369 protein-coding genes, 7 tRNA genes and 7 pseudogenes are annotated in these 366,586 nt (G+C 62.2%); 230 read left to right on the top strand and 153 right to left on the bottom strand.

Annotated features, from left to right (window positions below):
* On the bottom strand, nucleotides 1–849 hold an 849-nt coding region (locus NKI05_RS11055; RefSeq protein WP_352792366.1), incomplete at its 3' end, for an alcohol dehydrogenase catalytic domain-containing protein.
* A 237-nt stretch (nucleotides 850–1,086) separates the two neighbouring features.
* Between NKI05_RS11055 and NKI05_RS11050 the strand changes: the two genes are divergently transcribed.
* The 4 genes from NKI05_RS11050 to NKI05_RS11035 all read left to right on the top strand — a co-directional run bounded on the left by NKI05_RS11050 (nucleotide 1,087) and on the right by NKI05_RS11035 (nucleotide 8,401).
* A complete protein-coding gene (locus NKI05_RS11050) occupies nucleotides 1,087–3,099 on the top strand; it encodes an acetyl-CoA carboxylase biotin carboxylase subunit (RefSeq protein ID WP_023815379.1) in 2,013 nt (670 codons plus the stop codon).
* 253 nt (nucleotides 3,100–3,352) lie between these two features.
* On the top strand, nucleotides 3,353–6,880 hold the full coding sequence (gene dnaE, locus NKI05_RS11045) for a DNA polymerase III subunit alpha (protein WP_023714245.1): 3,528 nt from the start codon (nucleotides 3,353–3,355) through the stop codon (nucleotides 6,878–6,880).
* A gap of 169 nt (nucleotides 6,881–7,049) precedes the next feature.
* Complete coding sequence (locus tag NKI05_RS11040) at nucleotides 7,050–7,448, top strand: nuclear transport factor 2 family protein (protein ID WP_023667583.1); 399 nt, start codon at nucleotides 7,050–7,052, stop codon at nucleotides 7,446–7,448.
* 149 nt (nucleotides 7,449–7,597) lie between these two features.
* A complete protein-coding gene (locus NKI05_RS11035; protein WP_023714244.1) occupies nucleotides 7,598–8,401 on the top strand; it encodes a potassium channel family protein in 804 nt (267 codons plus the stop codon).
* A 7-nt stretch (nucleotides 8,402–8,408) separates the two neighbouring features.
* Here NKI05_RS11035 and NKI05_RS11030 read toward each other — a convergent pair whose 3' ends face one another.
* The gene (locus NKI05_RS11030; protein WP_023681579.1) at nucleotides 8,409–9,290 is read right to left on the bottom strand and encodes a DMT family transporter; all 882 of its coding nucleotides are present in this window, start codon (nucleotides 9,288–9,290) and stop codon (nucleotides 8,409–8,411) included.
* A gap of 183 nt (nucleotides 9,291–9,473) precedes the next feature.
* On the opposite strand from NKI05_RS11030, the gene NKI05_RS11025 reads away from it, so the two are divergent.
* Nucleotides 9,474–9,980 (top strand): hypothetical protein, encoded by a 507-nt coding sequence (locus NKI05_RS11025; RefSeq protein ID WP_023681578.1) that lies wholly within the window; start codon nucleotides 9,474–9,476, stop codon nucleotides 9,978–9,980.
* A gap of 6 nt (nucleotides 9,981–9,986) precedes the next feature.
* Here NKI05_RS11025 and NKI05_RS11020 read toward each other — a convergent pair whose 3' ends face one another.
* Nucleotides 9,987–11,315, bottom strand: coding sequence for a DNA polymerase IV (locus NKI05_RS11020; protein WP_023681577.1), 1,329 nt, complete (start codon nucleotides 11,313–11,315; stop codon nucleotides 9,987–9,989).
* A 67-nt stretch (nucleotides 11,316–11,382) separates the two neighbouring features.
* Between NKI05_RS11020 and NKI05_RS11015 the strand changes: the two genes are divergently transcribed.
* Nucleotides 11,383–11,958 carry a GNAT family N-acetyltransferase gene (locus NKI05_RS11015; RefSeq protein WP_023681576.1) on the top strand — a complete coding sequence of 192 codons (576 nt, stop codon included), beginning with the start codon at nucleotides 11,383–11,385 and terminating at the stop codon, nucleotides 11,956–11,958.
* A 99-nt stretch (nucleotides 11,959–12,057) separates the two neighbouring features.
* Nucleotides 12,058–13,545 carry a hypothetical protein gene (locus NKI05_RS11010; protein ID WP_023681575.1) on the top strand — a complete coding sequence of 496 codons (1,488 nt, stop codon included), beginning with the start codon at nucleotides 12,058–12,060 and terminating at the stop codon, nucleotides 13,543–13,545.
* Nucleotides 13,546–13,569: 24 nt separating this feature from the next.
* On the opposite strand, the gene NKI05_RS11005 is transcribed toward NKI05_RS11010, so the two are convergent.
* Nucleotides 13,570–14,223, bottom strand: a complete 654-nt coding sequence (locus tag NKI05_RS11005; RefSeq protein ID WP_023681574.1) for a hypothetical protein — start codon at nucleotides 14,221–14,223, stop codon at nucleotides 13,570–13,572.
* The gene (locus NKI05_RS11000; RefSeq protein WP_023688310.1) at nucleotides 14,220–14,519 is read right to left on the bottom strand and encodes a DUF3572 domain-containing protein; all 300 of its coding nucleotides are present in this window, start codon (nucleotides 14,517–14,519) and stop codon (nucleotides 14,220–14,222) included. Before NKI05_RS11000 ends, NKI05_RS11005 begins: the two co-directional genes overlap by 4 nt.
* Before the next feature lie 239 nt (nucleotides 14,520–14,758).
* Here NKI05_RS11000 and NKI05_RS10995 point away from each other — a divergent pair, with 239 nt between their 5' ends.
* Together NKI05_RS10995 and NKI05_RS10990 are read left to right on the top strand one after the other, a co-directional pair.
* A complete protein-coding gene (locus NKI05_RS10995) occupies nucleotides 14,759–15,130 on the top strand; it encodes a response regulator (protein ID WP_023667574.1) in 372 nt (123 codons plus the stop codon).
* A 31-nt stretch (nucleotides 15,131–15,161) separates the two neighbouring features.
* Complete coding sequence (locus tag NKI05_RS10990; protein WP_023815378.1) at nucleotides 15,162–16,535, top strand: PleD family two-component system response regulator; 1,374 nt, start codon at nucleotides 15,162–15,164, stop codon at nucleotides 16,533–16,535.
* Nucleotides 16,536–16,943: 408 nt separating this feature from the next.
* Here the strand turns inward: NKI05_RS10990 and rpmG are convergent, their stop codons facing one another.
* The 8 genes from rpmG to NKI05_RS10950 all read right to left on the bottom strand — a co-directional run bounded on the left by rpmG (nucleotide 16,944) and on the right by NKI05_RS10950 (nucleotide 26,309).
* A complete protein-coding gene (gene rpmG, locus NKI05_RS10985) occupies nucleotides 16,944–17,111 on the bottom strand; it encodes a 50S ribosomal protein L33 (protein ID WP_006201775.1) in 168 nt (55 codons plus the stop codon).
* Between the two features lie 422 nt (nucleotides 17,112–17,533).
* On the bottom strand, nucleotides 17,534–17,989 hold the full coding sequence (locus NKI05_RS10980; RefSeq protein WP_023688312.1) for a YqfO family protein: 456 nt from the start codon (nucleotides 17,987–17,989) through the stop codon (nucleotides 17,534–17,536).
* 116 nt (nucleotides 17,990–18,105) lie between these two features.
* On the bottom strand, nucleotides 18,106–19,281 hold the full coding sequence (locus tag NKI05_RS10975) for an MFS transporter (RefSeq protein WP_023815377.1): 1,176 nt from the start codon (nucleotides 19,279–19,281) through the stop codon (nucleotides 18,106–18,108).
* Nucleotides 19,282–19,360: 79 nt separating this feature from the next.
* Complete coding sequence (locus tag NKI05_RS10970; RefSeq protein WP_023815376.1) at nucleotides 19,361–20,101, bottom strand: NUDIX hydrolase; 741 nt, start codon at nucleotides 20,099–20,101, stop codon at nucleotides 19,361–19,363.
* 87 nt (nucleotides 20,102–20,188) lie between these two features.
* On the bottom strand, nucleotides 20,189–20,641 hold the full coding sequence (locus NKI05_RS10965) for a DUF983 domain-containing protein (RefSeq protein ID WP_031205374.1): 453 nt from the start codon (nucleotides 20,639–20,641) through the stop codon (nucleotides 20,189–20,191).
* Nucleotides 20,641–22,947, bottom strand: coding sequence for a ribonuclease R (gene rnr, locus NKI05_RS10960; protein ID WP_023815374.1), 2,307 nt, complete (start codon nucleotides 22,945–22,947; stop codon nucleotides 20,641–20,643). The genes NKI05_RS10965 and rnr overlap by 1 nt, the downstream gene beginning before the upstream one ends.
* A gap of 4 nt (nucleotides 22,948–22,951) precedes the next feature.
* A complete protein-coding gene (gene topA / locus NKI05_RS10955; RefSeq protein ID WP_023725728.1) occupies nucleotides 22,952–25,615 on the bottom strand; it encodes a type I DNA topoisomerase in 2,664 nt (887 codons plus the stop codon).
* 316 nt (nucleotides 25,616–25,931) lie between these two features.
* Nucleotides 25,932–26,309 (bottom strand): COG4315 family predicted lipoprotein, encoded by a 378-nt coding sequence (locus NKI05_RS10950; RefSeq protein ID WP_023725729.1) that lies wholly within the window; start codon nucleotides 26,307–26,309, stop codon nucleotides 25,932–25,934.
* A 217-nt stretch (nucleotides 26,310–26,526) separates the two neighbouring features.
* On the opposite strand from NKI05_RS10950, the gene NKI05_RS10945 reads away from it, so the two are divergent.
* The 4 genes from NKI05_RS10945 (at nucleotide 26,527) to NKI05_RS10930 (ending at nucleotide 31,653) form a co-directional block, all read left to right on the top strand.
* Nucleotides 26,527–27,276 carry a cytochrome c biogenesis CcdA family protein gene (locus NKI05_RS10945; RefSeq protein ID WP_023725730.1) on the top strand — a complete coding sequence of 250 codons (750 nt, stop codon included), beginning with the start codon at nucleotides 26,527–26,529 and terminating at the stop codon, nucleotides 27,274–27,276.
* 122 nt (nucleotides 27,277–27,398) lie between these two features.
* Complete coding sequence (gene glmU / locus NKI05_RS10940) at nucleotides 27,399–28,772, top strand: bifunctional UDP-N-acetylglucosamine diphosphorylase/glucosamine-1-phosphate N-acetyltransferase GlmU (RefSeq protein ID WP_023744818.1); 1,374 nt, start codon at nucleotides 27,399–27,401, stop codon at nucleotides 28,770–28,772.
* A 194-nt stretch (nucleotides 28,773–28,966) separates the two neighbouring features.
* Nucleotides 28,967–30,790, top strand: coding sequence for a glutamine--fructose-6-phosphate transaminase (isomerizing) (gene glmS, locus NKI05_RS10935; protein WP_023701181.1), 1,824 nt, complete (start codon nucleotides 28,967–28,969; stop codon nucleotides 30,788–30,790).
* 92 nt (nucleotides 30,791–30,882) lie between these two features.
* Nucleotides 30,883–31,653, top strand: coding sequence for a DUF502 domain-containing protein (locus tag NKI05_RS10930; protein ID WP_031193123.1), 771 nt, complete (start codon nucleotides 30,883–30,885; stop codon nucleotides 31,651–31,653).
* On the opposite strand, the gene recG is transcribed toward NKI05_RS10930, so the two are convergent.
* Complete coding sequence (gene recG / locus NKI05_RS10925; RefSeq protein ID WP_352792365.1) at nucleotides 31,605–33,713, bottom strand: ATP-dependent DNA helicase RecG; 2,109 nt, start codon at nucleotides 33,711–33,713, stop codon at nucleotides 31,605–31,607. The genes NKI05_RS10930 and recG overlap by 49 nt on opposite strands.
* A 305-nt stretch (nucleotides 33,714–34,018) precedes the next feature.
* On the opposite strand from recG, the gene NKI05_RS10920 reads away from it, so the two are divergent.
* A complete protein-coding gene (locus NKI05_RS10920) occupies nucleotides 34,019–34,306 on the top strand; it encodes a succinate dehydrogenase assembly factor 2 (RefSeq protein WP_352792364.1) in 288 nt (95 codons plus the stop codon).
* Between the two features lie 10 nt (nucleotides 34,307–34,316).
* Entirely contained in the window at nucleotides 34,317–37,808 is a 3,492-nt protein-coding gene (gene mfd, locus NKI05_RS10915; protein WP_023815372.1) for a transcription-repair coupling factor, read from the top strand.
* On the opposite strand, the gene NKI05_RS10910 is transcribed toward mfd, so the two are convergent.
* Nucleotides 37,805–38,413, bottom strand: coding sequence for a hypothetical protein (locus NKI05_RS10910; RefSeq protein WP_196814900.1), 609 nt, complete (start codon nucleotides 38,411–38,413; stop codon nucleotides 37,805–37,807). The two genes, mfd and NKI05_RS10910, sit on opposite strands and share 4 nt — an antisense overlap.
* A 270-nt stretch (nucleotides 38,414–38,683) precedes the next feature.
* Between NKI05_RS10910 and NKI05_RS10905 the strand changes: the two genes are divergently transcribed.
* A complete protein-coding gene (locus NKI05_RS10905) occupies nucleotides 38,684–40,057 on the top strand; it encodes a class II 3-deoxy-7-phosphoheptulonate synthase (protein ID WP_023734446.1) in 1,374 nt (457 codons plus the stop codon).
* Between the two features lie 58 nt (nucleotides 40,058–40,115).
* Here the strand turns inward: NKI05_RS10905 and NKI05_RS10900 are convergent, their stop codons facing one another.
* The 3 genes from NKI05_RS10900 to NKI05_RS10890 all read right to left on the bottom strand — a co-directional run bounded on the left by NKI05_RS10900 (nucleotide 40,116) and on the right by NKI05_RS10890 (nucleotide 42,420).
* The gene (locus NKI05_RS10900; protein ID WP_023734445.1) at nucleotides 40,116–40,886 is read right to left on the bottom strand and encodes an RES family NAD+ phosphorylase; all 771 of its coding nucleotides are present in this window, start codon (nucleotides 40,884–40,886) and stop codon (nucleotides 40,116–40,118) included.
* Nucleotides 40,846–41,244, bottom strand: coding sequence for an MbcA/ParS/Xre antitoxin family protein (locus tag NKI05_RS10895; RefSeq protein ID WP_023701176.1), 399 nt, complete (start codon nucleotides 41,242–41,244; stop codon nucleotides 40,846–40,848). Before NKI05_RS10895 ends, NKI05_RS10900 begins: the two co-directional genes overlap by 41 nt.
* Nucleotides 41,245–41,349: 105 nt before the next feature.
* Nucleotides 41,350–42,420, bottom strand: coding sequence for a GGDEF domain-containing protein (locus NKI05_RS10890; RefSeq protein WP_023681555.1), 1,071 nt, complete (start codon nucleotides 42,418–42,420; stop codon nucleotides 41,350–41,352).
* A 338-nt stretch (nucleotides 42,421–42,758) separates the two neighbouring features.
* On the opposite strand from NKI05_RS10890, the gene NKI05_RS10885 reads away from it, so the two are divergent.
* From NKI05_RS10885 to NKI05_RS10875, 3 genes are all read left to right on the top strand, one after another.
* Entirely contained in the window at nucleotides 42,759–43,178 is a 420-nt protein-coding gene (locus tag NKI05_RS10885) for a GFA family protein (protein ID WP_023725736.1), read from the top strand.
* Nucleotides 43,179–43,253: 75 nt separating this feature from the next.
* Nucleotides 43,254–43,613, top strand: coding sequence for a diacylglycerol kinase (locus NKI05_RS10880; protein ID WP_023667554.1), 360 nt, complete (start codon nucleotides 43,254–43,256; stop codon nucleotides 43,611–43,613).
* 43 nt (nucleotides 43,614–43,656) lie between these two features.
* Nucleotides 43,657–44,244: a hemerythrin domain-containing protein gene (locus NKI05_RS10875; protein ID WP_023667553.1), complete on the top strand. Its 588-nt coding sequence runs from the start codon at nucleotides 43,657–43,659 to the stop codon at nucleotides 44,242–44,244.
* A 3-nt stretch (nucleotides 44,245–44,247) separates the two neighbouring features.
* Here the strand turns inward: NKI05_RS10875 and NKI05_RS10870 are convergent, their stop codons facing one another.
* Together NKI05_RS10870 and NKI05_RS10865 are read right to left on the bottom strand one after the other, a co-directional pair.
* A complete protein-coding gene (locus tag NKI05_RS10870) occupies nucleotides 44,248–44,856 on the bottom strand; it encodes a DedA family protein (RefSeq protein ID WP_023815371.1) in 609 nt (202 codons plus the stop codon).
* Complete coding sequence (locus tag NKI05_RS10865) at nucleotides 44,853–45,416, bottom strand: DUF1003 domain-containing protein (RefSeq protein WP_023691179.1); 564 nt, start codon at nucleotides 45,414–45,416, stop codon at nucleotides 44,853–44,855. The genes NKI05_RS10870 and NKI05_RS10865 overlap by 4 nt, the downstream gene beginning before the upstream one ends.
* A 91-nt stretch (nucleotides 45,417–45,507) precedes the next feature.
* On the opposite strand from NKI05_RS10865, the gene NKI05_RS10860 reads away from it, so the two are divergent.
* The 6 genes from NKI05_RS10860 (at nucleotide 45,508) to NKI05_RS10835 (ending at nucleotide 52,559) form a co-directional block, all read left to right on the top strand.
* Nucleotides 45,508–46,224 carry a DNA-3-methyladenine glycosylase I gene (locus NKI05_RS10860; protein WP_023815369.1) on the top strand — a complete coding sequence of 239 codons (717 nt, stop codon included), beginning with the start codon at nucleotides 45,508–45,510 and terminating at the stop codon, nucleotides 46,222–46,224.
* A gap of 62 nt (nucleotides 46,225–46,286) precedes the next feature.
* On the top strand, nucleotides 46,287–48,002 hold the full coding sequence (locus NKI05_RS10855; protein WP_023815368.1) for an NAD+ synthase: 1,716 nt from the start codon (nucleotides 46,287–46,289) through the stop codon (nucleotides 48,000–48,002).
* A gap of 34 nt (nucleotides 48,003–48,036) precedes the next feature.
* On the top strand, nucleotides 48,037–48,921 hold the full coding sequence (locus tag NKI05_RS10850) for an SPFH domain-containing protein (protein ID WP_023695413.1): 885 nt from the start codon (nucleotides 48,037–48,039) through the stop codon (nucleotides 48,919–48,921).
* 13 nt (nucleotides 48,922–48,934) lie between these two features.
* Nucleotides 48,935–49,885 carry a diacylglycerol kinase catalytic domain-containing protein gene (locus NKI05_RS10845; RefSeq protein ID WP_027050400.1) on the top strand — a complete coding sequence of 317 codons (951 nt, stop codon included), beginning with the start codon at nucleotides 48,935–48,937 and terminating at the stop codon, nucleotides 49,883–49,885.
* A gap of 68 nt (nucleotides 49,886–49,953) precedes the next feature.
* A complete protein-coding gene (locus tag NKI05_RS10840; protein ID WP_023695412.1) occupies nucleotides 49,954–50,364 on the top strand; it encodes a GNAT family N-acetyltransferase in 411 nt (136 codons plus the stop codon).
* A gap of 389 nt (nucleotides 50,365–50,753) precedes the next feature.
* Nucleotides 50,754–52,559 carry an ABC transporter ATP-binding protein gene (locus NKI05_RS10835; protein WP_023815367.1) on the top strand — a complete coding sequence of 602 codons (1,806 nt, stop codon included), beginning with the start codon at nucleotides 50,754–50,756 and terminating at the stop codon, nucleotides 52,557–52,559.
* Between the two features lie 43 nt (nucleotides 52,560–52,602).
* Here the strand turns inward: NKI05_RS10835 and NKI05_RS10830 are convergent, their stop codons facing one another.
* From NKI05_RS10830 to NKI05_RS10800, 7 genes are all read right to left on the bottom strand, one after another.
* On the bottom strand, nucleotides 52,603–53,016 hold the full coding sequence (locus tag NKI05_RS10830) for a GFA family protein (protein WP_023681543.1): 414 nt from the start codon (nucleotides 53,014–53,016) through the stop codon (nucleotides 52,603–52,605).
* 26 nt (nucleotides 53,017–53,042) lie between these two features.
* On the bottom strand, nucleotides 53,043–53,507 hold the full coding sequence (locus NKI05_RS10825; RefSeq protein WP_023681542.1) for an SRPBCC family protein: 465 nt from the start codon (nucleotides 53,505–53,507) through the stop codon (nucleotides 53,043–53,045).
* A complete protein-coding gene (locus NKI05_RS10820) occupies nucleotides 53,504–53,824 on the bottom strand; it encodes an ArsR/SmtB family transcription factor (RefSeq protein WP_023681541.1) in 321 nt (106 codons plus the stop codon). Before NKI05_RS10820 ends, NKI05_RS10825 begins: the two co-directional genes overlap by 4 nt.
* Before the next feature lie 185 nt (nucleotides 53,825–54,009).
* Nucleotides 54,010–54,507, bottom strand: coding sequence for an NUDIX hydrolase (locus NKI05_RS10815; protein ID WP_023667541.1), 498 nt, complete (start codon nucleotides 54,505–54,507; stop codon nucleotides 54,010–54,012).
* Between the two features lie 208 nt (nucleotides 54,508–54,715).
* Nucleotides 54,716–55,216, bottom strand: a complete 501-nt coding sequence (gene gpt / locus NKI05_RS10810; protein WP_023667540.1) for a xanthine phosphoribosyltransferase — start codon at nucleotides 55,214–55,216, stop codon at nucleotides 54,716–54,718.
* An 87-nt stretch (nucleotides 55,217–55,303) separates the two neighbouring features.
* Nucleotides 55,304–56,137 (bottom strand): universal stress protein, encoded by an 834-nt coding sequence (locus NKI05_RS10805; protein ID WP_023735339.1) that lies wholly within the window; start codon nucleotides 56,135–56,137, stop codon nucleotides 55,304–55,306.
* Between the two features lie 98 nt (nucleotides 56,138–56,235).
* Nucleotides 56,236–56,976 carry a competence/damage-inducible protein A gene (locus tag NKI05_RS10800; protein ID WP_023815366.1) on the bottom strand — a complete coding sequence of 247 codons (741 nt, stop codon included), beginning with the start codon at nucleotides 56,974–56,976 and terminating at the stop codon, nucleotides 56,236–56,238.
* A 173-nt stretch (nucleotides 56,977–57,149) separates the two neighbouring features.
* On the opposite strand from NKI05_RS10800, the gene NKI05_RS10795 reads away from it, so the two are divergent.
* The 3 genes from NKI05_RS10795 (at nucleotide 57,150) to NKI05_RS10785 (ending at nucleotide 58,488) form a co-directional block, all read left to right on the top strand.
* Complete coding sequence (locus NKI05_RS10795) at nucleotides 57,150–57,422, top strand: hypothetical protein (RefSeq protein ID WP_245261852.1); 273 nt, start codon at nucleotides 57,150–57,152, stop codon at nucleotides 57,420–57,422.
* Nucleotides 57,347–58,150, top strand: coding sequence for an alpha/beta fold hydrolase (locus NKI05_RS10790; RefSeq protein ID WP_245261850.1), 804 nt, complete (start codon nucleotides 57,347–57,349; stop codon nucleotides 58,148–58,150). The genes NKI05_RS10795 and NKI05_RS10790 overlap by 76 nt, the downstream gene beginning before the upstream one ends.
* A 65-nt stretch (nucleotides 58,151–58,215) precedes the next feature.
* On the top strand, nucleotides 58,216–58,488 hold the full coding sequence (locus NKI05_RS10785; protein ID WP_023688343.1) for a hypothetical protein: 273 nt from the start codon (nucleotides 58,216–58,218) through the stop codon (nucleotides 58,486–58,488).
* Nucleotides 58,489–58,606: 118 nt separating this feature from the next.
* On the opposite strand, the gene NKI05_RS10780 is transcribed toward NKI05_RS10785, so the two are convergent.
* The 4 genes from NKI05_RS10780 to NKI05_RS10765 form a co-directional block, all read right to left on the bottom strand.
* On the bottom strand, nucleotides 58,607–58,846 hold the full coding sequence (locus tag NKI05_RS10780; protein ID WP_023667535.1) for a DUF2188 domain-containing protein: 240 nt from the start codon (nucleotides 58,844–58,846) through the stop codon (nucleotides 58,607–58,609).
* A gap of 59 nt (nucleotides 58,847–58,905) precedes the next feature.
* Nucleotides 58,906–59,184, bottom strand: coding sequence for a DUF982 domain-containing protein (locus NKI05_RS10775; protein WP_032891817.1), 279 nt, complete (start codon nucleotides 59,182–59,184; stop codon nucleotides 58,906–58,908).
* An 84-nt stretch (nucleotides 59,185–59,268) separates the two neighbouring features.
* Nucleotides 59,269–59,583, bottom strand: a complete 315-nt coding sequence (locus NKI05_RS10770) for an SH3 domain-containing protein (protein ID WP_023704570.1) — start codon at nucleotides 59,581–59,583, stop codon at nucleotides 59,269–59,271.
* A gap of 124 nt (nucleotides 59,584–59,707) precedes the next feature.
* A complete protein-coding gene (locus NKI05_RS10765) occupies nucleotides 59,708–60,805 on the bottom strand; it encodes an NADH:flavin oxidoreductase/NADH oxidase (RefSeq protein ID WP_023667532.1) in 1,098 nt (365 codons plus the stop codon).
* A 143-nt stretch (nucleotides 60,806–60,948) separates the two neighbouring features.
* Here NKI05_RS10765 and NKI05_RS10760 point away from each other — a divergent pair, with 143 nt between their 5' ends.
* Both NKI05_RS10760 and NKI05_RS10755 read left to right on the top strand, forming a co-directional pair.
* Entirely contained in the window at nucleotides 60,949–61,527 is a 579-nt protein-coding gene (locus NKI05_RS10760) for an NUDIX domain-containing protein (RefSeq protein ID WP_023815365.1), read from the top strand.
* Nucleotides 61,528–61,616: 89 nt separating this feature from the next.
* The gene (locus NKI05_RS10755; RefSeq protein WP_023815364.1) at nucleotides 61,617–62,588 is read left to right on the top strand and encodes an ATP-grasp fold amidoligase family protein; all 972 of its coding nucleotides are present in this window, start codon (nucleotides 61,617–61,619) and stop codon (nucleotides 62,586–62,588) included.
* Between the two features lie 143 nt (nucleotides 62,589–62,731).
* On the opposite strand, the gene NKI05_RS10750 is transcribed toward NKI05_RS10755, so the two are convergent.
* The 3 genes from NKI05_RS10750 to NKI05_RS10740 form a co-directional block, all read right to left on the bottom strand.
* Complete coding sequence (locus tag NKI05_RS10750; RefSeq protein ID WP_023815363.1) at nucleotides 62,732–62,938, bottom strand: hypothetical protein; 207 nt, start codon at nucleotides 62,936–62,938, stop codon at nucleotides 62,732–62,734.
* A 148-nt stretch (nucleotides 62,939–63,086) separates the two neighbouring features.
* The gene (locus NKI05_RS10745; RefSeq protein ID WP_023688348.1) at nucleotides 63,087–63,275 is read right to left on the bottom strand and encodes a hypothetical protein; all 189 of its coding nucleotides are present in this window, start codon (nucleotides 63,273–63,275) and stop codon (nucleotides 63,087–63,089) included.
* A 724-nt stretch (nucleotides 63,276–63,999) separates the two neighbouring features.
* Nucleotides 64,000–64,143, bottom strand: a complete 144-nt coding sequence (locus NKI05_RS10740) for a hypothetical protein (protein WP_245259867.1) — start codon at nucleotides 64,141–64,143, stop codon at nucleotides 64,000–64,002.
* A 162-nt stretch (nucleotides 64,144–64,305) separates the two neighbouring features.
* Here NKI05_RS10740 and NKI05_RS10735 point away from each other — a divergent pair, with 162 nt between their 5' ends.
* Nucleotides 64,306–65,169, top strand: a complete 864-nt coding sequence (locus NKI05_RS10735) for an ATP-dependent DNA ligase (RefSeq protein WP_023667527.1) — start codon at nucleotides 64,306–64,308, stop codon at nucleotides 65,167–65,169.
* Here NKI05_RS10735 and NKI05_RS10730 read toward each other — a convergent pair.
* From NKI05_RS10730 to NKI05_RS10710, 5 genes are all read right to left on the bottom strand, one after another.
* Nucleotides 65,166–65,414 (bottom strand): hypothetical protein, encoded by a 249-nt coding sequence (locus NKI05_RS10730; protein ID WP_023695401.1) that lies wholly within the window; start codon nucleotides 65,412–65,414, stop codon nucleotides 65,166–65,168. The two genes, NKI05_RS10735 and NKI05_RS10730, sit on opposite strands and share 4 nt — an antisense overlap.
* Nucleotides 65,415–66,357: 943 nt before the next feature.
* Nucleotides 66,358–66,549: a hypothetical protein gene (locus tag NKI05_RS10725; RefSeq protein WP_023667524.1), complete on the bottom strand. Its 192-nt coding sequence runs from the start codon at nucleotides 66,547–66,549 to the stop codon at nucleotides 66,358–66,360.
* A gap of 747 nt (nucleotides 66,550–67,296) precedes the next feature.
* Nucleotides 67,297–67,382 (bottom strand) — tRNA-Leu (locus NKI05_RS10720).
* A gap of 128 nt (nucleotides 67,383–67,510) precedes the next feature.
* The gene (locus NKI05_RS10715; protein WP_023691195.1) at nucleotides 67,511–68,173 is read right to left on the bottom strand and encodes an outer membrane protein; all 663 of its coding nucleotides are present in this window, start codon (nucleotides 68,171–68,173) and stop codon (nucleotides 67,511–67,513) included.
* Nucleotides 68,174–68,302: 129 nt separating this feature from the next.
* Nucleotides 68,303–69,049 carry an alpha/beta fold hydrolase gene (locus NKI05_RS10710; protein WP_155929602.1) on the bottom strand — a complete coding sequence of 249 codons (747 nt, stop codon included), beginning with the start codon at nucleotides 69,047–69,049 and terminating at the stop codon, nucleotides 68,303–68,305.
* Between the two features lie 345 nt (nucleotides 69,050–69,394).
* On the opposite strand from NKI05_RS10710, the gene ade reads away from it, so the two are divergent.
* Nucleotides 69,395–71,206 (top strand): adenine deaminase, encoded by a 1,812-nt coding sequence (gene ade / locus NKI05_RS10705; protein WP_023735347.1) that lies wholly within the window; start codon nucleotides 69,395–69,397, stop codon nucleotides 71,204–71,206.
* A gap of 21 nt (nucleotides 71,207–71,227) precedes the next feature.
* On the opposite strand, the gene NKI05_RS10700 is transcribed toward ade, so the two are convergent.
* The 3 genes from NKI05_RS10700 to NKI05_RS10690 form a co-directional block, all read right to left on the bottom strand.
* Complete coding sequence (locus NKI05_RS10700) at nucleotides 71,228–72,391, bottom strand: alpha/beta hydrolase (protein ID WP_031205366.1); 1,164 nt, start codon at nucleotides 72,389–72,391, stop codon at nucleotides 71,228–71,230.
* A 133-nt stretch (nucleotides 72,392–72,524) separates the two neighbouring features.
* On the bottom strand, nucleotides 72,525–73,598 hold the full coding sequence (locus NKI05_RS10695) for an alpha/beta hydrolase (protein WP_023691199.1): 1,074 nt from the start codon (nucleotides 73,596–73,598) through the stop codon (nucleotides 72,525–72,527).
* Nucleotides 73,599–73,698: 100 nt separating this feature from the next.
* Complete coding sequence (locus NKI05_RS10690; protein ID WP_023815359.1) at nucleotides 73,699–75,102, bottom strand: aminopeptidase P family N-terminal domain-containing protein; 1,404 nt, start codon at nucleotides 75,100–75,102, stop codon at nucleotides 73,699–73,701.
* Between the two features lie 124 nt (nucleotides 75,103–75,226).
* Between NKI05_RS10690 and ilvA the strand changes: the two genes are divergently transcribed.
* From ilvA to NKI05_RS10675, 3 genes are all read left to right on the top strand, one after another.
* Nucleotides 75,227–76,483 (top strand): threonine ammonia-lyase IlvA, encoded by a 1,257-nt coding sequence (gene ilvA / locus NKI05_RS10685; protein ID WP_023815358.1) that lies wholly within the window; start codon nucleotides 75,227–75,229, stop codon nucleotides 76,481–76,483.
* Nucleotides 76,480–77,025 carry a DUF1697 domain-containing protein gene (locus NKI05_RS10680; RefSeq protein WP_023815357.1) on the top strand — a complete coding sequence of 182 codons (546 nt, stop codon included), beginning with the start codon at nucleotides 76,480–76,482 and terminating at the stop codon, nucleotides 77,023–77,025. Before ilvA ends, NKI05_RS10680 begins: the two co-directional genes overlap by 4 nt.
* 145 nt (nucleotides 77,026–77,170) lie before the next feature.
* Complete coding sequence (locus NKI05_RS10675) at nucleotides 77,171–77,875, top strand: outer membrane protein (RefSeq protein WP_023815356.1); 705 nt, start codon at nucleotides 77,171–77,173, stop codon at nucleotides 77,873–77,875.
* A 105-nt stretch (nucleotides 77,876–77,980) separates the two neighbouring features.
* On the opposite strand, the gene NKI05_RS10670 is transcribed toward NKI05_RS10675, so the two are convergent.
* Together NKI05_RS10670 and NKI05_RS10665 are read right to left on the bottom strand one after the other, a co-directional pair.
* Complete coding sequence (locus NKI05_RS10670) at nucleotides 77,981–78,274, bottom strand: DUF2218 domain-containing protein (RefSeq protein WP_023815355.1); 294 nt, start codon at nucleotides 78,272–78,274, stop codon at nucleotides 77,981–77,983.
* A 133-nt stretch (nucleotides 78,275–78,407) separates the two neighbouring features.
* Nucleotides 78,408–78,848, bottom strand: coding sequence for a VOC family protein (locus NKI05_RS10665; protein ID WP_023681520.1), 441 nt, complete (start codon nucleotides 78,846–78,848; stop codon nucleotides 78,408–78,410).
* 358 nt (nucleotides 78,849–79,206) lie between these two features.
* Between NKI05_RS10665 and NKI05_RS10660 the strand changes: the two genes are divergently transcribed.
* From NKI05_RS10660 to NKI05_RS10635, 6 genes are all read left to right on the top strand, one after another.
* Nucleotides 79,207–79,803, top strand: a complete 597-nt coding sequence (locus tag NKI05_RS10660; protein ID WP_031194802.1) for a cold-shock protein — start codon at nucleotides 79,207–79,209, stop codon at nucleotides 79,801–79,803.
* A gap of 112 nt (nucleotides 79,804–79,915) precedes the next feature.
* Complete coding sequence (locus NKI05_RS10655) at nucleotides 79,916–80,488, top strand: DUF192 domain-containing protein (RefSeq protein WP_023815354.1); 573 nt, start codon at nucleotides 79,916–79,918, stop codon at nucleotides 80,486–80,488.
* 10 nt (nucleotides 80,489–80,498) lie between these two features.
* A complete protein-coding gene (locus NKI05_RS10650; protein WP_023688366.1) occupies nucleotides 80,499–81,266 on the top strand; it encodes an alpha/beta fold hydrolase in 768 nt (255 codons plus the stop codon).
* Between the two features lie 57 nt (nucleotides 81,267–81,323).
* Nucleotides 81,324–81,695: a hypothetical protein gene (locus NKI05_RS10645; RefSeq protein WP_023695388.1), complete on the top strand. Its 372-nt coding sequence runs from the start codon at nucleotides 81,324–81,326 to the stop codon at nucleotides 81,693–81,695.
* Nucleotides 81,696–81,765: 70 nt separating this feature from the next.
* Nucleotides 81,766–82,080 carry a hypothetical protein gene (locus NKI05_RS10640; RefSeq protein WP_352792362.1) on the top strand — a complete coding sequence of 105 codons (315 nt, stop codon included), beginning with the start codon at nucleotides 81,766–81,768 and terminating at the stop codon, nucleotides 82,078–82,080.
* Nucleotides 82,081–82,119: 39 nt separating this feature from the next.
* A complete protein-coding gene (locus tag NKI05_RS10635; protein WP_023815352.1) occupies nucleotides 82,120–82,620 on the top strand; it encodes a GNAT family N-acetyltransferase in 501 nt (166 codons plus the stop codon).
* On the opposite strand, the gene NKI05_RS10630 is transcribed toward NKI05_RS10635, so the two are convergent.
* A complete protein-coding gene (locus NKI05_RS10630) occupies nucleotides 82,617–83,231 on the bottom strand; it encodes an HD domain-containing protein (protein WP_023815351.1) in 615 nt (204 codons plus the stop codon). The two genes, NKI05_RS10635 and NKI05_RS10630, sit on opposite strands and share 4 nt — an antisense overlap.
* Before the next feature lie 133 nt (nucleotides 83,232–83,364).
* On the opposite strand from NKI05_RS10630, the gene cysE reads away from it, so the two are divergent.
* Nucleotides 83,365–84,213 carry a serine O-acetyltransferase gene (gene cysE / locus NKI05_RS10625; RefSeq protein ID WP_023667506.1) on the top strand — a complete coding sequence of 283 codons (849 nt, stop codon included), beginning with the start codon at nucleotides 83,365–83,367 and terminating at the stop codon, nucleotides 84,211–84,213.
* A 256-nt stretch (nucleotides 84,214–84,469) separates the two neighbouring features.
* On the top strand, nucleotides 84,470–84,673 hold the full coding sequence (locus tag NKI05_RS10620; protein ID WP_006200852.1) for a DUF3126 family protein: 204 nt from the start codon (nucleotides 84,470–84,472) through the stop codon (nucleotides 84,671–84,673).
* 254 nt (nucleotides 84,674–84,927) lie between these two features.
* On the opposite strand, the gene NKI05_RS10615 is transcribed toward NKI05_RS10620, so the two are convergent.
* The gene (locus tag NKI05_RS10615; RefSeq protein ID WP_023667505.1) at nucleotides 84,928–85,653 is read right to left on the bottom strand and encodes a hypothetical protein; all 726 of its coding nucleotides are present in this window, start codon (nucleotides 85,651–85,653) and stop codon (nucleotides 84,928–84,930) included.
* 110 nt (nucleotides 85,654–85,763) lie between these two features.
* Between NKI05_RS10615 and NKI05_RS10610 the strand changes: the two genes are divergently transcribed.
* Nucleotides 85,764–86,132, top strand: a complete 369-nt coding sequence (locus NKI05_RS10610) for a DUF6949 family protein (RefSeq protein ID WP_023667504.1) — start codon at nucleotides 85,764–85,766, stop codon at nucleotides 86,130–86,132.
* Between the two features lie 85 nt (nucleotides 86,133–86,217).
* Nucleotides 86,218–86,745 carry a gamma carbonic anhydrase family protein gene (locus tag NKI05_RS10605; protein WP_023815350.1) on the top strand — a complete coding sequence of 176 codons (528 nt, stop codon included), beginning with the start codon at nucleotides 86,218–86,220 and terminating at the stop codon, nucleotides 86,743–86,745.
* 243 nt (nucleotides 86,746–86,988) lie between these two features.
* Here NKI05_RS10605 and NKI05_RS10600 read toward each other — a convergent pair whose 3' ends face one another.
* From NKI05_RS10600 to NKI05_RS10585, 4 genes are all read right to left on the bottom strand, one after another.
* The gene (locus NKI05_RS10600) at nucleotides 86,989–87,597 is read right to left on the bottom strand and encodes a transglutaminase-like cysteine peptidase (protein ID WP_023681509.1); all 609 of its coding nucleotides are present in this window, start codon (nucleotides 87,595–87,597) and stop codon (nucleotides 86,989–86,991) included.
* A 288-nt stretch (nucleotides 87,598–87,885) separates the two neighbouring features.
* Complete coding sequence (locus NKI05_RS10595) at nucleotides 87,886–88,503, bottom strand: PilZ domain-containing protein (protein ID WP_023667501.1); 618 nt, start codon at nucleotides 88,501–88,503, stop codon at nucleotides 87,886–87,888.
* A 124-nt stretch (nucleotides 88,504–88,627) separates the two neighbouring features.
* Entirely contained in the window at nucleotides 88,628–89,266 is a 639-nt protein-coding gene (locus NKI05_RS10590) for a PAS domain-containing protein (protein ID WP_023681508.1), read from the bottom strand.
* Between the two features lie 118 nt (nucleotides 89,267–89,384).
* Nucleotides 89,385–89,624, bottom strand: a complete 240-nt coding sequence (locus tag NKI05_RS10585) for a hypothetical protein (RefSeq protein ID WP_155927147.1) — start codon at nucleotides 89,622–89,624, stop codon at nucleotides 89,385–89,387.
* 42 nt (nucleotides 89,625–89,666) lie between these two features.
* Between NKI05_RS10585 and NKI05_RS10580 the strand changes: the two genes are divergently transcribed.
* The 4 genes from NKI05_RS10580 to NKI05_RS10565 all read left to right on the top strand — a co-directional run bounded on the left by NKI05_RS10580 (nucleotide 89,667) and on the right by NKI05_RS10565 (nucleotide 93,232).
* Complete coding sequence (locus NKI05_RS10580; RefSeq protein ID WP_023706620.1) at nucleotides 89,667–90,434, top strand: rhomboid family intramembrane serine protease; 768 nt, start codon at nucleotides 89,667–89,669, stop codon at nucleotides 90,432–90,434.
* A 138-nt stretch (nucleotides 90,435–90,572) separates the two neighbouring features.
* The gene (locus NKI05_RS10575; protein WP_023667498.1) at nucleotides 90,573–91,004 is read left to right on the top strand and encodes a CBS domain-containing protein; all 432 of its coding nucleotides are present in this window, start codon (nucleotides 90,573–90,575) and stop codon (nucleotides 91,002–91,004) included.
* 202 nt (nucleotides 91,005–91,206) lie between these two features.
* Entirely contained in the window at nucleotides 91,207–92,706 is a 1,500-nt protein-coding gene (gene gatB, locus NKI05_RS10570; protein WP_023688375.1) for an Asp-tRNA(Asn)/Glu-tRNA(Gln) amidotransferase subunit GatB, read from the top strand.
* Between the two features lie 4 nt (nucleotides 92,707–92,710).
* Nucleotides 92,711–93,232, top strand: a complete 522-nt coding sequence (locus NKI05_RS10565; protein ID WP_352792361.1) for a GNAT family N-acetyltransferase — start codon at nucleotides 92,711–92,713, stop codon at nucleotides 93,230–93,232.
* Nucleotides 93,233–93,282: 50 nt separating this feature from the next.
* Here NKI05_RS10565 and NKI05_RS10560 read toward each other — a convergent pair.
* The 4 genes and pseudogenes from NKI05_RS10560 to panB all read right to left on the bottom strand — a co-directional run.
* Nucleotides 93,283–93,786, bottom strand: a pseudogene (locus NKI05_RS10560) (ArnT family glycosyltransferase); the annotation flags it as partial.
* A 342-nt stretch (nucleotides 93,787–94,128) separates the two neighbouring features.
* A complete protein-coding gene (locus NKI05_RS10555) occupies nucleotides 94,129–95,289 on the bottom strand; it encodes a helix-turn-helix transcriptional regulator (RefSeq protein WP_023738939.1) in 1,161 nt (386 codons plus the stop codon).
* A 224-nt stretch (nucleotides 95,290–95,513) separates the two neighbouring features.
* On the bottom strand, nucleotides 95,514–96,386 hold the full coding sequence (gene panC / locus NKI05_RS10550; protein WP_444849040.1) for a pantoate--beta-alanine ligase: 873 nt from the start codon (nucleotides 96,384–96,386) through the stop codon (nucleotides 95,514–95,516).
* Nucleotides 96,383–97,213, bottom strand: coding sequence for a 3-methyl-2-oxobutanoate hydroxymethyltransferase (panB, locus tag NKI05_RS10545; protein WP_023815349.1), 831 nt, complete (start codon nucleotides 97,211–97,213; stop codon nucleotides 96,383–96,385). The genes panC and panB overlap by 4 nt, the downstream gene beginning before the upstream one ends.
* A gap of 325 nt (nucleotides 97,214–97,538) precedes the next feature.
* Here panB and NKI05_RS10540 point away from each other — a divergent pair, with 325 nt between their 5' ends.
* From NKI05_RS10540 to NKI05_RS10530, 3 genes are all read left to right on the top strand, one after another.
* Entirely contained in the window at nucleotides 97,539–97,937 is a 399-nt protein-coding gene (locus tag NKI05_RS10540) for an NADH:ubiquinone oxidoreductase subunit NDUFA12 (protein ID WP_023667491.1), read from the top strand.
* Nucleotides 97,938–98,052: 115 nt separating this feature from the next.
* Entirely contained in the window at nucleotides 98,053–98,604 is a 552-nt protein-coding gene (locus NKI05_RS10535; protein ID WP_023815348.1) for a DUF2155 domain-containing protein, read from the top strand.
* 75 nt (nucleotides 98,605–98,679) lie between these two features.
* Complete coding sequence (locus NKI05_RS10530) at nucleotides 98,680–99,063, top strand: hypothetical protein (RefSeq protein ID WP_023667489.1); 384 nt, start codon at nucleotides 98,680–98,682, stop codon at nucleotides 99,061–99,063.
* A 42-nt stretch (nucleotides 99,064–99,105) separates the two neighbouring features.
* Here NKI05_RS10530 and aat read toward each other — a convergent pair whose 3' ends face one another.
* The 6 genes from aat to NKI05_RS10500 all read right to left on the bottom strand — a co-directional run bounded on the left by aat (nucleotide 99,106) and on the right by NKI05_RS10500 (nucleotide 104,442).
* A complete protein-coding gene (gene aat / locus NKI05_RS10525) occupies nucleotides 99,106–99,723 on the bottom strand; it encodes a leucyl/phenylalanyl-tRNA--protein transferase (protein ID WP_023710574.1) in 618 nt (205 codons plus the stop codon).
* Between the two features lie 27 nt (nucleotides 99,724–99,750).
* On the bottom strand, nucleotides 99,751–101,094 hold the full coding sequence (accC, locus tag NKI05_RS10520; RefSeq protein ID WP_023681497.1) for an acetyl-CoA carboxylase biotin carboxylase subunit: 1,344 nt from the start codon (nucleotides 101,092–101,094) through the stop codon (nucleotides 99,751–99,753).
* A 10-nt stretch (nucleotides 101,095–101,104) separates the two neighbouring features.
* The gene (gene accB / locus NKI05_RS10515) at nucleotides 101,105–101,560 is read right to left on the bottom strand and encodes an acetyl-CoA carboxylase biotin carboxyl carrier protein (protein WP_023667486.1); all 456 of its coding nucleotides are present in this window, start codon (nucleotides 101,558–101,560) and stop codon (nucleotides 101,105–101,107) included.
* A gap of 26 nt (nucleotides 101,561–101,586) precedes the next feature.
* Nucleotides 101,587–102,021 (bottom strand): type II 3-dehydroquinate dehydratase, encoded by a 435-nt coding sequence (aroQ, locus tag NKI05_RS10510; protein ID WP_023667485.1) that lies wholly within the window; start codon nucleotides 102,019–102,021, stop codon nucleotides 101,587–101,589.
* Between the two features lie 150 nt (nucleotides 102,022–102,171).
* Nucleotides 102,172–102,975: a DsbA family protein gene (locus tag NKI05_RS10505; protein ID WP_023748766.1), complete on the bottom strand. Its 804-nt coding sequence runs from the start codon at nucleotides 102,973–102,975 to the stop codon at nucleotides 102,172–102,174.
* A gap of 54 nt (nucleotides 102,976–103,029) precedes the next feature.
* The gene (locus NKI05_RS10500) at nucleotides 103,030–104,442 is read right to left on the bottom strand and encodes a M48 family metalloprotease (RefSeq protein ID WP_352792360.1); all 1,413 of its coding nucleotides are present in this window, start codon (nucleotides 104,440–104,442) and stop codon (nucleotides 103,030–103,032) included.
* A gap of 152 nt (nucleotides 104,443–104,594) precedes the next feature.
* On the opposite strand from NKI05_RS10500, the gene NKI05_RS10495 reads away from it, so the two are divergent.
* A complete protein-coding gene (locus NKI05_RS10495) occupies nucleotides 104,595–105,743 on the top strand; it encodes a pyridoxal phosphate-dependent aminotransferase (protein WP_023715790.1) in 1,149 nt (382 codons plus the stop codon).
* An 11-nt stretch (nucleotides 105,744–105,754) separates the two neighbouring features.
* Nucleotides 105,755–106,684 (top strand): glutaminase, encoded by a 930-nt coding sequence (locus NKI05_RS10490; RefSeq protein ID WP_023715789.1) that lies wholly within the window; start codon nucleotides 105,755–105,757, stop codon nucleotides 106,682–106,684.
* A 93-nt stretch (nucleotides 106,685–106,777) separates the two neighbouring features.
* Here NKI05_RS10490 and NKI05_RS10485 read toward each other — a convergent pair whose 3' ends face one another.
* Nucleotides 106,778–109,696 (bottom strand): ribonuclease E/G, encoded by a 2,919-nt coding sequence (locus NKI05_RS10485; protein ID WP_023815346.1) that lies wholly within the window; start codon nucleotides 109,694–109,696, stop codon nucleotides 106,778–106,780.
* Nucleotides 109,697–110,343: 647 nt separating this feature from the next.
* On the opposite strand from NKI05_RS10485, the gene NKI05_RS10480 reads away from it, so the two are divergent.
* The 5 genes from NKI05_RS10480 (at nucleotide 110,344) to NKI05_RS10460 (ending at nucleotide 116,755) form a co-directional block, all read left to right on the top strand.
* On the top strand, nucleotides 110,344–111,603 hold the full coding sequence (locus NKI05_RS10480; protein ID WP_023708476.1) for an N-acetylmuramoyl-L-alanine amidase: 1,260 nt from the start codon (nucleotides 110,344–110,346) through the stop codon (nucleotides 111,601–111,603).
* Between the two features lie 213 nt (nucleotides 111,604–111,816).
* On the top strand, nucleotides 111,817–114,273 hold the full coding sequence (locus NKI05_RS10475; RefSeq protein ID WP_023805260.1) for a penicillin-binding protein 1A: 2,457 nt from the start codon (nucleotides 111,817–111,819) through the stop codon (nucleotides 114,271–114,273).
* Nucleotides 114,274–114,402: 129 nt separating this feature from the next.
* Nucleotides 114,403–115,534, top strand: a protein-coding gene (prfB, locus tag NKI05_RS10470) for a peptide chain release factor 2 (protein ID WP_155922402.1) whose coding sequence is annotated in 2 segments (ribosomal slippage) — nucleotides 114,403–114,468 and nucleotides 114,470–115,534 — 1,131 coding nt in all. Because the reading frame shifts where the segments join, the coding sequence is not laid out codon by codon here.
* A 118-nt stretch (nucleotides 115,535–115,652) separates the two neighbouring features.
* A complete protein-coding gene (locus tag NKI05_RS10465; RefSeq protein WP_023738930.1) occupies nucleotides 115,653–116,072 on the top strand; it encodes a GFA family protein in 420 nt (139 codons plus the stop codon).
* Between the two features lie 287 nt (nucleotides 116,073–116,359).
* Complete coding sequence (locus NKI05_RS10460; RefSeq protein WP_023815344.1) at nucleotides 116,360–116,755, top strand: hypothetical protein; 396 nt, start codon at nucleotides 116,360–116,362, stop codon at nucleotides 116,753–116,755.
* A 57-nt stretch (nucleotides 116,756–116,812) separates the two neighbouring features.
* On the opposite strand, the gene NKI05_RS10455 is transcribed toward NKI05_RS10460, so the two are convergent.
* Nucleotides 116,813–117,682 carry an NmrA/HSCARG family protein gene (locus NKI05_RS10455; RefSeq protein WP_023691229.1) on the bottom strand — a complete coding sequence of 290 codons (870 nt, stop codon included), beginning with the start codon at nucleotides 117,680–117,682 and terminating at the stop codon, nucleotides 116,813–116,815.
* Between the two features lie 103 nt (nucleotides 117,683–117,785).
* On the opposite strand from NKI05_RS10455, the gene NKI05_RS10450 reads away from it, so the two are divergent.
* The 4 genes from NKI05_RS10450 to NKI05_RS10435 all read left to right on the top strand — a co-directional run bounded on the left by NKI05_RS10450 (nucleotide 117,786) and on the right by NKI05_RS10435 (nucleotide 120,839).
* Nucleotides 117,786–118,676, top strand: coding sequence for a LysR family transcriptional regulator (locus tag NKI05_RS10450; protein ID WP_023815343.1), 891 nt, complete (start codon nucleotides 117,786–117,788; stop codon nucleotides 118,674–118,676).
* 147 nt (nucleotides 118,677–118,823) lie between these two features.
* Entirely contained in the window at nucleotides 118,824–119,192 is a 369-nt protein-coding gene (locus tag NKI05_RS10445) for a GFA family protein (RefSeq protein WP_352792359.1), read from the top strand.
* A 151-nt stretch (nucleotides 119,193–119,343) separates the two neighbouring features.
* Complete coding sequence (locus NKI05_RS10440) at nucleotides 119,344–119,994, top strand: YiaD family glycine zipper/OmpA-like lipoprotein (RefSeq protein WP_023815342.1); 651 nt, start codon at nucleotides 119,344–119,346, stop codon at nucleotides 119,992–119,994.
* A gap of 236 nt (nucleotides 119,995–120,230) precedes the next feature.
* Nucleotides 120,231–120,839 carry a hypothetical protein gene (locus tag NKI05_RS10435; RefSeq protein WP_023681486.1) on the top strand — a complete coding sequence of 203 codons (609 nt, stop codon included), beginning with the start codon at nucleotides 120,231–120,233 and terminating at the stop codon, nucleotides 120,837–120,839.
* 237 nt (nucleotides 120,840–121,076) lie between these two features.
* On the opposite strand, the gene NKI05_RS10430 is transcribed toward NKI05_RS10435, so the two are convergent.
* Both NKI05_RS10430 and NKI05_RS10425 read right to left on the bottom strand, forming a co-directional pair.
* Nucleotides 121,077–121,346: a DUF2798 domain-containing protein gene (locus NKI05_RS10430; RefSeq protein WP_023667468.1), complete on the bottom strand. Its 270-nt coding sequence runs from the start codon at nucleotides 121,344–121,346 to the stop codon at nucleotides 121,077–121,079.
* A gap of 47 nt (nucleotides 121,347–121,393) precedes the next feature.
* Nucleotides 121,394–122,278, bottom strand: a complete 885-nt coding sequence (locus NKI05_RS10425; protein WP_023691232.1) for an NmrA/HSCARG family protein — start codon at nucleotides 122,276–122,278, stop codon at nucleotides 121,394–121,396.
* Nucleotides 122,279–122,397: 119 nt separating this feature from the next.
* On the opposite strand from NKI05_RS10425, the gene NKI05_RS10420 reads away from it, so the two are divergent.
* A complete protein-coding gene (locus NKI05_RS10420) occupies nucleotides 122,398–123,291 on the top strand; it encodes a LysR family transcriptional regulator (protein WP_023691233.1) in 894 nt (297 codons plus the stop codon).
* 166 nt (nucleotides 123,292–123,457) lie between these two features.
* Here the strand turns inward: NKI05_RS10420 and NKI05_RS10415 are convergent, their stop codons facing one another.
* From NKI05_RS10415 to NKI05_RS10405, 3 genes are all read right to left on the bottom strand, one after another.
* Nucleotides 123,458–125,074 (bottom strand): DEAD/DEAH box helicase, encoded by a 1,617-nt coding sequence (locus NKI05_RS10415; RefSeq protein WP_031205363.1) that lies wholly within the window; start codon nucleotides 125,072–125,074, stop codon nucleotides 123,458–123,460.
* A gap of 192 nt (nucleotides 125,075–125,266) precedes the next feature.
* Nucleotides 125,267–126,034: an NAD kinase gene (locus tag NKI05_RS10410; RefSeq protein ID WP_023681482.1), complete on the bottom strand. Its 768-nt coding sequence runs from the start codon at nucleotides 126,032–126,034 to the stop codon at nucleotides 125,267–125,269.
* A gap of 444 nt (nucleotides 126,035–126,478) precedes the next feature.
* The gene (locus tag NKI05_RS10405; RefSeq protein ID WP_352792358.1) at nucleotides 126,479–129,454 is read right to left on the bottom strand and encodes a caspase family protein; all 2,976 of its coding nucleotides are present in this window, start codon (nucleotides 129,452–129,454) and stop codon (nucleotides 126,479–126,481) included.
* A gap of 285 nt (nucleotides 129,455–129,739) precedes the next feature.
* Between NKI05_RS10405 and NKI05_RS10400 the strand changes: the two genes are divergently transcribed.
* The 4 genes from NKI05_RS10400 to NKI05_RS10385 all read left to right on the top strand — a co-directional run bounded on the left by NKI05_RS10400 (nucleotide 129,740) and on the right by NKI05_RS10385 (nucleotide 133,756).
* Nucleotides 129,740–130,774: an extracellular solute-binding protein gene (locus NKI05_RS10400; protein ID WP_023815338.1), complete on the top strand. Its 1,035-nt coding sequence runs from the start codon at nucleotides 129,740–129,742 to the stop codon at nucleotides 130,772–130,774.
* A 101-nt stretch (nucleotides 130,775–130,875) separates the two neighbouring features.
* Nucleotides 130,876–132,303, top strand: coding sequence for an amidase (locus NKI05_RS10395; RefSeq protein ID WP_352792357.1), 1,428 nt, complete (start codon nucleotides 130,876–130,878; stop codon nucleotides 132,301–132,303).
* Between the two features lie 69 nt (nucleotides 132,304–132,372).
* Nucleotides 132,373–133,062 carry a TetR/AcrR family transcriptional regulator gene (locus tag NKI05_RS10390; RefSeq protein WP_023815336.1) on the top strand — a complete coding sequence of 230 codons (690 nt, stop codon included), beginning with the start codon at nucleotides 132,373–132,375 and terminating at the stop codon, nucleotides 133,060–133,062.
* Between the two features lie 166 nt (nucleotides 133,063–133,228).
* Nucleotides 133,229–133,756, top strand: a complete 528-nt coding sequence (locus NKI05_RS10385; protein WP_352792356.1) for a DUF2569 family protein — start codon at nucleotides 133,229–133,231, stop codon at nucleotides 133,754–133,756.
* A 126-nt stretch (nucleotides 133,757–133,882) separates the two neighbouring features.
* On the opposite strand, the gene NKI05_RS10380 is transcribed toward NKI05_RS10385, so the two are convergent.
* A tRNA-Thr gene (locus NKI05_RS10380) sits at nucleotides 133,883–133,958 on the bottom strand.
* 158 nt (nucleotides 133,959–134,116) lie between these two features.
* On the opposite strand from NKI05_RS10380, the gene NKI05_RS10375 reads away from it, so the two are divergent.
* From NKI05_RS10375 to NKI05_RS10365, 3 genes are all read left to right on the top strand, one after another.
* Nucleotides 134,117–134,284 carry a hypothetical protein gene (locus NKI05_RS10375; protein ID WP_023681475.1) on the top strand — a complete coding sequence of 56 codons (168 nt, stop codon included), beginning with the start codon at nucleotides 134,117–134,119 and terminating at the stop codon, nucleotides 134,282–134,284.
* A gap of 164 nt (nucleotides 134,285–134,448) precedes the next feature.
* Nucleotides 134,449–134,661, top strand: a complete 213-nt coding sequence (locus NKI05_RS10370) for a hypothetical protein (protein WP_023681474.1) — start codon at nucleotides 134,449–134,451, stop codon at nucleotides 134,659–134,661.
* Nucleotides 134,662–134,863: 202 nt separating this feature from the next.
* Nucleotides 134,864–135,172 (top strand): BA14K family protein, encoded by a 309-nt coding sequence (locus NKI05_RS10365; protein ID WP_023667455.1) that lies wholly within the window; start codon nucleotides 134,864–134,866, stop codon nucleotides 135,170–135,172.
* Nucleotides 135,173–135,246: 74 nt separating this feature from the next.
* Here the strand turns inward: NKI05_RS10365 and NKI05_RS10360 are convergent, their stop codons facing one another.
* Both NKI05_RS10360 and bhcR read right to left on the bottom strand, forming a co-directional pair.
* Nucleotides 135,247–135,663 (bottom strand): hypothetical protein, encoded by a 417-nt coding sequence (locus NKI05_RS10360; RefSeq protein WP_023688404.1) that lies wholly within the window; start codon nucleotides 135,661–135,663, stop codon nucleotides 135,247–135,249.
* A complete protein-coding gene (gene bhcR / locus NKI05_RS10355) occupies nucleotides 135,663–136,481 on the bottom strand; it encodes an HTH-type transcriptional regulator BhcR (RefSeq protein WP_023815333.1) in 819 nt (272 codons plus the stop codon). Before bhcR ends, NKI05_RS10360 begins: the two co-directional genes overlap by 1 nt.
* 203 nt (nucleotides 136,482–136,684) lie before the next feature.
* Between bhcR and gcl the strand changes: the two genes are divergently transcribed.
* From gcl to NKI05_RS10340, 3 genes are all read left to right on the top strand, one after another.
* On the top strand, nucleotides 136,685–138,466 hold the full coding sequence (gene gcl, locus NKI05_RS10350) for a glyoxylate carboligase (protein WP_027050436.1): 1,782 nt from the start codon (nucleotides 136,685–136,687) through the stop codon (nucleotides 138,464–138,466).
* A gap of 168 nt (nucleotides 138,467–138,634) precedes the next feature.
* Nucleotides 138,635–139,432 carry a hydroxypyruvate isomerase gene (hyi, locus tag NKI05_RS10345; RefSeq protein ID WP_023744853.1) on the top strand — a complete coding sequence of 266 codons (798 nt, stop codon included), beginning with the start codon at nucleotides 138,635–138,637 and terminating at the stop codon, nucleotides 139,430–139,432.
* A 158-nt stretch (nucleotides 139,433–139,590) separates the two neighbouring features.
* A complete protein-coding gene (locus NKI05_RS10340) occupies nucleotides 139,591–140,475 on the top strand; it encodes a 2-hydroxy-3-oxopropionate reductase (protein ID WP_023815332.1) in 885 nt (294 codons plus the stop codon).
* A gap of 55 nt (nucleotides 140,476–140,530) precedes the next feature.
* On the opposite strand, the gene NKI05_RS10335 is transcribed toward NKI05_RS10340, so the two are convergent.
* Entirely contained in the window at nucleotides 140,531–141,382 is an 852-nt protein-coding gene (locus tag NKI05_RS10335; RefSeq protein ID WP_023754744.1) for a TrmH family RNA methyltransferase, read from the bottom strand.
* Here NKI05_RS10335 and NKI05_RS10330 point away from each other — a divergent pair.
* The 3 genes from NKI05_RS10330 (at nucleotide 141,375) to NKI05_RS10320 (ending at nucleotide 141,779) form a co-directional block, all read left to right on the top strand.
* Nucleotides 141,375–141,614: a hypothetical protein gene (locus NKI05_RS10330; RefSeq protein ID WP_155929598.1), complete on the top strand. Its 240-nt coding sequence runs from the start codon at nucleotides 141,375–141,377 to the stop codon at nucleotides 141,612–141,614. The genes NKI05_RS10335 and NKI05_RS10330 overlap by 8 nt on opposite strands.
* Nucleotides 141,593–141,677: transfer RNA gene (locus NKI05_RS10325), tRNA-Tyr, on the top strand. Before NKI05_RS10330 ends, NKI05_RS10325 begins: the two co-directional genes overlap by 22 nt.
* 28 nt (nucleotides 141,678–141,705) lie before the next feature.
* Nucleotides 141,706–141,779: transfer RNA gene (locus NKI05_RS10320), tRNA-Gly, on the top strand.
* A gap of 16 nt (nucleotides 141,780–141,795) precedes the next feature.
* Here NKI05_RS10320 and NKI05_RS10315 read toward each other — a convergent pair.
* Nucleotides 141,796–142,185 (bottom strand): VOC family protein, encoded by a 390-nt coding sequence (locus NKI05_RS10315; RefSeq protein WP_023805252.1) that lies wholly within the window; start codon nucleotides 142,183–142,185, stop codon nucleotides 141,796–141,798.
* A gap of 213 nt (nucleotides 142,186–142,398) precedes the next feature.
* Here NKI05_RS10315 and NKI05_RS10310 point away from each other — a divergent pair, with 213 nt between their 5' ends.
* On the top strand, nucleotides 142,399–143,286 hold the full coding sequence (locus tag NKI05_RS10310; RefSeq protein ID WP_023815330.1) for a helix-turn-helix transcriptional regulator: 888 nt from the start codon (nucleotides 142,399–142,401) through the stop codon (nucleotides 143,284–143,286).
* Here NKI05_RS10310 and NKI05_RS10305 read toward each other — a convergent pair.
* Nucleotides 143,283–143,759, bottom strand: coding sequence for a YidB family protein (locus NKI05_RS10305; RefSeq protein ID WP_023681465.1), 477 nt, complete (start codon nucleotides 143,757–143,759; stop codon nucleotides 143,283–143,285). The genes NKI05_RS10310 and NKI05_RS10305 overlap by 4 nt on opposite strands.
* Nucleotides 143,760–143,889: 130 nt before the next feature.
* Between NKI05_RS10305 and NKI05_RS10300 the strand changes: the two genes are divergently transcribed.
* Nucleotides 143,890–144,147 (top strand): GlsB/YeaQ/YmgE family stress response membrane protein, encoded by a 258-nt coding sequence (locus tag NKI05_RS10300; RefSeq protein ID WP_023667446.1) that lies wholly within the window; start codon nucleotides 143,890–143,892, stop codon nucleotides 144,145–144,147.
* Between the two features lie 65 nt (nucleotides 144,148–144,212).
* On the opposite strand, the gene NKI05_RS10295 is transcribed toward NKI05_RS10300, so the two are convergent.
* Nucleotides 144,213–145,100: a DMT family transporter gene (locus NKI05_RS10295; protein ID WP_352497464.1), complete on the bottom strand. Its 888-nt coding sequence runs from the start codon at nucleotides 145,098–145,100 to the stop codon at nucleotides 144,213–144,215.
* 313 nt (nucleotides 145,101–145,413) lie between these two features.
* Between NKI05_RS10295 and tuf (NKI05_RS10290) the strand changes: the two genes are divergently transcribed.
* The 17 genes from tuf (NKI05_RS10290) (at nucleotide 145,414) to NKI05_RS10210 (ending at nucleotide 165,983) form a co-directional block, all read left to right on the top strand.
* The gene (tuf, locus tag NKI05_RS10290) at nucleotides 145,414–146,589 is read left to right on the top strand and encodes an elongation factor Tu (RefSeq protein ID WP_023723394.1); all 1,176 of its coding nucleotides are present in this window, start codon (nucleotides 145,414–145,416) and stop codon (nucleotides 146,587–146,589) included.
* Between the two features lie 147 nt (nucleotides 146,590–146,736).
* Nucleotides 146,737–148,371 carry a COG3904 family protein gene (locus tag NKI05_RS10285; RefSeq protein WP_023815328.1) on the top strand — a complete coding sequence of 545 codons (1,635 nt, stop codon included), beginning with the start codon at nucleotides 146,737–146,739 and terminating at the stop codon, nucleotides 148,369–148,371.
* A 328-nt stretch (nucleotides 148,372–148,699) separates the two neighbouring features.
* Nucleotides 148,700–150,220, top strand: a complete 1,521-nt coding sequence (locus tag NKI05_RS10280) for a hypothetical protein (protein WP_352792354.1) — start codon at nucleotides 148,700–148,702, stop codon at nucleotides 150,218–150,220.
* A complete protein-coding gene (locus NKI05_RS10275; protein ID WP_352792353.1) occupies nucleotides 150,193–150,390 on the top strand; it encodes a hypothetical protein in 198 nt (65 codons plus the stop codon). Before NKI05_RS10280 ends, NKI05_RS10275 begins: the two co-directional genes overlap by 28 nt.
* A gap of 91 nt (nucleotides 150,391–150,481) precedes the next feature.
* Nucleotides 150,482–150,964: a group II truncated hemoglobin gene (locus NKI05_RS10270; RefSeq protein WP_023667442.1), complete on the top strand. Its 483-nt coding sequence runs from the start codon at nucleotides 150,482–150,484 to the stop codon at nucleotides 150,962–150,964.
* Nucleotides 150,965–151,124: 160 nt separating this feature from the next.
* Nucleotides 151,125–151,200: transfer RNA gene (locus tag NKI05_RS10265), tRNA-Trp, on the top strand.
* Nucleotides 151,201–151,629: 429 nt separating this feature from the next.
* On the top strand, nucleotides 151,630–152,091 hold the full coding sequence (locus NKI05_RS10260) for an Hsp20 family protein (RefSeq protein ID WP_352792368.1): 462 nt from the start codon (nucleotides 151,630–151,632) through the stop codon (nucleotides 152,089–152,091).
* Between the two features lie 73 nt (nucleotides 152,092–152,164).
* Nucleotides 152,165–152,632, top strand: a complete 468-nt coding sequence (locus NKI05_RS10255) for a hypothetical protein (protein WP_023731757.1) — start codon at nucleotides 152,165–152,167, stop codon at nucleotides 152,630–152,632.
* A 489-nt stretch (nucleotides 152,633–153,121) separates the two neighbouring features.
* Nucleotides 153,122–153,325, top strand: coding sequence for a preprotein translocase subunit SecE (secE, locus tag NKI05_RS10250; RefSeq protein ID WP_023667439.1), 204 nt, complete (start codon nucleotides 153,122–153,124; stop codon nucleotides 153,323–153,325).
* A 27-nt stretch (nucleotides 153,326–153,352) separates the two neighbouring features.
* Nucleotides 153,353–153,880: a transcription termination/antitermination protein NusG gene (nusG, locus tag NKI05_RS10245; RefSeq protein WP_006333333.1), complete on the top strand. Its 528-nt coding sequence runs from the start codon at nucleotides 153,353–153,355 to the stop codon at nucleotides 153,878–153,880.
* 172 nt (nucleotides 153,881–154,052) lie between these two features.
* Complete coding sequence (gene rplK, locus NKI05_RS10240; protein WP_006333334.1) at nucleotides 154,053–154,481, top strand: 50S ribosomal protein L11; 429 nt, start codon at nucleotides 154,053–154,055, stop codon at nucleotides 154,479–154,481.
* Between the two features lie 4 nt (nucleotides 154,482–154,485).
* Complete coding sequence (rplA, locus tag NKI05_RS10235) at nucleotides 154,486–155,184, top strand: 50S ribosomal protein L1 (protein WP_023667438.1); 699 nt, start codon at nucleotides 154,486–154,488, stop codon at nucleotides 155,182–155,184.
* A 374-nt stretch (nucleotides 155,185–155,558) separates the two neighbouring features.
* On the top strand, nucleotides 155,559–156,077 hold the full coding sequence (gene rplJ / locus NKI05_RS10230; protein WP_023667437.1) for a 50S ribosomal protein L10: 519 nt from the start codon (nucleotides 155,559–155,561) through the stop codon (nucleotides 156,075–156,077).
* A 54-nt stretch (nucleotides 156,078–156,131) separates the two neighbouring features.
* On the top strand, nucleotides 156,132–156,509 hold the full coding sequence (gene rplL, locus NKI05_RS10225; RefSeq protein WP_023667436.1) for a 50S ribosomal protein L7/L12: 378 nt from the start codon (nucleotides 156,132–156,134) through the stop codon (nucleotides 156,507–156,509).
* A gap of 248 nt (nucleotides 156,510–156,757) precedes the next feature.
* On the top strand, nucleotides 156,758–160,894 hold the full coding sequence (rpoB, locus tag NKI05_RS10220; RefSeq protein WP_023686024.1) for a DNA-directed RNA polymerase subunit beta: 4,137 nt from the start codon (nucleotides 156,758–156,760) through the stop codon (nucleotides 160,892–160,894).
* A gap of 147 nt (nucleotides 160,895–161,041) precedes the next feature.
* Entirely contained in the window at nucleotides 161,042–165,238 is a 4,197-nt protein-coding gene (rpoC, locus tag NKI05_RS10215; RefSeq protein ID WP_023667434.1) for a DNA-directed RNA polymerase subunit beta', read from the top strand.
* 79 nt (nucleotides 165,239–165,317) lie between these two features.
* The gene (locus NKI05_RS10210) at nucleotides 165,318–165,983 is read left to right on the top strand and encodes an O-methyltransferase (RefSeq protein ID WP_023815325.1); all 666 of its coding nucleotides are present in this window, start codon (nucleotides 165,318–165,320) and stop codon (nucleotides 165,981–165,983) included.
* A gap of 46 nt (nucleotides 165,984–166,029) precedes the next feature.
* Here the strand turns inward: NKI05_RS10210 and NKI05_RS10205 are convergent, their stop codons facing one another.
* Nucleotides 166,030–166,965: a Gfo/Idh/MocA family protein gene (locus tag NKI05_RS10205; RefSeq protein ID WP_023815324.1), complete on the bottom strand. Its 936-nt coding sequence runs from the start codon at nucleotides 166,963–166,965 to the stop codon at nucleotides 166,030–166,032.
* Nucleotides 166,966–167,068: 103 nt separating this feature from the next.
* Nucleotides 167,069–167,350 carry a hypothetical protein gene (locus NKI05_RS10200; RefSeq protein WP_023694876.1) on the bottom strand — a complete coding sequence of 94 codons (282 nt, stop codon included), beginning with the start codon at nucleotides 167,348–167,350 and terminating at the stop codon, nucleotides 167,069–167,071.
* 495 nt (nucleotides 167,351–167,845) lie between these two features.
* Here NKI05_RS10200 and rpsL point away from each other — a divergent pair, with 495 nt between their 5' ends.
* The 31 genes from rpsL (at nucleotide 167,846) to rplQ (ending at nucleotide 186,939) form a co-directional block, all read left to right on the top strand.
* On the top strand, nucleotides 167,846–168,217 hold the full coding sequence (gene rpsL, locus NKI05_RS10195) for a 30S ribosomal protein S12 (RefSeq protein ID WP_006333356.1): 372 nt from the start codon (nucleotides 167,846–167,848) through the stop codon (nucleotides 168,215–168,217).
* A gap of 76 nt (nucleotides 168,218–168,293) precedes the next feature.
* Complete coding sequence (rpsG, locus tag NKI05_RS10190) at nucleotides 168,294–168,764, top strand: 30S ribosomal protein S7 (RefSeq protein ID WP_008875664.1); 471 nt, start codon at nucleotides 168,294–168,296, stop codon at nucleotides 168,762–168,764.
* Nucleotides 168,765–168,794: 30 nt separating this feature from the next.
* A complete protein-coding gene (gene fusA, locus NKI05_RS10185) occupies nucleotides 168,795–170,885 on the top strand; it encodes an elongation factor G (protein ID WP_023707177.1) in 2,091 nt (696 codons plus the stop codon).
* Between the two features lie 65 nt (nucleotides 170,886–170,950).
* Complete coding sequence (gene tuf / locus NKI05_RS10180; protein WP_023723394.1) at nucleotides 170,951–172,126, top strand: elongation factor Tu; 1,176 nt, start codon at nucleotides 170,951–170,953, stop codon at nucleotides 172,124–172,126.
* Between the two features lie 69 nt (nucleotides 172,127–172,195).
* The gene (gene rpsJ, locus NKI05_RS10175) at nucleotides 172,196–172,504 is read left to right on the top strand and encodes a 30S ribosomal protein S10 (RefSeq protein WP_010909272.1); all 309 of its coding nucleotides are present in this window, start codon (nucleotides 172,196–172,198) and stop codon (nucleotides 172,502–172,504) included.
* Between the two features lie 61 nt (nucleotides 172,505–172,565).
* The gene (gene rplC, locus NKI05_RS10170; protein WP_023682606.1) at nucleotides 172,566–173,294 is read left to right on the top strand and encodes a 50S ribosomal protein L3; all 729 of its coding nucleotides are present in this window, start codon (nucleotides 172,566–172,568) and stop codon (nucleotides 173,292–173,294) included.
* Entirely contained in the window at nucleotides 173,294–173,914 is a 621-nt protein-coding gene (gene rplD / locus NKI05_RS10165) for a 50S ribosomal protein L4 (protein ID WP_023672750.1), read from the top strand. The genes rplC and rplD overlap by 1 nt, the downstream gene beginning before the upstream one ends.
* A complete protein-coding gene (locus NKI05_RS10160) occupies nucleotides 173,911–174,204 on the top strand; it encodes a 50S ribosomal protein L23 (protein WP_023672751.1) in 294 nt (97 codons plus the stop codon). Before rplD ends, NKI05_RS10160 begins: the two co-directional genes overlap by 4 nt.
* 23 nt (nucleotides 174,205–174,227) lie before the next feature.
* Nucleotides 174,228–175,061: a 50S ribosomal protein L2 gene (gene rplB, locus NKI05_RS10155; RefSeq protein WP_023706515.1), complete on the top strand. Its 834-nt coding sequence runs from the start codon at nucleotides 174,228–174,230 to the stop codon at nucleotides 175,059–175,061.
* A 16-nt stretch (nucleotides 175,062–175,077) separates the two neighbouring features.
* Nucleotides 175,078–175,356, top strand: coding sequence for a 30S ribosomal protein S19 (rpsS, locus tag NKI05_RS10150; protein ID WP_006205463.1), 279 nt, complete (start codon nucleotides 175,078–175,080; stop codon nucleotides 175,354–175,356).
* Nucleotides 175,357–175,358: 2 nt separating this feature from the next.
* Nucleotides 175,359–175,748 carry a 50S ribosomal protein L22 gene (gene rplV / locus NKI05_RS10145; RefSeq protein ID WP_006205462.1) on the top strand — a complete coding sequence of 130 codons (390 nt, stop codon included), beginning with the start codon at nucleotides 175,359–175,361 and terminating at the stop codon, nucleotides 175,746–175,748.
* On the top strand, nucleotides 175,748–176,473 hold the full coding sequence (rpsC, locus tag NKI05_RS10140; RefSeq protein WP_023672753.1) for a 30S ribosomal protein S3: 726 nt from the start codon (nucleotides 175,748–175,750) through the stop codon (nucleotides 176,471–176,473). The genes rplV and rpsC overlap by 1 nt, the downstream gene beginning before the upstream one ends.
* A 26-nt stretch (nucleotides 176,474–176,499) precedes the next feature.
* On the top strand, nucleotides 176,500–176,913 hold the full coding sequence (gene rplP, locus NKI05_RS10135; protein WP_006205460.1) for a 50S ribosomal protein L16: 414 nt from the start codon (nucleotides 176,500–176,502) through the stop codon (nucleotides 176,911–176,913).
* A 13-nt stretch (nucleotides 176,914–176,926) separates the two neighbouring features.
* Complete coding sequence (rpmC, locus tag NKI05_RS10130) at nucleotides 176,927–177,127, top strand: 50S ribosomal protein L29 (protein WP_006205459.1); 201 nt, start codon at nucleotides 176,927–176,929, stop codon at nucleotides 177,125–177,127.
* 11 nt (nucleotides 177,128–177,138) lie between these two features.
* A complete protein-coding gene (gene rpsQ, locus NKI05_RS10125) occupies nucleotides 177,139–177,378 on the top strand; it encodes a 30S ribosomal protein S17 (RefSeq protein WP_010909280.1) in 240 nt (79 codons plus the stop codon).
* A gap of 72 nt (nucleotides 177,379–177,450) precedes the next feature.
* Nucleotides 177,451–177,819 (top strand): 50S ribosomal protein L14, encoded by a 369-nt coding sequence (gene rplN / locus NKI05_RS10120; protein ID WP_006205457.1) that lies wholly within the window; start codon nucleotides 177,451–177,453, stop codon nucleotides 177,817–177,819.
* A 12-nt stretch (nucleotides 177,820–177,831) separates the two neighbouring features.
* Entirely contained in the window at nucleotides 177,832–178,146 is a 315-nt protein-coding gene (rplX, locus tag NKI05_RS10115) for a 50S ribosomal protein L24 (RefSeq protein WP_023691245.1), read from the top strand.
* Nucleotides 178,139–178,738 (top strand): 50S ribosomal protein L5, encoded by a 600-nt coding sequence (rplE, locus tag NKI05_RS10110; protein WP_023672755.1) that lies wholly within the window; start codon nucleotides 178,139–178,141, stop codon nucleotides 178,736–178,738. Before rplX ends, rplE begins: the two co-directional genes overlap by 8 nt.
* A gap of 27 nt (nucleotides 178,739–178,765) precedes the next feature.
* Nucleotides 178,766–179,071 carry a 30S ribosomal protein S14 gene (gene rpsN, locus NKI05_RS10105; protein WP_010909282.1) on the top strand — a complete coding sequence of 102 codons (306 nt, stop codon included), beginning with the start codon at nucleotides 178,766–178,768 and terminating at the stop codon, nucleotides 179,069–179,071.
* A 12-nt stretch (nucleotides 179,072–179,083) separates the two neighbouring features.
* Complete coding sequence (rpsH, locus tag NKI05_RS10100) at nucleotides 179,084–179,482, top strand: 30S ribosomal protein S8 (protein ID WP_006205453.1); 399 nt, start codon at nucleotides 179,084–179,086, stop codon at nucleotides 179,480–179,482.
* Nucleotides 179,483–179,523: 41 nt separating this feature from the next.
* On the top strand, nucleotides 179,524–180,057 hold the full coding sequence (gene rplF, locus NKI05_RS10095; protein WP_023682603.1) for a 50S ribosomal protein L6: 534 nt from the start codon (nucleotides 179,524–179,526) through the stop codon (nucleotides 180,055–180,057).
* 140 nt (nucleotides 180,058–180,197) lie between these two features.
* Complete coding sequence (rplR, locus tag NKI05_RS10090; RefSeq protein WP_023682602.1) at nucleotides 180,198–180,557, top strand: 50S ribosomal protein L18; 360 nt, start codon at nucleotides 180,198–180,200, stop codon at nucleotides 180,555–180,557.
* 154 nt (nucleotides 180,558–180,711) lie between these two features.
* Nucleotides 180,712–181,275, top strand: a complete 564-nt coding sequence (gene rpsE / locus NKI05_RS10085; protein WP_006333394.1) for a 30S ribosomal protein S5 — start codon at nucleotides 180,712–180,714, stop codon at nucleotides 181,273–181,275.
* 24 nt (nucleotides 181,276–181,299) lie between these two features.
* Nucleotides 181,300–181,497, top strand: coding sequence for a 50S ribosomal protein L30 (rpmD, locus tag NKI05_RS10080; protein ID WP_006205449.1), 198 nt, complete (start codon nucleotides 181,300–181,302; stop codon nucleotides 181,495–181,497).
* A gap of 22 nt (nucleotides 181,498–181,519) precedes the next feature.
* Nucleotides 181,520–181,990 carry a 50S ribosomal protein L15 gene (gene rplO, locus NKI05_RS10075; RefSeq protein ID WP_023672760.1) on the top strand — a complete coding sequence of 157 codons (471 nt, stop codon included), beginning with the start codon at nucleotides 181,520–181,522 and terminating at the stop codon, nucleotides 181,988–181,990.
* Between the two features lie 257 nt (nucleotides 181,991–182,247).
* Nucleotides 182,248–183,588, top strand: a complete 1,341-nt coding sequence (gene secY / locus NKI05_RS10070; RefSeq protein WP_023672761.1) for a preprotein translocase subunit SecY — start codon at nucleotides 182,248–182,250, stop codon at nucleotides 183,586–183,588.
* Complete coding sequence (locus NKI05_RS10065) at nucleotides 183,585–184,193, top strand: adenylate kinase (RefSeq protein ID WP_023701778.1); 609 nt, start codon at nucleotides 183,585–183,587, stop codon at nucleotides 184,191–184,193. The genes secY and NKI05_RS10065 overlap by 4 nt, the downstream gene beginning before the upstream one ends.
* Before the next feature lie 211 nt (nucleotides 184,194–184,404).
* Entirely contained in the window at nucleotides 184,405–184,773 is a 369-nt protein-coding gene (gene rpsM / locus NKI05_RS10060) for a 30S ribosomal protein S13 (protein ID WP_006205445.1), read from the top strand.
* A gap of 127 nt (nucleotides 184,774–184,900) precedes the next feature.
* Nucleotides 184,901–185,290: a 30S ribosomal protein S11 gene (gene rpsK, locus NKI05_RS10055; RefSeq protein WP_006205444.1), complete on the top strand. Its 390-nt coding sequence runs from the start codon at nucleotides 184,901–184,903 to the stop codon at nucleotides 185,288–185,290.
* A gap of 101 nt (nucleotides 185,291–185,391) precedes the next feature.
* Complete coding sequence (locus tag NKI05_RS10050) at nucleotides 185,392–186,402, top strand: DNA-directed RNA polymerase subunit alpha (protein ID WP_023682599.1); 1,011 nt, start codon at nucleotides 185,392–185,394, stop codon at nucleotides 186,400–186,402.
* Between the two features lie 105 nt (nucleotides 186,403–186,507).
* Nucleotides 186,508–186,939, top strand: a complete 432-nt coding sequence (gene rplQ / locus NKI05_RS10045) for a 50S ribosomal protein L17 (protein WP_023816013.1) — start codon at nucleotides 186,508–186,510, stop codon at nucleotides 186,937–186,939.
* An 82-nt stretch (nucleotides 186,940–187,021) separates the two neighbouring features.
* Here the strand turns inward: rplQ and NKI05_RS10040 are convergent, their stop codons facing one another.
* Nucleotides 187,022–187,648, bottom strand: a complete 627-nt coding sequence (locus NKI05_RS10040; RefSeq protein WP_155922398.1) for a hypothetical protein — start codon at nucleotides 187,646–187,648, stop codon at nucleotides 187,022–187,024.
* Nucleotides 187,649–187,782: 134 nt separating this feature from the next.
* Between NKI05_RS10040 and NKI05_RS10035 the strand changes: the two genes are divergently transcribed.
* From NKI05_RS10035 to NKI05_RS10000, 8 genes are all read left to right on the top strand, one after another.
* The gene (locus NKI05_RS10035; protein ID WP_023736687.1) at nucleotides 187,783–189,276 is read left to right on the top strand and encodes a DegQ family serine endoprotease; all 1,494 of its coding nucleotides are present in this window, start codon (nucleotides 187,783–187,785) and stop codon (nucleotides 189,274–189,276) included.
* 47 nt (nucleotides 189,277–189,323) lie between these two features.
* Nucleotides 189,324–190,634, top strand: coding sequence for a replication-associated recombination protein A (locus NKI05_RS10030; protein ID WP_023682595.1), 1,311 nt, complete (start codon nucleotides 189,324–189,326; stop codon nucleotides 190,632–190,634).
* A 182-nt stretch (nucleotides 190,635–190,816) separates the two neighbouring features.
* Nucleotides 190,817–191,647: an aspartyl/asparaginyl beta-hydroxylase domain-containing protein gene (locus NKI05_RS10025; RefSeq protein WP_023738900.1), complete on the top strand. Its 831-nt coding sequence runs from the start codon at nucleotides 190,817–190,819 to the stop codon at nucleotides 191,645–191,647.
* Between the two features lie 53 nt (nucleotides 191,648–191,700).
* Nucleotides 191,701–192,075 (top strand): fluoride efflux transporter CrcB, encoded by a 375-nt coding sequence (gene crcB, locus NKI05_RS10020; protein WP_023682593.1) that lies wholly within the window; start codon nucleotides 191,701–191,703, stop codon nucleotides 192,073–192,075.
* 133 nt (nucleotides 192,076–192,208) lie between these two features.
* On the top strand, nucleotides 192,209–193,189 hold the full coding sequence (locus NKI05_RS10015; protein ID WP_023672769.1) for an RluA family pseudouridine synthase: 981 nt from the start codon (nucleotides 192,209–192,211) through the stop codon (nucleotides 193,187–193,189).
* 62 nt (nucleotides 193,190–193,251) lie between these two features.
* Nucleotides 193,252–194,109: a DMT family transporter gene (locus tag NKI05_RS10010; protein WP_081727411.1), complete on the top strand. Its 858-nt coding sequence runs from the start codon at nucleotides 193,252–193,254 to the stop codon at nucleotides 194,107–194,109.
* 11 nt (nucleotides 194,110–194,120) lie between these two features.
* A complete protein-coding gene (locus NKI05_RS10005) occupies nucleotides 194,121–194,912 on the top strand; it encodes an ATP12 family chaperone protein (protein WP_023738898.1) in 792 nt (263 codons plus the stop codon).
* 177 nt (nucleotides 194,913–195,089) lie between these two features.
* A complete protein-coding gene (locus NKI05_RS10000) occupies nucleotides 195,090–196,976 on the top strand; it encodes an MFS transporter (protein ID WP_023682590.1) in 1,887 nt (628 codons plus the stop codon).
* A 94-nt stretch (nucleotides 196,977–197,070) separates the two neighbouring features.
* Here NKI05_RS10000 and NKI05_RS09995 read toward each other — a convergent pair whose 3' ends face one another.
* A complete protein-coding gene (locus NKI05_RS09995) occupies nucleotides 197,071–197,268 on the bottom strand; it encodes a DUF2735 domain-containing protein (RefSeq protein WP_023816014.1) in 198 nt (65 codons plus the stop codon).
* Nucleotides 197,269–197,584: 316 nt separating this feature from the next.
* On the opposite strand from NKI05_RS09995, the gene NKI05_RS09990 reads away from it, so the two are divergent.
* On the top strand, nucleotides 197,585–198,625 hold the full coding sequence (locus tag NKI05_RS09990) for a glutamine synthetase beta-grasp domain-containing protein (RefSeq protein ID WP_023816015.1): 1,041 nt from the start codon (nucleotides 197,585–197,587) through the stop codon (nucleotides 198,623–198,625).
* Between the two features lie 138 nt (nucleotides 198,626–198,763).
* On the opposite strand, the gene glnA is transcribed toward NKI05_RS09990, so the two are convergent.
* Nucleotides 198,764–200,173: a type I glutamate--ammonia ligase gene (glnA, locus tag NKI05_RS09985; protein WP_023672775.1), complete on the bottom strand. Its 1,410-nt coding sequence runs from the start codon at nucleotides 200,171–200,173 to the stop codon at nucleotides 198,764–198,766.
* Nucleotides 200,174–200,231: 58 nt separating this feature from the next.
* Nucleotides 200,232–200,570 (bottom strand): P-II family nitrogen regulator, encoded by a 339-nt coding sequence (locus NKI05_RS09980; RefSeq protein WP_006205430.1) that lies wholly within the window; start codon nucleotides 200,568–200,570, stop codon nucleotides 200,232–200,234.
* A 384-nt stretch (nucleotides 200,571–200,954) separates the two neighbouring features.
* On the opposite strand from NKI05_RS09980, the gene NKI05_RS09975 reads away from it, so the two are divergent.
* Entirely contained in the window at nucleotides 200,955–202,508 is a 1,554-nt protein-coding gene (locus NKI05_RS09975; RefSeq protein WP_023816016.1) for a bifunctional ADP-dependent NAD(P)H-hydrate dehydratase/NAD(P)H-hydrate epimerase, read from the top strand.
* Nucleotides 202,505–204,505 carry a hypothetical protein gene (locus tag NKI05_RS09970; protein ID WP_352792352.1) on the top strand — a complete coding sequence of 667 codons (2,001 nt, stop codon included), beginning with the start codon at nucleotides 202,505–202,507 and terminating at the stop codon, nucleotides 204,503–204,505. Before NKI05_RS09975 ends, NKI05_RS09970 begins: the two co-directional genes overlap by 4 nt.
* A gap of 220 nt (nucleotides 204,506–204,725) precedes the next feature.
* Here NKI05_RS09970 and NKI05_RS09965 read toward each other — a convergent pair.
* Together NKI05_RS09965 and NKI05_RS09960 are read right to left on the bottom strand one after the other, a co-directional pair.
* Nucleotides 204,726–204,962 (bottom strand): annotated as a pseudogene (locus NKI05_RS09965) (hypothetical protein); the annotation flags it as partial.
* A gap of 644 nt (nucleotides 204,963–205,606) precedes the next feature.
* Complete coding sequence (locus NKI05_RS09960; protein WP_023816019.1) at nucleotides 205,607–207,139, bottom strand: acyl-CoA carboxylase subunit beta; 1,533 nt, start codon at nucleotides 207,137–207,139, stop codon at nucleotides 205,607–205,609.
* 407 nt (nucleotides 207,140–207,546) lie between these two features.
* Between NKI05_RS09960 and NKI05_RS09955 the strand changes: the two genes are divergently transcribed.
* Nucleotides 207,547–208,983, top strand: coding sequence for a DEAD/DEAH box helicase (locus tag NKI05_RS09955; RefSeq protein ID WP_031193338.1), 1,437 nt, complete (start codon nucleotides 207,547–207,549; stop codon nucleotides 208,981–208,983).
* Between the two features lie 93 nt (nucleotides 208,984–209,076).
* Here the strand turns inward: NKI05_RS09955 and NKI05_RS09950 are convergent.
* Together NKI05_RS09950 and NKI05_RS09945 are read right to left on the bottom strand one after the other, a co-directional pair.
* Nucleotides 209,077–210,057: pseudogene (locus tag NKI05_RS09950) on the bottom strand (alpha/beta hydrolase).
* Nucleotides 210,058–210,127: 70 nt separating this feature from the next.
* Entirely contained in the window at nucleotides 210,128–210,949 is an 822-nt protein-coding gene (locus NKI05_RS09945; protein ID WP_023698793.1) for an SDR family oxidoreductase, read from the bottom strand.
* Nucleotides 210,950–211,163: 214 nt separating this feature from the next.
* Here NKI05_RS09945 and NKI05_RS09940 point away from each other — a divergent pair, with 214 nt between their 5' ends.
* The 6 genes and pseudogenes from NKI05_RS09940 (at nucleotide 211,164) to NKI05_RS09915 (ending at nucleotide 215,183) form a co-directional block, all read left to right on the top strand.
* Nucleotides 211,164–212,198, top strand: a complete 1,035-nt coding sequence (locus NKI05_RS09940) for a cysteine synthase A (protein ID WP_023816020.1) — start codon at nucleotides 211,164–211,166, stop codon at nucleotides 212,196–212,198.
* The gene (locus tag NKI05_RS09935; protein WP_023691265.1) at nucleotides 212,198–212,941 is read left to right on the top strand and encodes an alanyl-tRNA editing protein; all 744 of its coding nucleotides are present in this window, start codon (nucleotides 212,198–212,200) and stop codon (nucleotides 212,939–212,941) included. Before NKI05_RS09940 ends, NKI05_RS09935 begins: the two co-directional genes overlap by 1 nt.
* A gap of 95 nt (nucleotides 212,942–213,036) precedes the next feature.
* A complete protein-coding gene (sseA, locus tag NKI05_RS09930) occupies nucleotides 213,037–213,888 on the top strand; it encodes a 3-mercaptopyruvate sulfurtransferase (protein WP_023691267.1) in 852 nt (283 codons plus the stop codon).
* A gap of 5 nt (nucleotides 213,889–213,893) precedes the next feature.
* Nucleotides 213,894–214,457 carry a GNAT family N-acetyltransferase gene (locus NKI05_RS09925; protein ID WP_023682574.1) on the top strand — a complete coding sequence of 188 codons (564 nt, stop codon included), beginning with the start codon at nucleotides 213,894–213,896 and terminating at the stop codon, nucleotides 214,455–214,457.
* A gap of 19 nt (nucleotides 214,458–214,476) precedes the next feature.
* A pseudogene (locus NKI05_RS09920) lies at nucleotides 214,477–214,581 on the top strand (OmpA family protein); the annotation flags it as partial.
* 134 nt (nucleotides 214,582–214,715) lie between these two features.
* Entirely contained in the window at nucleotides 214,716–215,183 is a 468-nt protein-coding gene (locus NKI05_RS09915; protein ID WP_023698789.1) for a DUF1203 domain-containing protein, read from the top strand.
* A gap of 390 nt (nucleotides 215,184–215,573) precedes the next feature.
* On the opposite strand, the gene NKI05_RS09910 is transcribed toward NKI05_RS09915, so the two are convergent.
* Together NKI05_RS09910 and ald are read right to left on the bottom strand one after the other, a co-directional pair.
* Entirely contained in the window at nucleotides 215,574–216,854 is a 1,281-nt protein-coding gene (locus NKI05_RS09910) for an outer membrane protein (RefSeq protein ID WP_031195686.1), read from the bottom strand.
* A gap of 205 nt (nucleotides 216,855–217,059) precedes the next feature.
* Nucleotides 217,060–218,175, bottom strand: coding sequence for an alanine dehydrogenase (gene ald / locus NKI05_RS09905; RefSeq protein ID WP_023688436.1), 1,116 nt, complete (start codon nucleotides 218,173–218,175; stop codon nucleotides 217,060–217,062).
* Between the two features lie 155 nt (nucleotides 218,176–218,330).
* Between ald and NKI05_RS09900 the strand changes: the two genes are divergently transcribed.
* Nucleotides 218,331–218,804: an Lrp/AsnC family transcriptional regulator gene (locus tag NKI05_RS09900; protein ID WP_023668897.1), complete on the top strand. Its 474-nt coding sequence runs from the start codon at nucleotides 218,331–218,333 to the stop codon at nucleotides 218,802–218,804.
* On the opposite strand, the gene NKI05_RS09895 is transcribed toward NKI05_RS09900, so the two are convergent.
* The gene (locus tag NKI05_RS09895) at nucleotides 218,801–219,214 is read right to left on the bottom strand and encodes a hypothetical protein (RefSeq protein ID WP_155922397.1); all 414 of its coding nucleotides are present in this window, start codon (nucleotides 219,212–219,214) and stop codon (nucleotides 218,801–218,803) included. The genes NKI05_RS09900 and NKI05_RS09895 overlap by 4 nt on opposite strands.
* A 174-nt stretch (nucleotides 219,215–219,388) precedes the next feature.
* Here NKI05_RS09895 and NKI05_RS09890 point away from each other — a divergent pair.
* Together NKI05_RS09890 and NKI05_RS09885 are read left to right on the top strand one after the other, a co-directional pair.
* A pseudogene (locus tag NKI05_RS09890) lies at nucleotides 219,389–219,571 on the top strand (Lrp/AsnC ligand binding domain-containing protein); the annotation flags it as partial.
* A gap of 50 nt (nucleotides 219,572–219,621) precedes the next feature.
* Nucleotides 219,622–219,894, top strand: coding sequence for a hypothetical protein (locus tag NKI05_RS09885; protein WP_031203541.1), 273 nt, complete (start codon nucleotides 219,622–219,624; stop codon nucleotides 219,892–219,894).
* Between the two features lie 55 nt (nucleotides 219,895–219,949).
* Here the strand turns inward: NKI05_RS09885 and NKI05_RS09880 are convergent, their stop codons facing one another.
* Nucleotides 219,950–220,615: a 5-formyltetrahydrofolate cyclo-ligase gene (locus NKI05_RS09880; protein WP_023816022.1), complete on the bottom strand. Its 666-nt coding sequence runs from the start codon at nucleotides 220,613–220,615 to the stop codon at nucleotides 219,950–219,952.
* 179 nt (nucleotides 220,616–220,794) lie between these two features.
* Here NKI05_RS09880 and NKI05_RS09875 point away from each other — a divergent pair, with 179 nt between their 5' ends.
* Together NKI05_RS09875 and NKI05_RS09870 are read left to right on the top strand one after the other, a co-directional pair.
* Complete coding sequence (locus tag NKI05_RS09875; protein WP_023816023.1) at nucleotides 220,795–222,060, top strand: NAD(P)/FAD-dependent oxidoreductase; 1,266 nt, start codon at nucleotides 220,795–220,797, stop codon at nucleotides 222,058–222,060.
* Nucleotides 222,061–222,202: 142 nt separating this feature from the next.
* Nucleotides 222,203–224,182 carry a bifunctional 2',3'-cyclic-nucleotide 2'-phosphodiesterase/3'-nucleotidase gene (locus NKI05_RS09870; RefSeq protein ID WP_352792351.1) on the top strand — a complete coding sequence of 660 codons (1,980 nt, stop codon included), beginning with the start codon at nucleotides 222,203–222,205 and terminating at the stop codon, nucleotides 224,180–224,182.
* A gap of 60 nt (nucleotides 224,183–224,242) precedes the next feature.
* On the opposite strand, the gene NKI05_RS09865 is transcribed toward NKI05_RS09870, so the two are convergent.
* The gene (locus tag NKI05_RS09865; RefSeq protein WP_023696084.1) at nucleotides 224,243–225,493 is read right to left on the bottom strand and encodes an SAM-dependent methyltransferase; all 1,251 of its coding nucleotides are present in this window, start codon (nucleotides 225,491–225,493) and stop codon (nucleotides 224,243–224,245) included.
* Nucleotides 225,494–225,752: 259 nt separating this feature from the next.
* Here NKI05_RS09865 and NKI05_RS09860 point away from each other — a divergent pair, with 259 nt between their 5' ends.
* From NKI05_RS09860 to NKI05_RS09835, 6 genes are all read left to right on the top strand, one after another.
* Nucleotides 225,753–225,887, top strand: a complete 135-nt coding sequence (locus NKI05_RS09860; protein WP_023688440.1) for a hypothetical protein — start codon at nucleotides 225,753–225,755, stop codon at nucleotides 225,885–225,887.
* A 114-nt stretch (nucleotides 225,888–226,001) separates the two neighbouring features.
* Complete coding sequence (locus tag NKI05_RS09855; RefSeq protein ID WP_023691273.1) at nucleotides 226,002–226,292, top strand: Dabb family protein; 291 nt, start codon at nucleotides 226,002–226,004, stop codon at nucleotides 226,290–226,292.
* 55 nt (nucleotides 226,293–226,347) lie between these two features.
* Nucleotides 226,348–227,220 carry a VOC family protein gene (locus tag NKI05_RS09850; protein ID WP_023691274.1) on the top strand — a complete coding sequence of 291 codons (873 nt, stop codon included), beginning with the start codon at nucleotides 226,348–226,350 and terminating at the stop codon, nucleotides 227,218–227,220.
* A complete protein-coding gene (gene kdsA, locus NKI05_RS09845; RefSeq protein ID WP_031196594.1) occupies nucleotides 227,217–228,095 on the top strand; it encodes a 3-deoxy-8-phosphooctulonate synthase in 879 nt (292 codons plus the stop codon). Before NKI05_RS09850 ends, kdsA begins: the two co-directional genes overlap by 4 nt.
* 97 nt (nucleotides 228,096–228,192) lie before the next feature.
* Nucleotides 228,193–228,396 carry a dodecin family protein gene (locus NKI05_RS09840; RefSeq protein WP_023668908.1) on the top strand — a complete coding sequence of 68 codons (204 nt, stop codon included), beginning with the start codon at nucleotides 228,193–228,195 and terminating at the stop codon, nucleotides 228,394–228,396.
* 81 nt (nucleotides 228,397–228,477) lie between these two features.
* Complete coding sequence (locus tag NKI05_RS09835; protein WP_023668909.1) at nucleotides 228,478–228,843, top strand: PRC-barrel domain-containing protein; 366 nt, start codon at nucleotides 228,478–228,480, stop codon at nucleotides 228,841–228,843.
* 82 nt (nucleotides 228,844–228,925) lie between these two features.
* Here the strand turns inward: NKI05_RS09835 and NKI05_RS09830 are convergent, their stop codons facing one another.
* A complete protein-coding gene (locus tag NKI05_RS09830) occupies nucleotides 228,926–229,048 on the bottom strand; it encodes a hypothetical protein (protein ID WP_023816024.1) in 123 nt (40 codons plus the stop codon).
* A gap of 109 nt (nucleotides 229,049–229,157) precedes the next feature.
* Nucleotides 229,158–230,648, bottom strand: a complete 1,491-nt coding sequence (locus NKI05_RS09825; RefSeq protein ID WP_196814916.1) for a glycoside hydrolase family 19 protein — start codon at nucleotides 230,646–230,648, stop codon at nucleotides 229,158–229,160.
* Nucleotides 230,649–230,834: 186 nt separating this feature from the next.
* Here NKI05_RS09825 and eno point away from each other — a divergent pair, with 186 nt between their 5' ends.
* The 12 genes from eno to NKI05_RS09765 all read left to right on the top strand — a co-directional run bounded on the left by eno (nucleotide 230,835) and on the right by NKI05_RS09765 (nucleotide 241,474).
* Entirely contained in the window at nucleotides 230,835–232,109 is a 1,275-nt protein-coding gene (gene eno / locus NKI05_RS09820) for a phosphopyruvate hydratase (protein ID WP_023701745.1), read from the top strand.
* A 138-nt stretch (nucleotides 232,110–232,247) separates the two neighbouring features.
* A complete protein-coding gene (locus NKI05_RS09815) occupies nucleotides 232,248–232,571 on the top strand; it encodes an FtsB family cell division protein (RefSeq protein WP_023688447.1) in 324 nt (107 codons plus the stop codon).
* Nucleotides 232,572–232,766: 195 nt separating this feature from the next.
* Nucleotides 232,767–233,813: a pyruvate dehydrogenase (acetyl-transferring) E1 component subunit alpha gene (gene pdhA, locus NKI05_RS09810; RefSeq protein ID WP_023682559.1), complete on the top strand. Its 1,047-nt coding sequence runs from the start codon at nucleotides 232,767–232,769 to the stop codon at nucleotides 233,811–233,813.
* Between the two features lie 15 nt (nucleotides 233,814–233,828).
* A complete protein-coding gene (locus tag NKI05_RS09805) occupies nucleotides 233,829–235,250 on the top strand; it encodes a pyruvate dehydrogenase complex E1 component subunit beta (RefSeq protein ID WP_023682558.1) in 1,422 nt (473 codons plus the stop codon).
* Nucleotides 235,251–235,276: 26 nt separating this feature from the next.
* Nucleotides 235,277–235,582 (top strand): hypothetical protein, encoded by a 306-nt coding sequence (locus NKI05_RS09800; RefSeq protein ID WP_031205684.1) that lies wholly within the window; start codon nucleotides 235,277–235,279, stop codon nucleotides 235,580–235,582.
* 2 nt (nucleotides 235,583–235,584) lie between these two features.
* Nucleotides 235,585–237,006 (top strand): pyruvate dehydrogenase complex dihydrolipoamide acetyltransferase, encoded by a 1,422-nt coding sequence (locus tag NKI05_RS09795; RefSeq protein ID WP_023816027.1) that lies wholly within the window; start codon nucleotides 235,585–235,587, stop codon nucleotides 237,004–237,006.
* A 14-nt stretch (nucleotides 237,007–237,020) separates the two neighbouring features.
* Complete coding sequence (locus tag NKI05_RS09790) at nucleotides 237,021–237,440, top strand: hypothetical protein (protein WP_023668917.1); 420 nt, start codon at nucleotides 237,021–237,023, stop codon at nucleotides 237,438–237,440.
* Nucleotides 237,437–238,078, top strand: coding sequence for an SGNH/GDSL hydrolase family protein (locus NKI05_RS09785; protein ID WP_023682555.1), 642 nt, complete (start codon nucleotides 237,437–237,439; stop codon nucleotides 238,076–238,078). The genes NKI05_RS09790 and NKI05_RS09785 overlap by 4 nt, the downstream gene beginning before the upstream one ends.
* A gap of 21 nt (nucleotides 238,079–238,099) precedes the next feature.
* Nucleotides 238,100–239,548 (top strand): dihydrolipoyl dehydrogenase, encoded by a 1,449-nt coding sequence (lpdA, locus tag NKI05_RS09780; protein ID WP_023668919.1) that lies wholly within the window; start codon nucleotides 238,100–238,102, stop codon nucleotides 239,546–239,548.
* A 102-nt stretch (nucleotides 239,549–239,650) separates the two neighbouring features.
* Nucleotides 239,651–239,908, top strand: coding sequence for a GlsB/YeaQ/YmgE family stress response membrane protein (locus tag NKI05_RS09775; protein WP_023668920.1), 258 nt, complete (start codon nucleotides 239,651–239,653; stop codon nucleotides 239,906–239,908).
* A gap of 127 nt (nucleotides 239,909–240,035) precedes the next feature.
* Entirely contained in the window at nucleotides 240,036–241,001 is a 966-nt protein-coding gene (lipA, locus tag NKI05_RS09770) for a lipoyl synthase (protein ID WP_023745034.1), read from the top strand.
* 11 nt (nucleotides 241,002–241,012) lie between these two features.
* Nucleotides 241,013–241,474: a type II toxin-antitoxin system RatA family toxin gene (locus NKI05_RS09765; protein ID WP_023682552.1), complete on the top strand. Its 462-nt coding sequence runs from the start codon at nucleotides 241,013–241,015 to the stop codon at nucleotides 241,472–241,474.
* On the opposite strand, the gene NKI05_RS09760 is transcribed toward NKI05_RS09765, so the two are convergent.
* Together NKI05_RS09760 and NKI05_RS09755 are read right to left on the bottom strand one after the other, a co-directional pair.
* Complete coding sequence (locus tag NKI05_RS09760) at nucleotides 241,450–241,959, bottom strand: CinA family protein (protein WP_023682551.1); 510 nt, start codon at nucleotides 241,957–241,959, stop codon at nucleotides 241,450–241,452. The two genes, NKI05_RS09765 and NKI05_RS09760, sit on opposite strands and share 25 nt — an antisense overlap.
* Nucleotides 241,956–243,179, bottom strand: a complete 1,224-nt coding sequence (locus NKI05_RS09755) for a bifunctional 2-C-methyl-D-erythritol 4-phosphate cytidylyltransferase/2-C-methyl-D-erythritol 2,4-cyclodiphosphate synthase (RefSeq protein WP_023682550.1) — start codon at nucleotides 243,177–243,179, stop codon at nucleotides 241,956–241,958. The genes NKI05_RS09760 and NKI05_RS09755 overlap by 4 nt, the downstream gene beginning before the upstream one ends.
* Before the next feature lie 139 nt (nucleotides 243,180–243,318).
* On the opposite strand from NKI05_RS09755, the gene dusB reads away from it, so the two are divergent.
* The 8 genes from dusB to hflX all read left to right on the top strand — a co-directional run bounded on the left by dusB (nucleotide 243,319) and on the right by hflX (nucleotide 253,467).
* Nucleotides 243,319–244,341 (top strand): tRNA dihydrouridine synthase DusB, encoded by a 1,023-nt coding sequence (dusB, locus tag NKI05_RS09750; RefSeq protein ID WP_023816028.1) that lies wholly within the window; start codon nucleotides 243,319–243,321, stop codon nucleotides 244,339–244,341.
* Entirely contained in the window at nucleotides 244,338–245,483 is a 1,146-nt protein-coding gene (locus tag NKI05_RS09745; RefSeq protein WP_023668926.1) for a two-component system sensor histidine kinase NtrB, read from the top strand. The genes dusB and NKI05_RS09745 overlap by 4 nt, the downstream gene beginning before the upstream one ends.
* The gene (gene ntrC, locus NKI05_RS09740) at nucleotides 245,480–246,937 is read left to right on the top strand and encodes a nitrogen regulation protein NR(I) (protein ID WP_023668927.1); all 1,458 of its coding nucleotides are present in this window, start codon (nucleotides 245,480–245,482) and stop codon (nucleotides 246,935–246,937) included. Before NKI05_RS09745 ends, ntrC begins: the two co-directional genes overlap by 4 nt.
* Nucleotides 246,938–247,081: 144 nt before the next feature.
* Nucleotides 247,082–249,370 carry a sensor histidine kinase NtrY-like gene (locus NKI05_RS09735; protein ID WP_023668928.1) on the top strand — a complete coding sequence of 763 codons (2,289 nt, stop codon included), beginning with the start codon at nucleotides 247,082–247,084 and terminating at the stop codon, nucleotides 249,368–249,370.
* Nucleotides 249,360–250,721: a nitrogen assimilation response regulator NtrX gene (gene ntrX / locus NKI05_RS09730; protein ID WP_023668929.1), complete on the top strand. Its 1,362-nt coding sequence runs from the start codon at nucleotides 249,360–249,362 to the stop codon at nucleotides 250,719–250,721. The genes NKI05_RS09735 and ntrX overlap by 11 nt, the downstream gene beginning before the upstream one ends.
* A 102-nt stretch (nucleotides 250,722–250,823) precedes the next feature.
* Nucleotides 250,824–251,684, top strand: coding sequence for a D-amino-acid transaminase (locus NKI05_RS09725; RefSeq protein ID WP_023701734.1), 861 nt, complete (start codon nucleotides 250,824–250,826; stop codon nucleotides 251,682–251,684).
* A gap of 145 nt (nucleotides 251,685–251,829) precedes the next feature.
* Complete coding sequence (gene hfq, locus NKI05_RS09720) at nucleotides 251,830–252,075, top strand: RNA chaperone Hfq (protein ID WP_006202172.1); 246 nt, start codon at nucleotides 251,830–251,832, stop codon at nucleotides 252,073–252,075.
* Nucleotides 252,076–253,467, top strand: a complete 1,392-nt coding sequence (gene hflX / locus NKI05_RS09715; RefSeq protein ID WP_023708495.1) for a GTPase HflX — start codon at nucleotides 252,076–252,078, stop codon at nucleotides 253,465–253,467.
* Between the two features lie 6 nt (nucleotides 253,468–253,473).
* Here hflX and mazG read toward each other — a convergent pair whose 3' ends face one another.
* The 3 genes from mazG to NKI05_RS09700 all read right to left on the bottom strand — a co-directional run bounded on the left by mazG (nucleotide 253,474) and on the right by NKI05_RS09700 (nucleotide 256,126).
* A complete protein-coding gene (gene mazG / locus NKI05_RS09710) occupies nucleotides 253,474–254,298 on the bottom strand; it encodes a nucleoside triphosphate pyrophosphohydrolase (protein ID WP_023691283.1) in 825 nt (274 codons plus the stop codon).
* Nucleotides 254,299–254,374: 76 nt separating this feature from the next.
* Entirely contained in the window at nucleotides 254,375–255,559 is a 1,185-nt protein-coding gene (locus NKI05_RS09705) for an amino acid aminotransferase (protein WP_023816029.1), read from the bottom strand.
* Between the two features lie 129 nt (nucleotides 255,560–255,688).
* A complete protein-coding gene (locus tag NKI05_RS09700; protein WP_196814917.1) occupies nucleotides 255,689–256,126 on the bottom strand; it encodes a DUF3592 domain-containing protein in 438 nt (145 codons plus the stop codon).
* Between the two features lie 175 nt (nucleotides 256,127–256,301).
* Here NKI05_RS09700 and NKI05_RS09695 point away from each other — a divergent pair, with 175 nt between their 5' ends.
* The 8 genes from NKI05_RS09695 (at nucleotide 256,302) to NKI05_RS09660 (ending at nucleotide 262,610) form a co-directional block, all read left to right on the top strand.
* Entirely contained in the window at nucleotides 256,302–256,835 is a 534-nt protein-coding gene (locus tag NKI05_RS09695; RefSeq protein ID WP_023668935.1) for a sigma-70 family RNA polymerase sigma factor, read from the top strand.
* Entirely contained in the window at nucleotides 256,832–257,608 is a 777-nt protein-coding gene (locus tag NKI05_RS09690) for an anti-sigma factor family protein (RefSeq protein WP_023816031.1), read from the top strand. Before NKI05_RS09695 ends, NKI05_RS09690 begins: the two co-directional genes overlap by 4 nt.
* A 56-nt stretch (nucleotides 257,609–257,664) precedes the next feature.
* A complete protein-coding gene (locus NKI05_RS09685; protein WP_023668937.1) occupies nucleotides 257,665–258,381 on the top strand; it encodes a Bax inhibitor-1/YccA family protein in 717 nt (238 codons plus the stop codon).
* Between the two features lie 174 nt (nucleotides 258,382–258,555).
* A complete protein-coding gene (locus NKI05_RS09680) occupies nucleotides 258,556–259,434 on the top strand; it encodes an aldose 1-epimerase family protein (RefSeq protein WP_023668938.1) in 879 nt (292 codons plus the stop codon).
* 23 nt (nucleotides 259,435–259,457) lie between these two features.
* Entirely contained in the window at nucleotides 259,458–260,234 is a 777-nt protein-coding gene (locus NKI05_RS09675; protein WP_023668939.1) for a pyrroline-5-carboxylate reductase, read from the top strand.
* A 106-nt stretch (nucleotides 260,235–260,340) separates the two neighbouring features.
* Nucleotides 260,341–261,117 (top strand): DUF8605 domain-containing protein, encoded by a 777-nt coding sequence (locus NKI05_RS09670; protein ID WP_245261936.1) that lies wholly within the window; start codon nucleotides 260,341–260,343, stop codon nucleotides 261,115–261,117.
* A 52-nt stretch (nucleotides 261,118–261,169) separates the two neighbouring features.
* Nucleotides 261,170–262,090 (top strand): alpha/beta fold hydrolase, encoded by a 921-nt coding sequence (locus NKI05_RS09665; protein WP_050594108.1) that lies wholly within the window; start codon nucleotides 261,170–261,172, stop codon nucleotides 262,088–262,090.
* A 190-nt stretch (nucleotides 262,091–262,280) separates the two neighbouring features.
* Nucleotides 262,281–262,610, top strand: a complete 330-nt coding sequence (locus NKI05_RS09660) for a hypothetical protein (RefSeq protein WP_023696110.1) — start codon at nucleotides 262,281–262,283, stop codon at nucleotides 262,608–262,610.
* Nucleotides 262,611–262,686: 76 nt separating this feature from the next.
* On the opposite strand, the gene NKI05_RS09655 is transcribed toward NKI05_RS09660, so the two are convergent.
* The 7 genes from NKI05_RS09655 to NKI05_RS09625 form a co-directional block, all read right to left on the bottom strand.
* Complete coding sequence (locus NKI05_RS09655) at nucleotides 262,687–262,923, bottom strand: hypothetical protein (RefSeq protein ID WP_352792350.1); 237 nt, start codon at nucleotides 262,921–262,923, stop codon at nucleotides 262,687–262,689.
* A gap of 1,304 nt (nucleotides 262,924–264,227) precedes the next feature.
* Entirely contained in the window at nucleotides 264,228–265,085 is an 858-nt protein-coding gene (locus NKI05_RS09650; protein ID WP_352792349.1) for a rolling circle replication-associated protein, read from the bottom strand.
* A gap of 410 nt (nucleotides 265,086–265,495) precedes the next feature.
* The gene (locus tag NKI05_RS09645; protein WP_352792348.1) at nucleotides 265,496–266,002 is read right to left on the bottom strand and encodes a M15 family metallopeptidase; all 507 of its coding nucleotides are present in this window, start codon (nucleotides 266,000–266,002) and stop codon (nucleotides 265,496–265,498) included.
* A gap of 104 nt (nucleotides 266,003–266,106) precedes the next feature.
* A complete protein-coding gene (locus NKI05_RS09640; protein ID WP_352792347.1) occupies nucleotides 266,107–266,757 on the bottom strand; it encodes a hypothetical protein in 651 nt (216 codons plus the stop codon).
* A 60-nt stretch (nucleotides 266,758–266,817) separates the two neighbouring features.
* Complete coding sequence (locus tag NKI05_RS09635) at nucleotides 266,818–268,521, bottom strand: hypothetical protein (RefSeq protein ID WP_352792346.1); 1,704 nt, start codon at nucleotides 268,519–268,521, stop codon at nucleotides 266,818–266,820.
* A gap of 105 nt (nucleotides 268,522–268,626) precedes the next feature.
* A complete protein-coding gene (locus NKI05_RS09630; RefSeq protein WP_352792345.1) occupies nucleotides 268,627–269,343 on the bottom strand; it encodes a hypothetical protein in 717 nt (238 codons plus the stop codon).
* Nucleotides 269,344–269,359: 16 nt separating this feature from the next.
* Nucleotides 269,360–269,563: a hypothetical protein gene (locus NKI05_RS09625; protein ID WP_352792344.1), complete on the bottom strand. Its 204-nt coding sequence runs from the start codon at nucleotides 269,561–269,563 to the stop codon at nucleotides 269,360–269,362.
* Between the two features lie 171 nt (nucleotides 269,564–269,734).
* Between NKI05_RS09625 and NKI05_RS09620 the strand changes: the two genes are divergently transcribed.
* The gene (locus NKI05_RS09620; protein ID WP_352792343.1) at nucleotides 269,735–270,496 is read left to right on the top strand and encodes a GNAT family N-acetyltransferase; all 762 of its coding nucleotides are present in this window, start codon (nucleotides 269,735–269,737) and stop codon (nucleotides 270,494–270,496) included.
* 23 nt (nucleotides 270,497–270,519) lie between these two features.
* Here the strand turns inward: NKI05_RS09620 and NKI05_RS09615 are convergent, their stop codons facing one another.
* From NKI05_RS09615 to NKI05_RS09585, 7 genes are all read right to left on the bottom strand, one after another.
* Nucleotides 270,520–271,329 carry an MBL fold metallo-hydrolase gene (locus NKI05_RS09615; protein ID WP_352792342.1) on the bottom strand — a complete coding sequence of 270 codons (810 nt, stop codon included), beginning with the start codon at nucleotides 271,327–271,329 and terminating at the stop codon, nucleotides 270,520–270,522.
* Between the two features lie 3 nt (nucleotides 271,330–271,332).
* Entirely contained in the window at nucleotides 271,333–272,121 is a 789-nt protein-coding gene (locus tag NKI05_RS09610; protein ID WP_023696113.1) for a TatD family hydrolase, read from the bottom strand.
* Nucleotides 272,121–273,671, bottom strand: coding sequence for a methionine--tRNA ligase (metG, locus tag NKI05_RS09605; protein ID WP_352792341.1), 1,551 nt, complete (start codon nucleotides 273,669–273,671; stop codon nucleotides 272,121–272,123). The genes NKI05_RS09610 and metG overlap by 1 nt, the downstream gene beginning before the upstream one ends.
* Nucleotides 273,672–273,761: 90 nt before the next feature.
* Complete coding sequence (locus NKI05_RS09600; protein WP_023730621.1) at nucleotides 273,762–274,817, bottom strand: DNA polymerase III subunit delta'; 1,056 nt, start codon at nucleotides 274,815–274,817, stop codon at nucleotides 273,762–273,764.
* Entirely contained in the window at nucleotides 274,814–275,488 is a 675-nt protein-coding gene (gene tmk, locus NKI05_RS09595) for a dTMP kinase (RefSeq protein WP_023668949.1), read from the bottom strand. The genes NKI05_RS09600 and tmk overlap by 4 nt, the downstream gene beginning before the upstream one ends.
* A 72-nt stretch (nucleotides 275,489–275,560) precedes the next feature.
* The gene (locus NKI05_RS09590; RefSeq protein WP_352792340.1) at nucleotides 275,561–276,727 is read right to left on the bottom strand and encodes a D-alanyl-D-alanine carboxypeptidase family protein; all 1,167 of its coding nucleotides are present in this window, start codon (nucleotides 276,725–276,727) and stop codon (nucleotides 275,561–275,563) included.
* A gap of 102 nt (nucleotides 276,728–276,829) precedes the next feature.
* Nucleotides 276,830–278,038, bottom strand: a complete 1,209-nt coding sequence (locus NKI05_RS09585; protein ID WP_352792339.1) for a septal ring lytic transglycosylase RlpA family protein — start codon at nucleotides 278,036–278,038, stop codon at nucleotides 276,830–276,832.
* Nucleotides 278,039–278,333: 295 nt separating this feature from the next.
* Here NKI05_RS09585 and NKI05_RS09580 point away from each other — a divergent pair, with 295 nt between their 5' ends.
* Nucleotides 278,334–278,813, top strand: a complete 480-nt coding sequence (locus NKI05_RS09580) for an MgtC/SapB family protein (protein WP_027050850.1) — start codon at nucleotides 278,334–278,336, stop codon at nucleotides 278,811–278,813.
* A 210-nt stretch (nucleotides 278,814–279,023) separates the two neighbouring features.
* Nucleotides 279,024–279,113, top strand: a tRNA-Ser gene (locus NKI05_RS09575).
* Between the two features lie 146 nt (nucleotides 279,114–279,259).
* Here NKI05_RS09575 and NKI05_RS09570 read toward each other — a convergent pair.
* A complete protein-coding gene (locus NKI05_RS09570) occupies nucleotides 279,260–279,421 on the bottom strand; it encodes a hypothetical protein (protein ID WP_023691300.1) in 162 nt (53 codons plus the stop codon).
* 186 nt (nucleotides 279,422–279,607) lie between these two features.
* Here NKI05_RS09570 and NKI05_RS09565 point away from each other — a divergent pair, with 186 nt between their 5' ends.
* Nucleotides 279,608–279,799: a DUF3606 domain-containing protein gene (locus NKI05_RS09565; protein WP_352638266.1), complete on the top strand. Its 192-nt coding sequence runs from the start codon at nucleotides 279,608–279,610 to the stop codon at nucleotides 279,797–279,799.
* A gap of 347 nt (nucleotides 279,800–280,146) precedes the next feature.
* On the opposite strand, the gene NKI05_RS09560 is transcribed toward NKI05_RS09565, so the two are convergent.
* Nucleotides 280,147–280,899: a hypothetical protein gene (locus NKI05_RS09560; protein WP_348529830.1), complete on the bottom strand. Its 753-nt coding sequence runs from the start codon at nucleotides 280,897–280,899 to the stop codon at nucleotides 280,147–280,149.
* Nucleotides 280,900–281,413: 514 nt separating this feature from the next.
* Between NKI05_RS09560 and NKI05_RS09555 the strand changes: the two are divergent.
* The 6 genes and pseudogenes from NKI05_RS09555 to rimO all read left to right on the top strand — a co-directional run.
* Nucleotides 281,414–281,698 (top strand): annotated as a pseudogene (locus NKI05_RS09555) (sugar 3,4-ketoisomerase); the annotation flags it as partial.
* A gap of 64 nt (nucleotides 281,699–281,762) precedes the next feature.
* A complete protein-coding gene (locus tag NKI05_RS09550) occupies nucleotides 281,763–282,962 on the top strand; it encodes an FAD-dependent oxidoreductase (RefSeq protein WP_352792338.1) in 1,200 nt (399 codons plus the stop codon).
* Nucleotides 282,963–283,889, top strand: a complete 927-nt coding sequence (locus NKI05_RS09545) for a glycosyltransferase family 2 protein (protein ID WP_023730594.1) — start codon at nucleotides 282,963–282,965, stop codon at nucleotides 283,887–283,889. It abuts the gene before it with no gap.
* A 119-nt stretch (nucleotides 283,890–284,008) separates the two neighbouring features.
* Nucleotides 284,009–284,416, top strand: a complete 408-nt coding sequence (locus NKI05_RS09540; RefSeq protein ID WP_032889884.1) for a DUF930 domain-containing protein — start codon at nucleotides 284,009–284,011, stop codon at nucleotides 284,414–284,416.
* A 262-nt stretch (nucleotides 284,417–284,678) separates the two neighbouring features.
* The gene (locus NKI05_RS09535; protein WP_023668959.1) at nucleotides 284,679–285,338 is read left to right on the top strand and encodes a TerC family protein; all 660 of its coding nucleotides are present in this window, start codon (nucleotides 284,679–284,681) and stop codon (nucleotides 285,336–285,338) included.
* A gap of 139 nt (nucleotides 285,339–285,477) precedes the next feature.
* Nucleotides 285,478–286,791, top strand: a complete 1,314-nt coding sequence (gene rimO / locus NKI05_RS09530; RefSeq protein ID WP_023691314.1) for a 30S ribosomal protein S12 methylthiotransferase RimO — start codon at nucleotides 285,478–285,480, stop codon at nucleotides 286,789–286,791.
* A 139-nt stretch (nucleotides 286,792–286,930) separates the two neighbouring features.
* Here the strand turns inward: rimO and NKI05_RS09525 are convergent, their stop codons facing one another.
* The 8 genes from NKI05_RS09525 to NKI05_RS09490 form a co-directional block, all read right to left on the bottom strand.
* A complete protein-coding gene (locus NKI05_RS09525) occupies nucleotides 286,931–287,998 on the bottom strand; it encodes a BMP family ABC transporter substrate-binding protein (RefSeq protein ID WP_023682527.1) in 1,068 nt (355 codons plus the stop codon).
* A 50-nt stretch (nucleotides 287,999–288,048) separates the two neighbouring features.
* Nucleotides 288,049–288,969 (bottom strand): ABC transporter permease, encoded by a 921-nt coding sequence (locus NKI05_RS09520; protein ID WP_023682526.1) that lies wholly within the window; start codon nucleotides 288,967–288,969, stop codon nucleotides 288,049–288,051.
* Nucleotides 288,969–290,093, bottom strand: a complete 1,125-nt coding sequence (locus NKI05_RS09515; RefSeq protein WP_031193354.1) for an ABC transporter permease — start codon at nucleotides 290,091–290,093, stop codon at nucleotides 288,969–288,971. The genes NKI05_RS09520 and NKI05_RS09515 overlap by 1 nt, the downstream gene beginning before the upstream one ends.
* Nucleotides 290,090–291,667, bottom strand: a complete 1,578-nt coding sequence (locus NKI05_RS09510; protein ID WP_023682524.1) for an ABC transporter ATP-binding protein — start codon at nucleotides 291,665–291,667, stop codon at nucleotides 290,090–290,092. The genes NKI05_RS09515 and NKI05_RS09510 overlap by 4 nt, the downstream gene beginning before the upstream one ends.
* A gap of 216 nt (nucleotides 291,668–291,883) precedes the next feature.
* On the bottom strand, nucleotides 291,884–292,861 hold the full coding sequence (locus tag NKI05_RS09505) for a quinone oxidoreductase family protein (protein WP_352792336.1): 978 nt from the start codon (nucleotides 292,859–292,861) through the stop codon (nucleotides 291,884–291,886).
* A 17-nt stretch (nucleotides 292,862–292,878) separates the two neighbouring features.
* Complete coding sequence (pcsA, locus tag NKI05_RS09500; RefSeq protein WP_023668966.1) at nucleotides 292,879–293,709, bottom strand: phosphatidylcholine synthase; 831 nt, start codon at nucleotides 293,707–293,709, stop codon at nucleotides 292,879–292,881.
* Nucleotides 293,706–294,320 (bottom strand): DUF1326 domain-containing protein, encoded by a 615-nt coding sequence (locus NKI05_RS09495; RefSeq protein ID WP_352519924.1) that lies wholly within the window; start codon nucleotides 294,318–294,320, stop codon nucleotides 293,706–293,708. The genes pcsA and NKI05_RS09495 overlap by 4 nt, the downstream gene beginning before the upstream one ends.
* A 14-nt stretch (nucleotides 294,321–294,334) precedes the next feature.
* Nucleotides 294,335–295,222, bottom strand: coding sequence for a DUF2182 domain-containing protein (locus NKI05_RS09490; RefSeq protein ID WP_352792335.1), 888 nt, complete (start codon nucleotides 295,220–295,222; stop codon nucleotides 294,335–294,337).
* Between the two features lie 95 nt (nucleotides 295,223–295,317).
* Between NKI05_RS09490 and NKI05_RS09485 the strand changes: the two genes are divergently transcribed.
* Entirely contained in the window at nucleotides 295,318–296,529 is a 1,212-nt protein-coding gene (locus NKI05_RS09485) for a UbiH/UbiF family hydroxylase (protein ID WP_352792334.1), read from the top strand.
* Here NKI05_RS09485 and NKI05_RS09480 read toward each other — a convergent pair.
* A complete protein-coding gene (locus NKI05_RS09480) occupies nucleotides 296,506–297,468 on the bottom strand; it encodes an AEC family transporter (RefSeq protein ID WP_352792333.1) in 963 nt (320 codons plus the stop codon). The two genes, NKI05_RS09485 and NKI05_RS09480, sit on opposite strands and share 24 nt — an antisense overlap.
* A gap of 224 nt (nucleotides 297,469–297,692) precedes the next feature.
* Between NKI05_RS09480 and hspQ the strand changes: the two genes are divergently transcribed.
* On the top strand, nucleotides 297,693–298,016 hold the full coding sequence (gene hspQ / locus NKI05_RS09475; protein ID WP_023668971.1) for a heat shock protein HspQ: 324 nt from the start codon (nucleotides 297,693–297,695) through the stop codon (nucleotides 298,014–298,016).
* 123 nt (nucleotides 298,017–298,139) lie between these two features.
* Here hspQ and NKI05_RS09470 read toward each other — a convergent pair whose 3' ends face one another.
* Nucleotides 298,140–299,126, bottom strand: coding sequence for a glycosyltransferase family 2 protein (locus tag NKI05_RS09470; protein WP_352792332.1), 987 nt, complete (start codon nucleotides 299,124–299,126; stop codon nucleotides 298,140–298,142).
* A gap of 207 nt (nucleotides 299,127–299,333) precedes the next feature.
* Between NKI05_RS09470 and NKI05_RS09465 the strand changes: the two genes are divergently transcribed.
* Nucleotides 299,334–300,830, top strand: a complete 1,497-nt coding sequence (locus tag NKI05_RS09465; RefSeq protein ID WP_352792330.1) for a glycosyltransferase family protein — start codon at nucleotides 299,334–299,336, stop codon at nucleotides 300,828–300,830.
* A gap of 217 nt (nucleotides 300,831–301,047) precedes the next feature.
* On the opposite strand, the gene NKI05_RS09460 is transcribed toward NKI05_RS09465, so the two are convergent.
* A complete protein-coding gene (locus tag NKI05_RS09460; RefSeq protein ID WP_023668972.1) occupies nucleotides 301,048–301,671 on the bottom strand; it encodes an invasion associated locus B family protein in 624 nt (207 codons plus the stop codon).
* Nucleotides 301,672–301,931: 260 nt separating this feature from the next.
* On the opposite strand from NKI05_RS09460, the gene NKI05_RS09455 reads away from it, so the two are divergent.
* Nucleotides 301,932–303,752: an extracellular solute-binding protein gene (locus NKI05_RS09455; RefSeq protein ID WP_352519921.1), complete on the top strand. Its 1,821-nt coding sequence runs from the start codon at nucleotides 301,932–301,934 to the stop codon at nucleotides 303,750–303,752.
* Between the two features lie 49 nt (nucleotides 303,753–303,801).
* On the top strand, nucleotides 303,802–304,482 hold the full coding sequence (locus NKI05_RS09450) for a DsbA family oxidoreductase (protein ID WP_352792329.1): 681 nt from the start codon (nucleotides 303,802–303,804) through the stop codon (nucleotides 304,480–304,482).
* Nucleotides 304,483–304,596: 114 nt separating this feature from the next.
* On the opposite strand, the gene NKI05_RS09445 is transcribed toward NKI05_RS09450, so the two are convergent.
* A complete protein-coding gene (locus NKI05_RS09445) occupies nucleotides 304,597–305,013 on the bottom strand; it encodes a hypothetical protein (protein WP_352792328.1) in 417 nt (138 codons plus the stop codon).
* Between the two features lie 634 nt (nucleotides 305,014–305,647).
* Between NKI05_RS09445 and NKI05_RS09440 the strand changes: the two genes are divergently transcribed.
* Nucleotides 305,648–307,534 (top strand): ABC transporter ATP-binding protein/permease, encoded by a 1,887-nt coding sequence (locus NKI05_RS09440; RefSeq protein WP_352792327.1) that lies wholly within the window; start codon nucleotides 305,648–305,650, stop codon nucleotides 307,532–307,534.
* 290 nt (nucleotides 307,535–307,824) lie between these two features.
* A complete protein-coding gene (mgtE, locus tag NKI05_RS09435) occupies nucleotides 307,825–309,192 on the top strand; it encodes a magnesium transporter (RefSeq protein ID WP_023696129.1) in 1,368 nt (455 codons plus the stop codon).
* Nucleotides 309,193–309,265: 73 nt separating this feature from the next.
* Here the strand turns inward: mgtE and gor are convergent, their stop codons facing one another.
* The 3 genes from gor to rpiA form a co-directional block, all read right to left on the bottom strand.
* Nucleotides 309,266–310,657 carry a glutathione-disulfide reductase gene (gene gor, locus NKI05_RS09430; protein WP_352788761.1) on the bottom strand — a complete coding sequence of 464 codons (1,392 nt, stop codon included), beginning with the start codon at nucleotides 310,655–310,657 and terminating at the stop codon, nucleotides 309,266–309,268.
* A 124-nt stretch (nucleotides 310,658–310,781) separates the two neighbouring features.
* A complete protein-coding gene (locus NKI05_RS09425; protein ID WP_023668979.1) occupies nucleotides 310,782–311,399 on the bottom strand; it encodes a DUF2059 domain-containing protein in 618 nt (205 codons plus the stop codon).
* A complete protein-coding gene (rpiA, locus tag NKI05_RS09420) occupies nucleotides 311,386–312,117 on the bottom strand; it encodes a ribose-5-phosphate isomerase RpiA (RefSeq protein WP_352561123.1) in 732 nt (243 codons plus the stop codon). Before rpiA ends, NKI05_RS09425 begins: the two co-directional genes overlap by 14 nt.
* Nucleotides 312,118–312,272: 155 nt before the next feature.
* Between rpiA and NKI05_RS09415 the strand changes: the two genes are divergently transcribed.
* Together NKI05_RS09415 and NKI05_RS09410 are read left to right on the top strand one after the other, a co-directional pair.
* Nucleotides 312,273–312,956 carry a phosphoglycolate phosphatase gene (locus tag NKI05_RS09415; RefSeq protein ID WP_352520360.1) on the top strand — a complete coding sequence of 228 codons (684 nt, stop codon included), beginning with the start codon at nucleotides 312,273–312,275 and terminating at the stop codon, nucleotides 312,954–312,956.
* A 128-nt stretch (nucleotides 312,957–313,084) separates the two neighbouring features.
* A tRNA-Val gene (locus NKI05_RS09410) sits at nucleotides 313,085–313,159 on the top strand.
* 38 nt (nucleotides 313,160–313,197) lie between these two features.
* On the opposite strand, the gene NKI05_RS09405 is transcribed toward NKI05_RS09410, so the two are convergent.
* The 5 genes from NKI05_RS09405 to NKI05_RS09385 form a co-directional block, all read right to left on the bottom strand.
* The gene (locus NKI05_RS09405; RefSeq protein ID WP_023696133.1) at nucleotides 313,198–313,470 is read right to left on the bottom strand and encodes a hypothetical protein; all 273 of its coding nucleotides are present in this window, start codon (nucleotides 313,468–313,470) and stop codon (nucleotides 313,198–313,200) included.
* 111 nt (nucleotides 313,471–313,581) lie between these two features.
* On the bottom strand, nucleotides 313,582–316,251 hold the full coding sequence (locus tag NKI05_RS09400; RefSeq protein ID WP_023805164.1) for a DNA/RNA non-specific endonuclease: 2,670 nt from the start codon (nucleotides 316,249–316,251) through the stop codon (nucleotides 313,582–313,584).
* Complete coding sequence (locus NKI05_RS09395) at nucleotides 316,248–317,513, bottom strand: hypothetical protein (protein ID WP_156940988.1); 1,266 nt, start codon at nucleotides 317,511–317,513, stop codon at nucleotides 316,248–316,250. Before NKI05_RS09395 ends, NKI05_RS09400 begins: the two co-directional genes overlap by 4 nt.
* Before the next feature lie 169 nt (nucleotides 317,514–317,682).
* Nucleotides 317,683–318,666, bottom strand: a complete 984-nt coding sequence (locus NKI05_RS09390) for a trypsin-like peptidase domain-containing protein (protein WP_352538315.1) — start codon at nucleotides 318,664–318,666, stop codon at nucleotides 317,683–317,685.
* 16 nt (nucleotides 318,667–318,682) lie between these two features.
* Nucleotides 318,683–320,947, bottom strand: coding sequence for a DNA/RNA non-specific endonuclease (locus NKI05_RS09385; protein WP_352788746.1), 2,265 nt, complete (start codon nucleotides 320,945–320,947; stop codon nucleotides 318,683–318,685).
* A gap of 508 nt (nucleotides 320,948–321,455) precedes the next feature.
* Here NKI05_RS09385 and NKI05_RS09380 point away from each other — a divergent pair.
* Entirely contained in the window at nucleotides 321,456–322,142 is a 687-nt protein-coding gene (locus NKI05_RS09380) for a Crp/Fnr family transcriptional regulator (protein ID WP_023668987.1), read from the top strand.
* A gap of 30 nt (nucleotides 322,143–322,172) precedes the next feature.
* On the opposite strand, the gene NKI05_RS09375 is transcribed toward NKI05_RS09380, so the two are convergent.
* Complete coding sequence (locus NKI05_RS09375; RefSeq protein WP_352791345.1) at nucleotides 322,173–326,495, bottom strand: cytochrome P450; 4,323 nt, start codon at nucleotides 326,493–326,495, stop codon at nucleotides 322,173–322,175.
* A gap of 129 nt (nucleotides 326,496–326,624) precedes the next feature.
* Complete coding sequence (locus tag NKI05_RS09370; RefSeq protein WP_352791343.1) at nucleotides 326,625–328,397, bottom strand: adenylate/guanylate cyclase domain-containing protein; 1,773 nt, start codon at nucleotides 328,395–328,397, stop codon at nucleotides 326,625–326,627.
* A gap of 357 nt (nucleotides 328,398–328,754) precedes the next feature.
* On the opposite strand from NKI05_RS09370, the gene NKI05_RS09365 reads away from it, so the two are divergent.
* The 3 genes from NKI05_RS09365 (at nucleotide 328,755) to NKI05_RS09355 (ending at nucleotide 330,399) form a co-directional block, all read left to right on the top strand.
* Nucleotides 328,755–329,012 carry a PepSY domain-containing protein gene (locus NKI05_RS09365; protein WP_023690752.1) on the top strand — a complete coding sequence of 86 codons (258 nt, stop codon included), beginning with the start codon at nucleotides 328,755–328,757 and terminating at the stop codon, nucleotides 329,010–329,012.
* A gap of 84 nt (nucleotides 329,013–329,096) precedes the next feature.
* Nucleotides 329,097–329,837, top strand: coding sequence for a lysozyme inhibitor LprI family protein (locus tag NKI05_RS09360; RefSeq protein ID WP_023807422.1), 741 nt, complete (start codon nucleotides 329,097–329,099; stop codon nucleotides 329,835–329,837).
* Nucleotides 329,838–329,928: 91 nt separating this feature from the next.
* On the top strand, nucleotides 329,929–330,399 hold the full coding sequence (locus tag NKI05_RS09355; RefSeq protein ID WP_023668992.1) for a hypothetical protein: 471 nt from the start codon (nucleotides 329,929–329,931) through the stop codon (nucleotides 330,397–330,399).
* Nucleotides 330,400–330,495: 96 nt separating this feature from the next.
* Here the strand turns inward: NKI05_RS09355 and NKI05_RS09350 are convergent, their stop codons facing one another.
* The gene (locus tag NKI05_RS09350; protein ID WP_352791339.1) at nucleotides 330,496–332,376 is read right to left on the bottom strand and encodes a L,D-transpeptidase family protein; all 1,881 of its coding nucleotides are present in this window, start codon (nucleotides 332,374–332,376) and stop codon (nucleotides 330,496–330,498) included.
* A gap of 212 nt (nucleotides 332,377–332,588) precedes the next feature.
* On the bottom strand, nucleotides 332,589–333,335 hold the full coding sequence (locus NKI05_RS09345; protein WP_352674973.1) for a 3-oxoacyl-ACP reductase family protein: 747 nt from the start codon (nucleotides 333,333–333,335) through the stop codon (nucleotides 332,589–332,591).
* 98 nt (nucleotides 333,336–333,433) lie between these two features.
* Here NKI05_RS09345 and NKI05_RS09340 point away from each other — a divergent pair, with 98 nt between their 5' ends.
* The gene (locus NKI05_RS09340; protein WP_023710494.1) at nucleotides 333,434–334,042 is read left to right on the top strand and encodes a TetR/AcrR family transcriptional regulator; all 609 of its coding nucleotides are present in this window, start codon (nucleotides 333,434–333,436) and stop codon (nucleotides 334,040–334,042) included.
* Nucleotides 334,043–334,104: 62 nt separating this feature from the next.
* Nucleotides 334,105–334,503 (top strand): rhodanese-like domain-containing protein, encoded by a 399-nt coding sequence (locus NKI05_RS09335; protein WP_023682502.1) that lies wholly within the window; start codon nucleotides 334,105–334,107, stop codon nucleotides 334,501–334,503.
* Nucleotides 334,504–334,549: 46 nt separating this feature from the next.
* Here the strand turns inward: NKI05_RS09335 and NKI05_RS09330 are convergent, their stop codons facing one another.
* Entirely contained in the window at nucleotides 334,550–335,458 is a 909-nt protein-coding gene (locus NKI05_RS09330; RefSeq protein WP_352792326.1) for an alpha/beta hydrolase, read from the bottom strand.
* Between the two features lie 48 nt (nucleotides 335,459–335,506).
* Here NKI05_RS09330 and NKI05_RS09325 point away from each other — a divergent pair, with 48 nt between their 5' ends.
* Nucleotides 335,507–335,959, top strand: coding sequence for a MarR family winged helix-turn-helix transcriptional regulator (locus tag NKI05_RS09325; protein ID WP_023668997.1), 453 nt, complete (start codon nucleotides 335,507–335,509; stop codon nucleotides 335,957–335,959).
* A 26-nt stretch (nucleotides 335,960–335,985) separates the two neighbouring features.
* Here NKI05_RS09325 and NKI05_RS09320 read toward each other — a convergent pair whose 3' ends face one another.
* Both NKI05_RS09320 and NKI05_RS09315 read right to left on the bottom strand, forming a co-directional pair.
* Complete coding sequence (locus NKI05_RS09320; protein ID WP_023696145.1) at nucleotides 335,986–336,597, bottom strand: pyridoxamine 5'-phosphate oxidase family protein; 612 nt, start codon at nucleotides 336,595–336,597, stop codon at nucleotides 335,986–335,988.
* Between the two features lie 64 nt (nucleotides 336,598–336,661).
* Nucleotides 336,662–337,015 carry a gamma-butyrobetaine hydroxylase family protein gene (locus NKI05_RS09315; RefSeq protein WP_352792325.1) on the bottom strand — a complete coding sequence of 118 codons (354 nt, stop codon included), beginning with the start codon at nucleotides 337,013–337,015 and terminating at the stop codon, nucleotides 336,662–336,664.
* A gap of 198 nt (nucleotides 337,016–337,213) precedes the next feature.
* Between NKI05_RS09315 and moaA the strand changes: the two genes are divergently transcribed.
* The 13 genes from moaA (at nucleotide 337,214) to NKI05_RS09250 (ending at nucleotide 347,073) form a co-directional block, all read left to right on the top strand.
* Nucleotides 337,214–338,209 (top strand): GTP 3',8-cyclase MoaA, encoded by a 996-nt coding sequence (moaA, locus tag NKI05_RS09310; RefSeq protein ID WP_031193366.1) that lies wholly within the window; start codon nucleotides 337,214–337,216, stop codon nucleotides 338,207–338,209.
* 52 nt (nucleotides 338,210–338,261) lie between these two features.
* The gene (locus NKI05_RS09305; protein ID WP_352792324.1) at nucleotides 338,262–338,762 is read left to right on the top strand and encodes a hypothetical protein; all 501 of its coding nucleotides are present in this window, start codon (nucleotides 338,262–338,264) and stop codon (nucleotides 338,760–338,762) included.
* Nucleotides 338,763–338,857: 95 nt separating this feature from the next.
* The gene (locus tag NKI05_RS09300) at nucleotides 338,858–339,214 is read left to right on the top strand and encodes a hypothetical protein (RefSeq protein ID WP_023682496.1); all 357 of its coding nucleotides are present in this window, start codon (nucleotides 338,858–338,860) and stop codon (nucleotides 339,212–339,214) included.
* A 227-nt stretch (nucleotides 339,215–339,441) separates the two neighbouring features.
* Nucleotides 339,442–340,362 carry a DMT family transporter gene (locus NKI05_RS09295; protein WP_352792323.1) on the top strand — a complete coding sequence of 307 codons (921 nt, stop codon included), beginning with the start codon at nucleotides 339,442–339,444 and terminating at the stop codon, nucleotides 340,360–340,362.
* Nucleotides 340,363–340,369: 7 nt separating this feature from the next.
* Nucleotides 340,370–341,002 (top strand): molybdenum cofactor guanylyltransferase MobA, encoded by a 633-nt coding sequence (mobA, locus tag NKI05_RS09290; protein ID WP_352792322.1) that lies wholly within the window; start codon nucleotides 340,370–340,372, stop codon nucleotides 341,000–341,002.
* Nucleotides 340,999–341,502 carry a molybdopterin-guanine dinucleotide biosynthesis protein B gene (gene mobB, locus NKI05_RS09285; RefSeq protein ID WP_023726594.1) on the top strand — a complete coding sequence of 168 codons (504 nt, stop codon included), beginning with the start codon at nucleotides 340,999–341,001 and terminating at the stop codon, nucleotides 341,500–341,502. The genes mobA and mobB overlap by 4 nt, the downstream gene beginning before the upstream one ends.
* 319 nt (nucleotides 341,503–341,821) lie before the next feature.
* A complete protein-coding gene (locus NKI05_RS09280; RefSeq protein WP_023688509.1) occupies nucleotides 341,822–342,607 on the top strand; it encodes an ABC transporter substrate-binding protein in 786 nt (261 codons plus the stop codon).
* A gap of 75 nt (nucleotides 342,608–342,682) precedes the next feature.
* Nucleotides 342,683–343,399 (top strand): ABC transporter permease, encoded by a 717-nt coding sequence (locus NKI05_RS09275; RefSeq protein ID WP_023669007.1) that lies wholly within the window; start codon nucleotides 342,683–342,685, stop codon nucleotides 343,397–343,399.
* Nucleotides 343,396–344,226 (top strand): ABC transporter permease, encoded by an 831-nt coding sequence (locus NKI05_RS09270; protein WP_023688511.1) that lies wholly within the window; start codon nucleotides 343,396–343,398, stop codon nucleotides 344,224–344,226. The genes NKI05_RS09275 and NKI05_RS09270 overlap by 4 nt, the downstream gene beginning before the upstream one ends.
* Before the next feature lie 103 nt (nucleotides 344,227–344,329).
* Nucleotides 344,330–345,199 (top strand): NAD(P)-dependent oxidoreductase, encoded by an 870-nt coding sequence (locus NKI05_RS09265; RefSeq protein WP_352792321.1) that lies wholly within the window; start codon nucleotides 344,330–344,332, stop codon nucleotides 345,197–345,199.
* Nucleotides 345,200–345,208: 9 nt separating this feature from the next.
* A complete protein-coding gene (locus tag NKI05_RS09260; protein WP_352792320.1) occupies nucleotides 345,209–345,913 on the top strand; it encodes a DNA alkylation repair protein in 705 nt (234 codons plus the stop codon).
* Nucleotides 345,873–346,457, top strand: coding sequence for a GNAT family N-acetyltransferase (locus tag NKI05_RS09255; RefSeq protein WP_352792319.1), 585 nt, complete (start codon nucleotides 345,873–345,875; stop codon nucleotides 346,455–346,457). The genes NKI05_RS09260 and NKI05_RS09255 overlap by 41 nt, the downstream gene beginning before the upstream one ends.
* 46 nt (nucleotides 346,458–346,503) lie before the next feature.
* Nucleotides 346,504–347,073, top strand: coding sequence for a DUF3299 domain-containing protein (locus NKI05_RS09250; RefSeq protein ID WP_352458993.1), 570 nt, complete (start codon nucleotides 346,504–346,506; stop codon nucleotides 347,071–347,073).
* 48 nt (nucleotides 347,074–347,121) lie between these two features.
* Here the strand turns inward: NKI05_RS09250 and NKI05_RS09245 are convergent, their stop codons facing one another.
* From NKI05_RS09245 to NKI05_RS09230, 4 genes are all read right to left on the bottom strand, one after another.
* Complete coding sequence (locus NKI05_RS09245; RefSeq protein WP_023669013.1) at nucleotides 347,122–347,613, bottom strand: Lrp/AsnC family transcriptional regulator; 492 nt, start codon at nucleotides 347,611–347,613, stop codon at nucleotides 347,122–347,124.
* Nucleotides 347,614–347,756: 143 nt separating this feature from the next.
* Entirely contained in the window at nucleotides 347,757–348,374 is a 618-nt protein-coding gene (locus NKI05_RS09240) for a uracil-DNA glycosylase family protein (RefSeq protein WP_352792367.1), read from the bottom strand.
* Nucleotides 348,374–348,985 carry a glutathione S-transferase gene (locus NKI05_RS09235; RefSeq protein ID WP_023682483.1) on the bottom strand — a complete coding sequence of 204 codons (612 nt, stop codon included), beginning with the start codon at nucleotides 348,983–348,985 and terminating at the stop codon, nucleotides 348,374–348,376. The genes NKI05_RS09240 and NKI05_RS09235 overlap by 1 nt, the downstream gene beginning before the upstream one ends.
* Nucleotides 348,986–349,024: 39 nt before the next feature.
* Nucleotides 349,025–349,648, bottom strand: a complete 624-nt coding sequence (locus NKI05_RS09230; RefSeq protein WP_352792318.1) for a thermonuclease family protein — start codon at nucleotides 349,646–349,648, stop codon at nucleotides 349,025–349,027.
* Between the two features lie 75 nt (nucleotides 349,649–349,723).
* On the opposite strand from NKI05_RS09230, the gene NKI05_RS09225 reads away from it, so the two are divergent.
* Nucleotides 349,724–351,247: a sensor histidine kinase gene (locus NKI05_RS09225; RefSeq protein WP_352792317.1), complete on the top strand. Its 1,524-nt coding sequence runs from the start codon at nucleotides 349,724–349,726 to the stop codon at nucleotides 351,245–351,247.
* A 9-nt stretch (nucleotides 351,248–351,256) separates the two neighbouring features.
* Here the strand turns inward: NKI05_RS09225 and NKI05_RS09220 are convergent, their stop codons facing one another.
* Nucleotides 351,257–352,255, bottom strand: a complete 999-nt coding sequence (locus NKI05_RS09220; protein ID WP_352792316.1) for a nicotinate-nucleotide--dimethylbenzimidazole phosphoribosyltransferase — start codon at nucleotides 352,253–352,255, stop codon at nucleotides 351,257–351,259.
* Nucleotides 352,256–352,442: 187 nt separating this feature from the next.
* Here NKI05_RS09220 and NKI05_RS09215 point away from each other — a divergent pair, with 187 nt between their 5' ends.
* Nucleotides 352,443–352,676 (top strand): DUF1289 domain-containing protein, encoded by a 234-nt coding sequence (locus NKI05_RS09215; RefSeq protein ID WP_023824914.1) that lies wholly within the window; start codon nucleotides 352,443–352,445, stop codon nucleotides 352,674–352,676.
* A gap of 13 nt (nucleotides 352,677–352,689) precedes the next feature.
* Entirely contained in the window at nucleotides 352,690–353,394 is a 705-nt protein-coding gene (locus NKI05_RS09210) for a TIGR02281 family clan AA aspartic protease (protein ID WP_352792315.1), read from the top strand.
* Between the two features lie 5 nt (nucleotides 353,395–353,399).
* Here the strand turns inward: NKI05_RS09210 and dusA are convergent, their stop codons facing one another.
* Complete coding sequence (gene dusA, locus NKI05_RS09205; RefSeq protein WP_352792314.1) at nucleotides 353,400–354,395, bottom strand: tRNA dihydrouridine(20/20a) synthase DusA; 996 nt, start codon at nucleotides 354,393–354,395, stop codon at nucleotides 353,400–353,402.
* 115 nt (nucleotides 354,396–354,510) lie between these two features.
* Here dusA and NKI05_RS09200 point away from each other — a divergent pair, with 115 nt between their 5' ends.
* Nucleotides 354,511–355,572 (top strand): tyrosine-type recombinase/integrase, encoded by a 1,062-nt coding sequence (locus NKI05_RS09200; protein WP_352792313.1) that lies wholly within the window; start codon nucleotides 354,511–354,513, stop codon nucleotides 355,570–355,572.
* A gap of 168 nt (nucleotides 355,573–355,740) precedes the next feature.
* On the opposite strand, the gene NKI05_RS09195 is transcribed toward NKI05_RS09200, so the two are convergent.
* From NKI05_RS09195 to NKI05_RS09165, 7 genes are read right to left on the bottom strand one after another with little or no spacing between them, the layout of a single operon-like run.
* On the bottom strand, nucleotides 355,741–357,156 hold the full coding sequence (locus tag NKI05_RS09195; protein ID WP_352792312.1) for an amidase: 1,416 nt from the start codon (nucleotides 357,154–357,156) through the stop codon (nucleotides 355,741–355,743).
* A gap of 31 nt (nucleotides 357,157–357,187) precedes the next feature.
* Nucleotides 357,188–358,234, bottom strand: coding sequence for an ABC transporter ATP-binding protein (locus tag NKI05_RS09190; RefSeq protein ID WP_352792311.1), 1,047 nt, complete (start codon nucleotides 358,232–358,234; stop codon nucleotides 357,188–357,190).
* Complete coding sequence (locus NKI05_RS09185) at nucleotides 358,234–359,235, bottom strand: ABC transporter ATP-binding protein (protein ID WP_352792310.1); 1,002 nt, start codon at nucleotides 359,233–359,235, stop codon at nucleotides 358,234–358,236. Before NKI05_RS09185 ends, NKI05_RS09190 begins: the two co-directional genes overlap by 1 nt.
* Nucleotides 359,235–360,125: an ABC transporter permease gene (locus tag NKI05_RS09180; protein ID WP_352792309.1), complete on the bottom strand. Its 891-nt coding sequence runs from the start codon at nucleotides 360,123–360,125 to the stop codon at nucleotides 359,235–359,237. Before NKI05_RS09180 ends, NKI05_RS09185 begins: the two co-directional genes overlap by 1 nt.
* Nucleotides 360,122–361,063, bottom strand: a complete 942-nt coding sequence (locus tag NKI05_RS09175; RefSeq protein ID WP_352792308.1) for an ABC transporter permease — start codon at nucleotides 361,061–361,063, stop codon at nucleotides 360,122–360,124. The genes NKI05_RS09180 and NKI05_RS09175 overlap by 4 nt, the downstream gene beginning before the upstream one ends.
* A gap of 8 nt (nucleotides 361,064–361,071) precedes the next feature.
* The gene (locus NKI05_RS09170; protein WP_245272083.1) at nucleotides 361,072–362,667 is read right to left on the bottom strand and encodes an ABC transporter substrate-binding protein; all 1,596 of its coding nucleotides are present in this window, start codon (nucleotides 362,665–362,667) and stop codon (nucleotides 361,072–361,074) included.
* 27 nt (nucleotides 362,668–362,694) lie between these two features.
* Entirely contained in the window at nucleotides 362,695–363,903 is a 1,209-nt protein-coding gene (locus NKI05_RS09165; protein WP_352504320.1) for a trans-sulfuration enzyme family protein, read from the bottom strand.
* 104 nt (nucleotides 363,904–364,007) lie between these two features.
* Here NKI05_RS09165 and NKI05_RS09160 point away from each other — a divergent pair, with 104 nt between their 5' ends.
* From NKI05_RS09160 to NKI05_RS09150, 3 genes and pseudogenes are all read left to right on the top strand, one after another.
* On the top strand, nucleotides 364,008–364,892 hold the full coding sequence (locus NKI05_RS09160) for a LysR substrate-binding domain-containing protein (RefSeq protein WP_352446654.1): 885 nt from the start codon (nucleotides 364,008–364,010) through the stop codon (nucleotides 364,890–364,892).
* 59 nt (nucleotides 364,893–364,951) lie between these two features.
* Nucleotides 364,952–365,214 (top strand): annotated as a pseudogene (locus NKI05_RS09155) (ornithine cyclodeaminase); the annotation flags it as partial.
* A gap of 285 nt (nucleotides 365,215–365,499) precedes the next feature.
* On the top strand, nucleotides 365,500–365,973 hold the full coding sequence (locus tag NKI05_RS09150; protein WP_352762139.1) for a Ros/MucR family transcriptional regulator: 474 nt from the start codon (nucleotides 365,500–365,502) through the stop codon (nucleotides 365,971–365,973).
* 106 nt (nucleotides 365,974–366,079) lie between these two features.
* On the opposite strand, the gene NKI05_RS09145 is transcribed toward NKI05_RS09150, so the two are convergent.
* A partial coding sequence (locus NKI05_RS09145; RefSeq protein WP_352792307.1) for a LysR family transcriptional regulator substrate-binding protein occupies nucleotides 366,080–366,586 on the bottom strand: 507 nt, incomplete at its 5' end.

The raw sequence follows: 366,586 nt of genomic DNA, 5'->3' as shown, positions 1-366,586 counted from the left end.
CGAGGCTTCCAGCGCCTGGCGCATCACCTTGGTGTTGCCGGTGCAGTCGAATGTGTAGTCGGCGCCGCCGATCTGGTCGGCGCCGCGCTTGGTCAAGTTGACGAGGTGAGGAACGATGTCGCCGTCGATCTCCTTCGGATTGACGAAATGCGTCATGCCGAAGCGCTCGCCCCATGCCTTCTTGTCGTTGTTGAGGTCGACACCGATGATCATGTCGGCGCCGGCGAGCTTCAGGCCCTGGATGACGTTGAGGCCGATGCCACCGAGACCAAAGACGACAGCAGTCGCGCCTTGCTCGACCTTCGCGGTGTTGATGACCGCGCCGATGCCGGTGGTGACGCCGCAACCAATGTAGCAGATTTTGTCGAAGGGCGCGTCCGGGTTGACCTTGGCGACGGCGATCTCGGGCAAAACGGTGAAATTGGAGAAGGTCGAGCAGCCCATATAGTGGAAGATCTTGTCCTTGCCGATCGAGAAGCGCGAGGAGCCATCGGGCATCAAGCCTTGGCCCTGCGTGGCGCGGATGGCGGTGCACAAATTGGTCTTGCGCGACAGGCAGGATGGGCACTGCCGGCATTCCGGCGTGTAGAGCGGGATGACGTGGTCGCCCTTCTTGACCGAGGTGACGCCCTTGCCGACATCGACGACAACGCCAGCGCCTTCATGGCCGAGGATTGCCGGAAACAGGCCTTCGGGATCAGCGCCCGACAGGGTGAACTCGTCGGTGTGGCAGATGCCGGTCGCCTTGATCTCGACCAGCACCTCGCCTTCGCGCGGTCCGTCGAGGTCGACCTCCATGATTTCCAACGGCTTTCCGGCGGCGACAGCGACAGCGGCGCGGGTTTTCATCAGGCAATTCCTCCCAAGGCGATTGGTCTTCAGGCTTTCAGGGTTTTTATACTGTTTCAACCCGATTTGGCGACCAAATATGGCGCAAATCTTGGCCCAGTCGTCGGCGAGCCCAACCTTCGCCCCTCGGCACGGGCCTGGCGGGCAGGGAGTGTCTTGATGGGTGCGCTGCCGGCGGTGCTTGAGCCCGGCTGCCGAAGCCCATAAGAAGGACGAAAGACCGAGGAAACGCCTTCGATGTTCACGAAAATCCTGATCGCCAATCGCGGCGAGATTGCTTGCCGCGTCATCAAGACGGCGCGCAGGATGGGGATTGCCACCGTAGCGGTCTATTCCGACGCCGATCGCGACGCCGTGCACGTCGAAATGGCCGACGAAGCCGTGCATATCGGGCCATCGCCTGCCGCGCAAAGCTATCTTCTGCCTGAAAAGATCATCGCTGCCTGCAAGGAGACGGGCGCGCAGGCCGTGCATCCCGGCTACGGTTTTCTGTCGGAGCGGGCCGCCTTCTGCGACGCGCTTGAGGCTGAGGGCATTGTCTTCATCGGTCCGAAACCCAAGGCTATCAAGGCGATGGGCGACAAGATCGAATCGAAGAAGTTCGCCAAGGCCGCTGAGGTGTCGACGGTTCCCGGCTGGCTTGGTGTCATCGAAAATGCCGACCATGCCGAAAAGATCGCCGGCGAGATCGGTTATCCCGTGATGATCAAGGCCTCGGCCGGCGGCGGCGGTAAAGGCATGCGCATTGCCTGGAGCCAGTCGGAAGTGCGCGACGGCTTCGACCGGGCGCGCTCGGAGGCGAAAAGCTCGTTCGGCGACGACCGCGTCTTCATCGAAAAGTTCGTCGTCGATCCGCGTCATATCGAAATCCAGGTGCTGGCCGACGCGCATGGCACCGCCCTCTATCTCGGCGAGCGCGAATGCTCGATCCAGCGTCGGAACCAGAAGGTGGCGGAAGAGGCGCCGTCGCCATTCCTCGATGCCAGGACGCGCAAGGCGATGGGCGAGCAGGCCGTGGCGCTGGCCAAGGCGGTCGACTACCAGAGCGCCGGCACCGTCGAGTTCATCGTCGATGCTGAAAAGAACTTCTATTTCCTTGAAATGAATACACGATTGCAGGTCGAGCATCCGGTGACGGAGCTTGTTACCGGCATCGACCTGGTTGAGCAGATGATCCGCGTCGCCGCCGGCGAAAAGCTCGGCATCAAGCAGAGCGACGTCACGCTGAACGGCTGGGCGGTGGAAAGCCGGCTCTATGCCGAGGATCCCTATCGCAATTTCCTGCCCTCGATCGGCCGGTTGACGCGCTACCGGCCGCCGGAGGAGGGCACGTTCGGCGATGTCGTCATCCGCAACGACACCGGCGTCACCGAAGGCTCCGAGATTCCGATGTTCTATGATCCGATGGTGGCAAAACTCTGCACCTGGGCGCCCACGCGTATCGAGGCCATCGATGCCATGTCGGAAGCGCTGGACAGTTTCGTCGTCGACGGCATCGAGCACAACATCCCGTTCCTGGCGGCGCTGATGCAGCATCCGCGCTGGCGCGAGGGGCGGATATCGACGGGCTTCATCGCCGAGGAATATCCTGACGGCTTCGCGCCGATCGTGCCCAATGGCGATGAAAAGGCAGTGCTGGCGGCGATCGCCACCGCGGTCGAGCTTCTGCGCCGCGATCGGCTTGACCGGCTGGGCGGGCGGCTGGCGCCGCATTCGGGCGCACTCAAGCGCGATTGGGTGGTGAAGCTCGGCGACGACTATCTCCAGGCTTCGATCATCGAGGGCATGATCTCCATTCCGATGGAAATCGATCTGTCGGTCGATGGCGGCAAAGCGCTGACCGTGGCGTCCGACTGGCGGCCGGGCGACCTCATCTGGCGCGGCACTGTCGGTGCCCGCAAGGTCACGGCGCAGATCAGGCCGCTGCCGAACGGCCTGCGCATCGCCTGGAAGGGCATGTCGGTGACGGCGCGCGCCATGCTGCCGCGAACGGCGGAGCTGGAAAGGCTGATGCCGGAGAAGGTGGCGCCGGACACGTCCAAGATGCTGCTTTGCCCGATGCCGGGCCTGGTCGTGTCGATCGCGGTTGCCGAGGGGCAGGAGGTCAAGGCCGGCGAGACGCTGGCCGTGGTCGAGGCGATGAAGATGGAAAACGTGCTGCGCGCCGACCGCGATCTTGTCGTGTCGAAGCTCAACGCCAAGCCGGGTGACAGCCTGGCTGTCGATGCGGTGATCATGGAGTTCGCCTAGAGATTGTTTGGAAATTCTACTCCGGCGGCCATCTGAAGGTGGTTTCTGCGCTTCCCGTGCTCACGGACCAATGGCCGCTGCGCTCCGGTTCTCGGAACCACCATCATATGACTCGAATTTCGAAACAATCTCTGAGCCGTGCGGCTGGGTACGGAAGCCTGTGGTCGGTGGTCATTTGTGCTGGACTGGCATCGCCCGGTCCGGGACAATACATCTCCATCGACTCAAAGCCCTTCGAGCAATTTGAAACATCATGGCGGATGACAAACTTCCACGCGATCCCCTGAGGCGCGAAGCAGCGCTCGCTGCTGCGCGCCCGGAGGCGCCGGCGCGGCCGTTCATCCATCTGCGGGTGCATTCGGCGTATTCGCTGCTCGAGGGCGCCTTGCAGGTCGCCGCCGTTGTCGGTCATGCCGTCAAGGACGAGTGCCCGGCAATCGCAGTCACCGACACAAACAATCTGTTCGGCGCGCTGGAATTTGCCCAGAAGGCGGTGAAGGAAGGCATCCAGCCGATTATCGGTTGCCAGATCGATCTCGCCTTTTCCGGCGAGACCAGCGACGCGCAGCGCGACCGCCGCCGCCATGGTCCGGAGATGCACGCCGTGGTGCTGCTCGCCGCCACCGAGGCCGGCTACAGCAACCTCGTCAGGCTGGTCAGCCAAGTCTATCTGGAGACGCCGCCGGGCGAGCCCGTGCATCTGACGTCAGCAATGCTGGAAGGCCATAGCGATGGCCTGATCTGCCTCAGCGGCGGGCCGCGCGGCCCGATCGGCCGGGCGCTGAAGGAGGATCGCCGAGATCTTGCCGAGACGCGGCTTCTGGCACTCAAGGCGCTGTTCGGCGACCGGCTCTATGTCGAGCTGGACCGTGTTTCCGGTTATGACCGCGCTATCGAGAAATCATCGGTCGACCTTGCCTATATCCATGATCTGCCGCTGGTCGCCACGAATGAGGCGTTCTTCGCCGCCCGCGACGACTATGACGCGCATGATGCTCTGATCGCCATTGCCGAGGGTTCGGTGGTTGCCGCCGACAACCGTCGCCGGCTGACTTCGGACAATTTCCTGCGCAGCCAGGCGGATATGGCGCGGCTGTTCGCCGACCTGCCGGAAGCGATCGACAACACCGTCGAGATCGCGCTGCGCTGTTCCTATTATCCCAAGACCCGCAATCCGATCCTGCCACGCTTTACCGGCGGCGATGTCGCCGACAATGAGGTGGCGCTGAAAGCGGAGGCCGATGAACTGCGCCGGCAGGCCCATGAAGGTCTCGACGCCCGGCTGGCGGCGCATGGACCCACCGCCGGCTACACGGTCGAACAATACCGCGAGCGGCTCGATTTCGAGCTCTCCATCATCGAGAAGATGAAATTTCCCGGTTACTTCCTGATCGTGGCCGACTTCATCAAATGGGCGAAGGCGCAAGGCATTCCGGTCGGGCCGGGCCGTGGTTCGGGCGCCGGATCGCTGGTCGCTTATTCCACCACCATCACCGATATCGATCCGCTGCGCTTCTCGCTGCTGTTCGAGCGCTTCCTCAATCCGGACCGCGTGTCGATGCCCGACTTCGACATCGACTTCTGCCAGGATCGGCGCGAAGAGGTCATCCGCTACGTCCAGCAGAAATATGGCCGCGACCAGGTGGGACAAATCATCACCTTCGGTACGCTGCAGGCGCGCGCGGTGCTGCGCGACGTCGGCCGCGTGCTGCAAATGCCTTACGGCCAAGTCGACAAGCTCTCCAAGATGGTGCCGCAGAACCCGGCCAATCCGGTCAAGCTGGCGGATGCCATCGCCAACGAGCCGCGCTTTGCCGAGGAGGCCGAGAAGGAGCCGATCGTGCAGACGCTGCTCGATATGGCACAAAAGCTGGAAGGGCTCTACCGCCACGCTTCGACGCACGCCGCCGGCATCGTCATCGGCGACCGGCCCTTGTCGGAACTGGTGCCGATGTACCGCGATCCGCGCTCCGACATGCCGGTCACCCAGTTCAACATGAAATATGTCGAGCAGGCCGGGCTCGTAAAATTCGACTTCCTCGGCCTGAAGACGCTGACGGTGCTGGAGACGGCGGTGAAGCTGATCCGCCGGCGCGGCATCGAGATCGACCTGGCGACGATCCCGCTCGACGATCCTGAAACCTACGCCATGCTGTCGCGCGGCGAAGTGGTCGGTGTGTTCCAGGTGGAAAGTGCCGGCATGCGCAAGGCGCTGATCGGCATGCGGCCCGACTGCATCGAGGACATCATCGCGCTGGTGGCGCTCTACCGTCCCGGCCCGATGGAGAACATCCCGACCTACAACGCCAGAAAGCATGGCGAAGAGGAGATGGCATCGATCCATCCCAAGATCGACCATCTGGTGAAGGAGACGCAAGGCGTCATCGTCTACCAGGAACAGGTGATGCAGATCGCGCAGGAACTGTCGGGCTATTCGCTCGGCGAAGCCGATCTGCTGCGTCGCGCGATGGGCAAGAAGATCCGCGCCGAAATGGACAAGCAGCGCGAGCGTTTCGTCACCGGTGCGGTCGAACGCGGCGTCGGCAAGCCGCAGGCCGACTTCATCTTCGACCTTCTGGCCAAGTTCGCCGACTACGGCTTCAACAAATCGCACGCGGCCGCCTACGCCGTCGTGTCCTACCAGACCGCCTATCTCAAGGCGCATTACCCCGTCGAGTTCCTGGCGGCGTCGATGACGCTCGACATGGGCAATACCGACAAACTCGCCGATTTCCGCCAGGATGCGCTGCGTCTCGGCATCGAGGTGGTGGCGCCGTCGGTGATGACCAGCTTCCGCAATTTCGAGGTCGGCGAGAACCGCATTTACTATTCGCTGGCGGCCCTCAAGGGCGTCGGCGACGCTGCGGTCGAGCACATCGTCGCCATGCGCGGCGAAAAGCCGTTCAAGAATCTCGCCGATTTCTGTGAAAGGGTCGATCCCAAGATCGTCGGCAAGCGCGTCTTCGAAAGCCTGATCATGGCCGGCGCGCTCGACTGCTTCGGCCACGGCCGCGCCCAGATGATGGCCGGCGTCGAACGGATGATGGGGCTGGCTTCGCTGGCGCAGCAGAATGCCATTTCGGGCCAGCACGACATTTTCGGCGCGTCGCTCGGCGCGCAGCAGCAGGCGCTCAATTTGCCGCAGACCGATCCGTGGCTTGCCGCCGACCGGCTGCACCGTGAATTCCAGGTCGTCGGCTTCTATCTTTCGGCGCATCCGCTCGACGAGTACAAGGCGGCCCTGCAGAAGATGCGCGTGCAGAACTGGGGCGAGTTCTCGGCTGCGGTCAAACGCGGTGCCGCCGCGGGCCGGCTCGCCGGCACCGTCACCACCAAGCAGGAGCGCAAGACCCGAACCGGCAACAAGATGGGCGTCATCGCCTTTTCCGACACATCTGGCCAATATGAAGCCGTGCTGTTTTCGGAAGGGTTGGCGCAGTATCGCGATCTGCTCGAGCCCGGACGTTCGGTGGTGATCACCGTTTCGGCCGAGGATAGGCCCGAAGGGGTCAATCTGCGCATCCAGACGGTGCAGTCGCTGGAGGATGAGGCCAGCCGTATCCAGAAGGCGCTGCGCATCTTCGTTCGAAATGACGGGCCTGCGTCGGCGATTCAATCGCAGCTTACCCAGCGTGGGGAAAGTCAGGTAAGCATTATCGTCATCAAAGAAGAGGCGCAGGGCGAGATCGAGATCGAATTGCCCAACCGCTACCGCATCTCGCCGCAGATCGCGTCGGCCATGCGCGCGGTGCCGGGTGTGGTCGAAGTCGAGCTCGTCTAGGCTGCGCTGATATACACGGCAATCCCATCGACGTCGGCCAGTGCATGACGGCATAAAGATGCTCTGGGCCTGACATTGCAGCCGATAGGGCCAGCGTGCGGGGCGTGGTTGACCTGACCTTCCTTTGAACCACATGCGTTGAGCAGAAACTTCACAGGAACGCACAATCATGCCCAGCCGCGAACGCGTCGAAGCCTTCCTCAAGGAGGTGGTCGAAGGCAGCCACGTCAAAGCGATCGCCGACTTCTACCATGACGATGCCACCATGCAGGAAAATCTCGGCGTCCCGCGGCGCGGCAAGGAAACACTGATGGCGCATGAGCAGGCAGCACTCGACCGGATCGAGAAGATGCACACCCATCCTGTCCAGACATTCCTGGTCGATGGCGACAATGTCGCCATCCGCTGGACCTTCGACCGTGTCGACAAGGCCGGCACCGTGCGCCGGCTGGAAGAGGTGGCCCTGCAGCGCTGGCGTGGTGACCGGATTGCGGAGGAGCGGTTCGTCTACGACACCGCCTCGGCCTGGCGCCTCGTCGGGCCGGACGGCAAGGTGGTGGAGGGGTGACGATCACCGGGTCAGATCATGATGAGATTTGGTTGAAATCTCATCATGATCTAACCCTTTGTTGGAGCATGATCTTTTCCAAAAACCGGCACCCACTTTTCGGGATCATGCTCTAGACGGCCCCGGCTGGGACAGTTACGCACTTGGTGATGAAAGCAGCCGAGAAGGACGGATTGCAGCAAAGCTCAGCGATGGCGCGGCTGCGTGACCGGCTGCGCAAGCTCTATCACGGACGCACGCCGGCGGCGTTCCGGTTTCAGCTGGTGGCGGTCATCATCGACCTCGCCATCATCGCCTTCTTCGTTGCCACGCCGGTGCTCCAGGACAAGCCGTCATTCCTGTGGCTCGACTATACCGTCGCCGCATTGGTCGCCGCCGACCTGATTGCCCGGCTGTTAGCCTCCAACGACATGCTGCGGCTGATGAAACAGCCGACATCCTGGGTCGATGTCTTCATCCTTTTGACGCTGCTGATGCCGACGGCGCTGGCAAATCTGGCGTTCCTGCGCATCCTGCGGCTGTGGTCGCTGTCGCGCAGCGGTTCGCTGTGGCAGCATTTCGAAATGCGTGGCTTAAGGCCCTGGCGCGAGGCGAGCCACGCGGTCATCAACCTGTTGACGTTCCTGTTCGTCATCACCGGCTTCGTCTACACCTTCTTCTTCCGCACCGGCGCCGGCCTCGAAAACTACATTGATGCGCTGTATTTCACCGTTGCCACGGTGACGACGACCGGTTTCGGCGACATCGTGCTGCCGGGGATCGCCGGCAAGCTGACCGCGATCGCCACCATGATCATCGGCATCTCGCTGTTCGTCAGACTGGCGACGGCGATTTTTCGACCCGCCAAGGTGTTCTTTCCCTGTCCGCAGTGCGGACTGCAACGGCACGAGCCGGACGCCGTGCACTGCAAGGCCTGCGGGCATCTTCTCAACATACCAGATGAGGGGAATTGACCGACCGCTACGAGGCCGCGACCTCGGCCGGCTTTGGCGCCTTGCGCTGCAGGTTGAGCAGGTTGCCCATCAGGATCAGCAGGGCGCCGCCGGCTGTAAAGATGTCGATCTGTTCGCTGTAGAGCAGCCAGCCGATCAGCGCCGACAGTGGCACGCGCAGGAAATCCATCGGTGAAATCACCGTAGCGTCGGCATAGGTGAGGGCACGCGCCATGCAGAAATGCGACGACATGCCGGTGAAGGCAATCAGCAGAATCCATGGCCAGAGTTCGAGCGGTGGGTTGCGCCATTCATAAAGCGCCGGGATCAGGCCGACCACCGACTGGATGATCAGCATCCAGAAGATGATGCGCACGACGCTGTCCGTGCGGGTCAGCGACTTGACCAACACCACCGATACGCCAAAGCACACGGCCGCGCCGAGAACGACGAGGTGACCCGGATCCATGGAGCCGACGCCGGGGCGAACGATGACCACCACGCCGATCAGGCCAAGCACGACCGCCGCAATTTTCGGGCGGGAGAGCCTTTCGCCAAGAAACGCCACCGCCAGGATCGCGGTCCAGATCGGCGTGGTGAATTCGACCGATATGAGCACCGCAAGCGGGATCAGCGTCAGCGCATAGAGCCATGCGGCCTGGCCCGTATAGTGGATGACATTGCGAGCGATATGGGCCAACGGGCGCTGCGTGCGCATTGCAGCGAATCCGCCGCTCATCATCACCAGCGGCAACAGGATGAAGAAGCCGATCACCGAGCGCAGTTCCAGCACCTGGAAGACGTTGAGCTCGGCGGTGGTTGCGCGGCCGGCGACTGACATCGCCAGAAACGAGGCGATCGACAGCGCCATCCAGAACGCGGCTTTGGGGATCGATGGGGAAGGTGCCATAGGCGCTATGTCGCAAGCCGGGACTTCTATCGCAACCGTTAGGCGACGCATTCGACTGGGCCAGACCGTTGCGAAAACAGCCATGCTGGAAGTGGAACCTGACGAAACGGCAGGCGTTGGTTCCCGGTATTGGCCAATTGCTGGACGCATCGTTTCTTCAACATCAACGGGGAAGAGATTCCGATGAAATCATTCGCGCGGTTTCTGCTAGCCGGCTGCCTGCTAACTGCAAGCGCCGCGGCCCATGCCGACGAGGCGAATTTTCTCAGCTCCTTGCAAGGGAATTTCTCCGGCAAGGGGACAGTCAAGGTCACCACCGACGCACCGACGGTGAATGTGTCCTGCACCTTCAATTCCGACGCGACCTCGAGCTCATTGTCGCTTGACGGCAATTGCCGTGGTCTTGTCGTGGTGACGCGCGCCATCAGCGCCAATCTGAAGGCCCGCGGGGCGAAGTATACAGGCGTCTATGTCGGGTCGCGCACCGGGCCGGCACAGCTCGCCGGCAGCCGTTCCGGCAACGCGATCAGTCTCGGCATTCGCTGGGCGGCGGAGGTCAATGGCGATCGCAAGGCGCGGTTGACGGTCGAGAAAACCAGCGGCGACGGAATGCGGTTGACCGTTACCGACGTCGATCCGAAAACCGGCAAGAACGTGGTGACGAGCCGCATCGATCTCAAGCGTATCTAAGCCGTCTCACTCCTCGATCGGCTCCGGCGGGTTGGCGTTGCGTCCTTTACCGAAGGTGTAGCCGGTTTCCACCGCCTTCTTGCCGAACTTGTCGCGCAGCGTATCGATGGCGCTTTCGGCCATGGCGCGCTTGCGCGAGCCGACGTCGACGAGATCGGGCGGATCGGCCTTCTCGTCATCCGAGAGATCGCTGACACCGATGCCAAGCAGCCGGTACTTTGTCCCGTCCGCCTCCTTGCGCAACAGCTCGAGCCCGGTCTGGAAAATGCGGTCGGCCAGCCGGGTCGGGTCGCCGAGCTGGCGGTTGCGGGTACGCAGCTTGAAATCCTGCGTCTTCAGCTTCAGCACCACGGTGCGCCCGGCAATGCCTGACTTCTTCAGCCGCGCCGAGACCTTTTCCGACAATCCCCTCAGCACTGGAACCAGTTCGCCCATTTCAGCTATGTCGGTGTCGAAAGTGGTTTCGGCCGACACACTTTTCGCATCCTGGTCGGGATCGACACGGCGGTCGTCCTGGCCGCGCGAGAGATGGTAGAGCCGGGTGCCCATCACGCCATAGCGGCGCATAAGATCGGCGCGCTCCATGCGCTGCAACTGGGCGATGCTGCGGATGCCGTCGCGTTCGAGCGTTGCGGCAAAAGCCTTGCCGACGCCCCAGATCAGCGTCACCGGCTGTTCGGCCAGGAAACCCAGCGCCTCGGCTTCGCCGATCACCGAAAAGCCGCGCGGCTTGCGGAAATCGGAGGCAACCTTGGCCAGGAACTTGCAGTAGGAAAGGCCGGCCGAAACGGTGATGCCGATTTCCTTTTCGACGGTCTGCGCAAAGCGCGCCAGCACCACCGCCGGCGGCATGCCGTGCAGGCGCTCGGTGCCGGCAAGGTCGAGAAACGCCTCATCGATGGAGAGCGGTTCGACCAGCGGCGTGAGCGCCTGCATCAAGGCGCGGACATCGCGGCCGACGCGGACGTATTTCTCCATATTGGGCGGGATGACGACCGCTTCCGGACAGGCTTCGAGCGCCTTGAACATCGGCATTGCCGAGCGCACCCCCTGGATGCGGGCGATGTAGCAGGCGGTGGAAACGACGCCGCGCTTGCCGCCGCCGATGATCAGCGGCTTGTCCTTCAGCGCCGGATTGTCGCGCTTTTCGATCGCCGCATAGAAGGCGTCGCAATCGATATGCGCCAGATGCAGCTGGTAGAGCTCGGGATGGCGGGTGAGTCGAGGGCTGCCGCAACGCTCACAGCGCCTGGTATCGCTGCGCTGAAAGGTCAGGCAGTCGCGGCAAAAACCGTGCTCGGGATTGTTGACAGGGGCCGCCATCGCTGCGAACATAAAGAGAACAGATGCAATGGTACGTCAGGACGGAAGCCGCCACAAGCGGTTAGCCGGGAGAGAACTCATGAGCACCACCATAGCGCCGCTGGCGCCTGACCTATGGGCGGATTTCGAGGATCTTTTCGGCAAGCAGGGCGCCTGTTACGGCTGCTGGTGCACGCATTTCCGGATGGCGCCGGCGGTCCGACGGGCCAGCGACAAGCAGCGCAACAAGGATCATATCAAGGCGCGTATCGAGGCCGGGCCGCCGCCGGGGCTTTTGGCCTTCGAGGACGGCCAGGCGGTCGGCTGGATGCAGATCGGTCCACGCGCCGACGTGCCCGAATGGAACAATCGGGGCCGGGGCTCGGCGCCGGTCGATCCAACCGACGCCGTAGATCCCGGCGTCTGGGCCATCTCCTGCTTCTTCATCCGCGCCAGCGCGCGCGGCCGGGGCGTCAGCCACCGCCTGGTCGAGGGCGGCATCGCTTTTGCCCGCCAGAACAAGGCGCGGCTGGTCGAGGCGTGTCCGATCGACGTGTCGCGCGATTCGCGTTCGATCGGGCTGTTCGTCGGCTCGTCGCGTGTGTTTGAAAAGGCCGGCTTCGAGCGGCTTGTCGAACGCAAGGCCGGACGGCCGCTGATGCGGCTGGTGTTGTAGTCAATTACCCGTCGGCGTTTGTTGATGTCCTGTGGAAGCTGTAGGTTGGTGTCATAGCAGACGAACGAAGCGTTCCTTTTTGGTCAAATGGAGAATTTTGTGAACCGTGTCTTGCCGCTTGCTTTCCTTCTCGCCCTCAGCGCTCCTGCCTTTGGCCAGGCTGTCGATGCCCAAGGTGCCAAGCAACTTTCCGATGAGCTCTCTCGCTATGTCGGCAAACAGGCGCTCAATGAAGGCATTTTGAAGATCTCAGCCGAGGAGGGTGCCTACAAGATCACCTTCGATGTGAAGGCGCTTGTGGCGAAGATGCCGAAGCAGGATCTGAAGCGGTTCGATTTCCCGCCCGTCACGCTGCGGGTCAAACCGCGCAGCGACGGAGGCTGGGATGTCGCCTCGGATTTCTCTACGACTGGGTCCATCGAGGTAAATGGCCCAAATGGCCTGAACACCGGGCAAATCGTTGTCAAGGATGGCAAGTTCACGGGCGTCTATGACCCGGAACTGGCGGCATTTACCAGCGGCACCAGTTCGATTGCGGGCATGACGATGACGTCGCGCCAAGTCAGTCAATTGACCGATTTGAGCGTGGGGCTGGGCTCTTCCAAAATTGACGCCAGGAAGTCGGCCAACGGCGGCGTCGATCTTAATTTCACACAGGCGATGGCGGACTTCGTCGAAACGGTCAAAATCGATGACCGGTCAATCGCAGCGCTCCGGGCACCGGAGCTCGCTGTGAACGTGACCGCTAAGGCCATTCAGACCAAGCCGCTTCTGGATCTTTTGGCGTTCGCCGTCGCCCATGAGGACGAGGCCCGGCTGAAGGCCGATCAAGCAGAGTTCAAAACGCTTCTGCTCGGTGCGCTGCCGCTATGGGAACGGATCGATGGGACCTACGCATTCAAAAACCTTGCCATTGAAACATATGCCGGCAATTTCGGCGCGGCGCAGCTGAACACCGTTGTCGGCATGGACGGCATCAGCAAGGACGGCAAGATCAGCTACGCATTCAAGGTTTCCGGCCTGACAATACCGCAGCAGATGCTGCCCAGTTGGACCGTTGCGTTGCTGCCGACGGATCTCGACCTGAATTTCGGCGGCGCCAACATCGATCTCGACAGTATGGCCAGGAAAACCATCGACACCCTCGATTTCAGCAAGGATCCACCGCTGCCGCCAGATTTCGGCGACGAGATTTCCGCCAATTTCCTGGCCAAGATACCAAAATTCGTTCTCGGGCACAGCACGGTGAAGAACGGCGACATCGAGGTCGCCATGGAGGGCGAAATGACGTTCCCCGGCAAGAAGCCGGATGCGAGCGTGACCGTCAACGTAACCGGCTACGACAAGATCGTTGAAACCTTGCAGGCGGCGGCTAAATCTGACCCGGAGGCCTCGCAGGCTTTCACAGGGGCGCTTGCGATTAAGGGATTCGCCAAGACGCTGCCGGACGGCCGTATCGAATGGGTGATCAACGCCAGGCATGATGGGTCGGTGACGGTCAACGGCGCGATGCTGAAGGGGCCTGATCCGGTCGGGGAAGACAACGCCGATCCGGATGCGATCCCTGGGACAGCAACGAAGCCTTGAGCACTGACCTCGGGGGCGGCTAACTCAGAGTCCCAGCGCGCTAGCAATCTTTGGCGCGGCCTCGTGCCAGTCCTCGACGGAGATGATGTCGTCCGGCACCGGCGGCAGGAAGGCGCGCAGCGAATTGTCGGCCATCAGGTGGAAGAGATGGGCGTCGGCAACCGAGTTGCGTGCCGAGATGAGGTTGGCGGGCTGGTCGTCGACAAAGGCTACCGGCCGGCCTCTGCTACCACGCAATTTGGCCACCGCTGGTCCCTTGGCCATTTCGGTGGTCAATAGCGGATAGGGCAGACCGAGCGCATCGAGATGGGCGCGGCGGGCGGCGCGATGCCGGTGCGGCATGGCGGTCAAAAGGACGATCTCGACGCGGTCGCTGAGGCTGGCAAGCGCTTGTTCGGCACCGTCGGTAACGCTCTGCCAGTCGGCCTGCGTATCGAAGAAATCTCCGAGAAGTGCCGTCACCTCCGGCTGTTCGATCAGCCGGCCGCTCGCCGTTTCGGCAATGTTGCCGGTGAGACGGAAGGAGGCCAGGGTCAGGCCGAAGCCGCGCGATTTCAGGAAATGCGGAAACGGCCGGATGAATTCGAGCACGACATCGTCGACATCGAGGATCAGCAGAGGCCGGTCGTCGGCTGCAAGTTCGGCGATCTGGCGTGCCGTCTCGGGATCGTCGCTCATATCGAATGCTCATGGTCGTCGCCGCCAAGAGGCAGCGCGCGCAACGCCTTGCCGACTGAGGCCGGCGGAGTGTCGGTTTCCTCGGCAAAGCGCAGCAAGGTCGGCTCGTGGGCGAGGATGAACTGCAGCACGCCGGCAAGGAATCCCGGTTCGGCCGCGGCGCGGCGGATGGCGGACGCCTCGATGCCGGTGATGGCCAGGAAGCGCGGCAGGAGTTCGGGGTCGGCGGCGACGAAGCCCAGTGCCTTCACGGCAATGGTTTCCGCTTCCTCGCGCATTGACGCTGCGTTTGCCATCACTACTTTCTCGTTGCGGAAATGAGTCTCTTTTCCGCAGTAATCGCAAGCGTCGCCTGCGGCAAGCCACAGCCCCGATCCAATGTGGTTTTCGAGGTGGAATCCGAATGGCTTTTGCCGCTTCGGGTTTGCATTTCGTCAATCATATTGCCTTAAGAGTGAGCGAGGGTTTGGTGTGCTTCGACAAAGGCGCATAGCGGCAGGGCTTCGGGCAGAAGCCTGGCCGGGACGGGAAATCGATGCCTAAGAAGGTCATGATCGTCGAGGACAACGAGCTCAATATGAAGCTCTTTCGCGACCTCATCGAAGCCAGCGGTTATGAAACGGTGCGCACGCGCAACGGGCTCGAGGCGCTCGATCTGGCGCGCCAGCACAGGCCCGACCTGATCCTGATGGACATCCAGCTGCCCGAAGTGTCGGGGCTGGAAGTGACGAAATGGCTGAAGGAGGACGACGACCTCCATTCCATTCCGGTCATCGCCGTCACCGCCTTCGCCATGAAGGGCGACGAGGAACGCATTCGCCAGGGCGGTTGCGAGGCCTACATCTCCAAGCCGATCTCGGTGCCGCGTTTCATCGAGACCATCAAATCCTATCTCGGTGATGCCTGATGCCTGATGCCTTCAGCCGGAGCCTTGTGACATGACCGCGCGGATCCTCGTCGTCGACGACATCCCTGCCAATGTCAAACTTCTCGAGGTTCGGCTGCTGGCCGAATATTTCGAGGTGTTGACGGCCTCCAACGGGCCGGACGCGATCGAGGCCTGCGAAAACGGCAAGGTCGATGTCGTGCTGCTCGACGTGATGATGCCCGGCATGGACGGGTTCGAGGTCTGCAAGCGGCTGAAAAGCGATCCGGCGACCGCGCATATACCGGTGGTCATGGTGACCGCGCTGGGCCATGTTGCCGACCGGGTGCGCGGCCTCGAGGCAGGCGCCGACGACTTTCTCACCAAGCCGGTCAACGATCTGCAACTGATGACGCGGGTGAAGAGCCTGGTCAGGCTGAAGTCGCTGACCGACGAGCTGCGGCTGCGCGCATCGACCACCCGCAACATCGGCATGGAGGCGCTGTTGAGCCGCAGCTTCGCGTCGGAGGACGCCACGCCGAAGGTGCTGTTGATCGACGAGCGCAAATCGTCGTTCGAGCGCATCCAGAACATGCTGCGCGACAGCGCCGAGCTCGACATTGCCACCGATCCGCATGCCGGCTTCTTCCAGGCCGCCGAGGCGCCCTATGAGTGCGTGCTGATCTCGACCGGTTTTACCGATTTCGATCCGCTGCGGTTGTGTTCGCAATTGCGTTCGCTCGACCGCACCCGCTTCCTGCCGATCATCCTGATTGCCGACGAAGGCGAGGAGGGGCGCATCATTCGCGGGCTCGAGCTCGGCATCAACGACTATCTGATGCGGCCGATCGACCAGCAGGAGCTGACGGCGCGGCTGCGCACGCAGGTGCGCCGCAAGCGCTACAACGACCAGCTGCGCGCCAGTGTCACCCAGACCATCGAGATGGCGGTGACCGACGCGTTGACCGGGCTGCACAACCGCCGCTACCTCGACAGCCATTTGCAGACGCTGTTCGACCGCGCCGTGGCGCGGCGGCGGCCTCTGTCGGTGATGATCACCGATCTCGACCGCTTCAAGACCGTCAATGACTCGCATGGCCATGATGGCGGCGACGATGTGCTGCGCGAGTTCGCAAGGCGGCTGCGCAAGAACGTCAGGGGCATCGACCTTGCCTGCCGCTTCGGCGGCGAGGAATTCGTCGTTGTGATGCCGGACACGGACGGCACGGTGGCGGAGAAGGTTGCCGAGCGCATTCGCGCCGAAATCGCCCAGCTGCCGTTTGCCATCGGTCCTGACGGCAAGGCGATCGAAGTCACGGTCAGCGTCGGCGTGTCATCGGTTCTGAAGGGCGCGGACACGGTCGCGGCTTTGATGAAACGTGCCGACGTGGCGCTCTACGAAGCCAAAAGTGGCGGCCGCAACCGGGTCGTCGCCAAGGCAGCGTAGGCTAGACCACCGATTATGCAGTCAATCGGACAGGGTTAGGAATTTACCTTAATCCAAGCGATTCGGCAGGCTTGGTTAAGAAACTATTGATTTTCAAACATTGTTGCGCAAATGTGCGGTGCAAGAACAAGGGCGATGCGGCCACGAGGGTAGACAGCCGCATCGCTTCGCCGAATACCCCATGATGCTCAGGTCCGCCGCATCTCCTGGGTCCGTGGGGTCGGCCGGCCGGCGCTGGCACATAGTGGCCTCCTCGTACCGCTGCCATACGCCGACCGGCCCCCTTTTTGCCAAAACATGAGATGAGCACTTCGCGCCAAACAGCGGAGGGTTCTGGCTTTTCGGGGCCTTGAATCAAAAACGCCGCCCGAAGGGGCGGCGCTTTTGACAGAGCGTATGAAAACCAGATTACTTGATCTTGGTTTCCTTGAACTCGACATGCTTCTTGGCGACCGGGTCGTATTTGCGGAACGACAGCTTGTCGGTCTTGGTACGGCTGTTCTTGCTGGTCACGTAGAAGAAACCGGTGTCGGCGGTCGACAGAAGCTTGATCTTGATGTTTGCGGCTTTGGCCATTGTATCAGTCCGTTATGTTCGTGGGGTTTTGGCCGCTGGAGCGGGGGAAAACACCCGGACGCGGGAAACTTGGCGCGACACATAAAGAACGTGCCCGGAAAGTCAAGCCCGACGCCTTGCCTGTGTCGTAAGCACATGAGTTGTCCGGATTAGGTAGCACATGAGTTGTCCGGTTTTATCATCGGCCCGATGGAGGCTGAGGATGAGACGGACAGCATGGCTATAGGCCGGCGAATGCCGCGACGCTGCGAAGCGGCGCTGGTTCGGCAGGGTGGATTGGTCACCCGCGCCCAACTCTTCGCAGGCTCAGGGCATTCGAATCTCGAAAAACCACGCAATTGGCTTTTCGTCCGCTACGGACCGCTTCTCACCTCACAACGGAGAAGGTAAGGCCGGTGCTTCCCCTCAGCGGGGCCGGATTTCTAGGCTTCTTCCTTAACTGGAAGCGCTTTCTTCCAGTCCCCGGTGGTGTTCCACCAGCGATTCGGATTGGCGCGGTCGTCCAGGCCCTTGGAGCGGCTGGCGAGGATCGGCTGGATGCGGATCACCGGCTCCTGGTAGGAATGCGCCTGGAAAATCGCCTCGACGACGCGGGCGGCGAGCACCTGGTCGTCGGGCAACTCGAACGAGACCTCGACGGTGCCGGGGCGGCGGCGCAGTTCGGTTTCGACGCCGGCGGCTGCACCTTCCAGCGGTCGGTAGCGTTCGATGCCGTGCGCCGTTTGATAGGCGTTGCGGTCGTATTTGCCCATTGCCAGCGGCGCGATCGCGACCACGGCGTCCATGATGCGGTCGACATCGGCTGCCGGTGCCTGGAAGCTGACAAGCAGCAGAAGCGTCATGCGCAGAGATGTGGTTTCAAAGCCGCTGTCGATCATCGCCGTATCCTCAAACTCGGGTTTTTTGGGACACCCTTTTAGCTGAGGTCTCCTGACACGGTTCTGTCAGCAGCGGCGACATCCCGTCAGGATTGCGCAGGCTGGCGACGGACAGGCTACCAGATCTTGCGGACCAGCCTGGCGCTGACCAAGGCGATATAGGCGGCAAAGAACAGGCCGAGCGACCAGCCGAAGCCGGAGGGCCCGAAGGCATCCATGCCGATGCCGATCGCCTGCGGGCCAAGCACCATGCCGACGCCGTAGCAGAGCACGAAGGCGGCGTTGGCCGAGGCCAGTTCATGGCCGGAGAGCTGCGAGCCCAGATGGGCAAGGCCGATCGTGTACATGGCGGCCACCACGCCGCCCCAGACGAACAGAAGCGTCGCCATCAGGTGCCAATTGCCGGCGAAGAACGGCATGAAGATGGTGCCGGCAAGTCCGACCGTGGCGCAGGCCAAAAGCAGATAGCGGCGGTCTGAGACGCGGTCGCTGATCATGCCGATAGGGATCTGCAACAGCACGTTGCCGAGGCCGATCATGGTGAGCAGGAGGGCTGCATCCGCCTCGGAATAGCCGATGCGGTTGCCATAGACGGGGAACAGCGCAAAGCCGCCGGTCTCGACAGCGCCGAACACCAGCACGGCGGCGGTCGCTGTCGGCACCAGCCAGATGTAGCGCAGGAAGTTGCTGGTTTCGCCGTCAACCACGATTGTGGGACTTTCATTCCGTGCGGCCAGCACCGGGATTGCGGCCAGCGCGACCAGGACGATGATGACGCCAAACGGCAAGAAGCCGGTGCTGCCGATATGGGCGAAGATCCATGGCCCGGCGGCGAAGCCGAGCGACAGCACGGTGGCGTAGATGCCGAGCACCAGGCCGCGCCGGCGCGGCGGCGCCGAGGTGCTGATCCAGAATTCCGACAGGATGAACAGCACCGTCAGCGCGATGTGCAGCACGATGCGTAGTGGGAACCACATCCAGAAGTCCGGCGCGAAGTGGAAGCCGACAAAGGCGAGCGCGCCGGCGGCGATCATGGCGATCATCGTCCAGGCGACGCCGAAGCGCATCGCCAGCGGCGTGGCCAGCGGGGCGCCGGCGATCGAGGCGAGGCCGGCGACCGCGGTGTTGAGGCCGATCATCGATGCCGAGTGGCCGCGGCTCTCGAGAATAACGCTGAGCAGCGGCATGCCGAGGCCTATGGCGATGCCGACGACGCTGATCGACGAGATCGCGGCGATCATCGGTAGCCAATGTACGCGCTCGTCGCCCTCTTGCTGGGTATCGACCGTCATGTGATGCCTGAATACTCTGTCTGTTTGATATTGCGTAATTCCGGACGGAAAACCGCGTCACACTTTTCCTGGAATTGCTCTAAAGAATTTCGCGAACGAAGCGGTTGCGGACAAGCCGGTAGAACGGCACGGACCCACCGGGTCGCAGGCGCGGATCGCCGGCAAGCCGCGTCTCCAGCTCCTGCAAGATCGTTCGGGTGATGTCGGGGATATCGGCCTCTCTGGCCTTGGCGAGCGGCAGCCAGACCAGTTCTTCCAGCTCATTGGTCGGGCCGCCACCCGGCAGTTCCACGGCGACATCGCTGCGCCAGGCGCTGAAGAAGCGGGTGTCGAAACGACGCACGCGATTGGGCGGGGTGATGGCGCGGGCAATGAAGCGCAGCGGCGCCAGCGAAGGCTGGACGCCGTGCTCGACAAAGCCCTGCCAGTCGCGTTTGTCGGTTGCGAACGAGCCTTTGCGGCCGATGAGCAGGCCGGCTTCCTCATAAGTCTCGCGGATGGCCGAGAGCGCGATGGCACAGGCCCGCGACGGGCTGATGCGGCCGACGCCGGCGGTCAGCCTGGCTTCTTCCTCCGGAAGCAATGGGGTGGCAACGGCAATGCGGCTGTCGGCCGAATCGGTGCGGCCGCCGGGAAAGACGAACTTGCCGGGCATGAAGGCGTGGCCTGCATGGCGCCGGCCCATCAGCACCAGAATCTCGTCGCCCTCGCGGTCGAGCAGGATCAGGGTGGCGGCATCGCGCGGGCGTATGGGCAGGCCGCTGTGGGCGGCTGCGCCACGGTCCATCCTGCTGACTTCCGCCTTGGTCATACCTTCCATGCGCAGGACCTAGCGGAAACTTCTGGCAAACGAAAGTGGCCTTTCACGGTCGGCATGTTGCGCCAGGCGACATTGCCCTGAAGCAAACTAGGTTCCGGGATGCGGCTCGGTGCCGTCTTTTTCGCCGCCGAAGCCGTGCATATAGAGCGCCCATTGCAGTCCGATGACGGCGCCCTTGACCGGTTGCAGCAGAGCGACCGACAGCACGATGGTCAACGGCACCCAAATGGCGATGTGCTGCCACATGGAGAGCGTCGACGTCGCCTCGACGCCCATGAAGGCGCCGAGAACGATGTGGCCGACGATGACGATGACGAGATAAGCGGGCAGGTCGTCGGCGCGGTGGTGGTAGAACTCCTCACCGCACGCGGCGCATTTGTCGACGCTTTTGGTGAAGCCGGCGAATAACCTGCCTTCGCCGCAATGCGGGCAGCGGCCAAGGGCGCCGCGCTTCATCGCCGTCCACAGCGGGCGGGCGACTCGGCCCGAATGATGTTCGCCGCCGAAAACCTGCTTCTGGATTCCCATTTCGCTTGCCATTATCGTCTCCTGCCGCGCGACCCCGGGCGCGATTGCGACGCGCGGGCGCGGCCTTTTGCCTTGTGAAACGACCGTTTGGAGCCGGGCAGGGGCTTCGGGTCGGTCAGCATCTCGAAACGCATCGCGCCGGCCATAGGCGCCACCTCGATCAGGCGAACCTCGACGCGGTCGGCAAGCTGATAGCCCTTGCCGGTGCGTTCTCCGAACAGCGATCGCGCGGTTTCGTCATATATATAGTAATCGCCATCCAGACTTGACACCGGGATGAAGCCATCTGCGCCAAACTGCGGCAATTGGACAAATAGTCCCGATTTGGTGACGCCCGAAATGCGGGCGTCGAAGCGGTCGTCGATGCGCTCGGCGAGGTAGGCAGCGATCAGCCGGTCGACGGTGTCGCGCTCGGCCGCCATGGCGCGGCGCTCGGTGCCCGAGATCAGCACCGCGACGTCTTCCAGCCGCGTCTCTTCGTCCTGCGTCAGCCCGCCGGGGCCGAGCCCAAGTGCGGCAATCAGCCCGCGATGCACGATCAGATCGGCATAGCGGCGGATCGGCGAGGTGAAATGCGCGTAGCGCTTCAGGTTGAGGCCGAAATGGCCGATGTTCTTGGGCGAATATTCGGCCTGACTCTGCGAGCGCAGCACCACTTCGTTGACCAGCCCCTCATTGTCGGCGCCACGCACGCGCTCGAGAATGCCGTTGAACTGGGCGGGCCGCATCTGCGCGCCACGCGCCAGCGACAGGCCGAGCGTCTGCAGGAACTCGCGCAGCGATTCCTGCTTGGCCAGCGACGGCGCATCGTGGACGCGGTAGACCAGCGCCTGCTTCTTCGCTTCCAGCGTTTCGGCGGCGGCGACATTGGCCTGGATCATGAATTCTTCGATCAGCTTGTGGGCGTCGAGCCGCTCCGGGACGATGACGCGGTCGACGGTGCCGTCCGGCTTGAGCAGGATCTTGCGCTCCGGCAGATCAAGCTCGAGCGGCTGGCGGCCATCGCGGCCGCGCTTCAGGATGGCGTAGGCGTCCCACAGCGGCTTCAGCACCGTATCGAGGATCGGGCCGGTCTTGTCGTCAGGAAGGCCGTCTATCGCGGCCTGGGCCTGCGGATAGGCGAGCTTTGCCGCCGATTTCATCATGACGCGGTGGAAGGTGTGACGCAGCTTGCGGCCATCGGCGGCAAAAATCATGCGCACGGCAAGCGCGGGACGGTCCTGGCCTTCGCGCAGCGAGCACAGGTCGTTGGAGATGCGCTCTGGCAGCATCGGCACGACGCGGTCGGGGAAATAGACAGAATTGCCGCGTTTCAGCGCCTCGCGATCGAGTGCGGTGCCATAGCGGACATAGGCTGCAACATCGGCGATCGCCACCGTGGCGATCACGCCGCCGGGGTTCTTCTCGTCGAGGTCGGGCGTGGCGAAGACGGCGTCGTCATGGTCCTTGGCGTCGGCCGGGTCGATGGTCACCAGCGGCAGGTCGCGCCAGTCCTCGCGGTGAGCAAGCGTCGCCGGTTTTACCGCCTCGGATTCGGCGATGACGTCGGCCGGGAAGATATGCGGAATGTCGTGCGCGTGGATGGCGATCATCGAGACCGCCTTTTCGCTGGTCAGCGAGCCCAGCACCGCCAGCACTTTTGCGCGCGGCAAACCATACCGGGAGGCCCGCGCGGGCTCGACCTCGACAAGGTCGCCGTTCCTGGCGCCGTTCTGGAATTCCTTGTCGACGATCAGTTCGGGCTGGCGACGTTCGACCGGCTCGATGCGGAAGGTGCCGTCCCTCAGGATCCGGAAGACGCCCAGCACGGCATCGGTCCGCTTCTCGAAAATCTTCATTACGCGGCCCGTATAGGCAGGCCCGGTCGCCTCGTCGGTCGGGAAGGTCTTGGCCAGCACACGGTCGCCAATGCCAGGCTGCGGGCCATTGCCGCCGCGGGAGACGCGGATCGAGATCACCGGCGGTTCGCCGGTGCCGACGGCCTCCGCCGGATGCGCCAGCAGAATACCGTCGCCGTCGCGGCCGAAAATGTCGAGCACGGCGACATGGGGCAGGGCGCCGACACGGGCCAGCCGCTTGCGCTCCTTGGTCAGGATGCCTTCGTCCTGCAGGTCGCGCAGAATGTCCTTCAGCCAGATGCGGTCGTCGCCGCGCAAGGCAAACGCCTTTGCGATGTCGCGTTTTCCCGCGCGGTCGGGGTTCTCGGCGATGTAGCGCAGGATTTCGTCACGCGAGGGCCTGTAGTCGTCCTTGACTTTGGCCCTCGTGTCGGCGGTGCGCGGATCGCCGTGGCTTCTACCGGTGATCCTGCGCGCCACGCTGCTATCCCTTTTTCTTCGCCGCCGGCTTCTTGGTCGCCGACTTCTTGGCTGTGGTTTTCTTGCCAGTGGTTGTTTTGGCAGTGGTTTTCTTGGCTGTGGGGGCCCTGGCGGCTGCCGCCTTGCGGAACGGCTTCTTGCCGCCGCCTTTGGCTTCCTTCTCGGCAATCAGCGCCACCGCGTCCTCGACGGTCACCGACTGCGGATCCTTGCCCTTGGGCAGTGTCGCGTTGACCTTGCCGTAGTTGACATAGGGCCCGTATTTGCCATCGCGCACGACGATCTTGCCGCCGCCATCGGGATGGTCGCCGAGTTCCTTCAGCGCCGCCGCAGTGCCGCCATTGCGGCCGCCCTTGCCCTTCAGCTGCTTCTCGGCGATCACGGTGACAGCGCGGTTGAGGCCGATCGAGAACACATCCTCTATGCTGTCGACATTGGCATAGGTGCCATCATGCAAAACGAATGGACCATAGCGGCCAAGCCCGGCGGAGATCATCTTGCCGGATTCAGGATGCTTGCCGATATCGCGCGGCAGCGACAGCAGCGCCAAGGCCTTTTCATGGTCGATCGAGTCGGGCGTCCAGCCCTTGGGCAGGCTGGACCGCTTGGCTTCCTTGCCGTCGCCGCGCTGGATATAAGGACCGAAGCGGCCTGAGCGCAGCGTGATTTCCTCTGCCGTGTAGGGATCGTTGCCGAGCACCTTGGTGCCGTCCTCGCCGCCGCCATTCTCGCCATTCGGGTTGGCGGCATCGCCGAGCTGGCGGGTAAAGGAACATTCCGGATAATTGGAGCAGCCGACGAAGGCGCCGAACTTGCCGAGTTTCAGCGACAGATTGCCGGAGCCGCATTTTGGGCAAATGCGGGGATTCGAGCCATCCTCCCGCGCGGGGAACACCAGCGGCGCCAGTTCCTCGTTCAGCGCATCGAGCACGTCGGTGACGCGCAGTTCCTTGATGTCGGCGACGGCGCCGGAAAAATCTTTCCAGAAGTCGCGCAGCACGTCCTTCCAGGCGAGCTTGCCGTCGGAAATCTCGTCAAGTTTTTCCTCCAGTGAGGCCGTGAAGTCATATTCGACATAGCGCTCGAAGAAGCTTTCGAGGAAAGCCGACAGCAGCCGGCCCTTGGCCTGCGGCACCAGCCGGCGCTTGTCGATGGTGACGTAGTCACGGTCTTCCAACGTCTTCAGGATCGCGGTGTAGGTCGACGGACGGCCGATGCCGAGCTCTTCCAGCTTCTTGATCAGCGACGCCTCGGAGTAGCGCGGCGGCGGCTCGGTGGTGTGCTGGGTGGCATTGATCGCCTGACGGGCCAGCTGCTCGCCGGCACGGATCTCGGGCAGACGACGGTTTTCCTCGTCTTCGGCGTCGTCGTCCTTCTGGTCGGTGTAGGCGGCGATGAAGCCGTCGAAGCGAACGACGGAACCGACGGCGCGAAGCTCCGCGGTGCGAGCGCCATTGACCGCCTCGATTTCGACCGTGGTACGCTCGATCTCGGCCGACTGCATCTGGCTGGCGATGGCGCGCTTCCAGATCAATTCGTAAAGCCGCAGCTGGTCGGAATCGAGATACTGCCTGACCGAAGCCGGCGTGCGCATGAAATCGGTCGGGCGGACCGCCTCGTGCGCTTCCTGGGCATTCTTGGCCTTGGCTGTGTACTGGCGCGGCTTTTCCGGGAGGTATCTTGGGCCGAATTCCTTGGCGATGGTGTCGCGGGCGGCGTCGATCGCCTCCGGCGCCATCTGCACGCCGTCGGTTCGCATATAGGTGATCAGGCCGGTGGTCTCGCCGCCGATCTCCATGCCTTCATAGAGGCGCTGCGCCACTTGCATGGTGCGCGTCGCCGAAAAGCCGAGGCCCGACGATGCCGCCTGCTGCAGCGTCGAAGTGGTGAAGGGCGGGCCAGGATTGCGCCGCGTCGGCTTGGCTTCCACCGACAGAGCCTTGAAGGTCGCGCCTTCGAGCATGCCCTTGATATCGTCGGCCTGCGCCTTGCTGGCGATGTCGAGCTTCTGCAGCTTCTTGCGCTCGAACGCGGTCAGCCGCGCCTCGAAGCTGTCGTTACGTGGCGTGCCGAGGAGGGCAGCGATCTGCCAGTATTCCTCGCGGACGAAACGTTCGATTTCGGATTCGCGGTCGCAGACCAGGCGCAGCGCCACCGACTGGACGCGGCCGGCCGAACGGGCGCCCGGCAATTTGCGCCACAGCACCGGCGACAGCGTGAAGCCGACGAGATAATCGAGTGCGCGGCGAGCCAGATAGGCATCGACCAATGGCGCATCGATCTGGCGCGGATTGGCCATCGCTTCCAGCACCGACGACTTGGTGATGGCATTGAAGACGACGCGGCTGACCGGCTTGTCCTTCAACACGCGCTTCTGCTTGAGCACCTCCAGCACGTGCCAGGAAATGGCTTCGCCCTCGCGATCCGGATCGGTGGCGAGGATCAGGCCATCGGCATCCTTGACCGCGTTGGCTATGTCGGTGAGACGCTTTCCGGACGCGGTGTCGACCGCCCAGGACATGGCGAAATCCTCGTCGGGACGCACCGAACCATCCTTGGCCGGCAGATCGCGGACATGGCCGAACGAGGCCAGAACCTTGAAGTTCTTGCCGAGATACTTGTTGATTGTCTTTGCCTTGGCCGGCGATTCGACGACGACGACGTCCATGAGGTCTCATATCAGCTGTGGGGCGGCAGAAGAATTCCGCTGCGTGACGCATTCAATTGGTCGCTCACATGGCCGCGCTTTTGCGATCGGTCAAGGGCAAGCGGCCAAAATGCGGAGGCGTGTGCCGCAATACACTCTTAGAGTGTATGGAGAAGATCACAAAATTTTTGTCTGGGACGGTTCGTGTTTCGAGCCACCGGGAAAGGCGCCGCGACCAGTTCGTGCTGCGCGTAAATGCCGAACTGGTCGCCGGGTCGCTTGGAGCCGGCGGCCAGCCGAGTCCCGCCGATGGGGTGCGGGATAGAGGTTCGGACGATCAGTCGGCCTTGACGATGTGCCAGACTTCGCCGACGCCGTCGCCCGTGATGTCACCGGCCTTCTTGTCCTTGATGAAGGTGTAGACCGGCTTGCCGTCATAGGCCCACATCTTGGTGCCGTCGGTGCGGTCGACGATGGTCCATTCGTCGTCCGCCTTAGCGCCGTCCTCGGCCTTCAGCGGCGGCCAGTTGGTGGCGCATTTGTCGTAGCAGTTGGTCTTGCCCTTCTCGTCCTTGTCATAGGTATAGAGCGTCATGCCATTGGCATCGGTGTAGATCTTGGTGCCACCGACTTCGGCTTCCTTCCACGCTTCGGCGGCGAAGGATGCGGCGGTGCTGAGCAGAAGGGCGGCCAGGCCGACGGTGATCGTTTTCATGGAAATCTCCCTGGTGATCCGACGAAGCGCGCAGAAATCGCGGCTTCGCTCTGTGAACGCTCGGCGAGGGACATTTCTTCCCCGGCTTGGTCAACTTGGGATTGGCCGCCAACAATTCGTCCGCCGGACCGTATCTGTAGCCAAATGCCACACGATGGTGATTGGCGAACACGGGTTTGCACCGCTATATCGGCGCCAGGGAATCTGGAGTTCTGGAATGCCATTGGACGTCGGCTATGTCAGCGCGGTCGGAGCGGGGGCGATCTCGTTCCTGTCGCCTTGCGTGCTGCCGCTGGTGCCTCCCTATCTCTGCTACATGGCCGGCGTGTCGGTCGACGATTTTCGCGGTGACGATGCCGGCGTCACGGCCAAGGCCGGCGCCCGCGGCGCGCTCATCTATTCCTCGCTCGCCTTCGTACTCGGTTTCTCCACCGTGTTCGTGGCGCTTGGCGCCGGCGCCTCGACCATCGGCCACTGGCTGCGCGTCTGGCAGGAGCCGCTGGCGATGGCTGCCGGGGTGCTGATCATCCTGATGGGGCTGAATTTCCTCGGCATCCTGCGCATCCCGCTTTTGTCGCGCGAGGCGCGCTTCCAGTCGCAGGGCAAGCCCGCCAGCATGGTCGCCGCCTATGTCATGGGGCTGGCCTTCGCCTTTGGCTGGACGCCGTGCATCGGCCCGGTGCTGGGGCCGATCCTGACCTTGGCCGGCGGCCGCGAGACGGTGGGCGAGGGCGCTCTTCTGCTTGCCGCCTATTCGCTTGGCCTCGGCATTCCGTTCCTGATTGCTGCCCTGTTCTCCGGCGCCTTCATGCGCTTCCTCGGCAAATTCCGCGTCCATCTCGGCCGCGTCGAAAAGGCGATCGGCGCGCTGCTGGTCGTCGCCGGCGTGTTCTTCCTCACCGGCGGCGTGCAGACGGTGTCCTACTGGCTGCTGGAGACCTTTCCGCTGCTGGGCCGGCTGGGGTAGAGATCCGCTGATCGAGAGTGAACTGCCTCATCACCTCACCGGAATTTAATGCCATTGGTGCAGCATGGCGCCAGATGCTACCACTCTGCGATTCCTGATCCCATTCATACGGTTGTCCTTCCATGAGCCAGAGATCCTGCTTGTCCGTCATTCTCGCCGCCGGTGAAGGCACGCGCATGAAGAGCGCGATGCCGAAGGTGCTGCACCAGATCGCCGGACTGCCGATGGTCGCCCATGTGGTGAAAGCGGCCGAGGCCGCCGGCGCCCGCAGCCAGGCGCTGGTGATCGGCCATGGCGCCGATGATATGCGCAAGGCGGCGGCGAAATTCGCGCCCAAGGCCGAGACCTTCGTGCAGGAGAAGCGGCTCGGCACTGCGCATGCCGTGCTGGCTGCGCGCGATGCGATATCAAAGGGTTATGACGATATTCTCGTGATGTTCGGCGACACGCCGCTGATCGATGCTGAAGCCCTAGTGGCCGCGCGGCAAAAGCTTGCCGATGGCGCGGCCGTCGTAGTGATCGGTTTCCGTCCGCCCAGCCCGACCGGCTATGGCCGGCTGATCGAAAAGGGCGGCAAGCTCACCGCCATCCGCGAGGAGAAGGACTGCTCCGCCGAGGAAAAGAAGATCGGCTTCTGCAATGCCGGCATGATGGCGGTGGCGGGCAAGCATGCGCTCGACCTGCTCGACCAGGTTGGCAACAAGAACGCCAAGGGCGAGTACTATCTCACCGACATCGTCGAGATCGCCAGTGCGAAAGGGCTCGATGTCCTCGCCACCGAAACGAGCTTCGAGAGCGCGCTCGGCATCAACAACCGGGCCGAGCTGGCGCAGGCGGAAGGCATCTGGCAGGTGCGCCGGCGCTACGAGGCCATGCTGTCGGGCGTAACGCTGATCGCGCCGGAGACGGTGTATTTCTCGCACGACACCGAAATCGGCGCCGACACGATCGTCGAGCCCAATGTCTGGTTCGGCCCGGGCGTGAAAATTGCAACCGGGGCCAAGATACACGCTTTCAGCCACATAGAGGGCGCCACCATCGCCTCCAATTGCGACGTCGGTCCGTTCGCGCGGCTCAGGCCTGGCGCCGATCTGAGGCAAAAGGCCAAGGTCGGCAATTTCTGCGAGGTCAAGCAGGCGGTCATCGAGGAGGGCGCCAAGGTCAATCATCTGACCTATATCGGCGATGCCCGTGTGGGCGCGGGGGCCAATATCGGCGCCGGCACCATCACCTGCAACTATGATGGTTATTCAAAGTTCTTCACCGATATCGGCGAGGGTGCCTTTGTCGGCTCGAACTCGTCGCTGGTGGCGCCGGTTTCCATCGGCAAGGGTGGCTACATCGCCTCGGGCAGCGTCATCACCGAAAGCGTGCCGGACGATGCGCTGGCCTTCGGCCGCGCCCGCCAGAAGACCATTCCCGGGAAAGGCAAGGAATTGCGCGAGCGCTTTGCCTCGGCCGCTGCGGCGAAGAAAAAGGCCGGCACCGACCATTAACCGCCGAAGCAATTGAACAACCGAGGAATTGCGGTAACCGGATTGCAAGAGCGGTGTGTCATGGTGCATCGGGTTGAGAAGCGTTCCGTTACACCAGACGAAATGCAAAGTGACTTTCGCGGCGGGCCGGCAATCCCTAGATAACGCTGGTTTTCCATCGGGACTGGTTTTCCAGGTGAATCGGGGGCAGGCGCATGTGCGGTATCGTCGGAATTGTCGGCCAGAGCCAAGTCGCGCCGCTCATTGTCGATGCTTTGAAGCGGCTTGAATATCGTGGCTATGACTCCGCCGGAGTCGCCACCGTCGAGAAAGGTGCGCTCGGCCGCCGCCGCGCCGAAGGCAAGCTCATCAACCTCGAACGCCGGCTGAAGGAAGAACCGCTCGACGGCACCATCGGCATCGGCCACACGCGATGGGCGACCCATGGCGTGCCCAACGAGACCAACGCCCATCCGCATTTTTCCAACGGCGTCGCCATCGTTCACAACGGCATCATCGAGAATTTCGCCGAGTTGCGCGATGAGCTGATCCGCGACGGCTATTCCTTCTCGTCGCAGACCGACACCGAGGTCGTAGCGCATCTGGTGGCGCGCGAACTGGCCAAGGGGCTGAAGCCGATCGAGGCCGCGCACCAGGCGCTGAAGCGGCTGGAAGGCGCCTTTGCGCTGGCCATCATGTTCACCGGCGACGAGGACCTCATCGTCGGCGCCCGCAATGGTCCGCCTCTGGCCGTCGGCCATGGCGATGGCGAGATGTTTCTGGGCTCCGACGCCATCGCGCTGGCGCCGTTCACCAATTCCATCACCTACCTCGAAGACGGCGACTGGGCGGTGGTGCGCCGCGATGGCGTCACCATCTTCGACATCGACGGCAAAGAGGTTGCCCGCAAGCGCCAGCAATCACTGTCGACCAGCTTCATGGTCGACAAGGGCAACCGCCGCCATTTCATGGAAAAGGAAATCCATGAACAGCCCGAAGTGATCTCGCATACGCTGGCGCACTATGTCGATTTCGTCTCTGGCGTGTCGAAGCCGCTGGAACTGCCGTTCGACTTTGCCAAGATCGGCCGGCTGGCGATCTCGGCCTGCGGCACCGCCTATCTAGCCGGCCTGATCAGCAAATACTGGTTCGAGCGCTATGCGCGGCTGCCGGTCGACATCGATGTCGCCTCGGAATTCCGCTACCGCGAAATGCCGTTATCGGCGGATGATGCCGCCTTCTTCATCTCGCAGTCCGGCGAAACCGCCGACACGCTGGCCTCGCTGCGCTATTGCCGCAAGGCGGGCATGAAGATCGGCGCCATCGTCAATGTGCGCGAATCGACCATGGCGCGCGAATCCGACGTCGTGCTGCCGACGCTGGCCGGGCCGGAGATCGGCGTCGCCTCGACCAAGGCTTTCACCTGCCAGCTTTCGGTGCTGGCCTCGCTGGCGGTGCGTGCGGGTGTGGCGCGCGGCACGATCTCGAAGGATGAGGAAAAGACGCTGGTGCGCGCTCTTTCGGAGGCGCCTCGCTACGCCAACCAGGTACTGAAGCTCGAAGAGCAGATCGAGCGCATCGCGCGCGAAATCTCGCGCTACAAGGACGTGCTCTATCTCGGACGCGACACCAATTTCCCGCTGGCCATGGAAGGCGCGCTGAAACTCAAGGAAATCTCTTACATCCATGCCGAGGGTTATGCCGCGGGCGAACTGAAGCACGGGCCGATCGCGCTGATCGACGAGAACATGCCGGTCATCGTCATCGCGCCGCATGATCGCATCTTCGAAAAAACCGTGTCGAACATGCAGGAAGTGGCGGCGCGCGGCGGCAAGATCATCCTGATCACCGACGCCAAGGGCGCGGCGCAGGTCAGCGTCAAGACGATGGAGACGATCATCCTGCCCGACGTGCCGGAAATCATCTCGCCGATCATCTATGCGCTGCCGATCCAGATGCTGGCCTACTACGCCGCCGTGTTCATGGGGACGGACGTCGACCAGCCGCGCAACCTGGCGAAATCGGTGACGGTGGAGTAGTCGGCGCTCATCGGGGGTCTAAAAAACTTCGCAGTTCCAAAGCGCCGTCCGCTTCACTAGTGTGGCGCTGCAACCCGCGTCCCCGGTGAACCATGTCCGATGCTCCCAGAACTTCAGGCATGACCCGGCTGAGGAACTATTTCCTCACAGGCTTTATCGTCTGCGCGCCGCTGGCGATCACCGCCTATATCGCCTGGTCGTTCGTCGGCTGGGTCGATTCCTGGGTGAAGCCGTACATTCCGGCGCGCTACAGCCCCGACACCTATTTGCCGTTTCCGGTGCCCGGCTTCGGCCTGATCGTGGCGCTCGTGCTGATCACGCTGATCGGCTTCATGACCGCCAACATCGTCGGTCGCGCCATCGTCAATTTCGGCGAACGGCTGCTTGGCCGTATGCCGCTGGTGCGCGGCATCTACGGTTCGCTGAAGCAGATTTTCCAGACGGTGCTGTCGAACAAGGGCGATATGTTCCGCCAGGTCGGGCTGGTCGAATATCCGCGAAAAGGCGTCTGGTCGCTGGTCTTCGTCGCCAGCGAGAAGGAAACCGAGATCAACCAGAAGCTCGACCATGCAGGCGACCCGATGATCGCCGTGTTCATGCCGTGCACGCCGAACCCTACCACCGGTTTCCTGATGTACGTGCCGAAATCCGACATCGTGCTGCTCGACATGACGATCGAGGACGGCGCCAGGCTGATCGTCTCGGCCGGGCTGGTGGCGCCCGAAGTCAAGCCGAAAATGGTGACTATGAACGGCCAGCCGATCGACGGAGATCTCGCCAACCCGCCGCTTGGCGGGCTGATCGCCGAGGGCGCTCAGCCGGCGCGCAAGAGCCGTACGGCCTCGTCGCGGCCGAACAAATAGAGCAGCAGGCGCAGCGCCTCGCCGCGCTCAGACTGTAGTTCCGGGTCGCGCGACAGGATCAGCCTTGCATCGTCGCGGGCTGCTTCGAGCAAGTCGGCGTGCACCTCGATGCGCGCCACCTGGAAGCCCGGCGTGCCGGACTGGCGGGTGCCGAGCAATTCGCCTTCGCCGCGCAGCTTCAGATCCTCTTCGGCGATCAGGAAACCGTCCTCGGTCTCGCGCATCACCGACAGCCGGCGTTTTGCCGTCTCGCCGAGCGGGTCCTTGTAAAGCAGCACGCAGGAAGAAGGCTTGTCGCCGCGGCCGACGCGGCCGCGCAACTGGTGCAGTTGCGCCAGGCCAAAACGTTCGGCATGCTCGATGACCATGATGGTGGCATCCGGCACGTCGACGCCGACCTCGATGACGGTGGTGGCGATCAGGATGCGGGTTTCGCCGGCCTTGAAGGCGCGCATCGCCTCGTCCTTTTCGGCGCCCTTCATGCGGCCGTGGACGAGGCCGATGCGATCGCCGAACAAGGGCTGCAGCGAGGCAAATCGGTCCTCGGCCGACATCAGCTTGATCTCTTCGGATTCCTCGACCAGCGGGCAGATCCAGTAGATCTTCTGGCCGTCGGCAACCGCGTCCAGCATGCGACCGACCAGTTCGTCCAGCCGTTCCAGCGGCAGCGTGACGGTGCGGATCGGCTGGCGGCCGATCGGTTTTTCCGTCAGCTTGGAGACGTCCATGTCGCCGAAGGCGGTCAGCACCAGAGTGCGCGGGATCGGCGTCGCCGTCATCACCAGCATGTCGGGGGCGTCGCCCTTGGCGGTGATGGCAAGCCGCTGGTGGACGCCGAAGCGGTGTTGCTCGTCGACCACGGCAAAGACGAGGTCGTGATAGGCCACCGTTTCCTGGAACAGCGCATGGGTGCCGACGACGATGTCGATCTCGCCGCTGGCGAGACCTGATAGCGTTTCAGTGCGTTCGCGGCCCTTTTCGCGGCCGGTCAGGATAGCGACGCGCAGGCCGGCCTGTTCGGCCAAAGGCGTGATCGTCGCCAGATGCTGGCGCGCCAGGATTTCGGTCGGCGCCATCAAGGCCGCCTGGCCGCCGGCCTCGACTGCGCGCCCCATGGCCAGCAGCGCCACCACCGTCTTGCCGGAGCCGACATCGCCTTGCAGCAGGCGCAGCATGCGCTCGGGGTCGGCCAGATCGGCATTGATTTCGGCAAGCGCGAATTCCTGGCTGCCGGTCAATGAATAGGGCAGGGCTGCGCGCAGTTTCTCGACGATGCGACCGTCGCCGATGAGCGGCCGGCCCGACAGGCGGCGCACTTTTGCCCGCACCAATGCCAGCGAGACCTGGCCGGCGAGAAGCTCGTCATAGGCAAGGCGGCGCCATGCCACCCCCTCGATGGCGACATCGATCGGGTCCGCGGGATAGTGGACCCGGGCGAGCGCGTCGGCAAAGGCCGGAAAGGTCTGCTTGCGCATGAAGGCAGCGTCCTGCCACTCCGGCAATTCCGGCAGCCGGCCGAGCGCCTGGCCGATGGCGCGGCGCAGCACTTTTCCGGACAGGCCCGCAGTGAGCGGATAGACCGGTTCGACCAGCGGCAGGCTCTCAGTGTCACCTGCCAAAGCGATATGGTCGGGATGGACCATGGTCGGGCGGCCGTTGAACCATTCCATACGGCCGGAGACGACGACATGCTCGCCCACCGGCATCGCTTTTTCGAGATAGGCGGCATGGGCGTGGAAGAAGGTCAGGCCGATCTCGCCGGTGTCGTCATGGGCATAGACGCGGTAAGGCACCGACCGGTTGCCGCGCGGCGGCGGCTGGTGGCGGTCGATGCGCACGTCGAGCGTGACGATGGAGCCGGCCGGCGCAAGCGCGATGCCGGGACGATTGCGGCGGTCGATGACGGTGTGCGGCAGCACGAACAACAGGTCGCCGGCGCGCGCCGGCCGTTCGCCGAGATCGGCCGCCACCACCTTCTCGATCAGAGCGCCAACCTTGGGGCCGACGCCGGCAAGCGAAGTGATGGGCACGAAGAGAGGGTCGAGGAGGGAGGGGCGCATGGCTTTACCCTCCCCCCTGTGGGGAGGGTCGATCCGCGAAGCGGAGCGGGGTGGGGGTAGGTGCGCGTCTAACTTCAGAAGAAGGCGGCGCACCAGCGCAGCACCCCGTCTCACCCGCTTCGCTTTGCGATGCGTGCTCGCCGACCCTCCCCACAAGGAGGGTGAAGTGCGGGCGGTATCCGGCACCAGCGTTGTCAGGAGTGTTCTTCACACCTGGGATGTTTAGCCGCCCACCCGTGCGTTGCAAGGCTGACACCGCCCTCTATCCACGCTATATGCGCCGCACCAAGGAAGGATGCGGCACGATGACCGGGACGAAACGATCAAGCGAGGGGCTGGATATCAGGTGCCGCAAGCTGTTGTTCCGCTCCTGGCATCGCGGGATGCGCGAGATGGACCTTATCCTCGGTACGTTTGCCGACAACGAGATCGGCGCCTTGACCGGCAATGAAATCGACCAATATGAAAGGCTCCTCGACATCCCCGACACCGAATTCCTGCCCATGGTCACCGGCGAACGCCCGGTTCCCGGGAATATCGACTGTGCCGTCCTGCAAAAGATCCTGGCATCGCGCCGGACCATGACATTTTAAACGTGCAACCATGAGCCTCATTCCCAGAATCGGTCTGCCGAAAGGCCGCGCCGGCCAGTTCATCGTCGATGGCGTTGCCGATGGCTACGAAGCTTTTGCTCTGGTGCAGGCGATCCATGAGATCGCGCCGGACAGACCCGTGCTGTTCGTGGCGCGAGATGGCCAGCGCCTGCCGTCGATCATCGAGGCGCTGACCTTTGCCGCGCCCGGCCTGCCGGTGCTGGAGCTGCCGGCCTGGGATTGCCTGCCCTATGACCGCGTTTCGCCAGGCTCGGATGCCGCGGCCAAGCGGCTCGATGCGCTGACCGCGATGATCGCGCTGGCAAAAAAGCCGCATCGCGCGGTCATCTTGACCACTGCCAATGCGCTGCTGCAGCGCATTCCGCCGGCCGATCTGGTCGAAGCGCAGACTTTCCATGCAAAGCCCGGCAACCAGATCGACATGAACGCGCTGGTGTCCCGGCTGGAGATTTCCGGCTTCGAGCGGGTGCCGACGGTGCGCGGTATCGGCGGATTCGCCGTGCGCGGCGGCATCCTCGACCTCTACGCACCCGGCTGGACGGAAGCACTGCGGCTCGATTTCTTCGGCGACACGCTGGAATCGATCCGCGTCTTCGACGCCGCCACGCAGCGCACCACCGGCCAGCGCAAGTCGATGGCGCTGCAGGCGATGAGTGAAGTGGCGCTGACCCCCGAAACCATCAGCCGCTTCCGCCGGTCCTATATCGAAGCCTTTGGCGCACCGCAGCGTGACGACGGGCTTTATGCGGCGGTGAGCGAGGGCCGGCGCTTCGCCGGCATGGAGCATTGGTTGCCGTTGTTCTACGAGCGGCTGGAGACGGTATTCGATTATCTGCCTGATGCACCGGTGATCTTCGACCACCTGGCGCATGAGGCGCTGGCCGAACGCCACACGCTGATCCTCGACCATTACGAAGCGCGCCGCAAACAGGCCGACGCCGCGTTGAAGGACGCCGTGCCGTACAAGCCGGTGGCGCCGGACCTGCTCTATCTCTCGCCGGAAAACCTCGTGGCGTCGCTCGGACCGCGCGAAGCCATCGACTTCACTGCTTTCGATGCGCCGGATGTCGGGGCCAGGAAGGTCTTCCATGGCGGTTCGCGCCATGGCCGCAGCTTTGCCGAGGAACGGGCTGACCCAAACATCAACGTCTTCGATGTCGTCGTAAAACACATCGCCGACGAGCGCGCGGCGCGCCGGCGGGTCATCGTCGCCGGCTGGACCGAAGGCTCGCTCGACCGGCTTGGCCAGATCCTGGCCGAGCATCATCTCGGCAATCTCGTGCCGGTGGCGACGCTGGCCGAAGCCGAAAAGCTCGAGCCGGGCCAGGCCGCCCTTGCGGTGCTGCCGCTGGAATCCGGCTTCGAGACCGAACAGCTGGTTGTCGTCGCCGAGCAGGACATTCTGGGCGACCGGCTGATCCGCCGCTCGAAGCGCAAGAAGCGCGCTTCGGATTTCATTGCCGAGGCCTCGTCTCTGTCGGCCGGCGACATCGTCGTCCACGCCGATCACGGCATTGGCCGCTTCATCGGCCTGCGCACCATCGAGGCGGTCGGCGCGCCGCATGACTGCCTGGAAATCCACTATGCCGGCGACGACCGGCTGTTCCTGCCGGTGGAAAACATCGAGCTTCTGTCGCGCTACGGCTCTGACACAGCCGAGGCGACGCTGGACAAGCTCGGCGGCGGCGCCTGGCAGTCGCGCAAGGCGCGGCTGAAGAAGCGCCTGCTCGACATGGCCGGACAGCTGATCCGCATTGCCGCCGAGCGCCAGATGCGTACCGCGCCGCCCATGGTGCCGGCGGAAGGGCTTTACGGCGAATTCTCGGCGCGCTTTCCCTATGAGGAGACCGACGACCAGCAGGGCGCGATCGATGCCGTCGTGGACGATCTCGGCGCCGGCAAGCCGATGGACCGGCTGATCTGCGGCGATGTCGGCTTCGGCAAGACCGAAGTGGCGTTGCGCGCCGCCTTCATCGCGGCGATGGAAGGGTTCCAGGTCGCGGTCGTGGTGCCGACGACGCTGTTGTCGCGCCAGCATTTCAAGACCTTTTCGCAGCGCTTCTCCGGCCTGCCGATCCGCGTCGGCCAGGCCTCGCGGCTGGTCGGCGCCAAGGAACTGGCGGAAACCAAGAAAGGCATCGCCGAGGGGCAGGTCGACATCGTCATCGGCACCCATGCACTGCTCGGGTCGGCGATCTCGTTCAAGAATCTCGGCCTGCTGATCATCGACGAGGAGCAGCATTTTGGCGTCAAGCACAAGGAACGGCTGAAGGACCTCAAGACCGACGTCCACGTGCTGACGCTGTCGGCGACGCCGATCCCGCGCACGCTGCAGCTTGCCTTGACCGGCGTGCGCGAACTGTCGCTGATCGCCACGCCGCCGATCGACCGCATGGCGGTGCGCACCTTCATCTCGCCTTTCGACCCGCTGGTCATCCGCGAGACGCTGCTGCGCGAACGCTATCGCGGCGGCCATTCCTTCTATGTCGTTCCGCGCATCAGCGATCTCGCCGAAATCCATGATTTCCTGCGCGAATCCGTCCCCGAGCTGAAGGTGGCGGTGGCCCATGGCCAGATGCCGCCGGGCGAACTCGACGACATCATGAACGCCTTCTATGACGGCCAGTACGACGTGCTGTTGTCGACCACCATCGTCGAATCCGGGCTCGACATTCCGACCGCCAACACGCTGATCATCCATCGCGCCGATATGTTCGGCCTGTCGCAGCTCTACCAGCTGCGCGGCCGCGTCGGCCGTTCCAAGGTGCGGGCATATGCGTTGTTCACGCTGCCGGCCAACCGCAAGCTCACCGACACGGCCGAGCGCCGGCTGAAGGTGCTGCAGTCGCTGGACACGCTTGGCGCCGGGTTCCAGCTCGCCAGCCACGACCTCGACATCAGGGGCGCCGGGAATCTACTCGGCGAAGAACAATCCGGACACATCAAGGAGGTCGGCTTCGAGCTCTACCAGCAGATGCTGGAAGAGGCGGTGGCCGAGGTGAAGGACTCCGGCGAGGTCCAGGACGGCGGCTGGTCGCCGCAGATCGCTGTCGGCACGGCTGTCATGATCCCGGAAAGCTACGTGCCGGACCTTCAGCTCAGGCTGGCGCTCTACCGCCGCCTTGGCGATCTCGAAAACACCGAGGAGATCGATGCTTTCGGCGCCGAGCTGATCGACCGCTTCGGCCCGCTGCCGGAGGAAGTGAAGCATCTGCTCAAGATCGTCTTCATCAAGGCACTCTGCCGCAGGGCCAATGTCGAAAAACTCGATGCCGGCCCCAAGGGCGTCGTCATCCATTTCCGCAAGCGCGAGTTTTCCAACCCGGTCGGGCTGGTCAAGTACATCGGCGAACAGGGCTCGCTGGCCAAGATCAGGGCCGACCACAGCGTGGTCTTCATCCGCGACTGGCCGACAGCCGAGAAGCGTCTGGCGGGCTCGGCTGTCGTCATGACGCAGTTGGCGCGGCTGGTGGCCACCTAGACTTTCGGATGGAAATTCGACTGCAACTGCAGGTCGGATGCCGAGAACGTGCCGGCGCCGACGATGACGTGCCCGGCAGGCACGGTGAAGCCGCGCGCGGCGCCGGCGCCTTTCAGCAATCCGGCCCGTCGGTCGGGGTCGGGCTCACGAAAACTGCCGCCCGGTTCCAGCCGGCAACTGTCGACCGTGATTGCACCGAGAAGCTGGCTGCCTGAACCCAGCACCGTTTCGCCGAAGACCGCCGCGCCGTTGAGATAGCGGCCTTGATCGCCGATCACGATCGAGGCTCCCGGCCTGTTGGCCTTTGCAGTAAAACCACCTTCACCGAACTGGTTGCGTGAGCCGACGCGGATGATGCCTGTGGCTGCTTCGAACAGTGTGTTGGCGTGGAAAATGTTGGCGTCGCCGATCTCCAGCGCGCCACCGTCGGTGCAGAACAGGTAGACGCCGGGGAAGAAGACGTTGCCTCGCCCGATGACGGCGCCTGCGGAAATCAGCGTGGAGTAGGGGTCGTAGATCACGTTGCCGCGCTCGGACAGGCCAACCACCTCTTCGATCGTAAACAGGCCTTGCTCGCGGCGCACGCGGTCAAAGTAGGCGGACACGGACATAGGGACTCCATGGAGAATTGTTGCGCGGCGGACGATGACCGGCGCGACTAGATCGGTGAGGATCGATTCTGGCACCAAGCGATATTGCACAGCCGTCGCGAAGATAAGAAGCCAAAGTGGGTCGCGGCATGGCGCTCCCCATCATTCGCCAGCGCTTGAATTCCGGTCTAGAATAGGAAATCGGCTTCGTGTATGGAGCCGCCATCCCCATATGGGGCGGAATGGCGGGCAAAAGCCTGCTGGAAAGAGCGTTTGGGTGCAGCGATGACGAAATGGTCGCCGAATTCTTGGAGAGCGAAGCCGATCAAGCAGGTTCCTGCCTATCCGGACCTTGCCGCCCTGAAGAGCACGGAAGCCCAGCTCGCCACCTTTCCGCCGCTGGTTTTTGCCGGTGAGGCGCGCAAGCTGAAGAAGCAGCTTGCGGCCGTCGCTGCCGGCGACGCATTCCTTCTGCAGGGCGGCGATTGCGCCGAGAGTTTCGCCGAGCATGGCGCGGACAACATCCGCGACTTCTTCCGCGTCTTCCTGCAGATGTCGGTGGTGCTGACTTTCGCCGGCGCGCAGCCGGTGGTGAAGGTCGGCCGCGTTGCTGGTCAGTTCGCCAAGCCGCGCTCGTCCGACAATGAGACCAAGGGCGAGGTGACGCTGCCGAGCTATCGCGGCGACATCATCAACGGCATCGAGTTCGACCCGAAGTCGCGTATTCCCGACCCGGCCCGCCAGGAGATGGCTTACCGCCAGTCGGCGGCGACGCTCAACCTGTTGCGCGCCTTCGCCCAGGGCGGCTATGCCAGCCTGGAGAACGTGCATAGCTGGATGCTGGGTTTCGTCTCCGACAGCCCGCAGGGCGAGAAATACGGCAAGCTCGCCAACCGCATCACCGAGACGATGGACTTCATGAAGGCCGTCGGCATCACCTCGGAAACCAACTACGCCTTGCGCGAGACCGATTTCTACACCAGCCACGAAGCGCTGTTGCTGGGCTATGAAGAGGCGCTGACCCGCGTCGATTCGACGTCGGGCGACTGGTATGCAACCTCCGGCCACATGATCTGGATCGGCGACCGAACCCGCCAGCCCGACCATGCCCATGTCGAATATTGCCGTGGCATCAAGAACCCGCTCGGCCTCAAATGCGGTCCGTCGCTGACGCCGGATGGTTTGCTGGAGCTGATCGACCTGCTCAATCCGGAGAACGAGCCGGGCCGGCTGACGCTGATTGCCCGCTTCGGCTCCGACAAGGTCGCCGACCATCTGCCGAAGCTGGTGCGCGCGGTGCAGAAGGAAGGCCGCAGCGTCGTGTGGTCGTCCGATCCGATGCACGGCAACACGATCGAGGCCGCCGGCTACAAGACGCGGCCGTTCGACCGCATCCTCAAGGAAGTGCAGACCTTCTTCGAGGTGCATCGCGCTGAGGGCACGCACCCCGGCGGCATCCATGTCGAGATGACCGGCAAGAATGTTACCGAATGCACCGGCGGCGCCCGCGCCATCACCGCAGAGGAATTGCAGGACCGCTACCACACCCATTGCGACCCACGCCTTAACGCCGACCAGGCGATCGAATTGGCTTTCCTCGTCTCCGACCTGTTGAAGAAGAGCCATCCCGTGCAGCACAAGCAGGCGGCCAACGGCTGAACCCGTTTTCAGATTGAAGTGGAAAGCGCCGGAGAGATCCGGCGCTTTTTCGTTTTGATCAACGCCCGCGTTCCCAGCGCAATCCGTTGAGCCGGGGATCGTTGGCAAAGGCGGTTCTGGAAAACTCGATGCGCCTTTCCGGAAATTCGCAGATCGCCTGGACGCCGAGGGAGCCCAGCCGGATGCGCCATGTGTGCGGCTCCAGCGGCTTGGCCTTGGTAAAGCCGCGGCATGTCAGCAGCGCCACATTGACGCCCTTCGGGTCGCGCGCCGAACGGTAACGGATCGCCTCCAGCCCAGCCTCACGCGCGACATCGGCAATCGCCTGGCTGGCGGCATAGTCGGTCGGATGCGTCCAATGGGCCCGGTCGCGGTCGAGCGGCGGCCGCGTCAGGTCGATGGCCTTGTCGGTACGGATCGCGGCGGCGAAGGCGGTGTATTCGGCGGCGTCGTGCGGCCATGGCGTGTCGGGCGAATCGGCGAAGAACAACAAGCGGTAGAAGGCCATTTCGGCGACCGCCGTCATGATCGTCTCCGCGGCATAGTAGACACCCAGGGTGCGGCCAGCGCGGCGGAAGCGCGAGCCGTAGGGATAGATCGAGCCGTAGCGGAAGGGCGTCGCCAGGAGATAGTGGAGATGCCGGCATTCCATGGGGATTTGCGGCTTGGTCTCCTCGATCAGATCCTCGAGCAGCGCCTGTTCGTCCAGCGTGTCGACGATCTTCAGCGTCGAGACGCGGTGCTGCGCCTCGACCATGCGCCAGTATTTGCCGTCGAGCCGGACGGCTTCAGACGAGAGCGCGTCGGGAGTCCAGATAGGCAATGACATCGACAAGCCCGGTAATAGTGAGGATCTTTTCAAGCGGGCTGCCATCGAAAGCCGTGTTGGCGTTCTTCAGCCATGCCCGGGCTATCGTCTCGTCACCGCCGACAATGGCATCGAGCGAACGGAACAGCCGCACGAACAGCACCGCGAGTTCGAATGGCTTGGTGCCGCGCTCCAGCAGGAATTCCTGCCTGCGCATGCGTGAAACCGTGGCTTCCGAGACGCCGATGATCGACGCAAGCACCCTGGCGGTTATATCCAAGAGTTCGGCGGCGCGCAGCGTGGCCTTGGTCAGAACCGCGTTTTCGGCCGCCTTCGCGGTCAGATCAGGGGCGGCAGCATTGGGTGGTGTAACAGACATGGCCTCTCTCTTTCCATGGAAAATATAGTCCACGGAAATTCATATGGAAAGAGGCGGGATCCGATAAATTTGCCTGTGCCCGGGAATTGGCTGCACGCCGAAGCGTCAGTCTTTCTTGTAGAGCAGCCAGTTCTTGCCGGTGCGGCCGGCCATTGTCGAGTGCCGGGTGACGCGGTTGCGCCCGCCAACCTTGGAGCGGTAGAGCGCCCGGTCCGCCTTGGTGTAAAGATCCTCCGGGCTTTCCGCTTCGGAAGCCATGCAGATGCCCATGGAAACGGTCACCGTGCCGTAATTGGCGCCGGTCTGGCTGCTGGTGAACGGCGTCTGTTCGATCAGCACGCGGATGCGTTCGGCGATCTCGTAAGTGGTATCCTCGCTGGCGCCCTCGACGATCAGCGCGAATTCCTCGCCGCCGGTGCGGGCAACGAACATGTCTTCACGGATGCTGGTCTGGAAGATTTCAGCGACGATCTGGATGATCTTGTCGCCGACCGGGTGGCCGTAGCGATCGTTGACACCCTTGAAATGGTCGATGTCGGCAAGGATCAGGGCGTTGAACAGGATCCCCTTGTTGGAGGTGTAAATCGCCGTGATTTGCTTGTCGAAGGCGCGGCGGTTCCAGATATGCGTCAAGGGGTCGGTGTCGGCGAGCCGCTTGTACTCCTCAAGCTTCGACTTGACGCTCTCCAGTTCCGCCGTCTTGTCGCTCAGCGTGGTTGCAACCTGCTTGCCGTGGTCGAGGGTCGAGTTGGTGGCCGCCGCCATGGCGCTGGCGACCTTCTGCAGCAGATCCTGCGAAAGCAGGCTGCGGTTGGCGAGGCCACTCGATGTCTCATCGAGGATCTTGCCGTATTTCTCGATATGGCTACGTTCGCTGCGCAGCAGCAAGGCGATGTCCTCGAGTTCCCTGGCCAGCACGTCGCGCGCCTGCTCGACAATGCCGGGACCGTGATGCTGGGCAAAGAAAGCGCGGCCGATGCGGTCGAGATCGTCCTGCGTCGGCTGGTTGCCCAGCGCGACGACGGCCAGGCCGAGTTCGCGATTGGTGCCTTTCAGTGCTTCGTAGAAGATTTCGTAATTGCGCGGCAGGCCAAGCACGCCGAGCTGACGCATGGTCGCCACAACGGCTGTTGCAATGTCGCTGTTTCGGTCGGTCTGGACGGCTGCCGGCTGCATGTTCTGTTCACTCTGCCTCTGGGAACCATCGCAGACCGTGCGAGATGCCGCCGACCGGAGAGTGCCAGCCGTATTTCGGATCATCCTGCGAAAGACACGTCCCCAATCGCGACATTCGCTTGGCAACGACCATAGATGCGCCGGCGCTAAAGTTTCCTTAATGTGCCGCCAGGTAACGCGTCCGTTCTACCGCAGGCTGCAGAAATGGTTTGCAAAGATCCTGAGGTCAGGTCCGAACACGCCCACCCCATGTCGCATTTGCCGGTGCCCGGCTGCGGCAAAACTGAAATCCTCTCGGCCAGCGGCGAAGCCGTGGACGATGGCTGGTGGAGGTAGGGATGAGCAACAACCACAGCGGATCTTGCCTGTGTGGAGCCGTGCGTTTCCAGACGCGAGGGCCGTTGCGCGGCGTCATTTATTGCCACTGTTCGCAGTGCCGCAAGCAGAGCGGGCATTTTTACGCCGCGACCAACGTCGCCGACGGCGACATCACGATAACCGGCGCCGACAACATCAGCTGGTACGAATCGTCTTCCTTTGCCAAGCGCGGCTTTTGCAAGATCTGCGGCTCGGTGCTGTTCTGGAAGCCGGGTCAGAATGCGTATGTCTCAGTTCTGGCCGGATCGTTCGACAACCCGACCGGGCTCGAAGGCCAATGCCACATCTTTGTCGGCGACAAGGGCGATTACTATACGATCGACGATGGACTGCCGCAGTTCGAGAAGTCGACGCCGACGATCAAGGTTGCGGAGGAGTGATTTTGCGGCGGCTGCCTTATTCCCTTGATCCAGCCATTGCGATATCCCCTGCCGGTGATTCGAAGGGGATGCGGCATGCAGCGGCTGATCGGTGCTTACTTCAATTCTGTGCGAGCCTTTCGCAAGCTCGCCGCCAGCGAAAGGGCATTTCAGCAGGAACTGATGCTGCTGGTGCTGGCGCTGCCGCTCGGCTGGTTCGTCTCGGTCTCGTGGCGCGGCTACGCGCTGTTGATCGGCGCGGTGCTGCTGCTCATCATGGTCGAAGTGCTGAACACCGGCATCGAGGCAGCCTGCGATGCCTTCAGTCGCGAGTTCAACGTCGACATCCAGCTCGCCAAGGACTGCGGCTCGCTGGCGGTGCTGATTTCGGTTGTTATCGTCGCCGGCGTCTGGGGAATCGCCCTCATCGAGCGCATCACGGGACTACCGATCTGATCTGAACGCTCCCATATGTTAGTCACCAAAGGAGACTGACGTCGTGGAAGCCAATTTTCTGCTGCTTGAAAGAGCCGGCCTGCCGGAAGACCTGCGCTGGCTGGCGGAAAAATATCCGCGCGAGACATGGCAGGGCCACGCCAACATCCACGGCATGGCAAACATGTGGCTGCAGCGGCACGACATGTTCCGAGAGCTGGGCGGCATGCTCACCAACGGCATTGGCGACTATCGCGAAGGCAGGCTGACGGCGCCGGATTTCGCGCGCTGGTTCGCGCCGCGGCTGAACCACTTTCTCGGCAATCTCGACGGCCACCACAATGTCGAGGACTACCAATATTTCCCGGCTTTCGCCAAGGCGGAGCCGCGCCTGAAGCGCGGCTTCGAAATCCTCGATGCCGACCATCACACCATTCATGAGGGGTTGGAGCGCAACGCCGAGACGGCGAACGCCTTCATCCGCACGCTCGAGGAGAGCGAGGACAGGCAACGCTTCGCCGCCGACGCCTATGCGGACGAGAACAGCCGGCTGATCGCCATGCTGAAGCGGCATCTGGCCGACGAGGAAGATCTCATCATCCCGCTGATCCTCGATCGCGGCGACCGGGCTCTGGTCGAGGACGACGACTGAACCTTACGATATGGTTTCGCTGTCGCGGGCGTCCTTGGCGCGCTCCTTGCCGGCGACGGTGCGGGCGATGAGCCAGGCAAGGATGGCGACACCCAGACCTATGGCAAGCGCGATCAGCAGCCGTTCGTGATGGAGCAGTGCCTTGCCTATCATCTGCTCGGCGCCGAGGCCGAAGACGTAGCCGATGCCGCAGAACAAAGCCGCCCAGACCAGCGACGACACCGCGTTGAGGATAACGAAGCGCGCTACCGAAATGCTGGCGAAACCGGCCGCGATGCCGCCGACCAGGCGCAGGCCATAGATGTAGCGGTTGGACAGGACGAATATGTTGGGATGGGACGAGACGAGACGGTAGGCGTGGTTGAAGCCGGGCCTCGCCTTCAGTTTCAGCACCCTGGGATGGTCGGCAAAGCTGCGGCCGAGAATGAAGAAAAACGTGTCGCCGACGAAGGCGCCAATGGCGGCCGTGAGGAAAGCCTTCCAGAGGATGAAGACATGCTGATGGGCGAAGAAGCCGCCGAGGATGGCCGCACTTTCGCCTTCGGCGACACAGCCCAGGAAAACCGCGATCAACCCATATTGCTCGATGAGGTGATGGACGATCCCGGTCATTGAGAGGTTTGCCGGCCCGACAGTTTTTCGTCTATGCGGTTCACCTGTTCGGCCAGGCGCGCGATGTCCTCGCGCACGCCGATGATCTGGCTGTGGCGCAGTTCGTCCAGCTTTTCATGCAGAGCCATGATCTCGATCTCGGCCTTGAGGTTGACCTCATAGTCATGCGCGGCGTCGATGCGGTCGCGCGCGGCCTGTCGGTTCTGCGACATCATGATCACCGGCGCCTGCAGGGCGGCGATCATCGACAGCACCAGGTTGAGGAAGATGAAGGGGTAGGGGTCGAACGAGTCTCGCCCGAGCAGCCACCAATTGGCGCCGATCCACAGCACCAGGAAAGCAATGAAGGACAGGATGAACGTCCACGAGCCGCCGATGCGGGCAATGGCATCGGCGATCCGGTCGCCGGCGCCCTGAAGGCCGGTGAGGCTGTCGTTGATATCCTGCGAGATGGGCTTGCGGTCGACAGTGCTCTGCAACACCCGCCGCTCGAGCTCGCTGAGGCCCTCCGGCGTTCGCTTCAGCCAGCGGTTGGCCAGTTCTGGCACGGTTTTGTGCATGGATGTCTCCATAGGAAAAGCGTCGGCTTGGCAGCCTCGTTTGCATATAGGAAGATGGCGTTTCGTCAAAAGCGCGGCGCGAGGATGCAGGATGCCCGATTTCGCGAAGATTCGCGCCCGTGCTGCAAAACGCAAAGGCGGCGACGCGGTGCTGACCTCGCTGCTCGGGCCGGCGCCTGACAATGCTGCCGTTGCCGACATTACGGACGATCGCATCCTGTCGACGATGGCCGAGCGGGTGTTTGCCGCCGGCTTCGTCTGGCGCGTCATCGAACAGAAATGGCCGGGCTTCGAGGAAGCCTTTCTCCATTTCGACCCGAAACGGCTGTTGTTTCAACCTGATGACTTCTGGCACGACCTGACGGCTGATCAACGCATTGTGCGCAACCCGCAGAAGATCAAATCCGTCCGCGACAACGCCGCCTTCGTTGAGCGTGTGTCGAAGGAACATGGCGGTTTCGGCAAATTCCTCGCGGAGTGGCCTGACGACGACCAGGTCGGGCTGATGGCGTATCTCGGCAAGCATGGCAGCCGGCTTGGCGGCAACACCGGCCAGTATTTCCTGCGCTGGCTGCAATGGGACGCCTTCGTCATCTCGGCCGATATGGTCGCGGCTTTGCGTGACGCCGGCCTCGACATCGCGGAAAGTCCGACGTCGAAGAGGGATCTCGACAGGATTCAGGCGCAGATCAACAAATGGGCGCAGGAAACCGGCCTGCCGCGCCGGCACATTTCGCGCATTCTGGCGATGTCGATCGGAGAGAACCATTCGCCGCAATCGCCGCGCGAATATATGGGCGACGACTGATCACCGAATTGGTCCAAACGAACGCCATTGCTCGGGCAAATTTGCCGCGCTAAACCGCACAGATGACCCAGAAGACCGCACCCGATATTCTGCGCATCGCCGTTGCCCAGCTCAACCCGACGGTCGGCGATGTCGCCGGCAATCTTGCCAAGGCGCGCGAGGCGAGGGCGGATGCCGCCCGCCAGGGCGCCGACATCGTGCTCTACACCGAGCTTTTCCTTGCCGGTTATCCGCCGGAGGACCTGGTGCTGAAGCCGGCCTTCCTCAAGGTTTGCGAGAAGGCCGCTGAGGATTTCGCCGCGGATACCGCCGATGGCGGGCCGGGCGTCATCATCGGCACGCCGCTGAAGCGCAAGAGCGGCACCCACAATTCGATCATCGTCGCCGATGGCGGCAAGATCCTCGCCGAGCGCTACAAGCTCGATTTGCCAAACTATGGCGAGTTCGACGAGAAGCGCGTCTTTCAGGCCGGCCCCGAGGCTCAGGGACCCGTCAATTTCCGCGGTGTGCGCATCGGAATTCCGATCTGCGAGGACATCTGGGGCGACGTCGGCATCTGTGAAACCCTGGCCGAGAGCGGCGCGGAAATCCTGCTGGTGCCGAACGGCTCGCCCTACTACCGCGCCAAGATGGACGTGCGCCATCAGGTCGTTATCCGCCAGGTCATCGAGACCGGTTTGCCGATGATCTATGCCAATCAGATCGGCGGCCAGGATGAGCTGATCTTCGACGGCGCCTCTTTTGCCATCGGCGCCGACAAGACGCTCGCCTTCCAGATGAGCCAGTTCGAGGAAACTGTCGACGTCACCACCTGGAAGCGCAACCGCGTCGCCGCAGGCGCGCAAAACGCAGAAGAGTTCGACGGCTGGGTCTGCTCGGAAGGGCCGATGTCGAAAATCCCCGAGCGCGAGGAGGCGGACTACCGCGCCTGCATGCTCGGCCTGCGCGACTACGTCAACAAGAACGGCTTCAAGAACGTCGTGCTGGGTCTCTCCGGCGGCATCGATTCGGCGATCTGCGCCGCATTGGCCGTCGATGCGCTCGGCGAGGAGCGGCTGCGGGCGGTGATGATGCCCTACCGCTATACCTCGGAGGATTCGCTGAAGGATGCCGAGGATTGCGCCCGTGCGCTTGGCTGCCGCTATGACATCGTGCCGATCTTCGAACCGGTCGAGGGTTTTCTGCATACGCTGACGCAGCTTTTCGAGGGCACCAAGGAAGGCATTACCGAGGAAAATTTGCAGAGCCGCGCGCGCGGCACGATCCTGATGGCGATCTCCAACAAGTTCGGCTCGATGGTCGTCACCACGGGCAACAAGAGCGAGATGTCGGTGGGCTACGCCACGCTTTATGGCGACATGAATGGCGGCTTCAACCCGATAAAAGACCTCTACAAGATGCAGGTCTATGCGCTGTCGCGCTGGCGCAACAGCCATGTGCCGCCGGGCGCGCTCGGCCCCTCAGGCGAGGTGATCCCCAGGAATATCATCGACAAGGCGCCGTCGGCGGAATTGCGCGAGAACCAGACCGACCAGGATTCGCTGCCGCCCTATCCGGTGCTGGACGACATTCTGGAATGCCTGGTCGAGAACGAAATGGGCGTCGACGACATCGTCGCGCGCGGCCACGACCGGGCGACGGTGACGCGCGTCGAACATTTGCTCTACATTGCCGAGTACAAACGCCGGCAAGCGGCGCCGGGTGTGAAGATCACCCGTAAGAATTTTGGCCGCGACCGCCGCTATCCCATCACCAACCGTTTCAGGGATCGCGGCTAAACATCTGATTAAATCAATGAACCTTGGGGGGCGCATGTTTATCAGCTATTTCAAGGGAACGCCTGAGTATCACATCCTGCGCTTCAAGAACGGCAAGATCAGGGAGCAGGGGCGCGGCATCTCCTTCTGGTACGGCACGTTCGGCACCACGATAGCGATGGTGCCGGTGACGTCGCTCGATAACCCCTTCATCTTCACCGAGACGACGGCGAATTTCCAGGATCTGGCAATCCAGGGGTCGGTCAGCTACCGCATCATCGATCCACTCAAGGCAGCCGAAGGTTTTGATTTCAGCGCCAAGCTCAGCCGTGCCGACGTCGTCGGCGACGGCCGGGAGAAGATCGCCGAGCGCCTGGTGCTTGCGATACAGAGCCGCGCCCGCGCGGTGGTTTCGAGCATGACGCTGGAACAGGCGCTGGCCGAGGTGACCAAGCTCGGTGGCAATCTGGCCGAACTGCTCCGCAACGATCCGATTGCCGCGACCGCCGGCCTGTCGATCGAGGAGGTTCACATCACCTCGGTCCAGCCGACGCCGGAGATCCGCAAGGCGCTCCAGACCGAATATCGCGAGGCGCTTCAGCGCCAGGCCGATGCCGCGATCTATGGGCGCCGTGCCTGGGGCGTGGAGAAGGAGCGCGAGATCAAGCAGAGCGAGCTGGCGACCGAAATCGAGCTTGCCGAACGCAACAAGCTGCTGGTCGATACCGAGGCGCGCAACAAGCTGACGCTTGCCGAGGCGGAAGCCAAGGCCCAACAGCTCGAACTCACCGTCTATTCGTCGGCGCCGGCGCACGTGCTGACGGCGATGGCCTTCAAGGCCTGGGCGGAAAAGGGCGGTTCGGTCGGCAATCTGTCGATCACGCCTGATATGCTCACCAGCGCGCTCAGCCAGCTTTCCACTCCGAAAGCCGGGTCCTGAAAGGCAAGCTCGGGTGGCAAGCGACCAGAGCGGCAGGCCGATCGACCGGGTGATCGTCGTCACCCGCAAGACCGAGCTGGAGGAGCTGACGACGCGCTTCAACACGCAGGGACAGGCGCGCTTTTATCTCCGGCAGGCCGGCATGAATTTCGACCCGGTCAAGGCGGCGCATGACGTCTATCACCAGGCGCTCGACCGGGTGATGGGTTCGCTTCCCCAAGGCCTCAAACAGTTGCGGCTCGACCGCGAACTGGTCCCGCAGTTCGAATTCGGCTCCGACGCGGTGATCGCGCTCGGTCAGGACGGGCTGGTGTCCAACACCGCGAAGTACCTCCCGTACCAGCCGCTGATCGGCATCAACCCGAACCCGGCGCTTTTCGACGGCGTGTTGCTGCCGTGGAATGCCGACGATACCGAAAAGGTCCTCGGCCTGACGATCGCCGGCAAGGCGAAGCGCCAGGCGGTGGTGATGGCCGAAGCGCGCTCCAATGACGGACGCCGGCTGATCGCCTTCAACGATCTGTTCGTTGGCGCCTCGACGCATGTCTCGGCGCGTTACGAGTTGACCTATGGCGGCAGGACCGAGCGCCAGTCGTCGAGCGGCATTATCATCTCCACGGGCGCCGGCTCTACCGGCTGGCTGCGCTCGGTTATGGCGGGCGCCGCGGGACTGGCCGCGGCCTATGGTGACAACTCCGTGCCGACCGTGCCGCCGCAAGGCTATGACCGCGAAGGCGAACAGCTGTTCTTTTCGGTGCGCGAACCGTTTCCGAGCAACACGACCGGCGTGTCGCTTGTGCATGGCGTCATCACCCGCGACCGGCCGCTGGTGGTTTCTTCGCGGCAGAGCAGGGGCGGCGTCATCTTCAGCGACGGGATGGAGCTCGATTTCGTCGAGTTCAATTCCGGCACCGACGTGACCATCGCGATCGCCGACCAGAAGGCCTATCTCGTGGTGCCATAAGCGCGCCACGTGGGCAGCCAAATCACCGGCCGGACTGAATTCGGCCGCCCTCTTCTTTGCGAGGCACCATGCCCGACTGTGAGATCAGCTTCGACATGTCACGGATCGATTTCCGGGCGACCTCCGACCTGTTGATGGCAAGTTATTGGGGCGCCGGCCGCAGCGATGAGTTTCATCGCCGCGCCTTTGCCAACTCGTTCTGCACCGCGGCCTATATCGACGGGAACCAAGTCGGTTTTGGCCGGGCCATCACCGACCGTACGGTGTTTGCCTATCTCGCCGACATCATCATCTGGCCGCAGCATCGCGGCCAAGGCATTGGCTTGCAACTGGTGCAGGCGCTCATCGACCACCCTGAACTCAGCACGGTCTCGCACTGGAGCCTGTCGACCAGTGACGCGCATGGCCTTTATGAGAAGCTGGGCTTCAAGGCATCGACCGACGGCCGCTACATGCGCCTCGATCGCAACCCGGAATGACGCATAGCGAGGGGGGTTGACCGGCTGTTGTTGCAAAATAACCTCACTGGTTGGACCAGTTACGCTTTGCCACGTGCCCGGCCTTGGCGATCCTTCATGGCGTCTCTATAAGGACCTCTCCGCAAGTGTCTTGCGGGAGGTCTGAATGGCAGTATTTCACATGGTAATGCGAGGCCGCGAAGCCTAGGTCTCACCTGGCGTCCGGCGAAGGTTTGCCCTTCGCACCGATGCCGGGTCGAGTACAGGCTTCTGCCGATGCCGGTCGCCACCCGACAACCCGGGGCGCGCCGCCACCTATGCCGAACCTCCGCAGCCGGGCGAATTGCCCAGCGCGGTTTTCAATTTTCAGACCTTACCGGGACCGGGCAGATTTGCGCCCGGATGACACCATGACTCGTTTTCGAATCGATCTGCGTGCAAGCGCCTTTCGCAGCGTTCTTGGCTTCACGCTCAGCCACTGGCGGCGCCAGCCGTGGCGGCTTTCGCTGATCATGGGCAGCTTCCTGCTGTCGACCCTGGCCGACGTCTTGACGCCGCTCTATTCCGGCCGGCTGGTCGACGCCGTCGCCAGCAGTGCGTTGGCTGACGATGTCGCGTGGAACGCGGCAATGGCGGCGTTCTTCGCGCTCATCGCTTTGGCGCTGACCGGCGTGGTGCTGCGCAACCTCGCCTTCATGGGCATTGTCGAGCTGACGCTGAAGATGATGGCCGACATCGCCGCCGACGCGTTCCATCGCGTGCAGCGCTTCTCAACCGACTGGCACGCCAACAGCTTTGCCGGATCGACGGTGCGCAAGGTCACGCGCGGCATGTGGGCTCTCGACCTGCTCAATGACACCATCCTGATTGCGTTGTTGCCGTCGGTCGCCATGCTGGTCGGCTCGACGTTGCTGCTCGGCTGGTTCTGGCCGCTGATGGGGCTGGTCGTGGCAGTCGGTTCGGTGCTGTTCATCACGGTGACGGCGCTGCTGTCGCTCGGCTATGTCGCGCCCGCGGCACGGCTCGCCAACAGCTGGGATACGCGGCTTGGCGGCTCGCTTGCCGATGCGGTGAGCTGCAATGCCGTGGTCAAGGGTTTCGGCGCCGAGACGCGCGAGGAAACGCGTCTTGCCAAGGTCGTCGCCAAATGGCGCGCGCGGACCAGCCGCACCTGGGTGCGCGGCACCATCAACGGCACGACGCAAGGCGCCATGCTGCTGGTGCTGCGGACGGCAGTAATCGGCCTGTCGCTGATGCTGTGGGCCTGGGGCCAGGCAAGTGCGGGCGATGTCGCCTTCGTGCTGACCTCGTTCTTCGTGCTGCAGGGCTACCTCAGGGACATCGGCACGCATATCCGCAATTTGCAGCGTTCGGTCAACGACATGGAGGAACTGGTCGATTTCCAGTCGCAACCGCTCGGCGTCGAGGACCGGCCCGGCGCCAAGCCGATCCGGATCACGCATGGCCACATCGCCTTCGATAACGTCACCTTCCACTATGGTAGCCATCGCTTGCCGCTCTACCGCGACTTTTCGGTGGAGATAGCGGCGGGCGAGCGGGTCGGACTGGTCGGTCATTCCGGCTCGGGCAAGACGACCTTCGTGAAGCTGATCCAGCGTCTCTATGATGTCAGCGGCGGCAGGATACTGATCGATGGCCAAGACATCTCCCAGGTTGCACAGGCGTCGCTGCGCGCGCAGATTGCCATCGTCCAGCAGGAGCCCATCCTGTTCCACCGCTCGCTGGCGGAAAACATCGCCTACGCCCGTCCGGACGCCACGCAGGCCGAGATCGAGCATGCCGCCAAGCTCGCCAGCGCGCACGACTTCATCACCAGCCTGCCGAAGGGCTACGGCACGCTGGTCGGTGAACGCGGCGTGAAGCTGTCGGGCGGCGAGCGCCAGCGGGTGGCGATCGCACGCGCCTTCCTGGCGGATGCGCGCATCCTGATCCTGGACGAGGCGACATCGAGCCTCGATTCGGAATCGGAAGTGCTGATCCAGCAGGCGATGGAGCGGCTGATGGTTGGCCGCACGACGCTGGTCATCGCGCACCGTCTGTCGACGGTGCGGGCGCTGGACAGGCTGCTCGTGTTCGACCGTGGCAAGATCGTCGAGGAAGGCTCGCATGACGAGCTGATCCGGCTGAAGGGCGGCATCTACCGCCGCCTGTTCGAGCGGCAGGCGCTGGAACTGACCAAGGGCCTGGTGATCTGAGCTGAACGCAGAGCCCTATCCGAGGGATAGGGCTCTGCCTGGTTCATCCAGGCATTCGCTCGAATGGCTGAAGCGCTGGGTCGATCGTGTCCCAGACGTGGCCGCGCACGGTGTAGGTGACCGCCTGCGGGTCGAACTGGCCGGGATCGTCGAGGCTCGTGGCCTGGATCGCCGTCACCTCCGGCATGGCGACGAACGTTACGTAGACCGGCGTGCCGCAGGTCGGGCAAAAGGCCTGGGCTTTTTCATTGCCGCTGTCGGCGATCATCCGCCATGTGCTCGGCTCGCCGGTGATCTTTACGTCAGCGCGCCGGCCGAAGGTCACATAGGAACAATGGCCAGTACCGCTGCGCTTCTGGCAATCGAGGCATTGGCAGTGGTTCTGAAAGATCGGCTCGCCGCTGGCCTCATAGCGGATCGCGCCGCAGGCGCAGCCGCCGGTATAGTGCCTGGTCATTGTCGTTCTCCCGCTGTCAGATTGCTTCAGGCCGATTTCGGCTTGGCGAACAGGTCGATGCCTGTGCCGGTTTCGAGGAAGGATTTCATGCTGGACAGCACGGCCGGCCAGCCCTGGCTGATGCCCTTGGCCATGCCGCTGCCGGCTTCGAGCTCGTCATGGCTGACGGTCAGCTTGACCATGGTGTCGTATTCCTCGATGGCGAACGTCACCCGGCTGTGCTTGGTGGGATCGTCGGCCTGCGAGGCGTTGGCCCAGCTCATGACCAGGCGGGTCGGCGGCGAGATTTCGACGACCTTGCCAACGAGTTCGACGGTCCGTTCGTCATTGGCGCGGATGTGTTCCCATTTCGAGCCGGGCTTCCAGTCGGAGACGTTTTCGTGGCCCCAGTAGCGCTTGGCGATATCGGGCCTGGTGATGGCTTCGAACACCTTTTGTGGCGTCGATCTGATGTAGGTCACGTAGACAAAACTGGTGGTTTCCCGGGTCATTGGTCGTCTCCTTCGAGTTCTTGTTTCAGGTCGTGCAGCAGGCTCAGCCGCTGCCGTTCGAATTTTCGCACCCACCGCTCGTAGACTTCGTGCAGCGGCACGGGGTTGATGAAATGCAGCTTCTCGCGGCCACGCTTGACCGTGCTGATCAGATTGGCCGCTTCCAGCAGATCGATGTGCTGCGTGGCGGATTGCCTCGCCATGTCGAGATTTTCGCAAAGCTCGCCGAGCGTCTGGCCGTTCTTCTCACACAGAAGATCGAGCAGCATTCTGCGGGTCGGGTCGCCCAGCGCTTTGAAAACCTTGTCGGCGTCCATCGGTCTCACTCATCTTGAAGACACAATATGCAGGTAAATGCCTGCATGTCAAGCTGTGGCTAAGCTTGGCCTGAAGGGGAGGGATTTATAGTGTCGGATTGCTGGCGCGCGGAGCGAAGCACCGAGCCCGGAATCGGGGCAAGAACCGGTGCGGGCGCGCAGGACTATGCAGCGGTGGCTGTGAGCTAGGCTCTAACGACGAACTTGTCGGGATCGGCGCAGAAATGGGCGATGATCTGGCAGAGGTCCGGCTCGTTGACCATGCGTACGGCCTCGGCCCCATTGACCCATTTGCGGGTGCGCGCGCGCTTTTCCTTCCAGCGGTCGGCAACGTGCTCGACCTGCAGCGGAAACACCAGCACTTCGCAAGGGACTTCCTCGCCGGACGCGAGGGCCTTGGCGTAGAAGTAACGACCGGCCTCGAAAAGCGAAATCTTGCCACGCAATCCGGCTTCCTCGCCCGCCTCGCGCGCCGCTGCCTCGCAGAGCGGCTCCCTGGCCTCGGGCCAGCCCTTCGGCAGCACCCAACGCCCGGTGTCTCGGCTGGTGATCAGCATGATCTCGACGCCGTCTTCGTTATTGCGCCATGGCAAAGCGGCAACCTGCAGGCGACAAGGCGAAGTGCCGAAGAGCTTGCGGACCCTTTCAGCCAGATGGTCGTGTGTCGCCGGTGTCGTCAGCATCAGTGAAAGCTACCCCAGCCCTCAGAATCGTTAGCCGCCGTATGAATCTTACCGACAAGTGTAAGTCTTAAAAGTAAAAAACCTCACACCGACCCGTCAAACTCCGCCAACAGCTGTCGATTCGACAGAATATTGTCCCTTCCAGTGCCTGTTTTCATAGCAAACGGGGCGGGTTTGGCCGTCTGGGCAGAAATGGGGCTGGCGCGAATCAGCCTGCGTGATCGTCGGCGATCGGCTTCTGGTAGGTAAAACCCATGTCCCAGGGAAAGTAGATCCAGGTGTCCTGACTGACTTCGGTGATAAAGGTGTCGACCAGCGGCCTGCCTTTCGGCTTGGCGTAGACGGTGGCGAAATGCGCCTTGGGCATCATGGCGCGCACGATGCCTGCCGTCTTGCCGGTGTCGGTGAGGTCGTCGATGATCAGCACGCCCGCGCCATCATCGGCGAGCAGCGCCGGGGTGATCTCCTTCAGCACCTGCAACTGCCCCTGGCTGGTGTAGTCGTGATAAGAGGCGACGCAGACCGTCTCGATGACGCGTATGCCGAGTTCGCGCGAGATGATGGCGGCGGGAACCAGGCCGCCACGGGTGATGCAGACGATGGCCTTCCACTGTCCCTTGTTGGCGCCGGCAAGCCGCCAGGCGAGCGCCCGGGCATCGCGGTGGAACTGGTCCCAGGAGACCGGAAAGGCTTTTTCGGGAAGGGACATTCTGCACTCCGCGCGCACCATTGTGGAATGCGCGCGGAATTAACTGGAAAGTCAGGGCATTGGCAAGGGCGGGGCCAGTCTGTGGAGTTACCGCGACAAAAAGGCCGCAACCGGCACGCTGCGCAACACGGTGCGCGTGACGCCGCCGAACAAAAGCTGACGCAGCCAGGAATGGCTGTAGGCGCCGAGCACCAGAAGGTCGGCTCCGGTCTCGGCGATCCGGGTCTGGATGACGTCATCGACCGAAGCATTGCCCGATTTTTGCACCGACACGCTGACCGTTGCGCCATGCCTGGAGAGTGCCGCGGCGATCTCGGCGCCGGCGGCTTCCGGGTTGTCATCCAGCGTATCCGGCGGATCGATGACCAGAATGTCGGTTTTCTCGGCCTCGATGATGAAGGGCAGCGCGTCGAAGGCGGCACGCGCCGCCTCCTTGCTGCCGTTCCAGGCCAGCAGCACATGTTTGAATGTGGTGACCAACGGCCCCTCATGCGGCACCACCAGCACCGGCCGGCCGGCATCGTAAACCAGCGTGTCGACATCGGCGCTCTGGTCGCCTCCGGTCTCGCGCTGCGCGGCAATAATCAGATCGGCGGCGCGCACGCTGGAAATACCCGTCAGCGCGCTGTCGCCGGAAAAGCTCTCGAGGCTGCGCCATTCGAAGGAAAGGCCGGAATTCTCGATCTGCCGAACGAAAAGCGCCTGCAATTTCTCGGCGCGCTCGCGGTTCATGTCGGCGGAGACCTGCAGGAACTCGGTGTCGGGGAAGCCGGTTGCCGAGGTGTAGGGAACGGGCAGCGCTTCGGCATGGATGCCGATGAGATGGCTCTCGAACCGGTCGGCAAGCGGGATGGCGCAGTCGAGCACGCGTTCGGCGTCCTGTTCGTTCTGCAATATGGCGACGATGGTCTTGAAGCGCATGCGAAATCCCTCAAATCTGCCGGCGCGTGCTGCGCCCGAGGGAAAACGTGGGAGTGCGGTGCTTGGTTCCGGCCCGGCGATGGGCCGCGAACCCAGGGTCAATTGGCGGCGGTGAAGCCGGCCACCATCGCCTCGACGTCCTTGCGTGCCGAATCCAGCGCCTCCTGGCTGCGGGCGCGGACGACCAGCTCCGTCCAGAACTTGCCGTCGCCATATTTCGGATACGAGCCGATGATGGTGTCGGGATGCGCCTTCTGGATATCGCCCAGGGGACCACCGATCAGGCCTTCGCCGAACGGGCAATGGACGGTGGCCGACAGCATCTTGGTGCCGGCCTTCAGCGTCGGCACGACATTGTCGAGCATGGCCTGGAAAATCGCCGGTACGCCGGCCATGACATGGACGTTGCCGATGCGAAAGCCGGGCGCGACGGAGACCGGATTGTCGATATGGTCGGCGCCGCGCGGCATGCGCGCCATGCGCTTGCGGGCCTCGGTGTATTCGATGCCGCGCGCGGCATAGCTCTCGCCCAGCATGGCATAGGCCTTGGCGTCGTATTCGCAGGGCACCCCAAAAGCCTTGGAAATCGAATCGGCGGTGATGTCGTCATGCGTCGGGCCGATGCCGCCGGTGGTGAAGACATAGGTGTAGCGGGCGCGTACGGCATTCACCGCAGCGACAATCTCGTCCTCCTCGTCGGGAACGATCCGCACTTCCTTCAGGTCGATGCCGATAGCCGTCATGATATCGGCGAGGTGGCCGATATTTTTATCCTTGGTGCGGCCGGACAGAATCTCGTCGCCGATGACAAGCATGGCGGCAGTGACGATTTCAGGCATGGAAGGCTCCGGCAAACAGGCCCGTTGGCAGACAAGGTCGCCTGAGGCAGAAAGAAGGTCGCCTGAGATAGCGCGACATCGAACTGGCGGCAATGCCGACACAAGCCGCCATCTGCCTTGCCGAGCGTTCGTCAGTGGGTGATGGTGCGCGCCGGTCCGCTCCCGGGTGAAACATGCTGGTATCGATTCTGCTGTGGCTTGTTGCCGGCCTGTCCGTGCTGGCTCTCGTCATCGTAGCCTGCCTGGTCGCGGCAACGCTCTGGATTGCCGCCAAGGCCGAAAGGCTGGTGCCGGCCAGCGGAAACTTCGTCGAGATCGACGGCAGCCGCATCCATTATGTCGAAACGGCGAGGGACGGCCGATCCTGTTCGTGCACGGACTTGGCGCCCAGCTTCATCAGTTCCAGCACACGCTGTTCAACCGCTTCGGCCCCGGTTGCCGGCTGATCGCGCTCGACCGGCCGGGATCGGGCTATTCGGTGCGGGCCAAAGGAGCCACCGGCCGCTTGCCTGAGCAGGCCGAGATCATAGGGCGCTTCATCGAAACGCTCGCGCTGGAAAGGCCGCTCGTGGTCGGGCACTCGCTGGGGGGCGCCGTCGCGCTGACCCTGGCCTTGGAGCATCCCGGCGCGATTTCCGGCATCGCTTTGCTGGCGCCGCTGACGCATCTGGAAGCCGGCGCCCGCGAGAAAGCGGGCCTGCTCTATATCCGTTCGCGGCTTTGGCGCTGGATCATGGCCTACACCGTCGCGATACCGACAAGCCTCAGATATGCGCGGCAGACACTGGAGTTCATCTTCGCGCCGCAGGCCGTTCCCGCCGACTACATGATCGATGGCGGCGGATGGCTCGGGCTGAGGCCAAGCCATTTCCATGCAACCTCCACCGATTTCGTAGCGGTCGAACAGGATCTTGGCCGCATCGAAGAGCGCTATGAAGAGATCGCCATGCCGGCCGGCATTTTCTTCGGGACAGCCGATCGCGTCATCGCCATGCGCATACATGGGGAGCCGATGAAGGACAGGATCGAAGGGCTCGATTTCGAGACGGTCGAAGGCCTCGGCCACATGCCGCAATTCGTCGAGCCGGACCGCGTCATCGCCTTCATCAAGCGCATTGCCGAGCGGACATTCGCCGGCCAAGACCTCACCACAGCCTCACAACAATTTCACTGAACCATTCGGCTGATATCCGGTTTTACCCCGTGTCGCACCCAAGGCGGCGGATACGGAGTAATTCAATGTACAGGAAAGTTTTTGCAGCATCCGTGCTGACGATCGGTCTTGCCACATCGGCGATGGCGCAGTCATCGGACAGCACGTATTCCAACCATCACAGCTGGTGGCCGTTCGGGAACGAGCAGTCATCGACCGTCGACCAGAGCACCACCGGCAGCATCAATGCCGACGGCAGCCAAGGCTATGGCGGCGCTACGGGGCCGTGCGCCTCCGACCCGTCAGGACCCTATGGAAATGTGAGGCCCAACGTGAACGATCAATATTGCGGCAAGTGATCAAGCCGCGGCTTCGACTGACCGGCAGGATGTCCCCCTGTTTGTTTTGACACGCAATTCCCAAGGGAATTGCTTAGGCGAGCATCCATGGCCGGCAGCGAAAGCTGAGGGGCAAGGATCAGTCGGAAACTTCGGTCTGCGGCCGGTCGCGGCCGTCGGCCAGTTCGTCGTGCCACTTGCCTTCGGCATCCTCATACTGGATGCCGTCCGTGGCGCCGGCGATCTGCTGTTCGGCCGAGGCGATCTCGGCGGCGCGCAGCGCATCCTGGTGGGTCGGGAATGTCTCCGAGAATGTCGAACCGACCTTGTAGGCCCAGCCCCCGTCATGCTCGACGATCTTGTAAGTCAGCTTCGCCATGAAATCCTCCGGTTCGTCCGTCCGCTCAATGCGGCCCGTTTTTCAATGCCATTTGGGCTTCAATGCAACTTGGCGTCTGGCAGCCGGTCTTCGGGAACCAGCACTTCCGATTCCTTGGCCGCTTCGATCAAAGCCCTGCGTGCATCGGCCGTCGAACGATAACCTTCCAGCACTTTGAGGCAAGTGTCGAGAGCATCACGATGGCGCGGGCCGCGGTTGAGCGGCCACACCGTCATCAGACACTCCGCCGCTTCTTGGGTGCTGCGGATCTGGCGATATTTGCCGACATGGCCGAGTTCGACCACGACCGGGGTTTCAAAAGGTTTGTTATCCATGATGGCCGCAACGCAAAGCAGCCAATATGGTTGCAAAAATGGCCGTCAGCCTGCGCCCAAACGTCTCACCAACAGCAATCGTTGGTCTCAGTAACCGCAGTCGTTGCGCAGCCAGCGGGCGTTGGCCCAGCCGGTCCGTCCGCCGATTTCGACCTGGTACCAGTTGCCGCGGCGGTCGAAAATCTCGGTGTGGTCGCCATTGAACAATTGCCCGATCATGCGCGACGACAAGTTCGGCCGTGCGCGCACGGCGAGAAACCCGCTGCCAGTATCGAGATCGTAGTGCCTGGACAGGCCGTGCACCGTGCCTTCGCAATATTGCGCGCCGACCGGAGACGACGCGGCGAACGACAGTGCGACCACCAGAGCGGCTGCCGCCGGATAGATTGCCCTTGATGCCATGGACTTTGCTCCCAATCCGGCCGCCAAGGCGGCCTGCCCCCAGGGACTATAGCGGGCGGATTAAAGCGAAGCTGCGGCAATCTGTCCAGCAGATGCGTTTGGCGCATCCGTCGGCGCTGCCTGTTCAGCCCTTCGTCCAATGCTGCATCGTCGTAACCGAGCGGGCGAGCTGTGGCGCGGGATGGATTTTCTCGCCGAAGGTGGCGGCGGCGCGCCAGCCCCAGCGCGGATCGGCGAGGAAGGCGCGGGCCAGCGCCACCATGTCGGCGCGGCCGTCGGCGACGATCGCCTCTGCCTGCGCGGGATCGTCGATCAGGCCGACAGCCCGGGTCGGGATGCCGGCGCCCTTGCGCACCGCTTCGGCCAGATGCACCTGATAGCCGGGGCCGGTCGGCAGCTTCTGCAACGGCGAATTGCCGCCGCTCGAACAGCAGAGATAGGCAACATCAAGCGCCTTCAAGGCTTTGGCCACCTCGATCGCCTCGTCGACCTCGAAGCCGCCATCGACCCAGTCCTTCACCGACAGGCGGGCGCCAAGCATCAGGTTTGGAACTGCCTTCCTCACCGATTTGGCGATCTCGATGAGGAAACGCATGCGGTTTTCCAGCGAGCCGCCCCAGCGGTCGGTGCGCTGGTTGGAAAGCGGCGACAGGAACTGGAAGATCAGATAGCCGTGCGCGGCGTGCAGCTCGAGGAAGTCGAAGCCGGCGCGCTCGGCCCGCCTCGCGGCTTGAGTGAAGCGCTCGATAAGCTGCAGGATTTCATCCTCCTCCAGCGCATGCGGCACATTCCAGCCGGTGTCATAGGCGATGGCCGAGGCCGAGACGGTCTGCCAGGGATCCTCGCCCGGCTGCAATGGGCCGCCGCCTTCCCAGGGCTTTCGGTTGGATGCCTTGCGGCCGGCATGGGCAAGCTGAATGCCGAATTTCGTTTCCGGCGCGGCGACGCGCCTTGCTGCATCCAGCGTGCGCCGGGCGGCCGCCTCGTTGTCGTCGGAATAGAGGCCGAGGCAGCCATGGGTGATGCGGCCGCGCCGTTCGACGTCGGTCATCTCGACGGTGACCATGCCGGCGCCCGACATCGCCAGGTTCATCCAGTGATAGAGATGCCAGTCGCTGGCCGAGCCGTCTTCGGCGGAATACTGGCACATCGGCGCCACCGCGATACGGTTCGGAAAGGTCAGGCCGTCGAGGGCGATCGGCTGGAAAAGCGCTGCGGTCATCAAAAAACTCCGGAGAGGGACTGCAGCTATTTAGGCGATGGCAGTTGCCGGCACCAGACACGAGGCGGTGAAAGCTTCGCCGTTTCGGTTGCGCGCAAAACCGTTCGCGGTTACGCCATGGCGCCGACAGCTTGGAGCTCATCATGGAAGATCGTATCCGCATCCGCTCGGAGGAAGTCCTGTCCGACGACTGGGCGGTCCTGAAGAAGACCGTCCTCGATTATCGCCGGCGCGACGGGCAGTGGGAGAGGCAGATTCGCCAGACCTACGATCGTGGCGACGGCGCGGTGATCCTGCCTTTCGATCCCGAGCGTCAGACGGTGCTTCTGGTGCGGCAGTTCCGCTACCCCGCCTACGTCACCGGCCACCGCGAACCGCTGATCGAGGCCTGCGCCGGCCTGCTCGACAAAAACGATCCCGAAACCGCCATCCTCAAGGAGGCCGAGGAAGAGCTCGGCTATCGCCTACAGAACATCGAGCGGCTGTTTTCCCCCTATATGAGCCCGGGCAGCGTCACCGAACGGCTGTGGTTCTTCGTGGCGCGCTATTCACCCGCCGACCGCATCTCGGCCGGCGGCGGCGCGGCCGACGAGGGCGAGGACATCGAGGTTCTGGAAATGCCTCTTGATGAAGCGCTGGCCGGCATTTCAGACGGCCGCATCATCGACGCCAAGACGATCATCCTGATCCAGCATTTGAAACTGTACCCGATGAAGGGCTAGCTCGGCGAAGCTCGACGTGCCTCACTGCTGCGGGCAGGGTGGCACGTCCACTTCGCGGATGAAGTTGCGCAGGTTGCAAGGACACCGGAATGGCGCGTGGCGCAAAGGCATGGCTGAAGCGAAACAGCGCGCGGGCATCTCTCCTGTTGCTGAACGCCGCGCTGCTTGTCCGCTATCGCCGGTTGACCCAGCGTTTCCTTGAGCGAATGCGGCATCTGCCGAATTTTGCAGCCCCGGTGACGTTCACGGAAAAGGTCCACTGGCGCAAGATTTTCGATGACGATCCTCGCTTTATCGGCCTTCTCGACAAGCTCAAGTCCAAGGAAATCGTCAGGGAGCGGCTTCCCGGGCTCGCCATCCCGGAGGTGCTGTGGCAGGGCGACGATCCGCGCCAGATCCCCTTCGATGACCTGAAAATCCCCTACGCCGTCAAATGCAACCACGGTTGCGCCATGAATGTCATCGTTCGCGATCCGGCCAACGCCGACCGGGAGGCGATCATTGCCGAGATGACGGAATACCTTGGCCAAACCTATGGCGCCCGCAAGCTGGAGCGCAGCTATGCGCACATAGAGCGGCGGGTTTTCGTCGAAGCACTTGTGGGCAAGGACCAGGGCTATGACCCGGTCGACTACAAATTCTGTGTGCTGGCTGGCCGCGTCGCCTACATCGTCGTCGTCGCCTTCCGTTCCACGGTCAAGAATACCGCCCACCTGGATCGCGATTGGCGCCCGCTGAACATTGCCCAGGGCGCGATCGACTCGAGCCTGGAAATTCCCCCTCCCAAGAGCCTGGCGCGGATGATCGAGGCAGCCGAGGCGCTCGGCAGCGAGTTCGACATGGTGCGTGTCGATTTCTACGAGGAGGAGGGGGAGCCGATCTTCGGAGAATTCACGGTCTACCCACGCAGCGGCTTGCTGCAATTCGACCCGGCTGCCTTCGACCGCGAACTGGGCGAGCATTGGGATATTGGCGCGTCAGGTTACCTCAGTCGTTTGCCCAGCCGATTTGCCCAACGGTACAAGGCAATGCTCGTCGCCGCCGGCTATCTCGACGTTTGAGATGGCTGCCTTGGTGGCGTGCTACCCGAAGCTCGAAGAGCGAAGGGTGGTGCGGAGAACCCATACGATTAGAGATCGAGGGAAACTGATAGCTCAGCAGGGAGTCGTGATTTCGAAGTGCCGTCTCAACTGAGCCGTAGCGGTCAATTCGTCCTGCTGGGATCAATCTTCGTGAGCCGCTGCCTGGTCTCGACCATGCGCCTTTGCGCAGATCGGATTCGGCAACACAAGGCGAGATCGATAGCGACGCCGCAATCTTCGTCCAGCAAGTTTTCGGCTCGTTCGAGATCCAACTTTGCCCGGCCGACGCGCTGACGGGCTCTGGCCAGTTCCAAGTTCATCAGGTCCATTGTTGCGCTTCCTTTTGGGTTGCGGTCCCTTCGGAACACCAAACCGTGCCGAGCGCTTTGGTTCCTGCGGCGACTCGGCCGATTGCCGCTAAGGTATCAGGAAGCTCTCCCACGTCCCGACTGGGTCGAGATCATTTGACAAAATCTTTCAGCTTGTTGAGTCGACTGTCGCCAGAGGCCTTCCGGCCTTCAGGACACGCCGCCTCGCCGATCGTATCCTGCTGGATAAAGCGAGGTTCTCAGCCACCATTTTCTCGCTGAGTACCAGCGCGAACTCGGTCTGTTTGATGCGCTGCTGAGCATCAGCGAGTTGCATCGTGAAAAGATCGGTTGCCATTGTTGATCCGGGATCCGCGAGATTCATGATTGCGTAACACATGGCGGCCGAAATCGTTCCTAGTTGTCGGGCGAAACCGGTGCCGCAAAGGGCGGCTGAGTTTGAACTTCCCACCCGACCAGACGTCCGCGAGCGCCAAGGCATCGAGAGCCCAGTGATCGGAGGGCCACTACGAGCGGGCGCAACCCGACCACTTAAGTGATCAGCCTCGCTACAGCCTTGACAGGTACAGTCGCGGCCTCATCAAGGGGAGGTATCAATGGTCTCGGCGATTGGAAACCAACATCGGCAGGCAGCTGAAACTCGACCGAAACCCGCAAAGACAGAACCGGGCGAAGGATTTGCGCCAGGCAAAAGCGCAGACAGCGTAGGACATCGCGCCAAGGCAATGGCGGCAGAAAGTGGCGACACGGTTTCTGGCGCCCAGGGGCGCGCCGCATCGACAATCGCCAGGATGGATATCACCGTTTTGGCTCCACAGAGCGAAGAGCCGCCTTTGGAGTAGCCCGGGCGGCCGTGCCGCTGCCTCGGTCCTTGTGCAGCACAACGCGCGCTGGCTACGCTCGGTGGACATCGTCGTCTCGAAACACTTCGGGCGTTGCACTGCCGCGAGCCGCCTTCGCTGCTGGTCGAGGGGCTGTAACCCTTGGTGAGGCCGGCATCGCCTCGCCGGTCGTTGCGAGCCCACGATCGCGCGGCCAAGCGACCTTCCCTGTGTCGGTCTCTATTTGATACTAGGGGACGGCGGTTTCATCACGGGCAATTGCAGCTGGTCAATGGTTGCGACGATGCCGGCGGCAATGGCTTCCGCCTCATGGATCAGTTCCGGACCATAGAGCCCATTGACCATCTCTTCGCTCGGCAGCACGCCAGGAGGACAGTTCTTCCATTGTGCGCCGGATGAGCGTCAGCGCTGCCCGGCATTGGTCGGCTTCGATCTTCATAGCCCTTCAAACATCCAATTCGTCTAAAATGTTCCGGAACTAATTTAGCAATTGCTAATTGAAGTCGCAGTTCTGAGAGTCAGTGCATGCGTCTGAAATTCATCAAGCCCATGGAACCCGAACTGGTCGACACGCCGCCGATGGGCGATGATTGGATTCATGAGATCAAATTCGATGGCTACCGCACCCAGGTCATCAAGGATGATGACGGGATTCGGCTGATCACCAAGAACGGTTATGATTGGACGGGCCGCTACATCCAACTTGCCGGTGAGGCGGAAGCGATCGAGGCGAAAGACTTCATCATCGACGGCGAGACCATTACGATCAATGAGGCTGGCCTATCCGACTTCCATGCGCATCAATCAGCCGCGACCAGCCGCAAGCCTTCGCGCGATCTGTATCTGCTAGCATTCGACCTCTTGCACCTGAACGGGCATGACTTGCGGAACACGCCGGTGGAAGACCGTCGCGAGATACTCCGGGCGTTGATCCCGGACGGCGGCCGAATTCAGTTCAGCGAAGCGATGCCGGGCACTGGCGACGCCGTCTTTCATCTGGTCGACCAGGCTGGGCTTGAAGGTATCGTTTCAAAGCGGAAGGGCAGCAAGTATCGGTCGGGTCCGACGACGAACTGGCGCAAGATCAAGTGCTATGCCGAAAAGGAGATGGACATCATCGGCGTGCAGCGCGAGGCCGGCAAGCCTGCCATGGTGCTGATGGCCGACAAAGGCCACTATGCCGGCGGCGCCTTCGTCACCTTCAAGGCGGACAAGCGCCAGCGCCTATGGGACCGCGTGCAAGGCAAGATTGGCGGGCCGGCGCCGAAAGGGCTCAAGAGTGACAAGGCCGAATGGCTAAAGCCGGGCCTGGTCGGCCGCGTGCGGTTCCTAAAGGGCGAGGAGAAGCTTCGCCATGCCAAGCTGCTGGATTTCCGGGAGGAGACTTAGCCCGGAGGCTTGTCCCGGGGCTGTGCCGGTCCTGTCCCGTTCCACTGGATGAACTTCGCCCTCTGGCCGGTGATGGTCTCGATCGACTTCAACAGGGGTCCATGGACCTTACGTAGAGCTTGGTAGTGCTCGCCGTGGTACGCCAGGAGCGGCCCGACGATGCTCTTGTGCAGCGCTTCGGCTGCCGCCAGGAAGCGCTCGATTTCAGCCCGGGAAAGTTGTTCCGAAGGTTTGGTTCTGGCCATTGGCGCTCTCCATTGAGGGGTCGCCGCAACGAGGACTATAATCCTACATGCCGGACTGCCTGACAAGAGGGCTCGCCGGCCTTACCCCGCAGGTAGCAGTAGGGCGACGGCGCCAAGCGCAGCATCAGGAGCAACCACCAGCAAAGATGAGCAACGGCAGGCCCGGCGACCTCCTTTGGCACACGGACAAACAAGAAGGTCGCCGAGCCTTACCGGCGCTGCTTTGTGAGGGAGACGACGCCGGATGAGATGAGAGTATGCGATCGTGCTAATCTCTGCGAACCATGCGAACGAAGGAAAGCCTTGTGGCACGGACGTTGAGATCAAGGTCGGCGGGGCGCTGATGCAGGATTCTTCCAAAGCGGTAGTGAGTCCAGAGCGGAACATTAGCGTCGGCCAACGGTTAATTCGGCAGTGTTCCGAACCGTGATTGGTAGAGCGATGGTGACGTTTCATCTTGTCTATTTTTCCGGCCTCACGGCAGACCAGCTGCTAGGCAGCGGCGTTCCTATCCTGGCGTGTTTGCTGCTTTATAACGCTCTGGCTACGGACGCCTAACTGATGGGTCGGCCAGCGGCCGGCCTCCTTGGCAGCCGGCGATTGCCATCCCGATGCCAACTTCAAGACCTATCACGAGGCCAAAGACAAGCTTGCCGACGAAATCAATGGCGAGGGCCGGACAGGACGCCACACGTCCAGGCAGGGCTCTCTGACGGCATTGGCGATGGCCCGTTGGCAATTCGGGGGTCCATTGTTCCCATTTCTGTTTCTCCCAAAACTGCCCGCTGCCTCACGGTGGCGAGCTTTTTCGTTATAGGGCCCTCCGCGCTGGGCAATCTGTTCCAGGAGCTTCTGTGATGCCTCTATGACGCGGCAAACCTTGGAAAAGGTTTCCGTGGCAGGACCGGGGTACGATTCTAACCAACTACCGCTGTATAGGCCACTAGCGCCCGACGATCCGGCTAATCATGTCGTCATCAGGTGCGCTGTCGGTGAATTCCCGTAGCAGCGCCTTCGCGTGGTCTACCCAATGCTCTTCAGCCAGGTTCAACTCCCGAACGGATCTCCTGAAGGTCTCGCACACCACATCGAAATCGAAGGCGTCAATGCTGTAGCCTTCCTCGTCATGGTCCATCGGCCGCCTCCCCTATGGGGGAAACTGTACGGAATCGTACGAAGCAAGTGCAAGCGCATTCAAAAGCAATTGGCTGATGCCGCCCGATCGTTCCACAATGTGTTGCTAATATGCAGCACCGACTGAATCTCCGATCAGCGGCACTTGTGGTTGGTTCCAACAGCTGCACGTTGACGGCAAGATGCCAAAGCCAACGACATGCGGGCGACGAAGATGGACAAGCGACAAAACACAAGAAATGTTGAGTTGGTCGGTCTTCTGGCCGTGCCGTTGTCAGTTCTAATCACGCTGCTGATAGCTGGAATGATCCTTTGCTGAAATTTTCAAGTGGCAAAAGGCTGGGGCGGCGGGTTTTCCCCTTTGAAAGAAGTCACCATGTCCCAATCCGTCGAACCCCCGATATTGCCAGAGGATAGCCCAGACCGTGGGGTGAACTGTGAAGTCGCATTAGAAGCCGCGTTTGCGGCCTTGGTGACTGCGTCAGAAGCGCAAGGTTGGACGCCACAGGAAACGGCCGCAACTCTTCTTAAAATCGCGACGGAGCATGCCCACCGGGTTAAGGCCGCTGCGGCCCCAGCCGGCTCCTAAGGGAGTGCCTTGACCTGGCCCGCGCGGTCGGTCGCTACCGACAGGAGTGTTGCAGCAGGTATTCCAGCAAGAGTGTTAAACCTCTTCAGTTGCTACCCGCGTCAGCCTTTTCTATGGTAGCCAGTGAGTTCTTACAGAACAAATCCTAAGCATTTCAAATGGTGCGGACGACGGGAATCGAACCCGTACGATCAGAGATCGAGGGATTTTAAGTCCCTTGCGTCTACCAATTCCGCCACGTCCGCAGGCCAGCCCTTTTCAGACGCCAGCGAAAACCCGTCAAGCCATCTTTTGCCGAGTGTCGGACTCATGAAAGGTGGTTCGTGATGGCAAAACAGTTGGTTGTCGCGAAAATCTCAGTCGCCGAGAACGCTCAGAATTTGTAGCTGAGATTGATACCGACCGCGTTCAGTTTCACATCCTGATCCCGATCGTTGAAGGGTTCCGCCACGTCATAGTGCTCGGAGCCGAAATCGTAATAGCGATATTGCGCGCCGACGATGAATTTGTCGGTCAGCGCATAGTCAACGCCGGCGCCCAAGGTCCAGCCGACATTCGTGCGTGTGCCGGCGAACGACGCGCCCGCGACTTGCGACGTTTCGATGCCGGCAAAGGCGACGCCGCCGACGCCATAGACCAGCACGCGGTCCATGGCGAAGCCCGCTTTGGCGTTTACAGATCCGAACCACTTGATGTCCGTGCGGAATGTGCTTCCAAGGCCTGATACCGCCGTACCGTCGACGGCGGAATAATTGAGCTCCGCCTCGGCGCCGAGCACCGCCTGATCGAACTGCCACAGGCCGGCGACATGGCCGCCGACGAAACCGCCGTCAATGTCGGGCGAGATGGAAAACGGCGCGCCTTCCGTCACTGATATGTCGGACTGGCCCCAGCCGTAGCCGGCCTGCAGGCCGGCATAGTAGCCGGTCCAGTCGAAGCCTGGTTCGGTCATCGGCACCGCCATCGGGTCGGCGGCGAATGCCGGCGCGGCCAGAGCGATCAGAAATCCGGCACTGGCAATCGTCAGACACCGCATCGAGTTCTCCGAAAAGGCGGTTCAGAAGGCGCCTTGCCGGAAGGTAATCCTATTCGCCGCAAAACGGAACCCATTGTTCAACAATCGGAAGCACCCGTTGCTGCGCTGGGTGCTCTATCTTGGGAGGCGCTATTTGGCGTCGATGAAGTCCAGCGCCGCCTTGCTATATTCGTCCGGCGCCTGCAGCATGGCGAAATGGCTGGCGTTGGGCAGGATGATGAGCTTGGCGCCCGGAATGACGGAGGCCATGTATTCGGTGTGTTCGCGCTTGATCGCCTCGTCATGGTCGCCGGCAACGATCGCGGTCGGCGTGGTTATCTTGCCGAGCTGTTCCTTGGTCCAGGCCGGCTCCGACTCCCACATGTGGCTGATCTGCGCCACGAAGGCATCGTACTGGTCGGGAGTCTTCGACAGTTTCTTGTAGTCGCGTCCCGAGCGGTCGATATAGGCGGCAAAGGTCTTGTTGGTCAGCACACCCGGATCGACGCCATCGGTGGTGACGTTGGCGGCCTGCGCAAAGAGCCTTGTCAGCCGCTCCGGATGATGCAGCGCGATGTCGATGCCGATAATGCCGCCGTCGCTCCAGCCGACAAGAGCGGTCTTGTCGATCTTGAGATAGTCGAGCAGCGCAAGATAGTCCGACGCCATGAGGTCATAGCCGTAAGGCTGCTCGGTGCGGGTAGAGCGGCCATGGCCGCGGCTGTCGGCGATAATAACCTTATGCGTCTTGGACATGGTCGCCACCTGGCTTGCCCAGATGTCGCCATGGCCAAGGCCGCCATGGATCAGGAGAATCGGATCACCGGCGCCGAAAACGGCGTAGTACATCTGAATGCCGTTGACCGGCGCATATCCGCTCTGTTCAGGCTTGGGCATGGCCGCCGGTTCGGGCAAGGTCTGCCAACGTTCCTCGGCGGATGCAAAGCCGGCCGAGATCAGGAACAGGGTGACGAGGCTTTCAGGAACCGGGTCATGACTTCACCTCAGGAGGTTTCGGCCTCATCACAACAAAAACCCGCCTCGCGGCGGGTCGTCGGCGCAAATCAGCACCGTCGGCAGAATAGTAGCATAAGTGCCGGCACAAGCCAAACTGAATGACCGCCGTGACGCTCGCCGGTGTGAACGGGTGCAGCGCATCCGCCGATCATCGAGCGGATTTCGTCCGTGATCGCTGGCCAAAACCTTGCCGGCTTGGCACAGTCTGGCAAACAGGAGTCTTTCATGGCCAAGCAGCCGTCGGCGACGAAACCCAAGCCCTGGACCGAGATGGCGACGCATCTGGTCGACGTCGCGACGGGGCGCAAGCCTGCCGATCTCGTCATTCGCAACGGCCGCTGGGTGAACGTGCACTCCGGCGAAATCATAGCCGGCACCGACATCGCCATATCAGGCGGCCGCTTCGCCTATTGCGGGCCGAATGCCAGCCATGCCATCGGCCAGGGCACCAAGGTGGTCGACGCCGGCGGTCGCTATCTCGTGCCCGGCCTGTGCGACGCGCACATGCATGTCGAGAGCGGCATGGTGACGGTGACCGAGTTCTGCCGCGCCGTCATCCCGCACGGCACCACCTCGATGTTCATCGATCCGCACGAGATCGCCAATGTGCTGGGTCTGCCCGGCGTGCGGCTGATGCATGACGAGGCCGTCGCCATGCCGATCAACGTGCACGTCCAGATGCCATCCTGCGTGCCGTCCGCGCCGGGGCTGGAGCATGCCGGGGCCGAACTGACGGTCGCCGATGTCGCGGAAGCGATGACCTGGGAAAACATCATCGGGCTCGGCGAAGTCATGAATTTTCCCGGCGTCATCGCCAATGATCCGGTCATGTCGGGCGAGATCGCCGCAACGATCAAGGCCGGCAAGACGGTCGGCGGCCACTATGCGTCGCGCGATCTCGGCCTGCCGTTCCATGGCTATGTCGCCGGCGGGCCGGAGGACGACCATGAAGGCACGCGCGCCGAGGACGCAATCGCCCGTGTGCGCCAGGGCATGAAGGCAATGCTGCGGCTGGGCTCGGCCTGGTACGATGTTGCCTCGCAGATCAAGGCGGTGACCGAGAGCGGTCTCGACCCGCGCAACTTCATCCTGTGCACCGACGACAGCCATTCCGGCACGCTGGTGCATGAAGGCCATATGGACCGGGTGGTCCGCCACGCCATCCAACAGGGATTGAAGCCGGTGACGGCGATCCAGATGGCGACGCTGAATACCGCCCAGCATTTCAAGCTGGAGCGCGAGATCGGCTCGATCGCGCCGGGACGGCTGGCCGATCTGCTGATCGTCTCCGATCTTGCCGCCATGACCATCGACGAGGTCTATGGCCGCGGTATCAGGCTGGCCAAGGGCGGCAAGCTCGAGATCGACATCCCGGCCTATGATTACCCCAAATCGGCGAAGAACACCGTCAAGCTCGGCAAGAAGCTGAAGCCAGGCGACTTCGACATTGCGGCGCCGAAGGGCGCCAACGAGGTGCGGGTGCGGGTCATCGGCGTGATCGAAAACCAGGCGCCGACGCGGGCGCTGGAGGCCGACCTGCCGGTCGAGGACGGGCTGGTCGCCATGGACCGCCGCAACGACATCTGCCAGATCGCGCTGGTCGAGCGCCACCGCGGCACCGGAGGCGTCACCAATGCCTTCGTCTCCGGCTTCGGCTATATGGGCGACTGCGCCATGGCGTCGAGCGTCGCACATGATGCCCACCACATCATCTGCGTCGGCACCAACAAGGAAGACATGGCGCTGGCCGTCAACCGGCTGGGCGAGGTCGGTGGCGGCGTGGTGCTGTTTTCGAAGGGCAAGGAGCTTGCGCTGGTCGAAATGCCGATCGCCGGGCTGATGTCGGACGAGCGCGCCGAAATCGTGGCGGCCAAGGCCGAGAAACTGACCGAAGCAATGCGCAAGATGGGCTGCTCGCTCAACAACGCCTACATGCAGCACTCGCTGCTGGCGCTGGTCGTCATTCCGGAGCTCAGGATTTCCGATGTCGGCCTGATCGACGTGACGACGTTCCAGAAGGTCGATCTTTTTATCTGAGATCAGCCCGGTGCTTGGCTCTCATCCGCCGGTGGCGATGGTCAGCACCTTGAATGGCGTGGTGATGATGATCTCGGCGACGGATCCGACTGCCTTGCCGAGGCCTCGGCCGAGATTGTCGATCTGGCCCTGCGTGGGTTCGTCCGATGCCAGGCCGGCTGGAGCGCGCAGACGGTCACCGAGCAATTGCACCAGGAACGGGTTGTCGGCGAATTTGGCGTGGTTCAGGCGGTCGCCGCCCTTGATCTGGCTGAGGTCGGCCACGACGACGCCGTAGCTGGCGATGTCGGCGGCGTTGCCGTAGTCGCCGACGCGCGGCTTGTCGCCGGATATCAGGCTGGACAATCGCAGAGCACGGTCGTCGGCGGAAAGCAGGATGACGAACGGCCTGTCGGGCTTGCCGTAGCGGATCATCTGCTTCTTAAAGACGTCGACATCGATATCGGGCGATGCCAGGACGACACGGCCGAGCTTGCCGTCGAGATCGCGGTCGCCGGTGATCGCCAGCTGGCGCAGCGCTTCCATCGTCACCCAGGTTCCCATCGAATGCGCGATGATGTCGATGCTCTTGACCCGTGTCTTGGCGAGCATCCTGAGCGTCGCCTCGAGGTCGTCGCGCGCGGCGTTGGCGCTGTCCTTGTCGTAGATATAGCCCGTGGTCTTGCCGCTCGAAGCCCACGAAAACAAGATCGGCGTACCCGGATATTCGGTGTCGTGGGCGATCTGCGTCAGCCGGTAGACCCCATCGTCGAAGCCGTTGTTGAAGCCGTGGACGAAGACCAGCGCGCGGTCGCCATTCATGGTGATGTTGGCGCCGACGGCCTTGGCGAATTGCGAGGCGTCGCCATAGTGGACGACGTCGGTGGCGGTGAATTGCTTGGCCGGGTTCGAATTGGCCGAGCCCTTGGCGCGCTCGATGGCGCCGACCTGGTGGACCTTCGGCACGGTGACGTCGACGCGGGCGTAGCTGGTGGTCAGCGAGCGATCGCCATCGAACACCTGGCGTGGGTCCTTGGTCGCCTGCTTGCGGGTGGTGGCGACGAAGATTTCGTGGGTGGCCGCGATGTCGGAGGCAGGCACCGAAACCGTCGTCTCGTTCAACAGGTCATGGGTGTTCGGGCCGACGCAGCCGGCGGCAGCGAGCGCGAACGCAAGGACCAGGACAGTCTTCCAACGCTCGTTCACGCGGGCTCCCGCTGGCGCATTGGCGCCGATTTCAATGTCGTAGAGGCAGAGACCGGCCCGGTCCAGTTGAAAGTGATCGGGCCGAGCGGCATTCGCGACCTCACGCAGCGACGGTCGCCGCAAGGCGACAGCCTTATTGTCCGAGCGCGCTGATACGGTCGGTCACCGTCTGGTCGCTGGCAAAGCCGTCATCCTCGCGCAGCCGCTGGCCGATCATCTTCACCAGTTCGGGATTGTCGGCGAATTTGGTGTGGTTGAAGCTGTCGCCTCCCTTGACCTTGGAAAGGTCGACCACGGTGACGCCATAAGCGGCGAGGTCGGCGGCATCCTTGTAGTCGCCGACGCGTGGCCGCGAGCCGGCGATCAGGCCTGAGAGCCGCAGCGCCCGGTCGTCGTCGGAGAGCAGCAGGATGAACGGCTTGTCCGGCTTGCCGTAGCGGCGCATCTGGCTCTTGAAGACGTCGACGTCGATGTCGGGAGAGGCCAGCACGACATCGCCGAGCTTGCCGCCGAGATCGCGGTCGCCGGTGATGGCCATCTGGCGCAGCGTTTCCATGGTCACCCAGGTTCCGAGCGAGTGGGCGACGATGTCGATGCGCCGCGCGCCGGACTGCTGCAGCATGCGCAATGTCACCTCCAGCTGATCGCGGGCGGCGCTGGCGCTTTCCTTGTCATAGACATAGTCGGTGGTTCTGGCGCCCGATGCCCAGGAAAACAGCACCGGCGTGCCGGGATAGCCGGAATCGTGGACGATCTGGGTCAGGCGGTAGACCGCGTCGTCGAAGCCGGTGTTGTAGCCATGCACGAAGACCATGACGCGGCCGCCGCGCGCGGCGATGTCGGCGTTGAGCGCGCTTGAGAATTGAGGCTGCGCATCGTAGCCGACGACCTCGGAAGCCATGAAGTATTTCGCCGGGTCGTTCGACTTGCCGCGCGAGCGGCGCTCGATCTGGCCGGTCTGGTGGACGCCGGGAACGGTGACGGTGACGCGGGCGTAGTTCAGCGTCGCCGAGCGTTCGCCGTCGAAAACTTTGTTGGGATCGTCTGATTTCTTGCGTGTGGTGGCAATGAAGATCGAGTGATTGCCCGAGATTTCGGTCACCGGCGTGGACATGACGGCGCTGCCGAGCAGTTCCTCGGTTTTGCGGCCGCCGCAGCCGGCGATCAACAGGGCAAGTGCAAGAATGCAAATCGTCTTCAAACGCACGTCAAAAATTCCACTCCGGCCAAAAGGCCCATATACCCCCGCGGCACCTCCCGGACAGTGAGAGTGCGGCAGAAGTAAGTCGTGTCCAGCCGAAATGTGGTCAGCGTCGAGCCACGGTCATCGCACTGTTGCGCGAAAGCCAGAATGGCGGCAGGAACGCAGGGATGTTGGAGAAGGGCAATACCTCGGGCTTGAGCCTGATGCCGAGCACATCGCCCATGAAGGCGCGGCGCGCCTCGATGCGGCGCCATGCCTCGGGATAGCGGGCCGCGATCTCCTCGCGCAGGGACTCATCGGCAAGCGCGATACCGTCTTCGATGTTGGTGGTGAAATAGCTGGTTCCGGTCGCCGGAATGATGTCGACCTGCAGCGCCATGCCCGATTGCAGCTTGATGTCCGAGCCGGAAAACACCGGCGAATGCATCCATTCGTCGATATGGACGAGATGGCCGGGATTGAGCGAGACGCCGAAGAACGGGTCGCCTATGCGGTCATGCACGGCTTTCCAAAGCGCTCCGCCGGCAACGCCTATGCCGATGGTCTCGTACCAGTCGACGACGGCGGCGAAATAGGGCGCTACCAGCTGTTCGACATAGTCGCTTATCTCGCGCGGCAGTTCGGCCGCGCTCTCGACCAGGAAGCCGGCGCGGGCGTTGAGCGAGCCCTGGATGCCATAGGCCATGGTGACGGGATCGCCGCGCTTGATGATGTCGAGGCGCGGGCTAGGCAAGCCGTAGGGCGCACGCCTGCCGGCGGACAGCATCGGGTGGCAGCACAGGGGCAGGCCGTTGATCCCCATCAGCCGCGCGGCCTGCAATTCGCTCATGCCGGGCTCAATATTCCCAAGCACGTTGCGCAGGCCCTGCGAGGAAAAGGTCGCGGCGAATTCGAAGGACGCCAATTGGTCTGCCTCGTTGATGGCGCGTAGGCCGTCGGATGGGTTCATCAACAGGTTGGCGGCGTTGACCACCGCGCCTCTGTCGCCGGCCAGTGTGCGCAGCGTATCGGCGATGAAGGACGGCAGGTCGAGCGTCGTCTCGCCAACGCCGCCATCGCCGGGCCCGAACGGCTTCCAGCCGATGGCGCCGATCTTCTGGCCGGCTTTCAGGCCGCAGGCGGCAAGAGTGTCGGCAAGTGAGGCGGAGCGGTCGCGTGGCTGCGCCGGCAGCGAGAAGGTCTGGTAAAGGACGCGCTCGTAAGGCCCGTCGCAGATTTCGGCATAGCCCCAACCCTCATTGCCGACGAGAAGCTTTGGCTGGCTGCCGGGAACGATGACCAGCAGCGTCTCCTCGAAACGCGGATCGTAACCACTGAGATAGGCGACATTGGCCGCGTGCTCGCGGTCGCCATAGACGGCGAAGGCGTCGAGCCCGGCCTCGGCGCCGCGCGCCAGCAGAGCCTCGATGCGCGCTTCGTAGGTCCGCCGCTGAACTAGCGGCATCACTGTTGGCTCGCCGAATTCAGGAAGGTCTACGGTCTTCAGGGCGACAGCCGAAACAGGCATGAGGATGGCTCCAGTGGATTTCCTGCTGGCGCGCCAAAGCGGCCGCGCCGCATCGGTGGCTGCAAACGGCGAATTGTGCAATAGGCTTCGCCTTCGAACCATTCGATCCAGAGGTGACGGCGCCATGAACAGTTTCTCCTTCCGTGTCGCCACCGCCGCAGCCGCGATCCGCGAGATCTTTCCCGAAACGCCGCTGCAGGAAAACGACTATTTGTCGAAGAAGACGGGGGCTCGGGTGCTGTTGAAGCGCGAGGATCTTTCACCGGTGCGCTCCTACAAGATCCGCGGCGCCTTCAACTTTTTCCGCAAGGCGCTTGCCGCCGGCAACGAGGCCGAGCTGTTCGTCTGCGCCTCGGCCGGCAACCATGCGCAGGGCTTTGCCTTCGTCTGCCGCCATTTCGGCAAGAAGGGCGTGGTCTTCATGCCGGTGACGACGCCGCAGCAAAAGATCGACAAGACGCGGCTGTTCGGCGGCGATTTCGTCGAGATCAGGCTGGTCGGCGACTTCTTCGACGACTGCTACCGCGCCGCCTTCGAATTCACCGAAAGTTCCGGCGCGCATATGGTGCCGCCCTTCGACCACAAGGACATTATCGAGGGGCAGGCGACGGTCGCCTATGAGATCGCCGGCCAGATGCCGGGCGCGCGCATGCCCGACATCATCATGCTGCCGGTCGGCGGCGGTGGCCTGGCCGCGGGGGTGACGCACTATTTCGCCGATCAGCAACGTGACGCGCGCTACGTCTTTTGCGAACCGGCCGGTGCGCCGAGCCTGCATCAGAGCCTCGCCAGCGGCAAGCGCGTCCGGCTCGCCAATGTCGACAATTTCGTCGACGGCGCGGCGGTGGCCGAGATCGGCCGCGAGCCGTTGCGCCACCTCAAGGAGTTCGCCGCTCAGGCGGTGCGGCTGATCCCTGAGAACCGGCTCTGCGCCACCATGATCGAGATGCTCAACATCGAAGGTGTGGTGCTGGAGCCGGCCGGTGCCTTGGCGATCGACGCGTTGAAGGATTTTTCGCGCAAGGAAATCCGCGGCAAGACCATCGTCGCGGTGGTGTCGGGCGGCAATTTCGATTTCGAGCGGCTGCCCGACGTGAAGGAGCGGGCGCTGCGCTTCGAGGGGCTGAAGAAATACTTCATCATCCGCTTTCCGCAGCGGCCGGGCGCGCTACGCGACTTCCTCGAACTGCTCGGTCCCGACGATGATATCGCCCGCTTCGAATATATGAAGAAATCGGCACGCAATTTCGGCTCTGTGCTAATCGGCATCGAAACCAGGGACCGGCGCAATTTCGACCTGCTGAAGGCGAATTTCGAGGCCGAGGGCGTCCACTATCAGGACATCAGCGACAACGAGACCCTGGCCGGGTTCATCATATGAGCGGTGCCGTGTTCGTCGCGCTGTTTTCCGGCATCAATGTCGGCGGCAACCGCATCGTCCAGATGGCGGAGTTGCGGGCGTTATTCGAGGCGCTAGGCTTCACCGATGTCGCCAGTTATGTGCAGAGCGGCAATGTCGTGTTCCGGACCAAGAAGGGCGACGCCGCCACGCTGGCGAAACAGATCGAAATGGCGTTCGAGAAAAAATGGGGCTTTCACTCGCGCATCATGGTGCGCGATCTCTCCTGGTTCGAACGGTTGGTGAAGGAGAATCCTTATCCGGAAGTCGCCGGCGATCCGACCAAGCTTCACGCCTACACGCTGGAGCGCCAGCCGACGGCGGACGAGATCGCCAGGCTTGCCGAAAAATGCACCGGCCCGGAAAGCTTCGAGGTCAGGGACGACGTGCTCTACCTCAAGGCGCCGGACGGGCTCGGCAAATCGGTGTTCGCCAATCTCATCCCGCGCGTGCTGAAAGTGCCCGGCACCGCGCGCAACTGGCGCTCGGTGCTGGCGCTGCTGCAGATAGCGCGTTCGCTTTGAACCGCTTCTACGTTGCGGTCGCGATGCTAATTAAGCCTCGGCTAAACAGTTGTTTTTCTGCAACAATTTTCGATTATCCGGCCTAGGCAGCTTAATGAATACTGCATGTCTGTGCTATGCTCTTTCCGACGCATTGGGGAGTTTCATGAAACGTCTGCTTCTCGCATCTACTTTCCTGATTTCGGCTTGCGGCGCGGCGTTCGCCGCCGACGTGATTGAGACCGTACCGGCAGGGTTTGTCTGGTCGGGTGGCTATGTCGGCATCAACGCCGGCTATGGCTGGGGACGCGGTGACGCGGTCGACCAGACGGATTCCTTCTTCGACGAGGAGCTTGGTCAGACCCATGACGTCGATACCGACGGCTTCCTCGGCGGCGTTCAGGCCGGTTACAACTGGCAGTCTGGAGCATTCGTCTATGGCGTCGAAGCCGATCTGGGCTATCTCGGCCTCGATGGCGACAGGACTATCGTCGAAGAGCCCGACAATTTCGGATCGGCGAAACTGGGCGTCTATGGCGATCTGACGGCACGTCTGGGCTACGCCACCGACAGGCTGGTGATCTACGCCAAGGGCGGCGCGGCGGCGACTCACTACAAATTGAGTTATGGCGATACTTTCGATTTTGACGGGGTGCCCGACCCGGACAGCAGCGCATCGAAGAGCGGAGGCCGCTTCGGCTATACGATCGGTGGCGGTGTCGAATGGGCCTTCGCCGACAAATGGACCACGAAGCTGGAATACCAGTACTTCGACTTCGGTAAGGTCCGTTTGACAGATATCGAGGGCAACGACGCAAAGGTGAAGATCGACGCCCATACGATCAAGATCGGCCTGAACTACAAGTTCTGATCGATCCGTCGTTCCGACGGTTCAGATGGCGTCGCAACCAAGTGACGCCATAACGTCGCCCGGGGCTGGCAGCTTCCGGCGTTCGGCGTTGCGGCTGACAGCAGATCAGGTCGCCGGAGCCTGCTTCCACTCGAAAGTCAGTTCCTCGCGGAAGGCAAAGCGCTTGATGTGATCGGCAACAACGCTCTCCATGCGCTCCAGCGATCCGCTTTCCTCCGTCGACACCGTGATATGCAGCGCTGCCGCATCGGCATCGAGAACCGTGCGGCCGAGCGACAGATCGATGGTGCCGTGGTTTGGATCGAACACGACGGAAAATTTGTGCGCCCAGTGCTTGCACAGCTGCTGCAAATAGCGGCTGGCATATGCGGTGGTGACATCGGCACGGCTGGTCGGCATAAATGAATTCTCCTGGATGAGGCACTGGCTTTGCTTGGCTGGCGCGACAGGCAGGTAAATAGGTGCCGTTGGTCGAAATGGCAAAGGCGGCCGGCTTGTCGGCGCGGCCGCCTCGCTCAAGATGGCGTGATCGCTACCAGGTGCCGGTGTTCGGCATCGATGCCCACGGCTCGGCCTTGGGTTTGGCCGGGCCCTTCTGCAGCAGTTCGAAGGAGATGCCGTCCGGCGACTTGACGAAGGCCATGTTGCCGTCGCGCGGCGGCCGGTTGATGACGACGCCATTGTCCATCAGATGCTGGCAGGTGGCGTAGATGTCGTCGACCTCATAGGCGAGATGGCCGAAATTGCGGCCGCCCTTGTACTCCTCCGGATCCCAATTGTAGGTCAGTTCGATCAGCGGCGCCTTCTCAGTGATGCCGCTTTCTACATCCTCGGAGGCGGCGAGGAAGATCAGCGTGAAGCGGCCCTGCTCGTTTTCGTAGCGGCGCACTTCCTTCAGGCCGAGCTTGTTGCAGTAGAAATCGAGCGAGACATCGACGTCGGCGACACGGACCATTGTGTGGAGGTAGCGCATGGGATTTCCTCGGGGATGTTTGGGTTGCGAGGCAACATAAGGTCCACCCCGTCGGAGGGCAACGAGCATCGGACTGGAAAAGTGATCACCGGTTTTTGGAAAATCAGGTTGCTCTGACAAAAGCGTCCGACCACAAGTGGTTGCCGATTTCGGCAAAATCCGATGCAAATTGCCGACCGGTTGACGGCCTTGACGGATCGCCATTGCAGCCGGCAGCGACGCCGGCAAACAACAAGTCAGCTATTCCTGTATTCAACCGTGAAAAAAGGCACGGCAGGTCTTGCACACCCCGGAAGCGGCGGTGTTAATCTAACGTCAAGAATCACTTGCGGTTTTCTTGAAAAAAGGGGGCGTTCTTATGGGGGATAAGGCCTCTTTCACGAGGCGGGATGAGAACCTTGACGACGCCCTGAAGCGCGACAGTGGCGGCGATACCGCCGACCTTGTCGAAATCGCCGGCGCCATCAAATGGTTCGACGTGGCCAAGGGCTACGGTTTCATACTACCCGATGACGGTTCTTCGGGCGACATCCTCCTCCATGTCACCTGCCTTCGAAAGGACGGTTTTCAGACTGCATTGGAGGGCGCGCGTGTCGTGTGCCTTGTCAAGCACGGCGACCGTGGTTTGCAGGCGTTCCGGGTGCTGTCCATGGACACCGCCACCGCGGTCCATCCGGCCGAGATGCAGGAACAGCGCACCCATGTGGCGGTGACGCCGGAAAGCGGGCTCGAGCGGGCGCTGGTTAAGTGGTTCAACCGCACCAAGGGCTTCGGCTTTCTGACGCGCGGCGAGGGCACCGAGGATATCTTCGTCCATATGGAGACGCTGCGCCGCTATGGCATCACCGAGCTCAGGCCCGGACAGGTCGTGCTGGTGCGTTTCGGACGCGGTGACAAGGGCCTCATGGCTGCCGAGATTCACCCCGATATGGGCACCTTGCCGGTCGCGCATTAGGACGCGAGCCCTCCTGAGGAAATCAGGACGGCTCTTTCTTGGTTTCACCACGATCTTATCCGAATACCTGAGACCACTTTTAGGGATCATGGTCTTTGGTCGAGGATTTCCAATGGCGTACAGGAACTGGCTGACAGCGGGCGCGCTCTGCGTCATCGTTGCGGTAGCCGCAGGCGCTTACTTCTATTCCGGGCAGCCGACCGCATCCCAGCAGACGATCGCCGGCGGTCAGGCGATGATCCTTCCCGTCGATCCGACACCCTTGGTCGTGGCGACGAAAGGGGGCAATAAATCCTTTTCCATCGAAGTCGCCGACACCGACTCGGAACGCGAGGCCGGCCTGATGTATCGCCAGGATATGGCCGACAATCATGGCATGCTGTTCGTCTTCGAGATGCAGAAGCAGGTCGGCTTCTGGATGCACAACACGCCGATGCCGCTCGACCTGATCTTTGTTGGACAGGACGGCAAGGTCCGGGCCGTCAAGCACGGCACTCCATTGTCCGATGCAGTCATCTCGCCGGGTGTGCCAGTGCGCTTCGTGCTGGAGCTCAAGGCCGGCACCGCCGCCAAAAACGGCATCGACTATGGCGATCTGCTGCGCCATCCGGCCGTCGGCACGGTGTCCGGCCCCGGCATGCCGCCATCGGACAAGGGCAACGCGCCCACGCCCGGCGCCGGCTGAGCCGCTCCCGATGCAATTCTTCTCCCATGACGGGTTCGACTTCGCCTTCCTCGACCGCCAGCCGGCGTCGGGCGATGGCGATCCGGTGCTGATGATCCACGGCTTTGCCTCCAGCCACTATGTCAACTGGGTATCGCCCGGCTGGTTCAAGACGCTGAACGATGCCGGCTATCGCGCCATCGCCTTCGACAATCGCGGCCACGGCTCGTCGTCGAAAAGCTATGACGAGGCCGACTACACACCAGCCAAAATGGCTTCGGACGCGGCGGCCCTGCTCGACCATCTCGGCATCGGCCGCGCGCATGTCATGGGCTATTCGATGGGCGCGCGCATCGCGGCGTTCCTGGCGCTGTCGGATCCGGGCAAGGTGGCGACTCTGGTCTTCGGCGGGCTCGGCATCGGCATGGTCGACGGCGTCGGCGACTGGGACCCGATCGCCGAGGCGCTGCTGGCCGACGATCCGGCCGCCACCAGCCATCCGCGCGGCCGCTCCTTTCGCGCCTTTGCCGATCAGACGCGCAGCGACCGCCGCGCGCTGGCCGCCTGCATCGCCACGTCGCGCGAACTGCTCAGCGAACACGACATGACGCGCATCGCCCAACCGACGCTGATTGCGGTCGGGACGACAGACGATATCGGCGGCTCGCCCGACGAGCTCGCCGCGCTGATGCCGAACGCCAAGGTGTTTCACATAGACGGCCGCGACCATATGCTGGCTGTGGGCGACAAGACCTTCAAGCAGCGGGTTTTGGAGTTTTATGCCGAAAATCCGCTTTAACCGGTAAGCGATTTTTCGGGCGAAATGGATTGGGCGGCCGGCGAGGGGTGGCAAACAATGGCTCAATGGGGAAGAAGCGCCGACGCTCTGCCGGGCGCCGTCGTGACAAGCATGTTCGGCAAGCGTTCCGTCATCCTGGCGCTGCTCGCCTTCGGTGCCGGTGTGATAGCGCTGACCACAATGGTGGCGCTGCCGGCCCACGCATCCGAGCGTGCCCAGAACATCGCCACGGCTTTCTTCATGGCGGTTTTCCTGCTGGCAGGGCCGTTGGCGCATATTGCCGGATTGATTTTCGGGCTGATGGCGCTGGTGCGTTCGAACGATAGCCGCGTGCTTGGGGTCGTCGGCATCCTGCTCAACGGCGGCTCCCTGGCGGTTGGCTTCCTGCTGCTTGTGGCAATGGCATCGACGATCGGCGCTTTCACCTGATCGGGGACGAGTAATGGCCGGATGGGGAAGAAGCACGATAGCAATGCCCGGCGTGGTGGGGCGGAGCAGCTTGGGCAAACGCTCGGTGATCCTGGCCCTGCTGGCGTTCGCAATGGATGTTGCGGCGGTGGTCACGCTGGCGTTGATGCCAGGCGAGGCGTCGCTGGCCGCTCAAAACGTCCTCGGTGGGGTTTTTCTAATGGTGTTTCTCGTTGCGGCGCCGCTGGCGCACATCACCGGCGTGGTTTTTGGCTTGATGGCACTGGGACGTTCAAACGACAATCATGTCCTCGGCATCGTCGGTATCCTCCTCAACGGGCTGTCGTTGGTGATCGGCCTGTTCTTTGTTTGGGCGGCGACCAAGTCCGTTGGCGCCTTCAGGTGATCGATCTTCGTCTGGCTTGCAGCCGGAGGCGGTGCCGCTTTGGTTGATCTTCTCGTCACCTACATGGAGATGCGCCCGCGCGATTTGGCGCCTGCACGCGTCAGCCCTGCAGCAGCGACCACGGTGGCGCCGGAAAGGCTGGACAGCGCCGCTTACATCGACCTCTACCGCGCTGTCGGCGAGCCGGTGCAGTGGGACCAGCGGCTGCGCATGCCGGCGGAAGACCTCGAGCGCCTGCTGGCGCTGCCCTCGACACATATCCACGTGCTGCGCGTCGAGGGCGTGGCCGCTGGCCTGTGCGAATTCAACGGCGTCGGCCAGCCTGAGGTCGAGCTGGTTCATTTCGGGCTGATCCCCGTCTTCCACCGCCGCAGGCTTGGGCCATTCCTGCTCGACCAGGCGCTTCGCGCCGTCTGGTTGCATGCGCCGCAAAGGGTCTGGCTTCACACCGACACCTTCGATCACCCTGGCGCGCAAGCGGTTTACCGGCGCGCCGGTTTCAAAGCCTATGCGCAGCGCATTGAGACCTTTCCGGATTAGGGTTTGAGCGTTTCGAGCGACCGCGCCATGTTTTGCCTGGCCTGGGGCTCGAACCTCTGGCGGAATTCCTGCGAGTGAAAAATATGCTGGCGCGCGAGGAAAGTCTTGAGAATCACGCCGCGGCCGGCGCGCCACATCGGCTCCTCGACCCAGCCATATTCGCGTCGGACCGCTTGTTCATAGGCGTCGAAAGCGTCGGCTGACGCACCCAGGATCGCCAGGTCCATGTCGAGGAAAAGCGCTGCGTCGCGGAGGGCGTTCTCATCGGCGAGGCCCCGTGGTTGAAGGCTGGGCAGTTCATGCGTGGCGGTGGCGACGATCATCGCCGCGATGCGGCCGAGGCGCTCCGGATTGGTGCGGGCGCCAAGTTTGTCCTGCGCAAGTGCCGCACTCCTGGCCTCGTTGTCCTTGGCGCGGCTGTCATAGATGGCGTCATGGAACCAGATTGCGGCTTCGACGGCGCCGGAATCATGCAGCGATGCTCGATATTCGGCCGCCAGCGCCAGCAACGCCTCGATATGGGCGAGGTTGTGATAGTGGCGATCCGGAGCTTGATAGAGCGCGGAGAGCGCGCGTTTCAGCGGAGCGTCGATCAAGGGTTCGTTTTCCATGGCGGCTTGAATTTCCGTGAACCAAATCCATTTCACCGAGCACTAAGGAAAATTGGGTTCAATCGTGCTATGATCTGGCTTATATGTGCCGCCGGAGAATAGGCAAGCGGCCAGGACGCAGGACAAGACGTCGATGAACAGCATCAGCATTTCCCGCCCCACAATGGTCCAGCCGGTCGATCCGATCTGGCGTTCGGTCCGCGACGAGGCGATGGAAGCGGTCAACCGCGACCCGCTTCTGGCGGCGTTCCTCTATTCGACCATCCTCAACCAGGAGAGCCTGGAGGAAGCTGTCATCCATCGGCTCGCCGAGCGGCTCGCGCATCAGGACATCGGCTCCGACCTCATCCGCCAGACGTTCAAGTCGATGCTGGCCGACGACAAGGAATGGTCGTCGATCGTGCGTGTCGACATCCAGGCCTATTACGACCGCGATCCGGCCTGCGACCGCTTCATCATGCCGGTGCTCTATTTCAAGGGTTTCCATGCCATCCAGACGCACAGGCTGGCACATTGGCTGTGGAATCAGGGCCGCAAGGATTTCGCGCTCTATCTGCAGAGCCGCTCGTCCTCGGTGTTCCAGACCGACATCAACCCGGCCGCCCGCATCGGCAAGGGCATCTTCATCGACCACGCCACCGGCCTCGTCGTGGGCGAGACGGCGGTGATCGAGGACGATGTGTCGATCCTCCATGGCGTGACGCTGGGCGGCACCGGCAAAGCCGGCGGCGACCGTCACCCCAAGATCCGTTACGGCGTGCTGATCGGCGCCGGCGCCAAGATTCTCGGCAATATCGAGATCGGCCATTGCTCGAAGATCGCGGCAGGCTCGGTCGTGCTGTCGCCGGTGCCGCACAACAAGACGGTTGCCGGCGTACCGGCCCGCGTCGTCGGCGAGACCGGCTGCGACCAGCCTTCGCGGCAGATGGACCAGCTTTTGCCGTCGCAGTCGATGGATCAGGTCGTCAGCTTCGACATCTGATTTGCAACACCCGGCGCGCCGGACTGAAGTCCGGTTGCCGGCGCCATTGCCTCTGGAGCATGATGCCGAAAAGTGTGAGGCGGTTTTCGGACGACATCATGCTCTACCTCCTTGATTTAGAGGCGGATTTGGATTCGACCTGAAATCATCCGGCCCCAGGGTTCGCGTTCTATCCAGCCGGCTTGCCTTTACATCGCCATTGTCGACGTGCCAGAAGCGCGTTCCAACGAGCAAGCCCGACGATCGGAGAAGACTTTTGAAGCCGGACGAAATCAGAAAGCTGGACGCCTATTTCAAGCGCGTCTTCCAGAATCCCAAACTCGAGGTGAAGGCGCGGCCGCGCAAGGAAGATTCCGCCGAGGTCTATGTCGGCGACGAGTTCCTCGGCATCGTCTTCAAGGATGAGGATGACGGCGACTACAATTTCTCGATGGCGATCCTCGACATCGATCTGGCCTGAGCCAGACGGCTACGGACTTCGGCGATTGGCGGCAGCCAGCTGCGCCATCGTCATCCCGGGGAGAAGCAGCCGCAGAGCGGCGTCGCTGAGACCCTGGGATACATTCCGGGCCTCGGCTCAGGAATGTGGCGGTCCAGAACTGCCTCTGCTGCTTCCCAACAGTAATTCTGCACCGCTTCGCTGCCTTAAGGGCAGGGAACGGATCCTCGGGTCCGCGCGGCTTCGCGCCCGTGTATGACAAAAGCAGAGGGCCGCTACCGTGCGGTCTTCAGGACGCGCGTGGCCTCGGCGACGATAGCGGCGTCAAGCGCCGGCCAGTTGCCCAGCAACTCCCGGGGAAAGCGGTAGGTCAGGCTGAGGCTGTCGCCGACCTGGATGTCCCGCTCGCAGGGCGCCAGCGATTCCTCGGCGCTCGGTCCGCTCAGGCAGCGGGCGACGAACGGGTCCTTGCCGGCCCGGCCGGCGACCGCGAGCACCTCGTTGAGATAGCCTGATTTTTCCGTAAAACCGTAAATCGTCGTGCCGCCGGGGCCGGGCGCGCCGGGCTGGCTGATGAGCGCGCTATAGATCGGCGCGAAACGGCCGCTCATGTCGCGCGACATCATCTGCGGTTCAAACGACAGGAAGATGATGTTTTTGGCGGCCCCCGTGTGGTTGAAATCGTCGCGGGCGGCTTCGCTGTAGCCGTCCATCTGGGGATAGCGCAGATAGAGGTCGAGGCGCGAAGCGATGCCGTCGCGCCGCGCCTGCAGGAAGCGGATGGCGTTGGCCGGCACGGCAATGACATTGTTGCCGATCACTACCCTGTGGACCGTGGTGTCGTCGGTGTAGCCGGCCATGGCGATCGAGCGGCCGAACCATTTTCCGCCAAGGCTGATCGCCAGCGACAGCAGCGCCAATGCGGCAAAAGCATAGAACACCCGCTTCATCAGCACGGAATCGACGACGTTGAACTCTTCTGCGGTCGCTGCCTGCTTCATCGCAATCCCCATAGTCGCCGCCCTCTGTCCCTGGGCGGCACACATGCCGCGGCATGGCTCTTGCTGCGCTGGACGCGACTGTGCGATTTCATGGTAAACGGAAGGTAAAGATGAGCCTGCTGCTGCCCGTTCTCTTCGCTTTCGCCGTCGGCCTCACCGCCTGCGGGCTTACCGGGTCCGTGATGGAACTGGCGGCGGGCCGCCGGCTTGCCTTTGCCGAGCCTTATGTGTCGCCGGCGTACATCCTGCGCTCGCTGGCCGCGACCGCTTGCGCCGGGCCGTTCATGCTCGCCAACGATGCGCTCGATGCGCGGCGCGAGGGCCGCATTTCGACGCTGATGCTGATGTCCTGCGGCTGCACGGTGATCGCCTGGGCGCTGACGCTGGGCATCGTGCTGATCGCCATTGCCTCCTGGGGCATTGGCTCTCCTGGTGCGCTTCAGCTTTTGGTGGAATCGCTGGCGCGGTATTTGCCTTGAGGCAATTGCTGGGGGAAACCGCTACGCGGTTTTCGTAGGATTGTTCTAGGGTTTGTCCCGGCCTGCGACGAATCGGAGACTGCAAATGCCGACCTATGCAATCGACGGAAAAGCGCCCCGTTTCGATGATCCCGACAGCAACTGGATCGCGCCGGACGCGACGTTGATCGGCGACATCAGCGTCGGTCGCAATGCCGGCTTCTGGTTTGGCGTGGTCATCCGCGGCGACAACGAGGCGATCGTCATCGGCGCCGACAGCAATGTCCAGGAACACACGGTGATGCACACCGATCCCGGTTTTCCCCTGACGATCGGGCAGGGCTGCACCATCGGCCACCGCGCCTTGCTGCATGGCTGCACGATCGGCGACAACAGCCTGATCGGCATGGGCGCCATAGTCCTCAACGGCGCCAGGATCGGCAAGAATTGCCTGGTCGGCGCCGGCGCGCTGGTCACCGAAGGCAAGGAGTTCCCCGACAATTGCCTGATCGTCGGCTCGCCCGCGCGGGTGATCAGGACGCTGGACGACGCCGCGGTCGCCAGGCTGCGCGACTCGGCCGCGCACTACGTCGCCAACGGCAAGCGCTTCAAGGCGGGGCTGAAGAAGGCCTGAACTCTATTCCTGTTTGACGATGATCTTTTCCGAACGGCAGGTCAGCGCAGCAAAAATCGTTTCTCGCTTTCGCTGACGCGGTTCTTCGGTTCGGGATCATGGTCTGAAATGGTGGAGCCGGCCCGGGGACGGGGCCGGCTCCTTAAAACCCGGTCGTTGGGGACGGGGAGGGTGGGGACTCGACCGGGCTTTCTCGTTAGGCACGTCGCATTATTCGATGTGCTTGACCTCTGTGATGGCGTCCTAGCGGACGCTGGCAACCGCGTCGGCGCGACCGTCATTGATCGTCACCCACACGCCGGAATTCTGGTCGGACTGGCGCTTCAGGTATGTATAGTCGGTGTCGGTCCAGGACAGCACCTTGGACTCCAGATTGTCGAGGATGAACTCGCCGAGGCTGGTGCGCACGGTCAGCACCGCGTGGCCGTCGCCATTTTGTTGGCGCGCCACGGTCATCAAGAGATTGCCGGCGGGAACGCCGAGCGCCATCAATTCGCGGCGCTTCTCCAGCGCATAGTCCTCGCAGTCGCCGAAGCCGCTGTCGGGATAGGACCAGACCTCTTCCTTACCCCACATTTCCATATCGGTGCGCGGCACGATCCGGGTGTTGACCGAATTGTTGACGTCGACGATCGCCGCCCACAGCTTGCGGGTCAGTTCGACCGGTGCCTGCTTCGGCGTGCGCTGAGCGCACTCCTGCGGCAGCTTCTGGCAGAATTCGTAGTGACCGACCGGCTGTGTCGTGCGGCCGCCAGTGTGCATGTAGGCCGGTCCTGCTGCTTGCGCCGTTCCCCAAGCGGAAAGCTGCATCGCCATTGCCAAGAGCAACAGCTTGCCCCAAATCTTCGCCATTGGTCAGTCTCCCCGTTTGAGGAGACAATGACAGCGCTGGATTTATTTGACGCAAAAACCCGAAGTAGACATTGAGTAAAAGCTCAATAGAATACGCGTAAAATTTGACCTATTTTAAAATAAAATCGTTCAGGTCTCGGCGTAAAACCGCGGTGTCGGGGCGCGGATTTCCGGGTGGAGCCGTGGATTTGCTGCGTGCCGCTACAAGCTGGAGAGGCAGGCGGAACGCCGGCAACAAAAAACCGGCCGCGCAGGGCCGGTTCGTTTTTGCTGCCTGTTGCCGATCGTTCAGGCGCGCGGGGCGTTGAACTCGGAATCGAGCGTTTCCGGGCGTTGGATGACGGCGAATTCGATGGCGACGCCATCCTCGAAATGACGCACCACCTGGCCACGCATGGTGCCTAGCATCACCTGGATGCCGAGCGCCGGCTTGACGTCGATCTCGACCGCCGCGCCCGATAGCGACAGGTCGATGATGCGGCACTGATACTGGCGCCCATCGGTGAGCTGCAGCACGCTTGTCGGGTTGCGCGGCGCCACGCGTTCGTGGCGACGGTCTTCCGGCAGGTCGAGTTCATGCTTGTTGGCGAGCCAGGTCAACTGCGCGGCAAGCTTGTCCTTCTTGCGATCCGAGGCAATGACGGTCATGGCGAAGCCGTCCTGCGAGGTGCGCGTCACCACGCCCTCGATGCGGCCGATATGATCGATATAGGCAATGATTTTTTCGCCCGGCATGCCGACGCGCTCGGTGCGCAACGCGACATTGCCCGGTGACATATCGACGACCTGGCAAGGGTGTTCGGTGCGGTCCTCCAGCATGAAGCGCCCGTAGATCTTGACCCGGACGCGCTGAAAGTTACGCCTTTCGGCGCGGGACGGTGCGTATTCGACCGCCGCTGACCTCATGACTGCCTACACCCCGTTGGCATTCCCGCGTCGTGCGTGGAATCTCGGCCAAAACTACAGCCAAGCAGGTTAACAAAGGAGAAAAGTGGGTCGCCGATAGTTAAGATTAGCGCCGGCTTGGAGACTATTGCTCGCGCCCGCCGTCGAACACGACGAGGTGGCGGATACGGCGCGACCGACCGAGCGCCGAGATGGTCTCCGCCGCTTCGAGTTCGGTGGGAGCCAGCGAAGGAACGGATATTTCCGGACGGTTTTTCAGGAACATCGGTTCCTTGTCGGGAGCGATGACGCGGATGGCGTCGATCAGCGCGTCGGTGATCGGGTCGGCGCCCAGCCAGAACGGCTTTTCCACGGCGCTGATGACGCCGAGGCAGCGCGGGTTCTCGACGCCGCCATCGAGCGGCAGCGCAAGCAGTTCGAAGTGGTTGGACCGGCCGCTGCGGCTGAACCCCTCGTAAGTGATCAGCACAACGGATTTCTGCTCGAAAACGCCATGAATGAGGCGCGACACCAGCCGCTGGTCCTTGTCACGCCAAAGCGAGGGGAACGAAAATCCCTTGAGCTCGCGGCCGTAGCCGGCGCAAAGCCTGGTGCCGGCGAGCCGGAACACCGCTTCGCCGCGCGTATCCCTTTCCAGGATGAAGGTGTCGGCCAAAAGCGCCTTGATGTCGGCCGGTTCGACTTCCGAACGCTTTGGGGCAGGACGTCCATGACGCAGGCGATTCCAATAATGGAACAGCGCGATTGATCCGTTCTGGTTCATGCTATTAAACTCCGCGCATTCTGCCGTCTGATGGTCCCATCGGTGAACAGAAAGGGCGCCCTCCGATGACCTACATGCGTTCCGGAGCAGGATGCGTGCCAGCGTCGTTAAGACTTGTTCACGGGTCGGGGGCGTTAAGGTTAACAAGTGGTTTACGTTGCGCGCGCAGGCTTGCCATGGCACACCAAAACCACTCCAGAAGCGGTCGTTTCGCGACGACCAACAGCACTTCGGTCAATAGTTTTAGGGGAGCAGGGGGCTCGACCAGCCGTTCAAGGGAAACCTTGGACGGCTTCTTTTTGATTCGCGGTTTGTGATTCGCGCTTTGTGATTCGTAGTTTGTGATTTGTCCGGGCATGGCCTAGATGCTCGCGACACGCAAATCCCTGGATCAGAGCATATGAGCGAACCGGCCGGCCCCCTGGAGACCGAACAGACCGCGGAGGCGCCGCCGCCGCGCCGCGAGCCGGTGTTCAACCTGCCACCGGCGGTGCTGGCGGTGATCGGCATCTGCGTTGCCGTCTTCCTGCTGCAGCAATATGTGCTGACCGAAGAGCAGCAGATAACATTGCTCACCGACGGCGCCTTCATTCCGGTCCTCTACACCGGCCAATACGGTTTCGACTGGTTCCTTTTCACCCGTCCTTTCACCTATGCCTTCATGCATGGTGGCGTTGCCCACATTGCCATCAACATGGTTGCGCTGGCCGCCTTCGGGTCGCCGCTGGCCAACCGTCTCGGCTGGTTCTGGTTCGCCTTGTTTTTCGCCGCCACCGGGCTGGCCGCGGTGGTGCTGTTCTGGGCGGTCCATCCATACGGCGAAGCACCGCTGGTCGGCGCTTCCGGGGCGATATCGGGCATGATGGGTGCGGCGGCTCGCTTCGGGTTCCGTACCGACCGCTCCTCCGGCAGGGCGGCCTTTGCCGGTCCCGTGCTGCCGATCGCAGTCGTTTTGCGCATGCGCGGCGTCGTCAATTTTCTCGGCGCCTGGATGGTCATCAATCTCGCCACCGGCCTTTACGGTCTCGGGCTCGGAGAACCCGGCCAGATCGCCTGGGAAGCGCACATTGGCGGCCTCGTCGCAGGCTTCTTCGGATTGCGCTGGTTCGACCGGCGCTGGCGGGCGCCTGAATGGGAGATCCCCGACGACCAGCGCACCCCCCACTAGCGCACTCTATTGGCGCACCCCACTGGCACACCCCACTGGCACACTTGAAAAGCAACCGATCACGGCGCACGATGTTCACTCTTATGTGAAGCCGGTCAGGGCGGGAGCTGGCTAGCCAAGCAGGAGGAGGAGGACGCCATGACGGTTAAGGCAATTCTCGAGAGAAAAGGCCATGACGTGTTCACGCTCGGGCCGAATGTAAAGCTCAGCGAAGCCATTCGAATCCTGGCCGACCACAAGATCGGTGCACTGGTCATCACCAACGGCGATCGCAAGATCGTCGGCATCCTTTCCGAGCGTGACATCGTGCGGGTCGTTGCCAGGGAAGGCGCTGCCGCACTTGATATAACGGTACGCTCGGCGATGACGCCGAAAGTGAAGATCTGCAACGAGAACCACACGGTCAACGAGGTGATGGAGATCATGACCAAAGGCCGTTTCCGCCATCTGCCGGTGGAAAAGGATGGGCTGCTCGACGGGATCGTGTCGATCGGCGACGTGGTCAAGCGCCGCATCGAGGATGTCGAGCGCGAGGCCGACGAAATCAGGGCCTATATCGCAACGGCCTGACCTGACGAAGAAACCGCCGTCCGAATACCGGCCGGCGGCGTTCATTCTATCGGTTGCCGAGCGGCCGAAAGGGGCTGAAAAGGCCAGCCCACTGCTCTGCGCTGCTTTGGGCGCTTGTCTCGCGAAGCGGTTTGCACTAGCGAAGACCGATACCCAAATTCGCGAAAATCGCAGTTTTCGCGAGCCAAAAGCGCAGGCCACCATGACCCTTATCGATACCCGCACGCCCGATGCCAAACGTTTTATTCCCGGCGCTACCGGCGATTGGGAGATCATCATCGGCCTCGAGGTCCATGCGCAGGTAACCTCGGAAGCAAAGCTGTTTTCCGGGGCGTCGACGACTTTCGGCGCGGCGCCCAACGCCAATGTCAGCCTGGTCGACGCGGCCATGCCCGGCATGCTGCCGGTCATCAATGAGGAATGCGTCAAGCAGGCGATCCGCACCGGCCTCGGATTGAAGGCGCAGATCAACCACAAGTCGGTTTTCGACCGGAAAAACTATTTCTATCCCGACCTGCCGCAGGGCTACCAGATATCGCAGTTCAAGCAGCCGATCGTTGGCGAAGGCACGATCGTCATTTCGGTCGGTCCCGACCGGCAGGGCGAGTTCGAGGATATCGAGATCGGCATCGAGCGCCTGCACCTGGAGCAGGACGCCGGCAAGTCGATGCACGATCAGCATCCCACCATGTCCTATGTCGATCTCAACCGCTCCGGCGTGGCGCTGATGGAGATTGTCTCCAAGCCCGACATGCGCTCCGCCGACGAGGCCAAGGCGTATGTCACCAAGCTGCGCACCATCGTGCGCTATCTCGGCACTTGCGACGGCAACATGGACGAAGGTTCGATGCGCGCCGACGTCAACGTCTCCGTTCGCAAGCCCGGCGGCGAATTCGGTACGCGCTGTGAGATCAAGAACGTCAACTCGATCCGCTTCATCGGCCAGGCCATCGAGTTCGAGGCGCGCCGCCAGATCGCCATCCTCGAGGATGGCGGCAAGATCGACCAGGAAACCAGGCTGTTCGACGCCGTCAAAGGCGAGACGCGCTCGATGCGCAGCAAGGAAGAGGCGCATGACTACCGCTACTTCCCCGATCCCGACCTTTTGCCGCTGGAGTTCGACCAGGCCTATGTCGACGCGCTGGCCAAGGAGTTGCCGGAACTGCCCGACGACAAGAAGGCGCGCCTGATCTCCTCACTTGGCCTGTCGACATACGACGCCTCGATCCTGGTGTCGGAAAAGCCGATCGCCGACTATTTCGAGCAGGTGGCCTCGGGCCGCGACGGCAAGCTTGCCGCCAACTGGGTCATCAATGACCTGCTCGGCCAGCTTAACAAGGCCGGCAAGGGCATTGAAAATGCTCCTGTAACACCGGAGCAGCTCGGTGCCGTGATCGACCTGATCAAGGAAGGCACCATCTCCGGCAAGATCGCCAAGGATCTGTTCGAGATCGTCTGGAACGAGGGCGGCGATCCGCGCCAGTTGGTCGAAAGCCGCGGCATGAAGCAGGTCACCGACACCGGCGCCATCGAGAAAGCGGTCGACGAGGTGATCGCCGCCAACCCCGACAAGGTCGAGCAGGCTCGCGCCAAGCCGACCATGGCCGGCTGGTTCGTCGGCCAGGTGATGAAAGCCACCGGCGGCAAGGCCAACCCGCAGGCGGTCAACGATCTGGTCAAGGCCAAGCTCGGTATCGAATAGAACAATGTTCGTCCGCACCGCCAGCGAACGTGACCTTGCCGCTGTCCGCGCGCTGCTGGTCGAAACCTGGCACGCAACCTACGACGCGATCTATGGCGCCCAGCGGGTGATCGAAATTACCGACGACTGGCATTCGATCGCCTCGCTCAAGGCGCGGCTGACAAGGCCGAACTCGGAATTCCTGGTCGCCGATGACGGCAAGCGTATCGGCGGCATGGCTTTTGCCGCCGCAACGACGGATGCGAAGATCGTGCTGCTGAACCAGCTCTATGTACTGCCGGCCTGCCAGCGGCAAGGCATCGGCCAGGCCTTGCTGGACGAGGTCGAAGCCAGCTTTCCCGAGACGAACAGGTTGCGCGTCGAGGTGGAAGAGGCCAACGTGCCGGCCATCGCCTTCTACCGTTCGAAGGGATTTTTGCCGGTCGGCAGCACCGCCGATTGCGGCGGCGGTTCGGGGTTGCCGGCGCTGATCTTCGAGAAACCGCTGGTAACCCGACCTGCCGACTGGTTCCAGACGAGATCGTAGACGAAACTGCCCTTGGTCAGGATGGTCGCGGGCGCCAGCCATATAGCGACCGGGGCAAGGGCGGCGAGAATTGCCAGGCCGGCTCCGGCAAAGAACTGCAAAGGGGCAAGGCCGGCTCGCCGGTCACGCCAGAGGGGATAGAGCAGGACGGGCGCGCCGATGTGAATGAGCACGACCGGGCCTTTGGCCAGCACGCCGAGCCCGATGAAGAGACCCGCCAGCACCGCCTGCCAGCGGTTGCCGGTCCTGGCGAAGCCCAGCAACGCCAGCAGTGCGGCGACCACACAGGCCGTCAAAAGCATGTCGAACAGGATCAGGGTCGAATAGATGACAAAGACGGTGCTGCCGGCCACCAGCCAGGGGATGCGACTGGCGATTTCCGGGCGCTCGGGAAACAGGGTTTTGGCCAGAAGTGTCGTCAGCCAGATGACCAGCGACGAGGCAGCGAAGATGACGAGCATCGCCGCCGCGCGGCTCACACCGAAGATGTTCCAGACGAGATCGATGAGCCAGAACAACAGCGGCGGCTTCTGCAGATAGGGCGCAAAGTTCATCGTCGGTACGAAGACATGTCCACCGAGATACATCTCCCAGGCGACGCTGAGATAACGCGTCTCGTCGACCGGCAGTAGCGGACGGAAAGCGAGCGCGATGCAAAGCAGGGCCAGCAGGAAGAGGTAAGGCAGCAGCCGTTCAATTCGTGTCGGTATCAAGTTCGGGGACCGCCCAGGAAATGGTTTTCCACGTCCGGTCGTGCACGATGCACCGTCTCCGGACCGGAGCAGAACCGCACCATGATTTTGGCCGAATTGCAACGATGCCGGCTTGGTATTGTGGATTACGCCTGCGTACCGGCAAATAGTTGAAAAATTTGACGATTGGCTCCGAGTATGGCTTCAGGCCGAGCGCAGCGGCGGCGTCAATTCGCGCATCAGGAGTTCCAGCTCTCGCTGGTCGCCGGTGGCGGTCTTGTCGAAGATGGTTGCCAGCTGTGATTTGACGGTGCCGTCCGAGACGCCGCTGGCAGCCGCGATTTCACGCCGTGTCAGCCCGGCGGCGACATGGCCGGCGACACGCTTTTCCGCTGCGGTCAGTCCGAACAGCGCAGCGATCGCTTCCAGCGCCGGCACTGATGCGGCGCCGGCGGCGGCAATGAAGATGGCCGCGGCGGCGCGCGGCGACATGCGGGCCGAAATGTCGCGTCGCGCCAGAGGCATGACATGCGCCACCGCCGGAGACATGGCCTTCACCAGCGGAATGTTGATGCCGGACGGTCCGAGCGCGAATTCGTCGCGCGTGCCGAGCTGGACGGCGCGGCCGATGGCGGTGTTGGCGTTGGCATAAGCGAAGGACAGCTGGCCGCGCACCGAGGACACTGAGGCGGTTTCGGTGAGCAGGGCTTCGGCTGCCGGATTGGCGAAAATGATCTGCATATCGTCGGCGACGATCAGCACTGGATGGTCGAGGCTCTCAAGGATCGAGCGAAAGATGTCGGCCTTGCGCCGCTCGGCCTCGAACAGGTCGCCGATGGTCACCGCACGCCGGACATGGGGGGCGAGCCTGGACATCAGGTCGATATCCCTGGCTGAAATCTGGGGCCTGTCCTTGTCGGTAACCACCATCAGCGTGCCGGTGCGCGCCGGCTGCTTCATCAGCGCTACCCAGAAGAAATCGTCGAGACGGTTGGGTTCCACCCACTCGCGCACGATGCGGCTTTCGAGCCAGTTCTGGCGGGCGTCAGGGCCTTGCAGGGCGTAGACGCTGTCGACGGTCAACGGTATGTCGACTTCCATCTTCGGCACCGCCTTGAAAAAGGGCACCTCGCAGGCGTAGTCGCGCTGCAGCGGCTCAAGCAGAACCGGATCGCCGCAGGAAGTCGAAAACCGGGCCGAGTTTCTCGCCGTATCGACGACCGCCAGCATGGCAAGCCGGCCGAGCGCCAATTTGCAGATTGATTCAAGCGTCGATGGCCAACGGCCGACATCGACAATCGAATCGTAGATTGCCTCGACGATCTGCGGCAGGGCGCGACCGACTATGTTGGCCTGGACAGACACGTAGAGCCTCGTAAGGATTGCAGCGTAGTGGCAGGTCACACACTGTCTCTGCCTGGGGTCGCACACAACATAGCCGGCTTGGTTACGTCTGTGAAACGTCTCACAGCGGCGTTCGGTGTATCGTGAGCGCTTACGGGCTGGCCAGAACGTACCTGATGAGCCGTTGTCTAAGAGCGCTCGGGCCGCTCTGCGATACAAATCAAAGTGAACGGAATTGGAATTTTTCAGGGAATAAATGAGTAAACTTCCACATTGTCGATCAACCTGGTTCTGCCAAGCCACGCCGCGGCAAGCAGGCGGCCATCGCCGTCACGCCGCCACGAGGTGAGCGTCAGGCTCTCGCGCGCGGCGACATAGTCGACGCTGTCGAAGCCTGCCTCGAGAAGCGCGGCAGTGGCTTTACCGGTCACGCCGTTTTCATCGGCACCGGCCGCGAGCGCTGCCGCCGTCTGGCGCAAGATGACATTGAGCTGTCGCGCGACGTCGAGCTCGGCGGCGTCGAGATAGGCGTTGCGCGACGACATTGCCAGGCCATGCGCATCGCGCACGGTTGGCGCGCCGACGATTTCCACCGGAAGGTCAAGATCGCGGCAGAGCTTTCGGACGACGCAAAGCTGCTGGTAGTCTTTTTCGCCGAAGATGGCGTAGTCGGGCAGGGCTTGCAGAAAGAGCTTGGCCACGACCGTGGCGACGCCCTCGAAGAAGGTCGGCCTGAAATCCGATTCCAGGCCAGAAGACGGGCCGCCGACCGAAATCTTCGTCGCAAAGCCTGCCGGATACATTTCGGAAACCGTAGGCGTGAAGGCAAGCTGTGCGCCGGCCTCGGTCAGCCGGTCGAGATCGCGGGCCAGCTGCCGCGGATACTTGTCGAGATCTTCAGTGGGGGCGAACTGGGCCGGGTTGACGAAGATGGAGACGACGCAGCGATCGGCCGTTGCGAGCGCAGCCCCGACCAGCGAGATATGGCCGTCATGCAAAGCGCCCATGGTCGGCACCATGGCGACGCTCAGGCCTTCGCGCCGCCATTCGCGGATCTGCGCGCGAAGGCCGGGCACGGTGTCGACGACGAGCGGCTGGCGGATGGGGGGCCGGTTCATGCCTTGTCCTTGTCGCTCGCGGCTGAAAAGACGTGGCCCGGCCCGGGGAAGGTGCGGCTGCGCACCTCCGCCGCATAACGCGCCGCGGCATCGGCGACAGCGCTGCGCAAATCGGCGTATTCCTTGACGAATTTCGGCACCCGGTCGACCGTCAGGCCGACCATGTCGTCGATGACCAGGATCTGGCCGTCGCAATCGCGGCTGGCGCCGATGCCGATGGTAGGAATGGTAATGTGCCGGGTGAGGTCGGCGGCAACGGTCTCGACCGTGCCTTCGATGACCAGCGAAAACGCGCCGGCCTTTGCGACCGCGTCGGCGTCGCGCATGAGCGCGGCCACATTCTCCGGCGTGCGGCCCTTGATCTTGTAGCCACCGTCCTTTTCCACCGATTGCGGCTGCAAGCCGATATGGCCCATCACTGGAATGCCGGCCGTGACGATTGCGGCGATCTGGAGGGCGACTTCGACGCCGCCTTCCAGCTTCACCGCCTGGCAGCCGGTTTCCTCAGAGATGCGGCGCGCCGAGGCAAGGGCTTGCGCGGCCGAAGTCTCGTAGCTGCCGGCCGGCATGTCGACCACCACGCAGGCCTTTGCCGAGCCGCGCATCACGGCCTGGCCATGGACGATCATCATTTCCAGCGACGCGCCAAGCGTGGTCTTGTGGCCATGCAGCACCATGGCAACGCTGTCGCCGACCAGGAGAAGGTCGACATGATCGTCGAGCAGGCGGGCGACGGGATAGGTGTAAGCGGTAAGGCATACGACCGGCACGCCGCCCTTGCGGGCGCGTATTGTCTCCGCACTGATCCTGGCGACAGCTGGGGCCATTCCTCACCTCCCGCAGCCGGCGTTGACTACAGCGCCGCGCGTCCCGTGGACGCGCAAAGGACGCTGTAGCACTTTGGTTTGCGCATGATCCTTTCCGAAAATCGATTTCGATTTTCGGGGTCATGCGGCAGCGCCGACGATGAGAGCTTTAGGAAGACGCAGCCGGCTTGGCAAGCGTCGGTTCGCAGGTGCGAAATGGATCGGCCAATCACTGAGCGTTTCGGCATGCCGTCAGTGCCGCAGGCACCGCAAAACCCTTGCCTTCGCGGAGTCCTGACGCCATAAGCAGGAAGCTGGCACCGCCGTGCGCCCCGCGAGGATCTGAATGAAAACTTTCCTTCTGCAGTTTTTCACCTGGTGGAACCGCCAGACGCTGGGAACCCGTTTTCACACCTGGCGCCACGGCAACAAGGTCGGCCAGGATGGGGCCGGCAACGTCTACTACGAAGGCGGCGTCGATTCGGAAGGCCGCACCCGCCGCTGGGTCATCTACGCCAATTATTCGGAGGCGTCGGCGATCCCTCCGGGCTGGCACGGCTGGATGCATCACCGCGTCGATGTGGCGCCGCCAAGCGATGACTATCGGCCGCGCGAATGGGAAAAGGCGCATGAGCCGAACCTCACGGGAACACCGGCGGCTTATCGCCCGAAGGGTTCCGTGCTCACCAATCAGCACCGTCCGCAGGTGACGGGCGACTACGATGCGTGGACGCCTGGTTCTTGACCGCCGGCCGGTCCTTTGTCGCCACAATTGGCGTTTAGCTGCTTGCTGATATGACAACGGCGAATAGCCTTGGGCGTGACAGAATCACCCGGGCCCAAACCACCGGTATCTCCGCATGAACATTTTCAGCCTGACATCGATGGCCGGACTGGCGGCAATTGGCGCTATCGCCATGTTCCCGACAGCGTTTGCCTCGGCGCAGGCGCCTGCGGCAGCACCCGCAATCTCCGATCGCATCACCAATCCGGTCGCCGAATTTGCCGGCATCGACAAGATCACCGGCCGTATCATCACCTTCGATGTCTACATCGACGAAACCGTGCAGTTCGGCGCTTTGCAGGTGACGCCGCGCATCTGCTATTCGCGGCCGGAGAATGAAGAGCCGAAGACCGATTCCTTCGTCGAAGTCGACGAAATCACGCTCGACCGCAAGATCCGCCGCATCTTCACCGGCTGGATGTTCGCCGAGAGCCCCGGCCTAAACGCCGTCGAGCACGCCGTCTATGACGTCTGGCTAAAGGGCTGCAAGCAGAAGTCGGATGTGCCGCCGCCCGACGCGGCCAATGCCGAGACGCCCAAGGTCGACACGTCCAAGCCAAAGCCCGCCGCTGCTCCGGCCGCCGAACAGCCAGACCCCACGGAACCTGACGCGACCAACACCAACTGATCCTCCGGAACCGTGGTGGCAACTATGCGTTGGGCCATGGACGATGACGCATTTATGCGCTTGGAGGATATTCTGATGTCGGACAGCAAACGGATCACGGCCAGCAAAGACGACCTGCTCGAACTCGAAAAGGGGTTCTGGACGGGCGACGAAGCTTACTACGCCGCCAATGTCGACACAGAATGCCTGGTGGCATTTCCTGAGATGGCACAGGCAATGGACAATGCCGATCTGGCCAAGACCGCGACCAAGCCCAACCGCTGGCGCGACCTTCAGATCGACCTCAAGGGTATCATCGAGCCCGGCAGCGACATTATCATGCTGACCTATGAGGCTCATGCGACACGGGAAAACGGCGAGCCCTACGCGGCGCTGGTCAGCACTGGCTATGTCCACCGTGTCAACGGCTGGAAGATGATGTTCCATTCGCAGACGCCGATGGAAACCGCGAAGGGCTGACCCCTTTCACCGGTCGAGCCGGCTCGGCCGCTCGGTCTCCGATCAGGGATAAAAAACGGCTTCGCCCTTCAGCGCCTCGGCCAACATCTTCTCGTATTTGACGCGCGGCACGTCGACCGCGCCGAAGCGTTTGAGATGCTCAGTGGTGAATTGCGTGTCGAGCAGGGCAAAGCCGCGCGCCTTCAGCCGCTCGACCAGATGATACAGGCAGGTCTTGGACGCGTCGGTTTCCCGGGCGAACATGCTTTCGCCGAAGAACACGCGACCGAGCGAGACGCCATAGAGGCCGCCGACCAGCCGTTCCTCGCGCCATGCCTCGACCGAATGGCAGTGCCCAAGACGGTGCAGCTCGATATAGGCTTCGCGGATCGGCGCGTTGATCCAGGTCGAGCGGCGCTCCTCGCGCTTTTCGGCGCAGCCGTCGATCGTCGCCTCGAAATCGAAATCGAAGCGGATGTCGAACGGGTGCTTGCGGATCGTCTTCCGCAGGCTCTTCGGCGTGTGGAAGCCGTCGAGCGGGATGATGCCGCGCGTCTCCGGCCGCACCCAGAACACTTCCGGGTCGGAAGCGCTCTCCGCCATCGGGAAGACGCCCGAGGCATAGGCCTTGAGCAAGAGGTCGGTCGGAATGCGATAGCCGGGTGCGTAAGGGCGGGTCATCGCGGCATCATAGCGGCAATTCGGGCGCTATTCCTCTTTGGCCAGATACTTTTCCAGCCAGTGGATGTCGTAGTCGCCATTGGCGATATCGGCATTGCCGACCAGGTCCCGAAACAGCGGCAGCGTCGTTTTGATGCCGTCAACGACGAATTCGTCGAGCGCCCGGCGCAGCCGCATCATGCATTCGACGCGGTTGCGGCCGTGCACGATCAGCTTGCCGATCAGGCTGTCATAATAGGGCGGGATCTTGTAGCCGGAATAGACACCGGAATCGACGCGGATGCCGAGACCGCCAGGCGTGTGGAAATGCGTGATCGTGCCGGGCGAAGGCGTGAAGGTGCGCGGGTCCTCGGCATTGATGCGGCATTCTATGGCGTGGCCGTTGAACTTGATGTCCTCCTGGCGCACCGAAAGCCCGCCGCCGGAGGCAACGCGGATCTGTTCGTGGACGAGATCGATGCCGGTGATCGCCTCCGTCACCGGATGCTCGACCTGCAGCCGCGTGTTCATCTCGATGAAGTAGAACTCGCCATTCTCGTACAGGAATTCGATGGTGCCTGCGCCGGAGTAGCCGAGGTCGGCGATGGCCTTGGCACAGATATTGCCGATGCGGGCGCGCTCCTCGGCGTTAAGGGCCGGCGAGGGCGCCTCTTCCCAGACTTTCTGGTGGCGGCGTTGCAGCGAACAGTCGCGCTCGCCGAAATGCACGCCGCGGCCGGCGCCGTCGCCGAATACCTGCACCTCGATGTGGCGCGGCTTTTCCAAGTATTTCTCGATGTAGACGGCATCGTCGCCGAAGGCGGCTCCCGCTTCCGTGCTGGCTGTCTGCAAGGCGATCTCGAGATCGGCTTCGGTAAGGGCGACCTTCATACCGCGCCCGCCACCGCCTGCCGATGCCTTGATGATCACGGGATAGCCGATCTCGGCGGCAATGCGCCTGGCTTCCTTTTGATCGGTGACGGCGCCGTCGGAGCCCGGCACAACCGGAATGCCGAGCCGCTTTGCGGTGCGCTTGGCCTCGATCTTGTCGCCCATGATGCGGATGTGGTCGCCCGACGGGCCGATGAAGGTGATGTTGTGGGCGGCGAGAATGTCGGCGAACTTGGCGTTTTCCGACAGGAAGCCATAGCCCGGATGCACGGCATCGGCGCCTGTGATCTCGCAGGCTGCGACGATCTGGTGGATGTTGAGATAGCTGTCGCGCGACGGCGGCGGACCGATGCACACGCTTTCGTCGGCGAGCCTGACATGCATGGCGTCAGCGTCGGCGGTCGAATGCACGACCACGGTCTGGATGCCGAGTTCCTTGCAGGCGCGCAGCACCCGAAGCGCGATTTCGCCGCGGTTGGCGATGAGGATCTTCTGGAACATCCGGCCCGCTCTACTCGATCACGACGAGCGGCATGCCGTACTCGACCGGCTGGCCGTCCTCGAACAGGATCGCCGTCACCGTGCCGGCGCGCGGCGAAGGGATCTGGTTCATCGTCTTCATCGCTTCGATGATCAGCAGCGTCTGGCCTTCCTTGACCTTCTGGCCGACTTCGATGAAGGCCTTGGCGTCGGGCGAGGGCGCGAGATAAGCGGTGCCGACCATCGGCGAGGGGACCGCGTTCTTGGACGGATCGGCCACTGCTGGTGCGGCAGCCGCGGGCTGCTGCGCTGCCGGAGCATAACCGGCCTGCGGTGCGGCGATGGCGTGGACGGCCGGCGCCTGGCGCGATACGCGCACCTTCAGGTCGCCGAGCTCGACTTCGATCTCGGTGAGATTGGTGTCGTTCAGTATGCCCGCGAGATCGCGGATCAGTTGCTGGTCAACACCGGTCTTCTTTATCGACATTTTCGAGCCTTCTGTTTGTGGGCCGGTCATAGGCGTGCCGCCAGCGCCTGCAGCGCCAGCGAGTAGCCAAGCGGCCCGAACCCGCAGATCATGCCGACAGCGACCGGCGCGACCATGGAGACGTGGCGGAATGGTTCCCGCGCGTGGATGTTGGAGAGGTGAACTTCGGCGACGGGCAGCGGCGCGACAGCGCGGATGGCGTCGTGAATGGCAATCGAGGTGTGGCTGTAGGCACCCGGATTGATGACGATGCCGGCTGCCTTGTCGCCGGCTTCCTGGATCCAGTCGACGAGGTCGCCCTCATGGTTCGACTGGCGAAAATCAATCTCGAGGCCAAGCGCGGCGCCCGCCTGCTTGCAGTCGTCGGCGATCGCGGCAAGCGTCTTGCCGCCATAGATGCCCGGCTCGCGCTTGCCGAGCGCGTTCAGGTTGGGGCCGTTCAGGACGAAAATCGTTTTCAAAAATGCCGACCTTTTCCGACGCCGGCCTCAAGCCGGCGCGCAGGGCCTTCTATAATGGGCATAGCCGCCCGCGGAAAGAGCACAAGTGCGATCTTTCACTGTCCACAACAGGCGGAAATGTGCCCGTGAGAAATAGGCTCGCGTGCAAGATCAGAGCGCGGCTTTCGCCGCCTCGATCTTTTCAGCCAGCACTTCCTGGCCGAGCGCCCCGAACACCACCTCATTGCCGACCACGTAGGAAGGCGTTCCGGTGATGGCCAGCTTGTTGGCGAGGTCGAAGGTCTTGGAGAAAGCCTCGGTGATGGTCGGATCCTTCATCTTCTCGCGCAATTTCGCCTCATCGGCGCCTAGCGACAGCGCAACCTTGATGGCCGCCGCCTCGGTGGCGCGGCCCTGGCCGCCGAGCAGGGCGTTGTGGAACTCGCCGTATTTCTCCGGATGCATCAGGTGGAAAGCCATCGAGACGACGCTGGCCTTTTGCGAATCCGGCCCGAGGATCGGGAATTCCTTGAGCACGAAGCGCAGCTCCGGATCGGCCTTTGTCAGAGCCTGCATGTCGTCGATGGCGCGTTTGCAGAAGCCGCAATTGTAATCGTAGAATTCGACGATGGTGACCTTGCCCTTCGGGTTGCCGACGACACCGTCGAAGGTCGAGTTGAAAATCTCGGACTTGGCCTTCTCGATGACTCCGAGGCTGGCGATGCGCTGCTCTTCCTTCTGCTTGGCCTCGAGCGCCTCCTGCACTTCGAGCAGCACTTCGGGGTTCTTCAGGAGATAGTCGCGGATAATGCCCTCGACCTCGGTGCGATCGATCTTGGTGTCGGCCGAGGCGGTCTGCACGGCCTGCGCCGTGCCGGCCTTGGCCACCTGCGGACTGCCGGCGACGAACCCGAAAGCCAGCATGGCAAGAGCAGCCGCCACTCCCGTCGTGCCGAGCAATATTGCCTTGTTCATCGTCTGATCCTCTTTACCGGTTCCGGTCTATCCTAGTCGCCGCCGGCGACCGGTTCATTTCTTGAGTTTGCCTGAAGGGTTGTAGTTTATGATGTCCTGCGCCCGAATCCAGCCGGGTTCGCCACGCTTCAAGTCCTTTTGCGCGCGCATGGCGAAAATTTTCGCATTCGTGTAATCGCCGGAATAGAAATGGCCCTCGGCGGTGGCGAGTTCCGCCGCCGGAATGTTGCCAAGCTCGCCATAGGCCTGGGCGAGATAGCGGTATCCGACCGTGTTTTCCTTGTCGCGCCCGAGGCCGTTGTTGATCTGCACCACCGCCTTCTTCAGCGAATCGGGCGTGCCGATGGCCATCAGCGCCTGGCCGAGAGAAACGGGCAACAGGCCCGACCTCACCGGATCGAGGCTGACCGCCTTGGCATAGGCGTCCGCGGCGTCCTTGGGCTTGTTGGCCTTCATCAGTATGTCGCCGCGCATTTCCTGGAAGTAGGGGTTCTTCGGCTGTTCCTTGATCAGTGCATTGGCCTTGGTCAGCGCCGCACCCAGATTGCCGTAGAGATAGGCCATCTGCGCTTCGCCATAGCGCGAGGCGAGGCTGCCCGGGGCCTTGCGGATCAGCCGCGTGGCCGCGGCCTGGCCGCCCATATAGGCGGCGATCTTGATGCGCATCATGTCGTGCCGCTGCTGCAGTGGCGGCGGATCGACCTTGTCGACATTGGGGCTCTGCTTGACCAGCACTTCGAGATTGGCGATGCGCTCCTGCGGCATCGGGTGGCTGATGCGGTAGGGATCGACCTGCGTGCCGGAAAGCGACAGCGCGCTCTGGAAGCGGGCGAAGGTCTTCAGCATGCCCATGCCGGACTGGCCGGTGGCATTGAGATAGGTGATGGCAGAGCGGTCGGCGGTCGACTCTTCGGTGCGCTGGTAGGCAAGAATGCTGCGCTGCGCCATCTCGCCGCCGCCCGCGGCGACACCCATGCCGGCGCCGGCAAGGCCGCGGCTGTTGGTGGTGGCGCCGGCAACGATGGCGCCGGCGCCAAGCAGCGTGGCGATGATGGCCATGGTCTTGGCGCGCTCGAGCTGGTCGCGCAATTTCTGCTGATGGCCGCCGGCGATGTGGCCGGCCTCGTGGGCGATGACGCCGATGATCTCATTGGGCGTTTCGGCCTGCATCAGCGCGCCGGTGTTGATGAACAGCCGGCGCCCGGTGACGAAGGCGTTGAAGCTCTGATCGTTGACCAGAACGATATCGACACCGTCATTGGCAAGACCGGCCGCCTTGAAGATCGGCCGCGCATAGTCGCGCACCAGCGCCTCGATCTCGGCATCGCGCACGACCGGCACCGCCTGGGCGAAGGCCGTCACCGAGCCGGTGACAGCGACGGCGGCGGCAAGCAAAAGCGTCGCGAAGCCGCGCGCTGTCTTCCCGATGGAAGATTTGGACATCGTTGATTTGGGTCGGCTCAGCATGAGGTCCACTGGTAAACGAGCGCGCGAACGATGAAAAGTCACGGCACCGAAACTAGGCGAACTTGTGATCCTCACATCAATCGGGCATTTGTGCGGCGCTGCCGCCGGTTGATGGCTTTGAGCGGCGGGCCGGACGGAAAGATTGAGGTCAAATGGTAGTTTCGCTGTCGCGCCGCGGTGAAGTCGAGCCGTTTCACGCCATGGACATTCTGGCCGAAGCCAACCGGCTGAAGGCGACGGGCGTGCCTGTCGTCTCCATGGCCGTCGGCCAGCCATCCGATCCGGCGCCCGTGGGCGTGAGGGAAGCAGCCGCAAATGCGCTGAGGATCGGACGCATCGGCTATACCGACACACTCGGTCTGGCGGATCTGCGCAAGGCGATCGCCACGCATTATGGCGACCATTACGGGATCGATGTCGCGCCGAACCGGATCGCCGTGACCACGGGATCGTCGGCCGCCTTCAATCTGGCATTCCTGGCGATGTTCGATCCCGGCGACCGCGTCGCCATCGCAGCACCCGGCTATCCGGCCTACCGCAACATCATGGCCGCGCTCGGTATCCAGATCGTCGAGATCGAGCTCGGCAGCGACGCCTATCTTCATGCCGAACATTTGAAATCGGCGCACCGGGAAAAACCGCTGAAGGGTGTGTTGTTCGCCAGCCCGGCCAATCCGACAGGTGCGGTCATTCCCGTCGACGAGTTGTCGGCACTGGTGAGGACAGCCGAAGAACTCGGCATCGCGGTGATTTCGGACGAAATTTATCACCGGCTGGCCTATGCCGCGCCCGACACCACGGCGCTGGCCCATGGCTCAGGCGTGACGGTGATCAATTCCTTCTCGAAATATTATTGCATGACCGGATGGCGCATCGGCTGGATGGTGCTGCCGGAAGCTCTGGTGAGGCCGATCGAACGCATCGCCCAGAGCCTCTACATCTCGCCGCCGGAACTGTCGCAGATCGCGGCGATCGAAGCCTTCAAGGCGGCGGAAGAGCTGGAAGCAGTGAAGGCGCGCTATGCCTGGAACCGCGAGCTGTTGATGCGGCGCCTTCCGGAACTCGGATTTCCCTTGGCGGCGCCGATGGACGGTGCCTTCTACGCTTTCTGCGATGTCACCCGGCATACCAATGACAGCATGGCCTTTGCGCGCAAAATGCTGGCCGAAGCGCATGTGGCGGCGACGCCCGGTCGCGATTTCGATCCGCTGGCAGGACACCGCACGATGCGCTTTTCCTATGCCGGCAGCCATGACGACATGGTCGATGCGATGGCGCGCATCGAGCGCTGGCTGAAATAGCGGGGACGAGCATGCCGGATCTTGAACAAACGCTGGCCGACATCGCCGCCGAGATGGCCGAGCGCTCCGATCGCGGCGAGGTCGCCACCTACATTCCGCAGCTCGGCAAGGTCGATCCGAAGAAATTCGGCATTGCCGCCGTGACCAATGACGGCCGCGTGCTGGTCGCCGGCGACGCCGACCAGGCGTTTTCGATCCAGTCCATCTCCAAGGTGTTTACGCTCACGTTGGCGCTCGGCAATGTCGGCGACGCGCTGTGGCAGCGTGTCGGACGCGAGCCGTCGGGCAATCCGTTCAACTCGATCGTGCAGCTCGAGCATGAGAACGGCATTCCGCGCAATCCGTTCATCAATGCCGGCGCCATCGTCGTCTCCGACATACTGCTTGCCGGCCACCAGCCGCGCGAGGCGATCGGCGAAATCCTGCGCTTCATCCAGTTCCTTGCCGATGACGAAGCGATCATCATCGACCGCGAGGTCGCGGCTTCCGAACGCGCCACCGGCTATCGCAACTTCGCGCTTGCCAACTACATGAAATCCTTCGGCAATCTCCACCATGCACCGGAGCTGGCGCTGGGCGTGTACTTCCACCATTGCGCCATCGCCATGAGCTGCCGGCAATTGGCGCTGGCCGGCCGCTTCCTCGCCAATGGCGGCAGAAACCCGGCAACCGGGCACTCCGTGGTGTCTGCCGAGCGGGCGCGGCGCATCGGCGCCATGATGCTGACCTGCGGCCACTATGACGGTTCCGGCGATTTCGCCTTCCGTGTCGGCATTCCCGGCAAAAGCGGCGTCGGCGGCGGCATATTGGGGATCGTGCCGGGTGTGGCTTCACTCGCCGTATGGTCGCCGGGCTTGAACGCCAACGGCAATTCCAAGCTGGGGTCGATCGCCTTGGAAAAACTGGCCAGGATGATGAACTGGTCGATTTTCGCCCCCTGATGCTTTCCGCCATTCGCGCATGAAAAAATCCCGCGCCGTGGTTTGAACGGCGCGGGATTTTTGTCAGGAACCTATCTTAATCGGCTGAATAGCTTAGAAAAAGCCCTTCCGCTGCCACCAGCCGGCGCGCTTCGGCTTTTCCTCGGCCTTTGCCTCGTCGGCAACGCTGGAGGAAACCACCGGCACCGCGGAGGTATCCGCGGCCACGGCTTTGCGCCGTGACGGGCGAGCCTTGGCGGGCTCGTCGTCGACGGTCGTTTCCGTGGCGGCATCGGCCGCAGCGGGGGCGGCTGCTTCGACGGCAGCTTCCGGTGCAGCCTCGGCCGCCGTCTCATCGGCGACTTCCACCACAGCCTTCTTTGCCCTTGAAGCGCGCTTCTTCTTCGGCTTTTCGGCTGGAGCGTCGTCGTTCGCCGCGGCGGGAGCCGCTGCTTCTTCAACCGCTACGGCTGCTACGGGCTCGCTTGCGGCCGTTCCGACTTCAGCGGCCTCGGCCACCGAGGCGGTTTCGCCGGCTTCGGTCTCCGTGCCGTCTTCGCGACGATTGCGCTTGCCGCCGCGCTTGCCGCGACGGCGCTTCTTGCCCTGGGCGTCATCTGATGCTTCCACCGTTTCGACGGCGCCAACCTGGGCTTCGTCTTGCTGTGTTGCATCGTCACCGCCTGGTTCAGCGGCAAAGTCGTCGCTTGCCGCCGAAACCGAAGCACCTTCGGCGCCATGCTCGCGATCGCCATGTTCGCGTTCGCGATCCTTGCCGCCGCGCCGCCTGCGGCGCTTGCGACGCTTGCGATCGCGGCCTTCGCCGTCCTCAGCCGATCTCGGCTGCTGCTGCTGCGACTGCGGCTGCGCCTGGCGCGGCTGCTCGGCCTGTACCACAACCTCGTCGTCTTCCTCCTCGATGACGATCTCGTCCTCGGGCTCTTCCGGCTCGACATAGGCCGGGAAGGTTCGCGCTTCGACAAAGCCTTCCGGCTTTTCGGCAATGGCGCCGCGGAAGATCGCGTAGTGCTGCACACCCACCGTATCATCGGCCTCGACGGTGATGGTCAGGCCAAAGCGGCTTTCGAGTTCCACCAGCGTGCCGCGCTTGTGGTTGAGCACATAGAGAGCGGTCGCCGCCGGAGTCCGCACCGTGATGTGGCTGCGCGAATCCTTGAGCAGGAATTCCTCGATCGCCCGCACCACCATCAGCGCCACCGACGAATCGGAGCGCACATGGCCAGTGCCGCCGCAATGAGGGCACGGCTTCATGGTTGATTCCAGCACGCTGGCGCGGATGCGCTGGCGCGACATCTCCATCAGGCCGAAATGCGAGATGCGGCCGACTTGGATGCGGGCTCGGTCGTTCTTGAGGTGATCCTTCAGCCGCTTCTCGACGGAGCGGTTGTTGCGGTTCTCCTCCATGTCGATGAAGTCGATGACGATCAGGCCGGCGAGATCGCGCAGCCTTAATTGCCTGGCGACTTCTTCCGCCGCTTCAAGGTTGGTGTGGAGAGCGGTGTCCTCGATCGAGTGCTCCTTGGTGGAGCGGCCCGAATTGACGTCGATGGCGACCAGCGCCTCGGTCTGGTTGATGATGATGTAGCCGCCGCTCTTCAGCGTCACCTGCGGCTGCAGCATGCGGTCGAGCTGCGCCTCGATCCCGTTGCGCACGAAGATCGGCGTCGTGTCGCGGAACGGCTGAACGACCTTGGCGTGGCTCGGCATCAGCATGCGCATGAAATCCTTGGCCTCGCGGTAGCCTTCCTCGCCGGAGACAAGAATCTCGTCAATATCCTTGTTGTAGAGGTCGCGCACCGAGCGCTTGATCAGGCTGCCTTCCTCATAGACGAGGGCAGGGGCGGTGGATTGCAGCGTCAGATTGCGGACGTTTTCCCAAAGCCGCATCAGATATTCGTAGTCGCGCTTGATTTCCGCCTTGGTGCGGCTTTCGCCGGCGGTGCGCAGGATGACGCCCATGCCCTGCGGCACTTCGAGATCGGCAACGACCTCCTTGAGGCGCTTGCGGTCGACCGCACTGGTGATCTTGCGCGAAATGCCGCCGCCGCGTGCGGTGTTGGGCATCAGCACGGAATAGCGGCCGGCAAGCGACAGATAGGTGGTGAGTGCAGCGCCCTTGTTGCCGCGCTCTTCCTTGACCACCTGCACCAGCAGGATCTGCCGGCGCTTGATGACTTCCTGAATCTTGTACTGGCGGCGCACCGGCTTGCGGCGGCTGCGCACCTCTTCCAGCGCATCCTCGGCGCCTACGGATTCGATCTCGTGGTCGTCCGGATGCGAGGACTGCACCTCTTCCAGCATGCCGCGGTCATTGTCCCCGGAGGTGGCTTCGCCGCTTGCCTCGCTGGACGACCTTTCGTCACCCGGCTCCGCCGCAGGGACAGCTTCGGAGATCACATCCGCTTCGACGCTTGCCGCAATCGATGTCGGGCCGCCTTCCGACGGTTCGCTCCCGGATGTCTCGGCGTCGGAAGCTTCGCTGTCGCCATGCCCGGCATGATCGTCATGCCCGGCGGTATCGGCCGCGGCATGCTCGGAAGCAGGCTCTTCGGAGACGGCATCGCTGCCGGCATCGCCATGTTCGCCGTTCTCATCATCGGCGCCGGCGTCGCGCTTGTGTTCGCCGCGCTCACGACCCTTGCCGCCGCGCCGGCGGCCGCGCCGGCCGCGATCGCGGCTCTGGCGGTCGTCGCCGTCATTGTCCTCGTTCTCCTCGTCCTCGGCTTCCTGCGCTTCAGCGCGCAGCAAAGCCTGACGATCGGCGACCGGGATCTGGTAATAGTCGGGGTGAATTTCACTGAAGGCGAGGAAACCGTGACGGTTGCCGCCATATTCGACAAAGGCTGCCTGAAGGGAAGGTTCGACGCGCGTTACGCGGGCGAGATAGATGTTTCCTTTGAGCTGCTTCTTGTCCTGGGATTCAAAGTCGAATTCTTCAATACGGTTACCGCGGATAACGACAACGCGTGTTTCCTCCGGGTGGGAGGCGTCTATCAGCATTTTGTTGGGCATTATTTCGTTTCCTCCCGGCAGCCGTCAGCCGCAGCTTGCGAGGCAAAGCCCGCTGCTGCGTGTCTGGGATGTGGGTGCCGGATGTCTGAATGTCCGCCGGACGCCGCTTGAGCGCCATGGCGGTGCCGCCCGCAGCCACAATGGCGCGGTTTGATGCGGACCTTTCCATGATTGCGCTTGAAGCCATCGTCACCAGCAGAACCTTTTGAACCAAAGCCCGGACGAACCGGACCAGCTTGTTTGCTCATACAGAGCCGGCACGGGAACAAACCCGGCCGTTTTCCTCACGCAGGCGATTCCCCCGCCACGGGCGCACACCTGCGAAATTCGTCGCGATCACCTAAGCCTTTTCGCTGGAGCGAAAGGAGCCGCCTTTCATCTGACCTGTAGCAGGAAGCTGCGGGAGAAGCGGTTCCAGGATTGCAGTGATCCACCATCGCTTTTATGATTTGACGGGGTGGAAGGCAACCCCGATTTCGGATGCCGGCAAAAAGCAGTGCCGTAACGGAAGCACAGGCCTTAATCCTCAATGAAAAGGCTTGGTTAACCTTCTCTGGATACCAATCGTTAATCGAGTCTGCGGCCTGACCGGCATTTCGACCAACCACGCGGGCGCAAGGCGCCAAACCGGGAGCGACTGCAAAGAAATGGGACTGGCGGGCACCACAGACAAGGGCCATGGCCGTGCAGGCCGTTTCCTGCGCGCTGCCGGTGTGCTGTTGCTGCTGGCGCTTTGCCTTGCTTTTGCGCCGGTTTCACGCGCCGCCGATGCGCCACTCGGCGCCACCGCCTACAAGATGGCCGGCGACGCAACCAAGATGCGCATCGTCATCGATTTCGACCGCGAGCCCGACATCAAATGGTTCCTGCTGCGCGGCCCCAACCGGCTGGTCGTGGACCTGCCGCGCACCCGATTCGCCATTGGCGCGAAGGACGCCAAGGCCCGCGGCCTGGTCAAAGCGGTGCGTTATGGCGATCAGGGCGAGGGATCGCGGCTGATCCTGACCGGCAAGGGGCCGTTCTCGGTCGACAAGCTCGAGGTGCTCAAGAACGAGGACGGCGCAGGCTATCGCATCGCCATCGACGTGTCGGCAGCCTCCGACCGCGAGTTCGACGAAGCCCTTGCCAACCAGGCGCTGACCACCGGCTCGACCGTCTCCACCGACAAGGGCTCCAGGGTCGGCACAGGGCCGATCTCCAATCCCGGGCATCGCTTCACCATCGTCATCGATCCCGGCCATGGCGGCATCGACGGTGGCGCCGAAGGCCTCAACGGCACCATCGAGAAGAACGTGACGCTGGCCTTCGCCACCGAACTGCGCGACAAGCTCGCCGCCGTCGGCAACTACGACGTGTTCATGACGCGCGATTCCGACGAGTTCCTGCGGCTCGATGACCGCGTGCGCATCGCCCGTCAGCACGAGGCCGACCTTTTGATCTCGATCCATGCCGACACGATCAGCGTCAAGGGTATCAGAGGCGCCACCGTCTATACCGTCTCCGACAAGGCGTCCGATCCGCAAGCGCAGGCGCTTGCCGACCGTGAAAACCTCTCCGACCAGTTCGCCGGCATGGTGATCAAGGACGACAACAAGGAAGTCACCGACATACTGATCGACCTGATCCGCCGCGAGACGCATAATTTCTCGATGAGCTTTGCCCACACTCTGGTCGGCCAGTTGTCCACCAGCGTCGGCCTGATCAACAATCCGCAGCGTTCGGCCGGTTTCAAAGTGCTGAAAGCGCCCGATGTGCCGTCGGTGCTGGTGGAACTCGGCTATCTCTCCAACGCCAAGGATGAAGCGCAACTGCTCGACGCCGACTGGCGCGGCAAGGCGGCGCAGAGCATCACCAACGCCGTCGCCCTGTTTGCCTCCGCCAAGATGGGAACGGGAACCGGAGGCTGAGATGGTCGCCGCCGCCCACGACCGGAGGCAGCGTTGCACGACGACAACACCAGGCGCTTTTATTTCAGGTGGGGGATGCCTAAACCGGGCACTGCCGTATTTTGCCCACATGGTGGCGACATGGGTTTTCCATCACGGATCGGGACAGTTGCGAAGGCTTGCGCGAAAGGCGGCTTCGTCTAGGAAATTCCCGAACCTCGGACTGGAGCGGGCATGATTCGTCTTATCGGCTATTTCTTTGGTATCGGCACGACGCTGGCGCTTATGGTCGCCGCGGGCGTGGCGATATACATCAGCCATCTCTCGAAAGACCTGCCCGACTACGAGGTCCTGGCCAAGTACGAGCCGCCAGTGACGACCCGCATCCATGCTTCCGACGGCTCGCTGATGGCCGAATATGCGCGCGAACGGCGGCTCTATCTGCCGATCCAGGCGGTTCCGGACCGGGTCAAGGCGGCGTTCCTGTCGGCCGAGGACAAGAATTTCTACAACCATCCCGGCATCGACATCACCGGGCTTGGCCGCGCCATCTACGTCAACCTGCAGAATCTGGGTTCGGGCAGGCGCCAGGTCGGCGCCTCGACCATCACCCAGCAGGTGGCGAAGAACTTCCTCTTGTCCTCGGACCAGACCTACGAGCGCAAGATCAAGGAGATGATCCTGGCCTTCCGCATCGAGCAGGCTTATTCGAAGGACCGCATCCTTGAGCTCTATCTCAACGAAATCTTCTTCGGCTTCGGCGCCTATGGCGTTGCGGGCGCGGCACTGACCTATTTCGACAAGTCGGTCAACGAACTCACGGTCGCGGAAGCCGCCTATCTGGCGTCGCTGCCGAAGGGGCCCAACAACTACCATCCCTTCAAGCATGCCGACCGCGCCATCGAGCGCCGCAACTGGGTCATCGACCAGATGGTCGAGAACGGCTACGTGACGCGCGAGGAAGGCGACAAGGCCAAGGCCGAGCCGCTCGGCGTGACGCCGCGTCGTAACGGCTCCTATCTGTTTGCGGGTGAATATTTCACCGAGGAAGTGCGCCGCCAGATCATCTCGCGCTATGGCGAGAACGCGCTCTATGAGGGCGGCCTTTCGGTGCGCACGACGCTCGATCCGAAGATCCAGCTCATCGCCCGCAAGTCGATGCAGAACGGCTTGCTCAAATACGACACGCTGCGCGGCTATCGCGGACCGGTGACGCATATCGATGCTTCCGGCGACTGGGGCGTGGCGCTGGGCAACGTCAAGGGGCTGGAAGACGTGCCGGAATGGTCGCTTGCCGTCGTGCTCGACAGCTCGGCGACCGGCCTTTCCATCGGCCTGCAGCCGACGCGGCAGATTTCGGGCGATATCGTCAAGGAACGCATCGAAGGCGCCGTCAGCAAGGAAGACATGAGCTTCGCCATGCGCCATGTGGTCGATGGCAAGACGGTCAAGGCCAAGTCTCCGGCCGATGTACTGCAGCCCGGCGACGTCATCTTCGTGCAGAAGAACGAAGGGTCGGAAGGCGCCTACACGTTGCGCCAGGTGCCGGAAGTGGAGGGCGGCCTGATCGCCATGGATCCACATACCGGGCGCGTGCTGGCCATGGTCGGCGGCTTCTCCTATGCGCAGTCGGAGTTCAACCGTGCCACGCAGGCGATGCGCCAGCCGGGATCGTCCTTCAAGCCGATCGTCTATTCGGCCGCGCTCGACAATGGCTATACGCCGGCCTCGGTGATCATGGACGGACCGATCACCATCCAGAGCGGCACCACGACCTGGACGCCGAAGAACTATGACGGCACGGTGGCCGGCCCCGCGACCTTGCGCTCCGGTATCGAAAAGTCGCGCAATTTGATGACGGTGCGGCTCGCCAACGACATGGGCATGAAGCTGGTGGTGGAATATGCCGAGAGGTTCGGCGTCTACGACCATCTGGCGCCGTATCTGCCTATGGCGCTGGGCTCCGGCGAGACGACGGTGATGCGCATGGTGTCGGCCTATTCGATCATGGCCAATGGCGGCAAGTCGATCAAACCCTCGCTCATCGACCGCATCCAGGACCGCTACGGCAAGACCGTGTTCAAGCAGGACGAGCGCGGCTGCGAAGGCTGCAATGCGCCCGAATGGAACAACCAGCCCGAACCGGAACTGGTCGACAATTCCGAGCAGGTGCTCGATCCGATGACCGCCTACCAGATCACCTCGATGATGGAAGGCGTGGTCCAGCGCGGCACCGGCGCCACCATCGCCGAGCTTGGCCGCCACATCGCCGGCAAGACCGGAACGACCAATGACGAGAAGGACGCCTGGTTCATCGGCTATACGCCGAACCTCGTCGTCGGCCTTTACATGGGTTACGACACGCCGCGCGGTCTCGGCCATGGCGCCACCGGCGGCGGTCTGGCGGCGCCTATCTTCAAGGACTTCATGCGCGTTGCGCTGGACGGCACGCCCAATGTCGACTTCAAGGTTCCGGAAGGCATGAACCTGGTCGCCATCAACCGCAAGACCGGCATGCGTGCCGCGTCGGGCGATCCCGGCACCATAATCGAAGCCTTCAAGCCCGGCACCGGCCCCGCCGACAGCTATTGGGTGATCGGCATGGGCGCCGACGGGTCCAACGGCGCCGGCGGACCGCTATCGCCGCAGGCTACGGAAGCTATCCAGGCACCCGGCGGCGGACTCTACTGACGACCTGATTTTTACGTCGAATGGGCTGGCTTGTTGAGCCGGCCCATTTCGCTTTACAGGCAGCAATGCCGTGCCTATGTATCGCGCCGACCCAAGCGCCACTTTAAAAACAGGACAGAACAACCAGCCATGCGCGCGGAAACGCAGAACATTGTCGACGAGATCAGGCAGGCGATCACCCTGCTGAGGAGGCATCTTTGACTGGGATCAGGCCATAAAGCGGCTTGAATACCTGAACGTGCGCGCCGAGGATTCCAGCCTCTGGAATGATCCGCTGGAAGCGCAAAAGCTGATGCGCGAGCGCCAGGGCCTCGAAGACGGGATCGCCGGCGTCAAAAGCCTGACGCAGGCGCTGGAAGACAATATTGGCCTGATCGAACTGGGTGAGGAAGAGGGCGACCAGAGCGTGATCGCCGAGGCGGAAGCAGCCCTCCGCTCGATGCAGGGCGAGGCCAAGGCCCGCCAGGTCGAGACGCTGCTGTCGGGCGAGGCCGACGCCAACGACACCTATCTCGAAGTCCATGCCGGCGCCGGCGGCACCGAGAGCCAGGACTGGGCCTCGATGCTTCTGCGCATGTACACGCGCTGGGCCGAGCGTCGCCGTTTCAAGGTCGAAGTGCTGGAAGTCCATGACGGCGAAGAGGCCGGCATCAAGTCCGCCACGCTCCTGATCAAGGGCCACAATGCCTATGGCTGGCTGAAGACCGAGTCGGGCGTTCATCGCCTGGTCCGCATTTCACCCTATGACAGCAATGCGCGCCGCCACACGTCCTTCTCCAGCGTCTGGGTCTACCCGGTCGTCGATGACAGGATCGAGATCGACGTCTCGGAATCCGATGTACGCATCGACACCTACCGCTCATCCGGTTCGGGCGGCCAGCACGTCAACACCACGGACTCGGCGGTTCGCATCACCCATATCGCCACCGGCATCGCGGTTGCCTGCCAGGCCGAACGCTCGCAGCACAAGAACAAGGCGAAGGCCTGGGAAATGCTGCGCTCGCGCCTTTACGAGGAAGAGCTGAAGAAGCGCGAAGCGGTGGCCAATGCCACAGAAGCGTCGAAGAGCGACATCGGCTGGGGTCACCAGATTCGTTCCTATGTGCTGCAGCCCTACCAGTTGGTGAAGGACCTGCGCACCGGCGTCGAGAGCACCAGCCCGTCGAGCGTGCTCGACGGCGACCTCGACGACTTCATGGAAGCCTCGTTGTCGCAGCGCATCGAGGGCGGTGCCGGTGAAGCCGTGGCCGACCTCGACTAGGATATGTTCATATTCAGCTGAGGCCGGCCTGCGAATGGATGATACCTGCGCTTCCGCCACTTTCGACTCGGCTGACTTGAATAAGAACATCCCTTGGCGGAGGAGCGAAGGAGGAACCATGAGTCGCAGGCTCACCGGCAAATGCTTTTGCGGCACGGTTCAGTATGAAGTGGCGGACGAGTTCGTCTATGCCGCGATCTGCCATTGTTCGAACTGCCGGCGCACCACAGGTTCCGCCTTCAAGCCCTTCGCCGGCATCGAGCGCGAGAAACTTGCCCTTGCCGAAGGGCATCACGGGCTCATCCATTTCGGCGATGACAGCGGCCACGATGCGCATTGCAGCCGCTGCGGCTCGTTGCTGTATTCGCTGGTCCGCGACGGCGCCTATGTCCATGTCGCCATGGGCACGCTGGTCGACGATCCGACGATCCGGCCGACCGCGCACATCTTCGTCGGCTCCAAAGCGCCATGGTTCACCATCGCCGACGACTTGCCGCAATATGAAGGGCATGTGATCGCCGGTCCAGGCGAAGTATAGGCTGGAACCACATTCGGCCAATCCCGTTGTTTCGATGCCCGTCTGCCGGGAGTTGAGCCTGGCCTTGGATCTCGTCAGCGGTTGCAGATAGCGGCGTAGATGTGCGGCCTCGCGCAGCAACTTCTTGCGCCAGCCAAGGAATCAGCCCAGCATCCGAGGGCTGGAAGAGAAAAAGCATTTATGGCCGGACGCGGCATATCTGCGACCTGACGATCCGGCCACTGGGAAGACACGTTCCGGGAACGGGCAAGCGAAACGCTTGATGCTCGTTTGAAAGGAACGCTTCCATGTCTGCTGCCACTCTCCGATCGGCCAGAGCCGTTCAACCGGCTGGCCGACTCCTGTTTTCCTTGTTCGTCACCCCGATCTTTGCAATCGCGATGCTTGCGGCGGTGCTGACCGGACCCGCCTTCGCCCATGACGCCAAGCCTACGGCGGCGAAGCCGCAAGGCTGGAGTTATCCCTTCGCCTGCTGCGCAAACTACGACTGCCGCACCACCCATACCGGCGAGGTGCTGGAAAAGCCGGAGGGCTATGTGATCGCCGGAACGGGGGAGGTCGTTCCGATGAGCGACAAGCGGGTCAAGGACTCACCCGACGGCGATTTCCACTGGTGCGCGCATCAGGCCGGCCTCGACGCAGGCAAGACGATCTGCCTGTTCGTGCCACCGCGTTCCTACTGAGTTCTGTTGGCAGTTCTCATCGGAAGGCCGGCCTTGGTGGTGCTGAAGGCGCTTGCGTCAGACGGAAGCAGCGAGTGCCGAGGCGAAGTCGCGATACGGGCGCAGTGGGCGACCCAGAAGTGCCGTCAGGCGCTCGACGTCGCCGGCCTCGGGCAGCATCCCGTCGGTGAAGAAGCGCTCGCCCATCAGGCGCATGTCGTAGGCCATCCAGGCGGGCAGGAACTGCTTGAGATTTTGCTCAAAACCCTCCGTATTGTCGCCGCTGTAGCTGATCGGGCGGGCGAGTACGTCTGACCAGATCGCGGCAATGTCCGTCCCGGTCAGTGTCTGCGGACCGACGAGGTTGATCCGCTCGAACGCAAGCGGCTCCTTCGACAGTTCGCGACGCAGCAGCTCAAGGGCGGCGATCTCGGCGATATCGCGGGCGTCGATCATGGCGAGGCCCTTGGGGCCGATCGGCATTGGGTAGGTGCCGTAGCCGGTGATGACGTCTTCGACCGTCAGATCGTTCTGGATGAAGTAGGCCGGGCGCAAGATCGTAGCTTTGAAGTCCATCTGCTCGATCATTCGCTCGACGCCGAACTTACCCGCGAAATGCGGCACGTTCACATAGACGTCAGCGTGGATCACCGAGAGATAGACGATCCGCTCGATGCCGGCCGATCGGGCGACGTTCAAGGCGATCAAAGCCTGGGTGAATTCGTCCGGCACCACGGCGTTCAAGAGAAACAGCGTGGAAACGCCAGACATGGCTTTGCGCAGCGAATCGACATCGAGAAAGTCGCCTTGCACGACTGATACGCCTGCCGGAAAACTGGCTTTCGACGGATCGCGCACGAGAGCACGCACATCGGCGCCGCGCTTGGCGAGCTGTTCGACGACTTGGCGGCCGATATTGCCGGTGGCGCCGGTAACGAGAATGGTCATGGAATTTCTCCTGTTGGGTTGCTTGACAGCCCCAATATGCGTGGCTCACAAAGAGCCCAGTAGACGGCAATTTTAGACACGTCGTCTCACTGGTGGGACAGTCATGGATCTTTTAGCCCTTGCCGATTTTAACCTGGTGGCTCGCCATGGCGGCTTCGGCAAAGCGGCAAGGTCCACCGGCCGGCCCAAGGCAACGTTGTCCCGGCGCGTTGGCGAATTGGAAAGCAGTCTCGATCTGCGTCTGTTCGAACGGGGTGCGCGTAACCTGAAGCTGACCGAAGAAGGACGGGCGCTCTTCGAGCGGACGGGGGCGTTGCTTGCCGAGCTGGACGAGACGGCATCGGCGATTGCCTCGGGCGGTCAGAGACCCAAGGGCAGATTGCGGATCAGCGCGCCTTTGCATTTTTCGCAGACTGCAATGGGGAGGATCGCTGCGGGATTTGCCCTGAGGTATCCTGAGGTGAGGCTTGAAGTGACCACCGAAGACCGGCATGTCGACATGATCGAGGAAGGCTACGATCTGGTAATCCGGGTCAATCCGGATCCCGATGAAAGCCTGGTCGGACGGGCGTTTCTCCGCGACCGCCTGGTCGTTGTGGCGAGCCCGGACCTTCCTCGCCCGACCGATGGGCTCGCCGCTCCTGGCGTTGCGCGCGGGACAGGCGAGCGGCAAACATGGCAGGTGAAGACACCAGGTGGCTGGGCAACACTTAGAATCGAGCCGGTCCTCGCCTTGTCGACACTCATCATGGTCCGCGATGCGGTGCGAGCCGGCGTAGGCGCAGGACGGCTTCCCATTTCGTTGGTGGCCCACGACCTGGCTGACGGCACACTGGTGAATTGGGGGGATATTGACGGCCCCGAAATTTCTCTATGGACGCTCTACCCGTCGCGGCGGCTGCTCAGCGCGCGCGTGTCGGCGTTCCTGGATTTTCTGAAACAGGCTTTCCCAAACGGGACGCCGGACGAACTGGCCGCCTATATCGGCAGGTGACGACAATTGGGAGGTGACGACGGGCCCGCTTTAGCCAGAGCGCCGGTCGGCTCGGTCGACCGGAGCCTGCTGACAGACAGTTGTCAGGAGCCTTCCTTTATGGTGCCTTGCCGCATGGGTGGCGGGCAACGGAGAGGAAGGCTTTTCATGACCATCAAGGCCAGCTGTCATTGCAAGGCGACTACGTTCGAGGTTTCGGAGGCGCCCGAGACGGTAACACAATGCACCTGCTCGTTCTGCTCCAAGCGCGGTTCGCTGTGGGCTTACTACGTTCCGTCGCAATTCAAGCTCACCAGCTCGCCGGAAAACGTTTCCTTCTATCAATGGGGATCGAAGACCGTCAAACACGGGTTTTGCGCCATTTGCGGCTGGGGCACCTTCACCGAAACGCCGGACTGGTCGACCGGCAAACCGGACTTCGACAATCCCAAGATATCAGTCAATTCGCGGCTGTTCGATGATTTCGACCTCGACAAGGTCGAGGTGGTCGTCATTGACGGCAAGAACCTCTGGTAGGCCAGCGCCAACCGCCGAAGCGGAAGAGTGGCGCGAGCGGGGAAAAGCCGCTTTCGCCGCTCGGTTTTTCGCCGCATTTCATGTTACAAGACCGGAGAAGGGCTTATATGCGCGAGCCGCAAAGGCCGCGATTTGGAGAGGGACGATCCTTATGAAAAAGACTGTGCTCGTCGCCGTTGCGACGGCTGTGCTGGTGAGTGCCTGCACCACGACCGATCCGTACACCGGCGAGCAGAAGGTTTCCAACACCGCTGCCGGCGCCGGCCTTGGCGCCCTGGCGGGCGCGGGCCTCGGCCTGCTTGCCGGCGGCAATGACCGCCGCAACGCGCTGATCGGCGCCGGTATCGGCGCGCTGGCCGGCGGCGCCATCGGCGCGACCATGGACCAGAACGAGGCTGAACTGCGCCGCCAGCTCGAAGGCACCGGCGTCAGCGTCACCCGCACCGGCGACCAGATCATCCTCAACATGCCGTCCGACATTACTTTCAACGTCGACCAGGATGCGGTGAAGCCCGGCTTCTATCAGGTTCTGAACTCGGTTGCGCTGGTGCTGAAGAAGTTCAAGCAGACCACGGTCGACGTGTTCGGCCACACCGATTCGACCGGTGGCGACGAACACAATTTCGATCTGTCGCAGCGCCGCGCATTGGCGGTCGCCAACTATCTCTCAGGGCAAGGTGTGGATTCGCGCCGCTTCGCCGTCACCGGTTTCGGCAAGACCCGTCCGATCGCGTCCAACGGAACGGCGGTCGGCCGTGCGCAGAACCGGCGCGTCGAGATCCAGCTTTCGCCGCTGACCTGAATTGTTCGGCATCGAAATGCGAAGGCGGCCCCGCAAGGGGCCGCTTTCTTTTTGGGCTCCTGTGGTCCGCCAAAAGGTCTAACGCATTAGAGATTTCTAATAATCCCTTTCCGGAGGCCTTGGAAGGGATTAGCATTGGTGCGGTTCCAGAGGGGATGGGGCGGTACAAACGGCCGCGCAGTCACTTAGTCGGCCCCGGTCCTGCACGGCCAGATAAGGAAATCTGGGAGGAATGCATGACAAGAACAGCTCGTCTTGGGCGTTGCGGCGTCCTCATTTTGACAGGTCTGGTCTCAGCTTGGTGCGCAGCCGCCACGGCTCGAGCCGAGGACGCCAACAAAGCCGACATCGAAGCTTTGAAGAAATCGCTCGCCAAATATGAGGACTACACGGTCGCCGTCCGCGACCTTTATCTGTCGACTGTCGGGTGTGTCTATTACAGCGGGGACAGGATCGAGGGCGCAATGGACTATCCGAAGGGCGCTATGGGCATCCATTTCGTCAACGTTCCGAGTGTCGGTCAGAAACTCGATCCGATGCGCCCCAATGTGCTGATCTACGAGCCGACCAAGAAAGGCTTGAAATTGGTTGGCGTGGAATGGCTGGTGCCCCTGACGCCAGACACCAAGGAACCTCCAAAACTATTTGGCCAGACCTTCATGGGACCGATGGAAGGGCACTACCCGCTCATTCCGAGGGAGTTCGTCCACTACGACCTTCATGCCTGGCTGTTCAGAGACAATCCGAACGGCATGTTCAGTCCGACCAACCCGAACGTGAAATGCAGCAAGGCAGAGTTTCCGATGCTGGAAAAACCGACCAAGATGATGCCCGGCCCGATGTGACGGACGGGCCAGGATAGAAGCTTGCCAAGGGTGCAAGCTGGCCGGCTGCAATTGAGAGCGCTCGGGATCAGGCTCGGACGACGATCGGCATGAGGGCCGGCGCGCATGAAGGCTGCCCGCATGAAGACAGGTATCTGGTCGCGGAAGTCGACAATGGCGCTGCGAGCCGTCAGTCGAAGGTAAAAGCGGCCCGCAAGGGCCGTTCTTGTTTGGCATGTCGGACTCCGTAATCAAGGCCTACGAGGTCGGCTGATCGACAATTGCCGCAACGATACGGCGCACGATCGGCAAGACCAGCAGCAGACTTGGAAAGCCCACTAGCCATGATGCTCCCCATGCATACGGCCAGGTCGCCACGAAACCGGTTGTCCAGCCCGCATTGATCAGCGTCGCTACCGCGGAAACAATGCACGACATCAGGATGGAAAGTACGAATGGCATTACCAGCGCATTGTAGGAGGCCGGTAGCTTCCTCGATTTCAAAACCTTGTGGGATGACGGTCGCATCACCTATCTCCTTCTCGAAAAGTGGAAGTATGCGCGGCTGGGCGCAGTCAGGCGGCCTGCGCCATTTGCTGGGCAAGGTTTCGAATAAAGCCGCGCAACGAACGCGGTTCGCGGCCCAGGGCGGCGCGCAATGTCAGACTGTTTCCGCCAAGGCCATAGTGGGCATAGTGGGCGTATATTTTGGCCAGCACCTGCATTTGGCGGTCATTGTAGGGAAGGCGTGCCTCGGCCGCCCACTCGCCAAATGTCGGCTCACCAGAAGAGATGGGTCTGCCAAGTTCCTCACTCATCATCGCAACGATGTCTTCCCGGCTGTGCATGCCGTCAGCGCACAGATCGAGGGTCGCGTAGGACAATCGCGCTTCGGTTAGGGCGATCGCCGCCACCTCAGCGACATCGCGGTAGTCGACGCGGGCCAGCTTCGCCGTCTTTGGAAACGGTTCCGAGAAAACACCATGTTCAACGACGGACGGCCAGGCCGCTGCGAGGTTCTGCATGAAATTGGCAGGGTGCAGAATCGTATATTCCATCGTCGTCGAGTAGAGAGCAGCCTCGACAGGCACCTTGCTGGCATGGTTCTTCAGTCGCGTATTGGTAGGCTGGATCACCGACGAGAAGACGAACTTTCGAACTCCTGCTCGCGTGGCGGCCTCAACCATGGCAACGCCCATGGCTGCTTCATCGGGAGCAAAAGCCGGCCCAATGTGAAAGACGCCGTCGACGCCCGCGACCGCCCTTTCGAGGCTCTGACGATTTCGCAAATCTCCTGTCGCAACCTCGGATGCCCCCACCTTCCGGGCCTTTTCGGCATTCGCAGGGTCGCGAACGAGCGCTCGAACATTGGCATTGCGGCGGACAAGTTCAGGCACGACAAGTCCCGCAACTCGGCCTGTGGCACCAACAACCAGAACAGTTGGATTGGCTACTTGCATGACGATTTCCTTCCATCAAGCCTGTCCTCGCGGGACAACTTGCAGAGAGGTACGACGTCGCAATTGTCGTTACAATTACCCGTTTTTGCGATATATTATGTCGAATGTCGGGAGAATGCATGAGCCGAATGGACGATTTCGAGGCTTTCATCGCGATCGTCGAGCATGGAAGTCTGACGACTGCCGCACATCGGCTGAACCGCTCGCTGCAGTCGGTCAGCCGGTCCCTGGCGGCACTGGAGCAATCAGTCGGCGTCGAGCTGATCCACAGGACAACGCGTCGCTCGACACCAAGTGAAGTCGGAGCAGCCTTTTTCAACCGGATCAAACCCGCGGTCGACGAAATAAACGACGCAAGACTTCAGGCGATCAATCAACGATCGGAGCCGGCAGGCGTCCTGCGCATCGGGGCGCCGGTTCTGTTTGGCCCGAACGTCCTGATGCCTGTCATCGCGGAATACATGCGGACATTTCCCCGGGTCGAGGTCGATCTTCAACTTTCCGATGGATTTGCCGATCTTGGCGCCGAAGGTCTCGACCTGGCAATACGCATCGGCGATTTGCCGGATTCCAACTTGAAAGCCAAACGCCTGGGAGCGTTGCGGCGCGTTGTGTTCGGCGCGCCTTCCTATTTCGCGCGGTGCGACCGGCCGGCCCATCCCTTCCAGCTGAGTGAGCACAGTTGCATCATCAGAACCGCTAACGAGCGTCCAGGTGAATGGACGTTTCAGATCGACGGGAAACCCCGGACCGTGAAGGTCGCAGGCGCTTTTCGCTCCAATCTGATGACCTCGGTCTATGCCGCCGCAATCCACGGACTGGGTTTGGGCTTCTCGCCTCTGTGGCAGATAAGACATTTGGTCGACGACGGTCTCGTCGAACTGGTTTTGACGGAATTCGAGCCGGCACCGGTGCCGATCCATGCCTTGTGGCAGGAAGGCCGGTCATCTTCGGCCAAGGTTCGGGCATTTCTGGATTTATTGGCATCCCGCCTGGAACTCAAAAGCCTGTAGCATCGACGGGTATTTGAAGCGCTCCAGGCCGGAAGAGATCGGGCAGATCGAGCCTGTCTTGCGATTACCGCGCATGGCGCTGATTGATCCTGAGCGGGCTCCAGATCTCGCATCCCAATCGCGTCCAGGAAAGCCGCGCGTCCTCGGGACGCCGCGGCTCATGGGATCAGACCTTGGCGACGATCTTCATGAAGGCCGGCATGTCGTCGCCGAAGCCGACGGTGCCGTCATTGTCTTCACCGCGGTTGTTGCCGCGGGCAGGGCGGCTGTTGCCGCTGGCGCGCTGCGGCCTTGTGTCGCCGCGTTCCGGGGCACGGTTCTCGTTGTTGCGATCGGAGACCTTGCGGTCGCTGTTTTCGGAGCGAATCGCTTCCTTGCGCTGATGCCGTTCGCCGATGTCGGCGACCGCGGCCTCGGCTACCGCCGGCTGTTCCTCGCGTGCGGCATCTGCCGCCGGCGCGTCGTCGCTGCGCTTGGCATGGCGTTCGCGCGGCTTGCGCTCGCCACCGTCCTTGCGATCATGGGGCTTGCGGTCCTCGTCCTTGCGGCCGGCGCGGCGCGGAGCGCCACGGCCACGGCGGGGCGCTTCGTCCTCGCCGCCTTCGCTGGCGACCACGGTCGACAGGTCGCCGTCATGCCACTCGATCTTGTTGCCGATCAGCCGCTCGATGGCGTCGATGTATTTGGTGTCGGACTTGGTGGCGATGGTGAAGGATTTGCCCGAGCGTCCGGCGCGGCCGGTGCGGCCGATGCGGTGGACATAGTCTTCGGCGTGGATCGGCACGTCGTAGTTGAAGACGTGGCTGACGTCGGGAATGTCGAGGCCGCGCGCGGCGACGTCGGACGCCACGAGATAGCGCAATTTGCCATCGCGGAAATTGGCCAGCATCTGCATGCGGGCGCGCTGGTCCATGTCGCCATGCAGGGCTCCGGCGTCGAAATCATACTTCAGCAGCGAGCGGAACAGCTCCGCGACCTCGACCTTGCGGTTGCAGAAAATGATAGCGTTCTTCAGCTCGGCGTCTTCGGCCTTTATCAGATTGCGTAGCGTCTCGCGCTTGTCCCACGGCTTGGAGCCGGACTTGACCAGGCGCTGGATGATGTTGGTGGCAGCGGATGCCGCCTTGGACACCTCGACGCGCACCGGCGCATGCAGGAATTTCTCGGTGAGCTTGGTGATCTCCGGCGGCATGGTCGCTGAGAAGAACAGCGTCTGCCTGGTGAACGGGATCATCTCGCAGATGCGCTCGATGTCGGGGATGAAGCCCATGTCCAGCATGCGGTCGGCCTCGTCGATGACGAGGATCTCGACGCCGTTGAGCAACAGCTTGCCGCGCTCGCGGTGATCGAGCAGACGGCCGGGCGTGGCGATCAGCACGTCGGCGCCGCGCTCCAGCTTCTTGTCCTGCTCGTCGAAGGAGACGCCGCCGATCAGCAGCGCGATGTTGAGCTTGTGGTTCTTGCCGTATCTGATGAAATTCTCTTCGACCTGCGCGGCGAGCTCGCGCGTCGGCTCGAGGATCAGCGTGCGCGGCATGCGGGCACGGGCCCTGCCTTTTTCGAGGCGGGTCAGCATCGGCAGCACGAAGGAAGCCGTCTTGCCGGTGCCGGTCTGTGCTATGCCCAGAATATCCTTGCCGAGCAAGGCATGCGGGATGGCGCCAGCCTGGATCGGCGTCGGCACGGTGTAGCCCGCATCGGTGACTGCGGAAAGGACCTTGGGCGACAGGCCGAGGTCTGAAAAGGTCAACGCTTCTAGAGCGGTCGTGGTGTCTGAGGACAAGAGTTGCTGTCTTTGGCTGGTTCGGGGAAGCGCAACGGCATCCGTCGCGGCAAGCACAGCGTGCCTGCAAGATTGGTATTGCGATTAGGCGCAAGCCCGCGATTTGTCAACAGAAACGGGCGGGATTGGCACGATTGTGAAAACGTAAGCTTAATCGCGATGCTTAATTAGGTAGTCACTCTTTGCGCCGGCTCAATAGCGAAATTGCTCGGCGAGAATGCGTTCGTTCCACGAATGGTTGGGATCAAACAGCAGCGTCGCCGTCGCAGTCGGCGATTCCCGGACCGTCACGGAAGCCACCGCCTTGACCTCGGTATGGTCGGCGGCGGTGTTCACCGGGCGCTTTTCCGACTCCAGAATATCGAAGCGTACGGTCGCCTTGTTTGACAACAAGGCACCCCGCCAACGGCGCGGCCGGAACGGGCTGACCGGGGTCAGCGCGAGCAACGGCGCATCCAGCGGCAGGATCGGCCCGTGCGCCGAAAGATTGTACGCGGTGGAGCCGGCCGGCGTCGCGATCATCACGCCGTCGCAGTTCAGTTCCTCGATGCGGACCTGCTCGTCGACGGTGATGCGGATCTTTGCCGTCTGGTAGGACTGACGCCACAGCGCCACCTCGTTGATGGCGAGTGCCGAAACCGTCTCGCCCTCATGCGTCAACGCCAGCATTTCCAGCGGGCGGATCGTTTCGGCGACGGCGGCCGCGATGCGCTCGGTGAGGCCCCCGACGCGGTACTCGTTCATCAGGAAGCCGATGGTGCCACGGTTCATGCCGTAGACCTTCTTTCCCGTGCTCATCGTGTCGCGCAAGGTCTGCAGCAGGAAGCCGTCGCCACCCAGCGCCACCACCACCTGGGCGTCGTCGAAGGATGCCTGGCCGTAGCGGGCCGACAGGCTCTCCATCGCCGCCTTGGCATCGGCAGTGTCGGAGGAGACGAAGGCGAGATTGGCTTTGCTCATGACATTCCGATGGCGGTCGGCCGATGGCGGTCGGCGGCGGTTGCGTGGGGTAGCATGGGCAAGCGCATCTGCAAAGGGAGGCATCGTCCGGCGCAGTTGCGGCCGCGGCGAAACGAAATCGGCGGCTCGCGCTTCATGTCGCCGGAACGGCGAATGTGATGGTTAAGTGCGATCTTAAGCACTCGTAAAGCCTGATCGATCATGTTAGCCGACAGAGGATGGGTGGCTGGGGGGCTAGCCAGTCGAGACCTGTCTATTGCCGGTGACACGCCTGATTATCGTCTTCCTTGTGATGGGAAGTTTCGCCCTTCTCTTTGCGGAGCTTGTGCGGCAGTCCGAAGACATGAGCTCCAGGCCGATGGCCTCACGCTGCGGCGGCGCCGGCGTGCCATGCCCGCAAAACGCATTGTAGGCGAAGCCAATCCGCCAACGACGATCCGTCGCCTACTGCCCGACAATCCTCAGGTTGGCGTTGCCGTAGAATGTGTAGGCGAGATAGGTCGGATCGCCGGTCCGGTAGAATTCTCTGCGGACATCCTGCAGGATCTCGGCCAGATAGACCGGCCCGTCCTTGATCCGCGTGCTGATGCCGCCATAGAAATCGGTCGAGAAGGCCGCTGCCGCGCGGTCGGTCAGTGGCCACATGCCGCCGATGAAGCCGGAAGCGCCGCCCGCCAGCACCGCCGGACCCCAGCCCTGCACGAAGCCGCCGAGCATCTGGGAACGGCCTGTGTCGCAGGCGTTGAAGAAGTAGAACGGATTGCCCTTGCCATGCGCGGTGGCGACCAGCGCAGCCCATGTATCCGGGTCGAGCGACTGGTCGACGAGATCGATGGCAAAGACCGGCCGGCCACTGCTCGGCTGGTTGACCTCGCCATGACCGGAGAAATGAATGAAACCCGTCGAGACTTCACCGACCAGTTTCTCGAAAGAGGTGAAATCGCCATCGAAGCGGCGGTAGCCGTAAAGCTTGCTCAGCGCCGCGATCTCGTCCTGTTGGAAGCGCAGCGAGCGTTTGTCGACATAGGAGGGCGCGACAGCCGCGACGCCGGTGAAGGTCATGCGGTCGAGCGGGTTGTCGACCTGTGAGGCACTGCTGCGCGGAGCCCAGCGCGCCAGCCGGTAGCCCATGCCGAGAAAACCGTCGGCGATGGCGCCGTCGGCGCTGCGCGGGCGGATCAATTCCCAGGGCAGCGTCGGGCTGTTCGAGGTGATCTGGATCGAATGGAGTTCGCCTTTGCCGCGCAGCGACCAGAACACGTCCTTGAACGGTTTCGGCACATAGTCGCGGTAGAGCGCATCGCCAAAACCTTCGGCGGCGAGCGTGACAAAGCGCTTTTGCGCCCCCGTATCGCTGCTTGCGGCAGGCTGCTGCAGCGAAACGGCGCCGCGCAGGCTCAATCCGAGCTGCAGCAGGCGGCGGTATTCGGAGTCCAGCCATGCCGCCATCTCAGGTGGCGTCGAGAACGTATCGGTCACCGGACCGGCCAGATGCGGCGAATGGATGATGATCTGCCCCGAACCCAGCCCGCTCGGATCGTCATAGAGGATGGTCACGTCGAGATCGGGGACGTCATCGCCGGCTGCGCCGCCGAGCGTCACATTGCCAGTTACCGCCGGCTGCGGCGCCGCTGCGGCCAGCATCAGCATGGCAGGTGCTGCGGAGCGTTCGGCTGTGGCGCTCAGAGCGGCTGCCTCGACAGGCGCGGTGCGGCGAATGATAACCGACCGCGATGCCGATCCCAGGAACCTCCCGGCGCTGTAGATGCGCGCGATGAACTGGGCCGGCTTGCTGTCCTTGGCGATCGGCCGCGCCTTGACGTCGAAGCGGACGAAGTCGCTGTCGCCCTGGCGGTAGAGCGTCGTCCGTCGGCTCCATTTGCCGCCGTCAGCGAGATCGAAGCCGGAGGCGAACAGATCGATATCGATCGGCCATTGCTCGGTTCCCGCCGGCATCGCCATGGCCAGGGCGCCATCTTCCGTCACCGACGAGCCCGGCGCTGCCTTCACCTTCACTTCGGGCGTGAATTGCTCTTCGGTAAGGGCGATCGAAACGGTCACCGTCTCGCCGGCGACAATCTCATCCGGCGCATCGATGGTTGGATGGCGCACCACCTCGACAGCGCCCGTCTCGGGTTGTGGAAGGGCGCCGCCGGAAGGAGGGCTTTGCGCCTGGTCGATGGGCGGCGGCGCTGGTTTCGGTGGCGCCTGCGCCTCCGGCGGACTTTCGGCGCCGGTCGCGGGTGGCGGGGCCGATGTCATGCCGTCCTCAGGGGGGATCCCTGCCTTATCGGGGGGCGGTTCGGCGCCGGTGGCTCCGCCATCCTGCGGATAGGTCCCGCCGAGATTGTTCTGGGCAGCGGGCACAGCTGCGTCTTCAAGACGTTGCTTTTCCTCTTCGTATCGTTGCCGAGCCTGCTCTTCCTGCAATTGGCGCTGCTGTTCCTGGCGTTTGTATTCCTCGTAGAGCGCCGCCTCCTTGGCGCTGTCGCCCATCGCGGCATCGGGACTGCCGGAGCCCGGTGCAACGTCCATGGGGTAGGGCTCCTGACCGCTGCCATCGGCGTAGTCGCTGCCATCAGGCTCCCAACCGCCACTCCCGGAGATGTAGCCGCCGCTCGCCATCGCCGGCGGTGCCGGTTCCGGCACAAGCGGCAGCGCCGGTGCCGCGCCGGCCACCTGGTCCGGCGTCAGCACAAAGGCAGCGTCTGCCGAGCGGCCATATGCCATCCATGGCCACTGGGCGCCTGACGTTTTGTCGATAGTGGTTTGCCTGACCGAGGCGAGGATGATGGCTATGTCCGCGCCGCGCTTGACCAGCGCAGCGGTGAGCGCATCGGCAAATACGGTGACGGGGCGGGCTTCGTCCAGTGCAACGGTTCCGGGTTTGGCCGACAGAGCGACGATGGCGTGGGTGAGGGGATCGACCGCCGCCAGACCCTGCATCACGCCGGAAGTAGGGTTGTGGCCATCGCCGGGATTGTCGAGCAGAACCACCTTCAATGTCGGGGTTGCCTCGAGCGCCTGCATGAACAGATCGAGGGGCAATGCCGTCTGGTCGACCGTTTCCTTTGAATCGATCCGGGTGCCGCGCGTCAGTAAATAGTTCCTGCCGTTGGCCTGCGCGGTGTGGCCGACATAGTAGAAGATGCCGACGGAGTCCGGATTGGCCAGGGATTGGGCGAAATCATGCATGGCGCGCGCGACATCGGCGCGGTCGCCATCCGACACCTGCCGGACGGTGAAGCCAAGCGATCGTAGTGTCGCTGCAACGAGTTCGGCACTGAGGTCGGCGTTGGCGATTGCCGGTGAGCCCTCAGAGGCCGGATTGGCGACAACCAGCGCTATCCGCTCTTCGCCGCGCGCAGCGGAGAAGAGCGCCATGGTCATCAGCAGCACGACCGCCAGAAAAAGGCGCATGACCGTGATCCAAGCCCTGCAGGCTGCGGCGCTCACGCCACGGCTTGCCCCAATTCATCAATGGCCCAACCTTGACCATATCATGTCGGCTTCGCCGGCGCACTGCCGGTGCCGATGATGCAGTTGTGTCACTAAAAGATATTGACTGTATGTTTAGTAATTAATACCGTTGCCCGAGATACCGAGTTGGTCAGCCGGCATTCGCCGGTGAATGATCACCAGGACGAAGGGAACTTAGGGACTCGAGGCGCAATCCCGCCGGTCCCAACAATGGGAGACACAAGCATGCAGTTGAAATCGACCGCCACGGCGCTCGGCCTGTCGCTGCTGGCGATGACCGGCATTGCCCGCGCCGAGGGCGAACTCCAAATCTACAATTGGGGCAACTACACCAGCCCGGACCTGATCAAGAAGTTCGAGGAAACCTACAAGGTCAAGGTTACCGTCACCGACTACGATTCCAACGATACGGCTCTGGCCAAGGTCCGCCAGGGCGCTTCCGGCTATGACATCGTCGTTCCATCGGCCAGCGTGATGCCGATCTGGATCAGCGAAGGCCTGCTCTTGGAAACCGATCCCAACACGATGGAGAACTTTAGAAACGTCGATCCGAGATGGGTCGACGTGCCGTTCGATCCCGGCCGCAAATATTCGGTGCCGTGGCAATGGGGCACGACCGGCATCTCGGTCAACAAATCGGTCTATGCGGGCGACCCGAACACCTCGGCGATTTTCCTCGATCCGCCGCCGGAACTCGTCGGCAAGATCAATGTCGTGCCCGAAATGGGGGACATCATGTTCCTCGCCATTGCCTATGAGGGCGGCAAGTACTGCACCGACGACAAGGTGCTTTTGAAGAAGGTGCATGACAAGCTCATCGAGGCGAAAGCGAAATGGCTGTCGCTCGACTATGCGGCCGTCGACGGTCTCGGCAGGGGCGACATTGCCGCCGGCGTCAACTGGAACGGCATATCGCTGCGCGAGCGGCTGGAGAACGACAAGATCGTCTACGGCTATCCCAAGGAGGGCTTTCCAATCTGGATGGACAATGTCGCGGTACTCAAGGATGCCAAGAACGTCGAGAACGCCAAGCTCTTCCAGAATTTCATCATGGACCCGAAGAATGCAGCGATGATCTCGGCCTTCGCGCACTACGCCAACGGCATCAAGGGCTCCGAGCCCTTCCTGCCGGCCGATATGAAGGGCGCGCCCGAAGTGGATGTTCCGGCCGAATTTGCCGACAAGGGCCAATTCATGCCGGCCTGTCCCGCAGACGTCCAGGCGCTCTACACCAGGATCTGGACCGATCTGCAGAAATAGCGGCCCCGCCAGCCGAAGCTGACCACCAAACATCGGGCCGCGGATCGCGGCCCTGCCATCGCCAATGCCAGATGCCGTAAAGCCGCCGCGGGAGATTTTTTATGTCCGATCTCGACCTTTGCTACATGCCGGCCAGCGAGGCGTTGCGGCTGTTCAAGGCGAAGAAACTGTCGCCTGTTGAACTGATGCAGGCCACCATCCGCCGCGCCGAGGCGACCAAGGTGACGATCAATTGCCTTACCTTCACGCATTTCGACGAGGCGATGGCTCTCGCCGGAAAAGCCGAGGCGAAATACACCAAGGGCGCCAGAACCGGCGCGCTCGAGGGCCTGCCGATCGGCATCAAGGACGAGAGCTACATCAAGGGCAAGCCGACCTCGCATGGCTCGCTGCTGTCCGGGGACGCCATTGGCGGCCATACCTCGACCATGAACGAGCGTGTCATGAAGGCCGGCGGCATCGTCCACGCCCGCACCGCGACGCCGGAATTCAGCTGCGCCGGTTATACCTGGTCGAAGCGCTGGGGCGTCACGCGCAACCCCTGGAACCCGGATTTCACGCCGGGCGGTTCGTCGGGCGGTTCGGCGGCAACGCTGGCCTCCGGCACGTCGTCGATCGCAACCGGCTCGGACATAGCGGGCTCAATCCGCATCCCTGCCTCGGCCTGCGGCCTGGTCGGTTTCAAGCCGCCTTACGGCCGCAATCCCGATGAGCCGCCGTTCAATCTCGATTTCTACTGCCACACCGGGCCCTTGGCCCGAAACGTCGGGGATGCGATCCTGCTGCAGAACGTCATGGCCGGGCCGAGCCCGCTCGACATCGCCACGCTGCGCCCGAAACTGCGCCTGCCGCTCGACTACAAGCCGATCAAGGGTTGGAAGATCGCATTCTCCATGGATCTCGGGTCCTTCGAGGTGGATGCGGACGTGCGCAAGAACACGCTCGCTGCCTGCGATGTGTTCCGCTCGCTCGGCGCCACCGTCGAGGAGGTGGACCTCGGCTGGGGCGACGAGGTGCTCAAGGCCGGCATGGCCTATCTCGAACATCTCTTCGGCGCCTCGCTGTCGCCGCTGCTCGCCAAGCACGGCAAGGACATGACCAGCTATGCCAGGCAGTTTGCGCAGGACGGCCAGAAGTCGAAGGCCACGGACTTTGTCGCAACTTTGGACGTGGCGGCCAGGATGTACCAGACGCTGGGGCCGTTGCTGGAAAAATACGATGTGCTGATCTGCCCGACCAATGCGCTTCCCGCAGTGCCGGCGGAATTCGATCAGACCAAAGGCAAGGTCGAGATCAATGGACGAGAGGTGAACCCGTCGCTGGGCTGGGTGATGACGACGCCGTTCAACATGCTGAGCCGCTGCCCGGTTCTGTCGATCCCGTCGGGCCGCGCCGCCAACGGCGTGCCGACAGGCATCCAGGTTGTCGGCCGCACCTATAGCGACGCTGACGTGTTCCGGGCGGGTATGGCCTATGAGACGGCTCGTGGTCAGTGGTACACGAATGCCGGGACACGCCCGACGCTGTGAGTCCGCAGGGCGCCGGCATGCCAAGGCAGCGGCGGGATGTTTCGGCCGCCGGGGAAAGGCCTGACGACAATGGCGCAACGCATAGCCACTCCGGATGCGGGAAAAAGCAAGGCGGCCAAGGGTGCGGCGAACGACGCCGCGCCCAAGGACCGCCGGCGCGAGCGCGGCGAAGCGAGCGTCCAGCGCATCATCGACGCCACCATCGAGCTCATCGCGGAGGAGGGGCTGGCCAGCGTCACCATGCAGCGCATTGCCGGGCATGTCGGCTCGTCCAACGCACTGGTGGTCTTCCATTTTCGCAGCAAGGAGAACCTGTTCCGAGCCGTGCTGCAATATCTCAGCGACCAATATGACGCGCTGTGGCTGACGCTGGTGCGGGCGCCCGGCCTGTCGCCGGTGGAGCGGGTGTTGGGCGCGGTCGACTGCGCGCAGCGCTTTGCCCGGCAGCATCCGAAATGGGTTTCCGTCTTCGTCGTGTTCTCCAGCGACCGCAAGAGCATGCAGATCTACAACGAGATAGGCCTGCCCAGCGATCTCGCCTACACGGCCGAAGCGCGCGAACTGCTGATCGAGATTTCGCGCAGCGGCGGTTACACCGGCGTCGACATAGACACGCTGTCGGAGAGCCTGAACTATCTGGTTCACGGCGCCTGGTATTGGGACCATCTCAACCCGTCCAGCCGCGACACCGACGTGCTGCGCAAGACCATGCTGCTGCTGCTGCACCAGGCCTTTCCGCGGCATTTTGAGTTGGGGTGAGATGCGGCCATTGCGAGCGACGAAAGCGTCCTCTGCAAACCTAAACCCGAAAATCTCTACGATGCCTTGATCTCTGTAAAAACGCTTGCACAATCCAGAGGTGCGAGCTAAACAACCCAGGGATGCATTCGAGGGTGGGTAAATGTGGCATTGGGCGATACTTCTGTTGCTGATTGGCGTGCCGGTTTTCTTCGCCGTCCGGTCGTCGCGCAAATCCTCACAGAGCCCAGATGACCTCGTGGGGTTCGGCGGCTGGCTGATCCTGCTGGCGATCAGTCTGTCCCTTTTGCCGTTGCGCACACTTGTCGATATGGCCAGTCTGGTCAAAACCTACCAACAGCTTGTTACAGTGCCCAACGGGGCCTTGGCCATCTATGGCGAGGCAGCCCTCAATCTGGCATTTCTGGTGCTTCAGCTGGTCGTGCTTGTTTCGATGCTGCGGCGAAGCCACCGCTTTCCGCAGCTGTTCATATGTCTGTGGTTCGCGATCCCTCTCTTATTCGTACTGGACACAGTTTGGATATCGACTGTGCTTGGTGTCCCGGTAAACCGTTTGCTTGCCGGAGGAGCTCTGGTTACACCTTTGGCATCCTTCATAGTCACAGGGATCTGGGCCGCCTATGTATACAGATCGGTCAGGGTGAGAAACACGTTCGGCGATACGGCGGCCATACAGGCTGCGACATTTTCCTAGAAGGTCCGACGGCTGCGAGTTGGCCTGATGTCGTGCTGCCAGCTCCGCCGAATAGAACCGTCGGCAGTCCTCCTTCGTCTAACGAGCTTCGAGTGGCCTGCCACCCGAAGCTCGAAGACCGAAAGGTGGTGCCCCCGGACGGAATCGAACCGCCGACCTTCGGTTTACAAAACCGCTGCTCTACCAGCTGAGCTACAAGGGCACGGCGCTCCGGTTAGCATATTTCGTGCGCCAGTAAAGACAAAACTCCGTTTTCGATCGCTAATGGACCCCGCCGAGGTGGGCGGGCCGCCATGCTGAAAACCGCCAATGCGATCCCTACATATTTCTCAGGTGCAAACGCATCGAACGGGGTGTCGCATGATCAGACTTGTCATCATCCTGCCGCTTGTCGTCATTGCCTGGCTGCTTGCGGTAAAGCTCATCAAGGACGTGAAGAGCGCCAATGTCGACTGGACCGGCATCGCCGCCATCCTCGGTTTTATCGCGATGGCGTTTTGGCTGCGGCATGTGACTGGGATGGGATGAGAGACAAGCAGTGGTCAGTAGTGAGTAGGGCTTAGGGGCCACGGACAGGGTCCAATCTAATGCCTACTCACCACTCCCTATTCCCCCAAAAACCTCGAACCTTTCGCCGCGCCGCGACGACTGATCTCCAGAGGCGAATGGTCGCCTCGATCAAGGAGATCATCATGTTGAAGCGCACTCTTACTTCGGGCCTGGTCGCCATTTTCGTCGCCACCGGCGCGCTCGCCGGTACCGTGCAGTCGTCCTCCGCTCACGGCCATCATCACCACCATCATCACAAGCACCACGACAAGCCCTGGTGGTGGTGGAACCATCACCACAAGCACCATCACCACAAGCATCATCATCACCACGGGAAGGTGATCATCTTCCTTTGAGCGAGACGACCTGCCTCGCGGAAGGGCGGCTTCGGCCGCCCTTTTTTGCGTTGAGCGCTCGATCGATCAGATCTTGGTTTCCATCGGCTGATTTCCGGCCTTCAAGAAAATCCCAAATTCTTTCGAACCTTTTTCCGCGCCGAAACGACAGATGATCAAGAGGCGGATGGATCGCCTCTCGCAACGAAACAAGGAGATCGTCATGTTCACGCGCAAAATCGCTTCTGCCCTCATCGCCAGCACCGTCGCCGCCACCTCGCTGGTCGGCACCGTCCAGCCCTCGGCCGCCCACAGCCATCACCACAACCGCGAAATCGGCATCGGCATCGCCGCCGGCGTCGGCGGCTTCGTGCTCGGCAGCCTGCTCAACCAGCAGCCCCGCACCGTCTATGTCGACGACGAGGGTGGTTCCTGGCACGTCCGCCGCTGCGCCAATCGCTACGCCAGCTACGATCCGTACTCCGACACCTATGTCGGCTATGACGGCTACCGCCACTATTGCCGCCTCTAAGAGGAGGCTCCCCACAAGAAGGAGGGGCTGTACGCAGCCCCTCTTTCCTACATTTGAGCGCGTGGCAGTGTCAGCTACGGTTTGGAGATCGGTAATCCGGCTGCATGGCAGGTGCCGACAACACCACCGCTCGCATTCAGCGATTGATCGCCCATGGCGATGAGTTCGAAGCTGCTTCCTTCATCCGGATAGATCTTGGCGGCGAACGGTTGGTCTGTTGTATGACCACCGGACGATGACTTCGCGGCGACATGGCCGCAGACCACGATTTCCCGGCGGCCGTTGAGCGTCCGCTCGCCGGCGCGCATCGTCCCGAATTTGGCGGATACAGGATCCTGCAAATGCTGGCGAATGCCGATCGTGATTGTCTCCTCCAAAGCGAGCGAGATCGGAATCTCGCTGACTTGCTGGGAGACAGGGGCGGGTTCGGGCGCCGTCGCCACGCATCCGCACAGTGAAGCGGCGAGCAAAAGCTGAAGCGTTCTCCGCATTATAATCGGAACCCGCCGATCATCCTCGTCACCTCAGCGGCGGCGTCGCGCACCAGCGGCCCGATCTCGTCCAGCCGTTCCATCGTCACCCGCACCGTCGGTCCGGAGACCGAGACACCGCCGATCGGCTCGCCGAACTCGTTGAAAATGGCGGCGGCCACGCAGCGCATGCCGGGATGCCGCTCCTCGTCGTCGACCGACCAGCCACGGTGCTTGATGTCAGCCAGGTCATGGGCCAGCGCCGAAATGTCGGACAGCGTCTTGTCGGTGAAGCGCTGCAGGCCCGACTTGCGCAGGATGGCGGCGACGCGTTCCGGCTCGAGCTGCGCCAGCACCGCCTTGCCGATGCCCGAGGCATGGAAAGAGCTGCGCGTGCCCGGGCGGAAGAAGGCGCGGATCGCCTGATGGGTCTCGACCTGGCTGACGAAAACGACGCAATCGTCCTCGGCGACGCCGAGATTGGCGGTTTCACCGGTCTTCTCCATCAATTCCTGCATGACCACGCGGGCCCGGTCGACAAGCTTGCGGCGGCGCAGGAAGGCGGCACCCATGCGGTAGGTCTCGACGCCGATCGACCACAGCTGGTCCGATGTATCGAACTCGACCATGCCGTGGTTCTGCAGCGTCGTCAGCATGCGGTAGGCGGTGGACGCCGCGAGCTCGCTACGCGCCGAAATCTCGCTCAGCGACAGGCCACTGCCTTCAGCGACGATGGCCAGGATGCGCAAGGCCCGGTCCAGCGACTGTACAGAACCGGCCTCGGACGGACCGTTGAAAGCGCGCGGCCGGCCGCGCTGGCGTTTTTCGCTGGTTTCCATGGCGGCATTGTCGCCGGTTTCGCCGAAATCGCAATGAAAAACTTTTTCACAGATTCTGGTGCCCGGATTCATGAAAAACGGAAAAGCCAGCGAAATCAGTGGACAGGAGCCGTTTTCTAGAAATGAAAAATTATTCTGAAAAAATTGAAAAATGAAAACCATACTGGCATTGTCGGTCGACCAACAATTTGCGGAGGCTGGACATGGCCAGGATGCGCGCTGTAGATGCAGCGGTTCTCGTTCTCGAAAAGGAAGGCGTTTCCTGCGGCTTCGGCGTGCCGGGCGCGGCGATCAATCCGTTCTATTCGGCGCTGAAGGCGAGGGGCTCGATCCGCCACATCCTGGCGCGCCATGTCGAGGCGGCCTCGCATATGGCCGAGGGCTACACGAGAGCTAAATCAGGCAATATCGGGCTGTGCATCGGCACGTCGGGCCCGGCCGGCACCGACATGGTCACCGGGCTCTATTCGGCGGCGGCGGACTCCATCCCGATCCTGTGCATCACTGGTCAGGCGCCGCGGGCACGGCTCAACAAGGAGGATTTCCAGGCGGTCGATATCGCCGCCATAGCCGCACCCGTCGCCAAATGGGCGGTCACGGTCATGGAGCCCTATCTCGTGCCGATGGCGCTGCAGAAGGCATTTCACCTGATGCGCTCGTCGCGACCGGGCCCGGTGCTCATCGACCTGCCGGTCGACGTGCAATTGGCCGAGATCGAATTCGATATCGATGCCTATGAACCGCTGGTCCCGTTCAAGCCGGCAATGTCGCGCGCCCAGGCCGAAAAGGCCTTGGCGATGCTCAATGCCGCGGAAAAGCCGCTGATCGTCGCCGGCGGCGGCATCATCAACGCCGATGCGTCGGATCTGTTGATCGAATTTGCCGAGATAACGGGCGTGCCGGTCATCCCGACGCTAATGGGCTGGGGCGCGATCCCCGACGACCACCGGCTGATGGCCGGCATGTGCGGGCTGCAGACCTCGCATCGCTACGGCAATGCGACGATGTTGGAAGCCGATTTCGTCTTTGGCATCGGCAATCGCTGGGCCAACCGCCACACCGGTTCGGTCGATGTCTACACCAAGGGCAAGAAATTCATCCATGTCGACATCGAACCGACCCAGATCGGCCGGGTGTTCGCGCCGGATCTCGGCGTCGTCTCGGACGCCGGTGCGGCACTAAAGATGCTGCTCGACGTCGCCACCGAATGGAAGACGGCAGGAAAGCTGCGCGACTGGTCGGGCTGGGCGAAGGAATGCCAGACCCGCAAGAAGACGATGAAGCGCAAGACGCATTTCGAGCAGGTGCCGCTGAAGCCGCAGCGCGTCTATGAGGAGATGAACAAGTCGTTCGGCCGTGACACCACCTACGTCACCACGATCGGCCTCTCGCAGATCGCCGGGGCGCAGTTCCTGCATGTCTACAAGCCGCGCAACTGGATCAATTGCGGCCAGGCCGGCCCGCTCGGCTGGACGCTGCCGGCAGCGCTTGGCGTGCGCGCCGCCGATCCGGATCGCACCATCGTGGCGCTGTCGGGCGACTACGACTTCCAGTTCATGATCGAGGAACTGGCGGCCGGCGCACAGCACAAACTGCCGTATATCCATGTCGTCGTGAACAATGCCTATCTCGGCCTGATCCGCCAGGCGCAGCGCGGTTTTGCGATGGATTTCGAGGTGAGCCTGGCCTTCGAGAACGTCAACCGCGCCAACGATCCGGAGGCCGGCTACGGCGTCGATCATGTCGCGGTCGCAGAAGCGATGGGCTGCAAGGCGGTCCGGGTGCGCAAACCGGAAGAGTTCGCCGGCGCGTTCAAGGAAGCGCAGCGGCTGATGAAGGAATACCAGGTGCCGGTGGTGCTCGAATTCATCCTCGAGCGCGTCACCAACATTTCCATGGGCACGGAAATCGACAAGATCACCGAATTCGAGGACCTTGCCGAAAGCCATGAGGATGCGCCAACGGCGATTGTGTTGCTCGATTAGGCGCGCCGATATTCAGGTGAGACAGGCCTGCAAACGGCGCCTTCCTGCGCTTCCGGTGCTCACGTACAGAAAGTACGTTCCGCTCCGGTTTTCGAAAGTCACCGTTTTCGACTCTGCCCGACCTGAATCTCAACACGCCTAGGGCCAAGCAGAAGAAGGAGAAAAAGAATGCCGCGTTTTTCAGCCAATCTGTCGATGCTCTTTGGCGAGCATGAGTTCCTCGATCGCTTCGATGCCGCAGCCCGCGCCGGCTTCAAGGGCGTCGAATATATCGGCCCCTATGATCATACGCCTGACGTGGTCGCGGCCCGGCTGAAGAAGAACGGCCTGACACAGGTGCTGTTCAACCTCCCGGCCGGCGACTGGGGCAAGGGCGAGCGCGGCATCGCGGTTTTGCCCGACCGCGCGCCGGAATTCCGGCAAGGCATCGCCAAGGCGATCAGCTATGCCCATGCGCTCGGCTGCGAGCAGGTCAATTGCCTCGCCGGCATCGCGCCGCAGGGCGTGGATCGTTCGGTGCTGGAAAATACTTTAGCCGAGAACCTCGCGTTTGCAGCCGAGAAACTGGAGCAGGCCGGCATCCGGCTTTTGATCGAGCCGATCAACACGCGCGACATACCGGGTTTTTTCCTGAACTATTCGGAGCAGGCGCTGGCGCTGATCGAGCGCGTCGGTTCGAAGAACCTGTTCCTGCAATACGACATCTATCACATGCAGATCATGGAGGGGGATCTCGCCCGTACCATCGAGGCCAACCTCGGCCGCATCGCGCATATCCAGCTTGCGGACAATCCCGGCCGTCACGAGCCGGGGACGGGCGAGATCAATTATCCCTTCCTCTACGAGCATATCGACAGGATCGGCTATTCCGGCTGGGTCGGGGCGGAATACAAGCCGAAGGCGGGGACGGAGGCCGGGTTGGGGTGGTTCAGAGAGCTTAACGGGCAGGGGAGTGCTGCGGCTTAAGCGTCGCAGCCCCCTCATCCGGCCCTTCGGGCCACCTTCTCCCCGAGGGGAGAAGAGATCGCCGAGGTTAGCGCCAGCCTCTTCTCCCCAACGGGGAGAAGGTGGCCGCGTAGCGGCCGGATGAGGGGGCGTTTCACACAGTCATTTGGAGAACAACAATGGAAACCATCGGCTTCATCGGCCTTGGCATCATGGGCGCGCCGATGGCGGGGCATCTCCTGGATGCCGGCTACGCCGTCATTGCCAGCGACCACCGCTCGAAGCCGCCGGCCGATCTCGTCGCCAAGGGCTTGAGAAGCATCACCGGCCACGCGGCAGTGGCGAAGGCCGCGGATATCATCATCACCATGGTTCCCGACACCCCGCAGGTAGCCGAGGTGCTGTTCGGCGAGAACGGTGTCGCTTCCGGCCTGAGCAAGGGCAAGCTGGTCATCGACATGAGCTCGATCTCGCCGATCGAGACCAAGGTTTTCGCCAAGAAAATCAACGATCTCGGCTGCGACTATCTTGACGCGCCGGTGTCGGGCGGCGAGGTCGGCGCAAAGGCGGCGTCGCTGACCATCATGATCGGCGGCGAGGACAAGGCGTTCGAGCGCGCCAAGCCCGTGTTCGAAAAGATGGGCAAGAACATCACGCTTGTCGGCCCGAACGGCGTCGGCCAGACCACCAAGGTTGCCAACCAGATCGTCGTGGCCCTGACCATCGAGGCGGTCGCCGAGGCGCTGGTCTTCGCCGCAAAAGCCGGCGCCGATCCGGCCAGGGTCCGGCAGGCGCTGATGGGCGGGCTGGCGGCATCGCGCATCCTCGAAGTGCATGGCGAGCGCATGATAAAGCGCACCTTCGCGCCGGGCTTCCGCATCGAACTGCACCAGAAGGATCTCAACCTGGCGCTGGAAGGCGCCAAGGCACTCGGTGTCTCGCTGCCCAATACGTCGACGACGCAGCAGCTGTTCAACTCATGCTCGGCGAATGGCGGGGCAAAAGAGGATCACTCAGCGCTAGTTCGTGCGCTGGAGCGGATGGCGGGACATGAAGTGCGGTGAATGGTGAATGGTAAGAACGCTTCCATTCACCATTCACCATTCACTATTTCACCATTCACTTTCCAAGGAATTTCCGTGCCGCATAAAGGCTCACCGCCGCGGCGTTCGACACGTTGAGCGAGCGGATGGCGCCGAGCATGTCGAGGCGGGCGAGTGTCGTCACCGTCTCGCGCGTTTTCTGGCGCAGGCCCTTGCCTTCGGCGCCGAGCACCAACGCTATCTTTTCGCCTGAAAAACTCGTTTCGAGCTCCGCTGGCCCATCGGAATCGAGGCCAATGGTCTGGAAGCCGGCTTCGTGCAACTGTCCCAGCGCGTCGGCCAGGTTCTTCACCTCGATCTGGTCGATATGTTCCAGTGCGCCGGAGGCGGATTTGGCCAGCACGCCGGATTCCTGCGGGCTGTGGCGGGCCGTGGTGATCAGCGCACCGGCGCCGAAGGCGACCGCCGAGCGCAGGATGGCGCCGACATTGTGCGGGTCGGTGACCTGGTCGAGCACCAGCACCAGTTTGGTATCGCCGAGCGCGTCAAGGCGCTTGGGCTTCAGCGGCTCGGCCTCGATCAGCACGCCCTGGTGGACGGCGTCCGAACCGGTGATCTTGTCGATGTCCTTCGGCTCGACCAGTTCGGCCTTGAACGGCAAAGCGGCGAGGTCGGCGATCGCCAGCCGCTCGGCGGCATTGCGCGTCACCAACATCTTTCTGATCCGCCGGCGCGGATTGTCGAGCGCGGCGCGCACCGTGTGCAGGCCATAAAGCCGCACCAGCCCGTCGGCGGCGTTCTCGCCCGGCGGCACCGGCTGGCGCGGCCGGAAGGCGGGCGCGCCGCCGGCCTTCTCGTCGCGATGGGCGCGACGCAGCTTGGCGTAGTGGGTGTCTTTGGCGGTCTTGGGCGTGTTGTCATTGCTCATGGCCGGCTTCTATAGCCGCGTCGCCGGGCTGTGGATACAGGCAGAAAGCCGGCTTGCCGGGCAGGCTGTCAAATTCAGCGCATTTTGCCTTGCGGTGCGGTTGACACCCACTGGCCTTGCCGCCATAAGGCGCTTCGCTGATTTCGGACAAAACCCTGGTTTCGACCTGATCGGCGAGAATGCCTCGTTGCAAGGCTTCGACGGCAGGCTGGAGAGGTGCCCGAGTGGTTAAAGGGGACGGACTGTAAATCCGTTAGCTTAGCTTACGTTGGTTCGAATCCAACCCTCTCCACCACTGCCAGCCCGCGAACCTTGAGGACGATGCGGGTATAGCTCAGTGGTAGAGCAGCAGCCTTCCAAGCTGAATATGCGGGTTCGATTCCCGCTACCCGCTCCAAACTCCCCACTCCGCATCAGATCTCAGCGAATATCTCGACAACGTTGCCGTCCGGATCGCGGAAGAACACTGTTCTGTGGCCCCATTCCTGGTCGGTGAGCGGCAGGACCGGCTGCACGCCCTTGGCCTGAAGCGCCTCGGCGCAGGCAGCGAGCATCTCCGGCGCCACCCGGAATGCCAGTTGCAGCGACAGCGCATCCCGCTGCTGCGGCGTGTCGTTGAACATCATGCCGAGGCTGGTCAAGGCCAGCGTGTTCGGGCCGACCCGGTATTCGATCCACCTGTCGCCGAGTTCGCGCTGCAGATCAAATTCCATCACATCCCCGTAGAAGTGCCGCATGGCGGCCATGTCGCGGGCGAAGATGACGGTGTAGTCGATCTGACGGATCTGGTTGAGAGCATTCATTGTCGATGTCCTTGGGTCGATGCCCTTTGGGGCGATGTTGCGTTGTGGCCTCGATGGCCCGCGCCTGCCCGGACACGACACAGGGAAGGTGAGGGGAAATAGCTGGCGTCGGGCGAGGTGCATGGACGAGTTCTTTCAGGCGATCGCTCGCAACCTAGCTTTCCTTTAAAGGGGTACAAGACTACCGCTTATACTGGTATCAGAGGTGACAGCATGACCTATGACGGCCCACGGCACGACGAGCTTGCCCGCTTCCTGCGCGAGCGGCGGGACCGCTTGCCGCGGATCGATGGCGCCAATGGCCGCCGCCGGGCACCGGGCCTCAGGCGCGAAGAGGTCGCAGCCGAGGCGGGGATCAGCACCACCTGGTACACCTGGCTCGAGCAGGGACGGGAGGTGAACGCGTCGCCGCAGGTGCTTCGCTCGCTGGCGCGGGTGCTGAAGCTGAGCCGGTCCGAGCAGGCCTATCTGTTCCAATTGGCGCGACCCGATCTCGACTGGCGAAACCGGCTCGGCGAGCAAGGCCTGCCCAGCGCGCCGCTGCTAAGCCTGCTCGACGGGCTGGCGCCGCACCCGGCCTATATCGTCAACCGCTACTGGCAGGTCGTCGCCTGGAACCACCCGGCGGCGGTGCTGCTCGGGGATTTCGAGACGGATGATGAGTGGTCCGGCAGCCTGCTCGCCCGGCTGTTTCTCGACCTGGAATGGCGGCAGCGCTTTGTCGACTGGCCGGAGGTTTCGCGCTCGGCGGCGGCGCAGTTCCGGCTTGCCACTGTTGCCATGACTCGCGATCCGGTGCTGGCCGCACTGGTTTCGTCACTGGAAGCGGCAAGCGAAGCGTTCGCCACGTGCTGGAACAGCCGCGACATCGCCGAGCCACCGATCTGGCGGAAATCCATCCGGCACCCTGTCGCCGGCGCGATGTCGTTCGATTTCGCCACGCTGCAGCCGGGCGGCCGCGACAGTGATTTCTCGGTTTCCGTCTACACGCCGGTCGATGCGTCGACTGCCAGGCGGTTCGCGGCGCTGGTCGAAGCAACGCCCGACAGCCGCAAGGCGGTGCCGGGCGTGTTTGCGCGTGATGCAGGCGCAGAAGTCTAGCTGTTGAAGGCGGACGCGACCTGGTGTTGCTGCGGCACCTGTCCGTTCGGCGTCAGTCTGTCGACAATGCCTGGCAGGGCTGTGGACAATTGCTTGAGCAACTCCTGCTCGTCCAGTCCGGTCCTTTGCGCGATCTCTCGAATGACCTGCGGGCCGATCGCCTTGCCGAGATCATTGGCGTTGATCGGCTGGTTCTGCCCGGTGCCGACCCAGGAGTCAGCGACATTGCCTTGGCCGGCAGTCTTGAGCTTGTCGAGCAGTCCGCCCAGTCCGCCAAGCAGGCCGCCGTCGCCTGAGGCCGTGGTTCCGGTGGGGGCTGGCGTTTGAGGCTGGGCGGGCTCGCCCGTCTCTTCGGCACTCGTCTGTTCGGCGCTTCTGCCGCTCAGCATCTTTCCCACCAGCAGCGCGCCGAGCGCGATCATCAGCGGTTTGGTGATGTTGCCGCCGGGCACGGCGTTGTCAAAAAGTCCCATAGGTCAATCCTCCATAACGACCAAGCCCGTCCCGCCGGCTACAATGGACCATGCGGGCGGAATTTCAAGTTGGCTTGAGCTTTTGACAATCATGTGACCATGATCGGCGGGCGGGGAATGGAGAGGAAAAATGGGCATTATCAGCTGGATCATCCTCGGCGTCATCGCCGGCTTTATCGGCAGCAAGATCGTCAACAAGACCGGCCAGGGCTTGATCATGGATATCGTGCTCGGCATTGTCGGCGCCATCGTCGGAGGGCTGATCTTCAGCGCCTTTGGCGCCACGGGCGTGACCGGCCTCAACATCTGGAGCCTGATCGTCGCCGTTATCGGCGCGGTCGTCGTGCTGTGGGCCTATCACCAGTTCTCCGGCAAGCGAACGCTTTAGGCACCAGTCTGCCGACTGGCTGACCGCAGGACGGCCAAACCTGCTTCGACGCGTTGACTTAAAGGTCAGGCGACGACGGTCAGCCTGCGTTTGCGTTCATCAAGCGAGACGATGGTCAGCCCGCTCGCGACCACCAGCAGGATGCCGCAGACCGCCAGGGCATTCGGGAACTGCCCGAATACCAGCACGCCTGAGATGACCGCCCAGACGGTGAAGCAGTAGTAGAACGGCGCCACGACGCCGGTCGGACCGACGCGATAGGCCATGAAGATGAAGAAATGGCCGAAGATCAGGAAGAATCCGGCGCCGGCCATGAGCAGCAGGTGCCGGGCTTCCGGCATCACCCAGCGCTCGGAAACGAGATGCGCGGCGCCCGCGCCGATCAGCACCACCACGACGGCGGAAATGGCGACGATCATGCCCGGCACCTCGGCCGCGACCCGCCTGCCGGCAAGATCGCGCGCCGCCGCCAATGCTGCGTTGCCGAGCGCCAGCAACGCATAGACCGAGATGCCCTGCATAGTCGGCTGGGCCACCATGAGCGCACCGACGAAACCGAGCCCGATCAGCGCCATGCGCACGCCGCCGATCCGTTCGCCGAACAGGATGGAGGAGCCGACCAGCATCAAAAGCGGGGTGATCTGCCCGAGCGCGGTCGAATCGGCGATCTGCATGTTGGCCAGCGCCACGACGTAACAGAGGATGGCCGCGAGCTCGAGCAGGTTGCGGCGCAGCACGCGTTTGTCGAAGATCAAAGGGATCTGCCTGCCATAGCCCAGCAGGAACAGCAGCGGCATGCCCCATAGCGTGGCCGCGACCCCGCGCAGGAACAGCACTTCATAGGACGGCAAGCCCGCGGTCGCGAGTTTCATCATCGTGTCGTTGACGAGGTACGACCCCGTCGAAACGATCATGAACAGCGGGCCGCGTATGGAGGTCGGTATGAATTGCATGGGGCAACCAAATCAGACCGCCGCCGTAGCGGCAATGGGCCAGGCGCCGGCTGCACATCCGGCAGGCAAAGGCCAGGACATGGGCGGGACAGGACATGGGCGGGAATAGCAAACAGGTGCTGGAGCCCGCAGCCCCCATTTCATTTCCGCTCGCGCGTTCCTATATCAGCGCCACATCCCCGCAATCGGATCATCGGTTGAGACCGAGTGGACAGCGCACCCGGCCACAAGGCACTTGTGTTTTTCGGCCGTAGTCGCTAATCGCCCCGCATTCGACTGAACTGAAGGTCAAGGCCGTCCAAGGAAAGAGACTATGGCAAAAGGTAAATTCGAGCGTAACAAGCCTCATGTGAACATTGGCACGATTGGCCACGTCGATCATGGCAAGACGTCGCTGACGGCGGCGATCACGAAGTATTTTGGCGAGTACAAGCGCTACGACCAGATCGATGCGGCGCCCGAAGAGAAGGCCCGCGGCATCACGATTTCGACGGCGCACGTCGAATACGAGACGGCAGCGCGCCACTACGCCCATGTCGACTGCCCCGGCCACGCCGACTATGTGAAGAACATGATCACGGGCGCCGCGCAGATGGACGGCGCGATCCTGGTCGTGTCGGCCGCCGACGGCCCGATGCCGCAGACCCGCGAGCACATCCTGCTTGCCCGTCAGGTCGGCGTGCCGTCGATCGTGGTGTTCCTGAACAAGGTCGACCAGGTCGACGATGCCGAGCTGCTCGAACTGGTCGAGCTCGAGGTTCGCGAGCTTCTGTCGAAGAACGAGTTCCCCGGCGACGACATTCCGATCGTCAAGGGTTCGGCGCTGGCTGCTCTGGAAGATTCCAACAAGACCATCGGCGAAGATGCGATCCGCGAGTTGATGGCTGCGGTCGATGCCTATATCCCGACGCCGGTTCGTCCGCTGGACAAGCCGTTCCTGATGCCGATCGAAGACGTGTTCTCGATCTCGGGCCGTGGCACGGTCGTGACCGGCCGCGTCGAGCGCGGCATCGTCAAGGTCGGCGAGGAACTGGAAATCATCGGCATCCGCCCGACGACCAAGACGACCTGCACGGGCGTCGAGATGTTCCGCAAGCTGCTCGATCAGGGCCAGGCCGGCGACAACATCGGCGCGCTGCTGCGCGGCGTTGATCGTGAAGGCGTCGAGCGCGGCCAGGTTCTGGCCAAGCCCGGTACGGTGAAGCCGCACAAGAAGTTCGTGGCCGAAGCCTACATCCTGACCAAGGACGAAGGTGGCCGTCACACGCCGTTCTTCACCAACTACCGTCCGCAGTTCTACTTCCGCACGACCGACGTGACCGGCATCGTGTCGCTGCCGGAAGGCACGGAAATGGTTATGCCCGGCGACAACATCACGGTCGATGTCGAGCTGATCGTGCCGATCGCCATGGAAGAGAAGCTGCGCTTCGCCATCCGTGAAGGCGGCCGCACCGTCGGTGCCGGCATCGTCGTCACCATCAAAGAGTAATCGAGCCCGGCATCGCCGGATCGAAACGGATAGGGGCGGCCCTCGGGCCGCCCTTTTTCGTTGGCCAGATGTGCCTGTTTGGGGTCCCAATCTCTGTTGCAAGTCTGTGAGCCTCTACAGTATAGATTGGGTTGAGGGCTTGGTCGGATGGTTCCACAGCACCGTTTGCATAGTCGGCCATGGTTGGCACTGGGGCTGATCTGCCTGGTGTCGATGCTTGCCGTGGGCAGCGCCGCCTTCGCGGCCGAGACAAAAAATTCAGAGCCGGATCCGGATCCGCCGATGCGGTTCGTCGTCGTGCGTAGCGACGCGGCGGGCTGTGAGCCGACCTGTCCGGAATGGATATCGGCCGAGGGTGCGATATCGGCCAAGTCGCCGGCGCTGCTCAAGGCTGCCCTGAAAACGCTCGGCGGCCGCAAATTGCCGATCGTCATCAACTCTCCGGGCGGCGATGTCGATGCGGCCATCGCCATGGGCCGGATGATACGCAAGAACAAGCTCGACATCGCGGTCGGCAGGACGTGGTTCGTCGGCTGCGAGCCGGGGATGAAAAACTGCAAGGAGAACGACGCCAGAGGCGCGCACTATATCGGCAGCCCCTATGTGCTCGGCAGCTATTGCGCGTCCGCTTGTCCAATGATGCTGGCCGGCGGCACCAGGCGCCTGGTCGGGCCGCTGGCCTATCTCGGCGTCCACCAGATCACGACCACGATCGTGCAGATGAACGTGCAATATCAGGTCCGCTACCGGATCGTGAAAGGCAAGAAGCGGGTCATCAGCAAGAAGGTCATCAGCCGCAAGAACACCGGCAGCTACAAGACCTACGAGATGAGCAAGGGGGTGGAGCGCAAGCTGTCCGCCTATTTCAAGGAGATGGGTGTCGACCTCAGCATCATCGAGACGATGAAGAGCACGCCGGCCAGCGACATCCAGCAGATCGACCTCAGCGACATGCTGACAATGAAGCTGGTCACCAGCGACGACGCTGCAGATTTGCTGACCAGCGCAAGCCTGTGCAGGCTGAACCTTCCGGCTCCGAATTGCCGGGAGATACCGGAGAACAAGCCAGCCGGCGGCCTGCCGGACGTGGCAAAGGCTGCGCCGCTGCCGGTGAAGCCGGAGAGCGCGCCGCACGATGACGGCATGCGCTTTGTCGTGGTTCGCGGCAGCAACCCGCTCTGCAATCCCGACTGCCCGGAATGGATTGCAGCGCAAGGCGCGATTACGCCCCAGACGCCGCAGAAACTCAGCCAATTGCTCGCCACGCTTGGCAACCGGCGGCTGCCGGTGGTGATCAGCTCGCGAGGCGGAGACCTCTCCGGCGCCCTGGCGGCGGGCCGGATCATCCATGAAAAGAAGCTCGACGTTGCCGTTGCCCGCACCGATTTCGTCGGCTGCGACCCGGCAGAGTGGAATTGCCTGGCCAAGGACGGCGCCTATGCCGGGCTGAGCGTCGATGGCGACGGCGACTGCGATTCGGCCTGCGCGCTCATGCTGGCCGGTGGCGCCAGGCGGCTTGTCGGTTCCCAGGCGCGGCTCAGCCTCTATCTGATGGGGCAGAAGCAGGCGGTCAAATCCTACCTCGACGAGATGGCGATCAGCCCCGCTTTGTTCCGGGCGCTCCAGGGCAGTTCGGTCGAGCGTCAGCTCGAACCCGACATGATGCTGGAGGTCGGCCTGACGACCGGGCGCCAGTCGGTGGATGCGCTGACGGGGTCCAGCATCTGCAGATCGGCGCCGAAACCTGAGAATTGCCGCGTGGTGCCGTCGTCCAATGGCTGATCGTGCCTATCGCATGAAAGAGACGCCTTGCTTCGCGTTCCGTGAAGGGCCCCGCACCGTCGCTGCCAGCATCGTCGTCACCATCGAGAAATAGTCGAACTGATATCAGCCGGATGGACCAGGAAAGGGCGGTCTTTGGGGCTGCCTTTTTGTTTCCGGCGTTGCGCGGCACAAGTATTGCACGATTGTTTCAAAGCTATTGCAAGCACCGTCGCCGCAACTATTATGGATTGCATTGAGGGGTTTGCCGGGCGTGGTTTGGGGACAACGTTCAGACACTGTGGGACGGTGGCGGCGCGGGCTGGTCCGGCTGTCGACGGTGGCCGCGATGGCGATAGCTGCCTTCGCCGCGAAGGCCGAGGATGCCTCCCCCGGGACATGGCAGACAGTACCCCCTCTGCAGGGAGTGCTCTATCCGACCGATCCGACGATATGGACCGACGATCGCTCGGAGATGCAGTTTGTCGTCACGCGCAGCAGCGCACCTGGCTGCGAGCCCAATTGTCCGGAGTGGATCTCCGCCGAAGGCGACATCGCAGCCGGCACGCCAGCCTTGCTCAAGCGTACCTTGAAGAAGCTTGGCGGTCGCAAACTGCCGATTATCGTCAATTCCTTTGGCGGCAACGTCAATGCAGCGCTCGAACTTGGCCGGATAATCCGCAAGAACAAGCTCGATATCGCCGTAGGCAAGACCGAGTTTTCCGACTGTTGGCCCGGGACGGATGGTTGTGGTTTTAGTTACGGCAAAGGTTCCGCCTATCTCGGCCGGGCGTCTGATGGCGCCATCTGCAACTCCGCCTGTCCGCTGATGTTTGCCGGAGGCGTCCGGCGCGTCGCCGGCGGCTGGAACTATCTGGGTGTTCATCAGATCACCACCACCTGGTTCCCCTCCACAACGCACTACCGGACCACCTATCGCGTCAAACGGGGCAAAAAATATCGGGTCACCACGCAAACCGTCACTCCGGGTGAAAGCTACAAGACCTATGAGATGAGTAAGGGGTACGCGAGAAAGATCTCGGCCTATCTCAGAGAGATGGGTATCGGGCAGGGCGTGCTGGACTTGATGAAGGCGACGCCGGCCAGCGACATCAGGCAGATCGGCCTCCACGATATGCTGACGATGAAACTGGCGACCAGCACGGACACTCTTGAGCTGTTTACCAGAGCAAGTTTGTGCATGTTCGACCCGCCGGCTCCGAACTGCCGGGAAATACCGGGAAACAAGCCAGCCGGCGGACAAACGCCCGTGGCCAAGCCGGCCGTGGTGGCTGCGATCAAGGCAAAGACCGGCCCCCCACTTTCTCAGGCGGCCAAGGCTCCAGCTCCCAAGCCGTTGCAGGCAGCGCCAGGGAATTCGACGCCAGATATGCGCTTCGTTGTCGTTCGCGGCAGAGACTCGCTCTGCAATCCCGATTGCCCGGAATGGATCTCGGCGGAAGGCGCGATGACGCCTCAGACCCCGCAAAAGTTGCGCCAGTTGCTCGACACCCTTGGCAACCGGCGGCTGCCGGTGGTGATCAGCTCACAGGGGGGCAGCCTGTTCAGCGCTCTGGCCGCGGGAAGGCTTATCCATGAACGGAAGCTCGACGTCGCCGTCGCTCGCACCACTATCGTCGGCTGCGACCCGCCCGAGGCAGGCTGCTTGGCCGATAACGGTGCCTATGTCGGGCTGATTAGCGATTTTGGAGTGGAGTGCGATTCGGCCTGCGCGCTCATGCTTGCCGCCGACGCCAAAAGGCTGGTCGATCCCAAGGCGAGGCTCAGCATGTCCTCGAGGGACAGACGCAGTTGGTTAAAGCCTACCTGGAGGAGATGGAGATGGACCCAGCTCTGTTCGCCGCGATAGGCTCGGTCGAGCGTCAGCTCGAGCCCGACATGATGCTCAAAGTCGGGCTGACAACCGGGCCGGAGTCGGTGGAGGCGCTAACTGGCCCCGCTATTTGCAAAACCTCACCCAAGCCCGACAACTGTTTGCTTCCGCCGACAGCCAAGGCCGAGTCGCCCGCCAAACTGTAGGCATCGCAGAAACTGGCCATCGAGGCAGGTTGAGCCATGCCCGATTTCTCCGCTATCGTCGTGGCAGGCGTCGCCCGGGGGAGGATCGAGAATGAGCCAGGATATCCCGACACTCTACGAATGGGCCGGCGGCATCGAAGCCCTCAATCGGCTGACGGAAACCTTTTACGACAAGGTGTCCCGCGACCCGGTGGTCGGCCCGGTGTTCAAACACATGTCGCCGGATCATCCCGCGCATGTCGCGGCCTTCATCGGCGAGGTTTTTGGCGGACCCAAGACCTACAGCGAACAGCATGGCGGCCATCGCGAGATGGTCATGCATCACTTGGGCAAGCATCTGACGGAGGAACAGCGCCGCCGCTGGATCAGCTTGCTTGCCGATGCCGCCGATGCGGTCGGGCTGCCGGACGATCCCGAATTCCGTTCCGCCTTCATGGGCTATGTCGAATGGGGGTCACGGCTTGCCAAGATGAATTCCACCCTCGGCGAGACCTGCGACCCGCAGACCGAACCGATGCCGGCCTGGGGCTGGGGCGTACCGGGCGGGCCGTACAAGCCGCCGGCCGGGGATTGAGCGCCGGCATGCGGCTTCAGGCAGGCGAAAAATCGAGATCGGCAGGGACGGGCTGGTCATCACCTATTCGGATTTCCGGCAAAGGATCTGAAAGCGCGTCAGACAACTCTTTACAGCGCGCCCGGAAGCTTTTAGGAAGCGCCTGCGCTGAAACGCGCGTACGGGCATAGCTCAGTTGGTAGAGCGGCGGTCTCCAAAACCGCAGGTCGTAGGTTCGAGCCCTGCTGCCCGTGCCATTTTCCTCGTTGGAATCCGGCATTTTAGAAACGCCTTGTTTTGGCTCCTCGTTTGGTTGGGCTGAAGCCGCGTACTCGACGAGCGACGTTCCGAAGGCATGCGCAGAGCGAGAGCGCTGATGCGCAATGCCGAAGTCGGCGTATTTCCACGAACCAATTTCCTTGATTCAACTGCCATTGGCGAGCCAATTGCCATTTGCGTTCACAATTCAGAATAGGCCTATTTTGCTGCCGCCAGCTGCTTTTCAGCGGCTGCGAATTATTGGAAGCGGGATGCTGGCCTGGCTACTGGAATTTTTTTGAACAGGGCTCTTGAACCGGTTTTCAGCCCTTCCTAATTCGTTTCCCGCCGAGGCCGATTGGCTTGGCAAAAGGCGGCGCTGCTGGGCGGCGCCCTTGTACCCATGTTGCTTCAAGGAGGATGTGGCTGTGAGAACCTTTGACTCTCTCTATCGCAGCACCGTCGGTTTTGACCGTCTTTTCGACATGCCCGACAATGGTACGCGGCCCGACGGGCCACCCTATAACATCGAGAAGGTCGACGAGAACGATTACCGTATCTCGATGGCCATCGCGGGCTTCAGCCAGGATGAGGTTGAGCTGACCCAGCATGGACCCGAACTGGTCGTGGCAGGCCAGAAGGCTGATGACCAGAGCGGACGCCAGCTGCTGCACCAGGGCATCGCCTACCGCAGTTTCAGGCAGACGTTCAAGCTTGCCGACCACATGAAGATCAAGGCAGCAAACCTTGAGAACGGTCTCCTGACCATCGACATCGTCCGTGAGATTCCCGAAGAGCTGAAGCCGCGCCGCATTAGCATCGGGGCCGGCGACGCCCAGGTGGGCAAGCAGATCGCCCAGGATACGGAACGCACCCGCAAAGCGGCCTGATCGTATCGATTCAGTTATCCCTGCGGTCCGCCTCCCGGCTTCGGCCGGGAGGCCCAGATTGCGGAGAATGGAGATGGACAACTTCTACGAGACACCGACACTTTCTGCGGCACGCTCGGGCAAAATTGAAACTTCTTTGTGCCTGCTCGACAATCCAGACAACGTCATCAACCATCCACGCCTCAGCAGTGGAGAAAAGCGGGCACTGCTTTCCTCGTGGGCGTCCGATGCCTGCGCGGTGGAAAACCAGCCTGCCTTGCGCCGCCTGGACAACGGCACGGTAATCCCTGTCGACCAGATTCTGAGTGCGTTGAAGGCTCTGGATGAGAAACCCACGCTGGGGAAAGAGACTTCAGGCCGGGTGCTGCCTTGGCGACCCTCCTCGCGCCGCAGCGTTCTCAAGGCTTGGCGGCGTCGGGGCCGTTCTTTCGGCCCCGACGATGACGACGACCCGCCCCCGTGCCCGGCAGTGATCGCGCCGCGCCCACGCCCACCATGCGGAATCGGCGCAGTGGCCGGGGTCGAACTCGCCTGTGCCTAACTAACCCTGGGTTGATCCAGCTGCCTCGGCATGGGCAGCTGGATTCCAATCTTGCGTGCGCTTCATTTGGTTTCCAAAACAGCAGGTCGCAGGTTCGTCCGCAACGCCATTTCCTCGAACTTGTAATCGCGTGCCTGATTTCCGGATCCACCTCCTGGAATTGGGGTCCGGCATTGAAAAAGGGCAGGTGGCTTGCCATATTGGGCGAACTGAGGCATAAGGCCTCGATAGCCGGGACGGGACGACTGGATGGTTCCGAGGCGGCGTTTGGTCATAAAGCGGACACTTGCCACTTGCGTGGATCAAGAATCGGTTTTATGTAGACACAACAGACACGCGACGCGTGGAGCTGGGAAGCCGGCTTTACGCGTCCGATTTGCATGGGCGAAATGGCGCTGATTCGGCGTCGACTTGAACCCAGGCGGCACGTCCCGGCCAGCGGGATCATCCAGGAGACCCGGCCAACGGGTCTTGAAGACAGAGCGGCATATGGCTTCGAAAACCACAAATCCTTTCGTCTTTCTCCAGCAGGTCCGCGCGGAAACTGCCAAGGTGACTTGGCCGTCGCGCCGGGAGACGATGATCTCGACGGTGATGGTGCTCGTATTCGCGGTCATCGCGATGATCTTTTTCTTCACCGCCGACGTGGCCATGGGCTACGCGATCGAGCGGTTACTGAGCCTCGGCCATTAAGTCCGGCGATTACGGAGAAGTCTTGAAATGACCGCGCGCTGGTACATCGTCCACGCCTATTCGAACTTCGAAAAGAAGGTCGCCGAGGACATTGAGAACAAGGCCAAGCAGAAGGGCCTGTCCGCCGATATCGAGCAGATCGTGGTGCCGACCGAGAAGGTCGTCGAAATCCGCCGCGGCCGCAAGGTCGATGCCGAGCGCAAGTTCTTTCCGGGCTATGTGCTGCTCAAGGCCAATCTGACCGATGCGGTGTTCTCGCTGGTCAAGAACACGCCGAAGGTCACCGGCTTCCTCGGTGACTCCAAGCCGGTGCCGATCACCGAAGCCGAGGCGCAGCGCATCCTGAACCAGGTTCAGGAAGGCGTCGAGCGGCCGAAGCCCTCGGTCACTTTCGAGATCGGCGAGGCGATCCGCGTTTCGGATGGTCCGTTCGCCTCGTTCAACGGTTTCGTCCAGGAAGTGGACGAGGAGCGGGCGCGGCTCAAGGTGGAAGTTTCGATCTTCGGGCGCGCCGTGCCGGTCGATCTGGAATTCGGACAGGTCGAAAAGGGCTGATCCGAAAACCCTGCGCCGGTTCGCCGGCAAGGGGAGGCGGCGCGGAAAGCGCGCGGCCATGAACGGGTGGGAGGCGAATGCGGCTTTAGCCGGCCGCGCGGACCGCACCACCAGACTGCAACCGCCGGTGTTCCCGATACTGGGGCCGGCATGAGATAAAGGCAGGAAAGAGATGGCTAAGAAAATTGCAGGCCAGCTCAAGCTCCAGGTCAAAGCGGGATCGGCTACGCCGTCTCCGCCGATCGGCCCGGCACTTGGTCAGCGCGGCATCAACATCATGGAATTCTGCAAGGCGTTCAACGCGCAGACCCAGGAAATGGAAAAGGGATCGCCGATCCCGGTCGTCATCACCTATTACCAGGACAAGTCCTTCACCTTCGTCATGAAGACGCCGCCGGTGAGCTACTTCCTGAAAAAGGCGGCGAACTTGACTTCGGGTTCGAAAGAGCCGGGCAAGATCAAGGCCGGCACGATCGGTCGCGACAAGGTGCGCGCCATCGCCGAACAGAAGATGAAGGATCTGAACGCAAACGACGTCGAGGCGGCCATGCGCATGGTCGAGGGCTCCGCCCGCTCGATGGGTCTGGAAGTGGTGGGCTGAGATCATGGCAAAGATTGCAAAGCGTGTATCGAAGTCCCGCGACGGCATCGACCCCAACAAGGCCTATGCCCTTGGTGAGGCGCTGAAGCTGCTCAAGGACCGTTCGACGGTGAAGTTCGACGAGACCATCGAAGTTGCGATGAACCTCGGCGTCGACCCGCGCCATGCCGACCAGATGGTCCGCGGCGTGGTCAACCTGCCGAACGGCACCGGCCGCTCTGTCCGCGTCGCCGTGTTCGCACGTGGCGGCAAGGCCGATGAGGCTCGCGCCGCCGGCGCCGACATCGTCGGTGCCGAGGATCTGGTCGACATCGTCCAGAAGGGCACGATCGACTTCGATCGCTGCATCGCCACGCCGGACATGATGCCGCTGGTCGGCCGTCTGGGCAAGGTGCTGGGCCCGCGCGGCATGATGCCGAACCCGAAGGTCGGCACCGTCACCACCGACGTCGCCGCCGCCGTCAAGGCATCGAAGGGCGGCGCTGTCGAGTTCCGCGTCGAGAAGGCCGGCATCGTTCATGCCGGCGTCGGCAAGGTCTCGTTCGACGTCAAGGCGCTGGAAGAAAACGTCCGCGCCTTCGCCGATGCCGTGACCAAGGCAAAGCCGGCTGGCGCCAAGGGCAACTACGTCAAGAAGGTGTCGGTCACCTCGACGATGGGCCCGGGCCTCAAGCTCGACGTCTCGACGCTCGCAGCGTCTTGATACGAACATCTGGATCGGCTGCCAAGGCGCTGATCCGCAAGTGAATTCCGGGCCTCCGACTTGTCGGCGGCCCGGTACCGGAAGTCGAGAGGCTTCCGGAAATCCTGTCCGAGATTGCAGGCGGCCCAGAAGCCTTAATTGAACTAGGCCTGCATGAGACGGGTGAAAACCGGACAACGGAGCGACAAGCTCCAATGAAAGGTTCGAACCGTGTTTGCCTTTTGTCTGCGCATCTCCGGCTTGCCGTCGATGTGGCGAAAGGGGGCAGGATCCTCGAGCGTCGTTCGGGAGATCTGTAATGGATGGCCCGGCCGGCAAAAAGGCAACCCGACGCCTGTCCCACTAGCGGGGCAGGGGTCAACTGGAGATAGGCAGTGGACAGAGCGGAAAAACGCGAACTCGTCACGGGCCTGAATGGTGCTTTTGCAGGCGCTGGTTCAGTCGTCGTGGCCCACTACGCCGGTATCACCGTCGCGCAAATGAACGACCTTCGGTCGAAAATGCGCGCTGCCGGTGGCACCGTCAAAGTCGCGAAGAACCGTCTCGCCAAAATCGCTCTTCAGGGCACGGACTCCGCATCGATCATCGACCTGTTCAAGGGACAGACGCTGATCGCTTATTCGGAGGATCCGATTGCGGCGCCGAAGGTCGCGTCCGATTTCGCCAAGGGAAATGACAAGTTGGTCATTCTCGGCGGCGCAATGGGCACCACCTCGCTCAACGCCGACGGTGTGAAGGCACTCGCCACACTTCCGTCGCTCGATGAGTTGCGCGCCAGGCTGGTTGGCATGATCGCCACGCCGGCAACCCGGATCGCCCAGATCGTCAATGCGCCAGCGGCTTCGGTCGCGCGCGTCATCGGCGCTTACGCCCGGAAGGACGAGGCGGCATGAGGCCGTTCCTCGCTATCACAAACACACGTTCGAACCTGATGAAGGAATACAACAATGGCTGATCTGGCAAAGATCGTAGACGACCTTTCGAAGCTGACCGTCCTCGAGGCGGCCGAGTTGTCGAAGCTTCTGGAAGAAAAGTGGGGCGTTTCGGCTGCTGCTCCGGTGGCGGTTGCCGCTGCCGGCGGCGCTGCCGCTGCTGCTGCTCCGGCTGAGGAAAAGACGGAATTCGACGTCGTCCTCACCGAGGCAGGCGCTCAGAAGATCAACGTCATCAAGGAAGTCCGCGCCATCACCGGCCTGGGCCTCAAGGAAGCCAAGGATCTGGTCGAAGCAGCTCCGAAGCCGGTCAAGGAAGCCGTTTCCAAGGCTGACGCTGAGAAGTTCAAGGCCCAGCTGGAAGCAGCCGGCGCCAAGGTCGACCTGAAGTAAGCATAAAAGCGGCGGGCGGCCTCGCGCCGTCCGCCACTCCCTTCACCAGAGGGGAGGATGCGTAGCGCGAGATGTACGAGAACCTCTTTCCTGAGGGCCGAAACCGGCCTTCAGGAAACGGGTTTTCTCCCGTTTTAGCCGTCGCCGCCAGGCGGCGGGAAACAGATCAGGGGCCGCCGCCGAGGTGGCCGCGCATGCAAGGTGAGCCGCGGCGAGGCTCGCCCCGAGTTTATAGCTAAGGAGCGACGATGGCCCAGACCCAGACTTTCAATGGCCGCAGACGCGTACGCAAATTCTTCGGAAAGATTCCGGAAGTTGCGGAGATGCCGAACCTGATCGAGGTTCAAAAAGCATCCTATGACCAGTTCCTGATGGTGGCGGAGCCCAAGGGTGGGCGTCCGGACGAGGGACTGCAGGCCGTTTTCAAGTCGGTTTTCCCGATCTCCGATTTCTCCGGCTCCTCGATGCTGGAGTTCGTGAAGTACGAGTTCGAAGGACCGAAATTCGACGTTGACGAATGCCGTCAGCGCGACCTGACCTATGCCGCGCCACTCAAGGTGACGCTGCGCCTCATCGTGTTCGATATCGACGAGGATACCGGCGCAAAGTCGATCAAGGACATCAAGGAGCAGGACGTCTATATGGGCGACATGCCGCTCATGACGCTCAACGGCACCTTCATCGTCAATGGCACGGAGCGCGTCATCGTCTCGCAGATGCACCGTTCGCCGGGCGTCTTCTTCGACCATGACAAGGGCAAGTCGCACTCCTCGGGCAAGCTTTTGTTTGCGGCGCGCGTCATTCCCTATCGCGGTTCGTGGCTCGACATCGAGTTCGATTCCAAGGACGTCGTGCATGCCCGCATCGACCGCCGCCGCAAGATTCCGGTGACGTCGCTCTTGATGGCGCTCGGCATGGACGGCGAAGAGATCCTGTCGACCTTCTACAACAAGATCACCTACAAGCGCGCCGGCGACCACTGGCGCATCCCGTTCAACGTCGAGCGTTTCCGCGGCCTCAAGGCCGTTGGCGACCTCGTCGATGCCGACACAGGCGAAGTTGTCGTCGAGGCCGGCAAGAAGATCACCGCCCGCCAGGCAAGGGCGCTTGGCGAAAAGGGTCTGAAGGCGATCAAGGCGACCGACGAGGATCTGCTCGGCAATTACCTGGCCGAGGACATCGTCAACTACGGCACCGGCGAGATTTTCCTCGAAGCCGGCGACGAGATCGATGAAAAGACGCTGAAGGTGCTGCTCGGCACGGGCGAAAGCGAGATCAAGGTTCTCGACATCGACCACGTCAATGTCGGCGCCTACATCCGCAATACGCTCAACGTCGACAAGAACGAGAGCCGCCAGGACGCACTGTTCGACATCTACCGTGTCATGCGCCCGGGCGAGCCGCCGACGCTTGAAACCGCCGAAGCCATGTTCAACTCGCTGTTCTTCGACTCGGAGCGCTACGACCTGTCGGCCGTCGGCCGCGTCAAGATGAACATGCGCCTCGAGCTCAAGGCTGAGGATACCGTGCGCGTGCTGCGCAAGGACGACATCCTGGCCGTGGTCAAGACGCTGGTCGAGCTGCGCGACGGCAAGGGCGAGATCGACGACATCGACAATCTCGGCAACCGCCGCGTGCGTTCTGTCGGCGAGCTGATGGAGAACCAATACCGCGTCGGCCTGCTGCGCATGGAGCGCGCGATCAAGGAACGTATGTCCTCGATCGAGATCGACACGGTGATGCCGCAGGACCTGATCAACGCCAAGCCGGCGGCTGCCGCCGTACGCGAGTTCTTCGGTTCCTCGCAGCTGTCGCAGTTCATGGATCAGACCAACCCGCTGTCGGAGATCACCCACAAGCGCCGCCTGTCGGCACTTGGACCGGGCGGTCTGACCCGCGAGCGCGCCGGCTTCGAAGTGCGGGACGTGCACCCGACGCATTACGGCCGCATCTGCCCGATCGAGACGCCGGAAGGCCCGAACATCGGTCTGATCAACTCGCTGGCGACCTTCGCGCGCGTCAACAAGTACGGCTTCATCGAAAGCCCGTACCGCAAGATCGTCAACGGCAAGCTGACCAATGAGGTCGTCTATCTCTCCGCTATGGAAGAGTCCAAGCACCACGTCGCGCAGGCCAATGCCGAGCTCGACAAGAATGGTGGTTTCGTCGACGAATTCGTCATTTGCCGCAGCGCCGGCGAAGTGATGATGGCGCCGCGCGAAAACGTCGATCTGATGGACGTGTCGCCCAAGCAGATGGTGTCCGTGGCCGCGGCGCTGATCCCGTTCCTCGAGAACGACGACGCCAACCGCGCGCTGATGGGCTCCAACATGCAGCGTCAGGCCGTGCCGCTGGTGCGCGCCGAAGCGCCGTTCGTAGGCACCGGCATGGAGCCGATCGTTGCCCGTGACTCGGGCGCCGCCATCGGCGCCCGCCGCGGCGGCATCGTCGACCAGGTGGACGCGACGCGTATCGTCATCCGCGCCACGGAAGATCTCGATCCCGGCAAGTCGGGCGTCGACATCTACCGGCTGATGAAGTTCCAGCGTTCGAACCAGAACACCTGCATCAACCAGCGTCCGCTGGTGCGCATGGGCGACCGCGTCAACAAGGGCGACATCATCGCCGACGGTCCGTCGACCGAGCTCGGCGATCTGGCGCTCGGCCGCAACGTGCTGGTCGCGTTCATGCCGTGGAACGGCTACAACTACGAGGACTCGATCCTGCTCTCCGAGCGCATCGTGGCCGACGACGTCTTCACCTCGATCCACATCGAGGAGTTCGAGGTCATGGCCCGCGACACTAAGCTTGGACCGGAGGAAATCACGCGTGACATTCCAAACGTTTCGGAAGAAGCGCTGAAGAACCTCGACGAAGCCGGCATCGTCTATATTGGCGCGGAAGTGCAGCCGGGCGACATCCTGGTCGGCAAGATCACGCCGAAGGGCGAAAGCCCGATGACGCCGGAAGAAAAGCTCCTGCGCGCCATCTTCGGCGAAAAGGCGTCCGACGTTCGCGACACCTCGATGCGCATGCCTCCGGGCACCTTCGGCACCGTCGTCGAAGTGCGCGTCTTCAACCGCCACGGCGTCGAGAAGGACGAGCGCGCCATGGCGATCGAACGCGAGGAGATCGAACGCCTCGCCAAGGACCGCGACGACGAGCAGGCGATCCTCGACCGCAACGTCTATTCGCGCCTTTCCGACGTTCTCGTCGGCAAGGAAGCGATTGCCGGGCCGAAGGGCTTCAAGAAGGGCTCGAAACTGTCGAAGGACACGCTTGACGAGTATCCGCGTTCGCAGTGGTGGCAGTTTGCGGTGGAGAACGAAAAGCTCCAGAGCGAACTGGAAGCCCTGCGTGGCCAGTACGACGATTCCAAGAAGGCGCTCGAGCAGCGCTTCATGGACAAGGTCGAGAAGGTCCAGCGCGGCGACGAAATGCCTCCGGGCGTCATGAAGATGGTCAAGGTCTTCGTGGCCGTGAAGCGCAAGATGCAGCCGGGCGACAAGATGGCGGGACGTCACGGCAACAAGGGTGTCGTGTCGCGGATCGTTCCGGTCGAGGACATGCCTTTCCTCGAGGACGGCACGCATGCCGATATCGTGCTCAACCCGCTGGGTGTGCCGAGCCGCATGAATGTCGGCCAGATCCTGGAAACGCATCTGGGCTGGGCATGCGCGGGCATGGGCAAGAAGATCGGCGAGCTGATCGACGCGTACAAGACGGCTGGAGACATCAAGCCGTTGCGCAAGACGCTCGAGAGCTTCATCCCAGCCAACGACCGCAACGAGCCGGTCCGCGAATATGACGACGAGAGCATCGTTCGCCTCAGCGAGCAGATGCGCCGCGGCGTCTCTATCGCGACACCGGTGTTCGACGGCGCGCATGAAGTCGACATCAACATCATGCTGGAGCAGGCGGGCCTGCACACCAGCGGTCAGTCGCAGCTCTATGACGGACGCACCGGCGAGCCGTTCGATCGCAAGGTGACGATGGGCTATATCTATATGCTCAAGCTTCACCACCTGGTGGACGACAAGATCCACGCGCGTTCGATCGGTCCGTACTCGCTCGTTACCCAGCAGCCGCTGGGCGGCAAGGCGCAGTTCGGTGGCCAGCGCTTCGGCGAAATGGAGGTCTGGGCGCTGGAAGCCTATGGCGCCGCCTACACGCTGCAGGAAATGCTGACGGTGAAGTCGGACGATGTCGCCGGCCGCACCAAGGTCTACGAGGCGATCGTGCGCGGCGACGACACGTTCGAGGCCGGCATTCCCGAGAGCTTCAACGTGCTCGTCAAGGAAATGCGGTCTCTCGGCCTCAATGTCGAGCTGGAGAACACCAAGCTCGACGACAACCCTGTCCGGCTGCCAGATGCTGCCGAATAGGGGCGCGGCCGAGTAAGCAAGACATCCGGTCGCGGAACGCCGCGACCGGATGCGACAAATTCTACGGCCAGTGGGCCGACCACTCAGCGGGCATTTGGCCCGCGTTAGATGCAAGGGGTTTTCGAGGACCCCGAAAAGGAGAACGGCATGAACCAAGAGGTCATGAATCTCTTCAATCCGCAGGCGCCGGCGCAGGTGTTCGATTCCATCCGGATATCGCTCGCCAGCCCTGAGAAGATTCTGTCCTGGTCGTTCGGCGAGATCAAGAAGCCGGAGACCATCAACTACCGCACCTTCAAGCCGGAGCGTGACGGTCTGTTCTGCGCGCGCATTTTTGGCCCGATCAAGGACTATGAATGCCTGTGCGGCAAGTACAAGCGCATGAAGTACAAGGGCGTCATCTGCGAAAAGTGCGGCGTCGAAGTCACGCTGTCGCGCGTTCGCCGCGAGCGCATGGGCCACATCGAGCTGGCGGCACCTGTCGCTCACATCTGGTTCCTGAAGTCGCTGCCGTCGCGCATCGGCACGCTGCTCGACATGACCCTGAAGGACATCGAGCGCGTCCTCTACTTCGAGAACTACATCGTCACCGAGCCTGGCCTCACCGCGCTGAAGGAGCACCAGCTGCTCAGCGAGGAAGAGTACATGATCGCCGTCGACGAGTATGGCGAGGATTCGTTCACCGCCATGATCGGCGCCGAGGCCATTCATGACCTTCTGGCCGGCATGGACCTGGAGAAGATCGCCGGCGACCTGCGTTCGGAACTGGCTTCGACCACGTCCGAGCTGAAGCAGAAGAAGTATCTGAAGCGGCTCAAGGTCGTCGAGAACTTCATGGAGTCCGGCAACCGTCCGGAATGGATGATCATGAAGGTGGTTCCGGTGATCCCGCCGGACCTGCGCCCGCTGGTTCCTCTGGATGGTGGACGTTTCGCGACGTCCGACCTGAACGATCTCTATCGCCGCGTCATCAACCGCAACAACCGTCTGAAGCGGCTGATCGAGCTGCGCGCCCCCGGCATCATCGTGCGCAATGAAAAGCGCATGCTGCAGGAAGCCGTCGATGCGCTGTTCGACAACGGCCGTCGCGGCCGCGTCATCACCGGCGCCAACAAGCGTCCGCTGAAGTCGCTGTCCGACATGTTGAAGGGCAAGCAGGGCCGGTTCCGCCAGAACCTGCTCGGCAAGCGCGTCGACTATTCGGGCCGTTCGGTCATCGTCACCGGTCCGGAGCTCAAGCTGCACCAGTGCGGCCTGCCGAAGAAGATGGCGCTCGAACTGTTCAAGCCGTTCATCTACGCCCGCCTCGACGCCAAGGGGTTCTCCTCGACCGTCAAGCAGGCCAAGAAGCTGGTCGAGAAGGAGCGTCCGGAAGTCTGGGATATCCTCGACGAGGTCATCCGCGAGCATCCGGTGCTCTTGAACCGTGCGCCGACGCTGCACCGCCTCGGCATCCAGGCGTTCGAGCCGATCCTGATCGAAGGCAAGGCGATCCAGCTGCATCCGCTGGTCTGCACGGCCTTCAACGCCGACTTCGACGGCGACCAGATGGCCGTTCACGTGCCGCTCTCGTTGGAAGCGCAGCTTGAAGCCCGCGTGCTGATGATGTCGACCAACAACATCCTGCACCCGGCTTCCGGCGCGCCGATCATCGTGCCTTCGCAGGACATGGTCCTGGGTCTCTACTATCTCTCGATCGTCAATCAGAACGAGCCGGGCGAAGGCATGGTGTTTGCCGACATGGGCGAACTCCAGCACGCGCTCGAGACCAAGGCGGTGACGCTGCACTCCAAGATCAAGGGTCGTTTCCGCACGGTCGACGCCGAAGGCAAGGTCGTGTCGAAAATCTACGACACCACGCCTGGCCGCATGATCATCGGCGAGCTGCTGCCGAAGAACGTCAATGTGCCTTACGAGACGGCCAACCAGGAGATGACCAAAAAGAACATCTCCAAGATGATCGACACCGTCTACCGCCACTGCGGTCAGAAGGAGACGGTCATTTTCTGCGACCGCATCATGGCCCTCGGCTTCAGCCACGCCTGCCGCGCCGGCATTTCGTTCGGCAAGGACGACATGCTGATCCCGGACGCCAAGATCAAGCTGGTTTCCGACACCGAAGCTTTGGCCAAGGAATACGAGCAGCAGTACAATGACGGCCTGATCACTCAGGGCGAGAAGTACAACAAGGTCGTCGACGCCTGGGCCAAGTGCTCGGAAAAGGTCGCCGACGAGATGATGGCCCGCATCAAGGCCGTCGAGTTCGAGGACAGTGGCCGTCAAAAGCCGATGAACTCGATCTACATGATGTCGCATTCGGGTGCGCGTGGTTCGCCCACCCAGATGCGTCAGCTCGCCGGCATGCGCGGCCTGATGGCAAAGCCCTCGGGTGAAATCATCGAGACGCCGATCATCTCGAACTTCAAGGAAGGCCTGACCGTGCTCGAGTACTTCAACTCGACCCACGGCGCCCGCAAGGGTCTGGCCGACACCGCCTTGAAGACGGCGAACTCGGGTTACCTCACCCGTCGTCTGGTCGACGTGGCGCAGGACTGCATCGTCAACTCCGTGGATTGCGGCACCGACAAGGGCCTCACCATGCAGCCGATCGTCGATGCCGGTCAGGTCGTCGCTTCGGTCGGCCAGCGCGTGCTGGGCCGCACCTCGCTCGACGACATCACGCATCCGGTTTCGGGCGAAGTTCTGGTCAAGGCCGGAACGCTGATGGACGAACGTGACGTGGAAAAGATCGAAAAGGCCGGCGTGCAGTCGGTCCGCATTCGCTCGGCACTGACCTGCGAGGTCAGGATCGGCGTGTGCGCGGTCTGCTACGGACGCGATCTTGCCCGCGGCACCCCGGTCAACCAGGGCGAAGCCGTCGGCGTCATCGCGGCGCAGTCGATCGGCGAGCCGGGCACCCAGCTCACCATGCGTACCTTCCACATGGGCGGTACGGCGCAGGTGGTGGACAGCTCGTTCCTTGAAGCCTCGTATGAGGGCAAGGTCGAGATCCGCAACCGCAACGTGGTGCGCAACTCGGACGGCCAGCAGATGGTCATGGGCCGCAACATGGCGGTGCTGATCCTCGACGAAGCCGGCAAGGAGCGTGCCTCGCATCGCCTTACCTATGGTTCGCGCATCTTCGTGGACGATGGCGACAAGGTGAAGCGGGGCCAGCGTATCGCCGAATGGGATCCCTATACCCGCCCTGTCCTTACCGAAATCGAGGGCAAGGTGTCGTACGAGGATCTGGTCGACGGCATTTCCGTTCAGGAAACGGCCGACGAATCGACCGGCATCACCAAGCGCGAGGTCATCGACTGGCGCTCGACGCCACGCGGCAACGACCTCAAGCCGGCGATCGCCATCCTTGACCCCAAGGGCAAGGTCGGCAAGCTGTCGAAGGGCGGCGACGCCCGCTTCCTGCTCTCGGTAGAGGCCATTCTTTCGGTCGAGCCGGGTTCGCAGGTTCGTCCCGGCGACGTTTTGGCGCGTATCCCAATGGAAAGCGCCAAGACCAAGGACATTACCGGCGGTCTGCCGCGTGTTGCCGAACTGTTCGAGGCACGTCGTCCGAAGGATCACGCCATCATCGCCGAGATCGATGGCACGATCCGCTTCGGCCGCGACTACAAGAACAAGCGCCGCATCATCATCGAGCCGCATGACTCGACGCTTGAGCCGGTCGAATACCTGATCCCGAAGGGCAAGCCGTTCCATCTCCAGGACGGCGACGTCATCGAGAAGGGCGACTACATCCTCGACGGCAATCCGGCGCCGCACGACATCCTGGCGATCAAGGGCGTGGAAGCACTTGCTTCCTACCTCGTGAACGAAATCCAGGAAGTCTACCGTCTGCAGGGCGTGTCGATCAACGACAAGCACATCGAGGTGATCGTTCGCCAGATGCTGCAGAAGGTCGAGATCACGGTACAGGGCGACTCGACCTACATTCCGGGCGACCACGTCGACGTGATCGAACTGGAAGAGGTCAACGAGCGCCTGGTCGAGGACGGCAAGAAGCCGGCCGAAGGCCAGCCGGTGCTGCTGGGCATAACCAAGGCCTCGCTGCAGACGCCTTCCTTCATCTCGGCCGCCTCCTTCCAGGAGACGACCAGGGTGCTGACCGAAGCTGCGGTTGCCGGCAAGACCGACATGCTGCAGGGCCTGAAGGAAAACGTCATCGTCGGCCGGCTGATCCCGGCCGGTACCGGCGGCACGATGAGCCAGATCCGGCGCATCGCCACCTCGCGCGACGAACTGATCATCGACGAACGCCGCAAGGCCTCCGGTGTCGAGGTCGCCGAGCCGATGCTGACCGACATGGTCAACGCCGCGCAGTAAGCGCGGTAGGACGAGAAGAAGGAAGGGGGCCCCAGTGGCCCCTTTTCGCGTTTTGACCCCCAATCGAATCGAGGAAAACATGAGCAAGAAGGTTTGGACTGACGTCGACGACTACATCGTTTCCTCTCTCTTCGAGGCAGATCCCATCCTCGAAGCGGTGCTTGCGGCCAACCGCGACCAGGGCCTGCCGGCCATCGACGTATCGCCGGCGCAGGGCAAGCTGCTGTCGCTGCTGGTCCGCATCAGCGGCGCCAGGAAGGTGCTGGAGATCGGCACGCTTGGCGGCTACTCGACCATCTGGATGGCAAGGGGATTGCCCGTCGGCGGCAAGATCGTGACGCTCGAACTCGAGCTGCATCATGCAAAAGTCGCGCACTCGAATCTCGAGCGGGCAGGGGTGCCGGACAAGGTCGAGCTCAGGATCGGCCCCGCGCTTCAGTCGCTTGAGACGCTGGCTGCCGAAAATGCCGGTCCGTTCGATCTGATCTTCATCGACGCGGACAAGCCGAACAACCCGAATTATCTGTCATGGGCCATGCGCCTGTCGCGGCCGGGGACGGTCATCATCTGCGACAACGTCATCCGCGACGGCACCGTGCTCAACGACGATGGCCGTGACGCGTATGTCGAAGGCGCACGCGGTGCGTTTTCCTTCATCGGCGGCGACAAGCGCCTGGACGGCACCGCCATCCAGACCGTCGGCGCCAAAGGCTATGACGGCTTTGCGATTGCGATCGTCGAGTAAGGCTGCATGGTGAGTGTCCGGACTGCGGTGCGGCAGAACTCATCGTTCAATCGAAGAACGCTTCCACCACATTGCGCTTGCCGAGCATGAAGGCGTCGGCCACGTGCTGCAGGGGTGCCAAATCGACATCGGAGACGCCGGCGCGTACGATTTCAGCGAAGCGCCGGTAAAGCTGGGGATATTCGGCCTCCGGCTCGTCGTGAACCACCTTGCCGTCGATGGCGAGCTTGGTGCCGCCGCCGGACAGCACCATCTTGCCCTTGTCGGTGTCGGCCAGGATGTCCCAGCTCTGTGGTCCCGTCTGCAGCCAGTCGAGCTCCATGGTCACCGGCAACCCACCCGAGGTGCGGAATGTCACGTGGGCCGCCACAGGCGAGGCGCGGTTTTCCGGGAAGTCGAGGACGGCCGAGGTGATGAACATCGCCGGCAGGATGTGGGTTGCGATCGACAGTGCGTTGATGCCGGGATCGAAGACACCGAAGCCGCCCGGCGCCCAGATCCAATCCTGGTTCGGATGCCAGCGGCGGACATCTTCCTTCCAGACGATGGCGGCCGAGTTGACCTTGGCCGACGCCAGGAAGGCACGCGCGGCTTCCACCGCCGGCGCGTAGCGCGAATGCCAACTGGCGAACAGTGAGACGCCACTGGCTGCCGCCAGTCTCTTCAGGTCCTCGACCTCGCTGACGGTGGCGCCCGGCGGCTTCTCCAGGAAAACATGCTTCTTCGCAATCAGCGCCGTGCGTGCCGCGTCGTAGCGGAACTGCGGCGGCATGCACAGCGAGACGGCCTCGAGGTCGGGCACCGCGTCGAGCATCGCCTCAATGGTCGGAAAATTCGGGATGCCGTCCACCTTGCCGTGCCGGCTGGCGGCGGCGATGAGGCGGTAGTCCGCATCCTTGGCCACTGCCGGCAGATGCTGGTCGCGCACGATCTTGCCGACGCCGACGATGCCGAGCTTGATGGGACCATTGTTCGAGGGCATGGGGACTCCGGATTCGAATTTGGCTTGTTAAGTCGCTTGGTTCTTAGCAGAGAACCGGTGCCGGGCAAGCCGGCGCGGTACAGGCGCAAGCAGCCTGTGACGCTCAGAGCGGCACGTCAAACGTGACGATCGACACCTCACCTTCGAGGGCACCCTGAAAGGCTGACAGATGCGGCTCCTCGTCGGGTTCGCCGTCCATATCGCCGATCTGGTCGAGCTCGACTTCGGCATAGCCTTCGGCCGCAAGCGATTCGAGCACCCGGCGCACGGCCGAATCGTCGTCGGGCGCAACCAGCATCACATGGACGCCTTCAGGCTTGCCGCCCTTCTTTTTCCAGACCCGGCCGGTGACGATGGTGACCGGGCGTTCCTCATTGTCGTTCACGGGCTGATTCCTCTTGAGACGGGGGCGGGCGAGGGGTTTTGGGCTGTCCATGGCGCCTTTTGCCATGAAGTACCCGCGCATGACAGCCAAAAGCCGGTCACTTTCTTGTCTGCCCCGGTCACTTTCTTCCTCTGCCTTGCAAAACGAAGAAAGAAAATTACATGCGTTTTTCGCATGGCTGCCAAGCCGTCGTCAGCGCGCAATATTTGGCGTGCCGGGGTTGACGGTTCACGGTCTTGCGAGTAGAAGCCGCCCAGTCAGAACCGATGTGAGGCTCTCCCTTCCGAAGCGACACGCTTTGGAGTTTGCCTCAAACAGGGTTCGTTTTACGAGCGAAAAGACATTTCCGGCGCGCATGAAGCGGTTCCCGCTTCCTCTGCATTTTGTTCGGGCAGGACCGCGAGGCGCGGTTTATGGCCCGAATTTGCGTATGGAATTGGCGCTTTGAGCGGCCCTGACCGGGCGAGACACGGAATTGAGAGACAAGAGGGTTTAATGCCTACCGTCAACCAGCTGATCCGCAAGCCGCGCATTGCGCCGGTGAAGCGCAACAAGGTCCCGGCCATGCAGCAGAACCCGCAGAAGCGGGGCGTCTGCACGCGCGTCTATACAACGACGCCGAAGAAGCCGAACTCGGCACTGCGCAAGGTGGCCAAGATCCGCCTGACCAACGGCTTTGAAGTGATCGGCTACATCCCCGGCGAAGGCCACAACCTTCAGGAACACTCCGTGGTCATGATCCGCGGCGGCCGCGTCAAGGATCTTCCGGGCGTGCGCTACCACATCATCCGCGGCGTGCTCGACACGCAGGGCGTGAAGAACCGCAAGCAGCGCCGTTCGAAGTACGGCGCCAAGCGTCCGAAGTAAGGGGCGTCCGAAGTAAGATTTTCCGGCCCTGGCGCTGCTTGAATGCGTCGGGCTACGAGATTGAGAGACAAAAGCCATGTCGCGTCGTCACAGTGCAGAAAAGCGTGAGATCAATCCGGACCCGAAGTTCGGCGATCTGATCGTCACCAAGTTCATGAACGCCGTTATGTATGACGGCAAGAAGTCGGTTGCCGAGACCATCGTCTACGGTGCGCTCGACCAGGTTCAGTCGAAGACCAAGCAGGAGCCGGTCACCGTCTTCCATCAGGCTCTCGACAATGTCGCGCCGCATGTGGAAGTCCGGTCGCGCCGCGTCGGCGGCGCTACCTACCAGGTTCCGGTCGATGTGCGCCCCGAGCGCCGCCAGGCCCTGGCGATCCGCTGGCTGATCGCCGCGGCCCGCAACCGCAACGAGACCACCATGGTCGACCGCCTCTCCGGCGAGCTGATGGACGCAGCCAACAACCGCGGCACCGCCGTGAAGAAGCGTGAAGACACCCACAAGATGGCTGAAGCCAACCGCGCTTTCGCACACTACCGCTGGTAAAGCGCGAACGAGACTGAGAAGGCATCCAAGATGGCCCGCGAATACAAAATCGAAGACTACCGCAATTTCGGTATCATGGCGCATATTGACGCCGGCAAGACGACGACCACCGAGCGCGTCCTCTATTACACGGGCAAGTCGCACAAGATCGGCGAAGTCCACGACGGCGCTGCCACCATGGATTGGATGGAGCAGGAGCAGGAGCGCGGCATCACCATCACGTCCGCCGCCACCACGACCTTCTGGAAGGGTCGCAGCGGCAAGATGTACCGCTTCAACATCATCGACACTCCCGGACACGTCGACTTCACCATCGAAGTCGAGCGTTCGCTGCGCGTGCTCGACGGCGCCATTGCGCTGCTCGATGCCAATGCCGGTGTCGAGCCGCAGACCGAGACTGTCTGGCGCCAGGCCGACAAGTACAAAGTTCCGCGCATGATCTTCTGCAACAAGATGGACAAGATCGGCGCCGACTTCTACCGCTCGGTCGAGATGATCGGCTCGCGTCTTGGTGCGCATGCCGTCGTCATGCAGCTGCCGATCGGCGCTGAGACTGAATTCAAGGGCGTTGTCGATCTCGTCGAGATGAACGCGCTGGTCTGGCGCGACGAGACGCTGGGCGCAGCCTGGGACGTCGTCGAGATCCCGACCGATCTCCAGGCCCGTGCCGAAGAATACCGCGAGAAGATGATCGAAGCCGCTGTCGAAATGGACGAGACGGCACTCGAGAATTACCTCGAAGGCAAGATGCCGTCGAATGACGAGATCCGCGCGCTGATCCGCAAGGGCACCATCGCCGTCAAGTTCTACCCGATGTTCTGTGGCTCGGCCTTCAAGAACAAGGGCGTGCAGCCGCTGCTCGACGCCGTCGTCGAATACCTGCCGTCGCCGGCCGATGTTCCCGCCATCAAGGGCGTCGACGCCAAGACCGACGCCGAGATCGAGCGTCATGCCGACGACAACGAGCCGCTGTCGATGCTGGCCTTCAAGATCATGAACGACCCGTTCGTCGGTTCGCTGACCTTTGCCCGCATCTATTCGGGCAAGCTGACCAAGGGCATCTCGGTCGATAACACCGTCAAGGGCAAGAAAGAGCGCATCGGCCGCATGCTGCAGATGCATGCGAATTCGCGCGCCGACGTCGAAGAAGCCTTTGCCGGCGACATCGTTGCTCTGGCTGGCCTCAAGGACACGACCACCGGCGACACGCTCAGCGATCCGCTGCACCCGGTCATCCTCGAGCGCATGGAATTCCCCGATCCGGTCATCCAGATCGCCATCGAGCCGAAGACCAAGAACGACCAGGAAAAGATGGGCCTCGCCCTTCACCGCCTGGCTGCCGAGGATCCGTCCTTCCGTGTCAAGACGGACGAGGAAAGCGGCCAGACCATCATTTCGGGCATGGGCGAACTTCACCTCGACATCATCGTCGACCGCATGCGTCGCGAGTTCAAGGTCGAGGCCAATGTCGGCGCGCCGCAGGTGGCTTACCGCGAGACCATCACCCGCAGGCACGAGCAGGACTACACCCACAAGAAGCAGACCGGCGGTACCGGTCAGTTCGCCCGCGTCAAGATCGTGTTCGAACCGAACCCGGAAAGCTCGGAGTTCGAGTTCGAGACCAAGATCGTCGGCGGTGCGGTTCCCAAGGAATACATCCCGGGTGTCGAAAAGGGCATCAACAGCGTCATGTCGTCGGGTCCGTTCGCGGGCTTCCCGATGATCGGCGTCAAGGCGACGCTTATCGACGGCGCTTACCACGATGTGGACTCCAGCGTTCTGGCCTTCGAAATCGCCGGCCGCGCCTGCTTCCGTGAAGCCGCACCCAAGCTTGGCGTGCAGCTGCTCGAGCCGATCATGAAGGTCGAAGTCGTGACCCCGGAAGACTATGTCGGCAGCGTCATCGGCGACCTGAACGGCCGTCGCGGCCAGATCCAGGGCCAGGAAGCGCGTGGCGTGGCTGTCGTCATCAACGCGATGGTGCCGCTGGCCAACATGTTCAAGTACGTCGACAACCTGCGCTCGATGAGCCAGGGCCGCGCGGCCTACACGATGCAGTTCGATCACTATGAGCCTGTGCCGACCGCGGTCGCCCAGGAAGTCCAGAAGAAATACGCGTAACCTGAACGGGTTGCATCGGTAACTTAATTCAAGGCCCGTACGGGCGAGCAGATTGGAGACATCACATGGCAAAAGGTAAATTCGAGCGTAACAAGCCTCATGTGAACATTGGCACGATTGGCCACGTCGATCATGGCAAGACGTCGCTGACGGCGGCGATCACGAAGTATTTTGGCGAGTACAAGCGCTACGACCAGATCGATGCGGCGCCCGAAGAGAAGGCCCGCGGCATCACGATTTCGACGGCGCACGTCGAATACGAGACGGCAGCGCGCCACTACGCCCATGTCGACTGCCCCGGCCACGCCGACTATGTGAAGAACATGATCACGGGCGCCGCGCAGATGGACGGCGCGATCCTGGTCGTGTCGGCCGCCGACGGCCCGATGCCGCAGACCCGCGAGCACATCCTGCTTGCCCGTCAGGTCGGCGTGCCGTCGATCGTGGTGTTCCTGAACAAGGTCGACCAGGTCGACGATGCCGAGCTGCTCGAACTGGTCGAGCTCGAGGTTCGCGAGCTTCTGTCGAAGAACGAGTTCCCCGGCGACGACATTCCGATCGTCAAGGGTTCGGCGCTGGCTGCTCTGGAAGATTCCAACAAGACCATCGGCGAAGATGCGATCCGCGAGTTGATGGCTGCGGTCGATGCCTATATCCCGACGCCGGTTCGTCCGCTGGACAAGCCGTTCCTGATGCCGATCGAAGACGTGTTCTCGATCTCGGGCCGTGGCACGGTCGTGACCGGCCGCGTCGAGCGCGGCATCGTCAAGGTCGGCGAGGAACTGGAAATCATCGGCATCCGCCCGACGACCAAGACGACCTGCACGGGCGTCGAGATGTTCCGCAAGCTGCTCGATCAGGGCCAGGCCGGCGACAACATCGGCGCGCTGCTGCGCGGCGTTGATCGTGAAGGCGTCGAGCGCGGCCAGGTTCTGGCCAAGCCCGGTACGGTGAAGCCGCACAAGAAGTTCGTGGCCGAAGCCTACATCCTGACCAAGGACGAAGGTGGCCGTCACACGCCGTTCTTCACCAACTACCGTCCGCAGTTCTACTTCCGCACGACCGACGTGACCGGCATCGTGTCGCTGCCGGAAGGCACGGAAATGGTTATGCCCGGCGACAACATCACGGTCGATGTCGAGCTGATCGTGCCGATCGCCATGGAAGAGAAGCTGCGCTTCGCCATCCGTGAAGGCGGCCGCACCGTCGGTGCCGGCATCGTCGTCACCATCAAAGAGTAATTTGGACTTAAACCGATCTGTCGCGGGCGCAGGATTTGCCCGCGCCGCGCCAGAACAAGGAAGTGACGCATGAACGGACAGAATATCCGCATCCGCCTGAAGGCGTTTGATCACCGCGTGCTTGACGCCTCGACGAAAGAAATCGTGTCGACGGCCAAGCGCACCGGAGCAAACGTCCGCGGCCCCATTCCGCTGCCGACGCGGATCGAAAAGTTCACGGTCAACCGGTCGCCTCACGTCGACAAGAAGAGCCGCGAGCAGTTCGAGATGCGCACGCACAAGCGTCTGCTCGACATCGTCGATCCGACCCCGCAGACGGTCGATGCTTTGATGAAGCTCGATCTGGCCGCCGGTGTCGACGTCGAGATCAAGCTCTAAGGGAATGAGAGCGCGGTAAGGGGCGGTGCCCCTGGCCCGGAACTCTAAAGGAATTGAACCGATGCGTTCAGGTGTGATTGCAAAGAAGGTGGGAATGACCCGCATCTATAATGATGCCGGGGAACATGTTCCCGTCACCGTTCTCCAGATGGAGAACTGCCAGGTCGTGGCTCAGCGCACGCAGGAGAAGAACGGCTATACCGCCGTCCAGCTCGGCGTTGGCCTTGCCAAGGTGAAGAACACGTCGAAGGCGATGCGCGGCCATTTCGCGACCGCTTCCGTCGAGCCGAAGGCGAAGGTCGCCGAGTTCCGCGTCTCCGCCGACAACATGATCGATGTCGGCGCCGAGATCACCGTCGAGCACTTCGTCGCCGGCCAGAAGGTCGATGTGACGGGCACGACGATCGGCAAGGGTTTCCAGGGCGTCATCAAGCGCCATCACATGGGTGGTGGCCGCGCGACGCACGGTAACTCGGTTTCGCACCGTACGCACGGTTCGACCGGCCAGCGTCAGGACCCGGGCAAAGTGTTCAAGGGCAAGCATATGGCTGGCCACATGGGCGACACCCGCGTCACCACACAGAATGTCGAGATCGTTTCGACCGACGCCGACCGCGGCCTGATCCTGATCCGCGGTGCGGTTCCCGGATCGAAGGGCGCCTGGATCCTGGTCCGCGATGCGGCCAAGGTGGCACTGCCGGCCAACGCGCCGAAGCCTGCCGCGATCCGCGCCGTTGCCGCCGAGAGTGGCGCCAAGAACGAGGCTCCGGCCGCAGAGGGAGCAGAATAATGGATCTCAAGATCACAACGCTTGGCGGCAAGGACGCCGGCAAGGTGAAACTCTCCGAGGAGATTTTCGGCCTTGATCCGCGCGAGGACATCCTGCAGCGCGTCGTGCGCTGGCAGCTGGCCAAACGGCAGCAGGGCACGCACAAGGCCAAGGGCCGCGCCGAAATCGCGCGCACCGGCGCCAAGATGTACAAGCAGAAGGGTACGGGCCGCGCCCGTCACCATTCGGCACGCGCTCCGCAGTTCCGCGGCGGCGGCAAGGCCCACGGCCCGGTCGTTCGCAGCCACGAGCACGATCTGCCGAAGAAGGTGCGCGCTCTGGGCTTGCGGCATGCTCTCTCGGCCAAGGCCAAGAGCGCGTCGATCATCATCATCGACGAGCTGAAGCTGACCGAGGCCAAGACGAAGGCGCTGATCGCGAATTTCGCGACACTGGGCCTGACCAACGCCTTGGTGATCGGCGGTGCCGAGCTTGACCAGAACTTCAAGCTGGCGGCGACCAACATCCCGAACATCGACGTGCTGCCCATCCAGGGCATCAACGTCTACGACATTCTGCGCCGCGGCACGCTGGTCCTTTCGAAGGCCGCCGTCGAGGCTCTCGAGGAGCGCTTTAAATGACCGACCTCCGTCATTACGACGTGATCGTCTCGCCGGCGATCACGGAAAAGTCGACCATGGCTTCCGAGAACAACCAGGTTGTTTTCAACGTCGCCAAGAAGGCGTCGAAGCCGGAAATCAAGGCCGCTGTCGAAGCGCTGTTTGGCGTCAAGGTTACGGCCGTGAACACGCTTGTCCGCAAGGGCAAGATCAAGCGCTTCCGCGGCACGATCGGCCGCCAGAGCGACGTCAAGAAGGCGATTGTGACACTGGCCGACGGCCAGTCGATCGACGTCGCGACGGGTCTCTGAGCTAGGCCGCGAGGACAACAAACATGGCACTTAAAAAATTCAACCCGGTAACGCCGAGCACCCGCCAGTTGGTCATCGTCGACCGCTCGGGCCTCTACAAGGGCAAGCCCGTCAAGGGACTGACCGAAGGCCTGACCAAGTCGGGCGGCCGCAACAATCACGGCCGCATCACGGCCCGCTTCATCGGCGGCGGTCATAAGCGTTCGTACCGCATCATCGACTTCAAGCGCCGCAAGTTCGACGTCGTCGGCACGGTCGAGCGCATTGAATACGATCCGAACCGCACCGCCTTCATCGCGCTGATCAAGTATGACGATGGCGAGCTGTCCTACATCATCGCTCCGCAGCGCCTTGCCGCCGGCGACAAGATCGTGGCCGGTGAATCGGTCGACGTGAAGCCAGGCAATGCGATGCCGCTGGCCTCGATGCCGGTCGGCACGATCGTCCATAACATCGAGCTGAAGCCGGGCAAGGGCGCCCAGGTTGCCCGCTCGGCAGGTGGCTACGGACAGCTGGTCGGTCGCGACCAGGGCATGGCGATCCTGCGCCTCAACTCGGGCGAGCAGCGGGTCGTTCACGGCTCCTGCATGGCCACCGTCGGCGCCGTGTCGAACCCCGACCACGGCAACATCAACGACGGCAAGGCCGGCCGCACGGTCTGGCGCGGCAAGCGCCCGCACAATCGCGGCGTGACCATGAACCCGGTCGACCATCCGCATGGCGGTGGTGAAGGCCGCACCTCCGGTGGCCGTCATCCGGTCAGCCCGTGGGGAAAGCCGACCAAGGGCAAGAAGACGCGGTCCAACAAGGCGACCGACAAGTTCATCCTGCGCTCGCGCCATCAGCGCAAGAGCTAAGAAGAGGTAACGCCAAGTGACTCGTTCTATTTGGAAAGGCCCCTTCATCGACGGCTACCTTCTCAAGAAGGTGGACAAGGTTCGTGAAGGTGGTCGCAATGAGGTGATCAAGATGTGGAGCCGTCGCTCCACCATCCTGCCGCAGTTCGTCGGCTTCACCTTCGGTGTCTACAACGGCCAGAAGCATGTTCCCGTCTCGGTGAACGAGGACATGGTCGGTCACAAGTTCGGTGAATTCGCTCCGACCCGGACCTATTACGGTCACGGCGCGGATAAGAAGGCGAAGAGGAAATAATCATGGGCAAGGCCAAAGCTCCGCGCAGGCTTGCTGACAACGAAGCGCGCGCCGTTCTGCGCACGATCCGTATCAGCCCGCAGAAGCTGAACCTGGTTGCCGCGCTGATCCGCGGCAAGAAGGTCGCGACAGCGCTTTCCGATCTCGAATTCTCGGCCAAGCGGATTTCCGGCACGGTCAAGAAGACGCTGGAATCGGCGATCGCCAACGCGGAAAACAACCACGACCTCGACGTCGATGCACTGATCGTGGCGGAAGCCTATGTCGGCAAGTCGATCGTCATGAAGCGGTTCCATGCTCGTGGCCGCGGTCGCGCCAGCCGTATAGAAAAGCCGTTCTCGCACCTCACGATCGTCGTTCGTGAAGTCGAAGAAAAAGGGGAGGCCGCATAATGGGTCAGAAAGTCAATCCGATCGGTCTGCGCCTCGGCATCAACCGCACCTGGGATTCGCGCTGGTTCGCGAACACCGGCGAGTACGGCAAGCTGCTGCATGAGGACATCAAGATCCGCAAATATCTTGAAAAGGAACTCAAGCAGGCTGCGATTTCCAAGGTCGTGATCGAGCGCCCGCACAAGAAGTGCCGCGTCACCATCCATGCGGCGCGCCCGGGCCTGATCATCGGCAAGAAGGGCGCCGACATCGAAAAGCTTCGCAAGAAGCTGATGGAGATGACGAAGTCCGAGACGCACTTGAACATCGTTGAAGTGCGCAAGCCGGAAATCGACGCAACCCTGGTCGCCCAGTCGATCGCCCAGCAGCTCGAGCGTCGTATCGCGTTCCGCCGCGCCATGAAGCGCGCCGTTCAGTCGGCGATGCGCCTGGGCGCCGAAGGCATCCGCATCAACTGCGCCGGCCGTCTCGGCGGCGCAGAGATTGCACGCATGGAATGGTACCGCGAAGGCCGCGTGCCGCTGCATACGCTGCGCGCCGATGTCGACTATGGCACGGCCGAAGCGCATACGGCTTACGGCATCTGCGGCGTCAAGGTCTGGGTGTTCAAGGGCGAAATCCTCGAGCACGATCCGATGGCTTCGGAGCGTCGCGCGACCGAGGGTGATGCTGCGCATGGCGGTGGTGGTGATCGCGAACGCGGTCGTCGTCGCGAAAACGCCTGATTATTTAGGAATTTGGAGTTAGAACGATGCTGCAGCCAAAGCGCACAAAGTTCCGCAAGCAGTTCAAGGGCCGTATCCATGGTACCGCAAAGGGCGGCACCAACCTGGATTTCGGTGGTTTCGGGCTGAAGGCGCTTGAGCCGAACCGCGTCACCGCGCGTGAGATCGAGGCGGCCCGCCGCGCGATCACTCGTGAGATGAAGCGTGCCGGCCGCGTGTGGATCCGTATTTTCCCTGATGTGCCGGTGACGTCGAAGCCGACTGAAGTGCGCATGGGCAAGGGCAAGGGCGCTGTCGATTACTGGGCGGCGCGCGTCAAGCCGGGCCGCATCATGTTCGAGATCGACGGCGTCAACGAAGAAACCGCCCGTGAGGCGCTGCGTCTCGGCGCGGCCAAGCTCTCGGTCAGGACGCGCTTCGTACAGCGCATCGCAGAATAAGGACGGGCTGATCATGAAAGCCGAAGACATCCGGACCAAGACCCAGGACCAGCTGACCGACGATCTGGCCAGCCTGAAGAAGGAGCAGTTCAACCTGCGCTTCCAGAAGGCCACCGGCCAGCTCGAGAAGACCGCGCGCGTGCGGCAGGTTCGCAAGGACATTGCGCGTATCAAGACCATCGCTGCGGAAAAGTCCGCGGCCAAGAAGGCTTAAGGACGAAAATCATGCCAAAGCGCATTCTGCAGGGCACTGTCGTCAGCGACAAGAACGAGAAGACGGTAGTCGTCAAGGTCGAACGGCGCTTCACGCATCCCGTGATGAAGAAGACCGTGCGCATGACCAAGAAGTACAAGGCGCACGACGAGAACAACGCCCACAAGGTCGGCGATCAGGTGTTCATCCAGGAATCGAAGCCGATTTCCAAGGACAAGCGCTGGATCGTCGTGTCTTCGGACCAGGCGTAACAAACCGAATTTTGGACAGACCGGGGAGGGGCTTTGAGCCCGTCCCGTTAGAAGAGAAGAAGGCGGCCAGTCATGATTCAGATGCAAACAAACCTCGACGTCGCGGATAATTCCGGCGCCCGTCGTGTCATGTGCATCAAGGTGCTGGGCGGCTCGAAGCGGAAATACGCTTCCGTAGGCGACATCATCGTGGTGTCGATCAAGGAAGCCATTCCGCGCGGCCGCGTTAAGAAGGGCGATGTGATGAAGGCGGTCGTGGTTCGCACGGCCAAGGACATCCGCCGCCCGGACGGCAGCGTGATCCGTTTCGACAAGAACGCGGCCGTTCTCGTCGACAACAAGAAAGAGCCGATCGGCACGCGTATCTTCGGACCGGTTCCGCGCGAACTCCGCGCCAAGAACCACATGAAGATCATCTCGCTCGCGCCTGAAGTGCTGTAAGGAGCCGGACCAATGCAAAAGATTAGAAAAGGCGACAAGGTCGTCGTGCTGGCCGGCAAGGACAAGGGCCGTTCGGGCGAAGTCCTCTCGGTTCAGCCGAAGGAAGACACCGCGCTGGTGCGCGGCGTCAACATGATCCGTCGTCACCAGAAGCAGTCCCAGTCCCAAGAGGGCGGGATCATCACCAAGGAAGCGCCGATCCAGCTGTCGAACATCGCGCTCGCCGACCCCAAGGATGGCAGGCCGACCCGCGTCGGCTTCATCTTCCAGAAGGACGGCAAGAAGGTGCGCGTCGCCAAGCGCTCGGGAGAAGTCATCAATGGCTAAGGCTCAAACCACGAAGCCCAAGGCTGAAAGCAAACAGTCCAAGGCCCAGAACACGCCGCGCCTCAAGCAGGTCTACAACGAGACCATCCGCAAGGCGCTGCAGGAGCAGTTCGGCTACGAGAACGAGATGCAGGTTCCGCGCATCGACAAGATCGTGCTGAACATGGGCGTCGGCGAAGCGACCGCGGATTCGAAGAAGCCTTCGATCGCGGCCGAAGACCTGGCGATGATCGCCGGCCAGAAGGCCGTCGTCACCCGCGCCCGTAATTCGATCGCCGGCTTCAAGGTCCGCGAGAAGATGCCGATTGGCGCCAAGGTCACGCTGCGCAAGGAACGCATGTACGAGTTCCTCGACCGTCTCGTGAACATCGCACTGCCGCGCGTCCGCGACTTTCGCGGACTGAATCCGAAGAGCTTCGATGGCCGTGGCAACTACGCCATGGGCATCAAGGAACACATCGTGTTCCCGGAGATCAACTACGACAAGGTTGATCAGATCTGGGGCATGGACGTCATCGTTTGTACGACTGCGAAGACGGACGACGAAGCCAGGGCATTGCTCAAGGCCTTCAACTTCCCCTTCCGCCAGTAACGGCAGCGAGAAAAGGAAAAATCTGAAATGGCAAAGACCAGCTCAGTCGAGAAGAACAACAGGCGCCGCAAGCTTGCCGACCAGTACGGTCCCAAGCGCGCAGCGCTCAAGGCGATCATCATGGACCAGTCCAAGCCGATGGAAGAGCGTTTCCGCGCTCAGCTGAAGCTTGCTGCCCTGCCGCGCAACTCGGCCAAGATCCGCATCCGCAACCGCTGCGAAGTTACCGGCCGTCCGCGCGCCTATTATCGCAAGCTCAAAGTATCGCGCATCGCGCTTCGTGATCTCGGCAATAACGGCCAGATCCCGGGCCTGGTCAAGTCGAGCTGGTAAGGAGGACATAACATGTCATTGAGCGATCCTCTCGGCGATATGCTGACCCGCATCCGCAACGCGTATGGCCGTAAGAAGTCGAGCGTTTCGACGCCGGCGTCGCGCCTGCGTACCCGCGTCCTCGACGTGCTGAAGGCTGAAGGCTATATCCGCGACTACAGCCAGACCGACTTCGACAACGGCAAGTCCGAAATCGAAATCGAGCTGAAGTATTTCGACGGTGCTCCGGTCGTGCGCGAAATCGCCCGCGTCTCGAAGCCTGGCCGCCGCGTTTACGTTTCGGCCAAGTCGATCCCGCACGTCGCCAACGGCCTCGGCATCGCCATCCTTTCGACGCCGAAGGGCGTGATGGCCGATCACGAAGCACGCGAACAGAATGTCGGCGGCGAAATCCTCTGCCAGATTTTCTAATTCGGCAGACCTGAAACAAGAGAAGTGACGAGGACAACCAAATGTCTCGTATTGGAAAGAAACCCGTTTCGCTGCCGCAGGGCGTGACCGCGACCGTCAACGGCCAGACCGTGACGGCGAAGGGCCCCAAGGGCGAGCTGAAGTTCGTGGTGAACGACGAAGTGCTGGTCAAGATGGAAGGCAGCGAAATCGCTGTCCAGCCGCGCGACCAGACCAAGACCGCCCGCTCCAAGTGGGGCATGTCGCGCACGCAGATCGTCAACATCCTGCAGGGCGTCAAGGACGGTTTCGAGAAGAAGCTCGAGATCACCGGCGTCGGCTATCGCGCGGCACTCCAGGGCAAGAACCTGCAGCTGGCGCTTGGCTTCAGCCACGACGTCGTTTACGAGACGCCGGCCGGCATCACGATCACCGTGCCGAAGCCGACGGAAATCACCGTGACCGGCATCGACAAGCAGCAGGTCGGCCAGGTTGCAGCCGAGATCCGCGAGTATCGCGGTCCCGAGCCCTACAAGGGCAAGGGTGTCCGCTATGCCGGCGAGAAGATCGTCCGCAAGGAAGGCAAGAAGAAGTAGTAGGCCTGGCCCCGAAAAGTTGCAGACTTTTCGGAAAAGGCCAAGCCAAAGAAGTGCAACGCCGCGGGGAGCGGTCGCGGGAGGCGCTTTCGCCTACCGCACATGGCGGCCCCCGTTTTTTGAAGGCAAGGAAGACTATCATGGCTACCAAGGAATCCATCCAGCGCCGCGCGCAGCGCGTCCGCCGCCAGATCAAGAAGGTCGCCGGCGAACGTCCGCGTCTCTCGGTTCACCGCACGTCGAAGAACATCTACGTGCAGGTCATCGACGATGCCAAGGGCCATACCATCGCGGCTGCATCGACACTCGAGAAGGACCTCAAGGGTTCGCTCAAGACCGGCGCCGACACCGAGGCAGCAGCCGCTGTTGGCAAGCTGATCGCCGAGCGTGCTTCGAAGGCCGGCGTCAAGGAAGTCGTCTTCGACCGCGGCGCCTATATCTATCACGGCCGCGTCAAGGCGCTGGCCGAGGCTGCCCGTGAAGGCGGTCTGAGCTTCTAATTGCCTGATCCCGAACCGAAGGTCAGCGCAGCAAAAAGTTGCAGACTTTTCGGACAAGATCATGCAAGGAAAAATAATTCGCCCCCGGTGACCCAAAGAGGCGCACCGGATCTTATCAGCAACCGTGCTTCCGGAAAAAAACAAGGAACAGGATATGGCACAGGAACGTAGGGATGGCGGCCGCGGCCGCGATCGTGAAGAACGCGATGACGGCATGGTGGACAAGCTCGTCCACATCAACCGTGTCGCCAAGGTCGTCAAGGGCGGCCGTCGCTTCGGTTTTGCAGCACTCGTCGTCGTCGGCGACCAGAAGGGCCGCGTCGGCTTCGGTCACGGCAAGGCGCGCGAAGTGCCGGAAGCGATCCGCAAGGCAACCGAGTCGGCCAAGCGCGACATGATTTTCGTGCCGCTGCGCTCGGGCCGCACGCTGCACCACGACGTCGAAGGACGCTGGGGCGCCGGACGCGTGCTGCTGCGCGCTGCCAAGCAGGGTACCGGCATCATCGCCGGCGGCCCGATGCGCGCTGTCTTCGAGACGCTCGGCATGCATGACGTGGTCGCCAAGTCGATGGGTTCGTCGAACCCCTACAACATGGTTCGTGCCACATTCGACGCGCTGAAGAGCCAGATGCATCCCAAGGATGTGGCTGCTGCACGCGGCATCAAGTATTCGACCCTTCAGGCCCGCCGCGGCACCGCCGTTGCGGCTGAAGAATAGTCGATCTGACCAGGGATTTTGACCATGGCCAAGAAAGCAACCAAGACCATCACCGTTGAGCAGATCGGTTCGCCGATCCGCCGCCCGAAGGAACAGCGCGCGACGCTGGTCGGCCTCGGCCTCAACAAGATGCACAAGCAGCGCACTCTGGAGGACACTCCCTCGGTGCGCGGCATGATCGCTGCCGTCCAGCATCTCGTCCGCGTCGTGGACGAGGGCTGAGCAAAAGCGCAGGAGAACCCAGATGAAACTCAACGATCTGCGTGACAAGGACGGCGCGACGCACTCCAAGAAGCGTCTCGGCCGTGGCATCGGCTCCGGCTCGGGCAAGACCGGCGGTCGCGGCGTCAAGGGCCAGAAGGCGCGCTCCGGCGTTGCCATCAACGGCTTCGAGGGCGGCCAGATGCCGCTCTATCGGCGCCTGCCGAAGCGTGGCTTCAATAACATCTTCGCCAAGAGCTTTGTCGTCGTGTCGCTGGCTCGTATCCAGACGGCGCTCGATGCCAAGAAGCTCGACGCCAAGGCGACCGTGACGGCCGAGGCGCTCGTTGCCGCCGGCGTCATCCGCCGCGTCAAGGACGGCGTGCGCATCCTCTCGGACGGCGAGCTCAAGGCAAAGCTTGCCTTCGACGTCGCGGGCGCCTCCAAGGCCGCGATCGAGAAGATCGAAAAGGCCGGCGGTTCGGTCAAGCTGCCGGAAGCGGCAGCGGAGTAACGGCAATTTGAAGCGCGGTCGGCAGGAACGGTATCCGTTTTTGTTCACGATTGCGCTTTGATCCAATCAATTAGGCGGCCGCGTCAACGCGGCCGCTTGCATGTTTAGAGCCCGGAGCTTATCTCGTGAGCTTCGGTGCCACGCGCCGCCTGAGCTGCGGGCATCGAGCGTGACATACAAATCAAAGAAGTAGCGCATGACGTTGTCCGAAAACCGCTTCACACTTTTCGGCATCATGCTCTAGCGGAGAATCAGGCATGGCTTCGGCTGCTGAACAACTAGCCTCGAATCTGAATTTTGCGGCTTTCGCCAAGGCGGAGGACCTGAAGAAGCGAATCTGGTTCACCGTCGGCGCGCTGCTCGTCTATCGCCTCGGCACCTATATCCCGCTGCCCGGCATCAATCCGGATGCATTCGCGCAGGCCTTCTCTTCGCAGGCCAAGGGCGTGCTCGGCATGTTCAACATGTTCGCCGGCGGCGCCGTGCAGCGCATGGCGATCTTCGCGCTCGGCATCATGCCTTACATCTCAGCCTCCATCATCATGCAGCTGATGACCTCGGTCATTCCGTCGCTGGAGGCGCTGAAAAAGGAAGGCGAGCAGGGCCGCAAGGTCATCAACCAGTACACGCGCTACGGCACGGTACTCCTGGCGCTGGTGCAGGCCTACGGCATTTCGGTGGGCCTGGAAGGCGGCAACGGCATCGTCAACGATCCCGGCATGTTCTTCCGCATCTCGACCGTCGTCACGCTGGTTGGCGGAACCATGTTCCTGATGTGGCTGGGCGAGCAGATCACCGCCCGCGGCATCGGCAACGGCATTTCGCTGATCATCTTTTCCGGCATCGTCGCCGGCCTGCCGCGCGCCATCTCCGGCACGCTGGAGCTCGGCCGCACCGGCGCCCTATCGACCGGGCTGATACTCGCGATCATCGTGCTGGCTATCATCGTCATCGCGCTGATCGTGTTCTTCGAGCGCGCGCAGCGCCGCCTGCTGATCCAGTATCCGAAGCGCCAGGTCGGCAACCGCATGTTCCAGGGCGATACCTCGCATCTGCCGCTGAAGCTCAACACGTCGGGCGTCATTCCGCCGATCTTCGCGTCGTCGCTGCTTTTGCTGCCGGCAACGGTCGCCGGCTTCTCGCAGACGACAAACCTGCCGGCCTGGGCAAGCACCGTGCTCGCCTCGCTCGGCCACGGCCAGCCGCTCTACATGCTGTTCTATGCGGCAATGATCGTGTTCTTCGCCTTCTTCTACACGGCCATCGTGTTCAATCCGAAGGACACCGCCGACCAGCTCAAGAAGCATTCCGGCTTCATTCCGGGCTACCGTCCGGGTGAGCGCACCGCCGATTACATCGACTATGTCCTGACGCGCATCACCGTCGTCGGCGCCATCTATCTGGTGCTGGTGTGCCTGCTGCCCGAGTTCCTGATTTCGGCGACTGGCGTACCATTCTACCTCGGTGGCACATCGCTTCTGATCGTGGTCAGTGTAACCCTCGATACGGTGGCGCAGATCCAGGGTCACCTGATCGCGCACCAGTATGAGGGCCTGATCAAGAAGTCGAAGCTGCGCGGGGGGAAGAAGGCCAGATGAGATTGATATTGCTTGGGCCGCCAGGAGCGGGCAAGGGGACGCAAGCACAAAGACTGGTAGAAAAATACGGCATACCGCAGCTGTCGACGGGCGACATGCTGCGGGCCGCCGTACAGGCCGGCACTGAAGTCGGCAAGCGCGCCAAGGCGGTGATGGATGCCGGCGAGCTGGTTTCCGACGCCATTGTCAACGCGATCGTGGCCGAGCGCATCGACCAGCCCGATTGCACCAACGGGTTCATCCTCGACGGATATCCGCGCACGCTGGTGCAGGCTGATGCGGTTGAATCGATGCTCGCCGAGCGCGGCATTGGCCTCGATGCCGTGATCGAGTTCGTCGTCGACGACAAAGCGTTGGTCGGCCGCATCGTCAAGCGCGCCGACGACGCCAAGGCCGCCGGACAGCCGGTGCGCAAGGACGACAATCCGGTGGTGTTCGAAGAGCGCCTGCGGGAATATTACAAGAAGACGGCGCCGCTGATCGGCTATTATTACGCCAAACGCTCGCTTAGGAGTGTCGACGGCATGGCTCCTGTCGACACCGTGACGGCGGAGATTGAAGCGCTGCTCGCGGCGGTGACGCGGGAGACCGTTACGGTAAAGTAAAGATTGCGCTTGACTGGAACGGTTCGCTGGGTTATGGCGGCCCGTCTTCCTATCAGGCATGAGGCTTGCTTGTCCGCAAGGGCAAGGCAGCCGCATTGAAACTAGGGAACTCCCGCAAGGGCCGGCCTCCACCGGACGCGGGGTAATTTGAACAGCGCCGCGCATGCCTTGTTTTGAAGGCCGGCCGGTCCCACATGGAGAAGAGAAGAATATGGCTCGTATAGCCGGCGTCAACATTCCGACCAACAAGCGCGTCGTCATTGCGCTTCAGTACATTCACGGCATTGGCAAGAAGTTCGCCCAGGAGATCGTCGACAAGGTCGGCATCCCGGCCGAGCGCCGCGTCAACCAGCTGACCGACGCGGAAGTGCTGCAGATCCGCGAGACCATCGACCGCGACTACCAGGTCGAAGGCGACCTGCGCCGCGAAGTGTCGATGAACATCAAGCGTCTCATGGACCTCGGCTGCTACCGCGGCCTGCGTCACCGCCGTTCGCTGCCGGTTCGCGGCCAGCGCACGCACACCAATGCACGCACCCGCAAGGGCCCGGCCAAGTCGATCGCCGGCAAGAAGAAGTAAGTGAGCGAATAGCGAGTAGCCATTAGCGAGTAGGGGTCCCCTATTCGCTAGTCCCTGCTCACTACTCGCTTTCAAAGGTGGAGCCGCTGGCATTACGGCGGTGTAGAGATCAACTGAAAGGACTATCATGGCCAAGGAAGCCGCTCGTGTTCGCCGTCGCGAACGCAAGAACATCTCGTCGGGCGTTGCCCACGTCAATTCGACCTTCAACAACACGATGATCACCATCACCGACGCGCAGGGCAATTCCATTGCCTGGTCGTCGGCCGGTGCCCAGGGCTTCAAGGGTTCGCGCAAGTCGACCCCGTTCGCCGCCCAGATGGCTGCCGAAGACGTCGCCAAGAAGGCCCAGGAACACGGCATGCGCATGCTCGAAGTCGAGGTCTGCGGACCCGGCTCCGGTCGTGAATCGGCGCTTCGCGCCCTGCAGGCGGCCGGCTTCACCATCACCTCGATCCGTGATGTGACGCCGATCCCGCACAATGGCTGCCGCCCGCGCAAGAAGCGCCGCGTCTAAGACATACCGAACGCCGCGTGAGCGCCTCAAGGCGCTCCTCCACGGCACTCCAGGTCGCCCGCCACGATTGGATGGTGGTGGGTCAACGGAAGGAAAGCATCATGATCCAGAAAAATTGGCAGGAACTGATCAAGCCGAACAAGATCGAGTTCTCGTCGAAGAAGAAGACGCTGACCACGCTGGTCGCCGAGCCGCTCGAACGCGGCTTTGGCCTGACGCTCGGCAACGCGCTGCGCCGCGTGCTTCTGTCTTCGCTGCGCGGTGCGGCTGTGACCGCCGTGCAGATCGACGGCGTTCTGCATGAATTCTCGTCGATTGCCGGCGTGCGTGAGGACGTGACCGACATCGTCCTCAACATCAAGGAAATCGCCATCCGCATGGAAGGCGATGGCCCCAAGCGCATGGTCGTTCGCAAGCAGGGCCCAGGTGCGGTTCTGGCTGGCGACATCCAGACGGTTGGCGACGTCGAGATCCTCAACCCCGACCACGTCATTTGTACGCTGGACGAGGGCGCTGAAATCCGCATGGAATTCACCGTCGACACCGGCAAGGGTTACGTGCCGGCCGACCGCAACCGCGCCGAAGACGCGCCGATCGGCCTGATCCCGGTCGACAGCCTGTATTCGCCGGTCAAGAAGGTCTCCTACAAGGTCGAGAACACCCGCGAGGGCCAGGTTCTCGACTATGACAAGCTGACCATGACCATCGAGACCGACGGTTCGATCTCGGGCGAGGACGCGGTGGCATTCGCCGCCCGCATCCTGCAGGACCAGCTTGGCCTGTTCGTCAATTTCGACGAGCCGCAGAAGGAAGTCGCCACCGAAGCCGTCACCGAACTCGCCTTCAACCCGGCGCTGCTCAAGAAGGTCGACGAACTCGAGCTTTCGGTGCGTTCGGCCAACTGCCTGAAGAACGACAACATCGTCTACATCGGCGATCTCATCCAGAAGACCGAAGCCGAGATGCTGCGCACCCCGAACTTCGGCCGCAAGTCGCTGAACGAGATCAAGGAAGTGCTCGCGGCGATGGGCCTGCACCTCGGCATGGAAGTGCCGGACTGGCCGCCGGAAAACATCGAAGACCTCGCCAAGCGTTACGAAGACCAATATTGAGCATGAATTTCCAAGGATCGGCGGCGTGGGCCGCTCGATCCGACGGTCATGCGGAAAACCATCAGAGGCCGTGGCCTCTTGAACAACTGAAGAAGGAAAAGAGCCATGCGCCACGGTTTTAAAGGCCGCCGCTTCGCCCGAAGCATTAGCCATCGCAAGTCGATGTTCGCCAACCTCGCCGTGTCGCTGCTCGAACATGAGCAGATCGTCACCACCCTGCCGAAGGCGAAGGATTTGCGTCCAATCGTCGAGAAGCTGGTGACGCTCGGCAAGCGCGGCGACTTGCATGCGCGCCGCCAGGTCATTGCCCAGATCGGCAATGAAGGCGTCGTCAAGCGTTTGTTCGACACGATTGCGCCGCGCTACGCCGACCGCAATGGCGGCTATCTGCGCATCATGAAGGCCGGCTTCCGCCACGGCGACAATGCCGCCATGGCAGTCATCGAGTTCGTCGATCGCGACACCTCGGCCAAGGGCGCCGGCGACCGCGCTCGCCTCGAAGCTGAAGGCACCAATGAGGAAACCGCGGCCGCATAAGGCTGGGGGTTTCTGGATGAATTCAAAGGGGCCTTCGGGCCCCTTTTTGTTACCAGCGTCCTACGTTTAGCGAGCCTTACGTTTAGCGAGCAAGCGTCAGGTAGTCGCGACCGCTAAGCAGATTCCAATTGAAGGCGCCGGGGATCTCTTCGAACGCCGGTTGGGGATAGGAATAGATACTGTCGAGGGTGGCGCGGGAATCGATATCGCTGACCACTTGCGACACGGTGGAATTGGCCAGGTATTTTTGGGCGTCCCCATCTTCGATGAAGTCTGTATCGACTCGGAAATGAATCTGAATGGGACCCGCGCAGATGTTCAGCAAGATATCGTCGCTCAAGGCGGCGTAGAAAACCGCTGCCTCTTCTGGAGCCCAAAGGCCGGCAGCCAGGAATTCCGAAGGCTTCGTCTCTCCACTGAACCCATCCAATGAGAGCACAAGGCGATCGGTGAGAACCTCAAAATCACCTTCGAGATAGCCCGCTTCTTCGATCTGAAACCAGTTCATCCAATGAGGTGCTTCTTCATCAAAGGAAATTTCGAGCTTTCCGAAAATCCAATAGACCGGAATCGTCCCTGCAGGTTCCGTGACCCAGCCGTCAGGCGGACCCAGCACACCGGCGATGTCGATCATTTTCAGAGAAGGGGAAACGGGCCCAAAAGTGCCGGTCTTCAAAAAGTCACGGAATGACAGGAGTTGTTTTTTCATGAAGGTCGACGAAGGTTCTCAGTTTCAAGCCGACCTATAGCTGCTTTGCGGGCCAGAATAATCAGATTTCAGCGGCTTAGCCTTTCATTTTGCACAATCGTCGGGACAATGGCGCCCGACCTGGAGGATTCGGAATGCACTTCAAACGGCTGTTTCTTGTTGCCCTTTGCGCGCTGGCCGCCTTTGCCGCGGCACCGGCCGTGAAAGACGCCCTGGCCGAGGACGCCGCCAAGCCAGCCGATCCGGGGCTCTCCGATGTGCTGACCGACCTCTTGCATGGCGTCGAAGGCGAGAACGGCACCTCCGGTCCCGACAAGCGCGTGCCGTTCGGCCGCGAAGAGGTACAGCTGTCGTTCGCGCCGCTGGTCAAGCAGACGGCGCCGGCGGTGGTCAATGTCTATGCCTCACAGACGGCCAAGGTCACGTCGCCCTTTGACGGCGACCCGTTCTTCGAGGAATTTTTTGGCCGCGCACAGCCGCGCGCGCAATCCTCGCTCGGCTCGGGTGTGCTGGTTGACCCGAGCGGCGTCGTCGTCACCAATTTCCACGTGATCAAGGATGCTGACGAGGTCAAGGTCGCGACCGCCGACGGGCGCGAATTCACCTCGAAGGTCATGCTCAAGGACGAGACGCTTGACCTCGCCGTGCTCAAGATCACCTCCGACAAGCCGTTCCCGGTGATTGCCATCGGCGATTCCGACGCGCTCGAGGTCGGCGACCTGGTGCTGGCCATCGGCAATCCGTTCGGCGTCGGCCAGACCACCACCAGCGGCATCGTGTCGGCGCTTGCCCGCAGCCATATCGGCGTTTCGGATTCGGGCTACTTCATCCAGACCGACGCCGCCATCAATCCCGGCAATTCCGGCGGCGCGCTGATCAACATGGGCGGCCAGCTGGTCGGCATCAACACCGCCATCTACAGCCGCAGCGGCGGCTCGATCGGCATCGGCTTTGCCATCCCCGCCAACATGGTGCGCGCCTTCGCCGACGCGGCCAAGGCCGGGCTCGATTTCTTCGAGCGGCCCTATATAGGCGCCGAGTTCGAAGCGGTCACACCGCAGATCGCTGAATCGCTTGGCATGGAGAAGCCGACCGGCGCGCTGGTGTCGTCGGTTGAGGAAGCCGGACCGGCGGCCAAGGCAGGGCTGAAGCCCGGCGATGTCGTGCTGCAGCTCAATGGCACGACGGTCGAAGGCATCGAGGCGCTGGATTACCGCATGGCGACCCTGTCGATCGGCACCAAGGCGACCTTCGCCATCCTGAGCAAGGGCCAGCAGGCGACGATGGAGATTGCACTGGAGCGCGCGCCGGAAGGCGCCAAGGCGTCGGAAGTGACCCTGCATGGCCGCAGCCCGTTCTCCGGCGCCAAGGTCGCGGAACTGTCGCCCAGGCTCGCCCAGCGGCTCGGCCTGCGCACCGACCTCAAGGGGGTAACCGTGGTCGACATCAACCGCGATTCGCCGGCCGCCGATTTCGGCTTCCAGCCGGGCGACATCGTGCGCGAGGTGAACGGCACGACGGTCGATACGGCGGCGACACTGGCGCAGCTTGCCCAGCAGGATACACGCTGGTGGCGCTTTACCGTCGAGCGCGGCGGGCAGATACTGCGCCAGGTGTTGCGTTACTGAGGCGATCTTCCCATTTCTGAGGATCGTGCTCCAACCAGAAGACCTAGATGGCCGATCTGTTCAGCGTCGATGAACCGGAAAGAGCGCCGCCCGGCCGGCCTTTGGCCGATCGGCTGCGTCCGAAAAACCTCGGCGAGGTTGTCGGCCAGGAGCATTTGACCGGGCCGGACGGCGCGCTGACGCGGTTGATCAACTCCGGTTCGCTCGGCTCGATGATTTTCTGGGGGCCACCCGGCACCGGCAAGACCACGGTGGCGCGGCTGCTGGCCGGCGAGACCAGCCTTGCCTTCGAGCAGATCTCAGCGGTGTTTTCCGGCGTTGCCGATTTGAAGAAAGTGTTCGAGGCGGCAAAGCTGCGTCGCACCAATGGCCGCCAGACGCTGCTGTTCGTCGACGAGATCCATCGCTTCAACCGCGCCCAGCAGGATTCGTTTCTCCCGGTCATGGAGGACGGCACCGTCGTGCTGGTTGGCGCCACGACCGAAAATCCGTCCTTCGAGCTGAACGCCGCGCTTCTGTCGCGCGCGCGGGTGCTGGTGTTTCACTCGCTGGGCGAGGACAGCATTGCCAAGCTGATGACGCGCGCGGAGGAGACGGAGGGCAGGGCGCTGCCGCTCGACGACGAGGCGCGGGCGATGCTCATCCGCATGAGCGATGGCGACGGCCGGGCCTCGCTGACGCTGGCCGAGGAAGTCTGGCGCGCCGCCAAACCCGGCGAGGTTTTCGATCCCGAAGGGCTGCAGCGCATCGTCCAGCGCCGCGCGCCGATCTATGACAAGGGCCAGGACGGTCACTACAATCTGATCTCGGCGCTGCACAAATCGGTGCGTGGGTCCGACCCGGACGCGGCGCTTTATTATCTTGCCCGCATGTTCGACGCCGGCGAGGATCCGCTCTATCTCGGCCGCCGGCTGGTGCGCATGGCGATGGAGGATATCGGGCTGGCCGACCCGCAGGCGCTGGTTATCGCCAACGCCGCCAAGGACGCCTACGACTATCTCGGCTCGCCCGAAGGCGAACTGGCCTTCGCCGAGGCCACCGTCTATCTCGCCACCGCGCCCAAATCCAACGCCGTCTATACCGCCTTCAAGGCAGCCACGCGGGCGGCGAAGGAGTTCGGTTCGCTGCTGCCGCCCAAGCACATCCTCAACGCGCCGACCAAGCTGATGAAAGAGGAGGATTACGGCGCCGGCTACCGCTACGATCACGACCAGCCCGATGCTTTTTCCGGCCAGGACTATTTCCCCGAAAAGATGGGCCGGCAGACCTTTTATGATCCGCCCGAACGCGGCTTCGAGCGCGATATCAAGAAACGGCTGGACTATTGGGCAAAGCTGCGCAGCGAGCGGGAAAAATAGGTGCGCGGGACAAACGGGACGAACTCGGCCTGCCCGCGATGAACTGAAATTCTGTCCCCGCCAGTCACAGCAGTGTGATTGTACCGCATGACAAAAAGCCCTATCACGTCGCATGACTCGGCCGGGAGGCTGCCAGGACGGGCGATAATTCGGAACGGGGACAGCGCGCGGCGCGAACAGAAATGACAAAATCCCTTCGCAAAACGCTTCGCCAGGCTGTGATTGCTGTCCCGCTGCTCGTGCTCGGCTTCTATTTCATTCCGATCCTGACCACGATTTGGATCGTCTGCGGCCTGATCGATGTGCTGCGCAACGCCAGCAAGGATCTGTCGCTGTTGCGCGGCTATTTCCTCGGCAATGGCATCTTCACCTGGCTGCTGTCGCCCTTCAATCTGCTGGTGGACCTCGTTTGCTACCGCAACCCGGGTGTGTGGAAGCTGGAGCAGTTTCCTGCCGATTATCAGCGCGAGGTCAACGAGGTTCTTGACGTCTTCAAGGCGCGCAAGGACGAGATCATCGCCGATATCGACGCCAATTTCGGCACCGGTCGTCGCGGCATGTATGTCTATCAGTGGTACGGCAAGCACCGGATCGACAATGTTGCGGAATTCAACAAGGATTTCAAATACATCAAGACCATTGCCGTGTCTGTCTTCAGAGGCAAGGAATCGACTTCCTGGCATTTCGGACCGCTGCGGCTCAGCCTGCGCATCCTCTACAATCTCTTGCCGGTGAAGGCAGAGGTTTTCGTCGAATGCAACGGCGCCAGGAATTACTGGCACGACAACCCGCTCTATATTTTCGACGACACGCTGCTGCACCGCTCGGTCAACGAGTATGATGGGCGCCGCTACTGCGTGTTCATGGACATCATCCGCCCGTCGCCGTTCCCCGGTTTCATCGCCGGACTTCTGGCCATCGTTTCGGTCACCGTCGAGCGCATCAATTCCATGTTCTACAAGAACTGGAAGATGATCGGCTCGAGCAAGGCAAAGAAGGTCGAGACGACCTGAGGCGTTAGCCTGAAGGGATTGACCGCACTGCCTTGGCCGGGCAGTAAACGGGCATGTTCAATCTGCTTCTTGTTGTGGTCGGCGGCGGCATCGGCGCCGGCATCCGCCACCTGACCAACATCGGCGCCTTGCGCCTCGTCGGGCCCAACTACCCCTGGGGGACAATGGCGATCAACATCCTCGGCTCCTTTGTTATGGGGCTGTTCGTCGCCGCGCTGATGCGGCGCGGCGGTTCCAATGAGCTCCGGCTGTTCGTCGCCACGGGCATCCTTGGCGGCTTCACCACCTTCTCCGCCTTTTCGCTCGATTTCGCGACCCTGTGGGAGCGCGGAGCGACGCTGACGGCGTTGGGATATGCGCTTGCCAGCGTCGTTGGCGCCATTATCGCCCTGTTTCTGGGACTTTGGCTCGCAAGAACCGTTTCATAGTGTTATTGCCCCGACCTGGAGCACGCCGCATCCTCTGGACGCGCTGCAGAAACTTTGATCTTGCGCATGATCCTTTCCGAAAGCCGGAGTAGATTTTCGGGGTCACGCGTTAGAAACGGATAAAGCGAAAATCATGGCAGGCGTAGAACAGATCACGGTGGAGGCCGGCGAGGCGGGCATGCGGCTCGATCGCTGGTTCAAGACCCATTTCCCCGGCCTCGGCTTTGGCCATCTGCAGAAGTTGCTGCGCTCGGGCCAGATCCGCGTCGATGGCGGCCGGGTCAAGGCCGACAGCCGTGTCGAGCCCGGCCAGGTGGTGCGTGTGCCGCCGCTCGAGGTCGACAAGAAGGGCGAGAGTGCGCTTACGGGTTACTCGATCCGCAACCAGGGCGACGCCGATGTGCTGGCCAAGATGCTGATCCACGAAGATCCAAAAGTCTTCGTCTTCAACAAGCCGGCCGGCCTGGCGGTGCAAGGCGGCTCGGGCGTCACCCGCAATGTCGACGACATGCTGGAGGCCTGGCGCAGCCAGAAGGGCGAGAAGCCGCGCCTGGTGCACCGGCTCGACCGCGACACGTCGGGCGTGTTGGTGGTTGCCCGCACCAGGCTTGCGGCGATGAAGCTTTCCGAGTCATTCCGGGCGCGCGAGACCAAGAAGACCTATTGGGCGCTGGTCAAGGGCGTCCCGCCCAAGCGTGAGGACAAGATCTCGACCTGGCTGATCAAGGAGCCGACCGAGGACGGCGACCGCGTGCGCGTGGCAGCCCATGGCGAAAAGGGCGCCGACCACGCCGTGTCCTACTATCGCATCATCGAGCAGGCGGCTCAGACGATGACCTGGCTGGAAATGGAGCCGTACACTGGCCGCACCCACCAGCTGCGCGTTCATGCCGCCTATATCGGCTGCCCGATCCTCGGCGACCCCAAATATTTCGAGGCCGACACCAACTGGGACTTTCCGGGCGGCATTCAGAACCGCCTGCATCTGCATGCGCGCCGCATCGTCATTCCGCACCCGGACAAGGGCGTCATCGACGTCACCGCGCCGATGCCGCCGCATATGCGCCAGAGCTGGAACCTGATCGGCTTCGACGACGCCAGCGCGGAGGACTGACATTGGCCGTTGCCTCGGTATTGGATCGCCGCGATGCGGTCGATCTGGCGGCTGCTTCCATCATGGTCGGGTTGACCTTTTCCTGGGGGCTGAACTACGTCGCCGCCAAGATCTCCTATGCCGGCTTCGATCCGGTTTTCGTCTCGATCGCACGTTCGATCATTGGCGGGCTCTGTGTGCTCGGCTGGTGCTGGCTGCGCGGCATCAGGCTGTTTAAGGCCGACGGGTCGCTTGTCGCCGGCATCATCGTCGGCGTGCTGTTCGGCGTCGAGTTCCTGTGCCTCTATATCGGGCTGGAATACACGACCGTTGCCCGCAACACACTGCTGGTCAACACCATGCCGTTCTGGGTCCTGATCGGCGGCCATTTCCTGCTCGGTGAGCGTATCAACGCGCGCAAGCTTGGCGGGCTCGTTCTCGCCTTCTGCGGCCTGGTGGCGGTGTTTTCAGACGGGATTGCCGGCGGCACCGACGTGACCTTGATGGGCGATCTGCTCAGCCTTGGCTCCGGTATTCTGTGGGCGGCGACCAGTATCGTCATCAAGCGTTCGAAACTGGTCGAGACCAGTGCCGAGAAATTGCTGCTTTATCAGCTGGCCGGTGCGGCCATTGTCGGTGTCCTGGTTCTGCCTTTCGCCGGCCCGCCGATCCGCGCGGTCAGTGCCTTGCCGACATTGGCGCTGCTGTTCCAGTCGCTCTATATAGTTGCCTTCACCTATGTGCTGTGGTTCTGGCTGCTCAGGCGCTATCCGGCATCGGGCCTGTCGAGCTTCGCCTTCCTGTCGCCGGTGTTCGGCGTCCTCTGCGGCGCTATCATTCTTGGCGAGGCGCCAACGACCAGGATCTTTGTGGCGCTTGGGCTGATCGCAGTCGGCCTGATCATCGTCAACCGGCCGGCGCGCAAGCAGGTACCTGGATAGAAAGTTCGACCATGCGTGACATCCTCAACGACCTCGAAGCGGGAAAGCATCTGTCCGATCCGGATCCGGTCCGCCGCGCGCAGATCCAGATGAAGACGCACCTGCCGAAGCGCTTCTACAAGGACGTGTCGGTCGCAGCTGTGGAGGACGGTTTTGCCGTCCATCTCGACGGCAAGCCGGTGCGCACGCCGGGCAAGGCGCTGCTGGCGCTGCCGACCGAAAAGGCCGCCGCCCTGGTCGCCAATGAGTTCGCTGCACAGGGCGAGACCATCGACCCGGTCACGATGCCGGTGCTGCGTCTGGTCAACACCGCCATCGACGGCGTCGCCAGCGACCCGCAGGCGGTGCTGGAGGACGTCTTGCGCTTCGCCTCGTCCGATCTGACCTGCTACCGCGCCGACGCGCCACAGGGGCTGGTCGAGCGGCAGAACCAGCATTGGGATCCGGTGATCGACTGGGCGAGAGCGACATTAGGGGCTCGGTTCAATCTCGCCGAGGGCATCATCCATGTCGAGCAGCCGCGCGAGAGCATCGCAGTGCTCGGCGCTCATCTTGCCCAGCGTGCCGAGCCGCTGCGGCTGGCCGCAATCCATGTCATGACTTCGCTGACCGGGTCGGCGCTGCTGGCGCTGGCGGTCGATTACGGCGCGCTCGATGGCGACGCGGCTTGGGCCGCCGGCCATGTCGACGAGGACTGGCAGATCGAGCATTGGGGCCAGGATGCCGAGGCTGTCGCACGCCGCTCGGCCCGCAAACGCGACATGATGGCGGCCGTCGGCCTGCTCGATGCGCTGAAGACCTGATCCTCGGCCTTTGCCGCACTGCACCTAATACCAAAGTCATAAATCCAAGGTCTGTCTGCCTCCGGCGGTCGCTTTCTGTCATTTTTTACGCTGATGGCTGGTTCGAGTCGCGTTCAGAGGGAACGCCGACGATGACGCCCAGCGTCGAAGGCAGACGATTCACGGGAGGACAGTTCAATGGCATTGGCATCGACCGCCGGCGGAGCCAGCCGCGGCATGACACGAGAGGAGAAGAAGGTCATCTTCGCCTCCTCGCTGGGCGCGGTTTTCGAATGGTATGATTTCTATCTCTACGGAGCGTTGGCCGGCGCGATCGGCTTGACCTTCTTCAACTCGTTTCCCGAAAGCACCCGCTACATCTTCACGCTGCTGGTCTTCGCCGCCGGCTTCATCGTGCGCCCGTTCGGCGCGCTGGTGTTCGGCCGCATCGGCGATCTCGTCGGCCGCAAATACACATTCCTTGTCACCATCATGATCATGGGTCTGTCGACTTTCCTTGTCGGCCTGCTTCCGGGTTCAGAGACACTGGGCATTCTGGCGCCGATCCTGTTGATCGCGCTGCGCATGCTGCAGGGCCTGGCGCTTGGCGGCGAGTACGGCGGCGCCGCGACCTATGTCGCGGAACATGCGCCGGACGACCGTCGCGGCTTCTACACCTCATGGATCCAGACGACGGCGACGCTCGGCCTTTTCCTGTCGCTGATTGTCATCCTGCTGGTGCAGAATTCCGTAAGCAAGGACGCCTTCAACGCCTGGGGATGGCGCATTCCGTTCCTGGTCTCGGCTATCCTGCTCGGCATTTCGGTCTGGATCCGGCTGTCGCTTTCGGAATCGCCGACCTTCCTGCGCATGAAGGAAGAGGGCAAGAGTTCCAAGGCGCCGCTGTCGGAAGCCTTCGGCCAGTGGAAAAACGCCAAGATCGCCATCCTGGCGCTGTTCGGCCTCACCGCCGGTCAGGCCGTGGTATGGTACAATGGCCAGTTCTATGCACTGTTCTTCCTGGCCAATGTGCTCAAGGTCGACGCGCAGTCGGTCAACATCATGATCGCCATTGCGCTGGCACTCGGCACGGGCTTCTTCGTCTTCTTCGGCTGGCTGTCCGACAAGATCGGCCGCAAGCCGATCATCATGGCCGGCCTTGCGCTGGCAGTCGTCACCACCTTCCCGCTGTTCAAGGCGTTGACCTGGGCCGCCAATCCGGCGCTCGCCACCGCACAGCAGAACACGCGCGCCACGGTGACGGCGGCTCCGGGAGACTGCAACTTCCAGTTCAACCCGACCGGCACGCGCGTACCGGTCAGTTCGTGCGATATCGCGACCGACTTCCTTGCCAAGAACTCGGTGCCTTACGACATCGTCTCTACCGCGGCGGCGGGGACCCCGGCGAGTGTCATGATCGGCAGCGAAACTGTGGCGTCTTATGATGCCAAGGCCGCGGGCGACAAGAAGGCTGCAAGCGACGCTGCCTTCAAGAAGGGTATCAACCTCGCGCTTCAGGGTGGCGGTTACCCGTTGAAGCGCGCTGCCGCCAAGGTTGCCGACCAGAAGCTCGACGCCTTTGTCGCGGCCAATCCTGAACTGAAGCTCGATGCGGCAGCCATCCGCGCCGGCGAAAAGACCGCGGTCCCGACCGAACAGGCCATCAAGGACAAGGTGCTGACCAAGGATGAGGCCGCGGGCGCCACCGAGGTGACCGTGTACAGCGTTCCGGCAGCGGGCGCGTTCGCGATGTTTGCCGACCCCGCACAGGTCAACTGGGCAAAGGTCATCGGCATCCTGTTCATCCTGGTCCTCTACGTGACCATGGTCTACGGGCCGATCGCGGCGATCCTGGTCGAGATGTTCCCGACACGCATCCGCTACAGCGGCATGTCACTGCCCTATCACATCGGCAATGGCTGGTTCGGCGGCCTGCTGCCCGCGATCGTGTTCGCGTTCAGCGCCTACAAGGGCGATATCTATTACGGCCTTTGGTATCCGGTGGTGATCGCGGCGGTGACGCTGATCATCGGCATGATCTTCGTCAGGGATACGCTCGGCACCGACCTGCATACCAAGCAGTAGCCGACGGCTCTGTATCAAACAAAAAACCCGGCGCGAGCGATCGCGCCGGGTTTTTGATTTGTGGGCCTGTTCGATCTATCAGCGCGGAAGACGCCTAGCTCTTGCGAGGCTGTTCGGCCTCCGCAATGGCGGCCTCATGATACCAGGTCCCGCCATGGGCAAGCGGGTGATCGCGCAGCGAAGCAAGCTCTGCCGCAAACTTGGCCTTTACGCCTAAATTTGAGGCACCCGCACGCGCTGCCACCGGGAACATCAGGATTTTGGCCGACGGACGGGCTGAGGTGATTTCCATGGTCGGTCTCCTTTCTTCTGGAGAGGCTCTTCGATTCATCTTTCCATCAAGGTAGGTCCTGCAATCCTTTTAGGCAAGATGCCTAAAGAAAGATCGGCATTTGCCTGCTATTTAAGCAAATTCTGCCTTTGATTGATCCGGGCGCATTGCTTAGGCGGCTTGCCATCACCGGCGGGATGAAAGGGCATTTTTGCCGCACCCTGACCAACTGAAGTGGCACACGATTTGCATTTTATCGACCGGCAGCTGGGCTGCTGGATGGCTCGGCGCGCCGGCGTCATCCAGGTTCGGTGATCAAGCAACGAGAGGCTCTAGAATGACGAAATACAAGCTCGAGTATATCTGGCTCGATGGTTACACGCCGGTCCCCAATCTTCGCGGCAAGACCCAGATCAAGGAGTTCGCCGAGTTCCCGACGATCGAGCAGCTGCCGCTGTGGGGCTTCGACGGTTCTTCGACGCAGCAGGCCGAAGGCCACAGCTCCGACTGCGTGCTGAAGCCGGTCGCCGTATTCCCGGACCCGGCCCGCAGCAATGGCGTGCTGGTGATGTGCGAAGTGATGATGCCAGATGGCGTGACGCCGCATGTGTCCAACAAGCGCGCCACCATCCTCGACGACGAGGGCGCCTGGTTCGGCTTCGAGCAGGAGTATTTCTTCTACAAGGACGGCCGTCCGCTCGGCTTCCCCGAGAGCGGCTATCCGGCGCCGCAGGGCCCGTACTACACCGGCGTCGGCTATTCGAATGTCGGCCCGATCGCGCGCCAGATCGTCGAGGAGCATCTCGACCTTTGCCTCGCAGCAGGCATCAACCATGAAGGCATCAACGCCGAAGTGGCCAAGGGCCAGTGGGAATTCCAGATTTTCGGCAAAGGCTCCAAGAAGGCCGCCGACCAGATGTGGATGGCCCGCTATCTCTTGCAGCGCCTGACCGAAAAGTACGAGATCGACATCGAGTATCACTGCAAGCCGCTCGGCGACACCGACTGGAACGGCTCGGGCATGCACGCCAACTTCTCGACCGCCTATATGCGCGAAGTCGGCGGCAAGGCCTATTTCGAAGCGCTGATGGCTCAATTCGACAAGAACCTGATGGACCACATCGCCGTCTACGGCCCGGACAACGACAAGCGCCTGACCGGCAAGCATGAGACCGCTCCGTGGAACCGCTTCAGCTACGGCATCGCCGACCGAGGCGCCTCGATCCGCGTGCCGCATTCCTTCGTCAACAATGACTACAAGGGTTACCTGGAAGACCGCCGTCCGAACTCGCAAGGCGACCCCTACCAGATCGCTTCGCAGATCCTGAAGACCATCGCGGAGGTTTCGACCAGCGCGCAGGTCTCGGCTGCTGCCTAAGCATCTATAGCGGCGCAGGCTTCGTAAGCCTGCGCCATAGCCTGCTGCTACCACGTCTACGGTCTGCTATTGGTCAAACAAAAACCCCGGCGTCTGAACTGACGACCGGGGTTTTTCCTTGTCGCTGAGGCTTATCGTTCAGACCGAATAGTACATGTCGTATTCGACCGGATGCGGGGTCATTTCGAAGCGCATCACTTCGGCCATCTTGAGCTCGATATAGCTGTCGATCTGGTCGTCGTCGAAGACGCCGCCGGCTTTCAGGAAGCCGCGGTCCTTGTCCAAGCTTTGCAGCGCTTCGCGCAGCGAACCGCAGACGGTCGGAATCTTCTTCAGTTCCTTCGGCGGCAGATCGTAAAGATCCTTGTCCATCGGCTGTCCCGGGTGGATCTTGTTCTTGATGCCGTCGAGGCCGGCCATCAGCATGGCGGCGAAAGCGAGGTAGGGGTTCGCGCCCGGATCGGGGAAGCGGACCTCGACGCGCTTGGCTTTCGGCGACGAGCCGAACGGAATGCGGCAGGAGGCCGAACGGTTGCGCGCGGAGTAGGCGAGCAGCACCGGGGCTTCATAGCCAGGCACAAGGCGCTTGTAGGAGTTGGTCAGCGGGTTGGTGAAGGCGTTGATGGCCTTGGCGTGCTTGATGATGCCGCCGATGTAGAACAGGCACGACTCCGACAGGCCGGCATATTCATTGCCGGCGAAGGTCGGCTTGCCGTTCTTCCAGATCGACTGGTGGACGTGCATGCCCGAGCCGTTGTCGCCGAAAATCGGCTTCGGCATGAAGGTGGCCGTCTTGCCATAGGCGTTGGCGACCTGGTGCACGACATATTTGTAGATCAGCATCTTGTCGGCGTTGCGGACCAGCGTGTCGAACTTGATGCCGAGCTCGTGCTGGGCAGCGGCAACCTCGTGATGGTGTTTTTCGACGCGCACGCCCATTTCGGCGAGCACGGTCAGCATTTCGGAGCGCATGTCCTGCGCGCTGTCGATCGGCGGCACAGGGAAGTAGCCGCCCTTGACGCGCGGGCGGTGGCCGAGATTGCCGGTCTCGTAGTCGGTGTCGTCATTGGACGGAAGTTCGGTCGAGTCCAGCTTGAACCCGGTGTTGTAGGGATCGGCCTTGTACTTGACGTCGTCGAAGACGAAGAACTCGGCTTCGGGGCCGACATAGATGGTGTCGCCGATGCCTTCGGCCTTCATGTAGGCCTCGGCCTTCTTGGCAGTGCCGCGCGGATCGCGGTTGTAGGATTCGCCGGAGACCGGATCGAGAATGTCGCACAGGATGACCATGGTCGACTGGGCGAAGAACGGATCCATGTGGACGGTGTCCGCATCGGGCATCAGCACCATGTCGGACTCGTTGATCGCCTTCCAGCCGGCGATCGAGGAGCCGTCGAACATGACGCCGTCGGCGAACATGTCTTCCTCGACCTCGATGACATCCATCGTCACGTGCTGCAGCTTGCCCTTCGGATCGGTGAAGCGCAGGTCGACGAATTTCACGTCGTTGTCCTTGATCTGCTTCATGATGTCTTTGGCTGTCGTCATGTCGTTTCTTCCCTGTGTGATGACGTTTCGAGGAGACGTTAATCTGAAATCAGAAAGCTCAGACGGCGTCCATCCCCGTTTCGCCGGTGCGGATGCGAACGACCTCCTCGATGTTGGAGACGAAGATCTTGCCGTCGCCGATGCGGCCGGTCTGCGCCGCCTTGCGGATGGCTTCGATGGCGCCTTCGACGGCGTCGTCGCCCAGCACGACTTCGATCTTCACCTTGGGCAGGAAGTCGACGACATATTCGGCGCCGCGATAGAGTTCGGTATGGCCTTTCTGGCGGCCAAAGCCCTTGGCCTCGGTCACGGTAATGCCTTGCAGACCGGCCTCCTGAAGCGCTTCCTTCACTTCGTCTAGCTTGAACGGCTTGATGATCGCTTCGATCTTTTTCATGTAAAAAGTGGCCTCCACTGCCAAAAAAACGGGTTGTGCGCCCCGCTTGCGCCTCCATCAAGCACGAACTGTGCCAATTTCAGCCCACGCGAAGCGGTTTCGCGCAATTCCAATGCCGCGCCGCGCCGGGATGCACATTCGCGTCATCCTCTGCTTCGGCTGCGGCAAAGCTGCCCGAAGCCTACACATTGCCGCTTCGGGCGTCTGCACGATAATTAGGCAGATTGCGCATTTTGCAGGCCCGCGCGGATCCGTGGCACCAGTCTGCGAAAGGATTGGCCGCACGCCAACGCAGCACCTGGCCGTTTGCTTCGAATCCGAAACTGGACAATGCTCGATAGGGACAAAGGGTCGGCCTTGAACGAAATGCGGGATCGGCAATCCATGAGCAATGAAGTCCTGTCGCCGGCCGAGATGGGCGAGGTCGACCGGCTGGCGATCGCGGCCGGTCCGCTCGACGGCTATGGCCTGATGCAGCGCGCCGGCGAAGCGGTCGCTGCTGTGGTCCTGGCACGCTATCCCGCAGCAAGCCGCGTGCACGTGCTGTGCGGCCCCGGCAATAATGGTGGCGACGGCTATGTTGTAGCGCGGTTGCTGGCCGAGGCTGGTGTGAATGTGACGCTCTGGGCCGAAGGCAAGCAGAAGCCCGGGAGTGATGCGGCGCGAGCTTCCGAGGCCTGCAATCTGCCGGTCGAGCACATCGGACACTGCTACCCGGAACCGGGTGAAGTCGTCGTGGACGCGCTCTATGGTGCGGGATTGTCGAAGAAGATATCCCTGCATGCCTCTGCCGTCTCAGGATTGGCCGCGGCGGAGCGCGTGCCTGTGGTGTCAATCGATCTGCCTTCTGGTGTGTCGGGCGAGACCGGCTTGAGCAACGCTTATTTCAAGGCCGACGTGACGGTGACGTTCGTGCGGAAAAAGCCCGGCCATCTGCTGATGCCGGGGCGCAGCCTCTGCGGCGAGATCATCGTCGCCGATATCGGCATTCCGGATGCGATCGTCGATGAGTTCAAGATCAAGACGTTCGAGAACACGCCTGACTTCTGGCTATACTGTTTTCCGAAAACGGCGGTCGATACACATAAGTATAAGCGCGGCCACGTCAGCGTCTTTTCCGGCGGGCCGAGCGCGACAGGTGCGGCGCGGCTGTCGGCGATGGCTGCAGCCAGAGCCGGGGCAGGGGCGGTGACCGTGCTCTCGCCTGAAAATGCCATGCAGGTAAACGCCGCGCATCTGACATCGACCATGCTGCGCGAGGCCGGTTCGATGGAGGAAGTGCAGGAATTTTTGTCGGCGAGGCACCCCGAAGTACTTGTGTTCGGACCAGGGCTCGGGCCGAAACCCAAAGTGGGGGATTTCGCGTTGCAATTGATCGCGACGGTCGCTGACCTAAACCGCACGTCGACGAGTTCATTCGGAATTCAGCGCCCTGCCATTGTCTTGGATGCTGACGCCATCACGTCATTGGCGCATCAGCCTCAGGCCCTGTTCGACGCCGCGCTGCTCCCGTTGGCGCCGGTATTGGTGCTGACGCCGCATGAAGGCGAATTCGCCAGACTTTTTCCCGACATCGCGAAGGACAAGAAGCAGTCGAAACTCGCCAAGGCGCGCGCAGCCGCTGAACGAGCCAACGCCATCATGGTCTACAAGGGCGCCGACACCGTCATCGCGGCGCCGGACGGCCGCGCGGTGATCAACGCCAATGGTGCACCATGGCTCGCCACCGCCGGTTCCGGCGACGTGCTGGCGGGCATTGTCGCCGCGCTGCTGGCGCAGGGCATGCAGGCATTCGAGGCCGCCTGCGCAGCGGTCTGGATCCATGCCGAGGCCGGCAGCCGCTTCGGACCGGGTCTGATCGCCGAGGATCTGCCGCTGGCGCTGGTGCCGGTGCTGCGTGAACTTGTCGAGGCACGGCAGAAGGTGCCGATCGGATGAAGCGTTTCGCGCTCGCCATTGCAGCCATCATCGCGCTGTTCGCCTCGCATGGCGTGCGCGCTGAGCAGCCGGTGACCATCGTCGACGATCCGGCGGTGCTCGCCGCCCTCGATGCCAAGGGGTTTGGCTTCGCCGGCATTTTCGCCGTCGACGGCGCGGACGATCTGAAGACGCTCTACAGTGAGGTGCCGGCCTATCGTGCTGTTGTCGACATGGTGGCGACCGATATTGCCACGCTGCGGGCCGAGATAAAGGCCGGCGGGCGCACGCTCTACGAGGTGACCGACGGCAATGTCGGCCGCATCATGGATATGCGCTGGCTGAAGACCGAGGCCGCGCGCTTCCGCCTGGTCGGCGTCGTCAACCGGCTGGACCGGCGTGACTTCACCGCGCTGCAAGGTGACAAGAGCTGTGGCGAGGTGCGCTTTGTCTATCGCCTGGCCTACAGTTTCCGCAAGAACGGCAAGGTTCTGGCATCGCGGCTGCCATTCAATTTCAACGCCGTCTACAGCGTGGCGCCGGATGCCGATGGCGGCTGCGTCGGCGTTGCCGGGCGCTGGACACCGCAGATCGACGAAAACGTCGATGCCGGCTGGCTGGTCGGCGGGCCGCTGGCACCGGAGGAACTGACTTTCAAACAGCTCGAACTCAACGCGCAAGTGGTGCGCTTTCCCTCGGGCCAGGAGACCGAGTTCGGCGGGCAGGCGGCCTATCTGATGCGGATCTTCGGCATCGATGGCGCTGCCATCAGCGAGAAGCCGCTGGAGAATACGCCTGACGTTGCGCGGCTCTCGGACAATGCTGCACTCAAGAAAAGGCTCGCCGACTTCGTCAGCGCCAATGTCGCGGCCGTCGATCTCGGCGTCTACGAAATCCCCGACGAATTCCTGGCGAAGAAAATCATCTCGTGGTCGACCTTCGGCAGCGCGAGACGGGCCAACCATCCGTTCACGCCGCTGTTCCAGCCAGCGGATTTCGCCGGCCTGGACTATGCGGCGCTAAAGCTGGTGCGGACACCGGAGGCGCTGGTCGAGCGGCTGGACAATGGCGCCTGCCAGGGCTGCCACCAGGCGGGCTCGACGGCCGGCTTTCACTTCATCGGCCTCGACGACAAAACGACGTCGCCTCTCAACCGGATCGAGGTCGGCATCTCGCCGCATCTCCATGCCGAGATTCCGCGACGTGAGGCCTGGCTGCGCGCGACGGAAGAAGGCAAGGAGCCGAACCGCTACCGGCCGCTGTCCTTCGCGCCGCCGGCGACATGGACCGATGCCGGCGATGTCGATTACGCCCCGGCCGAGATGGCGATGCCGTGCCTGATGCCGGATGATGCAAAACGCTTCGGCGCGACCTGGCAATGCGGTGGCGGCACCGTCTGCACGCCGCTCGCGACGGCTTCAGGCGTGCATACCGCGTTGGCGCAATGTCTGTTGCCCACGGACAGTCCAAAGATGTTTTCGGGCCATCCCTGCCTGACCGGGTCGATCGCCAGCAACCCGTCTCAGCCGTTCAACGACCGCTACAAGATCACCGGCCAGTTCGCGGCTTTTGCGCCGACCTTTTCGCGGACCGCCTACACCTGCCGGCCACCGAAAATCGGCGTACCGGCAGGCATCGCTTATCGCGCCTGCGACGACAAGGACCGCAGCTTCGCCGCATTCAAGACGGGCAAGCCGATGCCATCGGAAATTTGCGGCATGGTCGGCGGCAAGAAATTCGACACCTGCGTCGCCACCAACAATTTCGACCAGTGCCTCGGCGGCGCGGTCAACCGCGGCAACCGTCCAGCCTGCTCGGCTGATCATTTCTGCCGCGAGGACTATATGTGCCAGTCGCTGCCGCCGGACACGCCGGGTGCTGCCAAGGTGAAAGGCATCGGCTACTGCTCGCCGACCTATTTCATCTTCCAGATGCGCATCGATAATCACGCGACGCCCTGGGCGAGCGCGACCAGCGCCCCCAGGGATGCGGGGTTCGGGGCGGCGGAAGAGGAGTGAGCCTGCGAGTTGGGCGACCACCAGTTCAGCGCTGGAGATAGTCTTCCATCCGCGCAGTCCATTTGGTGTCGAATTCCGAAATGTGGCGCTGTGCTACGCTCGAGTTCAGCAGCGTCGAGAGCGCGGTCACGGCGATCGGGTCCAGGTCGGGCGGCTCCGTGTAGCCAAGCGCCGCCAGCCGTTGAGCCCAAGACGGATGGGTGGACTTTGCGTCATCCGGGCTTGCCCACGCCCTGCGGGCGCAAACATTCAGGCAATTGGGTTCTCGCAGCTGACCGGCAGCTTCCAGCATGCGATCGAGCGGCGGTCGCGGCGGACGCAAAGCACCTCGCAATTCATGCTGCAAAGGGTCATAGACCGTCTCCGTGAAATGCACGTCTGCCGTGGCAAGAAGCAACAGCGCGCGTGCGGCGTGCTCGGCGTCGCCGGAGGATGCCGCGTGTCGATCTGCCTTGATCTCCGCTTCGCGCGAAAGCCGGATTCTTCCCGCTCGAACGATTGCGACAGCCAGCCGATAGCGGCGTGGAGCAGGCTGCCTGTGATCGTGGTTCCGGGCGGGGCATACTCGAAGACAAATCCGAAACCGTTTTCGAACTCAGCGAGATTGAGGCTGCCATTGGTATCCTTGTTGCGCACATGCGCGTCCTCATGGGCAAGGATCGCGGCAAGCGCTCTTTCGTCGGTCACTGCGAGGAGAGGGATGCCAATGGTTAGAAACAGCCGATTGCCGAGAAGGCCGAGAAGCGTGCGCTCTTCGCGCACGCTGGCGTTCAGGTTGCCCTCTAGTATGACAACCATGCGCGCAGCACGGCGCGGTCCGGCGACGCTCCGCCACAGCGCCCACAGGCCGGGCGCTTCTGCTTCACTGACGCCTTTGATCTTGCTGCGTCGGAAGCCCGCAAACAATGTGCCGAACAGAAATGCCAAGGCCGTGGTGGCGATCGGCATGACGACAAAGCCGCTGGCGATAAACCAGATCGGATGGTTGTCGAGCAGGGACATCCAGACGCAGAAGATGACGAGGGCGGGAACAACGAAAAACAGGACCGTGAACCTGCCAAACCGCCGACCGGCGCTGATGATCAGTCGCGACATTGGATGTTACAACGGGATGTTGTCGTGCTTCTTCCAAGGGTTCTGCATGTCCTTGTTGCGCAGCATCCTGAGTGCGCGGGCAATACGGCGGCGGGTCGAGTGCGGCATGATCACTTCGTCGATATAGCCGCGCTCGGCGGCGACGAAGGGCGACAGGAAGCGGTCTTCGTAAGCCTTTGTGTGGGCTGCGATCTTCTCGGCGTCGCCGATGTCCTTGCGGTAGATGATCTCGACCGCGCCTCTCGCCCCCATCACCGCGATCTGCGCCGTCGGCCAGGCATAGTTCATGTCGCCGCGCAGATGTTTTGAGGCCATCACGTCATAGGCGCCGCCATAGGCTTTGCGGGTGATGACGGTGATCTTCGGCACGGTCGCCTCGGCATAGGCGAACAGCAGTTTTGCGCCGTGCTTGATCAAGCCGCCATATTCCTGCGCGGTGCCGGGCAGGAAGCCGGGGACATCGACGAAGGTGACGATCGGGATGGAGAAACAGTCGCAGAAGCGCACGAAGCGCGCCGCCTTGCGGCTGGCGTCGGAATCGAGCACGCCGGCCAGCACCATCGGCTGGTTGGCGACGAAGCCGACGGTGCGGCCTTCGACGCGGCCAAAGCCGGTGACGATATTCTTGGCAAAGTTCTGCTGGATCTCGAAGAAATCGCCTTCGTCGGCAACTTTGAGGATCAGCTCCTTGATGTCGTACGGCTTGTTGGCGTTGTCGGGGATCAGCCGATCGAGTGACATGTCATGGTCGGTGACCGACTGGTAGCATTCGATCTCGGGAAGCTCCGACGTATTTGACGCGGGCAAAAGATCCACTAGCCGGCGCATCTGCAACAGCGCCTCGACGTCATTGTCGTAGGCGCCGTCGGCGATCGAGGATTTCGTAGTGTGGACGGACGCGCCGCCAAGGCTCTCGGCCGTCACCGTCTCGTTGGTGACCGTTTTGACCACATCCGGCCCAGTGACGAACATGTAAGAGGTGTCGCGGACCATGAAGATGAAGTCGGTCATCGCAGGCGAATAGACGTCGCCGCCGGCGCAAGGGCCCATGATCACGGAAATCTGCGGAATGACGCCGGAGGCCAGCACATTGCGCTGAAAGATCTCGGCATAGCCGCCTAGCGCCGCCACGCCTTCCTGGATGCGGGCGCCGCCGGCGTCGTAGAGGCCGATGATCGGCGCGCGATTACGCAGCGCCATCTCCTGCACCTTGATGACCTTTTCGGCGTGCGCCTCCGACAGCGAGCCGCCGAAGACGGTAAAGTCCTTGGCGAAGAGATAGACCGGACGGCCATTGACGGTGCCCCAGCCGGTGACGACACCATCGCCGGCGATCTTGGTTTTCTCCATGCCGAAGTCGGTCGAGCGATGCTCGACATACATGTCGAACTCCTCGAACGAGCCTTCGTCGAGAAAGACCTCGATACGTTCGCGCGCCGTCAGCTTGCCCTTCTTGTGCTGGGCGTCGATGCGGGCCTGGCCGCCACCCATGCGGGCGATCTCGCGGCGGCGCTCAAGTTCCTTCAGCACGTCCTTCATCGCTCGGTCCCCAGAAATGGCAGCTGCCTTTGTGGTAATGATGGCTGCAGGCGTGTGCAAGCGCCGCTTTCGGCCTCGATTATTGCGCTGCAACATGTGGCCCCTTGCATTCCGGAGCGAACTCAGCCATATGCAGCCCATAGGCGCTTGGGCCGGAGATTCCGGCCTTCTCGACAAATGAGACTGGTTGCGTCTGTTTTCCCTCTTTCCGGTATATCGGCCTCTCTTTCCGATACATCACGAAGTGGCGAAAGAGCCCCGTGGCATGACGCCTGCGGGCACGACAGCGCAGCCGAGTGGACGTTACCGTCCGCCCGCCTTGTCGTTTCATATCAAATTTTTCGACGGCAGGTTGCGCCCTGCCGCCATCGATGTTTGCGGCCAAGACCGCGTGAAAGAAGACTATTTTGACCAACGAAAACACCTCAGCCGGTAACGCGATCTCGACCGGCAACACTGCGGACCTCACCGGTTTCGCAGCTCTTGGGATCACGGGCGCGCTGCTCAAGGCGACGCATGGCGCCGGCTTCACCGAGCCGAAGCCGATCCAGACGCAGGCGATCCCGCCGCAGATGGAAGGCCGTGATATCTTCGGCATCGCCCAGACCGGCTCGGGCAAGACCGCTGCCTTCGCGCTGCCGATCCTGTCGAAGATCATCGCGCTCGGCACCAAGCGCCGAGCCAAGACCACTCGTGCGCTGATCCTGGCGCCGACGCGCGAACTCGCCGTCCAGATCGAGGACACCATCAAGATCCTCGCCAAGGGCGCGCATGTCTCGACCGCTCTCGTGCTTGGCGGCGTCTCGCGCTTCAGCCAGGTGAAGAAGGTTGCGCCCGGCGTCGACATCCTGATCGCCACGCCCGGCCGCCTGACCGACCTGGTGCGCGAGGGCGACCTCATTCTCTCCGACACCAAATGGCTGGTGCTGGACGAGGGTGACCGCATGCTCGACATGGGCTTCATCAACGACGTCAAGCGGATCGCCAAGGCGACCGCGCCCGACCGTCAGACGGTGCTGTTCTCGGCCACCATGCCCAACGAAATCGCCGAGCTGGCGAAGGGCCTGTTGAAGAACCCGATCCGCGTCGAAGTCGCGCCGCAGAGCACCGCGGCCGCCGAGATCGTGCAGGGCGTCGTCTTTGCCCGCACCAAGCAGAAGCGCCAGGTGCTGTCGACGATGCTCGCCGACGAGGCAATGAAGTCCGTCATCATCTTCTCGCGCACCAAGCATGGCGCCGACCGGGTGACCAAGGACCTCGAGCGCGACGGCTTCAAGGCCGCCGTCATCCACGGCAACAAGTCGCAGAACGCCCGCCAGAAGGCGCTCAACGATTTCCGCGAGGGTTCGGTGCGCATTCTCGTCGCGACCGACATCGCGGCGCGCGGCATCGACGTTCCCGGCATCAGCCATGTGGTGAATTTCGACCTGCCGGATGAGGCCGAAAGCTATGTCCACCGCATCGGACGTACCGGCCGTAACGGCATGGACGGCATCGCCATCACGCTTTGCGATCCTTCCGAAAACAGCAAGCTGCGTCAGGTCGAGCGCATCATCCGCAGCAAGCTGCCGATCGTTGCCGACCATCTCGGCAGCCCGGATCCGGTGCGCAATCCGGCCGAAAAGAACGAGCGCTTCGAGCCCGCCAATGATCGCAACGACCGCAATGGCCGTCGCGACGGCAGGCGGCCCGGTGGCCAGAACAACGGCTTCGCCAAGAAGCGTTTTGGTGACAAGCCGGCCTTTGCGGGCGCAAGCGAGCGCAAGCCGGAAGGCGCCAAGGCCTTCAAGGGCAACAACAAGCGCCGCTTCGGCGGCAAGCGGCCCGCTGCGCGGGCTGCCTGATCAGACGAACCGGTCAGGCTCGTCGAGCCTGGCTTGATTGCTGACGATTGAATATGAGGACGGCCGGGGCAATGCTTCGGCCGTCCTTTTCGTTTAGGGCTGCCCGGTAATTGCCTTCACCCACACGACGATCCGCTGCGCCAGGAAAGCCGTGGTCGAGGGCGACAGCGCGTCGCCGGCAATGACGTGGTCGTCGGGATCGCCATTGTCGTCGACGGGCACCAGTTCATGCGGTGCGCCCCAGCGGCCGGCGATTTCGCGGGTGCGATCCTGGCGCACCACCTTGTCGGAATCCGAGAAGATGAACAGCGCCGGTATGGTTGCCTTCTCCACAGGCGCTGCGTAGGCAAGGTTGGTCAGCGCCGCCATCGGTAGCACAGCTGCCATTGGATATGTGTGCGTCCAGAGTTTCTCGTGCAGCGCGTTGCGGGTCGGAAAGCTGCGCTCCTTGCCGCCGACGAAATCGGCGATCTGCCTGCCCCAGGGCATGGTCAGCAGCTCGGCGCCTGAAGCCCTGATGCCAAAATTCGGCGAGATGAATGCGATTGCAGCGACGCCGTCCGATGCGCCAGGCTCAGTCGCCGCCCATGCCGCCAGCGATCCACCGGTCGAGGTGCCGATGACGATCACCTTGTCGCCGATGGCTCGGCCGATGGCGAGCGCCTCCTCATAGTCGTTGATCCAGGCATTGACGCTGCCTTGCGCCATAGCAGCGCCGTCCTGCCCATGACCGGTGAGGCGGGTGTAGAAAAGGTTGGCGTCGAGTTGGTCGGCGACCTCGTCGGCCAGCGGGCGAACCTCGCCCTTCGATGCCGAAAAGCCATGGATTTAGACGATCGCCAATGGCGTCCTGGCGTGAACCATCGGATCGGCCCAGATGATTTCTTTCTCGAGCCCGTCGCGAACGTTGGGCACGGCAGCCTCTTCGCGCGCAATATACGCTTGCGGATCGTCGCCGATCACCTTGGGGTCGAAGCTGATTGTTGTGTCGACGGGAACGCGCGGACCAAGCAGGAGGGCCAAGACAAGGATGATGACGACGCCCAGCACCGCAAGCACGATCCGTCGCCCCATCTCAGACTCCACAACAATTCTAAAGCCTATGGCGGCCGGTGCAGTCAGGCAACAGCCGGACTGTGGACAGCTATTGGTTCGGCGGCTTGCGGTCGAAATTCAGCGGCCGCCCTGTCCAGCGGGTCGCCGTGCTGATGAACCACCGGCAGACTGGCCTTGGCAGCAGTGCCAGCACCTTCAGCCCCCAGCTCAGCCGGTGAGGGAAGGTAACCTCGAAGCCGCCATGCTCGATGCCGCGCAGCATGCGGCGCGAGGCGCGGTTGACCGGCATCAGTCCCGGCATCGGCAGCATGTTCTTTTCGGTCAGCGGCGTGTCGATGAAGCCCGGATTCATCACCTGGATCCGGACATTCATCTTGTCGAAATCGTATTTCAGCGACTCGGCCAAGATGTTGATCGCCGCCTTCGAGCCGCCATAGGCCGCCGTGGTCGGCCAGCCGAAATAGGCGGTAACCGATCCGACAAGCACAATATGGCCGCGCGCACGGATGCGCATGCGCTCCATGAGCGGGACGAGGCCATTGATGATACCGAAATAGTTGACCTCGAAGGTCTGGCGAAAGTCGCGGACCCTGAGGTCTTCGCCGGGCGTGGCGATGTAGTTGCCGGCGTTGAAGACGGCGAGCACGATCGGCCCGAGCTCCTTTTCAATCGCCGCCACCGTGCTTGCCATGCGCGGCTCATCGGTGACGTCGCAAGGGTAGGCGACGACACGTCCCGGCATCTGCGCCGTCTCGACGATGAGCGCGTCGAGTGGGTCGCCGTCGAGTGCGGTGACCGCGACGACAAAGCCCTTTGCCGCGAGGTCCTTGGCCAGCGCACGGCCGATGCCGCTGCTGCCGCCGGTTATCCAGGCGACGCCGTGCTTCGGGTTGGCCCGGTAAAGTGTCATTCTGCGCCCTGCCGATCTGTCATTAGTGCTCTAGCGGTGAAAAAATCGAATGAAAAGAGCGCTTTTCCGTACTGGTTGAAATGATCGTCATCGCGCGTTGTCCGGCCGCGGGAGATTGCAGTGCCCGAAATGCGACTGGACCAGGCGAATTCTTGCCTTGAAACGCAAGCTTCGGGTTTCTAGGGTCTCGCCGCAGCTACATAACGAATCCCGGATGCCCCGTTCTGTGATCGAAGCGATCGGCAACACGCCCCTGATCCGCCTCAACAAGGCCTCGGAGCAGACCGGCTGCGAGATCCTGGGCAAGGCCGAGTTCATGAACCCCGGCCAGTCGGTCAAGGATCGCGCCGGCCTGTTCATCATCCGCGACGCCGAACAGCGCGGGCTGTTGAAGCCGGGCGGGGTCATCGTCGAAGGCACGGCAGGCAATACCGGCATTGGCCTGACGCTGGTTGCCAAGGCGCTGGGCTATCGCACAGTGATCGTCATTCCCGACACCCAGAGCCAGGAAAAGAAGGACACGATCAAGCTGCTTGGTGCCGAGCTGATCGAAGTGCCGGCGGTGCCTTACAAGAACCCCAACAATTACGTGAAACTGTCGGGGCGGTTGGCCGAGCAGATGGCGAGGTCGGAGCCGAACGGCGCGATCTGGGCCAACCAGTTCGACAACGTTGCCAATCGCGACGGCCATATCCGCACCACGGCGGAAGAAATCTGGATGCAGACCGGCGGCAAGGTCGACGGTTTCGTCTCGGCGGTGGGTTCGGGCGGAACGCTGGCCGGCGTCGCCTTCGGGCTGAAGGCCAAGAGCAGCAACGTCAAGATCGCGCTCGCCGATCCGCTGGGTGCGGCGCTCTATTCCTTCTACACCAGTGGCGAATTGAAGTCCGACGGCAGCTCGATCACCGAAGGGATAGGGCAGGGGCGCATCACGGCAAATCTCGATGGGTTCACGCCGGACTTCTCGTTCCAGGTGCCGGACGAAGAGGCGCTGCCGATCGTCTTCGACCTGATCCAGGAAGAAGGCCTGTGCGTCGGCGGTTCGACCGGCATCAACATTGCCGGCGCGATACGGCTGGCGCGCGAGCTTGGCCCCGGCCACACCATCGTGACCATCCTTGCCGACTATGGCACGCGCTACCAGTCGAAGCTGTTCAACCCGGAATTCCTGCGTGAGAAGAACCTGCCGGTGCCGGGCTGGATGGATGAGCGCAGCACAATTTCGGTGCCGTATGAGAAGGTCGCCTGATGGCGCACAGAACAGAAGCGCTGTTTCGCGACGACGCCTATCTCAGAGAGGCTGACGCCACCGTTGTCGCCATCAACGAGCGCGGCGGCATCATTCTCGACCGGACCATCTTCTATGCCACATCGGGCGGCCAGCCTGGCGATACCGGCACATTAGAGCGCGCGGACGGCAGCCGCATCGCCATTGCCGCCACCATCACCGGCGAGACCAAGGACGAGATCATCCATGTGCCGGCGCCGGAGCAGCCGGCACCCGAGGTGGGCGAGCGGGTGAAACTCGCCATCGACTGGGAGCGGCGGCATCTCCTGATGCGCATGCACGCAGCTTGCCATTTGCTCACCGTCGTCTGTCCGTTTCCGATTACCGGTGCTGCGGTTTCCGAAGATGACAGCCGCGTCGACTTCGACGCTCCCGATGCCGGCTTCACCAGGGAAGACGTCACCGCCGGGCTGATGGAGCTGGTGCGGGCCGATCATCCGATCTTCGTCAGGCTGATCACCGACGAGGAACTGGCAGCCAATCCTGGCCTGGTGAAATCCAAGACTGTCCGGCCGCCCGCCGGCACCGGCAAGATCCGCCTGGTCTGCATCGGCGACAACGCTTCGATCGACAGCCAGCCCTGCGGCGGCACCCATGTCAAAAGCACCGGCGAAGTCGGTGAAATCCATATCGGCAAGATCGAGAAGAAGGGCCGCGAAAACCGGCGTTTTCGCATTCGCTTCGGACCAATGCCGGTAGCTTGAACGAACCATGATCCCGAAAAGTGGAAGCGGGTTTTCGGGGAAGATCATGGTCAACAGGAAGCAATGCTTCGCCAAGGCGGAGCAGGAGAAGAACAATGGCCGATGACAGCCCTTTCACCGTCGATGCGGACTGGTTGCAGAGCCGTCTTGGCGAGCCCGGCCTGACGATCGTCGATGCATCCTGGTATCTGCCGGCGCAGAAGCGCGATGCGCGCGCCGAGTATGAGGCTGCGCATATTCCGGGTGCGCGATTCTTCGATCATGATGCGGCCTCCGATCCTGATGCCAAGCTGCCGCACACGCTGCCCTCGCCACAGCATTTCGCGCAATATGTAGGCGCCATGGGAATTTCGGCCGACGACACCATTGTCGTCTATGACGGTCCGGGTTTCTTCTCGGCGCCGCGCGCCTGGTGGATGTTCCGCGTCATGGGCGTGTTCCAGGTCTATGTGCTCGACGGCGGCTTCGACCGCTGGAAGGCGGCGGGCCGGCCGGTGACGGCGGAGCCGACCAAGATCGCGCCGAATGTGTTTCATGCCGATTTCGATGCCGCTCGCGTCGCCAGCCTTGCCGACATGCGCCGCATCGTCGAGACTGGCGAGAGCCAGATTGCGGACGCCCGAGGCGCGGGCCGCTTCACCGGCGCCGAGCCGGAGCCCCGCGCGGGTGTTCGCTCCGGCCACATGCCCGGCGCGCACAATTTGCCTTATTCGGCGCTGTCACAGGATGGCGCGCTGTTGTCGAAGGACCAGTTGCGCAAGGCCGTTGAGGATGCCGGTATCGATCTGTCGAAACCGGTCGTCACCTCTTGCGGTTCCGGCATCACGGCGGCTGTCGTCACTCTGGCGCTGGAGACGCTCGGCCACACCGACAACCGGCTCTACGACGGCTCATGGACGGAATGGGGCGGGCTGGCAGACACGCCCGTGGTGACGGGCAAGGAATGATGGCGATGGAAAATGGCGCGCTGGACGACATCGAGGTCACGGTCACGTTTCTGGAAATGCATGTGCCGCCGGCCTATTCGCCGCCCTTGCCCTACAACAGGCAGATCGCGCTGCTCAGGACCAAGGACATTCCGCTGCATTTCTATCGCTATCTGATGGATCGGGTCGGGCGCAAATGGCATTGGGTCAATGTGCTGAGGCTGGACGATGACGAGCTTGCCGCCGGGATCCACCGCGAGGACCGCGACATCAGGGTGCTTTATCTCGACGGCGCGCCGGCCGGTTTCTTCGACCTCAAGCCGCATTTGCCAGAGGAAGTCGAGCTCGCCTATTTCGGCATGATGGAACATGCGACCGGGCAAGGCATCGGCCGTTGGTTCCTCGGTGCGGCGATCGCCGCAGCATGGTCGTATGGGCCGAAACGGGTGACGGTGCAGACCTGCACGCTCGACCATCCGGCTGCCTTGCCGCTCTACCAGAAGCTCGGTTTTGCGCCGGTGGCGCAAAAGAAGGAGACCGTGCATCCGCTGTCGTTCGCCGAGCGCTCGGCCAGCGTCATGCGGCCGTGACTTTCTCCGACTGAAGGCCGAACCGACCGTTCATGGCGAGGAATTCCTGCTCGTGCGGACCCAGGACGAGAACTGGCGCAGCCGCCGGGTGACGCTGCGCCGCTTCGACGATTTCATCCGCTGAGCCGGCGCGGGACCTGCCCAATGCCGAAGCAGTCCGGCCTGAGACTGGCCGGGCTGCTGACAGTTGACAGGAATCGGGTGGGAAGCACCTCGGCGGGGGCATAATTTCCGGTCAACCACACCGGAGATTTAGCCATGACCGTCCAGTTCAAAGCCTTGCCGACTGAAGATGTGAGAGCGCTGCAGCGCGGCGGGGCGGACGCCTATGGCCAAACGCCGGAGCGGAAGGTTTCCGATGGCGACGGCGTGCCGTGCCGGCATTGCCTGAGAAACGTCGCCGAAGGCGATGGCTATCTGATCATGGCCTATCGGCCGTTTCCGGCGTTGCAGCCTTACGCCGAGACAGGGCCGATCTTCCTGCATGCGCTGGAATGCGAACGCGCAGCCGAGACGGAAGCGCTTCCAGAGATCCTTGAGAGCAGCGACTATATCGTGCGCGGCTATGGTGCGGACGACCGCATCGTCTATGGCAGCGGCGGCGTCATTCCGACTGGCGGCATTGCGGCGCGGGCAGAGACGCTGTTTGAGCGCGACGACATCGCCTATGTCCACGTCCGCTCGGCGCGCAACAATTGTTATCAGTGCCGCATCGAGCGTTTCTGACAAAAAGATGCCCGCCGGTGGTCTGGCGGGCAGTTGGGAACCGTGTGACGGCTCGATCCGTCAAGTTGGCATCCCTGTCTGCGCATGTTTTTCGAATGGCTGATGTGAAGCACTTCACACAGCATCGCGATCCTCGCCGGCATGGCGACGCACGCCGATGGCGGTTGGGACTTGTCGTACTCCCGTCGCATTCTCTCGGTAAAAGACCAGCGTCGATGGATTGCCGACCGCGGATGAACCGGCGGGGATCTCGATGACCGAGGAAGCGGGGCTTTGGCTCCGCTTTTTTGATGTCCGCCAGCCTGTTCAATTCCGGCGCCAGGAATTTTGCGCAAAGAAAAAGCCCGCCGGAATTGACCGACGGGCCTTCGCCGTGTGTGTGTGCGGCGTTTAGTTGAATTTATACTTCGCGCCGACGCGAACGGTCTGGAAGGAAGGCTCGTCGGTGAGGAAGCCGCCCGAGCCGAAATCTTCTTTCTCATACTGCGAATAGCGGTATTCGAGACCAAGCGTCATGTTGCTGGAAACGGCCGTTTCCAGGCCGCCACCGACCGAGAAGCCGCTCGATCCCCAGTCGACGATGTCGCCAACGGGCGAGGAGGCATGCAGGTCGAAATGCTGCCAGCTGTAACCGCCGAGGACATAGGCCAGCGTCGATTCGTTGACCTTGGCGCCGATGCGGGCCAGGGCATCGAAGCCATAGTCGGCATCGCCCTTGATCGACCCACCCGGAATGTCCAGCTTCGAGCGTATGCCGGAATAGCGGGCGTCGACCAGAACGCCGGCGACCCAGCCGCCGAAATCATGGTCGTAACCGATGCTCGCCTCGCCGAACACGCCTTCGCCGCCGATGCCATCCAATTCGAGGGCGCTGGCGAGCGTCAGGTCATGCACCACGGTGCCGGCGCCAAGCGCGCCGCCGACATAGAAGCCGGTCCAGTTGTAGGTCGGAGCAGCAAACGAGGCCCCGCCGCCATTCTGGGCGCCGAAGCGGTAATTGGCCGCGATGTGGAAGGTGTGGCTGGACGGCTCGACATCCAGAGAGGTTCCCGGGCCGCCGATAATGCCGAGGTCAGCCACCGAGTCGTCGCCATAGTTGGCGTAGCGGTACTCGGTCTTAATCGTCCAGTTGCCGCGCAGCACGGTTTCCATGCCAACGCCGACGACATAGCCGCCACGGTTCTCCGTGAAATCAAGACCGTCGGCAAAGCCCGAACCCTCGAGCTTGAAATGGTTCCAAGTGTAGCCGCCGAGCACATAGCCGAGCGTACTGGGGTTCAAGAGATAGCCGGCGCGCAAGCCGACGTCGAAGCCATAAGCGTTCGTCAGGTCGATATCAGCGCCCGGAAGGCTGATCGACGGACCGATATTCCCGATGTTGGCGTCGATGAAGCCGCCGAGCAGGAAGCGTTCAGAGACCATGTAGTCGTAGCCGGCGGTCACTTCGCCAAACACGCCGTTGCCGCCGATGCCATTGAAGTCGAGAAACGGGTCGACGCTGATGCGGTGCACGGTGGCGCCGAAGCCGCCGCCGATGCCGACATAGGCGCCGCTCCAGTTGAAACCGGCAGGTTCTTCCACCGGCTGCACAACGTCGGCGGCATGCGCTACCGATATCAAAGCCATTGCCGAAACGGCGCCGAGAAGAACGGATTTAGCAGAAATAAACATTTTAGCCCCTTAGCATAGAACAAACCCGTCCGTGTTCTAACAGGATGCTCGTTAATATTGGAATGACAAAAATGTCACATCGACAGGCAAAAGCGCTGTCGAGAGGGGCTGCACCTTGCCCTGGAGCGGGCGTTTTGCGGTCTTGTAGCCAAGAAAAACCCGCCGGTACAACCGGCGGGTAAGGGAGGCAAAATGCCAGGTCAGGTCAGGCAGCCAGAACCACTTTCGGTTCGACCAGCTCATAGCCGAGTGCTTCGGCCACGGCGCGATTGGTGATCTTGCCCCTGTGGACATTGAGGCCGTTGCGCAAATGGTGGTCGTCGACCAGCGCCTTCAGGCCCTTGTCGGCCAGCTGCAGGCCATAATGCAGCGTCGCGTTGTTGAGCGCGTGCGCCGAGGTCACCGGCACGGCGCCCGGCATGTTGGCGACGCAGTAATGGATCACGCCGTCGACCTCATAGGTCGGCTCGGCATGGGTGGTGGCGTGCGAAGTCTCGAAGCAGCCGCCCTGGTCGATAGCGACGTCGACCAGCACCGAGCCCTTCTTCATGCCCGACAGCATTTCGCGGGTCACCAGCTTGGGTGCAGCAGCACCCGGGATGAGCACGGCGCCGACGACGATGTCGGCCGAGAAGCATTCTTCCTCAAGCGCCTCGACTGTGGAGTAGCGGGTGTGGACGCGGCCGGTAAAGAGGTCGTCCAGCTGGCGCAGGCGCGGGATCGAGCGGTCGATGATGGTGACGTCGGCGCCGAGGCCGACCGCCATGCGGGCGGCATGCAGGCCGACGACGCCGCCGCCGAGCACGGTGACCTTGCCGGGCAGCACGCCGGGCACGCCGCCGAGCAGCACGCCGCGGCCACCATTGGCCTTCTGCAGCGCGGTCGCGCCGGCCTGGATCGACAGGCGGCCGGCAACTTCCGACATCGGCGCCAAGAGCGGCAGGCCGCCGCGGTCGTCGGTTACGGTCTCATAGGCGATTGCGGTGACGCCGGACGCGAGCAGGCCCTTGGTCTGCTCCGGATCCGGGGCCAGGTGCAGATAGGTGTAGAGGATCTGGCCGTCGCGCAGCTGCGCCCATTCGTTGGGCTGCGGCTCCTTGACCTTGACGATCATGTCGGACTTGGCGAACACGTCGGCGGCGGTCCTGGCGATGGTGGCGCCGGCGGCGCGGTAGGCATTGTCATCGGCGCCGATGCCGGCGCCGGCGCCGCTTTCGACCAGCACTTCATGACCATGCGCGACATATTCGCGGACGGAGCCCGGCGTCAGGCCGACGCGGTATTCGTGGTTCTTGATTTCCTTGGGGCAACCGACGCGCATAGTCTTCTCCTGATCCGGCCCTTCGGGCTCGTTCCCTGTATCAACCGAGTGAACCACAAATCGTTGCGCAGGTGTTTGCGAATGCGCTTGCGCGGGGTCACGCGTTTCGATAATCGTTGCGCGAAATCAAGGAAATTTCGCAGGAATCACGAGAAATGCCGCTCGACAGGATCGATATCGCCATTCTCGAGGCACTGCAGAAGGATGGCCGCATACCCAATGCGGCGCTCGCCGAAAGGGTCGGCCTGTCGCAGTCGGCCTGTTCGCGCCGGCTCGACAATCTGGAGAAATCCGGCACCATCCGCGGCTATCACGCCCGGCTTTCGAATGCAGCGCTCGGTCACCAGATGACGGCGATCGTGCACATATCGCTGTCGGGACAGTTCGAAAAGACGCTGTCGGATTTCGAGGCGGCGATCAAGCGCTGCCCGAATGTGCTGTCGTGCCACCTGATGTCGGGCGAATACGACTATATCCTGCGCATCGCCGCCAAGGATCTGGTCGACTATGAGCGCATCCACAAGGAGTGGCTGTCGGCGATGCCGCATGTGACCAAGATCAACTCATCCTTTGCCCTGCGCGAGATCGTCGATCGGACCGCCATGGGAATGAAGCCGGAACTGGCTTAACGCCACAAACATACTCGGACGTCCTTCCCGATATAGCATGCGCCTTCGCGGCGAAGTTCTTCCCAGCGTTCATCACCGTGGGTGGCGCGAATGTCGGAGTTTGCATAGCCCGCCCAGACATCACCGTCCTTGTAGACATCCGCCCAGTAATCTTTAGACATTTCACCAGCGCCACTATGCGGATCAGGATAGTCGATCCCTGCAAAAACTTGCTTCGGTCCCTGGATATTGAAATCGCCGCCCTGCTCGATTTGATAAGAGCACCTTCCGGATATGCGGGTCTGACCGCCAACAACAAGCAGGCAGCGGCCCCATTTGTAGCCGCTCGGCAAACGATGCCGTGGTTGCGCATGCAAAGGCGAAAGGGAAAACGCAATTGCGAGGGTAATTGCTATGGTTCGTCCGATCATCTCGCCACCCGTTGCGAAGCAGCCAATTCAAGAGCGGCTCGACACTGTTGGATCCGCCCGAAGCGCATGTCGAAGCGGTTCGCTGCAGCATGGTTCCCTTAAAGAGTATTTATCGACCACGTCGGATTTTTGTCACGTAACATTTGTGTTGCTACACGGCGGTCAACCGGCCTCGATGCGGCGATAAAGTGCTGCCCAAATGTGCTGTCCTGCCACCTGATGTCGGGTGAATACGACTACATCCTGCGCATCGCGGCGAAGCACCTCGTGGGCTATCAACGCATCCACAAGAAGTGGCTGTCTGTTATGCCGCACGTGATGAAGATCAGTTCGTCCTTTGCCTTGCGCGATTGTTGATCGCGCGGCGATGGAGAAGAAGCGGAGAGGCTTAGGAGCTGAGTAGCGGAGTGCACGGAATTGTGCTTAAAACAAATAAAGTGGATACTAGAAAAGCCGCTGAAGAGGTGAAGATAATCGCCGACAGTGCCAATGACATGGCCCGATTGATTGAGCTTCCGTCTGCAGGTGCGCTACACGCGCGCACCGGAGATCCGCTTGTCTTTCTGAAAATTCTGTTCAGTGTGTATCGCCGCATTCGTTTGTTGGCCGAGTATAAAGATGCCGGTAAGGCGGATATTCCTCAGTTGCCTGGGAATGACACCAACGGCGATCTTTTCTAAGCGTGATATTTATGAATATGTGCGATCACACGGAGGGTCTCTGAATCTCATCACGCTAGGCTTTTAATACCTCGGTCACCAGTTGGTCCATCGGGATGTCGTGCGGCTGCGGGTAGATGGTGGGGATGCGCTGCAGTTCGTAGCCGACGCCGATGACCAATGGCTTGAACGGCATGGCAGCCAGCGTGCGGTCGAAGAAGCCACCGCCATAGCCCAGGCGGTAGTTTCGCGGGTCGATGCCGACGATCGGCGAGATGACGATGTCGGGCAGCACCGGCTCGCCTTCGGCCGGGATCGGGATGTTCCAGATGCCTTTTTCCAGCCGGTCGCCGGGCACATAAGCGCGGAAGATCAGCGGCTGGCCTTTCTCGATCACGATGGGCAGCGCCGTGCGGCCGCCGCGTTCGTTGATCGACGCCATCCACGGCCGCAGGTCCGGCTCGCCGCGAAACGGCCAATAGAGGCTGACCATGCGGCCGGCAATGTCGCCGATTGCCGCGTCGAGCCCTTCGGCGATAGCCCGCGACATCGCCACCCGCGCATCGGCGGAAACCGCCAACCGTGCCGCGATCAGACGCTCGCGCTCGGCCTTGCGCCAACGGCGCACATCGGTCCAGTCGGTCAATGGCGCGCGAAATTCCGGATCGAGTTCGTGCATGAAGCAAGGTGGCGAAGAATATTGCGCCCGCCCTTTGCCATCTTTGTCATCGTCGTTGGCCATGCTTCACTCCCGTGGTTCCAGCCCCTGCAAGGCTATACCCGTCCATGCTTGCCGACATAGGCATTCGCGACATCCGGCGACGAGTCCTGGGCAGCCTTAAGCGGCAATCTAGCTCGCCCCGACATTGTTGCGGTGCACAAAAATCACTAGATAAAGGGAGACAAACAGGGGTGAATGCGATGAGTGAAACCAGCCATCATGTCGTTGTCGTCGGCGCAGGGTTCGGCGGTCTCGAACTCACCCGGGCGCTGGCCGGCGCACCCGTGCGCATCACCATGATCGACAAGCGCAACCATCACCTTTTCCAGCCGCTGCTCTACCAGGTGGCGACCACCTCGCTGGCGACCTCGGAAGTCGCCTGGCCGATCCGTCATCTGCTGCGCAAGCGCGAGGACGTGACGACCCTGCTCGGCAACGTCACCGGCGTCGACCGTCCAGGCAAACGCGTGCTGCTTGAGGACGGCAGTTCTGTTCCCTACGACACGCTGGTGCTCGCCACCGGCGCGCGTCATGCTTATTTCGGCCACGACGAATGGGAGCCTTTCGCGCCCGGGCTGAAGACGCTTGAAGACGCAACCACCATTCGCCGGCGCATCCTGCTCGCCTTCGAGCAGGCCGAGCGCGAGACCGATCCGGCCAAGCGCCAGGCACTGCTGACACTGGTCATCGTCGGCGGCGGCCCGACCGGCGTGGAGCTTGCCGGCACCATTGTGGAACTCGCGCATGAAACGCTGCGCGGCGAATTCCGCAACATCGACACGCGTGAGGCGCGTGTGGTGCTGGTCGAGGCCGGAGACAGGATCCTAGCCAATTTCGCGCCAAAGCTGTCCGACTATGCCCGCAAGGCGCTGGAGCGGCGGGGCGTCACGGTCGAGCTTGGCCGCGCCGTCACGCGCCTCGATGCCGAAGGCGTCGTCTTTGGCGATACGCATCTGCCGGCGCGAACCATCCTGTGGGCCGCCGGCGTAGCGGCTTCGCCCGCGGGAGAGTGGCTGGGCGCGCCGGTGGACCGGGCGGGCAGGGTTATGGTCGAGCCCGATCTGACCGTGCCGAACAGTCCGGAGATCTTCGTCATCGGCGACACAGCGCATGTCTTGCGGCCGGACGGCAAGCCGGTGCCAGGCGTGGCGCCCTCCGCCAAGCAGGAGGGCAAGCATGTTGCCGCGACGATCAGGGCGCGGCTGGCCGGCGATGGCGCGCCTCGCCCTTTCCGCTACAAACATGCCGGCGACCTGGCGACGATCGGCAAGTGGGCAGCCGCGATCGATTTCGGCTCGATCAAGCTCACGGGATGGCTCGCCTGGTGGCTGTGGGGCGTGGCGCATATCTACTTCCTGATCGGCTTCCGCAACCGGCTGTCGGTGTCGCTTAGCTGGCTATGGATCTATTTCACCGGCCAGCGCAGCGCGCGGCTGATCACCCAGGGCGATGATAACAAGGGCTGAGGTTCTCAACCGCGGCCAAAGGATATTCATCCAGCCGTCACCTTTAGCTGATCGACTGACTTCCCGATGGACATGGCCGGTTTTCGGCGCGAAGCTTCCGCTCGGGGCTGGGATCTTGTCACGTCGCTGGGAAGGAAAACCAATGCCGCATCTCAATTACCCCGTCTCCCGCCGTAGTTTTCTTGCCGGTACGGCCGCCAGCGGGGCGCTGATCATGCTCCATCCGTTTTCCGCCCGCGCGCAGGCCAATCAGGCGCATCTGAGGATCATGGAGACCACCGACATCCATGTGAATGTGCTGCCTTACGACTACTACGCAGACAAAGCCAACGACACGATGGGCCTGTCGCGGACGGCCTCACTGATCGCGGCGGTGCGCAAGGAAGCCACCAATGCGATGCTGATCGACAATGGCGATCTTTTGCAGGGCAATCCGATGGGCGATTACATCGCCTATGAAAAGGGCCTCAAGGAAGGCGATCTGCATCCGATCATGAAGGGCATGAACCTGCTGGGCTATGAATGCTCGACGCTCGGCAATCACGAGTTCAATTACGGCCTGTCGTTCCTCGACAAGGTGCTGGCCGGAGCCAATTTCCCCTTCGTCTGCGCCAATCTGATCCGCGGCACCGAGCTTGCCGCCAACCCGCGCGACGACAAGCTCTACCTCAAGCCCTATGTCATCCTCGACAAGAAGATCAAGGACGGGTCGGGCGTCGAGCAGCCGATCAAGATCGGCATCATCGGCTTCGTGCCGCCGCAGATCATGGTCTGGGACCTGAAGAACCTGGAAGGCAATGTCAGGACGCGCGACATCGTCGAGGCGGCCAGGGCATGGGTGCCGCAGATCAAGGAGGAGGGCGCCGACATCGTCATCGCGCTCTCGCATTCCGGCATCGATATCAAGCAGGGCGACGGCATGGAGAACGCCTCCTTCTTCGTCGCCGGCGTCGAAGGCATCGATGCGGTGTTCACCGGCCATCAGCATTTGGTCTTCCCCGGCAAGAAGGATTTTCAGGCGCTCGATGGCGTCGACACCGAGAAAGGCACGCTGCAGGGCAAGCCCGCCGTGATGGGCGGTTTCTGGGGCTCGCATATGGGACTGATCGATCTGCTTCTGGAACGGGACGGATCGAAATGGCGCGTAGCCTCGGCCACATCTGAGGCAAGGCCGATCTACGAGCGCGTCGACAAGGCAAACAAGCCGACGGTGGCGGACGACCAGCGCGTCGTCGATGCGCTGAAGGCGGACCATGAGGCGACACTTGCCTATGTCCGCCGACCGGTCGGCAAGACCTCGGCGCCGCTCTATTCCTATTTCGCGCTGGTCGCCGACGATCCGTCGGTGCAGATCGTCAACCAGGCGCAGAGCTGGTACCTCAAGGACATATTAAAAAGCACGCAGTGGAAGAACGTGCCGCTGCTGTCGGCGGCGGCGCCCTTCAAGGCCGGCGGGCGCAACGGCGCCGACTACTATACCGACGTGCCGGTGGGCGACATCGCCATCAAGAACGTCGCCGACCTCTATCTCTATCCGAACACGGTTCGTGCCGTCGAAATCACCGGCGCGCAAGTGAAGGAATGGCTGGAAATGTCGGCCGGCATTTTCAGGAAGATCGAGCCGGGCAAAGCCGACCAGGCGCTCATCGACACCGAATTCCCGTCCTACAATTTCGATGTGATCGATGGCGTCAGCTACGGAATAGACCTGTCGCAGCTGCCGAAATACGATGCCAAGGGTGGCGTCGCCAATGCCGGCTCGAACCGCATCGTCGGCCTCAGCTTCGACGGCAAGCCGATTGATCCGGCAGCGAAATTCGTCGTCGCCACCAACAATTACCGCGCCGGCGGTGGCGGCAATTTCCCCGACATCAATGCCTCGAAGATCATCTACGAGGCGCCGGACACCAACCGCGACGTGATCGTGCGCTACGTCGTCAGCGAAGGCACGATCAACCCCTCGGCCGACGACAATTGGTCGTTCACGCCGCTGCCCGGCACCAGCGTCGTGTTCGAGACCGGCCCCAAAGCGAAGGATTTCATATCTGGGGTGAAATCGCTCAAGATCGAGCCGGCCGGCGAGGGCGAATCCGGGTTTGCGAAGTATCGCATCCTGCTTTGAGGCAACGTGCAGCTAACAGAGAAAACGAGCGGGCATACGCCCGCTCAATCACGCTTCGGATCAGGCTTTGTAGACCACTTGGCGCACGTCGATGTAGCTGGCTCTAAAGCCGGCTTCGCAATAGTGGAGATAAAATTCCCAAAGCTTCTTGAAGCGGTCGTCGAAGCCGAGCGGGACGATCTTTTCCCACGACGCCCAGAAACGGTTGCGCCATTCGGCAAGCGTGCGGGCATAGTCGTCCGGAAAGACGCGCTCGCGCAGATGGGCAAGGCCATGGTCGCTGCCCAGCGTCTTCAGGATCGACGGCGTCGGCAGCATGCCACCTGGGAAGACATAGCGCTGGATGAAATCCGGCCGCGCCCGATAGGTGTCGTAAGCGGCCTCGTTGATGGTGATGATCTGCAGGCCGGCGGTGCCGCCGGGCCTCAGGCATGCCTTCATCTTGCCGAAAAATACCGGCCAATATTTTTCGCCGACCGCCTCGAACATCTCGATCGAGGCGATGCGGTCGTAAGTGCCCGTTTCGTCTCGGTAATCCTGCAGCTTGATGTCGACCTTGTCAGACAGTCCCGCCTTCTGGATGCGCGCCTTGGCGAAATCGTGCTGTTCGCGGCTGATGGTCAGGCCGGTGACGCGGCAGCCGATCTCGCGCGCGGCAAATTCGGCAAAACCGCCCCAGCCGCAGCCGATCTCGAGCACATGGTCCTTCTTGCCGATACCCGTATCCTTGGCCAGCGCGCGGTATTTGGCGGCCTGAGCGCTTTCCAGGTCGTTGGCGCCGGTCGCATAGAGCGCCGACGAATAGGTCATGCTGGGATCGAGCCATTGCTTGTAGAAGGCGTTGCCGAGATCGTAATGCGCCGAGATGTTGCGCTTCGAGCCTGTGCGGGTGTTTTCGTTGAACCAGTGGCGGATGCGCTGGACCGTGTTGATGAGCCAGCTGGCGCCGCCGGCAATGCGTTCGCCAACGGCCGAGTTGACGACGAACAGTTCCAGGAAGCTGGTTACATCAGGGCTTTCCCAGTCGCCGTCCATGTAGGATTCGGCAACGCCGATGGTGCCGCCGGAAAAGGCACGGCCGGGCAGGCGCCAGTTCTTCAACACCAGCTCGGCATCCGGCCCGGGTCCGTTGCCGCCGACAAGCACCGCCCGGCCATCCGGCATCCTCACCTTCAGCGAACCGCGCGGCAATTTCATCGCCGCCGACAGCACCATGCGCGCCTTGGCCGGCAGGCCCTTGACGATCTCGGCGAAATTGAGTTCGTCCAGCCTGATGGCGTCGCCGATGCCTTTGTATTCCCTGACAGCCATCTCACACCCCCCTGGACTTCCGCGGGGGCGGCGCAAGATCTGCCGGCCTCCACATCCTCCACTTTCATTCGCCAGGCGCGAACGCCGTAGCCTGCTTAAATTTTCGCCACAATCTTCCACCGCATCGACCGGAACTTCAAGAGGCAAGCCGTGCCCGGCACTGGCCCAGGTGGCGTGCCTGGGGCCAGAATCGGTGAGGGCGAGCGACCGCCGGCGAAATCGCTATGGTTAGGAACAGCCACATACGTTAGTTTCAGCCATGCGTTATGTCATCGTCATCGTCGCCATCGCCTTTTTCCTGATCTGGGACGGCCTCTACAATCAGGGCCGCTATCTCGACACGACGGTCAGGGAGATGTCGCGCGTCGTGCGCTACGTCACCGGCAAAGCCTAGCTTTTTGCGCCTCTGCAAAGTCGCCTGCCGGCATTGCCGGGCGCGACATCGTGGCGGTTGACGCGACGGTCCCGCTCACACAAAACATGCTGGAAATCGAACGTGGAGGCAGGCGTGATCCGGCATATCGTTTTCTTCAGCGCGCGGCGCAAGGACGATGTCGAGGCCGTGCGCACAGGCTTGCTCACACTGGGCAAGATCCCGCATTCAAGCCTCTTCGAGGTGACGCTCAACAGCAAGGTCGATCCGCTGTCGGATGCGATCGACGTGGTCGTCTATGCCGAGTTCGAGGATGATGCCGCGCTTGCCGCATACAAGGCGCACCCGCTCTATGCCGAGACGACCAGCCGGGTCAAACCCTTGCGCGAATTGCGCTATTCGGCCGATATCGTGGCGACGGCCTGATCGGGCCGGCAAGAGGCCTTGAACCAATTTCGGGAATGATGCACACCGCGCCGGCATGACCAGCACGACCCATCCGCTTGACCATCTGGTGCTGCCGACGGCGAGCCTCGCCGTGGCGCGGGCGCGGCTGACATCGCTTGGCTTCATCGTCGCGCCAACCGGCATTCATCCCTTCGGCACCGAAAATTGCTGCGTCTTCCTTGCCGACGGCACCTATCTCGAACCGCTGGCGGTTGGGAACGAACAGCTGGCAGCGAGTGCGATCGCCGGCGGCAATGTCTTTGTCGCGCGCGACCGGCTCTATCGCGCCAGGCTGGGCGATGAGGGCTTTTCCGCCGTGGTGCTGGCCACCGACGATGCCGATGCGGACCATGCGCGCTTTATCAAAGCCGGCCTGTCGGCGGGAGACGTACTGAGCTTTTCCCGCGCCTTCACCGACACGGCCGGAAAGAGCGACATGGCCTCGTTCAAACTGGCTTTCGCCGCCGGCGCCGAGACGATGGACGCCTTTCTGTTCGCTTGCGAGCGGATCAACGCCCCTCAAATCGACCGTACGGCACTGCAGGCCCATGCCAACGGCGTGACCGGCATTGCCGAAATCGTCGCGGTCAGCGGCGTGCCATCCGAAAAGCGCCACCTGATCGAGACAGCGACGGGTTCGAGGCAGAGGAGCAGCACGGCGTTCGACCTGGCGAACGCGCGTTTGAGCGTTCTCAAGCCCGCGGCTTTCGCTGAGCGCTTCGGCATGTCGGCTGGCGCGCCGACGGACCTTCGCTTCGCCGCGATCGTCTTTTCGGCCCGCAGTGTCGGCGCTGTCGCGAGGCTGCTTGCAGACAACGCCGTCGGGCACGATATAGCGGGCAACGAAATCGTCGTGCAGCCGGCATCCGGACAGGGCGCGGCTTTCATCTTCCGGGAGACCCCATGAGCAAGCCGCAAGGGCCCAATTCGCTGGCGCCGAATTCGTCAGTAACCGTCGGCAACGTCGTCTTCGACAACAGCGGGCCCTTGGCGTTGATCGCCGGCCCGTGCCAGTTCGAATCGCGCCAGCACGCTTTCGACATGGCCGGCGCGCTGAAGGAACTGACCGGCAAGCTCGGCATCGGCCTCGTCTACAAGACCAGCTACGACAAGGCCAACCGCACCTCGCTGTCGGCAACGCGCGGCGCCGGCATGGACGCGGCGCTTCCGGTGTTCGACGAGTTGCGCAAGGCGTTTTCGCTTCCCATTCTGACCGATGTCCACACCGAGGAGCAGTGCGCGATCGTCGCACACCATGTCGATGTGCTGCAGATTCCGGCCTTCCTGTCGCGCCAGACCGACATGCTGGTCGCCGCCGCCAAGACCGGCAAGGTGATCAACGTCAAGAAGGGGCAATTCCTGGCGCCTTGGGACATGAAGAACGTGGTGGCCAAGATCACCGGTTCGGGCAACCTCAATGTGCTGACCACCGAGCGCGGCGCGTCTTTCGGCTACAACACGCTGGTGTCGGACATGCGGGCTTTGCCTGTGATGGCCGAGATCGGCGCGCCGGTGATTTTCGACGCCACCCATTCGGTGCAGCAGCCGGGCGGGCAGGGCGGTTCCTCCGGTGGTGAGCGCCGCTTTGTCGAGACGCTGGCGCGGGCTGCCGTTGCCGTCGGCGTCGCCGGCGTGTTCATAGAGACCCACCAGGATCCCGACAATTCGACCTCCTCCGACGGGCCCAACATGCTGCCGCTGAAGGACATGCCGGCGCTGCTCGAAAGACTGATGGCATTCGACCGCATCGCCAAGAATGCTGCTGACCTGAACCGAGGCTGATGGTTTCGGCTATGGCGCGCGCGCTGCCCTGCTTGTGGAAGGCATAAGCCGGCTGTAGGCTCGCTCCTGCAAATGAGCGTCTTGGCAGGAGGAAGCCATGTCCGTCGCCCGCGTCACCGAAATCACGTCGTCGTCGAAAAAGAGCTTTCAGGACGCCATCGAGAAGGGGATTGAGCGCGCATCCAAAACCCTGAAGAACGTCGAAGGCGCTTGGATCCAGGACCAGAAGATCGTCGTCGAGGACGGCAGGATCGCGGCGTATCGCGTCAACATGAAGGTGACGTTCATCCTCGCGGAGTAACCGCCCGCTCGAAAAAACGGGAACTTTCGCCCGCGCCCCTCATTGTCAAAGTATAGATCAATGACATGAGGAGCATCAGCCATGACCACCCAAACAGGCCACACCGAAGCAATCGCCGCTTCGCGCGTCATCGGCACGTCGGTCTACAACACCGAGGGCACGAGCATCGGCAGCATCGAGGACATCATGCTCGACAAGACGTCGAACGGCATCATGTTCGCGGTTATCGGGTTCGGTGGATTTCTCGGCATTGGCGAGAAGTATCACGCCATTCCGTGGGCGAGCCTCGACTATGACGAGGACAAGGGCGGCTATGTCGTGCCGTTCTCGAAGGAGCAGCTGAAGGCAGCACCCGCCTATTCGATCAATGAACTGGCCGGCGCCGATGGCGAGGCCGCACGTGACGCTTCCTATGATTACTACAAGGTCACGCCGTATTGGCATTGATCAGCTGCGCTGACGCCTGACGTGAAAAGGCCCCCGAATTCCGAAACGGGGGCCTTTTCAGTGCAACCCGACAGTTTCTAAATTATTCTGCTGCATGAAGCGTGGACAGCTGCGTCGCCGCCGTGGGCGGCTGCTGCGTATCGCAGGACGTCAGGAACGCCGCCGCGATCAGGAACAAACTCACGATACCGCTCAACTCGGACATGGCGAAACTCCTCCTGTTTCGCCCCGCGCATCACCATCCTAGTCGACACAGAGATTGTTATCTCTGAATTATGATGACGTGGTGTTGTCGAACGTGATCCGAGGCATGCTCAGCCGAGGAGTCCGGCATTCTTCACCGCCTTGAAAATCTTTTCGTGCCAGGCGATCCGATCCGCTTCGCCATTGGCCTGCGTGGCGGAATTGGCGTTGCCGACGTTGATCGCGCGCGAGATCTTTTTGATCAGGCCGGCATCGGCAAAGGCATTGCAGCCTGACCCTTTCCATTCGGCGCAAGCTGCGAGCAGCGAAGTCTGCGGATCCTCGATCAGTTCAGGATGATTGGCGAGGTCAACCTTGGCGAGCTTGCCCTTGGCCGTGTACGCGTCGCGCCCGGTGGTCTGGAACGTGCCGCCGCCGCGGAAATTGAAGCCGTCCAACGTTCCCTTCACATTGCCCATGCGGCCGCCATAGGCCCAGTCGCCCAGGGCTTGCGGCTTGCGCAGCAGGTTGTCCTTGATCCACTGATCCGTCTTGCCCGCGGCTCGCGACCTCCATGCGTTCCGGATTGCCGCCACGGTCGTGTAGGTCAGGGATTCGCGAATGAGGGTGAAGCCACCGGTTTCCATCGCCGCTTGAGCGAAGAAATGCATCAGCCGATCATAGTTGTTGCACACGCCATGATCGCCAAGTGTCTTGAGGCCTTTGTCGGAGGTAAAGGCGCCGATGTAACCGTCATAGATTGTTCGCTTGGAACCGCTTGCCGGTCTCGGCGCGAATTTCTGGAAGACCGCTGCTGGCAAACCCTTGTTCGGATCGCCCGCAACGGCTTCGAGCACGCTCTCGACACTCTCGGTCGAGAGCACCGGTTCGCCTTCGACGACCACCGAAGCATTGGGAATTCGCTTGCCGTTGCTTTTCGGGAAGCCACCGCCGGCAAAGGTTTTCAGATCGTCGATGAGGGCGATTACGCGTGTCCGGCTCTCCGTGAAATCCATGTCGGAAAGCGGACCGCTCACCTTCTTCGTCGGATTGATGCACCCGACGCTGGACAGGAAATTGACGCCCGGATGGATCAGGATTTCGGTGCGCTTGTTGGTCTTCAGCAGTTCGAGTCCAGGTTTGGGTGGCGTCTTGCCGCCAGTGTAGCCGATGGTCACATATTTGCCTCCGGCCTGCGTCGCCAGTGGATAGGTGCCGGGCTCGATGCGCCTGCCATTGTCTTCTTTGGAATTGTCGCCTGGGCCGCGAGATTCACACACGAACCCCGATAGACCCGTTACTGCCGTGCCGTTGTGAAAGACTTTATAGGTACCAACTGTCCTGCGTCTGGTGCCCCTCGTATGCTCGACTTGGCGACTAATAAGAAGTTCCCAGCCAGTACCTGAAATCGCTGCCATTGCCGCCTCCCCAAAGAGTTCAAGTTTGTTGATTTCACTGTGGTCGCCAAATAGTTCGCGTTGTAGATGTGACCCTAACATCTTCGAATTCTCTGCATTGTGAAGTTTGTCACGTTGGCGGTAGCCTCTTTTGAAGCATCGGGTGGAGTTTGTGTGCCGCCTGGTTTCGTGACAAAGGCATTGCCGCAGGGGCGGGGCACCCACCCCATGCCGCGCCAGACATATGACGTCAGGGCGGGCTGTTTGCGTTCAGATGGCGTCGCCCATGCCCCACGGCCTGAGCGCATGGGGCGACTGTCACCATTATTTCATGCCATTCCTGATTGCCTTTTGCGGCACTTTGGCTAAGAGGGGCGCGACGCTTTCAATCGATCAATCGGGGACATCGCAATGACCGCCATCATCGACATTGTCGGGCGTGAAATCCTGGACAGCCGTGGAAATCCGACCGTCGAGGTCGACGTCGTCCTCGAAGACGGCTCGATGGGCCGCGCCGCGGTGCCGTCGGGCGCGTCGACCGGCGCGCATGAGGCCGTCGAACTGCGCGACGGTGGCGCCCGCTATCTCGGCAAGGGCGTGCTCAAGGCGGTCGAGGCCGTCAATGGCGAGCTGTTCGAGGCGATCGGCGGCTTGGAAGCCGAAAACCAGATCCACATCGACCAGACCATGATCGAGCTCGACGGCACGCCCAACAAGAGCCGGCTCGGCGCCAACGCCATCCTCGGCGTCTCGCTGGCGGTCGCCAAGGCCGCGGCGGAAGCCGCCGGCCTGCCGCTCTACCGCTATGTCGGCGGCACCAAGGCGCATTTGCTGCCGGTGCCCATGATGAACATCATCAATGGCGGCGCGCATGCCGACAATCCGATCGATTTCCAGGAATTCATGATCCTGCCGGTCGGCGCGCCGACGCTGCGCGAAGGCGTGCGCTGGGGCTCGGAAATCTTCCACACGCTGCGCAAGAAGCTCAAGGATGCCGGCCACAACACCAATGTCGGCGACGAAGGCGGCTTCGCGCCCAATCTGAAGAGTGCGCCGGTGGCGCTCGATTTCATCATGGAATCGATCGAGAAGGCCGGCTTCAAGCCGGGCGAGGAGATCGCGCTTGGTCTCGACTGTGCGGCGACCGAATTCTTCAAGGACGGCAATTACGTCTATGAGGGCGAGAAGAGGACCCGCGATCCCAAGGCGCAGGCCAAGTACCTGGCCAAGCTTGCCGCCGACTATCCGATCATCTCGATCGAGGACGGCCTGGCCGAGGACGACTGGGAGGGCTGGAAGTACCTGACCGACCTGATCGGCAACAAGACGCAGCTGGTTGGCGACGACCTCTTCGTCACCAACACGGCGCGGCTGCGCGACGGCATCCGCATGGGTGTCGCCAATTCGATCCTGGTCAAGGTCAACCAGATCGGCTCGCTCACCGAAACGCTCGACGCTGTCGAGACCGCGCACAAGGCAGGCTACACCGCAGTCATGTCGCACCGTTCGGGCGAAACCGAGGATTCGACCATCGCCGACCTCGCCGTCGCCACCAATTGCGGGCAGATCAAGACCGGTTCGCTGTCGCGCTCGGATCGCATGGCCAAGTACAACCAGCTGATCCGCATCGAGGAAGAGCTCGGCAAGCAGGCGCGCTACGCTGGCAAGTCGGTGGTCAAAGCCTAAATTCTGCCGAACTGGCGAAAACGATGGAAGGGCGGGATTTTCCCGCCCTTTTTCGTTGCGGCCGCTGGCTAATGCACCTGTCCGTAACCGTCCATTAAGCACAATCGAGCGACAAATGGCGGTCAAAGGATTGCGACCATGTGGACACGCCAGCACAAGCAGAGAAACACCGGCCGGCTGATCATCCCGTCCCTTTGCGTGGCGTTCCTGGCCTATTTCGGCTTCCATGCCTATCATGGCGAGTTCGGCATCAATTCCAAATATCAGCTCGAAGCGCAGACCATCGAATTGCAGGCCAAGTACGATGCCATCAAGGCGCGCCGGGTCGATCTGGAGCGGCGTGTCCAGCTGATGCATGAGGGTACGCTTGAAAAGGATATGCTCGACGAGCAGGCACGCCGGGCGCTCAATCTGTCCCAGCCCGATGAAATCACCATCATGCTGCCGGCCAATTCGAAATAACCAAGTTTCAGTTAATCGCTGTTATCTCTAATGATTCTGGGCGTTTAGGCGCATGCCAGCCATGCATTTTTCTGCATGGCGAAACGCGGTCTCGCATGTTAGCTTCCCTCCAATCGGTGGGGAGGAGCTGATCCTCCCCGGAGCAGACATGGTCTGCTTTAGTGTCCGCAAAGAGACGCCAACAGGGAGTGATGCATGGCCACCGCCGCCAAAAAAGCGCCTGCCAAATCCGTTAAATCGACGTCCGCCAAATCAACGGGGCTTTCCGCCCCCAAGCCGGCTGACTTCACCAAGGACGAGGAGCTTGCCGCCTACCGGCACATGCTGCTTATCCGCCGCTTCGAGGAAAAGGCCGGCCAGCTCTACGGCATGGGCTTTATCGGCGGCTTCTGCCACCTCTATATCGGCCAGGAAGCGGTCGTCACCGGCATGAAGATGTCGCTGATCAACGGCGACCAGATGATCACCGCCTATCGCGACCATGGCCACATGCTGGCGATGGAACTTTCCCCGCGCGGCGTCATGGCAGAGCTGACCGGACGCCGTGGTGGCCTGTCGAGGGGCAAGGGCGGCTCCATGCACATGTTCTCCAAGGAGAAGCATTTTTACGGCGGCCACGGCATTGTCGGCGCGCAGGTCTCGCTCGGCACCGGTCTCGCCTTCGCCAACCGCTACCGCGACAACAACAATGTGTCGCTGACTTATTTCGGCGATGGCGCTGCCAACCAGGGTCAGGTCTATGAAAGCTTCAACATGGCCTCGCTGTGGAAGCTGCCGGTGATCTACATCATCGAGAACAACCGCTACGCCATGGGCACTTCGGTGTCGCGCTCGTCGGCCGAAACCAATTTTTCGCATCGCGGCGCCTCGTTCAAGATTCCCGGCATTCAGGTCGACGGCATGGATGTGCGTGCGGTCAAATCCGCCGGCGATCAGGCGACCGAATGGTGCCGTGCCGGCAACGGTCCGATCATCCTCGAGATGCAGACCTATCGCTATCGCGGTCACTCGATGTCGGATCCCGCGAAATACCGCTCCAAGGAAGAAGTGCAGAAGATGCGCTCGGATCATGATCCGATCGAGCAGGTCAAGGCGCGGCTGACGGCCAAGAAGTGGGCGACCGAGGACGAACTCAAGAACATCGACAAGGAAGTCCGCGACATCGTCGCCGACGCCGCCGAATTTGCCCAGCACGACGCAGAGCCGGATCCGTCCGAGCTCTGGACCGACATCGTATTGTAACGGGAGGGCAAGGACATGCCGATCGAAATTCTCATGCCCGCTCTCTCGCCGACCATGGAAGAGGGCAATCTTTCCAAATGGTTGAAGAACGAGGGCGACAAGGTCGTCGCCGGCGATGTCATCGCCGAGATCGAAACCGACAAGGCGACGATGGAAGTCGAAGCCGTCGATGAAGGCACGATCGGCAAGATCGTGGTTCCCGCCGGCACCGAAGGCGTCAAGGTCAACGCGGTGATCGCCGTGTTGCTGCAGGACGGTGAAAGTGCAGGCGATGTCGAAAAGAGCGGCAAGCCTGCCTCCACCCAGGATGCCGTTTCTGCTGGCGGTCAGCGGACCGATGCAGCCGAGGAAGGTACAAAAGCGGCTCCCCAGGATGCCGGCGAGGCTCCGAAGGCAGTTCCCGCCGCTCCGGCGGCCAAACCTGCCGCCGATCCGGATATTCCCGCCGGCACCGAGATGGTCTCGACCACGGTGCGCGAAGCGCTCCGCGATGCCATGGCTGAAGAAATGCGCCGCGACGGCGATGTCTTCGTCATGGGCGAGGAGGTCGCGGAATACCAGGGCGCCTACAAGATCACGCAAGGGCTGCTGCAGGAATTCGGGCCGCGCCGCGTCGTCGACACGCCGATCACCGAGCACGGCTTTGCCGGCGTCGGCGTCGGTGCGGCGATGGCCGGCCTGAAGCCGATCGTCGAGTTCATGACCTTCAACTTCGCCATGCAGGCGATCGACCAGATCATCAACTCCGCGGCCAAGACGCTCTATATGTCGGGCGGCCAGATGGGCGCACCGATCGTGTTCCGCGGACCGAACGGTGCGGCCGCCCGCGTCGGCGCCCAGCATTCGCAGTGCTATGCCGCCTGGTACAGCCATATTCCCGGCCTGAAGGTGGTGATGCCGTACACGGCTGCCGACGCCAAGGGCCTGCTCAAGGCGGCGATCCGCGATCCGAACCCGGTCATCTTCCTTGAAAACGAAATCCTCTACGGCCAGTCCTTCGACGTGCCGAAGCTCGATGATTTCGTGCTGCCGATCGGCAAGGCGCGCATTCACAAGCAGGGCAAGGACGTCACCATCGTCTCGTTCGGCATCGGCATGACCTATGCCATCAAGGCGGAAGCCGAACTGCGCGGCATGGGCATCGATGCCGAGATCATCGATCTCCGGACCATCCGCCCGCTCGACCTCGACACCGTCATTGCCTCCGTGAAAAAGACCAACCGCCTGATCGTGGTGGAAGAAGGTTTCCCGCAGAACTCGGTCGGCGACCACATCGCCAACCAGGTTTCGCAGCGCGCCTTCGATTTCCTCGACGCGCCGGTCATCACCATCGCCGGCAAGGACGTGCCGATGCCTTATGCGGCGAACCTCGAAAAGCTGGCTTTGCCCAATGTCGGCGAGGTCATAGAGGCGGTCAAAGCCGTCACGTATCGCTGACGGTCTTTCTTGCGGGGGAGGCAGAAATGGCGACGATGGCAGATGTGAGGAGAATAGCATGGTCTCTATTTTGGCAGAGCTTCCTGTCTAGTATCGCTTGTGGATTTGTTGCTGGCGCGATTGTTGGGTTCGTCATTGGGTTCATTGGCGGTTTTTTTGGACTTCGCCATGAGGCAATTCAGGTACTGAGCTCTGTTGGGGGAGCATGCCTTGGGCTTGTAGCATCATTCCTTTGTTTGAATTTCTTCTTGGCCCGATCGATTGGCAAGGAATTCAAAGGCAAACGTCTAGAACTTGCCGTGGTTAGCCCGGCTGGCTTGCAGGGAGAGTAACTATGCCAATCAACATCACCATGCCGGCACTCTCGCCCACGATGGAAGAGGGCAATCTTTCCAAGTGGCTGGTCAAGGAGGGCGACAAGGTTTCGCCGGGCGACGTGATCGCCGAGATCGAGACCGACAAGGCGACGATGGAAGTCGAGGCCGTCGATGAGGGCACGGTTGCCAAGCTCGTCGTTCCGGCCGGCACCGAAGGCGTCAAGGTCAATGCTCTGATCGCCATTCTGGCTGGCGAAGGCGAGGATGCAGGGGCGGCGGCAAAGGGCGGCGGCGATGCCGCGCCCGCGAAAGCCGATGCCAAACAGGATAAGGCGTCAATCTCCCCACCCGTGGGGGAGATGTCGACGAAGTCGACAGAGGGGGGCGCTGTCCCGCCGACCTCTCAGTCTGTCGCGCCCCCCTCTGGCCTGCCGGCCATCTCCCCCACAAAGGGGGAGATCAGCCAATCGTCAGGCGAGCGCACTTTCGCCTCGCCGCTGGCGCGGCGCATAGCCAAAGACGCCGGCGTCGATGTGTCCGCCGTGAGTGGCACCGGCCCGCATGGCCGTGTCGTCAAGGCCGATGTCGAGGCGGCGATCGCCGGCGGTGGCGCCAAGGCCGCGCCGGCCGCGAAAGCCGCACCTGCCGGCGCTCCGGCACCTGCGGCTCCGGCTGCGGCACCCAAGGCGATGTCGGACGAACAGGTGCTGAAGCTGTTTGCCGAAGGGTCCTACGAGCTCGTCCCGCACGACAATATGCGCAAGACCATTGCGCGCCGCCTGGTCGAGGCCAAGACAACCATCCCGCATTTCTACCTGACGCTCGACTGCGAGCTCGATGCCCTGCTGGCGCTGCGCACACAGATCAATGCGGCGGCTCCGATGAAGAAGACCGACAAGGGCGAAGTGCCCGTCTACAAGCTGTCGGTCAACGACATGGTGATCAAGGCGATGGCGATGGCGCTGATGGCGGTGCCGGATGCCAATGCGTCGTGGACCGAAAGCGCCATGGTCAAGCACAAGCACGCCGATGTCGGCGTTGCCGTGTCGATCCCCGGCGGCCTGATCACGCCGATCATCCGCCACGCCGACGAAAAGACGCTGTCCACTATCTCCAACGAGATGAAGGATCTGGCGAGCCGTGCGCGCAGCCGCAAGCTGAAGCCTGAGGAATATCAGGGCGGCACGACGGCTGTCTCCAATCTCGGCATGTTCGGCATCAAGGACTTTGCCGCCGTCATCAACCCGCCGCATGCGACGATCCTGGCGGTGGGTGCCGGCGAGCAGCGGCCGGTGGTCAAGAATGGCGAGATCAGAATCGCCAATATCATGTCGGTGACGCTGTCGACCGATCACCGCGCCGTCGACGGTGCGCTCGGCGCCGAACTTCTGGTCGCCTTCAAGCGCATGATCGAAAATCCGATGGGCATGCTGGTCTAGGAAGGAAAAAGGCTGTGCGGAAATTCGTCACCAGCCTTTTCGCCCTGATCCTTTCCGGCCTGGCCGGCGGGCTGGTGGCGCTGTGGCTGGCAATCGTCACCAATGCGAATTCCGAATACATCCTTGTCTTCATGGTTTCGGCGCTGGTCACCATCGTTGCGACCGTGGCGTTTTTCATCGCGCAGTTCGTGCCAAACCCGCAAAGGGCGATAAACCTGACGGGGCTTGTTGGGGTTTCGTTGTTCGTGCTGGCCGGAATCGGGCTGATTGCCTGGACCTTCTCGCAGCCGCCTGGCAAAGCCCAGTGGTCGGGCGATCTCCCCGTTGTCGCCGGTCTGTTTTTGCCAAGCATCGCCACGGTTATCGTGCAGTGGCTGTTCGTGGGATGGCGCGTGCGGCGCGGGCTTAGGGCGGAGGCGGGTGCGGGTGCATGAAGACGATCCTCTGCTACGGCGATTCCCTGACCTGGGGCTATGACGCGGCGAGCCTCGGGCGTCATGCGCTGGAAGATCGCTGGCCGAGCGTGCTCAAGGCGGCGTTGGGCGACGATGATATCGAAGTCATTGCCGAAGGTCTGAACGGCCGCACCACGGCTTTCGACGATCACCTGGCTGGTGCCGACCGCAATGGCGCCAAGGTGCTGCCGACGATCCTGACCAGCCATGCGCCGCTCGACCTGATCATCATCATGCTTGGCGCCAACGACATGAAGCCCTGGATCCACGGCAATCCGGTCGCGGCCAAGCAGGGGGTGCAGCGGCTGATCGACATCGTGCGCGGCCACGATTATCCGTTCGACTGGGCCGCGCCGCAAATCCTGATCGTCGCGCCACCAGCGGTCAGCCGCACCGACAATGCCGAATTCAAGGAAATGTTTGCCGGCGGCGACGAGGCCTCGAAGCGGCTGGCGCCGCAATATTCCGCGCTCGCCGACGAGGCCGGCTGCGGCTTTTTCGATGCCGGCACGGTGGCCGAGACCACACCGATCGACGGGGTCCATCTCGATGCCGAAAACACGCGCAATATAGGTGACGCATTGGCGCCATTGGTGCGTGTGATGCTGGAACTCTAGAGAAAATCAGGGAGAAACCCCGTGGCTGAATCCTACGACGTCATAATCATCGGCTCAGGCCCCGGCGGCTATGTCACGGCGGTGCGCTCCGCCCAGCTCGGCTTCAAGACGGCGATCGTCGAGCGCGAGCATCTCGGCGGCATCTGCCTCAACTGGGGCTGCATCCCGACCAAGGCGCTGCTGCGCTCGGCCGAGATCATGCACTATTCCGATCATCTGAAGGACTACGGCCTGAAGCTCGAAGGCGGCAAGGTCAGCGCCGACACGGCCGCTGTCGTCGACCGCTCGCGCAAAGTGTCGTTGAGGCTCAATGGCGGCGTCGCCTTCCTGATGAAGAAGAACAAGGTCGACGTTATCTGGGGCGAGGCCAAGCTCTCCAAGCCGGGTGAAATCGTCGTCTCCAAGACGGCCAAGAAACCGATGGAGCCGCAGCCGCCGGTGCCCAAGGGCGTCAAGGGCGAGGGGACCTACACCGCCAAGCACATTATTCTCGCCACCGGCGCCCGGCCGCGCGCGCTGCCCGGCATCGAGCCGGACGGCAAGCTGATCTGGACCTATTTCGAGGCGATGGTGCCGAAGGAGATGCCGAAGTCGCTGCTGGTCATGGGTTCGGGCGCCATCGGCATCGAGTTCGCCTCCTTCTACCGCACCATGGGCGCCGAGGTGACGGTGGTCGAGCTGTTGCCGGCGGTGATGCCGGTCGAGGATGCCGAGGTCTCGAAATTCGCGCAGAAGCAGTTCGAGAAGCAGGGTATGAAAATCATCCTCGAGGCCAAGGTGACCAAGGTCGAGAAGGGTGCCAACTCGATCACCGCCCATGTCGAGATGAAGGACGGCAAGGTCGAGAAGATCACCGCCGACCGCATGATCTCGGCCGTCGGCGTGCAGGGCAACATCGATAATCTCGGCCTCGAGACGCTCGGCGTGAAGACCGATCGCGGCTGCGTCGTCATTGACGGCTATGGCAAGACCAACGTTCCCGGCATCTACGCTATCGGCGATGTCGCCGGACCGCCGATGCTCGCCCACAAGGCCGAGCATGAAGGCGTGGTCTGCATCGAGAAGATCGCCAATTTCCCCGGCGTGCATGCGACAGACAAGCTGAAGATCCCGGGCTGCACCTATTGCAACCCGCAGGTCGCCTCGGTCGGGCTCACCGAAGCCAAGGCGAAGGCCGAAGGCAAGGACATCCGCGTCGGCCGTTTCCAGTTCGGCGCCAACGGCAAGGCGATCGCGCTTGGCGAGGACCAGGGCTTCATCAAGACCATCTTCGACAAGAAGACCGGCCAGCTGCTCGGCGCGCATATGGTTGGCGCCGAGGTGACGGAGCTGATCCAGGGCTTTGTCGTGGCGATGAACCTGGAGACCACCGAGGAAGAACTGATGCACACCATCTTCCCGCATCCGACGCTGTCGGAGATGATGAAGGAAAGCGTGCTCGATGCCTATGGCCGTGCGCTCAACGCGTGATAAATTGCTGCCGCGAGACTCAGACGCATGCGCCGGAGGAACCTTACGGCAAGACAGTTCGTTTCCGGATGCATTTTCACCTGACACTGGAGGAGTTGGCATATGGACGTGAATGGCGTGGGCTGGATTGCGGCCATCATCATCGGCGGTTTGGCCGGGTGGCTGGCCGAGATGGTCATGAAGAGCAATACCGGCGTCTTGATGAACATCATTATGGGCATTGTCGGCGCGGTGGTGCTGAACGCAATTCTCAGGGCGCTCAACATCGAACCCTTCGGTGTCGGCTGGCTCGCCTACCTGATCACCGGCTTCATCGGCGCCTGCCTGCTGATCTTTGCCGGGCGGCTGATACGCCGCTAGACTACCGCTATGCGAAAAAGGCTGTGGCGGCATGCGCCGCCGCGGCCTTTTTCTTTGCACCGAAAAGTCCTAGATGACGTCAGGAGGGCGAATGCCGACGGGCAGACGCCAACAAGTCAGGTTTGAGATGGTCACCGTCCTCGACACGATCGCCAACGCGCCGCGCCTGCGGCATCCCGAAAAGGCGCACAAGCCCGACCAGGACGTGCTGCGCAAACCCGACTGGATCCGCGTCAAGGCGCCGATGTCCAAGGGCTATGCCGAAACCCGCGAGATCGTGAAGTCGCACAAGCTGGTCACGGTGTGCGAAGAGGCCGGCTGCCCCAATATCGGCGAGTGCTGGGAAAAGAAGCACGCCACCTTCATGATCATGGGCGAGATCTGCACGCGCGCCTGCGCCTTCTGCAATGTCGCCACCGGCATTCCGACCGCGCTCGATGCCGATGAGCCGGCGCGTGTCGCGCATGCCGTCAAGCAGATGGGGCTGACCCATGTCGTCATCACCTCGGTCGACCGCGACGATCTCGCCGATGGCGGCGCGCAGCATTTCGCCGAGGTTATCCGGGCGATCCGAGCAGCGACGCCCTTGACCACGATCGAAATCCTGACGCCCGATTTCCTGCGCAAGGAGGGCGCGCTGGAGATCGTCGTGGCGGCCAAGCCCGATGTCTTCAACCACAATCTCGAAACCGTGCCGTCGAACTACCTGACGGTGCGGCCGGGTGCTCGCTATTTCCACTCGATCCGGCTGTTGCAGCGGGTCAAGGAGCTCGATCCGTCGATCTTCACCAAGTCCGGCATCATGGTCGGCCTCGGCGAAGAGCGCAACGAGATCCTGCAGCTGATGGATGACCTGCGCTCGGCCAATGTCGACTTCATGACCATTGGCCAGTATCTGCAGCCGTCGAAGAAGCACCACCCGGTGATCCGCTTCGTCACGCCGGAGGAATTCAGCTCCTTCGCGACGATCGGCAAGACCAAGGGTTTCCTGCTGGTGGCGTCGAACCCGCTGACGCGCTCCTCGCACCACGCCGGCGACGATTTCGCCAGGCTGCGGGCCGCGCGTGAGGCGCAGCTCAAAAAAGCCAGTTAAATCCTGCTTCAATGCCGAAATTCGAAGCCACACGCCGCGTTGCCCACACGCCGGAGCAGATGTTTGCTCTGGTCGCCGATATCGAGACCTATCCGCAATTTCTGCCGCTTTGCGAGGCGCTGACGGTGCGCTCGCGCAAGGAGCGTGACGGCCGCACCATTCTCCTCGCCGATATGAGCATCGGCTACAAGGCGATCCGCGAGACCTTTACGACGCAGGTGCTTTTGAAGCCGGACGAGAACACAATCGACGTCAAATACATCGATGGACCGTTCAAATATCTCAGCAATATCTGGCGCTTCGAGCCGGCCGACGGCGGCGGCTGCAACGTCCGCTTCTTCATCGACTACGAGTTCAAGAGCCGCATCCTCGGCGTGGTGATGGGCACCATGTTCGATCGCGCCTTCCGCATGTTTTCCGAAGCCTTCGAAAAACGTGCGGACGTCATCTACGGAACGACGCCCATCTCATGAGTGTCGCCGAGCGCGCGCAGCCCGATCTCCAGCGCATGCTTGACCGTCTCGCGGCGGATGAAGTCGCGGCCATTGTCGGCAAACATATTGAGCTCGGCAGCCACCGGCCCACGTCTTAGGGCAACTCCGAACCAGACGAGGCCGACCGGTTTTTCCGGCGAACCGCCGCCTGGGCCGGCAATGCCGGTGACGGCAAGCGCCAGCCCGGCGCGCGAGCGCGCCAGAGCGCCCGCCGCCATCTCCAGAACCGTTTCGCGCGAGACGGCGCCATGCGCCTCGAGTGTGGCGGGCGAGACGCCGAGCATCTCCATCTTTGCTTCATCGGAATAGGTGATGAGGCCGCGATCGACGACAGCGGACGAGCCGGCAATGTCGGTCAGTGCCGAGATGATCATGCCGCCGGTGCAGCTCTCGGCCGTCGCCAGCATGATGCCGCGCTGCTGGCAGACCTGGAGCAGGGCGTTGGCAAGATCGCTGTTGTTCATGCGGGAACCTCCCCGGGGAAGACGACACTGGCTGTGGCGATGGCGGCGATGCCTTCCTCGCGGCCGACAAAGCCGAGTTTTTCGTTGGTAGTCGCCTTGATGGAGATGCGATCGCTGGAAATGCCCAGCATCGCCGACAACGCGTTGGTCATGGCCTCGCGATGCGGGCCGACGCGCGGAGCCTCGCAGATCAGCGTGATGTCGGCATTGGCGATGCGGCCGCCGCGTTCGCGCACCAACCTGGCCGCATGCTCGACGAAGATCTTCGACGCCGCGCCCTTCCATTGCGGATCGGAAGGCGGGAAATGCGTGCCGATGTCGCCGGCGCCGCAAGTGGCGAGCAGCGCATCGGTCAGCGCGTGCAGGCCGACATCGGCATCCGAATGTCCCGAAAGCTTCTTGCCGTGCGGAATGGCGACGCCGCACAGAGTGACATGGTCGCCTGCCTCGAAGGCGTGCACGTCATAGCCATTGCCGGTGCGAATGTCTGGAAAACGCTCGCCAGTAAGCCGCTGATCCGCCATCGCAATATCCCTTGCCCAGGTCAGTTTGACATTGTCCGGCGACCCCTGAACGATTTTCACCGGAATATGCGCCCATTCGGCGATCGCGGCATCGTCGGTGAAATCCGTCTTGCCGAGATGATGGGCTTTTTCGTGCGCGGCGAGCAACGGCCAGAACGGAAAGCCTTGCGGCGTCTGCGCGGCATGAAGGCCGGCCCTTGGCACCGTCTCCTCGATCATGCCGGTGGCCGACTCGCGCTTCAGCGTATCGGCGACGGGCAAAGCGGGCAGCGCGCCCTGGCGCTCGCCAATGGCGGCGATGATACGGTCGATCAGGGCCGTGTCGACAAACGGCCGCACCGCGTCATGGACAAGGACACGGCCGGGCGTACGTTCCCTCAGCGCCAGCAGGCCGAGCCGGACCGAGGCCTGGCGCGACTCGCCACCGACCACGGCGGTAACCCGCTCGGCATATACGCCGGCTGCCTTGTCGAAAAGCGCGTGGTCATCGGCATGGATCGCGACGACGACGGGACCAATTTCGGGATGCGCCAGGAAAGTCTCCAGCGTGCGCGCGATAACGGCACGGCCGCCGATGCGCTGATATTGCTTCGGCCCGTCGGCCTGTCCGGCACGCGCGCCGCGGCCGGCTGCAACGATGACCACGCCGACCTTGTCGGTCGTCGCCTCGGCCGGTTTTTCGCTTGCGTCTGTCATGCCGAGAGGCTTAGTCGCGGCTTATGGCGAAGGCCAGCATTTTCCCAAATGCGCCGCAATGTGACGTCATTGCGCGTTGCACAATGCCTTTCTTATGGCTAGAGAATGTGCAGCAATCCGATATGCTTGGTTTTTGTGCATGCCTGAAGTGACAAAATTGGCTTCGCCGCTCGACATTGGCGGCGTGACGATCCGCAACCGCGTCTTCCTCGCGCCCATGTCGGGAATAACGGACGAGCCGTTCCGGCAGCGCACCTACGCGCATGGCGCGGGCCTGGTCGTGTCGGAAATGGTGGCGAGCGGCGAGCTTGCCAAGGGCAGGGCCGGCTGCGACCTGCGCATCCGTCATTCCGGGCTGCCCGTCCATATGGTCCAGCTTGCCGGCCGCGAGGCCGAGCACATGGCCGAGGGCGCGCGCATCGCTGCCGGCGAGGGCGCCGACATCATCGACATCAATATGGGCTGCCCGGCCAAGAAGGTGACCGGCGGCTATGCCGGCTCGGCGCTGATGCGCGATCTCGACCACGCGCTGTCGCTGATCGAAGCGGTGATCGGCGCGGTCCAGGTGCCGGTCACGGTCAAGATGCGGCTCGGCTGGGACGACAATGCGCTCAATGCACCCGTTTTGGCGCGCCGCGCCGAAGAGGCCGGTGTTAAAATGGTGACCGTGCATGGGCGCACGCGCTGCCAGTTTTATCAAGGCAAGGCCGATTGGGGCGCCATCGCCCGCATCAAGGACGCCGTCTCGATCCCGGTCGTCGCCAACGGCGATGTGGGCTCGCCCGCGGAGGCCGCCGAAATCCTTGAACAGTCGGGCGCCGACGCGGTGATGATCGGTCGTGCCCATTATGGCGCGCCATGGACGGCGGGCCGCATTGCGGCGACGGCTGCGGGCGACGCGCTCTCCGGCGTGCCGGAAAGCCCGCAAGCCATGGCCGACTACATCGTTTCCCACTACGAGGACATGCTGACGCTTTACGGCGTCGAAAGCGGCTTGCGCCAGGCGCGCAAGCATCTCGGCTGGTATCTCGACCGCCACGCTGCTGGCGTTTCCGATGAGCGGCGGAAAGCCATCCTCACCTCTTTCGAACCCGCCCGCGTCATTGCCTTGCTGCATGAGGTGTTTTCCGGCGAAGCCACGCCCTTGCGGAGCGCCGCATGAACGCCACCGTCACACCGAGCTCCGACATGGCGGATGCCGCCAGTATCGTGCTGAACACCATCCGCCGTCCGGTCATCATGGTCGATCCGGACGGGTTCATCACCTACGCCAATGCCGATGCGGAAGACTTCTTCCGTTCAAGTGCCAACATGCTTGCCCGCAACACACTGTCCAAGCTGATCCCGTTCGGCAGCCCGTTGCTGCAGCTGGTCGATCAGGTGCGCGAGCGCCGTGCGCCGGTCAACGAATACCGTGTCGACGTGTCGTCGCCGCGTCTCGGCATCGAGAAGGTCGTCGATCTCTATGTCGCGCCGGTGCCGGAATTCCCAGGCTCGATCGTGGTGATGTTCCAGGAACGCTCGATGGCCGACAAGATCGACCGGCAGATGACACACAGGGGTGCCGCGCGTTCGGTCACCGGCCTTGCCGCCATGCTGGCGCATGAGATCAAGAACCCGCTGTCCGGCATTCGTGGCGCCGCACAGCTGCTCGAACTCTCGGCGTCCGACGAGGATCGCGCGCTGACCCGCCTCATCACTGACGAGACTGATCGCATAGTCTCCCTCGTCGACCGCATGGAAGTGTTTTCCGACGAGCGGCCGATTGACCGCTATCCTGTCAACATCCATGTCGTGCTGGACCATGTGAAGGCAATCGCGAAGAACGGTTTTGCCAAGAGAATCAGGATAATGGAGGACTATGATCCATCATTGCCTCCGGTTTTCGCCAACCGCGACCAACTGATCCAGGTGTTCCTCAACCTGGTCAAGAACGCCGCCGAGGCCATCGGCGGCGACCCACAGGGGGAGATCGTGCTGTCGACCGCGTTCAGGCCGGGCATCCGCGTGTCCGTTCCCGGAACCCAGGACCGCGTGTCGCTGCCGCTTGAATTCTGCGTGCGCGACAATGGTTCGGGCGTTTCGGAAGACATTCTGCCGATCCTGTTCGATCCGTTCATCACCACCAAGCCGAACGGCTCGGGGCTCGGCCTGGCGCTGGTGGCGAAAATCGTCGGCGAGCATGGCGGCATCATCGAATGCGATTCGACGCCGCGCGGCACCACCTTCCGAATCCTGATGCCGGCCTGGAAAGAAACACCCATCGACACTGCCGATGATGAAGGCGAAGGAGACCGCAAATGACGGTTCGCGGCAATATTCTCGTCGCCGACGACGATGCGGCCATCCGCACCGTGCTCAATCAGGCGCTGTCGCGCGTCGGCCATGAGGTGCGCGTGACCTCCAACGCCTCGACGCTGTGGCGCTGGGTGGCGGCGGGCGAGGGCGATCTGGTGATCACCGACGTTGTCATGCCGGACGAGAACGCCTTCGACATGCTGCCCCGCATCAAGAAGGCCCGGCCGGAGCTGCCGGTCATCGTGATGAGCGCGCAAAACACTTTCATGACGGCGATTCGTGCTTCCGAAACAGGTGCTTATGAATATCTGCCGAAGCCGTTCGACCTGACCGAGCTGCTCAACATCGTCAATCGTGCGCTGTCAGAGCCGCGCCGACCGAAGATCGATACGCGACCGGAAGAACAGCCTGACGCCATGCCGCTGGTCGGCCGCTCGGCCGCCATGCAGGACATCTACCGCATGCTGGCGCGCATGATGCAGACCGATCTGACGGTGATGATCTCGGGCGAGTCCGGCACCGGCAAGGAATTGGTGGCGCGCGCGCTGCACGAATATGGCCGCCGCCGAGGCGGTCCGTTCGTCGCCATCAACATGGCGGCAATCCCGCGCGACCTCATCGAATCGGAACTGTTCGGTCATGAGAAGGGTGCCTTCACCGGCGCACAGAACCGCTCGACAGGCCGCTTCGAGCAGGCCGAGGGCGGCACGCTGTTCCTCGACGAGATCGGCGACATGCCAATGGAGGCGCAGACGCGGCTGCTGCGCGTGCTGCAGCAAGGCGAATACACCACTGTCGGCGGGCGCACCCCGATCAAGACCGATGTGCGCATCGTCGCCGCCACCAACAAGGATCTGCGCACGCTGATCAACCAGGGGCTTTTCCGCGAGGATCTGTTCTATCGCCTGAATGTCGTGCCGCTTCGGCTGCCTGGCTTGCGTGAGAGATCGGAAGACATTCCCGATCTGGTGCGGCATTTCTTCAAGATCGGCGCCAGCGAAGGCTTGCAGACCAAGCGCATTTCGACCGGCGGCATCGAATTGATGAAGCGCTATCCGTGGCCGGGAAACGTGCGCGAGCTGGAAAACCTGGTGCGCCGGCTTGCGGCGCTCTATTCGCAGGACGAAATATCAGCCGAGATCATCGAGGCCGAACTGAAGACAGGCGAAAGGCCGGTCATTCCCGGCGGCGGCAATTTGATCCCGGACGATCTGTCCATCGGCCAGGCGGTGGAGCACTTCCTGCAGCGCTATTTCGCCTCTTTTGCCGGTGATTTGCCGCCGGCAGGTCTCTATCAACGCATCTTGTCGGAGGTCGAATATCCGCTGGTCCTTGCCTCGATGACGGCAACCCGCGGCAACCAGATCAAGGCCGCCGAACTGCTGGGCCTCAACCGCAACACGTTGCGCAAGAAGATTCGCGAGCTGGGTGTCAACGTGTACAAATCGTCGAGATCATGAGCGCCTGCTGCCCGAAGTGACGCGAGGTCATCCCCTTTTCAGGGGATCGGCGGCCGAAAGATTTCCGTCACGGCCACACTTGTTGCATAATCGCCACAATGCGTTGCATACATCCAACGCAATCACTGGCTCTTAGACGGCGACATGGCTTCGCAAGCTCTCACATCAAACGAACCGCTTTTCAGCAGACCCGGCCAGAGGGATGGACGGCGGCTGCTTGCGTTGCCTGGCGTTGTGGCAATTGCCGGCGCGCTGGTTACGGCGGCAATCTCGTTTGCGATTCTTGTCGGCGCCACGCCGATCACGCCAGACGCAAACACAACGCTGACGCTGATTGCGGCCAATGCCTTATTTGTGCTGGCGCTGATTGCTCTGGTCGGCCGCGAGGTGCATCGCATCACCATGGCGCGCCGGCACGGCAAGGCGGCGTCACGGCTGCATGTGCGCATCGTGACGATGTTTGCGCTGGTCGCGGCCATCCCCGCCATCATGGTGGCCATCATTGCCTCGATCACGCTCGATATCGGCCTCGACCGCTGGTTCGAAATCCGCACCAAGGCGATCGTCAACTCGTCGCTGTCGATCGCCGACGCCTATGTGCAGGAAAACGCTCGTAATCTTCAGGGCACGACGCTGTCGATGGCCTATGATCTCGACGCCTCGCGCACGCTTTACGGCCTCGATCGAACCGGCTTTCTCGACCTGATGAACAAGGAAGCCGTGGGCAGGAGCCTGGTGCATGCGGCGCTGGTCAGGGAAGACGGCTCCTTTGTCATGAGCGCGAAGACCGATGCGGATTTCTCTATGCCGCCACCGCCGGAGGGCGCGGTCAGCGCCGCGGCCGACGGCAAACCGGTGCTGATCGAGCCGAAGACGCGCAACATCATGGGCGCCATCATCAAGCTGCGGGAGATCGAAGGCCTCTACCTCTACACCAATCGCCTGGTCGACCCCGAAGTGATCAAGGCGAGGGCGATCGTCCAGTCCAACACCGCCGAATATCGCGGCCTGGAAGACAACAGGCGGACGTCGCAGGTGGCGTTCGCGCTGCCCTATCTGTCACTGACGCTGATCATCATCCTGTCGGCCATCTGGACCGGCATAGCGGTGGCCGACCGTCTGGTGCGGCCCATCCGTCAACTCATCGGCGCGGCTGACGAGGTTGCGACCGGCAATCTCGATGTCGCCGTTCCGGTACGGCCTTCCGACGGCGATGTCGCCTCGCTTGGCGATACGTTCAACAAGATGCTGCTGGAGCTTAAATCGCAGCGCAACGAGATCCTGTCGGCCAAGGATTTGATCGACGAACGGCGTCGTTTCTCGGAAGCGGTGCTGGCCGGCGTCACCGCCGGCGTCATCGGCGTCGATCCCTACGGCATCGTCTCCATCGTCAACAAATCGGCCGAAACGATGCTGGCCATATCGGCCACGGCGGCGCTGGGGCAGAACCTGTCCGCCGTGCTACCGCATGTCGGGCGTGTCTTCGAGATCGGCCGCAAATCCGGCAAGCCGGTCTATCGCGAGCAGGTCACCTTCTATCGCACCGGCGCCGAGCGTACCTTCAACGTGCAGATCACCATCGAGGCCGGCGACGACGGCGAGGAGGAGAAATCCTACGTCGTGACGGTCGACGACATCACCGATCTCGTCCAGGCACAGCGCTCGTCGGCCTGGGCGGATGTGGCGCGGCGTATCGCACATGAAATCAAGAACCCGCTGACGCCGATCCAGCTCTCGGCCGAGCGCATCAAGCGACGCTTCGGCAAGGTCATCACCGAGGACCGCGAGATTTTCGACCAGTGCACCGACACGATCATCCGGCAGGTCGAGGATATCGGCCGCATGGTCGACGAGTTCTCGGCTTTCGCCCGCATGCCCAAGCCCGAGATGAAAGCCATCGATCTGCGTGAATCGCTGCGCGAGGCGTCGTTCCTGGTCGAAGTCAGCCGCGCCGACATTGCTTTCGAACGCGTGTTCGGCAACGAACCGCTCAAGGGCACGTTCGATAGCCGATTGATGGCGCAGGCTTTCGGCAACGTCATCAAGAACGCGGCCGAGGCGATTGACGGGCTGGAACAAAAGGACGGTTCGCACGGCATAATCCGGATTCAAGCTGCTCGGCAGAATGGCGCGATCAGAATCGACGTCATCGACAATGGCAAAGGCTTGCCGCGCGAGAACCGCCAAAGGCTGCTCGAGCCCTACATGACGACGCGCGAGAAGGGCACCGGGCTCGGTCTCGCCATCGTCAAGAAGATCGTGGAGGACCATGGCGGGCGGCTCGAATTGCACGATGCGCCCGCGGATTTCCACGGTGGACGCGGCGCGATGATCTCGATCATCCTGCCGCCAGCTGCCGCAACCGCGCCGCCACGCGGTCAAGGCGAAACGGAACACGAACGAGAAACTGAAAAGGTCGGTAATGGCGTCTGATATTCTCATCGTCGATGACGAGGAAGACATCCGTGAACTCGTCGCGGGCATATTGAGCGACGAAGGGCATGAAACCCGCACGGCATTCGATGCCGACAGCGCGCTCGCGGCAATCGCCGACCGGGCGCCGCGGCTGATTTTCCTCGACATCTGGTTGCAGGGCTCGCGCCTCGACGGGCTGGCGCTGCTCGACGAGATCAAGACGATGCATCCGAGCCTGCCGGTGGTGATGATCTCCGGCCACGGCAATATCGAGACAGCGGTGTCGGCCATCCGCCGCGGCGCCTATGATTTCATCGAGAAGCCGTTCAAGGCCGACAGGCTGATCCTGATCGCCGAGCGGGCGCTCGAAACCTCGAAATTGCGGCGCGAGGTGTCCGACCTCAAGCAGCGCAGCGGCGAAACCTTCGACCTGATCGGCATGTCGTCGGCGATGAGCCAGCTGCGCCAGACCATCGAGCGCGTGGCGCCGACCAACAGCCGCGTCATGATCATCGGTCCGTCCGGCTCGGGCAAGGAGCTCGCCGCGCGCGCCATCCACACGCTGTCGACGCGCAAGGGCGCGCCCTTCGTGACGCTGAGCGCGGCCAACATCACGCCCGAGCGCATGGAGATCGAGCTGTTCGGTACCGAATCGAACGGCACCGAGCGCAAGGTCGGCGCGCTTGAAGAGGCGCACCGCGGCATTCTCTACATCGACGAAGTGGCCGACATGCCGCGCGAGACGCAGAACAAGATTTTGCGCGTGCTGGTCGAACAGCAGTTCGAGCGGGTCGGCGGCACCAAGCGGGTCAAGGTCGACGTCCGCATCATCTCCTCGACCTCGCAAAACCTGGAGGCGATGATCGCCGACGGCCGTTTTCGCGAAGACCTCTATCACCGCCTGGCGGTGGTTCCGGTCATGGTGCCGGGCCTGGCCGAGCGGCGAGAGGACATTCCCTATCTCGTCGACAATTTCATGAAGCAGATCGCTCGCCAGGCCGGCATCAAGCCGCGCCGCATCGGCGACGATGCGCTTGCCGTGCTGCAGGCGCACAACTGGCCGGGCAATGTCCGCCAGCTGCGCAACAATGTCGAACGGCTGATGATCCTGGCGCGTGGCGACGATATCGATGCGCCGATCACCGCCGACCTGTTGCCGTCGGAGATCGGCGATGTCATGCCGCGCACGCCGAACCAGTCCGACCAGCACATCATGGCGCTGCCGCTGCGCGAGGCGCGCGAACAGTTCGAGAAGGACTATCTGATCGCCCAGATCAACCGTTTCGGCGGCAACATCTCGAAGACGGCCGAATTCATCGGCATGGAGCGCTCGGCGCTGCACCGGAAACTGAAGTCGCTGGGGGTCTGACCCCCGTTGTTGTTGGTCCAGCGGGCTGTGGCCCATTCAATTGCCGGTTACGGCAGCGGCGGAATCGCATAGAAAAACCGGGACTTTTCTGAGGGATCACCCATGCCGCGCATTACCTATGTGAACGGGCGCTATGTCGCCCATGCCGACGCTGCCGTGCATATCGAGGATCGCGGCTATCAATTCGCCGACGGCGTCTACGAGGTCTGCGAGGTGGCGCAGGGCTTTATCGTCGACATGCCGCGCCATCTTGCCCGGCTGAGCCGCTCCCTTAGCGAATTGTCGATCGACTGGCCGGTCACCAAGGGTGTGCTGCCGCTTCTTCTGCGCGAAATCGTCCGGCGCAACCACGTCGTCAACGGCCTGGTCTATGTCCAGGTTACGCGCGGTGTTGCCAGCCGCGACTTCGTTTTCCCCGCCGATACACCGTCATCGCTAGTGATTACGGCCAGAAAGGCCGACCCGGCGGCGGCCGCCAAGCGAGCCGAGGCGGGCATCAAGGTCATCACCGTGCCGGAAAACCGTTGGGACCGGGTCGACATCAAGAGCACCGGCCTGCTGCCCAACGTACTGGCCAAGCAGAAGGCCAAGGAGGCCGGCGCCCAGGAGGCCTGGTTCGTCGACACCGATGGCAACGTCAAGGAGGGCGGCTCGTCCAACGCCTGGATCGTTACAAGGGACGGCGTTCTGGTCACCCGGCCGGCGGAGCATGGCATCCTGCGCGGCATCACCCGCACGACCATGTTCGAAGTGGCGGCAAAGCTCGGGTTGACGATCGAGGAGCGCGGTTTTTCAGTCACTGAAGCCAAGGCTGCGCGAGAAGCTTTCATCAGTTCGGCAACGACAATCGCCATGCCGGTCGTGGCAATCGACGGTGCCGCGGTCGCCAATGGGCACCCCGGTTCGATAACACTTTCATTGCGGCAAGCCTTTTTTGACGTTGCGGAAAAAAGTCCAGCCTGATAACCGCACAGACGGACTGCACATCAATATATCTCGTTCTGCTTGTCGTTACTGACGGCAAGGGGGTGTTTGCAAGCTTGACATGTGCCCGCTAATTTGGCGCATTAGCCTGCAAACCGAAGGGGATCGGCGAAAGACAAGAACAATGGCGGAACGATCGCAAAACCTTCAGGACCTGTTCCTGAATTCTGTTCGCAAGAGCAAAAATCCACTCACCATCTTTCTCATCAACGGCGTCAAGCTGACCGGCGTGGTCACTTCCTTCGACAATTTTTGTGTTCTGCTGCGCCGTGACGGCCACTCCCAGCTCGTCTACAAGCATGCCATTTCCACGATCATGCCGAGCCAGCCGGTTCAGATGTTCGATGGCGAGGAAAGCCAGGGCGCCTGATTGGCACGTGAAAAAGACGCGGACCGCGGCGTCCGCGGGAAACCAGCACATAATTCCGGGACGGAAGCCACAGGTCCGACCCGGGCGGTTGTCATTGTGCCGGTGCTTACCCGGCATCAGCGCAACGATGACGAAACGAACCGTCCACGGCTGACGCGTTCGGCGGATGCGCGCCACGACGAAGCGGTCGGCCTTGCCCGCGCCATCAACCTGGATCTGATCCACACGGCGGTGGTCACCGTCAACGATCCACGCCCGGCAACCTTGCTCGGCAGCGGCAAGGTCGCGGAATTCGCCGAGATCGTCAAAGAGGGTCACGCGGAGGTGGTCATCGTCGACCATCCGCTGACGCCGGTGCAGCAGCGCAATCTCGAAAAAGAAATGAATGCCAAGGTGCTCGACCGCACCGGATTGATCCTGGAGATTTTTGGCGAGCGCGCGCGGACCAAGGAGGGCACGCTGCAGGTCGAACTTGCCCATCTCAACTACCAGAAGGGCCGTCTGGTGCGGAGCTGGACCCACCTTGAACGCCAGCGCGGCGGAGCCGGCTTCCTCGGCGGCCCCGGCGAAACCCAGATCGAGTCGGACCGGCGGCAGCTGCAGGAAAAAATCATCAAGCTCAAGCATGAGCTGGAAACGGTGCGCCGCACCCGCGACCTGCACCGCGCCAAGCGCAAGAAGGTGCCGTTCCCGGTGGTGGCGATTGTCGGCTACACCAATGCCGGAAAGTCGACGCTGTTCAACCGGCTGACCGGGGCCGACGTGCTGGCCGAAGACATGCTGTTTGCAACGCTCGACCCGACGCTGCGCCGCGTGCGCCTGCCGCACGGCACGCCGATCATCCTGTCGGACACAGTCGGCTTCATTTCGGACCTGCCGACGCATCTGGTCGCCGCCTTCCGCGCCACGCTGGAAGAGGTCGTCGAGGCCGATCTGGTCATCCATTTGCGTGATATCTCAGATCCGGATACGGCCGCCCAGGCCGAGGACGTCGAGCGCATCCTTGCCGATCTCGGTGTCGACGCTGGCGATGCGAACCGGGTCATCGAGGTGTGGAACAAGGTCGACCTTCTCGACGACGGCAACCGGGAGCGCCTGCTCGCCGACGGCACTGACGCCAACAAGGCGCCGCCGATCGCCATCTCGGCGGTCACCGGCGAAGGCATCGATGCGCTGAAGGCGCTGATCGAGACCAGGATGTCGGGCGAACTCGAGGAATTGACGGTGACGATCGAACCGCCGCAGTTCGGCCTTGTCGACTGGCTATACCGCAATGGCGACGTCGTTTCGCGGGTAGACAATGAGGATGGCAGCGCGACCATCGCACTCAAGGCCACGCACACCGCCCGGCAAGAGATCGAAAGCCGATTGCACCGCAAAAACAGGCAGTAAGCCTGATTATTTCACGCCCTTGGCCTGCTGCCAGAGCACTTCCATCTCGTCCAGCGTGGCTTTTTCGAGCGTGCTTCCCGATGCATCGATCGCGCGCTCGACATAGTGGAAGCGCGAGCGGAACTTTTCGTTGGTGCCGCTAAGCGCCGCTTCCGAATCGAGCTTGAGGTGACGCCCCAGATTGACGACGGCAAACAGCATGTCGCCGAATTCGTCCTTGATCTCAGCCGTTTCGCCCTTAGCCAGTGCCTCGCGCAGCTCGCCGATCTCTTCCTCGATCTTGTCGAGGATGGGTGCTGCCTCGCTCCAGTCGAAACCGACACGCGCTGCCTTTTCCTGCAGCTTCAGCGCACGAGTCAAAGCGGGCAGGGCGACGGGCACGCTGTCCAGGAAACCCTTGCCATGGTCTTCGGGGTCGAGGCCGCGGGCGAGGCGCGCACTTCGCTTTTCGGCTTTTTCCTCAGCCTTGATCTTTTCCCACATGCCCTTTGCCATGCCGGCGTTGCGCGCCTTCTCGTCGCCGAAGACATGCGGATGGCGCCGGATCATCTTGGTGGTGATGGCCTCGACCACATCACCGAAGGCAAAATCGCCGGCTTCCTCAGCCATCTGCGCGTGGTAGACGACCTGCAGCAGGAGATCGCCTAATTCGTCGCGCAGATCGTCGAGATCGCCGCGCGCAATGGCGTCGGCCACCTCATAGGCTTCCTCGATCGTATAGGGCGCGATGGTCGAGAAATCCTGCTCGATGTCCCAGGGACAACCGGTCTTCGGCGCCCTGAGCGCCGCCATGATCTCGATCAGCCGGGAAATGTCGCGCGAAGGTTTCATGCGGCGAATGCTATCCCGCTGCCTGTCGTGCGGCCAACGGCGTCAGCCGGAGAGGGGAGATTGTCCACAGCGAGCTTCAGCCGAGTACCGACACAACCGCCTTGGCGAGGTCATCCATGCCGTCCTCGGGCAGGCCGGCGACGTTGATGCGGCTGTCGCCGACCATGTAGACGCCATACTCGGCACGCAGCCGCTCGACTTGCGCCTCGGTCAGGCCAAGCCTGGAAAACATGCCGCGATGGCTGGCGATGAAGTCGAAGCGGTCGGAGTTGGACTGCCGGCGCAGCGCGTCGGCGAACTGGACGCGCAGCCTCAGCATGCGCAGCCGCATCTCCTCCAGCTCCGCCTCCCAGTCGGCGCGAAGGCCATCATCTTCCAGCACCATGCGCACGGCGGCGGCGCCATGGTCCGGCGGCATCGAATACATGGCGCGCGCCGCCGCCAGCATCTGGCTCATCGCCACATCGGCTTGCGCACCATCCTTCGCCAGGATCATCGCCGCGCCGACGCGGTCGCGGTAGACGGCAAAGTTCTTCGAGCAGCTCGAGGCAACGACCATTTCAGGCACCTTGCCCGCGAGAAGGCGCAAGCCGGCCGCATCGGCGTCCAGGCCTTCGCCAAAGCCCTGATAGGCAATGTCGACAAAGGGCAACAGCCCGCGCTCGACGACAAGATCGGTGACGCTGGCCCATTGCGCGATATCGAGATTGGCGCCGGTCGGGTTATGGCAGCAGCCATGCAGCAGCACGATATCGCCGGGCTCGGCTGCGCCAAGCGTTGCCAGCATCTCGTGGAAGCGCACCGCGCCGGAAACGGCATCGAAATAGGGATAATCGCGCACCTTGAGGCCGGCCCCGCGCATCACCGGCGGGTGGTTCGGCCATGTCGGGTCCGACAGCCAGACGGTTGCGTCGGGGCGGGTCCGCTTCAACAGCTCCGCCACCAGCCGCAGCGCGCCGGAACCGCCAGGCGCTTGCGCGGCGCGGATGCGCGTCATGTCGGCAGCGGGGCCGAAGGCCAGCTTGACCATCGCCGTGTTGAAGCCGGTGTCGCCGGCAAGGCCGAGATAGGTCTTGGTGTCCTGGTCCTGCAGCAACCGCTTCTCGGCCTCGCGCAGGGCGCGCATGACCGGCGTCCTGCCGTCGCGGTCCTTGTAGACGCCGACGCCGAGATCGATCTTGCCGGGGCGCGGATCGGCGCGATAGAGGCCGATCAAGGCGATGATCTTGTCGGCCGGGGCAGGTTGCAGGGTCTCGAACATCAATACGGCTCCAATGGCGGCGGAGTAATACGCAAAGCGGCCGCGTTTCGCCAGTGCTTCCATCTGCGCCAGTCCGCTAGCGTACTGGACCGTTACGCCAAGCTTTGTCTGTACGGCAGGGGTCGGCGGCTATGGCGACGAGTTCATTCCAATCCGCCGGATAAGCACCCGTCCAATCACGGCGAGACCGATGCCGGTCAGCAGGGAGAAACCGCCGAGCATGCCGGCCAGCCCGGCAAGGAACCAGCGTCCGGCGAAGCTGTCGACGGAGGCATTTTGCGGATTGGTTGGGTCGTAAGCGACAGGGACGCTGTCGCCATCACCCCAGAACGAGCTGTGGACGGCATTGTTGAAGCGGATGACGGTGCCGTCGGCGGTCGAGAACTCGATGCGGGGATTGTATTCGGCGGCGACAATCCTGCCTGTCGCCGAAGCGGTACGAGGGCCGTACATCTCGACGATGGCCAGCACGCCGGAAGCGATCAGTCCGACAATGCCAAAGATGATGAACACCCTGCCGACGATCGGCAACGCTGCAAAACCCGTTACACGACTACCATTGGCCATCTTTTGCTCCTGGGACAGACGGATAAGGCTAGACTTCATCCATAAAGCAAACATCTGCCGCACGGGAGATGGGTAAGTGCGCAGCGGACTTCTGATTGCATGATGCCTATTGTGGCGACGCAAAAAAGTTTTGGTGGCGATGGATTAAGATCCCCGCCTGTTTCGTAAACGGGGCATGAAACGGTCGATGCCACGCTTCGATATTGTCGGACAGCTGGGTTCGCTCAGGCGCTACGCACGCTCGCTGACGCGCGACGGCACTGACGCCGAGGATCTGGTGCACGATGCGCTGGTGCGCGCCTACGAGCGGCGCGACACATTCCGCTCGGGCGGCAATCTGCGGGCATGGTTGCTGTCGATCGTCCACAACGCTTTCATCGACAAGATGCGCTCGCGCCGGTCGGAATCAGCGCGTGTCGAGCAGGCCGGCTATCTCACCGATGCCAGCACGCCGGCGCCGCAGGAACATTCCGTGCGACTGGCGCAGGTGCGCGAGGCCTTTTTCAGTCTGCCGGAGGAGCAGCGTTCGGCGCTGCATCTGGTCGCCATCGAGGGCCTTTCCTACCAGCAGGCCGCCGACGCCAGCGGGGTGCCGCTGGGCACGCTGATGTCGCGTATCGGCAGGGCGCGCGCAGCACTGCGCGAGATGGAAAACGCTGCACCTTCGCCGGCCAAAAGCCATCTGAGGATCGTGGGAGACCCATCATGACCGACCTGTTGCGGGACCCGGTGACCGATACCGATCTCGACGCCTATGTCGACGACCAGCTGGATGTCGCGCGCCGCATCGAGGTCGAGGCGTTCCTGTCGGCTCGTCCGGAGGCTGCGGCGCGGGTGATGTCCGACTTGAGGACGCGCGACGAACTGCGCCTGGCGCTGGCTGCTTCCACAGGCATGGCGCGGCCGGCGACGACTGAAGTCGCGCGCCGGCTGGGCAGGGGGCTGGCCAGTCGCCGCGTCTTCGCCGTGCTGCAGCGGGCGGCCGCGGTCGCCATCTTTGTCGCTGCCGGCTGGCTGGCGAACGGCCTCTTCGGGCCGCTGCTGGTGACCAAGGTCGTGGCTTCGCCGCCGCCGCCCGCCTATGTCGAAGAAGCGATCCGGGCGCACAAGACGACGCTCATGCGCGAGGCGATGCCCTCGCAGCTGGAGGCGCCCAACTACAATGGCGACGAAATCCGCGCCGCCACCGCAATCGTCATGCCATCGCTGCCCAAGGACTGGAAGGTCCGCGACGTCCAGATCTATCCGTCGCGCTTCGGGCCGAGCGTCGAGGTGGCGCTGGAGACGAAGGATATGGGGCTGGTCTCGCTGTTTGCGATCCGGCCCGGAACCTTCGACGTGGTCAAGCCTGCCATCGCGCCCTCCGGCGACATCTCCTCTGCCTATTTCCAGATCGGCGAGGTCGCGTACGCGGTCGTCGCGCGCAGCGATGTCCACGACCTCGACCGCACCGTCGAGACGCTTGCCAAGACACTTTACTGATCAGGACACTTTACTGATCAAGACGCTTTACTGAGACCACATAAGGAGAACCCGCAATGAATACCCCTGACCTCGGATACCGCATGGGCACTGGCGCGCGCGCCGGCGCCGTCTATGACGAGGGCCTGCGCAGCCACATGCTGCGCGTCTACAATTATATGGGCATCGGCCTCGTCGTCACCGGCATCGTTGCCATGGTGGTGTCCTCGACGCCGGCCCTCTACGTGCCGATCTTTTCCAGCCCGCTGAAATGGGTGGTGATGCTGGCGCCGCTCGCCTTCGTGCTGTTGTTTTCGTTCAAGATGCAGACGATGTCGGCGGCGAGCGCCCAGTTGATGTTCTGGGCCTTCTGCGCGGTGATGGGCCTGTCGCTGGCTTCGGTGTTCCTGGTCTTCACCGGCACCAGCATCGCGCGCACCTTCTTCATCACCGCCACCATGTTCGGCGCCACCAGCCTCTACGGCTACACGACCAAGCGCGACCTGACCCAGTTCTCGTCGTTCCTGATCATGGGTCTGATCGGCGTGGTGATCGCCAGCGTCGTCAACATCTTCCTCGGCTCGACCGCGCTGCAGTTCGCCATTTCGGTGATCGGCATCGCGGTGTTCGTTGGCCTGACCGCCTGGGACACGCAGACGATCAAGGAACAGTATGCTGAGAATTTCGACGCGGAATCGCAGCAGAAGCTCGCCGTCTTCGGCGCGCTGTCGCTCTACCTGAACTTCGTCAACATCTTCCAGCTGCTGCTGAACTTCACCGGCGAACGCGAATAGTCGAACCGTAGCAAGGCAACAATCTCGATCTCGCAGTGGCCGGAGGAGAATCTCCGGCCACTGTCGTTTTGGCGTGGAGACATCGCTCCTCTATCAGCGCGATGTCGCTGCGCCCTTGAGTCCATGCGGGCTTTTGCTAACCTGCCGCTCGCACGCAGCTTTCCGCGAGAACGCATGGAACAAGTGACGCTTCAGGGCGACGGCATCTCGGCAACCATTGTCGGGCAGGGGGCCGAGCTCGTCTCCTTGCGCAATGCCGAGGGTCTGGAGTTTTTGTGGCAGGCCGGGCCGGAATGGCGGCGGCATTCGCCGGTGCTGTTTCCGATCGTCGGCCGGCTGAAGGGGGACCAGCTTCGCCATCGGGGCCGGGTCTATCCCCTGACGCAGCACGGATTTGCCCGCGACAAGCCATTTGTGTGGGCTGACGCGAGCCCCCGATCCTGCACGCTGGTGTTGACCGACGATGCCGATACACGCACGCGCTATCCGTTCGCCTTTCGCCTTGCCATCACCTACACCCTCGAGCGTCGCGAACTTGGTGTGAGCTTCGAGATTGCCAACACCGGCGACGAGACGCTGCCAGCCTCCATCGGTGCACATCCGGCTTTCAATTGGCCATTGCAGCCGGGGCTCGCCAAGACAGACTACCACCTGACCTTTGCCCAGGACGAGCCGGCGCCGATCCGCCGGCTGAAGGATGGCCTGGTGCTGGCTGCACCGCGGCCGACGCCTATCGAAGGCAAAACGCTGGCGCTTTCCGAACAGCTGTTCGAGGCAGACGCCGTGATCCTCGACCGGCCGGCCAGCACCAGCGTGCGCTATGCCGCCGCGAACGGTGCGGCGATCGAGATGTCGTGGCAGGGTTTTAAGGAATTGGGCATCTGGTCGAAGCCGGGCGGCGCTCCGTTCCTGTGCATCGAACCCTGGCACGGGCTTGCCAGCCCCGTGGATTTCGATGGCGAGTTCGCGGACAAGCCGGGCGTGATGCTGATCGCGCCCGGTGAAAAGCGCGTGCTGAGCTATCAGGTACGGCTCGAGCATGCGCCGCTGTGACCGATGAACCAGAGACAGGCGCGATGAAACTTGGCTTCATCGGCACGGGTGCCCTTACAGCGGCCATTGTCAGCGGGCTCAAATCCGTCGCGGATAACTCCGTCTCCGTGCTGCTGTCGCCGCGCAATGAAGAGATCGCCGCAGAGCTGGCAGCCCGTTATCCGGATGTGCGTATCGCTGATGACAATCAGGCGGTTCTCGATCAATGCGACCTGGTCATGCTGGCTGTCCGGCCGCAAATTGCGCATGACGTCCTGCCGGGTTTGCGGTTTCGGCGCGAGCATCACCTCATCAGCTTGATCGCCACGCTGCCGCGCGAGGAGATTGCCCGCTTGACCGCACCCGCGCACCAGGTGACGAAAGCGCTGCCCATGCCGATGATCGCCCACCGGCTGGGGGCAACGATCATCTGCCCGCCGGATGCCACTGTCGCTGCCTTGTTCGGCAATCTGGGGAAAGTGATCGAGGTCGAGAACCCAGCCGAATTCAACGCGTTGAGCGTGGCCACCGCAACCTATGCCAGCTACTTTAGATATCTCGATACAATTAACAGCTGGCTCAAGAGGAATGGCGTGGAGGAAGGGAAGGGGCGCGATTACATCGCCTCGCTTTTCAAAGCCTTGGGATGCGCTCCTGATATGTCGCCGGATGCCGACTTCATGCATCTGGCGCAGGACTATGCGACGCGCGGCGGCATCAACGAACAGGTTCTTCGCGAACTCACGGCGCGAAACATGTTCGAGGCGCTCACCGAGAGCCTGGACGGCGTACACCGGCGCATCGTCGGCGATACGCCTTGATGGGCGGTACCTTGAAATTCCCTGATGATCAGGAGTATGGCTCCAACGGATGTTCCGGACCGTTCGGGAGGGTCGGCGGGTGCCTGGATGCTTGAAATTGGGCTTTGTGGCAGCGGCGCTGGCTGTGCTGATTGTCTTTCCGGTCGCTGCCGCCGACATCGACCGCGCCAGCCTCTACCGCGCGCAATCGGTGACCAGCGGCACTGGCGAGGAGAACCGGGCCTGGGGCCTGGCGCCGTGCCTTGAAGAGGTGCTGGTCAAGGTTTCCGGCGACCCGCGGCTGATCGGCGACCCGCGTGTTGCGGACATGAGCCGGCACGCGGCCGACTATGTCACTGGTGTCGGCTACCGCGACCTGCTCAACAACCGCCCGCCGCATGACGAGCAGGGCACCCACGACCGGCCGCATTACATCACCGCCGATTTCGACCCGGACAAGATCGATGCCTTGCTGGCGTCGCTCGGGCGCAAACCGTGGGCGGTGCCGCGGCCAACAATCGTCGCACTGCTGGATGTAAGGCCGATGAAAGGCGACGGCTTCACGCTGGTGCGCGATGGCGGCGGCGAGCTTGCGGCGGATATGCGCGTTGCGCTGGCGGACGCGGCGCACCGGACCGGTTTGCCGCTGGAGTTGCCTCGGCCGTCCGACGTCGCGCTCGCCGACGTGGCCAACACGCTGGATGGGGACGCCCTGCTTGCCGGCACTTTGGCATGGCGCCAGGAAGCGCTGGGTTGGGTCGGCGACTGGCGGCTCAGCTTCAAGGACAAGGACTATCGCTGGCAGGTACGTGGCGTCAGTTTCGACGATGCGTTCCGCAACGCCACGCGCGGAACGCTGCAGATCCTGTCGGGCAATGGAGAGCCGGAAGCCGTCACGCCCTGACTTCAAGGGAACCTTCTTGCCGGAGCGCCGTAAACAAAGTGGCGGGCAAGCTTTGAGCAAGGAGGTAGAATTGCAACATCGCCGGATCGACGTTGACGGAAACAGCATCTTCTATCGCGAAGACGGCCCGCCTGATGCTCCCGTCCTCCTGCTGCCGCACGGCTATCCGTGCTCGTCCTATCAATTCCGAAGGTTGATGCCGGCACTTGCCGATCGCTGGCATACATTCGCGCCGGACTTTCCCGGCTTTGGCTACAGCGGCACGCCCGAAATGTCGGACTTTGGCTATGATTTCGATGCCTATGCCGGGCTTCTGACAGCTTTCGCCGATGCGCTCGGCACGTCGCGCTATGCGCTCTGGCTGCACGATTATGGCTCTCAGATCGGACTGCGCCACGCCATCGCACATCCCGAGCGCATCGCCGCACTCATTATCCAGAACGGTGACATCTACGAGGACGTTCTCGGGCCGAAATACGCCGCCATAAAAGCCTATTGGAATGAGAAGACGCCCGAAAAGCATCGGCCGTTGGAAGAGGCGGTAAGCGAGGAGGGCTTCCGGCACGAGTTTGTCGGAGAGGTGGATGACGCTGTAGCCGAGCGCGTGCCTCCCGATCTTTGGAAACTCCACTGGCCTTTGATGGACACGCCGATCCGCCGGCGGCTCGCGGTCAACCTGATGGAGAAGTTGGAGGCGAACCTCGGCTGGTTCCCCCGCTATCAGAGCTTTCTGCGCGAGCACCAACCTCCGACGCTCATCGTTTGGGGTCCCGAGGATGGTTACATGCCGGCGCAATCGGCGCATGCCTACCAGCGCGATTTGCCGGAAGCAGAACTTCATCTCATCGGCGGCGCCGGCCACTGGTTGCTCGAAACCCATTTCGATGAGGCGCTTCCGCTGGTGCGCGATTTTCTGGCGCGCGTCCACAGTCAGGAAGCGAAAGGGACGGGCAGGGCGGCCGGCCGGGCGTAGACCCCTCCGTTGCGGTCATCGGATCGATCTGCAACCATGGCGTCATGATGGAAAAGTCTGCCGCGCCCTGGCCTCTGCTGCAAATCGCGATCGAGCCGAAGTCGCGGGCCGATCAGGAGAAGCTGCTTGTCACTTCGTCCAAGCTCGCGCCTGACGACCGCGACCCGTCCGCTGCCATGGCCATGGCCAGATGACGTCGCCAAAATTCTCCTCGCGGGCAGGGTTCCTTGTCGGCCTCGGCATCACGCCCGTCGCCTTTTTCCTGGCGCTCTATTCGGCCGGAGCCGGGCATGGCGACTATGGGCTGGCGCGACTTCTCTATCCGGTCCCCATGCTGGCAACGCTGTTGACCAACACAACGATCACCGGCCTTTCCATCGGATTGGCTGCGCTGCAGTTTCCTGCCTATGGGGCATTTGTTGCGGGCGCCGGCGGCTCCAGATGGCTGGCCCTTGGCGTCTTCCATCTTGTTGCAATCGCAGCAGCCTTCAGCGGCCTCCTGGAAAGCTTCTCGGGATGACGCTCCTGTTCGTTATCCTGGTGCCAGCCCGTCGAGCAGGAAGTCGAGGCCTTTGCGAAAGGCGCCATCCCAATCGCTAAGGGGAGAGGGGGGAATCGACCTGAAGCAGCCGCTCGTTAATGAGGCGATCATCCCATACCTGCACCTCGATGAACTTGTCATACTTCATCGTTGGATCGGTCTTCCAGCGCTCACCGGGCATCCCAAATTCGGCCACGACGGCTTCGATCTCACCAAGAGTAAACACTTGCCCGTGGTATCCCTTTCGTTGGGGGCGAAGATCGTCACGCGTCGCGATCGGAAGACTTGCCATGCTGTCTGGATAGGTGAAAGTGAGCGTCTCCGGTGGGAACTCTCGCAGTCGCATAACGAGTGAGCTTGGCCGTGACGGGTCTTTGCCGTCGGCAAAGTCGCCAAGCTAAGAAATAGACCGGACGCTCTAGCTTCGTGGGCCCAAGCAGTCGGCGCCGTTCTCGAATGAGCCATTCCTCCGTTAATCGTCGCCTCTCCAAGTAGTTTGCTTTGATAGCGCGCAGCCCAGACGCTCTGATCTCGTCAAGAACCCGTTCTGCCTGCTCTTCGGACAGCTCGCAAATATTTCTGCACGGTCCTCGACGGGGATCGTAGTTGTGAGTGATGACCTCGGGGAACGATTGCATTCGGGGAAGCTATACGAACCGCGCGTCAGCAGGCCAGATCGCTGGCAGATGGATGCCCCTGAGGGTACCCGTTGGGACGTTGTCGGCAAATCATGCGTTGTATCGCAACCATGGGATGGTGGGATGGTGACCGCCCAGTGAGCGCCGGCCTGCATCTCAGTCAGCAGGGCGTATATTGGCACGCCGCTAATGGAAGCAGCAGCCACATATGAAAGTCGCATAAGATAGATTATGCATGAACTTTCCGAATATAAAGCGAACCTTTTACTACAATATCGGGGATAACGAAACGTTACCCCCGAAAACGAACACGCTGTGATTTGCGTTTTTTTGTCAACAGCACCAAAGGCGCTATTGACGCTTTTTTTTGAACAGCCGTTTCAAGACTGCAACGACAGCGGCGAAGACCGCTGCATAGGCGATCAAAACAAGCAGAGGGCCGAGGACGCTCATGAGCACCACGGCACGTATTTTTTAGACCCACCACCCTTTGATTTATTTGAGCGAGGACGCTCTTTGCAGACTGCTAGAGTTGCGCGCACAGAGTGACGGTCAGAGACCGGCTTAGAGGCAGCTGCTTGGGGGCGTTGCACGCCCCCGACCCCCAGCGCGAGGGGGGCCATGCCCCCCTGAACCCCCATGTAGATTTTTGGGGTGGGGAGTTTTTTAGTCTCCGGCTGTTTCGCTCTTCTAACGGATGATCCGGGCCGCGGGGCCAGTGTTGAGATTATGAGCCGGGAGACATTGCGCTTTGCGCTTTCGGTTGGGGCTAAGAGCCCAGCCGCTACGCGCCTGTCGTGCTCCGCACGCAACCTTTCCACGCGGGCGACACGCTGGATGGCAGCAGTGTCTGGCATCGCCTGTAGGCGTTGCCGCTCTGGAGGGAAGAAGGGCGAGGGGACGCCGCGTTCTAATTTCGAGCGAGCGCCAAAGGCGACCCGCCGCGAGAGAGACGGCGTTATATCCCGCCGTACCGCGCTGCGCCGAGGCTCGGCAGGCCGATCCCGACGATCCTTCTTTTTCCGATTTTCGTATCCCATGTTGCATCCCCTTCCTCGTTTGTGAAAAACCATAAGCGCCCGCTTATAGTGTCGGAGTAATAGCAATTGTGAGACTCGCTGAACAGCGGCTTTGATCCGCCTGGAGGCGGGCCGAGAGGCTTGACGCCGCGAGGTCCGCGAGGCTGTAGGATTTCGGGCCGCTTGCGCGTGTTCCCGTCAACCCACCAGTCGAGAAGATCGGAGTGGGGCCAACGGTCGTTGCCGTGGACCTTCCACCAAGCTACGCAGAAGCTACGCAAGAACTCTTCCATGACGGCACTTTGCTTTGAGAGATAGAACTTCTCAGGCAGGCCGGTTTTAGAGTTCAGCACATCAGGGAACCAGTAGAAGCTATCGCGAGGCGATATGCCCTGTTGTGCGTAATCAATTCCGAGCTTGCGGAAGTAGGGAACACCGATTGCCGGGTTCTTTGACAGGACGAATTTCGCCTGTTTCGCCTCGTCCGAGCCGAGGTCCTTATAGAGGTATTTTACGCAATACCGGATTGATGCATTGGAGGCGACTTCGCTTTGCGAGAAGCCATGAGGCCAATGCTTTTCATCAGATCGAGCGTGGAGGTAACCCCCCGGAGGCTGCGACTGATAAAATAACATCAGATGCCAGTGAGCGCGGCCCTTTGCGGACCCATACTCACCTACTGCGAAATATCTAAATTTGTGTCCGGCTTTGCGGAGACGCTTTAAGTATTTCTGCACATCTGAATAAGTCAGCACCTCCGACGCGGGGACGAGGCCGCCCCCATAGGTCAGTGTCACGAACCGGTTCGCGACGGAGGTACGACTTTCAGCAATGCACCTGCCGACCCAATCTTGGGCACGGACAGAGAAGCATTGCATACATTTACGACACCCAACGGCTGTTCCGTCAGGCAGATTCCTGGGGGAACTACACATAGCGACGGCCACCGTTGAGAGTGTCAGTAATTGCACTATACGACGAGAAGCGGGTGCGGGTGCGGCGCGCGCGATAAATCGCACGACGCCGCTCGTCAAGAGGCTTGCCGAATGAAATCTGCATGATTTCGAACTCCAAAAAATTGGCGCAGAGACGCCGACCGCAGCAGAGCCGCAGCCGGAGTTAAGAACGGGCCGAACGCCCTAGTTTGTTGACTTGGCTGCCGCCAAGTCACGCGCCTTCGCGCTGACCTGGTCGAGCAGCTACGCAGTTACAACAGAGACCGCCACCGACGCATTTCCCAATGCGCGGGATCATAGATGGTCTCCCAGTCGCCGCCCCAGTCGATACGCAACTGGTTACGAGCGGCGACATCCTTCCCGATATGGCCGATCACGGCCCACTCTTTCCGGGTCAGGTCCCACGCACGGCGGGAATGGACCATGTCAACAGCCATGCCGAAGTTGTGCGGGCTTTCGCCCGCCTGTGCACGGCTGTTTCCTGCCGCATAGGCGGCATCCTGAGCGGAGCTAGACCTTACGAAGGTGAAGGCGAACATAGGGACGCCCAGCGCCCTTAGCTGCCTCTGGAAGGCATCGTGAAACTTGAGAATTTCCGGCCTAGCACCCTCCCGCGAAGCGCGGAGTTGCTGACCGGCGTATTTCTCGCCCATCATAAAAGCGCGGTCGCGCAGGCCGAGTAGAACGGTCTCGTTTTCAGGCGAAGCCTCGCGAGACGGGAGGAGCGGAGCGGAGCCCGCGAGAGCCTTGAGCGGCATTGGTGGTTCCCTTCCACGTTTGAGATATTGAGAGATCGAGACGGCAGCGGCCCGAGCGCGAACGCCCGAGCCGCCTTCACTGTCACCAGCGGCCACTGTCCGGCCTATTCGACCGAGCCGCTAGCCGGTTCATTGTCCGGCCCGCTGCCGGTGTCGGCAGGAAGTAACTGTTGTCCCGACCCGTCCGCTGGAACTGCTGCCTTGCCGGCTTTGCCTGCAGGGTCTTTTGGTAGTTTTTCACGTTTCGGAGCCGTTGGCTCATGAACTCCGTTGCCATCGTCTTGCCTTTCTGTTGGGAGCGCCGCGAGCCGGCGCGTGATTTCCTCATCGAGTTGAGCCATGCGGGTTTGCATGTTCTGGTTCATGAGGAACTCCATCATTTCGACCTGGGGATTGCGCTCCCGACGATGAGCAATCGTCAGGAAGCTATCGCCCGCGTTTGGCGCGACCAGTTCGAATTTTTCGTATTCGGGCGACGAGAACAAAAGTTCGCCGCCCGCCTCAAGGTCGGGGATCAGAGACACGTCGCCAACGCCCACGCCGAGCTCGAGCGTGGACACGCCGACAGGCGTGACAGTGAGGAAGTCTTGCAGTACTTCGCCATCGACCGAGACACGCTCGACAGTCCAGTAAACCGGAGCCGAAGCGCGGAGCTCGACCCGAATGGTACGAGCCTTATGCGGCGAGAAGGTCAGCTTGTTGCCGGTGTCGAGACGCGTCCAGCGGCCAACATCGGAAATACGGATCACGTTCATTTCACGTTCCTTTGATTTGACTGTTGAAGGGGAGGGCAGGGGGCTTACGCCCCCATGCCGTTAGGGCTTCACGATCCGGACCTGATCGATCTTCGAGAGAACCGTGGCGTAGTCGTTCGTGCTCTCGACCAGCGGCGGCCCGAAGACGGTATTTCCCTCGATGAGAAAATCGCCCTGGGTGACGGCCTCGAACGGATCCTGATTGGTCACCACGAACACCGAGGTGTTCATATTGGTGCACAGGTAGAAATCCGCGTTGAGGGTTGGGTCAGTCGTTTCGACCGCCCACAGGCGCTGCCGATCTTCATCGAACGCGCCGCCCGGTGTCGGCTTCCAGAACTTGCCGCCGATACGCGGCTGCATGACGTTCCACCGGTAGTTGAGCGGTGCGTAGCCGAACGTGCCAGCAGGCACAGTGTGCGCCACATCCACGTAGCGGTTTGGCACCGCCTCGATCTTTTCAGGGTCGAGAGTGTCGCGGAGGTAGTGCGGGAAAGCCCCGCCAGTGTGCTGGTTCGCACCGGCGACCAGCGGATAGTGATACAGCGGATCGGCCTGACGCTCGAACATCTGTTCCGGCGTGATTTCGGCGATGATCATAATGATGCCACCGACCGGAACTTGCGGGGTCTGGATCGACATATCGACCTGAGTGGCCCCGTTGACGACGCTTTCGGTAAGATTGGCAGCGTCCGACGCATAGCGCTTGGACATGCCGAAAATCGTCGTCTGCTCACCGAGTAGCATCGGCTGGCGCAAGGCCTGCTCGGGGATGGTGAGGCCATCCATGAGCATGTTGATCAGATACTGATCGTCCAGTTCGTTGTACTGCGTGCGGAGCTTGGCGAAGGCCTGCGTCTGCTTGGCCATTTCGATGTTGGCCAGCGAGACGGTAATCCCGTTCGCCTGCATTTCGGCGTAGATCGCCGGAGCGGCGTTCAAGTTGGTTGTGCCGGTCAGCTTGTAAATCAGACCGGTTGTGTTGCCCGAGTTCATGCTCGGGTTGTAGGTAGCGGCGCCGCCGCCAGTTTCACGAACGTTGACCGAGGCCTGCGGCGCCGTAGCGCCTGCGGCCTGATAGCCGATGCCCTTCACAGGCAGCTGCGTGTTGACCACGTTCAGCGCGACGTTTCCGTCGTTTAGAGCCTGATCGAAGTCCGGCACCACGTGCTTGAACTGCTCATGACGCCAGAAGGCGGGAGCCAAGCTCTTGTCAGTGAGTGCACGCGTAGGCAGACCCGGCGAACGGTTCTTGGCACGAAAGTTCCAGATTTCGTTATAGGCCTCGTGATAGGCGAGGGTGGTTATGTCGCCGGTTTTGGCATGCAAGCCGAGATAGGTCTTGATGTCGTCCGGCGTGACCGAATTGTGCGTCTCACGCTGCACAAAGGGCTGGACCGGGCCAGCCGTATATTGCTCGGTCCCGTCATAAGCGCGGTTTACCGCATCGACAGAGTCGAAGCGTGTAAACGCAGACCAAGGGACGAGGTAGGCTTTCACCGAGACGTACACGGCATTCATGAGAATTTCGGCCGTCTCCATCATTTCGAAGGTGAAGCGCAGCCGCCCAGAGCGGACAGCGTCCTCACGGAGAAGCGGCACGGCCGCGATAGGCACACATTTGCCAGCGGGCAGGGAGGTGATGCCCCGCGCCGTGTGGACGCGGTTAGAGCGGTTGACCATGATTGGCGTGGTCAGCATCCGGTTCATGCGCAGCATGTCACCGGAGCCGTGGGCGATCTCACCGTTTTTTGGCGTATCCATTTTTACGACCTTTCAAAGAGCGCGTTACGCGCGTTGCAGTGTTTGAGATTGCCCGGAGCGTCCGGGCCACGGCCTTGCGCCGCCGTGCGCAGGCGGCGCACGGCATCAGTAGCCGCCGAGGGGTCCAGCCCCATAAGTCGGCCACATGGGCGGCAGCTGGAAATCGTTCCCGGCTGGCATGTTGCCAGACAGAGGAACTTTCTTCCCAGCGCGGAAGGGCCGATTAACGGCCTCCCAGGCATCGGTCAGGGGCGTCTTGCCAAACGGACGAGCGATGTTCTCGCTTAGATCGCCGAAGGCATTAATTGCGCCGCCAACCCAGCCGCCGAGGTCGGAATAACGCGCCTCCCATGCGTCGGCGTCGACCAACCGGCTGTCAACGACACCCGGACCCGGCAACGGATTGGTGACCGTAGTTTTACCGGGAGTAGGGGGCGACTGCATCGAGAGAGACGCAGCGCCAGACCGACGCAGAACCGGGCCGGACGGCGTGGAAGCCGTCCGATTGTAGGAGCCGGATTGCGCGTTGAGATTGTTGATTTGAGCCTCAACATATCGGCTTTCCTGCTCACGCTTCGCATCCGCGAACGGGTCAAAGTTTTGCAGGAAATTCCCGGCAGTAGAGAGAGCAGCGGACAAGCCGCCGCTGCCGGGTGAAGTAGTGGACGTGAACCCGGCAGAGCCACCGTTGCGGATGGCAGTTAGCGGGTTGAAACCAGCCGCCGAGGCATCATCAGCCATTTGCTGATAATTGACCCGGCTAGTTGTGGTTTCTTTCTTACCACCGAGCAGGCTCCCAAGGATGGAAGCGCCTGCACCCAAGAGCGCCCCAATGAATTTAGGACGCCTCCTTGTCGACGTCTGGCGTTAGCCAGCGGGTGCAGAGATCGATGCCGACCAGCAGAACGGCGATGAGGCCGTTTACGATCTGGTCGGTCATGTCGCCGTCCATGCCCTTGGCGATCAGATAGGCGGCCAAAGCCGTACCGATCCGGGTTACCAAAGGCGTCAGGACATGGCGAAGAAGTACGGATTTGTACATTCGCTTTCCCTTCGGTTTTGGTTCGCCTCACTTCGGAATATGAATTAGTCGCATAAGATAGATTATGGAACTTGTGCATTAGACTGAAGCTGGAAATTGCTGCGATTTTCACGGGTTTGGCATGATCGACGCGTGTTGCCTTGAGCCGATGGCCAACGCTACGCTGTGTCGATGACGACAGCAACGCGTGACATCGAAGCGGCGATCGAAGTGTTCGTGCACGGCTTCAGTACCGATAAGAGCCGTTCCTTTCCCTACGAGGCCAGCCGCGTCGGACCCTTGTGGCTGATGCGCGATGCCGAGCGCAAGAATGCACGCGACTACCGTGGCGAAGAATGGATCGTCCATGACGTCGCCGCCGAGGAAGCCGATGCCATCGTGCGGCAGCATGCGCGGCCAAGCTTTGCCGTTTCGGTCGTGATCGCGAATGACGGCCCGGACGAACCGACGCGAACTGCCTACAAGGCGCTCGGCTACCGGCTGCTGCGGACGGAAGGCTTTTTCGTCCAGTCGCTGCGCCAAATTCCAGACCCGCCAGCAATCGTCTCTATCGAACGCGTGAGGACGGCTGAACGCGCTGCACAACTGGGAAAGGTCATACGCAGGCGGCCACTTCCAGACGATCAACTCGGCGACGATGCGCCGTTTCGCCAGTATGTGGCGCTCGATGGCGACGCCATCGTCGGGCGTGTGCGCAGCATAGACGCCGTCGGCGCCACATGGTGCTCGGCAATGTTTGTCGAGCCTTCGCACCGGCGTCGAGGCATCGGCCAGGCGCTGATGGCCAAAATGCTGCATGACGACAAAGTGCATGGGTCGCGGTGCTCAATGCTGTTGGCGACGCGTGCCGGAGCGCTGCTTTATCCCCGCATGGGCTATGAGCGGATTGGAACGCTGCTGATCTTCGCGCCGAAGAACCGAACGTCCTTATAAAGATCTGCTCGTATCATGCTGTCTCATAAAGGAATTTCGATCACCATGCCGTCATAGGCCGGAGTGACGTTGGCCGGCACCTCGGCCTTCACCGTGGCATAGTCGAGCGGCACATGCATATGCGTCAGCACGGCCTGTTTCGGCGCCAGTTTTTCAATCCAGCCAAGCGCCTGACCGAGCGACAGATGACTGGGATGGGTATGGTACTGCAAGGCATCGATGACCAGCATTTCCAGGCCGCGCAGCCGCTCGGCGGTGGCATCCGGGAAGTCGCTTATATCGGGGCAGTAGGCCAGCCCGCCGATGCGGAAGCCGAGCGAAATGATGTCGCCATGGATCTGCGGCAGCGGCTCGAGGGTGAGGGCACCGCCCTCGCCTTCGATCGTCACCGCCCTTGCGTGATCGATGATGTGCGGCCTGACGATCGGCGGATAGGAACTGCCAAACGGCGTCTCGAAGCAATAGCCGAACGCTTCGCGCAGCCTGAGCATGGTCGGCTGGTCGGCATGGACATCGATCAAATGGCGCTGCTCCAGCACGTAGCCGCGCAGATCGTCGATGCCGTGGATGTGGTCGGCGTGCGGATGCGTATAGACGACGGCGTCGATGCGCCGGACCGCCGCCATCAGCATCTGCTCACGGAAATCAGGCCCGGTGTCGATGACGACCGTGGTTCTGGCGCCGTTGGCTGCTATCCGCTCGAGGAGCGCGGCTGAGCGTGTACGCCGGTTTTTCGGATTGGCCGGGTCGCAATTGCCCCAATCGCCGGTGATGCGCGGCGTGCCAGGTGACGAGCCGCAGCCGAGGATGGTGAGGCGCAGCCGGTCGCTCATGCGTCAGAGCCCGGCGGGCCGCGGCATCTTGCCGAACAGCCGGAAGAAGTTCGCCGTCGTCAGCGTCGCGATCTCGGCTTCGCCAACGCCGACCGTCTCCGCCAGCACCTTGGCTGTATGCGCGATATAGGCCGGCTCGTTGCGTTTGCCGCGGAACGGCACCGGCGCCAGATACGGTGCGTCGGTCTCGACCAGCAGCCGGTCATGCGGCACATCGGCTGCGATGGCGCGTAAATCGGCGGAGTTCTTGAAAGTCAGTATGCCCGAGAAGGACACATAGCCACCAAGCGCCACGCCGACCTCTGCCAGCCGTCGCCCCGACGAAAAACAATGCAGGATGAAGGGGAAGGCGCCCTTCCCTGTTTCGTCTTCGAGGATGGCAGCCATGTCGTCATCGGCATCGCGCGAATGGATCACCAGCGGCAAGCCGGTCTCGCGCGCGGCCGCTATGTGAGTGCGAAAGCCCTGCGCCTGCGCATCGCGTGGCGCCTTGTCGTAAAAATAGTCGAGCCCGGCCTCGCCGATCGCCACCACCTTCGGGTGCGCGGACAGGCGCACAAGGTCCTCAGCCGTCACATCCAGCTCTTCGCCGGCATTGTGAGGATGAGTGCCGACCGAGCAATAGATTTCGTCGAAACTCTCGGCAATCTCAAGCACTTGCGCAAACCGCTTCACGCGTGTCGAGATGGTCACCATGTGACCTATACCGGCAGCCTTGGCGCGGGCGACGATGGCCGCCCGCTCCTCGGTGAAATCCGGAAAGTCGAGATGGCAATGGCTGTCGACGAGCATCAGGCGCTCGCCTCAGGGTTTTCGACATAACGCGGAAACACGCCCTCCGGCGCGGGCAGCGCCGTGCCGGGCACCAGCGCATAGTCGGCATGGACATGCGCGAAGTCACGCTTGTCCGCCGGCACCGCCAGCAGGTCCAGCAGCTTGCCGGCCGACCCCGGAATGTAGGGCTGGCACAGCAATGCCACGCGCCGCACCAGTTCGGCGGTCGTCCACAGCACTGTTTCCATGCGCGCCGGATCGGTCTTCTTCAGCGCCCAGGGCGCCTGCGAGGCGAAGTAGCGATCCGCTTCCGCCACAACGCCGAAGATCGCCGCCAACGCGAGATGGATGCCCTGTTCCGCCATCGCCTGGCGCGCGGTACCCAGCGCTTCCACCGCCTGGTCGAGGATCGCGCTGTCGGCTTCGGTCAGCTCGCCGCGATGCGGCACCACGCCGCCGCAGTTCTTGGCGATCATCGACAGCGAGCGCTGCGCCAGATTGCCGAGACCGTTGGCGAGATCGGCATTTGTGCGGTTGACGATCGCGTCATGGCTGTAGCTGCCGTCCTGGCCGAATGGCACCTCACGCAAGAAGAAATAGCGCACCTGGTCGAGGCCGTAATGCTCGACTATGGTGAAGGGGTCTACGACATTGCCGACCGACTTCGACATTTTCTCGCCGCGGTTGAACAGGAAGCCATGCGCGAAGACGCGCTTCGGCAGTTCGATGCCGGCCGACATCAGGAAAGCCGGCCAGTAGACGGCATGGAAGCGGACGATGTCCTTGCCGATAATGTGCGTGGCCGGCCAGTAGCGCCATTGCTCGGCCTTGGTGTCGGGATAGCCGGCAGCGGTGATGTAGTTGGTCAGGGCATCGACCCAGACATACATCACATGCTTGTCGTCGCCCGGCACCGGCACGCCCCAATTGAAGGTCGTGCGCGAGACCGAGATGTCCTTGAGGCCGGACCTGACGAAGCTCATCACCTCATTTCGGCGCTCGGCCGGACCGACGAAATCGGGCTGGCTTTCGTACAGCGCAAGCAATTTGTCCTGATAGGCGGAAAGCCTGAAGAAGTAGCTTTCCTCCTCATTCCATTCGACCGGCGAGCCAAGCGGCTCGCGGCGCACGCCGTCGTCGCCGAGCGTGGTTTCGCTCTCTTCGAAATAGGCTTCCTGGCGGACCGAATACCAGCCACTGTAGCGGTCGAGATAGATGTCGCCATTGGCCGCCATCGCCTTCCAGATCGCCTGGCACGACTCGTAGTGGCGTGGTTCCGTCGTGCGGATGTAATCATCATTCGAGCCGCCCAGGACCTCTGTCATCGAACGGAAGATCGCCGAGTTGCGGTCGGCAAGCGCGAGTGGCGTTATGCCTTCCTTCTCGGCCGTCTGCTGCATCTTGAGGCCGTGTTCGTCAGTGCCGGTGAGGAAGAGCACGTCCTTGCCGTCCAGGCGCTGGAAGCGGGCCAGCGCGTCGGTCGCGATGACCGTATAGGCGTGGCCGATATGCGGCTTGCCGTTCGGATAGAAAATTGGTGTCGTGATGTAGAATGTGTCGCGTGACATGAATTAACCGTCATGAATGGCCGAATGAATGTGAGCGGTGGATATCGCATCGAGACGGCGATTGCCATCCCGCCCCAATGCCGAAACCGGTCACATTCGCATTGCGGAATTCAGGCGGTCGATCATGGTCAAGGCGTGCTGCTTCTTGTCAAGATTGTAGGTATCGGTCTCAGATATGGCGTTCAGCGCCTCGTGCCAAGTGTCGGACAGCGTTTTCGCCCGCGCGAGATCCCCAGCCAGCGCGGCTTCACTGGCGCCGGTGGAGAGCAGATCGAGCGCGCGGCGGTTGAAGATGTCGAACTGGATCGCCTGGTCGCGGCCGGCGACGGCCTCGGCAAGGCGATAGGCGCCGGCGATGTCGCTCTTGCCCGACGTGACCAGGGCGTCGAGCGTGCCGGCAATCTCCAGCCCGCCATATTGGGTCAGAAGGATCGCATTGCGGGCGCTGCCCCCTGCCCGTTCCGCCAATGCCGCGCGCGCGGCAGGATCGGAAGGTGGCGGCGGCTCGACGGTTTCCAGAACGCTCATCAGGCTGCCGGCATCGAGCGGCGTCAGCCGCACCATCTGGCAGCGCGAGCGGATGGTCGGCAAAAGGCTGCCCGGCGCATGCACGATGAGGATGAACAGCGTGCGGCTCGGCGGCTCCTCAAGGTTCTTCAGCAAGGCATTGGCGGCGTTGGTGTTCATGTCGTCGGCCGGATCGACAATCACCACCCGGTAGCTGCCGTCATGCGAGGTCAGCGACAGGAAGCGGTTGACCTTGCGGATCTCGTCGACGGTGACGACCGTCTTGAAGCTCTTGGTCTTGTCGTTCAGCGGCCTGGTCAGATGCAGCACGCCGGGATGCGCCCCTGTGGCGATCTGGCGAAACAGCGGTGAGGCCGGATCGGGAACGGCAAACACATCCGGCGCCTGGTCGAAGGCCGGATGCTTCAACAGATGGTGCGCCAGGTGAAAGGCAAGCGTCGCCTTGCCGATGCCGACCGGCCCGGCAAAGATCAACGCATGCGGCAGTTTTCCCGAGCGATAGGCGGCAGCGAGCATCGCGGCCGCCTGCTCATGGCCGACCAGGCGCAGCGTCTCGGACGGCTCCGGTACACCGTCCAGTGTGTCGTGCTGCTCGGGAGCGATGCGTTCGAAGATCATGCGGGCGCCGCCTGTCGGTTGCGCGCGGGCGCCCTCGCCTCAAGTGCGGCGAACACCACCGCGGTGATGACATCCTCCACCGCAGCGGGAGGCGCCGACGCGTCGATCACGATGCAGCGGTCCGGCTCGGCGGCTGCGATCGCCAGGAAGGCGTCACGGCGGCGCTGGTGGATGTCCAGCGTCTCCTTTTCGAAGCGGTCCGGACCGTCCTCGGCGCCACGCCGCGCGGCGGCGCGCCGCAAGCCCTCGGCGGGGTCAATGTCAAGGATCAGCGTCATGTCCGGCATCATGCCGTTGATGGCGACCTCCTCCAGAGCTTCCATGAAAGCCGGATCGAGGCCGCCGGTGACGCCCTGATAGACGCGCGACGAATCCAGGAAACGGTCGCAAAGCACGATGGAGCCGCGCTCCACCGCCGGCCGGATGACCTGCTCGACATGGTCGGAGCGTGCGGCGGCAAACAGCAGCGCCTCCATCTTCGGCCCGAAAGGCTCGGCGGCGCCGGACAGGAGCACGTGCCTGACCGCCTCGGCGCCGGGTGACCCCCCGGGTTCGCGGGTGAGGAGGACATCGTATTTCTTGGCGCGCATCTTCTGGGCCAGCCGTTCGATCTGCGTCGACTTGCCGGCGCCCTCGCCGCCTTCGAAGGTGATGAAAAATCCGCTTGCCAATCGAAAGGCCTTTGTCCTGCTTTGCGCTGGTGTCTTAGTCCGCGCCTGAGAAAAGGTCCACGCCGCAGGAACTCAACGCAGCCAGCCTACGGCCAGTTCCCTGGCGGCATCAAACGCGCGTTGCGGCAACGTGCCGACGCCGACCGATTCGGCGGCGAAAAGCGGCGTTTCCTGGCTCAGCGTGTCGCCGATCCAGACGCGCAGCGCGCCGACGGGTTGCCCCTCCTCCACCGGCGCCGATACCGGCCCCTGATAGACGATCCTGGCGGTCAGCTTGTCGCGGTTGGCGATCGGCAGCAGGACGTCGATCTGCGCCTTTGCCTTCAGCGCTACGCTGGATTTGGCGCCGCCGAACACCTGGGCCTCGCCGACCACTTCGTTGCTGGCGAAAATCTCGGTCTTCTCGAAGGAGCGGACGCCCCATTCGAGCAGCTTGCGCGCTTCCTCGGCGCGCTCGCGGTCATTGGCCAATCCGCTCATCGCCGCGAACACCCTGGTCCCGTCATGGCTGACCGAGCCGACGATGCCGAAACCGCCCGCCTCACTCGACCCGACCGCCAGCCCATCGGCACCGATGCCCATGGCCAGCAACGGGTTGCGGTTCTTTTGCGAGATCTTGTTCCAGGTGAAATCGGCCCGGCCGTAATAGAGATAGAGATCCGGATATTCGCGCCATATATGCAGGCCAAGCTGCGCCAGTTCGCGCACCGTCGTCTGCTGGCCGTCGGCCGGCAGGCCAGTCGAATTGACGAATGTCGATTTCGCGAGCCCGATCTGGCGGGCGCGATCGTTCATCTGCGCCGCGAAATTCTCTTCCGAACCGGCCATGCCTTCGGCCAGCACCATGCAGCCGTCATTGGCGGCCTGTATGGTGACCCCCTGGATCAGATCCTCGACCCGGATCGCCGATTTGAGCTTGGCAAACATGGTCGACGTTCCCGAAGGCGCACCGCCCTTGCGCCAGGCATTTTCCGAAACCACGAAGGTGTCGTCGAGGCTCATGCGCTTCGACTTGATGGCGTTGAAGACCATCTCCATCGTCATCAGCTTGGCCATCGAGGCCGGCGGGATCGGTTGGTCGGCATCCTTGGAAAACAGCACCGTGCCGGTTTCGGCATCGATCATGAAAGCCTGCGTCGCCTTGGTCTCGAAAAGCTGCGCGTTGGCCGGAACCAGCGCGGCAAGCAAGAAGCCAAGGCCAAAAAGCCCGGCAAAAGGGTGGAAAAGGCGAAATCGCATGAAGAGGCTCGACTGTTAGCCGGCAGAAACTTGCCGCAACGCTATCAGGCTTCTTCCCGGCGGATCAACCGCGCAATGACAAAACCGGCGTGCCTTTGTTGGTCAGTTGCGCACAGCCAGCGCGTCCGGCGCGCCATGCGACCATGCCGCGCGCAAGAGGTCGTCGACATTGCCATGGCCATCCGGATAGAGATTGACCGCGTACCAGTCATTGCCGTCGCGTTCGGTGCTCTGGATTTCGGTCCTGCCGAACGGTTCGAGAGCCGCAGCCACCCGCTTTGCCTCGGCAGCATCGTCGAAGGATCCGGCGGCGACGTAGTCGGAAACGGCAGGCGATGCCTGCGGGTTGGATTTCTTCCACGATTGCAGGATGTCGGCTGGCGACATGCCCTGGTCGTCAAGCGCTGCAAAGACGTCGGCGCGCTGTACGCGCTCATCCGCATAGGAGAGCGAAGCCACGGCAAAGGGCGATTCCGGGCGCTGACGCACGATCGGCCCGAATTCAGGCAGCGTCACATCGCTTGAGGCCGGTGCCTGCATCGACATCACTGGCTGTGTGTCGGAATTCGTCAACTGACCAGGAAACGGCACTGCGGCGGGGGGTGCGCCAACAGATAGGCTCGGCGAAGGTCCGTTCATCGCCACCATGACGCCGGTCGGCAAGCCATCGGACGGGTCCGGGCGGTTGTTGCCCGGGCGGTAGGAGGCGACCAGATATTGGTCGTCGTCGCCGTCGAGCGGTGCGCGGCCGATGTATTCCACTTTGACCCTGGCCGTGCCGACCTTGGCATAGTCGAGCATTTGCGCGGCGCGTTCCGAGACATCGATGATGCGTCCCTCATGATAGGGACCGCGGTCGTTGACGCGCACGATGACCGAGCTTCCGGTCTCGGTGTTGGTGACACGGGCGTAGCTTGGCAGCGGCATGGTCGGATGCGCCGCCGTCAGATGGGTCATGTCGTAGACTTCGCCATTGGCAGTCAGCCGGCCGTGGAAGGCATCGCCATACCAGGAGGCGAGACCGACCTTGGCGTAGCGCTTGTCTTCCTTGGGGTAATACCACTTGCCGCGCACCTGATAGGGCTTGCCCAACTGGTCGCGGCCGCCGCCGCGCCGCATGTACTGAACGCGCGGGCTGGCCTTCACGCCGTATTCGGTCTCGGCAAAATATTCCTTCGAGCGAGGCTTCTTGTAGACCATGGCTTTCGGCTCGGACTGCGGCGACGCGCACGCGGCCAGCAACGCAGCCGAAAGAGCGCACAACACCAAAGCAGGAGCGCGACGAAGACGCCGATGCGTCGTGGTCTGCATGTTTTCCGATGTCCCCTACCGTCTCGACACAGGCGCCGCTTCTAGAATTTCGGCGGAGCCAGATGAGCAATGCCTGCGACGCGCCAATCCCCATCCCTTGTGCGCAGGAATTGTTTATCAGCGTATTAATCGATTGTGTCCGGAACCGGGCAGGAATGTGGCGGAGTTCTTGGGTCGGTCGGGCCTGTGGAGAGGCATCCGAGACCTAGCCCAGGCCCTTGGAGCCTGAATGTGAATCTATGGCACGAAGCGCGGCTGCCTGGAACCGACCGACCCGAGATACGTTCTGCGCCTCATGGATGAATTCATTGAACGTTTCGGGCAACAGACGTGGCTGCCCTTTTCCGTAATATCAGCCAGGCTTTTACTCGCGGCCGTCCTTGGCTCCATCGTTGGGATCGAACGCGAATGGCGCAACCGGCCGGCCGGATTGAGGACACACATCCTCGTCTGTGTTGCGACGGCTCTAATTGCCATCCTCACGATCGAGATTACTCACCTTCACGTCTTCGATGGTCAGGAAATCGCCATTGATCCTATCCGCTTGATCGAAGCCACGACTGCCGGCGTGGCATTTCTGGCCGCCGGCCTGATCTTCTTCTCCAAGGGCGAGGTTCAAGGGCTTACCACTGGGGCGGGCATGTGGCTGGCAGGCGCCATAGGCCTGGCGGTTGGGCTCGGGTTCTGGCAGATCGCGGCTTTGGCTACCTTGCTCGCACTTGTCGTGCTGGGTCTTCTGCAACTTGTGCAGGTCGGCAGCAAGGATCGCAATTAGATCCCGGCTCCTTCGAAAACGGGTTCGCAGCTCCGTTCGGGTAACGAACGCCACCCCCTATTATCCATGGCAGCGCCGATGGTTGACTTGGCGATGGGCAACGCTCTAGAGAAATGAACCGCAAGCTGGTCCGGAAGGATAGGTATCATTCGATACCAACTGTCGTTCACTGGGTCGGTTGATGTTCCTAGATGATTGAAAAGTCACGTTGGAGGGATGGCCGAGCGGTTTAAGGCACCGGTCTTGAAAACCGGCGTGGGTGCAAGCCCACCGTGGGTTCGAATCCCACTCCCTCCGCCAGATATTTGGCTACCGTGCTGAATTGCCTCTGTATTTCAAAGAGGGCCAAATCTTTCCTAAGTTATTCCTAACTTCCTAAAACGAAGAAGCCTGCCACCGCGAGGCAGCGGGCCAGCGTGAGCGCAAACGTTGCGCCAGCCTCAGGATCAACGTTCGTCCTGGCGATAGAGCCGTTTGGTCGCGCGGTCGCTTTCCATGCGTTCTGCAGGACCACGGTGGCGTCGGGTCATAAGAACGTATGCCATCAATAGGGCCAGCAACAGTGGCCCACCAGCAACGACGATCAACCACATCACACTTTCAAACATGAGGCATCTCCTTCACGTCACAACCGTCAAGGAGAAGAACCGTTCCGTTCAAAGTTACAGCAACACCAGCACCTCCTGCGACTGAGGGCCGTTTTCCCATGTGACCGTTTCGGAAATCCGGGCTCCGCTGCAACAAAAGGCTGCGGCTGCACGTTGCGGTTGATCATTCAACCAGGAGCAAAGCAAATGGCCGACGACAAAACGAAGACGGGCTTCCGCGATCGGGACCGCGTCTCTGCCGATGAGGATTATGAAGTCGAGTATTTCGCCACCAAGGCCGGCATCACCCCGCAGCAGGTCAAGGAATCGATCGCGAAGCACGGCAACCGACGCGAGACGCTGGAGCGGGAAGCGAAGGCTCTGGGGAGCGGTAGGTAGGCCGGCATGCCAGAGTACCAGGTGGAAGAGTGGCATGGAGAGGAGTGTGTCTCAACTCAGGCCACGAGCGCCGATGATCCGTTATCTGCGGTAGAGAAGGTCACGGGCCAAAGGGTGTCGCCTAGAGCGCTTCAGGAGCATTGGTTTCGTGTGGTCGATGAAGATGCGCGAAGCACGCATGAATTCAGCCTTGAGGACGGCGGCCCGGCTGGAGATTTCGCAAAATAGCCATGACCAGAATCTCGGACCTGCATTGGGACCAACGCTGCAGATAGGCGAGAAAGGTGCAGCCGCCGGGCGGACCCGACGGCTTATCGTCGATTGGATCGCTGCCGCCGCATGGGGCCTTAAGGCGCGGCCGGCGCCAGCTTGGCGGCTACTTGGTCGATCTTGTCGGCAAGTACGCTATTGGCCCAATCTGTCACCTCAGGGTCAACGGGCTTGTTGGCCATTTGGGCAAGGGCTGCATCGATCGATGGGACGTTGGCAGCGGCAGCTGTGGCGGCGGTCTGAGCAGCGGCCGCATCCTGGGTGGCGTCATCGAGCGCTGCCTGTGCTGCATCGAGGTCGGCCTGCGTCGGGACATCTTCGGGCAGGGTATTCGGGTCAGCCGCTTTCGCATTCAGCGCGTCGAGCGCCGCTTTGGCGTCGGTAACCGCCTGATTAGCGGCATCGAGCGCCGATTGAGCGTTCTTGGCTATTGCCGACTGTGTCACAAAAGCCTGCACGCCAGCGAAGTTCTTGCTCTTGGAGTGCATAAAGGCGTTGGCGTTGCGCTGCAGCGAGTTCAACCGGCCGAGCTTGGCATGGATATTCTTTTCCTTGGACACAGAAGGGGTAGCGGCCTTGGCGACCTGGCCCTTAGGGGCCTGGCCCTTGGCGGATGCCGACTTGCCGACCGAACCGCCGCCTCCGCCATTGCCGCCAGCATTACCGTTTCCTCCGCTATTGCCATTGCCATTGCCGTTACCATTGCCATGGCCGTTACCATGGCCGTTGCCACCAGCAGCAGCCAGGGCCGGCGACACCAGAAGCGAGAACACCGCAAATGCAGCAAAAAGGGTCTTTCGGGATGTCATAACTACCTCCGAGATTGCCACCGCCACGAACCGCTATAGCGGGCAACATGAGGAATCGCTAACACAAAGGGTAAACTTAGATATAGATGTGCTTTCATTGCGACAACGAAGCGGCCGGCCGGCGAAACGCCAACCAGCATAACTCTTTGAAATTGCTGAAGTAGATCACCCTCCTTGGAACCGGCCGGCCTTCCGAACTCAAAGGTCCTAGACCGCTCAGACCAAGGTCTTAAGCCGTGGTTTCGGCCGCGACTCAGAAGTCGTGACGGCGCGGCGACCTTCGGTAGTCGGCACCTATCGGCCTGAGGCCGAGCTCGACATCGATCCGCTGCAGTGTTCCCAAACACCGCCTAAGTGGTTGTATTCCCTGTCTTTTGATATAAGCGCTAGTCTGAGGTAAAATTTCGACCGGCATCTGGCGGGCTTACGTTATGCAGCATCGAACGTTCTTTGGCGGCAAGGTCACCGAGATCCCCACTTCGTTACATAGCGATCCCAGGGGAATGCTGACCGCTATCGAGTTCAGCGGTTACAATTCCAAGCCGTGCGGGCGTTCGTCGTCACCGCGCCGCGCGGCACGTCGCGGGGGGGACATGCACACGGCTCGGGCCGGCAATTGATGATGCAGCTGTCGGGCGAGATCGGCATCGAATTTCGCTACCAGGAACGGATCGAACGGCTGACGCTCACCGCATCGAACCGCGCGGTGCTGGTCGACGCCCCGGTTTGGGCGCTGCAGACCTATAAAGGCGAGAACCCGTCTTTGCTGGTTTTCTGCGATACCGAATACGACCCTAAAGACTACGTCTCGTATCCCTGATGACAATCGTCAGGAAAGGAGAGGCCGCGATGCGCGCCAGGACATGACAGCGCCTCGCGGTAGAATGGCTATTCTCGGCGCCGGCATCATGGGCGCCAGCCTCGCTCTCATGATGGCCCGCAGAGGCTACGCGGTGTCCCTCTTCGACAAGGAGAGCGAGCCGATGGCCTGCGCCAGCCGTTGGAACGAGGGCAAGATTCATCTCGGCTATCTCTACGGGAACGATCCCTCGCTGCTGACCGCCCGGCATCTGCTTTCGGGAGGACTGTGTTTCGGCAGGCTTGTTTCCGAGCTGATCGGAAGCAATCTGGAAGCGCACACGACCTTTTCGGAAGACCTTTATCTGGTCCATCGCAACTCGGTCGTCGCTGTCGAGGCGCTGGGGGCGATCTTTGAACGTGTAGATGTATTGGTGCGCAGCCACGCTGACGCCACCAGCTACCTTGCCGACGTATCGGCGGCGCGATCGAATCGGCTTTCCAAAACTGAATTGGCCGATGTCACCAACTCGGACCAGATCGTCGGCGGCTTCCAGGTGCCGGAGCGATCCGTCAACACGCGATGGGTTGCCGACCGGCTTTGCGCCGTGCTTCGGAGTGAACCCAACACCAGCTTGCGAATGGCGGCCAAAGTCCTGTCGGCACAGCCGGTGGACGGAATTGACGGGAAATGGCGCGTGGCGGTCGCAGGCGAAAAAAGTGAGGCGTTCGACATCGTCGTCAATTGCCTTTGGGAGGGGCGGCTGGCTGTCGACCGCACGGCCGGCATCGAGCCGGTTCCCGGATGGTCGCACCGCTACAGGCTTTGCCTGTTCGGCCGCACCAGCCAGCCTGTCGATGTGCCGTGCGCGGTCGTCGCCCTTGGCCCGTTCGGCGACATAAAAAACTATGACGGGCGCAACTTCTATCTCTCCTGGTACCCGAGCGGGTTGCTTGCGGAGAGTGGCGTATTGTCGATCGAAACGCCACAAGCGCTCGATGCCGACGCACGACAGCGGTTCATCGGCGACGTTCGCGCCACGCTCACTCGGTTGGTGCCCGTTGTTTCCAGCATGTTCGACGATGCCGAGGAGCTTGAGGTACGCGGCGGCTTCGTGTTTGCGCAAGGGCGTGGTTCGCTCAGCGACCCGAAAGCCACGATCCATCGCCGCGACCAATTCGGGGTCAACCGCCTGGGCAACTACATCTCGGTCGACACAGGTAAATATTCGACGGCGCCGTGGCTTGCCGACAGGCTGGCGCGGCAAATCTGCGGGATCGAGTGAATGGGTGAGACAGAACAGGGCGGCGCGAAGCAGGTAGCGCAGAAACAAGTCCAGCTTCGATCCGGCTGGCGGCCGAAGGTCACGGCGCTGGTGCCGTGCTACAATTCGGCGGCATTCATTTCGCGTACGCTGGACAGCCTCGCCGCGCAGACCTGGGACAATATCGAGATCCTGGTCGGCGAGGACAATTCGACCGACGCGACATTCGAGATCGTTTCAGCCTTCGCCGGCGGCCGCGACGATGTCTGTATCCTGCGCCGGGACAAAAACCTGGGATGGCTGAAGAACTCCAACGATCTGATGGCCAATGCCAGCGGCGAATTGATGTTCTTTGCCTTCCATGACGACGTCATCGATCCAACCTATATCGAGGCGCTGGTGCGGGCGCTCGATGCCAATCCCGCGGCCGTACTGTCGTTCAGCGACGTCGAAGTGATCGAAGTCAGCGGCGAAAGTGCCACGTGGAAGTTCGACCTGCTGGAGGGCTTGCAGGACGGTTTTGCGCGTGGCCGGGCGATGGCGCGCCAGCCGCATGGATGGTGGGTTCCCAATCGTGGGATATTCAGGGCCTGGGCGTTCCACCGTAGCGGCGGGATCAAGCCCAACAGCCAAGGCGAATTCAGCGCCGACTGGACCTGGCTTCTGCATCTGTCGCTGCTCGGCGGCTTTGTCCGCGTGCCGCAAGTGCTCTGCCACAAATACTACCGGGCGGGCAGCATCAGCCGGCGCTGGGACCGCAACAGCACCCAACGAAGGGCCTTGCGGGCGGCGGGGATAAGGGAGGTCTGGCACAGCGAGGCCGGCCTTGCACAAAGAGCCTTCCTCGCTGTCTATATCGCCTTGCGGCCGTGGCGGTGGGTGCCGCGATCGCGAGAAGCGCAAAGACGGCGAAACAGGCAATCGGTGCATGGCAGCCCGGACAAATAAGAATGGCGCCGGCGACGTATCAAAGCGGCTGCGTCAAAACACCCTGCCCGGCCAACGGCGATTTCCGCGCATATCCGGCTGCCCCAAAATGGCACTCCGGTTGATTTTTCACGCGAGTTATGGTCGTTCTCCCGCCCATGAAAAAACTATTCCTTGCGGCGCTGGCCTCGGTGACGCTGGCCTGGCCCGCCCACGCGATGGACGCCGCCCTGCGCGCCGGCCTGCTGAAACTCGACCCGGAGACCCGGCTGGAGCAGAGATGCGACGCCGAAGTGCTCGACCGCATCAGCCATGACGACCACAAGTACAAGGCAGACCGCGTCGTCGCCTACGCCTTCGCGACGCCGGAAATGAAGGCCGATGCCATCCGCAGCCCGGGCGCTGCCTTCCGCAGCAAGGGGCAGTGGTACCGGCTGAAGTTCAAATGCGAGACGGCGCCTGACCATATGGAGGTCCTGCAGTTCCGTTACCGCATCGGCGACGAGATTCCGGAAGCCGACTGGGCGAAGTACAATCTCTACGACTGAATTCGCTGCGACCAGAATTCTCTCTGGCAGAACGACCTTCCCTATTCCCGTGGCTTTCAGCGTCGGCCGTTAGAGCGGTTCAGCTTTTTACAGAGCAGCTGACCCACTCTAACTCTTTGTTTTTGCATGATTCCGGACGGAAAACCGCTACGCACTTTTCCTGGAATTGCGCCGGCAGTCTCTTGACGCGCGGGAACCATACACGTTAGGGCGTCGGCATATCCGACGACGAACACGCCGATACAGCAAGGGGCTCCGGTCGATGGACATTTTCAGCGCTGCAAGCATGACGGCCCTCCTCCAGGTCATCGCCATCGATCTGGTGCTTGCCGGCGACAATGCCATCGTCATCGGCCTTGCCGCCGCCGGCCTGCCGGTCGAGCAGCGCAAGAAAGCCATCCTGATCGGCGTGTTGGCGGCGACTGTGCTGCGCATCCTGTTTGCCGCCGTCACCGTCAAGCTTCTTGCCATTGTCGGCCTGCTGCTGGCCGGCGGCATCCTTTTGTTGTGGGTGTGCTGGAAGATGTGGCGCGAGCTGCGGACGTCGCATGCCGACGAGTTCGAGGCGACCGAGGCGCTCTCCGATTCCGACCTCAACAGCGACAGAACGGTAGGTGGCAAGGCGCCGCGCAAGACGCTCGGCCAGGCGGCCCTGCAGATCGTCGTCGCCGATGTTTCGATGTCGCTGGACAATGTGCTGGCGGTCGCCGGTGCGGCGCGCGATCATTTTCCGGTGCTTGTCATAGGCCTGGTGCTGTCGATCGCCTTGATGGGCTTGGCCGCGAGCTTCATTGCCAAGCTGCTGCACCGCCACCGCTGGATCGCTTATGTCGGCCTGCTGATCATTCTCTACGTCGCGATCGATATGGTCTATCGCGGCGTTGTCGAGGTCTGGCCGCATGTCAGTCCTGTGGTGAGCTGACTCTGCCGGTCCTACAGCTTCTGTATACTACGGGTATCTGCCGGAGGCAGTGGTCGCGTTCGCCGCAGCCGCTGCCCATACCAATGCCGCAATAAGTGTGGTACTGGCCGCCGATCCCGAAAAACCCGGAATGTTTCTCATGTCTGCGCCTCGCGTCAGTTTCGTCAGCCTTGGATGCCCGAAGGCGCTTGTGGATTCCGAGCGCATCATCACGCGCCTGCGCGCCGAAGGCTATGAGATCGCGCGCAAGCATGACGGCGCGGACCTTGTCGTCGTCAACACCTGCGGCTTTCTCGATTCGGCCCGCGACGAATCGCTCAACGCCATTGGTTCGGCGCTTTCGGAAAACGGCCGGGTGATCGTCACCGGCTGCCTCGGCGCCGAGCCGGACGTCATACGAGAGAAGCACCCCAACGTCCTCGCCATCACCGGCCCGCAGGCCTATGAGAGCGTGATGGCCGCGGTGCATGAGGCGGCGCCGCCCAGCCACGATCCCTATATCGACCTTCTGCCGCCGCAAGGCGTCAAGCTGACGCCGCGCCACTACGCCTATCTCAAGATTTCCGAAGGCTGCAACAACCGCTGCACCTTCTGCATCATTCCGGCACTGCGCGGCGACCTCGTCTCGCGCCCGGCGGCCGATGTGCTGCGCGAGGCCGAGAAGCTGGCCAAGGCCGGCGTCAAGGAACTGCTGGTCATCTCGCAGGACACCAGCGCCTACGGCATCGACATCAAGTACCAGACGTCGATGTTCGGCGACCGCGAAGTGCGGGCGAAATTCCTCGACCTTTCGGAGGAGCTGGGCAAGCTCGGCATCTGGGTACGCATGCACTATGTCTACCCCTACCCGCATGTCGCCGATGTCATCCCGCTAATGGCGGATGGAAAAATCCTTCCCTATCTGGACATCCCCTTCCAGCACGCCTCGCCGCAGGTGCTGAAGAACATGCGCCGTCCAGCCCATGGCGAAAAGACGCTGGAGCGCATTCGCGGCTGGCGCGAGGTGTGCCCGGATCTGGCGATACGCTCGACCTTCATCGTCGGTTTCCCCGGCGAGACCGACGAGGATTTCGAGATGCTACTCGACTGGCTGGACGAGGCCAGGATCGATCGCGCCGGCTGCTTTAAATACGAGCCGGTCCGCGGCGCCCGCTCCAACGATCTCGGCCTCGAACAGGTGCCGCAGGAGATCAAGGAAGCGCGCTGGCATCGCTTCATGCAGCGCCAGCAGAAGATCTCGGCGACGCAGCTGGCCAAGAAGGTCGGCAAGCGCCTGCCGGTGCTGATCGACGAGGCGCATGGCACGTCTGCCAAGGGCCGGACAAAATACGACGCGCCCGAGATCGACGGTTCGGTGCATATCCAGTCGCGCCGCCCGCTGCGCCAAGGCGACATCGTCACGGTCAAGATCGACCGCGCCGACGCCTACGACCTTTACGGCTCGGCGGTTTAGAAAATTACCAAAAAGGGCGCCTCCCGGCGCCCTCGGATTTTTGGCACAGCCCTCGGCGCGGTTTCGCAGTCGAAGCGTGCAGCCCGCGAAATGAAAAAGGGCGCCGCGCGGCGCCCCTTCTCCTTTGCGTTTCCGATATTTACTGCGGCAACTTGTCGTCGACGCCCTTCACATAGAAGTTCATGCCGAGCAGCGTGCCGTCGTCGGCGACTTCGCCGTCCTTGAGCCACGGCGTGCCGTCCTGCTTGGCGACCGGTCCGGTGAAGGGGTTCCAGCCATCTGCGATTTTCTTGGCGGTTGCCTCGGCCATCGCCTTCACATCGTCCGGCATGTTGGTGAAGGGCGCCAGCTTGACGGCGCCGTCCTTGATGCCGAGCCAGACATTGTCCGGCTTCCAGGTGCCGTCGAGCGCTGCCTGAACGCGGCTGATGTAGTACGGCCCCCATTCGTCCGTCAGCGAGGTCAGCTGCGCGTTCGGCGCGAACTTGATCATGTCGGAGGACTGGCCGAAGCCGTGCAGCTTGCGCTCTTCCGCCACCTGCAAGGCAGCGGTGGAATCGGTGTGCTGAACGATGATGTCGGCGCCCTGATCGAACAGTGCCTTGGCCGCGTCAGCTTCCTTGCCCGGATCGAACCAGGAGTTCACCCAGACGATCTTGGCCTTGAAGTTCGGGTTGACCGACTGCGCGCCGAGCATGAAGGAGTTGATACCCATCACCACTTCGGGGATCGGGAAGGAAACGATATAGCCGGCGACCCCTGCCTTCGATTCCTTGGCGGCGATCTGGCCGAGCACATAGCGGCCTTCATAGAAGCGCGCATTGTAGATGCCGAGATTGTCAGCGGTCTTGTAGCCGGTGGCGTGCTCGAACATCACTTTGGGGAACTTCTTGGCGACCTTCACTTCCGGGTCCATGAAGCCGAAAGAGGTGCCGAAGATGATCTTGCAGCCTTCGCGCGCCAGACGCTCGAAAGCGCGGTCGGCATCGGGACCTTCCGAGACGTTCTCGAGATAGGCGGTTTCGACCTTGTCGCCGAGCGCCTTTTCCACCTCGAGGCGGCCCTGGTCGTGCTGGTAGGAATAGCCGAAGTCGCCGATCGGGCCGGTGTAGACCCAGCATGCCTTCAACTTGTCGGCGGCCTGCGCGGACGCCGCCAGTGACATGGCGGCGGTCGTGGTCATCAACGCAATAAGCAGTTTTTTCATTGTGTTACCTCTCTGAGTTTAGCCTTGGAGCTTCCCGTTTGTTTTTGTTGTCAACGATCCGGAACGAATGGCTGCCCCAAGGAAGCCGGCGTGTTCATCATCGTCAGACGCTTGTTGCGCGAGATTAGAACGAGAACCACGACGGTTGCCAGATAGGGCAGAGAAGAAAGCAGCTGCGAAGGCACCGGAATGCCAAATGCCTGTGCATGAAGCTGGCCGATCCACACCGCGCCGAAGATGTAGGCGCCGGCGAGCACGCGCCACGGCCGCCAGGAGGCGAAGACGACCAGCGCCAGCGCGATCCAGCCGCGGCCCGCGCTCATGTTCTCCACCCATTGCGGCGTGTAGACCAGCGACAGATGGCCGCCGGCAAGGCCGGCGCAGGCGCCGCCGAAGATGACCGCGAGATAGCGGTAGCGGATGACCTTGATGCCGAGCGCATGCGCCGATGTGTGGCTGTCGCCGATCGAGCGCAGAGTGAGGCCGGTGCGGGTCTTGAACAGGAACCACATGACGGCCGCCGTCAGCGCGATCGAGATGTAGAAGATCGGGTCCTGGCCGAACAACAGCCTGCCGACCACGGGAATGTCGGTGAGCACCGGAACGTAGAGGTTTGGCAGCCGCTCGCCGGGCTGGCCGACGAAGCTGGTCCCCATCATGCCGGAAAGGCCGAGGCCGAGCAGCGTCAACGACAGGCCGGTCGCCACCTGATTGGTGGCGAGCGACAGCGTCATCACCGCAAACAGCAGCGAGAACACCGCGCCCATGGCAATTGCCGCCAACAGGCCCATCCAGGGCGATCCCGTGAGATAGCCGGCTCCGAAGCCGCCGACGGCGCCCATGATCATCATGCCTTCGACGCCGAGGTTGAGCACGCCGGAGCGCTCGACCACCAGTTCGCCGATGGCCGCTATTAAAAGCGGCGTCGCCGCCGTGGCGATGGTCAAAAGGATGTTGACGGCGATGTCCATCAGCGGGCTTCCTTCAACTTCGGCGCGGCTTCAAGCTTCGCCGCGCTTTTCGTCAGCGCCATGCCGACCAGACGGATGCGATAGTGGATGAGCGTGTCGCAGCCGAGCACGAAGAACAAAAGCATGCCCTGGAACACGCGTGCCACTTTGTCGGAAATGCCGAGCGCGCTCTGCACCGCCTCGCCGCCGAGATAGGTCAACGCCAGCACCAGGCCGGCGGCGACAATGCCGAGCGGATTGAGCCGGCCGAGGAACGCGACAATAATGGCGGTGAAGCCGTAGCCGGGCGAGATCACCGGCTGGAGCTGGCCGATGGCGCCGGAGACTTCCGAAATGCCGGCAAGCCCAGCCAGCGCGCCTGACAGCAGGAAGGCGAAGAACACCATGCGGTTGAGGCCGAAACCGGCGAAGCGCCCTGCCCTCGGGCTGGAGCCGAGCACGCGGACCTCAAAACCCTTGAGCAGGCGGCTCATCAGCACCCAGATCAGCACGGCTGCAACAAGCGCGAAGACAAAACCCCAATTGGCGCGGCCGGCATCCGGCATCAGTTCCGGCAGGACCGCCGAGTCATTGAACTGGATCGTCTGCGGGAAACCGTGGCCCTGTGGATCGCGCCAGGGGCCGCGCACCAGCCAGTCGAGGAAAAGCTGGGCGACATAGACCAGCATCAGGCTGGTCAGGATTTCGTTGGTGCCGAAGCGCGTCTTCAAGAGAGCCGGGATTGCTGCATAGGCGGCACCGCCGACCATGCCGAACAACAGCATCAGCGGCAGCACCAGCGGGCCTTCGAACCCGGGAAACAGCACCGGAATGGCCGAGCCGAAAATGCCGCCGAGGATGAACTGTCCCTCAGCGCCGATGTTCCAGATGTTGGCCTTGTAACAGACCGACAGGCCGACCGCGATCAGGATCAACGGCGCGGCCTTGATCGCCAGCTCATGCAGCTGCCAGACCTGGCTGATCGGCTCGATGAAATAGATCTCAAATGCGCTCAGCGGGTTGACGCCGAGCAGCGCGAACAGAACCGCGCCGGCGATGATCGTTAGGGCGAAGGCGATGAAGGGCGACAGCGCCGAAAAGAGCATAGAGCGCTGCGGGCGTTTGACGAGTTCGAGGCGCATCATGCCGTCTCCAGACCATGTTCGGCGTGGCCAGGCTCGGCGCCGCCCATCAACAGACCGACCTTTTCGAAAGTTGCCTCGGCGATCGGCAGCGGTTTGGACAATTCGCCATTGTGCATGACCGCGATCGCGTCCGAAATCTCGAACAGCTCATCGAGGTCCTGGCTGATGACCAGAACTGCCGAGCCGCTGCGCGCCAGTTCGATCAGCGCCTGGCGGATGTGGGCGGCGGCACCGGCGTCGACGCCCCAGGTCGGCTGGTTGACGACCATGACGGCAGGGCTGCGGTCGAGTTCGCGACCGACGATGAATTTCTGCAAATTGCCGCCCGAAAGGGCCGCAGCTTCCGGATCGGGCGCGCTCTTGCGCACATCCATCGCCACGATGATGCGCTGGGCGGCGGCATAGACCGCACCGCTTTTGACGGCGCCGCCGGCGCCGACAAAAACCTTGCCGTCGGTGGCGTGCCGCGACAGAAGCAGGTTTTCCGAAAGCTTCATGCGTGGCGCCGCGCCATGGCCGAGGCGTTCTTCCGGCACGAAGGCAGCGCCCATCAGCCGCCGGCCTGTGATCGAGAGCGAGCCGGCATCCTTGCCGCGGATGCGCACGGATGCGGCGTCCTGCTGCAGCACCTCGCCGGAGACGGATTCGAAGAACTCGCCCTGGCCGTTGCCGGCGACACCGGCAATGCCGATCACCTCGCCGGCGCGCACAGTGAGGTTGATATTCTTCAGCGGAATCGAAAACGGCGTTGCCGGCTTGCGGCTGAGGGCGCGGATTTCGAGCAGCGGCTGCGCGGTCTCGATGCCTTCGGCCGGCGCACGCACCACGGCCTTCACCTCGTTGCCGACCATCATGCGGGCCAGCGACGAAGCCGTTTCCTCGCGCGGATTGCAATGGCCGACGACCTTGCCGTGACGCAGCACGGTCGCGCGGTCGCAAATGCGTTTGACCTCTTCCAGCCGGTGCGAAATGTAGAGGATGGATTTGCCCTCGGAGCGCAGGCGCTCCAGCGTCTCGAACAGCTTGTCGGCTTCCTGCGGCGTCAGCACCGAGGTCGGCTCGTCGAGGATGATGAGCTGCGGCGTCTGCAACAGGCAGCGGATGATCTCGATGCGCTGGCGTTCGCCGACCGAGAGATCGCCGACCAGCGAGTCCGGATCGAGCGGCAGGCCATAGCTGAAGGAAAGCGCCCTCGCCTTGGCCGCGATCGAGCTGATCGGTGAGCCGTCATCCAGAGACAGAGCGATATTCTCGGCTGCGGTCAGCGCCTCGAACAGCGAAAAGTGCTGAAACACCATGCCGATGCCGAGCTTCTTCGCCATGCCCGGACTGGTGATCCGCACCGCTTCCCCGTTCCAGAATATCTCGCCGGAATTGGGCTCCAGCGAGCCGAACAGCATCTTGACCAGCGTCGACTTGCCGGCGCCGTTTTCGCCAAGCAGCGCGTGGATCTCGCCCTTGGCGATGTTGAGGTCGATATGATCGCACGCCGTCAGCGTGCCGAATATCTTGGTCAGGCCACGAACCTCAAGCAGGTTCGCTCCATCATGATCTGCACTCACAGTGCCTCCCATCCGGTTCCCGGACATGTTCTGTGTTCCCGCCAACATCGTATGCGCTGGCCGCTCTCGTGCGAAAGCAGCACCCACCTTGAAAGAGCTTCAAGAATTTCAGCGGAAACTCAAGGGGTAAAGATAGACCCGTTTCGCACAACAAACCGACCGACCGGTTTTTCGTGCAAACAGTGCCTGGGCGCCGCGGCAAAGCACTGAAAGGAAGGCAAACCTCCGTCAGGGGATCAGTATTGTCGTACCCGTGGTCTTGCGCCCTTCGAGATCGGCTTGCGCCTTGCCGGCGTCCTTCAGCGCATAGCGCTGGTTGATCTTGATCTCGACCGCGCCGCTCAACACCACATCGAACAATGCCGCGGCGGAGATTTCGAGGTCTTCACGCTTGGCGTTGTAGACGAACAGCGTCGGCCTGGTAGCGAACAGCGAGCCCTTCTGCGCCAGCACCGACATCGAAAATGGCGGGATCGGTCCAGAGGACTGACCGAAAGAGACGAACATGCCGAGCGGCTTCAGACAGTCGAGCGAGGCCGGGAATGTGTCGTTGCCGACCGAATCGTAGACGACGTCACATTTCTTGCCGCCGGTGATGGCGGCGACGCCGGCGACGAAATCCTGCTCCTTGTAGTTGATGACATGGTCGAAGCCATGCGCCTTGGCGAGCTCGATCTTGTCGGTTGAGCTTGCCGTGCCGATCACGGTGGCGCCGAGATGTTTTGCCCATTGTCCCAGGATCAGCCCGACGCCGCCGGCGGCGGCATGAAACAGGATGGTGTCGCCTGCCTTCACCTTGAAGGTCCGGCGCAACAGATACTCCGCCGTCATGCCTTTAAGCATCATGCCGGCGGCCTGTTCGTCGCTGATGCGGTCCGGTACCTTGACCACGCGGTCGGCGGCGACAATGCGCTGTTCGGCATAGGCGCCGACATTGACGGCATAGGCGATGCGGTCGCCCGGCTTCAGCCAGTCGATGCCTGCACCGACCTCGAGAACCACACCTGCCGCCTCGCCGCCCGGGATCAGCGGGAAGCCGCCGGGCGGCGGATAGAGGCCGATGCGGTGATAGACATCGATGAAATTGAGGCCGATCGCGGTGTGCCTGACCAGGATCTGCCCGGCGCCGGGTTGTCCCGGATCGGCGTCTTCATAGGTCAGGACTTCCGGACCGCCATGGGCGTGGATACGGACTGCTTTGGACATTGTGGGCTTTCCTGCGGTCAGGCTTTCTTAGTGTCCGGCTTGGCGCCGAGTTTGGGGAAGAACTGCATGATACCGCCGATGCAGGCGAGGTAAAGTCCGGTGATGGTGATGCCGACCTTGGTAAAGACGCTGACCTGTTCGCCCAAAACGCCGATCTGGTCGTAGAAGGCGGCAAGGGCCGCCTGCGCCAGGGCCAGCGCACCGAAAGCACACCAGAGCAGCGTCATGCCAAGATTGATTGGCCGCAGCCGCACCACCCGCACGGGGTGAATGAAGTTGATCGGCACGAAGGTGAGGATGCCGGCCGCCACGACGACGCCGAAGGACACCCACTGTCCCGGCTCGATGACGAACAGCGTGAACACGACCATGTTCCAGACCACCGGAAAGCCTTTGAAGAAGTTCTCCTTCGTCTTCATTCCGGTGTCGGCATAATAGATGGCGCTGGACACCACGATGATGGCCGCCGACAGGAAAGACAGCCCTTCGCCCATGAAGCCGCGCTGGTAGAGCGCGAAGGCGGGGATCAGCACATAGGTGACATAGTCGATGATGTTGTCGAGGAGTTCGCCCGACCAGGTCGGCAGGATCTCCTTGACCTCAAGCTTGCGCGCGATCGGCCCGTCTATGCCGTCGACGAACAGCGCCAGCCCCAGCCACCAGAACATCGCCGTCCAGCGTTGCTCGCTTGCCGCCACCAGAGACAGGAAGGCCAGGAACGAGCCAGACGCGGTCAACAGATGCACCGAGAATGCCCGCGCCTGCGGCCAGGTGACCTTTTTCTTCGGCCTGGGTATCCGGTCGGTGATCTTTTTGGCGGCATTCCTGGCGGTTGTGTTCTTGCTCACGGGCCCCGCCAATCCAGTTTGCAGATTTCGGCCGAGCGGCCGGCAAAGTTCCAGTTGTGGCCGAACGCCCGCATCTTGCTTTTGTCGGACCTGGCCACGATGATCTCCGGCGCGATCCAGTATTCCGAGTTGCCGATCACGGTATCCTTCTCGCGATCCTTGCCGGGAATCGGTGTGACCGCCCCGTCGATGATCTTCGGTATCTGGAAAATACGGGTCTTGTCACGCGTCTCGTAGGTGATCGGCACCTGCTCGACACCGAGGAACTTGCCGACAAGGATCGACAACAGCGAGGTTGTTCCGCCGGCCTTCCCGGTGAAGATCCTAGTCAGCGCTTTCACCGCATAGACGGAGGCGCGCTTGTCGATGAACAGGCCTGCGGTCCAGTTGCCGCGGCTCATATAGCCTGGGATTTCCATGACCAGACCGAGATTGAGGCCGGACAGGTCGACCTCGCCGAAATGGCCTGCGTCGATGCGGAAGCCCGCCCAGGTCTGGCAATAACCCTCCGTCGGCGGATGGCTGCCAAGCGACAGTACGCAAGGACAAAAAACCGTGCAATTGCAGGAGAGTACGAGCTCTCCTTTCATTGCCCAGCCTTGCTCTGCCATGGAATTATCCCCCGTCATGCCGAGACTACTAGCAGGGCGACTGCCCAGACAAGCAGTATCGCACCGGCCACTCGGGTTGGAAGGCTGCCGGTGGTCTGTTTTTCGATCAAGGTGAACAGGCCGATCAGCGCCATCCAGAACACGTTCATCGCGCCGACGGCAAACATCACCAGCATCAGCGCCCAGCAGCAGCCAAGGCACCACAGGCCCTGCTTCAGCCCTAGCCGGAAGATGCTACCCGGCTCCGCGCTCCAGTTGGAAAACAGTGTCGAGAACGGGTTCCGGCATTTTGTCAGGCAGGCCTGCTTGAGGCTGCTGAACTGGTAGAGGCCGGCAACCAGCAGCGCGGCCGCCGCGGCAAGGCCGCTCACCGGATCGAGCAATCGAGCGGAGGACGCAAATGCGTGGACGAGCAACGTCAGCACCGCGAAGCCGATAGAGGCGACAAGCCATGTCGAGAGGTAGCCGGCGACCAGGACCAGCGGGTGGGCCACCGGTTCGCCCTTGATGCGGGCGGTGTCGGCGATTTCACAATAGGTACGGATCATCGGCGCCGCCGACGGCAGCATCGTCGCCACAGCCATCGAAAACCACATCACGATCAACGCCAGAAGCTGTGCGCCGCCGGCATCAAGTGGTGCAGGCGTCAGGCACATGCCGAAGAAGCGGTCGAGGACATCCGGCAGCGGCAGTTGCGGCAGATATCGCAGGACCACATCGCCTGGTACGCCGGGGAGCCGGCCTTCGGCGCCGCGGATCGCCATGGCGCCGAGAATGAACCAGGCGAGCAGAATGCCGCCGGCGATGGCGATGTTGACCGTCAGGCGGGGGCTGCGGGCCAGGCTTGCCGTGGCGCGGCCGGCGCGGTCGAGATGGCTGAAATCGTCCTGCTGGCCGGTCATGACAACCGAATGAGCCTAATCGCCGCGTTGATCAAGCCGCATGGTCTGACCTATATCCATGGGTAGACACCTGCATCGCAAACTGGAAGTCCAATTTGGATCATCGCGAGACAGCACGGATACTGGTAGCCGGCAGCGGCCCTGCCGGACTGATCGCGACGCTCGGTTTCGCCGAGGCGGGCTTTCCGGTTACCCTGGTCGGACCCGAAGCAGGCGGGCCCGATGGCCGGACCACGGCGCTGATGAACCCTGCTCTCAAGGTTCTCGATCGGCTGGGCGTGCTGGCCGAACTTGCGCCGAAGGCCGCGCCGCTGAAGGTCATGCGCATCGTTGATGCGACCAGCCGGCTGATCCGCAGCCCGGTGGTGACTTTTCGCGCCATAGAGATCGGCGAGGAGCAGTTCGGGCTCAACCTGCCCAACAGTGCGCTGAACCCGACGCTGGCCAAGTCCGTCGCGGCGCATTCCGGCATCGAATGGCTGACGTCGATGGTCGAGAGTTGGCGTCTGGACGCCGATCAGGCGCATGCCGTCTTGACTGATGGTCGCGAAGTCTCGGCCGCGCTTGCGGTCGCTGCCGATGGGCGCCTGTCGCCGGCGCGCGAGGCGGCAGGCATAGTGGTCTCGGTGCGATCCTACCGCCAAGCGGCGCTGGTGCTGAATTTTGGCCATCGCAGCGAACACGGCTTCACCTCGACCGAGTTCCACACAGAGACCGGGCCGTTCACCCAGGTGCCGCTGCCCGGCAACCGCTCCAGCCTCGTCTGGGTGGTGAAACCGGAGACGGCCAAGGACCTCGCCGCACTCGATGACGCGACGCTTTCCGAGCGTGTCGAGCAGCAGATGCAGTCGATGCTGGGCCGGGTGTCGGTCGAGCCCGGCCGACAAATTTACCCGCTTTCAGCGGCATCACCGGGGCGCTTCGCGCAAAACCGGGTGGCGCTGGTCGGCGAGGCTGCACATGTGTTCCCGCCGATCGGAGCCCAAGGTCTCAACCTCGGCATCAGGGACATCGAGGATCTGATTGGAATCGCTGGTGAAAATCGCGGCGACCCCGGCGCCGCGAAGGCCCTGGCCGCCTATGATTCCAGGCGCCGTCCCGACATTCTGGCGCGTTCCGGCGCGGTCAATCTGCTCAACATGTCGCTGCTTTCGGACATGCTGCCGGCGCAGATGGCACGCAGCGCCGGCCTCAATGTGCTCGGCAGTTTCGCGCCGCTGCGCGCCTTTTTCATGCGCGAAGGCTTGAGGCCGGGCAGCGGCTTTGCGGCGCTTACCGGCGGTTCAGGGAAACAGGTCCGGCGGTAAGATGCCGTGGCGGATCATGTAGAGCAGCCCGGTCACCGTCAGCACCGAGAGGCAGGTGGTGATCAGCACGCTGGCCGAGGCGCGTTGCACCCAGACGCCATATTGCTGGGCGATGACGAAGACGTTGGTTGCGGTCGGTAATGCCGCCAAAAGCACGGCTGAAAAAACCCAGATTTCGGAAAAGTTCCCGATCCAGCTCAGCACGACGTAGCAGAGCGATGGATGCAGCATCAGCTTCAGCGCCGCGATCGACGCCAGCTCATGCGGCACGCGGTTGAGCGGCCGGAGCGCAAGCGTCACGCCCATGGCAAACAGGGCGCAAGGGGCGGCTGCCCGCGAAAGATATTCAAGCAGGCGATCGACCGGCTGCGGTGGGTGAAAGCCGAGATAGGCGGCGCCAACGCCAAGCGCGGTCGCGATGATGAACGGGTGCAGGACGATTTTCCTGACTACGCCGAGGATGAGCCGCCACGGCGATGTCTTGTCGTCGCCCGACAGCGCCATCATCATCGGCGCGATGGCGAAATGCATGATATTTTCGAAGCAGAAGATCAGCGCGACGGGAACCGCCGCTTGTTCGCCGAAGGCGAGCAGCGCCAGCCCCGGCCCCATATAGCCGATATTGCCGTAGGCCGCGGCCAGCGCCTTGATCGTCGACTGGGCGATCTCGCCGCGCGACGCCGTCACCGACCATACGAACATGATCGAGAAGATCGTGTAGGTGGAAAATACCGAGCCGAAGATGAAGCGCCATTCGGTCAACTGTTCGAACGGCGTGCGGGCCAGCAATTGGAAGAACAGGGCAGGAAGCGCGACATAGACGATGAAGGTGTTCATCCAGCCAAGCGCTTCCAGCGGCTGCCTGGTCATGCGCGCGACCAGAAAGCCGATGAAAATCAGCCCGAAGAACGGAAGAACAAGACCGACAATGTCAGACATTTTTGCCCTGGCCCGAAACCCCGGGACCGGGCTAGCCCGTAGCTTCATCAGGCGTCAAGCGCTTCGGCATTGAACTGACACGCTATCTGCGCCAAATAAAGCCTGATCCCAGACCTAAGTCGGGCTCGATTTTTGGCCACGGTGTGTGTAAATTCAAAGTCTTAGAGCGCTCTTCGCACATTCGAGGGGACGTCGGGCGCTCTAGAGGCTTAGTGGTGAGTATGATGAAAACGGCCAAATTTTCGATCGGACAGGTGGTTCGTCATCGGCTGTTTCCGTTCCGCGGCATCATTTTCGATGTCGATCCGCAATTCGCCAACACCGACGAATGGTACGAAGCCATCCCGGCCGACGTGCGGCCGCGCAAGGACCAGCCGTTCTACCATCTGCTCGCCGAGAATTCGGAAACCGAATACATCGCCTATGTCTCCGAGCAGAACCTGCTCGAGGATCAATCGGGCGAACCGGTCCGGCATCCACAGATCGGCGAGATGTTCGACAAGCGGCCCGACGGACGCTATGAGCCAAAACGCCAGTCGAGACACTGAGACGCCCCGATCAGCCGCCGCATCATGGCGCGCGTCGCATTGATTGAGAGCACGGTCCCATCCATCGTGGCAGTCTTAATTGCAGAAGGCTTGCAACAGATCCGGCAGCAGCCACTTATCGACCTAAATTCGCATGACGCCCAATTTGTAAAGGCGATGATAGAGAACCTGCTTCTTCATATAGCCGGCTATCGCTGCATTGATTTCCGCCCATTGGGACACGGAGCCGTGACTGCGTAGGCGAAGGCGGTCCTGCTCTTCTTGCCCAACGTCGTGCATGGCGAACGTCTTTTGACTGGGATAAACGCGAAAGCAGCCGAGGAAGCGTGGAAGCCGTTTGAAACGGAAACCTGCCGCCTGCGCCCGCAGGATGAAGTCCCAATCCATCGCAAACTGAAAATTTGTGTCGAATGAACCGAGCTTTTCCCAAACGCTGCGGCGCCAGAACATCGTCTCCTGGGGGATGTAGTCGGCCCATTTGATGACCTCGCTGTCATGCGGCGGCAGGACCACGCGAGCGGTCTCCCTACCCGCTTCGTCGATCACGATTCGATTGCCATAGACAAAATCGGCCTCGGGATACTTCTCGAAGGCGCGTGCAACATAATGCAGCGTTCCGGGCAACAGGACATCGTCGCTGTTGAGATAGGCCATGACGTCGCCGGAGACGATCGCAAAGCCTTTGTTGATGGCGTCTGTCTGCCCGCCATCCGCGGCGCTGTTCCAGGCAATCCGTTGTCCGTAGGACTCCAGTATCTCGCGTGTCCCGTCTTGCGAGCCGCCATCCTGAACGATGTATTCGAGATTGGGGTAGTTCTGAGACAGAACGCTGTCGATCGTAGCTGGCAGAAAATGCGCATGCCGATAGGACGGCGTGACAATGGCAATCCGAAGCGCGCCGGTGTTGGGTGTTGGAACGCTGTAGTTGAGTGGGGTATCCAATTTCCGCGGCTGGTATTGATGAAAATCGAAGACCTTCGGCTGGAATTTATATCGCCAGCTTTTGCGCCGCCGCAGGTAATAGTCACCCTCCAGCATCTGGATTCGCTGCGTCAGCGACGAAATCTCTTTCACCAGATTGGCGATTGTGACTTCCGGCTCGCCGTCCATCAGGTGTCCTCAACAATTGCGCTGCCACACGTCACACAACACGTAGTCCATTTCAATAGTGCCCAGTGCTGCATCTGCTACAAGTTTTCTGCTACGGACGACGGCTATGTTGCAAACTTGGGATTTGGCCGTGAAGGTGCGGAGACCCCGACGCGTCCATAATGCGGCCCTTGAATGCGTAGACCCTCCAGAAAACGAAGACATCTCATGCGCCGCTCTTTGTTACCGAAAAGTTCGCAACAGAATCCGTCCGATTCGAATGTGCTGATTTCCGTTCTGATGCCGCTTGAGTTCCATCGCGACCAGGCGACCATCGCGATCCGTAAATGGCGGCAGGACCAGACCCTGCAGGGCTCAGCGTTCGAACTCATACTGGTTGCCTCCCACGATGCCGATGCTGCGGATATGGATGAGATTCGCCAGTTGCTTGCGCCGCAGGACCGCCTCGTCCAGACGTCTGCCAAGCATGACATCGCACAAGTCGCGGAAGCTGCGCGGCATGCCCGGGGGGATCTCCTGTTCTTCACCGAAAGTCATGTCTGGCCGACGCCAACCGTCCTCGAACAATGCCTCGACGTCTTCGCAAAGCGCCCCGAATGGGCGGGGTTCTCATGTCGAACCCATGCCAGCGCACCCAACAAACTGGCGCGTTCGGAAGCACGGATGTACGAGGCCGATATCCAGCATGGCATGACGGAGAGTTCGTGGCGCAAGATCCTCGATCAGTGCTTTGCAACGCGCCGCAAGGCCTACGGAGAAGCCGGGGGGTTTGAGTTTGACTTCGGGCATTTTTCGGAATGGCTGTTGGCTGCCCGCTACCACAAATTGGGGCTGGCCATCGGCTACGCGCCAGAAATCGAACTTGTGCATCACTACATTGGGCAATGGCCGGAACTGCGTGGCTTTACGGAGGATTTCGTCGCCGGCGAGGCACTCTGGCTTGCGCGCGGCGGACCGCGGCAGGAGCGGATAATCGAAATTCCATTCGAATGGAGCAGTCGAGGCGAACGCCGGAAAGATCTGGCGCGGCATATTCTGCAAATCGCGTGGCATCAGAAGAGACGGAAATTGCGTCCGCGGCTGCGCGATCGAGGCATGCTGCAGGTGCTCCGGCGTCATTGGGTCGCGGCCTTGCTGGGCGACCGTCTGGACACCAGCCGCGCGCGCGCAACGCTGCTCTGGCGTCACGTCGCGCTGATGCTGGCGCGGGCATTCGGTTCGGACGCGCAACTCGACAGAGTGTTTCGGCAAACGATCGCCGCACTGGTGCACGAGCGACGGCTGCGTACCTCGCCTGAAGTGCAAAAAGTCGCTGGCGAGGGTTCGCTGTGGACGCCAGATGAATTACATGCCGGGCGCGCTGCCGGGATCCATGCGGCGGAAGTCTATGACGGCGTGCCCTTTCGATGGTCGAGCGATGTCGCGTCGGCCGAACTGCAATTGCCCGCGGGGGAACATCTGGTGCAGGTCCAGACGCTGGCGCACATATTGATGAAGTCCGTCAAGCCGCTTTTTTATCTGAACGGGCAAATGCTGCCCATTGAAGCCGCCAATGTCGCCGACGGAACTTTCATTCTGAAGGTGGCGCGCGACGGCGACAATCCCACGATCCTCGGGTGGGTTAGCGAACCTCAGCAAGCGCCGAACGATAGCCGCATACTGGGGCTGCCGATTACACGGATTTCCAGGCTAGAGCATTTCTAGGAAAGTATACGCGGTTCTCCTGGGAACGCGCACAGCGCTTTCTGAAACCTGAGAGATAGAGCATGATGTCGTCCGAAAACCGCTTCACACTTTTCGGCATCATGCTCTAGGGAATTGCGTAAAAACAAAGAAATAGAGCGGTTCGCCGTTTTTGTGAAACGGTGAACCGCTCTAGGGAGAAACGATAGCCGAAAGGGCCGGACAGCGCAGATCTATCTCAGTTGGCGGCTTTGGCCTTGGCCTGCTCGTCCTTGAGCTTCTTGGCGAAGTCCTGGTTGTTCTTGACGACGAAATCCTGAAGTTTTTTCTGCCGATCCTCGATGTCCGACTGCTGCAGCGGCGCGCCGTCAAAGGCGCCGCTGAAGCCGGTCAAGGCAACCTTGATGGGATTTGGTTGACTTTGGAAGTTGATCGAGGTCAGCGTGATCGCCTGTCCCTTCTTGAAGGACGCGACGAGCGCGTCGGTCAGCGGCACTTCGGCAACGCAACGGTCGGCGAAGCAAATGACATAATCCAGCTTCGTCGCCTTGCCGGCGTCTATTTGCAGGGCGATGCCGGGGGGCACCAGGCGACCTGGGGGAACCGTGACCTGGAAGACCTTGCGGTTTACCTTGCCCTTCAACTCGATCAGGCTGACGCCGGTGACGAACTGGCCGTTGCCGGCAGTGATGATGTTCTGGACATTGCAGATGTCGACATCTTCCTGCTTGGTGCAGGCCTTGAACCAACCCTGCGGAATCTGTTGCTGTGCCGAAGCGGTGGGAAGTCCGGCGCCCAGAAAGCCGACCACGCCCGCGGCCAGGACCGAAAGGCGGTATGCGTTGCTGTTCAGGCTCGTCATGTCGTGCATTTCCTCTCAAATGATCCCGGGACCGGCTTCTTCGCGCCGTGTGGTCCTGCTACCTGTTGCCGAATTGAGGCAACAGAATGACTTCGGAGCGCGTGTTACACTGCATGAGCAGCCGAATCCAGCCCGCCGCCTGCAATTCTTGGCCTCGCAATTTGGGTCGTGCGATTTGGGTTGATGTATCTGGCCGGAGCGCCGCGGCGCCATGTTAGGGTGCACTCCGAATCATCAAGCCGCCCAGTAAGGAGACGGTCATGGGCCGCATTCTTGTTTGGCTGATCGCCGCAATTTCGTTCTTCGCCTTTGCACCCGGCGTGGCGATGTCGGAACCGAGACATGCCATCGCAATGCAGGGCGAGCCGGCGCTGCCAGCCGACTACCAGCATTTCGACTACGTCAATCCCGATGCGCCGAAGGGCGGCAACATCACTTACTGCGTCGTCGGCAGCTTCGACAATCTGAACCCGTTCATCCTGAAGAGCCTGCGCACCACGGCGCGCGGCATGCAGGACCTCATTTTCGGCAATCTCGTCTTCGAGCCGTTGATGATGCGCAACTACGACGAGGCCTTCAGCCTCTATGGCCTGCTCGCAGACACAGCCGATATGGATCCCGAGCGCAAGTGGATCGAGTTCCATCTCAACCCAAATGCAAAGTGGTCCGATGGCGACCCGGTGACGCCGGATGACGTGCTGTTCACCTACGATGTCTTCACCGACAAGGGCCGCCCGCCCTACAGGGATCGCATGAGCCTGATCGCCAAGCTCGAAAAGACCGGCGATCACAGCGTGCGCTTCACCTTCAACGACAAGGCCAATCGCGAGACCCCCTTGATCATCGCGCTGACGCCGATCATCCCAAAGCACGCCTTCAACAAGGATACCTTCGACAAGACGACGTTGAAGCCGGTGATCGGCAGCGGTCCCTACATCATCGACAAGGTGCAGCCGGGACAGCGCATCGTGTTCAAGCGCAACCCGAATTACTGGGGCAAGGACATCCCTTCCAAGCGCGGCTTCGACAATTACGACCAGATCACCATCGAGTACTTCCTCAACGCCAATGCCAAGACGGAAGCGTTCAAGAAAGGCATCTGCGCCATTTACGATGAGGGCGATCCGGTCAAGCGCGAGCGCGATATCGATTTTCCCGCCTTTCATCGCGGCGAGGTGATCGCCGAGACCTTCGACACCGGCATACCGCCCGTGGTGACCGGCTTCCTGTTCAACACGCGGCTGGAGAAGTTTTCCAATCCGGAGGTGCGGCGCGCGCTCGGCATGCTCTACGACTTCGAATGGGCCAACAAGAACCTGTTCGGCGGTAAGTACACGCGCACGATGAGCTACTGGCAGAATTCCGAACTTTCCGCGCTCGGCCATCCCGCCAGCGACAGGGAAAAGGCGCTGCTGGCGCCCTACCCCGGCCGCGTGCCGGCCGATGTCATGGACGGCAGCTGGCGCCCGCCGGTGAATGACGGCACCGGCCAAGACCGCAAGGTGATGAAGGTGGCGTTCGACCTGCTGAAGAGCCAGGGCTACGCCGTTAGGGATGGTGTCCTGCTGGACCCAAAGGGAACTCCCTTCGGTTTCGAGATCCTGACGGCCTCGCAGGACGAGGAACGCTTTGCCGCCATTTATCAGCGCTCGCTGGAAAAGATCGGCATCGCGGTGACCATCCGCAGCCTCGAAGCCGACCAGATCCAGTCGCGCAAGCAGCGTTTCGACTTTGAGGTTCTTGTCGGGTCGAGCGGGTTCAGCAACTCGCTGTCTCCCGGTATGGAGCAGAACCTTCGCTGGGGTTCTTCAGAGGCCAAAAGAGAAGGTTCATTCAATCTGGCCGGCGTCGCCGATCCGGCGGTCGACGCGGCGATCGACGCGATGCTGAGAGCACGGACCAAGGAAGACTATGTCGCCGCCGTGCGCGTGCTCGACCGATTGCTGATCTCCGGCAATTACATGGTGCCGATGCAGTACAACGCGCAGCAATGGCTCGCTTACTGGAATTACCTGGATCATCCCAAAAAGACTCCCATATTCGGTTATCAATGGCCGACATGGTGGCGCAAGCCGAACTGAGCGTAGCCGAGACCATGCTCGGTAAAACGCTCGGCTGCAGGAGATCAAGATGAGCGATGACAATTCCATTACCATCGACGTGGTCTCCGACGTCGTCTGCCCCTGGTGCTTCGTCGGCCAGAAGCGGCTGGACAAGGCGATTGCCGCTGCCGGCGACGTCGAGGTTCATGTGCGCTGGCGGCCGTTCCAGCTCGACCCGACCATCCCGCCCGGGGGCAAGGACCGGCGCGAATACATGCTGGCCAAATTCGGCAGCGACGAGCGCATCCGCCAGATGCATGCCCGCATAGAGCCGCTCGGCGAGGCCGAAGGCATCGATTTCGCTTTCGACGCCATCAAGGTCGCCGCCAACACGCTGGACGCGCATCGCGTCATCCGCTGGGCGGGCGCCGCCGGTGAAGCCGTGCAGAACCGGCTCGTGCGCCGGCTGTTCCAGCTGTATTTCGAGGAAGGCGGCAATATTGGCGACCACGCTGTGCTGATCGACGCCGCCCGCGAGGCCGGCATGGACGCCGCCGTGGTCGAGACGCTGTTGCCGACCGATGCCGACGTCGAGGAGGTGCGCACAGAAATCGCCACGGCATCGCGGATGGGGATCACCGGCGTGCCGTGTTTCCTGCTCGAAGGCAAATACGCCGTCATGGGCGCGCAGGACGCCGACACGCTGACTGATGCCATCCGCCAGGTCGCGGCCGCAAAGGCCAAGGGCGAACTGGAAAAGGCCGGCTAGAGCCTGTTCCATCCCGATGGAAATCGGGATGGGCTCTATCTCCTTGTTTGAGCATGATCTCTGGACAAAACGGTTTCCCGTTTGTCCGAGAAAACCGGCAACCACTTTTCGGGATCATGCTCGGGTTATTTCACCGTCACCCTTGGCTTTGCTGAGGAAGAATCCGTGGCCGTTGCTGCCCGTGCAGGTCAGTCCCTTGGTTGACGACTGGCAGGAAAACGGCCCTTTGCTCCAGCTGCTTCCGTAAGCCAGCTTCGCCACATCGCTGCAGCAGCCCTGCTCGCCCGGATTCTTGATCAATGTCGCCGGGCCGTTCGGCCCAAGGATCACGGTGACGTAGCTGGGCTCGACGCGCGAACAGCCCAGTTCCGGACCGCCATCCTGTGGCTCGTAGGTGCTGGTGCCGCCCTTCGGCGTGTAGATGCAGCCGATGTTGCCGGACGGCGCATTGAACTCGATTTGCCCTTCGGCGCTTGCCGGAATGGTCTGGCTGCCGGCATGCGCAAGAGGCAGCCAGGCAAAGAGCGTCACGATTGCGGGAACGGCTGCGCTTGCAAGCATTGGGGAGCTTCCTTGTTGGGGACCGGACATGCATTGGTGCCGACAGTGCCCGGCAAGGTTCATTCCAGTGCGCTTGATTGTCAAACGGTGTTGAACTGCAGCTAAAAAGCGCGTGCCACCTCATGAACAGTCGCTTTACAGCAGCGACGATCTTGCGTGCCCAACCATGATGGCCGGTGAGATGATTCGGGCGGCCTGGGGCGATCACGGACGGCAATTTTTCGGGCGATCCGGTTAGCGCGCGGTGGGAAAACCGGCCGACGGGCAGGCCTTTTGGTCACAAAGCCGTGTATGAGCCTTCCCTCAGGGAATATATTCGCGCATCTGAACGTTCTCGCAACACATTGAAACAAAGGACAAATTTGGCCCAAAGACGGCGATCTCGCAGCGCCAACTGTTGCCTCATGGCAACGGCGGGTGGGCTGCTTCACATCCGCCGGGATAAAATTCATAGAAAATGATCAATTGGTGTTACTATCCGTAACAAAACTAAAAAGGTTTGGGCGGGATTGTGATTCGGGTCGACAGACCGCGACGTTCAATATCGGCACTTTGGAACCGCGACGCCCCCGTCGGGCCGTCGCCCCTGACGCCAGTATCGTCGATGCGGACCTTCTGGGGACTGATGCGGGCCTACTGGTTCTCGGACCGGTGGAGAGAGGCCTGGGCCCTGACCTTGGTGGTCGCGGCGCTAACTGCTCTATCGAGCAAGGCCGACGTCTGGTTCACGGTGGCGATGGGAAAGCTGTCAAACTCCATCGCTTTTTTCCACGATGCTGCGAATACTGCGCCGCTTGAATCGCTTCTTACCAATGCCGGGCTGCTGGTGCTGCTGGTCGTGGTCAAGGATGCGGGCATTACTTCCATCAAAAGCCTTGTCTCTGCGACACTGCATCGCAAATGGCGCGGCTGGCTGGATGGCCGCTTCAATGAAGCTCTCCTCGATAACAACCACACGCACTACCACGCCCAGAATGGCTCGGCCTGCACGCCGGCACCCGACAACATCGATCAGCGCGTGCAGGAATCGATTAAAGATATGACTGGTGGCGCCCTGGGGCTTGCACAGGGTGTGTTCGGCGTCTTTACCTCGCTGTACTTTGTGGGGGGAGCTTTGCTTGCAAACTCCGTGGAGGTAAAAGGGCTGGAGTTCCTCGGCAGCTACGGTAGCGTCGTGCTCGCTCTTCTAGCGGTCGCTATCTACGTGCCGTTCAACACTTGGATCGCAGTCAAACTTGGCGGAATGCTCGAGTGGCTCAACATCAGGATGCAGAAGGCGGAAGGCAGCTATCGCGGCGAACTGCTCACGCTACTGCGCCGGAGCTTCCATGTGTCAGCGGCGCGAGGCGAAGAAGTCCAGAAGAAAATACATGGTCGGCTCTATCTCGACATCGACCGGACTTGGTCGAAGTTCAATATTGTCAACAATATCTATTCAGGATTCGAATCGGTCTATAATTTTGTTGCGGCCAAAATTGTCGCTTTTGCTCCTGGCCTTGTGCCTTTCATCAACAACAAGGTTGATTTCACAGGGTATGTAACCGGCTCCGAGCAGGTCAACGCGCTGATCAGCAAGTGCTCGTGGTTCATCCATGTCATGCCGAGTCTCGCCACGTTGCGGGCCAACAGCCAGCGCGTCATTGAGTTGGCGAACGCCATCGAAAACGTCCAGCAGCCGCAAGACTTCTACAGCCAGACCGGCCAGTCCGACTTCCACTATGCCAGCCAGAACCCCGTCTTCGGCCTGACCATCCAGAAGCTCGAACTGGCGCATCAGGGCGAGGACGCCACGCCATTCCTGAGTGCTGCCAATCTGCGCTTCCGGCGCGGCGAGTGGGCGTTCCTTAGGGGTGAGTCCGGCTGCGGCAAGACTTCGCTGATCAAGGCGATCAACGGCTTGTGGCCTTATGGCCGCGGCACCATCGTCTTCCCTGACGGTGTGAGGAGCTTCTATGCCGCCCAGGAGGTCAAGCTGCAGCAGGTGTCGCTGAAGCAGCTGGTGTGCCTGCCCGGCTCCGAGGACGACTATGGCGATGCGCAGGTCGCGGCAGCCCTGCACAAGGCCGGCCTTGGCGATTTCATCGAACACATGGCCGATGAAAGCCGCGAGGGAAAGATCTGGGACCAGCTGCTGTCCGGCGGCCAGAAGCAGAAGCTGGTTGTGGCCCGCATCGTGCTGCAGCAACCGGGACTGTTGTTCCTCGACGAAGCGACCGGCGCGCTCGATCCGGATGGCAAGATCGCCTTCCACCAGGCCATCAAGGACAACTGTCCCGATGTCACGGTGATCAGCATCATGCATGAGGCGGTGCCGCCACGTTCGGCCTCGGGCGAGGAATTCTACCATAGCGTGGTCGCGATCGCCGACGGCGTCGCCACCAAGAGGCCGCTTGTTCCGAACTTTCCGCGCGAGCTCACCACCATCCTTACGCAGCCGCGGCCGGTCGAGGACAAATGGATGCGTTTTTCACGCCGGCTGAAGCAGAAATAGCAGCCACGCCGAAGCGCGTTCCGCCACTGGCGGCGGGGCACTCGCTCCCTCCCCCTTCAATAATCATCACAGTCTCGCGATTGGGCCGGCTCCCGGCTGTTTTCCGCCACCCCCGCGATTGACTCGCCAAGATGCGCTCCTATGTTGCGCCCGCTCGCTGAATTCCAACTCGAACCTGCGAGCAGAAAGGTCACCGCGCCATGCCTGGCGACAGTAGTCGAACGCAACCGCCGTCCGCCTCGATGTGACCTCTAACGGCTCACGTCCCGCCGGACGGCAAGGAGTGAGCCATGAACGAATTTACCCCCGTCGTAGCGGGCGACGATGCCGTCGCTATCGCGCGTATCCTTGCCAATGATCACGTCGCCGATGTCGTCGAGGCCCTGAACCGGGAAGCTCGCGATACCGCGATAGAACTGCTTTGCGAAATGCCGTTCGAGCGGCTGGTCGAGATCTTCGACCAGCCTGAACTCGACGGCGCCTCCGATCTGGCCGAGGCGCTGCCGCGCGCCAAGGCGTGCAAGCTGCTGACCGCCATGTCGGTCGACCGCGCCGCCGATATCCTGCGAGAGCTGGATGAGCCGACGCGCTCCGAGCTGCTCGGCGGGTTGGTCCCGCCGCTGCGGGCAACGCTGCTTTCCATTCTCGGCTATCCCGAAGGCAGCGCCGCCTCGATCATGACGACCGAATTCGTCAGCGTGCCGTCGGACTGGTCCGTCGGGCGCACGCTCGACTACATCCGCAAGGTGGAGCGGACGCGGGAGACCGTCTACGCCATCTACATCGTCGATCCAGACACGCATGTGCTGGTGCGCTCGACCGGCCTGCGCCGGCTGATCACCGGCGAGCCGGACGATCCGATCCTGTCGGTGGCGCCGGATCGCGCCCCGGTGACGGTGACGCCGCTGACCGATCGCGAGACACTGGCGCAGACGATCTCCAAATATGACCTGCTCGCGGTTCCCGTCGTCGACCATGGCAAGATCCTCGGCATCGTCACCATCGACGACATCATCGACACCATGATCGAGGAGACGACCGAGGACGCGCATCGTTTCGGCGGCATGGAGGCGCTCGACGAGCCCTACATGAAGATGAGCTTTCTCGCCATGATCAAGAAGCGCGGCGGCTGGCTGTGCGCGCTGTTCATCTCGGAGATGCTGACCGCCAATGCCATGCAAAGCTATGAAGGCGAACTGCAAAAAGCGATCGTGCTCACTCTGTTCATCCCGCTGATCATGAGCTCGGGCGGCAATTCCGGTTCGCAGGCGACCTCGCTCGTCATTCGCGCGCTGGCGCTGCGCGAGATCGGCCTTCGCGACTGGTGGCGGGTGGCGTTGCGCGAATTGCCCACCGGCTTCGTGCTCGGCGCCATGCTTGGCGTGGTCGGCATCTGCCGCATCGCGCTCTGGCAATATATGGGCTTCTACGATTATGGGCCGCATTGGCCGCTGATCGCGGCGACCGTGGGGGCAGCACTCGTCGGCATCGTCACCTTCGGCTCGCTGTCGGGGTCGATGCTGCCGTTCGCGCTGAAACGGATCGGCTTCGATCCGGCGAGCGCCTCGGCGCCGTTCGTCGCCACGCTGGTCGATGTCACCGGCCTGGTGATCTATTTCTCGGTGGCGCTGGTCATCCTGCGCGGCACTTTGTTGTAATAAGCTTCAGGCTCCCATCTCGGTGGCAACAGCGGCTGCCATGGGGGGTTCTTCAAGATCGAGCGCGCGGGCGTCAATCGACCCGCACGCCGTTCTTCACGCGGTAGGTAGGCTTGTACATGGTGACCAGTTCCTCCGCTGCCGTCGGGTGGACGGCCATGGTGCGGTCGAAATCATCCTTGGTGACGCCGGCCTTCAGCGGAATGCCGAGCAACTGCGCCATCTCGCCGGCGTCCGGCCCGAGGATGTGCGCGCCGAGCACTTTTCGCGTGGCGCCATCGACCACCAGCTTCGTCAGCATCCTTTCGTCGCGGCCCGACAGCGTGTGCCGCATCGGCCGGAATGTGGCGCGGTAGATTTCGATATCGGAGTAGCGCTTGACGGCATCGTCCTCGGACAGCCCGACGGTGCCGATCTCCGGCTGTGAGAAGACGGCGGTCGGGATGGTGTCGTGGTCGGGCGCGGTCGGATTGCCTTTGAATGCGGTCTCGATGAAACACATGGCCTCGTGGATCGCCACCGGTGTCAACTGCACGCGGTTGGTGACGTCGCCGATCGCCCAGATGTTGTCGATGTTGGTGCGGGAATATTCGTCGACAACGATGGCGCCGGTTTTGCCGAGTTCGATGCCGACGCTTTCCAGGCCCATATTCTCGGTGTTGGGGAGGCGGCCGATGGCGAGCATGACCTGGTCGACTGTCAGCACCTTGCCGCCGGTGACCAACGCATCCAGCCTGCCGTCCGGCCGCTTGCGGACCCATTCCGACACGGCGTGGCAGAGAATCTTGATCCCCTTCTTTTCCATGGTCTCGTGCAGCATGCGCCGCAGGTCCATGTCGAAGCGCGACAGTATCTCCTTGCCGCGATAGACCAGCGTGGTGTCGACGCCCAAGCCACGGAAGATATTGGCGAATTCGACGGCGATGTAGCCGCCGCCCTCGATCATGATCGCCTTCGGCAGTTGCTTGAGGTCGAAAACCTCATTGGAAAAGATGCAATGCTCGTGACCGGGCAGCGCCGGGTGCGGCGCCGGCCGGCCGCCGGTGGCGATCAGGATCTGGTCGGCGGTGACGGTGCGGTCATCGCCCAGGAGATGCACGACATGCGGGTCGACCAGCATGGCGCGCGAGTGGAACGTCTCGCCGCCGGCGCCTTTCACGTTCTTTTCGTAGATCGCTTCCAGACGGGCAATCTCGCGGTCCTTGTTGGCGACCAGCGTCGGCCAGTCGAAGCTCGCCTCGGGCACCGTCCAGCCATAGCCGGCGGCGTCGGCAAAATGCTCGGGAAATTGCGAGGCATAGACATAGAGTTTTTTCGGCACGCAGCCACGGATGACGCAGGTGCCGCCATAGCGGTATTCCTCGGCGATGCCGACACGCTTGCCGAGCGCTGCCGCCACGCGCGCCGCCCTCACCCCGCCGGAGCCGCCGCCGATGACGAAGAGATCGTAGTCGTAGCCGGCCATGCTGCTGTTCCTTGCCCCAAGAAATGTTTGAGACAGGTAGGCTGCATGAAGCCAAAAGAAAAGCCCGGTTTCCACCGGGCTTTCTGGTCCAGCGGCAAGGATGCCGGTGGCGAAATCAGACGTCTTAGTTCTTCGGCGCTTCCGGCTGGTCACCGTCTGCGGGCGCATCGCCGTCGGCAGGTGCAGCGCCATCGGCGGGGGCAGTTGCGTTATCCGGCGCAGGCGCGGCCGGGGCAGCGGCCTTCGCGGCGGCTGCCAGCGTTTCGCCGACCTGCTGGGCGAGATCGCGCGCCAGGCCGTTCTGCCAGATGTCGGCGGCCTTGACCAGTTCGCGCGTCACGTTGGGGCCGTTGTCGAGCAGCTTCTTGCCGGCATCGGAATTGTAGAAGGCGGCGATGTCGGTGAGATCCTTCTCGGAGAACACCTTGGCATAGGCGAGCGCTGCTTCCTTCTCCAGATCGGCACGGCGCGAGGCCAGCGCCAGTGCCTTTTCGCTGACGGTCTTGCCGATCAGCTCCTGCATATCAGGGTTCTTCTGGATAAGCTGCTGCTCGAGCGAGGCCGCCGCTTGCGGCAGGATGTTGTCGAACGAGTCGGTCGCGTGGATTGCCGTGACCGCCGCCCGTGCCGCCTTCAGATGCGATTCCGTGATCTCCTGCGAGAACGCCGGGGAGGAGAAGGCGAAAACGGCCGAAGCCGCCAGAACGGCGCAAAGATTGCGAACCCGGTTATGCAACATCATGATCGGTAGAACTCCCTGGTTTTCGGGCGGCATGGACGGTTTGGATGCCGTCGCCGCCGGCGATGATGGCCGCTGACGCCAGCCCGATGAAAAGACCATGCTCGACCACACCAGGAATGGCATGGAGAGCATTCGAAAGCGCTCTTGTATCCGGAATGCGGCCAAAAGATGCATCGAGGATAAAATGGCCGCCGTCTGTAACAAAAGGCTGGCCCCCCGTCATCCTCAATGTAACCGGGCCGGAAAGGCCGAGACTTTTGGCCGCTGCCGCGACCGCGATTTCGGTGGCGCGCAGGCCGAACCGGTTGACTTCGATCGGCAAGGGAAACTGGCCAAGGGTGTCGACCATCTTCGAGCGATCGGCAATGACGATCATGCGCTGAGATGCCGCCGCGACGATCTTCTCGCGCAGCAGCGCGCCGCCGCCTCCCTTGATCAGCGTCAGCGCCGCGTCGATCTCGTCGGCGCCGTCGACGGTAAGGTCGAGCTCGGGCGTTTCCTCAAGCGTCGACAGCGGCACGCCAAGTTCGCGGCAAAGGGCTGCAGTGCGCTCCGACGTCGGCACGCCGATGACGGACAAGCCGGTGGCGATCTTTTCGGCCAGCAGCCGCACGAATTCGTCGGCCGTCGTCCCGGTGCCGATGCCGATGCGCATGCCGTCGCTGACATGGGCAAGGGCAGCCCGCGCGGCCTCGACTTTCAACTGCCTCGCATCCATGCTCGCCCCGGGGATTTGGCTTGGTTCTGATTTTTCTGGATGCGCGCTCCTAGCACTTTTGCCCGCAGGGTCAAAGACTTTGGCTCGCACCGGCTTGCCTGAAAGAAGCGCAGCCGCTATCGCCTGCCTGCAATGCATCAGCCACAGGACAGGCCATGACCCAACCGATCATCGTGTTCGACCTCGACGGGACGCTGATCGACACGGCGCCGGACCTGCTCGACAGCCTCAACCACAGCCTTGCCGCCAGCGAGCTTGCCGCTGTCGACGAGGCCGGCTTCCGGCGTTTTGTCGGCCAGGGCGGACGGGTGATGATCGAGCGCGCGCATACCGCGCAGCAGAAGTCGCTGGCGGTGGAGGAGCACGACAGGCTGCTGAAGGTGTTCCTCGACCACTACACACTCAACATCCCCGGCAAGTCGCGCCCCTACCCCGGTGTCGTCGAAGCCATCGCCCGCTTCGAGAAGGCCGGCTATCTGCTCGCCATCTGCACCAACAAATATGAGGCGAATTCGAAAGCGCTGATCGGGGCGCTCGGCCTGACAAAGCATTTCGCCGCGATCGCCGGCCAGGACACGTTCGCCTTCCGCAAGCCCGACCCGCGCCATCTGACCGAGACCATCCGGCTCGCCGGCGGCGATCCGCATCATGCGCTGATGGTCGGCGATTCGCAGACCGACATCGACACCGCCAAGGCAGCCGGCATTCCGGTGGTCGCCGTCGATTTCGGCTACACCGACCGCCATGTCAGAGAATTCGAGCCGTCGGCGGTGATTTCGCATTTCGACGCGCTGACGCTCGACCTGGCGGAACGGCTGATTGCAGCTGCGGCCGGCTGAGCGAAACGGGCGATTGCGCGGCAGCGCCTGCCCTCGCCTATTTCAGGCACAGAAGGCCGGCGCATCGCCTTGACTTCACAACCCTGCCTCCCTTATATCGCGGCTCGCTTGGCCTTCGGGCAACGAGCGGGCGATTAGCTCAGCGGGAGAGCACACCCTTCACACGGGTGGGGTCGCAGGTTCAATCCCTGCATCGCCCACCATTTTCTTTCCCTGAACAGCGCACTCCAAGCCAGCACTCCTAGCAGCTGCAACTCGCCCCTTCCCCACCAAAATTCTTCTGCGCGAAGTTCAAGGCGCTTGAGTAGCTCGTGTAGCTCTGGAACTGGCAGACATCGGAGCCGTTGCGCACCTTCATCTGCTCGAGATCCCAGAACGAAACCTCGATGTGATCGTTGGCGCAATAGACCGTGTATTTTTCAGGCTCCAGCGCGTTGGCTTTCTGCAGCGGCATGGAGACGGCTGGAATGCAAAGCGCGGAAAGTGCAAGCATGACGGCGTGACGCGTGCGCATGTAAAAACCTCTGGAGTGAGAACAGCCCGTATTTGTCGCGACGATAGTGAGCGGCGCATCGCGGCTTTTTTACGCGCCCTTGTCTTCGCCCCGCTCGGGCCTTCAGTGTTTCTATATGCTGGTCCATATCTCCAATGTGTTGGCCTTGATGATCGGCACCGCACGGGCTGTCACCAGTCGGCCAGCGGCAACCGTGAGGTCGGCGGCCAGCAGTTCGGCGGCGCCACGGTCGGCGTCGTTGTAGGGGTTGTAGCGAACTTCGTTCTTGCCGGCGGCAGCGGCGACACGTTCTTCGCCAGGGTTTGGAATGCCCCAGCCCAAGGCCCGCATTTTTGCGGAAAGCGCCCCGGCGTCCTCGCGCGCCATGCCGGCGAACTGGACGTAAACCGTCTGTGGGCTCTGCTGGATACGCAGCCGGTCCTTCAGCGTGTTGAGTGCGTTGCGATCCTGCTCACCGATAACAGTCTGGCCGTCGGCTGCCGAAAGGGCGAGATCGGCAACCGCCCGGCGCGCGCCGGCAAACACAGCCAGCCAGTCCGGGCGTTCCCACAATTCAGGCGGTACCCCAAGCAGGGTCTCAAGCACGTTGCGGCGCCCCGCCGGTGTCAGCCCGCTTATGCTTTGCAGGCCGGCCATCTCGACGAGAGCCGCGACGATCTTCTGCCGTTCGACCACCGGAAGGTCTGCGTCTTCGAGGACGGCAATCAGGTCACCGCGCAGTGCATCATTTGCGCCGTCGAGCAGCTTGACGCGAGCCGCCAGTTCGTCGGCCGCGGTTCCATTGGGGCCGCGGTTCTTCAGTGAATCCGTCCATTCGATGAGAGGGTCGAAATTGAGGCTCGTGAGCCTTTCAAGCTCGGCAACCGGGAGCCGATACTGCTCGACGTTGAACGCCCCCGTAGCGTCGGCTGGAATGAAGAACGCATCGACCTCAAATTCCGGCTCCCTCACCTCTCCCTTCACGGCCGCCGACACCGAGGACACCGCGAGCTTCCAATAGGCATAAGGGACCGGCACGCCGTCGACCGGCTGGTCCGCGGGCCGGAAGACAGGACCACTGAAGATGGTCACCCGATTGGCGAGCGGATTGTGCTGCGAGCGAACCCAGTTTTCGAGCGGCACCCATCGGCTGCCGTAGAAAGTACGCGGCTGCGGCATCGTGTTTGGCAGGAAAGAGGCATACTGCGCCAGCTTGAGCGCCGCCGTTGCCGGATCGCCGGCGAACTCCGGACCCCAGGCGATGTCGCTGGCACTTGCAAATCGCGCCGCCAGCCAGGGCCGGTCCGCGCGAAAGTACCAGTTGGGACGAGGCTGGTAGTCGACCGACAATCGGCTGTCGGGTTTCAGTCTGCTGGCGGTGAATTGCAGCGGCAACCTCTGCGACCGATCCAGGTTGACGGCCGAATAGATGGCCATGCGATGAGTTCGGCCCATGACCAGCGAGTAGTTGATGTAATCAAGCGGCGGCGCCACGGCGTCGTTGGCCAGGTCGTCGGTTATCCTGGGCAAGCCGATCGTGGCCCCTATGAAATCGACCTTGTATCCCGAAAGAACGTTAGGCTGTTTGTCTATGTCTTTGCCAAGCAGCGGTTCAAGCGCGGCGCGCAGCGGCGCCGGCAATTGGTCGAGCGCGACCTCGCCGCTTTTGACCTGCCCGGCCAGCTCGACCAGCACCCCCTGTCGCAAATCGGGCGCCAACTTGTCCAGGGACACGCTGCCGAGTTTGAGCTGTTCGACCACAAGCAAGATCGCGGATCGCAAAGTGGCCTGCGTGGCTTGCTGCTCGGCCAGCGTCTTGGCGGCGTCTTCCGCCTTCTTCTCGGCAACGGCAAGTGCAGCCTCGGCTCGCTGGCGTGCGTCTTCCGTCTTTTCAAGGGCGGTGGAAAGCTTTCCATTGAGCTTTGCGACCTCACTCGCCGTCGTCTCGGCATCCTTGCGCGCGTCAACAGCGTCATTTCTCTGGACGTAGGCGAAATAGGTGGTTGCCCCAAGGATCGCGGCCAGGATGGCAAACAGCGCGATCAATATATTCTTGCTGCGATCGCGCTGCTTCTGGCTGTCGGTCTCCGCCTTGGCGCTCGCCTCGACGAACTCGGCGATGTCCGGCCCCTGCGGCAGCTCCGCCGCCTCCTTCAGCGCTTCGCCGCGCAGGAGATAGCCGGGATAGCCGGTGTTCTTCCATTGCCGCGCCTGGGCGGCCACGCGAATGCGAAAGCGCTCGGTCAGCTCGTCCGAACTCAGTTCGTCGTCCGATGCGAAGCCGTCGCCGGATTCGGCACCGTCTTTGGTCGCGACGGCCATTGATTCAGGAACGGCGATGGCGACCGTTCCTGAATCGTTGATTTCACGCGATGCCGATTCGGAGTCAACCGCGACGGCAATTGGCTCTGTTGTTTCGAGCCCACCGCCACCTGCGAAAGACGCGAGCCGCGCCGGGCTGACGTCGGCTGAGGTGATGCCCGGCCGCGTGACCAGTTCGGCGGACCAATAATCGAGTATGCGCTGCGCCGCGCGCCGGTCGGATTCCCGCGCGATGGTGCTGCCGGCGCGCCGTGCCTTGGCCAGGAAGTCGCGGATGGCCTGCGCATCGGGGGCCGTGTTGTCGATGCTGGCTTCCGTCGTCTCGGCGCCGGCCTTGTCGCTGCGGCTCATCGATGGGTCGACGGCTTCATTGCTGCTGGCGATGCGCATCAGCTCGAGATGTGCGATCCGGATGTCGCTCAGCGAAATAAAATCGGCCGGAGTTTCGGTCTCCGTGCCTGTCGCAAGTTCATCGCTCATGGCCCCAGGTCCTCAATGATCTTATGCAAAGGCGTGCTGACGCGGACGATCGAGGCGCATTCCGTTTTCAGCGCCAGATCGACCTGGACGAAGCGTTGCTGGGCCTCGTCCCGATAGGCTTCGAAGGCAAGAATGAAGGCGGTATCGACGGTCTCGCGCGATAGCTGGTCGTTGACGTCGGTGGAGTAGTCGACGAGCGTCGTTCGCCAGGCGCCATTGGGATCGAGATCGGCAAGAACCTTGACCTTCACTTCCAGGTTTCGCCACAGCGGCGAAAACTGGAACGGCAGCGACTTGTCCGCCGCGGCGCCCTCTTCTATCGGCTCGATCATGTCGGTGAGGCTGGCCAGCTTGTTGTCGACGTCCTGCCAGAGCTTATGCTCGACGACGCGCGCATAGATGGTCGACGACAGCACCATGATCGCATCATGCGCAGCCTTTATCAAAGGAACATCCGGGGCACCTGCTGGAAGCTTGCCGGCTATCGTGTCGAGACCGGTGGCAAGAAGCCCGAACGGCAGATTCTTCGCGGTAACGAAAATCTGCTGGTTGAGCCGCGAAGGCACGACGCGCAGCACGGTGCGCACGTCAAACAGCGCGTCGTAGGCGTCCGGAGACTTGTTATCGATGGCAGCCTGCAACTTGATCGCAGCCGCCTTGAGGTCGTCGAGCCAGGCCTGCTCGATATCGTGAAGCGCCGGCCCCGCCGGCAGCTCCATGACCGACTCTCCGATCGAGACACAGAAGAGCTTCAATATTTTGAGGAAATTGCGCAGGACGCGGACCTGTTCCAGGTCGGCCCCCATGTCGCGGGCGGCGACCAGCAAGGTCTGGAAGCTGCCGATGCCATATTGGAAGCTTTGCAGGTGGTCATGCAGGTCCTTGTAGGTCTTGAGGACATCGATCTGGCTGGCGACGGTGGTGAGGCCATCGCCAGCGGCGAGTTGCGCCTGAATGTCCTTGGGCTGCTGGTTGACGGCGTTGAAGCCTGCGAGCGCGGTGTTGACCCGATCGTCCGTGGTCAGGCCAGGCAGTTCGGGCGTCGGTTTCTCGCCCGCGGCAAGTTCATCCAGATAGGCTTTGCATATTGCGGCGCATTGCGGATTTTGCCGAACGACAGTGTTCATCAGCGGCTGCGACAGCTTCTTGGTCAAGGCATAGTCGAGGATGTTGAACCAGACTGTGAGCGCCGCGCCCTGGAGGTTGATGGCGCCAGCGACGATCCCAGCGTCCTTGGTTACCTGCAACCAATCGGGAGGCAATGGGTAGAGATCAGCCAGTTGAAGCCTGAGGTCGAAATAGGCGCTGATCTCTGAACTCCCTGGTGTTTGGTGTGTGGCGTTATAAACCGTCACATCCGAAAAAATTTACATGCCGTAGTCCCAAATCGCCGCGCATCGAGCTGCGCCATCGTTCTGCATAGCTCACCATCTACACAGGCTTGGCCGCGAGGTCTTGGATGATGGTGTCGATCGCAATGCCTTCGTTGCGATAATATGTGCTTTTGGTAGGCGCGTTGGGCTCGGTGAGCCAGCCTCCGCTGTGATGCAGCGCAATCAGGTTCCAGTCGGTGTCGAAGACCGGCGAGCCCGACGAACCCGGCAGTGTGTCGGTGAGATACTGGACGCGGCCGCCGCCGACGAAGGCCACGACATTGGCGACGAACGAAATCTGTTTCTGCGCACCGCCGGGATGCTGGATGATGTTGACATGGTCGCCGGCCTTGACGGTCATGGGTTTCAATTCCAACTCGCCCCATTTGGAGGCATCGCCCTTGATGCGGACGGCGGACCAATCATTGTCCTTGGAGGTACGAAGAGGCACGGCGATGTCGATGTCGAACTGGTCGAGCGGCGCGTCGAGCCCGGCAACGGTGCGCTGATAGTTGAACTGGACCACCGTGCCCGCCAATGAAGCGCCGTCAGGCAAGACATGGTTGTTGGTGATCAGTATCCCGCCGGTGGTCATGAAGCCGGTGCCGGAGCTGCCATCCGCACGCTTGATGCGCACCACCGATCTTGCCCTGATGAGGCCAAGTTCCAGATAGCTGATCGGCACCAGCGTACTCTTGTCGCCAAGGATTTTTTCGAGCTGGGCCGGCGCCGTCGCGCCGCTCCAATTGGCGGTCGCGGGGCCTTCGACCGGCGGAGGCGGGGCGTGCTGCTTTGCCTGCAGCAGTGCCTGGTCGCCGGGATTCTCTTCGAGTGCAAAGGCGACGAGGTCGTCGGCCCTGGTCTCCTGCTTTGCGCGCTGGACAATCGCAAACCAGTTGTTGATCGCCTTGTTGTCAAAGGCGATCTGGGCCGTCGAAAGACCGACACCTTTGGCAACACGCACGCCGTCGCCGATCATCGGGTAGAGGTTGGCGAGGATGCGGTTGAGACTGTTCAGTTCGGATTGCGTCCATTCGGTCATGGGATTCCCTCCGACCCTAAGCCTTCTTCTTCCGCTTGCGTGATCCCGCCCGCATCGCAATTTCGGTGCCGCGAACCGTTTCGTACTGGTCGGCATCGATCAACGATTGGTCGAAGCTGACGCCGGTCATTTCGGAGATTTCGGAGAGCGGGTACATTGCGCCGATGAACTCGTCGGAGACGGCAAACTCCAGCTGCGTGTCCGACAGATCCTGTTCGAGCACGAAGCCGTAACTGGCGATGCCGTCACTGACGCGGGCGACCACCACCTTCCAGAAGCGGCGCGGCACCGGGGCGCGAAGACTGGTGCCTTTGGGACCCTTGCCGGCAAAGGTCCGGTCGTCTTTGGCGAGGACCGGCCCGGCGAAGACGCAAAGCCGCTCGCTCGCCGCCTCCGACAGGACGTGGTTCTCAAGATCGCCCCAGTTCTTCTCGCCGCTGTCGGAGCGGTTGTAGCCTTCGACCTGGGGCGAGCAGTTGGTGACATGGAAGGAGCAGACATTGCCCCTGAGCAGCAGCTCGAAGGTGCTGCCCCAGGCCACGTCATCGCGCCTGACGATATGACCCTTGTCGAAGGCGCCCTGATCCTGGGTGTAGAAGACGTCGGGGATCTGGTACTTGTCGTCGAGCCGCAGATCCGGAAACCAGCGCTCGCTGAACAGGCCGCCGCGCGAATAGTTGCGGCCCTTTTCCGGCTCGCGCAGATTGCTCTCCTCGGTGACGTTGGAGGCGGTGAACAGCGCCAGCCGCCGCTTGGCGTGCATCTTGAGCGAAAAATTCTGGTAGTCGAGTTGCGTGCCGCCGGCCTTGAGCGGCGCCAGCACGGAGAGGTCGGTGGCCTCAGGCATGGGCACAACGACCGGCGCGAGTTTGGTGCCGCCAGAGAGAAATTTCTCGTCGTAGCCCTTATAGCCGGCATAGTCGGCAACCGTTTTGGGAACGAATGCGCCGCCTGGAGGGGTCGGCTTGGCCGCTTCCAGTTCGACCGATTCGGTGACCGCTTCATGGGCAGGCGTTGCGCCGAGCGAGACGGTGATGCGCAACGGCACTTCGAAGGTGACGCTGCCGCCTGGCGAAACGACGACGCCTGCCGATGAAGGCGTCTGGGTGGCGACGCCCGGGATCTGCTTGACGCCGCCGGCTTCAACCAGGTTTACGCCCTCGGCCGGCGACCCACTGTCCGTCTTGTTCCACCATGCGCCCCAATCGTTGGGGCCGCCGCTGGCGGCGCCGGCGAAATTGAGGCCGAGGTCGACGACACGCTGGTCCTTGGCCAGCGCGCCGGTCGGCACGGCGTAGTTACGCTCGAGATAGCGGCCGGCGAAATGCAGCGCCACGACCTCGCCGGTGGCGAGGTTGATCATGGCGGTGCCGGAGTTGCCGCCAGTGGTCGAGCAATCATGTGTCGCCGCGCTGACGATCTTGCCGAAACTCTCCGTATCGAAGCCGCCCTGCAGCATGCCCGGTTGCAGGCGCTTGACCTGGAAACGATTGCGCATGAGCTCGTTCTGGACATCGACCGCGTTGCGATTGTCGAACGCGGGATAGCCGATGGCGACGACTTCCTGGCGCAGCATATCGCGCGCGTCGGCGACCGCGAGCGACAGCGGCGTGATGTTGTCGGGCAGGCCTTCGACTTCGAGGATCGCCATGTCCCAATAGGGATGGATCATCCGGACATTGCGGATCTTGAAGACGTTTCCCGCCGCCGAATCGCGCTTGAAGTCGATGCCGGCGGCGCGGCCGTTGATGAATTGCAGATTGCGGTCGCCAAGGCCGTCCGCAAATATCTGCGCCACATGACGATTGGTCATCAACAGGTTGCGGCCGACGACGAAGCCCGTGCCGCCGTAAGGGATATTGGTGTTCCACAACAGTTCGATACGCCCGATCGCCGGCAGGGCGGCTTCGATGCGCTGCTTCAATGCGGCCTCGCTGGTAAGCTTCGTCCACAGCGAATGGCCAGGTGTCGGAGCGCCGTCGAAAGTCAGCGTCGTAAAGGTGCCATCCTTGATGTCATAGACCGGCCGCAACTCCGGGATGATTATGGCTTCCAGATCGGAAAGCTGCTCGGGCGCGACTTCGGCGCCCCGCGCGAGGCTCTCCAGGCCAGCGCGCGCCGATTCAAACGCCGCCTCCGTCTTGCCGGCTTCCGCAGGCGCAAGGGATTCCAGGCCGCCGCCTGCCATCGTCTCCATGTTGCCGAGGACCGATTCAGTCCCCTCGCCCCCGGTGACGAGATCGAGATATTGACGGATTCGCTGCTCTCTGCTGACCGGCATAGTCGCCCTCAAAGGTTCTGTCGAAGTAAAGAACTGTATTGCCCCATTTTAGACTGGTGCAATTCTGATTGGCAGGCAAGGAAACAAATCAACTCGCGTCGAAGATGACCGGAGTGCAACGTCGGCATGTCTCTTTGCCGCAGTCGCTCGCGCGATGTATGACGCTCGCATTATTTCAGCGATGCCGTATGTGATCTCCGTCACAGACGCTCACGCTGTTTGCGCCCACCTATCGCAACGGGTGGAAGGGCCATTGCGGCCGCTCGGTTTTACAGAAATTTTATCACCTATCCATTTTTATCAGTTGGCGCCTGCACGCGCGGCTCCTCTCGCCGCGCGTGCAGGCGGCTTTCCGCCCGGCACGAGCCAGGCACTGGGCGCGACCACTGCGCCAAGCCTTTACAAGGCGTAATCGCAAGGGATGAACGCCGGCCTTTGACGCGGTGCACTCTTGCCTTAGACTTCGGCCCTTAAACTTCGCCGATTGCGGCAATTGGGAATTTGGAACATGGCTTTTGGCGGCCCAAACGACAGAAACGATCTGCCGCGCCTGGCACGCATCGATCCAAAGCTGTTCGATATCCTGTTCAGCGGCTGCAAGGTCGAGCGCTACGCCGCCGGCCAGCATCTGTTCGTCCAGGAAGATGCCGCCGACCGGATCTACGGGGTGATGAGCGGCACGGTGGAAATCTCGATCTATTCGCCTGGCGGGCAGAAGCTGGTGGCCAATATCGAGCTGTCGCGCAGCCTCGTCGGCGAGATCGGCGCGCTTGACGGGCGGCCACGCACCGCCACCGCAATCTGCCTGACCGCTTGCGAGCTGGTTTCGCTCAGCAGGACACAACTCTTTGATCGCATTGAGAGAAATCCACCGCTGGCACGCGCGATGATCGAACTTCTGTGCGCCCGGCTGCGCTGGGTCAGCGGCGAACTCGGCGACCAGGCCTTCTTCGGCATCGAGGCGAGGCTCGCCAAACGCCTGGTCTTCCTGGCCAAGGTGATGGCCGACAGCGCCGGCTGGATCCCGATCTCGCAATCGGAACTCGGAGAGTTCCTCGGCGCCACGCGCGAGTCCGTCAACAAGACGCTCAACGACTGGCGCAACCGCTCGTTCATTGCCATCAAACGCGGCGGCCTGCGCATCACCGACACCGGGGCGCTGCGCCATATCGCCGAATCGCAGGACGACGACTGACGCCGATCCCGAATCAGCCCCGGCCAAGACTCAGAGCCGCGAAATCAGGTAGCGCAGCGCCGAGCGGCTGGGCATGAAGAAGTATCCACCACCCTTGGTGGTGACGAATTGCGGCATGTCACGGAGCGTCGTGACCTTTTCCCATGACGGAATGGTGAACCTGCCATCACCGCTGCGCGAACCAATCGTCGGGTCCTTTTCAGCGACGAGGCCCTGGAACGTGGCCGACGAAACCCAGGTCTGCTGAATGAATTCGTACTGGCGCTCTATGTCGGCGTTGAGGCACATGAACAGCAGCCCTTTTTCGACCTTGCCATTCTTGCCGTCCTGCTTCTCATAGGTACGGCCGACCCGCAGGATACGATGGCGCTTGCCGATATTGATCTGCGTATCGCGGTCCTCACCCAGCGAGTCGCGTGGGTTGGAACGGCGAATGTGGGCACCAAGCGGGCAGCGATGGCCTTGCGGATCCTCGGCGCCAGCCGCGAAGTTGTTGTCGATGACGCGTCCCGGATGATCGGGGTTGCGCACCAGCGAGCTACCGTTCTGCCAGCGGCCGAGCATCTTGGCGGCAATCCAGTCTTGCGTGATGGCTTGGTTGCCGAGTTGGCTCGCGACCAAGGCTGCAGCCTTTTTGCAGTAGTTGTTGAAGACGTCGACGTGCTGCTCGAACTGGCGAATAACCAGGAATGAACCGTTGCGCCCGAAATCGCGCGGCGGTGGCGGCAGGCCCGGAATCAGCCGGCTACGGCGCACCTGAGAAAGGATTCCGGTCCGATCGCGTGATGCGCTTACCGAGGGCGAGGCTGGATAGAACCCATGCTCATCACGATAGCCGAACAGGAACTCGCCGGGCGCGACCAGATGCATGGGCGCGGCGCCCCTGCTGGCGCGGGTCGTGCCCCGGACAATCGGCTGCGAAATCCCGTCCGCGAAACCGAAATGCTCGTAGGCTGGCCCACGTTCCGACCGATCGTCACGCTTTGCCCCGTCGGACGATTTCGTCTTCGTGTCGGTCGGACCCCGGTTTACGGCGAGCGGCAGTTCGGCGACGACCTTCATGCCTGCACCGGTCGTCTTTCGTCTCACGGTGGCAATCTCGGTCTTCAACCGTCCCGGGTCTTCAGCATAGCAGACGATGACCAGGTCCACAGGGTTCTCCAACGACCCCCACTCCCATTCGTCCGGGCCGTCGCGGCCTCGGTCGTCCAGTATGCGCCCACGCTCGGGATTGCCCATGCCATGGCGAAAGGCGATCGGAAATGTTTCCAGTGGATCGCCCTCCACACCCTCGTCGAGCCCAAACTGCCGCAGGCCACCGGGACCAAAGGCGACTATCATAGCGCGCCCGGCGGGCCTGCCTTCGCCGAAACTCGTCTGCTCGACAACGAAATCGAGCCAGGCTCTGCGCTTGGGCGCCGGCAACTTGTCCGGCACCCGGATCGCAAGCATATGCGAATAAGCGAGCGGGCCGAGCGGGCCGAAGAAGATGGACTGGATCTCGCCGGTTTCCAGCTGCTGCTCGAGAGGCGCCGGAAAGGCAGAGCTGATATTGGCCAGCAGCGAAGTGGTCTTTTGAACGGTGGTTGTTTCGCTCGCCGGGCGCCGTAGCGAACCGAACAAGCTCAGCCAGTCGCGCGCCTCGTTGCCGACGGCGGAAGCAATGCCGCGCCTGACCCGGGAATTGATCCGGATGCGCTCTGTGTTGATTTGGGGATAGGCGGAGTACCAGAACAGGGTCGGCACCTGCTGGCGCCGCGCCCAGCGCTTGAAACGATCGCCGTCGCGCGCGCCGTCCAGGAACAGCCATCGTGTGCGTGGATAGCCCACGGTGTTGCTCCACACGCCGGTCAGGCCAGCGGACGCCTTGGCGATGAAGTCCTCAAGATAGCTTTCCCAGCTGCCGCCGTAGTTGGAGAAGAACATCAATCGGTTGGAGCCGGGCAGCAGTATCCAGCGGGCGAAATGGATGGTGTTGATGGTGTTGAGGAAGCCTGGCTTGAATACCTTCTGGGCAGCTATCGAGATCAGGTAGAAAGAAAACCTGAGCGCCAGCCGCCGCAGAATGCCGGCCTTCATCGTCGAAATCGCAGTCAGATGGTTCTGTGCCGCGTGGCCCTCCTTGACGAGTATCGCGTTCAATTCAGATATGCCGATCGATGTGCTTTCCGGCCGATCCCTGTCCTCGCGGCGTCGCAGCGCCAGCAAGCACGAAAACGCCAGCAGCGCCGCTGCCACCAACACTCCAAGTCCCGACAACAGAAGTGAGGTGATTGCCACGGCTATAGCGGTGAAGGAGATTTCCTGGGAACTGATGTCGATAGATCTGCCGAACACCACACTGTAGGTCATGTACCAGCAAGCAGCCCAGATGATCGCCACCGTGACGAAGACCGGTGGTACCAGCAACGTCGTCATCAGAGCACGGCCCCAATGACCCGGCGGCTTTTCCAGCAGGCTCTCGGCCGGCTCGAACGCCCAGGCAAACGTCTCTAATGACTGGACATGCTGGCGAACTTCAGCGAGCACGGCAGGAGCGTTGCCGGCGCCTTTGCGTGGCCGCTCGACGATGTCGCGCACGGCTTCGAAAAGCTGCTGCTCGGCCTTGATACGCTGGACCGAGTGCCCCGGCGTGCCCGAAAACACCAGTCCGGCATTGCTGCCGAAGGACGGCGATATGTCGACATTGTGCTTGCGCAGGAAATCGTTCAATGCGCCGCCATCGGGCAGATCGCAGACATCCTTGAAGATCGGCCGCAGCCGGTGCCCGATGGCGTGCGTGACCGCATCGATGACATCGTCGATGCTGCCGTCACCGGACATCTCGAGAACCAGAGCTCCTTTTTCCTGACCGGAATCAGCGCTGATCTCGCCGGTGCCGACCACGGTCAGGCTGGTGAAGTGGACGGTGCCGGCAATATCGAGCGCGGTGCGGATATCTTCGACGGCCGGGTTGCCGAGGCTGGCAACCTTGTCGCGGACAGCATCCAGCGACGCGGATCGGGTGACCGAGCAGACCACCGTCACCATAGACTGCGTTACGGTGCGGCAGAGTTCTGCCCGTTCGAAATCGACCTTGAGGGTTTCGGGATAGGCGCCGATGCGGGTCATCCGCCCGGCCTTGCCGGGCATGCGGCGCACGCCCTGCTTCTGGAACAGGGCGCGCAGGCTTTCGCCGATCTGGATCCTGGCAATCTCGGCGCCGATGCACTGATGAATACCGTGGCCGAACACCATGTAGTCGCGATACGGGCGCGATGTGTCGAACTGGTCCGGGTTCTGCACGGCGTCGGCATCGAACATCGCCGACAGCGTCGCCGGCATCACCACCGTGCCGGCCTTCACCAGGCGCTCGCGGCGCGTACCCTTGCCGATGATCGCGTCGCGGGCCGTGTAGCGCCAGGGGCCGACCCAGATCGGCTTGAAGCGCATGGCTTCAAGGACGGCCCTGTCGAGCTTGGCGGTATCGTTTTCGGCCAATGCCGCATCGATAGCCTGCCGTGCGTCGGGCCGCGACAGGATCACGTCGAGGCAATTGCCGGCGGCCAGCACATTGGTCGGGACGAAGCCGGCGATCATGCCCAGCATGATCGAATTGAGGTCGTCCCGCGACAGGCGGCCCTGATCCATCTGGACAACCAGCCTCGCCAGCGGTTGCTCGGCCTTCAAGCCCCGGTCCCTGGCCGACTGGATGGAGCGATCGATGACTTTGAGAAGACGGTCGCCCGCCACCACCGCGAGTTCGCGCATGACGGGGCTCGCCGTCGGGTCCGAAAAGAACAGCGCACTCAGCGCGATCGCCCAGTCGGCGAATTCGGATTCATCGTCGATCTCGACGCCGAAATAATCTCGACAGATGTGCACCGGGACGATCTTCATCAACCTGGAGATCGCATCGAAGCCGGGGCTGGCGCGCGTCATGATCTCTTGCGAATGACGCGCCGCGATCGGCCTGACGGCGGCTTCGACCTCGGCCGGCGGGAATGCACTCAGCACCGACGATTTCATGCGCCGGTAGTCGGCGCCGTCCTGCATGCCGAGGATGAAGTTGGATCCCCGGGCAAGCTCGGTCATTTCCGGGCCGTATGGGGTCTGGAATTCGTCGCCGCGCTCCAATATGTCGCGGACATCGGCGTTCTTGGTGACCACGAGAACGCCGAAAAGTTTGCCGGTCGGCCGGAAACGCCGCAACAAGGAAAGCGCCCAGCGGGGGTCTTCGGCCAGAGACCCGACGACGCGCGCAATCAGCCCTGTCTTCCGGATCCGGCCGAGATCGAAGGGCGGCATTTCCGACAGCGGGCGCTGGTTTTTCTGGGCCGCGCGAATAGCGTCGAAATACTTCAGTTTGGTCATGCGCGTTCAAGCCCCCCGGCCATCCACGTCATTGCGATGCCGGCCGTTCAACGCCTAGGTTTGCATCGGCTGCACGTATGTGAATCTTTTCACAGTTGGTCCATGTTCCAGCCAGCACTGACGCCATGTTCATTTGGCCAGTTGGAAATTGGCGACGAGGAACTCGTTCGCGGCCTTGTCGGTGAACGGTATCCAGCGCACACGCTGTTCTGAAAAATCGGGATGCCGGGTGGTGAAAATGGTCATCTCGCGCCGCGCCTGTTCCGGCCGGCCGCTTCGCATCAGCGCGCCGATCTTCAGGAACCTGGAATAGAAATAGCCGGGAGACAGGTTGAGCGAGCGGTCAGCGGCAGCGATCGCCGCCGGCCAGTTCTCGACCAAACAATAGGCCGCCGTCAGTTCCCCCAGATTGTGGAAGCGGTAGAGGTCGAACGGGCTCAATCGCTCGGTATCGAGAAAGAACGGTATCGCGGTCGCGGCATTGCCGAGCAGCAGCTGGGCGCTGCCCATGGCCGAGCGCGCGAAGGCAAAGCTCGGATTGATGTGGATCGCTTCCTCGAGATGGTCGACGGCCGACCGCGGTTCGCCGCGCATGATGTCGACGGCGCCGAGATGGGCGTGCGGGCGCGCATCCAGGCTGTCCACCAGCAACGCCTTGCGGGCAAACTGCTCGACCTTGTTCAAATCGTCGCTGTCGCCGAAACGCAGCCATGCCCGCCAGAAATACCACCACGCCAGTTCGTTGAGCACGGCGCTCGAGTTGGCGTCCTCGCGGTAGGCCTTCTGGAAGAACTCGAGTGCGGTTTCGGTGTCGCCGCGGGTGCGCCGGTTCATGTGCCAGCGGCCCCGTCGCACCAGTTGCCAGGTCTCCAGGCTTTCCCAGGGAACCTGGAAGGTGCGTGCCTGTTCCGCCCGGTCGACCTCCTTGTCGAGGATCGAAACGATCTCAGCGCCGATCTGGTCGCGCAGGTTGAAGATGTCGACCAGATCGCGATCGAAGCGCTGCGACCACACCAGCCGCCCGTTGGACGCGTCGGCCAGCGAGGTGTTGAGGCGGATCTGGCCACCATTGCGCATCAGCGTGCCGCTGACGATGTAGCGCGCGCCGAGCGCGTTGCCGATCACCCGCGTGCCCAGCGTGTCGTCGCGGAACTGGAAGCTGGAGCCCTTGGCGATGACCGAGAGCCATCTGGTGTTGGAAAGACCATAGATGATGTCCTCGGCGATGCCGTCGGCCATGTAGCCGATTTCATGCTCGCCGCCATCGGCGTGGAAGGGCAGGACGGCGATCGCCGGCGGCCCCTTGGACGACAGCTTCTGCTGCGCATTGGCCTGGGGAATGGCGGCGAACGACGCCGCCGGCGAGGATCCGTTGCCACTGCGGCCGGCGATCAGAACGCGCACCGGCAAGGCGATGTTCTTCAGCATGAATTCGCCGAGATCGGTGAATTCGGCCGCCGTCTTGTCCTTCACATGGTGCCAGGTCGTCTCCGAAACGGCGAGACCGTCGCCCGGCGCGAATTCCTGGATTCTCGCGGCGATGTTGACGTCGTCGCCGTAGAGGCGTCCACCACGCACGATGACGTCGCCGGTGTTGATGCCGGCCCGAAACGGCATGCGCATGTCGTCGGCAACCTCGGCGTTGAGGGCGACGATGCGGCCCTGGAAATCAAAGGCCGCGCGCAACGCCTCGATCGGATTGCCGAACTCGGCCATGATGCTGTCGCCGGCGTCGCCGAACGTGCGGCCGCCAAATGTGCCACAGCTGTCGGCGATGATGTCGCGCCGTTCCTCGAATGCCGCGACAGCAGACTCGTCGTCGATGCCCATCAGCCGGGAGAACCCGACGGCATCGATAGAAATGATTGTCGCCAGCTGACGGGTGTAGTTCCGTACAGCCATGTTCGAGCCCCCGCTCCCTTTCTGGTTCTGGTCCAGCACAGGCGACGACCCGTTCCTGAAACACTTCGCCGCGCGCTGAGAGATGAAGATTCCGGCGGGGTTGGCGCGCCATGCCACCCCGCCAGGACCAGAAGTCTAGCAGGGTCTTGGGCAAAGCTCTACCACCATCGGGTTGTCCAGCGCGGGCCGTGGCAGCACTCATGGTTGGCCGGCGGTTGGCGCAAATATTGGCGTGCCGTCGCTCTGAGCGCGGCGATCCAGGGCTTCACGGAAGCTGCGCGATGTCAGCTCTCGGAACAAACTGTGCTGCCTGCGAGTTTCCGGTGCGGTTCATGCCAACGTGAAATGAGGGTAATCATGCGAAATCTTGTTCTGGCGACCGGTGTCGTCGTTCTTCTGGCCGGCTCGACGGCCTTTGCCGCGGATGACAGCCCACTGCCGCCGACGAATGCCCAGAAACTGTCGGCAATCATCGCCAAGGTCGAGCAGCGCGACGGCTTTCGCTATGTGAAGGAGGTCGACTGGGACAAGGAAGGGTACACCGTCACCTATTACACCGCCGACAAGGCGAAAGTCGAAATCACCTTCGATCCCGTGACCGCCGAACCGAAATAGCGCCGATACCGACACCGCTTCGGCAATTCCGTCCGCTGCGTTTTTTGCCTAGAATGGTGGCAGTTGTCGGACAACGGGGCGACCATGCTTTCTTCCAATCGAATTGCCAACTCGTTTGCGCTTGTCGTCGCACTTGCTGGCGGGGCGGTCTGCCTTGGTCCAGCGCGTGCCGACGGGCCGTCCTTCGACTGCCGCAAAGCCAGCCTGCCGGTGGAAAAGGCGATCTGTGCCGACCCGCAACTGTCGGCAATTGATGCCTTGGTGGCCGAGGCCTTTACGGGTTTCGAGCCAGCCTTTGGCGGCGACAAGCGCAAGATCGCCCGTGCGCTCATCGCCGACAGGAACGCCTGTGGGCAGGATGCCGCCTGCATCGTCAGCGCCCAGAACAATGCGCTGCAGACCTACGGCAATGCGCCGTCCTGGGTGCAGGACTACAACATCGCCCTGATCGGCAAGAAGGCGCTCGACACCGCGGCCCGCCATCCGGGCAGTCTCGACCAGCCCCTGCCCTCGTCGATCGGCCAATGCGCCTTGACCCACATCACCGCGCTGACGACGCGGCTCGGCGACGACCCGCTGGAAACCGCCGGCCCTGAAGCCGGCAGCCTGGCGCGGTTCAGCAATGGCGGCGCCGGGGTTTCCTACGAGCGGGAGCCTGGCCTTGCCAGTTCGAAAGCCGGCGATCCTGTCGTCATGTGCCTGATATCGATCCCGAGGGATTGTCCGCAGGGCGACGAGCGCGGGCGGGTCTATTACGGCGTCGACCTCACGATAAAAGGCACATGGGTTTTGCCGGATTCACAACATCTATGCGGCGGCGCCTGAAGATTTGCCGCAAAGCACTGCTGGATGCACTCTTGCGCCGATCCGCCTTTGATGGCTGAGTGCGCGTAACAGTTGCAGGGCACGGGGGTGCATGGCCATGGTTAAGCATGTTTTGAAGCGCATCCTGATGATGCTTGCCGGCTATTTCGTTTCGGTGCTGATCGGATTGTTCGCGGTCGTGGCGATATATTGCGCACTCGCCGTATTGCCCAACGCGCCGGACTATTTCGGCGCCATGCAATTTTCGCCCATTGTCGTGCTGCTGTGGCCGCCGCTCGGCATGGTCGTCTATTTCCTGACGATCGTGCTGACCGGCCTGCAGACGCTGATCTTCGCGCTGCTCGCCGAATTCTTTGCCCTGCGCAATTTCCTGGTGCACATGCTGTTTGGCGCCGCTGCCGCTGCAGCCGGCTTCTTCCTGGTCTGGCCGGCCGCGGAAGAGGATGCCGGACGCTGGGCCGATATCGGCATCATCGCCGCCGCCGGCCTCGTAGCCGGCCTGGTCTATTGGCTGATCGCGGGCCGCGACGCCGGCTTCCGGCGTCCGCTCATCCAGCGCTGATCGCAGGAAACGGGCGACCGTCTATCGGCCAAAAATCTAATAAAACCAGAGAGACAAAGTGAGTTCCTCGTTCGTTGAACGAGGAACTCCGCTGGTTCAGCTCGTCGGCGAACGCACCGCTTCGGTCGCGTCCAGCGCCTGCATCAGCCGCGTGTCGCGGTCGTAGACGTCGTTGAAATATTCGACTTTGCCGGACAGGTCCGGCCAGGCAGTGAAGTAGGAGACATAGACGGGAATCGTGCGTGTCACGTCTTCGCTGGCATGGCCGTGCTTGAGCTTTTCGGCGATGTCGTCGACCGAGACGCCGAGCACCGCCGCCGCCATCCCACGTGGATCCTGAAGGCGAATACAGCCATGGCTGAGCGCCCGCATATCGCGCTGGAAGAAGGATTTTTGCGGCGTGTCGTGCATGTAGATGGCGTGCTTGTTGGGGAACAGGATCTTCAGTTCGCCCAGCGCATTGGCTTCGCTCGGCTGCTGGCGCACGCTGTAGGGAATGTTGGCGCCGTAGGCGCCCCAATTGACCGAGGAAGAGGGAACCCGCCTGCCGCGCGAATCGGTCACCTCGTAGCCGGCACGGTCGAGATAGCCCGGATCGCTACGCAGCCTTGGCAGCATCTCGTTGACGATGATCGACTGCGGCACGCCCCAATAGGGATGGAAATCGACCTGCTTGATCTCCTTGAAGAAGAAGGCGGTCTGGTTGGTGGTGCGGCCTATGACGACGCGGGTCTTCAGCTTCTCCTCGCCATTGTCGATATAGCTGGCGGTGAAGGCAGGCTGGTTGATGAACACCCGCGGGCTGCCGAGATCGGACGGCAGCCAGCGCAATTCTTCCAGCGCGACCTGCACCTTCTGCAGCCTGTCTGCCTTGGATGCGCCGGCGAGCGAGGCGACGGTGCGCGGGCCGATGACCCCATCGCCCTTCATGCCGGCCTTCACCTGCACGGCCTTGATGATCGGAACCAGTTCGGGAACATAGACATCGCTGGTGCCGAGACGAGACAGGATCTCGCCATAGGCGCCGCCCATCTCGTCGTCGAGATTGCGCGCGATCAGCGTCAGCAGCTTCGGCAGTTCGGCGCTGGTCTCGCCGGGCTTCAGCAACAGCTTGGGATCGACGACGATTTCGTTTTCGGCGCTCGCCTGCAGCGATTCAAGTTCGACGCGCAGCGCCTGATATTCCGCGTTCTGCGGGTGCCGCGATTCGAGGTAGGTGCGCACTTCCTGGGTGTGGGCCAGCGTCTTGAGCGCGCCTTCCATGTCGACCGGCTTCGGCGGAAATTCATAGTAGCCGGTGATGCGATTGGGATCGACGCGCCCGCTCTGGGCGTCACGGGCATAGCGCAGTACGCGCGCCGACAGCGCCATCTCGAAGCGGACGAGTTCCTTCAGATGGGCGTCGGCATCGACTGCCGATGCGTTGGCTGCCGGCACCTCGACCGTGTAGTCGGCCGACGTGAGACCATAGCTTGCGGCTTCGCCAAGCACCCGCACCGCATCCCGGGCGCGGGCATTGGGATTGCCCTCGTTCACCCAGATGAAATCAGGATTGGCAGAGTAATAGGCAATCAGTGCCTTGGCGATATCGGGCTCGGCATAGAGTTCATAGTCGCTGAGGCCTGCAACGGCTTCGCGGAAGGCGGTGCTGGTCGCCGACGGAACAAAGGCGGCGTCTTCAGCTGTTGCCACCTGGGGAGGTGCTGCCACCAACGCGGCAAAGTCGACGCGCACCAGCCGGTCGGCCTTGTAGGTGTAGTAGGACGGGCTGCTGATCCTGGTGCCGCCGCCGCCCGATACGGCGGGCTTCGGCTTGCGCTTTGGCGGCGGCGGGAATTCGCCTTGCGGCCTGTGCTTGACGCCACCGCCGAACAGCATGTCGAACAGGCCTTGCGCGCTTGCCTGCGGCACACCGAAGGCCAGTGCTGCCGCCACTGCAAGCGGCATCACGGTGGCTTTATTTCCGAGGAATTTCATTAATCACCCGCTCCGGCTGCAAGCCGGCTCCCGTTCCGCGCCGCTAGACGATCTTGCCAACCGCATGGCGGATGTAAGGCGCTACTATACCGATTCATACCGATTTCGTTAAGCTTCCATAAATTTCCGCAGGCCTGTTGCAGAACGGTTTCACAACATCGTGACGTCTGGAGCGGCGTTGCTGCTCCAGACCGGTCAAAGCGGCTGCTGCTTCAGGCGTTGGCGCCACCGTCGATGGTGAGCGCGGCGCCGGTGACGAAGCGCCCTTCCGGACCGGCGAGCCAGGCAACCATGCCGGCGATCTCGTCAGCCTTGCCGAAGCGGGGCGTCGCCATCTTCCGCCGCTGGTGTTCGGCATGCGGGCCTTCGGCCGGGTTCATGTCGGTGTCGGTCGAACCGGGATGAACGACGTTGGCGGTGATGCCGCGCGGACCGAGGTCTCGCGCCAGCGCCTTGGTCAGGCCGACCAGCGCAGCCTTGCTGGTCGAATAGGCGCTGAGGCTGGTGTCGGTGACGCGCTCGGCCAGATTGCTGCCGATCGAAATGATGCGGCCGCCCTCGCCCATGTGAGCCGCTGCCGCCTTCGAGGCCACGAACGGCGCTCTCAGATTGACCTCAATGGTCTCGTCAAAGTCGGCCAGCGACATTTGTTCGATGGGCGCCGCGCGCCAGATGCCGGCGCTGTTGACCAGGATGTCGAGCCGGCCGAAGGCATTCACCGCCTCGGTGACCGAATTTTCGATGGCGGCAGCGTCGCGATTGTCGGCTTGGATGGAGATCGCGCGACCACCTGCCGCTATAATCTCGGCGACGACAGCTTGGGCCGGCGCCGCACTGTTGACATAGGTGATGGCGACGTCGGCGCCATCGGCCGCGAGCCGCTTCGCAATCGCAGCACCAATGCCGCGGCTGCCGCCGGTGACGAGTGCTGCCTTGCCGTTCAATCCGTTCGCTGACATGTCATGCTCCTTTTATGTAACGATCGATACATAAATCTGGCAACCTTGCCTCGCGACGTCAAGTGAATTATGTATCGGTCAACACAGAAAAGATCGTCATGCCGGAAAGAGGCCGTCCCCGCACCTTCGATCGAACCGCCGCCTTGCGGCAGGCGATGGAGCTGTTCTGGGCCAAAGGCTATGAGGGCACCTCGATCGCCGACCTGACCGCGGCGATGGGGATCAGCTCGCCCAGCCTCTATGCCGCCTTCGGCAGCAAGGAGGCGCTGTTTCTGGAAGCGACCGAGTATTACACCCGCAACGAAGGCACCGAGATCTGGAGCGCGCTGGACGAAGCGCCGACGGCATGCCAGGCGATCGAGAATTTCCTGCGCCAGACGGCAAAAGCGTACTCTCAGGACGACCGCCCGCAGGGCTGTCTCATCGCGCTGGGCGCACTGCACCAGGATTCAAGCAGCGGCGCGATCTGCGATGATTTGCGCCGCCGCCGCGCCGAAAACCACACCCTCTTGCTGAGACGGCTGGAACGCGGTGTGGCGGAAGGCGAATTGCCGGCGGGCTTCGACAGCAACGCGGCGGCGACCTTCTATGCGACGGTCCAGCACGGCATGTCGATCCAGGCCCGCGACGGCGCCTCGTGCGAAGCGCTGATGGCCACAGTGGCCGGAGCGATGGCGGCGTGGCAGGGGCTGGTCGGAACAGCGTGACAAAGCGCGGAGCTTGTGCTGGAAATCCAGTCGGCGGCGAAATGCGCCGGGAGGGATCGTCCGTGAAAAAAGGGTATCGCGAGTTGCTCGACGAGGCCAATGCCGAGATCGAGGTGGTCTCGCCCGAGGAAGCGGCCGGGCTGCTCGACGACGAGGACACCATCTTCGTCGACCTGCGCGATCCACGCGAGATCGAGCGGGACGGCCAGATCCCCGGCGCCAAACATGTCACTCGCGGCATGCTGGAATTCTGGATCGATCCCGAAAGCCCCTACCACAAGCCGTTCTTCGCCTCGGGCAAGAGCTTTGTCTTCTTTTGCGCGGGCGGCTGGCGCTCGGCGCTGGCCACCAAGACGGCGCAGGATATGGGGCTGTCGCCGGTCAAGCACATCCTTGGCGGCTATACCGCCTGGAAGGCGGCCGGATTGCCCGTCGAGCCGGGCGGCAAGAAGAAGGGCTAGCTCACCGCTCCGGCGTTGTCGGTGTCGGACAATACACCGATTGGAATCAATGCAGTATCGGCTCGCGCTCGTTTTTGACAAAGGTCACAGCGCGTTCGATGACACCTTTGTCGGCGAGAATGCGACCGTGGCCGAGCCCATCGGCCCAGTGCAGCCGCACATGGCTGCCGGCGCCGGCGTAGCGCCTGGCATGGTCGGCCGGAACTTCGCGGTCGTCCGGCGCGTGGATGACCAGCGTCGGCACCGGCGCTTCGGCCAGCTGGCGATCGCCGGTGAATTCGTGCAGCGGCCGGCCCGACAACCTTTTCACCTGATCGGCCATGGAAACCTGCGAACGCGGGCCGACGTTGAGCATGCGGCTGAAGTCGGCGAAGATCGCCGGCAGGGAACTTGGCGCGGCCACCAGCACCAGCCGCTCGGCCGCCACTGGGTGGATACCCCTGATCGAACCGGCAATGGCATTGGCGGCGACGGCGCCACCGAAGGAATGGCCGACGATCGCCTTGAACGGACCGAACCATTCGCTGGCGACCCTGACCGCCTCGACCGCATTGACCATGTTGAGATGCCGGCCCAGCGACTGGCCATGGCCCGGCAGGTCGAGCGAGGCGACCCGGTAGCCCGCATCGCGAAAACCTTCGATCAGAGCGCGCATATATTCCGTGCGCGAACGCCAGCCATGGACGACCAGCACCGTGCCGGCGGACGCCCTGCCCGGCTCGGGCCGGAATTCGTGCACCATGACGCAGCCGGCCTTGGTCGTAAGCCGATGATGGCGCGCCTCGGCCATGAAGCCGGCGGCGCGGTCGACCGCACGCCGCTCGCCGTCACTGAGCGCCTTCACGCTCGGCGTGCGGCAGAACAGTTCGAAGGCCGCGCGCCCGCTCAGGCGGGGCGCCACATGCTCGGCGGCGCGGAACACGCCCCGGATGACCTTCAGTCCAAATGATGCCATAGTGGCGATCCATCCATTCCGTTCAAGCATGAACATAATAGTTCAAACATGAACATTAAACAAGAGCTGCCCTGGGACAACCCGCGCTTTCGCAACTGGGTCGCGGTGGCGCGCGCCTGCCATGTGCTGGAGCGTGCGCTGGCGGTAAAGCTGGCGCCGCTGGATCTCAAGCCGGCGCAGCTCGACGTGCTGATGAACCTCTATCGCCATCCCGGCATGTCGCAGCACGATCTCGCCCGCAAACTGCTGGTCGGCCGCTCCAACATCACCATGCTGTTGCCGCAGCTCGAGGCGCGCGGCCTGCTGCGCCGCGAAGGCGACGAGAAGGACAAGCGCGTGCTGCGGCTGACGCTTACCGAGGCCGGCACGGAGCTTTTGATGAAGGCGCTGAAGGTGCATATGGCGCTGATCGAAAAGGCGATGAGCCAGTCGACAGCGGAACAGTGCGACATGATCGGCGAACAGATGCGCAAGATCTATGACGTGCTGAAGGATACCTGAGCCGTTCGATCCACGCGCCTCCCACCTCACCACATCGTCTTCTTCGCCCGCTCCGGCCATTCCTTGTCGTAAGTACCGGCATCGATATTCTTGCGGCTGGTGACTTCCAGGATTGTTCCGGGTGTCGGCAGCGATTTCGGGTCGACGTGCTTTGCCGGGTTCCACAGCTCCGAGCGAACGATGGCGCGGGCGCACTGGAAATAGACCGAATCGACATCGACCACGGTGACCGAGCGCGCCGGCTTGCCTTCGACGGCGAAGGAGGCGCAAAGCGCGGCGTCGGTGGTGATGCGGGCGCGGCCGTTGACGCGCAGCGTCGTGCCCGAACCCGGCACAAGAAACAGCAGCCCGACGCGCGGATCGCGGATGATGTTCTTAAGCGAATCGGCGCGGTTGTTGCCGCGCCTGTCCGGCATCATCAGCGTTTTCGGGTCATGCATGCGCACAAAGCCGGCGAGATCGCCGCGCGGCGAACAGTCCAGCCCTTCCGGCCCGCTCGTCGCCAGGGCGACAAAAGGCGAGGCTTCGATGAAGGCGGCATATTCGGGAATGACGTGGTCGAGTTCCTTGACCGTCGACGCTTCGCCGGGCAGGCCGTAGAGGGCTTCGAGCTGTTCGACCGTGGTGATGTCAGACATTTTCCCGTCTCCGAACCTTTGCCAGCGTTATCCCCAGTCAATGACGTTTTGCGGACAGTGCCGACTAGGAGTCGCGGCTCAGTCCCTTCTCCTGGAGCTCGGCGAGATAGGCATTCCAGCGCGCGTCCTTTTCGTGGCCAAGCGTGTGCAGGTAATTCCAGGTGAAGATGCCGGTGTCGTGAAAATCGTCGAAGGTGATGCGCACGGCGTAGTTGCCGACCGGCTCGATCTTCAGGATAGCAACGTTACGCTTGCCGGGAACCGTCACCCGCTGGTCCGGCGAATGGCCCTGCACCTCGGCCGAGGGTGAAGCGACGCGCAGCAGTTCGGCGGGCAGTTCGAACGGCCGATGATCGGGAAAGGTGACGGACAGCAGTTTTCTGTCCTTCGAGACCCTGAGTTCCTTCGGCGCCGTCATTGTTCTGCATCCCGTCAATCCGCCCTTCCCTACGCTGCTTCGCGCGAGCGGAAAAGGCCATTTGGACCCGGCCGACACCGGATGTCGGCCAGGGAATGTCACCAAAGATCGAGAGCGGCTATCTTGAATGGCGGGTTGGATCGTATCACATAGCCGTATATAACGGCGCCACTCGCAGCATTGGAAACGCTTGAACGCATGGACATGATCGATCCCTTCGGTCGCACGATCAGCTACTTGCGCGTGTCGGTCACCGACCGCTGCGATTTCCGCTGCACCTATTGCATGGCCGAGGACATGGCGTTCCTGCCCAAGAAGGACCTGCTGTCGCTCGAGGAACTCGACCGGCTCTGCACCGTCTTCATCGAAAAGGGCGTGCGCAAACTGCGCCTCACCGGCGGCGAGCCGCTGGTGCGCAAGAACATCATGCATCTGGTGCGCCAGCTGTCGCGGCACCTGAAGAGCGGCGCGCTGGAAGAGTTGACGCTGACCACCAATGGCTCGCAGCTGTCGCGCTTTGCCGCCGAGCTTGCCGATTGCGGTGTCGAGCGCATCAATGTCTCGCTGGATACGCTCGACGCCGACAAGTTCCACGCCATCACCCGCTGGGGCCATCTCGGCAAGGTCATGCAAGGCATCGATGCCGCGCAGGCGGCGGGGCTGAAGGTGAAGCTCAACGCCGTTGCGCTGAAGGACTTCAACGACGTCGAGCTGCCGGAGATGATGCGCTGGGCGCATGGCCGCGGCATGGACTTGACCGTCATCGAAACCATGCCGATGGGCGAGATCGACGCCGACCGGACCGACCAGTATCTGCCGCTATCGCTGCTGCGCGCTTCGCTCGAGCGCCAGTTCACGCTGAGCGACATCCCCTACAAGACCGGCGGTCCGGCCCGCTACGTCCATGTCGCAGAGACCGGCGGCAGGCTGGGCTTCATCACGCCGATGACGCATAATTTCTGCGAAAGCTGCAACCGCGTGCGGCTGACGTGCACCGGCACGCTCTATATGTGCCTGGGTCAGGAGGATGCCGCCGACCTGCGCGCGCCGTTGCGTGCCTCGGAAGGCAACGAGCTGGTCGCTGCTGCCATCGACGAAGCGATCGGCCGCAAGCCGAAAGGCCATGATTTCATCATCGACCGCCGCACCAGCCGCCCGTCGGTGTCGAGACATATGAGCGTCACCGGCGGCTGATTTTCTCCGCGATTGGTGCAGAATGCTTCCGTTGGAAGCGAGGGGGATTTCCATGCAGCGTGTTTGCCAAACCGGGCTGTCAGCGCTGGTCGTGGCCCTATCATTGGCGACCACAGTGGCGCTCGCAAAGCCGTTCACCTACATCAATGCGCGCTATGGCACGGTGTGCGCGTTCCCGAGCCAGATTTTCAGCAAGCCGATGCCTGAGTCCCTCAATGGCGACGGTCGAAAATGGCTTAGCCCCGATGGTGCGAGCTTGTCCTGTTACGGCGGATACAAGCTGACGGAAGATACGCCCGACAGTCTGGTTGAAAAGGAAAAAGCCGACCCTGACTCTGGGGAAAAGGTCACTTACAGCAAAACCGGTAAGAACTGGGCAGTGGTCTCAAGCACCAAAGGCGACAAGATCTTCTATACCCGAATCGTCTTCGAAAAAGAGGATGCAATCCATACAGTCCGGATCGAATATCCCGCCTCGCTCAAGGCCAAGTACGACCCACTGGTCGGCGCTATCGGCGACAGCCTGCATGGGGCTGAGCAACACTGGGAATAAATCGCTCTCGACGCTCAAACCCGATTTACCGCCATCGCGTTCCGCCCTAAATTTCGGCCTATAGCGGCTCGTCGCTCGGTTTGGGGGAATACGACATGCGCACATTCTTACTTTCTCTTGCACTGCTTGGGTTTGCCGCCGCGCCGGCAGCAGCACAGTCCATCGGTGGCAGCTACACCGTCGCGGGCACCAATTTCGACGGCTCGAAATATGGCGGCGAAGCCACCATCACGCTGACCAGCGAGACCACCTGCACCATCCATTGGGAGACGGGCGGATCATCGTCGGACGGCATCTGCATGCGCAACGACGATGCCTTCTCCGCCGGCTATGTCATGGGCAAGGAAATCGGTCTCGTCGTCTACAAGGTAGAGGATGACGGCTCGCTGCACGGCCTGTGGACCATCGCCGGTAAGAACGGCAGCGGCACCGAGGTGCTGACGCCCAAATGAGCCTGCCGGTCATCCGGCCAGCCCTCTTAGCGATTTTGTGGGCCACGGGTGAAAATCCGTGGCCTATTTCTTTGACGTTGCTGTCTTGCCGCCGGCTGCTACAGGCTTGGGCGGTTCACCGTTTCGCCGAAACGTCGAACCGCTTTATTCTTTGTTTTCACGCAATTCCGGACGGAAAACCGTTTCACACTTTTCTGGAATTGCTCTTGCAAAAACCGGTAACGCCCTTGCCTCTTTCCCCAAACATTCGCGGCGCGCTGTGCATGATGGTGGCCATGATCGGCTTCACCCTCAACGACGCCATCACCAAGTTCTCGTCGGAATCGATGAACATGGCGCAGGTGATGCTGGTGCGCGGCGCCTTTGCGTCGCTGCTCGTCGGCCTGCTCGCCTGGCAGCAAGGCGCGCTCGCGCGACCGAGGTCGATGCTGCAGCCGCTGGTGGCGCTTCGCGTGGTCGCCGAGGCCGGCGCCACCGTCGCCTTCCTTGTGGCATTAGCGCATCTGCCGATCGCCAATGTCTCGGCGGTGCTGCAGGCGCTGCCGCTGGCGGTGACGATGGGGGCGGCACTCGTATTCAGCGAAGCGGTCGGCTGGCGGCGCTGGCTGGCGATCGCGGTCGGCTTTGGGGGCGTGCTGATCATCGTGCGGCCAGGCTTCGAAGGCTTCAGCATCTATTCGCTGTACGCACTCGTCAGCGTCGCCTGTTGCGCAGTACGTGACCTCGCCACCAAGCGCATCCCGAGGGCTATCCCGACCTTGCTGGTGTCGACGGCAACGGCAATCGCCATGACCATCGTTGGCGCCGTGCTGCTGTCGCCGATGGGCGGCTGGACGCCGATGTCCGGCAAAGGCACGGCACTTTTGGCATTGGCGGCGGTGCTGGTGCTGATCGGCTACCAGTTCATCATCATGGCAATGCGGGCCGGCGACATCTCCTTCATTGCGCCATTCCGCTACACCGCCCTCTTTTGGTCGATGCTGCTTGGCCTCATCATCTTTGGCGATGTCCCCGACCTGCCGATGATCGTTGGCTCCGCCATCATCATCGGCTCCGGCCTCTACGCGCTCTATCGCGAACGGGTCGTCGGCCGGCAGAAGCCGGCGGCCGAAAGCGCTGGACCCGACATGGCGCCGGACGGCATATAGGTTGGCCATGAGCCAAGACATTGCAGGAATTATCCTGGCCGGAGGCCTGTCACGGCGCATGGGCGGCGGCGACAAGACTTTGCTAGCGCTTGGCGAGCGTCCGCTTCTCGACCATGTCGTTGCCCGCCTGGCGCCGCAGGTCGGATCGCTGGCGCTCAGCGCCAATAGTGACCCGGCGCGCTTCGCCGCGGCCGGTCTTCCGGTTCTCGCCGATGCGGTGGAAGGCTATGCCGGACCGCTGGCCGGAATTCTCACCGGCCTCGAATGGGCGGCAGCGAATACCGCTTTCAAGGCATTGGCGACGGCCGCCGGCGACACGCCGTTCCTGCCGGTGGACCTGGTCGAGAGGCTGGCTGCGGCTGTTGACGAGCGACCAGGCTCCATCGCTGTTGCCAGTTCCGGCGGCAGGCGGCATCCGACCTTTGCGCTGTGGCCGCTCGGGCTGCGTGAGGCCTTGCGCCATTTCCTGGTCGACGAGGACAACAGGCGCGTCTCCGCCTTCATCGAGCGGCACGACTGTGTCGAAGTGGAATTTCCGTTGCTGACCCACGGCAGTGACGAGATCGACCCGTTCTTCAACATCAACACACCGCACGACCTTGCGGTGGCCGAGCGTCTGTTGCAGAGCATCGGCCCATGAACATCTTCGGCATCACCGGCTGGAAGAATTCCGGCAAGACCACACTGACCGAGAAGCTGGTCACAGAGCTCGTCCGGCGCGGCTGGACAGTGTCGACGGTCAAACATGCCCACCATGAGTTCGACATCGACAAGCCTGGCGCCGACAGCTATCGCCACCGCCAAGCGGGCGCCACCGAAGTCGCGGTGGTGTCGGGCAAACGCTGGGCGCTGATGCATGAATTGCGCGGTGAGGACGAGCCGACGCTGGAGACGGTCCTGTCGCGGTTGGCCCCGTGCGACATCGTGCTGGTCGAAGGCTACAAGCGCGAGGCGCACAAAAAGATCGAGACCCGGCGGCGGGAGGCCAAGGACCGCTCGCCGCTGTCGGCGAACGACGGACATATCGTGGCGATTGCCGCCGACTTCGCGGTTACCGGCGAAAGCCTGCCTGTGTTCGATCTCGACGACACGGGAGGGATAGCCGACTTCATCGAGCGCATGACCGGCCTCAAACCTTGAGGCCCCTGCCCTCGCCCGGGTTAGCCGCCCTCTTCAGCCGTTGCATTGTCTAAGCGCGCCGCGCCTGAACGGCCTCATGCGACGCGCTTCAGGTTGTTTTATTTATGCATGTCGTTGTCCCAAAACCGCTGCACACTTTTGGGCGACATGCATTAACCCGGCGTCGGCATTGGCTGGACCCGCAAATCCCGCAAGCGACGGTTTTACAGTTGCTTTTCTCCCGAAAACAGTGGGAGTATCGCGCCAGCGGGCGGTCAAAAGCACCGCCCCACAGAGCCGTTCCGGAACGACGGCCGGGAGCCATAAAGAGAGGACTATCATGCGTATTGCACTGCGTATCGCGCTCGCCGCATCGGCTGCGCTGCTGACGCTCGGCGTCGCCCAGGCTCAGGAAACGACCCTGAGAATCGGCACCGAAGGCGCCTACCCTCCATTCAACAACCTGACCTCGGACGGCCAGCTCGTCGGCTTCGACATCGACATCGCCAAGGCGCTCTGCGACGAGATGAAGGTCAAGTGCACCTTCGTCGCCCAGGATTGGGACGGCATCATTCCGGCCCTGCAGGCCGGCAAGTTCGACGCCATCGTCGCCTCGATGTCGATCACACCGGAGCGCGCCGAGAAGGTCGACTTCACCCACAAATACTACAACACGCCGTCGGCGATCGCGGTACCCAAGGATTCGACCCTCAAGGGCGTGACCAAGGAAGACCTGGCCGGCAAGACCATCGGCGTCGCAACCACGACGACGCATTTCAATTATGCCTCGAAAACCTATACGGACAGCACGGTCAAGGGCTATCCGAGCAGCCCCGAAGAGCAGGCCGATCTCGCCAATGGCCGTCTCGACGCGATCGAGGACGATATCGTCGTGTTGCAACAGTTCCTGGATTCGCCTGATGGCGCCTGCTGCAAGATTCTCGGCCAGCCTTCGCCGCAGCCGGTCGATATCTTTGGACCGGGCGCCGGCATCGCCGTGCGCAAGGGCGAGACGGATCTGGTCAACAAGTTGAACAGCGCCATCGACGCAATCCGCGCCAACGGAAAGTACAAGGAAATCAACGACAAGTACTTCAAGTTCGACGTCTTCGGCGCCGAGTCCTGATCGTCTGAAACAAGGCGGCAGGGGAAGTTTCCTCCTGCCGCCTTGGCCTGACAGAAGTGGAGACAAGACCCGTCAATGCCAAGCCAGAACATATGGATACTTCTCACTTGGGGACCCGATGGCTGGATTGACGATATTGCCTATGGCGCACTGGTCACCATTGCGCTCGCGCTGGCGACACTGCCGATCGGCCTGACGATCGGCTTTTTCGTCGCCTGGGCGAAACAATCCGAAGAGCCATCGCTTCGCGTGGCTGCCAACATCTACACCACGGTGTTTCGCGGACTGCCGGAACTGGTGACGCTTTTCCTGTTCTTCTTCGGCATGCCGATCCTCTTGCAGTATGTCATCCGTCTGTTCAGGCCGGAAGCGACGGTCGATGTCGACAGCTTCCTCGCCGGCATGATCGTGCTGTCGCTGATCTTTTCGTCCTATTCCAGCGAAGTCTTCCTTTCGGCCTTTCGCGCCATTCCGAAGGGCCAGTATGAGGGCGGCTATGCGATCGGGCTGTCGAAATGGCAGACGATGCGCAAGGTGATCCTGCCGCAACTGCTGCGCATCGCCTTCCCCGGCCTTGAGAATTGCTGGCTGAGCCTGCTCAAGGACACGGCCCTGGTGTCGGTCGTCAACCTGGCTGAAACCTTGCGCAACGCCGGCGTGGCGGCCCGTGTCACCAAACATTCCTTCCTGTTCTACAGCGTCGCGGCGATGGTGTTCCTTATCCTTGCCATCCTGTCGTCGATCGCCACCGGCTTCATCCTGCGTTCGCTCGGGAGGAGGGAGGCACGATGAGCGTCGTGACGCGCGCCGCCGTCGACATCGAGAAGCCACCACCACGGGCGCGAGGCTGGCCGCGGGCCCGTATCGTCGGCTACGCGCTGGTCGGCTTCTGGATCCTGTTCGGCATCGGCATCGCCGTCTATCTGGTTTACGCTTGGAATGGCGAATTCTTCGCCAGATACGCGCCGGCCTATCTGCAGGGCTTGGGAACCACGCTTGCGCTGGTGGCCATCTCGATGGTGCTCGGCGCGCTTTTTTCGCTGCCCGTCACCTATGCCCGCATGTCGAAGAACCGCTATCTGTCCGTCCTGGCCTATTGCTACGTCTACTTCTTCCGCGGCACGCCGCTGCTGGTCCAGGTCTATCTCGTCTATTACGGCCTGGGCTCGTTCCGGGTGCAGCTCGAATCCGTCGGACTGTGGTGGTTCTTCCGCGACGCCTTCAATTGCGGTGTGTTCGCCTTCGCGCTCAACACCGCCGCCTACCAGGCCGAGATCCTGCGCGGCGCCATAGAAAGTGTTCCGAGGGGCCAATGGGAGGGCGCTGCTTCGCTCGGCCTGCACAAATTGCAGACGCTGCGCAAGGTCATCCTGCCGCAGGCGTTTATCGTCGCGCTCCGGCCCTACGGCAATGAACTCGTCCTGATGATCAAGGCCTCCGCCATCGTTGCCATCATCACAGTCTATGATTTGATGGGCAACGCGAAGCTGGCCTACGCCAAGTCCTTCGACTTCCAGGCCTATGTCTGGGTCGCCATCGTCTATCTGGTGATGGTCGAGATCCTGCGCCACGGCGTCGAATGGATCGAGCGACGGATCACCATTCATCTGATCCGCTGAGCGTTCGGCTGTACCAGTCGATCGGCTCATGCGCGTCTTGACGAATGGCGCGTAGAGCCTAGAGCTGTCCAAGACAATTCCGTTCCGTCTGAAGGGCAAACCCATGGCATCTGTGGCATTTCTCGGTCTTGGCGTGATGGGCTATCCCATGGCCGGGCACCTCAGGAACAAAGGCGGCCACGACGTCACCGTCTACAACCGCACCGCGGCGAAGGCGGAACAATGGGTGGCCCAGCATGGCGGCAAGCTTGCTTTGACGCCGGCGGACGCCGCAGAGGGCCAGGATTTCGTCTTCTCCTGCGTCGGCAATGACGACGATCTGCGCTCGGTGACGACCGGGGCCGATGGCGCCTTCGCCGCGATGAAAAAAGGCTCCGTCTTCATCGACAACACCACCGCTTCGGCCGAAGTGGCGCGCGAACTGGCCGACGCCGCTGAAAAGGCCGGCTTTTCCTTCCTCGACGCGCCGGTTTCCGGCGGGCAGGCGGGCGCCGAGAACGGCGTGCTGACGGTGATGGTCGGCGGCGAGCAGGTTGCCTTCGACAAGGCCAGGCCGGTCATCGACGCCTTTGCCCGGATGGTCGGGCTGATGGGTCCGTCGGGCGCCGGCCAGCTCACCAAGATGATCAATCAGATCACCATTGCCGGGCTGGTGCAGGGACTGGCCGAAGGCATCCACTTCGGCAAGAGGGCCGGGCTCGATATCGAGAAGGTCATCGAAGTCATCTCCAAGGGCGCTGCCGGGTCCTGGCAGATGGAGAACCGCCACAAGACGATGAATGCCGGTAAATATGATTTCGGCTTTGCCGTGGACTGGATGCGCAAGGATCTCGGCATCTGCCTCGATGAAGCCGACCGCAATGGCGCGAGACTGCCGGTGACCGCCCTTGTCGACCAGTTCTACAAGGATGTGCAGGCGATGGGCGGCAAGCGCTGGGACACCTCGTCCTTGCTGGCGCGCCTGGAAAAATAAGCGTTCGCAATGGCCGAGCTTTCGCCCCAATCGAGCGCCGATGAGATCGTCGCCCATTTGCGCTCGATCGGCTCGGAGGACAATCGCCGCGGCATGTTGCGCTACGGTATCAAGACCGAGCGCGCGCTCGGCATCTCGCATGGCATGCAGCGGCAGATCGCCAAAAAGATCAAGCGCAACCACGAGCGAGCTTTCGAACTTTGGCAGACCGGCATCATGGAGGCGCAGTTCATCGCTTCCGTCACGGCCGACCCGAAGCGCTTCTCAGCCGCGGATGCACGACAATGGGCCGCGTCCTTCGATTCCTGGGATATCGTCGACGGCGTCTCCGATCTCTTCGTCGACACGGACGCCTGGAAGGAGCTGATTGAAGAGTTCGCGGCGGACGAGCGCGAGTTCGTTCGACGCACGGCCTTTGCCATGATGGCGTGGTCCGTCGTGCACCGGAAGCAGGAGCCGGTGGCGACTTTCCTCGGCTTCCTGCCGATCATCGAAGCGCATGCCGCCGACAGCCGCAATTTCGTGAAGAAGGCGGCAAACTGGGCGCTTCGTTCGATCGGCAAGCGATCGTTGGAGATGCACGGCGCTGCCCTTGCCGTGGCCGAACGACTGGCCCAGTCGGCCGACAAGACGGCGCGCTGGAATGGCAAGGACGCCGTACGGGAACTCACCAATGCCAAGATCATCGAGCGGATCGCCGCCAGAAAAGGCTGACCTGGCCAACGTCCGGTTCACCGAGGTGACGCGGCAGACGCGCGCCGATTTCGAACGCCTCTTCGAAGCGCAAGGCGGTCCGAAGTATTGCTGGTGCATGGCCTGGCGGCCCCTGCCCGGACGCCGCAAGCATGTCCAGCACGCCGAGTTGAAACGGGCCATGATGGCGCTTGTCGAGGCCGGTACGCCGGTCGGAATCTTGGCCCAGATTGACGGCAAGACGGTCGGCTGGTGCTCGGTCGCGCCGCGCCAGACCTATCGGAAGCTGACGTCGCAACAGGACGATGACGAGACCGGCATCTGGTCGATCGTCTGCTTCTATGTGCCAAGGGCGCTGCGCGGCGGCGGGCTGGCGGCAGCGCTGCTTGACGCTGCCATAGATCACGCCTTTGCCAAGGGCGCCGGCGTGATCGAGGCCTACCCGGTCGACGAGGCATCGCCGAGCTACCGTTTCATGGGGTTTCGCGGCGTGTTCATCGCTCGCGGGTTCCATGAGGTCGGCATGGCCGGCTCTCGCAGACATGTGATGCGGCTCGAGCGTTGACGCGATCGGCCGCGGCGTCTTTACTCCTGCACAAAGGAAGCGGCCGATGAGCAGTCCTCTCAAATCGACCTTGGCGCTTGCAGCCGCGTTGTTGGTGTTCACCGCTACCAACGCCTCAGGCCAAACCGCGCACATCTTCTGGAAAGATCTGCGTCCTGCGACGCAGGCGGTGGCCGAAGATGCCGGCCTGCCGATGATTGCGGCAAAACTGCCCGATCGTGGCGAGACATTGTCGCTCAACCTGCAGGACAAGACGGTACAATTAGCCGGCTATGCATTGCCGGTCGACCGTGATGGCGATCTCGTCTACCAGTTCCTGCTGGTGCCGTGGACAGGCGCTTGCAGCCACATGCCGACGCCGCCGCCCAACCAGATCGTGCTGGTGACGCCGGCCCGTCCCTACAAGATGTCGCACGCCTATGAGTCGGTTGCCGTGACCGGCGCCTTGCGGCCCGGCTTGGAGAAGAGCCAGTTGTTCATTCTCGACGGCGTCAGCATCATCCAGTCCGGCTACACCGTACGCAAAGCCGATGTGGTGGCAGTCGACACGGTGCCGGACACGATCACGCTGCCGGTCAACTCGCCCTGGAGTTTCCTCAACAAAAAGAAAAACTAAGCGCCGCCTGCTTGTGCAGCGTCACCGCCCAGTCACGGACAACCGCGCTCAGGCCGCGTTGGCGCCGGATTCCTTGTCCAGCAGCATGTAGTCGAGCGGCATTTCGGTCGTGTACTTGATCTGCTCCATGGCGAAGGACGACGACACGTCGCGGATCTCGATCTTGGCGATCAGCCGCTTGTAGAAGGCGTCATAGGCGGCGATATCGGGCACCACGACGCGCAGGAGATAGTCGACGTCGCCGCTCATGCGGTAGAATTCGACAACTTCGGGAAATTCCTGGATGACTTCCGAGAAACGCCGCAGCCATTCATGGCTGTGCGAATTGGTGCGGATCGACACGAAGACGGTGACGCGCACATTGACCTTTTCGTGGTCGAGGATGGCGACCCGCCGCTTGATGACTCCCTCTTCCTCCAGCTTCTGGATGCGGCGCCAGCACGGCGTCGTCGACAGGCCGACTTTCTTGGCGACATCGGCAACCGCGAGCGTCGCGTCCTCCTGCAGGAGGCGGAGAATTTTTCTGTCGAGGCGATCCATTGAGGTGCTCCTGGTGCAGGCCGCGTTCCCTCGGGCGCGACGCGCTTTGGGAATAGATTGGCTATACTCCCTCTTATTTCGACCTTTCACAAGAAAGAAATTCTGCCGGATGGCACAAAAGCGAGTGATATCTTGCTTAAAGTCTAATCTATGCGATAGCGGATTTCCGATCTCAGAAACGGCAGCAAATCCATTTCAAACCATGGATTCTGCTTCAGCCATCCTGAGTTGCGCCATGACGGGTGTGGCAGCGGCAGCACTTTCAGGCTGGCCGGCGCATCCCAGATGGTGCGCCAGTCCTTCACGGTTTCGGTCAGCGACGGCCGGCGCGTGGCGCCCATATGCCAGGATTGCGCGTAGGAGCCGATTGTCAGAACGAGGTCGATCTGCGGCATCAGCGCCATCAGCGGCGCGCGCCAGGCCAGCGCGCATTCTCGGCGCGGCGGCAGGTCACCGCCCTTTGCGTCCTGGCCGGGGAAGCAGAACCCCATCGGCACGATGGCGAATTTTTCCGTGTCGTAGAATTCCTCGCTGGTTACGCCCAGCCAGCTTCGCAAGCGGTCGCCGGACGCGTCGGTGAACGGCATGCCCGACAAATGCACCTTTGTGCCTGGCGCCTGGCCGGCGAGCAGGATGCGGGCGCTGGATGATGGCAGCAGCACCGGGCGCGGCTCGTGCGGCAGTGGCCTGCCGACCGGAGTGTCGACGCAGATGCGGCAGGCGCGGACCTTTGCCGTCAAGCGTTCGAGTTCCGCCTCCATCAGGCGGAAGCGCTCGGACGGCTGGAGACGGCGCTGTACCAGCGCAGCACGTTTGTGCACTCGTCCGGCACTTTGATGCGCGCCGGTTTCATGAAATCCATGGCGATCATGCCGGTGATATCGGCGATCGAATAGGCGTCGCCGGCGGCGAATTCGCGGTTTGCCAGTTCGGGCTCGAGCAGTTTCAGGAATTCAACCGCTTTCGCCTTGTTGGCCTCGCCCCATTCGGGGATCTGCGGAATTTCCCATTCCTTCATCGCCGGATGGATGTGGCGAAAAGCCTGGGCGACGCAGCTGAGCAGATTGAACTCCATGCGCCTTTGCCACATCTCGACCTTGGCCTTGCCGAGCGCGCCTTGCCCGAACAGCGCCGGTTCGGGATGCAGTTCCTCGAAATAGCGGCAGATGGCGACGGATTCGGTGAGGATGGTACCGTCGTCGAGCTCGAGCACCGGCAGCCGCTGCAGCGGGTTGCGCGACCTGACCGGCTCCTGCTTGTGCCCCATCGCACCCATGTCGACCGGCACCAGCGGCACTGCGATGCCCTTTTCGGCGAGGAAAACCCGCACGCGCCGCGGATTGGGGGCGCGGCCGCCGTCGAACAGTTTCATGCTTATCCTCCCGATCTGGTCCTTCAACTATAGTGCTCGTCACCAGAAGCGAAACATCTCTCGCAAGGCGTCACCGACCGAAGCCAGGGTGCCGTGCTTTCTTTCGAGCGGGCCGCCGTGGTGGCTTTCGCGCCAGTCTTGCGGCTGATCGAACGTGCCGGCCCAGATGCCAACCTTGCCGGCGCGGGCAATGGCCTGCTCGGTGTCGAAATCGCCATAGGCAATTGCCCAGCCGGCCTCAACCTGGGCCCGGTTGAGATCCTTTCCACCGGCCTTGCAATCGCCGAGCAGGCGGCCGTAGCGGTCGCGCTGCCAGCCGCTGCAGGTCACCGGATTGCCTGATATCAGCCGCACCAGCGCCTGGCGCGCCAGCCTGCCGCAAGCATAGTCTGCGCCATCCCTACGGCAGATCTGCTGGTATTCCGGAGCGTCGATGCCGCGCATGCGGATACGTTCGGTGCCAAGAGTGAGTGAATCGCCATCGTTGACGATCGCCGCCCCTTGCGCCTTGCGCGTCTCGAAACGGTCGAGGCGTGCGGCGAGCAGGATCAGCAGGCCGAGCAGAATGACCGTCAGCGCGTAGTCCAGCAGCTTGCGCCACAGGCTTCGCGGCGGCGGCGGATAGTATCGCCGGCGCGGCCTTGGCGACCACGAACGGGTCATATGGCAAACAGTCTCTTAATCATTCGAACGTAGCTTAACGAATTGAGATCGCTGCGCGCATAAATCGAAGTTTCCATGCCTCTGCTACGCTCGAACACAGCGGATAAATTCATTGTGGACCGCCGGAAACCGCACCGCAACAGCGATGTCGCGCGCGCGGTGCGCAAGACGCGCGACCGTCTTTCGCAGCAGGTTGGCAATCTCGACTTCGACCGTGAACTGCTGAAGCTGCATGCCGGGACCATGGTGCGCGGCGCAGCCGTCATCCCACTGCTGGTGTTGGCGGTCGCGGCGGCCGGGCTGCTGGCCGGTGTGGACAAACAGATCAGCGTCTGGGCGCTGTTCACCCTGATCTGCTATTCGATCGTCGCCTTCATGGCGCGCCGCGTCGAGCGCACCGAAGCCGCCGAGCTCAATCCTGTTCACACCCGCAGGGATTTCCTGATCGGACATTCGCTGTGCGGCCTCGGCTGGGCGTGGTTCGCATGGCTCGGCTGCGCCACCTGCCAGATCGACCAGTTCCAGGCCGCCAAGGCGGTGGTGCTGCTGCTGGCCATGGCGGCGACCGCTATCATGGCGTCGTCCTTGCGCGGCTCTCTGCTTGCCACCTTCGTCGTTCCGGTGGCGGTCTATGCCTATGCTGAAACGAAATTTTGGGTGCCGGTCGGGACGATCATGGTCACCCTGCTGGTCGCGGCATTGCCGTTCTTTGCCTATATCGCGCGCCATCTCAACCGCTCGTCGCTGATACTTCTGTCCTTCCGCTCCGAAAAGGACGCGCTGCTCGCCGAGGTGGAGACAGCGAAATCAATGTCGGACGAAGCTCGTCGGCGGGCCGAAGACGCCAATCTGGCGAAGTCGCGCTTCCTTGCTTCTATGAGCCATGAGCTGAGGACGCCCCTCAACGCCATTCTCGGGTTTTCCGAGGTGATGGCCAATGAGGTGCTCGGGCCGATGAGCAACCCCACCTATCGCGACTACGCCCGCGACGTGCACGATTCCGGCCAGCATCTGCTCGACCTGATCAACGAAATCCTTGATCTGTCGCGCATCGAGGCCGGCCGCTATCAGCTCAACGAAGAGCCGGTGATGCTGCTCAACATCGCCGAAGATTGCTGCCACATGATGGAATTGAAGGCGCGCAACAAGGACATCCGCATCGTCCAGGATTTCGAAAGTGCCCTGCCGCGGCTGTTCGCCGACGAGCGCGCGGTGCGGCAGATCACGCTCAACCTCCTGTCCAACGCCATCAAATTCACCGCCACCGGCGGCGAAGTTCGCGTGCGCGTCGGCTGGACGGCGGGCGGCGGCCAGTACATTTCGGTCAAGGACAATGGGCCGGGCATACCGGAAGACGAAATCCCGATCGTGCTGTCCGCCTTCGGCCAGGGCTCGATCGCCATCAAGAGCGCCGAACAAGGCACCGGGCTCGGACTGCCGATTGTGCAGGGCCTGCTCGCCATGCATGGCGGCGAATTCGAACTTCAGTCGAAATTGCGCGAAGGCACCGAGGCAATCGCCATCTTCCCGCTCGCCCGAGTGATGGAGGAACTGCCGGCGCTGCCAACCAAGACCGTGGCGGCGGCCCGCCGACGTTGACAGCTTGTTCTAGGCTTTGACCGCCGCCGCCATGCCCGAACTGGTAAGCGCCGCCGCCTTGACCAGACCGGCGGCAAGGGCGGCCCCTACCCCTTCGCCGTGGCTGATGCCGAGATCGAACAGCGGCCTGAGGCCGAGCCGCTCGGCGGCAAGCCTTTGGCCGGGTTCGGGCGACTGGCTGGCCAGCAGGCAATGGTCGAGCGCACCCGGGTTGGCGGCATGCAGCACGGCAGCGGCAGCGGTCGCGGCGAAGCCGTCGAGCAGCACCGGGATTTTTTGCATCCGGGCGGCGAGGATGGCGCCGGCAATGGCCGCAAACTCGCGGCCACCGACCCGGCGCAGTGCTTCCAACGGGTCCTTCAGAGCCGCACCATGGAAGGCGACGGCTGCATCGACTACATCAGCCTTGCGCGCCTGCATGGCCGCGTCGGCACCGGAGCCGGGGCCGACCCAGTCGGCGCCGCTGCCACCGAACAGGGCGGCGCACAAAGCCGCCGCAACGGTGGAGTTGCCGACGCCGAGATCGCCGAGGCAAATCAGATCGGAGCCACCGGCAATGGCTTCCATGCCGAAGGCCATGGTGGCGGCGCAGCCGCGTTCGTCGAGGGCGGCGTCCTCGGTGATGTCGGCGGTCGCAATGTGCAGCGCCAGATCGAACACCTTGAGGCCAAGATTGTTGGCGACGCAAATCTGGTTGATTGCCGCACCGCCGGCGGCGCACAGCTCAACGGCGTCTGCGGTCTCAGCGACAGGGCGCGGCGAGATGCCGTGGCGGGTCACGCCATGGTTACCGGCGAAGATCGCCACCAGGGGCCGGTTCACCGCCGGCGGGGCGCGCCCGCTCCAGGCAGCAAGCCAGGCGGCGATGTCCTCGATGCGGCCAAGCGAGGCTTTCGGCTTGTCGGCCTTGGAAAACAGGGTGCGCACCCTGTTTTCCGCGACTGTATCGGCAGGCGGCAGGCTCGCCAGCAGATTGCGAAAGTCGTCGAAGGGCAGCGCGCTGGTCATGTCGGTCCTGATCATTCCCTGTGGTTGATCAGCGGCATAACCGCCTTGCCCGGCCGGCACAACTCCCCTCGACATTGGCGCGAAAGCGGTTGCCCGCGCCGCATTCCGAAGGGCTTGCATTGGCTTTGCCGTTGCACCATGTGGAGATGGAACGAGGGATTCCGGACGGAACCTTCAAGAGAAAGTCATGACGGCCATCGAATCCCCGTGCATCCTGGTCTGTTCGATCGACATGAAAACCGGCTTCTGCTTCGGCTGTGGCCGCACGCGCGATGAAATCGGCGCCTGGATGGGGATGACGCCGGAGGTACGCCGCAGCGTCATGGCCGAGTTGCCGGCCCGATTGGAAACGGTCGAGCGCCGGCCGCGCCGGGAAACACGCCGCAGCCGCATGGCGCGCGAGCGCGACGTCCTCTCTTGAAACGGCAGGTCCAATGAACCGACTGTTCTGGATCGTGATGGCGGCAATCGGCCTCGGGCTGGTGCTGCTGATGATCAACAACGACGCCGGCAGCACGCTCGGCATCGAGAATTACGATTTCAGCCGTCTGGTCTGGCTGGGGGCGGTCGGCTTGCTGGTCAGCGCCCGCCTTGTCCGGTCCGGCAGGCCGCTCGGCGTCATGGCCCGCAATCTCGGCACGTGGGCCCTGATCGTGCTGGCGCTCGTCGCCGGCTACCAGTACCGCTACGAGTTGCAGGATTTCGCCAGCCGGGTGACGGCGGGCCTCGTTCCCGGCAGCCCGCTGGCGCTCGGCGTCGAGGACGGCCATGCCACCGTGACCCTGGACAAGGCCGACAGCGGCCATTTCGAGGCCCGCATCACGATCAACGGCGCGCCGATCCGCACCGTCGTCGATACCGGCGCGACCAGTACAGTGCTCACCGCCGAAGACGCGCAGGCGGCCGGCTTCAATCCGGCCGCGCTGAGCTTCACCGTCCCGGTCTCGACCGCCAATGGCATGGCACGCGCCGCTTCGGTGCGCACCCACGAACTGGCGATCGGCGGCATCGTGCGCAAGAACATGCAGGTGATGGTCGCCGCGCCCGGCGCACTCAGCCAGAGCCTGCTCGGCATGAACTTCATCGGTTCGCTGTCAGGGTTCGACGTGCGCGGCGACCGGATGATTCTGCGCGACTGAACTGCTTAAGCGGCCTTTTCAACACGGTCGAAATCGACGGCAGCGAACGCTGCCTTCAGCACATCCGGTCCGGCGCCGGGTTTCGTCGCGTCGGTGGACAGTATCTGCCGGAAGCGGCGCGCGCCCGGCAGGCCGTGGAACAGCCCGACCATGTGGCGGGTGACGTGGCCGAGCCGCCCGCCCTGCTCGATATGCCGCGCGGCGTAGTCGGCCATCGTGTCGATCAGCGCGGCAAAATCGTAGGCGCCGGCCTTATCGCCGTAGAATGCCGCGTCGACGCCGGCCAGGATGCCTGGCGTGTGGTAGGCGGCGCGGCCAAGCATGGCGCCATCGACATGATCGAGGTGGCGAGCCGCCTCTTCGAGCGATTGAACGCCTCCATTGATGCCAATGAATTTGTTCGATTTTCTAGCCTTGAGGCGATAGACCCTGTCATAGTCGAGCGGCGGGATGTCGCGATTTTCCTTCGGGCTCAGACCCTCCAGCCAAGCCTTGCGCGCATGCACCCACAGCGCGTCGGCGCCGGCCGCGAAAACGCCGTCGGCCAGCGCGTCGAGCGCGGGCTCCGGATCCTGATCGTCGACGCCGATGCGGCATTTGACCGTCACCGGGATTGTCACCGCCGCCTTCATCGCCTCCATACAATCGGCGACGAGGTCAGGCACTTTCATCAGGCAGGCGCCGAACGTGCCGGACTGTACGCGGTCGGACGGACAGCCGACATTGAGATTGATCTCGTCGTAACCGAAGCCCTCGCCGATGCGCGCCGCCTCGGCCAGCTTTTGCGGATCGGAGCCGCCGAGCTGCAGTGCCACCGGATGTTCGGTCTCGTCAAAACCAAGCAGCCGCTCGCGCGCACCATGGATGACAGCGTCCGCCACCACCATTTCGGTGTAGAGCAGCGCACGCTGCGTCAACTGGCGGTGGAAGAACCGGCAATGCCGGTCGGTCCAGTCCATCATCGGTGCAATGGCCAGTCTATGCTCTTGATTTTTCAACATTTTTTCTTTAACATCAAATCGTTAGAACCTACTGAGTGCACACGAATTTACGCCAGAATACGACCCTTTTCGCCACGTTTCGATCTCTCAGTGCACACAGAGCGCACACAAAAAAATGGCCACCTACACAAAACTCTCGTCCGGTTCCTGGCGCGTCCAAGTCCGTCGCAAGGGTCGCTACGTCAGCGAGACCTTCCTACGCCGCGACGACGCACGGCGCTGGGCAACCGAAGCCGAGCGCCAAGTCGATCGTGGTGAGACGCCGACCAAGTCCCGTATAGCCCGCCTGAAAACTTTCGGTGAACTCATCGACCTTCATATCGACGACATGTGTGATGTAGGCAAGTCCCCTCGCCGCTCCAAGGCCGCGGCTCTCGATATGCTCCAAAGACATCTGGGGAAGTGCAACATTGCGGCTCTCGATCGCGAACGGCTCATTCGTTTTGGGCGCGACCGGGCCGCCCAAGGTGCCGGACCGATGACGCTCGGCATGGACATCGGCTTTGTAAAACTCATACTGGCTCATGCCGCTGCGGTGCACGGCCTGCCCGTCAAGGTCGAACCGGTTGATCTCGCGCGTATTGCCCTAAAGAGGCTTGGCCTCGTTGGTAAAGGCAATCAGCGCGACAGGAGGCCGACCCAGGATGAACTCGACAGACTCATCGCCCACTTCGATGCAAATCCTCGTCAAATAGCGCCGGTTGGTCAGATAATACGTTTCGCCGTCGCAACGGCGATGCGCCAGGAGGAAATCTGCAAGGCGCGGTGGTCCGACATGGACGCCCGCACGCGGATGCTTCTCATCCGTGACCGGAAAGACCCACGAAACAAAAACGGGAACAATCAACGCATACCCTTGTTCGCGGCAACTGGGTACGACGCATGGGCCCTTGTCGAGGACCGACTGGCCAAGCGAAGCAATGACGATGATCGAATTTTCCCCTTCAATCATAGGTCGGTCGGCACCGCCTTTCGTCGAGGATGCGCTGACCTGGCCATCGACGACCTTCACTTTCACGACTTGCGGCATGAAGGAACAAGCCGCCTCTTCGAAGCTGGATTCACGATCGAACAGGTAGCTTTGGTCACGGGTCACAAGGATTGGAAGATGTTGCGGCGGTATACGCATCTCAAGCCGGAGATGCTGCACACTCTCCAAGCTGCGAGGGCAGCGTAGTCCGCGGCTCGGGTTAACTGGCATGTCCGCCACGCTTTCTGCCTTGTAAGCTGTTACAAAACGAGCGTGGCATTGACCGAGTGCACCGCCTTCGGGAGATTGCTCTGCACATAGGTCCGAAGGCGCCATGAGATCGACGCGTTTCGGCTGGCTGCGCTTTGGCGGGTCTCACCCGGGATTTTCTGTCGCCACCACCGGCCTCCTGGATCGAAGTCCCAGCGCCTGCTCCACGGAGTGTCCCGCCCTCAGCACTGTGTCGTCCTCAAACTTGCGGCCCACGATCTGCATCGAGATCGGAAGTCCCGTCGCGGTAAAGCCGTTGCAGATCGCAAGCGCCGGGCTACCAGTAAGGTTGAAAGGCCGGCTGAGCGAAAGTTCCATCTCGCCCATCTCCGTCATCTCATAACCTAGGGCCTGAGCGGGCGTCTTCATCGTCGGCAGGACAAGGACGTCGACGTCCTCCATAATGCCGGCTAGGGCTTCAGTCAGCGCCTTCTGCCGAAGGCGGGCATCGATATAGTCGGCCGCCGAAACGGTCTTCCCGTCCTGCAGGCGGGAGCGGCTGACAGGGTGAAACCGTTCTGGATAGGCATCGAGCTCCGCCCGATGTTCGGCGTATTCCTCCGGCCAGGTAATGTTCCTTGCGACAGAACCGTACAGGCCGAAATCCGCCAATTTGACGGAGGAAACACGGCCGCCAAGATCCTGCACGACGGCGAGCGTATTCTCCATCGCGTCGAGCACGTCCTGATCGACGTCGGGATCGCCCTCATAGAATTGCCTTATGACGCCGACACGCAGACCTCGGATCCCTTCTCCTATCCCTGAGATATTAGGGCTCTTGAAACCTCTAAGCAAAAGATCGTCAGTATCCGTCGACACCATCGACGCTATCATCAGGGCGCAGTCCTCGACCGTCCAGGCTAGCGGACCGACGCAATCCATTGATCGTGACAGCGGAAGTACGCCTTTTCGGCTTACCAGCGCGTCGGTCGGCTTGAGACCTGCGACCCCACACCACGCGGCAGGATCTCGTATGGAGCCTGCGGTCTCCGTCCCCACCGACCCGGCGCACAAACCCGCCGCAACCGCAATCGCCGAGCCGCTCGATGACGACGATGGGTCGAGATCGAGGTTCCACGGGTTGCGGGCGGGCGGCCAGCCAAGATCGAACTGCGTCCCGGACACCGCGTATTCGGTGGTTGCTTGCTTCCCGAGGATAATCGCGCCGGCCCGCTTCAAGGATGCGACGACGCCTGCATCCTCGCTGGCGATCGCGTCGCGCCTGTGAACAGCCTGCGCCGTGGTCGGCAGTCCCGCGACATCGATGAGGTCCTTGATGCCAATGGGCACGCCGTGCAGAGGGCCTAGCCAGTCCCCGCGCATGAGCGTCTGCTCCGCCGCCGATGCCTCCTGCAACGCGCTTTCAGTTCGCAGCGAGTTGAAGCTGTGAAGTCTCTGGTCCAGCGCAGCGATTCTGTCGAGGTACGTCTTCGTGAGTTCAAGGGGAGATATTTCCCTCGCGCGAAGTCTGCGGGACAGTTCCGCAAGCGACAGCAGGGCGATGTCCGGTGACAGACTCATGCAGGTGCGACTCGATCTTGAACAATTACTTTCAGAGGGCGGGGGCAGTCATCAGACGCACTTGCCCGGGCATTCTTCCGGATTCAGGCGGGACGTTGAGAGCACTGCGTTCTCCACGGAAGACCTTTTCCGCGAGCACGCACGCCGCCCGGTGACCGGCACTGACCTCGACCTGAGGCGGGAGTGCTGTCGCACAGTCGGCGACAGCTAGTGGACAACGCGTCCGAAACGCGCATCCCGAAGGAGGATTGGTCGGGCTCGGTATTTCTCCTACGAGCAGCGGGACCTTCCGATTTCTCTCCTCAATGGGATCGGCTACTGGAACCGATGCCAGGAGCAACTGCGTGTAGGGGTGGCTCGGATGGTTGTAGACGTCCTCAGACGTTCCCATCTCGACGATCCGACCAAGGTACATGACGTAAACACGCGACGAAGCCTGTCGAACGAGGCCGAGGTCGTGAGCGATGAACAAACAGGCGACGCCAAGGTCCCTGCGCAGTCCCATGAACAAATTCATCACTTGCGCCCTGATCGAAAGATCGAGCGCGCTAACGGGCTCGTCGCAGATCAGCACCCGCGGTTCCACGGCAAGTGACCTCGCGATTGCCACACGTTGACGCTGTCCACCGGACAGCTCTCGGGTGAACCGGTCCCTGACCTGGGTCGCCAGTCCGACCTGGTCCAACAGCTCCGTCGTACGCGCCGCACGTTGTTCCTTCGAGCGCATCCCTTTGATGATCAGAGCCTCTGCGATTGCTTCGCCAACGGTCTGTCGATCGTTCAACGAGGCGTAGGGGTCCTGGAACACGTATTGGACGGCACGGCGCACTTCCCTAAGGCGTCTGCCCGAGAGGGATCCGAGATCGACGCCGTCGAAGATCACTCTACCCGACTGAGGGTTCTCCAGCCCCACGATGGATCGGCCAAGTGTCGACTTACCGCAGCCGGACTCGCCGACGAGGTCGACGATTTCGCCCGCGTTCAACGTGATTGACACGTCGTTTACGGCCTTGATGGTCTTGCCCCTCATCGCGCTGGGAAAGCTGGTCACAAGGTTTTCGACTTCGAGAACAGCCATCAGCTTACTCTCTCCAAGAGGTGGTCGTTGATCACAGGACATGCGGCGAAGACCGAAGGGTCGAGCGTCTCGACGAGCTTAGGCCGATGCGATTTGCAGCTTTGGACCGAATGAACGCAGCGCGGCTCAAAAGCACACCCGACAATAGGCGCCGCGAGCATAGGCGGCACGCCGGGGAGTCCCCGGAAGGGTGCCCCGATCGCGTCTTCACGCCGCGGGATGGCGTCGATCAGCCCCATCGTGTAGGGATGATGCGGGGAAACCAGAACCTTTTCGACGGGACCGGTTTCCGCGTTCCGGCCCGCGTACATGACGACCACTCGGTCTGCCGATCCTGCGACGACGCCCATGTCGTGAGTAATGAGAACCATCGCCATTTTAAGCTTTGACTGAATGTTCTTGAGCAGGCGCAGGATCTGTGCCTGAACGGTGACGTCGAGCGCGGTGGTCGGCTCGTCCGCAATCAGGAGCTTGGGCTCGGCCGCGATGGCAATTGCAATCATCACGCGCTGCCTGAGGCCACCGGACAGTTCGTGAGGATACTGCCTTAGTCGCGCCGCCGGGTCGGATATGTCGACCAATTTAAGAAGGTCTAGCGCCCTTGCTTCGGCGGCAGTTGCCGACATGCCCAAGTGGAACTCAGCCATCTCCGCGATTTGCCGCCCCACCCTTCTTGCGGGGTTCAGTGCACTCATCGGGTCCTGAAAAATGAAGCCTATCGATTTTCCACGGAGACGTCTGATTTTGTCCTCGGAGGCTCCAACCAGCTCGGTACCGTCGAAGACCACTGAGCCCGAAACGTCCGCTTTCACACCAATCGGCATCAGACCGAGAGGAGCGAAGTTCATCACGGTCTTGCCGCTGCCGCTCTCTCCTACGACAGCCAACGTCTCCCCGCGTCGTATCGAATAACTGACGCCATCGACCGGACGGACCGCCCCATGGCCAGTTAAGAGATCGACAGTCAGGTTTCTCACGTCCAGTACGGTTTGAGCGGGCATCAGATCGACTCCTTTGCCCAGAGCACCGTGGCGCGGCGACGCGCGACAAGCATCTTGTTCGTGAGCGGGGTCGGCACGCGGTTCAGCGCGACTGCTTCACCCAGGATATTGAATCCAATCACGGCCAGCGTAAGGGCAAGACCCGGGAGAACGACCTGCCGTGGATCCGTTTCCAGATAGGGAAGCGCATCGACCAGCATCTGCCCCCATTCTGGAGTTGGCGGTTGGATGCCGAGGCCGAGAAAGCTCAGAGTGGCAATCGCCAGAGCTACTGCGCCCGCGTCTGCCGTGGCATAGACAAGGACGGCGCCGAGCGTCGTTGGAAGAAGATGGACGAAGTAGATCCGCATAGGGCTAGCACCAAGGACGCGCAGCGCCTCCATCTCGGGCTTGTTCATGACGCTCACGGCCACCGCGCGGCTGACGCGAGCGCTACCCGGCCACCAAGCCAGCGCCAAGGCGAGGATCATGTTCCAGTAGCTGGCCCCGAATACGCCGATGACCGCGAGCGAAATGATAAGGCTGGGGATAGCGAGACCGACGTCGACAATGCGCATCAGGATCTCGTCCGTCCAGCCGCGTCGATATCCGGCGACCGTACCGATGGTGGTTCCTATCGTGTGGGCGATGACGAGCACGAGACAGACGCCGACAAGTGAGGTCCGGGCAGCGGTTATCAGCCTGCTGAGCGTGTCCCGTCCAAGGTGGTCGGCGCCCAGCCAGTGTGTCATGGTTGGCCCTTCGCCTGCGAGCAGCAGGTTCTGGGCGTTCGGTGCGTGAGGTGTGAGCAGCGGTGCGAACACGCCAATGAATACGAAAGCGCCAATGGTGATGACGGATGCGCGCGGCAGTTTCCTTATCGGCTCTGCCAATTTGCCTACTATGTTCATGATCCGCTCCTTTGCCGGCGCATCCGCGGATCGGTGAGCATCATCAGGACGTCCACGATCACATTCAGGATAATGAAGAAGGTTATGAAGATCAGGAGACAGGCCTGCACCACCATGAAGTCGCGGAACCGGACCCCGGTCAGGAACAGCTCTGCGACCCCTTGCCAGGCGAACAGCGGCTCCACCACGACGGCGCCCACGACCATGAGACCTATCTGAGTTCCGAGCGCATTAAGGTAGGTCGGCGCGATGTTGGGCAAAGCGTCGCGCACGAGTATCCGCTCACGTTTGAAGCCCTTGCTCATCGCGGTCAGGACGAAAGGACGCGCCATGGCCTCCTCAAGGCCGACTCGGACGACGCGGCTGAGGACAGCGGCAGGCAGCATCGCTATTGTGAGCCATGGCAAAATGAAGCTGCGAAAACCGTCGTAGCCGAATGTCGGAAATATCTTGAACGACACTGAGAAAGCATAGACCAGAAGCGCACCGACGAAGAACGAGGGCGTGGATGCACCGAACAACACCAGTCCGCGTGCAATGTGGTCGGGCATTCTGTGTGCCCACAGGGCCCCGAGAAATCCTATGAGCAAACTCAACACGAGGGCGACCATGGCTCCGCCGGCGACCAGCGTAGCGGTAACCGATAACCGGCTCCGAAGAGATGTTCCAACGTCCTCCCCAGTCTTGTAGGAGATACCGAAGTTGCCGTGAGCGGCATTGCCAAGCCAGTCCGTGTATCGAATGAGCAATGGCTTGTTCAGGCCGATTTCCTCGGCGACCTTGGCAATGTCTGCCTTGGTCGCCGTTGGGGTGCGAAGCTCCGCAATCAAGATAGCGATGTTGCCTGGGGCTGACACCACCAGCGAGAAGCACAAGACGGAAGCCAGAAAAAGCAGAATGAGCGCGTTCCGGGCTCTCTTTGCGATGAAGAAGAACACGGCGTCTCCTATTCGCTCAGGCTGATGTTTTCGTAAGGCATGTCGTACTCCGTTGCTGGGGCCTTGAAGTCTTTGACGCGGCTGGAGTGCGCCCAGATACCTGGCACGTAAAGCAGTGGAGCGATGGCGACGTTGTCGTGCAGCCAATCGTAAACCTTCTGGACGTTGGCTTCCATGTTTGGGTCCAACGCCGACATCGTCGCGGTCACGAGCGGATCGAGCCGCTCGGCGTCGACGAACAGCTTGCCGTCGACCCCGTTGTCGTAGGTAGACAGGAAAAGACCGACGATTGTGGCGAAAGGCTCGTAAGGGGCGCCGTATGTCTGGAAGAAAGCAAGGTCGAACTTGCGCTCGGGAATATCGCTGTGTCGCGAGGCATGGTCCACCGAGCGGATCGTAAGCTGAATGCCAATCTCCTGCAGTTCCGCCTGAAGCACCTCGGCGACGGATCTCGATCCGGGAATTTGTTCTTCGCTGACGACGATTTCGAGAGCGAGCGGAGTACCCTCCTTCTCTCTCACAGGACTGCCGACCCATCCCGCTTTTTCCAAAAGCGCCTTAGCGCCTTCGACGTCGATCTGGGGAACCTCATAGCGCTTTCCGGCAAGTGGAACGGATTCGGCGAAGAGATTGGCCGACGTCGCTGCCATCCCGCGATAAAGTACCTTTGAAATTGCTGCCCGGTCTATGCCGATATCGATGGCCTTCCGGACTGCGACTTCCTTGAGAGCTGGAGCCCGGTCGGGATTGAATGCCATGATCATCGTCGTCGAACCGGGTTCCACAACGACGTCTAGCCCCGCCTGCTTCAAGGTCTGGGCCTCGATCGCGGTGATCGGCGATACGAAGGCCCCACCCATTAGGTCGATATCGCCGGCTCGGAGCGCAGCCATACGGCCACGCGAGTCGGGGAGCACCTTCAACTGGACTTTCGAGAACTTGGGCTTCTCGCCCCAATAGCGGTCGAACCGCTCGAAGACGCTGCCCGAGTTATCCGCGCTGATTTCACGCCACGGACCGGTCCCGACCGGAGCCTTGTAGCTCCCGTCAGCTGCGACCGATTTCGGGCTGAGGAAACGACCGGGGCGGACATAGGCCAATTCTTGCAGCAGCCCAAGAACGGGCTCCTTGAAGCGAATATCGATATGACTGTCGTCGACGACGGTGGCGTCCACGAAGAGCCTGGAGCAGTTCATCCAGTTGTTGTCAGCCTGCCCCATCCAGCGCCCCAGGTTCCACTTGGCCGCGGTGGCGTCGAAGGGTGTCCCGTCATGGAAGACCACCCGCTCTCTGAGCGTCAGGCGCAGGAGCTTGCCCTCATTCTCGATGGACCAAGCGGTCGCCAGTCCAGGTTCAATTTTTCCGTCATAGGAGTATGTGACGAGTGGTTCGAACACCATGTCCTGGACCGCGTAGAGCCCCTTAAATTTGTGGGGGTCCAAGTCGCCGGGGGCCACAGAGATGGCGATCCTAAGCGTATCATTATCAGCCGCGGCCGCGACCATGCTCGGAAAGAATGAGCCGCCGGCGGCGATGCCGATCATGCCGGACAAGCCTGTCAGAAACGACCGCCTGTGAATTGCTATGAATTTGCTGCTGTCCATGTTCCATTCCCCTTGTTTTTGATTTGATTACCCGTAGGAGCGAGCTCCCGTGCCGGACCGATCTTGTGCGGTCCGAACAGATATGTCTTCGAGCAAGCGAGCGACGTCCGCCTGCAAATCCTCAAGCGCCTCGATCCCGACACTGATGCGCAGCACGAGGTCGGACGCGAGCCATTCTGTCGCCGTTCTGTTCTGCCGGACGGGCATCGGTGCGACGAGACTGCGGGTGCCTCCCCAGGAGGCGCCGATGGCGAAGGTCGTCAAGACGTCGAGCGCTGGTGAGACATGTGGGGTGCAGGCGTCCTTGAACAGCACGCCGAATACGCCGCTCGCTCCAACGAAGTCGCGTTTCCAGAACTCATGACCAGGCGAATGGGCGAGTGGCGGCCACAGCACGCGGTCTACCAACGGATGCCGTTCGATCTGTTCGACCAAGGTCCGCGCGCTTTCGAACGAGCGCTGCATCCGGATGCCGAGTGTCTCCATGCCGCGCAGGACGAGGGCCGCGTCGTCCGGCGAGACGCCTATCCCAAAGCGTCCCATGAAACCCTTGACCACAGCCTCGTGTTCGGGACGGGCGATCGTAATCGATCCCATCAGTATGTCGGAGTGCCCGGAGATGTATTTGGTCAACGCCTCTGTGACGATATGGACGCCGTGCAGGATCGGCTTGAAGTTCAGCGGCGTCGCCCAAGTGTTGTCGCATCCGACGAGAATGCCGCGGCTCCGGGCCACCGCCACAATGGCTGGTATGTCCTGGACGTCCATGCTCGTCGAACCAGGAGACTCGCACCAGACAATCGCGGTGCGCTCGTCGATCTTGCTTTCGAGATCATCGATCGTGGATGGATCGAAGTACCTCGTCTCTATCTGGAAGCGTGCCAGGTCCTGGTTGGCGAAGTCCCTGACGGGCGGGTAGGACGTGTCTACAACGAGGATGTTGTCGCCAGCCTTCAGGAAAGAAAGCATCGCTACCGAGTTGGCCGCTTGGCCAGAAGGGGCGAGGAACGTCCGGACGCCTCCTTCGAGCTTGGTAAGCTTTTGTTCGAGCGTGCGCGTCGTCGGCGTGCCGTACAAGCCGTAGGAATATCCTTCAGGCCCGCGCTGCGCGCGGTTGGCGTATGCCTCCGCATTCTCGAACACGATTGTCGAAGCTCTGTGGACCGCCGTTCCAAGAGGATCGAAGCCCTCATTCCTAACCTTCGGGGTCAGCACTACCTCGGTAAAGTCGTTCATTCTCTCGCCACCGCCTGGACATGGCGATTGTTTAAGCACACTCCTCACTATGCGGTCTAATATCAAGATTGCGGTTTACTATTCTCGGAGGTTATAGGGTCGGTATGAACCTGAGGCAGATCGAAGTCTTCCATGCCCTGATGACAAACGGCACGACGACACGTGCGGCCGAGATCCTGCGCATCTCACAGCCGGCCGTGAGCAAGGCAGTTCAGGAGTTGGAGCGCACCGTTGGCTTTGCGCTGTTCAATCGCGCTAAGGGGCGCATGAGCCCAACTGCGGAAGGGCGGCTCTTCTTCCGAGAGGTTGAAACCTCGTTTTCCGGCCTGATCCATCTCAAGAGTGCGGCTGCGCGTATAAGAGACTTCGGGTCGGGCGAAATAAGAGTGGCAAGCCTGTCGGCGTTAAGCACAAACGTCATGCCGAAAGTCATGCGCTCGTTCCAGAAGCGCCACCCGCAGGTGGCTATAACATTCCAAGCGCGGATGTCGTCCTCGGTCAAGGAGTTGGTTGCTTCCGGCCAGTTCGACGTCGGTGTGGCGGCGGACGAGATCGATCTCGCGGGCGTCATCGCTCGGCCCTTTGCCAGCTATCAGGTTGCCATTGCCCTGCCTCCGGGCCACCGTTTGCAGGGCAGAGCAGTTATCTATCCAAGAGACCTCCACGATGAAAACTTCGTCGCACTCGCGCCGGAGGACACGACAAGGCGAGAGGCGGAGGCGATCTTCGCGGAGCATGGGGTGAAGCCAAAAATTGTCTTGGAGACCCCTTATTCGACGACGATCGCGGCGATGGTCGAGGCTGGTCTTGGCTGCGGCATGGTCAATCCGATTACGGCGGACCCCTTCCTCGGACGGGGAATGATGATCGTGCCGTTCGAGCCAGCAATTCACTTTCGGACGCTTCTGTTGCTCCCGCCTCAAAGGGAGCCTTCGACGATTGTGGCTGATTTTATAGAAGAGCTGTTGAAGGGGTCCTCCGGGGTATAGGTGAGCGCGATCGACGTCGTGAGCGTAAGGTTTCGGTCGATTCTACCTTAGCCGGGCGCGTCGGTGGCGACTGCCCTGGCAAGACTGAACTGCACGGCGGCATCCTGGTGCGTCTCTGACATCTTCGTCGAATTCCCACCACGGACACGCATCAAGGGCGAGATCCAGCAACTGGACCCCAACTGTCCGGGTACCGAGTTCGGGGAGTGATCGCCGCCAACGCGCAAGGCCGCCGGGACGTCAGCAGATCACCCTCTTCACTTCCGTCGGCCTCGCCATCGAAGATTTTTCGGCGCTGCGATACGTGCGCGACCCGCTACAAGCACCGACGAGCCGCCAGCTCTGTTCGGCATGCTAGCGAAGGCAGCCATGCAGCCGGCAGGATAACAAGGCTCGCTTGAAACCAGCTTCCGCCCTCCCGCCCAATTGCCTTTATTGCTGGGCGGTGCCTCGCCTGAACTGCTTCATGCAGAGTTTCGTGGCCCACGCCCCCGCCACGTTCCTCTTTGTGACTTCTTGTCTTGTGCACCCGGTGCGATTTGCTGTAGCGAGGCAGCTGACGTAGATCGGGGCTACGGCAACTGAAGAGCAAATGAAGGGTGGCTAAATGCCTGAAGATCTTAGCTCCGACGCGGAATTGCTGGAGATGACAGCTGACATCGTTTCCGCTTATGTCAGCAACAACCCGATTCCCGTCGCGGAACTCGCCCGCATAATTGCCGATACCTATGGAGCAATCAGCAAGCTGCAGGGAGCACTCCCACCCAAAGCGGAAGAGAAGCTTACACCCGCAGTCCCGATCAAGAAATCGGTGACGCCCGATTTCATCATCTGCCTGGAAGACGGCAAGAGGTTCAAATCGCTCAGGCGGCACCTTGGCACTCACTACGATCTTTCGCCGGATGCGTACCGGGCGAAATGGGGCCTGCCCTCCGATTACCCAATGGTTGCGCCGAACTATGCCGCGGTGCGATCCGCGATGGCAAAGGCGATCGGCCTTGGACGGAAGGCCGTCGCGCCTGAACCCGTAACGTTGCCGGCACCGGCCAAGCGCCGCAAGATCGGCATCAAAACAACCTGACATAGGGGCTATTTCGCACAAAAGCCCGCATCCTGTTCAAGGGCGCGGGCCGATTGCTCCGTCAGAAAGAACCGCTGCTTGTTGTGGGCAGCGGCTGCCGAGGATATCAGCCCTCAAGGGATGATCCCCCTCTAGCGGACTGGGAAAACGCGGCGATGATCGCCTCGAGCGTCACATCCAGTGCGTTCGAAAAGGTCCTACCCTTCTGCCAAATCGCTACGTAGTGGTAGAGCGCGGACGGTTCTACTGGCCTTATTCCCAGCTGAAACGCCGCGTACTCACGTGCGATGATCTCGTTTGTGATCGAAATGCCCAGGCCAGCCGAAACGTATCCGGCTTCGTGACCGTTGCAATCGAATTCCACCAGTATGTCCGGCTCAACGCCGGCGAAGCGCAAGGCATTGAAGTTCATCTGGTGGGCGGCAAACTGGGGATCGATATCGACGATCGTTTCGCCTGCCAGGTCTTGCGCCTCGATACAGGTCTGTTTTGAAAAGCGGTGGTCGGGATAAAAAAACGCATACGTTTCGTGCCGACCCAAGCGGCGCCCATTCAAACAAGCCTGGATCCAGAGGCAGTCTCGAAATTCCAAGATCGGCGCGGCCGGCCAGGA

The sequence above is a fragment of the Mesorhizobium sp. M0771 genome (assembly GCF_040320155.1).
GTDB lineage: Bacteria > Pseudomonadota > Alphaproteobacteria > Rhizobiales > Rhizobiaceae > Mesorhizobium.
The sequence above is the reverse complement of the archived record's forward strand: the minus strand, read 5'-3'. Positions and strand labels throughout refer to the sequence as shown.

Bases quoted from the DNA above. Each gene is read 5' to 3' on its own strand.
- NKI05_RS11050 (WP_023815379.1), top strand. From the start codon at position 1,087: ATGTTCACGAAAATCCTGATCGCCAATCGCGGCGAGATTGCTTGCCGC.
- dnaE (WP_023714245.1), top strand. From the start codon at position 3,353: ATGGCGGATGACAAACTTCCACGCGATCCCCTGAGGCGCGAAGCAGCG.
- NKI05_RS11040 (WP_023667583.1), top strand. From the start codon at position 7,050: ATGCCCAGCCGCGAACGCGTCGAAGCCTTCCTCAAGGAGGTGGTCGAA.
- NKI05_RS11035 (WP_023714244.1), top strand. From the start codon at position 7,598: ATGAAAGCAGCCGAGAAGGACGGATTGCAGCAAAGCTCAGCGATGGCG.
- NKI05_RS11030 (WP_023681579.1), bottom strand. From the start codon at position 9,290: ATGGCACCTTCCCCATCGATCCCCAAAGCCGCGTTCTGGATGGCGCTG.
- NKI05_RS11025 (WP_023681578.1), top strand. From the start codon at position 9,474: ATGAAATCATTCGCGCGGTTTCTGCTAGCCGGCTGCCTGCTAACTGCA.
- NKI05_RS11020 (WP_023681577.1), bottom strand. From the start codon at position 11,315: ATGTTCGCAGCGATGGCGGCCCCTGTCAACAATCCCGAGCACGGTTTT.
- NKI05_RS11015 (WP_023681576.1), top strand. From the start codon at position 11,383: ATGAGCACCACCATAGCGCCGCTGGCGCCTGACCTATGGGCGGATTTC.
- NKI05_RS11005 (WP_023681574.1), bottom strand. From the start codon at position 14,223: ATGAGCGACGATCCCGAGACGGCACGCCAGATCGCCGAACTTGCAGCC.
- NKI05_RS11000 (WP_023688310.1), bottom strand. From the start codon at position 14,519: ATGGCAAACGCAGCGTCAATGCGCGAGGAAGCGGAAACCATTGCCGTG.
- NKI05_RS10995 (WP_023667574.1), top strand. From the start codon at position 14,759: ATGCCTAAGAAGGTCATGATCGTCGAGGACAACGAGCTCAATATGAAG.
- NKI05_RS10990 (WP_023815378.1), top strand. From the start codon at position 15,162: ATGACCGCGCGGATCCTCGTCGTCGACGACATCCCTGCCAATGTCAAA.
- rpmG (WP_006201775.1), bottom strand. From the start codon at position 17,111: ATGGCCAAAGCCGCAAACATCAAGATCAAGCTTCTGTCGACCGCCGAC.
- NKI05_RS10980 (WP_023688312.1), bottom strand. From the start codon at position 17,989: ATGATCGACAGCGGCTTTGAAACCACATCTCTGCGCATGACGCTTCTG.
- NKI05_RS10975 (WP_023815377.1), bottom strand. From the start codon at position 19,281: ATGACGGTCGATACCCAGCAAGAGGGCGACGAGCGCGTACATTGGCTA.
- NKI05_RS10970 (WP_023815376.1), bottom strand. From the start codon at position 20,101: ATGGAAGGTATGACCAAGGCGGAAGTCAGCAGGATGGACCGTGGCGCA.
- NKI05_RS10965 (WP_031205374.1), bottom strand. From the start codon at position 20,641: ATGGCAAGCGAAATGGGAATCCAGAAGCAGGTTTTCGGCGGCGAACAT.
- topA (WP_023725728.1), bottom strand. From the start codon at position 25,615: ATGGACGTCGTCGTCGTCGAATCGCCGGCCAAGGCAAAGACAATCAAC.
- NKI05_RS10950 (WP_023725729.1), bottom strand. From the start codon at position 26,309: ATGAAAACGATCACCGTCGGCCTGGCCGCCCTTCTGCTCAGCACCGCC.
- NKI05_RS10945 (WP_023725730.1), top strand. From the start codon at position 26,527: ATGCCATTGGACGTCGGCTATGTCAGCGCGGTCGGAGCGGGGGCGATC.
- glmU (WP_023744818.1), top strand. From the start codon at position 27,399: ATGAGCCAGAGATCCTGCTTGTCCGTCATTCTCGCCGCCGGTGAAGGC.
- glmS (WP_023701181.1), top strand. From the start codon at position 28,967: ATGTGCGGTATCGTCGGAATTGTCGGCCAGAGCCAAGTCGCGCCGCTC.
- NKI05_RS10930 (WP_031193123.1), top strand. From the start codon at position 30,883: ATGTCCGATGCTCCCAGAACTTCAGGCATGACCCGGCTGAGGAACTAT.
- recG (WP_352792365.1), bottom strand. From the start codon at position 33,713: ATGCGCCCCTCCCTCCTCGACCCTCTCTTCGTGCCCATCACTTCGCTT.
- NKI05_RS10920 (WP_352792364.1), top strand. From the start codon at position 34,019: ATGACCGGGACGAAACGATCAAGCGAGGGGCTGGATATCAGGTGCCGC.
- mfd (WP_023815372.1), top strand. From the start codon at position 34,317: ATGAGCCTCATTCCCAGAATCGGTCTGCCGAAAGGCCGCGCCGGCCAG.
- NKI05_RS10905 (WP_023734446.1), top strand. From the start codon at position 38,684: ATGACGAAATGGTCGCCGAATTCTTGGAGAGCGAAGCCGATCAAGCAG.
- NKI05_RS10900 (WP_023734445.1), bottom strand. From the start codon at position 40,886: ATGTCATTGCCTATCTGGACTCCCGACGCGCTCTCGTCTGAAGCCGTC.
- NKI05_RS10895 (WP_023701176.1), bottom strand. From the start codon at position 41,244: ATGTCTGTTACACCACCCAATGCTGCCGCCCCTGATCTGACCGCGAAG.
- NKI05_RS10890 (WP_023681555.1), bottom strand. From the start codon at position 42,420: ATGCAGCCGGCAGCCGTCCAGACCGACCGAAACAGCGACATTGCAACA.
- NKI05_RS10885 (WP_023725736.1), top strand. From the start codon at position 42,759: ATGAGCAACAACCACAGCGGATCTTGCCTGTGTGGAGCCGTGCGTTTC.
- NKI05_RS10880 (WP_023667554.1), top strand. From the start codon at position 43,254: ATGCAGCGGCTGATCGGTGCTTACTTCAATTCTGTGCGAGCCTTTCGC.
- NKI05_RS10870 (WP_023815371.1), bottom strand. From the start codon at position 44,856: ATGACCGGGATCGTCCATCACCTCATCGAGCAATATGGGTTGATCGCG.
- NKI05_RS10865 (WP_023691179.1), bottom strand. From the start codon at position 45,416: ATGCACAAAACCGTGCCAGAACTGGCCAACCGCTGGCTGAAGCGAACG.
- NKI05_RS10860 (WP_023815369.1), top strand. From the start codon at position 45,508: ATGCCCGATTTCGCGAAGATTCGCGCCCGTGCTGCAAAACGCAAAGGC.
- NKI05_RS10855 (WP_023815368.1), top strand. From the start codon at position 46,287: ATGACCCAGAAGACCGCACCCGATATTCTGCGCATCGCCGTTGCCCAG.
- NKI05_RS10850 (WP_023695413.1), top strand. From the start codon at position 48,037: ATGTTTATCAGCTATTTCAAGGGAACGCCTGAGTATCACATCCTGCGC.
- NKI05_RS10840 (WP_023695412.1), top strand. From the start codon at position 49,954: ATGCCCGACTGTGAGATCAGCTTCGACATGTCACGGATCGATTTCCGG.
- NKI05_RS10835 (WP_023815367.1), top strand. From the start codon at position 50,754: ATGACTCGTTTTCGAATCGATCTGCGTGCAAGCGCCTTTCGCAGCGTT.
- NKI05_RS10830 (WP_023681543.1), bottom strand. From the start codon at position 53,016: ATGACCAGGCACTATACCGGCGGCTGCGCCTGCGGCGCGATCCGCTAT.
- NKI05_RS10825 (WP_023681542.1), bottom strand. From the start codon at position 53,507: ATGACCCGGGAAACCACCAGTTTTGTCTACGTGACCTACATCAGATCG.
- NKI05_RS10820 (WP_023681541.1), bottom strand. From the start codon at position 53,824: ATGGACGCCGACAAGGTTTTCAAAGCGCTGGGCGACCCGACCCGCAGA.
- NKI05_RS10815 (WP_023667541.1), bottom strand. From the start codon at position 54,507: ATGCTGACGACACCGGCGACACACGACCATCTGGCTGAAAGGGTCCGC.
- gpt (WP_023667540.1), bottom strand. From the start codon at position 55,216: ATGTCCCTTCCCGAAAAAGCCTTTCCGGTCTCCTGGGACCAGTTCCAC.
- NKI05_RS10805 (WP_023735339.1), bottom strand. From the start codon at position 56,137: ATGCGCTTCAAGACCATCGTCGCCATATTGCAGAACGAACAGGACGCC.
- NKI05_RS10800 (WP_023815366.1), bottom strand. From the start codon at position 56,976: ATGCCTGAAATCGTCACTGCCGCCATGCTTGTCATCGGCGACGAGATT.
- NKI05_RS10795 (WP_245261852.1), top strand. From the start codon at position 57,150: ATGCTGGTATCGATTCTGCTGTGGCTTGTTGCCGGCCTGTCCGTGCTG.
- NKI05_RS10785 (WP_023688343.1), top strand. From the start codon at position 58,216: ATGTACAGGAAAGTTTTTGCAGCATCCGTGCTGACGATCGGTCTTGCC.
- NKI05_RS10780 (WP_023667535.1), bottom strand. From the start codon at position 58,846: ATGGCGAAGCTGACTTACAAGATCGTCGAGCATGACGGGGGCTGGGCC.
- NKI05_RS10770 (WP_023704570.1), bottom strand. From the start codon at position 59,583: ATGGCATCAAGGGCAATCTATCCGGCGGCAGCCGCTCTGGTGGTCGCA.
- NKI05_RS10765 (WP_023667532.1), bottom strand. From the start codon at position 60,805: ATGACCGCAGCGCTTTTCCAGCCGATCGCCCTCGACGGCCTGACCTTT.
- NKI05_RS10760 (WP_023815365.1), top strand. From the start codon at position 60,949: ATGGAAGATCGTATCCGCATCCGCTCGGAGGAAGTCCTGTCCGACGAC.
- NKI05_RS10755 (WP_023815364.1), top strand. From the start codon at position 61,617: ATGGCGCGTGGCGCAAAGGCATGGCTGAAGCGAAACAGCGCGCGGGCA.
- NKI05_RS10750 (WP_023815363.1), bottom strand. From the start codon at position 62,938: ATGGACCTGATGAACTTGGAACTGGCCAGAGCCCGTCAGCGCGTCGGC.
- NKI05_RS10745 (WP_023688348.1), bottom strand. From the start codon at position 63,275: ATGGCAACCGATCTTTTCACGATGCAACTCGCTGATGCTCAGCAGCGC.
- NKI05_RS10735 (WP_023667527.1), top strand. From the start codon at position 64,306: ATGCGTCTGAAATTCATCAAGCCCATGGAACCCGAACTGGTCGACACG.
- NKI05_RS10730 (WP_023695401.1), bottom strand. From the start codon at position 65,414: ATGGCCAGAACCAAACCTTCGGAACAACTTTCCCGGGCTGAAATCGAG.
- NKI05_RS10725 (WP_023667524.1), bottom strand. From the start codon at position 66,549: ATGGACCATGACGAGGAAGGCTACAGCATTGACGCCTTCGATTTCGAT.
- NKI05_RS10715 (WP_023691195.1), bottom strand. From the start codon at position 68,173: ATGCGGTGTCTGACGATTGCCAGTGCCGGATTTCTGATCGCTCTGGCC.
- NKI05_RS10710 (WP_155929602.1), bottom strand. From the start codon at position 69,049: ATGCCCAAGCCTGAACAGAGCGGATATGCGCCGGTCAACGGCATTCAG.
- ade (WP_023735347.1), top strand. From the start codon at position 69,395: ATGGCCAAGCAGCCGTCGGCGACGAAACCCAAGCCCTGGACCGAGATG.
- NKI05_RS10690 (WP_023815359.1), bottom strand. From the start codon at position 75,102: ATGCCTGTTTCGGCTGTCGCCCTGAAGACCGTAGACCTTCCTGAATTC.
- ilvA (WP_023815358.1), top strand. From the start codon at position 75,227: ATGAACAGTTTCTCCTTCCGTGTCGCCACCGCCGCAGCCGCGATCCGC.
- NKI05_RS10680 (WP_023815357.1), top strand. From the start codon at position 76,480: ATGAGCGGTGCCGTGTTCGTCGCGCTGTTTTCCGGCATCAATGTCGGC.
- NKI05_RS10675 (WP_023815356.1), top strand. From the start codon at position 77,171: ATGAAACGTCTGCTTCTCGCATCTACTTTCCTGATTTCGGCTTGCGGC.
- NKI05_RS10670 (WP_023815355.1), bottom strand. From the start codon at position 78,274: ATGCCGACCAGCCGTGCCGATGTCACCACCGCATATGCCAGCCGCTAT.
- NKI05_RS10665 (WP_023681520.1), bottom strand. From the start codon at position 78,848: ATGCGCTACCTCCACACAATGGTCCGTGTCGCCGACGTCGATGTCTCG.
- NKI05_RS10660 (WP_031194802.1), top strand. From the start codon at position 79,207: ATGGGGGATAAGGCCTCTTTCACGAGGCGGGATGAGAACCTTGACGAC.
- NKI05_RS10655 (WP_023815354.1), top strand. From the start codon at position 79,916: ATGGCGTACAGGAACTGGCTGACAGCGGGCGCGCTCTGCGTCATCGTT.
- NKI05_RS10650 (WP_023688366.1), top strand. From the start codon at position 80,499: ATGCAATTCTTCTCCCATGACGGGTTCGACTTCGCCTTCCTCGACCGC.
- NKI05_RS10645 (WP_023695388.1), top strand. From the start codon at position 81,324: ATGGCTCAATGGGGAAGAAGCGCCGACGCTCTGCCGGGCGCCGTCGTG.
- NKI05_RS10630 (WP_023815351.1), bottom strand. From the start codon at position 83,231: ATGGAAAACGAACCCTTGATCGACGCTCCGCTGAAACGCGCGCTCTCC.
- cysE (WP_023667506.1), top strand. From the start codon at position 83,365: ATGAACAGCATCAGCATTTCCCGCCCCACAATGGTCCAGCCGGTCGAT.
- NKI05_RS10615 (WP_023667505.1), bottom strand. From the start codon at position 85,653: ATGAAGCAGGCAGCGACCGCAGAAGAGTTCAACGTCGTCGATTCCGTG.
- NKI05_RS10610 (WP_023667504.1), top strand. From the start codon at position 85,764: ATGAGCCTGCTGCTGCCCGTTCTCTTCGCTTTCGCCGTCGGCCTCACC.
- NKI05_RS10605 (WP_023815350.1), top strand. From the start codon at position 86,218: ATGCCGACCTATGCAATCGACGGAAAAGCGCCCCGTTTCGATGATCCC.
- NKI05_RS10600 (WP_023681509.1), bottom strand. From the start codon at position 87,597: ATGGCGAAGATTTGGGGCAAGCTGTTGCTCTTGGCAATGGCGATGCAG.
- NKI05_RS10595 (WP_023667501.1), bottom strand. From the start codon at position 88,503: ATGAGGTCAGCGGCGGTCGAATACGCACCGTCCCGCGCCGAAAGGCGT.
- NKI05_RS10590 (WP_023681508.1), bottom strand. From the start codon at position 89,266: ATGAACCAGAACGGATCAATCGCGCTGTTCCATTATTGGAATCGCCTG.
- NKI05_RS10585 (WP_155927147.1), bottom strand. From the start codon at position 89,624: ATGCCCGGACAAATCACAAACTACGAATCACAAAGCGCGAATCACAAA.
- NKI05_RS10580 (WP_023706620.1), top strand. From the start codon at position 89,667: ATGAGCGAACCGGCCGGCCCCCTGGAGACCGAACAGACCGCGGAGGCG.
- NKI05_RS10575 (WP_023667498.1), top strand. From the start codon at position 90,573: ATGACGGTTAAGGCAATTCTCGAGAGAAAAGGCCATGACGTGTTCACG.
- gatB (WP_023688375.1), top strand. From the start codon at position 91,207: ATGACCCTTATCGATACCCGCACGCCCGATGCCAAACGTTTTATTCCC.
- NKI05_RS10565 (WP_352792361.1), top strand. From the start codon at position 92,711: ATGTTCGTCCGCACCGCCAGCGAACGTGACCTTGCCGCTGTCCGCGCG.
- panC (WP_444849040.1), bottom strand. From the start codon at position 96,386: ATGAACCGGCCCCCCATCCGCCAGCCGCTCGTCGTCGACACCGTGCCC.
- panB (WP_023815349.1), bottom strand. From the start codon at position 97,213: ATGGCCCCAGCTGTCGCCAGGATCAGTGCGGAGACAATACGCGCCCGC.
- NKI05_RS10540 (WP_023667491.1), top strand. From the start codon at position 97,539: ATGAAAACTTTCCTTCTGCAGTTTTTCACCTGGTGGAACCGCCAGACG.
- NKI05_RS10535 (WP_023815348.1), top strand. From the start codon at position 98,053: ATGAACATTTTCAGCCTGACATCGATGGCCGGACTGGCGGCAATTGGC.
- NKI05_RS10530 (WP_023667489.1), top strand. From the start codon at position 98,680: ATGTCGGACAGCAAACGGATCACGGCCAGCAAAGACGACCTGCTCGAA.
- aat (WP_023710574.1), bottom strand. From the start codon at position 99,723: ATGACCCGCCCTTACGCACCCGGCTATCGCATTCCGACCGACCTCTTG.
- accC (WP_023681497.1), bottom strand. From the start codon at position 101,094: ATGTTCCAGAAGATCCTCATCGCCAACCGCGGCGAAATCGCGCTTCGG.
- accB (WP_023667486.1), bottom strand. From the start codon at position 101,560: ATGTCGATAAAGAAGACCGGTGTTGACCAGCAACTGATCCGCGATCTC.
- NKI05_RS10505 (WP_023748766.1), bottom strand. From the start codon at position 102,975: ATGAACAAGGCAATATTGCTCGGCACGACGGGAGTGGCGGCTGCTCTT.
- NKI05_RS10500 (WP_352792360.1), bottom strand. From the start codon at position 104,442: ATGCTGAGCCGACCCAAATCAACGATGTCCAAATCTTCCATCGGGAAG.
- NKI05_RS10495 (WP_023715790.1), top strand. From the start codon at position 104,595: ATGGTAGTTTCGCTGTCGCGCCGCGGTGAAGTCGAGCCGTTTCACGCC.
- NKI05_RS10490 (WP_023715789.1), top strand. From the start codon at position 105,755: ATGCCGGATCTTGAACAAACGCTGGCCGACATCGCCGCCGAGATGGCC.
- NKI05_RS10485 (WP_023815346.1), bottom strand. From the start codon at position 109,696: ATGCCCAACAAAATGCTGATAGACGCCTCCCACCCGGAGGAAACACGC.
- NKI05_RS10480 (WP_023708476.1), top strand. From the start codon at position 110,344: ATGGGACTGGCGGGCACCACAGACAAGGGCCATGGCCGTGCAGGCCGT.
- NKI05_RS10475 (WP_023805260.1), top strand. From the start codon at position 111,817: ATGATTCGTCTTATCGGCTATTTCTTTGGTATCGGCACGACGCTGGCG.
- NKI05_RS10465 (WP_023738930.1), top strand. From the start codon at position 115,653: ATGAGTCGCAGGCTCACCGGCAAATGCTTTTGCGGCACGGTTCAGTAT.
- NKI05_RS10460 (WP_023815344.1), top strand. From the start codon at position 116,360: ATGTCTGCTGCCACTCTCCGATCGGCCAGAGCCGTTCAACCGGCTGGC.
- NKI05_RS10455 (WP_023691229.1), bottom strand. From the start codon at position 117,682: ATGACCATTCTCGTTACCGGCGCCACCGGCAATATCGGCCGCCAAGTC.
- NKI05_RS10450 (WP_023815343.1), top strand. From the start codon at position 117,786: ATGGATCTTTTAGCCCTTGCCGATTTTAACCTGGTGGCTCGCCATGGC.
- NKI05_RS10445 (WP_352792359.1), top strand. From the start codon at position 118,824: ATGACCATCAAGGCCAGCTGTCATTGCAAGGCGACTACGTTCGAGGTT.
- NKI05_RS10440 (WP_023815342.1), top strand. From the start codon at position 119,344: ATGAAAAAGACTGTGCTCGTCGCCGTTGCGACGGCTGTGCTGGTGAGT.
- NKI05_RS10435 (WP_023681486.1), top strand. From the start codon at position 120,231: ATGACAAGAACAGCTCGTCTTGGGCGTTGCGGCGTCCTCATTTTGACA.
- NKI05_RS10430 (WP_023667468.1), bottom strand. From the start codon at position 121,346: ATGCGACCGTCATCCCACAAGGTTTTGAAATCGAGGAAGCTACCGGCC.
- NKI05_RS10425 (WP_023691232.1), bottom strand. From the start codon at position 122,278: ATGCAAGTAGCCAATCCAACTGTTCTGGTTGTTGGTGCCACAGGCCGA.
- NKI05_RS10420 (WP_023691233.1), top strand. From the start codon at position 122,398: ATGAGCCGAATGGACGATTTCGAGGCTTTCATCGCGATCGTCGAGCAT.
- NKI05_RS10410 (WP_023681482.1), bottom strand. From the start codon at position 126,034: ATGAGCAAAGCCAATCTCGCCTTCGTCTCCTCCGACACTGCCGATGCC.
- NKI05_RS10405 (WP_352792358.1), bottom strand. From the start codon at position 129,454: ATGCGCCTTTTTCTGGCGGTCGTGCTGCTGATGACCATGGCGCTCTTC.
- NKI05_RS10400 (WP_023815338.1), top strand. From the start codon at position 129,740: ATGCAGTTGAAATCGACCGCCACGGCGCTCGGCCTGTCGCTGCTGGCG.
- NKI05_RS10395 (WP_352792357.1), top strand. From the start codon at position 130,876: ATGTCCGATCTCGACCTTTGCTACATGCCGGCCAGCGAGGCGTTGCGG.
- NKI05_RS10390 (WP_023815336.1), top strand. From the start codon at position 132,373: ATGGCGCAACGCATAGCCACTCCGGATGCGGGAAAAAGCAAGGCGGCC.
- NKI05_RS10375 (WP_023681475.1), top strand. From the start codon at position 134,117: ATGATCAGACTTGTCATCATCCTGCCGCTTGTCGTCATTGCCTGGCTG.
- NKI05_RS10370 (WP_023681474.1), top strand. From the start codon at position 134,449: ATGTTGAAGCGCACTCTTACTTCGGGCCTGGTCGCCATTTTCGTCGCC.
- NKI05_RS10365 (WP_023667455.1), top strand. From the start codon at position 134,864: ATGTTCACGCGCAAAATCGCTTCTGCCCTCATCGCCAGCACCGTCGCC.
- NKI05_RS10360 (WP_023688404.1), bottom strand. From the start codon at position 135,663: ATGCGGAGAACGCTTCAGCTTTTGCTCGCCGCTTCACTGTGCGGATGC.
- bhcR (WP_023815333.1), bottom strand. From the start codon at position 136,481: ATGGAAACCAGCGAAAAACGCCAGCGCGGCCGGCCGCGCGCTTTCAAC.
- gcl (WP_027050436.1), top strand. From the start codon at position 136,685: ATGGCCAGGATGCGCGCTGTAGATGCAGCGGTTCTCGTTCTCGAAAAG.
- hyi (WP_023744853.1), top strand. From the start codon at position 138,635: ATGCCGCGTTTTTCAGCCAATCTGTCGATGCTCTTTGGCGAGCATGAG.
- NKI05_RS10340 (WP_023815332.1), top strand. From the start codon at position 139,591: ATGGAAACCATCGGCTTCATCGGCCTTGGCATCATGGGCGCGCCGATG.
- NKI05_RS10335 (WP_023754744.1), bottom strand. From the start codon at position 141,382: ATGAGCAATGACAACACGCCCAAGACCGCCAAAGACACCCACTACGCC.
- NKI05_RS10315 (WP_023805252.1), bottom strand. From the start codon at position 142,185: ATGAATGCTCTCAACCAGATCCGTCAGATCGACTACACCGTCATCTTC.
- NKI05_RS10310 (WP_023815330.1), top strand. From the start codon at position 142,399: ATGACCTATGACGGCCCACGGCACGACGAGCTTGCCCGCTTCCTGCGC.
- NKI05_RS10305 (WP_023681465.1), bottom strand. From the start codon at position 143,759: ATGGGACTTTTTGACAACGCCGTGCCCGGCGGCAACATCACCAAACCG.
- NKI05_RS10300 (WP_023667446.1), top strand. From the start codon at position 143,890: ATGGGCATTATCAGCTGGATCATCCTCGGCGTCATCGCCGGCTTTATC.
- NKI05_RS10295 (WP_352497464.1), bottom strand. From the start codon at position 145,100: ATGCAATTCATACCGACCTCCATACGCGGCCCGCTGTTCATGATCGTT.
- tuf (WP_023723394.1), top strand. From the start codon at position 145,414: ATGGCAAAAGGTAAATTCGAGCGTAACAAGCCTCATGTGAACATTGGC.
- NKI05_RS10285 (WP_023815328.1), top strand. From the start codon at position 146,737: ATGGTTCCACAGCACCGTTTGCATAGTCGGCCATGGTTGGCACTGGGG.
- NKI05_RS10280 (WP_352792354.1), top strand. From the start codon at position 148,700: ATGGCGATAGCTGCCTTCGCCGCGAAGGCCGAGGATGCCTCCCCCGGG.
- NKI05_RS10275 (WP_352792353.1), top strand. From the start codon at position 150,193: ATGGACCCAGCTCTGTTCGCCGCGATAGGCTCGGTCGAGCGTCAGCTC.
- NKI05_RS10270 (WP_023667442.1), top strand. From the start codon at position 150,482: ATGAGCCAGGATATCCCGACACTCTACGAATGGGCCGGCGGCATCGAA.
- NKI05_RS10255 (WP_023731757.1), top strand. From the start codon at position 152,165: ATGGACAACTTCTACGAGACACCGACACTTTCTGCGGCACGCTCGGGC.
- secE (WP_023667439.1), top strand. From the start codon at position 153,122: ATGGCTTCGAAAACCACAAATCCTTTCGTCTTTCTCCAGCAGGTCCGC.
- nusG (WP_006333333.1), top strand. From the start codon at position 153,353: ATGACCGCGCGCTGGTACATCGTCCACGCCTATTCGAACTTCGAAAAG.
- rplK (WP_006333334.1), top strand. From the start codon at position 154,053: ATGGCTAAGAAAATTGCAGGCCAGCTCAAGCTCCAGGTCAAAGCGGGA.
- rplA (WP_023667438.1), top strand. From the start codon at position 154,486: ATGGCAAAGATTGCAAAGCGTGTATCGAAGTCCCGCGACGGCATCGAC.
- rplL (WP_023667436.1), top strand. From the start codon at position 156,132: ATGGCTGATCTGGCAAAGATCGTAGACGACCTTTCGAAGCTGACCGTC.
- rpoB (WP_023686024.1), top strand. From the start codon at position 156,758: ATGGCCCAGACCCAGACTTTCAATGGCCGCAGACGCGTACGCAAATTC.
- rpoC (WP_023667434.1), top strand. From the start codon at position 161,042: ATGAACCAAGAGGTCATGAATCTCTTCAATCCGCAGGCGCCGGCGCAG.
- NKI05_RS10210 (WP_023815325.1), top strand. From the start codon at position 165,318: ATGAGCAAGAAGGTTTGGACTGACGTCGACGACTACATCGTTTCCTCT.
- NKI05_RS10205 (WP_023815324.1), bottom strand. From the start codon at position 166,965: ATGCCCTCGAACAATGGTCCCATCAAGCTCGGCATCGTCGGCGTCGGC.
- rpsL (WP_006333356.1), top strand. From the start codon at position 167,846: ATGCCTACCGTCAACCAGCTGATCCGCAAGCCGCGCATTGCGCCGGTG.
- rpsG (WP_008875664.1), top strand. From the start codon at position 168,294: ATGTCGCGTCGTCACAGTGCAGAAAAGCGTGAGATCAATCCGGACCCG.
- fusA (WP_023707177.1), top strand. From the start codon at position 168,795: ATGGCCCGCGAATACAAAATCGAAGACTACCGCAATTTCGGTATCATG.
- tuf (WP_023723394.1), top strand. From the start codon at position 170,951: ATGGCAAAAGGTAAATTCGAGCGTAACAAGCCTCATGTGAACATTGGC.
- rpsJ (WP_010909272.1), top strand. From the start codon at position 172,196: ATGAACGGACAGAATATCCGCATCCGCCTGAAGGCGTTTGATCACCGC.
- rplC (WP_023682606.1), top strand. From the start codon at position 172,566: ATGCGTTCAGGTGTGATTGCAAAGAAGGTGGGAATGACCCGCATCTAT.
- rplD (WP_023672750.1), top strand. From the start codon at position 173,294: ATGGATCTCAAGATCACAACGCTTGGCGGCAAGGACGCCGGCAAGGTG.
- NKI05_RS10160 (WP_023672751.1), top strand. From the start codon at position 173,911: ATGACCGACCTCCGTCATTACGACGTGATCGTCTCGCCGGCGATCACG.
- rplB (WP_023706515.1), top strand. From the start codon at position 174,228: ATGGCACTTAAAAAATTCAACCCGGTAACGCCGAGCACCCGCCAGTTG.
- rplV (WP_006205462.1), top strand. From the start codon at position 175,359: ATGGGCAAGGCCAAAGCTCCGCGCAGGCTTGCTGACAACGAAGCGCGC.
- rpsC (WP_023672753.1), top strand. From the start codon at position 175,748: ATGGGTCAGAAAGTCAATCCGATCGGTCTGCGCCTCGGCATCAACCGC.
- rplP (WP_006205460.1), top strand. From the start codon at position 176,500: ATGCTGCAGCCAAAGCGCACAAAGTTCCGCAAGCAGTTCAAGGGCCGT.
- rpmC (WP_006205459.1), top strand. From the start codon at position 176,927: ATGAAAGCCGAAGACATCCGGACCAAGACCCAGGACCAGCTGACCGAC.
- rpsQ (WP_010909280.1), top strand. From the start codon at position 177,139: ATGCCAAAGCGCATTCTGCAGGGCACTGTCGTCAGCGACAAGAACGAG.
- rplN (WP_006205457.1), top strand. From the start codon at position 177,451: ATGATTCAGATGCAAACAAACCTCGACGTCGCGGATAATTCCGGCGCC.
- rplX (WP_023691245.1), top strand. From the start codon at position 177,832: ATGCAAAAGATTAGAAAAGGCGACAAGGTCGTCGTGCTGGCCGGCAAG.
- rplE (WP_023672755.1), top strand. From the start codon at position 178,139: ATGGCTAAGGCTCAAACCACGAAGCCCAAGGCTGAAAGCAAACAGTCC.
- rpsN (WP_010909282.1), top strand. From the start codon at position 178,766: ATGGCAAAGACCAGCTCAGTCGAGAAGAACAACAGGCGCCGCAAGCTT.
- rpsH (WP_006205453.1), top strand. From the start codon at position 179,084: ATGTCATTGAGCGATCCTCTCGGCGATATGCTGACCCGCATCCGCAAC.
- rplF (WP_023682603.1), top strand. From the start codon at position 179,524: ATGTCTCGTATTGGAAAGAAACCCGTTTCGCTGCCGCAGGGCGTGACC.
- rplR (WP_023682602.1), top strand. From the start codon at position 180,198: ATGGCTACCAAGGAATCCATCCAGCGCCGCGCGCAGCGCGTCCGCCGC.
- rpsE (WP_006333394.1), top strand. From the start codon at position 180,712: ATGGCACAGGAACGTAGGGATGGCGGCCGCGGCCGCGATCGTGAAGAA.
- rpmD (WP_006205449.1), top strand. From the start codon at position 181,300: ATGGCCAAGAAAGCAACCAAGACCATCACCGTTGAGCAGATCGGTTCG.
- rplO (WP_023672760.1), top strand. From the start codon at position 181,520: ATGAAACTCAACGATCTGCGTGACAAGGACGGCGCGACGCACTCCAAG.
- secY (WP_023672761.1), top strand. From the start codon at position 182,248: ATGGCTTCGGCTGCTGAACAACTAGCCTCGAATCTGAATTTTGCGGCT.
- NKI05_RS10065 (WP_023701778.1), top strand. From the start codon at position 183,585: ATGAGATTGATATTGCTTGGGCCGCCAGGAGCGGGCAAGGGGACGCAA.
- rpsM (WP_006205445.1), top strand. From the start codon at position 184,405: ATGGCTCGTATAGCCGGCGTCAACATTCCGACCAACAAGCGCGTCGTC.
- rpsK (WP_006205444.1), top strand. From the start codon at position 184,901: ATGGCCAAGGAAGCCGCTCGTGTTCGCCGTCGCGAACGCAAGAACATC.
- NKI05_RS10050 (WP_023682599.1), top strand. From the start codon at position 185,392: ATGATCCAGAAAAATTGGCAGGAACTGATCAAGCCGAACAAGATCGAG.
- rplQ (WP_023816013.1), top strand. From the start codon at position 186,508: ATGCGCCACGGTTTTAAAGGCCGCCGCTTCGCCCGAAGCATTAGCCAT.
- NKI05_RS10040 (WP_155922398.1), bottom strand. From the start codon at position 187,648: ATGAAAAAACAACTCCTGTCATTCCGTGACTTTTTGAAGACCGGCACT.
- NKI05_RS10035 (WP_023736687.1), top strand. From the start codon at position 187,783: ATGCACTTCAAACGGCTGTTTCTTGTTGCCCTTTGCGCGCTGGCCGCC.
- NKI05_RS10030 (WP_023682595.1), top strand. From the start codon at position 189,324: ATGGCCGATCTGTTCAGCGTCGATGAACCGGAAAGAGCGCCGCCCGGC.
- NKI05_RS10025 (WP_023738900.1), top strand. From the start codon at position 190,817: ATGACAAAATCCCTTCGCAAAACGCTTCGCCAGGCTGTGATTGCTGTC.
- crcB (WP_023682593.1), top strand. From the start codon at position 191,701: ATGTTCAATCTGCTTCTTGTTGTGGTCGGCGGCGGCATCGGCGCCGGC.
- NKI05_RS10015 (WP_023672769.1), top strand. From the start codon at position 192,209: ATGGCAGGCGTAGAACAGATCACGGTGGAGGCCGGCGAGGCGGGCATG.
- NKI05_RS10010 (WP_081727411.1), top strand. From the start codon at position 193,252: ATGGTCGGGTTGACCTTTTCCTGGGGGCTGAACTACGTCGCCGCCAAG.
- NKI05_RS10005 (WP_023738898.1), top strand. From the start codon at position 194,121: ATGCGTGACATCCTCAACGACCTCGAAGCGGGAAAGCATCTGTCCGAT.
- NKI05_RS10000 (WP_023682590.1), top strand. From the start codon at position 195,090: ATGGCATTGGCATCGACCGCCGGCGGAGCCAGCCGCGGCATGACACGA.
- NKI05_RS09995 (WP_023816014.1), bottom strand. From the start codon at position 197,268: ATGGAAATCACCTCAGCCCGTCCGTCGGCCAAAATCCTGATGTTCCCG.
- NKI05_RS09990 (WP_023816015.1), top strand. From the start codon at position 197,585: ATGACGAAATACAAGCTCGAGTATATCTGGCTCGATGGTTACACGCCG.
- glnA (WP_023672775.1), bottom strand. From the start codon at position 200,173: ATGACGACAGCCAAAGACATCATGAAGCAGATCAAGGACAACGACGTG.
- NKI05_RS09980 (WP_006205430.1), bottom strand. From the start codon at position 200,570: ATGAAAAAGATCGAAGCGATCATCAAGCCGTTCAAGCTAGACGAAGTG.
- NKI05_RS09975 (WP_023816016.1), top strand. From the start codon at position 200,955: ATGAGCAATGAAGTCCTGTCGCCGGCCGAGATGGGCGAGGTCGACCGG.
- NKI05_RS09970 (WP_352792352.1), top strand. From the start codon at position 202,505: ATGAAGCGTTTCGCGCTCGCCATTGCAGCCATCATCGCGCTGTTCGCC.
- NKI05_RS09960 (WP_023816019.1), bottom strand. From the start codon at position 207,139: ATGAAGGACGTGCTGAAGGAACTTGAGCGCCGCCGCGAGATCGCCCGC.
- NKI05_RS09945 (WP_023698793.1), bottom strand. From the start codon at position 210,949: ATGACACTTTACCGGGCCAACCCGAAGCACGGCGTCGCCTGGATAACC.
- NKI05_RS09940 (WP_023816020.1), top strand. From the start codon at position 211,164: ATGCCCCGTTCTGTGATCGAAGCGATCGGCAACACGCCCCTGATCCGC.
- NKI05_RS09935 (WP_023691265.1), top strand. From the start codon at position 212,198: ATGGCGCACAGAACAGAAGCGCTGTTTCGCGACGACGCCTATCTCAGA.
- sseA (WP_023691267.1), top strand. From the start codon at position 213,037: ATGGCCGATGACAGCCCTTTCACCGTCGATGCGGACTGGTTGCAGAGC.
- NKI05_RS09925 (WP_023682574.1), top strand. From the start codon at position 213,894: ATGGAAAATGGCGCGCTGGACGACATCGAGGTCACGGTCACGTTTCTG.
- NKI05_RS09915 (WP_023698789.1), top strand. From the start codon at position 214,716: ATGACCGTCCAGTTCAAAGCCTTGCCGACTGAAGATGTGAGAGCGCTG.
- NKI05_RS09910 (WP_031195686.1), bottom strand. From the start codon at position 216,854: ATGTTTATTTCTGCTAAATCCGTTCTTCTCGGCGCCGTTTCGGCAATG.
- ald (WP_023688436.1), bottom strand. From the start codon at position 218,175: ATGCGCGTCGGTTGCCCCAAGGAAATCAAGAACCACGAATACCGCGTC.
- NKI05_RS09900 (WP_023668897.1), top strand. From the start codon at position 218,331: ATGCCGCTCGACAGGATCGATATCGCCATTCTCGAGGCACTGCAGAAG.
- NKI05_RS09895 (WP_155922397.1), bottom strand. From the start codon at position 219,214: ATGATCGGACGAACCATAGCAATTACCCTCGCAATTGCGTTTTCCCTT.
- NKI05_RS09880 (WP_023816022.1), bottom strand. From the start codon at position 220,615: ATGGCCAACGACGATGACAAAGATGGCAAAGGGCGGGCGCAATATTCT.
- NKI05_RS09875 (WP_023816023.1), top strand. From the start codon at position 220,795: ATGAGTGAAACCAGCCATCATGTCGTTGTCGTCGGCGCAGGGTTCGGC.
- NKI05_RS09870 (WP_352792351.1), top strand. From the start codon at position 222,203: ATGCCGCATCTCAATTACCCCGTCTCCCGCCGTAGTTTTCTTGCCGGT.
- NKI05_RS09865 (WP_023696084.1), bottom strand. From the start codon at position 225,493: ATGGCTGTCAGGGAATACAAAGGCATCGGCGACGCCATCAGGCTGGAC.
- NKI05_RS09860 (WP_023688440.1), top strand. From the start codon at position 225,753: ATGCGTTATGTCATCGTCATCGTCGCCATCGCCTTTTTCCTGATCTGG.
- NKI05_RS09850 (WP_023691274.1), top strand. From the start codon at position 226,348: ATGACCAGCACGACCCATCCGCTTGACCATCTGGTGCTGCCGACGGCG.
- kdsA (WP_031196594.1), top strand. From the start codon at position 227,217: ATGAGCAAGCCGCAAGGGCCCAATTCGCTGGCGCCGAATTCGTCAGTA.
- NKI05_RS09840 (WP_023668908.1), top strand. From the start codon at position 228,193: ATGTCCGTCGCCCGCGTCACCGAAATCACGTCGTCGTCGAAAAAGAGC.
- NKI05_RS09835 (WP_023668909.1), top strand. From the start codon at position 228,478: ATGACCACCCAAACAGGCCACACCGAAGCAATCGCCGCTTCGCGCGTC.
- NKI05_RS09830 (WP_023816024.1), bottom strand. From the start codon at position 229,048: ATGTCCGAGTTGAGCGGTATCGTGAGTTTGTTCCTGATCGCGGCGGCG.
- eno (WP_023701745.1), top strand. From the start codon at position 230,835: ATGACCGCCATCATCGACATTGTCGGGCGTGAAATCCTGGACAGCCGT.
- NKI05_RS09815 (WP_023688447.1), top strand. From the start codon at position 232,248: ATGTGGACACGCCAGCACAAGCAGAGAAACACCGGCCGGCTGATCATC.
- pdhA (WP_023682559.1), top strand. From the start codon at position 232,767: ATGGCCACCGCCGCCAAAAAAGCGCCTGCCAAATCCGTTAAATCGACG.
- NKI05_RS09805 (WP_023682558.1), top strand. From the start codon at position 233,829: ATGCCGATCGAAATTCTCATGCCCGCTCTCTCGCCGACCATGGAAGAG.
- NKI05_RS09800 (WP_031205684.1), top strand. From the start codon at position 235,277: ATGGCGACGATGGCAGATGTGAGGAGAATAGCATGGTCTCTATTTTGG.
- NKI05_RS09795 (WP_023816027.1), top strand. From the start codon at position 235,585: ATGCCAATCAACATCACCATGCCGGCACTCTCGCCCACGATGGAAGAG.
- NKI05_RS09785 (WP_023682555.1), top strand. From the start codon at position 237,437: ATGAAGACGATCCTCTGCTACGGCGATTCCCTGACCTGGGGCTATGAC.
- NKI05_RS09775 (WP_023668920.1), top strand. From the start codon at position 239,651: ATGGACGTGAATGGCGTGGGCTGGATTGCGGCCATCATCATCGGCGGT.
- lipA (WP_023745034.1), top strand. From the start codon at position 240,036: ATGGTCACCGTCCTCGACACGATCGCCAACGCGCCGCGCCTGCGGCAT.
- NKI05_RS09765 (WP_023682552.1), top strand. From the start codon at position 241,013: ATGCCGAAATTCGAAGCCACACGCCGCGTTGCCCACACGCCGGAGCAG.
- NKI05_RS09760 (WP_023682551.1), bottom strand. From the start codon at position 241,959: ATGAACAACAGCGATCTTGCCAACGCCCTGCTCCAGGTCTGCCAGCAG.
- NKI05_RS09755 (WP_023682550.1), bottom strand. From the start codon at position 243,179: ATGACAGACGCAAGCGAAAAACCGGCCGAGGCGACGACCGACAAGGTC.
- dusB (WP_023816028.1), top strand. From the start codon at position 243,319: ATGCCTGAAGTGACAAAATTGGCTTCGCCGCTCGACATTGGCGGCGTG.
- NKI05_RS09745 (WP_023668926.1), top strand. From the start codon at position 244,338: ATGAACGCCACCGTCACACCGAGCTCCGACATGGCGGATGCCGCCAGT.
- ntrC (WP_023668927.1), top strand. From the start codon at position 245,480: ATGACGGTTCGCGGCAATATTCTCGTCGCCGACGACGATGCGGCCATC.
- NKI05_RS09735 (WP_023668928.1), top strand. From the start codon at position 247,082: ATGGCTTCGCAAGCTCTCACATCAAACGAACCGCTTTTCAGCAGACCC.
- ntrX (WP_023668929.1), top strand. From the start codon at position 249,360: ATGGCGTCTGATATTCTCATCGTCGATGACGAGGAAGACATCCGTGAA.
- NKI05_RS09725 (WP_023701734.1), top strand. From the start codon at position 250,824: ATGCCGCGCATTACCTATGTGAACGGGCGCTATGTCGCCCATGCCGAC.
- hfq (WP_006202172.1), top strand. From the start codon at position 251,830: ATGGCGGAACGATCGCAAAACCTTCAGGACCTGTTCCTGAATTCTGTT.
- mazG (WP_023691283.1), bottom strand. From the start codon at position 254,298: ATGAAACCTTCGCGCGACATTTCCCGGCTGATCGAGATCATGGCGGCG.
- NKI05_RS09705 (WP_023816029.1), bottom strand. From the start codon at position 255,559: ATGTTCGAGACCCTGCAACCTGCCCCGGCCGACAAGATCATCGCCTTG.
- NKI05_RS09700 (WP_196814917.1), bottom strand. From the start codon at position 256,126: ATGGCCAATGGTAGTCGTGTAACGGGTTTTGCAGCGTTGCCGATCGTC.
- NKI05_RS09695 (WP_023668935.1), top strand. From the start codon at position 256,302: ATGAAACGGTCGATGCCACGCTTCGATATTGTCGGACAGCTGGGTTCG.
- NKI05_RS09690 (WP_023816031.1), top strand. From the start codon at position 256,832: ATGACCGACCTGTTGCGGGACCCGGTGACCGATACCGATCTCGACGCC.
- NKI05_RS09685 (WP_023668937.1), top strand. From the start codon at position 257,665: ATGAATACCCCTGACCTCGGATACCGCATGGGCACTGGCGCGCGCGCC.
- NKI05_RS09680 (WP_023668938.1), top strand. From the start codon at position 258,556: ATGGAACAAGTGACGCTTCAGGGCGACGGCATCTCGGCAACCATTGTC.
- NKI05_RS09675 (WP_023668939.1), top strand. From the start codon at position 259,458: ATGAAACTTGGCTTCATCGGCACGGGTGCCCTTACAGCGGCCATTGTC.
- NKI05_RS09660 (WP_023696110.1), top strand. From the start codon at position 262,281: ATGACGTCGCCAAAATTCTCCTCGCGGGCAGGGTTCCTTGTCGGCCTC.
- NKI05_RS09655 (WP_352792350.1), bottom strand. From the start codon at position 262,923: ATGGCAAGTCTTCCGATCGCGACGCGTGACGATCTTCGCCCCCAACGA.
- NKI05_RS09645 (WP_352792348.1), bottom strand. From the start codon at position 266,002: ATGCCGCTCAAGGCTCTCGCGGGCTCCGCTCCGCTCCTCCCGTCTCGC.
- NKI05_RS09640 (WP_352792347.1), bottom strand. From the start codon at position 266,757: ATGAACGTGATCCGTATTTCCGATGTTGGCCGCTGGACGCGTCTCGAC.
- NKI05_RS09635 (WP_352792346.1), bottom strand. From the start codon at position 268,521: ATGGATACGCCAAAAAACGGTGAGATCGCCCACGGCTCCGGTGACATG.
- NKI05_RS09625 (WP_352792344.1), bottom strand. From the start codon at position 269,563: ATGTACAAATCCGTACTTCTTCGCCATGTCCTGACGCCTTTGGTAACC.
- NKI05_RS09620 (WP_352792343.1), top strand. From the start codon at position 269,735: ATGACGACAGCAACGCGTGACATCGAAGCGGCGATCGAAGTGTTCGTG.
- NKI05_RS09615 (WP_352792342.1), bottom strand. From the start codon at position 271,329: ATGAGCGACCGGCTGCGCCTCACCATCCTCGGCTGCGGCTCGTCACCT.
- NKI05_RS09610 (WP_023696113.1), bottom strand. From the start codon at position 272,121: ATGCTCGTCGACAGCCATTGCCATCTCGACTTTCCGGATTTCACCGAG.
- metG (WP_352792341.1), bottom strand. From the start codon at position 273,671: ATGTCACGCGACACATTCTACATCACGACACCAATTTTCTATCCGAAC.
- NKI05_RS09600 (WP_023730621.1), bottom strand. From the start codon at position 274,817: ATGATCTTCGAACGCATCGCTCCCGAGCAGCACGACACACTGGACGGT.
- NKI05_RS09590 (WP_352792340.1), bottom strand. From the start codon at position 276,727: ATGCGATTTCGCCTTTTCCACCCTTTTGCCGGGCTTTTTGGCCTTGGC.
- NKI05_RS09585 (WP_352792339.1), bottom strand. From the start codon at position 278,038: ATGCAGACCACGACGCATCGGCGTCTTCGTCGCGCTCCTGCTTTGGTG.
- NKI05_RS09580 (WP_027050850.1), top strand. From the start codon at position 278,334: ATGGATGAATTCATTGAACGTTTCGGGCAACAGACGTGGCTGCCCTTT.
- NKI05_RS09570 (WP_023691300.1), bottom strand. From the start codon at position 279,421: ATGTTTGAAAGTGTGATGTGGTTGATCGTCGTTGCTGGTGGGCCACTG.
- NKI05_RS09565 (WP_352638266.1), top strand. From the start codon at position 279,608: ATGGCCGACGACAAAACGAAGACGGGCTTCCGCGATCGGGACCGCGTC.
- NKI05_RS09550 (WP_352792338.1), top strand. From the start codon at position 281,763: ATGGCTATTCTCGGCGCCGGCATCATGGGCGCCAGCCTCGCTCTCATG.
- NKI05_RS09545 (WP_023730594.1), top strand. From the start codon at position 282,963: ATGGGTGAGACAGAACAGGGCGGCGCGAAGCAGGTAGCGCAGAAACAA.
- NKI05_RS09540 (WP_032889884.1), top strand. From the start codon at position 284,009: ATGGTCGTTCTCCCGCCCATGAAAAAACTATTCCTTGCGGCGCTGGCC.
- NKI05_RS09535 (WP_023668959.1), top strand. From the start codon at position 284,679: ATGGACATTTTCAGCGCTGCAAGCATGACGGCCCTCCTCCAGGTCATC.
- rimO (WP_023691314.1), top strand. From the start codon at position 285,478: ATGTCTGCGCCTCGCGTCAGTTTCGTCAGCCTTGGATGCCCGAAGGCG.
- NKI05_RS09525 (WP_023682527.1), bottom strand. From the start codon at position 287,998: ATGAAAAAACTGCTTATTGCGTTGATGACCACGACCGCCGCCATGTCA.
- NKI05_RS09520 (WP_023682526.1), bottom strand. From the start codon at position 288,969: ATGGACATCGCCGTCAACATCCTTTTGACCATCGCCACGGCGGCGACG.
- NKI05_RS09515 (WP_031193354.1), bottom strand. From the start codon at position 290,093: ATGATGCGCCTCGAACTCGTCAAACGCCCGCAGCGCTCTATGCTCTTT.
- NKI05_RS09510 (WP_023682524.1), bottom strand. From the start codon at position 291,667: ATGGGAGGCACTGTGAGTGCAGATCATGATGGAGCGAACCTGCTTGAG.
- NKI05_RS09505 (WP_352792336.1), bottom strand. From the start codon at position 292,861: ATGTCCAAAGCAGTCCGTATCCACGCCCATGGCGGTCCGGAAGTCCTG.
- NKI05_RS09495 (WP_352519924.1), bottom strand. From the start codon at position 294,320: ATGGCAGAGCAAGGCTGGGCAATGAAAGGAGAGCTCGTACTCTCCTGC.
- NKI05_RS09490 (WP_352792335.1), bottom strand. From the start codon at position 295,222: ATGACCGGCCAGCAGGACGATTTCAGCCATCTCGACCGCGCCGGCCGC.
- NKI05_RS09480 (WP_352792333.1), bottom strand. From the start codon at position 297,468: ATGTCTGACATTGTCGGTCTTGTTCTTCCGTTCTTCGGGCTGATTTTC.
- hspQ (WP_023668971.1), top strand. From the start codon at position 297,693: ATGAAAACGGCCAAATTTTCGATCGGACAGGTGGTTCGTCATCGGCTG.
- NKI05_RS09470 (WP_352792332.1), bottom strand. From the start codon at position 299,126: ATGGACGGCGAGCCGGAAGTCACAATCGCCAATCTGGTGAAAGAGATT.
- NKI05_RS09465 (WP_352792330.1), top strand. From the start codon at position 299,334: ATGCGCCGCTCTTTGTTACCGAAAAGTTCGCAACAGAATCCGTCCGAT.
- NKI05_RS09460 (WP_023668972.1), bottom strand. From the start codon at position 301,671: ATGACGAGCCTGAACAGCAACGCATACCGCCTTTCGGTCCTGGCCGCG.
- NKI05_RS09455 (WP_352519921.1), top strand. From the start codon at position 301,932: ATGGGCCGCATTCTTGTTTGGCTGATCGCCGCAATTTCGTTCTTCGCC.
- NKI05_RS09450 (WP_352792329.1), top strand. From the start codon at position 303,802: ATGAGCGATGACAATTCCATTACCATCGACGTGGTCTCCGACGTCGTC.
- NKI05_RS09440 (WP_352792327.1), top strand. From the start codon at position 305,648: ATGCGGACCTTCTGGGGACTGATGCGGGCCTACTGGTTCTCGGACCGG.
- mgtE (WP_023696129.1), top strand. From the start codon at position 307,825: ATGAACGAATTTACCCCCGTCGTAGCGGGCGACGATGCCGTCGCTATC.
- gor (WP_352788761.1), bottom strand. From the start codon at position 310,657: ATGGCCGGCTACGACTACGATCTCTTCGTCATCGGCGGCGGCTCCGGC.
- NKI05_RS09425 (WP_023668979.1), bottom strand. From the start codon at position 311,399: ATGATGTTGCATAACCGGGTTCGCAATCTTTGCGCCGTTCTGGCGGCT.
- rpiA (WP_352561123.1), bottom strand. From the start codon at position 312,117: ATGGATGCGAGGCAGTTGAAAGTCGAGGCCGCGCGGGCTGCCCTTGCC.
- NKI05_RS09415 (WP_352520360.1), top strand. From the start codon at position 312,273: ATGACCCAACCGATCATCGTGTTCGACCTCGACGGGACGCTGATCGAC.
- NKI05_RS09405 (WP_023696133.1), bottom strand. From the start codon at position 313,470: ATGCGCACGCGTCACGCCGTCATGCTTGCACTTTCCGCGCTTTGCATT.
- NKI05_RS09400 (WP_023805164.1), bottom strand. From the start codon at position 316,251: ATGAGCGATGAACTTGCGACAGGCACGGAGACCGAAACTCCGGCCGAT.
- NKI05_RS09390 (WP_352538315.1), bottom strand. From the start codon at position 318,666: ATGACCGAATGGACGCAATCCGAACTGAACAGTCTCAACCGCATCCTC.
- NKI05_RS09385 (WP_352788746.1), bottom strand. From the start codon at position 320,947: ATGCCGGTCAGCAGAGAGCAGCGAATCCGTCAATATCTCGATCTCGTC.
- NKI05_RS09380 (WP_023668987.1), top strand. From the start codon at position 321,456: ATGGCTTTTGGCGGCCCAAACGACAGAAACGATCTGCCGCGCCTGGCA.
- NKI05_RS09375 (WP_352791345.1), bottom strand. From the start codon at position 326,495: ATGACCAAACTGAAGTATTTCGACGCTATTCGCGCGGCCCAGAAAAAC.
- NKI05_RS09370 (WP_352791343.1), bottom strand. From the start codon at position 328,397: ATGGCTGTACGGAACTACACCCGTCAGCTGGCGACAATCATTTCTATC.
- NKI05_RS09365 (WP_023690752.1), top strand. From the start codon at position 328,755: ATGCGAAATCTTGTTCTGGCGACCGGTGTCGTCGTTCTTCTGGCCGGC.
- NKI05_RS09360 (WP_023807422.1), top strand. From the start codon at position 329,097: ATGCTTTCTTCCAATCGAATTGCCAACTCGTTTGCGCTTGTCGTCGCA.
- NKI05_RS09355 (WP_023668992.1), top strand. From the start codon at position 329,929: ATGGCCATGGTTAAGCATGTTTTGAAGCGCATCCTGATGATGCTTGCC.
- NKI05_RS09350 (WP_352791339.1), bottom strand. From the start codon at position 332,376: ATGAAATTCCTCGGAAATAAAGCCACCGTGATGCCGCTTGCAGTGGCG.
- NKI05_RS09345 (WP_352674973.1), bottom strand. From the start codon at position 333,335: ATGTCAGCGAACGGATTGAACGGCAAGGCAGCACTCGTCACCGGCGGC.
- NKI05_RS09340 (WP_023710494.1), top strand. From the start codon at position 333,434: ATGCCGGAAAGAGGCCGTCCCCGCACCTTCGATCGAACCGCCGCCTTG.
- NKI05_RS09330 (WP_352792326.1), bottom strand. From the start codon at position 335,458: ATGGCATCATTTGGACTGAAGGTCATCCGGGGCGTGTTCCGCGCCGCC.
- NKI05_RS09325 (WP_023668997.1), top strand. From the start codon at position 335,507: ATGAACATTAAACAAGAGCTGCCCTGGGACAACCCGCGCTTTCGCAAC.
- NKI05_RS09320 (WP_023696145.1), bottom strand. From the start codon at position 336,597: ATGTCTGACATCACCACGGTCGAACAGCTCGAAGCCCTCTACGGCCTG.
- NKI05_RS09315 (WP_352792325.1), bottom strand. From the start codon at position 337,015: ATGACGGCGCCGAAGGAACTCAGGGTCTCGAAGGACAGAAAACTGCTG.
- moaA (WP_031193366.1), top strand. From the start codon at position 337,214: ATGGACATGATCGATCCCTTCGGTCGCACGATCAGCTACTTGCGCGTG.
- NKI05_RS09305 (WP_352792324.1), top strand. From the start codon at position 338,262: ATGCAGCGTGTTTGCCAAACCGGGCTGTCAGCGCTGGTCGTGGCCCTA.
- NKI05_RS09300 (WP_023682496.1), top strand. From the start codon at position 338,858: ATGCGCACATTCTTACTTTCTCTTGCACTGCTTGGGTTTGCCGCCGCG.
- mobA (WP_352792322.1), top strand. From the start codon at position 340,370: ATGAGCCAAGACATTGCAGGAATTATCCTGGCCGGAGGCCTGTCACGG.
- mobB (WP_023726594.1), top strand. From the start codon at position 340,999: ATGAACATCTTCGGCATCACCGGCTGGAAGAATTCCGGCAAGACCACA.
- NKI05_RS09280 (WP_023688509.1), top strand. From the start codon at position 341,822: ATGCGTATTGCACTGCGTATCGCGCTCGCCGCATCGGCTGCGCTGCTG.
- NKI05_RS09275 (WP_023669007.1), top strand. From the start codon at position 342,683: ATGCCAAGCCAGAACATATGGATACTTCTCACTTGGGGACCCGATGGC.
- NKI05_RS09270 (WP_023688511.1), top strand. From the start codon at position 343,396: ATGAGCGTCGTGACGCGCGCCGCCGTCGACATCGAGAAGCCACCACCA.
- NKI05_RS09265 (WP_352792321.1), top strand. From the start codon at position 344,330: ATGGCATCTGTGGCATTTCTCGGTCTTGGCGTGATGGGCTATCCCATG.
- NKI05_RS09260 (WP_352792320.1), top strand. From the start codon at position 345,209: ATGGCCGAGCTTTCGCCCCAATCGAGCGCCGATGAGATCGTCGCCCAT.
- NKI05_RS09255 (WP_352792319.1), top strand. From the start codon at position 345,873: ATGCCAAGATCATCGAGCGGATCGCCGCCAGAAAAGGCTGACCTGGCC.
- NKI05_RS09250 (WP_352458993.1), top strand. From the start codon at position 346,504: ATGAGCAGTCCTCTCAAATCGACCTTGGCGCTTGCAGCCGCGTTGTTG.
- NKI05_RS09245 (WP_023669013.1), bottom strand. From the start codon at position 347,613: ATGGATCGCCTCGACAGAAAAATTCTCCGCCTCCTGCAGGAGGACGCG.
- NKI05_RS09240 (WP_352792367.1), bottom strand. From the start codon at position 348,374: ATGGAGGCGGAACTCGAACGCTTGACGGCAAAGGTCCGCGCCTGCCGC.
- NKI05_RS09235 (WP_023682483.1), bottom strand. From the start codon at position 348,985: ATGAAACTGTTCGACGGCGGCCGCGCCCCCAATCCGCGGCGCGTGCGG.
- NKI05_RS09230 (WP_352792318.1), bottom strand. From the start codon at position 349,648: ATGACCCGTTCGTGGTCGCCAAGGCCGCGCCGGCGATACTATCCGCCG.
- NKI05_RS09225 (WP_352792317.1), top strand. From the start codon at position 349,724: ATGCCTCTGCTACGCTCGAACACAGCGGATAAATTCATTGTGGACCGC.
- NKI05_RS09220 (WP_352792316.1), bottom strand. From the start codon at position 352,255: ATGACCAGCGCGCTGCCCTTCGACGACTTTCGCAATCTGCTGGCGAGC.
- NKI05_RS09215 (WP_023824914.1), top strand. From the start codon at position 352,443: ATGACGGCCATCGAATCCCCGTGCATCCTGGTCTGTTCGATCGACATG.
- NKI05_RS09210 (WP_352792315.1), top strand. From the start codon at position 352,690: ATGAACCGACTGTTCTGGATCGTGATGGCGGCAATCGGCCTCGGGCTG.
- dusA (WP_352792314.1), bottom strand. From the start codon at position 354,395: ATGTTGAAAAATCAAGAGCATAGACTGGCCATTGCACCGATGATGGAC.
- NKI05_RS09200 (WP_352792313.1), top strand. From the start codon at position 354,511: ATGGCCACCTACACAAAACTCTCGTCCGGTTCCTGGCGCGTCCAAGTC.
- NKI05_RS09195 (WP_352792312.1), bottom strand. From the start codon at position 357,156: ATGAGTCTGTCACCGGACATCGCCCTGCTGTCGCTTGCGGAACTGTCC.
- NKI05_RS09190 (WP_352792311.1), bottom strand. From the start codon at position 358,234: ATGGCTGTTCTCGAAGTCGAAAACCTTGTGACCAGCTTTCCCAGCGCG.
- NKI05_RS09185 (WP_352792310.1), bottom strand. From the start codon at position 359,235: ATGCCCGCTCAAACCGTACTGGACGTGAGAAACCTGACTGTCGATCTC.
- NKI05_RS09180 (WP_352792309.1), bottom strand. From the start codon at position 360,125: ATGAACATAGTAGGCAAATTGGCAGAGCCGATAAGGAAACTGCCGCGC.
- NKI05_RS09170 (WP_245272083.1), bottom strand. From the start codon at position 362,667: ATGGACAGCAGCAAATTCATAGCAATTCACAGGCGGTCGTTTCTGACA.
- NKI05_RS09165 (WP_352504320.1), bottom strand. From the start codon at position 363,903: ATGAACGACTTTACCGAGGTAGTGCTGACCCCGAAGGTTAGGAATGAG.
- NKI05_RS09160 (WP_352446654.1), top strand. From the start codon at position 364,008: ATGAACCTGAGGCAGATCGAAGTCTTCCATGCCCTGATGACAAACGGC.
- NKI05_RS09150 (WP_352762139.1), top strand. From the start codon at position 365,500: ATGCCTGAAGATCTTAGCTCCGACGCGGAATTGCTGGAGATGACAGCT.